This is a genomic window from Burkholderia sp. AU17457, from assembly GCF_002223255.1.
In the GTDB taxonomy this organism is placed as follows: domain Bacteria; phylum Pseudomonadota; class Gammaproteobacteria; order Burkholderiales; family Burkholderiaceae; genus Burkholderia; species Burkholderia sola.
This window is the reverse complement of sequence record NZ_NKFB01000003.1, coordinates 1,416,967-1,864,744: the sequence shown is the minus strand read 5'-3', so window position 1 is coordinate 1,864,744 and position 447,778 is coordinate 1,416,967. Positions and strand designations below refer to the sequence as shown.

The 447,778-nt window shown below is 66.1% G+C and carries 431 protein-coding genes, 10 tRNA genes, 1 other RNA gene and 4 pseudogenes (1 of these 446 cut by a window edge); 286 read left to right on the top strand and 160 right to left on the bottom strand.

Features of this window, described 5'->3' with window-relative positions; translation table 11 throughout:
• The 8 genes in view from CFB49_RS11400 to CFB49_RS11365 are tightly spaced (at most 32 nt apart) and all read left to right on the top strand, a layout consistent with a single transcriptional unit that may run on beyond the window.
• Positions 1-2,149: the 3' portion of an MMPL family transporter gene (locus CFB49_RS11400; protein WP_089491342.1), read on the top strand. The gene continues 260 nt to the left of window position 1, outside the view; the window shows 2,149 of its 2,409 coding nt (coding positions 261-2,409); its start codon lies beyond the left edge, outside the window; its stop codon occupies positions 2,147-2,149.
• Positions 2,146-3,333 (top strand): beta-ketoacyl-[acyl-carrier-protein] synthase family protein, encoded by a 1,188-nt coding sequence (locus CFB49_RS11395; protein WP_089491341.1) that lies wholly within the window; start codon positions 2,146-2,148, stop codon positions 3,331-3,333. The genes CFB49_RS11400 and CFB49_RS11395 overlap by 4 nt, the downstream gene beginning before the upstream one ends.
• 1 nt (position 3,334) lies before the next feature.
• A complete protein-coding gene (locus tag CFB49_RS11390) occupies positions 3,335-3,838 on the top strand; it encodes a hotdog family protein (protein WP_089491340.1) in 504 nt (167 codons plus the stop codon).
• Positions 3,835-4,560: a 3-ketoacyl-ACP reductase FabG2 gene (locus CFB49_RS11385; protein ID WP_089491339.1), complete on the top strand. Its 726-nt coding sequence runs from the start codon at positions 3,835-3,837 to the stop codon at positions 4,558-4,560. The genes CFB49_RS11390 and CFB49_RS11385 overlap by 4 nt, the downstream gene beginning before the upstream one ends.
• On the top strand, positions 4,560-5,789 hold the full coding sequence (locus CFB49_RS11380) for a beta-ketoacyl-ACP synthase (protein WP_089491338.1): 1,230 nt from the start codon (positions 4,560-4,562) through the stop codon (positions 5,787-5,789). Before CFB49_RS11385 ends, CFB49_RS11380 begins: the two co-directional genes overlap by 1 nt.
• Entirely contained in the window at positions 5,786-7,027 is a 1,242-nt protein-coding gene (locus CFB49_RS11375) for a beta-ketoacyl synthase N-terminal-like domain-containing protein (protein WP_089491337.1), read from the top strand. The genes CFB49_RS11380 and CFB49_RS11375 overlap by 4 nt, the downstream gene beginning before the upstream one ends.
• 32 nt (positions 7,028-7,059) lie before the next feature.
• Positions 7,060-7,482, top strand: coding sequence for a signal peptidase (locus CFB49_RS11370; RefSeq protein WP_089491336.1), 423 nt, complete (start codon positions 7,060-7,062; stop codon positions 7,480-7,482).
• A 23-nt stretch (positions 7,483-7,505) separates the two neighbouring features.
• Positions 7,506-7,928 (top strand): excinuclease ABC subunit A, encoded by a 423-nt coding sequence (locus tag CFB49_RS11365; RefSeq protein ID WP_089491335.1) that lies wholly within the window; start codon positions 7,506-7,508, stop codon positions 7,926-7,928.
• Between the two features lie 48 nt (positions 7,929-7,976).
• Here CFB49_RS11365 and CFB49_RS11360 read toward each other — a convergent pair whose 3' ends face one another.
• Positions 7,977-8,696 (bottom strand): class I SAM-dependent methyltransferase, encoded by a 720-nt coding sequence (locus CFB49_RS11360; protein ID WP_089491334.1) that lies wholly within the window; start codon positions 8,694-8,696, stop codon positions 7,977-7,979.
• Between the two features lie 108 nt (positions 8,697-8,804).
• On the opposite strand from CFB49_RS11360, the gene CFB49_RS11355 reads away from it, so the two are divergent.
• The 7 genes from CFB49_RS11355 to cyoD all read left to right on the top strand — a co-directional run bounded on the left by CFB49_RS11355 (position 8,805) and on the right by cyoD (position 16,764).
• The gene (locus tag CFB49_RS11355; protein WP_089491333.1) at positions 8,805-10,064 is read left to right on the top strand and encodes an NAD(P)/FAD-dependent oxidoreductase; all 1,260 of its coding nucleotides are present in this window, start codon (positions 8,805-8,807) and stop codon (positions 10,062-10,064) included.
• A gap of 46 nt (positions 10,065-10,110) precedes the next feature.
• The gene (locus CFB49_RS11350) at positions 10,111-10,707 is read left to right on the top strand and encodes a LysE family translocator (RefSeq protein ID WP_249190492.1); all 597 of its coding nucleotides are present in this window, start codon (positions 10,111-10,113) and stop codon (positions 10,705-10,707) included.
• A gap of 407 nt (positions 10,708-11,114) precedes the next feature.
• A complete protein-coding gene (locus CFB49_RS11345) occupies positions 11,115-12,644 on the top strand; it encodes a complex I subunit 4 family protein (protein ID WP_089491332.1) in 1,530 nt (509 codons plus the stop codon).
• A 281-nt stretch (positions 12,645-12,925) separates the two neighbouring features.
• A complete protein-coding gene (cyoA, locus tag CFB49_RS11340) occupies positions 12,926-13,813 on the top strand; it encodes a ubiquinol oxidase subunit II (protein ID WP_069617708.1) in 888 nt (295 codons plus the stop codon).
• Positions 13,814-13,816: 3 nt separating this feature from the next.
• Positions 13,817-15,823 (top strand): cytochrome o ubiquinol oxidase subunit I, encoded by a 2,007-nt coding sequence (cyoB, locus tag CFB49_RS11335; protein ID WP_069617707.1) that lies wholly within the window; start codon positions 13,817-13,819, stop codon positions 15,821-15,823.
• A complete protein-coding gene (cyoC, locus tag CFB49_RS11330; RefSeq protein WP_027784811.1) occupies positions 15,823-16,431 on the top strand; it encodes a cytochrome o ubiquinol oxidase subunit III in 609 nt (202 codons plus the stop codon). Before cyoB ends, cyoC begins: the two co-directional genes overlap by 1 nt.
• Positions 16,432-16,764, top strand: a complete 333-nt coding sequence (cyoD, locus tag CFB49_RS11325) for a cytochrome o ubiquinol oxidase subunit IV (RefSeq protein ID WP_059573658.1) — start codon at positions 16,432-16,434, stop codon at positions 16,762-16,764.
• 113 nt (positions 16,765-16,877) lie between these two features.
• Here the strand turns inward: cyoD and CFB49_RS11320 are convergent, their stop codons facing one another.
• Positions 16,878-17,177, bottom strand: a complete 300-nt coding sequence (locus CFB49_RS11320; RefSeq protein WP_069617706.1) for a DUF4148 domain-containing protein — start codon at positions 17,175-17,177, stop codon at positions 16,878-16,880.
• A gap of 218 nt (positions 17,178-17,395) precedes the next feature.
• Between CFB49_RS11320 and CFB49_RS11315 the strand changes: the two genes are divergently transcribed.
• The 9 genes from CFB49_RS11315 to CFB49_RS11275 all read left to right on the top strand — a co-directional run bounded on the left by CFB49_RS11315 (position 17,396) and on the right by CFB49_RS11275 (position 27,371).
• A complete protein-coding gene (locus CFB49_RS11315; RefSeq protein ID WP_050013034.1) occupies positions 17,396-18,070 on the top strand; it encodes a response regulator transcription factor in 675 nt (224 codons plus the stop codon).
• 11 nt (positions 18,071-18,081) lie between these two features.
• A complete protein-coding gene (locus CFB49_RS11310; RefSeq protein ID WP_089491331.1) occupies positions 18,082-19,473 on the top strand; it encodes a sensor histidine kinase in 1,392 nt (463 codons plus the stop codon).
• Between the two features lie 16 nt (positions 19,474-19,489).
• Positions 19,490-20,185 (top strand): response regulator transcription factor, encoded by a 696-nt coding sequence (locus CFB49_RS11305; protein ID WP_069617704.1) that lies wholly within the window; start codon positions 19,490-19,492, stop codon positions 20,183-20,185.
• A 164-nt stretch (positions 20,186-20,349) separates the two neighbouring features.
• A complete protein-coding gene (locus CFB49_RS11300) occupies positions 20,350-20,706 on the top strand; it encodes a hypothetical protein (protein ID WP_089435230.1) in 357 nt (118 codons plus the stop codon).
• 140 nt (positions 20,707-20,846) lie between these two features.
• Complete coding sequence (locus tag CFB49_RS11295; RefSeq protein ID WP_069617702.1) at positions 20,847-22,709, top strand: extracellular solute-binding protein; 1,863 nt, start codon at positions 20,847-20,849, stop codon at positions 22,707-22,709.
• Between the two features lie 50 nt (positions 22,710-22,759).
• Positions 22,760-23,803, top strand: a complete 1,044-nt coding sequence (locus CFB49_RS11290) for a microcin C ABC transporter permease YejB (RefSeq protein WP_089491330.1) — start codon at positions 22,760-22,762, stop codon at positions 23,801-23,803.
• Between the two features lie 48 nt (positions 23,804-23,851).
• Positions 23,852-24,949, top strand: a complete 1,098-nt coding sequence (locus tag CFB49_RS11285; RefSeq protein WP_050012940.1) for an ABC transporter permease — start codon at positions 23,852-23,854, stop codon at positions 24,947-24,949.
• Complete coding sequence (locus CFB49_RS11280) at positions 24,946-26,568, top strand: ABC transporter ATP-binding protein (RefSeq protein WP_089435228.1); 1,623 nt, start codon at positions 24,946-24,948, stop codon at positions 26,566-26,568. Before CFB49_RS11285 ends, CFB49_RS11280 begins: the two co-directional genes overlap by 4 nt.
• Positions 26,569-26,696: 128 nt before the next feature.
• A complete protein-coding gene (locus CFB49_RS11275) occupies positions 26,697-27,371 on the top strand; it encodes a C40 family peptidase (protein WP_069617699.1) in 675 nt (224 codons plus the stop codon).
• A 148-nt stretch (positions 27,372-27,519) separates the two neighbouring features.
• Here the strand turns inward: CFB49_RS11275 and CFB49_RS11270 are convergent, their stop codons facing one another.
• The gene (locus CFB49_RS11270; RefSeq protein ID WP_069617698.1) at positions 27,520-28,437 is read right to left on the bottom strand and encodes a patatin-like phospholipase family protein; all 918 of its coding nucleotides are present in this window, start codon (positions 28,435-28,437) and stop codon (positions 27,520-27,522) included.
• Positions 28,438-28,710: 273 nt separating this feature from the next.
• Here CFB49_RS11270 and gltX point away from each other — a divergent pair, with 273 nt between their 5' ends.
• From gltX to CFB49_RS11225, 9 genes are all read left to right on the top strand, one after another.
• The gene (gene gltX, locus CFB49_RS11265; protein ID WP_069617697.1) at positions 28,711-30,120 is read left to right on the top strand and encodes a glutamate--tRNA ligase; all 1,410 of its coding nucleotides are present in this window, start codon (positions 28,711-28,713) and stop codon (positions 30,118-30,120) included.
• Positions 30,121-30,247: 127 nt separating this feature from the next.
• Positions 30,248-30,323 (top strand) — tRNA-Ala (locus CFB49_RS11260).
• Between the two features lie 137 nt (positions 30,324-30,460).
• A tRNA-Glu gene (locus CFB49_RS11255) sits at positions 30,461-30,536 on the top strand.
• A 78-nt stretch (positions 30,537-30,614) separates the two neighbouring features.
• Positions 30,615-30,691, top strand: a tRNA-Asp gene (locus tag CFB49_RS11250).
• A 63-nt stretch (positions 30,692-30,754) separates the two neighbouring features.
• Positions 30,755-30,830, top strand: a tRNA-Glu gene (locus CFB49_RS11245).
• An 80-nt stretch (positions 30,831-30,910) separates the two neighbouring features.
• Positions 30,911-30,987: transfer RNA gene (locus CFB49_RS11240), tRNA-Asp, on the top strand.
• A 65-nt stretch (positions 30,988-31,052) separates the two neighbouring features.
• Positions 31,053-31,128: transfer RNA gene (locus CFB49_RS11235), tRNA-Glu, on the top strand.
• Positions 31,129-31,201: 73 nt separating this feature from the next.
• A tRNA-Asp gene (locus CFB49_RS11230) sits at positions 31,202-31,278 on the top strand.
• Between the two features lie 365 nt (positions 31,279-31,643).
• Positions 31,644-32,108 (top strand): GNAT family N-acetyltransferase, encoded by a 465-nt coding sequence (locus CFB49_RS11225; protein WP_069617696.1) that lies wholly within the window; start codon positions 31,644-31,646, stop codon positions 32,106-32,108.
• A 33-nt stretch (positions 32,109-32,141) separates the two neighbouring features.
• Here the strand turns inward: CFB49_RS11225 and CFB49_RS11220 are convergent, their stop codons facing one another.
• Complete coding sequence (locus CFB49_RS11220) at positions 32,142-33,023, bottom strand: AraC family transcriptional regulator (RefSeq protein WP_089491329.1); 882 nt, start codon at positions 33,021-33,023, stop codon at positions 32,142-32,144.
• Positions 33,024-33,291: 268 nt separating this feature from the next.
• On the opposite strand from CFB49_RS11220, the gene CFB49_RS11215 reads away from it, so the two are divergent.
• Positions 33,292-33,705 (top strand): gamma-glutamylcyclotransferase family protein, encoded by a 414-nt coding sequence (locus CFB49_RS11215; protein WP_089435227.1) that lies wholly within the window; start codon positions 33,292-33,294, stop codon positions 33,703-33,705.
• Positions 33,706-33,843: 138 nt separating this feature from the next.
• On the opposite strand, the gene aceB is transcribed toward CFB49_RS11215, so the two are convergent.
• Positions 33,844-35,436, bottom strand: coding sequence for a malate synthase A (gene aceB / locus CFB49_RS11210; protein ID WP_089491475.1), 1,593 nt, complete (start codon positions 35,434-35,436; stop codon positions 33,844-33,846).
• Positions 35,437-35,504: 68 nt separating this feature from the next.
• Positions 35,505-36,272 carry a haloacid dehalogenase type II gene (locus CFB49_RS11205; protein WP_089491328.1) on the bottom strand — a complete coding sequence of 256 codons (768 nt, stop codon included), beginning with the start codon at positions 36,270-36,272 and terminating at the stop codon, positions 35,505-35,507.
• A gap of 158 nt (positions 36,273-36,430) precedes the next feature.
• Between CFB49_RS11205 and CFB49_RS11200 the strand changes: the two genes are divergently transcribed.
• Together CFB49_RS11200 and CFB49_RS11195 are read left to right on the top strand one after the other, a co-directional pair.
• On the top strand, positions 36,431-37,336 hold the full coding sequence (locus CFB49_RS11200) for a LysR family transcriptional regulator (protein WP_069617691.1): 906 nt from the start codon (positions 36,431-36,433) through the stop codon (positions 37,334-37,336).
• A gap of 159 nt (positions 37,337-37,495) precedes the next feature.
• The gene (locus tag CFB49_RS11195) at positions 37,496-37,930 is read left to right on the top strand and encodes a universal stress protein (protein ID WP_050012929.1); all 435 of its coding nucleotides are present in this window, start codon (positions 37,496-37,498) and stop codon (positions 37,928-37,930) included.
• A gap of 193 nt (positions 37,931-38,123) precedes the next feature.
• Here the strand turns inward: CFB49_RS11195 and aceA are convergent, their stop codons facing one another.
• The 3 genes from aceA to CFB49_RS11180 form a co-directional block, all read right to left on the bottom strand.
• Positions 38,124-39,431 carry an isocitrate lyase gene (gene aceA, locus CFB49_RS11190; protein ID WP_069617690.1) on the bottom strand — a complete coding sequence of 436 codons (1,308 nt, stop codon included), beginning with the start codon at positions 39,429-39,431 and terminating at the stop codon, positions 38,124-38,126.
• 393 nt (positions 39,432-39,824) lie between these two features.
• The gene (locus CFB49_RS11185; protein ID WP_069617689.1) at positions 39,825-41,372 is read right to left on the bottom strand and encodes a DEAD/DEAH box helicase; all 1,548 of its coding nucleotides are present in this window, start codon (positions 41,370-41,372) and stop codon (positions 39,825-39,827) included.
• Between the two features lie 357 nt (positions 41,373-41,729).
• Positions 41,730-41,999 (bottom strand): acyl-CoA-binding protein, encoded by a 270-nt coding sequence (locus tag CFB49_RS11180; protein WP_069617688.1) that lies wholly within the window; start codon positions 41,997-41,999, stop codon positions 41,730-41,732.
• A 147-nt stretch (positions 42,000-42,146) separates the two neighbouring features.
• Here CFB49_RS11180 and tsaB point away from each other — a divergent pair, with 147 nt between their 5' ends.
• Genes tsaB through CFB49_RS11160 form a run of 4 tightly spaced genes read left to right on the top strand, consistent with a single transcriptional unit; the run spans position 42,147 to position 45,400 of the window.
• Positions 42,147-42,914 carry a tRNA (adenosine(37)-N6)-threonylcarbamoyltransferase complex dimerization subunit type 1 TsaB gene (tsaB, locus tag CFB49_RS11175; RefSeq protein WP_089491327.1) on the top strand — a complete coding sequence of 256 codons (768 nt, stop codon included), beginning with the start codon at positions 42,147-42,149 and terminating at the stop codon, positions 42,912-42,914.
• Positions 42,911-43,411, top strand: coding sequence for a ribosomal protein S18-alanine N-acetyltransferase (gene rimI / locus CFB49_RS11170; protein WP_069617686.1), 501 nt, complete (start codon positions 42,911-42,913; stop codon positions 43,409-43,411). Before tsaB ends, rimI begins: the two co-directional genes overlap by 4 nt.
• Positions 43,398-44,438, top strand: a complete 1,041-nt coding sequence (locus CFB49_RS11165) for a uracil-DNA glycosylase (RefSeq protein ID WP_089491474.1) — start codon at positions 43,398-43,400, stop codon at positions 44,436-44,438. Before rimI ends, CFB49_RS11165 begins: the two co-directional genes overlap by 14 nt.
• Positions 44,435-45,400: a DUF1853 family protein gene (locus CFB49_RS11160; protein ID WP_089491326.1), complete on the top strand. Its 966-nt coding sequence runs from the start codon at positions 44,435-44,437 to the stop codon at positions 45,398-45,400. The genes CFB49_RS11165 and CFB49_RS11160 overlap by 4 nt, the downstream gene beginning before the upstream one ends.
• Positions 45,401-45,418: 18 nt before the next feature.
• Here the strand turns inward: CFB49_RS11160 and thiD are convergent, their stop codons facing one another.
• On the bottom strand, positions 45,419-46,228 hold the full coding sequence (gene thiD / locus CFB49_RS11155; protein ID WP_069617684.1) for a bifunctional hydroxymethylpyrimidine kinase/phosphomethylpyrimidine kinase: 810 nt from the start codon (positions 46,226-46,228) through the stop codon (positions 45,419-45,421).
• Between the two features lie 58 nt (positions 46,229-46,286).
• A complete protein-coding gene (gene lplT / locus CFB49_RS11150) occupies positions 46,287-47,594 on the bottom strand; it encodes a lysophospholipid transporter LplT (protein WP_089435220.1) in 1,308 nt (435 codons plus the stop codon).
• 218 nt (positions 47,595-47,812) lie between these two features.
• Here lplT and alr point away from each other — a divergent pair, with 218 nt between their 5' ends.
• The 3 genes from alr to CFB49_RS11135 all read left to right on the top strand — a co-directional run bounded on the left by alr (position 47,813) and on the right by CFB49_RS11135 (position 50,686).
• Positions 47,813-48,883 carry an alanine racemase gene (gene alr, locus CFB49_RS11145; protein ID WP_069617682.1) on the top strand — a complete coding sequence of 357 codons (1,071 nt, stop codon included), beginning with the start codon at positions 47,813-47,815 and terminating at the stop codon, positions 48,881-48,883.
• A gap of 11 nt (positions 48,884-48,894) precedes the next feature.
• Positions 48,895-50,271 carry a DNA repair protein RadA gene (gene radA, locus CFB49_RS11140; protein ID WP_069617681.1) on the top strand — a complete coding sequence of 459 codons (1,377 nt, stop codon included), beginning with the start codon at positions 48,895-48,897 and terminating at the stop codon, positions 50,269-50,271.
• 148 nt (positions 50,272-50,419) lie between these two features.
• Positions 50,420-50,686, top strand: a complete 267-nt coding sequence (locus CFB49_RS11135; protein ID WP_050012917.1) for a DUF2866 domain-containing protein — start codon at positions 50,420-50,422, stop codon at positions 50,684-50,686.
• A 195-nt stretch (positions 50,687-50,881) separates the two neighbouring features.
• Here CFB49_RS11135 and CFB49_RS11130 read toward each other — a convergent pair whose 3' ends face one another.
• Complete coding sequence (locus tag CFB49_RS11130; protein WP_089491325.1) at positions 50,882-52,813, bottom strand: ATP-binding cassette domain-containing protein; 1,932 nt, start codon at positions 52,811-52,813, stop codon at positions 50,882-50,884.
• 136 nt (positions 52,814-52,949) lie between these two features.
• On the opposite strand from CFB49_RS11130, the gene CFB49_RS11125 reads away from it, so the two are divergent.
• On the top strand, positions 52,950-53,429 hold the full coding sequence (locus CFB49_RS11125) for a glutathione peroxidase (RefSeq protein WP_069617679.1): 480 nt from the start codon (positions 52,950-52,952) through the stop codon (positions 53,427-53,429).
• Positions 53,430-53,486: 57 nt separating this feature from the next.
• Here the strand turns inward: CFB49_RS11125 and cls are convergent, their stop codons facing one another.
• From cls to dapC, 6 genes are all read right to left on the bottom strand, one after another.
• On the bottom strand, positions 53,487-54,926 hold the full coding sequence (cls, locus tag CFB49_RS11120; protein WP_089491324.1) for a cardiolipin synthase: 1,440 nt from the start codon (positions 54,924-54,926) through the stop codon (positions 53,487-53,489).
• A gap of 155 nt (positions 54,927-55,081) precedes the next feature.
• Positions 55,082-55,990 carry a 50S ribosomal protein L3 N(5)-glutamine methyltransferase gene (prmB, locus tag CFB49_RS11115; RefSeq protein WP_089435216.1) on the bottom strand — a complete coding sequence of 303 codons (909 nt, stop codon included), beginning with the start codon at positions 55,988-55,990 and terminating at the stop codon, positions 55,082-55,084.
• Between the two features lie 11 nt (positions 55,991-56,001).
• On the bottom strand, positions 56,002-57,141 hold the full coding sequence (gene dapE / locus CFB49_RS11110) for a succinyl-diaminopimelate desuccinylase (RefSeq protein WP_069617676.1): 1,140 nt from the start codon (positions 57,139-57,141) through the stop codon (positions 56,002-56,004).
• Positions 57,142-57,229: 88 nt separating this feature from the next.
• Positions 57,230-57,598 (bottom strand): ArsC family reductase, encoded by a 369-nt coding sequence (locus CFB49_RS11105; RefSeq protein WP_006478478.1) that lies wholly within the window; start codon positions 57,596-57,598, stop codon positions 57,230-57,232.
• Positions 57,598-58,425 (bottom strand): 2,3,4,5-tetrahydropyridine-2,6-dicarboxylate N-succinyltransferase, encoded by an 828-nt coding sequence (dapD, locus tag CFB49_RS11100; protein ID WP_006478479.1) that lies wholly within the window; start codon positions 58,423-58,425, stop codon positions 57,598-57,600. The genes CFB49_RS11105 and dapD overlap by 1 nt, the downstream gene beginning before the upstream one ends.
• Before the next feature lie 45 nt (positions 58,426-58,470).
• A complete protein-coding gene (dapC, locus tag CFB49_RS11095; RefSeq protein ID WP_069617674.1) occupies positions 58,471-59,703 on the bottom strand; it encodes a succinyldiaminopimelate transaminase in 1,233 nt (410 codons plus the stop codon).
• A 158-nt stretch (positions 59,704-59,861) separates the two neighbouring features.
• On the opposite strand from dapC, the gene CFB49_RS11090 reads away from it, so the two are divergent.
• The 5 genes from CFB49_RS11090 (at position 59,862) to def (ending at position 68,595) form a co-directional block, all read left to right on the top strand.
• Positions 59,862-60,803: a DMT family transporter gene (locus CFB49_RS11090; protein WP_069617673.1), complete on the top strand. Its 942-nt coding sequence runs from the start codon at positions 59,862-59,864 to the stop codon at positions 60,801-60,803.
• Positions 60,804-60,942: 139 nt separating this feature from the next.
• Positions 60,943-64,455, top strand: coding sequence for a chromosome segregation protein SMC (gene smc, locus CFB49_RS11085; RefSeq protein ID WP_069617672.1), 3,513 nt, complete (start codon positions 60,943-60,945; stop codon positions 64,453-64,455).
• Between the two features lie 85 nt (positions 64,456-64,540).
• Positions 64,541-65,824 (top strand): cell division protein ZipA C-terminal FtsZ-binding domain-containing protein, encoded by a 1,284-nt coding sequence (locus CFB49_RS11080; RefSeq protein ID WP_089491323.1) that lies wholly within the window; start codon positions 64,541-64,543, stop codon positions 65,822-65,824.
• 165 nt (positions 65,825-65,989) lie between these two features.
• A complete protein-coding gene (ligA, locus tag CFB49_RS11075; RefSeq protein WP_089491322.1) occupies positions 65,990-68,065 on the top strand; it encodes an NAD-dependent DNA ligase LigA in 2,076 nt (691 codons plus the stop codon).
• Positions 68,062-68,595 carry a peptide deformylase gene (gene def / locus CFB49_RS11070; RefSeq protein ID WP_089435211.1) on the top strand — a complete coding sequence of 178 codons (534 nt, stop codon included), beginning with the start codon at positions 68,062-68,064 and terminating at the stop codon, positions 68,593-68,595. Before ligA ends, def begins: the two co-directional genes overlap by 4 nt.
• A gap of 80 nt (positions 68,596-68,675) precedes the next feature.
• On the opposite strand, the gene CFB49_RS11065 is transcribed toward def, so the two are convergent.
• Genes CFB49_RS11065 through map form a run of 3 tightly spaced genes read right to left on the bottom strand, consistent with a single transcriptional unit; the run spans position 68,676 to position 74,017 of the window.
• Positions 68,676-70,562 carry a pseudouridine synthase gene (locus tag CFB49_RS11065; protein ID WP_089491321.1) on the bottom strand — a complete coding sequence of 629 codons (1,887 nt, stop codon included), beginning with the start codon at positions 70,560-70,562 and terminating at the stop codon, positions 68,676-68,678.
• 16 nt (positions 70,563-70,578) lie between these two features.
• Positions 70,579-73,155: a [protein-PII] uridylyltransferase gene (locus CFB49_RS11060; protein ID WP_069617668.1), complete on the bottom strand. Its 2,577-nt coding sequence runs from the start codon at positions 73,153-73,155 to the stop codon at positions 70,579-70,581.
• Between the two features lie 46 nt (positions 73,156-73,201).
• The gene (gene map, locus CFB49_RS11055; protein WP_089491320.1) at positions 73,202-74,017 is read right to left on the bottom strand and encodes a type I methionyl aminopeptidase; all 816 of its coding nucleotides are present in this window, start codon (positions 74,015-74,017) and stop codon (positions 73,202-73,204) included.
• A gap of 379 nt (positions 74,018-74,396) precedes the next feature.
• On the opposite strand from map, the gene rpsB reads away from it, so the two are divergent.
• The 16 genes from rpsB (at position 74,397) to CFB49_RS10970 (ending at position 90,035) form a co-directional block, all read left to right on the top strand.
• Positions 74,397-75,137: a 30S ribosomal protein S2 gene (gene rpsB / locus CFB49_RS11045; RefSeq protein WP_069617666.1), complete on the top strand. Its 741-nt coding sequence runs from the start codon at positions 74,397-74,399 to the stop codon at positions 75,135-75,137.
• Positions 75,138-75,299: 162 nt separating this feature from the next.
• Positions 75,300-76,181 (top strand): translation elongation factor Ts, encoded by an 882-nt coding sequence (tsf, locus tag CFB49_RS11040; RefSeq protein WP_021159104.1) that lies wholly within the window; start codon positions 75,300-75,302, stop codon positions 76,179-76,181.
• A gap of 156 nt (positions 76,182-76,337) precedes the next feature.
• On the top strand, positions 76,338-77,051 hold the full coding sequence (pyrH, locus tag CFB49_RS11035) for a UMP kinase (protein ID WP_006402648.1): 714 nt from the start codon (positions 76,338-76,340) through the stop codon (positions 77,049-77,051).
• Positions 77,052-77,155: 104 nt separating this feature from the next.
• A complete protein-coding gene (gene frr / locus CFB49_RS11030; RefSeq protein WP_006478492.1) occupies positions 77,156-77,716 on the top strand; it encodes a ribosome recycling factor in 561 nt (186 codons plus the stop codon).
• A gap of 49 nt (positions 77,717-77,765) precedes the next feature.
• Entirely contained in the window at positions 77,766-78,548 is a 783-nt protein-coding gene (uppS, locus tag CFB49_RS11025; RefSeq protein ID WP_034188847.1) for a polyprenyl diphosphate synthase, read from the top strand.
• Positions 78,542-79,363, top strand: a complete 822-nt coding sequence (locus CFB49_RS11020) for a phosphatidate cytidylyltransferase (protein ID WP_089491319.1) — start codon at positions 78,542-78,544, stop codon at positions 79,361-79,363. Before uppS ends, CFB49_RS11020 begins: the two co-directional genes overlap by 7 nt.
• A gap of 15 nt (positions 79,364-79,378) precedes the next feature.
• Positions 79,379-80,575, top strand: a complete 1,197-nt coding sequence (locus tag CFB49_RS11015; protein WP_050012899.1) for a 1-deoxy-D-xylulose-5-phosphate reductoisomerase — start codon at positions 79,379-79,381, stop codon at positions 80,573-80,575.
• 11 nt (positions 80,576-80,586) lie between these two features.
• Positions 80,587-81,960: an RIP metalloprotease RseP gene (gene rseP / locus CFB49_RS11010; RefSeq protein ID WP_089491318.1), complete on the top strand. Its 1,374-nt coding sequence runs from the start codon at positions 80,587-80,589 to the stop codon at positions 81,958-81,960.
• Between the two features lie 61 nt (positions 81,961-82,021).
• Positions 82,022-84,331, top strand: coding sequence for an outer membrane protein assembly factor BamA (bamA, locus tag CFB49_RS11005; RefSeq protein ID WP_069617662.1), 2,310 nt, complete (start codon positions 82,022-82,024; stop codon positions 84,329-84,331).
• 64 nt (positions 84,332-84,395) lie between these two features.
• A complete protein-coding gene (locus CFB49_RS11000; RefSeq protein ID WP_048248617.1) occupies positions 84,396-84,893 on the top strand; it encodes an OmpH family outer membrane protein in 498 nt (165 codons plus the stop codon).
• A 16-nt stretch (positions 84,894-84,909) separates the two neighbouring features.
• Entirely contained in the window at positions 84,910-85,989 is a 1,080-nt protein-coding gene (gene lpxD / locus CFB49_RS10995) for a UDP-3-O-(3-hydroxymyristoyl)glucosamine N-acyltransferase (protein ID WP_089491317.1), read from the top strand.
• 129 nt (positions 85,990-86,118) lie between these two features.
• Entirely contained in the window at positions 86,119-86,586 is a 468-nt protein-coding gene (gene fabZ, locus CFB49_RS10990; protein WP_006495559.1) for a 3-hydroxyacyl-ACP dehydratase FabZ, read from the top strand.
• Positions 86,587-86,653: 67 nt separating this feature from the next.
• The gene (gene lpxA, locus CFB49_RS10985; protein WP_050012895.1) at positions 86,654-87,442 is read left to right on the top strand and encodes an acyl-ACP--UDP-N-acetylglucosamine O-acyltransferase; all 789 of its coding nucleotides are present in this window, start codon (positions 86,654-86,656) and stop codon (positions 87,440-87,442) included.
• Between the two features lie 3 nt (positions 87,443-87,445).
• The gene (gene lpxB, locus CFB49_RS10980) at positions 87,446-88,615 is read left to right on the top strand and encodes a lipid-A-disaccharide synthase (protein ID WP_069617660.1); all 1,170 of its coding nucleotides are present in this window, start codon (positions 87,446-87,448) and stop codon (positions 88,613-88,615) included.
• Positions 88,612-89,256 carry a ribonuclease HII gene (gene rnhB, locus CFB49_RS10975; RefSeq protein WP_069617659.1) on the top strand — a complete coding sequence of 215 codons (645 nt, stop codon included), beginning with the start codon at positions 88,612-88,614 and terminating at the stop codon, positions 89,254-89,256. Before lpxB ends, rnhB begins: the two co-directional genes overlap by 4 nt.
• Positions 89,253-90,035, top strand: a complete 783-nt coding sequence (locus CFB49_RS10970) for a TrmH family RNA methyltransferase (protein WP_089491316.1) — start codon at positions 89,253-89,255, stop codon at positions 90,033-90,035. Before rnhB ends, CFB49_RS10970 begins: the two co-directional genes overlap by 4 nt.
• Positions 90,036-90,135: 100 nt before the next feature.
• Here the strand turns inward: CFB49_RS10970 and ppsR are convergent, their stop codons facing one another.
• Positions 90,136-90,951, bottom strand: coding sequence for a posphoenolpyruvate synthetase regulatory kinase/phosphorylase PpsR (gene ppsR / locus CFB49_RS10965; protein WP_006483812.1), 816 nt, complete (start codon positions 90,949-90,951; stop codon positions 90,136-90,138).
• 375 nt (positions 90,952-91,326) lie between these two features.
• Between ppsR and ppsA the strand changes: the two genes are divergently transcribed.
• The 3 genes from ppsA (at position 91,327) to CFB49_RS10945 (ending at position 95,338) form a co-directional block, all read left to right on the top strand.
• Positions 91,327-93,726, top strand: coding sequence for a phosphoenolpyruvate synthase (gene ppsA / locus CFB49_RS10955; RefSeq protein ID WP_069617657.1), 2,400 nt, complete (start codon positions 91,327-91,329; stop codon positions 93,724-93,726).
• Between the two features lie 208 nt (positions 93,727-93,934).
• A complete protein-coding gene (locus CFB49_RS10950) occupies positions 93,935-94,369 on the top strand; it encodes an NfeD family protein (RefSeq protein WP_089435202.1) in 435 nt (144 codons plus the stop codon).
• A gap of 33 nt (positions 94,370-94,402) precedes the next feature.
• Complete coding sequence (locus tag CFB49_RS10945) at positions 94,403-95,338, top strand: SPFH domain-containing protein (RefSeq protein ID WP_059573709.1); 936 nt, start codon at positions 94,403-94,405, stop codon at positions 95,336-95,338.
• 157 nt (positions 95,339-95,495) lie between these two features.
• Here the strand turns inward: CFB49_RS10945 and smpB are convergent, their stop codons facing one another.
• Entirely contained in the window at positions 95,496-95,942 is a 447-nt protein-coding gene (gene smpB, locus CFB49_RS10940; protein ID WP_006478511.1) for an SsrA-binding protein SmpB, read from the bottom strand.
• A gap of 99 nt (positions 95,943-96,041) precedes the next feature.
• Between smpB and CFB49_RS10935 the strand changes: the two genes are divergently transcribed.
• Positions 96,042-96,479 carry a type II toxin-antitoxin system RatA family toxin gene (locus tag CFB49_RS10935; RefSeq protein WP_089491315.1) on the top strand — a complete coding sequence of 146 codons (438 nt, stop codon included), beginning with the start codon at positions 96,042-96,044 and terminating at the stop codon, positions 96,477-96,479.
• A gap of 4 nt (positions 96,480-96,483) precedes the next feature.
• A complete protein-coding gene (locus tag CFB49_RS10930; protein ID WP_034207647.1) occupies positions 96,484-96,807 on the top strand; it encodes an RnfH family protein in 324 nt (107 codons plus the stop codon).
• A 40-nt stretch (positions 96,808-96,847) separates the two neighbouring features.
• Here CFB49_RS10930 and CFB49_RS10925 read toward each other — a convergent pair whose 3' ends face one another.
• The 3 genes from CFB49_RS10925 to CFB49_RS10915 all read right to left on the bottom strand — a co-directional run bounded on the left by CFB49_RS10925 (position 96,848) and on the right by CFB49_RS10915 (position 99,867).
• Positions 96,848-97,813, bottom strand: coding sequence for a DMT family transporter (locus tag CFB49_RS10925; protein ID WP_089491314.1), 966 nt, complete (start codon positions 97,811-97,813; stop codon positions 96,848-96,850).
• 115 nt (positions 97,814-97,928) lie between these two features.
• The gene (locus CFB49_RS10920; RefSeq protein WP_089491473.1) at positions 97,929-98,615 is read right to left on the bottom strand and encodes a Vgb family protein; all 687 of its coding nucleotides are present in this window, start codon (positions 98,613-98,615) and stop codon (positions 97,929-97,931) included.
• A 31-nt stretch (positions 98,616-98,646) separates the two neighbouring features.
• The gene (locus CFB49_RS10915) at positions 98,647-99,867 is read right to left on the bottom strand and encodes a DNA-binding protein (RefSeq protein WP_069617653.1); all 1,221 of its coding nucleotides are present in this window, start codon (positions 99,865-99,867) and stop codon (positions 98,647-98,649) included.
• Between the two features lie 114 nt (positions 99,868-99,981).
• Here CFB49_RS10915 and CFB49_RS10910 point away from each other — a divergent pair, with 114 nt between their 5' ends.
• The 5 genes from CFB49_RS10910 to guaA all read left to right on the top strand — a co-directional run bounded on the left by CFB49_RS10910 (position 99,982) and on the right by guaA (position 105,679).
• Entirely contained in the window at positions 99,982-100,746 is a 765-nt protein-coding gene (locus tag CFB49_RS10910) for a DUF899 domain-containing protein (protein WP_069617652.1), read from the top strand.
• 28 nt (positions 100,747-100,774) lie between these two features.
• Positions 100,775-101,608: a DUF2182 domain-containing protein gene (locus CFB49_RS10905; RefSeq protein WP_089491313.1), complete on the top strand. Its 834-nt coding sequence runs from the start codon at positions 100,775-100,777 to the stop codon at positions 101,606-101,608.
• Between the two features lie 277 nt (positions 101,609-101,885).
• Positions 101,886-103,346 carry an IMP dehydrogenase gene (gene guaB / locus CFB49_RS10900; protein WP_006488752.1) on the top strand — a complete coding sequence of 487 codons (1,461 nt, stop codon included), beginning with the start codon at positions 101,886-101,888 and terminating at the stop codon, positions 103,344-103,346.
• A 6-nt stretch (positions 103,347-103,352) separates the two neighbouring features.
• Positions 103,353-103,952, top strand: coding sequence for a hypothetical protein (locus tag CFB49_RS10895; protein WP_089491312.1), 600 nt, complete (start codon positions 103,353-103,355; stop codon positions 103,950-103,952).
• Positions 103,953-104,059: 107 nt separating this feature from the next.
• Positions 104,060-105,679 carry a glutamine-hydrolyzing GMP synthase gene (gene guaA, locus CFB49_RS10890; protein WP_069617649.1) on the top strand — a complete coding sequence of 540 codons (1,620 nt, stop codon included), beginning with the start codon at positions 104,060-104,062 and terminating at the stop codon, positions 105,677-105,679.
• Between the two features lie 214 nt (positions 105,680-105,893).
• Here guaA and CFB49_RS10885 read toward each other — a convergent pair whose 3' ends face one another.
• On the bottom strand, positions 105,894-106,511 hold the full coding sequence (locus CFB49_RS10885) for a 3'-5' exonuclease (RefSeq protein ID WP_089491311.1): 618 nt from the start codon (positions 106,509-106,511) through the stop codon (positions 105,894-105,896).
• A 116-nt stretch (positions 106,512-106,627) separates the two neighbouring features.
• On the opposite strand from CFB49_RS10885, the gene CFB49_RS10880 reads away from it, so the two are divergent.
• Positions 106,628-107,251 carry a 2'-5' RNA ligase family protein gene (locus CFB49_RS10880; RefSeq protein WP_089491472.1) on the top strand — a complete coding sequence of 208 codons (624 nt, stop codon included), beginning with the start codon at positions 106,628-106,630 and terminating at the stop codon, positions 107,249-107,251.
• A 3-nt stretch (positions 107,252-107,254) separates the two neighbouring features.
• Here CFB49_RS10880 and CFB49_RS10875 read toward each other — a convergent pair whose 3' ends face one another.
• From CFB49_RS10875 to CFB49_RS10840, 9 genes and pseudogenes are all read right to left on the bottom strand, one after another.
• Entirely contained in the window at positions 107,255-107,704 is a 450-nt protein-coding gene (locus tag CFB49_RS10875; protein WP_089491310.1) for an acetyltransferase, read from the bottom strand.
• Between the two features lie 89 nt (positions 107,705-107,793).
• Positions 107,794-108,267 carry an NUDIX hydrolase gene (locus CFB49_RS10870; protein WP_089491309.1) on the bottom strand — a complete coding sequence of 158 codons (474 nt, stop codon included), beginning with the start codon at positions 108,265-108,267 and terminating at the stop codon, positions 107,794-107,796.
• Positions 108,268-108,316: 49 nt separating this feature from the next.
• Entirely contained in the window at positions 108,317-109,201 is an 885-nt protein-coding gene (locus tag CFB49_RS10865) for an NAD(P)-dependent oxidoreductase (RefSeq protein ID WP_089435193.1), read from the bottom strand.
• 106 nt (positions 109,202-109,307) lie between these two features.
• Positions 109,308-109,586, bottom strand: coding sequence for a gamma-butyrobetaine hydroxylase-like domain-containing protein (locus tag CFB49_RS10860; RefSeq protein ID WP_089491308.1), 279 nt, complete (start codon positions 109,584-109,586; stop codon positions 109,308-109,310).
• On the bottom strand, positions 109,583-110,578 hold the full coding sequence (locus CFB49_RS10855; RefSeq protein WP_089491307.1) for a HEAT repeat domain-containing protein: 996 nt from the start codon (positions 110,576-110,578) through the stop codon (positions 109,583-109,585). The genes CFB49_RS10860 and CFB49_RS10855 overlap by 4 nt, the downstream gene beginning before the upstream one ends.
• Before the next feature lie 39 nt (positions 110,579-110,617).
• Positions 110,618-110,707, bottom strand: a pseudogene (locus CFB49_RS37080) (ABC transporter ATP-binding protein); the annotation flags it as partial.
• 6 nt (positions 110,708-110,713) lie between these two features.
• Positions 110,714-110,959: a 4Fe-4S dicluster domain-containing protein gene (locus CFB49_RS10850; protein WP_006490846.1), complete on the bottom strand. Its 246-nt coding sequence runs from the start codon at positions 110,957-110,959 to the stop codon at positions 110,714-110,716.
• An 11-nt stretch (positions 110,960-110,970) separates the two neighbouring features.
• Positions 110,971-112,710, bottom strand: coding sequence for a fumarate reductase/succinate dehydrogenase flavoprotein subunit (locus CFB49_RS10845; protein ID WP_089491306.1), 1,740 nt, complete (start codon positions 112,708-112,710; stop codon positions 110,971-110,973).
• Positions 112,707-113,477, bottom strand: coding sequence for a GntR family transcriptional regulator (locus CFB49_RS10840; RefSeq protein WP_069617640.1), 771 nt, complete (start codon positions 113,475-113,477; stop codon positions 112,707-112,709). The genes CFB49_RS10845 and CFB49_RS10840 overlap by 4 nt, the downstream gene beginning before the upstream one ends.
• A 296-nt stretch (positions 113,478-113,773) precedes the next feature.
• On the opposite strand from CFB49_RS10840, the gene CFB49_RS10835 reads away from it, so the two are divergent.
• The 11 genes from CFB49_RS10835 to CFB49_RS10785 all read left to right on the top strand — a co-directional run bounded on the left by CFB49_RS10835 (position 113,774) and on the right by CFB49_RS10785 (position 124,011).
• A complete protein-coding gene (locus CFB49_RS10835; RefSeq protein WP_089491471.1) occupies positions 113,774-115,003 on the top strand; it encodes an MFS transporter in 1,230 nt (409 codons plus the stop codon).
• A 276-nt stretch (positions 115,004-115,279) separates the two neighbouring features.
• Entirely contained in the window at positions 115,280-115,681 is a 402-nt protein-coding gene (locus CFB49_RS10830) for a DnaJ family domain-containing protein (RefSeq protein ID WP_027784729.1), read from the top strand.
• Positions 115,678-116,274, top strand: a complete 597-nt coding sequence (tadA, locus tag CFB49_RS10825) for a tRNA adenosine(34) deaminase TadA (RefSeq protein WP_069617638.1) — start codon at positions 115,678-115,680, stop codon at positions 116,272-116,274. The genes CFB49_RS10830 and tadA overlap by 4 nt, the downstream gene beginning before the upstream one ends.
• Positions 116,275-116,368: 94 nt before the next feature.
• Positions 116,369-117,307, top strand: coding sequence for a muramoyltetrapeptide carboxypeptidase (ldcA, locus tag CFB49_RS10820; protein WP_089491305.1), 939 nt, complete (start codon positions 116,369-116,371; stop codon positions 117,305-117,307).
• Between the two features lie 308 nt (positions 117,308-117,615).
• Entirely contained in the window at positions 117,616-118,320 is a 705-nt protein-coding gene (locus CFB49_RS10815) for a GntR family transcriptional regulator (protein WP_069617636.1), read from the top strand.
• Between the two features lie 149 nt (positions 118,321-118,469).
• A complete protein-coding gene (locus tag CFB49_RS10810) occupies positions 118,470-119,954 on the top strand; it encodes an NCS1 family nucleobase:cation symporter-1 (RefSeq protein ID WP_089435188.1) in 1,485 nt (494 codons plus the stop codon).
• A 10-nt stretch (positions 119,955-119,964) separates the two neighbouring features.
• On the top strand, positions 119,965-120,756 hold the full coding sequence (locus CFB49_RS10805; protein WP_089435187.1) for an aspartate/glutamate racemase family protein: 792 nt from the start codon (positions 119,965-119,967) through the stop codon (positions 120,754-120,756).
• Positions 120,757-120,942: 186 nt separating this feature from the next.
• A complete protein-coding gene (gene puuE, locus CFB49_RS10800; RefSeq protein WP_034207577.1) occupies positions 120,943-121,896 on the top strand; it encodes an allantoinase PuuE in 954 nt (317 codons plus the stop codon).
• Positions 121,893-122,414, top strand: a complete 522-nt coding sequence (gene uraD, locus CFB49_RS10795; RefSeq protein WP_069617633.1) for a 2-oxo-4-hydroxy-4-carboxy-5-ureidoimidazoline decarboxylase — start codon at positions 121,893-121,895, stop codon at positions 122,412-122,414. The genes puuE and uraD overlap by 4 nt, the downstream gene beginning before the upstream one ends.
• A gap of 74 nt (positions 122,415-122,488) precedes the next feature.
• Positions 122,489-123,502: an allantoicase gene (gene alc, locus CFB49_RS10790; protein WP_089491304.1), complete on the top strand. Its 1,014-nt coding sequence runs from the start codon at positions 122,489-122,491 to the stop codon at positions 123,500-123,502.
• Entirely contained in the window at positions 123,499-124,011 is a 513-nt protein-coding gene (locus CFB49_RS10785) for an ureidoglycolate lyase (RefSeq protein WP_089491303.1), read from the top strand. Before alc ends, CFB49_RS10785 begins: the two co-directional genes overlap by 4 nt.
• 75 nt (positions 124,012-124,086) lie before the next feature.
• Here the strand turns inward: CFB49_RS10785 and CFB49_RS10780 are convergent, their stop codons facing one another.
• Complete coding sequence (locus CFB49_RS10780; protein WP_089491302.1) at positions 124,087-125,052, bottom strand: LysR family transcriptional regulator; 966 nt, start codon at positions 125,050-125,052, stop codon at positions 124,087-124,089.
• A 151-nt stretch (positions 125,053-125,203) separates the two neighbouring features.
• On the opposite strand from CFB49_RS10780, the gene CFB49_RS10775 reads away from it, so the two are divergent.
• Together CFB49_RS10775 and CFB49_RS10770 are read left to right on the top strand one after the other, a co-directional pair.
• Positions 125,204-125,608, top strand: coding sequence for a RidA family protein (locus CFB49_RS10775; protein ID WP_069617629.1), 405 nt, complete (start codon positions 125,204-125,206; stop codon positions 125,606-125,608).
• Positions 125,609-125,808: 200 nt separating this feature from the next.
• On the top strand, positions 125,809-126,219 hold the full coding sequence (locus tag CFB49_RS10770; RefSeq protein ID WP_089491470.1) for an ACT domain-containing protein: 411 nt from the start codon (positions 125,809-125,811) through the stop codon (positions 126,217-126,219).
• 101 nt (positions 126,220-126,320) lie between these two features.
• Here the strand turns inward: CFB49_RS10770 and CFB49_RS10765 are convergent, their stop codons facing one another.
• Together CFB49_RS10765 and uraH are read right to left on the bottom strand one after the other, a co-directional pair.
• Complete coding sequence (locus CFB49_RS10765) at positions 126,321-127,514, bottom strand: urate hydroxylase PuuD (protein WP_069617627.1); 1,194 nt, start codon at positions 127,512-127,514, stop codon at positions 126,321-126,323.
• A 53-nt stretch (positions 127,515-127,567) separates the two neighbouring features.
• Positions 127,568-127,921 carry a hydroxyisourate hydrolase gene (uraH, locus tag CFB49_RS10760; RefSeq protein WP_069617626.1) on the bottom strand — a complete coding sequence of 118 codons (354 nt, stop codon included), beginning with the start codon at positions 127,919-127,921 and terminating at the stop codon, positions 127,568-127,570.
• A gap of 508 nt (positions 127,922-128,429) precedes the next feature.
• On the opposite strand from uraH, the gene CFB49_RS10750 reads away from it, so the two are divergent.
• Positions 128,430-129,842, top strand: a complete 1,413-nt coding sequence (locus tag CFB49_RS10750; protein WP_069617625.1) for an 8-oxoguanine deaminase — start codon at positions 128,430-128,432, stop codon at positions 129,840-129,842.
• Between the two features lie 100 nt (positions 129,843-129,942).
• On the opposite strand, the gene CFB49_RS10745 is transcribed toward CFB49_RS10750, so the two are convergent.
• A complete protein-coding gene (locus CFB49_RS10745; protein WP_006478550.1) occupies positions 129,943-130,872 on the bottom strand; it encodes a LysR substrate-binding domain-containing protein in 930 nt (309 codons plus the stop codon).
• Positions 130,873-131,093: 221 nt separating this feature from the next.
• Positions 131,094-131,303, bottom strand: a complete 210-nt coding sequence (locus CFB49_RS10740; RefSeq protein WP_089491301.1) for a dodecin — start codon at positions 131,301-131,303, stop codon at positions 131,094-131,096.
• A gap of 145 nt (positions 131,304-131,448) precedes the next feature.
• Between CFB49_RS10740 and CFB49_RS10735 the strand changes: the two genes are divergently transcribed.
• The gene (locus CFB49_RS10735; RefSeq protein WP_089435181.1) at positions 131,449-132,342 is read left to right on the top strand and encodes an NAD(P)-dependent oxidoreductase; all 894 of its coding nucleotides are present in this window, start codon (positions 131,449-131,451) and stop codon (positions 132,340-132,342) included.
• A gap of 66 nt (positions 132,343-132,408) precedes the next feature.
• On the opposite strand, the gene CFB49_RS10730 is transcribed toward CFB49_RS10735, so the two are convergent.
• From CFB49_RS10730 to CFB49_RS10715, 4 genes are all read right to left on the bottom strand, one after another.
• Positions 132,409-132,855: a hypothetical protein gene (locus CFB49_RS10730; RefSeq protein ID WP_006488003.1), complete on the bottom strand. Its 447-nt coding sequence runs from the start codon at positions 132,853-132,855 to the stop codon at positions 132,409-132,411.
• 333 nt (positions 132,856-133,188) lie between these two features.
• Positions 133,189-133,620, bottom strand: a complete 432-nt coding sequence (gene mscL / locus CFB49_RS10725) for a large conductance mechanosensitive channel protein MscL (RefSeq protein ID WP_006752022.1) — start codon at positions 133,618-133,620, stop codon at positions 133,189-133,191.
• 235 nt (positions 133,621-133,855) lie between these two features.
• A complete protein-coding gene (locus CFB49_RS10720; RefSeq protein WP_089435180.1) occupies positions 133,856-135,034 on the bottom strand; it encodes a tetratricopeptide repeat protein in 1,179 nt (392 codons plus the stop codon).
• Between the two features lie 86 nt (positions 135,035-135,120).
• Positions 135,121-135,801 (bottom strand): PspA/IM30 family protein, encoded by a 681-nt coding sequence (locus tag CFB49_RS10715; RefSeq protein WP_050013305.1) that lies wholly within the window; start codon positions 135,799-135,801, stop codon positions 135,121-135,123.
• Between the two features lie 442 nt (positions 135,802-136,243).
• Here CFB49_RS10715 and CFB49_RS10710 point away from each other — a divergent pair, with 442 nt between their 5' ends.
• A complete protein-coding gene (locus CFB49_RS10710; protein ID WP_069617622.1) occupies positions 136,244-138,766 on the top strand; it encodes a penicillin-binding protein 1A in 2,523 nt (840 codons plus the stop codon).
• An 83-nt stretch (positions 138,767-138,849) separates the two neighbouring features.
• Here the strand turns inward: CFB49_RS10710 and CFB49_RS10705 are convergent, their stop codons facing one another.
• The 4 genes from CFB49_RS10705 to mfd all read right to left on the bottom strand — a co-directional run bounded on the left by CFB49_RS10705 (position 138,850) and on the right by mfd (position 145,302).
• The gene (locus tag CFB49_RS10705; protein WP_069617621.1) at positions 138,850-139,284 is read right to left on the bottom strand and encodes a DUF3574 domain-containing protein; all 435 of its coding nucleotides are present in this window, start codon (positions 139,282-139,284) and stop codon (positions 138,850-138,852) included.
• A 142-nt stretch (positions 139,285-139,426) separates the two neighbouring features.
• Positions 139,427-140,446: a threonine/serine dehydratase gene (locus CFB49_RS10700; RefSeq protein WP_089435179.1), complete on the bottom strand. Its 1,020-nt coding sequence runs from the start codon at positions 140,444-140,446 to the stop codon at positions 139,427-139,429.
• A 60-nt stretch (positions 140,447-140,506) separates the two neighbouring features.
• The gene (gene argE / locus CFB49_RS10695; RefSeq protein WP_089435178.1) at positions 140,507-141,727 is read right to left on the bottom strand and encodes an acetylornithine deacetylase; all 1,221 of its coding nucleotides are present in this window, start codon (positions 141,725-141,727) and stop codon (positions 140,507-140,509) included.
• Between the two features lie 104 nt (positions 141,728-141,831).
• Positions 141,832-145,302 (bottom strand): transcription-repair coupling factor, encoded by a 3,471-nt coding sequence (gene mfd / locus CFB49_RS10690; RefSeq protein WP_069617618.1) that lies wholly within the window; start codon positions 145,300-145,302, stop codon positions 141,832-141,834.
• A 107-nt stretch (positions 145,303-145,409) separates the two neighbouring features.
• Between mfd and ispD the strand changes: the two genes are divergently transcribed.
• Complete coding sequence (gene ispD / locus CFB49_RS10685) at positions 145,410-146,120, top strand: 2-C-methyl-D-erythritol 4-phosphate cytidylyltransferase (protein WP_069617617.1); 711 nt, start codon at positions 145,410-145,412, stop codon at positions 146,118-146,120.
• Positions 146,121-146,149: 29 nt separating this feature from the next.
• Positions 146,150-146,635 (top strand): 2-C-methyl-D-erythritol 2,4-cyclodiphosphate synthase, encoded by a 486-nt coding sequence (gene ispF / locus CFB49_RS10680; protein WP_069617616.1) that lies wholly within the window; start codon positions 146,150-146,152, stop codon positions 146,633-146,635.
• Between the two features lie 125 nt (positions 146,636-146,760).
• Here ispF and CFB49_RS10675 read toward each other — a convergent pair whose 3' ends face one another.
• The 4 genes from CFB49_RS10675 to ompR all read right to left on the bottom strand — a co-directional run bounded on the left by CFB49_RS10675 (position 146,761) and on the right by ompR (position 150,240).
• Positions 146,761-147,288 (bottom strand): carboxymuconolactone decarboxylase family protein, encoded by a 528-nt coding sequence (locus CFB49_RS10675; RefSeq protein ID WP_006478562.1) that lies wholly within the window; start codon positions 147,286-147,288, stop codon positions 146,761-146,763.
• Between the two features lie 76 nt (positions 147,289-147,364).
• Positions 147,365-147,913 carry a peroxiredoxin gene (locus CFB49_RS10670; RefSeq protein WP_006478563.1) on the bottom strand — a complete coding sequence of 183 codons (549 nt, stop codon included), beginning with the start codon at positions 147,911-147,913 and terminating at the stop codon, positions 147,365-147,367.
• A 189-nt stretch (positions 147,914-148,102) separates the two neighbouring features.
• Complete coding sequence (locus tag CFB49_RS10665; RefSeq protein ID WP_050013296.1) at positions 148,103-149,464, bottom strand: ATP-binding protein; 1,362 nt, start codon at positions 149,462-149,464, stop codon at positions 148,103-148,105.
• A 41-nt stretch (positions 149,465-149,505) separates the two neighbouring features.
• A complete protein-coding gene (ompR, locus tag CFB49_RS10660) occupies positions 149,506-150,240 on the bottom strand; it encodes an osmolarity response regulator transcription factor OmpR (protein ID WP_006478565.1) in 735 nt (244 codons plus the stop codon).
• A 258-nt stretch (positions 150,241-150,498) separates the two neighbouring features.
• Between ompR and CFB49_RS10650 the strand changes: the two genes are divergently transcribed.
• The 3 genes from CFB49_RS10650 (at position 150,499) to CFB49_RS10640 (ending at position 153,702) form a co-directional block, all read left to right on the top strand.
• Positions 150,499-150,777: a hypothetical protein gene (locus CFB49_RS10650; RefSeq protein ID WP_006478566.1), complete on the top strand. Its 279-nt coding sequence runs from the start codon at positions 150,499-150,501 to the stop codon at positions 150,775-150,777.
• 134 nt (positions 150,778-150,911) lie between these two features.
• Positions 150,912-152,414, top strand: a complete 1,503-nt coding sequence (locus CFB49_RS10645) for a DUF1800 domain-containing protein (protein WP_089435363.1) — start codon at positions 150,912-150,914, stop codon at positions 152,412-152,414.
• A 67-nt stretch (positions 152,415-152,481) separates the two neighbouring features.
• Positions 152,482-153,702, top strand: coding sequence for a DUF1501 domain-containing protein (locus tag CFB49_RS10640; protein WP_069617615.1), 1,221 nt, complete (start codon positions 152,482-152,484; stop codon positions 153,700-153,702).
• Between the two features lie 10 nt (positions 153,703-153,712).
• Here the strand turns inward: CFB49_RS10640 and hpnD are convergent, their stop codons facing one another.
• Positions 153,713-154,546 (bottom strand): presqualene diphosphate synthase HpnD, encoded by an 834-nt coding sequence (gene hpnD, locus CFB49_RS10635; RefSeq protein ID WP_089491300.1) that lies wholly within the window; start codon positions 154,544-154,546, stop codon positions 153,713-153,715.
• A 247-nt stretch (positions 154,547-154,793) separates the two neighbouring features.
• Here hpnD and CFB49_RS10630 point away from each other — a divergent pair.
• A tRNA-Leu gene (locus CFB49_RS10630) sits at positions 154,794-154,880 on the top strand.
• Positions 154,881-155,044: 164 nt separating this feature from the next.
• Here the strand turns inward: CFB49_RS10630 and CFB49_RS36290 are convergent.
• The 6 genes from CFB49_RS36290 to CFB49_RS10600 all read right to left on the bottom strand — a co-directional run bounded on the left by CFB49_RS36290 (position 155,045) and on the right by CFB49_RS10600 (position 159,338).
• Positions 155,045-155,326 (bottom strand): hypothetical protein, encoded by a 282-nt coding sequence (locus CFB49_RS36290; protein ID WP_179234885.1) that lies wholly within the window; start codon positions 155,324-155,326, stop codon positions 155,045-155,047.
• Between the two features lie 116 nt (positions 155,327-155,442).
• Entirely contained in the window at positions 155,443-155,673 is a 231-nt protein-coding gene (locus CFB49_RS10620) for a hypothetical protein (protein WP_006487995.1), read from the bottom strand.
• Between the two features lie 109 nt (positions 155,674-155,782).
• Complete coding sequence (locus tag CFB49_RS10615; protein ID WP_089491298.1) at positions 155,783-156,892, bottom strand: class II histone deacetylase; 1,110 nt, start codon at positions 156,890-156,892, stop codon at positions 155,783-155,785.
• A 14-nt stretch (positions 156,893-156,906) separates the two neighbouring features.
• Positions 156,907-158,100: an MFS transporter gene (locus CFB49_RS10610; RefSeq protein ID WP_089435174.1), complete on the bottom strand. Its 1,194-nt coding sequence runs from the start codon at positions 158,098-158,100 to the stop codon at positions 156,907-156,909.
• A gap of 21 nt (positions 158,101-158,121) precedes the next feature.
• Positions 158,122-159,168 (bottom strand): porin, encoded by a 1,047-nt coding sequence (locus CFB49_RS10605; RefSeq protein ID WP_089435173.1) that lies wholly within the window; start codon positions 159,166-159,168, stop codon positions 158,122-158,124.
• Positions 159,165-159,338: a hypothetical protein gene (locus tag CFB49_RS10600; protein ID WP_249190494.1), complete on the bottom strand. Its 174-nt coding sequence runs from the start codon at positions 159,336-159,338 to the stop codon at positions 159,165-159,167. Before CFB49_RS10600 ends, CFB49_RS10605 begins: the two co-directional genes overlap by 4 nt.
• Before the next feature lie 131 nt (positions 159,339-159,469).
• Here CFB49_RS10600 and CFB49_RS10595 point away from each other — a divergent pair, with 131 nt between their 5' ends.
• Positions 159,470-160,621, top strand: a complete 1,152-nt coding sequence (locus tag CFB49_RS10595) for a helix-turn-helix transcriptional regulator (RefSeq protein WP_069617770.1) — start codon at positions 159,470-159,472, stop codon at positions 160,619-160,621.
• 106 nt (positions 160,622-160,727) lie between these two features.
• Positions 160,728-161,726, top strand: a complete 999-nt coding sequence (locus CFB49_RS10590; protein WP_089435171.1) for a 2-dehydropantoate 2-reductase — start codon at positions 160,728-160,730, stop codon at positions 161,724-161,726.
• 200 nt (positions 161,727-161,926) lie between these two features.
• Here the strand turns inward: CFB49_RS10590 and CFB49_RS10585 are convergent, their stop codons facing one another.
• The gene (locus CFB49_RS10585; RefSeq protein WP_069617772.1) at positions 161,927-162,376 is read right to left on the bottom strand and encodes a MarR family winged helix-turn-helix transcriptional regulator; all 450 of its coding nucleotides are present in this window, start codon (positions 162,374-162,376) and stop codon (positions 161,927-161,929) included.
• Between the two features lie 62 nt (positions 162,377-162,438).
• Positions 162,439-163,584: a glycerate kinase gene (locus tag CFB49_RS10580; protein ID WP_089491297.1), complete on the bottom strand. Its 1,146-nt coding sequence runs from the start codon at positions 163,582-163,584 to the stop codon at positions 162,439-162,441.
• Positions 163,585-163,976: 392 nt separating this feature from the next.
• On the opposite strand from CFB49_RS10580, the gene tig reads away from it, so the two are divergent.
• The 7 genes from tig (at position 163,977) to CFB49_RS10545 (ending at position 172,888) form a co-directional block, all read left to right on the top strand.
• A complete protein-coding gene (gene tig / locus CFB49_RS10575) occupies positions 163,977-165,323 on the top strand; it encodes a trigger factor (RefSeq protein WP_069617774.1) in 1,347 nt (448 codons plus the stop codon).
• A 140-nt stretch (positions 165,324-165,463) separates the two neighbouring features.
• The gene (gene clpP / locus CFB49_RS10570; protein ID WP_006496351.1) at positions 165,464-166,117 is read left to right on the top strand and encodes an ATP-dependent Clp endopeptidase proteolytic subunit ClpP; all 654 of its coding nucleotides are present in this window, start codon (positions 165,464-165,466) and stop codon (positions 166,115-166,117) included.
• 164 nt (positions 166,118-166,281) lie between these two features.
• Complete coding sequence (gene clpX, locus CFB49_RS10565; protein WP_006489345.1) at positions 166,282-167,553, top strand: ATP-dependent Clp protease ATP-binding subunit ClpX; 1,272 nt, start codon at positions 166,282-166,284, stop codon at positions 167,551-167,553.
• Positions 167,554-167,750: 197 nt separating this feature from the next.
• Entirely contained in the window at positions 167,751-170,174 is a 2,424-nt protein-coding gene (gene lon / locus CFB49_RS10560) for an endopeptidase La (RefSeq protein ID WP_050013282.1), read from the top strand.
• A 208-nt stretch (positions 170,175-170,382) separates the two neighbouring features.
• A tRNA-Val gene (locus CFB49_RS10555) sits at positions 170,383-170,458 on the top strand.
• Between the two features lie 23 nt (positions 170,459-170,481).
• A tRNA-Asp gene (locus CFB49_RS10550) sits at positions 170,482-170,558 on the top strand.
• A 392-nt stretch (positions 170,559-170,950) separates the two neighbouring features.
• Positions 170,951-172,888 (top strand): SurA N-terminal domain-containing protein, encoded by a 1,938-nt coding sequence (locus tag CFB49_RS10545; protein WP_089491296.1) that lies wholly within the window; start codon positions 170,951-170,953, stop codon positions 172,886-172,888.
• A gap of 71 nt (positions 172,889-172,959) precedes the next feature.
• Here the strand turns inward: CFB49_RS10545 and CFB49_RS10540 are convergent, their stop codons facing one another.
• On the bottom strand, positions 172,960-173,628 hold the full coding sequence (locus CFB49_RS10540) for an arylesterase (protein WP_069617776.1): 669 nt from the start codon (positions 173,626-173,628) through the stop codon (positions 172,960-172,962).
• Between CFB49_RS10540 and CFB49_RS10535 the strand changes: the two genes are divergently transcribed.
• Entirely contained in the window at positions 173,627-174,340 is a 714-nt protein-coding gene (locus tag CFB49_RS10535) for an ABC transporter ATP-binding protein (RefSeq protein ID WP_069617777.1), read from the top strand. The genes CFB49_RS10540 and CFB49_RS10535 overlap by 2 nt on opposite strands.
• A gap of 69 nt (positions 174,341-174,409) precedes the next feature.
• Here CFB49_RS10535 and pgi read toward each other — a convergent pair whose 3' ends face one another.
• From pgi to CFB49_RS10520, 3 genes are all read right to left on the bottom strand, one after another.
• Positions 174,410-176,032: a glucose-6-phosphate isomerase gene (pgi, locus tag CFB49_RS10530; protein WP_089491295.1), complete on the bottom strand. Its 1,623-nt coding sequence runs from the start codon at positions 176,030-176,032 to the stop codon at positions 174,410-174,412.
• Positions 176,033-176,143: 111 nt separating this feature from the next.
• Positions 176,144-177,706 (bottom strand): NAD(P)H-hydrate dehydratase, encoded by a 1,563-nt coding sequence (locus CFB49_RS10525; RefSeq protein WP_089491294.1) that lies wholly within the window; start codon positions 177,704-177,706, stop codon positions 176,144-176,146.
• A gap of 52 nt (positions 177,707-177,758) precedes the next feature.
• Positions 177,759-179,060, bottom strand: coding sequence for an FAD-dependent oxidoreductase (locus CFB49_RS10520; RefSeq protein ID WP_069617780.1), 1,302 nt, complete (start codon positions 179,058-179,060; stop codon positions 177,759-177,761).
• Between the two features lie 331 nt (positions 179,061-179,391).
• Between CFB49_RS10520 and purL the strand changes: the two genes are divergently transcribed.
• Positions 179,392-183,456, top strand: a complete 4,065-nt coding sequence (gene purL, locus CFB49_RS10515) for a phosphoribosylformylglycinamidine synthase (protein WP_089491293.1) — start codon at positions 179,392-179,394, stop codon at positions 183,454-183,456.
• Positions 183,457-183,461: 5 nt separating this feature from the next.
• Positions 183,462-184,010, top strand: coding sequence for a GNAT family N-acetyltransferase (locus tag CFB49_RS10510; protein ID WP_089491469.1), 549 nt, complete (start codon positions 183,462-183,464; stop codon positions 184,008-184,010).
• Positions 184,011-184,181: 171 nt separating this feature from the next.
• On the opposite strand, the gene CFB49_RS10505 is transcribed toward CFB49_RS10510, so the two are convergent.
• The 5 genes from CFB49_RS10505 to CFB49_RS10485 form a co-directional block, all read right to left on the bottom strand.
• Complete coding sequence (locus CFB49_RS10505) at positions 184,182-184,964, bottom strand: peptidylprolyl isomerase (RefSeq protein ID WP_069617783.1); 783 nt, start codon at positions 184,962-184,964, stop codon at positions 184,182-184,184.
• A gap of 18 nt (positions 184,965-184,982) precedes the next feature.
• Positions 184,983-185,291 carry a BolA family protein gene (locus CFB49_RS10500; protein ID WP_050013273.1) on the bottom strand — a complete coding sequence of 103 codons (309 nt, stop codon included), beginning with the start codon at positions 185,289-185,291 and terminating at the stop codon, positions 184,983-184,985.
• A 1-nt stretch (position 185,292) separates the two neighbouring features.
• Complete coding sequence (locus CFB49_RS10495) at positions 185,293-185,823, bottom strand: septation protein A (protein WP_089435162.1); 531 nt, start codon at positions 185,821-185,823, stop codon at positions 185,293-185,295.
• Positions 185,824-185,953: 130 nt separating this feature from the next.
• Positions 185,954-186,385: a peptide-methionine (R)-S-oxide reductase MsrB gene (gene msrB, locus CFB49_RS10490; RefSeq protein WP_089491292.1), complete on the bottom strand. Its 432-nt coding sequence runs from the start codon at positions 186,383-186,385 to the stop codon at positions 185,954-185,956.
• A 43-nt stretch (positions 186,386-186,428) separates the two neighbouring features.
• Complete coding sequence (locus CFB49_RS10485; RefSeq protein ID WP_089491291.1) at positions 186,429-187,997, bottom strand: protein adenylyltransferase SelO; 1,569 nt, start codon at positions 187,995-187,997, stop codon at positions 186,429-186,431.
• A gap of 177 nt (positions 187,998-188,174) precedes the next feature.
• Between CFB49_RS10485 and CFB49_RS10480 the strand changes: the two genes are divergently transcribed.
• The 5 genes from CFB49_RS10480 to CFB49_RS10460 all read left to right on the top strand — a co-directional run bounded on the left by CFB49_RS10480 (position 188,175) and on the right by CFB49_RS10460 (position 195,652).
• Positions 188,175-189,818 (top strand): 3-(methylthio)propionyl-CoA ligase, encoded by a 1,644-nt coding sequence (locus CFB49_RS10480; RefSeq protein WP_089491290.1) that lies wholly within the window; start codon positions 188,175-188,177, stop codon positions 189,816-189,818.
• A gap of 188 nt (positions 189,819-190,006) precedes the next feature.
• Positions 190,007-192,091: a 3-hydroxyacyl-CoA dehydrogenase NAD-binding domain-containing protein gene (locus tag CFB49_RS10475; protein WP_089491289.1), complete on the top strand. Its 2,085-nt coding sequence runs from the start codon at positions 190,007-190,009 to the stop codon at positions 192,089-192,091.
• Positions 192,092-192,135: 44 nt separating this feature from the next.
• Complete coding sequence (pncA, locus tag CFB49_RS10470; protein WP_089491288.1) at positions 192,136-192,768, top strand: bifunctional nicotinamidase/pyrazinamidase; 633 nt, start codon at positions 192,136-192,138, stop codon at positions 192,766-192,768.
• 39 nt (positions 192,769-192,807) lie between these two features.
• The gene (locus tag CFB49_RS10465; RefSeq protein ID WP_069617789.1) at positions 192,808-193,986 is read left to right on the top strand and encodes an acetyl-CoA C-acyltransferase; all 1,179 of its coding nucleotides are present in this window, start codon (positions 192,808-192,810) and stop codon (positions 193,984-193,986) included.
• A 265-nt stretch (positions 193,987-194,251) separates the two neighbouring features.
• Positions 194,252-195,652, top strand: coding sequence for a sensor domain-containing diguanylate cyclase (locus tag CFB49_RS10460; protein ID WP_089491287.1), 1,401 nt, complete (start codon positions 194,252-194,254; stop codon positions 195,650-195,652).
• Between the two features lie 85 nt (positions 195,653-195,737).
• Here the strand turns inward: CFB49_RS10460 and CFB49_RS10455 are convergent, their stop codons facing one another.
• The gene (locus CFB49_RS10455; RefSeq protein WP_089491286.1) at positions 195,738-197,879 is read right to left on the bottom strand and encodes a hypothetical protein; all 2,142 of its coding nucleotides are present in this window, start codon (positions 197,877-197,879) and stop codon (positions 195,738-195,740) included.
• Between the two features lie 612 nt (positions 197,880-198,491).
• On the opposite strand from CFB49_RS10455, the pseudogene CFB49_RS37140 reads away from it, so the two are divergent.
• Both CFB49_RS37140 and CFB49_RS10445 read left to right on the top strand, forming a co-directional pair.
• Positions 198,492-198,764 (top strand): annotated as a pseudogene (locus CFB49_RS37140) (IS3 family transposase); the annotation flags it as partial.
• Between the two features lie 171 nt (positions 198,765-198,935).
• Positions 198,936-200,414 carry a sensor domain-containing diguanylate cyclase gene (locus CFB49_RS10445; RefSeq protein WP_069617792.1) on the top strand — a complete coding sequence of 493 codons (1,479 nt, stop codon included), beginning with the start codon at positions 198,936-198,938 and terminating at the stop codon, positions 200,412-200,414.
• On the opposite strand, the pseudogene CFB49_RS37135 reads toward CFB49_RS10445, so the two are convergent.
• The 8 genes and pseudogenes from CFB49_RS37135 to CFB49_RS10400 all read right to left on the bottom strand — a co-directional run.
• Positions 200,335-200,541 (bottom strand): annotated as a pseudogene (locus CFB49_RS37135) (integrase core domain-containing protein); the annotation flags it as partial. The gene CFB49_RS10445 and the pseudogene CFB49_RS37135 sit on opposite strands and share 80 nt — an antisense overlap.
• 28 nt (positions 200,542-200,569) lie before the next feature.
• Positions 200,570-200,854, bottom strand: coding sequence for a hypothetical protein (locus CFB49_RS10435; RefSeq protein WP_069617793.1), 285 nt, complete (start codon positions 200,852-200,854; stop codon positions 200,570-200,572).
• Between the two features lie 134 nt (positions 200,855-200,988).
• Positions 200,989-201,204 (bottom strand): hypothetical protein, encoded by a 216-nt coding sequence (locus CFB49_RS36760; protein WP_084044169.1) that lies wholly within the window; start codon positions 201,202-201,204, stop codon positions 200,989-200,991.
• A gap of 561 nt (positions 201,205-201,765) precedes the next feature.
• Entirely contained in the window at positions 201,766-201,972 is a 207-nt protein-coding gene (locus CFB49_RS10425) for a hypothetical protein (protein ID WP_089491285.1), read from the bottom strand.
• Between the two features lie 9 nt (positions 201,973-201,981).
• Positions 201,982-202,149 carry a 30S ribosomal protein S21 gene (rpsU, locus tag CFB49_RS10420; protein ID WP_089491284.1) on the bottom strand — a complete coding sequence of 56 codons (168 nt, stop codon included), beginning with the start codon at positions 202,147-202,149 and terminating at the stop codon, positions 201,982-201,984.
• A 33-nt stretch (positions 202,150-202,182) separates the two neighbouring features.
• Positions 202,183-202,467: a hypothetical protein gene (locus tag CFB49_RS10415; protein ID WP_089491468.1), complete on the bottom strand. Its 285-nt coding sequence runs from the start codon at positions 202,465-202,467 to the stop codon at positions 202,183-202,185.
• Between the two features lie 823 nt (positions 202,468-203,290).
• Positions 203,291-203,494 (bottom strand): cold-shock protein, encoded by a 204-nt coding sequence (locus CFB49_RS10405; RefSeq protein ID WP_069617796.1) that lies wholly within the window; start codon positions 203,492-203,494, stop codon positions 203,291-203,293.
• A gap of 637 nt (positions 203,495-204,131) precedes the next feature.
• Positions 204,132-204,449: a hypothetical protein gene (locus CFB49_RS10400; RefSeq protein WP_069617876.1), complete on the bottom strand. Its 318-nt coding sequence runs from the start codon at positions 204,447-204,449 to the stop codon at positions 204,132-204,134.
• Positions 204,450-205,299: 850 nt separating this feature from the next.
• Here CFB49_RS10400 and CFB49_RS36755 point away from each other — a divergent pair.
• Complete coding sequence (locus CFB49_RS36755; protein ID WP_084044171.1) at positions 205,300-205,587, top strand: hypothetical protein; 288 nt, start codon at positions 205,300-205,302, stop codon at positions 205,585-205,587.
• Positions 205,588-206,233: 646 nt separating this feature from the next.
• On the opposite strand, the gene CFB49_RS37130 is transcribed toward CFB49_RS36755, so the two are convergent.
• The gene (locus tag CFB49_RS37130) at positions 206,234-206,416 is read right to left on the bottom strand and encodes an Arm DNA-binding domain-containing protein (protein ID WP_373453182.1); all 183 of its coding nucleotides are present in this window, start codon (positions 206,414-206,416) and stop codon (positions 206,234-206,236) included.
• 196 nt (positions 206,417-206,612) lie between these two features.
• Between CFB49_RS37130 and CFB49_RS10385 the strand changes: the two genes are divergently transcribed.
• The 4 genes from CFB49_RS10385 (at position 206,613) to CFB49_RS10370 (ending at position 209,010) form a co-directional block, all read left to right on the top strand.
• Positions 206,613-206,927 carry a Dabb family protein gene (locus tag CFB49_RS10385; RefSeq protein ID WP_012328683.1) on the top strand — a complete coding sequence of 105 codons (315 nt, stop codon included), beginning with the start codon at positions 206,613-206,615 and terminating at the stop codon, positions 206,925-206,927.
• Complete coding sequence (locus tag CFB49_RS10380) at positions 206,924-207,403, top strand: PaaI family thioesterase (RefSeq protein ID WP_089435154.1); 480 nt, start codon at positions 206,924-206,926, stop codon at positions 207,401-207,403. Before CFB49_RS10385 ends, CFB49_RS10380 begins: the two co-directional genes overlap by 4 nt.
• Positions 207,404-207,564: 161 nt before the next feature.
• The gene (locus CFB49_RS10375; RefSeq protein WP_069617840.1) at positions 207,565-208,524 is read left to right on the top strand and encodes an alpha/beta hydrolase; all 960 of its coding nucleotides are present in this window, start codon (positions 207,565-207,567) and stop codon (positions 208,522-208,524) included.
• Between the two features lie 39 nt (positions 208,525-208,563).
• Positions 208,564-209,010 (top strand): GNAT family N-acetyltransferase, encoded by a 447-nt coding sequence (locus CFB49_RS10370; protein WP_069617878.1) that lies wholly within the window; start codon positions 208,564-208,566, stop codon positions 209,008-209,010.
• Positions 209,011-209,026: 16 nt separating this feature from the next.
• Here the strand turns inward: CFB49_RS10370 and CFB49_RS10365 are convergent, their stop codons facing one another.
• Positions 209,027-209,872 (bottom strand): NRDE family protein, encoded by an 846-nt coding sequence (locus CFB49_RS10365; RefSeq protein ID WP_089491282.1) that lies wholly within the window; start codon positions 209,870-209,872, stop codon positions 209,027-209,029.
• Positions 209,873-209,948: 76 nt separating this feature from the next.
• Positions 209,949-210,983: a CAF17-like 4Fe-4S cluster assembly/insertion protein YgfZ gene (gene ygfZ, locus CFB49_RS10360; RefSeq protein ID WP_089491281.1), complete on the bottom strand. Its 1,035-nt coding sequence runs from the start codon at positions 210,981-210,983 to the stop codon at positions 209,949-209,951.
• Positions 210,984-211,060: 77 nt separating this feature from the next.
• Between ygfZ and mltG the strand changes: the two genes are divergently transcribed.
• The 9 genes from mltG (at position 211,061) to CFB49_RS10315 (ending at position 219,726) form a co-directional block, all read left to right on the top strand.
• Positions 211,061-212,080, top strand: coding sequence for an endolytic transglycosylase MltG (mltG, locus tag CFB49_RS10355; protein ID WP_069617843.1), 1,020 nt, complete (start codon positions 211,061-211,063; stop codon positions 212,078-212,080).
• Positions 212,080-212,700 carry a dTMP kinase gene (gene tmk / locus CFB49_RS10350; protein ID WP_006478605.1) on the top strand — a complete coding sequence of 207 codons (621 nt, stop codon included), beginning with the start codon at positions 212,080-212,082 and terminating at the stop codon, positions 212,698-212,700. Before mltG ends, tmk begins: the two co-directional genes overlap by 1 nt.
• Positions 212,701-212,719: 19 nt before the next feature.
• Positions 212,720-213,748, top strand: coding sequence for a DNA polymerase III subunit delta' (locus CFB49_RS10345; protein WP_069617844.1), 1,029 nt, complete (start codon positions 212,720-212,722; stop codon positions 213,746-213,748).
• A 141-nt stretch (positions 213,749-213,889) separates the two neighbouring features.
• Positions 213,890-214,669, top strand: coding sequence for a TatD family hydrolase (locus tag CFB49_RS10340; protein ID WP_089491280.1), 780 nt, complete (start codon positions 213,890-213,892; stop codon positions 214,667-214,669).
• A gap of 43 nt (positions 214,670-214,712) precedes the next feature.
• Positions 214,713-215,423: an ankyrin repeat domain-containing protein gene (locus CFB49_RS10335; RefSeq protein ID WP_069617846.1), complete on the top strand. Its 711-nt coding sequence runs from the start codon at positions 214,713-214,715 to the stop codon at positions 215,421-215,423.
• Between the two features lie 122 nt (positions 215,424-215,545).
• Complete coding sequence (locus tag CFB49_RS10330) at positions 215,546-215,902, top strand: Rap1a/Tai family immunity protein (protein ID WP_006485939.1); 357 nt, start codon at positions 215,546-215,548, stop codon at positions 215,900-215,902.
• An 89-nt stretch (positions 215,903-215,991) separates the two neighbouring features.
• Complete coding sequence (locus CFB49_RS10325) at positions 215,992-217,164, top strand: mechanosensitive ion channel family protein (protein WP_089491279.1); 1,173 nt, start codon at positions 215,992-215,994, stop codon at positions 217,162-217,164.
• A gap of 42 nt (positions 217,165-217,206) precedes the next feature.
• Positions 217,207-218,382 carry an AAA family ATPase gene (locus CFB49_RS10320; RefSeq protein WP_089491278.1) on the top strand — a complete coding sequence of 392 codons (1,176 nt, stop codon included), beginning with the start codon at positions 217,207-217,209 and terminating at the stop codon, positions 218,380-218,382.
• 279 nt (positions 218,383-218,661) lie between these two features.
• Positions 218,662-219,726, top strand: coding sequence for a glycosyltransferase family 4 protein (locus CFB49_RS10315; protein ID WP_089435146.1), 1,065 nt, complete (start codon positions 218,662-218,664; stop codon positions 219,724-219,726).
• A 123-nt stretch (positions 219,727-219,849) separates the two neighbouring features.
• Here the strand turns inward: CFB49_RS10315 and CFB49_RS10310 are convergent, their stop codons facing one another.
• The 3 genes from CFB49_RS10310 to CFB49_RS10300 form a co-directional block, all read right to left on the bottom strand.
• Positions 219,850-220,437, bottom strand: coding sequence for a BPSL1445 family SYLF domain-containing lipoprotein (locus CFB49_RS10310; protein WP_089491277.1), 588 nt, complete (start codon positions 220,435-220,437; stop codon positions 219,850-219,852).
• A gap of 235 nt (positions 220,438-220,672) precedes the next feature.
• Entirely contained in the window at positions 220,673-221,122 is a 450-nt protein-coding gene (locus CFB49_RS10305; protein ID WP_012328676.1) for a membrane protein, read from the bottom strand.
• Positions 221,123-221,381: 259 nt separating this feature from the next.
• Complete coding sequence (locus CFB49_RS10300) at positions 221,382-221,672, bottom strand: PsiF family protein (RefSeq protein ID WP_011549641.1); 291 nt, start codon at positions 221,670-221,672, stop codon at positions 221,382-221,384.
• A 271-nt stretch (positions 221,673-221,943) separates the two neighbouring features.
• Here CFB49_RS10300 and CFB49_RS10295 point away from each other — a divergent pair, with 271 nt between their 5' ends.
• On the top strand, positions 221,944-222,966 hold the full coding sequence (locus CFB49_RS10295) for an asparaginase (RefSeq protein WP_089491276.1): 1,023 nt from the start codon (positions 221,944-221,946) through the stop codon (positions 222,964-222,966).
• A 90-nt stretch (positions 222,967-223,056) separates the two neighbouring features.
• Here CFB49_RS10295 and lysM read toward each other — a convergent pair whose 3' ends face one another.
• The 4 genes from lysM to gcl all read right to left on the bottom strand — a co-directional run bounded on the left by lysM (position 223,057) and on the right by gcl (position 227,546).
• On the bottom strand, positions 223,057-223,527 hold the full coding sequence (gene lysM, locus CFB49_RS10290) for a peptidoglycan-binding protein LysM (RefSeq protein WP_069617851.1): 471 nt from the start codon (positions 223,525-223,527) through the stop codon (positions 223,057-223,059).
• A 459-nt stretch (positions 223,528-223,986) separates the two neighbouring features.
• The gene (locus CFB49_RS10285; protein WP_069617852.1) at positions 223,987-224,880 is read right to left on the bottom strand and encodes a 2-hydroxy-3-oxopropionate reductase; all 894 of its coding nucleotides are present in this window, start codon (positions 224,878-224,880) and stop codon (positions 223,987-223,989) included.
• A gap of 41 nt (positions 224,881-224,921) precedes the next feature.
• Positions 224,922-225,731: a hydroxypyruvate isomerase gene (gene hyi / locus CFB49_RS10280; RefSeq protein WP_069617853.1), complete on the bottom strand. Its 810-nt coding sequence runs from the start codon at positions 225,729-225,731 to the stop codon at positions 224,922-224,924.
• 39 nt (positions 225,732-225,770) lie between these two features.
• Positions 225,771-227,546, bottom strand: a complete 1,776-nt coding sequence (gene gcl / locus CFB49_RS10275) for a glyoxylate carboligase (RefSeq protein WP_089491275.1) — start codon at positions 227,544-227,546, stop codon at positions 225,771-225,773.
• 170 nt (positions 227,547-227,716) lie between these two features.
• Here gcl and CFB49_RS10270 point away from each other — a divergent pair, with 170 nt between their 5' ends.
• The 10 genes from CFB49_RS10270 to CFB49_RS10225 all read left to right on the top strand — a co-directional run bounded on the left by CFB49_RS10270 (position 227,717) and on the right by CFB49_RS10225 (position 236,370).
• On the top strand, positions 227,717-228,628 hold the full coding sequence (locus CFB49_RS10270) for a LysR family transcriptional regulator (RefSeq protein ID WP_069617855.1): 912 nt from the start codon (positions 227,717-227,719) through the stop codon (positions 228,626-228,628).
• A 168-nt stretch (positions 228,629-228,796) separates the two neighbouring features.
• Positions 228,797-229,432 (top strand): RNA polymerase sigma factor, encoded by a 636-nt coding sequence (locus tag CFB49_RS10265; protein WP_089491274.1) that lies wholly within the window; start codon positions 228,797-228,799, stop codon positions 229,430-229,432.
• Positions 229,422-230,318, top strand: coding sequence for an anti-sigma factor family protein (locus CFB49_RS10260; protein ID WP_089491273.1), 897 nt, complete (start codon positions 229,422-229,424; stop codon positions 230,316-230,318). Before CFB49_RS10265 ends, CFB49_RS10260 begins: the two co-directional genes overlap by 11 nt.
• A gap of 227 nt (positions 230,319-230,545) precedes the next feature.
• Positions 230,546-230,920, top strand: a complete 375-nt coding sequence (rpsF, locus tag CFB49_RS10255) for a 30S ribosomal protein S6 (RefSeq protein ID WP_006486255.1) — start codon at positions 230,546-230,548, stop codon at positions 230,918-230,920.
• Positions 230,921-230,960: 40 nt separating this feature from the next.
• Positions 230,961-231,260, top strand: coding sequence for a primosomal replication protein N (priB, locus tag CFB49_RS10250; RefSeq protein ID WP_011549649.1), 300 nt, complete (start codon positions 230,961-230,963; stop codon positions 231,258-231,260).
• 4 nt (positions 231,261-231,264) lie between these two features.
• Positions 231,265-231,540: a 30S ribosomal protein S18 gene (gene rpsR, locus CFB49_RS10245; protein ID WP_004193360.1), complete on the top strand. Its 276-nt coding sequence runs from the start codon at positions 231,265-231,267 to the stop codon at positions 231,538-231,540.
• A gap of 27 nt (positions 231,541-231,567) precedes the next feature.
• On the top strand, positions 231,568-232,020 hold the full coding sequence (gene rplI / locus CFB49_RS10240; RefSeq protein ID WP_006486256.1) for a 50S ribosomal protein L9: 453 nt from the start codon (positions 231,568-231,570) through the stop codon (positions 232,018-232,020).
• Positions 232,021-232,160: 140 nt separating this feature from the next.
• The gene (gene dnaB, locus CFB49_RS10235; protein WP_089491272.1) at positions 232,161-234,584 is read left to right on the top strand and encodes a replicative DNA helicase; all 2,424 of its coding nucleotides are present in this window, start codon (positions 232,161-232,163) and stop codon (positions 234,582-234,584) included.
• Between the two features lie 138 nt (positions 234,585-234,722).
• Positions 234,723-235,349, top strand: coding sequence for a DUF47 domain-containing protein (locus CFB49_RS10230; protein ID WP_006478627.1), 627 nt, complete (start codon positions 234,723-234,725; stop codon positions 235,347-235,349).
• Between the two features lie 10 nt (positions 235,350-235,359).
• Positions 235,360-236,370 (top strand): inorganic phosphate transporter, encoded by a 1,011-nt coding sequence (locus tag CFB49_RS10225; protein WP_069617859.1) that lies wholly within the window; start codon positions 235,360-235,362, stop codon positions 236,368-236,370.
• Positions 236,371-236,522: 152 nt separating this feature from the next.
• Here CFB49_RS10225 and CFB49_RS10220 read toward each other — a convergent pair whose 3' ends face one another.
• Positions 236,523-237,614 (bottom strand): C40 family peptidase, encoded by a 1,092-nt coding sequence (locus CFB49_RS10220; RefSeq protein ID WP_069617860.1) that lies wholly within the window; start codon positions 237,612-237,614, stop codon positions 236,523-236,525.
• Positions 237,615-237,848: 234 nt separating this feature from the next.
• Positions 237,849-239,651 (bottom strand): PhoH family protein, encoded by a 1,803-nt coding sequence (locus CFB49_RS10215; protein WP_069617861.1) that lies wholly within the window; start codon positions 239,649-239,651, stop codon positions 237,849-237,851.
• Here CFB49_RS10215 and CFB49_RS37075 point away from each other — a divergent pair.
• A pseudogene (locus CFB49_RS37075) lies at positions 239,547-239,788 on the top strand (hypothetical protein); the annotation flags it as partial. The gene CFB49_RS10215 and the pseudogene CFB49_RS37075 sit on opposite strands and share 105 nt — an antisense overlap.
• A gap of 198 nt (positions 239,789-239,986) precedes the next feature.
• Here the strand turns inward: CFB49_RS37075 and CFB49_RS10205 are convergent.
• From CFB49_RS10205 to CFB49_RS10165, 9 genes are all read right to left on the bottom strand, one after another.
• A complete protein-coding gene (locus tag CFB49_RS10205; RefSeq protein ID WP_050013237.1) occupies positions 239,987-240,448 on the bottom strand; it encodes a peroxiredoxin in 462 nt (153 codons plus the stop codon).
• A 108-nt stretch (positions 240,449-240,556) separates the two neighbouring features.
• A complete protein-coding gene (locus CFB49_RS10200) occupies positions 240,557-241,453 on the bottom strand; it encodes a polysaccharide deacetylase family protein (RefSeq protein WP_089435140.1) in 897 nt (298 codons plus the stop codon).
• 13 nt (positions 241,454-241,466) lie between these two features.
• Complete coding sequence (locus tag CFB49_RS10195) at positions 241,467-242,522, bottom strand: bifunctional UDP-4-keto-pentose/UDP-xylose synthase (RefSeq protein WP_089435139.1); 1,056 nt, start codon at positions 242,520-242,522, stop codon at positions 241,467-241,469.
• Complete coding sequence (locus CFB49_RS10190) at positions 242,519-243,466, bottom strand: formyltransferase (RefSeq protein WP_089491271.1); 948 nt, start codon at positions 243,464-243,466, stop codon at positions 242,519-242,521. Before CFB49_RS10190 ends, CFB49_RS10195 begins: the two co-directional genes overlap by 4 nt.
• Positions 243,463-244,515 (bottom strand): glycosyltransferase, encoded by a 1,053-nt coding sequence (locus CFB49_RS10185; RefSeq protein ID WP_179234884.1) that lies wholly within the window; start codon positions 244,513-244,515, stop codon positions 243,463-243,465. The genes CFB49_RS10190 and CFB49_RS10185 overlap by 4 nt, the downstream gene beginning before the upstream one ends.
• Before the next feature lie 6 nt (positions 244,516-244,521).
• Positions 244,522-245,673, bottom strand: coding sequence for a DegT/DnrJ/EryC1/StrS family aminotransferase (locus tag CFB49_RS10180; protein WP_089491270.1), 1,152 nt, complete (start codon positions 245,671-245,673; stop codon positions 244,522-244,524).
• Between the two features lie 139 nt (positions 245,674-245,812).
• Positions 245,813-246,184, bottom strand: coding sequence for an EamA family transporter (locus CFB49_RS10175; RefSeq protein WP_069617868.1), 372 nt, complete (start codon positions 246,182-246,184; stop codon positions 245,813-245,815).
• A 13-nt stretch (positions 246,185-246,197) separates the two neighbouring features.
• Positions 246,198-247,874, bottom strand: coding sequence for a glycosyltransferase family 39 protein (locus CFB49_RS10170; RefSeq protein ID WP_069617869.1), 1,677 nt, complete (start codon positions 247,872-247,874; stop codon positions 246,198-246,200).
• A 123-nt stretch (positions 247,875-247,997) separates the two neighbouring features.
• Entirely contained in the window at positions 247,998-248,372 is a 375-nt protein-coding gene (locus CFB49_RS10165; RefSeq protein ID WP_069617870.1) for an Mth938-like domain-containing protein, read from the bottom strand.
• Between the two features lie 304 nt (positions 248,373-248,676).
• On the opposite strand from CFB49_RS10165, the gene CFB49_RS10160 reads away from it, so the two are divergent.
• From CFB49_RS10160 to CFB49_RS10135, 6 genes are all read left to right on the top strand, one after another.
• The gene (locus CFB49_RS10160) at positions 248,677-249,915 is read left to right on the top strand and encodes a pyridoxal phosphate-dependent aminotransferase (protein ID WP_069617871.1); all 1,239 of its coding nucleotides are present in this window, start codon (positions 248,677-248,679) and stop codon (positions 249,913-249,915) included.
• A gap of 53 nt (positions 249,916-249,968) precedes the next feature.
• Positions 249,969-251,297: a homoserine dehydrogenase gene (locus tag CFB49_RS10155; RefSeq protein WP_069617872.1), complete on the top strand. Its 1,329-nt coding sequence runs from the start codon at positions 249,969-249,971 to the stop codon at positions 251,295-251,297.
• A 10-nt stretch (positions 251,298-251,307) separates the two neighbouring features.
• Positions 251,308-252,759, top strand: a complete 1,452-nt coding sequence (thrC, locus tag CFB49_RS10150; RefSeq protein ID WP_069617873.1) for a threonine synthase — start codon at positions 251,308-251,310, stop codon at positions 252,757-252,759.
• A gap of 246 nt (positions 252,760-253,005) precedes the next feature.
• The gene (locus tag CFB49_RS10145; RefSeq protein ID WP_089491269.1) at positions 253,006-254,253 is read left to right on the top strand and encodes a molybdopterin molybdotransferase MoeA; all 1,248 of its coding nucleotides are present in this window, start codon (positions 253,006-253,008) and stop codon (positions 254,251-254,253) included.
• 18 nt (positions 254,254-254,271) lie between these two features.
• Positions 254,272-254,529, top strand: coding sequence for a molybdopterin converting factor subunit 1 (gene moaD, locus CFB49_RS10140; protein ID WP_089491268.1), 258 nt, complete (start codon positions 254,272-254,274; stop codon positions 254,527-254,529).
• 8 nt (positions 254,530-254,537) lie between these two features.
• Positions 254,538-255,014, top strand: a complete 477-nt coding sequence (locus CFB49_RS10135; protein ID WP_089491267.1) for a molybdenum cofactor biosynthesis protein MoaE — start codon at positions 254,538-254,540, stop codon at positions 255,012-255,014.
• A gap of 72 nt (positions 255,015-255,086) precedes the next feature.
• Here CFB49_RS10135 and CFB49_RS10130 read toward each other — a convergent pair whose 3' ends face one another.
• Positions 255,087-255,647 (bottom strand): group III truncated hemoglobin, encoded by a 561-nt coding sequence (locus CFB49_RS10130; RefSeq protein ID WP_089491266.1) that lies wholly within the window; start codon positions 255,645-255,647, stop codon positions 255,087-255,089.
• A gap of 252 nt (positions 255,648-255,899) precedes the next feature.
• On the opposite strand from CFB49_RS10130, the gene CFB49_RS10125 reads away from it, so the two are divergent.
• Both CFB49_RS10125 and clpB read left to right on the top strand, forming a co-directional pair.
• Positions 255,900-256,418, top strand: coding sequence for an Rrf2 family transcriptional regulator (locus CFB49_RS10125; protein WP_069621245.1), 519 nt, complete (start codon positions 255,900-255,902; stop codon positions 256,416-256,418).
• Positions 256,419-256,576: 158 nt separating this feature from the next.
• A complete protein-coding gene (clpB, locus tag CFB49_RS10120; protein WP_069621246.1) occupies positions 256,577-259,174 on the top strand; it encodes an ATP-dependent chaperone ClpB in 2,598 nt (865 codons plus the stop codon).
• Between the two features lie 115 nt (positions 259,175-259,289).
• On the opposite strand, the gene CFB49_RS10115 is transcribed toward clpB, so the two are convergent.
• On the bottom strand, positions 259,290-259,721 hold the full coding sequence (locus tag CFB49_RS10115) for a YidB family protein (protein WP_069621247.1): 432 nt from the start codon (positions 259,719-259,721) through the stop codon (positions 259,290-259,292).
• Between the two features lie 88 nt (positions 259,722-259,809).
• The gene (locus tag CFB49_RS10110; protein ID WP_089491265.1) at positions 259,810-260,409 is read right to left on the bottom strand and encodes a ComEA family DNA-binding protein; all 600 of its coding nucleotides are present in this window, start codon (positions 260,407-260,409) and stop codon (positions 259,810-259,812) included.
• Positions 260,410-260,694: 285 nt separating this feature from the next.
• Between CFB49_RS10110 and CFB49_RS10105 the strand changes: the two genes are divergently transcribed.
• Positions 260,695-261,156 carry a MerR family transcriptional regulator gene (locus CFB49_RS10105; RefSeq protein ID WP_069621249.1) on the top strand — a complete coding sequence of 154 codons (462 nt, stop codon included), beginning with the start codon at positions 260,695-260,697 and terminating at the stop codon, positions 261,154-261,156.
• Positions 261,140-261,574 (top strand): carboxymuconolactone decarboxylase family protein, encoded by a 435-nt coding sequence (locus tag CFB49_RS10100; protein ID WP_089435131.1) that lies wholly within the window; start codon positions 261,140-261,142, stop codon positions 261,572-261,574. Before CFB49_RS10105 ends, CFB49_RS10100 begins: the two co-directional genes overlap by 17 nt.
• A gap of 19 nt (positions 261,575-261,593) precedes the next feature.
• Here the strand turns inward: CFB49_RS10100 and CFB49_RS10095 are convergent, their stop codons facing one another.
• Entirely contained in the window at positions 261,594-263,510 is a 1,917-nt protein-coding gene (locus CFB49_RS10095) for a sigma-54-dependent Fis family transcriptional regulator (RefSeq protein ID WP_089491264.1), read from the bottom strand.
• A 535-nt stretch (positions 263,511-264,045) separates the two neighbouring features.
• Here CFB49_RS10095 and CFB49_RS10085 point away from each other — a divergent pair.
• From CFB49_RS10085 to lipA, 6 genes are all read left to right on the top strand, one after another.
• Positions 264,046-265,104, top strand: coding sequence for an ATP-NAD kinase family protein (locus tag CFB49_RS10085; protein WP_089491262.1), 1,059 nt, complete (start codon positions 264,046-264,048; stop codon positions 265,102-265,104).
• 57 nt (positions 265,105-265,161) lie between these two features.
• Entirely contained in the window at positions 265,162-265,938 is a 777-nt protein-coding gene (locus CFB49_RS10080; RefSeq protein ID WP_069621254.1) for an SDR family NAD(P)-dependent oxidoreductase, read from the top strand.
• A 78-nt stretch (positions 265,939-266,016) separates the two neighbouring features.
• Positions 266,017-267,000 carry a thiamine pyrophosphate-dependent dehydrogenase E1 component subunit alpha gene (locus CFB49_RS10075; RefSeq protein ID WP_006478652.1) on the top strand — a complete coding sequence of 328 codons (984 nt, stop codon included), beginning with the start codon at positions 266,017-266,019 and terminating at the stop codon, positions 266,998-267,000.
• Between the two features lie 53 nt (positions 267,001-267,053).
• Positions 267,054-268,058, top strand: coding sequence for an alpha-ketoacid dehydrogenase subunit beta (locus CFB49_RS10070; protein ID WP_069621255.1), 1,005 nt, complete (start codon positions 267,054-267,056; stop codon positions 268,056-268,058).
• 4 nt (positions 268,059-268,062) lie between these two features.
• Positions 268,063-269,178, top strand: coding sequence for an acetoin dehydrogenase dihydrolipoyllysine-residue acetyltransferase subunit (locus CFB49_RS10065; RefSeq protein WP_089491261.1), 1,116 nt, complete (start codon positions 268,063-268,065; stop codon positions 269,176-269,178).
• A gap of 2 nt (positions 269,179-269,180) precedes the next feature.
• A complete protein-coding gene (gene lipA / locus CFB49_RS10060; RefSeq protein WP_089435127.1) occupies positions 269,181-270,146 on the top strand; it encodes a lipoyl synthase in 966 nt (321 codons plus the stop codon).
• A gap of 11 nt (positions 270,147-270,157) precedes the next feature.
• Here the strand turns inward: lipA and CFB49_RS10055 are convergent, their stop codons facing one another.
• From CFB49_RS10055 to trxA, 8 genes are all read right to left on the bottom strand, one after another.
• Complete coding sequence (locus tag CFB49_RS10055) at positions 270,158-271,519, bottom strand: MATE family efflux transporter (protein WP_089491260.1); 1,362 nt, start codon at positions 271,517-271,519, stop codon at positions 270,158-270,160.
• A gap of 2 nt (positions 271,520-271,521) precedes the next feature.
• A complete protein-coding gene (locus CFB49_RS10050) occupies positions 271,522-273,354 on the bottom strand; it encodes an ArnT family glycosyltransferase (protein WP_089435125.1) in 1,833 nt (610 codons plus the stop codon).
• A gap of 144 nt (positions 273,355-273,498) precedes the next feature.
• Positions 273,499-273,765: a type B 50S ribosomal protein L31 gene (locus CFB49_RS10045; RefSeq protein ID WP_011549676.1), complete on the bottom strand. Its 267-nt coding sequence runs from the start codon at positions 273,763-273,765 to the stop codon at positions 273,499-273,501.
• 157 nt (positions 273,766-273,922) lie between these two features.
• Entirely contained in the window at positions 273,923-274,756 is an 834-nt protein-coding gene (locus tag CFB49_RS10040) for a zinc-dependent peptidase (RefSeq protein WP_069621260.1), read from the bottom strand.
• Between the two features lie 38 nt (positions 274,757-274,794).
• Positions 274,795-276,348 carry an MFS transporter gene (locus tag CFB49_RS10035; RefSeq protein ID WP_089491259.1) on the bottom strand — a complete coding sequence of 518 codons (1,554 nt, stop codon included), beginning with the start codon at positions 276,346-276,348 and terminating at the stop codon, positions 274,795-274,797.
• Positions 276,345-276,845 (bottom strand): MerR family transcriptional regulator, encoded by a 501-nt coding sequence (locus CFB49_RS10030; protein WP_069621262.1) that lies wholly within the window; start codon positions 276,843-276,845, stop codon positions 276,345-276,347. The genes CFB49_RS10035 and CFB49_RS10030 overlap by 4 nt, the downstream gene beginning before the upstream one ends.
• 129 nt (positions 276,846-276,974) lie before the next feature.
• Complete coding sequence (gene rho, locus CFB49_RS10025; protein ID WP_006478662.1) at positions 276,975-278,237, bottom strand: transcription termination factor Rho; 1,263 nt, start codon at positions 278,235-278,237, stop codon at positions 276,975-276,977.
• 195 nt (positions 278,238-278,432) lie between these two features.
• Positions 278,433-278,759, bottom strand: a complete 327-nt coding sequence (trxA, locus tag CFB49_RS10020; protein WP_006761155.1) for a thioredoxin TrxA — start codon at positions 278,757-278,759, stop codon at positions 278,433-278,435.
• Positions 278,760-279,148: 389 nt separating this feature from the next.
• Here trxA and ffs point away from each other — a divergent pair.
• From ffs to CFB49_RS09970, 10 genes are all read left to right on the top strand, one after another.
• An RNA gene (gene ffs, locus CFB49_RS10015) (signal recognition particle sRNA small type) lies at positions 279,149-279,247 on the top strand.
• Between the two features lie 126 nt (positions 279,248-279,373).
• The gene (locus CFB49_RS10010) at positions 279,374-281,764 is read left to right on the top strand and encodes a DNA polymerase III subunit gamma/tau (RefSeq protein WP_089491258.1); all 2,391 of its coding nucleotides are present in this window, start codon (positions 279,374-279,376) and stop codon (positions 281,762-281,764) included.
• A 95-nt stretch (positions 281,765-281,859) separates the two neighbouring features.
• A complete protein-coding gene (locus CFB49_RS10005) occupies positions 281,860-282,186 on the top strand; it encodes a YbaB/EbfC family nucleoid-associated protein (protein ID WP_006482124.1) in 327 nt (108 codons plus the stop codon).
• Positions 282,187-282,217: 31 nt separating this feature from the next.
• The gene (gene recR, locus CFB49_RS10000) at positions 282,218-282,814 is read left to right on the top strand and encodes a recombination mediator RecR (protein ID WP_006478665.1); all 597 of its coding nucleotides are present in this window, start codon (positions 282,218-282,220) and stop codon (positions 282,812-282,814) included.
• Between the two features lie 48 nt (positions 282,815-282,862).
• Positions 282,863-284,068 carry a CaiB/BaiF CoA transferase family protein gene (locus tag CFB49_RS09995; protein WP_089491257.1) on the top strand — a complete coding sequence of 402 codons (1,206 nt, stop codon included), beginning with the start codon at positions 282,863-282,865 and terminating at the stop codon, positions 284,066-284,068.
• Between the two features lie 216 nt (positions 284,069-284,284).
• The gene (surE, locus tag CFB49_RS09990) at positions 284,285-285,046 is read left to right on the top strand and encodes a 5'/3'-nucleotidase SurE (RefSeq protein WP_089435120.1); all 762 of its coding nucleotides are present in this window, start codon (positions 284,285-284,287) and stop codon (positions 285,044-285,046) included.
• The gene (locus CFB49_RS09985) at positions 285,043-285,975 is read left to right on the top strand and encodes a protein-L-isoaspartate(D-aspartate) O-methyltransferase (protein WP_089491466.1); all 933 of its coding nucleotides are present in this window, start codon (positions 285,043-285,045) and stop codon (positions 285,973-285,975) included. Before surE ends, CFB49_RS09985 begins: the two co-directional genes overlap by 4 nt.
• 5 nt (positions 285,976-285,980) lie before the next feature.
• Positions 285,981-286,871, top strand: coding sequence for a peptidoglycan DD-metalloendopeptidase family protein (locus CFB49_RS09980; protein WP_069620846.1), 891 nt, complete (start codon positions 285,981-285,983; stop codon positions 286,869-286,871).
• Between the two features lie 11 nt (positions 286,872-286,882).
• Positions 286,883-287,971, top strand: a complete 1,089-nt coding sequence (rpoS, locus tag CFB49_RS09975; protein ID WP_050013199.1) for an RNA polymerase sigma factor RpoS — start codon at positions 286,883-286,885, stop codon at positions 287,969-287,971.
• A 3-nt stretch (positions 287,972-287,974) separates the two neighbouring features.
• The gene (locus CFB49_RS09970; protein WP_059645787.1) at positions 287,975-288,751 is read left to right on the top strand and encodes a 3'-5' exonuclease; all 777 of its coding nucleotides are present in this window, start codon (positions 287,975-287,977) and stop codon (positions 288,749-288,751) included.
• A gap of 30 nt (positions 288,752-288,781) precedes the next feature.
• Here the strand turns inward: CFB49_RS09970 and CFB49_RS09965 are convergent, their stop codons facing one another.
• Positions 288,782-289,636, bottom strand: coding sequence for an endonuclease/exonuclease/phosphatase family protein (locus tag CFB49_RS09965; RefSeq protein ID WP_089491256.1), 855 nt, complete (start codon positions 289,634-289,636; stop codon positions 288,782-288,784).
• 222 nt (positions 289,637-289,858) lie between these two features.
• Here CFB49_RS09965 and rlmD point away from each other — a divergent pair, with 222 nt between their 5' ends.
• Positions 289,859-291,259 (top strand): 23S rRNA (uracil(1939)-C(5))-methyltransferase RlmD, encoded by a 1,401-nt coding sequence (gene rlmD / locus CFB49_RS09960; RefSeq protein WP_261320236.1) that lies wholly within the window; start codon positions 289,859-289,861, stop codon positions 291,257-291,259.
• Positions 291,260-291,322: 63 nt separating this feature from the next.
• Here rlmD and CFB49_RS09955 read toward each other — a convergent pair whose 3' ends face one another.
• Positions 291,323-292,021, bottom strand: coding sequence for a Bax inhibitor-1/YccA family protein (locus CFB49_RS09955; RefSeq protein ID WP_006484459.1), 699 nt, complete (start codon positions 292,019-292,021; stop codon positions 291,323-291,325).
• A gap of 249 nt (positions 292,022-292,270) precedes the next feature.
• Between CFB49_RS09955 and ndk the strand changes: the two genes are divergently transcribed.
• The 17 genes from ndk (at position 292,271) to CFB49_RS09865 (ending at position 310,989) form a co-directional block, all read left to right on the top strand.
• Positions 292,271-292,696, top strand: a complete 426-nt coding sequence (gene ndk / locus CFB49_RS09950) for a nucleoside-diphosphate kinase (RefSeq protein WP_006478674.1) — start codon at positions 292,271-292,273, stop codon at positions 292,694-292,696.
• A gap of 55 nt (positions 292,697-292,751) precedes the next feature.
• Complete coding sequence (gene rlmN / locus CFB49_RS09945; protein WP_027784585.1) at positions 292,752-293,891, top strand: 23S rRNA (adenine(2503)-C(2))-methyltransferase RlmN; 1,140 nt, start codon at positions 292,752-292,754, stop codon at positions 293,889-293,891.
• A 163-nt stretch (positions 293,892-294,054) separates the two neighbouring features.
• Positions 294,055-295,071, top strand: coding sequence for a helix-turn-helix domain-containing protein (locus CFB49_RS09940; protein ID WP_089491255.1), 1,017 nt, complete (start codon positions 294,055-294,057; stop codon positions 295,069-295,071).
• A 112-nt stretch (positions 295,072-295,183) separates the two neighbouring features.
• The gene (ispG, locus tag CFB49_RS09935; RefSeq protein WP_006483314.1) at positions 295,184-296,488 is read left to right on the top strand and encodes a flavodoxin-dependent (E)-4-hydroxy-3-methylbut-2-enyl-diphosphate synthase; all 1,305 of its coding nucleotides are present in this window, start codon (positions 295,184-295,186) and stop codon (positions 296,486-296,488) included.
• A 20-nt stretch (positions 296,489-296,508) separates the two neighbouring features.
• On the top strand, positions 296,509-297,849 hold the full coding sequence (gene hisS, locus CFB49_RS09930) for a histidine--tRNA ligase (protein WP_089435115.1): 1,341 nt from the start codon (positions 296,509-296,511) through the stop codon (positions 297,847-297,849).
• 58 nt (positions 297,850-297,907) lie between these two features.
• Positions 297,908-298,537: a tetratricopeptide repeat protein gene (locus CFB49_RS09925; RefSeq protein WP_006478678.1), complete on the top strand. Its 630-nt coding sequence runs from the start codon at positions 297,908-297,910 to the stop codon at positions 298,535-298,537.
• Positions 298,538-298,578: 41 nt separating this feature from the next.
• A complete protein-coding gene (gene bamB / locus CFB49_RS09920) occupies positions 298,579-299,724 on the top strand; it encodes an outer membrane protein assembly factor BamB (protein ID WP_069620842.1) in 1,146 nt (381 codons plus the stop codon).
• 247 nt (positions 299,725-299,971) lie between these two features.
• Entirely contained in the window at positions 299,972-301,309 is a 1,338-nt protein-coding gene (gene der, locus CFB49_RS09910) for a ribosome biogenesis GTPase Der (protein ID WP_011549692.1), read from the top strand.
• Positions 301,310-301,450: 141 nt separating this feature from the next.
• Positions 301,451-301,690, top strand: coding sequence for an RNA chaperone Hfq (gene hfq, locus CFB49_RS09905; protein ID WP_006399927.1), 240 nt, complete (start codon positions 301,451-301,453; stop codon positions 301,688-301,690).
• Positions 301,691-301,762: 72 nt separating this feature from the next.
• Positions 301,763-302,935: a GTPase HflX gene (gene hflX, locus CFB49_RS09900; protein WP_179234896.1), complete on the top strand. Its 1,173-nt coding sequence runs from the start codon at positions 301,763-301,765 to the stop codon at positions 302,933-302,935.
• Between the two features lie 47 nt (positions 302,936-302,982).
• On the top strand, positions 302,983-304,329 hold the full coding sequence (hflK, locus tag CFB49_RS09895) for an FtsH protease activity modulator HflK (RefSeq protein ID WP_069620840.1): 1,347 nt from the start codon (positions 302,983-302,985) through the stop codon (positions 304,327-304,329).
• Between the two features lie 15 nt (positions 304,330-304,344).
• The gene (hflC, locus tag CFB49_RS09890; protein WP_089491253.1) at positions 304,345-305,244 is read left to right on the top strand and encodes a protease modulator HflC; all 900 of its coding nucleotides are present in this window, start codon (positions 304,345-304,347) and stop codon (positions 305,242-305,244) included.
• A gap of 36 nt (positions 305,245-305,280) precedes the next feature.
• Positions 305,281-305,472, top strand: a complete 192-nt coding sequence (locus CFB49_RS09885) for a DUF2065 domain-containing protein (RefSeq protein ID WP_069620838.1) — start codon at positions 305,281-305,283, stop codon at positions 305,470-305,472.
• 113 nt (positions 305,473-305,585) lie between these two features.
• Positions 305,586-306,734 (top strand): ATP phosphoribosyltransferase regulatory subunit, encoded by a 1,149-nt coding sequence (locus tag CFB49_RS09880; protein WP_069620837.1) that lies wholly within the window; start codon positions 305,586-305,588, stop codon positions 306,732-306,734.
• Between the two features lie 113 nt (positions 306,735-306,847).
• Positions 306,848-308,194: an adenylosuccinate synthase gene (locus CFB49_RS09875; protein ID WP_050013186.1), complete on the top strand. Its 1,347-nt coding sequence runs from the start codon at positions 306,848-306,850 to the stop codon at positions 308,192-308,194.
• A gap of 7 nt (positions 308,195-308,201) precedes the next feature.
• Positions 308,202-308,798 carry a phosphoribosyltransferase gene (locus CFB49_RS09870; protein ID WP_006478688.1) on the top strand — a complete coding sequence of 199 codons (597 nt, stop codon included), beginning with the start codon at positions 308,202-308,204 and terminating at the stop codon, positions 308,796-308,798.
• A gap of 274 nt (positions 308,799-309,072) precedes the next feature.
• Positions 309,073-310,989: a potassium transporter Kup gene (locus CFB49_RS09865; protein ID WP_069620836.1), complete on the top strand. Its 1,917-nt coding sequence runs from the start codon at positions 309,073-309,075 to the stop codon at positions 310,987-310,989.
• A gap of 112 nt (positions 310,990-311,101) precedes the next feature.
• On the opposite strand, the gene CFB49_RS09860 is transcribed toward CFB49_RS09865, so the two are convergent.
• Positions 311,102-313,426, bottom strand: a complete 2,325-nt coding sequence (locus tag CFB49_RS09860) for a Tex family protein (RefSeq protein WP_069620835.1) — start codon at positions 313,424-313,426, stop codon at positions 311,102-311,104.
• A 164-nt stretch (positions 313,427-313,590) separates the two neighbouring features.
• Here CFB49_RS09860 and CFB49_RS09855 point away from each other — a divergent pair, with 164 nt between their 5' ends.
• The 3 genes from CFB49_RS09855 (at position 313,591) to CFB49_RS09845 (ending at position 316,922) form a co-directional block, all read left to right on the top strand.
• Entirely contained in the window at positions 313,591-314,325 is a 735-nt protein-coding gene (locus CFB49_RS09855) for a hypothetical protein (protein WP_089491252.1), read from the top strand.
• A 76-nt stretch (positions 314,326-314,401) separates the two neighbouring features.
• Positions 314,402-314,617: a YdcH family protein gene (locus CFB49_RS09850; RefSeq protein ID WP_006478692.1), complete on the top strand. Its 216-nt coding sequence runs from the start codon at positions 314,402-314,404 to the stop codon at positions 314,615-314,617.
• A 55-nt stretch (positions 314,618-314,672) separates the two neighbouring features.
• Positions 314,673-316,922: an ATP-dependent DNA helicase gene (locus CFB49_RS09845; RefSeq protein WP_089491251.1), complete on the top strand. Its 2,250-nt coding sequence runs from the start codon at positions 314,673-314,675 to the stop codon at positions 316,920-316,922.
• Between the two features lie 123 nt (positions 316,923-317,045).
• On the opposite strand, the gene CFB49_RS09840 is transcribed toward CFB49_RS09845, so the two are convergent.
• Positions 317,046-317,870, bottom strand: a complete 825-nt coding sequence (locus CFB49_RS09840) for an outer membrane protein assembly factor BamD (RefSeq protein WP_046545840.1) — start codon at positions 317,868-317,870, stop codon at positions 317,046-317,048.
• Between the two features lie 41 nt (positions 317,871-317,911).
• Here CFB49_RS09840 and CFB49_RS09835 point away from each other — a divergent pair, with 41 nt between their 5' ends.
• The 6 genes from CFB49_RS09835 (at position 317,912) to phaR (ending at position 325,039) form a co-directional block, all read left to right on the top strand.
• Positions 317,912-319,120 (top strand): RluA family pseudouridine synthase, encoded by a 1,209-nt coding sequence (locus CFB49_RS09835; RefSeq protein WP_069620832.1) that lies wholly within the window; start codon positions 317,912-317,914, stop codon positions 319,118-319,120.
• Between the two features lie 6 nt (positions 319,121-319,126).
• Positions 319,127-319,966, top strand: a complete 840-nt coding sequence (gene pgeF / locus CFB49_RS09830; protein ID WP_089491250.1) for a peptidoglycan editing factor PgeF — start codon at positions 319,127-319,129, stop codon at positions 319,964-319,966.
• Positions 319,967-320,320: 354 nt separating this feature from the next.
• Positions 320,321-322,183, top strand: a complete 1,863-nt coding sequence (locus CFB49_RS09825; protein WP_069620831.1) for a PHA/PHB synthase family protein — start codon at positions 320,321-320,323, stop codon at positions 322,181-322,183.
• A gap of 99 nt (positions 322,184-322,282) precedes the next feature.
• The gene (locus tag CFB49_RS09820; RefSeq protein ID WP_069620830.1) at positions 322,283-323,464 is read left to right on the top strand and encodes an acetyl-CoA C-acetyltransferase; all 1,182 of its coding nucleotides are present in this window, start codon (positions 322,283-322,285) and stop codon (positions 323,462-323,464) included.
• A 149-nt stretch (positions 323,465-323,613) separates the two neighbouring features.
• Positions 323,614-324,354 (top strand): 3-ketoacyl-ACP reductase, encoded by a 741-nt coding sequence (locus tag CFB49_RS09815; RefSeq protein WP_006491801.1) that lies wholly within the window; start codon positions 323,614-323,616, stop codon positions 324,352-324,354.
• Between the two features lie 118 nt (positions 324,355-324,472).
• Entirely contained in the window at positions 324,473-325,039 is a 567-nt protein-coding gene (gene phaR, locus CFB49_RS09810; protein WP_006485265.1) for a polyhydroxyalkanoate synthesis repressor PhaR, read from the top strand.
• A 252-nt stretch (positions 325,040-325,291) separates the two neighbouring features.
• On the opposite strand, the gene CFB49_RS09805 is transcribed toward phaR, so the two are convergent.
• From CFB49_RS09805 to CFB49_RS35615, 5 genes are all read right to left on the bottom strand, one after another.
• Positions 325,292-325,567 carry a hypothetical protein gene (locus CFB49_RS09805; RefSeq protein ID WP_089435108.1) on the bottom strand — a complete coding sequence of 92 codons (276 nt, stop codon included), beginning with the start codon at positions 325,565-325,567 and terminating at the stop codon, positions 325,292-325,294.
• Positions 325,568-326,397: 830 nt separating this feature from the next.
• Complete coding sequence (locus CFB49_RS09795) at positions 326,398-326,649, bottom strand: hypothetical protein (RefSeq protein WP_069620828.1); 252 nt, start codon at positions 326,647-326,649, stop codon at positions 326,398-326,400.
• Between the two features lie 337 nt (positions 326,650-326,986).
• A complete protein-coding gene (locus CFB49_RS35620) occupies positions 326,987-327,583 on the bottom strand; it encodes a hypothetical protein (RefSeq protein WP_143329277.1) in 597 nt (198 codons plus the stop codon).
• A complete protein-coding gene (locus CFB49_RS09790) occupies positions 327,558-328,013 on the bottom strand; it encodes a helix-turn-helix domain-containing protein (RefSeq protein ID WP_089491248.1) in 456 nt (151 codons plus the stop codon). The genes CFB49_RS35620 and CFB49_RS09790 overlap by 26 nt, the downstream gene beginning before the upstream one ends.
• 9 nt (positions 328,014-328,022) lie before the next feature.
• A complete protein-coding gene (locus CFB49_RS35615; protein WP_179234883.1) occupies positions 328,023-328,508 on the bottom strand; it encodes a hypothetical protein in 486 nt (161 codons plus the stop codon).
• Between the two features lie 253 nt (positions 328,509-328,761).
• Between CFB49_RS35615 and CFB49_RS35610 the strand changes: the two genes are divergently transcribed.
• Entirely contained in the window at positions 328,762-329,343 is a 582-nt protein-coding gene (locus CFB49_RS35610) for a hypothetical protein (protein ID WP_143329275.1), read from the top strand.
• A gap of 862 nt (positions 329,344-330,205) precedes the next feature.
• On the opposite strand, the gene CFB49_RS09775 is transcribed toward CFB49_RS35610, so the two are convergent.
• Both CFB49_RS09775 and CFB49_RS09770 read right to left on the bottom strand, forming a co-directional pair.
• Positions 330,206-330,436 (bottom strand): hypothetical protein, encoded by a 231-nt coding sequence (locus CFB49_RS09775; RefSeq protein WP_089491465.1) that lies wholly within the window; start codon positions 330,434-330,436, stop codon positions 330,206-330,208.
• Positions 330,437-330,502: 66 nt separating this feature from the next.
• Positions 330,503-331,588 carry an HNH endonuclease gene (locus CFB49_RS09770; RefSeq protein WP_249190308.1) on the bottom strand — a complete coding sequence of 362 codons (1,086 nt, stop codon included), beginning with the start codon at positions 331,586-331,588 and terminating at the stop codon, positions 330,503-330,505.
• A gap of 139 nt (positions 331,589-331,727) precedes the next feature.
• Between CFB49_RS09770 and CFB49_RS35605 the strand changes: the two genes are divergently transcribed.
• Positions 331,728-332,831, top strand: coding sequence for a hypothetical protein (locus tag CFB49_RS35605; RefSeq protein ID WP_143329274.1), 1,104 nt, complete (start codon positions 331,728-331,730; stop codon positions 332,829-332,831).
• Here the strand turns inward: CFB49_RS35605 and CFB49_RS09760 are convergent.
• Positions 332,826-333,113: a hypothetical protein gene (locus CFB49_RS09760; RefSeq protein ID WP_179234882.1), complete on the bottom strand. Its 288-nt coding sequence runs from the start codon at positions 333,111-333,113 to the stop codon at positions 332,826-332,828. The genes CFB49_RS35605 and CFB49_RS09760 overlap by 6 nt on opposite strands.
• A gap of 279 nt (positions 333,114-333,392) precedes the next feature.
• On the opposite strand from CFB49_RS09760, the gene CFB49_RS35600 reads away from it, so the two are divergent.
• Positions 333,393-333,896, top strand: coding sequence for a hypothetical protein (locus tag CFB49_RS35600; RefSeq protein WP_179234881.1), 504 nt, complete (start codon positions 333,393-333,395; stop codon positions 333,894-333,896).
• A gap of 377 nt (positions 333,897-334,273) precedes the next feature.
• Here the strand turns inward: CFB49_RS35600 and CFB49_RS09750 are convergent, their stop codons facing one another.
• Both CFB49_RS09750 and CFB49_RS09745 read right to left on the bottom strand, forming a co-directional pair.
• Positions 334,274-335,518, bottom strand: a complete 1,245-nt coding sequence (locus CFB49_RS09750) for a DNA cytosine methyltransferase (RefSeq protein WP_089491463.1) — start codon at positions 335,516-335,518, stop codon at positions 334,274-334,276.
• A gap of 13 nt (positions 335,519-335,531) precedes the next feature.
• Positions 335,532-336,386 carry a hypothetical protein gene (locus tag CFB49_RS09745; protein ID WP_179234880.1) on the bottom strand — a complete coding sequence of 285 codons (855 nt, stop codon included), beginning with the start codon at positions 336,384-336,386 and terminating at the stop codon, positions 335,532-335,534.
• A gap of 194 nt (positions 336,387-336,580) precedes the next feature.
• On the opposite strand from CFB49_RS09745, the gene CFB49_RS35595 reads away from it, so the two are divergent.
• On the top strand, positions 336,581-337,225 hold the full coding sequence (locus CFB49_RS35595) for a hypothetical protein (RefSeq protein WP_059623586.1): 645 nt from the start codon (positions 336,581-336,583) through the stop codon (positions 337,223-337,225).
• Between the two features lie 308 nt (positions 337,226-337,533).
• Here CFB49_RS35595 and CFB49_RS09735 read toward each other — a convergent pair whose 3' ends face one another.
• The 4 genes from CFB49_RS09735 to CFB49_RS35590 are packed head-to-tail and all read right to left on the bottom strand — an operon-like array spanning position 337,534 to position 338,783.
• Positions 337,534-337,827, bottom strand: coding sequence for a hypothetical protein (locus CFB49_RS09735; protein ID WP_089491462.1), 294 nt, complete (start codon positions 337,825-337,827; stop codon positions 337,534-337,536).
• A gap of 42 nt (positions 337,828-337,869) precedes the next feature.
• The gene (locus CFB49_RS36750; RefSeq protein ID WP_249190309.1) at positions 337,870-338,304 is read right to left on the bottom strand and encodes a hypothetical protein; all 435 of its coding nucleotides are present in this window, start codon (positions 338,302-338,304) and stop codon (positions 337,870-337,872) included.
• Between the two features lie 55 nt (positions 338,305-338,359).
• Positions 338,360-338,518, bottom strand: coding sequence for a hypothetical protein (locus CFB49_RS36285; protein WP_179234879.1), 159 nt, complete (start codon positions 338,516-338,518; stop codon positions 338,360-338,362).
• Between the two features lie 28 nt (positions 338,519-338,546).
• Entirely contained in the window at positions 338,547-338,783 is a 237-nt protein-coding gene (locus CFB49_RS35590) for a hypothetical protein (protein ID WP_143329272.1), read from the bottom strand.
• Between the two features lie 1,161 nt (positions 338,784-339,944).
• Here CFB49_RS35590 and CFB49_RS09720 point away from each other — a divergent pair.
• Positions 339,945-343,832, top strand: coding sequence for a hypothetical protein (locus CFB49_RS09720; protein ID WP_089491241.1), 3,888 nt, complete (start codon positions 339,945-339,947; stop codon positions 343,830-343,832).
• A 477-nt stretch (positions 343,833-344,309) separates the two neighbouring features.
• Here the strand turns inward: CFB49_RS09720 and CFB49_RS09715 are convergent, their stop codons facing one another.
• A complete protein-coding gene (locus tag CFB49_RS09715; RefSeq protein ID WP_059830828.1) occupies positions 344,310-344,690 on the bottom strand; it encodes a helix-turn-helix domain-containing protein in 381 nt (126 codons plus the stop codon).
• Positions 344,691-345,128: 438 nt separating this feature from the next.
• The gene (locus CFB49_RS36280) at positions 345,129-345,380 is read right to left on the bottom strand and encodes a hypothetical protein (protein WP_179234878.1); all 252 of its coding nucleotides are present in this window, start codon (positions 345,378-345,380) and stop codon (positions 345,129-345,131) included.
• 143 nt (positions 345,381-345,523) lie between these two features.
• On the opposite strand from CFB49_RS36280, the gene CFB49_RS09700 reads away from it, so the two are divergent.
• The 43 genes from CFB49_RS09700 to CFB49_RS09505 all read left to right on the top strand — a co-directional run bounded on the left by CFB49_RS09700 (position 345,524) and on the right by CFB49_RS09505 (position 376,849).
• Complete coding sequence (locus tag CFB49_RS09700) at positions 345,524-345,823, top strand: hypothetical protein (protein WP_014899191.1); 300 nt, start codon at positions 345,524-345,526, stop codon at positions 345,821-345,823.
• An 80-nt stretch (positions 345,824-345,903) separates the two neighbouring features.
• Positions 345,904-346,077, top strand: coding sequence for a hypothetical protein (locus CFB49_RS36275; protein WP_179234851.1), 174 nt, complete (start codon positions 345,904-345,906; stop codon positions 346,075-346,077).
• Positions 346,078-346,207: 130 nt separating this feature from the next.
• The gene (locus CFB49_RS36745) at positions 346,208-346,375 is read left to right on the top strand and encodes a hypothetical protein (protein ID WP_249190311.1); all 168 of its coding nucleotides are present in this window, start codon (positions 346,208-346,210) and stop codon (positions 346,373-346,375) included.
• Between the two features lie 20 nt (positions 346,376-346,395).
• Positions 346,396-347,250, top strand: a complete 855-nt coding sequence (locus tag CFB49_RS09690) for a ParB/RepB/Spo0J family partition protein (protein ID WP_089491239.1) — start codon at positions 346,396-346,398, stop codon at positions 347,248-347,250.
• Positions 347,247-348,254: a helix-turn-helix domain-containing protein gene (locus CFB49_RS09685; RefSeq protein ID WP_089491238.1), complete on the top strand. Its 1,008-nt coding sequence runs from the start codon at positions 347,247-347,249 to the stop codon at positions 348,252-348,254. The genes CFB49_RS09690 and CFB49_RS09685 overlap by 4 nt, the downstream gene beginning before the upstream one ends.
• Positions 348,251-348,814 (top strand): hypothetical protein, encoded by a 564-nt coding sequence (locus tag CFB49_RS09680; RefSeq protein WP_059461339.1) that lies wholly within the window; start codon positions 348,251-348,253, stop codon positions 348,812-348,814. The genes CFB49_RS09685 and CFB49_RS09680 overlap by 4 nt, the downstream gene beginning before the upstream one ends.
• On the top strand, positions 348,814-349,146 hold the full coding sequence (locus CFB49_RS09675; protein ID WP_143329270.1) for a hypothetical protein: 333 nt from the start codon (positions 348,814-348,816) through the stop codon (positions 349,144-349,146). Before CFB49_RS09680 ends, CFB49_RS09675 begins: the two co-directional genes overlap by 1 nt.
• A complete protein-coding gene (locus CFB49_RS09670) occupies positions 349,143-349,586 on the top strand; it encodes a nuclease domain-containing protein (protein ID WP_089491236.1) in 444 nt (147 codons plus the stop codon). Before CFB49_RS09675 ends, CFB49_RS09670 begins: the two co-directional genes overlap by 4 nt.
• Before the next feature lie 2 nt (positions 349,587-349,588).
• Positions 349,589-349,921 carry a hypothetical protein gene (locus CFB49_RS09665; protein WP_089491235.1) on the top strand — a complete coding sequence of 111 codons (333 nt, stop codon included), beginning with the start codon at positions 349,589-349,591 and terminating at the stop codon, positions 349,919-349,921.
• Positions 349,918-350,166 carry a phage portal protein gene (locus CFB49_RS09660; protein WP_089491234.1) on the top strand — a complete coding sequence of 83 codons (249 nt, stop codon included), beginning with the start codon at positions 349,918-349,920 and terminating at the stop codon, positions 350,164-350,166. The genes CFB49_RS09665 and CFB49_RS09660 overlap by 4 nt, the downstream gene beginning before the upstream one ends.
• A gap of 38 nt (positions 350,167-350,204) precedes the next feature.
• A complete protein-coding gene (locus tag CFB49_RS09655) occupies positions 350,205-350,645 on the top strand; it encodes a hypothetical protein (protein ID WP_249190313.1) in 441 nt (146 codons plus the stop codon).
• Between the two features lie 168 nt (positions 350,646-350,813).
• Positions 350,814-353,525, top strand: a complete 2,712-nt coding sequence (locus tag CFB49_RS09650; RefSeq protein WP_089491233.1) for a type VI secretion system Vgr family protein — start codon at positions 350,814-350,816, stop codon at positions 353,523-353,525.
• Positions 353,500-354,501 (top strand): hypothetical protein, encoded by a 1,002-nt coding sequence (locus tag CFB49_RS09645; protein WP_089491458.1) that lies wholly within the window; start codon positions 353,500-353,502, stop codon positions 354,499-354,501. The genes CFB49_RS09650 and CFB49_RS09645 overlap by 26 nt, the downstream gene beginning before the upstream one ends.
• On the top strand, positions 354,476-355,063 hold the full coding sequence (locus CFB49_RS36270; RefSeq protein WP_179234877.1) for a hypothetical protein: 588 nt from the start codon (positions 354,476-354,478) through the stop codon (positions 355,061-355,063). Before CFB49_RS09645 ends, CFB49_RS36270 begins: the two co-directional genes overlap by 26 nt.
• Positions 355,064-355,295: 232 nt before the next feature.
• Positions 355,296-355,595, top strand: a complete 300-nt coding sequence (locus CFB49_RS09640) for an H-NS histone family protein (RefSeq protein ID WP_059461408.1) — start codon at positions 355,296-355,298, stop codon at positions 355,593-355,595.
• A 147-nt stretch (positions 355,596-355,742) separates the two neighbouring features.
• Entirely contained in the window at positions 355,743-356,099 is a 357-nt protein-coding gene (locus tag CFB49_RS09635; protein WP_089491232.1) for an HNH endonuclease, read from the top strand.
• Between the two features lie 165 nt (positions 356,100-356,264).
• Positions 356,265-356,750 carry a phage terminase small subunit P27 family gene (locus CFB49_RS09630; RefSeq protein WP_059652952.1) on the top strand — a complete coding sequence of 162 codons (486 nt, stop codon included), beginning with the start codon at positions 356,265-356,267 and terminating at the stop codon, positions 356,748-356,750.
• Between the two features lie 9 nt (positions 356,751-356,759).
• Positions 356,760-358,472, top strand: coding sequence for a terminase large subunit (locus CFB49_RS09625; RefSeq protein ID WP_089491457.1), 1,713 nt, complete (start codon positions 356,760-356,762; stop codon positions 358,470-358,472).
• The gene (locus tag CFB49_RS09620) at positions 358,469-358,654 is read left to right on the top strand and encodes a hypothetical protein (RefSeq protein WP_089491231.1); all 186 of its coding nucleotides are present in this window, start codon (positions 358,469-358,471) and stop codon (positions 358,652-358,654) included. The genes CFB49_RS09625 and CFB49_RS09620 overlap by 4 nt, the downstream gene beginning before the upstream one ends.
• A 4-nt stretch (positions 358,655-358,658) precedes the next feature.
• A complete protein-coding gene (locus CFB49_RS09615; protein ID WP_089491230.1) occupies positions 358,659-359,918 on the top strand; it encodes a phage portal protein in 1,260 nt (419 codons plus the stop codon).
• Positions 359,915-360,883: a S49 family peptidase gene (locus tag CFB49_RS09610; RefSeq protein WP_089491229.1), complete on the top strand. Its 969-nt coding sequence runs from the start codon at positions 359,915-359,917 to the stop codon at positions 360,881-360,883. Before CFB49_RS09615 ends, CFB49_RS09610 begins: the two co-directional genes overlap by 4 nt.
• Positions 360,884-360,986: 103 nt before the next feature.
• Positions 360,987-362,294, top strand: a complete 1,308-nt coding sequence (locus tag CFB49_RS09605; protein ID WP_089491228.1) for a phage major capsid protein — start codon at positions 360,987-360,989, stop codon at positions 362,292-362,294.
• 59 nt (positions 362,295-362,353) lie between these two features.
• A complete protein-coding gene (locus CFB49_RS36265; protein WP_179234876.1) occupies positions 362,354-362,524 on the top strand; it encodes a hypothetical protein in 171 nt (56 codons plus the stop codon).
• Positions 362,525-362,530: 6 nt separating this feature from the next.
• Positions 362,531-363,094: a phage head-tail connector protein gene (locus CFB49_RS09600; protein WP_089491227.1), complete on the top strand. Its 564-nt coding sequence runs from the start codon at positions 362,531-362,533 to the stop codon at positions 363,092-363,094.
• Positions 363,094-363,429, top strand: a complete 336-nt coding sequence (locus CFB49_RS09595; protein WP_089491226.1) for a phage head closure protein — start codon at positions 363,094-363,096, stop codon at positions 363,427-363,429. Before CFB49_RS09600 ends, CFB49_RS09595 begins: the two co-directional genes overlap by 1 nt.
• Positions 363,419-363,883, top strand: coding sequence for a hypothetical protein (locus CFB49_RS09590; protein WP_089491225.1), 465 nt, complete (start codon positions 363,419-363,421; stop codon positions 363,881-363,883). Before CFB49_RS09595 ends, CFB49_RS09590 begins: the two co-directional genes overlap by 11 nt.
• A 53-nt stretch (positions 363,884-363,936) precedes the next feature.
• Complete coding sequence (locus tag CFB49_RS09585) at positions 363,937-364,527, top strand: phage tail terminator protein (RefSeq protein WP_089491224.1); 591 nt, start codon at positions 363,937-363,939, stop codon at positions 364,525-364,527.
• Positions 364,524-364,781 (top strand): DUF2635 domain-containing protein, encoded by a 258-nt coding sequence (locus CFB49_RS09580; RefSeq protein ID WP_249190314.1) that lies wholly within the window; start codon positions 364,524-364,526, stop codon positions 364,779-364,781. Before CFB49_RS09585 ends, CFB49_RS09580 begins: the two co-directional genes overlap by 4 nt.
• Complete coding sequence (locus CFB49_RS09575) at positions 364,778-366,274, top strand: phage tail sheath subtilisin-like domain-containing protein (RefSeq protein WP_089491223.1); 1,497 nt, start codon at positions 364,778-364,780, stop codon at positions 366,272-366,274. Before CFB49_RS09580 ends, CFB49_RS09575 begins: the two co-directional genes overlap by 4 nt.
• A 69-nt stretch (positions 366,275-366,343) precedes the next feature.
• Positions 366,344-366,691: a phage tail tube protein gene (locus tag CFB49_RS09570; RefSeq protein ID WP_059474076.1), complete on the top strand. Its 348-nt coding sequence runs from the start codon at positions 366,344-366,346 to the stop codon at positions 366,689-366,691.
• Complete coding sequence (locus CFB49_RS09565) at positions 366,688-366,978, top strand: phage tail assembly protein (RefSeq protein ID WP_196480369.1); 291 nt, start codon at positions 366,688-366,690, stop codon at positions 366,976-366,978. The genes CFB49_RS09570 and CFB49_RS09565 overlap by 4 nt, the downstream gene beginning before the upstream one ends.
• A gap of 133 nt (positions 366,979-367,111) precedes the next feature.
• Complete coding sequence (locus tag CFB49_RS09560) at positions 367,112-369,049, top strand: phage tail tape measure protein (RefSeq protein ID WP_089491222.1); 1,938 nt, start codon at positions 367,112-367,114, stop codon at positions 369,047-369,049.
• Between the two features lie 7 nt (positions 369,050-369,056).
• Positions 369,057-370,295, top strand: coding sequence for a DNA circularization protein (locus CFB49_RS09555; RefSeq protein ID WP_089491221.1), 1,239 nt, complete (start codon positions 369,057-369,059; stop codon positions 370,293-370,295).
• Entirely contained in the window at positions 370,296-371,411 is a 1,116-nt protein-coding gene (locus tag CFB49_RS09550; RefSeq protein ID WP_089491220.1) for a phage baseplate assembly protein, read from the top strand. It begins immediately after the preceding gene.
• Positions 371,408-371,986, top strand: coding sequence for a phage baseplate assembly protein V (locus tag CFB49_RS09545; protein ID WP_089491219.1), 579 nt, complete (start codon positions 371,408-371,410; stop codon positions 371,984-371,986). The genes CFB49_RS09550 and CFB49_RS09545 overlap by 4 nt, the downstream gene beginning before the upstream one ends.
• A complete protein-coding gene (locus tag CFB49_RS09540; RefSeq protein WP_089491218.1) occupies positions 371,983-372,411 on the top strand; it encodes a phage GP46 family protein in 429 nt (142 codons plus the stop codon). The genes CFB49_RS09545 and CFB49_RS09540 overlap by 4 nt, the downstream gene beginning before the upstream one ends.
• Positions 372,383-373,429 carry a baseplate J/gp47 family protein gene (locus CFB49_RS09535; protein WP_089491217.1) on the top strand — a complete coding sequence of 349 codons (1,047 nt, stop codon included), beginning with the start codon at positions 372,383-372,385 and terminating at the stop codon, positions 373,427-373,429. Before CFB49_RS09540 ends, CFB49_RS09535 begins: the two co-directional genes overlap by 29 nt.
• Complete coding sequence (locus CFB49_RS09530; RefSeq protein WP_089491216.1) at positions 373,420-374,019, top strand: YmfQ family protein; 600 nt, start codon at positions 373,420-373,422, stop codon at positions 374,017-374,019. The genes CFB49_RS09535 and CFB49_RS09530 overlap by 10 nt, the downstream gene beginning before the upstream one ends.
• Positions 374,020-374,021: 2 nt before the next feature.
• On the top strand, positions 374,022-375,047 hold the full coding sequence (locus tag CFB49_RS09525; protein WP_179234875.1) for a hypothetical protein: 1,026 nt from the start codon (positions 374,022-374,024) through the stop codon (positions 375,045-375,047).
• A 9-nt stretch (positions 375,048-375,056) separates the two neighbouring features.
• A complete protein-coding gene (locus CFB49_RS09520) occupies positions 375,057-375,491 on the top strand; it encodes an XkdW family protein (protein ID WP_089491215.1) in 435 nt (144 codons plus the stop codon).
• Between the two features lie 103 nt (positions 375,492-375,594).
• Complete coding sequence (locus CFB49_RS09515) at positions 375,595-375,879, top strand: holin (protein WP_006408930.1); 285 nt, start codon at positions 375,595-375,597, stop codon at positions 375,877-375,879.
• A 2-nt stretch (positions 375,880-375,881) separates the two neighbouring features.
• Positions 375,882-376,376, top strand: coding sequence for a glycoside hydrolase family 24 protein (locus tag CFB49_RS09510; protein ID WP_089491214.1), 495 nt, complete (start codon positions 375,882-375,884; stop codon positions 376,374-376,376).
• The gene (locus CFB49_RS09505) at positions 376,373-376,849 is read left to right on the top strand and encodes a DUF2514 family protein (RefSeq protein ID WP_089491213.1); all 477 of its coding nucleotides are present in this window, start codon (positions 376,373-376,375) and stop codon (positions 376,847-376,849) included. The genes CFB49_RS09510 and CFB49_RS09505 overlap by 4 nt, the downstream gene beginning before the upstream one ends.
• Before the next feature lie 25 nt (positions 376,850-376,874).
• On the opposite strand, the gene CFB49_RS09500 is transcribed toward CFB49_RS09505, so the two are convergent.
• Positions 376,875-377,264, bottom strand: a complete 390-nt coding sequence (locus CFB49_RS09500) for a hypothetical protein (protein WP_143329268.1) — start codon at positions 377,262-377,264, stop codon at positions 376,875-376,877.
• A 43-nt stretch (positions 377,265-377,307) separates the two neighbouring features.
• On the bottom strand, positions 377,308-377,763 hold the full coding sequence (locus CFB49_RS36260; RefSeq protein ID WP_179234874.1) for a hypothetical protein: 456 nt from the start codon (positions 377,761-377,763) through the stop codon (positions 377,308-377,310).
• Between the two features lie 80 nt (positions 377,764-377,843).
• Between CFB49_RS36260 and CFB49_RS09490 the strand changes: the two genes are divergently transcribed.
• Complete coding sequence (locus tag CFB49_RS09490; RefSeq protein ID WP_089491211.1) at positions 377,844-378,560, top strand: SOS response-associated peptidase family protein; 717 nt, start codon at positions 377,844-377,846, stop codon at positions 378,558-378,560.
• A gap of 41 nt (positions 378,561-378,601) precedes the next feature.
• On the top strand, positions 378,602-379,579 hold the full coding sequence (locus CFB49_RS35580; RefSeq protein WP_143329267.1) for a hypothetical protein: 978 nt from the start codon (positions 378,602-378,604) through the stop codon (positions 379,577-379,579).
• A gap of 105 nt (positions 379,580-379,684) precedes the next feature.
• On the opposite strand, the gene CFB49_RS09485 is transcribed toward CFB49_RS35580, so the two are convergent.
• Positions 379,685-381,322: a recombinase family protein gene (locus CFB49_RS09485; protein ID WP_089491455.1), complete on the bottom strand. Its 1,638-nt coding sequence runs from the start codon at positions 381,320-381,322 to the stop codon at positions 379,685-379,687.
• 14 nt (positions 381,323-381,336) lie between these two features.
• Here CFB49_RS09485 and rimO point away from each other — a divergent pair, with 14 nt between their 5' ends.
• From rimO to CFB49_RS09465, 4 genes are all read left to right on the top strand, one after another.
• Positions 381,337-382,722, top strand: a complete 1,386-nt coding sequence (gene rimO, locus CFB49_RS09480) for a 30S ribosomal protein S12 methylthiotransferase RimO (protein ID WP_089491210.1) — start codon at positions 381,337-381,339, stop codon at positions 382,720-382,722.
• Between the two features lie 3 nt (positions 382,723-382,725).
• The gene (locus CFB49_RS09475; RefSeq protein WP_069620826.1) at positions 382,726-383,652 is read left to right on the top strand and encodes a sugar kinase; all 927 of its coding nucleotides are present in this window, start codon (positions 382,726-382,728) and stop codon (positions 383,650-383,652) included.
• 119 nt (positions 383,653-383,771) lie between these two features.
• Positions 383,772-384,314 (top strand): hypothetical protein, encoded by a 543-nt coding sequence (locus tag CFB49_RS09470; protein ID WP_089491209.1) that lies wholly within the window; start codon positions 383,772-383,774, stop codon positions 384,312-384,314.
• A 113-nt stretch (positions 384,315-384,427) separates the two neighbouring features.
• Positions 384,428-385,609 (top strand): cystathionine beta-lyase, encoded by a 1,182-nt coding sequence (locus CFB49_RS09465; RefSeq protein ID WP_069620824.1) that lies wholly within the window; start codon positions 384,428-384,430, stop codon positions 385,607-385,609.
• A gap of 86 nt (positions 385,610-385,695) precedes the next feature.
• Here the strand turns inward: CFB49_RS09465 and serB are convergent, their stop codons facing one another.
• Positions 385,696-386,541 (bottom strand): phosphoserine phosphatase SerB, encoded by an 846-nt coding sequence (gene serB / locus CFB49_RS09460; protein WP_050015547.1) that lies wholly within the window; start codon positions 386,539-386,541, stop codon positions 385,696-385,698.
• A 168-nt stretch (positions 386,542-386,709) separates the two neighbouring features.
• On the bottom strand, positions 386,710-387,660 hold the full coding sequence (locus CFB49_RS09455) for a LysR family transcriptional regulator (protein ID WP_089491208.1): 951 nt from the start codon (positions 387,658-387,660) through the stop codon (positions 386,710-386,712).
• A gap of 124 nt (positions 387,661-387,784) precedes the next feature.
• Here CFB49_RS09455 and CFB49_RS09450 point away from each other — a divergent pair, with 124 nt between their 5' ends.
• The 3 genes from CFB49_RS09450 (at position 387,785) to CFB49_RS09440 (ending at position 390,214) form a co-directional block, all read left to right on the top strand.
• Positions 387,785-388,801: a zinc-binding alcohol dehydrogenase family protein gene (locus CFB49_RS09450; RefSeq protein ID WP_069620821.1), complete on the top strand. Its 1,017-nt coding sequence runs from the start codon at positions 387,785-387,787 to the stop codon at positions 388,799-388,801.
• Between the two features lie 163 nt (positions 388,802-388,964).
• A complete protein-coding gene (locus CFB49_RS09445) occupies positions 388,965-389,516 on the top strand; it encodes a DUF6013 family protein (RefSeq protein ID WP_089491454.1) in 552 nt (183 codons plus the stop codon).
• 224 nt (positions 389,517-389,740) lie between these two features.
• Positions 389,741-390,214, top strand: coding sequence for a PliI family lysozyme inhibitor of I-type lysozyme (locus CFB49_RS09440; protein ID WP_089491207.1), 474 nt, complete (start codon positions 389,741-389,743; stop codon positions 390,212-390,214).
• Between the two features lie 31 nt (positions 390,215-390,245).
• On the opposite strand, the gene CFB49_RS09435 is transcribed toward CFB49_RS09440, so the two are convergent.
• Both CFB49_RS09435 and CFB49_RS09430 read right to left on the bottom strand, forming a co-directional pair.
• Positions 390,246-391,049 carry an ABC transporter permease gene (locus CFB49_RS09435; protein WP_089435104.1) on the bottom strand — a complete coding sequence of 268 codons (804 nt, stop codon included), beginning with the start codon at positions 391,047-391,049 and terminating at the stop codon, positions 390,246-390,248.
• Positions 391,046-391,747, bottom strand: a complete 702-nt coding sequence (locus CFB49_RS09430; protein ID WP_069620817.1) for an ABC transporter ATP-binding protein — start codon at positions 391,745-391,747, stop codon at positions 391,046-391,048. Before CFB49_RS09430 ends, CFB49_RS09435 begins: the two co-directional genes overlap by 4 nt.
• A 152-nt stretch (positions 391,748-391,899) precedes the next feature.
• On the opposite strand from CFB49_RS09430, the gene CFB49_RS09425 reads away from it, so the two are divergent.
• A complete protein-coding gene (locus tag CFB49_RS09425; protein ID WP_089491206.1) occupies positions 391,900-394,188 on the top strand; it encodes an AsmA family protein in 2,289 nt (762 codons plus the stop codon).
• 93 nt (positions 394,189-394,281) lie between these two features.
• On the opposite strand, the gene CFB49_RS09420 is transcribed toward CFB49_RS09425, so the two are convergent.
• Entirely contained in the window at positions 394,282-394,734 is a 453-nt protein-coding gene (locus CFB49_RS09420; protein WP_089491205.1) for a lipocalin-like domain-containing protein, read from the bottom strand.
• 170 nt (positions 394,735-394,904) lie between these two features.
• Between CFB49_RS09420 and CFB49_RS09415 the strand changes: the two genes are divergently transcribed.
• From CFB49_RS09415 to CFB49_RS09390, 6 genes are all read left to right on the top strand, one after another.
• Positions 394,905-396,497 carry an ABC-F family ATPase gene (locus tag CFB49_RS09415; RefSeq protein ID WP_069620814.1) on the top strand — a complete coding sequence of 531 codons (1,593 nt, stop codon included), beginning with the start codon at positions 394,905-394,907 and terminating at the stop codon, positions 396,495-396,497.
• A 234-nt stretch (positions 396,498-396,731) separates the two neighbouring features.
• Positions 396,732-397,481 (top strand): FkbM family methyltransferase, encoded by a 750-nt coding sequence (locus CFB49_RS09410; protein WP_089435102.1) that lies wholly within the window; start codon positions 396,732-396,734, stop codon positions 397,479-397,481.
• Positions 397,482-398,480: a phosphotransferase enzyme family protein gene (locus CFB49_RS09405; protein WP_089491204.1), complete on the top strand. Its 999-nt coding sequence runs from the start codon at positions 397,482-397,484 to the stop codon at positions 398,478-398,480.
• A gap of 1 nt (position 398,481) precedes the next feature.
• Positions 398,482-399,360, top strand: coding sequence for a 4Fe-4S cluster-binding domain-containing protein (locus tag CFB49_RS09400; RefSeq protein ID WP_089491203.1), 879 nt, complete (start codon positions 398,482-398,484; stop codon positions 399,358-399,360).
• The gene (locus tag CFB49_RS09395; RefSeq protein WP_089491202.1) at positions 399,357-400,424 is read left to right on the top strand and encodes an asparagine synthase-related protein; all 1,068 of its coding nucleotides are present in this window, start codon (positions 399,357-399,359) and stop codon (positions 400,422-400,424) included. Before CFB49_RS09400 ends, CFB49_RS09395 begins: the two co-directional genes overlap by 4 nt.
• 7 nt (positions 400,425-400,431) lie before the next feature.
• Positions 400,432-401,640: a glycosyltransferase gene (locus tag CFB49_RS09390; protein WP_089491453.1), complete on the top strand. Its 1,209-nt coding sequence runs from the start codon at positions 400,432-400,434 to the stop codon at positions 401,638-401,640.
• On the opposite strand, the gene CFB49_RS09385 is transcribed toward CFB49_RS09390, so the two are convergent.
• Entirely contained in the window at positions 401,597-402,286 is a 690-nt protein-coding gene (locus tag CFB49_RS09385) for a cephalosporin hydroxylase family protein (RefSeq protein ID WP_069620809.1), read from the bottom strand. The two genes, CFB49_RS09390 and CFB49_RS09385, sit on opposite strands and share 44 nt — an antisense overlap.
• Positions 402,287-402,311: 25 nt before the next feature.
• Here CFB49_RS09385 and CFB49_RS09380 point away from each other — a divergent pair, with 25 nt between their 5' ends.
• On the top strand, positions 402,312-403,286 hold the full coding sequence (locus CFB49_RS09380; protein ID WP_089491201.1) for a phosphotransferase: 975 nt from the start codon (positions 402,312-402,314) through the stop codon (positions 403,284-403,286).
• A gap of 12 nt (positions 403,287-403,298) precedes the next feature.
• Here the strand turns inward: CFB49_RS09380 and CFB49_RS09375 are convergent, their stop codons facing one another.
• From CFB49_RS09375 to CFB49_RS09365, 3 genes are all read right to left on the bottom strand, one after another.
• Positions 403,299-403,877: a polysaccharide deacetylase family protein gene (locus CFB49_RS09375; protein WP_089435096.1), complete on the bottom strand. Its 579-nt coding sequence runs from the start codon at positions 403,875-403,877 to the stop codon at positions 403,299-403,301.
• 16 nt (positions 403,878-403,893) lie between these two features.
• The gene (locus tag CFB49_RS09370; RefSeq protein WP_089491452.1) at positions 403,894-404,445 is read right to left on the bottom strand and encodes a hypothetical protein; all 552 of its coding nucleotides are present in this window, start codon (positions 404,443-404,445) and stop codon (positions 403,894-403,896) included.
• 210 nt (positions 404,446-404,655) lie between these two features.
• Positions 404,656-405,021: a hypothetical protein gene (locus CFB49_RS09365; RefSeq protein WP_006488152.1), complete on the bottom strand. Its 366-nt coding sequence runs from the start codon at positions 405,019-405,021 to the stop codon at positions 404,656-404,658.
• A gap of 249 nt (positions 405,022-405,270) precedes the next feature.
• On the opposite strand from CFB49_RS09365, the gene CFB49_RS09360 reads away from it, so the two are divergent.
• The 3 genes from CFB49_RS09360 to CFB49_RS09350 all read left to right on the top strand — a co-directional run bounded on the left by CFB49_RS09360 (position 405,271) and on the right by CFB49_RS09350 (position 408,727).
• Positions 405,271-406,707, top strand: coding sequence for an aldehyde dehydrogenase family protein (locus tag CFB49_RS09360; RefSeq protein ID WP_089491451.1), 1,437 nt, complete (start codon positions 405,271-405,273; stop codon positions 406,705-406,707).
• A 122-nt stretch (positions 406,708-406,829) separates the two neighbouring features.
• On the top strand, positions 406,830-408,020 hold the full coding sequence (locus tag CFB49_RS09355; RefSeq protein WP_089491200.1) for an NAD(P)H-dependent flavin oxidoreductase: 1,191 nt from the start codon (positions 406,830-406,832) through the stop codon (positions 408,018-408,020).
• Positions 408,021-408,085: 65 nt separating this feature from the next.
• A complete protein-coding gene (locus CFB49_RS09350) occupies positions 408,086-408,727 on the top strand; it encodes an OmpW/AlkL family protein (RefSeq protein WP_069620803.1) in 642 nt (213 codons plus the stop codon).
• A gap of 75 nt (positions 408,728-408,802) precedes the next feature.
• Here the strand turns inward: CFB49_RS09350 and CFB49_RS09345 are convergent, their stop codons facing one another.
• The gene (locus tag CFB49_RS09345) at positions 408,803-409,006 is read right to left on the bottom strand and encodes a DUF1289 domain-containing protein (protein ID WP_006493160.1); all 204 of its coding nucleotides are present in this window, start codon (positions 409,004-409,006) and stop codon (positions 408,803-408,805) included.
• Between the two features lie 361 nt (positions 409,007-409,367).
• On the opposite strand from CFB49_RS09345, the gene CFB49_RS09340 reads away from it, so the two are divergent.
• The 4 genes from CFB49_RS09340 (at position 409,368) to CFB49_RS09325 (ending at position 413,450) form a co-directional block, all read left to right on the top strand.
• Positions 409,368-410,462, top strand: coding sequence for a polyamine ABC transporter substrate-binding protein (locus CFB49_RS09340; RefSeq protein ID WP_011549740.1), 1,095 nt, complete (start codon positions 409,368-409,370; stop codon positions 410,460-410,462).
• Positions 410,463-410,548: 86 nt separating this feature from the next.
• Positions 410,549-411,709 carry an ABC transporter ATP-binding protein gene (locus CFB49_RS09335; protein WP_089491199.1) on the top strand — a complete coding sequence of 387 codons (1,161 nt, stop codon included), beginning with the start codon at positions 410,549-410,551 and terminating at the stop codon, positions 411,707-411,709.
• A complete protein-coding gene (locus tag CFB49_RS09330; protein ID WP_050015507.1) occupies positions 411,706-412,632 on the top strand; it encodes an ABC transporter permease subunit in 927 nt (308 codons plus the stop codon). Before CFB49_RS09335 ends, CFB49_RS09330 begins: the two co-directional genes overlap by 4 nt.
• Complete coding sequence (locus CFB49_RS09325; RefSeq protein WP_089435094.1) at positions 412,629-413,450, top strand: ABC transporter permease subunit; 822 nt, start codon at positions 412,629-412,631, stop codon at positions 413,448-413,450. Before CFB49_RS09330 ends, CFB49_RS09325 begins: the two co-directional genes overlap by 4 nt.
• A gap of 103 nt (positions 413,451-413,553) precedes the next feature.
• Here CFB49_RS09325 and CFB49_RS09320 read toward each other — a convergent pair whose 3' ends face one another.
• The 3 genes from CFB49_RS09320 to CFB49_RS09310 are packed head-to-tail and all read right to left on the bottom strand — an operon-like array spanning position 413,554 to position 416,958.
• Positions 413,554-414,360 (bottom strand): sulfite exporter TauE/SafE family protein, encoded by an 807-nt coding sequence (locus CFB49_RS09320; protein WP_089491198.1) that lies wholly within the window; start codon positions 414,358-414,360, stop codon positions 413,554-413,556.
• A gap of 18 nt (positions 414,361-414,378) precedes the next feature.
• On the bottom strand, positions 414,379-416,046 hold the full coding sequence (locus CFB49_RS09315; RefSeq protein ID WP_089491197.1) for a bifunctional protein tyrosine phosphatase family protein/NAD(P)/FAD-dependent oxidoreductase: 1,668 nt from the start codon (positions 416,044-416,046) through the stop codon (positions 414,379-414,381).
• A 27-nt stretch (positions 416,047-416,073) separates the two neighbouring features.
• Positions 416,074-416,958 carry an MBL fold metallo-hydrolase gene (locus CFB49_RS09310; RefSeq protein ID WP_069620797.1) on the bottom strand — a complete coding sequence of 295 codons (885 nt, stop codon included), beginning with the start codon at positions 416,956-416,958 and terminating at the stop codon, positions 416,074-416,076.
• A 253-nt stretch (positions 416,959-417,211) separates the two neighbouring features.
• Here CFB49_RS09310 and CFB49_RS09305 point away from each other — a divergent pair, with 253 nt between their 5' ends.
• Positions 417,212-418,609: a sigma-54 interaction domain-containing protein gene (locus CFB49_RS09305; protein ID WP_089491196.1), complete on the top strand. Its 1,398-nt coding sequence runs from the start codon at positions 417,212-417,214 to the stop codon at positions 418,607-418,609.
• Between the two features lie 82 nt (positions 418,610-418,691).
• Positions 418,692-419,216: a M949_RS01915 family surface polysaccharide biosynthesis protein gene (locus CFB49_RS09300; protein ID WP_089491195.1), complete on the top strand. Its 525-nt coding sequence runs from the start codon at positions 418,692-418,694 to the stop codon at positions 419,214-419,216.
• Positions 419,217-419,309: 93 nt separating this feature from the next.
• Here CFB49_RS09300 and CFB49_RS09295 read toward each other — a convergent pair whose 3' ends face one another.
• From CFB49_RS09295 to CFB49_RS09280, 4 genes are all read right to left on the bottom strand, one after another.
• Positions 419,310-420,338, bottom strand: coding sequence for a MerR family transcriptional regulator (locus CFB49_RS09295; RefSeq protein ID WP_089491194.1), 1,029 nt, complete (start codon positions 420,336-420,338; stop codon positions 419,310-419,312).
• Between the two features lie 123 nt (positions 420,339-420,461).
• Positions 420,462-422,030, bottom strand: a complete 1,569-nt coding sequence (locus CFB49_RS09290) for an efflux transporter outer membrane subunit (RefSeq protein WP_089491193.1) — start codon at positions 422,028-422,030, stop codon at positions 420,462-420,464.
• Between the two features lie 2 nt (positions 422,031-422,032).
• A complete protein-coding gene (locus CFB49_RS09285) occupies positions 422,033-425,179 on the bottom strand; it encodes an efflux RND transporter permease subunit (protein ID WP_089435086.1) in 3,147 nt (1,048 codons plus the stop codon).
• Positions 425,176-426,285: an efflux RND transporter periplasmic adaptor subunit gene (locus CFB49_RS09280; RefSeq protein WP_050015485.1), complete on the bottom strand. Its 1,110-nt coding sequence runs from the start codon at positions 426,283-426,285 to the stop codon at positions 425,176-425,178. The genes CFB49_RS09285 and CFB49_RS09280 overlap by 4 nt, the downstream gene beginning before the upstream one ends.
• Positions 426,286-426,474: 189 nt before the next feature.
• On the opposite strand from CFB49_RS09280, the gene CFB49_RS09275 reads away from it, so the two are divergent.
• Positions 426,475-427,095, top strand: a complete 621-nt coding sequence (locus CFB49_RS09275; RefSeq protein WP_069620792.1) for a TetR/AcrR family transcriptional regulator — start codon at positions 426,475-426,477, stop codon at positions 427,093-427,095.
• A 27-nt stretch (positions 427,096-427,122) separates the two neighbouring features.
• Here the strand turns inward: CFB49_RS09275 and CFB49_RS09270 are convergent, their stop codons facing one another.
• A complete protein-coding gene (locus CFB49_RS09270) occupies positions 427,123-428,856 on the bottom strand; it encodes a ClcB-like voltage-gated chloride channel protein (protein ID WP_212195489.1) in 1,734 nt (577 codons plus the stop codon).
• 115 nt (positions 428,857-428,971) lie between these two features.
• On the bottom strand, positions 428,972-430,048 hold the full coding sequence (locus tag CFB49_RS09260) for a YeiH family protein (RefSeq protein WP_089491192.1): 1,077 nt from the start codon (positions 430,046-430,048) through the stop codon (positions 428,972-428,974).
• Positions 430,049-430,160: 112 nt separating this feature from the next.
• Between CFB49_RS09260 and CFB49_RS09255 the strand changes: the two genes are divergently transcribed.
• The 8 genes from CFB49_RS09255 (at position 430,161) to CFB49_RS09220 (ending at position 437,957) form a co-directional block, all read left to right on the top strand.
• Complete coding sequence (locus tag CFB49_RS09255; protein ID WP_089435085.1) at positions 430,161-431,054, top strand: LysR family transcriptional regulator; 894 nt, start codon at positions 430,161-430,163, stop codon at positions 431,052-431,054.
• A 160-nt stretch (positions 431,055-431,214) separates the two neighbouring features.
• Positions 431,215-431,979, top strand: a complete 765-nt coding sequence (locus CFB49_RS09250) for a TIM barrel protein (RefSeq protein ID WP_069620788.1) — start codon at positions 431,215-431,217, stop codon at positions 431,977-431,979.
• Positions 431,980-432,007: 28 nt separating this feature from the next.
• Positions 432,008-433,000 carry a sugar kinase gene (locus tag CFB49_RS09245; protein ID WP_089435084.1) on the top strand — a complete coding sequence of 331 codons (993 nt, stop codon included), beginning with the start codon at positions 432,008-432,010 and terminating at the stop codon, positions 432,998-433,000.
• A 112-nt stretch (positions 433,001-433,112) separates the two neighbouring features.
• Positions 433,113-434,393, top strand: coding sequence for an MFS transporter (locus CFB49_RS09240; RefSeq protein ID WP_069620786.1), 1,281 nt, complete (start codon positions 433,113-433,115; stop codon positions 434,391-434,393).
• 4 nt (positions 434,394-434,397) lie between these two features.
• Positions 434,398-435,363 (top strand): 2-hydroxyacid dehydrogenase, encoded by a 966-nt coding sequence (locus CFB49_RS09235; protein WP_089435357.1) that lies wholly within the window; start codon positions 434,398-434,400, stop codon positions 435,361-435,363.
• Between the two features lie 331 nt (positions 435,364-435,694).
• Positions 435,695-436,738, top strand: coding sequence for a LacI family DNA-binding transcriptional regulator (locus tag CFB49_RS09230; RefSeq protein WP_069620785.1), 1,044 nt, complete (start codon positions 435,695-435,697; stop codon positions 436,736-436,738).
• A gap of 55 nt (positions 436,739-436,793) precedes the next feature.
• On the top strand, positions 436,794-437,582 hold the full coding sequence (locus CFB49_RS09225; protein WP_089491191.1) for a YhfC family intramembrane metalloprotease: 789 nt from the start codon (positions 436,794-436,796) through the stop codon (positions 437,580-437,582).
• 12 nt (positions 437,583-437,594) lie between these two features.
• Positions 437,595-437,957, top strand: coding sequence for a DUF3022 domain-containing protein (locus tag CFB49_RS09220; RefSeq protein WP_089491190.1), 363 nt, complete (start codon positions 437,595-437,597; stop codon positions 437,955-437,957).
• A 33-nt stretch (positions 437,958-437,990) separates the two neighbouring features.
• Here the strand turns inward: CFB49_RS09220 and CFB49_RS09215 are convergent, their stop codons facing one another.
• Together CFB49_RS09215 and CFB49_RS09210 are read right to left on the bottom strand one after the other, a co-directional pair.
• Complete coding sequence (locus tag CFB49_RS09215) at positions 437,991-438,422, bottom strand: PGDYG domain-containing protein (RefSeq protein WP_069620783.1); 432 nt, start codon at positions 438,420-438,422, stop codon at positions 437,991-437,993.
• Positions 438,423-438,528: 106 nt separating this feature from the next.
• The gene (locus CFB49_RS09210) at positions 438,529-439,080 is read right to left on the bottom strand and encodes a Spy/CpxP family protein refolding chaperone (RefSeq protein ID WP_069620782.1); all 552 of its coding nucleotides are present in this window, start codon (positions 439,078-439,080) and stop codon (positions 438,529-438,531) included.
• Between the two features lie 248 nt (positions 439,081-439,328).
• On the opposite strand from CFB49_RS09210, the gene CFB49_RS09205 reads away from it, so the two are divergent.
• On the top strand, positions 439,329-439,793 hold the full coding sequence (locus CFB49_RS09205; protein ID WP_006481526.1) for an Lrp/AsnC family transcriptional regulator: 465 nt from the start codon (positions 439,329-439,331) through the stop codon (positions 439,791-439,793).
• 493 nt (positions 439,794-440,286) lie between these two features.
• Positions 440,287-441,387 (top strand): saccharopine dehydrogenase family protein, encoded by a 1,101-nt coding sequence (locus CFB49_RS09200; protein ID WP_006481527.1) that lies wholly within the window; start codon positions 440,287-440,289, stop codon positions 441,385-441,387.
• Between the two features lie 116 nt (positions 441,388-441,503).
• Here the strand turns inward: CFB49_RS09200 and CFB49_RS09195 are convergent, their stop codons facing one another.
• Both CFB49_RS09195 and cydX read right to left on the bottom strand, forming a co-directional pair.
• Complete coding sequence (locus tag CFB49_RS09195) at positions 441,504-442,121, bottom strand: AAA family ATPase (protein ID WP_069620780.1); 618 nt, start codon at positions 442,119-442,121, stop codon at positions 441,504-441,506.
• Positions 442,118-442,264 carry a cytochrome bd-I oxidase subunit CydX gene (cydX, locus tag CFB49_RS09190; protein WP_063772904.1) on the bottom strand — a complete coding sequence of 49 codons (147 nt, stop codon included), beginning with the start codon at positions 442,262-442,264 and terminating at the stop codon, positions 442,118-442,120. Before cydX ends, CFB49_RS09195 begins: the two co-directional genes overlap by 4 nt.
• A gap of 200 nt (positions 442,265-442,464) precedes the next feature.
• On the opposite strand from cydX, the gene corA reads away from it, so the two are divergent.
• The gene (gene corA, locus CFB49_RS09185; RefSeq protein ID WP_069620850.1) at positions 442,465-443,442 is read left to right on the top strand and encodes a magnesium/cobalt transporter CorA; all 978 of its coding nucleotides are present in this window, start codon (positions 442,465-442,467) and stop codon (positions 443,440-443,442) included.
• A 7-nt stretch (positions 443,443-443,449) separates the two neighbouring features.
• On the opposite strand, the gene CFB49_RS09180 is transcribed toward corA, so the two are convergent.
• Entirely contained in the window at positions 443,450-443,743 is a 294-nt protein-coding gene (locus CFB49_RS09180) for a YciI-like protein (protein WP_069620779.1), read from the bottom strand.
• Positions 443,744-444,211: 468 nt separating this feature from the next.
• Between CFB49_RS09180 and CFB49_RS09175 the strand changes: the two genes are divergently transcribed.
• The 4 genes from CFB49_RS09175 (at position 444,212) to CFB49_RS09160 (ending at position 447,764) form a co-directional block, all read left to right on the top strand.
• Positions 444,212-444,700, top strand: a complete 489-nt coding sequence (locus tag CFB49_RS09175) for an aminoacyl-tRNA deacylase (RefSeq protein ID WP_027784485.1) — start codon at positions 444,212-444,214, stop codon at positions 444,698-444,700.
• 930 nt (positions 444,701-445,630) lie between these two features.
• The gene (locus CFB49_RS09170) at positions 445,631-446,329 is read left to right on the top strand and encodes an energy transducer TonB (RefSeq protein ID WP_069620778.1); all 699 of its coding nucleotides are present in this window, start codon (positions 445,631-445,633) and stop codon (positions 446,327-446,329) included.
• An 86-nt stretch (positions 446,330-446,415) separates the two neighbouring features.
• Positions 446,416-447,321 (top strand): MotA/TolQ/ExbB proton channel family protein, encoded by a 906-nt coding sequence (locus CFB49_RS09165; protein WP_069620777.1) that lies wholly within the window; start codon positions 446,416-446,418, stop codon positions 447,319-447,321.
• A gap of 20 nt (positions 447,322-447,341) precedes the next feature.
• Positions 447,342-447,764, top strand: coding sequence for an ExbD/TolR family protein (locus CFB49_RS09160; RefSeq protein ID WP_069620776.1), 423 nt, complete (start codon positions 447,342-447,344; stop codon positions 447,762-447,764).
• The last annotated feature ends 14 nt before the right edge of the window (positions 447,765-447,778 follow it).

Below are 447,778 nucleotides of genomic sequence, written 5' to 3'. Positions count from 1 at the left end.
CCGCGCGAAGGCCGCCGCGAAGCAGTTTGGCGCGCGGCTCGGCGCGAGCGGCGCATTTCGTTCGGTGACGGTCGAGGTGCCGCCGTTCGACCTGTCGCAGATCGCGGCCACCTATTTGCCGGCCCGTTTCGGCCTGCTGACGGACGCGGATCGCCGGTCGCTCGAACAAGGCGACGCCACGCTCGGCGAACGGTTGGCCCGGCGGCTCTATGCACCGCCGGGAGAGGGGCTGCAGACCGCCGTGGCCGACGATCCATTCGGCTGGCTGCAGCACTGGCTCGGCGAACTGCCGCTCGCCGCATCGAATCTGTCGATCGAAGACGGCATGCTGGTGTCGCATCGCGACGGGGCAACCGGTGTGCTCGTGATGACATCGCTGCCGGGCTCGGCCTACGAATCCAGGGTCCAGCACGCGGTGCGTATCGCGACGGCCGATGCGGAGCAAGCGCTGGCGACGGACTTTCGCGGCGTTCGCGTCGACCGGGCCGGCGCGGTGTTTTATGCGGAAGCCGCACGCGCCAGCGCGGAGCGCGACGTGCATGTGATCGGCGCCGTGTCGCTGGCGGGTATCGCGCTGCTGCTGATGAGCGTATTCCGTTCGCCGCGTCTGCTGGTGCTCGCGTTTGCGTCGACGGCGTTCGGTATCGTGTGCGCGCTGGCGGCGACGCTGCTCGTATTCGGCAAGCTGCACCTGCTGACGCTGGTATTCGGCGTGAGCCTGATCGGCGAGGCCGTCGATTATTCGATCCAGTATTTCGTTGCGTACCTGTCCGCGGGGCGGCAGTGGAACGCGCGGCGCGGCGCCGCGGCGGTGCGGCCGGCGCTCGCGGTGGCGCTGGCGACGAGCCTGCTCGGTTACGCGATCCTGATGTGGGTGCCGTTCCCGGCGCTCAAGCAGATCGCGTGCTTTGCGATCGTCGGGATTCTCTGTGCATTCGCCGCCGTGACCGGCTTCTTGCCGCTCATGCTGACGCAGGCGTCGCGGCGCGTGCCGTCCCGTGTTTTTTCGGGCGCAGCGCGCCTGCTGAGCGGATGGCAGTCGCTGCTCGCGGGCCGGCGCGCCGTGATCGCCGCGGTGCTCGTTGCGCTGGTCGCGATCCCGGGCTGGGCGCTATTGAAGAGCGACGACGACATTCATCTGCTGGTTCAGCGCGATGCGAGTCTTGCTCGACAGGAAGGCGATATCCGCGCGGCGGTCGGACTCGCGAATACGGCACAGTTCTTCGTCATCCAGGGCGCGTCGCAGGAAGAGGTACTCGAGCGCTCGGAGGCGCTGGTCGGGGCGTTCGATCGGCAACAGCTCGGCCGCATCCAGTCGATCGCGACGTTCGTGCCTTCGGCGAAGCAGCAAGCACATAACCGCGCCGTGCTCGACACGCGCGTATTCGCCGATGTCGCTGCGCTGCGCGAGACGCTCGAGAAAGCGGGCTTCCGTGACGACGTTGCCGGCGCATGGATTCAGGCGGTTTCCCGCAATGCCCAGGCGACGCTGTCGGTCGACAGCTGGCTGGCGGCACGCTGGTCGGCGCCGTTCCGGCATCTGTGGCTCGGGCGCGTGGACGGCGGCGCCGGTGCCGTCGATGCGGCACTCGCGATTCCGGAGCGGGTCGATGCGACGAACGCGGCGACGTTCGCGGCCCTCGCGCGCACGTTGCCGGGCGTATCGTGGGTCGACAAGGCCGCGAGTGTGTCGAACCTGTTCGGCGCGTATCGGGTCGACAGCGGCCTGTGGTTGATCGGCGCGTTGGTCGTGGTCGCCGCCCTGCTGATGTGGCGATACGGCATGCGCGGCGGCATCGCGACGACGTTGCCGGTCGTGTTCGCCATCGCATTGACGCTGGCGGCGTTCGGCTATGCGCGGGTGCCGCTCACGCTGTTCAACTGGCTTGCACTGATGCTGGTGCTCGGCGTGGGTGCCAATTACGCCGTGTTCCTGCGCGAAGGATGCATGCGCGACCAGGCCGGGATCGGCGCCGTGTGGACCGGCGTACTGCTGTCGGCGGCCACGACGTTGCTGTCGTTCGGCATGCTCGGCGCGAGCGCGATGCCCGCGCTGCGCGGCTTCGGCACGACGCTCGCGATCGGAATCGTGTTGTCGGTGCTGTTCGCACCGCTCGCTACGCCACCCGCGAAGGAGCGCCGCGCATGAGTGAGAAACAGACGCCGGTCTACCTGTCCGCGCCCGGCATGATCAACGCGCTTGGCGCAACGACCGACGAGATCGTCACGGCATTGCGCGCGGGCGTCGCACCGGGCATGGCGCCCCGTACCGACGTTCCCGCCGACGGCTGGGTCGGGCAGGTACGGTCTGCGCTCGACATCGCGCCGCCTGACGCGCTCGCGCATTTCGACTGCCGGAACAACCGGCTGCTGCTCGCCGCGCTCGCGCAGATCGAATCGTCCGTCGACGCGGCGATCGCGCGCCATGGTCCGCGCCGGGTGGGGGTCGTGATCGGCACGAGTACGTCCGGCATTCACGCTGCGGAACAGGCGCTCGCCGAGCGTGCCGCGACCGGCACGACGCCCGCCGGATTCGACTATCGACAGATGGAAATCGGCACGGCGGCGCCGTTCGTGCGGGCCGTGCTCGGTGTCGGCGGGCCGGCTTATACGCTATCGACGGCCTGCACGTCGAGTGCGAAGGCGTTCGCGGCCGCGCGCCGCCTGCTGCGGCTGAAGCTGTGCGATGCGGTCGTCGTCGGCGGTGCGGATTCGCTGTGCGAGCTCACCCTGCAGGGCTTCGCGTCACTCGAATCGGTCAGCCCGGGCCGGACCAATCCGATGAGCCGGAACCGGTGCGGTATCACGATCGGCGAAGGCGCCGCACTGTTCGTGATGAGCCGCGACGAAGCGGCGGTTCGCCTCGCCGGCGTCGGCGAGTCGAGCGATGCGCATCACATCTCTGCGCCGGATCCGGCGGGCCACGGCGCCGAGGATGCGTTGCGCGCCGCGCTCGCGGACGCGGGTGTGGCTTCGTCCGCGATCGGTTACGTGAACCTGCATGCGACGGCGACGCGGCTGAACGACGAGATGGAAGCGAACGTGACGGCTCGCGTGTTTCCGCACGGCGTGCCGGCGAGCGGGACCAAGCCGATGACGGGGCACATGCTCGGCGCGGCAGGCGCGACCGAGCTGGGATTCGGCTGGCTGACGCTGGCCGGCGGGATCGCGCTGCCGGCGCATGTCTGGGACGGCGAGCACGATCCGGCGCTGCCGGCACTCGACCTCGTCGACAGCGAGCGCCGTCTGGCCGGCGATGCCACGGGACGTTACGTGATGAGCAATTCGTTCGCTTTCGGCGGCAGCAATGCCAGCCTGATTCTGGGGACCTGACATGCAAGCCGGACCATTCATCGACGCGCTGCACGGCGGCGCGGATATTCCCGTCGGCGACGTGCGCGACGTGTTGCCGCATCGCGGCACCATGCTGCTGCTCGACTCGATCGAGCGCTGTTCGGAAACCGGCATCGAGGTGAGCGCGGTTGCGCGCCGCGATGCGTGGTACGCCGACGACAGCGGTGCGATGCCGGCGTGGATCGGCATCGAACTGATGGCGCAGGCGATCGCCGCGCACGTCGGCCTGCTCGCCGCGCATGCGGGCGGCCGCGCGAAGCCGGGCGTATTGCTCGGCGCAAACCGCTATGTCGCGCATCGCGCCGCGTTCCGCACGGACACGGCGCTGCGCATCGTCGCGCGGGAACTGTTGCGCGGCGACGAGGGGCACGGCGCGTACGAGTGCGCGATTCATGCCGAAGGCGAGTGCTGCGCGGAAGCCGTCGTCAAGGTGTACCAACCAAGCGATTTTCAGACTTTTATCGAAGGGAGCTTCAATTCATGACTCGGCGAGTTCTCGTGACAGGGGCGAGCCGCGGCATCGGCCGCGCCGTGGCACTGCGCTTGGCATCCGACGGTTTCGCCGTGACGGTTCATTGCCGCGCCGGCCGCGCCGATGCGGAAAGCGTCGCCGCGACGATTCGCGCGCAGGGCGGCACGGCGAGCGTGCTGCAGTTCGATGTGCGCGATCGCGCGGTGTGCCGGCGTGAACTGGAGGCCGACGTCGACGCGCACGGCGCGTACTACGGGATCGTCTGCAGCGCGGGCGTGACGCGGGACGGCGCGTTTCCGGCGCTGTCCGAGGAGGACTGGGACATCGTGATCGAAACCGGGCTGGACGCGTTCTACAACGTCGTTCATCCGCTGACCATGCCGATGGTGCGTCTGCGTGGCGGCGGCCGGATCGTGACGATCGCGTCCGTGTCGGGCGTGATGGGCAATCGCGGCCAGGTCAATTACAGCGCCGCGAAGGCCGGCCTGATCGGCGCGACCAAGGCGCTGGCGGTCGAACTGGCATCGCGAAAGATCACGGTCAATTGCGTCGCGCCGGGGCTGGTCGATACCGGCATGCTCGACGACGTGCCGCTGGAACATGCATTGAAGACGGTCCCGATGGGCCGCGTCGGCCAGCCCGACGAAGTCGCGGCCGTGGTGGGCTTCCTGATGTCGGATGCGGCGACCTACGTCACCCGGCAAGTGATCGGCGTCAACGGCGGGATGGTGTGATGAAGCGAGTGGTGGTGACGGGAATGGGCGGCGTGACCGCCTTCGGTCAAAGCTGGGCGGAAATCGAGGCGCGCCTGCGCGAGGGACGCAACGCGGTGCGGTACATGCCGGGATGGGACTGCTACGAAGCGCTGCATACGCGGCTCGCATGCCCGCTGCCGGCCTTCGAGCTGCCGCGCACGTATCCGCGCAAGAAGACCCGTTCGATGGGGCCCGTGTCGATGTACGCGGTGCGCGCGAGCGAACTGGCACTGGCCGATGCGGGATTGGGCGACGACCCGTCGATCCGGGACGGCCGGATGGGCGTCGCGTACGGGTCGTCGTCGGGATCGGTCGAGCCGATCCGCGCGTTCGGCACGATGATCGAGACGGGCTCGATGCGCGACGTCACGTCGAACAGCTACGTGCAGATGATGCCGCACACCACGGCGGTCAACGTCAGCCTGTTCTGGGATCTGAAAGGCCGGATCGTGCCGACGTCGTCGGCCTGCGCGTCCGGCAGCCAGGCGATCGGCTACGCGTACGAGGCGATCGCGACGGGCAAGCAGGCGCTGATGCTGGCGGGCGGCGCGGAGGAATTGTCCGGCCCGGCGGTGGCGGTGTTCGATACGTTGTACGCGACGAGCACGCGCAACGATGCCGCGAACCTGACGCCGCGCCCGTTCGATGTCGATCGCGACGGGCTGGTGGTCGGTGAAGGCGCGGCGACGCTCGTGCTCGAGGAATACGAGCACGCGATGGCGCGCGGCGCGACGATCCATGCGGAGATCGTCGGTTTCGGCTGCAATTCCGACGGCGCGCACATCACCCAGCCGACCGCGGAGACGATGGCGGTCGCGATGCGTCTCGCACTGGGCGATGCGGCGCTCGATGCCGATGCGATCGCCTACGTGAACGCGCACGGCACGTCGACCGACCGGGGCGACGTGGCGGAAAGTCATGCGACGGCGTCCGTATTCGGCGCACGCATGCCGATCAGCTCGCTGAAGAGCTACGTGGGGCATACGCTGGGCGCATGTGGTGCGCTCGAGGCGTGGTGGACGATCGAGATGATGAAGCGCAACTGGTATGTGCCGACGCTCAATCTCGATACGATCGATCCGGCCTGCGCGCCGCTCGACTACATCGTCGGCGACGCACGGCGGATCGAAGCGGAATTCGTGATGAGCAACAACTTCGCGTTCGGCGGGATCAACACGTCGCTGATCTTGCGGCGGGTCGCCGCATGACGGCGGGCGGCAGCGCGGCGGCGCGCGTCGTCGTCACGGGGCTCGGCATCGTGTCGTGCCTCGGCAACGCGCTCGACGAAGTATCGGCCGCGCTGCGCGCCGGTCGCTCGGGCGTGAGCCGCGTGGACGCATGGCGCGAGCGCGGTTTCCGCAGCCAGGTCGCAGGCGTGGCGTCCGTCGCCCCGGCTGCGCGGTTTGCACGCAAGCACGAACGCTTCATGGGCGACACGGCGCGCTTTGCCGCGCATGCGGCCGCGTCGGCGCTCGACGATGCGTGCCTCGCTGTCGACATGCTCCGTTCGCCGCGCGCGGGCGCGATCGTCGGGTCCGGCATCGGATCGATGGCCGATTACGACGACGCGATGACGATCGCGCGGCATCGCGGCATCGACAGGACGCCGCCCTATGTCGTTCCGAAAGCAATGAGCAGCACGGCGTCGGCATGCGTCGCGCAGTTGTTCGGCATCGAGGGCGTGTCTTACTCGCCGTCGTCCGCCTGTACGAGCGGGGTGCTCGCGATTGGCCACGCGGCGCAATTGATCCGCTCCGGGTGTCAGGACGTCGTGCTGGCCGGTGGAAGCGAGGCGCTGCACGACAACATGACGTTGATGTTCGACGCGATGGGCGTGTTGTCCAGCGGTTTCAACGACACGCCGGACCGCGCATCGCGTCCGTACGCGCTTGACAGGGATGGTTTCGTGATCGCGTCTGGCGCGGGCATTCTGGTGCTCGAATCGCTCGAGCACGCACGCGCGCGCGGCGCGCGAATTCATGCAGAGATCAGCGGGTTCGGCCAATGTACGGACAACGCCGGCATGGCGATGCCGCATGCGCCGGGGATTGCGCGCGCGATGCGTGGCGCGCTCGAAAATGGCGGCGAACGGCGTCCGGACTACGTCAATACGCACGCGCCGTCGACGCAGCGCGGCGACGTCGAGGAACTGAAAGCGCTCGGCGACGTATTCGGCGGCGACGTGCCGGCGTTCTCGTCCACGAAAGGAATGACGGGACATCCGCTCGGCGCGAGCGGTGCGCATGAAGCGATCTATACGATCCTGATGATGCGCGACGGCTTCGTCGCGGGCTCGGCCGTCGGCGATGTGCCCGATCCCGCGATAGCCGGCATGCCGCTCGTGCGCGACGCGCGCGAATTCGCGATCGAACGCGCGCTGTCTGTTTCGTTCGGATTCGGCGGCAGCTGTGCAAGTGTGTTGTTGGACGCCTGGAAGGGCGATTGAAGTGAACTTACTGAGCTGAGAGGACGATAACAATGAAGCCCAAACGACATCTGGCCGGCATGTTGGTCGCGACATCGTTGCTGACGGGGTGCGGGACCGTGGTACGTTCGCTGCCTCTGCCGGCGGCGGCAACAGCACCGGACACGAGCGGCGTCGCGATTTATTTCGGTGCGCAGCCCCATCCGGAGGTCAAGACCCGCATCGGTGCGCGTTCGGAATCGGTGCGCGTGCGCCGGGTCGAAAGCGAACAGCCGACGTGCGACCAGGCGCTGGCGGAAGCGCTGAACCGTCTTCGCATCTATGCGAAGAATCGCGGCGGGAATGCGGTCATCAACGTGACGACGCGCTTCCATGAAAAGAGCTCGAATTCGACGACCGAATATACGTGTGGCGTGAGCGGCAGTGCGGGCGCGATTGCCGTGTCGGGCGACGTCGTGCAGTTGAACGCTCAATGACGGGGGCACACGTGAAATACCGCATGGCACTGGCATTGATCGGCGCGACGTTCGCGGCTTCGGCCGCATACGCACGGGATACGATCCGCGACTATCCGATCGAGAGCGCGTTGAAGAGCGAGGAAGGCAAGCTCGACGACGGCGTCGCGCTCTATTTCGGCGATCAGCCGCATCCGCGCGTGATCAAGTCGTACGGTGCGTTCGCGACCAACAAGAAGACCAACGCGTTCGGCAAGAGCGACGAGGCGGCGTGCCAGCATGTGTTCCTGTCGGCCGTGATCGAGCTTCAGGCGCGTGCGCGAAAGGAGGGCGGCAATGCGGTCGTCGGCATCAAGAGCAATTACCGCAACGTGTTGCGCTCCAGCCCGAACGAGTACACGTGCGGTGCCGGCGCGGTCGTCGCCGGCGCGGCGCTGACGGGCGAGGTCGTGACGTTGAAGCAGTAACTGACACCGGCCTGTAGCAGCGGGCCGCCGAACGGCGGCCTTGCTTGTTCAGGCGGGCTTGCGCGCGGCGACGTTGACGAGCGTTTCGCGGCGCTTGCCGGGTTTCGGTGTGTACAGGCCGATGCGCTCGAGGAGTCCGAAGTCTTTCGCGCGGCTCCACCACAGGTAGGGGAACGACACGTTGCGGGTTTCGAAACCGAATCCGGCGTGGCGTAGCATGGCAAGGTAGCCGTCGGCGCTTTTCTGAACCTCCATCGGATGGCGGAACAGCAGCCGGATCACCCACGACTTGATGTATGCGTCGGTCGATTCGGCGAACAGCAGCAGTCCGCCGGGCTTCAGCACGCGGCGAAACTCGGCCAGCGCATGCTCCTGATCGACGAGATGGTGAAAGGTCTGATGGCAGAACACGATGTCGACGCTCGCATCGGCAAGCGGAATCTGCGTGCAGTCGGCATGCCGCAATTCGACGGGCGTGGCGCAACGATGCGCCGCTTCCGACGCATGCGCGAGCGAGTCGTCGTGGCAATCGATACCGATGATCCCGGCGGGTGCGAACGCTTCGCTCAGCAGGCGAAACGACTTGCCCTGGCCGCATCCCGCGTCGAGGATGACGGGAGCGGACGGCAGCGGCGCCGCGATGAGCCGCTTCAGATCGTCGATGGCAACCTTGAGCACGTGATGCTCCCACGTATGCGTGCGGAGAAACCAGATGCCGAACCGGGTTTCGGGAACATAGGCGGGAGCGTGCGTGCGGCGGGACGTCATGGGTCTCTCGTCGATCTTGGATTTGTTGAGCGCCTATTGTAGTTTGCAACGCCGGATCGTGGCGTGAGAAACATAAGATACCCAATCAATCGGACTGAATTGGCAAGCATGAGTGAAATGAAATCGAATTCCATCGACGTCGCGATCATCGGAGCAGGGCCTTCCGGCGCCGTCGCGGCCGCGCTGCTGCGCAAGGCCGGCCGTTCGGTGCTGGTGCTCGAGCGTCAGCATTTTCCGCGCTTTTCGATCGGAGAAAGCCTGTTGCCCCAGAGCATGCAGTATCTCGAGGAGGCGGGCATGCTGCAGGCGGTCGTCGAGGCCGGTTTCCAGTTCAAGAACGGCGCGTACTTCGTCTATCGCGACAGGATGTCGTCGTTCGATTTTCGCGAGAAGTTTTCCGCGGGCTGGGGGACGGCTTATCAGGTCGAGCGCGCGACCTTCGACGATCTGCTGATCCGTTGTGCGGCCGAACAGGGCGCGGACGTGCGATTCGGCCATACCGTGCGCGCCTTCCAGCCGGGCGATATGCCGCGGCTCGACATCGTCGACGAAGCCGGGCACGAATATTCCGTTCAGGCTTCGTTCGTACTCGATGCAAGCGGGTTTGGCCGGGTGTTGCCGCGGCTGCTCGATCTCGAGGCGCCGACCGGCCTGCCGACGCGAGCGGCCATCTTTTCGCACGTCGAAGACAGCCTGCCGGCCGGGTCGACCGATCGCGACAAGATCTGCATCGCCGTTCATCCGGAGCGACGCGACGTGTGGTTCTGGATGATCCCGCTGACGAACGGGCGCTCGTCGGTCGGTTGCGTGGCCGATGCCGGATTTCTCGACGTGCCGGAAGCGCGGCAGGAATCGTTGTTGCGCGAATTGCTGCAAAGCGAGCCGACATTGTCGCGACTGGTCGGCAGCAAGCCGTTCGTGATGCCCGTGCGCCGCGTCTCGGGCTATGCATCGAATGTCGAGGCCCTGCACGGCCACGGCTATGCACTGCTCGGTAACGCCGGCGAATTCCTCGATCCGATCTTCTCGTCGGGCGTGACGATCGCGATGCGGTCGGCTCAACTGGCGGTCGCCGCGCTCGAACGGCAGTTGCGTGGCGAGTCGGTCGACTGGGCACGTGATTACGACATCGCACTGCGCAAGGGTATCGACACCTTCCGTGCCTTCGTCGAACGCTGGTACTCGGGAGCGCTGCAAGACATCGTGTTTCACGAAGACAAGGCCTCCGACGTGAAACGCATGGTCTGCTCGATTTTGGCGGGTTATGCGTGGGACGAGACGAATCCGTTTGTCCGGGAACCGGTGCGAGGTCTCGATATTCTTGCGCAGTTGTGCAGCTCGATAGGTGAGACCGACATCGCTTCGTAGCGCGCGATGCTAAATACACCTGGTCACCACCTCGATCGAGATTGCATTGGATACGCATCAACTCATTACGATAGGCCTTTACTCGGCCCTGGTATTGATCGTTCCGGGACCGACCAATACGTTGCTTTTTTCGTCCGGAATAAGCGTTGGCCTGACGCGAACCCTTCCGCTCTTGCTCGCCGAAGGCGCAGGCTACGTCATCGCTGTCTCGGTGTGGGGCGTTTCGTTGCTGGCGTTCGCGGTGGCGCATCCTCAAATCTTGAGCCTGATCAAGTTGGCATGCGCGTCGTATCTGCTGCTACTGGCCGCAAAAATGTGGGCACGGGGCAGGCTGGAAGAGAATCAACGTTCGAAGCCGGTGACGTGGCACGATGTAATCGTCGCAACGCTACTGAACCCGAAGGCTTTTCTGCTTGCAAGTACGGTGTTTCCACTCCAAGCGTTTCGGGATGCCAATAACGGGTCCGTCGCATTCGGTGCGTTTCTGTCGGTCCTCGTGCCCATTGGAGTGGGTTGGGCGAGCCTCGGGCGCGTGACAAGGATATTGGCATCCCGGCCGCGTCATATCACGGCGCTGTTTCGTTCCGCGTCGGTGCTGCTGATTCTGTTTTCGGGGTCGCTGCTGTATTCGCTCGTGAAATGAAATGACAATGAAAGTATCCGTGTAAGGCAGGTTGTCACGCACGATCCCCGAACCGCGAAATGTCAACCCCGCCGTTCCGGCCCTTCGCCATGGCCGGCTGGTATCAAAAATGCGGCGCTGCGTCTATTCTCGCGGCACATCGCCTTGGACAATACAAAAAATTACCCATATAAATCAGCATATTACGCAGAAGGCGAAAAACAGTGCTCTGCTGCGCTGCAGAAAATAATCAGCCGCCTTATGCTGGTTAACCCGATCGCGTTTGAGCGGCGTCAAGTTTTCCGGTGATGCCGCTTTACATTTAGCCAACATTGGCGATTCACGAAATCTACCTGTCGATTTGATTTCGTTCCTTTCGTCGCGCCTGTCCCCGATGCAAGGCGCGACCTCCTCAAGGCGTTGTTGACATGCATGATTTCCCCTTCCTGAGCCTGGCCATCTGGGTTCCGATACTGTTCGGCGCGGGGCTGCTGCGCGCCGGTTCCGACCAGCATTTCCGCCGGATACGACTGATCGCGCTGGTCGGCGCGATTGCCGGGCTGGCGGCCGTCGTTCCGCTGATGGCCGGTTTCGACGCGCATTCGGCGGCGATGCAGTTCGTCGAAAGACGCGACTGGCTCGCGGCATTCAATGCCGGATGGCGGGTCGGCATCGACGGCGCGTCGCTCTGGCTCGTGGTGCTGACCGCGTTCACGACGCTCGTGGTAGTGGTGGCATCGTGGGAATCGGTCACGGTTCGCGTCGCGCAGTACTACGCGTCGTTCCTGATCCTGTCGGGGCTGATGGTCGGCGTGTTCGTCGCGCAGGACGGGCTGCTGTTCTTCATCTTCTTCGAGGCGACGCTGATTCCGTTGTACCTGCTGATCGGTACGTGGGGGCGCGAGCGCCGAGTGTATGCGGCCGTGAAGTTCTTCTTCATTTCGTTCGCCGGCTCGCTGTTGCTGCTGATGGCGATGCTGTACCTGTACGCGCAGTCGCATACGTTCGACATGGCCGTGTGGCGCACGTTGCAGCTCGGCTTCGCGCCGCAGTTGCTGGTGTTCCTCGGCTTTTTCGCCGCGTTCGCGGTCAAGGTGCCGATGTGGCCGGTCCACACGTGGCTGAGCGACGTGTACACCGACGGCCCGACGGGCGCCGCGCTGATGCTCGCGATGCTCAAGCTCGGCGGGTACGGGTTCCTGCGCTTCGCGCTGCCGATCACGCCCGACGCGAGCCATTTCTTCGCGCCGGCCGTGATCGCGCTGTCGCTGTTCGCGATCGTCTACGCGAGCCTGATTGCGCTCGCACAGACCGATCTCGGCAAGCTGCTCGCGTATTCGACGGTCGCGCACATGGGGATCGTCACGCTCGGGCTGTTCCTGTTCAACCGGATCGGCGTCGAAGGCGCGATCGTGCAGCTCGTGTCGTACGGCTTCGTGGCGGGCGCGATGCTGTTGTGCGTGAACGTGCTCGTGGACCGCACCCGGCAGCGCGAGATCGCCGCATACGGCGGCGTGGCCGGGGTGATGCCGCGTTTCGCGACCTTCACGCTGCTGTTCGCGATGGCCAACGTCGGGCTGCCGGGCACGTCGGGGTTCGTCGGCGAGTTCATGGTGATCATGGGCGCGATCCGCTTCAACTTCTGGATCGGCGCGATCGCGGCGCTCACGCTGATCCTCAGCGCGTCGTACACGCTGTGGATGCTCAAGCGCGTGGTGTTCGGCAAGGTCGCGAACCAGCGGATCGCGAAGCTCGCGGACCTGAACCGCCGCGAGATCGTGATGTTCGCGTCGCTCGCACTGATCGTGCTGGCGGTCGGCATCGATCCGAAGCCGTTCACCGATGCAATCGATCCGACCGTCGGCAGGCTGATCCAGGAAGCCAGTCATTCGAAGGTGCCGGCAGGGGATGGCTCCGCGCCGGCGTTGCCGTCGTACATGGCGTCGACGCACGACTGAGCGCGCGGCACACCGGGCCGTCCCGCGCAAACGAGCCGCGTCGAGCGGCGACGCATCGTTGCGCACGCATCCATCGCGGCCCGGCACGGCAAGTGCCGGGCGCGCTTGCGGCTGCGTGAAATTGCCCCGCGACAATGTGACTCACGGCAGATTTTGCAATGATGATTTGCCGCATGCGCCGGTTTTTCATCACACTCGCGCGACGTATGATTCGGCCAATTTCGTGAATCGAATGCGCATCGGGCATACGCAAACGGATTCAATGACCCTCGGGCTGTGTGATGAAAAGAAGAGCTTCAAGAGGCTGGTCGGCGCTGCTTTCAATGGGCGCGGCATTGAGCCTGTCAGGTTGTAATTTAGATGTACTGAATCCGAAAGGAAGCGTGGGGGCGGCCGAAAAGGCGCTGATCGCGACGTCCACGTGGGCGATGCTGATCGTCGTCGTGCCGGTGATCCTGCTCACGCTGTGGTTCGCGTGGCGTTACCGCGCGTCGAACCGCAACGCCGCCTACGCGCCGAACTGGTCGCACTCGACCGCGATCGAGGTCGTGATCTGGACGGTGCCGACGCTGATCATCCTGTTCCTCGGCGTGCTCACGTGGAAGACCACGCATGAGCTCGATCCGTACAAGCCGCTCGAATCGGCGGTGAAGCCGATCGACGTCGAGGTGGTCGCGCTCGACTGGAAGTGGCTGTTCATCTATCCCGAGCTCGGCATCGCGTCGGTGAACCAGCTCGCGATTCCGGTCGGCACGCCAGTGAACTTCCGCATCACGTCGGATTCGGTGATGAACTCGTTCTTCATCCCGCAGCTCGGCGGCCAGGTCTACGCGATGGCCGGCATGCAGACGCGCCTGCACCTGATCGCCGACGAGGCCGGCAATTACGCGGGCACGTCCGCCAACTTCAGCGGCCGCGGTTTCTCGGACATGAAGTTCCGCACGCTCGCCGAGCCGCGCGAGCAGTTCGATGCATGGGTGCAGAAGGTGAAGGCGTCGCCGGACCGGCTCGACGCGACCGTATACGGCAGCGTCGCGCAGCCGAGCGAGAAGGCGCCGGTGCGCTACTTCTCGTCGGTCGATCCGCGGCTCTTCCACAACATCATCGCGAAATACAACGATGGCCACGTCCTCGACCTGAAGGACGCCGCCTGCGGCACGAAGGGGTAACGCATGTTCGGCAAACTCACACTTTCGGCGATCCCGTTCGATCAGCCCATCATCATGGGGGCAGGCGCCTTCATGGGGCTGGTCGTGCTGGGCATTCTCGCCGCGCTGACGATCACCGGCCGATGGAAATGGCTGTGGACGGAATGGCTGACCACGGTTGACCACAAGAGACTCGGGGTGATGTACATCATCGTCGCGCTGATCATGCTGCTGCGCGGCTTCGCCGACGCGATCATGATGCGCATGCAGCTCGCGCTCGCGTACAACGCGCCCGGCTATCTGCCGCCGCACCACTATGACCAGATCTTCACGGCACACGGCGTGATCATGATCTTCTTCATGGCGATGGTGTTCATGGTCGGCCTGATGAACCTCATCGTGCCGCTGCAGATCGGTGCGCGCGACGTCGCGTTCCCGTTCATCAACTCGCTGTCGTTCTGGATGACGGCGGTCAGCGCGATCCTGATCAACCTGTCGCTCGTGATCGGCGAATTCGCGCAGACGGGCTGGCTCGCGTACCCGCCGCTGTCGGAGCTGCAGTTCAGTCCAGGGGTAGGGGTCGACTACTATCTGTGGGCGCTGCAGATCTCCGGCGTCGGCACGCTGCTGACCGGCGTGAACTTCTTCGTGACGATCATCAAGATGCGCGCGCCCGGCATGACGCTGTTGAAGATGCCGGTGTTCACGTGGACGGCGCTCTGCACGAACGTGCTGATCATGGCGTCGTTCCCGATCCTGACCGCGACGCTCGCGCTGCTCGGCCTCGACCGTTACCTCGGCATGCACTTCTTCACGAACGACGCCGGCGGCAACGCGATGCTGTACCTGAACCTGATCTGGGCGTGGGGCCATCCGGAGGTGTACATCCTGATCCTGCCGGCGTTCGGGATCTTCTCGGAAGTCATCGCGACGTTCGCGAAGAAGCCGCTGTTCGGCTACAAGACGATGGTGTACGCGACCTGCGCGATCATGGTGCTGTCGTTCCTCGTGTGGCTGCATCACTTCTTCACGATGGGCTCGGGCGCGAACGTGAACGCGTTTTTCGGGATCATGACGATGATCATCGCGATTCCGACCGGCGTGAAGGTGTTCAACTGGCTGTTCACGATGTACCGCGGCCGGATCGAATTCACGACGCCGGTGCTGTGGACGATCGGCTTCATGGTCACGTTCACGCTCGGCGGCATGACCGGCGTGATGATGGCCATTCCCGGCGCCGACTTCGTGCTGCACAACAGTCTGTTCCTGATCGCGCACTTCCACAACGTGATCATCGGCGGCGTGCTGTTCGGCTATCTCGCGGGCTTCAACTACTGGTTCCCGAAGGCGTTCGGCTTCAAGCTGAACGAGAAGCTCGGCAAGGCCGCGTTCTGGTTCTGGCAGGTCGGCTTCTACGTCGCGTTCGTGCCGCTCTACGTGCTCGGCTTCATGGGCATGACGCGCCGCCTGAACCATTACGACAACCCGGCCTGGCATCCGTGGCTGCTGGTCGCCGCGTTCGGCGCCGTGCTGATCGCGATCGGCATCGCGTGCCAGCTGCTGCAGCTGGTGGTCAGCATCCGCAACCGCCATCTGCCCGAGTACCGCGACACGACGGGCGACCCGTGGGGCGGCCGCACGCTGGAGTGGGCGACGTCGTCGCCGCCGGCCGACTACAACTTCGCGGTGATCCCGCAGGTGCGCACGCTCGACGCGTATGCGGACATGAAGGCGCGCGGCGAAGGCCGGCCGAACCCGGCAGCGATTCGCGACATCCACATGCCGTCGAATACCTGCGCGGGCCTCGTGATCGCGGTCTTCAGCCTGGTGCTCGGCTTCGCGCTGGTGTGGCACATCTGGTGGATGGCGATCGGCGGGCTCGTCGGAATCATCGCGACGCTCGTGATCTACAGCTCGCGCGATAACGACGGCTATTACATCCCTGCGTCGACGGTGCGCAAGACCGAAGACAAGCAGCCGACGAAGCGCACGGCCGCGCGCGTCGACGACGTGGAACTGGAGGCCAACTGATGTTGCAGAAAACCTTGAGCGCAACCCTGCTCGAGCACGACGACCATCCGCCGTCGCATTCGGTGTTCGGTTTCTGGCTGTACCTGATGACCGACTGCGTGATCTTCGCGGCGCTGTTCGCGACGTTCGCGGTGCTCGGCCACCAGTACGCGGGCGGGCAGACCGCGAAAGAGCTGTTCGACATTCCGGGCGTCGCGGTGGAAACCGCCGCACTGCTGCTGTCGAGCATCACGTACGGTTTCGCGATGCTCGCGGCGTACAAGCAGCGGCGCGGTGCGCTGCTCGCGTGGCTTGCGGTGACGTTCGTGCTCGGCGCGGCGTTTCTCGCGATGGAACTGCGGGAGTTCTCGCACCTGATCGCGGAAGGCGCCGGCCCGCAGCGCAGCGCGTTCCTGTCGGCGTTCTTCACGCTGGTCGGCACGCACGGGCTGCACGTGACGGCAGGTCTCTTGTGGATGATCGTGCTGGCCGCGCAGATCGTGTTGCGCGGCGGCGACCTGACCGATCGCGACCTGCGACGCCTGACGTGCCTGAGCCTGTTCTGGCACTTCCTCGACATCGTGTGGATCTGCGTGTTTTCCTTTGTCTATCTCGCGAGCGTGATCTAAATGGCCCATTCGCATTCGTCTCAACTCGAAGAAGGGCACGGCAGTGTCGGCGGCTACGTCGCCGGTTTCATCCTGTCGGTGCTGCTCACGGCCGCGTCGTTCGGCCTCGTGATGGGCGGCGTGCTGTCGCCGCATGCGTCGCTGATCGGGCTCGCCGTGCTCGCGTTCGTGCAGATCGTCGTGCACCTCGTGTACTTCCTGCACATGAACGGCTCGTCGGGCCAGCGCTGGAACGTGATGGCGTTCAGCTATACGGTGCTGACCGCCGCGATCCTGATCGTCGGCACGCTGTGGGTGATGCACAACGTGAGCATGAACATGATGTCGCGTTGAGCGGCAGCGCGGCGCATCGGGTTCACCACCATGCGCGTTCATGAAGAAAAGGCGGCACGTGCCGCCTTTTCGTTTTTTCCCGCTGCCGCGTCGCGTCGCGTCGGGCAGTGCGGTCAGCGTCGCGGGCCGGCGTCGGCCGTCAGCGCATGCGCGCAGTCGGCGCGGTACTCGGCGGCGAGCCGATGCTTCGCGCCGTCGAGATCGTCGGGGTAATACGGGCTGGCATGGGCGGGATCGTAACCGACCTGTTCGAGTTCGGTCAGCTCGCGCACGAGGTCCGCACGCGTGACGTCGCTGCCCGTGTGCACGAACGGGTACGCGTTGCATTCCTGCGGGGTGAGGTGCGGCCCCGCGAATGCGGCGGTGCTCGCGCATGCGAGCAGCATGCAGGCGACGGTGGTCGACAGTTTCATCCGGTAGCTCCTGGTTTCGCGGCCCGATGCCGCATGACGTCAGCGTAGGCGGCCGCGGCCGCAGCGCGGCCGACGCACGGATGAAACATGTTTCACAGGCGCGCGCCGCGACGCAGGATGAAGCTATTTTCATCTGGCGCCGCGAGGCGATCGCGGCGCTTACGATAGCGACGGGCGCATCGTGCGCGCCCGTCTTGACGTTCATTGCGAGGGCAACCATGCGAGTACTGACGGTCGAGGACGATGCGGTCACCGCGAACGAAATCGTCGGCGAGCTGACCGCACGCGGCTTCGAGGTCGACTGGATCGACAACGGCCGCGAAGGGATGATGCGTGCGATGAGCGCATCGTACGACGCGATCACGCTCGACCGGATGCTGCCGGGGGCGGACGGTCTCGCGATCGTGACCGCGATGCGCACGGTCGGCATCGATACGCCGGTGCTGATGCTGAGCGCGCTCGGCGACGTCGACGAGCGCATTCGCGGTCTGCGTGCGGGCGGCGACGATTACCTGACGAAGCCGTTCGATTCCGGCGAACTGAGCGCGCGCATCGAAGTGCTGCTGCGCCGCCGGCAGGCATCGGGCGTGCCGCAGCAGACGCTGCTGAAGGTCGGCGCGCTCGAGCTCGACCTCATTTCGCGCTGCGCGCGCCGCGGCGCCGACGAGATTCCGCTGCTGCCGACCGAGTTCCGCGTGCTCGAGTTCATGATGCGCAACGCGGGACAGACGATCACGCGCACGATGCTGTTCGAGGCCGTGTGGGGTTATCACTTCGATCCCGGTACCAACCTGATCGACGTTCACATGGGGCGGCTGCGCAAGAAGATCGATCCGCCCGGCGCGAACCCGATGATTCAGACGGTGCGCGGATCGGGCTACATGCTCGCTTGACGGAGGCACGGATGGACGCAGCCCGCGCGGCGAATTTCACGCGCCGCTGGCATACGACGACGTTTCGCTGGCTGTGCGCGTACGCGGCGATCTTCTCGGTGTCGCTGCTGCTGCTCGCGGGCGTGATCAGCGTGGCCGCGACGCATACGATGACACACGACACCGACGAGGTGCTCGCGTGGCAACTGATCTATTTCGATTCGATTCCCGATGCCGAGTTGCCGCTCGCGATCCATCGGCGGCTCGAGCACGAGCACATGCATACGAATTTCTACGGGCTGTTCGACGCGAGCGGGCGCCGCGTGGCCGGCGACATCGCGACGCCGCCCGGGCTGCGCACCGATCGCCACGGCCGGACGCTGAACCGCACGCTCGCGCCGCTCGACGGCCAATCGTCGCCGATTACGCGCGCGATGGCCGTGCGCCGCGACAACGGGATGACGCTGGTCGTCGCGCGCGACCTGTCGCATTTCATCCAGATCCGCGACGTCGCGATTCGCGGGCTCGTGATCGGCGGCGTGACGATCCTGATCGCGGGCGTCGCGGGCGGCAGCATGCTGGGCATGCGGCAGATGCGCCGCGTCGCCGAGATCCGGCGCGTCACGCGGCAGATCGCCGAGGGCGATCTCGGCAAGCGGCTGCCGGTCGGCGGCTATGACGAACTCGATCTGCTCGCGCATCTCGTGAACCACATGCTCGACGAAGTCGAGCGGCTGATGGGCGAGGTGCGCCATACCTGCGACGGGATCGCGCACGACCTGCGCACGCCGCTCGCACGCGTGCATACGATGCTGGCGCGGCTCGCCGACCAGCCGTTCTGCGCGCACGATCCCGCGTCGGCGGCGCTGCTGGCGTCGGCGCGCGACGAAACCGACCGGCTGCTCGAACGTTTTCGCGCGATGCTGCGCATTTCCGAGATCGGCACGCTGAGCCGGCGCGGCGGTTTTGCCGAGGTCGACGTCGCGGCCTTGCTGCGCGACGTGTGCGAGCTTTACGAGCCGCTGGCCGAGGCGGTCGACGTGTCGTTCGAACTCGATGCGGCCGCGGTCGACGGCATCCATGGCGACCGTGCGTTGCTGTTCGAGGCGTTCAGCAATCTCGCGGACAACGCGATCAAGTTCACGCCGCCAGGCGGCCGCGTGCGCGTCGTGCTCCAGACGACGTCGCACGGGCCGCTCGTCCGGTTCGAGGACACCGGGCCCGGCATCCCGCCCGGCGAGCGCAACGCGGTGCTCGAACGCTTCTATCGTGGCGAGCGCACGCGCCACGTGAACGGCTCGGGGCTGGGGTTGAGCATCGTGTCTGCGGTGATGCGCGTGCACGGTTTCGCGCTGCGGATCGGCGATGCGCAGCCGGCCGGTGCGGCGATCACGGTCGAATGCTGGCCGCGTTCGCTCGCATGACGGAGGAGGCCGATCGATGCGCATCCTGCTGATTGCGCCGCCGACGCCGGACGCGTCGCGGCTCGACAAGGCGTTTCGGGAAAGCATGCACGGCGTCGAGCGCGTCGACGAATGGCGCGACGGCTGTTTCGCGGCGACGCAGGATCGGTTCGACGCAATCGTGATCGTCGCGACCGATGGCGCTTCCGCGCCGGCGCTTCTCGACGGATTGCCGCCGCTCGCCGCGTCGGCGGGCAGCGCGGCGATTGCCGCGATCGTTGCCGGCACCACGTCCGCCCAGCGCGCGCAGATGCTGAACGCGGGCTGCGACGTGTGCCTGGCCCATCCGTGCTCGTTCGTCGAATTGCACGAGCGGCTGCACGCGCTGTGGCGCCGCGCGGGCGTCATCGCGACGCGTGAATCGATCCGGCTCGACACGGCGACGCGCGCCCTCGACGAGCGTGGCCGGCGGCTCGCGCTCAGCGCGCGGGAATTTCGCGTGGTCGAATGCCTGCTGCGCGAAGCCGGTCGGCCGGTCGGGCGCGACGCCGTGCTCCGTTATGCGTGGGGCGATGCGGACATCGAGCCCGAAACGGTCAATGCGCTCGTCGTACGGTTGCGGCGCAAGCTGGCCGCGCATGCATTTTCCGCGCGGATCGAAACGGTGGCGCGATTCGGCTTCCGGTTCGACACGGGCGCGGCGCCGCTTGACGCGGGCCGCGGCGCAGGTTGAAAGGCGTTTCGGGAAAGGCTGGCGCCGGGCGCCGATTGTTACAAGACGTTAGCGCGGGCTTCCCGTTGCGATGCCGCGCATCAGTTCTTACAAACTTGAAATATGCGGGGAGGGCGCTTGCCGCTATAGTCGAATCACACATGACACAACCAGAAGAGGAATCCATGAAGACTTTGCGTGTTGCCTCGCTCATGACCGGTATGACGGCCTTGCTCGTGTCGGGCGCAGCAATGGCGGGAGTCAATGTCGGGATCAACGTCGGCGTGCCGGCACCGGTCTACGTCGCGCCCGCGCCCGTGTATGCGCCGCCGCCTCCGCCGGTCGTCTACCAGCCGGCGCCCGTCTACGCACCGGCGCCCGTGTACGGGCCGGCGCCGGCGATCGTGATCGGCTGGCACGGCGACCGCTACTGGGACGGCCGCCGCTACTGGGGCCGCGACGAGTGGTATCGCCACCATGGTCGCGGCTGGGGCGGCGATCGCGGTCACTGGGATCACGGCCGCCACAACGGCTGGCGCTGATCGACCGGTCGCGCGTGCGTGCCGCGCGCGCGACAACGGCTCGTGAGGAAACCGCCCGCGTGGCGGTTTTCTTTTGGCCCGACGGATTGAATGGGTAGAATCGCTCCACGTTACTACCCTCATTCGACGACAGGGCCTCTATGACGAAGGGTTCGCCCCGGGCCGCCGCCGCGCGCGCCTGCCTCGGCGCGCTGCGGGCCGCCGGCCGCGTGGCCGCGGTGCTGGCGCTGGCCGCGCCGGCCGCGCACGCGGCCTATGCGATTGCACAGTACGGCGAGCCGAAGTATCCGCCGGGCTTCAAGCATTTCGACTACGTGAACCCCGACGCGCCGAAGGGCGGCACGCTCGTGCTCGCGAACCCGAGCCGGCTGACGTCGTTCGACAAGTTCAATCCGTTCACGATGCGCGGCAACACCGCGCCCGGCATCGACATGCTGTTCGAGAGCCTCGCGACCGGCAGCTCCGACGAACCGGCGTCCGCCTACGGGCTGCTGGCCGACGACATCGACGTCGCGCTGGATCGCCGTTCGGTCACGTTCCACCTGAATCCGCGCGCGCGTTTCTCGAACGGCGATCGCGTCACGGCGGACGACGTCAAGTTTTCGTTCGACACGTTGAAGAGCAAACGGGCCGCACCGCAGTTCGGCGCGTACTTCGCCGAAATTACGAAGGCCGTGGTGGTCGATCCCGCGACCGTGCGCTTCGAATTCCACAGCGCGAACCGCGAGTTGCCGCTGATCGCCGGCGGCGTGCCGGTGTTCTCGCGCAAGTGGGGATTGCGCGCGGACGGCTCGCGCATCCCGTTCGACCAGCTCGCGTTCGAGCAGCCGATCGGCAGCGGCCCGTACGTGATCGACCATTACGACAACGGCCGCACGATCACCTACCGGCGCAACCCCGCGTACTGGGGCGCCGACCTGCCGGTGCGAGTCGGCACCAACAACTTCGAGCGGATCGTCTACAAGCTGTACGGCGACGGCGTCGCGCGGCTCGAGGCGTTCAAGGCTGGCGAATACGACGTGCTCGTCGAGTACGTCGCGCGCAACTGGGCGCGACGCGACGTCGGCAAGCGTTTCGACAGCGGCGAACTGGTCAAGCGCGAATTCCGCCAGCATAACGGCGCCGGCATGCAGGGCTTCTTCATGAACCTGCGCCGGCCGCTGTTTCGCGACGTGCGCGTGCGTCAGGCGCTCGACCTCGCGTTCGACTTCGAATGGCTGAACCGTCAGCTGTTCTACAGCGCCTACACGCGCCTCAACAGTTATTTCGCCGACACCGACCTGCAGGCGACCGGTGCGCCGGGCGAGGGCGAGCTGAAGCTTCTGGAGCCGCTGCGTGCGCAACTCGATCCGGCGGTGTTCGGCCCGATGGTCACGCAGCCGAACACGAATCCGCCGGGCTCGCTGCGCGCGAACCTGCTGAAGGCGCGCGCGCTGCTCGCACAGGCCGGCTGGACCTATCGCGACGGTGCGCTGCGCAATGCGAAGGGCGAGCCGTTCGCTTTCGAGATCCTCGACGATGCGGGCGGCGCGATGGAAGGCGTCGTGACCGCGTACCAGCGCAACCTCGCGAAGCTGGGCATCGACGTGCGGTTTCGCACGGCCGATTACGCGCTGCTGCAAAAGCGCCTCGATGCGTTCGACTACGACATGACGACGATCCGCCTGCCGGGCGTGCAGGTGCCGGGCGCCGAGCAATACTCGCGTTACGCGAGCAAGTTCGCCGACGAGCCGGGCTCCGACAATCTCATCGGGCTGAAATCGCCGGCCGTCGACGCGTTGCTGCACGCGCTGGGCACCGCGCAGACGCGCGAGGAATTGCTCGACGCGACGCACGCGCTCGACCGCGTGCTGATGCACGGCTACTACGCGGTTCCGCAGTGGTACAGCACGACGCACCGCGTCGCGTACAAGCGCACGCTCGCTTATCCCCAGACGCTGCCGCTGTACTATTCGGCCGAGGGCTGGATCGTGTCGACCTGGTGGGCGAAGCCCGACCACTGAGCCGCGCCGGCCCTTCATCCAACCTGCCACCGATCACGAGTCGACGCCCTATGTGGAGCTACATCCTCAAACGCCTGCTGTTGATGATCCCGACGCTCGTCGGCGTGCTGACGCTCACGTTCGCGGTGATCCAGTTCGTGCCGGGCGGCCCGGTCGAGCAGGCCGTGCAGGAATTGCGCAAGGGCGCGACCGAGCAGGGCGCGACGCCGTTCGGAATGCGCGCGCACACCGGCGTCGACGCGCAGCAGCTCGCGCAACTCAAGGCGCTGTACGGGTTCGACAAGCCGCCGCTTGAACGCTACTGGCTGATGCTGAAGCGCTTCGCGCGCTTCGATCTCGGCGAAAGCTACTTTCGCCATCAAAGCGTCTGGTCGCTGGTCGTGCAGAAGCTGCCCGTGTCGATCAGCATCGGGCTGTGGACGTTCTTCCTCACGTACCTGATCTCGGTGCCGCTCGGCATCGCGAAGGCCGTGCGCAACGGTTCGCCGTTCGACGTCGCGACGAGCCTCGTCGTGCTGGTCGGCTATGCGATTCCGGGTTTCGTGCTCGGCGTGCTGCTGCTCGTGCTATTCGGCGGCGGCTCGTTCTGGCAGCTCTTTCCGCTGCGCGGCCTCACGTCGGACAACTTCGCGCAGCTGTCGCTCGTCGGCAAGGTGCTCGACTATTTGTGGCACATCGCGCTGCCGATCACCGCGTCGGTCGTCGGCAGCTTCGCGGTCGTCACGATGCTCACGAAGAACGCGTTCCTCGACCAGATCCGCCGGCAATACGTGCTCACCGCGCGCGCGAAGGGGCTCTCCGAGCGCAGCGTGCTGTGGAAGCACGTGTTCCGCAATGCGATGCTGCCGCTGATCGTCGGCTTTCCGGCCGCGTTCATCGGCGCGTTCTTCACCGGCAGCCTGCTGATCGAGACGCTGTTCTCGCTCGACGGCCTCGGGCTGCTGTCGTACGAGTCGGTCGTGCGGCGCGATTACCCGGTCGTGCTCGGCACGCTGTACCTGTTCACGCTGATCGGGCTCGCGACCAAGCTGGTTTCCGATCTTTGCTATGTGTGGGTCGATCCGCGCATTCAATTCGACAACCTGGAGCGCTGACATGAAACGAGCCGTTCGCATGCCCGGCGTCATCGGGCGAGGCGCGCGATGAACCGGGCCGTCGCATCCCCCCGTATCGACGCCGCGCGTGCGCGCGTGTCGCCGTCGCCGGCCCGCCGTGTGTGGCAGCGCTTCAGGCAGCAGCGCCTCGGCTACTGGAGCTTCGTGATCTTCGTCGTCGCCTTTGCCGCGAGCCTCGCGGCGCCGCTGTGGTCCAACGACAAGCCGCTCGTCGTGCGCTACGACGGGCAGACCTATTTCCCGATGTTCCATGCGTACCCGGAGACCACCTTCGGTGGCGATTTCCCGACGCCGGCCGACTATCTCGATCCGTATGTTCGCAAGCGGCTCGAGGCGCCCGGCAACTTCGTCGTCTATCCGCCGAACCGTTACTACTACGACACGCTGAACTACTTCTCGAACGTGCCGAACCCAGCGCCGCCGTCGCGGGAGAACTGGCTCGGCACCGATGCGCAGGGCCGCGACCTGCTTGCGCGGCTCGTGTACGGGTTCCGCATCTCGGTCGAGTTCGGGCTGATCCTGACCGTGATCGGCACGCTGCTCGGGATCGCCGCGGGCGCGGTGCAAGGCTTCTTCGGCGGACGCATCGACATCGTCGGGCAGCGGCTGATCGAGATCTGGAGCTCGCTGCCGGAGCTGTACCTGCTGATCATCTTCGCGTCGATCTTCGAGCCGAGCTTCCTGCTGCTGATCGTGCTGCTGTCGCTGTTCGGCTGGATCGGGCTCGCCGACTACGTGCGCGCCGAGTTCCTGCGCAACCGCACGCAGGACTACGTGCGCGCGGCCCGCGCGATGGGGCTCACGAATTGGCAGATCATCTGGCGCCACGTGCTGCCGAACAGCCTCACGCCGGTGATCACGTTCCTGCCGTTCCGGATGAGCGGCTCGATCCTCGCGCTCACCAGCCTCGATTTCCTCGGGCTCGGCGTGCCGCCGCCGACGCCGAGCCTCGGCGAGCTGCTCGCGCAGGGCAAGGGCAACCTCGACGCGTGGTGGATCTCGCTGTCGACGTTCGGCGTGCTGGTCGCGACGCTGCTGCTGCTGACCTTCATGGGCGACGCGCTGCGCAACGCGCTCGACACGCGGATCGCCGATTCGGTGCGCGCGGCGGGAGGGCAGCGATGAGCGAGTCGACCGTATCGACGCAGCACGAGCCGCTGCTGTCGCTCGAGCATCTGCATGTGCGCTTCGGCGACACGGTCGCGGTGGACGACGTGACGCTCGCGATCGGGCGTGGCGAGCGGGTCGCGCTCGTCGGCGAATCGGGGTCGGGCAAGAGCGTGACCGCGCTGTCGATCCTGCGGCTGCTGCGCGACGCCGAAGTCGCGGGCGCGATCCGTTTCGCCGGGCAGGACCTGACGGCCAAGAGCGAGCGCGAGATGCGCGGGCTGCGCGGCTCGGACATCGCGATGATCTTCCAGGAGCCGATGACGGCGCTCAATCCGCTGTATACGATCGGCGTGCAGATCGGCGAGACGATCGTGCTGCACGACGGCGTATCGGCCGTGGAGGCGCGCAAGCGGGCGATCGCGTTGCTCGCGCGCACCGGCATCGCGGAGCCGGAGAAGCGCGTCGACAGCTACCCGCACCAGTTGTCGGGCGGCCAGCGGCAGCGCGCGATGATCGCGATGGCGCTCGCGTGCCGGCCGCGCCTGCTGCTCGCGGACGAGCCGACCACCGCGCTCGACGTGACGATCCGCGCGCAGATCGTCGACCTGCTGCTGGAGCTGCAGCGCGACGAGGCGGAAAAGCGCGGGATGGCGATCCTGCTGATCACGCACGACCTGAATCTCGTGCGGCACTTCGCGCAGCGGGTCGCGGTGATGGAGCATGGCCGGCTCGTCGAGAGCGGGCCCGTCGAGCGGATCTTCGCGGCACCCGAGCATCCGTATACGCAGCGGCTGCTGAACAGCCGGCCGCAACGCGCGGTCACGCCGGTGATGCCGATCGCACCCGTCGTGCTCGACGCGCGCCACGTGAGCGTGCAGTTCGCGCGCAAGCGGCCGGGCTTCGCGGGCTGGTTCGGCACGGTGCCGGTGACGGCCGTGGCCGACGTGTCGGTGTCGGTGCGGCAGGGCGAAACGCTCGGCATCGTCGGCGAATCGGGATCGGGGAAGTCGACGCTCGCGATGGCGCTGCTCGGGCTGCAGAAGACGGCCGGCGGCGAGATCGAATTCCAGGGGCGCGCGCTGTCGACCTATCGCGGCCGCGAACAGACCGCGCTGCGCTCGAACATGCAGGTGGTCTTTCAGGACCCATTCAGCTCGCTTTCGCCGCGTCACACGATCGAGCGGATCGTCGGCGAGGGGCTCGAGCTGCATCGCCCGGACATGACGCCCGACGCGCGCCGCGCGAAGTCGCTCGCGGTGCTGCGGGAAGTCGGCCTGGACCGCACGGTGCTGCACCGCTATCCGCACGAATTCTCGGGCGGCCAGCGCCAGCGGATCGCGATCGCGCGCGCACTGGTGCTGGAGCCGCGCATCCTGATCCTCGACGAGCCGACGTCGGCGCTCGACGTGTCGATCCAGCAGCAGGTGCTGAAGCTGCTCGCGAATTTGCAACAGAAATACAACCTCGGCTACGTGTTCATCAGCCACGACCTGGAGGTGATCGGCGCGATGGCGCACCGCGTCGCGGTGATGCAGGACGGCGCCGTCGTCGAGTCGGGGGAGGTGTCCGACATCTTCACCAGGCCGTCACATCCTTACACACAAAAGCTGTTGAAAGCGGTCTGGAAAGCGTGATAGGCGTCCAATGGTCTGACCATCTCGATTGTATTTATTAATTTGTTTTGACAAACGATTACGCGCTGGCTAGTATCGACCGAAATTTTCCGCCAATCAGCTGATTTTTAAGCATATTCCATCGACCAATGCAGCATCGATCCCTGACCCAGGCATGCGCGCGCACCATCGCCGGGCTGTTCATCGGCGCCCTGTTCGCAGCAGCACCCGGCGCGTTCGCCGACGAAGTCAGCAGTTTTAATCAGAATGTCAGCAATTCGACTCAGATCGGGTCGGGCTCATCCCTCCAGCAGACCAGCGCGCAGCCGTCGAGCGGCGGCGCGAAGTCGTTCCTTGCCGGCATGGCGGGCAAGGCGGGCGACGTGGTCGTCGGCGCGCTGAACATGATCGGCGTGCGGTATCGCTGGGGCGGCAACTCGCCGGATTCGGGACTCGACTGCAGCGGCTTCGTGCGCTACGTGTTCCAGGACACGCTCGGCATGTCGCTGCCGCGTCGCGCGGAAGAAATGAGCCGCGTCGGCGAGAAGGTGAGCATGAGCAACCTGAAGCCGGGCGATCTCGTGTTCTTCAACACGATGCGCCGCACGTTCTCGCACGTCGGCATCTACATCGGCGACAACAAGTTCGTGCATTCGCCGTCGACGGGCAGCACGGTCCGCGTCGACGATCTCGACAGCGGCTACTGGGAAAAGCGTTTCACCGGCGCGCGCCGGCTCGAATCGGAATTCCCGATGAAGCCCGAAGACCTGCGTCAGCGCGTGCGCGCGACGATCGGCGACGATTCGGCGAACGGCAACAACTGACGTTTGCCGGTCGCGCGGCCGGACGACAAACCCTGTCACCGAAAGGCGGCAGGGTTTTTTGCTTTGGCGCGGCGCCGACGGCGAGGCGGAAGTCGTTGCGTCGGCCACCGGCAGGCGGCGCGTGCCGCGGCCTGCCGCCCATCGCAACCTACGCGGCCACGGCCACGCCGCGCGCCGCCGCGAGCTTGCGCTGCAGTTCCGGCATGATGCGCGCGACCGCTTCCTCGCCCGCGAGGATCGCCGCGTTGCGCTGGTTGAAGTCGCTGCCGCCCATCGCCGCGAGGTTCGGGCGAATCACGACGTCCGCGTACTTGTCCAGCTCGTAGGTCTTGATCGTCTGGCCCATGATCGTGAAGGTCTGCAGCAGCATCTCGATCGGGTTGTTGGTCGGCGCGCCGTCCGGCCGGGACGAGATGTCGACCGCGATCACGAAGCTCGCGCCCATCTTGCGCGCGTACGACGCCGGCACCGGGCTCACGAGGCCGCCGTCGACATATTCGCGATTGCCGATCTTCACCGGCTCGAACACCGACGGCACGCTGCACGACGCGCGTACCGCGAGCCCCGCGTTGCCTTGCTGGAACAGGATCGGCTGGCCGCTTTGCAGGTCCGTCGCAACGATGCCGAGCGGCTTCGCCATCTTCTCGATCGGCCGGTTGTTGAGCGTCTTGTTCAGAAAGTTCTGCAGCGCGACGCCTTGCAGCAGGCCGCGCGAGCGGAACGGCAGCGCCCAGTCGCTGATCGCCGCCTGGTCCATGTCGAGGGCGATCTTGTTGATCTGCAGCGCGTTCATGCCCGACGCGTAGAGCGCGCCGACCACCGAGCCCGCGCTCGTTCCGGCGACGATCTCGATCGGAATGCCGCGCGCCTCGAGCGCCTTCAGCACGCCGATGTGCGAGAAGCCGCGCGCGGCGCCGCCGCCGAGCGCGATGCCGATCTTGACGGGCTTCTCCGGCGGCAGGGCCGTGCCGGGGCGGGACTTGTCGCCGAAGGACGTACAGGCGGCGAGGCTGGCAGACGCGCACGCGATCGTGAAGTGGCGGCGCGACAGACGAGGGGACGACATCGATGGTTCTCCGGCGGCTTGGCGGCGGGTCACACGGCCCGCGGCTGCGAGGGTTTCCGAGGCCGCGCAGCGGGTTCCGTGCGGCCGGCGCCGCACCGGCTGGCGGCCGCGGCGCGCACATCATAAAGCAAGCGGCGCGCTTGGCGCGATGTCCGGCGCGAGTATAATTCCGGCTTCTTTCCCGTTCCGGGCGTCGCCGGCTCCGTTGCTGTCCGGGCTGCCGTCGTCCCGCGTCGAATCATTCATGCGCCCCAGGCGTTCGAGTTACCGTTTATGACCCGTCCTGTCCGTACCCGCTTCGCGCCGAGTCCCACCGGCTTCATCCACCTCGGCAACATCCGCTCCGCACTCTATCCGTGGGCGTTCGCCCGCAAGATGAAAGGCACGTTCGTGCTGCGCATCGAGGATACCGACGTCGAGCGCTCGTCGCAGGAAGCGGTCGATGCGATCCTCGAAGGGATGCAATGGCTCGGGCTGGATTTCGACGAAGGCCCGATCTACCAGATGCAGCGGATGGACCGTTATCGCGAAGTGCTCGCGCAGATGCTCGAGAAGGGCCTCGCGTACCCGTGCTACATGTCGGCCGAGGAACTCGACGCGCTGCGCGAACGTCAGCGCGAAGCCGGCCTGAAGCCGCGCTACGACGGCACGTGGCGTCCGGAGCCCGGCAAGGTGCTGCCGGAGCCGCCGGCCGGCGTGAAGCCGGTGCTGCGTTTTCGCAATCCGCTCACGGGCACGGTCGTGTGGGACGATGCGGTGAAGGGGCGTGTCGAGATCTCGAACGAGGAGCTCGACGACCTCGTGATCGCGCGCCCGGACGGCACGCCGATCTACAACTTCTGCGTGGTGGTGGACGACATGGACATGGGCATCACGCACGTGATCCGCGGCGACGACCACGTGAACAACACGCCGCGCCAGATCAACATCCTGAACGCACTCGGCGGCGAGCCGCCCGTCTATGCGCACCTGCCGACCGTGCTGAACGAGCAGGGCGAGAAGATGAGCAAGCGGCATGGCGCGATGAGCGTGATGGCGTACCGCGACGCAGGCTTCCTGCCGGAGGCCGTCGTCAACTATCTCGCGCGCCTCGGCTGGTCGCACGGCGATGCCGAAATCTTCTCGCGCGAACAGTTCGTCGAATGGTTCGACCTCGAGCATCTCGGCAAGTCGCCCGCGCAGTACGACCACAGCAAGCTGAGCTGGCTGAACGCGCACTACATCAAGGAAGCCGACAACGCGCGCCTTGCCGCACTCGCGAAGCCGTTCCTCGACGCGCTCGGCATCGACGACGCGGCGATCGCGACGGGCCCCGCGCTCGACGCGGTGGTCGGCCTGATGAAGGATCGTGCGACGACGGTCAAGGAGATCGCGGAAGGCGCGACGATGTTCTACCGTGTGCCGGCACCCGACGCCGATGCGCTCGCGCAACACGTGACCGATGCGGTGCGGCCGGCGCTGGCCGATCTCGTCGCCGCACTGAAGGCGGCCGACTGGACGAAGGAAGCGGTGTCCGCGGCGCTGAAGGCGACGCTCGCCGCGCACAAGCTGAAGATGCCGCAGCTCGCGATGCCGGTGCGGCTGCTGGTGGCGGGCACGACGCACACGCCGTCGATCGACGCGGTGCTCGTGCTGTTCGGTCGCGACGTCGTGGTGTCGCGCATCGAGGCCGCGCTGGCTTGACGTATAGGCGAGAGCGAAGCCGTCGTGCATGAGTGCGCGGCGGCTTCGCAAAAAATTTCGCGCGAATCGTAAAAAGGGTATTTACAAGTTCGGAATCGGTCCATATAATCTCATTTCTGTTCTGCAAGGGGGTATAGCTCAGCTGGGAGAGCGCTTGCATGGCATGCAAGAGGTCAGCGGTTCGATCCCGCTTACCTCCACCAACAGAACAAGCTGGATTGATTTGCGAAGCAGCGGTAGTAATAAATGCTTCACAAAATGATTCAAAGCAGTTAGAATTTCGGCCTTCGCTGTTGAGCAGAAGTAAATAGCGAAAGTCAGACAAATCTGAAAAGATTTTGTCCCCTTCGTCTAGAGGCCTAGGACATCACCCTTTCACGGTGAGTACAGGGGTTCGAATCCCCTAGGGGACGCCAGATTCAGCGGCGTTTCGTAGAAGTGTCGCAAGGCTTGCAGGAACGTAACCGACGTCCTGCGGGTTGGGTAAGAAAGCTGGAGCGGTAGTTCAGTCGGTTAGAATACCGGCCTGTCACGCCGGGGGTCGCGGGTTCGAGTCCCGTCCGCTCCGCCAGAACGAAGCCCGTTCAAGACGTTTTTGAGCGGGCTTTTGTATTAAAGATGTAAGCAGTACGTTGTCCCCTTCGTCTAGAGGCCTAGGACATCACCCTTTCACGGTGAGTACAGGGGTTCGAATCCCCTAGGGGACGCCAGATTCAGCGGCGTTTCATGGAAGTGTCGCAACGCGTGCAGGAACCTGACGAGATCCTGTGGGCGGTGGTGCAGAAAAGCTGGAGCGGTAGTTCAGTTGGTTAGAATACCGGCCTGTCACGCCGGGGGTCGCGGGTTCGAGCCCCGTCCGCTCCGCCAGAACGAAGCCCGTTCAAAAAGCGTTTTTGAACGGGCTTTCTCGTTAAGGATGTAAGCAGTACGTTGTCCCCTTCGTCTAGAGGCCTAGGACATCACCCTTTCACGGTGAGTACAGGGGTTCGAATCCCCTAGGGGACGCCAGATTTCGGCGTCGTTCGAACAAACGGCGCGCCGGCAGGAAGTAACCGACGCCTGCCAGGCAAGCAGCAAGACTGGAGCGGTAGTTCAGTCGGTTAGAATACCGGCCTGTCACGCCGGGGGTCGCGGGTTCGAGTCCCGTCCGCTCCGCCAAACAAACAACAATGCCCGCCTTGTGCGGGCATTGTTGTTTGTGCGTTCGGTCGTTGTGCCCGCTTGCGGGCAGGGCACGTGGCCGCGGAGCGGAGGAAGCCGCCCGTGCGGCTTCCGGCGGGACTCGAAGGGCTGCGCTTGCAAGCGCAGCCGCGGCCTGCGCGATGTAGGCGAGTCCCGTCCGCTCCGCCAGAAAATGAAGAAGCCCGCCTCGTGCGGGCTTTTTCATTTGCATCGTCCGTTGTGCCTTCGCTGACATCCCATACGGCGTACCGAACCGCGCGCCGCGCCCCTACGAGAAATTCGCGATTGCATCCGCACGCGACTGCGCTATCGTGGCGGGATGCGTTTCTGACTTCTGCGCGATGCTCGATCCGACCGACCTGCGACTGCTGTATCAGCTCCGGCCCGCGGAGCCCGGCGATTTTCCGTATGCCGAAGCGTTGACGCACGGCAACATGGGCGGCTACTACAAGCGCCATGGGCTCGTGTGGCGCAGCGACCTGTTCTATGCGAGCTGGCGCGAATCCGAAAACTTCATCCTCGAAGCCGACGGCGAGCGCATCGGCGTGCTGCGCGTGACCGAGGAGGGCGATTCGCTGCACATTCGCGACGTGCAGATCGCGGCCGGCCATCGTGGGCAGGGCGCCGGGACCTACATGCTCGAGATGTCGCATCGCTGGGCACGTGCGCGCGGGCTGCACGAACTGCAGTTGCGCGTGTTCGTCGACAATCCTGCCGCGCATCTGTACCTGCGCATGGGCTACCGGGTCACCGGGCCGCGGCTTGCGCAACTCGGCTCGATCCGCCACATGGTGCGGCCGGTCTGATGGTCCGACGGTCCGTCGCGGCGGAACGAGCGATCAGCGGGCCGCGTCGATTGCGCCGTCGTCGTCCGGCGTGTCGTTTTCCGCGACGTCGCCTTCCGAGCCTCGATGCTCGTAGCCGCGCAGCATGAACGCGCGCGGGCTTTCGCCGAATGCGCGGCGGAACATGGCCGAGAACGCGCTCTGGCTCTGGTAGCCGAGTTCGCGCGCAATGTGCGACAGCGGGCGCCCCTGGTTCAGCAGCGGGATCGCTCGCGCGAGCAGCGCCTGCTGGCGCCACTGCGAAAAGCTCACGCCCAGTTCCTGCTTGAAGAGCCGGGAGATCGTGCGCGTGCTCGCGCCGACCTCGCTCGCCCAGTGCTCGAGCGACTCCGCATGCGCGGGCTGCGCGAGTACCGATTCGCACAGCAGGCGCAGGCGTTTTTCGTCCGGCATCGGCACCGCGAGCGGCAACGGTTCGGCATGACTCAGCTCATCGAGCACGAGCCCGCACAGCAGGCGCTCGCGCGAGGCGCTCAGGTCGCGCGCGTCGAGGGCGACGATCAGCTCGCGCAGCAGCCCCGTCACCTCGACGACGCGGCATGCGTCGAGCCCGTCCGGCACGATCGACTCGTCGATATACAGCGTGCGCAAGTAGGCCTCTTCGACGATCACGACTTCGTGCGACACGTGCGGCGGCACCCAGATCGCGCGGGACGGCGGCACCATCCACGTCGTGCCGGTCGTCGCGACGCGCAGCACGCCGCGCGACGCATACGCGAGCTGCGCCCACGCATGCGTGTGCAGCGGAATGCGGCGGCCGGCATCGACCTGCCGTGCGCGCACGCGCATCGGATGGACGGCGGTCGGCGCGAATTCCGGCGGGATGTCGATGACGTCGTACGGGTTCGATACGTCGGCTGAGGCGGGCGGATTCATGAACGGTTCGGGCGGCGCGGCGGCGATGCCGTTATTTTAGAAGGCGCGGCGCGTGCGCATGCGGTGGTTTTTCAGGCCATCATGCCGGGCTCAAATGAACTTTGTGTGGGCGCCGGCGAACCCGGGGTGGCTGCCGGCAGCCGGTCGCGCCGACGGTTCGAACCATCGGGCCGGTATCGCGGTCTACCGATGCGTGCGCCACGTCGCGCCCATCGCGCACCGGTCGCACGCCAACACGGCAACACACGAATCGAAGAGGAGAACCACGATGCGCCACGTATTCGTCTATGGCACCTTGAGAGCCGGACAGGCCAACGACATCGGCCATGCGGCCGCCCGCCACGGCATCGCCGCCCCGACGCTGCTGGGTGCAGCCGCGCTGCCGGGCGAACTGGTCGATTTCGGCGCGTATCCGGGCATGATCGCCGGGACGGCCGGCAAGTCGCTGGTCTGGGGCGACGTCTACGAGGTCGACGAGCAACTCGTCCCGGTGCTCGACGAGATCGAGCGCGTCTATCCGGGCGTCGACTCGCTGTTCAAACCGGAAGAGGTGACCGTCGAACTCGGCGGTCGGCAGTACGCGTGCCTGTATTATCCGGTGGCCGCGCATGCGGCGGCCGGGCGCCCACGCATCGCGTCCGGCGACTGGGTTCAGCACCGGCGCGAGCAGGAAGCCGCCTGAGCGGGCCGGCGGGCGGCGGCTCGATACGCCGCAAAAGAGAAAGCGCCCCGCGGGGCGCTTTTTTCATGCCGGTGACGCGTCATCGCATGCGACCGGCGGCGCGGCGTGGCCGTCCGGCGATCGCACCGGACAGCGTCGTCAGATTTCCTCGTACAGCGGCAGCGTCAGGAATTCGGTGAAGCCTTCCGACGTCGACATCTGCTCGAAGATCGCCGCGGCGCGTTCGTACGGCTGCGTGTTGCCGCCGACCGAGCGCTTGACGTTGTCGAGCTCGATCTTCGCGAATTCGCGCACGAGATCGGCCGTGACCTTGCGGCCGTCGTCGAGCACTCCCTTCGGCGAGCGGATCCATTGCCACACCTGCGAGCGGGAGATCTCGGCCGTCGCCGCGTCTTCCATCAGGTTGTGGATCGGCACGCAGCCGTTGCCGTCGAGCCAAGCGCCGAGGTAGTGGATCCCGACGTTGATGTTGTTGCGCAGCCCGGCTTCGGTGATCGGCGCTTCCGGCTGGAAGTCGAGCAGGTTCTTGCCTTCCACCTGCACGTCGTCGCGCTGCTTCGCGATCTGGTTCGGCTGGTCGCCGAGCACCTTGACGAATTCCTCCATCGCGATCGGCACGAGGCCCGGGTGCGCGACCCAGCCGCCGTCGTAGCCGTCGGTCGCGTCGCGCTGCTTGTCCGAGCGCACGCCGCCCATCGCCTTGTCGTTCGCTTCCGGATCGTTCTTGATCGGAATCAGCGCGCTCATCCCGCCGATCGCCGGCGCGTTGCGCTTGTGGCAGGTCTTCAGCAGCAGCAGCGCGTACGCGCGCATGAACGGCACGGTCATCGTGATCTTGGAACGGTCGGCCAGGCAGAAGTCGCGGTCGTTCTTGAACTTCTTGATCGCCGAGAAGATGTAGTCCCAGCGGCCGGCGTTCAGGCCCGAGCTGTGTTCGCGCAGTTCGTACAGGATCTCGTCCATCTCGAACGCGGCGAGGATCGTCTCGATCAGCACCGTCGCGCGGATCGTGCCGCGCGGCACGCCGACCGCTTCCTGGGCCGCGACGAAGATGTCGTTCCACAGGCGCGCCTCGAGATGACTTTCCATCTTCGGCAGGTAGAAGTACGGGCCCGAGCCGCGCGCGATCAGTTCCTTCGCGTTGTGGAACAGGAACAGCGCGAAATCGAAGATGCCGCCGGACACGCGCTGGCCGTCGACCGTCACGTGCTTCTCGTCGAGGTGCCAGCCGCGCGGACGCACGATCAGCGTCGCGACCTTGTCGTTCAGCCGGTACGACTTGCCGTTCTGCTCGAGCGAGATCGTGCGGCGCACCGCGTCCTTCAGGTTGATCTGGCCGTCGATCTGGTTCGTCCAGCTCGGCGCGTTCGAATCCTCGAAATCCGTCATGTACGAATCGGCGCCCGAGTTCAGCGCGTTGATGATCATCTTGCGCTCGACCGGGCCCGTGATCTCGACGCGGCGGCATTGCAGATCGGCCGGCAGCGGCGCGACCTTCCAGTCGCCTTCGCGGATCGCCTTCGTCTCGGCCAGGAAATCGGGGCGCTCGCCCGCGTCGAGGCGTTTCGTGCGCTCGACGCGCGCCTGCAGCAGCGTCTGGCGGCGCGATTCGAACGTGCGATGCAGCGACGCAACGAGTTCCAGCGCGTCGGGCGTCAGGATCGCTTCGTAACCCGGCTTGATTTCGCCGGTGATCGTCATGCCTTGCGGCAGCGTGATCGGGGTGCTCATGAGTCTCATCTCCTTGGTCGGTCAGTTGCGGTTTCGGTGAAAGGGGAAGGCGGCAGCGCTGCGAAACGTCATGCACCCGGGCCGGGGCGCGTGCGGTTTGCGGGTCTGCCGGACGGAGCCGGGGTGGGTGCGGCGAGGAACGCGAGGAGGTCGACCATGCCGGTGCCCGTGCCGTCGGGCGGCGCGCCGAGTTCCTCGGCGGGGGCGCCCGTGCGGTTGAGCCAGAACGTCGTGTAGCCGAACCAGGTGGCGCCCGCGACGTCCCACGCGTTCGACGACACGAACACGATGTCGCGCGGGTTCGCCCCGAACGCGGCGGTGCCGAGCGCATAGGCGGCCGGGCTCGGCTTGTACGCGCGCACGGTGTCGGCCGACAGCACGCGATCAAACAGCCCGGACATGCCCGCGCTCTTGATCGCGATGTCGAGCATCTGCGGGGTGCCGTTCGACAGGATCGCGAGCGGCGGGCGCGGGTCGAGCGCGCGCAGCTTGCGCAATGCGGGCAGCGTGTCGGGATAGGTGGACAGGCACGCGTATTCGTCCATCAGCCGTTTCTCGGCCGCGCTGTTCAGCGCGAGCCCGAGCCGGCGCGCGGCGAACCGCAGCGCATCGAGCGTGATGTCCCGGAACGGGCGGTAGTGCGTGCCGGCCGGATCGGCAAGCGTGCGCAACTGCGAATATTCGATCTGCTTGCGTCGCCACAGCTGCGACAACCGTTCCCCATGACCGGGAAACATCTGCTCAGCCACGGCCAGCACGGCACGCACGTCGAACAACGTGCCGAATGCGTCGAAGAGAATGGCGTTGGGAGAGGAGAGTGTCGTTGTGGCCGACATAGCCTTGCGCTCCGGTTTCAGAGGTCGGGTCGATTCTATTCGTGATAGGAGGTGCTAAAAAAGACGCTAAACGTCACTTGATCTTTTACTTTCATATACCTAATCTTGTGCGGCTCAAGTTATTTGAAGGGCGGCGATGCCGTCCTCCCGACGGAGTCATGGACCGGTTCAAACAGATCGAAACGTTCGCCGCGGTCGCGGCCAAAGGCAGCCTGTCGGCGGCCGCGCATGCGGAAGGCGTCGCGCCGGCGATCATCGGCCGCCGCCTCGACGCGCTCGAGGAGCGGCTCGGCGTGAAGCTGTTGGTGCGCACGACGCGCAAGCTCACGCTGACGTTCGAGGGGTCGGCGTTCCTCGAGGATTGTCAGCGCATCATCAACGAGATGCAGAACGCGGAAGCGAGCGTGTCCGCCGGCGGCGTCAAGGCGAGCGGCCATCTGCGGATCTCCGCGCCCGCCGGCTTCGGCCGGCGGCACGTCGCGCCGCTCGTGCCCGAATTCAGCGGCGCGCATCCGGACGTGTCGGTCACGCTCGACCTGTCCGACCGGATGGTCGACCTCGTCAACGAGGGGTTCGATTGCGCGGTGCGGCTCGGCGAGCTGCCCGATTCGTCGCTCGTGTCGCTGAAGCTCGGCGAGAACCGCCGCGTGTGCGTCGCGTCGCCCGCGTATCTCGCGCGGCGCGGCACGCCGGCCACGCTCGCGGAACTGGCGCGGCACAACTGCCTCGCGCTCGCGGCCAATGCAAACCAGCAGCGCGGCTGGGCGTTCCAGGAAGGCGACAAGGTCGTGTCGATCCGCGTAAACGGCACGATGGAATGCTCGGACGGCGCGGTGCTGCACGAGTGGTGCCTCGCAGGGCATGGCCTCGCATGGCGCTCGTGGTGGGAAGTCGGCGAGGACATCGCGGCCGGCCGGCTCGTCAGCGTGCTCGACGCCTTCGCTGCGCCGCCGATCGGCATTCACGCGGTGTTTCCGCAGCGCCGGCACCTGCCGCTGCGCGTGCGCCTGTTTCTCGATTACCTGAAGCACACGTACGAGCGGCCCGGCTATTGGGGCGAGTAGGTGCTGCGCGTCCGCGTGTTTCCGATATGAGGGCGAACCCGCTGACGGTGCGGCTTGCGCGGTTTCACCCACTACAATCGTAAGAGGCATGCACGCCGTGTCGCGGCCGGTTCGGCCGGAGCCGGGGCGCGCGGCGTGCGATTGACGAAGGAGGGCGCGATGTTCCGGCACATCCTCGTTCCAACCGACGGTTCCGAACTGTCGCAAAAGGCGATCGACGGCGCGATCGACCTGGCGCGCGCGGTCGGCGCGCAGGTCACGGCCTACGCGTGCCTGCCGCAATACCCGTACTCGCCGTTTTCCGAAGTGATCATCGAGCCGCCCGCCGATTTCCGCGCGCGCAGCGAGCGCGAGGCGCGGGCGCATCTCGACGAGGTGGAAGCGGCGGCGAAGGCGGCCGGGGTCGCGTGCGATACGTGGACGAGCGTGCATCCGTCGCCGTATCTCGGCATCATCGAGGCGGCCGAACGCGGCGGGTGCGACGTGATCTTCATGGCGTCCCACGGACGCCGCGGGCTCGGCAGCCTGCTGATCGGCAGCGAGACGCAGCGCGTGCTGACCCATACGAAAATTCCGGTGATCGTCTATCGGTAGGGCAGCGCCGGCCGTGGCCGGGCCAGGCTGCGCCGCAGAAAAAGGGCGCGCCGGACGAAGCCGGCGCGCGGCGTTGCTGGCGGCCCGCAGGCCGCGCGGCCGGTCGCGCGATGGGACTCGCGCGCCTGCCGTCTCCTCCCTGATTGTTGTTCCGGTGGCCGATGCCGCGGCATCGGCGTCACGCTTGGGCGAGTTACGCGACCTTCTTGCCGTCGAAGAACTGTTCGTCCTCTGTCGAGCCGTGCAGCGCGGTCGTCGATGCTTCGCGTTCGACCGTCTGCGTCACCGCGTCGAAGTAGCCCGTGCCGACCTCGCGCTGGTGCTTGACTGCCGTGAAGCCCTTGTCGGCCGCCGCGAACTCGGCCTGCTGCAGTTCGACGAACGCGCTCATCTGCGTGCGGGCATAGCCGTGCGCGAGGTTGAACATCGAGTAGTTCAGCGCATGGAAGCCGGCCAGCGTGATGAACTGGAATTTGTAGCCCATCGCGCCGAGTTCCTTCTGGAACTTCGCGATCGTCGCGTCGTCGAGGTTCTTCTTCCAGTTGAACGACGGCGAGCAGTTGTACGACAGCAGCTTGCCCGGGAACTGCTTGTGGATCGCTTCCGCGAACTTCTTCGCGTACTCGAGATCGGGCTTGCCCGTTTCGCACCAGATCAGGTCCGCGTACGGCGCGTACGCGAGGCCGCGCGAAATCGCCTGTTCGAGGCCCGGCTTGGTGCGGAAGAAGCCTTCCACCGTGCGCTCGCCGGTGAGGAACGGCTTGTCGTTGTCGTCGACGTCGGACGTGATCAGGTCGGCCGCTTCCGCGTCGGTGCGGGCCACCAGCACGGTCGGCGTGCCCATCACATCGGCCGCGAGGCGCGCGGCCGACAGCTTCGCGACGGCTTCGCGCGTCGGCACGAGCACCTTGCCACCCATGTGGCCGCACTTCTTCACCGACGCGAGCTGGTCTTCGAAGTGGACGCCCGACGCGCCGGCCTCGATCATCGCCTTCATCAGCTCGAACGCGTTGAGCACGCCGCCGAATCCGGCTTCCGCATCGGCGACGATCGGCGCGAAGAAATCGACGTAGCCTTCGTCGCCCGGGTTCTTGCCTTCCGACCACTGGATCTGGTCGGCGCGCGTGAGCGTGTTGTTGATGCGCTTGACGACGAGCGGCACCGAGTTCGCCGGGTACAGCGACTGGTCCGGGTACATTTCGCCCGCGACGTTCGCGTCGCCGGCCACTTGCCAGCCGGACAGGTAGATGGCCTTCAGACCGGCCTTCACCTGCTGCATCGCCTGGTTGCCGGTCAGCGCGCCGAGTGCGTTGACGAACGGCTCGTTGTTGATGAGGCTCCACAGTTTTTCCGCGCCGCGCTTGGCCAGCGTGTGCTCGATCGGGATCGAGCCGCGCAGGCGGACCACGTCCTCAGCCGAGTAGTTGCGCTTGATGCCCTTCCAGCGCGGATCGGTTTCCCATTGCTGCTGCAGTTCCTGTGCCTGTTGCTGACGCGACATGATGAGCTCCTTGATGCGATGTATGCGTGACGGGCCGAATCTGGCGGTGACGATGCGGTTCGCGAGGCGGGGAAGTGATGCGTTCCGGTTCGCGAAGTCTTGTATAAGAGTCTAGGCAAATCGGTGGGAGCGAAACAGGGGCTGTCTTGGGAAGCGTGGATTTTTTTAGTTGTTTTTAATCAATGGGTTGCCATTTCCATTTCGAGATAAGAAATGCGTTTTTCTATCCCGCAATCGCACGGGTTGTGCCGTGCAGCATGATTTTTTACGACGCAAAAAAATTTTCCGCATCGTGAAATTGACGCGAGGCGAAAAAAAAACCGGCGCGGATGCGCCGGTTGGCTGGATGGGCATAGCCGATCCGCGGGGCGGCCGAGGGCCGCCCGTGTGTGCTTACGATGCCGAGTTGCTGCGGCGCGGGCCGCCGCTGCGCTGGCCGTCGCGACGCGGGCCGCCGTCGCGGCTGCCGCCCGGTTTGCCGCTCCAGCCGCCGCCATTGCCGCCGCCGTAGCTGCGACCGTTGCCGCTGCCGTTGCCGCCATAACCGCCGCCCGGCTTGCCGCCGAAACGACGACCGCCGTTGCCGCCGCCCGGACGACCGCGGCCGCCGGTGCCGCCGTTACGCGGAGGCGACTTGCGCGGCTCGAAACCTTCGACCACGTTGACCGGCAGCGGCGAGCGCACGAAGCGCTCGATACGCTTGAGCGCGCCTTGCTCGGCGTGGTGCACGAGGCTCACCGCGGTGCCCGAACGGCCCGCGCGACCGGTACGGCCGATACGGTGCACGTAGTCTTCCGCGAACTTCGGCAGGTCGTAGTTGAACACGTGCGTGATGCCCGGGATGTCGATGCCGCGTGCCGCGACGTCGGTCGCAACCAGCACGCGCACACGGCGCTCGCGCAGCGCGCGGATCGTGCGGTTACGCGCGCCCTGCGGCAGGTCGCCGTGCAGCGCGGCCGACTCGAAGCCTGCGTCGGCGAGGCGGCCGGCGAGCTGGTCGGCGTCGATCTTGGTCGCCGTGAAGATGATCGCCTGGTCGAGCGCGTCGTCGCGCAGCAGGTGATCGAGCAGGCGATCCTTGTGATCGCGGTCGTCGACGTAGTGAACCGTCTGCGCGATGTTCGTGCGCGACTCGAGGCGCTGCTGGATCTCGATGCGTTCCGGGTCCTTCAGCAGGCGGCTCGTCAGCGAACCGATCTTGCCGTCGAGCGTGGCGGAGAACAGCATCGTCTGGCGCGATTCCGGCGTGGCGGCGACGATCGTTTCGATGTCTTCGATGAAGCCCATGTCGAGCATGCGGTCGGCTTCGTCGAGCACGAGCATCTTCAGTTCGGACAGGTCGATACGGCCGCGCTCGAGGTGATCGAGCAGGCGGCCCGGCGTGGCAACCAGGATTTCCGGGTTCTTCGCGAGCAGCATCAGCTGCTGGCCGTAGGCGACACCGCCGAGGATGCTGACCGTGCGCAGGCGCTTCAGGTGCTTGCCGTACGTCGATGCGGCCGTCGTGACCTGCATCGCGAGTTCACGGGTCGGCGTCAGCACGAGCAGGCCCGGGCGCGCGACGGGTTGCGGGCGGCGCGCGCGGCGGTCGCCCTGGTTCGGGTCGCGCGGCGCGCGCGGCTGCTGCGCCTGCGTCTTCTGGAGCTGCGCGAAACGTTCGATCGCGGGCAGCATGAATGCGGCGGTCTTGCCCGAACCGGTCGGGCTCGACACCAGCAGGTCGCGGCCGGCGATGCCGGCCGGAATCGCGCGCTGCTGGACCGGCGTCGGCTTCACGTAGCCGGCGGCCTGCAGCGCGGAGACGATCTCCGGCGACAACCCGAGCGACGCGAAGCTCGGCTCGTCCGACGCCGGTTCGACCGCGGCCGGTGCGGCGGCGTCGAGACCGAGCGCCTGGTCGGCGATCGCGTTGAGCGGGCTGGAGTTGATGCTCGAAGTCATAACAATCCTTGAAACACAGTGGGTGAAACGTCGGCGCCAATCGCGCATACCCAAGTCGTCGGATTCAGCGAGCAAATCGGGAAACGGGTGCAATCCGCCGAACCGTCGGCGGATGAGGCATTAGAAGCTGTTTTGGGTGCGGCGCGCTTCAGGAGCGGGGCCGCCAGCCTAGTTGACGACCGCAAGGGTCGAAGCAGGAGGGGACAGGTTCTAAACCGGATTGGAGCTTAACGCTACGAGGCGTCGGGCCGGAACGGCTTGCGAGCCGAGCGCGGGAGGTGACGCAGGCCGCATTATAAAGAAATTTGCTGCGCTGCGCCACTGATTTGATTGCCTATTGCGATGACGGCGATCCGGTCAGGACGCCGTGCCGTTTTTCAGCGATTCGACGAGTTCGATGTACTGCTGCTTCGCCGCATCCTGCGGCGTGCCCTTCAGCGCTTCCCACGCATCGTACTTGTATTTGCCGACGATGTCGGTGAAGCCCGGCTTGTCGCCGTGCGCGTCGCCGTCGGTCGCCTGCTTGAAAAGCGCGTACAGGCGCAGCAGGGTCAGGTTGCCCGGCCGTTCCGTCAGTTGCTTGACGTCGATCTGGGCTTGGTCGAATTGGGCGGTGAGTTCGCTCATCGGGTGTCTCCGTAAGGGTTTCAGATCGGCCGATCTTAACAAGCGGACCGTCGCGCCGGGTCGAGCGATCCTTCCAAACCGCCGCCCGCGCCGCACGTGCGCACAGATCGGGCCCGATTGCCCGTGGGAGCGGGGCGGCGCATTACAATGTCGGCCATGACGCAAACAGTGCTCCTCGCCATCGACACGTCGACCGAATACTGCTCGGTCGCGCTGCTGCGCTCGGCCCCGGCCGATGACGCCGTTTCCACTCCGCAAACCTGGGTCCGTCACGAGCTGACGGGCGCCGTGTCGAGCACGCGCGTGCTGCCGGCGATCCAGGAACTCTTCGCCGAATCCGGGCTGACGCTCGCCGACTGCGACGCGATCGCGTTCGGCGCGGGCCCCGGCTCGTTTACGGGCCTGCGTACCGCGACGGGCATTACCCAGGGCCTCGCGTTCGGGGGCGGGCTGCCGGTCGTGCCGATCGGCACGCTGCTCGCGTGCGCGGAGCACGCGCGGCTGCGCGCGCCCGGCACGGCCCGCGTGCTCGCCGCGCTCGACGCGCGGATGGATGAAGCCTATTGGGCGGATTTCGAATGGGACGACAGCGTCGGCGAATGGCGCACGCTGCATCCGGCGTCGCTCGACGCACCGGGCGCCGTCGGCGTACCCGACGCGCCGTTCACGCTCGCCGGCAACGCGGCCGCGGCGTTCGGCGCGCAATTGCCGGCTGCCGCGCGGGCCGCCGCGATCGACGGCGATGCGCTGCCGCATGCGCTGGCGGTCGCGCATGCCGCGCTGCGGGCGTTCCGCGCGGGGCGGGCGGTGCCGGCCGACCAGGCCGCGCCCGAATACGTGCGCGACAAGGTCGCGCAGACCACGGCCGAGCGCCTCGCCGCCCGGGCCGCGCAGACGGGCGGAGCGAAGGAATGACGGGCGTGCTGCTGAGCGACCGCTATCTGGCGCCGATGACGGACGCCGATCTCGACGAGGTCGTCGCGATCGAGCAAGTCGCGTACGAATTCCCGTGGAGCCGTGGCAATTTCGAGGATTCGCTGCGTAACGGCTATCTCGGCGTGTGCCTGCGGCACGTGACGGGCTCGCTCGTCGGCTATTGCGTGCTGATGCCCGTGATCGACGAGATGCATCTGCTGAACCTGTGCGTCGCGCCGGCCGCGCAGCATGCGGGCGCGGGCCTCGCGCTGCTGCGCGAGGCGGTGCGTATTTCGCGCGCGGAGCGGCTCGACGGCGTGCTGCTCGAGGTGCGGCCGTCCAACCCGCGCGCGATCCATCTGTACGAGCGCTTCGGCTTCGTGACGATCGGCCGGCGCAAGAACTACTATCCGGCGAAGCATCGCAGCCGGGAAGACGCGATCGTGATGCGTCTGACGCTGAACAAGGACGAGGGGGATGCGCATGGCGTGGGCTGAAGCGGCGCTCGAGGAACTGGGCCTCGCGCAGATCTGGGTGCGGCGCGGGCAGCGCGCGGACGAAGGCGCGGCAGCCGACGCGCCTGCGGTCGCGCACACCGCCGCGACCGATGACGGTTCCGCCGTCGCGGCCGATCGGCCGGTGCGTGCAGCGCGTACACCGGTGCAGGACGATGCGCTGGCGGCCGTCGCGCGTGGCGCGGCCGGCGCCTCGGCGGCTCGCGAGTCGGCGGTGTCGGCGGTGTCGGCGCAGGGTGTCGACGAGGGCGATCGCCGGGCTGCGCGAGCTGTATCGGCCGCATCGCCCGATACGATGCCACCGAAGGATGATGCGCCGGCTGCAGCGGACGACGATTTCGCCTGGTTCGACGCGGCGCCGCCGGCCGAGTCCGCGCCCGTGCCGCTCACCGAATCGCGCCCCGCCGGCACGCCGGTCGCCGCGCTCGACTGGGATGCGCTGGCCGCGCGCGTGGCCGACTGCACGCTGTGCCGTCTGTGCGAGAAGCGGACCAACACCGTGTTCGGCGTCGGCGACCGCGAAGCGGACTGGATGCTGATCGGCGAAGCGCCGGGCGAGAACGAGGACAAGCAGGGCGAGCCGTTCGTCGGCCAGGCCGGCAAGCTGCTCGACAACATGCTGCAGTCGTTGTCGCTCAAGCGCGGCGACAACGTGTATATCGCGAACGTGATCAAGTGCCGGCCGCCCGGCAACCGCAACCCGGAGCCGGACGAGGTCGCAAGCTGCGAGCCGTATCTGCAGCGCCAGGTCGCGCTCGTGAAGCCGAAGCTGATCGTCGCGCTCGGCCGTTTTGCCGCGCAGACGCTGCTGAAGACGGATGCGAGCATCGCGTCGCTGCGTGGCCGCGTGCATGCGTACGAGGGCGTGCCGGTGATCGTCACCTACCACCCGGCCTACCTGTTGCGCAGCCTTCAGGACAAGTCGAAGGCGTGGGCCGACCTGTGCCTCGCGCGCGACACGTTCAAGCGCGCGGACGGCGCCGACGCGAACGGTCCGGCCGGGTCATGACGACCGGTGCGGCGTGCGCGTTCGTCGATACGCTGCATGACGCCGCGGTGCGCGATCTGGGCTGGCTGCTGGCCAGCCCGAGCCTGCTCACCGCGGTGCCGGGCGCGCCGCTCGCGCGCCCATGGCCGGATGCGGCGGGCCAGGCGGCCGTCGAAGCCTGGCTCGCCGCGCTCGATGCGCAGCCCGGGCCGCTGCATCGCGCGCTCGACGGGTGTCGGCCCACCCGGCTCGGCCGCTACGCCGAATGCCTGCTCGAATACTTCCTGACGCACGGGCCGTCGCTGCGGCTCGTCGCGGCCAATCTCCCCTTGCGCAGCAACGGCCGCACGCTTGGCGAGGTCGATTTTCTCGTCGATGCACCGGACGGCCGGCGCCTGCACTGGGAACTCGCGGTGAAGTGTTATCTGTGCGCGCCGGTCAGCGACGGCGCGTCGCTCGCCGACTTCGTCGGCCCCAATCTCGTCGACCGGTTCGACCGCAAGCGCAGCCGGCTGCTCGACCATCAGTTGCGGCTCGGCGAACACGACGGCTTTGCCCGGCTCGGCTACGGCGCGCCGTCCGACGCGCAGATGTTCATCAAGGGCTGGCTGTTCCATCCGCACGGTGCGCCGGTGCCACCGGTGTCCGCCGAAATCGCGCCGGATCACCCGCGCGGGTTCTGGCTGACGCATGCACAGTGGCCGGCGTGGGCGGCCGCGCAGCGTGACGGCGCGGCATGGAGCGTATTGCCGCGGCTGGCGTGGCTGGCACCGCGACGTGTCGCCGCCGGCGCGGGGTTCGCGCCCGAGCCGCTGGCGAGCGCACCGGAACTGCCGCCCGTACTGGCGACGCGCCAGACGCCCGACCTGATCGGCATCCATGAAAAGGGCGGCGATGGCACGTGGCGCGAGACGGCGCGCGGTTTCGTCGTGCCCGACGACTGGCCGGCGCGCGCGCAGGCGTTCGCCGCGCAGGATCGCTGACGTCGCGTCAGCGGCCGCTCACCACCAGCGATGAAAGTGATGGACCGGGCCGACGCCGTGACCGACGTCGAGGTGGCCGCTCGCGGCGATCGCGCCGGTCAGGTAGGTCTTTGCCTCGCGTACCGCGCTTTCCAGATCGGGGTGCTGCGGCAGCAGCGCGGCGATCGCCGACGACAGCGTGCAGCCGGTGCCGTGCGTGTTGCTGACCGGCACGCGCGCGCCGTCGAGCCGCACCGTGCGGGTCGCTTCGACGAGCCAGTCGGGGCTCGCGGACGCGTCGGGCAGGTGGCCGCCCTTCATCAGCACGGCGCGCGCGCCCGTCTGCAGCAGCGCCTGGCCTTGCCGGACCATGTCGTCTTCGGTGGTGGCGGGCGCAACGTTCAGCAGCGCGGCCGCTTCGGGCAGGTTCGGCGTGACGACCGTCGCGAGCGGCAGCAGCGTGTCGCGCAGCGCGGCGACGGCATCGGGTGCGAGCAGCGCGTGCGAACTCTTCGAGATCATCACCGTGTCGAGCACGACGAAGCGCGGCGCGTAACGGCGCAGCGCGTCGGCCACCGCCTGCACGATCGCCGCGTTCGCGAGCATCCCGATCTTGACCGCGTCGATGCGGATGTCGTCGAACACCGCGTCGAGTTGCGCGGTCACGAACGCGGCGTCCGGCGCATGCACGCCCGTCACGCCGCGCGTGTTCTGCGCGGTCAGCGCGGTGATCACGCTCGCGCCATACGCGCCGAGCGCGGAAAACGTCTTCAGGTCGGCCTGGATGCCTGCGCCGCCGCCCGAATCGGAGCCGGCGATCGTCAGGAGGTTGGGTATCGGGTGCGTCATGAGGGCAACGCGCCGGTTCGAGGGCCGGCGCCGGCGGACGAAAACGAAAAGTGTAGCGTCAGTGCCGCGATTCGCCGATCAGCGCGACCGAGTCGAACTGACGCTGGTTCGCCTGGTGGCGGCGCATCACGAGCCACATGGTCAGGCAGACGAACGTGCCGAACAGCACGATCACGACGCCGACCGGCACGTCGAGCCACACGAGCACCGCATACAGGCACAGCATCACGAGCACCGACAGGTTCTCGTTGAAGTTCTGCACCGCGATCGAATGGCCGGCCGACAGCAGCACGTGGCCGCGATGCTGCAGCAGCGCGTTCATCGGCACGACGAAGTAGCCGGACAGCGCGCCGACGCCGATCAGGAAGATGTACGCGACGATCAGGTAGAACGGCAGGCGCAGATGGCCGAAATGCACGGCCCAGTGCGACGGGAACAGGTCGCGCGTGTAGAACGCCATCAGCATCACCGCGATGCCCATGACGATGCCGACGGGCAGCACGGTCAGCGACTTCTTCAGCGGAATGCGGGCGGCCGCGGCGATCGCGCCGGCCGCGACGCCGACCGCGACCACGGCCTGCAGGATCGCGCCTTCGGACAGCGACATGTTGAGCGACACCTCGGCCCACTTCAGCACGATGAACTGCAGCGTCGCGCCCGCGCCCCAGAACAGCGTGGTGACCGCGAGCGAGATCTGGCCGAGCTTGTCGCGCCAGAGCACCATGAAGCAGTCGGCGAAATCGGTGAGCAGCTTGACCGGGCCGCGTTCCTGCTTCGGATAGCGGGCGCCCGTGTCGGGAATGCGCAGGTTGAACAGTGCGGCGACCACGTAGATCGCCATGATGATCGCCATCGCGGCTTCGGCGGGCGTGCCGATCCAGGCAGGGGTGTGCGCGATCACGTGCGCCGCGATGTGCGGGCTGATCAGCGCGCCGCCGAGCACGGTGCCGAGGATGATCGAGCTGACGGTCGTGCCTTCGATCCAGCCGTTCGCGGCGACCAGCCGGTCGGCCGGCAGCAGCTCGGTGAGAATCCCGTATTTGGCGGGCGAGTAGGCCGCCGCGCCGAACCCGACGATCCCGTACGCGATCAGCGGATGGGCGCCGAACAGCATGATCAGGCAGCCGACCACCTTGATCGAGTTGGTGATGAACATCACGCGGCCCTTCGGACGCGAATCCGCGAACGCACCGACATACGCCGCCAACACCACATACGACAACACGAAGAACAGCTTCAGCAGCGGTGTCATCCAGTTGGGGGCGTGGAGGTCTTTCAGCAGGGCGATGGCGGCGATGAGAAGCGCATTGTCGGCCAGCGACGAGAAAAACTGCGCGGCCATGATGGTGTAAAAACCTTTTTTCATCTGATGCGATGCTTTCGTCGCTGCGGCAGGGCCGCGTAGGCCGCCTGGTATGCGATCGGCTTATTCCGTTCGAAATGGGTTGTGCGCACGGCTTTATAACATGAAAATACGCGAATTCGGACTAGCAAGATTCCCCGATCGTTCCGCAAATTGTCGGCTTCGGTGCTCAAAAGGCGCGGTAAGCTGATGATTCGCAAGCGTCTTTACGTAAATTTCCCATGCCGCGCCCGATCTCCGCCACCATCCACACCGCCGCTCTCGCGAACAATCTCTCCGTCGTCCGCCGCTTTGCCGGCCCGTCCAAGGTCTGGGCGGTCGTCAAGGCCAACGCGTACGGCCACGGTCTCGCCCGTGCGTTTCCGGGCCTGCGCGGTACCGACGGCTTCGGCCTGCTCGACCTCGACGAGGCCGTGAAGCTGCGCGAGCTCGGCTGGGCCGGCCCGATCCTGCTGCTCGAAGGTTTCTTCCGCTCGACCGACATCGACGTGATCGACCGCTACAGCCTGACCACGACCGTCCACAACGACGAGCAGATGCGGATGCTGGAAACGGCGCGGCTGTCGAAGCCCGTCAACGTGCAGCTCAAGATGAACAGCGGGATGAACCGGCTCGGCTACATGCCGGAAAAATACCGTGCCGCGTGGGAGCGCGCCCGCGCATGCCCCGGCATCGGCCAGATCACGTTGATGACCCATTTTTCGGACGCGGACAACGAGCGCGGCGTCGCCGAGCAGCTCGCGACGTTCGAGCGCGGCGCGGAAAACATCGCCGGCGCGCGCAGTCTCGCGAATTCGGCGGCCGTGCTGTGGCATCCGGATACGCACTTCGACTGGGTGCGGCCGGGGATCGTGCTGTATGGGGCGTCGCCGTCCGGGCTGTCGTCCGATATCGCCGACACGGGGTTGAAGCCCGCGATGACGCTTTCGTCCGAGCTGATCGCGGTGCAGACGATCGGGAAGGGGCAGGCGATCGGCTATGGCTCGACGTTTTCGGCGCAGGCGCCGATGCGGATCGGCGTCGTCGCGTGCGGCTACGCGGACGGCTATCCGCGCGTGGCGCCGGAAGGCACGCCCGTGATCGTCGACGGCATTCGCACGCGGATCGTCGGTCGCGTGTCGATGGACATGATCACCGTGGACCTGACGCCGTGCCCGCAGGCCGGCGTCGGCGCGCGCGTCGAGCTGTGGGGCAACGCGCTGCCGATCGACGACGTCGCGCGCCATTGCGGGACGATCGGCTACGAGTTGATGTGCGCGGTCGCTGCCCGCGTGCCGGTGCGAGCGGAATAAGGGCGTCGCGCGTGGCCAAGCAGAAAACCGTTTACGTCTGCAGCGAGTGCGGCGGACAGACCCCGAAGTGGCAGGGCCAGTGCCCGTCGTGCCAGGCGTGGAACACGCTCGTCGAATCGGTCGCCGAGTCGCCGGCCGCCCATCGGTTCCAGTCGCTCGCGAAGCGGGCGCCGGTCCAGCGTCTCGCCGACATCGAGGCCGCCGACGTACCGCGCTTCTCGACCGGCATCGGCGAATTCGACCGCGTGCTGGGCGGCGGGCTCGTCCCTGGCGGCGTCGTGCTGATCGGCGGCGACCCGGGCATCGGCAAGTCGACGCTGCTGCTGCAGTCGCTCGCGGATATCGCGAACGCGCGGCGCGCGCTCTATATCAGCGGCGAGGAATCGGCCGCGCAGATCGCGTTGCGCGCGCAACGGCTCGCGCTGCTCGACGGCGGCGCGCCGGCGGCCGAACTGAAGCTGCTTGCCGAGATCCAGCTCGAGAAGATCCAGGCCGCGATCGACGCGGAGCGGCCGGACGTGGCCGTCATCGACTCGATCCAGACCGTCTATTCCGAAGCACTGACGTCGGCGCCGGGCTCGGTCGCGCAGGTGCGCGAGTGCGCGGCGCAGCTCACGCGCATCGCGAAACAGTCGGGCACCGCGATCATCATGGTCGGCCACGTGACGAAGGAGGGCAACCTGGCCGGCCCGCGCGTGCTCGAGCACATCGTCGACACGGTGCTGTACTTCGAGGGCGACACGCATTCGTCGTTCCGGCTGGTGCGCGCGTTCAAGAACCGCTTCGGCGCGGTCAACGAACTCGGCGTGTTCGCGATGACCGAGCGCGGGCTGCGCGGCGTGGCCAATCCGTCCGCGCTGTTCCTGTCGCAGCACGAGCAGGTCGTGCCCGGTTCGTGCGTGCTCGTTACGCAGGAAGGCACGCGCCCGCTGCTCGTCGAAATCCAGGCGCTCGTGGATACGGCCCACGTGCCGAACCCGCGCCGGCTTGCGGTCGGCCTCGAACAGAACCGGCTCGCGATGCTGCTCGCGGTGCTGCACCGCCACGCGGGCATCGCGGCCTTCGACCAGGACGTGTTCCTGAACGCGGTGGGCGGCGTGAAGATCACCGAGCCGGCCGCCGACCTCGCGGTGCTGCTCGCGATTCACTCGTCGATGCGCAACAAGGCGCTGCCGAAAGGGCTGATCGTGTTCGGCGAAGTGGGGCTGGCCGGTGAAATCCGGCCGTCCCCGCGCGGGCAGGAACGGCTGCGCGAGGCGGCGAAGCTCGGCTTCACGTCCGCGCTGATCCCGAAGGCGAATGCGCCGAAACAGCCAATCGAAGGGCTGAACGTGATGGCCGTCGAGCGGCTCGAGCAGGCGATCGACCGCGTGCGCGATCTTGAATGAGCGGCCCGGCGCGCGCACGGGCCGTGCGTCGCCGGGCGATCTGTCGCGTAATTCGCTGTAAAGAATATGTAGGCTGATGTAACCCGCCGGACATCGCTTTTCCCTATCCTTTGCCGGATTGTCGAACCGCGCAATGCGAAGGGAACCTATGTTGAAATCGTATGGGGAAGCGCCTGGCGGACGCCTTTACAACCTGCGCGGCTGCCGCGTGTCGGAGCCGATTCGCCAGCCGTGGGGCGGCGGATGCCGGATCGTCGAGTGGATCGACGAAGAGGGGCGCCTGGCGCGCAAGGTCGTGTCCGAGGATGTGACGGAAGCGGAAGTCGCCGCGGCGATCCGCCGGCCGACCGAAGGGCGCCGGTACCTGATGGATGACGACGAACAGATGCCGCGCGATACGCTGCCGCGCCGCTGACAGGATGGCGCGGCGGGCATACGGGCCGGCCGACGCAGCCACGTCGAACGCAGCCGAGACAACGAGGCCGGGCCAGGGTGCCCGGCCTCGTCGTTTCCGGGGCCGCAGCGGCCGGGCGGGTTCGTGGGGTGTCAGCACCCCACGCGCTGCGCCGCCGATGACGCGCTCGTCGGCTGACGGCGCCGATGGTCGCGTTCAGCCGATCTGCTCGAGTTCTTCCTGCACGGCGAGCCAGTCCGCCTCGGCCGTCTCGAGCCGGGTCGTGACCTCGCCGAGCTTGCGGATCGCGTCGGTCAGTTCCGTCTTGCGCGCGGCTTCGTAGCTGGCCGGATCGGCGACGAACGCGTCGAGGCGCGCCTTCTCCGCGTGCAGCGCTTCCATTTCCTTTTCGAGCTTCGTGATGCGATTCTGCAGCGGTTTCTTCAATTGCGACAACCGCTGGCGCTCTTCGGCCGCCTGGCGCTTCTGGTCCTTGCGGTTGACGCCCGGATCGGCGCCCGCGGCTGCCGCGCTGTCGGCCTTCGCGGCCGCGCGCTGCTCGGCCGCATGCTGCAGCAGCCAGTCGCGGTAGTCGTCGAGGTCGCCGTCGAACGGCTGCAGCCGGTGCTTCGCGACGAGCATGAACTGGTCGGTCGTCGCGCGCAGCAGGTGGCGGTCGTGCGACACGAGGATCAGCGTGCCCTCGAATTGCGCGAGCGCCATCGTCAGCGCATGGCGCGTTTCGAGGTCGAGGTGGTTCGTCGGTTCGTCGAGCAGCAGCAGGTTCGGCTTCTGCCAGATGATCAGCGCCAGCGCGAGCCGTGCCTTTTCGCCGCCCGAGAACGGCCCGACCGGGCTGGTCGCCATGTCGCCCGAGAAATTGAAGCCGCCGAGGAAGTCGCGCAATTCCTGTTCGCGCGTGTCGGGCGCGAGCCGCGCCAGATGCGCGAGCGGCGAATCGTCTTCGCGCAGCGTTTCGAGCTGGTGCTGCGCGAAATAGCCGATCGTCAGCCCCTTGCCGTCGCGGACGTGCCCCGACAGCGGCGCGAGCGTGCCGGCCAGCGTCTTGATCAGCGTCGACTTGCCCTGACCGTTCGCGCCGAGCAGGCCGATGCGCTGGCCGTTCTGGATCGATAGCGCGACGCGCTCGACGATCGGGATGTCCGTTCCGTCGTCGGCGTGGTAGCCGCAGCGGACGTCTTCCATCACCATCATCGGGTTCGGCGCGGCATCGGGCGTGCGGAATTCGAACGTGAACGGCGACGCGATGTGCGCGGGCGCGATCAGCTCCATCTTCTCGAGCGCCTTCATCCGGCTTTGCGCCTGCTTGGCCTTGGTCGCCTTGGCCTTGAAGCGGTCGACGAAGCTCTGCAGGTGCTCGATCGTCTTCTGCTGCTTTTCGTACGCGCTTTGCTGCAGCGCCAGTTGCTGCGCGCGCAGCACTTCGAACTGCGAGTAGTTGCCGCCGTAGCGCTTCACCTGGCGGTTTTCCAGATGCAGCGTGACGTTGCAGATCGAATCGAGGAATTCGCGGTCGTGTGAAATCACGACGAGCGTGCCGGGGTAGCGGTGCAGCCAGTCTTCGAGCCACACGATCGCGTCGAGGTCGAGGTGGTTCGTCGGTTCGTCGAGCAGCAGCAGATCGGAGCGGCACATCAGCGCCTGCGCGAGGTTCAGGCGCATGCGCCAGCCGCCGGAGAAGCTCGCGACGGATTCGCGCGTTTGCGCGAGCGTGAAGCCGAGGCCGAGCAGCAGCGCTTCGGCGCGGGCCGGCGCGGTGTAGCCGTCGGCGTCGGCGAACGCCGCGTGCGCGTCGCCTTCGGCGGCGCCGTCATGCGCGGCCGACGCGGCGGCGATGCGGGCCTCGATCTCGCGCAGCGCGGTATCGCCGTCGAGCGTGTAGTCGAGCGCGGAACGATCGACCGCGGGCGTTTCCTGCGACACGTGGGCGATCCGCCACGACGGCGGCATCGAGAAATCGCCTCCGTCGGAATGCAGCTCGCCGCGCAGGACGGAAAACAGCGTCGACTTGCCGGCGCCGTTCGCGCCGATCAGGCCGGCTTTCTCGCCGGGATTGAGCACGAACGAGGTCGACTCGAACAGCGGCTTGGTGCCGCGCGCAAGGCTGAACTGATTGAAACGGATCACGGCGGAAATGACTGGCCAAAACCGCTATTCTAGACCGCGCGCCGATCCCGCCGGGCATCGGCCGTTCGGCGGATGCCGCAACGGCGCAATTTCGCCTAGACTCGACGTCGATCCGGTTTCGTAAAAGGAGTGCCCGATGTCCACCCTGTATTCGTTCAGCGCAGAGACGCTCGCCGGTGCGCCGGTATCGCTCGACGCGTATCGCGGCAAGGTGCTGCTGATCGTCAATACCGCGAGCGAGTGCGGTTTCACGCCGCAGTACGCGGGTCTGCAGAAGCTGTACGACCAGTACGCGGCGCGCGGCTTCTTCGTGCTCGGCTTCCCGTGCAACCAGTTCGGCAAGCAGGAGCCGGGCGACGCCGAGCAGATCGGTGCGTTCTGCGAACGCAACTACGGCGTCACGTTCCCGATGTTCGCGAAGATCGACGTGAAAGGCGACCATGCGCATCCGCTGTATCGCTACCTGACCGACGAGGCGCCCGGCATTCTCGGCCTCAAGGCGATCAAGTGGAATTTCACGAAATTCCTGATCGACCGCGACGGGCGCATCGTCAAGCGCTACGCGCCATCCACCAAGCCCGACGAAATCGCGGCGGACATCGACAAGCTGCTGTGACGGCGCGGCGTGCGCAGCGCCGGTGCGGATCGTGCGGGACGGTGGTCGGCGCGGCCGTTACAGGATCGGCGCGAACAGCCGTGCGACGTGCATCGCGATGCGCCGCCAGGCGGGCGACTGCCGGTATTCGTCCGCGTCGACCTCGTACGCCTGCGCGAAGTCGGCGTCGAGCATCGTCTCGACCTCGTCGGCGAATGCCGGATCGACGGTCAGCACCATGACCTCGAAATTGAGGCGGAACGAACGGTTGTCGAGATTCGCGCTGCCGATCGCCGCCGCGATGCGGTCGATCAGCACGACCTTCTGGTGCAGGAAACCGGGCCGGTAGCGGAACACCTTCACGCCCGCATCGACGAGGTCGCGCGCATAAAGCTTCGACGCCTCGAATACGACGTAGTGGTCGCGCCGGCTCGGAATCAGGATGCGCACGTCGACGCCGCGCATCACGGCGAGCTTCAGCGCGGAGACCACGGCTTCGTCGGGAACGAGGTACGGCGTGGTGATCCAGACCCGCTCGCGGGCTGCATTGATCGATTCGGCGAAGAACAGCGAGCCCGTTTCCTGCTTGTCGGCGGGTCCCATCGGCACCGCGAGGCAATGCATGCCGTCGCCGGGCTGCGCGGGCGGCGGCAGCGCGATGGGCGGCAGCTTCTGCGTCGCCCAGTGCCAGTCTTCGGCGAACACGTACTGGATGCTCGCCACGACGGGGCCGCGTATCTCGATGTGGGTGTCGCGCCATGGCGACAGGCGCGGATTCGCGCCGAGATATTCGACGCCGACGTTATGGCCGCCGACGAACGCGCAATTGCCGTCGACGACGACGATCTTGCGATGGTTGCGGAAGTTCAGCTGGAAGCGGTTGACGAATTGCCGGTTGGTCGCGAACGGATGAACCTCGACGCCGCCGCGGCGCAATGCGTCGACGTAGCTGTGCGGCAGGTCGAAGCTGCCGATGCTGTCGTACAGCACGCAGCAGCGTACGCCGGCGGCCACGCGTGCGAGCAGCGAGTCGCGCAGCATCCGGCCGAGCGCATCGTCGCGCACGATGAAGAACTGGACGAGCACGTAGTCGCGCGCGGCGTCGATCGCCGACAGGATGGCCGAGAACGTCGCGTCGCCGTTCACGAGCGTGCGTACCGAATTGCCGCCGAGGAACGGCATGCCGCCGAGCCGCGTGAGCGCGAGCACGGCAGCCTGTCCCAGCGCGTCGGCGGCCGGCCCGTCGGTCGCGTCGGTCGCGCGCCACGGCGAACGCGGTGTGTGCGTGCGCAACATTTCGAGCTCGTGGCGCCGGGCGTCGACGTAGCCGGAGAATTTGCTGCGGCCGAGGAACAGATACGGAACGAGCGTCAGGTACGGCATGGCCGTGAGCGAGACGGCCCACGCGATCGCGCCTTGCGACGTGCGCGTGTTCATGATTGCGTGGCATGCCGCGACGATCCCGAGCACGTGGATGGTCAGGATCAGGGTACCGAGATGTAGCCAGTCGAGGGTCATGGGCGCGTAAAGGACTTCCGAGCGGACTCCCGAGCGGACTTCCGAGCGCGCTCGCGAGGGAGTTCCGGAGAACGTGCGGCCAGGCGGCCGCCTACGCGCATCTTACCCAACCGTGCGGCGCAATGGTGCGCCGCACGGCGGGCCGGCCGGAACGCTCAGGCCTTGCGGGGCAGGTCCGACGCCTGGATCAGGAACACGGCGTCGTCGCCCGCGCTGGTGGGCAGCCACGTGAGCTCGAGGCCGCCGAACGCCGCTTCGACGTGCTCGCGCTCGTTGCCGATCTCGACGACGAGCACGCCGTCGTCATGCAGCCAGCGGTGCGCGTCGGCGACGATACGTCGCACGATGTCCATCCCGTCGTCGCCGCCGGCGAGCGCCATCTCAGGCTCGTGCCGGTACTCGGGCGGCAGCGCGGCCATCGACGCGGCGTTCACATACGGCGGGTTCGTCAGGATCACGTCGTAGCGCGAGTCGGGATCGGTGCGGAACGCGGGCAGCGGGGCGTAGAGGTCGCCGCAGTGCAGCCCGATGCGGTCTTCGAGGCCGTAGTCGCGCACGTTGATTTCCGCGACTTCGAGCGCCTTGTCCGACAGGTCGACCGCGTCGATCTCGGCGTTCGGGAACGCGCTCGCCGCGAGGATCGCGAGGCAGCCGGAGCCGGTGCACAGTTCGAGCACCGCGCCGACCTGCTCGGGATCGGCGACATACGGCTGCAGCCCGTCGTCGAGCAGTTCGCCGATGAACGAGCGCGGCACGATCACGCGTTCGTCGACGTAGAAGCGGTGGCCATGCATCCACGCTTCATGCGTGAGGTACGCGGCCGGCACGCGGTCGGCCGCGCGTCGTTCGATCACCGCGAGCACGGCCGCGATTTCGTCGGGCAAGAGGCGCGCGTCGAGGAACGGTTCGAGCGTGTCGAGCGGCAGGTCGAGCGTATGCAGCACCAGGTAGGCCGCTTCGTCGTATGCGTTGTCGGAACCGTGGCCGAACGCGAGCTTCGCTTTCGAGAAGCGCGTGACCGCGTAGCGCAGCAGGTCGCGGACTGTGGCAAAAGGTGTCGTCATGCGAGGCTCCGTCAGGCGATCAGTTGTTCGAGCACGCGTCGGTACACGTTCTTCAGCGGGTCGACGAAGCGCACTTCGATGTGCTCGTCGATCTTGTGGATGCTGCCGTTCGGCGGCCCGAATTCGATCACCTGCGGGCAGATGCGCGCGATGAAGCGGCCGTCCGACGTGCCGCCCGTCGTCGACAGCTCGGTCGTGATGCCGGTTTCGGTGCGGATCGCGTTTTCCAGCGCGCCCGACAGTTCGCCGCGCGGCGTGAGGAACGGCAGGCCGCTCACCGACCACTTCAGCGTGTATTCGAGGCCGTGCTTGTCGAGGATCGCATGCACGCGGGCCTGCAGGCCTTCGACGGTGCTCGCGGTCGAGAAGCGGAAGTTGAACAGCAGGTCGGCGTGGCCGGGAATCACGTTGGTCGCGCCGGTGCCGGCGTGCAGGTTCGACACCTGCCAGGTGGTCGGCGGGAAGTATTCGTTGCCGGCGTCCCATTGCTCGGCGGCGAGCTCGGCGAGCGCCGGCGCGAGCAGGTGGATCGGGTTCTTCGCGAGGTGCGGATACGCGATGTGGCCCTGCACGCCCTTGACGACCAGTTCGCCGGACATCGACCCGCGGCGGCCGTTCTTGACGACGTCGCCGAGCTCGGCGGTCGACGTCGGCTCGCCGACGATGCAGTAGTCGAGACGTTCGCCGCGTTCCTGCAACAACTCGACGACCTTCACGGTGCCGTCGGTGGCCGGGCCTTCCTCGTCGCTCGTGATCAGGAACGCGATCGCGCCGCGGTGGTCGGGATGGGCCGCGACGAATTCCTCGGACGCGACGACGAACGCCGCGAGCGACGTCTTCATGTCGGCCGCGCCGCGGCCGTACAGCTTGCCGTCGCGATGGGCGGGGATGAACGGCGGCGACGTCCACTGTTCGAGCGGGCCGGTCGGCACGACGTCGGTGTGGCCCGCGAATGCGAGCAGCTTGCCGTCGCGGCCGTCGGCGCCGCGCTTGACGGCCCACAGGTTGGTCACGCCGTGCGACGCGATGGTCTCGCATTCGAAGCCGAGCGCGGCGAGGCGCTCGGTCATGATCTGCTGGCAGTGCTGGTCGTCGGGCGTCACGGACGCGCGGGCGATCAGCTGTTCGGTAAGGGCTAGGGTGGCGGACATGGTTCGGACCACTTTCGATAAAAAATGCCGGCGCGGTGGCCGGCAGCGACAGGGCGTCGTGTGCAGCGCAGGCGCAACGCGGGCGGCCCTATGCGGCAAACAGCGCCGCGTATTGATCGGCCACGAAGCCGAGCGATTTCACGCGGCCGTTGACGACGAGCACGGGACGCTTGATGACCGACGGCTTGTGGATCATCAGCGCGACCGCGCCGGTCTTCGTTTCGGCGGCCGCCTTCATCGCGTCGTCCAGGCCGCGCCACGTGGTGCCACGCTTGTTCACGAGCGCGTCGAGCGACACGTCCTTCAGCCAGTCTTCGATCAGCGGCGCGCTGACGCCGAGCTTCTTGAAATCGTGGAACTCGAACTCGACGCCGTGATCGTCGAGCCACACGCGGGCCTTCTTCACGGTGTCGCAGTTCGGAATGCCGTAGACGACCACGGTGTGCGGCTTCGCCATCAGTCGCCTCGCAGCAGCTCGTTCAGGCCGACCTTCGCTCGCGTCTTCGCGTCGACCTTCTTCACGATCACCGCGCAGTACAGGCTGTGCGAGCCGTCCTTCGACGGCAGGTTGCCGGCGACGACGACCGAGCCGGCCGGGATGCGGCCGTAGCTGACTTCGCCGGTCTCGCGATCGTAGATCTTGGTGCTCTGGCCGAGGTACACGCCCATCGAAATCACCGAGTTTTCCTCGACGATCACGCCTTCGACGACTTCCGAGCGCGCGCCGATGAAGCAGTTGTCTTCGATGATCACCGGGTTCGCCTGCAGCGGCTCGAGCACGCCGCCGATGCCGACGCCGCCCGACAGGTGCACGTTCTTGCCGATCTGCGCGCACGAACCGACCGTCGCCCACGTGTCGACCATCGTGCCTTCGTCGACGTACGCGCCGATGTTGGTGTACGACGGCATCAGCACGACGTTCTTCGCGATGAACGAGCCGCGGCGCGCGATGGCCGGCGGCACGACGCGGAAGCCGCCCGCGGCGAAGTCTTCGGCCGTGTAGTTCGCGAACTTCGACGGCACCTTGTCGTAGAACTGCGAGTAGCCGCCGGCCGGCATCGGCGCGTTGTCCTCCAGGCGGAACGACAGCAGCACGGCCTTCTTCAGCCATTGGTGGACCGTCCAGTTGCCGTCGATTTTCTCGGCGACGCGCAGCGCACCCTTGTCGAGTTGCTCGATTGCGTGAGCGACGGCCTCGCGGACGTCGGCGGGCGCGGCCTTCGGCGACAGCTCGGCGCGGTTTTCCCAGGCGGTATCGATGATTTGCTGAAGTTGTTGCGACATGTTCGTTTTCGCAGGAAATGGATGGAATTGATCGGGATGGACGTCTTACCGCGCGAGAGAGCGGCAGAAATCGACGATGCGTTGCGCGCCCTCGACGCATTCGGGGGTGCCCGCGACGAGCGCGATCCGGATGAAATCGCGGCCCGGGTTCGTGCCATGCGCATCGCGCGCCAGGTACGAGCCGGGCAGAACCGTCACATTATAGTCGGCGTACAGGCGACGGGCGAACGCGGTGTCCGACAGGCCGGTGCGCGCGACGTTGGCCCACAGGTAGAACGCGGCGTCGGGCAGTTTCACGTCGATCACGTCGGCGAGCATCGGCGTGACCGTATTGAACTTCTGCAGGTACAGCGCGCGGTTCTCGCGCACGTGCGCCTCGTCGTTCCACGCGGCGATGCTCGCGTGCTGCCAGACCGGCGACAGCGCGGCGCCGTGATACGTGCGATACAGCAGGAATTTCCTGAGCAGCGCGGCGTCGCCGGCGACGAAGCCCGAGCGCATGCCCGGCACGTTCGAGCGCTTCGACAGGCTGGAGAGCATCACGAGCCGCTCGAAGCCGCGGCCAAGGCGGTGCGCGGCCTCGAGGCCGCCGAGCGGCGGCGCCGCTTCGTCGAAATAGATTTCCGAGTAGCACTCGTCGGACGCGATCACGAAGCCGTGGCGGTCGGACAGCGCGAACAGCTCGCGCCAGTCGTCGAGCGTCAGCACGGCGCCCGTCGGGTTGCCGGGCGAGCACACGTACAGCAGCTGCGTGCGCGCCCACACCTCGTCGGGCACGGCCGCGTAGTCGCATGCGAAGTTGCGGGCCGGGTCGCTGTTCGCGAAATAGGGTTCGGCACCGGCCAGGAGCGCCGCGCCTTCGTAAATTTGATAGAAGGGATTCGGACAGAGTACGATCGCCTTCTTGCCGTCCGCGGCCGGGCGCGCGTCGATCACCGTCTGCGCGAGCGAGAACAGCGCCTCGCGCGAGCCCGACACCGGCAGTACCTGCGTGGCCGCATCGATTGCCGGCAGCCCGTAGCGGCGTTCGAGCCAGCGCGCGATCGACGTGCGCAGCGCATCCGAGCCGGCGGTGGCCGGATACGACGCGAGGCCGTCGAGCGCGGCCACCACGGCGTCGCGGATCAGCGCCGGCGTCGCGTGCTTGGGCTCGCCGATGCCGAAGCTGATCGGTTTCAGGTCGCCGGAAGGCGTCACGTCCTTGAACAGGGCGCGCAGCTTTTCGAAGGGATAGGGCTGGAGCGAATCGAGTCGAGGGTTCACGGGCGAAGCGGCCATCGCGGCCGGTTGGAGCGAAAGAAGCGGCGGGCGCGCCGCGCGGCTGCGAACGGGCGCCGGGGCGCGCGGGTCGCAACGGACGATTATAGCGTGACGGAATGCGGTCACGGCCTGCCGGAGCGGCGGCCGGGCCGCTCGAACAAAGGGTATCGAACCAAATGAACAACGCGGTACGCGGCAGCCTGCCGACGCTGGCCATCCTGATCGGCGCGTCGGTATGGGGCCTGATCTGGTATCCGCTGCGGATTCTCGCGTCGCTCGGCGTGACGGGCACGCTGGCCAGCGCGCTGACGAGCCTCGTCGCGTTCCTGTTCGTGATCGTCGCGCGGCACCGGACGATCGCGACGCTGCGCTGGCACTGGGTGCTGCCGGCCATCGCGGTCACGGCCGGCGTGACGAACCTCGGGTTCGTATGGGGCACGATCCACGGCGAGGTGCTGCGCGTGATGCTGCTGTTCTACCTGACGCCGGCCTGGACCGCGATCTACGCGCACTTCCTGCTGCGCGAGCGGCTGACCTGGGCCGGCGCCGGGCTCGCGGCGCTGTCGATCGGCGGCGCGATGCTGATGCTGTGGTCGCCGGCGCTCGGCTTGCCGCTGCCGGCCAATCCGGCCGAATGGGCCGGTCTCGCGGCCGGGCTGAGCTTCGCGATGAGCAACGTGCTGGTGATCAAGGCGAGCCGCGAGCTACCCGACATGCGCGCCGAAATGCGCACCGCGACGCTGTTCGGCGGCGCGGCCGTGTTCGGCGCGATCGCGTCGCTGTTCGAGGGACTGCCGGCCGTGCCGGCGAGCGGCCAGCTGGGCGTGGCCGTGCTGATCATCGCGGCGATCGGCGTGACGATGGCGTCGAACAACCTGCTCGTCCAGTACGGCCTCGCGCGCGTGCCGGCGAACCGCGCGTCGATCATCATGCTGTTCGAGATCGTGATCACCGCGCTGTCCGCGTGGGTGTTCGCGAACGAGCTGCCGACCGCGCGCGAGTGGGCGGGCGGCGCGTGCATCGTGCTCGCGACGCTGCTGTCGAGCCGGGTCCATCGTGCCGCGCCGGCACCGGACAAACCCGGCGACGGTCGGGACGGCTCACGCGCGATGGTATGATGGAAGCCGTTTGCGGGGCCCAACGCTGGATGCGCGCGGCCCCGTTTTTGAATTCCGGGGCGCGTGGCGCGCAGGGGCTTTCCGGCCCCGCGTCGTGCGGCCCCGTCCGTTTCACACCTTCTTCACATCCGATACCGCCGTGCGTCTGAGCTCGATCAAACTCGCTGGCTTCAAATCCTTCGTCGATCCCACGCATTTCCAGGTTCCGGGCCAGCTTGTCGGCGTGGTCGGCCCGAACGGATGCGGCAAGTCCAACATCATCGATGCCGTGCGCTGGGTGCTCGGCGAGTCGCGCGCGTCCGAGTTGCGCGGCGAGTCGATGCAGGACGTGATCTTCAACGGTTCGACCGCCCGCAAGCCCGGCAGCCGGGCCAGCGTCGAACTGATCTTCGACAACTCCGACGGCCGCGCGGCCGGCCAGTGGGGCCAGTACGGCGAAATCGCCGTGAAGCGCGTGCTGACGCGCGACGGCACGTCGAGCTACTACATCAACAACCTGCCGGCGCGCCGCCGCGACATCCAGGACATCTTCCTCGGCACCGGCCTCGGGCCGCGCGCGTACGCGATCATCGGGCAGGGCATGATCGCTCGGATCATCGAGGCGAAGCCGGAAGAGCTGCGCGTGTTCCTCGAGGAAGCCGCCGGCGTGTCGAAGTACAAGGAACGCCGCCGCGAAACCGAGAACCGCCTGCACGACACGCGCGAGAACCTGACGCGCGTCGAGGACATCGTGCGCGAACTCGGCGCGAACCTCGAGAAGCTCGAGGCGCAGGCGGTGGTCGCGACCAAGTACAAGGAACTCGTCGCCGACGGCGAGGAGAAGCAGCGCCTCTTGTGGCTGCTGCGCAAGAACGAGGCTGCCGGCGAGCAGCAGAAGCAGCAGCGCGCGATCGAACAGGCGCAGATCGACCTCGAGGCGCAGACGGCGAAGCTGCGCGAAGTCGAGGCGCAGCTCGAGACGCTGCGTGTCGCGCACTACTCGGCGAGCGACGCGATGCAGGGCGCGCAGGGCGCGCTCTACGAAGCGAACGCCGAGGTGAGCCGCCTCGAAGCCGAGATCAAGTTCATCGTCGAATCGCGCAATCGCGTGCAGGCGCAGATCGCCGCGCTGAACGCGCAGCGCGAGCAGTGGCGCGCGCAGGCCGAGAAGTCCCAGGACGAGCTCGAGGAAGCCGAAGAGGCGCGCGCGATGGCCGACGAGAAGGCCGCGCTCGCGGAAGACAACGCGGCCGCGAAGCACGATGCGCTGCCGGCGCTCGAAGCGAAGTGGCGCGACGCGCAGGCGCAGCTCAACGACGAGCGCGCGCGGATCGCGCAGACCGAGCAGTCGCTCAAGCTCGAAGCCGCGCATCAGCGCAACGCCGACCAGCAGCTCCAGCAGCTTCAGCAGCGCCACGAGCGCCTGAAGAGCGAAGCGGGCGGGCTCGACGCGCCGGACGAGACGCAGCTCGAAGAGCTGCGCATGCAGTTGGCCGAGCAGGAAGAGATCCTCGCGGAAGCGCAGGCACGTCTCGCCGACGCGCAGGAAACGGTGCCGCGCCTCGACGGCGAACGCCGCGCCGCGCAGGAGCGCGTGCAGGCCGAAGCCGCGCAGATCCACCAGCTCGAAGCGCGCCTCGCCGCGCTGAAACAGCTGCAGGACAACGTGCAGACCGAAGGCAAGATCCAGCCGTGGCTCGACAAGCACGAGCTCGGCGCGTTGCCGCGTCTGTGGAAGAAGCTGCACGTCGAGGCCGGCTGGGAAGCGGCGCTCGAGGCCGTGCTGCGCGAGCGTCTCGCCGCCCTCGAAGTGTCGAATCTCGACTGGGTGAAGGCATTCGCGACCGATGCGCCGCCCGCGAAGCTCGCGTTCTACGCGCCGCCCGCGGCCGGTGAGCCGCCCGCCGCGGTGGCCGGGCTGCGTCCGGTGCTGTCGCTCGTGCGCATCGACGACGCGGGTATCCGTGCGGTGCTGAACGACTGGCTCGGCAACGTGTACGTCGCCGACGACGTCGCGCAGGCGCTCGCGACGCGCGCGCAGCTGCCGGCAGGCGGCGCGTTTGTCGTCAAGGCCGGCCATATCGTCACGCGGGTCGGCGTGCAGTTGTACGCGGCCGATTCGGAGCAGGCCGGGATGCTGGCCCGCCAGCAGGAAATCGAAAACCTGACGCGCCAGGTGCGCGCGCAGGCACTGCTCGCCGACGAGGCGCGCACGGCCGCCGTGCGGGCGGAAGCCGCGCACACGCAGGCCACGCAGGCGCTCGGCGACGTGCGCGCGCAGGCCGAACGCGCGACGCAGCGCGTGCATGCGCTGCAGATGGACGTGCTGAAGCTCGCGCAGGCGCACGAACGCTACACGCAGCGCAGCACGCAGATCCGCGAGGAACTCGAGGAAATCGGCGCGCAGATCGAAGAGCAGCGTGCGCTGCGCGCGGAGTCGGAAGCGAATTTCGAGCGCTTCGACGGCGAGCTCGCGGAACTGCAGGCGCGCTTCGAGGACAACCAGCTCGCATTCGAGGCGCTCGACGAATCGCTGACGCAGGCGCGTCAGGAAGCGCGCGACCTGGAGCGCGGCGCGAACGACGCGCGCTTCGCCGCACGCAACGCGGTGACCCGGATCGACGAGCTCAAGCGCACGATCCAGGTCGCGCACGAGCAGAGCGAGCGCGTCGCCGCGTCGCTCGAAGACGCGCGCGCTGAACTCGAGACGATCAACGAGCAGACCGCGCACACGGGCCTGCAGGACGCGCTCGAGATTCGCGCGGTGAAGGAAGAAGCGCTGCAGGCGGCGCGGATCGAGCTCGACGATCTCACCGCGAAGCTGCGTGCGTCGGACGAGCAGCGGCTCGTCGCCGAGCGTTCACTGCAGCCGCTGCGCGACCGCATTACCGAGCTGCAGCTGAAGGAGCAGGCCGCGCGCCTGTCCGTCGAGCAGTTCGCCGAGCAGCTCGCGACCGCCGAGGTCGACGAGGTCGCGCTGGCCGCGAAGCTGACGCCGGATCTCAAGCCTTCTTACCTGCAGGGCGAAGTCACGCGCCTGAACAACGCGATCAACGCGCTCGGCCCGGTGAACATGGCCGCGCTCGACGAGCTGAAGGCCGCGAGCGAGCGCAAGGTGTTCCTCGACGCGCAGTCGGCCGACCTGATCGATGCGATCACGACGCTCGAAGACGCGATCCACAAGATCGACCAGGAAACCCGCACGCTGCTGCAGGGCACCTTCGACGAAGTCAATCGTCATTTCAGCGACCTGTTCCCGCGCCTGTTCGGCGGCGGCCAGGCGAAGCTCATCATGACGGGCGACGAGATTCTCGACGCCGGCGTGCAGGTGATGGCGCAGCCGCCGGGCAAGAAGAACGCGACGATTCACCTGCTGTCGGGCGGCGAGAAGGCGCTGACCGCGACCGCGCTGGTGTTCGCGATGTTCCAGCTGAACCCGGCGCCGTTCTGTCTGCTCGACGAGGTCGACGCGCCGCTGGACGACGCGAACACCGAGCGTTTCGCGAATCTCGTGCGCGCGATGTCCGACAAGACGCAGTTCCTGTTCATCTCGCACAACAAGATCGCGATGGAAATGGCGCAGCAGCTGATCGGCGTGACGATGCAGGAGCAGGGCGTGTCGCGGATCGTCGCGGTGGACATGGAAACCGCCGCGGGTTTTGCCCAGAATTGACGTTTGACGAAACCGGACCGCGTTCGCGCGGCGCATGGGCGCCCGTTCGCGGTTCCGACGAAAAAGAATTGCTGATGGAGCGTGCATGGACGAGTTGACACTCGGTTTGATCGGCGCCGGCGCCGTCGTGGTGGGCGGCGTCGTGGTCTACAACGCATGGCAGGGCGCGAAAGTGCGGCGCAGGATGCCGCGCCCGATGCCGGAGGAAGCGGCCGAGGCGATGAACCGCCCCGAGCGTGACGAAGAGTTGCCGTTCATCGAACCGGTGCGTCAGCCGGTGCGCCGCGAGCCCGCGGCACCGGTCGCGGCGGCGGCAGCGACCGAAGCCGCGCGCGTCGAGCCGACGTTCGGCGGGGCCGCCAGCGGCGCGGCGCCGGCCGATACGCCGGCCGACCTGCAGGCCGAGGCGACCGGCGTCGACACGTCGTCCGAATCGATCGAACCGGCTGCCGGCGAAGAAGCCGTGCCCGCCGCGACGCACGAGGCGGCGGCCGAACCGGCCGGCCCGACCGAACCGGTGATGCCGGCCGCGACGACGGTCTCGTCGGCGCCGCCCGCGATCGTCGATCGCCGGATCGACTGCATCGTGCCGATTCGCCTCCCCGGGCCGCTGCCGGGCGACAAGATCCTGCCGGTCGCGCAGCGGCTGCGCCGCGCGGGCAGCAAGCCCGTGCACATCGAAGGCAAGCCGGAAGGCGGCCAGTGGGAGTTGCTGCAGAACGGCGTGCGCTACGAAGAGCTGCGCGCGGCCGCGCAGCTTGCGAACCGCGGCGGTGCGCTGAACGAGCTCGAATTCTCCGAATTCGTGACGGGCGTCCAGCAGTTCGCCGACGCGATCGACGGCGCGCCGGAATTCCCGGACATGATGGAGACGGTCGCGATGGCGCGCGAGCTCGACGCGTTTGCCGCGCAGTGCGACGCGCAACTGTCGATCAACGTGATGTCGGACGGCGCGCCGTGGTCCGCGAACTACGTGCAGGCGGTCGCGTCGCAGGACGGGCTGCTGCTGTCGCGCGACGGCACGCGCTTCGTGAAGCTCGACGCGAAGCAGAATCCGGTATTCATGCTGCAGTTCGGCGATACGAACTTCCTGCGCGACGACCTGACGTACAAGGGCGGCAACATGATCACGCTGGTGCTCGACGTGCCGGTGGCGGAAGAGGACATCCTGCCGTTCCGGCTGATGTGCGATTACGCGAAGTCGTTGTCCGAGCGGATCGGCGCGCGCGTCGTCGACGATTCGCGCCGGCCGCTGCCGGAGTCGACGCTGCTCGCGATCGAGCAGCAGCTGATGAAGCTGTACGCGAAGCTCGAGGAAGCCGGCATTCCGGCCGGTTCGCCGGTCACGCGCCGCCTGTTCAGCCAGTAACGCGATGGCGCGGACGGCGCGCCTTGGCGCCGTCGTTCGCCGCCGCGGCGCACACCGCTCGGTGTGCGCCGCAGCACGTCATCGGGCCCGCATTGCGTGCCCCGCCGCGGCGTCAAACTGAGATAATCGGACATCCGATTTTTTCAGACCGACTCTGCCGCCAGCATGGCCCGAACCCAAGCCGAACCGCCAGCCAGCCAGCCCGACGCGCGTGCCGCGTGGCTGCGCGACCAACTCGAGCGGGCGAACTACGCCTATTACGTGCTCGACCAGCCGGATCTGCCCGATGCCGAATACGACCGGCTGTTCCGTGAGCTGCAGCAGCTCGAAACCGACCATCCCGAACTCGTGACGCCCGATTCGCCGACGCAGCGCGTCGGCGGCGAAGCGGCCGGCGGCTTCACGCCGGTCGTCCACGATGCGCCGATGCTGTCGCTGAACAATGGCTTCGCCGACGAGGACATCGTCGCGTTCGACAAGCGCATCGCCGACGCGCTCGCGAAGACGATCGATCTCGCCGGCTCGGTGACGGACCCCGTCGAATACGCGTGCGAACTGAAGTTCGACGGCCTCGCGATTTCGCTGCGCTACGAGCAAGGCGTGTTCGTGCAGGCCGCGACGCGCGGTGACGGGACGACGGGCGAGGACGTGACCGAGAACGTGCGCACGATCCGCTCGATTCCGCTCAAGCTGAAGGGCAAGCACGTGCCGACCGTGCTCGACGTGCGCGGCGAGGTGCTGATGTTCAAGCGCGATTTCGCACGCCTGAACGAACGCCAGCGCGCGGCCGAGCAGCGCGAATTCGCGAACCCGCGCAACGCGGCCGCCGGCAGCCTGCGCCAGCTCGACTCGAAGATCACCGCGCAGCGGCCGCTGTCGTTCTTCGCGTACGGGATCGGCGTGCTCGACGGAATGCCGATGCCCGACACGCACAGCGCGCTGCTCGACTGGTATGAGGCGTTCGGCCTGCCGGTGAACCGCGAGCGTGCGGTCGTGCACGGCGCCGAAGGCTTGCTCGACTTTTTCCGCAAGGTCGGCGAGAAGCGCGAGTCGCTGCCGTACGACATCGACGGCGTCGTCTACAAGGTCAACCGGCGCGACGAGCAGGAGCGGCTCGGCTTCGTGTCGCGTGCGCCGCGCTTCGCGCTCGCGCACAAGTTCCCCGCGCAGGAAGCGCTGACGAAGCTCGTCGCGATCGACGTGCAGGTCGGCCGCACCGGCGCGATCACGCCGGTCGCGCGTCTCGAGCCGGTGTTCGTCGGCGGCGCGACCGTGACCAACGCGACGCTGCACAACGAGGACGAAGTGCGCCGCAAGGACATCCGGATCGGCGACACCGTGATCGTGCGCCGCGCGGGCGACGTGATTCCGGAAGTCGTCGGTGCGCTGCTCGACCGGCGCCCGCCGGACGCGGCCGAATTCGTGATGCCGACCGAATGCCCGGTGTGCGGCTCGAAGATCGAGCGCCTGCCGGACGAGGCGATCGCGCGCTGCACGGGCGGGCTGTTCTGCCCGGCGCAGCGCAAGCAGGCGCTGTGGCATTTCGCGCAGCGCCGCGCGCTCGACATCGACGGCCTCGGCGAGAAGATCATCGACCAGCTCGTCGAGTTGAATCTCGTACGTACGCCGGCCGACCTGTTCAATCTCGGTTTCGCGACGCTGGCCGAGCTCGACCGGTTCGCGGAGAAGTCTGCGCAGAATCTGCTCGATTCGCTCGAGAAGGCGAAGCATACGACGCTCGCGCGCTTCATCTACGGGCTCGGCATCCGCCATGTCGGCGAATCGACCGCGAAGGATCTCGCGAAGCATTTCGGCTCGCTGACGCCGATCATGGATGCGTCGATCGAGGAGCTGCTCGAAGTCAACGATGTCGGGCCGATCGTCGCCGAGTCGATTCACCAGTTCTTCGCGGAAGAGCACAACCGCACGGTGATCGAGCAGTTGCGCGCGCCGGGCAAGGTCACGTGGCCGGAAGGGCCGCCCGCGCCGAAGGCGCCGCAGGGCGTGCTGGCCGGCAAGACGGTCGTGCTGACGGGCACGCTGCCGAATCTCACGCGCGATGCGGCGAAGGAGATGCTCGAAGCGGCCGGCGCCAAGGTGGCCGGTTCGGTATCGAAGAAGACGGATTACGTGGTCGCGGGCGCCGAAGCCGGCAGCAAGCTCGCGAAGGCCGAGGAACTCGGCATCCCCGTGCTGGACGAAGACGGTCTGCACCAACTCCTGGAGGGCAATACGCCATGATTCGCGAGATCCTGAAGATGGGCGATCCGCGCCTGCTCGAAATCGCCGAACCGGTCGATCGGTTCGATACGCCCGAGCTGCACGAGATCGTCGCGGACATGTTCGAGACGATGCACCACGCGAACGGCGCCGGGCTGGCCGCGCCGCAGATCGGCATCGGGCTGCAGATCATCATCTTCGGCTTCGGCAACAACAACCGCTACCCGGATGCGCCGCCGGTCCCGGAGACCGTGCTGATCAACCCGAAGGTCGAGTACCTGCCGCCGGACATGGAAGAGGGCTGGGAAGGCTGCCTGTCGGTGCCGGGCATGCGCGGCGTCGTCAGCCGCTACGCGAAGGTGCGCTACAGCGGCTTCGACCAGTTCGGCGAGAAGATCGACCGCATCGCCGAGGGGTTCCACGCGCGCGTGGTCCAGCACGAATACGACCACCTGATCGGCAAGCTGTACCCGATGCGGATCACCGACTTCACGCGCTTCGGTTTCACCGAGGTGCTGTTCCCGGGGCTCGACCCGGCCGACGACGACTGATCGGACGCTCTCGCGCAGAAAAGAGAAAGCCCGCTTGAAGCGGGCTTTTTCATTGCATGGCGCACAGGGTGCGCTTGCGGTCAGAACGTCTCGTCGGCGGACAGGTAACGCCATTGGCCCTGCGGCAGCGCGCCGAGCATCACGCGGCCCATCCGCACGCGCTTCAGGCCGATCACGTCGAGGCCGACCAGTTCGCACATGCGGCGAATCTGGCGCTTCTTGCCTTCGCGCAGCACGAAGCGCAACTGCTCGCCGTTCTGCCAGCTCACCAGCGCCGGCTTCAGCGCGACGCCGTCGAGTTCGAGGCCGTGGCGCAGTTTCGCGAGCGATTCCGCCGGGAAGTGCTGGTCGATGTCGATCAGTCGTTCGCCGAAGCGCACGCGCACCAGGTATTCCTTGTCGATGTCCGACTGTTCGCCGATCAGCTGCTTCGCGATCACGCCGTTTTGCGTCAGCACGAGCAGGCCGGTGGAGTCGATGTCGAGACGGCCGGCCGGCGCGAGCGCATGCAGGTGCTGCGGCGAGAAGCGCACCGGCGAATGATCGCCGCTCCAGCGGTTCGCGCGCGTGATCAGCGCGGCCGCCGGCTCGTAGCCGTCTTCCGCCTGGCCCGACACGTAGCCGACCGGCTTGTGCAGCAGGATCGTCACTTGCGCGGCCTGCGCGGCGCTCGCGCGCTCGTCGATCTCGATCTTCTGGTCGGCGCGCACCTTGGTGCCGAGCGTGTCGATGCGTTCGCCGTCGACGAGCACCCAGCCCTTTTCGATCCATTCGTCGGCTTCGCGGCGCGAGCACATGCCGAGTTCGGACATCCGCTTCGACAGCCGCATCAGGCCTGTTTCGTCGCCGTAGTCGACGTCGGCCGCCGCGCGCTTGACCGGCTGCGCGGTCTTCACCGCACCGAACGAACGGCGCTCGCCGTCGCGCGCCGGGCGGGCCGGGCGGTCGCCGAAGCTGCGCTTCGCGCCTTCGCCGGTTGCCTTGTCGCGGTAGGACGGGCGTTTGCTGTCGTCGCCTGCTGCACGACGCGGACGTGCATCGTCATCGCTGCGGCGGGCAGGGCGATCGGACGACGGGCGGCGGTCGCCGAAGCTGCGCTTCGCGCCTTCGCCGGCTGCCTTGTCGCGGTAGGACGAGCGTTTGCCTTCGTCGCTACCTGCTGCGCGACGCGGACGTGCATCGTCATCGCTGCGGCGGGCAGGGCGATCGGACGACGTACGGCGGTCGCCGAAGCTGCGTTTTGCGCCTTCGCCGGCTGCCTTGTCGCGGTAGGACGGGCGCTTGCCTTCGTCGCTACCTGCTGCGCGACGCGGACGTGCATCGTCATCACGGCGCGGCGGACGATCGGACGACGTACGGCGGTCGCCGAAGCTGCGCTTCGCGCCTTCGCCGGATGCGTTATCACGATAGGACGGGCGCTTGCCCTCGTCGCCACCGGCACGACGCGGTCGCGCATCGTCATCGTTACGGCGCGGCGGCCGCTCCGACGACGTGCGACGGTCGCCGAAACTGCGCTTCGCGCCTTCGCCGGATGCGTTATCACGATAGGACGGGCGCTTGCCCTCGTCGCCACCGGCCCGACGCGGCCGCGCATCGTCATCGTTACGGCGCGGCGGCCGCTCCGACGACGTGCGACGGTCGCCGAAACTGCGCTTCGCACCTTCGCCGGCTGCATTGTCGCGATACGGCGCGCGCGTGCCGCGTTCGGCGCCGCCGTCACGCGGCGCACGCTTGACCGGTGCGCGATCCGCGCCCGGGCGTTCTGCGCCGGCGGCGCCGCGCGGCTTGAACGCACGCTCGCCGGTGGCGGCGGCTGCAGCGGGCGCCTTCTTCGGGCGGGCCGGTTTATCCCCCGCGGGCGGCGCGGCGGGACGCACCGCCTTGCGGGCGACGAGGCTGCCGGAGCGGACAGGGGCGCGGGTCGGCGACGCCGGCTTCGGATTCTTGACGGTTAATTTGGTGCGCATAAACGCTGGGATTCATTCAGACTGCGATCGCACGCAGCAATTCGGTTTCGAGCTGGATCTGCAGGCGGTTGTCGGACAGGCCGGCGCCCGCGAGCAGGAAGATGTCTTCGACGCGCTCGCCGAGCGTATTGATCCGCGCCGCATGGACGCCGATCCGATGTTCGGCGAGTACGCGCGCGATCGAATAGAGAAGGCCCGGCCGGTCGTTGGCCGACACGGACAGGATGTAGTACTGACCGCGCTCGTCGGCCCGCAGGTCGACGCGCGGCGTGATCGGAAACGTCCGGGACAGCCTCGACAGGCGGCCCTTCGACGGCTCCGGCAGCGTTGCGGTTTCGGCGAGCCGCGTCGCGAGCTGCTGCTCGACGAGATTCGCGATGTCGCGGTAGCGCACGTCGCGTTCGGTTTGCGTGACGATGAAGTTGTCGAGCGCGTAGCCGTGCCGCGTCGTGCTGACGCGCGCATCGAGCACCGACAGCCCGTTGCGGTCGAAATACGCGCAGATGCCCGCGAACAGGTCGGGGCGATCCTTCACGTACACGAGCACCTGCAGCGCGTCGCCGATCGGCGACGGCCGCGCGCGGACGATCGCCGTTTCGGCGTTCACGTGCCGGTACAGCACGCGCGTCTGCCACGCGATGTCGGCCGCGTCGTGACGCAGGAAGAAACCGACGTCGAGCTGATCCCACAACGCACGGTGCGCATCGTCGGGCACGGTTTCGAGGCGCAGCAGCGCGAGCGCCTGCTCCTGCCGCGACTTCAGTTCCGAATGCGCATCGGGATTCGCGCCGCCGAGCACCGCGAGCGTGATGCGGTACAGATCCTCGAGCAGCTTGCCCTTCCACGTGTTCCACACCTTCGGGCTCGTGCCGCGGATATCGGCGACGGTCAGCAGGTAGAGCGCGGTCAGGTACCGTTCGTTGCCGACGACCTCGGCGAAGCGCTTGATGACTTCGGGGTCGCTCGTGTCCTGCTTCTGCGCGACCTGGCTCATCGTCAGGTGATGCTGGACGAGCCACACGATCAGCGCGGCGTCGTCGCCGGCGATCCCGTGCTCGCGGCAGAAGCGCCGCGCGTCGGCCATCCCGAGCGTCGAGTGATCGCCGCCGCGGCCCTTCGCGATGTCGTGGAACAGCGCCGCGACATACAGCACCCACGGGCGCTCGAAATTGCCGATCAACTGGCTGCAGAACGGATACTCGTGCGCATGCTCGGCCACCGCGAAGCGGCGGAGGTTGCGCAGCACCATCAGGATGTGCTGGTCGACCGTGTACACGTGGTACAGGTCGTGCTGCATCTGGCCGACGATGCGGCGGAAGTTCAGCAGGTAGCGGCCGAGCACGCTCGTCTGGTTCATCAGCCGGAACGCGTGCGTGATGCCTTCGGGCTGCTGCAGGATCCGCATGAACGTGGCGCGGTTTTGCGGATCGCGGCGCCACGTGTTGTTCATGATTTCGCGCGAGTTGTACAGCGCACGCAGCGTGCGGGCGGACAGGCCTTTCACGCCGCGCGTCGTTTCGTACAGCAGGAACGCTTCGAGGATCGCGTCGGGGTGGCGTTCGAACACGCCGTCGTCGACGATCTCGAGCATCCCCTGTTTCTCGACGAAGCGATCGGCCGACAGCACGCGCGTGATGCCGCTCGTCGCGGGGAAGAGCTGCGCCTCGATGTTCTGGATCAGGATCGTCGCGAGCTGCGTGACGGCCTTCGCGGCCCAGTAGTAGCGGCGCATCAGTTGCTCGCTCGCGCGCTTGGCCTGTGTCGGCTGGTAGCCGAAGCTCTCGGCGGCCTGCGTCTGCAGGTCGAACACGAGCATGTCCTGGCGGCGCCCGGCGATCACGTGCAGCCGCGCGCGCAGCGTTTTCAGGAAGCCTTCGTTGCGGCGCAGCTCGCGCGCTTCGCGGTCGGTGATGAGGCCGCGCGTGTCGAGTTCGCGCCAGCTGCTGCCGAAGCCGGCCGCGCGCGCGATCCACAGGATCGTCTGCAGGTCGCGCAGCCCGCCGGGGCTTTCCTTCACGTTCGGTTCGAGGCTGTACGGCGTGTCCTGGCACTTCGCGTGGCGCTGGCGCATCTCGAGCACCTTCGCGGTGAAGAACGCGCGGGCGTCGAGCGCTTCGTGGTAGCGCACGGTGAAGCGCTCGAACAGCGCGGTGCTGCCGACGATGCGGCGCGCTTCCAGCAGCGAGGTCTGCACCGTGACGTCCTGCGACGCCTCCTCGATGCACTGTGCGACGGTACGTACGCTGCTGCCGATCTCGAGGCCGAGGTCCCACGCCATGCCAATGAAGCGCTCGATGCGCGCGTCGAGCGCCGCGTCATGCGCATCGGGCAGCAGCACGAGGATGTCGACGTCGGAATAGGGCGCGAGTTCGCCGCGCCCGTAGCCGCCGACGGCGACGAGCGCGAGCGTCGCGGGCAGCCCGCATTCGTCCCACACGCGCTTCAATGCGTCGTCGGTGAGTTTCGACAGCGCGTGCATCAGCGACGCGACGTTCGCCGCGCGGCGAAAGCGCTCGAGCATCGCCGTCTTGGCGGCCTTGAATTCGGCGCGCCGCGACAGCGCTTCGGGCGAGGGGGCAGCGTGAGCGCTCATGGGCGACCGTTCAGGTGCGGGGCGGGGCGGGCTGGCGCGACGGCGCTCAGACGGCGGCGGCCGGTTGCGCGAACACGGGGCGCGCCGGCGTGCCGGCCGACACGGTCAGCACTTCGTAGCCGGTTTCGGTGACGAGCACCGTGTGCTCCCACTGCGCGGAGAGGCTGCGATCGCGCGTCTTGACCGTCCACTGGTCGGGCATCGTGCGGATGTCGCGCTTGCCGGCGTTGATCATCGGCTCGATCGTGAAGATCATCCCGGCCTTCAGTTCGATGCCGGTGCCCGGGCGGCCGTAGTGGACGACCTGCGGATCCTCGTGGAACACCGTGCCGATGCCGTGGCCGCAGTATTCGCGCACGACGCTGTAGCCCTGCGCCTCCGCGTGCTTCTGGATCGCGTAGCCGATGTCGCCGAGGTGCGCGCCGGGCTTGACCTGGTCGATGCCGAGCCACATGCATTCGTAGGTGGTCTGCACGAGACGCTTCGCGAGGATCGAACCCTCGCCGACGATGAACATCCGGCTGGTGTCGCCGAAATAGCCGTTCTTGATCACGGTGATGTCGATGTTCAGCGCGTCGCCGTTCTTGAGCACCTTCTCGCCGGGAATGCCGTGGCAGATCACGTCGTTGACCGAAATGCAGGTGGCCTTCGGGTACGGCGGGTAGCCGGGCGGCTGATAGTTCAGCGGCGCGGGGATCGTGCCTTGCTCGTTGAGCATGAACTCGTGGCAGAGGCGGTCGAGTTCGGCGGTCGTGACGCCCACGACGACGTGCGGCGTGATGAAGTCGAGCACTTCGCTGGCGAGACGGCAGGCGACGCGCATCTCCGCGATATCGTGTTCGTTTTTGAGCGTAATAGCCATCGAGGTATGCCTGGAATGCGGTGAATTGACGGATTATCGCACCTTATGGCGGGCCTCGCAGCCCCTGCGGGCCGCGCGGATGCGGGTTTTCGAGGATTGTCCGGCCCGCTGCCGCGCGGCAAGCGAAAGTGCCGTGCGACTTGAGAGCCGACAAATCCGCGTGCTATACTCTTTGGCTAAGTCGACATCCAAATTTGCCGTCGTGCCCCATCTTGGGGCGGCATCGCGGTGAAAGGCTTACGGCACGGGCGTTTTGCACGTGCCGAATCGCAAGCCGGCGCAACCAGGGTGCCGTCCGTGCGGAATCCCCGCCCTTCAGGGCGGGTTCGCGCGGCGGTACGGCAGCCGGCTTAAGACCCAACCCTCGTGGAGAATTTACATGGCAGTTACGATGCGCCAAATGCTGGAAGCGGGTGTCCACTTCGGTCACCAGACGCGCTTCTGGAACCCGAAGATGGCTCCGTTCATTTTCGGTCACCGCAACAAGATTCACATCATCAACCTCGAAAAGACGCTGCCGATGTTCACGGACGCACAGAAGTACGTGCGTCAGCTGGCAGCGAACCGCGGCACGATCCTGTTCGTCGGCACGAAGCGCCAGTCGCGTGACACGATCGCCCAGGAAGCGCAACGTGCGGGCATGCCGTACGTCAACGCACGCTGGCTCGGCGGCATGATGACCAACTTCAAGACGCTGAAGGTGTCGATCAAGCGCCTGAAGGACATGGAAGCGGCCGTCGAAGCGGGCGAAACCGAGAAGATGAGCAAGAAGGAAGCGCTGCTGTTCGAGCGCGAAATCGCCAAGCTGCAGAAGTCGATCGGCGGCGTGAAGGACATGGGCGGCATTCCGGACGCGATCTTCGTCATCGACGTCGGCTACCACAAGATTGCTGTCACGGAAGCGAACAAGCTGGGCGTGCCGGTCATCGCCGTGGTCGATACGAACCACTCGCCGGAAGGCGTGGATTACGTGATCCCGGGTAACGACGACTCGAGCAAGGCAGTCGCGCTGTACGCCGAAGGCGTGGCCGACGCGATCCTCGAAGGCCGTGCGAACGCGGTCAACGAAGTGGTCCAGGCCGCACGCGGCGACGACGAATACGTCGAGGAAAACGCGTAACTGGCCCCGAGCCGGCGCAAAAAGGGGGCTCTCAACAGGCCCCCTTTTTTTAAGCTTGTGCGCCGGACCTGATCGCGCCGAATCGGCGCGGGTCCGGAAACGAATCTCGGCCGTTCGCGTCCAAGCGGGCGGCGTTGTGAATACAGACTCAAGGAGCGAATGATGGCGGCAATTACCGCAAGCATGGTGGCAGAACTGCGCGCGAAGACCGACGCACCGATGATGGAGTGCAAGAAGGCGCTGACGGAAGCCGACGGCGATCTGGCCAAGGCTGAAGAGCTGCTGCGCGTCAAGCTCGGCAACAAGGCGAGCAAGGCCGCATCGCGCGTGACGGCAGAAGGCGTCGTCGCATCGTTCGTCGGCGGCAACGCAGGCGCGCTGGTCGAGCTGAACTGCGAAACCGACTTCGTCGCGAAGAACGACGACTTCCTCGCGTTCTCGAAGACGGTGGCAGAACTCGTCGCGACGCAGAACCCGGCCGACGTGGCCGCGCTGTCGGCGCTGCCGCTCGAAGGCTCGACCGTCGACGCAGTGCGTCTGGCGCTGATCGGCAAGATCGGCGAGAACGTGTCGATCCGCCGTTTCGTCCGTTTCGAAACCGCGAACAAGATCGCGACGTACCTGCACGGCGCGCGTATCGGCGTGATCGTCGAGTACACGGGCGCGGAAGAGCAGGTCGGCAAGGACGTCGCGATGCACATCGCCGCGATGAAGCCGGTCGCGCTGTCGTCGGCCGACGTGCCGGCGGAACTGATCGAGACGGAACGCCGCGTCGCCGAGCAGAAGGCTGCCGAATCGGGCAAGCCGGCTGAAATCGTCGCGAAGATGGTCGACGGCAGCGTCCAGAAGTACCTGAAGGAAGTGTCGCTGCTGAACCAGACGTTCGTGAAGAACGACAAGCAGACGATCGAGCAGATGCTGAAGGCGGCGAATGCGGCAGTGCAGAAGTTCGCGCTGTTCGTCGTCGGCGAAGGCATCGAGAAGCGCCAGGACGACTTCGCCGCCGAAGTGGCCGCGCAAGTCGCAGCAGCCAAGCAGCAGTAAGCAGTTCGCAGTATCCGCGGCGGGGCGTCCGCTCCGCCGCGGCCGGCGGCGCCGCCGGCCGGCCGGGAACCCCGGTCCGGTCGTCGGCGCTTGCCCGAATCAGTATTTCGCCCCTACAGTTCGTGGTTGTCATCCTCTCGTCGCTCGGAAGCCCCTATGTCCAATGCCTATAAACGCGTCCTCCTCAAACTCTCCGGCGAAGCGCTGATGGGCGACGATGCCTTCGGCATCAATCGCGCGACGATCGAACGGATGGTGGCCGATATCGCCGAAGTCGTGCGTCTCGGGACGCAGCTCGCGGTCGTGATCGGTGGCGGTAATATTTTCCGCGGCGTCGCGGGCGGCGCGGCCGGCATGGACCGCGCGACGGCCGACTACATGGGGATGCTGGCGACGATGATGAACGCGCTGGCACTGCAGGACGCGATGCGCCACGCCGGCATCGAGGCGCGCGTGCAGTCCGCGCTGCGCATGGACCAGGTCGTCGAGCCGTACATCCGGCCCCGCGCGATCCGTCAGCTCGAGGAAGGCCGCGTCGTGATCTTCGCGGCCGGCACCGGCAACCCGTTCTTCACGACGGATACCGCCGCCGCGCTGCGCGGCTCGGAAGTGGGCGCCGAAGTCGTGCTGAAGGCGACCAAGGTCGATGGCGTATATTCTGCCGATCCGAAGAAGGATCCGTCGGCCACGCGCTACACGACGATCAGCTTCGACGAGGCGATCAGCCGCAACCTGCAGGTGATGGACGCGACGGCGTTTGCGCTGTGCCGCGACCAGAAGCTGCCGATTCGCGTGTTTTCGATCAACAAGCCGGGCGCGCTCAAGCGCATCGTGCTGGGCGAGGACGAAGGTACGCTCGTCCACGTGTAAACTCCCGCGGATGCGGGCGACCGGCGCGGGTTGCCGGCCGCGGCGCGCGACGTGCGTCGGGCGGGGCCCGCGTTCTTTGAAGGTTTGAAGGTTCGGAGGTTGAAATGAGTGTCGCTGATGTGAAGAAGGGCGTCGAGCAAAAGATGCAGCGCTCGATCGAAGCGTTCAAGAACGATCTGGCCAAGATCCGTACGGGCCGTGCACACACCGGTCTGCTCGATCACGTGCAGGTCGACTACTACGGCTCGATGGTGCCGATCTCGCAGGTCGCGAACCTGACGCTCGTCGACGCGCGCACGATCGGCGTGCAGCCGTGGGAAAAGAACATGGTCGCGAAGGTCGAGAAGGCCATCCGCGAAGCCGATCTGGGCCTGAATCCGGCGACGACCGGCGACCTGATCCGCGTGCCGATGCCCGCGCTGACGGAAGAGCGCCGCCGCGAGCTGACCAAGGTCGTGAAGAGCGAAGGCGAAACGGCCAAGGTCGCGATCCGCAACCTGCGCCGCGACGCGAACGAAGCGCTGAAGAAGCTCGTGAAGGACAAGGAAATCTCGGAAGACGACGAGCGCCGCGCGAGCGACGACGTGCAGAAGCTGACCGACAAGCACGTTGCCGAAATCGACAAGCTCGTGCAGACCAAGGAAGCCGAGATCATGACGGTCTGACGACCGTCCTCGCGCGCCGTCTTCTTCCCGCATTACTGTCTCAACGGCCATGACCTATACCAGCTCTACCGTTCGCGTGCCTGACGTCGGCGTCGTGCCGCGTCACATCGCGATCATCATGGACGGCAACGGCCGTTGGGCGACCGAACGCCGCTTGCCGCGCGTCGCGGGGCACACCCGCGGCGTCGATGCCGTGCGGGCGGTGGTCGAAGGCTGCGCGCGCGCCGGCGTCGAATACCTGACGCTGTTCGCGTTCAGTTCGGAAAACTGGCGTCGGCCGAACGACGAAGTGTCGTTCCTGATGCGGCTGTTCATCACCGCGCTCGAGCGCGAAGTGGGCAAGCTGCATGCGAACGGGATCCGCCTGCGCGTCGTCGGCGATCTCGACCGTTTCGAGCCGCGCATCCGCGAGCTGATTCGCCGCGCCGAGACCAAGACGGCGCGCAATACCCGTCTGACGCTTACCATCGCGGCCAACTACGGCGGCCGGTGGGACATCCTGCAGGCGACGAAGAAACTCGTCGAGCAGGCGGTGCGCGAAGGTCGCGAGGTCGAAGTGACCGAGGACGCATTCGCGCCGCACCTGGCAATGGCTTACGCGCCGGAGCCCGATCTCTTCATCCGTACCGGCGGCGAGCAGCGCGTCAGCAACTTCCTGCTGTGGCAGCTCGCGTACGCCGAATTCTATTTCACCGACAAGTACTGGCCGGATTTCGACGGCGCGGCACTGGCCGACGCGCTGGCGTCGTATACCGAGCGCGAGCGCCGTTTCGGGCGCACGAGTGCGCAGCTCGAACCGCAATCGCAGAACGCCGACTCCCTTTCATGCTGAAAACCCGTGTGATCACGGCGATCGTGATGCTGGCGGTGCTGCTGCCGGTGACGCTGTTCGCGCCGCTCGCCGGGTTCGGCGCGCTGATCGGCGTCGTTCTCGTGTTCGCCGCGTGGGAGTGGGCGCGCCTGCTGAAGCTCGGTGGTGCCGCTCCGATCGTCTATGCGGGCGTCGCGGCGCTCGCGCTCGCGGCCACCGCCCCGTTCGGCGTCGATGCGGCTTCGTCCCGTCCCCTTTTCATGGCGGCCGGCGTGTTCTGGCTGCTGGTCGGCCCGTTCGCGCTGCGGCGCAAGCCCACGCTCGCGGGCGGCGTCTGGCGGCCGTTCCTGCTGGCCGCCGGCCTTGTCGTGTTCGCCGCCTGCTGGCACGCGCTCGTTGCAGCCCGCGCGCAGGGCGTGCCGTTCGTGCTGTCACTGCTTCTGGTCGTCTGGCTGGCCGATATCGGCGCATACTTCGCGGGCAAGGCCTTCGGAAAGCGTAAACTGGCCATCACGATCAGCCCCGGCAAGAGCTGGGAGGGCGCGATCGGCGGCTGGTTCGCGGTGATGGTCGTCGGCGGTGTCGCGATGGCCATGCATGCGTTCGAACCGACCCTGTTTTCTGCATTCGCCGCGCGCTACGGGATGCCCGGCGCGTGGGCCGCGCTGACGCTGCTGGTCGCGTACAGCGTGATCGGGGACCTGTTCGAGTCGCTGCTGAAGCGGCAGGCGGGCGTGAAGGATTCGAGCGGACTACTGCCGGGCCACGGCGGCGTGCTCGATCGTGTCGACGCGCTGCTGCCGGTGTTGCCGCTCGCGATGCTGCTGCTTGGTTAAACCATTATTTCTGTTATGCAAAAACGTCTGACATTGCTCGGTTCCACGGGCTCGATCGGAGACAGCACGCTCGACGTGGTGGCGCGCCATCCCGAGCGCTTCTCGGTCTACGCGCTGACGGCGCACCGCAACGGCGACAAGCTCGTCGAGCAGTGTCTGCGCTTCGCGCCTGAAGTGGCGGTGGTCGGCGATGCCGCGACGGCCGCGCACGTCGACGCGAAACTGCGCGCGGCGGGTAGCAAGACGGTCGTGCTGCACGGCCCGCAGGCGCTTGTCGACGTGTCGAAGAGCGACGGCTGCGACACGGTGGTCGCGGCGATCGTCGGCGCGGCCGGCCTTGCGCCGAGCCTGGCGGCCGCCCGCGCCGGCAAGCGGATCCTGCTCGCGAACAAGGAAGCGCTCGTGATGTCGGGCGCGATCTTCATGGACGCCGTGCGCGACCATGGCGCGATCCTGCTGCCGGTCGACAGCGAACACAACGCGATCTTCCAGTGCATGCCGCGCGACGCGGCCGAGCACGGCGGGATCTCGAAGATCATCCTGACCGCATCGGGTGGCCCGTTCCGCACGCGCGAACCGGCCACGCTCGTCGACGTGACGCCGGACGAGGCGTGCAAGCACCCGAACTGGGTGATGGGCCGCAAGATCTCGGTCGATTCCGCGACGATGATGAACAAGGGCCTCGAGGTGATCGAGGCGCACTGGATCTTCGGGCTGCCGGGCGACCGCATCGACGTGCTGATCCATCCGCAGAGCGTGATCCATTCGCTCGTGTCGTACCGCGACGGCTCGGTGCTCGCGCAGCTCGGCAACCCCGACATGCGCACGCCGATCGCACATGCACTCGCGTTCCCCGAGCGCGTCGACGCGGGCGTCGACCAGCTCGATCTCGCGCAGATCGCCCAGCTGTCGTTCGAGAAGCCCGATTACGCGCGCTTCCCGTGCCTCGCGCTCGCGCTGAAGGCGCTCGAGGAGGGCGGTATCGCGAGCGCCGCATTGAACGCGGCGAACGAAGTGGCAGTCGAAGCATTTCTCGAGCGCCGGATCGGCTTCATGGCGATCGCGGCGACGGTCGACGCGGTGCTCAACGCGCTGCCGAACCGCGCGCCCGACGGGCTCGACGACGTCCTCGCGGCGGATGCCGAGGCTCGCCGCCTCGCCGCCGCGATCATTGCAAAAGCGCCTGCGCCACGCGTGGAGCGTACGGTCTGAATGAGGTGCTCATGAACGTGCTGGTCGAACTGGTCGCGTTTGCGGTGGCGATCGGGGTACTGGTCGTCGTGCATGAGTACGGACACTATCGCGTCGCGCGCTGGTGCGGCGTGAAGGTGCTGCGTTTCTCGATCGGCTTCGGCCAGCCTGTCGCGCGCTGGGTCAGCCGCAGGACGGGCACCGAATGGACGCTGTCCGCGCTGCCGCTCGGCGGCTACGTGAAGATGCTCGACGAGCGCGATCCGGGCCCGGGTGGCATTCCGCCCGACGAGCTCGGCCAGGCATTCAACCGCCAGTCGGTCTACAAGCGCATCGCGATCGTCGCGGCCGGGCCGATTGCGAACTTCCTGCTGGCAATCGCACTGTTTTCCCTCGTATTCGCCACCGGCGTGACCGAGCCGGCCGCGATCGTCGCGCCGCCGGCCGCCGGCACGGCGGCGGCCCGTGCGGGCTTCGACGGCAGCGAGACGGTCGTGTCGATCCGCAATGCGCAGGGCGGCGAGTCCGAGCCGGTGCGATCGTGGTCGGACCTGCGCTGGAAGCTGCTGTCGGCCGCGTTCGACCATCGCGAGGTCGTGCTCGGCGCGCGTGACGGCAATGCGACCTTCGATTTCCGCGTCGACCTTCGCAACGTCCCCGACAGCCAGCTCGACGACGACTTCATGGCCCATCTGGGTTTCGAGGCCGGCGGCGGCACGTTGTCGGTCGCGTCGGTGCAGCCGGGCAGCGCGGCGGAGCACGCCGGCCTGAAGGTCGGCGACAAGCTGGTCGCGCTCGACGGCAAGCCGATCGGCGGCGCGTCGCGCTTCATCGATGCGGTGAAGCACCGTGCGGGCCAGCCGCTCGAGCTGCGGATCGAGCGCAACGGCGCCGCGCAGACGGTGGCGATCGTGCCGCAGATGCAGCGCGACGACGAATCGGGGCAGCAGGTCGGCCGGATCGGCGCGGCGCTGTCGATGCACGCGCCATCGGTGGACGTGCGCTACGGGCCGATCGAGAGCCTGCGGCTCGGCGCGCATCGCACGTGGGACATTTCCGTGTATTCGCTGAAGATGTTCGGGCGGATGATCACGGGCAACGCGTCGCTGAAGAACCTGTCCGGCCCGGTGACGATCGCCGACTACGCGGGCAAGAGCGCGCGGCTCGGTCCGTCGGCCTTCCTGTCGTTCCTCGCCCTTGTCAGCATTAGCCTTGGCGTCCTGAACTTGTTGCCGATTCCCGTTTTGGACGGGGGGCATCTGTTATATTATGCGGTTGAAGCCGCGACCGGGAAAGCCGTCTCGGAGCGCTGGCAGCTGATTCTGCAAAGAGCCGGGTTGATCTGCATCGTCGCGTTGTCGGCGATCGCGCTGTTCAACGATCTGGCTCGGTTAATCCATTTCTGAAGCGTCAGGCGGCGGCCGGTGGTCAGCCGCCTGATTTGATGCAGCTAAATATTGGGGATGCATGTTGTTCAAACCTCATCGCTTTGTACCTAAGACAGTTGCAGCGGCCGCGCTCGCCGCGTACGGCCTCGCGGCGCATGCAGCGGCACCGTTCGTGGTGCAAGACATCAAGATCGAGGGGCTGCAGCGCGTCGAAGCGGGTTCGGTGTTCGCCTATCTGCCGATCAAGCAGGGCGATACCTTCACGGACGACAAGGCATCCGAAGCAATCCGCGCGTTGTACGCGACGGGCTTTTTCAACGACGTGCGCATCGCCACGCAGGGCAACGTCGTGATCGTGCAGGTGCAGGAGCGTCCGGCCATCGCGTCGATCGACTTCACCGGCACGAAGGAATTCGACAAGGACAACCTGACGAAGGCGCTGCGCGCGGTCGGCCTGGCCGATGGCCGCTACTACGACAAGGCGCTCGTCGACAAGGCGGAGCAGGAGCTCAAGCGCCAGTACCTGACGCGCGGCTTCTATGCGGCCGAGGTCAAGACGACGGTCACGCCGGTCGACGCGAACCGCGTGTCGATCCTGTTCGCGGTCGCCGAAGGCCCGAGCGCGAAGATCCGCCAGATCAACTTCATCGGCAACAAGGCATTCAGCACCAGCACGCTGCGCGACGAGATGCAGTTGTCGACGCCGAACTGGTTCTCCTGGTACACGAAGAACGACCTGTACTCGAAGGAAAAGCTCACGGGCGACCTCGAGGCCGTGCGCTCGTACTACCTGAACCGCGGCTACCTCGAGTTCAACATCGAGTCGACCCAGGTGTCGATCTCGCCGGACAAGAAGGACATGTACCTGACGGTCACACTGCATGAAGGCGAGCCGTACACGGTGTCGGGCATCAAGCTGTCGGGCAACCTGCTCGATCGCGAGGCCGAACTCAACAAGCTGATCAAGATCAAGCCGGGCGACCGCTTCTCGGCCGAAAAGCTGCAGCAGACCACCAAGTCGATCGTCGACAAGCTCGGCGAATACGGCTACGCATTCGCGACCGTCAACGCGCAGCCGGACATCGACCAGGCGAACCACAAGGTGAACCTGAACCTCGTCGTCGATCCGAGCCGCCGCGTGTACGTGCGCCGCATCAACGTGGTCGGCAATACGCGCACGCGCGACGAAGTGGTGCGCCGCGAAATGCGCCAGCTCGAAAGCTCGTGGTTCGACTCGAACCGCCTCGCGCTGTCGAAGGACCGCGTGAACCGCCTCGGCTACTTCACCAACGTCGACGTGACGACGGTGCCGGTCGAAGGCACGAACGACCAGGTCGACGTGAACGTGAAGGTCGACGAAAAGCCGACCGGCGCGATCACGCTGGGCGCCGGCTTCTCGTCGACGGACAAGGTCGTGCTGTCGGCCGGCGTGTCGCAGGACAACGTGTTCGGTTCGGGCACGAGCCTGTCGGTGAACGTCAACACCGCGAAGAGCTACCGCACGCTGACCGTCACGCAGGTCGATCCGTACTTCACGGTCGACGGCATCAAGCGGATCACCGACGTGTTCTACCGCACGTACCAGCCGCTCTACTATTCGACGAGCTCGAGCTTCCGGATCATCAGCGCGGGCGGCAACCTGAAGTTCGGCATTCCGTTCTCGGAAGTCGACACCGTCTACTTCGGCGCGGGCTTCGAGCAGAACCGCCTCGACGTCGATTCGAACACGCCGCAGAGCTACCAGGATTACGTGAACCAGTTCGGCCGCGTGTCGAACACGGTGCCGCTGACGGTCGCATGGTCGCGCGACGCGCGTGACAGCGCGCTGATTCCGAGCCGCGGCTACTTCACGCAGGCGAACATGGAGTACGGCGTGCCGGTCGGCAAGATCCAGTACTACAAGGCGGACCTGCAGGCGCAGTACTACTATTCGTTCTCGCGCGGCTTCATCCTGGGCCTGAACCTGCAAGGCGGCTACGGTAACGGTATCGGCAACCCGTACCCGATCTTCAAGAACTACTACGCGGGCGGTATCGGCTCCGTGCGGGGCTACGAGCCGAGCTCGCTGGGCCCGCGCGACACGAAGACGAACGACCCGATCGGCGGTTCGAAGATGCTGGTCGGCAACATCGAGCTGACGTTCCCGCTGCCGGGTACCGGCTACGACCGCACGCTGCGCGTGTTCACGTTCCTCGACGGCGGTAACGTGTGGGGTAACGCGCCGGGCGGCACGAGTACGGGCGCCAACGGCCTGCGCTACGGCTACGGCGTGGGTCTCGCGTGGATCTCGCCGATCGGCCCGCTGAAGCTGAGCCTCGGCTTCCCGCTGCAGAAGCATGAAGGCGACCAGTACCAGAAATTCCAGTTCCAGATCGGGACGGCGTTCTGACCGAACGCATGACAACAGCAACGAGAGGGTAATTTTGCTAACCGGTAAGTTTTCGAAACGAGTGATGTGCGCGTTGACCGTTGCGCTGGCCTTGGGCGCGGCAACGGTGCACGCACAGGACGTCGCCCGCATCGCGGCGGTCAATTCGGATCGGATCCTGCGCGAGTCGGCGCCCGCGAAGGCGGCGCAGACGAAGCTCGAAGCCGAGTTCGCGAAGCGGGACAAGGATCTGCAGGACCTGGCGGCGCGCCTGAAGTCGATGTCCGATTCGCTGGACAAGAACGGCACGTCGCTGTCGGCGGCCGATCGCGCGCAGAAGCAGCGCGATCTCGCGCAGCTCGACACCGACTTCCAGCGCAAGCAGCGCGAGTTCCGCGAAGACCTGAACCAGCGTCGCAACGAAGAGCTGGCGGCCGTGCTGGAAAGGGCGAACAAGGTTATCAAGCAGATCGCCGAGCAGCAGAATTACGACCTGATCGTGCAGGAAGCCGTGTACGTCAGCCCGCGCATCGACATCACCGACAAGGTGCTCAAGGCGCTCGCGTCCGGCTCGACGAACTGAACGGAGCAGACGACGAATGGCATTGACGCTTGAGGCACTCGTAAAGCGGTTCGGCGGCGAGATCGCCGGCGACGCCCAGTGCACGGTCAGCGGCCTCGCGCCGCTCGACCAGGCAGGCCCTCAGCAGCTCGCGTTCCTCGCGAACCCGAAGTACCTGTCGCAGGTCGAGACGACCCGCGCCGGCGCGGTGCTGATCGCGCCGAAGGATCTGGAAAAGCTGGGCGCGGCCGCGAAGGGTCGCAATTTCATCGTGACGCCGAATCCGTACGCGTATTTCGCGCGCGTCGCGCAGATGTTCATCGATCTCGCCACGCCGCCGCGCGCGGCCGGCGTGCATCCGAGCGCGACGATCGATCCGGCCGCGCAGGTCGCCGCGACCGCGGTGATCGGCCCGCACGTGACGGTCGAAGCTGGCGCGGTGATCGAAGACGGCGTGCAGCTCGACGCGAACGTCTTCGTCGGTCGCGGCACGACGATCGGCGCCGGCTCGCATTTCTATCCGAACGCATCGGTGTACCACGGCTGCAAGATCGGCCCGCGCGCGATCGTCCATTCGGGCGCCGTGATCGGCTCCGACGGCTTCGGCTTCGCACCGGATTTCGTCGGCGACGGCGACGCGCGCACCGGCAGCTGGGTCAAGATCCCGCAGGTCGGCGGCGTGACGATCGGCCCGGACGTCGAAATCGGCGCGAACACGACGATCGACCGCGGCGCGATGGCGGATACCGTCATCGAGGAATGCGTGAAGATCGACAACCAGGTGCAGATCGGCCACAACTGCCGGATCGGCGCGTACACGGTGATCGCCGGCAGCGCCGGCATCGCGGGCAGTACGACGATCGGCCGCCATTGCATGATCGGCGGCGCGGCCGGGATCGCCGGCCACGTGACGCTCGGCGACTACGTCATCATCACCGCGAAGTCGGGCGTATCGAAGTCGCTGCCGAAGGCCGGCATCTATACCAGCGCGTTCCCGGCCGTTGACCACGGCGAATGGAACAAGAGCGCCGCGCTCGTGCGCAACCTCGACAAGCTGCGCGAGCGCATCAAGGCGCTCGAAGCCGCGCTCGCCGCCCAGGGCGGCGCGGGCGCCTGAGCGCGTCATGCGAGACCACGAACCGGGCACGGCCAGCGCAACCGGCCCGGTTTGCCAGACTGGGCCGCGCGGCGGCCCGCTTCAGCCTTTGCATCACCACCGCGCAGCCTCTGCGTGAGACGAACCATCATGAGCACTGAAAAAATCAATCTCGACATCCACAAGATCCTCACGCTGCTGCCGCATCGCTACCCGATTCTGCTCGTCGACCGCGTGCTCGAACTCGAACCGCACAAAGGGATCAAAGCGCTGAAGAACGTGTCGATCAACGAGCCGTTCTTCCAGGGGCACTTCCCGAAGCGGCCGGTGATGCCGGGCGTGCTGATCCTCGAGGCGCTCGCACAAGCCGCGGCGCTGCTGACGTTCGCGGAAGAGCAGCCGAAGGATCCGGAGAACACGCTGTACTACTTCGTCGGGATCGACGGCGCCCGCTTCAAGCGCGTGGTCGAACCGGGCGACCAGCTGATCCTGAACGTGACGTTCGAGCGCTACATCCGCGGCATCTGGAAATTCAAGGCGGTGGCGGAAGTGGACGGCAAGGTGGCGGCGGAAGCCGAACTGATGTGCACGGTCAAGACGGCCGACGCGGCGCCCTGAGCGACGCGGCACGCATGGATAACATAACGCGAGCAACGCGACACATCATATCGAGAGGCAACGGCGCATGACCAGGATTCATCCTACCGCGATCGTCGAGCCGGGCGCGCAGATCGACGAATCGGTCGAGATCGGCCCGTACGCGATCGTCGGCCCGCACGTCACGATCGGCGCGCGCACGACGATCGGCTCGCACAGCGTGATCGAGGGGCATACGACGCTCGGCGAGGACAACCGCATCGGCCATTACGCGTCGGTCGGCGGCCGTCCGCAGGACATGAAGTACAAGGACGAGCCGACGAAGCTCGTGATCGGCAACCGCAACACGATCCGCGAATTCACGACGATCCACACGGGCACCGTGCAGGACGTCGGCGTGACGACGCTCGGCGACGATAACTGGATCATGGCCTACGTGCATATCGGTCATGACTGCCGCGTCGGCAACAACGTGATCCTGTCGAGCAACGCGCAGATGGCCGGCCACGTCGAGATCGGCGATTTCGCGATCGTCGGCGGCATGTCGGGCGTGCACCAGTTCGTGCGCATCGGCGCGCATTCGATGCTGGGCGGCGCGTCGGCGCTCGTGCAGGACATCCCGCCGTTCGTGATCGCGGCGGGCAACAAGGCCGAGCCGCACGGTATCAACGTCGAAGGGCTGCGCCGGCGCGGCTTCTCGGCCGACGCGATCTCGGCGCTGCGCAGCGCGTACCGCTTGCTGTACAAGAACGGCCTGTCGCTCGAGGAAGCGAAGGTGCAATTGCGCGAGCTCGCGGAAGCGGGCGGCGACGGCGATGCACCGGTGAAGGCGCTCGTCGAGTTCATCGACGCGTCGCAACGCGGCATCATCCGCTAAGCGATGCCGCTCACGACCCATCAGCTCCGGCTCGCGATGGTGGCCGGCGAGCCGTCGGGCGACCTGCTCGCGGCGTCGCTGCTCGGCGGACTGCGCGAGCGGCTGCCCGAAGCGGCCCGGTATTACGGGATCGGCGGGCCGCGCATGATCGCGCAGGGCTTCGACTCGCACTGGCAGATGGACAAGCTGACCGTGCGCGGCTATGTCGAGGCGCTGGGCCAGATTCCCGAGATCCTGCGGATTCGCGGCGAACTCAAGCGCCAGCTGCTCGCCGAGCGGCCGGACGCGTTCATCGGCGTCGACGCGCCCGATTTCAACTTCAGCGTCGAACAGGCGGCGCGCGACGCGGGCATCCCGTCGATCCACTTCGTGTGCCCGTCGATCTGGGCGTGGCGCGGCGGCAGGATCAAGAAGATCGCGAAGTCCGTCGATCACATGCTGTGCCTGTTCCCGTTCGAACCGGCGATCCTCGACAAGGCTGGCGTCGCATCGACGTACGTCGGTCATCCGCTGGCCGACGACATTCCGCTCGAACCCGACACGCACGGCGCGCGCATCGCGCTGGGTCTGCCGGCCGACGGCCCCGTGATCGCGGTGCTGCCGGGCAGCCGGCGCTCGGAGATCGCGCTGATCGGCCCGACGTTCTTTGCGGCGATGGCGCTGATGCAGCAGCGCGAGCCCGGTGTGCGGTTCGTGATGCCGGCGGCGACGCCCGCGCTGCGCGAACTGCTGCAGCCGCTCGTCGACGCCCATCCGCAGCTCGCGCTGACGATCACCGACGGCCGTTCGCAGGTCGCGATGACGGCCGCCGACGCGATCCTCGTGAAGAGCGGCACCGTCACGCTGGAAGCCGCGCTGCTGAAAAAGCCGATGGTGATCTCGTACAAGGTGCCCTGGCTGACCGGGCAGATCATGCGTCGGCAGGGCTACCTGCCGTATGTCGGCTTGCCGAACATCCTGGCGGGGCGCTTCGTCGTGCCGGAGCTGCTGCAGCATTTCGCGACGCCCGAGGCGCTCGCCGATGCGACGCTCACACAGCTGCGCGACGACGCGAACCGCCGCACGCTGACCGAAGTGTTTACCGAAATGCATCTGTCGCTGCGGCAGAATACGGCCGCGAAGGCGGCCGAGGCCGTCGTGCGCGTGCTCGAACAACGCAAGGGGGGCGCATGACCGCCGTCCGTGCACCGCGCCGCCGCGCGCCGAGCGACGTGCAGGGCGGTTTCGACTTCAGCCGCCCGGACGAGATCGTCTGCGGCGTCGACGAAGCGGGCCGAGGCCCGCTCGCCGGGCCGGTGGTGGCCGCCGCGGTGATTCTCGATCCGGCGCAGCCGATCGACGGGCTCGACGATTCGAAAGCGCTGTCCGCGAAAAAGCGCGACATGCTGTACGACCTGATCGTCGCGCGTTCGCGCGCGTACTGCGTCGCGTCGGCGAGCGTCGACGAGATCGATACGCTGAACATCCTGCATGCGACGATGCTCGCGATGAAACGGGCGGTCGAAGGGCTGTCGGTGCTGCCGACGCTCGCGCAGATCGACGGCAACCGTTGCCCGACGTTGATGGTACGTGCCGAGGCGATCGTCAGCGGCGACGCGCTCGTGCCGAGCATCTCGGCCGCGTCGATCCTCGCGAAGGTCACGCGCGACCGCATGCTGGTCGACCTGCATGAGCGCTTCCCCGTATATGGCTTCAACGTGCATGCCGGGTACGGCACGCCGAAACATCTTGCCGCGCTGCGCGAGCACGGCCCGTGCGAAGTGCATCGGCGCTCGTTTGCCCCCGTGCGCGAGGCGCTCGACCTGATTCGATGAAAAGCATCACTTCCCGCGACAACCCGCTGTACAAGCGCCTGAAGACGCTCGCGGGTTCGACGCCCCATCAGCGCCGCAGCGGCCAGGCGCTGCTCGAAGGTTTCCACCTCGCGAGCGCGTACCTCGATACGGGCGCGGCGCCCGAACTGTGCGTGACGACCGAAGGCGCGCTCGGCCACGCGGAGGCGCAGGCGATCGTCGCGCGCATCGACGCGCAGCGGATCGTCACGCTGCCGGACGCGTTGTTCGGGCAGTTGTCGAACGTCGTCAACGGCGTCGGCTTCCTGCTGCTGGTCGACCGGCCGGCGCAACCGCTGCCCGGGCGCGTCACGCATACGTCGGTCGTGCTCGACGGCGTGCAGGATGCCGGCAACGTCGGCTCGATCCTGCGCAGCGCGGCGGCGGCCGGCGTGCGTCACGTGTTCTGCGCACCGGGGACGGCCCATGCGTGGTCGTCGAAGGTGCTGCGTTCGGGCATGGGCGCGCATTTCCTGTTGTCGATCCATGAGGACGTCGAAGCGGCGGCGCTGGCCGAACGCCTCGACGTACCGGTCGCGCTGACCGACTCGCACGGCGCGCAGGCCGTCTACGACTGCGACCTGTCGGGGCCCGTCGCGTGGGTGTTCGGTAACGAAGGCGCCGGCGTGTCGGCGTTCTGGCGCGACGCGGCCACGCATCGGGTGACGATTCCGCAACCGGGCGGGATGGAGTCGCTGAACGTTGCTGCTGCGGCAGCGGTGTGCCTGTTCGAGCAGGTACGGCAGCAGCGGCCGGCGTGACGCCGCACGCGTTGCATGTGCGGTAAAACGAAACAAGGCCGCGTTCGACGCGGCCTTGTTGTTTTCGGCGACGGCCGGACGGCCGCCTGCGCTCTCGCGCTCAGTACGACTGCCGGTCGAGGCGGATTTCCTGCAGGATCGTCGTCGCGATTTCCTCGATCGACTTGTGCGTCGACGACAGCCACTTGATCCCTTCGCGGCGCATCATCGCCTCGGCCTCGTTGATCTCGTAGCGGCAGTTCTCGGGTGCCGCGTACTTGCTGCCCGGCCGGCGCTCGTTGCGGATTTCCGACAGGCGCTGCGGGTCGATCGACAGCCCGAACAGCTTCTCGCTGTACGGCGACAGCGCCGACGGCAGCTTGCCGCGTTCGAAATCCTCCGGAATCAGCGGATAGTTGGCGGCCTTCACGCCGTACTGCATCGCGAGGTACAGGCTCGTCGGCGTCTTGCCGCTGCGCGACACGCCGACCAGGATCACGTCGGCTTCCGACAGGTTGCGGTTCGACTGGCCGTCGTCGTGTGCGAGCGAGAAGTTGATCGCCTCGATCCGCGTCTTGTACTCCTCGGTGTCCGCATTCTGGTGGCCGCGGCCCATCGCGTGGCTCGACTTGAGCTCCAGTTCCTGCTCGAGCGGCTCGACGAAGCGCTGGAACATGTCGAGCACGAGCGCGTTCGAGCGCTTGACGATGTCGTTCGACTCGCTGTCGACGAGCGTCGTGAACACGATCGCGCGGCGGCCGTCGTGTACGGCGGCCTCGTTGATCTTCTCGACGGTCGCATAGGCCTTGTCGAGCGAGTCGACGAACGGCACGCGCACGAGGCGGAATTTCTGGTCGAACTGGGAGAGGATCGAGTGCGCGAAGGTTTCGGCAGTGATCCCGGTGCCGTCGGAGACGATGAATACGGTAGGCAGCATGAATCTGGACGTCGAGCGTGAAGGGCAGTTGCGCGGGCGGCTGGAGGCACGCCTCCACACCCAGTGACAAGGTCGCGCCACATCCGGCAGCCGGCACGGTAGAATAGCGGCAACCTGTTGGATAAGCAATTGCGGGGGCGGGGCGCGAACGGCGCCCGCGACTTGGCCGCGAGATTCGAGAATTCCCGGCAAGTCTGGCGATTTGTCTGCAAATATCGCCCTTCTGCCGGGATTTTTGCAAATCGGGTCGGATGATTTTCGCCGCTGCGAGTGTTTATCTAACAGGTTGCGCAAGACGCGCCGCGCCTTTTTGCAAGCGCCCGCGTCCGAGCCCACTTGCGCGATCGAGCATTTTTTTCACACTTAGGGGCTTGTATGACTAACGCAGCAAACGTCGCAAAGGACCAGGCGTATGTAATTCCGTTCGAGCAGTTGCGGATGACCGATGTGGAGATCGTGGGCGGCAAGAATGCGTCGCTCGGCGAGATGATCAGCCAGCTTTCCGAAGCAGGCGTTCGCGTACCCACCGGTTTCGCCACGACCGCGCTCGCATTCCGCGATTTCCTCAAGCACAACGACCTCACCGATCGCATCGCCAAGCGTCTCGAGTCGCTCGACATCGACGACGTGAAGGCGCTCGCCGAAGCCGGTGCCGAAATCCGCAAGTGGATCGTCGACGCGCCGCTGCAGGCGCGCCTCGAGCAGGAAATCCGCGCGCAGTTCGACGTGCTGAAGAACGGCTCGCCGAACGAACTGTCGTTCGCCGTGCGCTCGTCCGCGACCGCGGAAGACCTGCCCGACGCGTCGTTCGCCGGCCAGCAGGAGTCGTATCTGAACGTCGTCGGCATCGACGACGTGCTCGACCGCATGAAGCACGTGTTCGCGTCGCTGTACAACGACCGCGCGATCTCGTACCGCGTGCACAAGGGCTTCACGCACGCCGAAGTCGCGCTGTCGGCCGGTGTGCAGCGCATGGTCCGCTCGGACGTCGGCGCGGCCGGCGTGATGTTCACGATCGATACCGAATCGGGCTTCAAGGACGCCGTGTTCATCACGTCGAGCTACGGCCTGGGCGAAACCGTCGTGCAGGGCGCGGTGAACCCGGACGAGTTCTACGTGTTCAAGACGACGCTCGCGCAGGACAAGTACCCGATCATCCGCCGCTCGATCGGCTCGAAGCTGATCAAGATGGAATTCACGCAGCCGGGCGAGCCGGGCCGCGTGAAGACGGTCGACGTGCCGCACGAGCAGCGCAACCGCTACTCGATCACCGACGAAGACGTGATCGAGCTGGCGAAGTACGCGGTCATCATCGAGAAGCACTACCAGCGTCCGATGGACATCGAGTGGGGCAAGGACGGCCGCGACGGCAAGATCTTCATCCTGCAGGCGCGTCCGGAAACGGTGAAGAGCCAGGCGAGCGGCAAGGCCGAGCAGCGCTTCAAGCTGAAGGGCCAGTCGCAGGTGCTCGCGACGGGGCGTGCGATCGGCCAGAAGATCGGCGCGGGCCCCGTGCGCGTGATCCAGGATCCGTCGGAAATGGAACGCGTGCAGCCGGGCGACGTGCTGGTGGCCGACATGACCGACCCGAACTGGGAGCCGGTGATGAAGCGGGCGGCGGCGATCGTCACGAACCGTGGCGGCCGTACCTGCCACGCGGCGATCATCGCGCGTGAGCTCGGCGTGCCGGCAGTCGTCGGCTGCGGCGATGCAACGGACGTGCTGAAGGACGGCGCGCTCGTCACCGTGTCGTGCGCGGAAGGCGACGAAGGCAAGATCTACGACGGGCTGCTCGAGACGGAAGTCACGGAGGTGCAGCGCGGCGAACTGCCGGAAATCCCGGTCAAGATCATGATGAACGTCGGCAACCCGCAGCTCGCGTTCGACTTCTCGCAACTGCCGAACGGCGGCGTGGGTCTCGCGCGTCTCGAGTTCATCATCAACAACAACATCGGTGTTCACCCGAAGGCGATTCTCGAGTATCCGAACATCGACCAGGACCTGAAGAAGGCGGTCGAGAGCGTCGCGCGCGGTCACGCGTCGCCGCGTCAGTTCTACGTCGACAAGCTGACGGAAGGCGTCGCGACGATCGCGGCGGCGTTCTATCCGAAGCCCGTGATCGTGCGTCTGTCCGACTTCAAGTCGAACGAGTACAAGAAGCTGATCGGCGGTTCGCGTTACGAGCCGGACGAGGAAAACCCGATGCTGGGCTTCCGCGGCGCGTCGCGCTACATCGCCGAGGACTTCGCGCAGGCGTTCGAGATGGAATGCCGTGCACTGAAGCGCGTGCGTGACGAGATGGGCCTGACCAACGTCGAGATCATGGTGCCGTTCGTGCGGACCGTGAAGCAGGCGGAGCGCGTCGTCGGCCTGCTCGAGAAGTTCGGCCTGAAGCGCGGCGAAAACGGCCTGCGCCTCGTGATGATGTGCGAAGTCCCGACCAACGCGATCCTCGCCGAAGAGTTCCTGGAACACTTCGACGGTTTCTCGATCGGCTCGAACGACCTCACGCAGCTCACGCTCGGCCTCGACCGCGATTCGGGCATGGAACTGCTGGCCGTCGACTTCGACGAACGCGATCCGGCCGTCAAGTTCCTGTTGAAGCGTGCGATCGATACCTGCCGCAAGATGGGCAAGTACGTCGGGATCTGCGGCCAGGGCCCGTCCGATCATCCGGACTTCGCGCAATGGCTGACCGACGAAGGCATCGTCTCGATCTCGCTGAACCCCGACACGATCATCGATACGTGGCAGGCGCTCGCCAACCGCAAGTAACGGTCGGTCATGCAACTTCGGCGAAAGGGCGGTCCGCCGTGCTTTCGTTGAAGGCAAAATGCAAGGTTCGTGCTATAAACACCCCGGTAAGCACCGGGGTGTTTTTTTTCGTCGGTACGCGCGGCGATCTCCAGCGTGCCGACCGCTTCGTCCAGTTGTGCACGCAGCGAATAGAGTGAGCATCGGAGACGTTTTTCTGGAGACCACAATGATGTCGGGGCATCTGTTCTGGTGGGTCGGGGTGGGCGTGCTGGTCGTCGCGGAGTTGCTGACGGGCACGTTCTACCTGCTGATGATCGCGCTCGGCTTTCTCGCGGGCGGACTGTTGCAACTGGCCGGTTTCGCGCCGCACGTGCAGTTCGGCGCGGCGGCCGCGGTCGCGATCGTCGCGATGATCGTACTGCGCCGCTCGGGGCTCGGCCGCAAGCAGAAGCGAGACACGTCGACGAATCCCGACGTCAATCTCGATATCGGCTCGACCGTCACGGTCGACGCGTGGCGTGACGGCCGCGCGCGCGTGCAGTATCGCGGGGCAGACTGGGACGTCGAGCTCGCGTACGGCGAGCGCGACGATGCGCACGTGTACCAGGTCAGCGCCGTGCGGGGCAATTGCCTCGTGGTCGTGGCGAAACCCGCGGGCTGATTGTCCGCTGATACAACAAGGAGGGAATATTTCATGGATTCGCTGATCATCTGGGTTGTCCTGCTCGTCATCGCGATCGTGATCGTGTCGAAGACGGTGAAGATCGTGCCGCAGCAGCATGCATGGGTGCTCGAGCGCTTCGGGCGCTACCACGCGACGCTGTCTCCCGGTCTCAATATCGTGCTGCCGTTCGTCGATCGCATCGCGTACCGGCACGTGCTGAAGGAAATTCCGCTCGACGTGCCGAGCCAGGTCTGTATCACGCGCGACAACACGCAGTTGCAGGTCGACGGCGTGCTGTACTTCCAGGTAACCGATCCGATGAAGGCGTCCTACGGATCGAGCAACTTCGTGCTGGCGATCACGCAGCTCGCGCAAACCACGCTGCGCTCCGTGGTCGGCAAGCTCGAACTCGACAAGACGTTCGAGGAGCGCGATTTCATCAACCACAACATCGTGTCGGCGCTCGACCAGGCGGCGGCGAACTGGGGCGTGAAAGTGCTGCGCTACGAGATCAAGGACCTGACGCCGCCGAAGGAGATCCTGCACGCGATGCAGGCGCAGATCACCGCGGAGCGCGAAAAGCGCGCGCTGATCGCCGCATCCGAAGGCCGCAAGCAGGAACAGATCAATCTCGCGTCGGGTGCGCGCGAAGCCGCGATCCAGAAGTCCGAAGGCGAGCGGCAGGCCGCGATCAACCAGGCGCAGGGCGAAGCCGCCGCGATTCTGGCGGTGGCCGAGGCGAACGCGCAGGCGATCCAGAAGATCGCGAGCGCGATCCAGTCGCAGGGCGGGATGGACGCGGTGAACCTGAAGGTCGCCGAGCAGTATGTCGGCGCGTTCGCGAATCTCGCGAAGCAGGGCAATACGCTGATCGTGCCGTCGAACCTGTCGGATCTCGGCACCGCGATCTCGTCGGCGCTGACGATCGTCAAGAGCGCGGGGGCGGCGTCCGGCGCGAAGGGCTGAGCCCGACGGTCCGCCCGATGCCAGCGCGGTCGCCCGTTGCGCTCGTCATGCGGCGAATCGTCGCGCAGCCGGACAAACGGCACGCGCGATTCAGGTAGTCCAAAGCGACACGGCCCGCTTCGAGCGGGCCGTGTCGTTTGCGATGATGGCGTGCGCGTCAGGTGCCGGCGCGCATGATGCGCGCCTTCTCGCGTTCCCAGTCGCGTTTCTTCTCGGTTTCGCGCTTGTCGTGCAGCTTCTTGCCCTTCGCGAGCGCGATGTCGCATTTCACGCGGCCGCCCTTGTAGTGGAAGTTCAGCGGCACGAGCGTATAGCCGCGCTGCTCGACCTTGCCGATCAGCTTCTTGATTTCCTCGCGGTGCAGCAGCAGCTTGCGCGTGCGGACCGGGTCGGGCTTGATGTGCGTCGAGGCTTCGGGCAGCGGGCTGATATGGGTCCCGATCAGGAAGATCTCGGCGTTCTTCACCACGACGTAGCCTTCCTTGATCTGGCCGCGTCCGGCGCGCAGCGCCTTGACTTCCCAGCCCTCGAGCACGAGCCCCGCCTCGTAGCGTTCCTCGATGTGATAATCGAAGTGCGCTTTCCTGTTGTCGATGATGCTCATGAAAGGATCGGGCCAACTCGTTTAAAATCACGATTTTAGCAAAGCGGGGCGGGAATCGCCCGGCTTGGCGTTCCCCCTTTCAGCGATGCCGCGCGATTTATGGCAGATGTCCAGAAAACCGTATTGATCCGCCACTCGGCGGAACAGATGTTCGACCTCGTCACCGACGTGGCCGACTACCCCAATTTCCTGCCCTGGTGCGGCGGTGTCGAGGTTCGCCGTCAGGACGAGAGCGGGATGGAAGCGCGCATCGACATCAACTTCAAGGGTATCAAGCAGCATTTCGCGACGCGCAACACGCAGCAGCGTCCGACGCGCATCGACATGGAATTCGCGGACGGGCCGTTCAAGAAGTTCACGGGTTCGTGGCGCTTCACCCCGCTGCGCGCCGATGCGTGCAAGATCGAATTCGCGCTGCACTACGAGTTTTCGAGCATCCTGCTCGAGAAGATCATCGGGCCGGTGTTCAGCCACATCGCGAACACGTTCGTCGATTCGTTCGTGAAGCGCGCGGACCAGCGCTACGGAAAGGGGTGACGCGATGCTGTCGATCGAAGTCTGCTATGCACTGCCGGATCGCCAGACGCTGATTCCGCTGTCGCTGCCCGAAGGGGCGACCGTGCGCTCGGCCATCGACGCGAGCGGCGTGCTCGCGTTGCACCCGGAGATCGATCTCGCGCACGCGAAGACGGGCGTGTACGGCAAGCTCGCGCCGCTCGATACGCCGCTCGTCGACCACGATCGCGTCGAGATCTACCGTCCGCTGATCGTCGATCCGAAGCTCGCGCGCCAGCGGCGCGTCGACAAGTCCCGCCGCGACGGTTCGATCGAGGGCCGCAAGTGGATGCACAAGGACGCGCGCTGACGCGTCGTTCGCGCTGACGGGCGGTCAAACGCCGCGGCGCTCAGTGGGCCGCGGCGTTTGCGTTTGTCGGCGCGCCGCCCGGCGTGTCGCCATGCTTTCGCACGGAGCCGTATACGCCGGCGAGCAGCAGCACGAGCGCGGCGATCTCGAGCGCATGCGGCATCCGCCGGTCGTACACGAACGCGTACAGCATCGCGAACACGGTTTCGAACACGATCAACTGACCCGATAGCGTCAGCGGCAGCCGCTTCGACGCGGCGTTCCACAGCCCGTTGCCGAGCCACGACGCGCCGATCGCGAGCACGAGGTTCAGCAGCCAGAACAACTGCCAGCGCGATGCGGGCACGGCCGCCTGCACGGTGCCGGCCGGCAGCGCGAGGATCGCCAGCCAGCAGAGCCCGCCGATCAGGCCCGTCACGACACCCCACAGCACCGACCATTCGTTGCCGCCGAAGTGGTGATGGCGCTGCAGGTAGCGTGTGTTCGCCACCGCATACCAGGTCCAGCTCGCGAGCGCGCCCAACGCACAGGCGATGCCCGCGAGCTTCTGGGCGAGCGTCGTCGCGTGCGCGGCTTCGGACGTGAACAGATCGACGTTGATGCAGACGATGCCCGCGATCACCAGCACGAGCGGGGCGGCAAGCCGCCGCAGCGGCATGGCGCCGTGGTCGCCGAGGCCCGCGAGCGTGACGGTCACGGGCAGCACGCCCACGATCAGCGAGCTGGGCGCGATGCCGATCAGGTGCACGGCGCCGGACAGCAGCATGTAGTACGCGACGTTGCCGATGACGGCGAGCCTCACGAGGGCGACGAGATCCTCGCGGGTCAGCCGGGCGAGCAGCGAGCGCGCGGCCGGCAAGGCGGCCACGAGCGACACGAGGCCGTACATCGTGTAGCGGCCGGCGCTCAGCAGCAGCGGCGAGAAATCGGTCAGCAGCCGCGGCACGAGAAACACCATGCCCCACAGGGCGCCTGCCAGGACACCGTACACCACGCCGCGCTGCATCGACCGCTCCGAACGAATGACTGAAGTGCGCGCATGTTAGCGATGCCGTCGCGGCGGCGTCTTGTTCATTCCTGCACTCGGGGCATGGCGTCGAGCGGTTTCGACGGGCGGCGAATCAGTCCTTTGCCGAATCGGGTGTCGCCGCCGCGCCGTCACCGGCGGCACGCGTGCGCGCCGGGCGCCGCACGGTACGCAGCTTGCCGCTGTTGCCGCCGCCGCAGTAGAAGCGGTCGTGACCGTCGGATTCGAGCCCCGACACGCCGACACCGGCCGGCATGTCGATCTGCTCGAGTACTTCCCCCGTGCGCGGATCGATGCGCCGCAGGTCGCTCCGGTCGGCTTCCCACGTGCCGTGCCACAGCTCGCCGTCGACCCACGTCACGCCCGTGACGAAGCGGTTCGATTCGATCGTGCGCAGCACGGCGCCCGACTGCGGATCCACCTGATGAATCTTGCGTTCGCTGTACTGGCCGACCCACAGCGTGCCTTCCGCCCACGCGAGCCCCGAATCGGCGCCGCCGCCGGGCGCCGGGATCGTCGCGAGCACGCGGCCCGATTCGGGGTCGATCTTCTCGATGCGGTCCTCGACGATCTGGAACAGGTGGTGGCCGTCGAACGCGGTGCCCGCGTGCGCGGCGACGTCGAGCGAACGGACGATCGTGCCGCGCTCGGGGTCGAGCGCATTCAGCTTGTCGCCGGACGCGTACCACACGTGCTGCCCGTCGAACGTGACGCCGTGCACGGCGTCGACGCCCGGAAACGGGCCGTACTCGTGAAGGATGTCTGCAGTGGAGCGTTTCATGTTCGTTACCTCGTCGTTCGATGAGGCCATCCTAATCGCCCGGCAGCGCAACCGGGAGTAACAAGGTCGTCGCGAATCCGGGCAGCGGCGGCGTCATCCAGCGGCGCGCGCGTGCGCGGCCGAGTGCCTGCACCTTGCCGGTTTCCGCGAGCGCATCCAGCGCGCGCTGCACGGTGCGCTGGCTGGCGCCGAGCGCGAGCGCCAGCGCGGAGCTCGACCATGCTTCGCCGTCGGCGAGGAGCGCGAGCACGGCCGCGTGCCGATCGTCGACCGGGCGCGCGAGGACGACGGTTTCGCGCACGCCGAGCGGTTCGAGCGCGAAGCCGCGCGGCGTCGCGACGACGTTCGCGAGCGGGCGCAGCACCGCGCGCAGCCGGCCGATCTCCACACGCAGCCGCGCACGATGCGATTCGTCGGCCTGTTTCGCGCGGAACGCGGCGGCGACGAGCGCGTTTCTCGACACGTCGGCCGGCCACGCTTCGCCGAGCGCACGGGCGAGCACGAACAGCACCGGACGCCGCGCGAGCGACACGGTCGTGCGCGCATCGCGCACCGTGTGGCGGCATGCGTCGACGACCAGCGCATTCGACTCGAACAGCGTCTCGACTTCGTCGAGCGGCACGAGCCGCGACGTGCCGCGCGCGATGAGCCGAGCGGCCGGCGCGTCGAGCACGCGCGCGGCGGTGTCGACCTCGGCCGTCAGCGCTGCGATGCCGGCGGCGCGGGCGGCTGTCCGCGCACGGTCGAGCGCCGCTCGGGCCGCGTGCGTACGGATGCGGCGCATCGCGATGCCGGCCGCGATCAATTCATGGGCGGCGCGCGATGCGGGCGGCAGCGGCGCGGGATCGAGATGCGCGAGCAGCCGCTCGGCCTCGTCGAGATGGCCGATCAGCAGCAAGCGGCGAACGCCGAGATAGCGTGCATGCGCGGCGTTCGCACGGTCACCGTGCGCGTCGAGCGTCGCGCAGGCCGCATCGAGCGCGCGCGTCGGCCAGTGCAGGTCGCGCGACGCGAGCGCGATCTCGGCTTCCGCGACGACGCAGCGCGCCCGCGCGACCGCTTCCTTCGCGCCGAATGCGCGTGCGGCGCCGCGCACGAGCGAACGCGCGCGTTCGAAATCGCCGAGCTGCGCGAGCGCGATGCCGCGCAGCGCGAGCGCCGGCGCATCGTCGCGCAGCGCGACGCGGTTCAACGCGCCGAGCGCGTCACCGGCCGCGAGCGCGCGCGCGGCCGCCGTGATCAGCGAATCCATCCGAATCCCGACACACTTGTCACTCCCTGCGGTCCGATGCCGGCCACTAATCTAGCACCACGCACACGGCTCCGGATGCCGTGCCCGGATACCCATCGGAAGGAGGAACCTGCAATGACGACCCATCTCACCGGAACCCGCGACGAATGGCTGGCCGAACGCCGCGCGCTGCTCGACGCTGAAAAGGCGTTGACGCGGCAAAGCGACGAACTCGCGCGGCGGCGCCAGGCGCTGCCGTGGGTGCGCGTCGACAAAACTTACCGGTTCGATACCGAGGACGGCCAGACGACGCTCGACGACCTGTTTCGCGGCCGTTCGCAACTGCTCGTCTATCACTTCATGTTCGGCCCCGACTACAAGGCCGGCTGCCCGTCGTGCTCGGCGCTCGCCGACGGCTTCGACGGCTTCGCCGTGCATCTGGCGCACCACGACGTGACGCTCGCGGCCGTGTCGCGCGCGCCGCTCGCGAAACTGCTCGCATACCGGCAGCGGATGGGGTGGACGTTCCCGTGGGCGTCGTCGGTCGGCAGCGATTTCAACTTCGACTTCAATGTGTCGTTCACCGAAACGCAGCAGCGCGCGGGCGACGTCGAATACAACTATGCGCGGGCCGGCCATGCGATGGACATGGATCCGCCGCCGGCGCCCGTCGTGCAGTTCGCGGCCACGTGCGGCACCGACGCGCTCACGTATTCGCTCGACCGGCCGGGGATGAGTGCGTTCGTGCGCGAGGACGGCGCCGTCTATCACACGTATTCGACCTACGCACGCGGCCTCGACGGCTTGTGGGGGATGTACCAGTGGCTCGATCGCGCGCCGCGCGGGCGCAACGAGGCCGGCCCGTGGTGGCGTCGTCACGACGAGTACGCGCGCGGCTGAGCGGGCCGGCGACGGGTGGGCATGCGCAATGACACGAACGACGACCGGGCTGAAAACCGGGCCGGCAACCGGCGAGACAGCCCCCGATCCGCGGGTGTTCGGCGCGGCGATCGCGGCCGTGTTCGCGGTCGCCGCGATGGCGTTGCTGGCGCAGCACGCGTCGATGGCGGAGATGGGCGGCGAACCGATGCCCGGCGGCTGGATCGCGTCGGCCGCCTGGCTGCGACCGTGCGGGCAGGGCGCCGGGCGCGCATTCGCCGCGTTCGCCGGAATGTGGGGCGCGATGACGGTGACGATGATGCTGCCCGTGCTCGCGCCGCGGCTCTGGCATTACCGGCAGCGCATCGGCCCCTATGCGGCGGTGCGGCCGGCCTGGCTCGTCGTCGTCGCGCGGGCCGGCTACTTCTCGGTCTGGATCGCGCTCGGCGCGTTGGTGTTTCCAGCCGGCGCCGCGCTGACGACGGCCGCGGCGCGGCTGCCGGCGCTCGCCCGGACGATGCCGTTCGCGACCGGCGCCGTCGTGCTGGCCGCGGGCGGGCTGCAATTCTCCGGGTGGAAGGCGCGCCGGCTCGTGTGCTGCCGGCACGCGGCGGTACAAGGCGGACACCGGCCGCGGGCGGCGGCCGCCACGGCATGGCGGTACGGCGTGCATGCCGCGATCCGATGCGGCGCGTGTTGCGGGAACCTGATGGCGGTCGCGCTGGCGGCCGGCATGATGGATCTGCGCGTGATGGCCGCCGTCGCGGGGGCGATCGCCGCCGAACGCCTGGCGCCGGCCGGCGGGCGCGTCGCGCGGATCGTCGGGTGCGGCGTGGTGGTGGCCGGCATCGCGATGGTCGCCCGCGCGGCCGGGCTGGCGTGAGGCGGGCAGAGCCGCTTCGGCTGTGTGGCGCCGGGCCGTGCGCGGCCGCTGTCGTCGCGCCCGTGTGGCCTCGGCGCGACACGCGCACGTGCCGCCCGGCCAGCCCTTGCGCGAATGGTTCGACGCGGCCGTGAAACGAAAAGCGATCGAAAACGAACCGAACGGCGATCCGAACGATTCGGCCCCCGAACGGCCGAAACCGGCTAAGCCGTTGTTCGTGTTGTGAAAATTCACGGCGCTTCGCGTATAATTCGCTTTTGCGCCCATAGGATTTGCCATGCGTCTGATCCAAAAAGCACTCACTTTCGATGACGTGCTCCTCGTTCCCGCCTTCTCCGACGTTCTCCCGCGCGACACCAGCCTCAAGACCAAGCTGACCCGCAACATCTCCCTGAACATGCCGCTCGTGTCCGCCGCGATGGACACGGTCACCGAAGGTCGCCTCGCGATCGCGATGGCGCAGCAGGGTGGCGTCGGTATCGTCCACAAGAACCTCACGCCGGCCGAGCAGGCCCGCGAAGTCGCGAAGGTCAAGCGTTTCGAGTCGGGCGTCGTCCGCGACCCGATCACCGTGCCGCCGCAAATGAAGGTGCGCGACGTGATCGCGCTGTCGCGCCAGCATGGCATCTCGGGCTTCCCGGTCGTCGAAGGTCCGCAGCTCGTCGGCATCGTCACGAACCGCGACCTGCGTTTCGAAACGCGCCTCGACGAGCCGGTCAAGTCGATCATGACGCCGCGCGAGCGCCTCGTCACGGTCAAGGAAGGCACGCCGCTCGCCGAAGCGAAGGCGCTGATGCACAGCCACCGCCTCGAGCGCGTGCTGGTCGTCAACGACGCGTTCGAACTGCGCGGCCTGATGACCGTCAAGGACATCACGAAGCAGACCGAGCACCCGGACGCGTGCAAGGACGAACACGGCAAGCTGCGCGCAGGCGCGGCGGTCGGCGTCGGCCCGGACAACGAGGAGCGCGTCGAGCTGCTGGTGCAGGCCGGCGTCGACGTGATCGTCGTCGATACCGCGCACGGTCACAGCAAGGGCGTGCTCGAGCGCGTGCGCTGGGTCAAGCAGAACTTCCCGCACGTCGAGGTGATCGGCGGCAACATCGCGACGGCCGCCGCCGCGAAGGCGCTCGTCGAATACGGCGCGGACGCGGTCAAGGTCGGTATCGGCCCGGGCTCGATCTGCACGACGCGGATCGTCGCGGGTGTCGGCGTGCCGCAGATCAGCGCGATCGCGAACGTCGCGGAAGCGCTGAAGGGCACCGGCGTGCCGTGCATCGCCGACGGCGGCGTGCGCTTCTCGGGCGACGTGTCGAAGGCCCTCGCGGCCGGCGCGAACGCGGTGATGATGGGCAGCATGTTCGCGGGCACCGAAGAGGCGCCGGGCGACGTGTTCCTGTATCAGGGCCGCCAGTACAAGTCGTATCGCGGCATGGGTTCGGTCGGTGCGATGAAGGACGGCGCGGCAGACCGCTACTTCCAGGACAACTCGGCGAACATCGACAAGCTCGTGCCTGAAGGCATCGAAGGCCGCGTCGCGTACAAGGGTTCGGTCAACGCGATCCTGTTCCAGCTGGTCGGCGGCGTGCGCGCGAGCATGGGCTACTGCGGCTGCAAGACGATCGACGAGCTGCACGAGAAGGCCGAATTCGTCCAGATCACCGCGGCGGGCATGCGCGAGTCGCACGTGCACGACGTGCAGATCACGAAGGAAGCGCCGAACTACCACGTGGACTGATCGCCGATGAAACCGCTGCTGCGAGCCGTGCTGATCGTCGATGCCGTGCTGCTGCTGGCGTTCGGCGTGCTGTTCGTGCTGACGCCCTGGCAGGCGCTGTTCAACGCGCTGCAACTGGCGAACATCCAGCCGGCGATGCTCGGCCAGGCGTTCGGCATCGCGCTGCTCGGGCTCGCGTGGCTCGCGTTTCATGCGGCGTTCAACGGCGACCTCACGGCGCCCGTCGCACGGGCGGTCGGCCACGTGTACTGGCTGACCGGCGTGCTGACCGTCGTGTGGTCGATCGGTACCGGCAGCGGGCCCGCGCTCGCGGCCGCCGGCCGGGTGTTGTCGGCGGTGGCCGGGGTCGCGTTGATCCTGCTCGGCCTCGGCGGCGTGCGCCTCGCATCGGCCGTGCGCCGGCGCGAGAAAGCGCAGGCGCTCGAGGCCCGGGACGCGCAGCGTCCGGTCGAACCGGCGCCGGCCTCCGCAGTGCAGCCGCGGGTCGAGCCGGTCGTCAGCCGTCCGGTGGCGCCTTCGGCGCCGGCCGCGGCAGCCCCATCGGCCGTTTCCGAGCGCGCGTCAGGCAGCGTCGCGTTCGACGCGCGCCCGCCGTCGCAGGATTGACCGGCAATGCGTCGCGCGAGCCGCCTGCCGCCCGACGCCGCTGTCCATGCTTTTGACGCAGCGCTTCGTGCGCTGCTTTTCTTATTCTCTTCATCCCGTCCGCAGCCATGCACGACAAAATCCTGATTCTCGACTTCGGTTCGCAAGTCACCCAACTGATCGCGCGCCGCGTGCGTGAAGCGCACGTCTACTGCGAAATTCATCCGAACGATGTGTCCGACGACTTCGTCCGCGAGTTCGCGCCGAAGGCGGTGATCCTGTCGGGCAGCCACGCGAGCACGTACGAAGACCATCAACTGCGCGCGCCGCAGGCCGTGTGGGATCTCAGCGTGCCGGTGCTCGGCATCTGCTACGGCATGCAGACGATGGCCGTGCAGCTCGGCGGCAAAGTCGAGTGGAGCGACCACCGCGAATTCGGCTACGCGGAAATGCGTGCGCACGGCCATACGCGCCTGCTCGACGGCATCGAGGATTTCACGACGGCCGAAGGCCACGGCATGCTGAAGGTCTGGATGAGCCACGGCGACAAGGTGGCCGAGCTGCCGCCGGGCTTCGCGCTGATGGCGTCGACGCCGAGCTGCCCGATCGCCGGCATGGCCGACGAGGCGCGCGGCTACTACGCGGTGCAGTTCCACCCGGAAGTCACGCACACGGTGAAGGGCCGCCAGATCATCGAACGCTTCGTGCTGCAGATCGCCGGCGCGAAGCCCGACTGGATCATGAAGAACCACATCGAGGAAGCCGTCGCGAAGATCCGCGAGCAGGTTGGTGACGAGGAAGTGATTCTCGGCCTGTCGGGCGGCGTCGATTCGAGCGTCGCGGCCGCGCTGATCCATCGCGCGATCGGCGATCAGCTGACCTGCGTGTTCGTCGATCACGGCCTGCTGCGCCTGAACGAAGGCAAGATGGTGCTCGACATGTTCGAGGGCCGCCTGCATGCGAAGGTCGTGCACGTCGACGCGTCCGAGCAGTTCCTTGGCCACCTGGCCGGCGTGACCGATCCGGAAGCGAAGCGCAAGATCATCGGCCGCGAGTTCGTCGAGGTATTCCAGGCCGAGGCGAAGAAGCTGTCGAAGGCGAAGTGGCTTGCGCAGGGCACGATCTACCCGGACGTGGTCGAGTCGGGCGGCACGAAGACGAAGAAGGCGACGACGATCAAGAGCCACCACAACGTCGGCGGCCTGCCGGAAACGCTCGGCCTGAAGTTGCTCGAGCCGCTGCGCGACCTGTTCAAGGACGAAGTGCGCGAGCTGGGCGTCGCGCTCGGCCTGCCGCCGGAGATGGTGTACCGCCATCCGTTCCCGGGCCCGGGCCTCGGCGTGCGGATTCTCGGCGAAGTGAAGCGCGAGTACGCGGACCTGCTGCGCCGCGCGGACGCGATCTTCATCGAGGAACTGCGCGGCACGGTCGCGACCGCGCAGGATGCGGCGGCCGGCCTGTGCGGCGAGGCCGATGTCGGCAAGAGCTGGTACGACCTGACGAGCCAGGCGTTCGCGGTGTTCCTGCCGGTGAAGTCGGTCGGCGTGATGGGCGATGGCCGCACGTACGACTATGTGACGTCGCTGCGCGCGGTGCAGACGACCGACTTCATGACCGCGCACTGGGCGCATCTGCCGTATGCGCTGCTCGGCCGCGCGTCGAACCGGATCATCAACGAAGTGCGTGGGATCAATCGGGTCGTGTACGACATCTCGGGGAAGCCGCCGGCGACGATCGAGTGGGAGTGAGCATTCCGGCTGAATCGGCGTTCGATTCCGCTTGTGTCGTCGCGCATCGGTCGATGTCGCGATAGTTCGCAAGCGGATTGTCGGTTCGGTTGGCTTGCTGCCCCGGCTCACGCGGGAGCAAGAAGCGGCCTGGCAATTCATTGCCCGGCCGTTTTGCGTTAACGCGTGCAGTCAGTCAGCGCGCGTCGTGTTTCCCGTTCCGGGACCGGATACGTCATGCATGCGCCCGCCCGAGCGACCGCAAATACATCGGCACCTTCGCCTTGGTCGTCGCCTGCACCCGCGACATCAACGCGTGATCGATCCGATCCAGCCCATAAGTCCGCGAAATATCCTGCTGCAACCGGCACCACAGATGCCCAGCCATCTCGGCATCGACCATCGCGCGGTGCGCACGGCCCGTTTGCGGCAACCGCAGCATCTCGGCGAGGCTCGACAGGCGGTGACTCCGCGCGTCCGGGTAGATCCGTCTCGCCACCAGCATCGTGCACGCGAACGCATGGTCGGCCGACGTGCCAAGCATCCCCAGTTCCGACTGCCAGAAGCGCTTGTCGAAGCCGGCGTTGTGGGCGACGACCGCATGCTTGCCGACGAACGCCGCCGCTTCCTTCATGACTTCGGACGCGGGCGGCGCCGTCGCGATCATGTCGTTCGTGATGCCGGTGAGCGCGACCACATCGGACGGGATGCGTCGGCCTGCATTCATCAAGCTCTGGAAACGGTCGACGACTTGCCCGTCGCGCAGCAGGATGACGGCAATTTCGGTTGCACGGTCGCCCAGATTCGGCGACAGCCCGGTTGTTTCGAAGTCCAGTACCGCGACGGTTTGCATGGTTGAATTCGGGTGCTTCATCAGAGGGTGTCGAGTGTGGCCGAGAGGGTAGCATCTTCGGGCGCGCGAACGGCGGATTCGTCGAGCAGGAGCGAGCAGGCTACCGATTGACGATAATGAAATCTCGCTCCAGGCCAGACGGAGATGCTGCCGTGACTCAACTGACGCTACCCGGATTCGATGCGCCGCCGCCGGCTCCCGTGCACCGCTTCTTTTTCGCCGTGATGCCGGACCCGGCCACGGCGGCGCGCATTACTGACCTTGCCGAAAGCATGCGGCTGGAGAAGGACAGCCCGGTGAGCACCGAGCGTCTGCACATCACACTGGGTTCTGTGGGCGACTTCGCTTATGTTCCGGACGCTAAGCTTGCGCGGGCCCGCGCGGTCGCGGATCGCATGGATGTACCGTCTTTCTCCGTGAGGTTCGACAAGATCATCAGCTTCAACGGGCGGTCCGGTCGTCAGCCGCTGGTGCTGATGGGGAAGGCCGGACTGGAGGACTTGCTCGATTTTCGACGGCAGTTGCGAGACGCGTTGAAACGGGTAGGCGTGCGTGTTTTTCCGTCGGGTTTCACCCCGCACGTGACGCTGCTGTATGGCGCACAGAGGCCCGATGAGTACCGGATCGAGCCGATTACTTGGACTGTGCTCGACTTCGTCCTGATCGATAGCTGGCTCGGCAAGTCGCACTACGACGTTTTGGGGCGCTGGCCGCTGACGACCGGCAGTCCGCCGGGATGACCTTCAGTCCCGATCGCCTCCGCGATAATGAAGGTGAATCAGCGGATACGGCCGCCCTTGCCCGTCCAACTCCGATCGCCCGCAGCGCTCGAATCCGAGTCGTTCATAAAATCTCGCCGCCGCGTCGTTCTGTTCGTTGACGTCGGTCGACAGGCCGGGGTGGCGCTTGAGCGCCTCTTCGACGAGCAACCGCCCGACACCCGCGCGATGGTGGGCGGGATCGACGAACAGCGCTTCCATGTGGCTGCCGTCGAGCAGCATGAAGCCGATCGGACGATCGCGCTCGTCGACGGCCACATCGAGCGGCGCGCCGGGCAGAAACGCGACGACTTCGGATTCGATCGTGCGACGGTCGTCATCGCTCAGGAAGTGATGCGTGGCGTCGACGGCATGGCGCCAGATATCCAGCACGCGTGTGCCGTCGGCCTCGGTGGATTGTCGAATTCTGATCATGGTTCGATGCGTGATGATTCGGTGCTCGGCGGGTGGCGGCTCCATGACGGAGCGAACGCGTCGCGGGATGCGCAAGTGACGGCGATGTATCAGTCGGATGGCCGCCGCGCGTGCGCCAGCGCTGCAGCCCGCTCCATCGCCCGTCGCGCGACCTCCCGCACACCCGCGCTCATCGGTAAATCGTCGCGGTCGAGCTCGTCGATCCCGAACCAGCGCGCATCGAGCGCATCGTCGCCGGCGGCCGGCGTGCCGCGTAGCCATCTGCACAGCACCGCGATCATGACGAAATGCTGGCGCACGGCGCCGTGCGCATCGTAATCGAACGCATCCAGCGCGGTAAAGGTGTCGAGCGCCTCGACGTCGATCGTCGTTTCTTCGGCGATCTCGCGCACGACCGCATCCGCGAGCGGCTCGCCCGGTTCGATCTTGCCGCCGGGAAAGCCCCAGCAGCCCGCGTCGGGCGGATTTGCGCGGCGCACGAGCAGCACGTCGCGTTCGCGTAGCACGATGCCGATCACGGCGGGAACGGGGCGCAAGGGTACAGCGTTGCCAGGTGCGGACATGGTCGGGCCTACCCGTCGGTGCGAACGAACGCGTGAGCGTGCACGTCGCTCATCGCGCGTCCCCGGTACGCCGTTCGATCGCACGAATCACGGCGACCATGTCGGCCGCGCCGTGTCCGGCCTGCTCGGTCTCGCCGTAAAGCGCGTGGCAGATGTCGAGCAGCGGCGACGCGATGCCGATGCCGCGCGCGGATTCGGCGACGAGACGCGCATTCTTCAGCACGTCGGTAATCGCGGCCTGCACCGAGAAATCGTCCGCGACGAGCTTGCCGAGCTTCACGCGCGACACGTCGCTGGCCATCGGGCCGGCATTCAGCACGTCGGCGAAGCGCGCGAGGTCGATACCGTGACGTTGCGCGAAATGCGTGGCTTCGGCGAGACCGGTGACCATCGTGATCAGGAACAGGTTGACGGCGAGCTTCATCGTCAGCGCCGACGGCACGTCGCCGCACACGAAGCTGTCGCGGCACAGCGGCTTCACGAGCGCGCGGACGGCGCCGACGTCGTCTGGCGCGCCGGCCAGCATCACGACGAGCTGCCCGGCTTCGGCCGGCTTGCGCGAGCCCGACACCGGCGCCTCGACGTAGCGGCCCGACGCGGCGGCGATGTCATCGGCGAGCGCGCGCGAGTATTCGGGCGCATTCGTGCCCATGTTGACGATCGTGTGTCCGCCGACCCGGGCGGCAAAACCGGGCGTGCCGCGCGCGAGGGCGGCATCGATCGCCGCGTCGTTCGCGAGCATCAAAATCACGGTGCGGCAGGACCCGAATACGTCGTCGATGTCCCCGGCCACGCGCGCGCCGGCGTCGCGCAGTGCATCGTCGTTGCCGTGCGAACGGCTCCACACGACGAGCGGCGTGCCGGCCCGCGCGAGATTGAGTGCCATCGGCGTGCCCATCACGCCGAGACCGATGAATCCGACTGCGGTTTGCATGGTGCTGCTCCCACGGTAGCTGGTGACGATCGTGGAAGTCAGTATCGCAGCGTTTTCGCATGCTTGCCATGTGGCCCGCGCGAGCGGGGAAGCCGCGTCATCGCCGCTACGCAAGGTTCGCCAGATACGGCCACGGATAAATGCCGCGTGCATGACCGTCGCCGAACAGGAAGCGCACGCCGTAGCCGAGCGCTTCCACGCCGTCCAGTGTCAGGCCCGGCCGCGCGTCGATGTGGCCGCCGTCGAGCCGGAACTTTCGGCATTCCGCACACGGGCAGTCGCTGCGCAACCGCGCATAGCCGATACGTTGCGTGGCGCCGTCGGGCCAGCGCAGCGTCAGTGCGTGCGCCGGGTGATCGAGTGCGATGTCGGTCGGCGCGATCATCGCGATGCGTCGTCGATCTGTCCGATCGCGATCCGCACGGCCTTGCGGACTTCGGGGTCGCGATCGCCGAGTGCGTCGTGCAGCGCGGGCAGCGTCGCCCGGTCGCGCAATTCGCCGAGCGCGAGGGCGGCTTCCTTGCGCAGATTGCTGATCGCATGCGGGAGCAGCGCGACGACGGCCGATGCCGCGGCCGCATCGCGCAATTGTCCGAGCGCACGCACGGCGCGCACGCGCACTTGCCAGTAATCGTCGTCGAGCGCGGCGACGAGCGGGTCGCGCGCAACGGCGGCGCGAAGCTTGCCGAGCGTGGCCGCCGCTTCCTCGCGCACCTGCCATTCGGCGTCACGCAGCGCCGCGAGCAACGCGGTGACGACGGCCGCATCGCCAGCCGATGCAAATCCGATTGCGCCGACCGCCGCGCGCCGCACGTCGGCATCGGCATCCGTGGTCGCGATGCGCGCGAGCGGCGACAGCGCGCGGCCGTCCTTGAGCCAACCGAGCACGACGACCGCTTCCGTGCGTACGGCAGCGGCGCTCGCGTCGAGCGCGCGCAGCGCGGGCGCGAACGCGTCGGGATCGCGCAACTCGCGCAAGCCGCGCAGCACGGCGGCGCGCACGAACGGCTCGGGTCGGTCGGCCCACCGGCACAGCACGGCGCCCGATGCCGCGTCCTTCAGTTCGGACAGGCTCTGCGCGGCGGTCGCGCGCACGCCGTCGTCGGGATCGAGCAGCGCGTGGCACAGCGCGTCGACGACATCGGGTTGCTCCCATGCGTCGAGCACGCGTGCGGCCTCGCTGCGCACGTCGGTCGACGGGTCGTCGCGCAGCGCCGCGACGAACGACGGCACGAGTTCGGGCGCTTCGAGATCGGCGAGTTCGAGCAGTGCGATGCGGCGCACCGACGCATCGGCTGCGGCGAGGCGCGCGACGAGCGCGGCATGATCGGCGGCCGGCACGCCGGGCGACGGGAAAGCGGAGGAAGAAGCGGTCATGGAGCAAAGTCGGTGCGGTGAATGGGCCGGTACGCGCGCTCAGGCGGCGTTGCGCAACAGCGCGAGACAGCGGCGCTTGATGTCGATGAATATGTGCTCGGTCGTGCTGTCGTCGGTGCGGGGCCGCGCGCCGTGTCAGCGCAGCAGGTACGGAATATCGACCTTGACCGCGCCGGTCGGGCAGTCGCGTTCGCACGGCATGCAGTACCAGCATTCGTCGAACTGCATGTACGCCTTGCCCTTGGTGACGTCGATCGCGAGCAGGTCGAGCGGGCACACGTCGACGCACACGGTGCAGCCCTTGTCGGCGATGCACAGCGACTCGTCGATCGTCACGGGCGCGCTGCTGCGCTGGAAGATGTCGTGCGGGGTATGGGGCATGGCAAGGTTCCTTACAGGGCGGCCGCGAGCGCGGCCGGTTCGCGGATGCGCAACTGGGCGTAGGCGCCGCGTTCGTCGTCGGCGAGCGGCACGACGTAGGGTTCGACCGGCCGCTTCTCGCTGCGCATCGCGCCCGCGGCATCCTTGCGCAGCCACGTGTGGCAGAACCATTCGGCATCGTCGCGGTGCGGAAAATCGACGCGATGGTGGTACAGCCCCCAGCGGCTCTCGGTGCGGAACAGCGACGCGCGCGCGGCCATTTCCGCGCAGTCGCGGATCGCGCGCACTTCGGCCGCACGCATCAGTTCGTGTGGATTGTTCGCCTTTATTTCTTTGATGTCCTCAGTAATGCCGTCAAAACGTTGCAGCCCGATTTCCATCTTGCGCGTCACCTTCGGCGGTTGCAGGTAGTCGTTCACCATCCGGCGCAGCTTGTACTCGACCTGAGTCGGCGCGAGGCCGCGCTCGCGCTGCAGCGGCGCGAGCACGCGGGTGCGTTCGGCATCGACCTGTTCGTCATCCACCGGCGCATGTTCGCGGCCGGCCACGTAGTCGGCCGCGTTTTGCCCGGCGAACCAGCCGTACGTGAACGCACCGAGCATGTAGTTGTGCGGGACGGCCGCCATGTCGCCGGCGGCGTACAGCCCCGGCACGGTCGTCTCCGCGCGCGCATTCACGTACACGCCCGATGCGCTGTGGCCGCTGCAGAAACCGATCTCGGAGATGTGCATTTCGACCATCTGGCTGCGGTAGTCGGTGCCGCGCCCCGCATGGAAGCGGCCGCGGCTCGGCCGTTCGTTCGTATGCAGGATCTGCTCGATGGTGCGGATCGTTTCTTCAGCGAGATGGTCGAGCTTCAGGAACACGGGGCCGTTGCCGCTCTGCAGTTCCTGGTAGAACTCCCACATCATCTGGCCGCTCCAGTAGTCGCATTCGATGAAGCGTTCGCCCTTGCCGTTCGCGGTGAAGCCGCCCAGGGGCCCCGTCACGTATGCGCACGCCGGGCCGTTGTAGTCCTTGATCAATGGATTGATCTGGAAGCATTCGAGGTTCGCGAGCGCGGCGCCCGCGTGATAGGCCATCGCGTAGCCGTCGCCCGCGTTGGTCGGGTTCTCGTACGTGCCCATCAGGTAGCCCGACGCCGGCAGGCCGAGGCGGCCGGCCGCGCCGCAGCAGAGGATGACGGCCTTCGCACGGATCACGTGGAAATCGGCGGTGCGGCAGTCGAAGCCGAGCACGCCGCTCGCGCGGCCCTGCGCGTCGGTCAGCACGCGCGTCGCGACGATCCGGTTCGTGATCGCGATGCGGGCGCGCTTCAGTTGCCGGTACAGCACCTTCTTGATGTCGTGGCCTTCCGGCATCGGCAGCACGTACGAGCCCATGTGGTGGACCTTCTTCACCGCATAGTCGCCGGTGCCGTCCTTCTCGAACTTCACGCCCCAGCGGTCGAGTTGCTCGATCGTCGCGAAGCTGTGCGTCGCGTACGCGTACACGGCTTCCTGGTCGACGATCCCGTCGTTGGCGATCGTGATCTCGCGCGTGTACTGCTCGGGCGTCGCATGACCGGGGATCACCGCGTTGTTCAGGCCGTCCATCCCCATCGAGATCGCGCCGCTGCGTTTGACGTTGGCCTTCTCGAGCAGCAGCACGCGCAGGGACGGATCGCGCTCTTTCGCCTTGATGGCCGCCATCGGGCCGGCCGTGCCGCCGCCGACCACGACGATGTCGTATTCGTGCACATGGGTATTCATCGCGGGTTCCTTGCAGGTTTGCGCGCCTTTTGCCGGTCGACGCGCAACCGGTACTGGAAGGCGTCGCCGCGGAAGTAGAGGTATTCGTAGTCGATCGGCGCGCCCGACGCGTCGTGCGTGAGGCGCTCGATGCGCAGCACGGGGCTGCTTTCCTCGACGTGCAGCGCGTCGACGATTTCGTCGTCCGCGAGGATCGCGTCGATCGACACGTCGGCATGACCGAGCGGGATGCCGCAGTCGTTCTCCAGGATCAGGAAGATGTCGCGGGTGGCGAGATCGGCGCCGGCGAGGCGCTTGCCGAGCGCCTCCGGCACCCAGGTCTGTTCGAGCGACACGGGTTCGCGGTTCAGCAGCCGCACGCGATGGATCTCGACGAGCGGCGCGCCTTCGGGCACGTTCAGCTTCGTCGCGAGATGGCGATCGGCCTTCACGGTGCGCAGGCTGCGCAACTGGTTGACGATCTCGTAGCCCATCGACGACATCGCCTCGGCGAAGCCCTGCAGCGACGTCACGTTCTGGAACGCCTTCGGCTTCGACACGAACGTGCCCTTGCCGTGCAGCTTGAACAGCAGGCCTTCCTTCTGCAGGTCGCCAAGCGCCTGGCGCACCGTGATGCGGCTCACGTCGAACATCGCGCAGAGCGCGTGCTCGGACGGCATCCGGCTGTGCGGCGCGTAGGTGCCGTCGAGAATGCGCGCGCGCAGCGTGTCCTTGATCTGCACGTAGAGCGGGGCCGCGGACAGCGGCACGACGTTGGGCGGGTTCATCGGTCAACTTGTTATGACAAGATGGGGCGAGTGTAGCCAGCGCGAGTGCGTGCCCCAACCAACGATTTCTGATTTCGAATTTCCCGTTGAGGAAAAGTGGGGCGCGCGATCCGATCCTTGCGAGCCGCGCGCAATCGCCGACAATAAAAATCCGCGGACCACGCGCCTCGCATGTCGATTTCCCGATGCGTCGCCCGTCGTATCGATATCGACCGGGCAGTGTGCCGCGCCATGCGGCCGGCAGCCGGTTTCCGCAAATGGCGCAACGAACCAGGAGAGGCCACATGACACGCCACATGCCGGATTCCCGATACCGCTGGGTGATCGTCGCCGCGGGCGGCCTGATGGGCTGCGTCGCGATCGGCGCGATGTTTTCGTTGCCGGTGTTTCTACGGTCTATCGCGCGCGATACGGGCTGGTCGATGACCGGCATTTCCGCCGCGATGACGCTTGGTTTCATCGCGATGGCGTTCGCAAGCATGGCGTGGGGCAGCCTGTCGGACCGCGTCGGTACGCGGCCGGTGGTCATCGCGGGCGCCGTGCTGCTGTCGGCGAGCCTCGCGCTGGCGAGCCGCGCGCCGTCGCTGCTCGTGTTCCAGCTGACCTTCGGCCTGGCCGTCGGCAGCGCGACGGCCGCGATATTCGCGCCGATGATGGCGTGCGTGACCGGCTGGTTCGATACGCACCGCAGCCTCGCGGTGTCGCTCGTGTCGGCCGGCATGGGGATGGCGCCGATGACGATGGCGCCGCTGGCCGCGTGGCTCGTGTCGGTTCGCGACTGGCGCACGTCGATGCTGCTGATCGCCGCGCTGGCGGCCGTCGTGATGATTCCGGTATCGCTGCTCGTGCGCCGGGCGCCCGCGCTCGATGCTGGATCCACGCACGCGGCGGCTGCGCCTGCGCCTGCGTCCGCCGGTGCGCCCGCCGCGATGTCGGTCGCGGATGCGCTGCGCTCGCCGCAGTTCATGGTGCTCGTGCTGACCAACTTCTTCTGCTGCGCGACGCATTCGGGCCCGATCTTCCATACGGTCAGCTACGCGGTAACTTGCGGGATTCCGCTGATCGTCGCCGTGTCGATCTATAGCGTCGAAGGGCTCGCGGGCATGGGCGGCCGGATCGCGTTCGGGATCCTCGGCGATCGGCTCGGCGCGAAGCGCATGCTGGTGGCGGGGCTGCTCGCGCAAGCGCTGGGCGCGCTCGGCTACTACTTCGTGCGCACGCTCGACGGCTTCTACGCGGTCGCGACGCTGTTCGGTTTCATCTATGCGGGCGTGATGCCGTTGTATTCGGTGCTCGCGCGCGAGAATTTCCCGCTACGAATGATGGGTACCGTGATCGGCGGCTGCGCGATGGCCGGCAGCCTCGGGATGGCCGCGGGCCCGGTTGCCGGCGGGCTGATCGTCGATGCGTTCGGCAGTTACGGCTGGCTGTACCTCGGCTCGTTCGTGATCGGGATCGGCGCGTTCCTGATCGCGACGATGTTCCGCCCGTTCGCGAAGGCGCGGCCGGAAACGGCGGCTGCGTGATCGGGCAGCGGGGGATGCGCATGGCGTTTTCACCGCGTCGACAGCGGTCGGCTGCATCGGCCGGATAAGAAATGGCTCCGGCTACGCGTTCCATTTGCACGCGTCCAAACCGCGCTCAGCCTGTTGCGGCGCAGCAGAGCGGCAACCGACGCCGATCGGCACGCATGCGCGACGATTCGGCCCCTAAAAACACAATATCGAGCATGTATTCGAAGGGCCTGTCATACCGGCGTCACCCTGCTAGAATTCGGCCTGCCGCATTGTTCCGATTGACTGATGAGATTGCTTGACGCCCTGGTCGAACAACGTATTGCCGCCGCCGCCGCGCGGGGCGAGTTCGACGATTTGCCGGGTACCGGCGCGCCACAGGCGCTGGATGACGACCTGCTCGTGCCCGAGGAGGTGCGCGTGGCCAACCGTATCCTGAAGAACGCGGGCTTCGTGCCGCCGGCCGTCGAGCAACTGCGCGCGCTGCGCAACCTGCACGACGAAGTGCAGGCGGTCAGCGACCGTGCCGCGCGCTGCCGGCTGCAGGCGAAGATCCTTGCGCTCGACATGGCGCTCGAATCGTTGCGCGGCGGCCCGATGGTGATGCCGCGCGACTACTGCCGACGCATCGCCGAGCGCCTGTGCGAGCGCGGGCTCGACGACGCGCCCGCCGAAGCGGGGACGATGTGACGTCCGACGCGCTGCACGACGCAGCACGCTCGGCAGCCGCCGCGGCCGCTGACCCCGCCGCCGATTCTCCCGTTCCCGAAACCGCGCCCGTCTCGGCGCGGGATCTGCATTTCATGCGTCTTGCGCAGGCCGCCGCCGAAGAGGCGCGCGCGGCCGGCGAAGTGCCGGTCGGCGCGGTGCTCGTGCGCGGCGACGAAGTGATCGCCCGCGGCTTCAACCATCCGATCGGCGGACACGACCCGTCCGCGCATGCCGAAATGGCCGCGTTGCGCATGGCCGCGCAGCATCTGCAGAATTACCGGATGCCCGGCTGCGAACTGTACGTGACGCTCGAGCCGTGCCTGATGTGCGCAGGCGCGATCATGCACGCCCGCATCGCGCGGGTCGTCTACGGCGCGGCCGACCCGAAGACGGGCGCGTGCGGCAGCGTGATCGACGCATTCGCGAATCCGCAGCTGAATCACCACACCGCAGTGACCGGCGGCGTGCTCGCCGACGAATGCGGCGCCGCGCTGAAGTCGTTCTTCGCCGAGCGCCGTCGCGCGCTGCGCGACGCGCGGCTCGCCCGCGACGCCGAATCCGGCGCGTCATAGGCTGCGTCCCGCCGCGCCCGGCGTGCACGGTTTTCGTGAACCGGACACGGTTCAGGCCCTCTAAGCAGGTTTGACGACCCCGACACCCTTCGCCATGTCCTTCCAGCCCGCCGCGTCCTACACCATCCGCCTGCTGGCGCCGTCCGGCTATCCGCACGACCCCGACGCGATCAATCGCGCGCTCGAGCGCCTCAGCACCGCGCAGCAACGCATCGAGAACATCGAGGCGACGCAGCGGCGCTTCCAGCGTTTCGGCGGCACCGACGGCGAGCGGGCAGGCGACCTGAACCGGCTCGCCGATCCCGAGCGGCCGCTGCCGGACATCGCGCTCGCGGTGCGCGGCGGCTACGGCGCCGCGCGCATCCTGCACGGCCTCGACTATCGCGGGCTCGAACGCCGGTTGCGCGACCAGCCGGTCGCGCTCGTGGGTCACAGCGACTTCACGGCGATTCAACTGGCGCTCTACGCGAAGGCGCGCATCAAGACGTTCGGCGGCCCGATGCTGTCGGCCGACTTCGGCGCTCAAACGCCGAGCGACTTCACGATGCAGCATTTCTGGCAGACGCTGACGCAGTCGAGCACGACGATCGTCGCCGACGCACCGCAGGTGCAGGCGGTGAACGTGACGGGCACGCTGTGGGGCGGCAACCTCGCGATCCTCACGTCGCTGGTCGGCACGCCGTACATGCCCGATATCGAAGGCGGGATCCTGTTCATCGAAGACGTCAACGAGCAGCCGTTCCGGATCGAGCGGATGATCTATCAACTGCACCTGTCGGGGCTGCTCGCGCGGCAGCAGGCGCTCGTGCTCGGCCAGTTCACCGGCGCACGGCCGTTCGAGTACGACAACGGCTACGACATGCAGGCGATGATCGAACAGGTGCGCGCGGTGGTCGGCATCCCGGTCGTCACGGGGCTCCAGTTCGGCCATGTGCCAGATCTGCTGACGCTGCCGTTCGGCGCCCACGCGCAACTGGTCGCGAATGCGCACGGATTCCGGCTCACGCTGTCCGACTATCCGCATCTCGGCTGATGCCGGCGCGATCGATCGAAAGGCGGGGTTTCCCGCCTTTTTTTTTATTCAGATACGCAACTAACGGTCAATATTTTTCGTTGGCGCCTACGGGCGCTTCGCCCGTTTTTGCACCAATTTTGTCAACAAAATAAGCGGGCGGGCATACGACGAGAGGGGCCTCCATCTTGCCTGTCAGGCTTGTATTGCTTGGATGTTGTGCGCATTGCACCGAATAGGAACACGCTCGCGCACATCGATTGTGCGAAATACTTCAAAAGAATTGTTGACAATCTTTATGTCCACCCTAGGATAAGGACCATCACACGATGCAGATCATGAACGAGCCCGATTCCTCCCCGTCCGGTGCGACCAGCCCCGAAGCGATCGCCGAGCGGATCCGCACCGCGATCCTCGAGCATCGGCTCGCGCCCGGCGCGAAGCTGACGGAGGCGCAGCTCTGCGACGTGTTCGGTGTGAAGCGCGGGACGATCCGCCAGGCGCTCGCTCAGCTCGCGACCGACAAGCTGGTCGACCTCGAGCCGAACCGTGGCGCATTCGTCGCGAGCCCGACGCTGCAGGACGTGCACGAAGTGTTCGAGATGCGCCGGATCATCGAGCTTGCCGTCGTCGAGCGGCTCGCGACCGGCCCCGGCGCCAGGCGGCTGAAGGGCGTCGCGGCGCTGATCGACAAGGAACGCAAGGCGTTCGAGCGGCACGACTTCGCGGCGTGGATCCGGCTGTCGGGCGAATTCCATACGGCGCTCGCGACGCTGATGGGCAATGCGACGCTCAGCGAGTGCCTCGAAGGGCTCGTCGCACGCTCGACGCTGATGTCGGCGCTGTACGAATCGCACGGGCGCAGCCCGTGCTCGTGCGACGACCACGACGAGATCCTCGCCGCGCTGGAGGCGGGCGATCCGAAGCAGGCGGTGACGCTGATGGCGCGCCACCTGCAGCATGTCGAACTGAAGATGCTGGACCGGCCCGCGCAAGGGCAGGTCGATTTGCGCGAAGTGTTCGGCGGCGCCTGAGCGGCGACGCGAACCCGGCCGCGCGCCACACGACGAGCGCAATGCAGGCCTGCGGTGTTTGCCGCGGGCCGCGGGTCCGACTCCGGGCGATGATCCGGAGCGATATCGATGACGGTGGAGCGGCCTGTCGGCCGCGTCAAGGAGAAGTCATGGCTCAGTTCAGTGTGGCGCACGACAGCGCCTATCCGGCGGAAGAAGGCGGCGAGGGCGGCGGTCCGGCACTGCCGGATGGTTACAGCGAACGTCTGTACAACGAAGATTTGGCACCCCTTAAAAATCAGACATGGGGTTCGTACAACATCTTTGCGTTCTGGATGTCCGACGTGCACAGCGTCGGCGGCTACGTATTCGCGGGCAGCCTCTTCGCGCTCGGGCTGACGAGCTGGCAGGTGCTGATCGCGCTGATCGTCGGCATCGGCCTCGTGAACGCGCTGTGCAACCTGATCGCGCGGCCGAGCCAGCAGATCGGCGTACCGTATCCGGTCGCGTGCCGCGCGACGTTCGGCGTGCTCGGCGCGAACGTGCCGGCGGTGATCCGCGGGCTGATCGCGATCGCGTGGTACGGCATCCAGACCTATCTCGCATCGAGCGCGCTCGTGATCGTCGTGCTGAAATTTTTCCCGCAATGGCTGCCGTATGCGGACGTTCATCGCTACGGCTTCCTCGGGCTGTCGGCGGTCGGCTGGGCCGGCTTCATGCTGCTGTGGGTGCTCCAGGCGTTCGTGTTCTGGAACGGGATGGAGACGATCAAGAAGTTCATCGACTTCGCGGGCCCGGCCGTCTATGTCGTGATGTTCATCCTCGCCGGCTACATGGTGTGGCGCGCGGGCTGGCGCAACATCGGCATCAACCTCGGCGGCGTCAAGTATCACGGCGCGGAAGTGATTCCGGTGATGATCACCGCCGTGTCGCTCGTCGTGTCGTACTTCTCCGGGCCGATGCTGAACTTCGGCGATTTCTCGCGCTATTGCCGCTCGTTCGGCGACGTGAAACGCGGCAATTTCTGGGGGCTGCCCGTCAACTTCCTCGCGTTCTCGCTCGTCACGGTGATCACCACCGCCGCGACGCTGCCGGTGTTCGGCGAACTGATCACCGACCCAGTCGCGACGGTCGGCCGCATCGACCATCCGACCGCGGTGATCCTCGGCGCGCTGACCTTCACGATCGCGACGATCGGCATCAACATCGTCGCGAACTTCGTGTCGCCGGCGTTCGACTTCTCGAACGTCGCGCCGCGCCTGATCAGCTGGCGCGCGGGCGGGATGCTCGCGGCCGTCGCGTCGATTTTCATCACGCCGTGGAACCTGTTCAACAACCCGGCCGTGATCCACTACACGCTCGACGTGCTCGGCGCGTTCATCGGCCCGCTGTACGGCGTGCTGATCGCCGACTTCTACCTCGTCAAGCGCGGCCGTCTCGTGCGCGACGACCTGTACACGATGTCCGAAAGCGGCGCCTACTGGTATACGGGCGGCGTGAACCGCCGCGCGCTGGCCGCGCTGTTGCCGGCCGCGGTGATCGCGGTCGTCTGCGTGATGGTGCCGGGCTGGCAGGCCCTCGCGAATTTCTCGTGGTTCATCGGCGCGGGGCTCGGCTTCGCGTTCTATCGGCTGCTCGCGAGCGCGAACGCGTAAGGAGCGTGCGATGAAGATCCGACTGATCAATCCGAATACGACGCAGCGGATGACCGACGCAATGGGCCGCTGCGCGCGCGAGGTCGCGGCTGCCGGCACGGAGATCGTGGCCGTGAGCCCACCGATGGGGCCGCCGTCGATCGAAGGCTATTACGACGAGGCACTCGCGACGCCCGGCCTGCTCGCCGAAGTCGCGCGGGGCGAGCGCGACGGCTGCGACGCGTACGTGATCGCATGTTTCGGCGATCCGGGCCTGTACGCGGCGCGCGAGCTTGCGCGCGGGCCGGTGATCGGCATCGCCGAGGCCGCGATGCATGCGGCCAGCGTGCTCGCGCCGGGCTTCTCGGTCGTCACGACGCTCGCGCGGACCTGCGGGATGGCGTGGCACCTCGCGGAGCGCTACGGGATGAAGCGGTTCTGCCGCAACGTGCGCGCGACCGACGTCGCGGTGCTCGAACTCGACCGGCCCGGCTCGGCCGCGCGCCGGATCATCGTCGACGAATGCCGGCGCGCGCTCGACGAGGACGGCGCCGACGCGATCGTGCTCGGCTGCGCGGGGATGGCCGAATTCGCGCACGAGATCGAGCAGCAGATCGGCGCGCCGGTGGTCGAGGGCGTCACGGCGGCCGTGAAGTGGGCCGAGGCGCTCGTCGCGCTGCGCCTCGCGACCGCGAAGCGCGGCGACTACGCGCGGCCGCTGGCGAAGCGCTACGACGGCGCGTTCGCCCGCTTCAGCCCGCCGGACGGGGAGGCGGCCGAACCTCCGCCGAATTTGCCGCAACCGCACATACACACCGTCTGACATGCACTATCTGCGCCGCTGTATGGGCGCGTATCAACGTTTTCGCTACACTGGGCCGTCATCGCATCGGCTCGCGCGGCCGGCCGCCGGCACCGCGCAGTCGATGCGAACCCGTTATTCGAGCCCGCTCATCCGGCCTGCTCATTCAGCCTGCTCATTCAGCCCGTTTTCGCCGCACTTCGAACCATGTCACTCGATCCCAACTATCCTCGCGACCTGATCGGCTACGGCCGCCATCCCGTGCAGGCGAACTGGCCGGGGCGCGCCCGCGTCGCCGTGCAATTCGTGCTGAACTACGAGGAGGGCGGCGAGAATTGCGTGTTGCACGGCGATCCGGGCTCCGAGCAGTTCCTGTCCGAGATCGTCGGCGCGGCCGCGTATCCGGACCGCCACATGAGCATGGAGTCGATCTACGAATACGGGTCGCGGGCCGGCGTGTGGCGCATCCTGCGCGAATTCGAGAAGCGCGGGCTGCCGCTGACGGTATTCGGCGTCGGCATGGCGATCGAGCGGCATCCGGAGCTCGCGCGTGCATTCGTCGAGCTTGGCCATGAAATCGCATGCCACGGCTGGCGCTGGATCCACTACCAGAGCATGACGCCGGAGCTCGAAGCCGAGCACATGCGCCTCGGGATGGAAGCGATCGAGCGCGTGACGGGCGAGCGTCCGCTCGGCTGGTATACGGGCCGCGACAGCCCCAACACGCATCGCCTCGTCGCCGAATACGGCGGCTTCCTGTACGACTCCGACAACTACGGCGACGACCTGCCGTTCTGGATGGACGTCGAGGTGTCGGGCGGGCGCACGTCGCCACAACTGATCGTGCCGTACACGCTCGACACGAACGACATGCGCTTCGCGACGCCGCAGGGCTTCAACACCGGCGACCACTTCTTCCACTACCTGCGCGACGCGTTCGACGTGCTGTACGCGGAGGGCGACGAGGCGCCGAAGATGCTGTCGATCGGCATGCATTGCCGGCTGCTCGGCCGGCCGGGCCGGTTCCGCGGGCTGCAGCGGTTCCTCGATCACATCGAGAAGCACGATCGCGTGTGGGTGACGCGCCGTGTCGATATCGCGCGTCACTGGCGTGAACATCATCCGTATCAGCCCAATCATCGAAACGAAGGGAAAGCATGAAGGCGATGCGCTACACGTTGGAACAACTGAACACGATGGCGCCGAGCGCATTCGTCGCGGCGCTGTCGGGGATTTTCGAACATTCGCCGTGGGTGGCCGAGGTCGCCGCGGGCAAGCGGCCGTTCGCGAGCATCGACGCGCTGCACGAGACGATGTCGGAAGCGGTGGAAACCGGCGGCGAAGCGCGCCAGCTCGCGCTGATCAACGCTCACCCGGAGCTGGCCGGCAAGGCCGCCGTGCGCGGCGAGCTGACGGCCGAGTCGACCCGCGAGCAGAGCGGTGCGGGCCTCGACCAGTGCACGCAGGAAGAATTCGACAAGCTGCTGACGCTGAACCGCACGTATCGCGAGAAATTCGGCTTCCCGTTCATTCTCGCGGTGCGCGGCTATGACCGCCACGGCATCATCGCGAACTTCGAGTCACGCGTGAATCATTCGCGCGACGAGGAACTGCGCGCGAGCCTCGACCAGATCTACCGGATCGCGCGCTTTCGCCTCGACGACCTGATCGACGCCTGACACCGCCGCCTGACACCGCAATACGGCCCGCTGCGTCGCAGCGGCCGATCGTCTCACTGAAACAAGGAAACATCATGGCTGTTCCGCTTCTCGATCCGAACGCGCCCGATTTCACGCGGCGCTACGTGAATCTTGCCGACCCGCGTCTCGGTGCGCAGGCGCTCGAGGCGAGCGACGATTTCTTCGCGCCGAAGGACCGGATGCTGAACCCCGAGCCGGCCGTCTTCATCCCCGGCAAGTATGACGATCACGGCAAATGGATGGACGGCTGGGAAACGCGCCGCAAGCGCACGACCGGCTATGACTGGTGCATCGTCAAGCTCGCGCGCCCGGGCGTGATCAAGGGCTTCGACATCGACACGAGCCACTTTACCGGCAACTTCCCGCCGGCCGCGTCGATCGAGGCCGCGTTCGTGGCCGACGGCGCGCCGACGCACGCGACCGAGTGGGTCGAGATCGTCCCGTCGACGACGCTGCAAGGCAACAGTCATCACTACGTCGAAGCGGGCGACGCGCGCGCGTTCACGCATCTGCGCGTGAACATCTACCCGGACGGCGGCATCGCGCGCCTGCGCGTGTACGGCCAGCCGCAGCTCGACTGGGCCGGCGCGAGCGCGACCGAGCAGTTCGACCTCGCGGCGATGGAAAACGGCGGTTACGTGGTGGCGGCGAACAACCAGCACTTCGGCGTCGCGTCGAACCTGCTGCTGCCGGGCCGCGGCGTGAACATGGGCGACGGCTGGGAAACCCGCCGCCGCCGCGAGCCGGGCAACGACTGGGCGATCATCGCGCTCGCGCAGCCGGGCGTGATCCGCAAGATCGAAGTCGATACCGCGTTCTTCAAGGGCAACTACCCGGATCGCTGCTCGATCCAGGCCGCGTATGTGTCGGGCGGCACGGACAGCTCGCTGATCACGCAGTCGATGTTCTGGCCGGTGCTGCTCGGCGAACAGAAGCTGCAGATGGACAGGCAGCACTACTTCGAACAGGAGATCGCGTCGCTCGGCCCCGTCACGCACGTGCGACTGAACATCATTCCGGACGGCGGCGTGTCGCGCCTGCGTCTGTGGGGGACGCTCGACAAATGAAGACGCTTGCCATCGAACCGCTGACCAGGGAGGCGTTTGCGCCGTTCGGCGACGTGATCGAAACGGAAGGGGCGAAGCAGATCCCGATCAACCTCGGCACGACGATCCGCTTTCACGATCTCGCGAAAGTCGACGTGACCGATGAAGGCGGCCGCCCGCTCGTCAACCTGTTCCGCGGCCAGCCGCGCACGCTGCCGTTGGAGGTGAAGATGCTGGAGCGGCATCCGCTCGGCAGCCAGGCGTTCGTGCCGCTGAACGATCAGCCGTATCTCGTCGTCGTCGCACCCGCGGGCGAGCTCGATCCGGCGAAGATCCGCGCGTTCGTGACGAGCGGCTGGCAGGGCGTGAACTATGCGAAGGGCGTGTGGCATCACCCGCTGATCGCGTTGGGTGGCGTCAGCGATTTCATCGTCGTCGATCGCGGCGGCGACGGGCTGAACCTGAACGAGCAGGATCTGCAGGAGTCGCTGTGGCTCACGGAGGATGCGCTGGATGCGGTGACGGCCTGAGTCAGGCCGATCGTTCGTCTGTCGACACCCGCGCAACCTGCGCGGGTTTTTTATGTGCGCTCGCTGGCGCGCGAATCAGGTTGACACGGCCTTGCGCGTATCGCGCGAACCGTTGCCGCCGCGCCGCCGGTGCGCAACCGGCGCATGCCGGGCCATCAGCTCGGCGACCCAGTCGACGAACACGCGCAGCTTCGCGCTGACATGCCGGTTCGGCGGGAACGCGACATACATCGGCATCGGTTCGAGTTGCCATTGTTCGAACAGCGGCACCAGCTCGCCGCTCGCGCGAGACGCGGCGGCCATGTAGTCGGGCAGCCACAGGATGCCGAGCCCCGCGAGGCCGGCTTCGAGGTATGCATTGCCGTCGTCGACCGCGAGCACGTAGCGCCCGCGCACATTGACTTCCTCGCCGTCGCGTTCCATCGCGAACGGCAGCGTCTTGCCGGTGCGCGCCCACAGAAAGCCGACGACCCGGTGATGCGTGTCCTCGAGTTCGGCCGGATGCGACGGCGTGCCGGCGCGCGCGAGATAGGCGGGCGATGCGTACACGCCGAGCCGCAGGTCGCCGATGCGGCGCGCGACCAGTGCGCGGTCGGTCGGTTCGCCGCCGCGCACGACGCAATCGACGTTCTCGCCGATCACGTCGACCACACGATCGCTCACGCCCATGTCGAGCTGGATGTCCGGATAGCGCGCATGGAACGCGGGCAGCGCGGGGATCAGGATCAGGCGCGCGAACGGAGTCGGCACGTCCACGCGCAGCCGCCCTCGCGGCGACGCCGACGCGGCCGACAGGCTCGTTTCGGCATCGTCCATGTCGGCCAGCAGTCGTACGACGCGCTCGTAGTAGGCGGCGCCGTCGGCGGTGACGACGACCTTGCGGGTCGTGCGGTTGAACAGCTTCACGCGCAGCCGCGCTTCGAGCTGCTGCACCAGTTGCGTGACGGTGGTGCGGCTCATGTGCAGCGTGTCGGCTGCCTTCGTGAAGCTGCCGGCTTCCACCACGCGGGCGAACGCCTGCATTGCGTCGAATCGATCCATCGGTCGGGGCTCCGCGTCGGTCGCAGATTGTTTGGCGTGCGCAAACAGTGTTGGGCAGGGTTGCGGGTTTATCCGTCGCGCAACGGTCCTTAAAGTGCCTCCATCGTGGATGCAAGGGCACGTCGCCCGACAAGACCGATGGAGGTGTCGAATGGCAAAGCGTAGCGTAGTTTTTCCGCCGGGTCGCCAGGCGCTGTACGACCGCAACCGTTATTCGCCGGCGTTGCGCTCGAACGGCTTCCTGTTCGTATCCGGGCAGGTCGGCAGCCGCGAGGACGGCTCGCCCGAGCCCGAACTGGGCGCGCAGGTCCGCCGCGCGTTCGAGAACCTGAATGCGGTGCTGCGCGCGGCCGGCTGCACGTTCGACGACGTCGTCGACGTGACGGTGTTCCTCGTCGATCCCGAAGCGACGTTCGAGCGGGTCTGGGAGATCGTGCCCGAATACTGGGGCGACGCACCGCATCCGACGCTGACCGCCGTCGGCGTGACCTGGCTGTACGGGTTTCAGTTCGAGATCAAGGCGATCGCGCGGTTGCCGGAGACGGTCGACGCGTGACCGGACGCTTCGTGCGACCGTTCGACGTGAGCGTCGACGCGGCGCCCGCGCTCGCGTATCACGTTGTATATCCGCGGCACATGCAGGACGATCCGCGCCGCGACTGGCTCGCGGACGAAGTCGCGATGGTGTGCGTGCAGCGCGTGCTATCGTGCCCGCATCGCCACCACACGACGCCCGGTTCCGGGCATGATCTTCCGATGAGCCAGCCTGAAAACGACCTCGCGGTCCTGCTGCGCACGATGCAGCCCGAACTGCATCCGGGCGCATTCGCATTCATCGCGCTGCCGCACGACGCAGACGTATCGTTATCCGAAGTGATCGCGACGTTCCGCGAAGCGGAAGGGCTGACGGTCGTGGTCGACGAGGAGACGGCCGCGCGTCGCGGCTGGCCGGTGCTGTTCCGGGCCGCATGGATCACGCTGACCGTCCATTCCGACCTCGCGGCCGTCGGCCTCACGGCCGCGTTCGCGCGGGCGCTCGGCGCGGCCGGCATCAGCTGCAACGTGATGGCCGCCGCGTACCACGATCACATCTTCGTGCCGTTCGACGACGGCCCGCGCGCACGCGACGCACTCATCGCACTGCAGCGGGACGCGATGCGCGGCTGACGCGCGAACGGCATTCCGCCGCGCGGCAAAAAAACGGGCCCGTCACCGGGCCCGCGAACGGAGAGCATGGCGCCGGCGAATGACGTCCGGCGCGCGGCGGCTTACCTGACCGCGCCACCCTCGAACCAGGCGGCGAGCTTGGTCCGCTCGTCGTCGGTCATGTGCGTGACGTTGCCGATCGGCATCGCCTTCAGGCGCACGGCCTGGTCGTAGATCCGCTGCGCGTTCTTCGACACTTCGTCCGGCGTATCGAACATCACGCCCGCGGGCGCGCTGCCCATCAGCGTCGGCTTCGCCGAGTGGCATTCGACGCAGCGCTGCTGCAGGATCGGCATGATGTCGTGGATCGCGATCTTCGGTGCGTTGGCCGCTTGCGCTTCCGGCGCGACCGGCTTCGGCATCGTCCACACCAGCGCGCCCGACAGCAGCGCGACGCCGCCGATCGGCAGGTACCACAGCTGCTTGCCGCGGTGACGCATCACGAAGAACTGGCGGATCAGCGCGCCGGCCAGCATGATCAGCACGAGCACGACCCAGTTGAACTTGTTCGTGTACGTCATCGCATAGTGGTTCGACAGCATCGCGAATACGACCGGCAGCGTGAAGTACGTGTTGTGCACCGAACGCTGCTTGCCGCGCTTGCCGTAGATCGGGTTCGGTTCTTCGCCCTTGAGCATCTTGTCGACCATCTTGCGCTGGCCCGGGATGATCACGAAGAACACGTTCGCCGACATGATCGTCGCGAGCATCGCGCCGACGATCAGGTAGGCGGCCCGGCCCGAGAAGATGTGGCACGCGAGGTACGCGGCGACGACGACGTACAGGCCGACGCAGATGCCGAGCACGCGGTCGTTGGTGCCGAGCAGGCGGCACAGCGAGTCGTAGACGATCCAGCCGGCCGCGAGGAAGCCGAGTGCGGACGCGACGGCGACCACCGGGCCCATGTCGAGCACGTTCTTGTCGATCAGGTACGTGTTCGGGGCAAGCAGGTACAGCACGAAGAACAGCGTGAAGCCGGACAGCCACGTCGTGTACGACGGCCACTTCGACCAGTGCAGGTCATCGGGCATTTCCGGCGGTGCGACCGTGTACTTCTGCATATTGTAGAAACCGCCGCCGTGGACGTGCCACAGCTCGCCGAACACCCCGCGCTTGCGCTGGTTCGGGTCGGTCGGCGGCTTCAGGCTGTTGTCGAGCGCGACGAAATAGAACGACTCGCCGATCCACGCAATGGCGACGATGACGTGCAGCCATCGCAGCGCGAGGTTCAGCCAGTCGGTGATGAAGCCTTCCATGAAACTCCTCCAGACTCAGATCGTTTGTCTTGATGCAGGCGCTGATTCGTCTGTCAGCTGCCGCGATAGGTGCTGTACGACCACGGCGACACGAGCAGCGGCACGTGGTAGTGCGACCCGGCGTCGGCGATGCCGAAGCGCAGCACGACGCGGTCGACGAAGCGGGGTTCGGGCACCTTCACGCCGAGCGCCGCGAAGTAGTCGCCGGCATGGAACACGAGTTCGTATTCGCCGGCGGCGAGCGCCGCGCCTTCGAGCAGCGGTTCGTCGCAGCGGCCGTCGCTATTGGTCAGCACGGTCTTGATCGCGCGGCGCGATTCGCCGTCCAGCGCGTAGAGGTCCACCTTGATGGCGGCGCCGGGACGGCCGTGCGCCGTATCGAGTACGTGGGTAGTGAGCTTTCCCATTCGTTGTTCCTTGTGTGAATGCGAGGTTCGGCGGCGACTCGATCCATTGACCGTGCGGCGGATCGAGGCTCCACGTCACGTGGCTACATACCCGTCGGCGAGAGTGAAGCGAGCGCCGTGCAGGCATTGTAAAAAGGTTCCCCGTGCAAATACGTGCGCGATATCGAAGATAATGCGCCGCGCATGAGCGGCTGTCGACGGCCCGCCGGACAGGGCTGAGCGCGCCGGTGTCGGGCACGCGGCGGGGCATCGGGCGGCGTACCATACCGGATCCCTGAAGCAGGGTATTCGGGATCGCGTATTGTGCGCGGCGCGCACTTGGGCGATCCTCCCGCCGTGCGCGTCGGCCGGTGGCCGGGCGCACCCCGAAGACGGCGAGCACGCCGGGTAACCGGGCCAGGGCGTTCGAACGGACGCAGGCGCCGGGGCGTGCCGCGATTCAGCGTTCGAACGGCTGTGTGACCGCTTCCAGGGCAGCCCCCTGGAGGCAGACCGACGCGGAGAACGCATGAATCTCGAGCAGCACGCCGGCGCACGCGCGCCGACCCCTTCCTCATCCCGCCCGACGACCCTGCTGGTCAAGCACGCCGACGTGCTCGTGACCATGGACGACACGCGCCGCGAGCTGCGCGACGCGGGACTCTACATCGAAGACAACCGGATCGTCGCGGTCGGTCCGAGCGCCGAGCTGCCCGACACGGCCGACGAAGTGCTCGACCTGCGCGGCCACCTCGTGATCCCGGGGCTCGTGAACACGCATCACCACATGTACCAGAGCCTCACGCGCGCGGTGCCGGCCGCGCAGAACGCCGAACTGTTCGGCTGGCTCACGAACCTGTACCGGATCTGGGCGCACCTGACGCCCGAGATGATCGAGGTGTCCACGCTGACCGCGATGGCCGAGCTGCTGCAGTCGGGCTGCACGACGTCGAGCGACCATCTGTACATCTACCCGAACGGCAGCCGGCTCGACGACAGCATCGGCGCCGCGCGGCGGATCGGCATGCGCTTTCATGCGAGCCGCGGCGCGATGAGCGTCGGCCAGCGCGACGGCGGGTTGCCGCCCGACTCGGTCGTCGAGCGCGAACCCGACATCCTGCGCGACGCGCAGCGCCTGATCGAGACCTATCACGACGAAGGCCGCTACGCGATGCTGCGCGTGGTGGTCGCGCCGTGCTCGCCGTTCTCGGTGAGCCGCGGGCTGATGCGCGATGCGGCCGTGCTCGCGCGCGAATACGGCGTGTCGCTGCACACGCACCTCGCGGAGAACGTCAACGACATCGCGTACAGCCGCGAGAAGTTCGGGATGACGCCCGCCGAATATGCGGAAGATCTCGGCTGGGTGGGCCACGACGTGTGGCATGCGCACTGCGTGCAGCTCGACGATGCGGGCATCGGCCTGTTCGCGCGCACCGGCACGGGTGTCGCGCATTGCCCGTGCTCGAACATGCGGTTGGCGTCCGGCATCGCGCCGGTGAAGAAGATGCGGCTCGCGGGCGTGCCGGTCGGGCTTGGCGTCGACGGTTCCGCATCGAACGACGGCGCGCAGATGGTGGCGGAGGTACGCCAGGCGCTGCTGCTGCAGCGGGTCGGTTTCGGGCCCGATGCGATGACCGCGCGCGAAGCGCTCGAGATCGCGACGCTCGGCGGTGCGAAGGTGCTGAACCGCGACGACATCGGCGCGCTGAAGCCCGGCATGGCCGCGGATTTCGCCGCGTTCGACCTGCGTCAGCCGTTGTTCGCGGGCGCGCTGCACGATCCGGTCGCGGCGCTCGTGTTCTGCGCGCCATCGCAGACGGCGTACACGGTGGTGAACGGGAAGGTGGTGGTGCGGGAAGGGCGGCTCGCGACGCTCGATCTGCCGCCGGTGATCGAGCGTCACAACGCGCTGGCGCACGCGCTCGTGGAGGCGTCGCGCTGACGCGTCGGCGGGGAGGCCGCGCCGCACGGGGCGCGGCCGTTGCCGCCACCGCCCGCCGCGCAACGGTGTGACCGGCGCGCGCGTGGCGCGCCGTATGCGCTTACGCCTCGATCAGCGTGCGAGTGGCTTCGGCGACGAGGCTGCGCAGCCAGCGCACTTCGTCGGAGTAATGGCAGCGCTCGTGCCACAGCTGGTAGTACTGCATCGGCGGGAAGTCGAGCGGCGCCGGCACGACCGACAGCGGCAGGAACTTCGCGTAGTGATCGGCGAACAGCCGCGTGGTCGTGAAGATCAGGTCCGACTTCACGAGCACGTAAGGCGCGAGGTTGAAGTACGGCAGCGTGACGACCACGTGGCGCTTGAGCCGTTCGCGCGCGAGATGCACGTCGATCGCGCCGCGCTGGCCGACCGAGTACGGCGTCGGCGCGAGATGCGGCGCGTTCAGGTACTGGTCGAGCGTGAGCCCGCCGCGCTTCGCGAACGGGTGCGTGTTGCTCATCAGGCAGACGATTTCGTCGACGAACAGGTTCGACAGGTGCAGCTGCTCGGGCGGCTCGGGCCAGTTGCCGACGACGATGTCGAGCTTGCCGTCTTCCAGCGCGAGCTCGTAGTCGAACGCGGGGCCGAGCGAGTGGAACTCGAGCGTCGCGTTCGGCGCGGCCAGGCGGAAGCGTTCGACGACGGTCGGCACGAACAGCACGTTCAGGTAGTCGGGGCAGCCGATCCGGTAGCAGCGGATCGACGTGGCCGGGTCGAAGTTGTGCTGCTGGAACTTGATGCGCTCGATTTCGCGCAGCGCGTTCTGCACGGGCTCGAGCAGGCGCAGCCCGTATTCGGTCGGGACCATGCCGGATTTGCCGCGCACCAGCAGCGGATCGCCGGTGATGTCGCGCAGGCGCCGCAGCGCGGCGCTGATCGCCGGTTGCGACTGGTTCAGTTTGACGGCCGCGCGTGTGACGCTGCGCTCCATCAACAAGGTGTGCAAGACGCGCAAGAGGTACGTGTCGATCGCCTCGCGTTGCTGGCTCATGTTATCTCCGGGTTATATGGCTGGGCTGATCGAGGGATGGGGTGGGTATATCGTTTTTAATATGAACGAAAATCAGCGTCAAGAGATGGATACCCGCGGCTACCGGTCGGCCGCGCGTCGACAAGGGGCCCGAACGGAGCGAAATGCGGGCGGGCACGGCGCCGCGCGGATGCGCATTGCACGCATCCGGCAGTGGGGGGGCGCGTGACGCGTGCGGGGCGTCAGTCGTCGATACGCATGCCGACCTTCAGCGTGACCTGCCAGTGCACGATCTGGTCGCCTTCGATGTGGCCGCGCGTTTCGGTCACCTGGAACCAGTGCAGGTTGTGCAGCGTCTTGCCGGCTTTCGAGATTGCGTTGCGGATCGCGTCGTCGCTCGATTGTTGCGACGAACCGGTCAGTTCGATCAGCTTGTACACGTGGTCGCTCATGATGCGCTCCCTGGGATATCGGTCTGTGTTGCCGGGGCAAACCGCGGTCCCGCACGGTCCCGCTACGGTCCCGTGCATGCCCGGCTTCTTGAGTGATAGGTATGATGGGCGGCAACTGCAACCCATATCGGAGACGAGGCGCATCGTGGAAGTCGGATTTTGCGGACCGGGATTGATGGGCGCGCCGATGATTCGGCATTTGCTGGCGGCCGGGCATCGCGTCAGTGTATGGAATCGCTCGCGCGACAAGGCCGACGCGCTGGTGAAGGACGGCGCGCAGGTGGTCGGCACGCCGCGCGAGCTGGCCGAGCGCGTCGAGACGGTGTTCGTGTGCGTGCTCGACGGCCGGGCGGTCGGCGACGTCGTGTTCGGCGAGCACGGGCTGCTTTCCGGTGACGCGAGCACGCGCCGCCTGCGGCGCATCGTCGATCATTCGAGCATTCCGCCCGCCGCCACGCGCGACTATGCGGCGCGCGCGGCCGCGCTCGAGGTCGGCTGGGTCGATGCGCCGGTGTCCGGCGGCGTGCCGGGCGCGCAGGCCGGCACGCTCGCGGTGATGGCCGGCGGCCGCGTGGCCGAGCTCGACGCGGTGCGCGCGCTGATCGATACGTACGCGTCGCGCATCACGCACATGGGCGACGCGGGCGCCGGCCAGACGGCGAAGCTGTGCAACCAGGCGATCGTCACCGCGACGGTCACCGCGATCGCCGAGGCGGTCGGCCTCGCACAGGCGAGCGGCATCGAGGCCGCGCGTCTGGCCGAGGCGCTCGCCGGCGGCTGGGCCGATTCGGTGCTGCTGCAGACGTTCGTGCCGCGCATGACGTCGGGTGGTCACCCGCCGATCGGCGCGCTCAGTACGTTCCAGAAGGATGTCGACGCAATCGCCGACGCCGCGCGCGACACGGGCGCGGTGATGCCCGTATCGGCCACCGTGCAGCAGGTGCTGAGGCTCGGCGCCGCGCAGGGGCTCGCCGGCGCCGATTTCGCCGCATTCATCGACATCGTGCGGCCGAACAACGGCCGTGGGCCGGCATCGTGACGGGCAAGCGGGACGCGTAAATGGCAGATGGGCCGCCTGGAGGCGGCCCATCGAATGACTGGCGGTTCAGCCGAGCGAGCGGGGCGTCGTGTCGCCCGCGTTCTGGCGGCCGAGGCCGCCGCGCAGGCTCGCCTTCGTGCCTGCACCAAACTCGGGCAGGATGCGCGCACGCGCCCGGCTCGCGAACACGAGGAAGCCGAAGCCGTTCGCTTCGTACCAGTATCCGCCGTTCTCGAGGCCGTCGAGCGGCTGCTCGAGCGCGTTGGCGATCGATTCGATGCAGCGCTTGCGCAGCTCGGCGATGGCCGGATAGGGCGGCTGCGCGCCGCGTACGCTGCACAGAAGCACGTCGAGCCCGGGCAGCACGTGCGCATAGAGGACGGGTTCGTCCTGCGCGCGGGCGCGGGCAATCTTGGTGTCGAGCTGGGCAAACGGCTTCGAGTGGCGCAAGACCGCGAGGAACGACTCCTGGCCATCCTGCGGCGCACGCCGACGTTTTTTCGGGAAGGACATAAACACTCGCCTCAAAAACAATTGCAAGAAATGCGGCACTTTCATGCGACCCACTCCCGGCTATGTACGCCGCATGTCGATCCTTTATAGCACACGAAAATGCTGCATTCGTGCAGTACGACGATCAATGTCTCCCGTCGACCTGCTCGCCATGATCGACACAGCCAGCGTCTTGGCGCCCGTACTGTCGTTTAGTCTCCATCATAGACCTGCTTTTCCCGCGCGTGCATTCGCTCGTCACAAAAAAGTGAGATGGGCCGCATGCGGCGGTGCATCGCATGCGCAATAAAAAGGCCCGCGCGGGGCGGGCCTGGCTGGCGGAGCGTGTCGCGATCAGCGCTGCTTGAGCGAATCGCGGATCTCGCGCAGCAGCACGATGTCTTCCGGCGTCGCGGCCGGTGCGGCCTCTTCCGGCTTGCGCAGCTTGTTGATGAATTTCACCATCAGGAAGATGATGAACGCAAGGATCACGAAATTGATCGCCACGGTGATGAACGAGCCGTAGCCGAATGCGGCGACGCCGGCGGCCTGCAGGTCCTTGAACGAATCGGGATTACCCTTGAACGACGGCGGGATGGTGCCGAGCAGAACGAACTTGTTCGAGAAATCCAGGCCGCCGGTCAGCACGCCGATGACCGGCATGATGAGGTCCTTCACGACCGAGTCGACGATCTTCGAGAACGCGCCACCGATGATCACGCCGACGGCGAGATCCATCACGTTGCCCTTGACGGCGAACTCCTTGAATTCCTTGATGATGCTCATGAGCGGCTTTCTCCTGTGTGGGGCGGGGGAGGCGTGCCGCGACGCGCAGGATTGCTTTGCGTCGAATAAGGGTCGGTGGCACGCCGATGGCCGCATGATAGCGAACGCGTCCCGTTGCCGGTAGCCCATCTTGAAATGATTGACAAATCCGGGCGTCGACGCGGCCGCTCATGCGGCAGGGCCTGGCGTGCGTGGCCGGGCGTCGACATGCGGGCGACGCCCGGTGCGCGGGTACTCAGGTGTTGTCGTCGGTCCAGCCGTCGTCGTTGCTGCCGAGATCCATCCCGCCGCCGCTGTTGCCGTCGCTCCAGTTCGAATCGTCGCCGCGGCCGAGGTCGAAGCCCGGGTCGGCGTCCTGCCGGCGGTGCTCGCCGTCGACGATCACGTCGCGTTCGACCACGCGCTCGCGGCCGCCGGACATCGCTTCGCCGAGCAGCACGCCGGTCAGGAGCCCGCCCATTCCGCCGCCGAAACCGCCGCCTTGCTGGATCACGACGGGCGGTTGCTGTTGCGGATACGGTTGTTGCGGCGGGTAGGGCTGCTGCTGATACGGCTGACCCTGGGCGCCCGTCATGCGGTCGGCTTCCTGCGCATAGACGGAGCCGCTGCCGTTCGCCGGCGCCGTGGGCTGCGCGGCCGGGTCGGGGCGGCCTTCGACACGCGCCTTCACGCTGGCGTGGCGCTGTTCGAGTTCATCGACGCGATACGGCGGCACCGGATTCTTGCCGTTCGACAGCGTCTCGACGAGCGTGCGCGCGTCGTTCTCGATCGCTTCGAGTTCGCCGGTCAGCGCCGCGGCGCCGGGCGCCGTCGACAGTTTCGCGTCGAGCTTCAGCGGCCGGATGTCGTTCAGCACGTCGGTCGCGCGCTTGAGCTGCGTACGGCGTTCATCGTCGGCGCGGCCGTCGTCTGCCGTGCGCGCGCGCCGCAGCGTCCAGCGCAGCACCAGCGCGATCACGGCGACGATCAGTCCGAGGCCGATCCACATGCTGGTGGACGGGCCGTGTTTTTCGGCCGGCGCGACGGCGGGGGCGAGCCCCGGCTGCAGCGTGCCGGCCTGCGTGGCCGACGGCGTGTTGCCGCTGACGCGCGCGGCGTCGGCGCGAATGCGCGACTCCGTCTGCGCGAAGCGCGACGCATCGGTGAAGCGCAGTTGCGGATCGAGCGATTTCGCGCGCTGCAGTTGCGCGAGCGCGTCGGACGCGCGGCCTTCGCGGTCAAGCACCTGCGCATACAGGTAGCGCGCGTGCGCGTTGTTCGGATGGGCGTCGATGACTTGCGACAGCTGCGTGTCGGCTTGCTGCCAGTTGCGCTGCGCGATCGACTGCTCGACCTGCTGCAACGACGGGACCGCAAACGCGGCGGACGACAGCAACATCAGCGAGAGGCCGAGTGCGGCGAGAGATTTCTTCATGGTCGAACCGGGCGCATGCGCCCGTCTCCTGACGATCGGTTCGCGCCGCGCGCCCGGGCCGGGGGCGCGGCGCGGTGGCCCGGCGGTTACTGCGCAGGCGTATCGAGCTGCTTCTTCAGCGCGGCGAGGCGATCCTCGACCGACGGGCCCTTGTTCAGCGCGGCGAGCTTGTCGTCGAGCGCCTTGCCGCTCGACGTGTCGGCCGAATTGAGGCGCGCGTCCGAGCGGGCGTTCTGCAGCGCGACCTTGTCCTCGAGCTTCTGAAAATCCTCGGACAGGTTCTTGCCGCCGATGCCGCCCAGCGCGCTGGCGGCCACGTCCTTCGCCTGCGCGATTTCCTGCTTGGCCTGCAGGATGTTCGAGCGCGCATTCAGGTCGTTGCGGCGCTGGCGCATGTCGGCGATCTGCCCCTTCAGCTTGTCGACCGACGGCTCGAGCGTCGCCAGCTCGGCCGCGAGCGCATCGCGCTCCGCTTCCGCGTTCGACTGGGCCGCGAGCGCCTCGCGGGCGAGCGCTTCGTCGCCGCCCTGCAGCGCGCGCTTCGCGCCGTCTTCATACTTCTTCACCTTGTCGTCGGCCGCATCGCGCTTGCTGCGCTGGGTGGCGACCTGTGCCTCGATCTCGATCAGCGAATTCTCGGCACGGCCGATGCTGTCGTCGAGCTCCCGCACGATCTGCCGTGCGTCGCGCGACGGATCCTGTACCGAATCGGCCGCATCGTTCAGCAGGCCTTTGATCGTGCGCGAAATAGAGTCGAAAAGCGACATGAAATCCTCCGTGGTTGAAAGGCGCCGCGTGACCGCGGCAATGCCCGTCGCGAGCCCGTTCCGGCCCGCGTGAGCCGGCGGATATTACACCACCGGTTCACTTAAATACGGCTTAAACGCGCGCGTTCAAGCGGCTCGCGCATCAGGACGCCAACCTTTCGCGGCTGAAAGAAAATCGCCTGCGTGCGCGGTATCGCGTGTCCATCATAGGCCGAGGATGCCGACAATACGCGCCGGAAATCACGGCATTGCGGGAATTTTTACAAAAAATCGCGAAGGCACCCGGGCGATTTCATTAAAATGCGCTGTCACGTCGCGGGAACGGATCGCCGCGCGGCGGGGTCTGTCGACGTGACAGCCGTATCTCGATGCACCCACTCTGATTCATCCGCTTGCATTTCCGCATGCGTCCGAGGGCGCCACGACCGCCCGCCATTCCGACATGCCAATTATCAAACGACCGCCTTCTTCTTCCGACAGGAACGAACCCCACTACACGCTGCGCCGTTCGCCGTCCGGAGCCTATTACCCCGATGACGACGATCGCGACGACGGCCGCCGCGCGCAGCAGCGCAGTGGCGGTGGCGGAGGGCGCCGCCGCACGTTCGGCTCGCGCGTCGCGCTGTGGTTCGTCGGCCTGTTCGCGACACTGGCGGTCGTCGGCGCGCTGATCGTCGGCTATGCGCTGGTCGTGATGGCGCCGCAACTGCCGTCGCTCGATGCGCTGACCCATTACCAGCCGAAGGTGCCGTTGCGCGTGTTCACCGCCGACCACGTGCTGATCGGCGAGTTCGGCGAGGAGCGCCGCAGCCTCGTGCGCTTCCAGGACATTCCCGACGTGATGAAGAAGGCCGTGCTGGCGATCGAGGACTACCGCTTCTACGAGCACGGCGGCGTCGATTTCCTCGGCATCCTGCGCGCGGGCGTGGCCGACCTGATGCACGGCGGCGCGCGCCAGGGCGCGAGCACGATCACGATGCAGGTCGCGCGCAACTTCTTCCTGTCGAGCGAGAAGACCTACACGCGCAAGATCTACGAGATGCTGCTCGCGTACAAGATCGAGAAGGCCCTGACGAAGGACCAGATTCTCGAGCTGTACATGAACCAGATCTATCTCGGCCAGCGCTCGTACGGCTTCGCGGCCGCGGCGCGCGTGTACTTCGGCAAGGACCTGAAGGACATCACGCTCGCGGAAGCGGCGATGCTCGCGGGGCTGCCGAAGGCGCCGTCCGCGTACAACCCGGTCGTCAATCCGAAGCGCGCGAAGGTGCGTCAGGAATACATCCTGAAGCGGATGCTCGACATCGGCTACATCACCCAGCCGCAGTACGACCAGGCGATCAAGGAAGAGATTCACGTGCGCACGCCCGGCAACCAGTACGCGGTGCACGGCGAGTACGTCGCCGAGATGGTGCGGCAGATGATGTACGAGCAATACAAGGACGAAACCTACACGCGCGGGCTGACCGTCACGACGACGATCAACTCGGCCGACCAGGAAGCCGCGTATCAGGCCGTGCGTCGCGGCATTCTCGACTACGAGCGCCGTCACGGCTATCGCGGCCCCGAAGCGTCGATCAACCTGCCCGCGGCCGGCGACGAGCGCGACGAGGCGATCGACGACGCGCTCGCCGACCACCCGGACAACGGCGACCTGCAATCGGCGGTCGTGCTGTCGGCATCGCCGAACGCGGTCGAGGTGCAGTTCGTCGGCGGCGCGACCACGACGATCGGCCCGGCCGGCCTGCGCTTCGTGTCGGCCGCGCTCGGGGCCCGCGCGAACAACGCGCTGCGCATCAAGCCGGGCTCGGTCGTGCGCGTGCTGAAGGACGGCAAGACGGGCTGGCAGGTCGTGCAGCTGCCGCAGGTCGAAGGTGCGCTCGTCGCGATCGCGCCGCAGGACGGCGCGATCCGCTCGCTCGTCGGCGGCTTCGACTTCAACAAGAGCAAGTTCAACCACGTGACGCAGGCGTGGCGGCAGCCGGGTTCGTCGTTCAAGCCGTTCATCTACTCGGCGTCGCTCGACAAGGGGCTCGGGCCGGCGACGATGATCAACGACGCGCCGCTGTACTTCCCGCCGAGCGTGCCGGGCGGCACCGCATGGGAGCCGAAGGACGACGACCAGCCGGACGGCCCGATGACGATGCGCACCGGTCTGCAGCGTTCGAAGAACCTGGTGTCGATCCGGATCCTCGCGTCGATCGGCACGCAGTATGCGCAGCAGTACGTGACGCAGCGCTTCGGCTTCGATCCGGCGAAGACGCCGCCGTACCTGCCGATGGCGCTCGGCGCGGGCCTCGTGACGCCGCTGCAGCTTGCGACCGGCTACGCGGTGTTCGCGAACGGCGGTTACAAGGTCGATCCGTACCTGATCGCCGAAGTCGACGACGCACGCGGCCAGCCGCTGCAGAAGTCGCAACCGGTGGTCGCGGGCGGCACCGCGCCGCGCACGATCGAAGGCCGCAACGCGTACGTGATGAACAGCCTGCTGCATTCGGTCGCGACGGGCGGCACGGGCGCGGGCACCAATGCGCTGGGCCGCAACGACCTGCAGGGCAAGACGGGTACCACGAACGACGCGAAGGACGGCTGGTTCGCCGGCTATCAGCAATCGCTCGTCGCGGTCGCGTGGATGGGCTTCGACCAGCCGAAGAGCCTCGGCAGTCGCGAATTCGGCGCGCAACTCGCGTTGCCGATCTGGGTGAACTATATGCGTACCGCGCTGAACGGCGTGCCCGAGCAGCAGATGCCGATGCCGGACGGCCTGACGACGATCGACGGCGAGCTGTACTACGCGGATCGCACGCCGGGCAATGGCTTCGTCGCGAACGTCGACATCAACCCGGCCGAGAACGCGATCAGCGCGAACGACGCACTCGGTTCGGCCGGCGCGGCCGGGCTGGCGCCGCCGCCCGTCACGCCGCAGGAGAAGCAGCAGATCATGGACATGTTCGAGAGCAAGTAAGCGGTACGCTGTTCTTCAGCCATGCGACGGGCGCCTTCGGGCGCCCGTTTTTTTGCGTGCGGCCGGCAGCGGAAGACGGCGAATCAGAACGACGCGCAGGCCGGCACGACGGTCATGCCGACCGATTGCTGGTGAAATCGCTCGACGTACGCTTGCCGGATCGCGGCGAGTCGTGTGCGCGTGTCGCGCGTATCGTCGGCGATGATACGGATCACGAAGCTGTCTTCACGCGTGATCGCGCCGGTCGAGCGGTCGCGCCACTGGCCGTGCGTGTCCCAGTAGGTGAGGCCGTCGGGGAAGCGCGGCGTGACCGTATCGGCGAGGAATGCCGCGCGTTCGGCATCGGTGACGGGGCCGCGCCCGGCGATGTCGCGCCCGAACAGCAGGTCGGCCTGCAGCATGCGGCTTTCGCCCGGGTGCGTGCAGGCCGCCGGTTGCGTGCTGGAGGGGGACGAGGGCGGTGCCGCACACCCGGCGAGCAGCGCGAGCGCCGTCGCGCATGCGGCTACCCGCCGCATTTGCCCATTTCGTGACGATCGACCTTCGCGCGCGCAAAACGCTGCGCGCTCAACCACTTGCGTGCGGGTCCGGCGGGTTATCAACAGGGCTGTCAACATAATCTGGGGATAACCCTAGGGTCCGCACACGCGCGATGCGCGATCAGTGCTGCAGTTGCGCGTGCGCGAGATGCATGCCGAGCGTGGCGGGGTCGGTGTTCGTGCCCGACAGCAGCACGCCGACGCGTTTGCCCTGCAGCGTTTCGCGCAGCGGGCCGAGCAGCGCGGCGAGCGCGGCCGCGCAGGCCGGCTCGACCGACAGTTTCAGGTGCGAGAACAGGAACAGCATCGCGGCGCGCAGCGCGTCGTCGGAGACGGTGACGATGCGATCGAGGTGGCGCCGGCACAGCTGATAGCTGTATTCCTCGGTGTGCGGCGCCATCAGCGAATCGGCGATGGTCTGCATCGCGCTCATCTTGATCGTGTGATTGGCCGCGAAGCTGCGGCTCATCGCGTCGGCGCCTTCCGGCTCCACGCCGTACACGTGCACGCGCGGGTTCGCGAGCCGCAGCGCGGTCGCCATGCCGGCCGCGAGCCCGCCGCCGCCGATCGGCACGATCACCGCGTCGAGGTCCGGCGTCTGCGTCGCCCATTCGTACCCGAGCGTCGCGGTGCCGAGGATCGTGTGATAGCCGTTGAACGGATGAATGAAGAAGCGGCCTTCCTCGGCCTCGATGCGCCGCACGAGATCGAACGCCTGCGACGCGCTGCCGGCCAGCACGACCTCCGCGCGGTACTGCTTGCACTGCGCGATGCGTGTCGGGCTCGCGGTATGGAACATCACGACCTTCGCGCTGCTGCCGAGCCGCATTGCCGCATACGCGACGGCCGCCGCATGATTGCCGGCCGACACGCAGGTGACGCCGGCGTTCTTGCGGGCTTCGTCGAGCGCGAGCAGGTGCGTGAACGCGCCGCGCGCCTTGAAGCTGCCGCTTGCCTGCAGCAGCTCGAACTTGAAGTTGACGTGCGTGCCTTCGAGCGAAGGCAGGTCGGCGCGCTCGAACACGGGCGTGCGCGCGACCCACGGCGACAACGCGAAATGCTGGGCGGCGATTTCGTCGAGCGTCGGAATCGGCTCGCCGTCGATCGTCGTATGGGCTGTGCCCTGTTGTTCAGTCGACATGACGTGGCGGGTGGCGGAGTGGGCCGGCCCGCACACGCGGGCCGGCGTGGCGGGAGGCAGTCAGTGCGCGTCGACCGACATGCTGCGGATGAACTTGCGCAGGAACTGCTCGCAGCCGGCGAGCTGCGCGAGCTCGACATATTCGTTCGGCTTGTGCGCCTGCTCGATGTTGCCGGGCCCGCACACGACGCTCGGGATGCCCGCGCGGGCGAACAGCCCGGCCTCGGTGCCGTACGCGACCTTGCGCTTGTCCTGGTCGGCCGTCAGCGCGCGCACGAGCTGCGTGATCGCCGCCTGTTCGGTCGCGTCGAGGCCGGGCGCCGCGGCGATCTTCGAGAATTCGATCGCGGCGTTCGGGTGCTCGCGCAGCATCTGCGGCAGCAGCGTTTCCTGCGCATACGCTTCGATGCGCGTGAAGATCTGCTCGGGATCGAGCGTCGGCAGGTTGCGGAATTCGAAGTCGAAGCGGCACTCGGCCGGCACCGTGTTGATCGCGTTGCCGCCCTGGATCGTACTCGTCTGCGCGGTCGTGAACGGCACGTCGTACAGTTCGTCGAACGGGCCTTCGGCGCGAAAGCGCTCGGCGATGTCGCGGATGTGGCAGATGAGCCGCGCCGCATACTCGATCGCGTTGAGTCCCTTCGGCGTCAGCGACGAATGCGCGGCATGGCCGCGCACGCAGCAGCGGTACGCGTTGATGCCCTTGTGCGCGATGATCGGCCGCATGCTGGTCGGCTCGCCGACGATGCAGCCCGACGGCTGCACGCCGCGCTTCACGAGATCGGCGATCATCAGCGGCGCGCCCGCGCAGCCGATCTCCTCGTCGTAGGACAGCGCGAAATGGATCGGCTTCGCAAGCTTGGTCGCCTGCATCTCGGGCAGCAGCGCGAGCGCCGCGCCGATGAAGCCCTTCATGTCGCAGGTGCCGCGGCCGTACAGGCGGCCCTCGCGGATTTCCGGCGCGAACGGGTTGCTGTCCCATTGCTGGCCGTCGACCGGCACGACGTCGGTGTGGCCAGACAGCACGATGCCGCCGTTGGTCGAACCGTCGTGCGCGGGCACGGTGGCAAACAGGTTCGCCCAGCCCTCGCGCGGATCGTGCGTGATCGTCGACGCGATGCCCTTTGCGGCGAGCGCGTCGCGTACCGTTTCGATCAGGCCGAGGTTCGGCACGCGGCTCGTCGTGTCCATCGACACGAGCTGCTTGACCCAGGGCAGGCTGACGAGCGATGCGTCGCCTTCGGTGGCGGCGGACGGCGCCGTCGTGTCGAGAGTGGACATGGCAAAACTCCGTCTGATGAATGGGAAATCATACTCAAAAACGCGCCGGCCCGCCTTCGCCGGGCGCGGTGCGGTGCAGCAACGTCGCGCCCGTCAGGATTGCGTCACCGGGCCGCGACGGCCGCGCCCTGTTTCGGGCCGAGTGCGCGCAGCGTTTCCTTGATCGTCGATACGCGGATCGCGAGGTCGGGCGAGCGCGTCTCGATGCGCAGCTTGTCCTGGCCCGCGAGCTTGATGTGGCGATGCTTCTGCACCATCTCGATGATCCGCATCGGGTCGATCGGCGGATTCGGCTCGAACTGCAGGCCGATCGCGACCTCGCTCGCGTCGATCTTCACGATGCCGAGCGGTTTCGCGGCGATCCGCAGCCGGTGCGTCTCGACGAGCGCGTGCGCCTGCGGCGGCAGCTTGCCGAAGCGGTCGATCAGCTCCTCCTGGATGCCGTCGATCGCGTCGCCGTGCTCGCAGTTCGCGAGCCGCTTGTACAGCGACAGCCGTTCCTGCACGTCCGCGCAGTAGTCGGCCGGCAGGATCGCGGGTGCATGCAGGTTGATTTCGGTCGTCGCGGCGAGCGGGGCGGTGAGGTCGGGCTCCTTGCCGTTCTTCAGCGCCTTCACCGCGTCGTTCAGCATGTCCGTATAGAGCTGGAAGCCGATCTCGTGGATTTCGCCCGACTGCTTGTCGCCGAGCACCTCGCCGGTGCCGCGGATCTCGAGGTCGTGCATCGCGAGATAGAAGCCCGAGCCCAGTTCCTCCATCTGCTGAATCGCTTCCAGCCGGCGCTGCGCCTGCTTGGTCAGCGACTGCGGATCGTGGACCAGCAGGTACGCATAGGCCTGGTGGTGCGAGCGGCCGACGCGGCCGCGCAACTGGTGAAGCTGCGCGAGGCCGAACTTGTCCGCGCGGTGCATGATGATCGTGTTCGCGCTCGGCACGTCGATGCCGGTCTCGATGATGGTCGTGCACAGCAGCACGTTCGCGCGCTGCGCGACGAAATCGCGCATCACGCGTTCGAGCTCGCGCTCGTGCATCTGGCCGTGCGCGATCACGATGCGTGCCTCTGGCACGAGCGCCTCGAGCATCGCCTTGCGGTTCTCGATCGTCTCGACCTCGTTGTGCAGGAAGTACACCTGGCCGCCGCGCTTCAGCTCGCGCAGCATCGCCTCGCGGATCACGCTTTCCTCCTCGCGGCGCACGAAGGTCTTGATCGCGAGCCGCTTCTGCGGCGCGGTCGCGATCACCGAGAAATCGCGCAGCCCTTCGAGCGCCATCCCGAGCGTACGCGGGATCGGCGTCGCAGTGAGCGTCAGCACGTCGACTTCCGCGCGCAGCGCCTTCAGCGCTTCCTTCTGGCGCACGCCGAAGCGGTGTTCCTCGTCGATGATCACGAGGCCGAGGCGCTTGAACTGCACGTCCGACGACAGCAGCTTGTGCGTGCCGATCACGATGTCGACGCTGCCTTCGTTGATCTGCGCGATCGCCGCATTCACTTCCTTCGCGGTCTTGAAGCGCGACAGCTCGACGATGCGCACCGGCCAGTCCGCGAAGCGGTCGGCGAAGGTCTGCGTGTGCTGCTCGGCGAGCAGCGTGGTCGGCGACAGCAGCGCGACCTGCTTGCCGCCGAGCACCGCGATGAACGCCGCGCGCAGCGCGACCTCGGTCTTGCCGAAGCCGACGTCGCCGCACACGAGGCGGTCCATCGGCTTGCCGCTCGTCATGTCGCCGATCACGGCCGCGATCGCCGCGGCCTGGTCGGGCGTTTCCTCGAAGCCGAAGCTTTCCGCGAATTTCACGTAGTCGCGCGGGTCGAGGGAGAAAGCGTGGCCTTCGCGCGCCGCGCGGCGTGCGTACAGGTTCAGCAGCTCGGCGGCCGTATCGCGGATCTGTTGCGCGGCCTTGCGTTTCGCGCGCTCCCACTGGCCGGAGCCGAGCGCGTGCAGCGGCGCGCTGTCGGGATCGGCGCCGCTGTAGCGCGAGATTACGTGCAGTTGCGCGACGGGCACGTAGAGCTTGCTGTCGCCCGAGTATTCGAGATGCAGGAATTCGGTTTCGCCTTCGCCGAGATCCATCGACACGAGGCCCATGTAGCGGCCGATGCCGTGCTGCGCGTGGACGACCGGGTCGCCGACCTTCAGCTCCGACAGGTCGCGCACCATCGCGTCGACGTTGCTCGCCTGTTCCTGCCGGCGGCGGCCCGCGCGGCGCCCGAGCGCGCCGTACAGCTCGGTCTCGGTGACGATCGCATAGCCTTCGCCCGGCACCGCGAAGCCGTTCGCGAGCGGCGCGACGCCGAGCGCGAAGCGTTCGTCGCTCGCGAGCCAGCCCGCGAAGTCGTCGTTCGACGCGGGGCGCAGGTGGTGTTCGGCCAGCAGTTGCAGGATCGTCTCGCGGCGCCCGGCCGATTCGACCGTCAGCAGCACGCGCTTGCCCGACGATTCGACGAACGTGCGCAGCGATGCGAGCGGATCGTCCGCATGGCGGTCGACGGTCAGTTCGGGCAGCGCGGTCGCCCAGCCGCCGGCCGGCTGCGCGGGCAGCACGACGCGTGCGAACGGCTTCGCGAACGCGAAGAAATCCTCGTCGGACAGGAACAGCCGCTGCGGCTCGAGGATCGGCCGCTCGCGATCGTGCGCGAGGAACGCATGGCGCTGCTTCGTATCGGCCGTGAAGCGGCGGATCGACGCTTCGAGATCGCCGGTGAACACGAGGTGCGCGTCCTGCGGCAGGTAGTGGAACAGCGTGGCCGTCTCGTCGAAGAACAGCGGCAGGTAATACTCGATACCGGCCGACGGCACGCCGTTGCCGATGTCCTTGTAGATCGGCGCGCGGCTCGGGTCGCCTTCGAAGGTTTCGCGCCAGCGGCTGCGGAAGGCCGTGCGCGCGGCTTCGTCGAACGGGAACTCGCGGCCGGGCAGCAGGCGCACGTCGCGCACCGGATACAGGCTGCGCTGCGTGTCGGGATCGAACGCGCGGATCGAATCGACCTGATCGTCGAACAGGTCGATCCGGTACGGCAGCGGCGAGCCCATCGGGTACAGGTCGATCAGCGAGCCGCGCACGCAGTATTCGCCCGGCCGCACGACCTGGCTCACGTGCTCGTAGCCGGCCAGCGTGAGCTGCGCCTTCAGCTTCGCCTCGTCGAGCCGCTCGCCCTGCGCGAACGCGAACGTGTAAGCGGCCATGAACGATGCGGGCGGCATCCGGTACAGCGCGGTGGTCGCGGGCACGAGCAGGATGTCGCAGCGGCCCTCGCCCAGGTCGTGCAGCGTGGCCAGCCGCTCGGACACGAGGTCCTGGTGCGGCGAGAACGTGTCGTACGGCAGCGTTTCCCAGTCGGGCAGCAGGCGCACGCGCGCGTCGGGCGAGAAATAGCGGATTTCCTGCGACAGCCGCTGCGCGTCGACCGCGTTCGCGCAGATTACCGCGAGGAGCGGCACGTCCTGGCGGTTGTCGGCGAGATAACGGGCGATGGCGAGCGCGTCGGCGGAGCCGTGCGCGCCGTCGAAGGCGAAACGCTGGCCGGGCTTGACGCGGGCAACGGGTGAAGCGAACGGGGTGGAAGCGTTATCTGGCATAGGGACGACAGGGGTGGCGTGCACGGGCGCAGCGCGGTGCGCCGGTCGAGACGAAAGACCTATTATAAAATCCGCTTCTCGATTTCATCTTTCCGGCGTTTCCCTTCGTGACTCCCCGACTTTTCGCCCTGATTCCTTGCGCCGGCACGGGCAGCCGTTCCGGTTCGGCCGTGCCGAAGCAATACCGCACGCTGGCCGGCCGCGCGCTGCTGCACTACACGCTCGCCGCGTTCGACGCATGCAGCGAATTCGCGCAGACGCTCGTCGTGCTCGCGCCCGACGATTCCCATTTCGACGCGCGCCGCTTCGCGGGCCTGCGCTTCGCGGTGCGCCGCTGCGGCGGCGGCTCGCGGCAGGCGTCGGTGCTGAACGGGTTGATGGAGCTGGCCGAATTCGGCGCGACCGACCACGACTGGGTGCTCGTGCACGACGCCGCGCGCCCGGGCATCACGCCGGCGCTGATCCGCACACTGGTCGCGACGCTGAAGGACGACCCGGTCGGCGGGATCGTCGCGCTGCCGGTGGCCGATACGCTCAAGCGCGTGCCGGCCGGCGGCGACGCGATCGCGCGCACCGAGTCGCGCGACGCGCTGTGGCAGGCGCAGACGCCGCAGATGTTCCGCATCGGCATGCTGCGCGACGCGATCCTGCAGGCGCAGCGCGAAGGGCACGACCTGACCGACGAGGCCAGCGCGATCGAATGGGCCGGCCACACGCCGCGCGTCGTGCAGGGCAGCCTGCGCAACTTCAAGGTCACGTACCCGGAAGATTTCGCGCTTGCGGAGGCGATCCTCGCGCGCCCCGCGAACGCTTCCTGACTTTCACCCCATCTAAAACCGGATTACGCATGGATTTCAGAATCGGACAAGGCTACGACGTGCACCAGCTCGTCGAAGGGCGCCCCCTCATCATCGGCGGCGTGACGATTCCGTACGAGCGCGGCCTGCTCGGCCACTCGGATGCGGACGTGCTGCTGCACGCGATCACCGACGCGCTGTTCGGCGCGGCGGCGCTCGGCGACATCGGCCGCCATTTCTCCGACGCCGACGCGGCGTTCAAGGGTGCGGACAGCCGCGTGCTGCTGCGCGCGTGCGCCGAGCGCGTGAAGGCGGCCGGCTTCACGATCCAGAACGTCGACAGCACCGTGATCGCGCAGGCGCCGAAGCTCGCGCCGCATATCGACGGGATGCGCGCGAACATCGCCGCCGACCTCGGGCTGCCGCTCGATCGCGTGAACGTGAAGGCGAAGACCAACGAGAAGCTCGGTTATCTGGGCCGCGGCGAGGGGATCGAAGCGCAGGCGGCTGCGCTGCTGATCAAGCAGGGCGGCTGACGTCCGGCCGTAGCGGCGTGGGGTTCGCGCCGCACGTCGCGCCGCCGAAATGAAAAATGCCACGCGAATGCGTGGCATTTTCGTTTGGAGCGGGCGCGGCTCACGGCCGCGCCCCGTGCAACCGCTTATTCGCCTTCGGCGGCGATCACCTGCGCGGCGGCGTTGATCACCGACGCGATGCGGCCGACGTCGCGCAGTTGCGTGACCGTCATCCCTTGCTCGTTCTTCAGCAGCGCATAGTGCGACTTCACGCAGAAGTGGCACTTGCCGACGATCGACGCGGCGAGCGCGTACATCTCGAACTTGCGCTTGTCGACGCCGCCGTGCGTCGCATACGCGCCCATCCGCAATTCGGCGCGCTGCGTCTTCAGGTCGGCGTCGTCGGCCATCTCGACATACGGATACCAGGTGTTGTTCATCCCCATCAGCGCGGCCGCCGTCAGCACGGCGTTCGTCTCTTCGGGCGACAGCACGCCGGCTTCGCGGATCGTCTTCACGAGCACCGTGCTCTTCGCCGCGATGGCCGCCGCCAGCGCCACGCCGACCGCGTCGGTGCCTTCGAGCGACGAGCGCGAGATCGTGCCGTCGAGGTTCAGGCGAATGTCTTTCGCGTAGTCGGGGATACGTGCCTTAATCGAGTCGATGAATTCCATTGATATCTCCTATGGGTTGGCCGTTAAAAAAGCCCGCAGGCAGGACGTGCGCCGCGGGCTTCGTGCATTGCTACGCTTACAGCGTTGCGCCGCCGACTGCGCGGTTGCACGGGCACAGTTCGTCCGTTTGCAGGCCGTCCAGAATGCGCAGGACTTCTTCCGGGCTGCGGCCGACGTTCAGGTTGTTCACCGACACGTGCTGGATCGTGTTGTCCGGATCGACGATGAACGTTGCACGCAGGGCCACGCCTGCTTCCTTGTCGCGCACGCCGAGCTGGTCGATCAGTTCGCCCTTGACGTCGCCGAACGAGTAATGGTTCAGCTTGTCGAGGTCCTTGTGTTCACGGCGCCATGCGAGCTTGACGAATTCGTTGTCCGAGCTGCCGCCGAGCAGGACGGCGTCGCGCTCTTCGAACTGCTTCGTGAGCTTCGCGAATTCGACGATTTCCGTCGGGCACACGAACGTGAAATCCTTCGGATAGAAGTAGATGATCTTCCACTTGCCCGGGAACGACGCTTCGGTGACGGTCTCGAACGCCGACTGGCCGTTTTCCTCGTGATTATTGAAGCCCGGCTTCGCGGCTACGACGGTGAAAGCTTCGAGTTTATCGCCCACGGTTTTCATGCGGATACTCCTGTGTGAGTTGGGAAGAAGACTGAGTCAAGCTACCTCGGTGCTGCAACGATGATGTGACAGCATGGGGAAAACTATAACACTATTAGTAAGTCGCTTCAATAGATTTTGACTAACGACCCTCATAGCTTTTGTCAACCGGGTCGATAGTGTGACGCGCAAGATGCGTGCGCGGGCGTGTCACGCGGTCGCACGCGCCTTGCCGGCGCCCGGGAATTCCAGCGTGACTTCGAGGCCGGCTTCCGGGTGGCGGTTGCGCAGGCGCAGCGCGCCGCGATAGCGGCCGACGAGGCGCAGCACGATCGCCATCCCGAGGCCCGTGCCGTCCGCCTTGGTGCGCGCGGTGTCGACGCGGTAGAACGGCCGCATCACGAGCGGCAGCTGATCCTCGGGGATGCCGGGGCCCTCGTCGCTCACCGACAGCTCGACGCGCGCATGCGACACGCGCGTCTCGAGCGTGATGCGAGAAATGCCGTCCTGCTTGCTCTGGCCGTACTTGCGCGCGTTCTCGACGAGGTTGCCGATCACGCGCCGCATGTCGGTCTCGTCGGCTTCGATGATCGCGCTCGGCGCGAGTCGCGTGCGGATCTCGACGCCGTCCTCGCCCGACACGCGTGCGGCGACTTCGTGCGCGACCGACGACAGGTCGACGGGCTCGGGCTTGCGCTGCGACGGGCGCGCGTAGTCGATGAAGGCCGCGATGATGCGGTCCATCTGTTCGATGTCGTCGACCATCGCGTCCTTGGTCGCCTGGTCGGACGGGCTCATCTCGGTTTCGAGCCGCAGCCGCGCGAGCGGCGTGCGCAGGTCGTGCGAGATGCCCGCGAGCATCAGCGCGCGATCGGCCTCGAGCTGTTCGAGGTCGCGCACCATCTGGTTGAAGCTGCGGTTGGTGTCGGCCGCGACGCCCATCCCGCGCTCGGGCAGCGGCTCGGGCGCCTGGCCCGAACCGACCTGGCGCGCGGCGAGCGCGAGCCGCGAGAACGGCCGGTTCACGAGGCTTGTGATGAACGCGGAGCCGAACAGCGACAGCGCGAGCGCGAACAGCCCCCAGCCGGCCCACTGCAGGCCCGTGACGTTGTCGAGCTGGTCGCGGTCGAGCGCGACCCAGTAATCGTCGTCGTCGATCTTGAAGCTGATCCACACGCCGGGAATGTCGTTGACCGACTGCGCGATCACGGTATCGTCGCCGAGGCGGCTGCGGATGTCGTGTTCGATCAGGCGGTTCAGCGATTCGTCGGGCTGCAGCTTGAACTTGTCGGTTTTCTCGCGCGGGTACACGCGCACGCCCTCGTTGCTCTCGAGATCCTGCAGCAGCGCGCGCCGCAAGTCGGGATCGGAATAGAGCAGGGCGGTGCGCGTGAGCTTCACGACCGCGACGAGCTGGAGCGCGACGCGCTGCGCACGCGGCTCGCGCTCGATCACGCGAAAGCTCTGGAACCACGCGGCGAGACTGACCGAGATCAGCAGCGCGATCAGCAGGAAGGTGCGCCAGAACAGCCCGCCGAACGCGAGCTGCAAAAGGCGCCGGTCGATACGCATGGGACGGGCCGTGGGCGGGGCGAAACCGGGAAGGAAAAAGCTCAGGCGGCGCCGTCGGGGATGAACACGTAGCCGAGGCCCCAGACGGTCTGGATGAAGCGCGGGCTGCCCGGATCCGGTTCGATCAGCTTGCGCAGGCGCGAGATTTGCACGTCGAGGCTGCGGTCGAACACTTCGTATTCGCGGCCGCGCGCGAGTTCCATCAGCTTTTCACGCGACAGCGGCTGGCGCGGATGACGCGCGAACACCTTCAGCACCGAGAATTCGCCGGTCGTCAGCGGAATTTCCTGGCCGGACTTCGTCAGCGTGCGCGTGGCGAGGTTCAGCGAGAATTCGCCGAACTCGAACACCTCGGTGGTTTCCGACGGCGCGCCCGGCAGTTCGGCCGGCGCCTGGCGGCGCAGCACCGCGTGAATGCGCGCGACCAGTTCGCGCGGATTGAACGGCTTCGGCAGGTAATCGTCGGCGCCCATCTCGAGGCCGACGATGCGATCGACGTCTTCGCCCTTCGCGGTGAGCATGATGATCGGCGTGCGGTCGTTGCTGCCGCGCAGCCGGCGGCAGATCGACAGGCCGTCTTCGCCCGGCAGCATCAGGTCGAGCACGAGCAGGTCGAAGCGCTCGCGTACCCAGAGCTTGTTCATCGCCGTTGCGTTTTCCGCGACGTAGACGTTGAAACCCTGTTCGCCGAGATAGCGGCGCAGCAGATCGCGCAGGCGAGGGTCGTCGTCGACGACGAGAATCTTGGAGGGGTTTTTCGTTTCCATGATCGGCATCTTATCGCGAATGGGAATTGACGCACGGCCGGGGATTTTCGTGCGTTACAGTCGGTTACAAAATTTACCCGTAGTGTCGCGCCGAGTAAAGGCAGGCTATAGAGATTCCTTTACTCGAAGCCGAAATTCGGTAGATACTCCCCTGCACTCCATCTTTCATCTTTGCACACCCGAATTCCGCAGGGTTTTTCAAGTACCAGAGGTAACCGGTTGCCGCGTGACGAAGGGAACAAATCGACCAAAGAAGCGAGGACGGTCATGCGATCTGCCCGGATTGCACTGATGCTGACGATCGCGCTTGCCGGTCCGTATGCGTCGAACTTCGCGTATGCGCAGCGCCCCGAGCAGGGCGCATCGTCGCGCAAGCTGCCGCGCGGCAAAGCGCCGCAACCCGATCGCGCCGCCGATATGACGGTCCGTTCCGCCGTGCCTCCCGATCTCGAACAGCGCCGCCGCGACGGGCACATGACGCCCGAAGAGCGACACCTGTTGCGCCAGCACATCGAAGACGCCGTTCGCGAGCTGTACAAGCGCTGAGGCGTGCCGTCGTTCTCCTTGCGCGGAAATGTCCGCGCGGAAAGAATTCGTAGCACTTTTTCCGTCAACTTTCCGCTGCCGAATGCCGTTGTACGGGCATCCGCACCGCCGGTGCGTTCCCGGAGTCCATGACGATGAAAGCGAACGCTGCCGCACCGGCGCCGTCGCCTGCCATGCAGTCGCCGGTCGATGCCGACGACGCGCTGTTTTTCTTGAGCCGCACCGGTTTCTCTCCCGCGCCCGCCGAGGTCGCGCGCATCGTCGGCATGACGCGCGCGCAGGTCGTGGCCGACACGCTCGGCAATGCGCGACACGAGCCCGTCACGACATGGCCCGACTGGCTCGCCGAGCCGCCGCCGACGCGCGCGCAGCGCCAGGCGCTGACGCCCGACATGCGGCGCGACGAGCAACGCGAGCGCAATCGCCGCTACGACGCGTTGCGGGCGGCCTGGGTCAACGAGATGGTCGCGACGCCGTCGCCGCTGACCGAACGCATGACGCTGTTCTGGCATGGACATTTCACGTCCGGACAGGACAAGGTGCCTTACCCGCAGACGATGGCCGCGCAGAACGCGCTGTTTCGCCGCGAGGCGCTCGGCAACTTCGGCACGCTGCTGCATGCGGTCGCGAAAGATCCGGCGATGCTGCAGTATCTCGACGGCGCGAGCAATCGCAAGGGGCGGCCGAACGAGAATTTCGCGCGCGAGGTGATGGAGCTGTTCACGCTCGGCGAAGGGCACTACACGCAATACGACGTGACGGAAGCCGCGCGCGCGATGACGGGCTGGACGGTCGATCCCGATACGCTGCGCTTCGCGGTGCGGCCCGACTGGCACGATGCCGGCGACAAGACGATTCTCGGCGAAACCGGGCCGTTCGACGGCGACGGTTTTCTCGACATCCTGCTGAAGCGGCCGGGCACCGCGCGCTTTATCGTCGGCAAGCTGTGGCGCGAGTTCGTGTCCGATACGCCGGAGCCGGGCACGCTCGATGCGGTCGCCGAGCGGTTTCGCGCGAGCGGCTACGACATTCGCGCGGCGCTTGCCGCGCTGTGGTCGACCGACGCGTTCTGGGATCCGCGCAACCGCGGCGTGCTCGTCAAGTCGCCAGCGGAGTTCGTCGTCGGCTCGGTGCGGCTGTTCGACATCGCGTACGGCGATCCGCAGAGGCTCGCGGACACCGTGCGCACGCTCGGGCAGAACCTGTTCTATCCGCCGAACGTGAAGGGCTGGCCGGGCGGCGCGCTGTGGATCAACAGCACCACGCTGCTGTCGCGCAAGCAGTTCGTCGAGCAGTTGTTCCGCGCGACCGAGACGGTCGGCATGCGGCCGCCGGCCCGTGCGATCGCGCCGCCGCCGAACGCGCGTGCGCAGGCGATGCCGGTGGTCGACACGGCGTCCGTCGGCGACCTGCGCGGCATGCCGGCGAAGCCGGCGCGCGGCGGCCTGCGTTTCGACCTCGAACGCTGGCTCGCCCAGTATCGTGCACGGCCGCAGGCGATCGCGGGATTGTCGACCGAACTGCAGCTGCAGCACGCGGTGCTGCAGCTTTCGCCGGTCGCGGCGATCGACACCGATTCGACCGGCAGCGCGTATCTCGAGGCGCTGCTGATGGATCCGGCCTATCAACTGAAATGATGCAAACGACGACGAAGCGGGCAGCCGCCGCGGCAAGGACGCCGGGCGGCGAACCAAAGGATGTGCGATGAACCGACGTGATTTTCTGACGCTCGCAGGCGCCGCGGCGGCTGCCGGCGTGTCGATGTGGCAAGCGCCCGCGATGGCGGCTGCCGCGACGCAGGCTGGGCGCAAGCCCGCTACCGGGTATGCGAACGTGCTGATCCTCGTCGAGCTGAAGGGCGGCAACGACGGCCTCAACACGGTGGTGCCGTATGCCGATCCGCTGTATTACCCGCTCCGGCGCAGCATCGGCATCAAGCGAGACCAGGTGCTGCAGCTCGACGCGCAGACGGGGCTGCACCCGTCGCTCGCGCCGCTGATGCCGCTGTGGCGGGACGGTCAGGTCGCGGTCGTGCAGGGTGTCGGCTATCCGCAGCCGAACCTGTCGCATTTTCGTTCCATCGAGATCTGGGACACCGCGTCGCGCTCGGATCAGTACCTGCACGAAGGCTGGCTCACGCGCACGTTCGCGCAGGCGCCCGTGCCACCCGGTTTCGCGGCGGACGGCGTCGTGCTCGGCAGCGCCGAGATGGGGCCGCTGTCGAACGGCGCGCGCGCGATCGCGCTCGTCAATCCCGCGCAGTTCATCCGTGCGGCCCGGCTCGCCGAACCGTCGTCGCTGCGCGAGCAGAACCCGGCGCTCGCGCACATCATCGACGTCGAGAACGACATCGTGAAGGCGGCCGACCGGCTGCGTCCGCGCGGCGGGATGCGCGAATTCAGGACGGCCTTTCCGGCCGGCGCGTTCGGCACGTCGGTCAAGACCGCGATGCAGGTGCTGGCCGCGTGCGAAGCGTCGGGGCCCGGCGCGCAGGACGGTGTCGCGGTGCTGCGCCTGACGCTCAACGGCTTCGACACGCACCAGAATCAGCCGGGGCAGCACGCCGCGCTGCTCAAGCAGTTCGCGGAAGGGATGGGCGCGATGCGCGCGGCATTGATCGAACTCGGGCGCTGGAACGAGACGCTCGTGATGACATATGCGGAATTCGGGCGGCGCGTGCGCGAGAACCAGAGCAACGGCACCGATCATGGCACGGCCGCGCCGCATTTCGTGATGGGCGGCCGCGTGGCGGGCGGTCTGTACGGCGCACCGCCGGCGCTCGGGCGGCTCGACGGCAACGGCAACCTGCCGGTGGCCGTCGATTTCCGCCAGCTTTACGCGACCGTGCTTGGGCCCTGGTGGGGGCTCGATGCGACGCGCGTGCTGCAGCAGCGTTTCGACACGCTGCCGCTGCTGAAGGCGTGATGCGCGCGGCTTAGCGACGGCGCGCCGCGCGCCACGCGATCCACAGCTTGCGGATCGGCGTCAGCGCAATGCGCTGGTGCAGCACCTGGTAGCCGTCGCGCGCGATTTCGTCGAGCAGCGCGCCGGCCAGCGCGAGCTGCGCGCGCAGTGTGCGCTGCGCGCGACGTTCGGCGGCGGGAATCGCCGCATCGGCGGCCGCGAGCGCTTCGCGCGCGCGGGTCGTCTGGAATTGCAGCAATTCGGTGAAGGCCGGGCTGTAGCGGCGATTCAGCAGATCGGCCGCGGTCACGTTGTAGCGCTGGAGTTCGTCGATCGGCAAATAGATGCGGCCGTGGCGCGCGTCGTTGCCGAGCTCCTGCACGAATTGCGCGAGCATCAGCGCGCGGCCGACGTCCGCGGCCCACGGTTGCGGGTCGGCCGGGTTCGGCGAACTGGCGCGCGCAACCAGCGACGCGAACGTGCCGCCGACCTGCGCGACATAGCGCTGCAGGTTCGCGAAATCGAGGTAGCGTGCCTGTTCGAGGTCCATCCCGTAACCGTTGACGAGCGTGCGCAATGCATCGGCCTCGGCGGCGATCGCCGGGTGATGCTGCGCGAGCGCCTTTGTGACCGGGTGCGACGGCTGCCCGTCGACGAGTGCCGCGAGTTCCTTGTGCCACCACGCGAGCTTCGTGTGCCCGACGGTCGGATCGCTGGTTTCCTTGACGGTTTCCTCGAGTTCGCGGCGCAGCGCGAACAGCGCGGTCAGGCGCGGTTGCGTGGCGAGCGGCGCCTGGCGCAGCGCATAGTAGACGCTGGAGCCGGCGGGGGCGGCCTTTTGCTGACAGTAGTCGTCGAAGTTCACGGGCGAAATCGGGTGGGGCGGGTTCGGGGGACGCGCGGCGGCGCGCTGCCGAAACGTCGAGCGCGGCATTCTAGCACCGCGGCACGACGGGCGCCGACGGGGCGAGACAACGCCGAACGGATCGGGTAGAATCTCGCGCTCGCCTGATCGGGCATGCCGGTTTTCGGGCCGGCGTGAAGTCCCGGGCAAGCGCCGGGCGCGTGGAGCACGCATCTTGCGTCCCCCCGCGATCAGGCGACGGAAATGCGCGTGAGTGGCGAAATTGGTAGACGCACCAGGTTTAGGTCCTGACGCCCGCAAGGGTGTGCCGGTTCGAGTCCGGCCTCACGCACCAGAAGTCGAACGCGCCCCGTCACGGGCCGTTCGCGAAAAAGCGCTGCCGGTCGGCTGACCGCAGCGCTTTTTTGTTGATGGCCCTCAGCCGGGATGATGCCGTTCGCGCAGGCACGGTAAATCGGCGACCGGTAACATGGCGTGATGTTTCCACACGCTGGCTGTTCAACGGGGGCCGTCGATGACCAACACCGTACGTACGTCGATCGGCGTTCTCGCGCTGATGCTGGCCATGCCGGCGGTCGCGGCCACGCCTGCCGACAACGTGGCGTGGAGCGCAAGAGCCGAGGCGACCGTCAGGAAGCCGCTGGACTGCCCTGTTTCCACTTCGACTTCTGCGGGGTGGCGGATCGTGGGCGGTGAGCCTCCTTCCGCGGAGTCCGTGCTGAAATCGGTTGGTACGGTGCTGGCTGTGTCTGCACTCAGTGTGGTATCGAGGGGCAGCATGCAACAATCCGTGAACGCATGCCGGCCTGCAAATGGCTCGTAGGTGAGCGCTGCGTCGGTCGCCAATCAAGCGCCGCACGTCGCCCGACCGCGACGCTTCGCCGTTTCCGCCGGACCTATTCCCAGAAGCTGCGGATCGCGACGGCCACGATCACCGGCACCGAGAACACCAGCGGAATCGCGAAATACTGCGCTTCCCGATCGACGACCCAGCTATAGATCACCCACGCCGCACCGATCGCGAACGTGATGAGGCCAACCGTCACGGCGGCGATGTTCAGGGCCAGCTTCGACGGCTGGCGGCGCGTTTTGGCGTTGTCGTTGTTGTCGCGCGGGGACGATTTCATCGGAAGAGTGCGGCCTCGTGCCGGAACAGGGGTAAAGATACAGGAAACCCCATCCGCACCGATCGCGCAAGGGCCGGCGCCAGCCGGCCCCGTCACGTCCGTTCGCGCGTTACAACCCGAAAGACGCGGCCAGTTCGTCGAGCAGGGCGCGCTGGAACGCGACGAACCGCTCGCCCGGCTGCTGCGCGATCGCGAGATCGAGCATCGGATCGGCGACCTCGGTGCGAATGCCGGCCAGTTCCTCGACGATCGCGAGCCCGCAGAACGGTACGTACGCCTCCGAATAGCCGCCTTCGTGAACGATCACGAGCCGCCCGCCGCAATGGCGCTGCGCGGCGTCCTTCACCGCGCGGGTCATGAACCGGTAGCTGTCGGTATGCAGCTGCATGCGCGCGAGCGGATCGACCGCGCTCGCATCGAGGCCGCTCGCGATGACGATCAGCTCGGGGTGAAAACGCGCGAGCGCCGGCAGTACGATCCGCTCGAACGCATAGCGATACGCATCGTCGCCGCTGCCCGCGAGCAGCGGCACGTTCAGGTTCGCGCCGATGCCCGCGCCTTCGCCGCGATCGTCCGCGCCGCTGTAGCCGGGCGGGAAGCAGCGGTCCTGATGCAGCGAGATCGTCAGCGTATCGGGATCGTCGTAGTAGATCGACTGCGTGCCGTTGCCGTGATGCACGTCCCAGTCGATCACCGCGACGCGCTCGATGCCGTGCTTCGCGCGCGCGGCCTCGATCGCGATCGGGATGTTCGCGAGCATGCAGAAGCCCATCGGGCGGTCGCGCAGGCAGTGATGGCCGGGCGGCCGCGACAGCGCGAACGCATTCGCCGCGCGCTCGCCGACGACCGCCTCGACCGCCGCGATCGCGAGACCGGCCGACAGCGCGGCGATCTCGTAGCTGCCCTTGCCGAACGGCGCGAGATCGCCGAGATCGCCGCCGTTCGCGTCGCTCAGCGCGCGGAACGCGTCGAGGTAATGCGCCGGATGGATGCGCAGCAAGTCGGCGGTCGTCGCGGGCTCGGCGCCGCGCAGGTCGAGCTGTGCGGCCAGGCCCGACGCCTGCACGAGCGACAGGAAGCGGCGCTTCGAATCGGGCGATTCCGCGTAGCCCGCGCTCGACGGCGGCTGGACCCAGCCGCCGACCGGGAAGAACAGCGCGTGCGTGCCGCCGGTATGCCAGAAAGTGCGTTCGTCGGTGAAGAAGGCAGTGCGATTCATGGATGCGTGACCTGTCACGGTTGGGAGGAAACGGAAGAACGGCGATCGATGTGGCGCAGCGCGGCGAACGACGCGATCGCGACGGCCGTCGCGGCCGCGAACAGCACGCGCATCGTGCCGCCGGCGTCCAGCATCAGGCCGGCCAGCAGCGGGCCTGCGGCGAGGCCCGCGCCGATCACGAAATTGAGCGTTGCGACGAGGCGACCCGATGCGTCGATCTGCGCGACGGTCGCGAGGATGAACGGCAGCACGAAGGTCCACGCGAACTTGAACGTGAAGATCGCCGCGCTGTAGCCGGCGGTGTCACGCATCGCGGCGAGCGCGACGAGCGACGCCGCGAGCAGTGCGTAGCCGGCCGCCAGCATCGCGCGCCGCGCGAGCCGGCCGCCCGCGCACGACGCGAGCGCCGCGCCGGCGATCCCCATCACGCTCGCGATCGCGAGCACGTTGCCGGTCGACTGCGGATCCAGCCCGGCCTCGGCGGCCGCGCGGCTCGCGAATGTCCACACGCTGCCGATCGCGAGATAGAACGTCAGCACCGCGCCGATGGCGAGCACGACAAAGCGTCGCGGCATGTGCGGCGCGTCGCCGCGCGCGGATGCCGTTCGCGTGCCGAGCGACGACGGAAAGCCGCGCGACAGCGGCGCCGCGAGCAGCGCGAGCGCGGCGAGCGCGACGTACAGCGCGCGCAGCCCGAATGCGGCGAACACGTGCGGCAGCACGAACAGGCCGATCGCGCCCGCGATCAGCTGGCCGACGACCCACAGGCCGTACACGCGGTCGCTGTTTTTGCTCGTCGCCGCGCTCGTCATGCAGAGCACCATCAGCGAGCCGCCACCAAGCGCCGTGACGGCGCGCAGCGCGAGCAGCGCGGCGAAGCCCGGCATCCATAGCGCGGTCAGCAGGTTGCCTGCGCCGAACAGCGCGATGGCGAACGCGGCGACGCGGCGCGCATCGACCCGACCGAGCCACAGGTAGGACGGCACGGTCGCGAGGCTGAACGCGCCGAGTTCGATGAAAAAGTACGTACCGATCTGCGATGCGGACAAGCCGAGCTGCGTCGCCAGCTGACCGGCGACGGCGGGCGCCACGAGGAGCAGCAGCGGCGTGACGGCCGCGAACACGACGAGCGCGACGAGCGTCGAGCGTGCGAATGTCGATGCGCGACCGTCGGGCGAAAGGGCGGCATCCGGGGACAGGGTTTTCATGGCGGGATCTCGTTGGGGGAATCAGAACAGGTGGTACATGCCGACCATCGCGCCGAACTGCGACGCGCCGGCGAGCGGCGTCGGGTCGTATTCGTAGACGGTCTGCGAACTCTGGCCGCTGTTGCGCGCATAGCCGAGGTTCACGTACGCGACGGTGCGTTTGGACAGCGCGTACGTCGTGCTCGCGATGAACAGCGTTGGATGGCCGACCGCCGGCGTGCGCGAATCGGTGTGGTAGATGCCCGCATTCAGGCCGATCCCGTTCGACGTCAGGTAGCGCGCACCGCCCCAGACGATCGTGCGGGCCGCGTCGAGGTCGCCGGTCAGGCGCTCGACGCCCGCATACACGGTGAGCGGCAGCGTCGCGAACGCATAACGCGCGGCGAGCGTGCCGAGTTCGCGACGCCGTGCGGACGCGTCGGCCGCCGCCGATACGTCGCCGTGCGCCTGGTGCAGCACCGCGCTCACCGACAGGCCGTTGCTCGTGTACTGGCCGCCGAGCTCGAGCACGCGTCCGGCACGCGTATTGCCGGCGACGCCCGAGGTCGCGGCGAGCGCCTCGACGTCGAAGCCGGCGAAGGTCGGCGACTGGTATTTGACCGAGTGGTCGATGAAGTTCGCGCTCATCGGTACGAGCACGCCCTGGCCGCTGTACGACGCATACCAGAGCGGGTCGTAGAACAGCGTCTTGTCGAACAGCACACTGAACTGGCGGCCGAGCGTGACGGTGCCGACCGGCCCCGCGATGCCCACGTATGCGCCGCGGAAGAACGCGTAGCCGGGCACGGTCGCGGTGCCGTCGTTGAGGTTGAGGCCCTGTTCGAGCTTGAACAGCGCCCGCCAGCCGCCGCCGAGATCCTCGTGGCCCTTGATCCCGACCTGCGAAGGCAGGATGCCGTAGTTCTGCAACCGCACGGCCGAATGGCGCCCGTCGGCGTGCGTCAGGTATTGCACGCCGGCGTCGAGCGCGCCGTACAGCGTGAGGGTGGACTGCGCGTGCGCGGCGGCGCCGCATGCGGCCAGCGTCGCGGCGGCCGCGGCCGTGCGGATGAAGCGGGGTGTCGTCACGTCGGGTTCTCCATACCGTCCTGCATCGGTTTGTCGTTGGTGTGGTCGCGACGCAGTGTCCGCAGCGGGAAAACCGTCGAACAGTCGTCCAGATGAACGGTGCGGAAAACCCGCGGCGCGCGGCGCGAAGGCCGCGCGATGCCGCCGCGCGCCGTGCTGCGCAGCAGCAACGGGCGGCGCACCGTTCAAATGGATGGGGCAGGCGAGCGTTCCGGCGCCGTGGCCCGCCAAAAAAGCCGCTCGCTATAATCGGCCGGTGTCGTTGCGCACATCAGCAGCCCGAGCGGGCAGGGAGCGGAAAGTGAGGATCACGACGGATATCGGGCAGGATCTCGACGCACTGCGCGACGTGCCGGCCGCCATCGTGCTCGACGAGTTCGCGTGGCCGCCGCGGCCGGCACGTCGCGCCGATTTCGACGGCGTCACGCGCGGCGACGCAGCGCAGCGCGCACTCGGGCTGATGCTGCTCGACCTGTACGCGGTGGCCGCGCAGTCCGCCATCGGCGAATTCGAATACCGGTTCTTTTCGCTACTGCAGGCGCTCATGCCGTTCGATGCCGCGTGGACGGGCGTTGCGACCCATCTGCCGACCGGTCCGGTGATGCACAACAGTTTTTTGTACCGGTTGCCGCACGCGTTCTTCATCGACTGGAAGCGCGTGCGCGATTGCGATCCGCTTGCGCACCGCACGTTGCGCGGCGCGCACGGTCGCGCGGTGCGGCTGTCGGTCGTCGAGCCGGGGCTCGATGCGCGGTTTCGCGACTGGTGCGTGAAGTACGGGCTCGCGCAACTGATGTTCGTGTGTACGCTCGACCGCCGCTTCGGCCTGACGACGTTCGTGTCGATCTACCGTCAGGGCCTGAACCGGCCGTTCAGCGACGACGACGCGTGTCGTTTCGAGGAGGTCATTCCGCATCTCGCGGCCGCGTTGACGATCAATCGGGCCGCGCAGCTCACGCGCGAACGCGAGCGTGCCGACACGGTCGCGCCGGCGGCGCGTGCGCTGTGCGACAACTTCGGGGTGCTGCACCATGCCGATCACGGGTTCGACGACGTGCTGCGCACCGAATGGCCGGCCTGGGCCGGCGCGCGCGTGCCGGAGCCGCTCGTCGCGCACCTGCGGCGCCAGTCGGGCCGGCCGTTCGTCGGCGACGCGCTGCGCATCCAGTGCGTGCCCGTCGCGGGGCTGTTCCAGATCGACGCGCGGCCGCGCTCGCTGCTCGACCGGCTGAGCCCGCGCGAACTCGCGGCGATCCGTTTTTACGGCGCCGGGCGTTCGCACAAGGAAGTCGCGCAGCAGATGGCGATCTCGCCGACGACCGTGCGCCACTACCTGCGCTGCGCGTACCGCAAGCTCGGCATGCACGACAAGAGCCAGATCGCCGGCATGCTCGGCGCGACCGGCGGTGCGACCGACGACGAAGCGGTGGAGGCCGGCGGTCTGCCGCGCTGACGTGTACGAACGTGTGCCGCGCGGAGGGGCACTACGCGGGCTGAATGGTTGTGTACGCAACCATTGAGCGTTATGCTCGTCAGCTCCCAGGAGACGGAATGCCATCATGAACGACACGAATTTGGGGGCGGTGCGCACGGCGGTGGTCGGCGTCGGCGCGATCGGCGGATTGCTCGCGGCCGCGTTGTCGAGAGCCGGCATGACCGTGAGCGCGTACGCACGCGGCGCGACGCTCGATGCGCTGAATACGCACGGCGTGCGCGTGATCGACGAGACGGGCGCAACCTCGTCGGTGCCGGTGCGCGCCAGCGACGACGCGGCGGCGCTCGGCGTGCAGGACTACGTGGTGATCGCGCTGAAGGCACAGGCGCTGCCGGCGCTGGCCGCGCGCATTGCGCCGCTGGTCGGGCCGGACACCGTGATCGTCGCGGCGATGAACGGGCTGCCCTGGTGGTTCACGCACGGGCTCGAAGGGGCGATCGACGGCGTGCCGCTCGATGCGGTCGATCCGGCCGGTGCGGTGTCGGCAGCGTTGCCGCCCGCGCAGGCGATCGGCTGCGTCGTGCACCTGTCGTCGAGTACCGACGCCCCGGGTGTCGTGCGTCGCGGGCGCGGCAACCGGCTGATCGTCGGCACGCCCGATCCGCGGCTCGACATGGCCACCGCGCGGTTCGCCGCGGCGCTCGCGGCTGGCGGTTTCGACGTCGAGTCGACGCGCGCCATCCGGACCGAGATCTGGGCGAAGCTGTGGGGCAACATGAACATGAATCCGCTAAGCGCGCTGACCGGGTCGACGGCCGAGCAATTGCTCGACGATCCGTTCACGCAGGATCTCGCGCTGCGGATGATGGAGGAGGCGGCCGCGATCGGCGCGAGGCTTGGCCTGTCCACCGGGATGAGCGGCCCGGAGCGGATCGCGGTCACGCGCAAGCTCGGCGCGTTCAAGACGTCGATGCTGCAGGATTTCGAGGCGGGGCGCTCGCTGGAGATCGGGCCGATCCTCGGCGTGTTTCCGGAGCTCGGCCGCAAGCTTGGCGTGCCGACCCCGTACTGCGACGCGGTGCTCGGGTTGTTGCGCCAGCGCGCGACGAACAGCGGGTTGTAGTGCGCACGGGGCGGCTGGATTCGCGGCTGCCGGGAACGCGACCACGTGCGTTTCGTGCGATGCCGCCGCATGATGCAAAACGGGCCGCCCGGATCGCGCGTGGCGCGACCCGGGCGGCCCGTCCGATTCGTCGGATCAAACCTGCCGACAGCTCGCCGATCCGGCGAGGCCGGCCGCCTCGCGGCTCAGTCGTCGCGGGCTCAGTCGTCGCGTTCGGTCGCGTGCGTGACGACCTTGTCGAGCAGCCGCTCGAACGTCTGACGTTCGCTGTCGGACAGGCATGCGAGCAAGCCGTCGTTCCATTTGCGCACGATCGGCATGATCTTGCGATGCAGCGCGCGACCGTCCGGGGTCAGCGCGATCAGCACGATCCGGCCATCTTCGTCGCTCGCGCTGCGCTCGAGCAGCCCCTGGCGCAGCAGCGCTTCGGCCGCCCGGCTCGCCTGGCTCTTGTCGAGATTGGTGTGGCGCGCGAGATCCATGATCGAGAACGGGCCGAACGCGCCGACGGCGGCGATCACGCGCGCCTCGGGCAGCGAGATGTCGAGCTTGTGCCGGTACACCTCGCCGATCCCGCGGTCGGAGCGCTTCGTGAGCGCATGGAGGCGATAGGTCAGAAACTGATCGAGCCCGGCTTGACGGCCTTTCATGTCGAATCCTGAAGAAAAAGGGCGGGCCCGATTGTTCCTGTATCGCGCGCTCGGGTCAACGGTCAGTGTGCACCGTACTTCAGGCGTGTCAACTGTTCCGCTTCGTTCGCGAGCAAGTTGGCCGCGTCACGGATCGCGACGTCGAGCGTGATCGGCCCCGGAGCCGGCGAAAAGCAGCCGGAGAAATGCTCGGACAGGCGCGGCAGCGCGGCCGGGTCGACCGCGCCGGACAGCAGCGACGCGCTCACGCCGGCGGCCCGCGCATGCCGGCACGCGATGAACGGCGCCTTGCCGTGCAGCGTCTGCACGTCGGAGCGGCCTTCGCCGGTGATCAGCCAGTCGGCACCGGCCAGTGCGGCGTCGAGCCCCACCTGGCGCGCGACCACTTCCGCGCCGGGCTCGAAGCGTGCGCCGAGCATATGCAGCGCGAAACCGAGGCCGCCCGCGGCGCCCGCACCCGGCAGATCGCGGCCGCGGCGGTCGAGTTCGGCTTCGAGCAGGTCGGCGAAGCGGGCGAGGGCCGCGTCGAGCGTCGCGACCTGGGCGGCTGTCACGCCCTTTTGCGGACCGAACACGGCGGTCGCGCCATGCGCGCCCGTCAGCGGGTTGTCGACGTCGGACATGCCGACGAATTCCGTTTCCTTCAGGCGCGGATCGAGCCCCGATGCGTCGATGCGCGCGATGTCGGCGAGCCGCGACGGCACCGGCTCGACCGGCTGGCCGCCGGCGTCGAAGCACTGCAGGCCGAGGCCCGCGAGCAGCCCGGCGCCCGCGTCGTTGGTGCTGCTGCCGCCGAGCGCGACGAAGAAGCGGCGCACGCCGTCGTCGAGCAGCGTGCGGATTGCCTCGCCCATCCCGCGCGTGCTGCGCGCGTCGACCGGCACGCTCATGCCGACCGGGTCCGTGATGCCGACGATCTCGGCCGTCTCGACGATCGCGGTGCGCGCATCGATCACGCCGACCGCCGCATCGCGCGCCGCCAGCGACGCGCCGGCCACCCGCAGCGTGCGCCGCGTGCCGCCGCCCGCCAGCATCGCGTCGAGCGTGCCTTCGCCGCCGTCGGCCATCGGGCAGCAGCGCACCACGGCGTCGGGCCGGGCGCGGCGGATGCCGGTGGCGATCGCGTCCGCGACCTGCTCGGCGGAAAGCGAGCCTTTGAACGAATCGGGCGCGATGACGACGACAGGCGCGGACGGGTGTTGCGGCATGGTGTCTCCGGAAGGCGTGATTGGTGTGAAGAATGAATGGTCGGGCCACGAGGGTGGCGCACACGCTATTGGAGCTTACAGGATGGCGGGCCGCGGGTGGATACGCCGTTCGGCATAGCGGCGATCCGCGTGCATGGGCCGTGCAACGGGCCGTCGACGGCGCGGGCCGCATGCGTGTCGCACCGATCTGGCGGTATGAGGAAAATTGTTTGCTAGAATAGTCGATTCTTCCGGCCAAAGCCGTGCTCCGAGCCGCTTGCGCTAGCCATCCGGCGCGTGCAGGGATGGCGTGGCGCTCCGGCGCGGCATGCGAGTGCGACGCACCGCATGCTGCAGGCAGGCACGGCAAGGAAAACCCGATTCGCTCGAATAATTTTAGGACGATTGAAGCCATGGCTAACGTTGTTGAGAACCTCGGCAAGCTTGAACGCCGTGTGACGATTTCTTTGCCGAAAGACACCGTGCAGAAGGAAATCGACGCCCGCATCCAGAAACTCGCGAAGAACGTTCGCATGCCGGGTTTCCGCCCGGGCAAGGTGCCGCTGAAGATGGTCGCGCAACAGTACGCGGGTCAGGTCGAGGCGGAAGTGCTGAGCGACAAGATCGGCCAGGAATTCTTCACGATCAGCCGCGCGGAAAACCTGCGCGTCGCCGGCCAGCCGAGCTTCGAGCCGAAGCAGGAACAGGCCGAGGATGCATATGCGTTCGACGCGACGTTCGAGGTTTACCCGGAAGTGAAGATCGGCGATCTGGCGACGGCTGAAGTCGAGCGCTCGACCACGTCGATCGGCGACGCCGAAATCGACCGCACGCTGGACATCCTGCGCAAGCAGCGCGTGCACTTCCACGCACGTGGCGAAGCCGGCGAGCACGGCGACGGCGGCGCGGACACCGCAGCGAAGAACGGCGACCGCGTGACGGTCGACTTCGTCGGCAAGATCGACGACGTCGCGTTCCAGGGCGGCACGGCCGAAGATTTCCCGTTCGTGCTCGGCGAAGGCCGCATGCTGCCGGAATTCGAAACGGCGGCGCTCGGCCTGAAGGTCGGCGAACAGCGTACGTTCGACCTCAAGTTCCCGGACGACTACCACGGCAAGGACGTCGCCGGCAAAACGGCGCAGTTCACGGTCACGATGAAGAAGATCGAATGGCCGCACCTGCCGGAAATCGACGCGGAATTCGCGAAGTCGCTCGGTATCGAAGACGGCGACCTCACGAAGATGCGCGCCGAGATCAAGGAAAACCTCGAGCGTGAAGCGAAGCGTCGCACGCAGTCGATCGTCAAGAACCAGGTGATGGACGCGCTGCTGAAGATTTCCGAACTCGACGTGCCGAAGGCGCTGATCGAGCAGGATCAGCAACGTCTCGTCGAAATGGCTCGCCAGGATCTGGCGCAGCGCGGCGTGCCGAACGCGAAGGACGCGCCGATCCCGGCCGAAATGTTCGCCGAGCAGGCCGAGCGTCGCGTGAAGCTGGGCCTCGTGCTGGCCGAACTCGTGAAGGCGAACGGCCTCGAGGCGAAGCCGGAACAGATCCGCGCGGAAGTCGACGAGTTCGCGAAGAGCTACGAAGACCCGAAGGAAGTGGTCCGCTGGTATTATTCCAACCAGCAGCGCCTCGCCGAGATGGAAGCGTTCGTCGTTGAAAGCAACGTCGTCGATTTCGTGCTGGGCAAGGCAAAGGTGACGGACAAGGAAGTGAGCTTCGAGGCACTCGCGAGCGCATCGGCGCAAGCGTAAGTGTTGCTCTAGCGGCGTGCCGGCTGTCGGAGCGACGGCCCGCACGCCGTTTTTACGTCAAGCGCACGGTTGCCATTAATATGGCGATTGGGCGGGCGGCTTCCTTCCGTTCAATTTTCCATTCGAACAAGGTTCATTGAATGATCACTCGCGCTGAATTGCTGGACATGCTTGCTTCGAACGCGCCGCAGGGTTTCGAGGCGCAAGCGCTGGGGCTGGTGCCGATCGTCGTCGAAACGAGCGGCCGCGGCGAGCGTTCGTACGATATCTATTCGCGTCTCCTGAAGGAGCGCCTGGTGTTCATGGTCGGCGAAGTGAACGACCAGACCGCCAACCTCGTGGTCGCGCAATTGCTGTTCCTCGAGAGCGAGAATCCCGACAAGGACATCAGCCTCTACATCAACAGCCCGGGCGGCTCGGTGTCGGCCGGGATGGCGATCTACGACACGATGCAGTTCATCAAGCCGGACGTGTCGACCCTCTGCATGGGCCTGGCGGCCAGCATGGGCGCGTTCCTGCTCGCGTCGGGTGCGAAGGGCAAGCGCTTCGCGCTGCCGAATTCGCGCGTGATGATTCACCAGCCGCTCGGCGGCGCGCGCGGCCAGGCATCCGACATCGAGATCCAGGCACGCGAGATCCTCTACCTGAAGGAGCGGTTGAACAACCTGCTCGCGCAGCATACGGGCCAGGACGTCGAACGCATCGCGCGCGACACCGACCGTGATAACTTCATGTCGAGCGAGGACGCGAAGGCGTACGGGCTGATCGATCAGGTGCTGTTGAAGCGCCCGTGAGCTTAAACGGGGTGCCGCCCCGATTCGGGCCGGCGCCCTCAAACGTCCCGAGTGCCCTGAGCATCTGCGGCAAGCGCATCCAGCCGGCTCCGGTCGCGCCCTAGGCGCGGCGTCCGGAGCAATCGGCGTATCATGTCATTTACCTGTCCGGAGGCTCTACATTCATGGCGGACAAAAAAGGTTCGAACAGCGAGAAGCTGTTGTATTGCTCGTTTTGCGGGAAAAGCCAGCATGAGGTGAAAAAACTCATCGCGGGCCCGTCGGTGTTCATCTGCGATGAATGTATCGACCTCTGCAACGAAATCATTCGCGACGAGGCGGCTGCCGCCGGCGTCGAGGCCAGCCTGTCCCGGTCGGATCTGCCGAGCCCGCAGGAAATTCGCGACATCCTCGATCAGTACGTGATCGGCCAGGAGCGCGCGAAGAAAATCCTCGCGGTGGCCGTGTACAACCACTACAAGCGCCTGAAGCATCTCGACAAGAAGGACGACGTCGAGCTGTCGAAGAGCAACATCCTGCTGATCGGCCCGACGGGCTCCGGCAAGACGCTGCTCGCGCAGACGCTCGCACGGTTGCTCAACGTGCCGTTCGTGATCGCCGACGCGACGACGCTGACCGAAGCCGGCTACGTCGGCGAGGACGTCGAGAACATCATCCAGAAGCTGTTGCAGAACTGCAACTACGAAGTCGACAAGGCTCAGCGCGGGATCGTCTACATCGACGAAATCGACAAGATCAGCCGCAAGTCGGACAACCCGTCGATCACGCGCGACGTGTCGGGCGAGGGCGTCCAGCAGGCGCTACTGAAGCTCGTCGAGGGCACGATGGCGTCGGTGCCGCCGCAGGGCGGCCGCAAGCACCCGAACCAGGATTTCATCCAGGTCGACACGACCAACATCCTGTTCATCTGCGGCGGCGCGTTCGATGGTCTCGAAAAGGTGATCACCGATCGTACCGAGAAAACCGGCATCGGCTTCGGCGCGACGGTCAAGAGCAAGCAGGAACGCGATGCGGGCGAAGTGCTGCGCGAGACGGAACCGGAAGACCTGATCAAATTCGGTCTGATCCCCGAATTGATCGGCCGCCTGCCGGTGGTCGCGACGCTCGGCAAGCTCGACGAAGCCGCGCTGATGAAGATCCTGGTCGAGCCGAAGAATGCGCTCGTCAAGCAGTATCACAAGCTGTTCGCGATGGAGCGCGTCGAGCTGGAAATCCGGCCGGGCGCGTTGCAGGCAGTCGCCCGCAAGGCGATCCGCCGCAAGACCGGCGCGCGCGGTTTGCGTTCGATCATCGAACAGGCGTTGCTCGATGTGATGTACGAGTTGCCGACGATGAAAGGGGTCAGCAAGGTCATCATCGACGAGAATGTCATCGATGGGGACGGCAAGCCCTTGCTGATCTACGAGGACACGCCGAAGGTGGCGGGTTCGAACTGACCGGCTTGCCGACGATGTTCAGCGAAAAAGGCCGTTCATGAGTCCGTGGGCGGCTTTTTTTCGTTTATCTTGTGGGTAACTCTGACTCGACACGCGGTGGTTACTTTCTTACCGAATATTTCCCGCACTTGAAGGCTTGCAATTCGTTGTGGCGGCCTCAATTACCGAACAATTGATTCCACTCATGGGGAAATGAAATGTCAGGCACCCAACTTCTCCCGCCGGAACGCATCACGCTCCCGCTGCTGCCGCTGCGGGACGTCGTCGTTTTCCCGCACATGGTCATTCCGCTCTTCGTGGGCCGGCCGAAATCGATCAAGGCCCTCGAAGCAGCGATGGAAGGCGGCAAGCACATCATGCTCGTCGCCCAGAAAACCGCGGCCAAGGATGAACCGACCGAAAAGGACATGTACGAGGTCGGTTGTATCGCCAACATTCTGCAGATGCTGAAGCTGCCGGACGGCACCGTGAAGGTGCTCGTCGAGGGCCTGCAGCGCGCGAAGGCGTTGTCCATCGAGGAACAGGAGACGCAGTTCTCCTGCGAAGTGATGCCGCTCGAGCCGGATCACGCCGACAGCGCAGAGACGGAAGCGCTGCGTCGCGCGATCGTGTCGCAGTTCGACCAGTACGTGAAGCTGAACAAGAAGATCCCGCCGGAGATTCTCACGTCGCTGTCGGGCATCGATGAAGCCGGTCGCCTCGCGGACATGATCGCCGAGCGCCTGCCGCTGAAGCTCGACCAGAAGCAGCACATCCTCGAGATGTTCCCGGTGATCGAGCGCCTCGAGCACCTGCTCGCGCAGCTCGAAGCCGAGATCGACATCCTGCAGGTCGAAAAGCGCATCCGCGGGCGCGTGAAGCGCCAGATGGAAAAGAGCCAGCGCGAGTACTACCTGAACGAACAGGTCAAGGCGATCCAGAAGGAACTGGGCGAGGGCGAGGAAGGCGCGGATCTCGAGGAGCTCGAGAAGCGCATCAACGCCGCGCGCATGCCGAAGGAAGCCAAGAAGAAGGCCGACGCCGAGCTGAAGAAGCTGAAGCTGATGTCGCCGATGTCGGCGGAAGCGACCGTCGTGCGCAACTACATCGACACGCTGATCGGCCTGCCGTGGCGCAAGAAGAGCAAGGTCAACAACGACCTGTCGAACGCCGAGCAGGTGCTCGACGAGGATCACTTCGGCCTCGAGAAGGTCAAGGAACGGATCCTCGAGTATCTCGCGGTGCAACAGCGCGTGGACAAGGTCAAGGCGCCGATCCTGTGCCTCGTCGGGCCTCCGGGCGTCGGCAAGACGTCGCTCGGCCAGTCGATCGCGCGTGCGACGAACCGCAAGTTCGTCCGGATGGCGCTCGGCGGCGTGCGTGACGAAGCCGAGATCCGCGGCCACCGCCGCACGTACATCGGTTCGATGCCGGGCAAGATCCTGCAAAGCCTCGCGAAGGTCGGCGTGCGTAATCCGCTCTTCCTGCTCGACGAAGTCGACAAGATGGGCATGGATTTCCGCGGCGATCCGTCGTCGGCGCTGCTCGAGGTGCTCGATCCCGAACAGAATCACACGTTCGCCGACCACTACATCGAAGTCGACTTCGATCTGTCGGACGTGATGTTCGTCGCGACGTCGAACTCGCTGAACATTCCGCCGCCGCTGCTCGACCGGATGGAAGTGATCCGTCTGTCGGGCTACACGGAAGACGAGAAGGTCAGCATCGCGCAGCGTTACCTGCTGCCGAAGCAGAAGAAGAACAACGGGCTGAAGGAAGGCGAGATCGAGGTCACCGAGCAGGCGATTCGCGACATCATCCGCTACTACACGCGCGAAGCCGGTGTGCGTTCGCTCGAGCGCGAAGTGTCGAAGATCTGCCGCAAGGTCGTGAAGATGCTGCTGCTGAAGAAGGCGTCGGGCGCGATCAAGGTCGATGGCGAGAATCTCGACACGTTCCTCGGCGTGCGCAAGTACGACTTCGGCCTCGCGGCGAAGGAAAACCAGGTCGGTCAGGTGACGGGCCTCGCGTGGACGGAAGTCGGCGGCGACCTGCTGACGATCGAAGCCGCGGTGATGCCGGGCAAGGGCAACGTGATTCGTACGGGCTCGCTCGGCGACGTGATGAAGGAGTCGGTCGAGGCTGCGCGTTCGGTCGTGCGCTCGCGTTCGCGTCGTCTCGGTATCAAGGACGAAGCGTTCGAGAAGCAGGACATCCACATCCACGTGCCGGAAGGCGCGACGCCGAAGGACGGTCCGTCCGCCGGCGGTGCGATGACGACCGCGCTGGTGTCGGTGCTGACGGGTATTCCCGTGCGGGCCGACGTCGCGATGACGGGCGAAATCACGTTGCGTGGCGAAGTGCTGCCGATCGGCGGGCTGAAGGAAAAGTTGCTGGCGGCGCATCGCGGCGGCATCAAGCTCGTGCTGATCCCGGAAGAGAACGTGAAGGATCTCGCGGACATTCCGGACAACGTGAAGAACGCGATCGAAATCGTGCCGGTCCGCTGGATCGACAAGGTGCTGGAGCTCGCGCTCGAGCGTTCGCCAACGCCGCTGCCGCCGGAAGAAGAGGCGAAGGCTGCGGCGCCGGTCGGCGAGGCGGCGAAGGATGCCGGCTCGACGGAAGTCGTCAAGCACTGAGGCCCTGAACACCGTCGTTGCTGACGGTCGTTCACGAAACCCGCGGCAGTGTCCGCGGGTTTTTTTTATGCGCATCGGAATCGTGCGAGCGCGCGCGGTAAAAAAATTCGCGTGCAGGCTTGGCAAAATGATCGGGGATGAATTAAACTTGCGGGCTCGCTGATTGTTGATGCGGAAACGCAGATCGCAGTCAGAACGAATCGGAAACGGGTGCTTAGCTCAGCTGGTAGAGCGGCGCCCTTACAAGGCGTAGGTCGGGGGTTCGAACCCCTCAGCACCCACCAGTTTCCCGATTCAGCCAGACCAAGGAGCGGTAGTTCAGTCGGTTAGAATACCGGCCTGTCACGCCGGGGGTCGCGGGTTCGAGTCCCGTCCGCTCCGCCAAACAAACAACAATGCCCGCCTAGTGCGGGCATTGTTGTTTGTGCGTTCGGTCGTTGTGCCCGCTTGCGGGCGCGTGACTGCGGAGTGGAGGAAGCCGCCTGCGCGGCTTCCGGCGGGACTCGAAGGGTTGCGCGTGCACGCGCAACCGCGGCCTGCAGGATGTAGGCGAGTCCCGTCCGCTCCGCCAAAAAATAAGAAAGCCCGCCTTGTGCGGGCTTTCTTATTTGCATCGTTCGTTGCGCCCGCTTGCGGGTGCGTGACTGCAGAATGGACGAAGCCGCCGCGCGGCTTCCGGATCCCGGTTCCATTCGCGCACAGCATTTGCCTGCTTTTTTCCCGTCCCACCCCGTATGTTGTAATATCGGTCGTTTTGTCCAATTTTCCCGTCACGCATGCTCGATTTCTTCCGTAATCACCAGCGCCTGATGATGGCGCTCCTGCTCCTGATCGTGTTGCCGGGGCTGGGTTTCGTCGGGATCCAAGGCTTCCGCGGCTTCTTCGACGACAGTGCGAACGTTGCGGCGGTCAACGGGCACAAGATCACGCGGGTCGAATTCGACGGCGCGTTCCGCCAACAGATCGACCAGGCGCGCCAGGCGCTCGGTGGGCAGTTCGACATCAAGATGTTCGACACGCCCGAGCATCGCAAGCAGGTGCTCGACGGCCTGATCCAGCAACGCGTGCTGGCCGACGAGACGCAACGTCTGCACCTGACCGCGTCCGACAACGCCGTGCGCGATGCGCTGATGAGCGATCCGATGATCGCGTCGCTGAAGAAACCCGACGGCACGATCGACGTCGAACGCTATGCGCAACTGCTGTCGTTCCAGGGGATGACGCCCGAGCAGTACCAGGAGCGCGTGCGTTACAGCCTCGCGCTGCAGCAGATTCCGGCCAGCATCGTGTCGAGCGCGTTCACGCCGAAGAGCCTCGCGCAACGCCTGTCCGAACTCGCCGCGCAGCAGCGTGAAGTGCAGGCGCTCGTGCTGAAGACGAGCGACTTCGCAGCGAAGGTCCAGCCGACCGACGCGCAGCTCGCCGCGTACTACGACGCGCACAAGCAGAGCTTCGCGACGCCCGAAACCGCGACGATCCAGTATCTCGTCTACTCGCCGGCCGCAGCGGCCGCGAGCGCGCAGCCGACCGAAGCGGACATCAAGAAGTTCTACGACGACAACCCGACGCATTTCCGTACCGAAGCACAGGTGCGCGTGAGCCACATCTTCATCGCCGCGCCGGGCAGCGCCAGCGCGGCCGACAAGGCGGCTGCGAAGGCGAAGGCCGAGCAACTGCTCGCCGACGTGAAAGCGCATCCCGATCAATTCGCGCAGATCGCGCAGAAGAGCTCGCAGGACGCGCCGTCGGCGGCGAAGGGCGGCGACCTCGGCTTCATCACGCGCGGCTCGACCGCGGGCGGCAAGGCGTTCGACGACGCCGCGTTCTCGCTCAAGCAGGGCGACGTGAGCGGTATCGTGCAGTCGGATCTCGGTTTCCACATCCTGAAGGCGACCGAAGTGAAGCCTGCCGTCGTCAAGCCGTTCGCGGAAGTGAAAGACCAGATCGCGATCGACCTGAAGCAGCAGTACGCAGCGAAGGCGTTCTCGGACAATGCGGAAGGCTTCACGTCGACCGTCTACGAAAAGGCGAAGACGCTGCAGCCGGCCGCGGACAAGTACAAGCTGACGATCCAGACGGCCACCGTCACGCCGACGCCGAATCCGCAGCTGCCGCCGACGAGCCCGTTGAACAATCCGAAGTTCCTGGCCGCGGTGTTCGCGAACGACTCGGTGAAGAACCAGAACAACACGCAGGCGATCGACGTCGGCAACAACACGCTGATTTCGGCGCGCGTGACCGAGCACAAGCCGGCTGCGGTGCCCGCGCTCGACGCGATCAAGGATGTCGTGCGCCAGAAGGTCATCGCCGAGCAGGCCGCGGAACTCGCGAAGAAGGACGGCGCGGCGAAGCTGGCCGAATTGCAGAAGTCGAAGTCGGCCGACGGCTTTACGGCCGCGCAGAAAGTGTCGCGCACGCAGTCGCAGGGCCTGACGCCGGCCGCGCTGAGCGCCGTCTACAAGGTCGATGCGAAGACGCTGCCGGCTTACGTCGGTGTCGACCTCGGCGCGGACGGCTATGCGATCTACCGCGTGAACGCGGTGATCCCCGGTTCGGCGGTCGATCCGCAGCAACTGGCGGCCGCGCAGCAGCAGATGGCGCAGGTCGACGCGCAAAGCGAAGGCGAAGCCTACCTCGCCGCGCTGCGCGACCGTTCGAAGGTGAAGCTGTACGGCAGCACGACGGCCAGCCAGCAGCAGGACGGCGACAACTGAGCACCGTTTCGCCCGCAACCATCGAAAAGCCCCGCTCGAAGCGGGGCTTTTTGTTTTCCGGTGCGCTGCGCTCAGCCGTGCGGCTTGCCGAGCAGCGGCTTCAGCGCCGGCCATACATTGTCGAGCAGGATGCCCTGGGCCTGCTGCGCGGGATGCATCTGATCGGCCTGGAACATGTCGGGCTTGTTCTCGATGCCGGCCAGCAGGAACGGCACGAGCGGCACGCCGAGATCCTTCGACAGCCGCGTATAGACGGCATGGAACTTCTGTGTGTAGTCGGGGCCGTAATTGGGCGGCACGTACATGCCGACCAGCACGACCTTTGCCTGCGCACGTCGCGCGCCGGCGATGATGTCGCGCAGGTTCTGCTCGGTCGTCGCGAGCGGCACGCCGCGCAGCGCATCGTTCGAACCGAGTTCGACGACGACGATCGACGGCTTGAGCCGCTGCAGCACCGCGGGCAGCCGCGCGCGGCCGCCGCTCGTGGTGTCGCCGCTGACGCTGGCGTTCGCGACGCTATAATCGATTCGCTCGGTTGCGAGCCGTTGCCGCAGCAACGCCACCCAGCCGGTGTCGCGCGGCAATCCGTATTCGGCCGACAGGCTGTCGCCGAGCACGACGATCACGGGCGGGCTCGATGCCGGCGCCGTCGCGGCGCGTGCGGGCACGGTGACGGCCAGCAGGGTGCCCAGCAGCGCGGCGGCCGCCGCGCGTCTTTTCCAGCGAAATGTCGTGTCCATGTTCAAGATTACCGATCCGATCATCGAAGTCCATGACGTGTGCAAGCGGGTCGCCGATGCAACGGGCGAGCTGACGATCCTCGACGGCATCACGCTCGCCGTGCCACCGGGCAGCAGCCTCGCGATCGTCGGCGCGTCGGGGTCGGGCAAATCGACGCTGCTCGGCGTGCTCGCAGGGTTGGACAGCGCGACGAGCGGCACGGTTCGCCTGCTCGGTCGCGCGCTCGACCAGCTCGACGAGGACGAACGCGCGGCATTGCGCAACGGCGCGGTCGGCTTCGTGTTCCAGTCGTTCCAGTTGATGCCGCACCTGACGGCGCTCGAGAACGTGATGCTGCCGCTCGAACTGCAGGGCGGCATCAGTGCGCGCGACGCGGCCGACCGCGCCCGGGCGCTGCTCGTGCAGGTCGGTCTCGGCGAACGCACCGCGCATTATCCGAAGCTGCTGTCGGGCGGCGAACAGCAGCGCGTCGCACTCGCACGCGCGTTCGTCACGCGCCCGGCGATCCTGTTCGCCGACGAGCCGACCGGCAGCCTCGACGCGGCCACCGGCCACGCGGTCATCGACCTGATGTTCGAACTGAACCGCACGCACGGCGCGACGCTCGTGCTCGTCACGCACGATGCCGAACTCGCGCGCCGCTGCGCGACGACGGTCACCATCGACGCCGGGCGCATCGTCGCGCCGCGCGCGGCTTCGCGCAACGCGTGAATGTTCGTACCGGCCGCGGGGTGGAACGCGCGGCCGGCACCACGGGCATGACGCCGCCGCGTCAGTGCTTCAACGCTTGAGCGCCGCGCGAGCGCGCTCGATCAGCGCGGTGGTCGACGAGTCGTGCTTCGCCGGATCGACCGAATCGGCCGACAGATCGGCTTCGACGACCTTGCCCAGAATCTTGCCGAGCTCGACGCCCCACTGGTCGAACGGATTGATGTCCCACACCGTCGCCTGCACGAGCACCTTGTGCTCGTAAAGCGCGATCAGCGCGCCGAGCGTGCGCGGCGTCAGCGCATCGACGAGCAGCGTCGTGGTCGGGCGGTTGCCGGGGAACGTCAGGTGTGGCGCGAGCGCTTCCTTGCCCGGCCCGGCGACCTTGAGCGCTTCGTCGAGCGTGCGGCCGAGCATCAGCGCCTCGCTCTGCGCGAAGCAGTTCGCGAGCAGCTTCGGATGATGGCTCGCGAGCGGATGCTCGGGCGTCAGCACCGCGATGAAGTCGATCGGCACGATCGTCGGCCCCTGGTGCAGCATCTGGAAGAACGCATGCTGGCCGTTGGTGCCCGGTTCGCCCCACGTGACGGCCGACGTCGGGTAGTCGACGAAGGCGCCGTCCAGGCGCGCGGACTTGCCGTTGCTCTCCATCTCGAGCTGCTGCAGGTACGACGGCAGGTAGTGCAGCGCTTCCGAGTACGGCGCGACGAGATAGCTCTGCGAGCCGAAGAAATTCCGGTACCAGATGCCGATCAGGCCGAGCAGCACCGGCAGGTTGCGCTCGAGCGGCGCTTCGCGGAAGTGACGGTCCATGTCGTTCGCGCCGGCCAGCAGCTCGTCGAACTGCTCCGGGCCGACCGCGATCATGATCGACAGCCCGACCGCCGACCACAGCGAATAGCGGCCGCCGACCCAGTCCCACATTTCGAACACGTTGTCCGCGGCAATGCCGAATTTCACGACTTCGGCCGGGTTCGCCGACACGCCGACGAAGTGCTTCGCGAGCGCGTCCTCGGGGCAGCCGCGCGCGACGAACCAGTCGCGCAGCGAGCGTGCGTTCGTCATCGTCTCGAGCGTCGTAAACGTCTTCGACACGATGATCGCGAGCGTTTCCTCGGGATCGACCTGTTCGAGCACGCGCGCGAGATCGGCGCCGTCGACGTTCGATACGAAGTGGGTCGAGATCTCGGGCGTCGCGACGTGGTGCAGCGCATGCACGACCATCTTCGGGCCGAGATCCGAGCCGCCGATGCCGATGTTGATCACGTGGCGGATGCGCTTGCCCGTATAGCCCGTCCATGTGCCGCTGCGCACGGCGCGCGCGAACGTCGCCATCTTCGCGCGCTCGGCGCTCACCTGCGCGTGGAACGGAGCCTGCGGATCGGTCGCGCGCAGCGCGGTGTGCAGCGCGGCGCGGCCTTCGGTCGGGTTGACGACCTCGCCCGCGAACATCGCGTCGCGGCGTACCTCGACGCCGGCGTCGCGCGCGAGCTGCACGAGCAGGCGTAGCGTTTCGTCGTCGATGCGGTTCTTCGAGAAATCGGCCGCGAGACCGCCGCCCGGAATCGTGAAGCGTTCGGCGCGGGTCGGCGCGCGGTCGTTTTCCGGCGCGAACCAGTCGCGCAGCCGCGCGTGGCGGATCTGTTCGAAGTGGGATTGAAGGGCAGTCCAGGCGGGGAGCGATTTCAGCGTCATGGCGGTTCGAGTGAAGCGTGAATCGGGAGGAATGCCGCGCCGGCTCATCGGGATCGGAAAGCCGGCGGACGAGAAGGCCCGCCGTGCGGCGGGGCAGTCAGTATAGCGGCGTTACGTGTCGGCGCGCGGCGACGGATAAAAAAGGCGATTGACCAGCGTGCGCACCATCGGCGCGAGTTCGCCCGCGGTGAGCCCGGCCGGGCCGGTGCCGTTCGCGGTCAGCGTGTCGGCCGCGAGGCCGTGCAGGTAGACGCCGGCCAGCGCGGCTTCGTACGGCGCGACTCGCTGCGCGAGCAGCGCGCCGATCAGGCCGCCGAGCACGTCGCCGGTGCCGCCGGTGGCGAGTGCGGCGTTGCCGGTCGGGTTGATCGTCACGCGGCCGTCGGGTGCCGCAATCACCGTACCCGAGCCCTTCAGCACGACGATGGCCGCGTAGCGTGCGGCGAGCGCTTGTGCAGCCGCGACGCGATCGCGCTGCACCGAGGCCGTGTCGCTGCCGAGCAGGCGCGCGGCTTCGAGCGGATGCGGCGTCAACACGCACGGATTGCCGCGTGCGCCGCGCGCGGCGACGGCGGTCGCGAGGTCCGCGTGCGTCGCGACGAGGTTCAGCGCGTCGGCGTCGAGCAGTGTCGCGATGTCGTGCGCGAGCACGTCGTGCACGAGCGTCGCCGCGGCTTCGCGCGTGCCGAGCCCGCAACCGGCCGCGATCGCGGTCATCGTGCCGAGATCGAGGGTGTCGGCCGGGTGCAGCATCAGTTCGGGGAAAGGCGGATCGTACGGCGGCGCGCCCGCGCCAAGGAAGCCGACGTGCACCTTCCCGGCGCCCGCGAACAGCGCGGCGCGGGCGGCGAGGATCGGCGCGCCGCACATGCCGGTGTCGCCGCCGAGCACCGCGAGGCTGCCGTACGTGCCCTTGTGGGATGCGAACGCGCGCGCGGGCAGTGCCGCGGCGAACCGCGCTGGCGCGTTCAGCACGATGGCCGGCGCGGCGGGCGGCGCGACGTCGAGCGACGCGACGTGGATCTCGCCGGCGAGATCGCGGCCGTCGCCCGTGTAGAGGCCGGGCTTCGCGCCGATGAAGGTGAGCGTGTGGGTAGCCGCGACGGCGACGCCCGCGCCGACGATCCGGCCCGTATCGCTGTCGAGTCCGCTCGGCACGTCGAGCGCGAGCACGCGGCCGCCGCCGCGGGCATGGGCGGCGATGCGCGCGGCCTGCTCGGCGAACGCGCCGTCGAGCGCGCGGCCGAGACCGATGCCGAACAGCCCGTCGACGACCCACGCGTAGCCCTCCAGCGACGCGGGCGGGGCGGCCGACAGCGGCACGCCGGCCGAGCGTGCGAGACCGAGCGCCCATTGCGCGTCGTCCGGCTTGACCGGCACCGGCATCCACGCCTGCGTCGCGACGCCAAGCTGCTGGAGTTGCGCGGCGGCCACCAGCGCGTCGCCGCCGTTGTTGCCGGGGCCGACTGCGAACCAGACGGGGCGATCGTCGCCGGCGACGCGCTCGGACAGCCAGCGCGCGGCGGCCGCGCCGGCACGGCCCATCAGCGTGTGCGGCGGCAGCACCGCGGTGGCGTCGGCTTCGGCCGCGCGCAGGTCGGCGACGCGCAAGAGCGCGATCGGATCGGAATCGGGGAGCGGGCGGGTAACGCGGGTAACGGGGGTAACGGTCATCGCGGGATCGTGGCGGCTGGCAAGGGTGCCGCCACGGGCCGGCCCGCGGCGGTCAGGTCGTGAAGCGGCCGGCGTTCAGCGCGGCGAGCGTGTCGGCGGGCCAGTGCTGGGCGTTGCCGCCCAGATAGTCGGTCACCACTTTAGCAGACCCGCACGCGAGGCCCCAGCCGGCCGGGCCATGGCCGAAATTGACGAACACGCGCGGATGCGGGGTCGGACCCACCACGGGCAAGCCGTCCGGCGACAGCAGTTGCATGCCTTGCCACGACAGCGCGGCCGAGATCTTCGCGGCGCCGGGCACCCAGTCGTGGACGGCCTGGCCGAGCAGCGCGAGCGCGGCCTCGGACAGCGGCTCGGCGAGCGGCTTCGCGGTATCGGCGAGGCTCTGCAGGACGGCGGCTCCGCCGATGCGCAGCCGCTGGTGGGTGCGCGTGATCGAGATCCGCTTGATCGAATCGACGACGCTCAGGTGCGGCGCATGTTCTTCGTACGCGACCGGCGCGGTGAGCGTATGGATGCGCACCGGGTGCAGCGGCAGGCGCCAGCCGAGCCGTTCGAGCAGCGCAAGGCTGCCGGCGCCGGCGGCGACCACGATCGCATCGGCGGACATCACGTCGACCTCGCGCGCGCGCGCCGCGCTCCGGTTACCGGGCGGCGCGAGTTCGACCGCGACGCGGCCGTTGTCGACGCGGATCGCGGCGACGTCCGCGCCGAAGCGGAACTGCACGCCGTGCTCGTCGAGCGTCTGCTTGACCAGTTTCGCGAACAGCGGGCAGTTGCCGGTGCGCTCGGTTTCGAGCAGCACGCCGCCGGCAAAGCCGGGTTCGGCCGGCACCGAAGGCTCGAGCGCCACGCATTCGTCGGCGGTGAGCGTGCGGTACGGCTGGTCGAGCGTGCGCAGCAGGTCGAGCGCGGGCTGCAGCGCGTCCCAGTCGCGCGGATCGCGCACGACGTGCAGGAGGCCGGGCTTTTGCTCGAATTCGAGCTCGAGGCGCGCCTCGATATCGGCGAGCGTGTCGCGCGACACGTCGATCAGCGGGCGCAGCCTCGCGTATTGCGCGGCAAATGCGTCGGGCTCGCGCAGCGTGCCGAGCTGCTTGACGAAGCGGCGCACGCCGCCGTTGAAGCCCGGCTTGTAGACGATGCCGCTGTCGCGCGCCTGACGCTGGTGCATGAAAGTCGGGCCGAACCAGACGTCGAGCGGGCTCGGCAGCAGCGCGCCGCCGTCGCCATAGGTCGCGCCTTGCGCGACGGTCGCGTGGCGTTCGACCACGCACACGCGATGGCCGGCCGCGCGCAGCTGGTAGGCGGTGGCGACGCCGCTGATTCCGCCGCCGATGACGATGACATCCATTGGGTTGCTTCGATGACGGGCGGCGCGCACGCCGCCCGGTGAGAATTCGCTGAGGGCCCGGGCCCGGTGAACCCGGAATGATAGCGCCAAAAGTGCGCGAGCCGGCGGCGGCCGAGCATGGGCCCGTGCGGCCGCGCCACGGCGGCCGCCCCGCGGGCCCGCGCGGGGCCGGCCCCGCGTGCGGCGGGGTGCGCCGCCCGCACGGTCGCCGTGGCGGTGCAGGCGGACTACCGATTGGCCGGTCTTGGGCGGCCGACTTCCGGGTATAATTACGGCCTTCCTTTCGCCCCACGTCGCCACCTCGCGCGACTCATCGACGTCAGTCCAGCCCATGGCTCACTTCTCGTGTTTTCCCGGCGCTTCGGCCCTCTCCGATTTCCGTCAAACCCGTCTGCTCGACACGCTCAGGCAAATCGACGCCGGCATCGTCGCGGTGCGCGGCCAGTTCCTGCACTTCGTCAATGCGGCCGAACCGCTGTCGGCCGACGACAGCGCGCGCATCGATGCGCTGATGCACTACGGCGCGCCGTTCCAGCCGGCGGGCGAAAAGGGCGCGACCGAGACCTTCGTCGTGCTGCCGCGCTTCGGCACGGTTTCGCCGTGGGCCAGCAAGGCGACCGACATCGCACAGCACTGCGGCCTCACGCAGGTGCGCCGCATCGAGCGCGGCGTCGAATTCACGGTCACACTGAAATCGGGCCTGCTCGGCGGCAAGAAGGCGCTGTCGGACGACGCGCGCGCGGCCGTCGCGGCCGCGCTGCATGACCGGATGACCGAAAGCGTGGTCGCGGCGCGCGACGATGCGAGGCACCTGTTCGACGAACTGCCGGCCAAGCCGCTGTCGACCGTCGACGTATTGGGTGTCGGCCGCGGCGCGCTGGAGCGTGCGAACGTCGAGCTGGGCCTCGCGCTCGCCGACGACGAGATCGACTACCTGGTCGACGCGTTCCGCAAGCTCGAACGCAACCCGACCGACGTCGAACTGATGATGTTCGCGCAGGCGAACAGCGAACACTGCCGCCACAAGATCTTCAACGCGCAGTGGACGATCGACGGCGAAGCGCAGGACATGTCGCTGTTCGCAATGATCCGCAATACCGAGAAGCTGAGCCCGCAGGGCACGATCGTCGCGTATTCGGACAACTCGTCGATCATGGTCGGCGCCGAAGCCGAGCGCTGGTTCCCGCGCAAGGCCGGCGCGGCCGGCGAGCCGGGCGAACGTTATGGCCGCCACACCGAGCTCACGCACACGCTGATGAAGGTCGAGACGCACAACCACCCGACGGCGATCTCGCCGTTCCCGGGTGCGGCGACCGGCGCGGGCGGCGAGATCCGCGACGAGGGCGCGACGGGCCGCGGCGCGCGTCCGAAGGCCGGCCTCACGGGTTTCACCGTGTCGAACCTCGACCTGCCCGATGCACGCCAGCCGTGGGAAAACGCGCGCGACGCCGCGCAGCCGGTGGCCGAGCGCAACCCGAACGAAGTGCATGGCCCGTACGGCCGTCCGGACCGCATCGCGTCGCCGCTGCAGATCATGATCGACGGCCCGCTGGGCGGCGCCGCGTTCAACAACGAATTCGGCCGCCCGAACCTCGGCGGCTACTTCCGCGTGTACGAGCAGAACGTTGGCGGCACGGTGCACGGCTATCACAAGCCGATCATGATCGCGGGCGGCCTCGGCAACATCGCGGATCAGCACACGCACAAGCACGACGTGCCGGCCGGCTCGCTGCTGATCCAGATCGGCGGCCCCGGCATGCGGATCGGCATGGGCGGCGGCGCCGCGAGCTCGATGGCGACCGGCGCGAACACGGCCGAACTCGACTTCGACTCGGTGCAGCGCGGCAACCCGGAAATCGAGCGTCGCGCGCAGGAAGTGATCAACGGCTGCTGGCAGCTCGGCGCGGAAAACCCGATCCTGAGCATCCACGACGTCGGCGCGGGCGGCCTGTCGAACGCGTTCCCCGAAATCGTCGACGGCGCGGGCAAGGGCGCGCGCTTCGAACTGCGCAAGGTCGCGCTCGAGGAGTCGGGCCTGTCGCCGCGCGAAATCTGGTCGAACGAGGCGCAGGAGCGCTACGTGCTGGCGATCGCGCCGGCCGACCTGCCGCGCTTCGAGGCGATCTGCGCGCGCGAGCGCTGCCCGTTCGCGGTGGTCGGTGTCGCGACCGACGAACGCCAGCTGAAGCTGGTCGACGACGAAGCGACGGGCGTCGACGAATACCCGGTCGACATGCCGATGGAAGTGCTGCTCGGCAAGCCGCCGCGCATGCACCGCGACGTCACGCGTGTCGCGGTCGAGCGTGCGCCGGTCGACGTGACGGGCATCGCGCTGTCGGCCGTCGCGCTCGACGTGCTGAAGCATCCGACGGTCGGCAGCAAGTCGTTCCTGATCACGATCGGCGATCGTTCGGTCGGCGGTACGTCGGTGCGCGACCAGATGGTCGGCCCGTGGCAGGTGCCGGTGGCCGACTGCGCGATCACCGCGCTCGACTACGCGGGCTTCAAGGGCGAGGCGATGACGATGGCCGAGCGCACGCCGCTCGCGGTGATCGACGCGCCGGCGTCGGGCCGCATGGCCGTCGGCGAAGCGATCACGAACATCGCGAGCGCGCCGATCGCGTCGCTCGACAAGCTGAAGCTGTCGGCGAACTGGATGGCCGCGTGCGGCACGGCCGGCGAAGACGCCGCGCTGTTCGACACGGTCAAGGCGATCGGCATGGAGCTGTGCCCGGCGCTCGGGATCGGCATCCCGGTCGGCAAGGACTCGCTGTCGATGAAGACGAAGTGGGACGAGCAGGGCGTCGCGAAGGAAGTCGTGTCGCCGGTGTCGCTGATCATCTCGGCGTTCGCGCCGGTCGAGGACGTGCGCCGTCATCTCACGCCGCAACTGCGCCGCGTGGCCGACGCGGGCGATAGCGTGCTGATCGCGATCGATCTCGGCCGCGGCAAGAACCGGATGGGGGGCAGCATCTTCGCGCAGGTCACGCAGCAGGTCGGCGACACGACGCCGGACGTCGACGACGCGGAAGACCTGAAGCGCTTCTTCAACGCGATCCAGTCGCTCAATGCGCAAGACAAGCTGCTCGCGTACCACGACCGCTCGGACGGCGGCCTGTGGGCGACGGTGTGCGAAATGGCGTTCGCGGGCCATGCGGGCGTGTCGCTGAACGTCGACATGCTGACGCTCGACCCGAACCACGAATCCGACTACGGCGACGCGAAGGACTGGGCGAAGCAGACGAGCGGCCGTCGCGACGACCGTACGCTGCGCGCGCTGTTCTCCGAAGAGCTCGGCGCCGTCGTGCAGGTGCGTGCGTCCGACCGCGACGCGGTGCTCGGCGCGCTGCGCGAGTTCGGCCTGTCGACGTGCTCGCACGTGATCGGCTCGGTCAACGATCGCGACGTGATCGAGGTGTACCGCGACGCGAAGAAGATCTTCGACGCGCCGCGCACCGAACTCCATCGCGCATGGAGTGAAGTGAGCTGGCGCATCGCGCGCCTGCGCGACAACCCGGCCTGCGCGGATGCCGAATACGACGCGCTGCTCGATGCGGCCGATCCGGGCATCTCGCCGGTGCTGACGTTCGATCCGGCCGACGACATCGCCGCGCCGTTCATCGCGACGGGTGCACGGCCGCGCGTCGCGATCCTGCGCGAGCAGGGCGTGAACTCGCATCTGGAAACCGCGTACGCGTTCGACCGCGCAGGCTTCGATGCGCACGACGTGCACATGAGCGACCTGCTCGCGGGCCGCGCATCGCTGGCCGATTTCGCGGGCGCGGTCGCATGCGGCGGCTTCTCGTACGGCGACGTGCTGGGCGCGGGCGAAGGCTGGGCGAAGACGATCCGCTTCAACGCGAATCTCGCCGACATGTTCTCGGCGTTCTTCGCGCGTCCCGATACCTTCGCACTCGGTATCTGCAACGGCTGCCAGATGCTGTCGAGCATCGCGTCGATGATCCCGGGCGCGGAAGCCTGGCCGAAGTTCACGCGCAACAAGTCCGAGCAGTTCGAGGCGCGCTTCTCGTTCGTCGAAGTGGAGAAGTCGCCGTCGATCTTCTTCGCGGGGATGGAAGGCTCGCGGATTCCGGTCGCGGTCGCGCACGGCGAAGGCTATGCGGACTTCTCGCAGCAGGGCGACATCGATCGCGTCGCGGTCGCGATGCGTTACGTCGACCACCGCGGCGAAGCGACCGAACGCTACCCGTTCAACCCGAACGGGTCGCCGGCCGGCATCACGTCGGTCACGACGGCCGACGGCCGCTTCTCGGTGCTGATGCCGCACATGGAGCGCGTGCATCGCACGGTCACGATGAGCTGGCATCCGGAAGGCTGGGGTGAGGCGAGCCCGTGGCTGCGCGTATTCCGCAACGCGCGTCGCTGGATCGGTTGATCGGGATGATGTTCGACCCGAACGCGCCGGTCGAGGTCGTCACGCTGCGTGACGAACGTGCGAGCGAGGCCGACGCGATCGGCCGCGTGATCCGCGCGGCGTTCGCGGGCGAGCCGCAGGGCGGGCAGGTCGAACAGCGCATCGTCGACACGCTGCGTGCGGACGGTGCGCTGAGCGTCTCGCTCGTCGCGGAGCGCGACGGACGTATCGTCGGGCACGTCGCGTTCTCGCCGGTCGCGATCGGCGGCGAGCCGGCCGGCAGCCAGCAGTGGTACGGGCTCGCGCCGCTCGCGGTGCGGCCCGATTGCCAGCGGCAAAGCATCGGCGCGGGGCTCGTGCGCACGGGGCTCGACGCGTTGCGCCGGCTCGGCGCGCGCGGCTGCGTGGTGCTCGGCGAGCCCGCGTATTACGCGCGTTTCGGGTTCGAACCGCACGGCGACATCGTGTTTCCGGGCGTGCCGGCCGAGTATTTTCTTGCGCTGTCGTTCGACGAATCGGCTCCGCTGCCGGCGGGCGACGTGCGCTATCACGACGTGTTCTATCCCGCCGCGTAGCGAACGTCGCGCGCGGGTAACGCCTGGCATGGAAAAGCCGCTCTTCGGAGCGGTTTTTTATTGCGCGTCGGCCCCGCACCATCGCGTCGCGCGACATCCGTTTCGTGCACGCCAAAAGAAAAAGCCGCTCCGAAGAGCGGCTTTTCGATGCGCGTGCGACGCGCGCCGGCGTTACTGGATCTTCGCCTGCTGGCGCAGACCTTCCTCGAACGCCTGCAGCTTCTGCTGCACGAGCTGCTGCGCGATCTGCGCCTTCACCTGGTCGAACGGCGGCGGCGCGATGTCGCGGATGTCGTCGACGCGGATGATGTGCCAGCCGAACTGCGTCTTCACCGGCGTGTCGGTCATCTGGCCTTTCTGCAGCTTCTGCGCGGCCGCCGCGAATTCCGGCACGTACGCCTTCGGATCGGACCAGTCGAGATCGCCGCCGTTCTTGCCCGAACCCGGATCCTTCGAGTATTGCTTCGCGAGATCCTCGAACTTCGCGCCGCCCTTGATCTTCGCGATCAGGTCCTTCGCCTGCTGCTCGCTCTCGACGAGGATGTGGTGCAGGTGGTACTCGCGGTTGCCGCCCACGCCCTTGACGAGTTCGTCGTAGCGCGCCTTCACTTCGGCGTCGGTCGGCTGGTTCTTCTTCAGGAAGCTCTCGATCATCGAGCGCAGCACGACGGTCTGCTGCGCGACGGCGACTTGCGCCTTCACGTCCGGACGGTTCGGGATGCCTTCGCGGATCGCTTCCTGCATCAGGATTTCGCGGTTCACGAGTTCCTGGCGCACGGCCTGCTGCAGTTGCGGGCCGTCGGTCTGGCCTTGCTGGACGAGCTGCGCGACCATCGCGTCGGCGCGCGACTTCGGAATCGGCGTGCCGTTGACGACGGCGATGTTCTGGGCAAATGCCGGTGCCGCTGCAAACGCAGCCGCCGCGACCCACAGGCGGGGGGATTTCAGGATCATCGGGAATTCCTAATGAGACTAGATTGAAGATTCGTTGAATTCTTCGGGCGTGTAAGCCACGATCGCGAGCGCGTGAATGCCGCGCTGCATCGCATCAGCGAGCGCATCATACACCAGCCGGTGCCGCGCGACGCGCGGTTTGCCCGCGAACGCGGACGATACGATCGTGACCGTGAAATGGCCGCCGGCGGCCGCGCCCGCATGGCCCGCGTGCTGTGCGCTGTCGTCGCGCACGGTGAGCGACAGCGGCGCGAGCGACGCGGTGAGGCGCGCTTCGATCAGCGCGATGCGTTCGTCGGCGGAGGCGTGGAGAAAGGCGTCGCTCATGTCATTCGTCCTTCAGGTACTTCGTGAGCCACAGGCTCTGCAGGATGATGAACACGACCATCGCGCCCGTCGTACCGAACAGCTTGAAGTTCACCCATTGCGACTCGGTGAAGTTGTGCACCACGTACAGGTTCGCGACGCCGAGCACCGCGAAGAACGATGCCCACGCGACGTTCAGCTTGTCCCACACGGGGACGGGCAGCGTGAGCTGCTTGCCCATCATCTTCTCGATCAGGTTCTTGCTGAACGCATAACGCGCGGCGAGCAACCCGATCGCAAACAGCCAGTACAGCACGGTCGGTTTCCATTGAATGAATTTCTCGTCATGCAGGACGAGGGTGGCGCCGCCGAACACGACGATCACGCCGAGGCTGACCCACAGCATCGTGTCGACCTTCCGGTGCCGGAAGGCGACCCACGCGACCTGGGCCAGCGTCGCGACGATCGCGACGGCGGTGGCGGTAAAGATGCCCCAGACCTTGAAGGCGACAAAAAACAGGATGATCGGAAACAGATCGAACAGGAATTTCATGGCGCTCGCAGCTGCGTGACGGGCCGCTGGCGCGGCCTGCCACCGTTGTAGGGACCCGCCAGGCATCGCCGTCGCGGATCGAGGCGGCCCGGCCCGACGCTGGCCGCCCGGCAGATCCGCCCGGCGCCGCTTATTCGTTTTCGGGTCGGGACTCGAAGTTTAACGCAGCCGAATTGATGCAGTACCGCAAACCGGTCTTGTCGCGCGGGCCGTCCTCGAACACGTGGCCCAGATGGGCGCCGCAGTGGTTGCAGCGCACCTCGACGCGCACCATCCCGTGCGAGTAGTCGACCTTCTCGTCGATCACCTTGCCGTTGAGCGGCTTGAAGTAGCTGGGCCAGCCGCAGCCCGAATGGAACTTGGCGCCGGATTCGAACAGCGGCGTGCTGCAGACGACGCACTTGTAGATGCCGGCATCCTCGGTGTCGGTGTATTCGCCGGTGAACGCGCGCTCGGTCGCCGCGTGCTGCGTGACCTCGTACTGCATCGGCGTGAGCCGGCGGCGCAGCTCGGCGTCGTCCTTCTGGTACGGGAAGGTCTTGTCGTCGGAATCGTGGGACATGGGGTTCTCCTGATCGGTCGGTCGAGATGTGCGGGTTGCGGGCTCAGGACGAGCAGCTCACTTCGAGCGTGCCGGCCCAGTCGGGCGGCAACGCCGCATACGCTTCATGCTCCGGTTGTTCGTCGAACGGGCGGCGCAGGATCTGCGCGAGCCGCTCGACTTCCGAAAAATCCTTTTCCTTCGCGCGCCGGATCGCGACTTCGGCCAGATGGTTGCGAAGCACGTATTTGGGGTTCGCGCGGTTCATTGCAACCGCGCGCGCCGCGTCGTCGCGCGTTTCCTCGGACAGCCGCGCGCGGTAGAGGTTCGCCCAGGCGTCGAACGCTTCGCGGTCGATGAACAGGTCGCGCACCGGTGCGTCGCGGCTCGCGTCGTGCTTCGAGAGCTGCGCGAGCCGGCGGAACGTCAGCGTGAAATCCGCATGGCTCGCATGCATCGTCTCGAGCAGCTTGTTCGCGAGGTCGGCGTCGCCGTCGCGTTCGAGCGCGAGGCCGAGCTTCGCGCGCATCGCGCGTTCGAGCGCGGGGCCGAAGTGTTCCGGAAACTTCGCGAGTACGGCCTGGGCGTCCTCCACCGCGCGCTCGGCGCGCGCATCGTCGTCGGCGATGCCGTGCTGCAGCCCGATCAGCGGCAGCAGCGCCTGCGCGAGGCAGTAGCAGTTCCAGTGCGCGATGCGCGGCTGCATCCGGTACGCATAGCGGCCGCCGGTGTCTGAGTGGTTGCAGATGTGGTTCGCGTCGAATGCATCGACGAAGCCGAACGGGCCGTAGTCGATCGTCACGCCGAGGATCGACATGTTGTCGGTGTTCATCACGCCGTGGCAGAAGCCGACGGCCTGCCATTGCGCGACGAGGTCGGCCGTACGTAGCGTCGCGGCTTCGAGCAGCGCGAGGTACGGATCGTCCGCGTCGCGGCAGGCCGGATAGAAGCGGTCGATCACGTGATCGGCAAGCTGACGCAGCAGGTCGGGGCGATCGTTCGAGAAGAAGTGCTCGAAGTGACCGAAGCGCACGAAGCTTTCCGACACGCGCGTGACGACGGCCGCCGTCTCGATCTCCTCGCGCACCACCGGCTGGTCGGAGCCGATTACCGTCAGCGCGCGCGTGGTCGGGATGCCGAGGTGATGCATCGCTTCCGAGCACAGGAATTCGCGAATCGACGAGCGCAGCACCGCGCGGCCGTCGCCCATCCGCGAGTACGGCGTGCGGCCGCCGCCCTTGATCTGCAGTTCGTAGCGCCGGCCGTCGGCCCCGGGCAACTCGCCGATCGTCAGCGCGCGGCCGTCGCCGAGCTGGCCGGCCCACACGCCGAACTGATGGCCGGAATAGACCGACGCGTACGGCAGCGCGTGCGCGGGCCAGTCGCGCGTCGGGTTGCCGGCGAACAGCTCGGCGAAGCCGGGCTGCGCGGCGATCGCGGGCGGCAGGTCGAGCAGTTGTGCGACTTCGTCGGAAAAGCCGACGACGTAAGGCGCGGCAAGCGGCGCGGCCGGCAACCGCGTATGAAACGCGTCGCCGAGCGTGACGAACGCGCGCTCGGCGGGCGCGCCGAGCGTCGCGGCGAGGTCGGGAAGGGTGTCAGCCGCATCGGCTGCGCTTCGGGAAAACGACATGTTGAGCGCCTCTGGGTAAGCCGATATTGTAAGGCGGCGTCGCGCCGCCCGCATGGCGGCCCGCGCATCGTGCGCCACGCCCGTCCGGGCCGCCGACGGGCGCGCACGAGGGCTGCTTCCGGACGGAAACGGCCGCCAGGCTGGTCACCGATTCGCATCCTCACGGAGAACAAGACGATGGGTAAGCCGTTGCTGGGCCAGATGATGGATGTGCCGCTGCTAGTGTCGTCGCTGATTGCGCATGCCGCGCGGCACGCCGGCGACACGGAGATCGTGTCGAAGCGCGTGGAAGGCGACCTGCATCGCTATACGTACCGCGATTGCGAACGCCGCGCGAAGCAACTGGCGCAGGCGCTCGCGCGGCTCGGCGTCGAAACCGGCGACCGCGTCGGCACGCTGGCGTGGAACGGCTACCGGCATCTGGAAGCGTATTACGGGATCGGCGGGATGGGCGCCGTGTGCCACACGATCAACCCGCGCCTGTTTCCCGAACAGATCGCGTACATCGTCAATCACGCGGAAGACCGCTACGTCTTCTTCGACATCAATTTCGCGCCGCTCGTCGATGCGATCGCGCCGCAATGTCCGCACGTGAAGGGCTGGATCGCGATGACGGACGCCGCGCACCTGCCGCCCGGCGCGACGCCGTTCCTCTGCTACGAAACGCTCGTCGAAGCCGAGGACGGCCGCTACGACTGGCCGCGCCTCGACGAGCAGCAGGCGTCGGGGCTCTGCTACACGTCGGGGACGACCGGCAATCCGAAGGGTGTGCTGTACTCGCATCGCTCGACCGTGCTGCATGCATACGGCGCCGCGCTGCCCGACGCGATGAACCTGTCCGCGATGGATGCCGTGCTGCCCGTCGTGCCGATGTTCCACGTCAACGCGTGGGGGCTGCCGTACGCGGTGCCGCTCACCGGCGGCAAGCTGGTGCTGCCCGGCAAGGATCTCGACGGGAAATCGCTGTACGAACTGATGGAGGCCGAGCGCGTGACGTTCTCCGCGGGCGTGCCGACCGTGTGGCTCGGCTTGCTGAACCACATGCGCGAGGCCGGCGTGCGTTTCTCGACGCTGAACCGCACGGTGATCGGCGGCTCCGCGTGCCCGCCCGCGATGCTGCGCACGTTCGAGGACGAATACGGCGTGCGCGTGATCCATGCGTGGGGAATGACCGAACTGTCGCCGCTCGGCACGCTCGCGAAGCTCAACTGGGCGCAGTCGCAGCGGCCGCTCGACGCGCAACGCCGGCTGCTCGAAAAGCAGGGGCGCGTGATCTGCGGCGTCGACATGCGGATCGTCGGCGAGGACGGCCGCGAGCTGCCGTGGGACGGCGTCGCGTTCGGCGAATTGCAGGTACGCGGCCCGTGGGTGATCGACCACTACTTTCGCGGCGATGCGTCGCCGCTGTCGGATGGCTGGTTCCCGACCGGCGACGTCGCGACGATCGACCCCGACGGCTTCCTGCAGATCACCGACCGCAGCAAGGACGTGATCAAGTCGGGCGGCGAATGGATCAGCTCGATCGACATCGAGAACGTCGCGATCGCGCATCCCGGGGTGGCCGAAGCCGCGTGTATCGCGTGCGCGCACCCGAAATGGACCGAGCGGCCGCTGCTCGTCGTGGTGCCGCGCGACGGCGCGAACCTGACGCGCGACGCGCTGCTCGCGTTCTACGAAGGCAAGGTCGCGAAGTGGTGGATCCCCGACGACGTCGTGTTCGTCGAAGCGCTGCCGCACACCGCGACCGGCAAGCTGCAGAAGCTGAAGCTGCGCGAGACGTTCCGCGATTACGTGTTGCCGACGGCAGCGTGCGCGCCATAAGCCGCGTGTCCGGGGCGCCGCCTGCCCGCGAACCGGTCGCCGATCCGTCCCCGGATCGGGAACGAAATTCAAATTGAACGACCGTGCTTTTTCGTTGTATGCTGCCTGCGTTCATTCGGACATGCGGCCGTTCGACCGCGCACAATGAAGCGCAGCCAATCCGGCGCGCGATGCATGGAGGCAGGCAGATGGCAGTGGATTACTCGACTCGCGACGGCGTGGCCGTCATCACGCTCAACAATCCGCCCGTCAACGGGCTCGGCCTGTCGACCCGCCAGGGCGTCATGGACGCGCTCGATCGCGCCGCGCAGGATCCGTCGGTCACGGCCATCGTGCTGACCGGCGCGGGCCGCGCGTTCTCGGGCGGCGCCGACATCACCGAATTCAATACGCCGAAGGCGCTGCAGGAGCCGACGCTGCACACCGTGATCCGCGCGGTGGAGGCGAGCGCGAAGCCGGTCGTCGCGGCGCTGCACAGCGTCGTGATGGGCGGCGGGCTGGAGCTCGCGCTCGGCGCGCACTACCGGGTCGCCGCGCCGGGCGCGCAGGTCGCGCTGCCCGAAGTGAAGCTCGGGCTGCTGCCGGGCGCGGGCGGCACGCAACGGCTGCCGCGTGCGGTGGGGCTCGAAACCGCGCTGAACATGATCGTGTCGGGCGCGCCGGTGCCGTCGGAGCAGCTCGCGAAGAGCGGGCTGTTCGACGAGATGGCCGACGGCGACCTGCTCGACGCGGCCGTCGCGTTCGCCCGCAGGGTCGGCGCGCAGAACGGGCCGCATCCACGCGTGCGTGATCGCCAGATCGTCCACGAGAACGCGGCGGGCTTCATTCAGTTCGCACGCAACTCCGCGCGGGCCGCCGCGCCGAATTTCCCCGCGCCGCACAAGTGCATCGATGCGATCGAGGCCGGCGTGCTGAACGGCTTCGACAAGGGCAGCGTCGCGGAACGCGACGGCTTCGTCGCGCTGATGATGACGCCGGAAAGCCGCGCGCTGCGCCATGCGTTCTTCGGCGAGCGCGCGGCGAGCAAGATTCCCGACGTGCCGGCCGATACGCCGCTGCGCGAGATCCGCCGGGTCGGCGTGATCGGCGCGGGCACGATGGGCGGCGGGATCGCGATGAACTTCGTCAACGCCGGGCTGCCCGTCACGCTGCTCGAGACGAAGCAGGATGCGCTCGAGCGCGGCCTCGCGACGATCCGCAGGAACTACGACGCGCAGGTGAAGAAGGGCAAGCTCACGCAGGAGAAGCTCGACGCGCGCATCGCGCTGATCACGCCGACGCTGTCTTACGACGACCTGAAGGACGCCGACCTGATCGTCGAAGCGGTGTTCGAGGAACTCGGCGTGAAGGAGCAGGTGTTCAAGAAGCTCGACGACGTCGCGAAGCCGGGTGCGATCCTCGCGTCGAACACGTCGACGCTCGACGTCGACAAGATCGCGGCGTTCACGAAGCGTCCGCAGGACGTCGTCGGCATGCACTTCTTCAGCCCGGCGAACGTGATGAAGCTGCTCGAGGTCGTGCGCGGCGCGCAGACCGCGAAGGACGTGCTCGCGACCGTGATGGCGGTGGCGAAGAAGATCCGCAAGACGGCGGTCGTGTCGGGCGTGTGCGACGGCTTCATCGGCAACCGGATGATCGAGCAGTACATCCGCCAGGCGCTGTTCATGCTCGAGGAGGGCGCGCTGCCCGCGCAGGTCGATCGCGCGATCGAGAAGTTCGGCTTCGCGATGGGGCCGTTCCGGATGAGCGACCTCGCCGGCAACGACATCGGCTGGGCGATCCGCAAGCGCCGCTACGTCGAGCAGCCCGATCTGCACTATTCGAAGATCGCCGACCGTCTGTGCGAACAGGGCCGCTTCGGCCAGAAGACGGGCGCCGGCTGGTACGACTACGTGCCGGGCGACCGCAAGGCGAAGCCGTCGCCGCTCGTCGACGAGATGGTCGTCGCGTACTCGAAGGAGCGCGGCGTCGAGCGGCGCAAGATCGGCGACGACGAGATCGTCGAGCGGCTGGTGTTCGCGCTCGTCAACGAAGGCGCGAAGATCCTCGAGGAGAAGATCGCGTCGAAGGCGTCCGACATCGACATGGTGTACCTGACCGGTTATGGCTTCCCGCTGTGGCGCGGCGGCCCGATGCTGTACGCGGACATGGTCGGCCTCTACAACGTCGAGCGCGCGATTCGCCGCTATGCGGCCGCGCCGAACGGCGACGCATGGCAGCTCGCGCCGTCGATCGCGGAACTGGCGAAGGCCGGCCGCGGGTTCAACGGCTGACGCCGCGGCATCGCGGCGCGACCGATCCTGTCTGGAGATACGCAATGAAACGCACCGACGACGTCCTGCTCGTGATCGACGTGCAATACGACTTCATGCCGGGCGGCGCGCTCGCGGTGCCCGACGGCGATGCGGTCGTGCCGGTGATCAACGCGCTCGCGCAACGCTTCGACCAGGTCGTGCTCACGCAGGACTGGCACCCGCGCGAGCACGTGTCGTTCGCGGCGAACCACCCGGGCCGCGAGCCGTTCTCGACGCTCGCGCTGCCGTACGGCGAGCAGGTGCTGTGGCCCGTGCACTGCGTGCAGGACACCGACGGCGCGGCGCTGCATCGCGACCTCGACATCCCGCACGCGAGGCTCGTGATCCGCAAGGGGGGCGACGCGCAGGTCGACAGCTATTCCGCGTTCGTCGAAGCCGACCGCGCGACGCGCACGGGGCTCGCGGGTTATCTGCGCGAGCTCGGCGTGAAGCGCGTGTGGTGCTGCGGGCTCGCGACCGACTATTGCGTCGCGTGGTCGGCGCTCGATGCGCGCGCGGCCGGTTTCGAAGCCGCGGTGATCAACGACGCGTGCCGGGCGATCGACCTGAACGGGTCGCTCGCGCACGCGTGGCAGCAGATGCAGGCAGCGGGCGTCGCGCATGCGACGTCAGCCAGCGCGCGCCCGGCGGCGTAGCGCAGACCCCAACATGAAGCAGGACCGAAGGAGACTCGCATGACCGAAGCCGTAATCGTATCGACCGCACGCACGCCGCTCGCGAAATCCTGGCGCGGCGCCTTCAACATGACGCACGGCGCGACGCTCGGCGGCCACGTGGTCGCGGCCGCGCTCGAGCGCGCGAAGCTCGACCCGGCGCGCGTCGAGGACGTGATCATGGGCTGCGCGAACCCCGAAGGCGCGACGGGCGCGAACATCGCGCGGCAGATCGCGCTGCGCGCCGGGTTGCCGGTGAGCGTGCCGGGGATGACGGTGAACCGTTTCTGTTCGTCGGGGCTGCAGACCATCGCGCTGGCCGCGCAGCGGATCATCGCGGGCGAAGGCGAGATCTATGTGGCCGGCGGCGTCGAATCGATCTCGTGCGTGCAGAACGAGATGAACCGGCACATGATCCAGGAAGGCTGGCTCGTCCAGCACAAGCCCGAGATCTACTGGAACATGCTGCAAACCGCCGAGAACGTCGCGAAACGCTACGGGATCTCGAAGGAGCGTCAGGACGCGTACGGCGTGCAGTCGCAACTGCGGGCCGCGGCCGCGCAGGAAGCCGGGCGTTTCCGCGACGAGATCGTGCCGATCACCGTGCTCGCGGGCATCGCCGACAAGGCGACGGGCCGCCTGTTCACGCAGGAAGTGACGGTCTCGGCCGACGAAGGCATCCGACCCGACACGACGCTCGAAGGCGTGTCGAAGATCCGTTCGGCCGTGCCGGGCGGCGTGATCACCGCGGGCAATGCGAGCCAGTTCTCGGACGGCGCGTCGGCATGCGTCGTGATGAGCGCCGAGGCGGCGCAGCGCGAAGGGCTGCAGCCGCTGGGCGCGTTCCGCGGCTTCGCGGTGGCCGGCTGTGAACCGGACGAAATGGGCATCGGCCCGGTGTTCGCCGTGCCCAAGCTGCTGAAGCAGGCCGGGCTGACAGTCGACGACATCGGCCTGTGGGAATTGAACGAGGCGTTCGCGGTGCAGGTGCTGTACTGCCGCGATACACTCGGGATTCCTGAGGACCGCCTGAACGTGAACGGCGGCGCGATCGCGGTCGGCCATCCGTACGGCGTGTCAGGCGCGCGCCTGACCGGCCATGCGCTGATCGAGGGCAAGCGGCGCGGCGTGAAGTACGTGGTCGTCACGATGTGCATCGGCGGCGGGCAGGGCGCGGCCGGCCTCTTCGAAATCCTCTGATCTTTGACCGGCGGCGGCCGCGGTCGCGCTTCGGCGTCACCGCGCGCCGCCGCAGCGAATCGGCGCGACCGATGCGCCATTCGAAACGATCGGGAAGCAAAAGGCATGCACCCGGCAATGCCGTTTCCCCTGACTTGTCAAACGAATTACCCCTCCTATACTTGCTCTGACATTTGCCTTTCGGCACGATGGGCCGGATCGCGCGTGGGGGCACGATCCGTCCCGAGAAGATTCCAGCCAACGCAGCAGACCGACCGGGGACCGAATGAGTACGACCTATGCAGCCGGGGAACCGCCGCGCGTCGTCAGCGCGGCCGTCAGGCTCTACGCGAAATGCCTGCTGGTCGGATTCGCGTTGCTGCCGGCCTATCTGATTGCCTATCTGTGGTTCTTCAGCGACCGGAGCGTCGTGTTCGAGAACCACGCCTTCCATGAAATCGCGATCGCGGCGGCGACGATCGAAGGCGCGTTCGTCACCTACGTGACGTGGGTGTGTTACCGGTCGTCCGGCGAGCCGCTGCTGCGCTGGCTGACGCTCGGCTTTCTCGGCTTCGCGATGATCTACGCGCTGCACGGCGCGTTCACCGGGATGGCGCACCACAATATCTGGCTGTTCCTGCTGTACGGGCCCGCGTCGCGGTTCGTGATGTCGGCGCTGCTGCTCACGGGGCTGCTGTCGTATTCGCGTCCGCCCGACCGGCTCGACAAGCGCACGAGTGTGCGGACGTGGCTGCCGTGGATCGTGTTCTTCCTGATCGTGAACGTGGCGGTCGCGTACATCGCGTATTCGCCGGTCGCGGGTGCGCTCGGCACGCGGCTGTCGATGGAAGGCGGCGCACTGGTGTTCTCGCTGCTGAACGTGGGCCTGCTGCTCGCACGGCGGATCCGCTCGCCGCTGATGGTGATCTACGGCGTGTCGATCATGGCGTTCGCGCTGTCGTCGCTCGCGTTCATTCTCGGCAAGCCGTGGAATCATATGTGGTGGCTCGCGCACGCGATCTTCGCGGGCGGGTTCTTCCTGTTGAGCTACGGCGTCGTGCAGGCGCTGCAGACGACGCGCTCGTTCTCGGCGATCTACAGCCAGGAAGACCTGATGAGCCGGCTGTCGGAATCGATGGCGCGCACCGAAAGCGCGCTGCAGGAGTTGCGGCGTACGAATCAGAAGCTCGAGTACATGGCCGCGACCGACCCGATGACGGGCGCGTCGAACCGCCGCCAGTTCATCGCGCAGGTCGAGCGCGAAATCGTGCGGGCCGAGCGCGACGGCACGCCGTTCTGCCTGCTCGCGCTCGATCTCGACAATTTCAAGAACATCAACGATGCCTATGGGCACCAGATCGGCGACGAGGTGCTGCGCGGCGTCGTGCGCCAGTGCCTCGAGGCGATCCGGCCGGCGGGCGCGCTCGCGCGGGTCGGCGGCGAGGAATTCATGGCGCTCTTGCCCGAGATGCCGCTCGAAGGCGCGCGGATGACGGCCGAGCGCGTGCGTTCGTCGATCGCGAGTGCGCCGTTCGGGCTGGACTTCAAGCGCGTGCAGGTGACGGTCAGCGTCGGCGTCGCGCAATACGGCGTCGACGGCGGCACGGTCGATGCGCTGCTGCGGGCGGTCGACGAGCGGCTGTACCAGGCGAAGCGGGAAGGGCGCAACCGCGTGGTGTCGCGATGATCCGCATGTCATCGACACCCCGGCGACGGGCGCGCCCCCGGGGCTTTTGCGGGCCGGCGCCGGCCGGCACGCGCGCGGCGACGCGCTAGCGCGTCGCCACCGCCGTCGCCTGCTTCGGCTGCCCGCCCTGCATCGGCTGCGACGCTTGCCACCAGTACTTGCCCGCGCGCTGCTGCGGATCGCGGATCGCGAGATACGTCGTACTCCAGAGCTGCGCCGCGTTGGCTTCGGTCGCATCGGCGCTGCGCGTGCCGAATGCGTCGGTCTGGTACTTGCCGTTCACGTAGGACCACGTCCACATTTCCGACGTGCGCATGTCGCGTCCGTTCGAGATCACCTGCCAGATCGTCTGCCGCGCCTGCGTGAGCAGCGTGCGTGTCGCGGCCGACAGGTCCTGGCGCGCCAGCTGGCGATCGAGCCCGGCCACCCACATCGCCTGCTGCCACGACCAGATTACCGTGCCGTGATACGCGGAACTCGTGAACTTCGGCCACAGCGACGGGTTCGCATACGCGGGGTTCGCGATCAGCATCCCGACATCGGTCACGAGCCCGGTCGGGAATGGCCGCGTGACGTCGGCGACGATCCGCTGGAGCTGATCGTCCGGCGGCGTGCCGAAGAGCAGCGCGAAGCCGCCGTCCGAATTCATCACCGGGATCGGGTTGCCCTGCTGGTCGAGCGACAGCGCGTAGAAGGCCAGCGACGCGTTGGGCGCGGCGCCGGCCGGCACGCCGGCGGACGGCGCATAGGCCGACACGTCGATGGCCGCCTGCGCGGCCGGCACGCTGACCTGGAACAGCGGCGGCGCCTGCGTTTCCCACGTGGCCGCTTCGTTCGCCGTGTTGGCGAGCGTCGCGCGCTGCCCGGCATCGAGATACGGATCGAGCAGGCCGCGGGCGAGAAACGCGTTCGCCGCGCGCAGCGCGGCCGGCACGAGCACCGCGTTCACGTCGTACGGGTACACGCCGCCGCCGAGGCCGTCGGTACTGTCGCGCCAGTTGCCGACGATTTCACCGGGCCGCAGGTGAATCAGGTTCGCGACCGACGGCTGCTGCGCGAACGGCTGCGCGGTCGTCGCGACGTGCAGCAGATTGACGACGAGGCGGCTGCCGTTGGTCTGCCCGTCGCTGCCGCGCTGCGCCAGATACGTGGCCGCACGCGCCTGGCCGCGCGTATCGTCGATCAGCCACGCGGCCGCGATCGGCGCGAGCAGGTAGTCGCTGTCGATCATCTTGTAGTCGTAGGTCGGTGTCGGATCGTTCGGTCGCCCGTTCTTCTGGTTGTCGACCAGCGCGAATTCGCCGATGCCTTCCTCGTGCGCGACCTTGCCGTCGGCCGACAGGCGGCTCAGCACCGACGACAGCCCGGCCTCGATCGCAGCGGGTTCGAGCACGGGCATCAGCATGCGGACCGAAATCAGCGTGTCGCGGCCGAAGTACGTGTCGTACTGCCACGAGCCCGCCAACAGCTTGTCGTTGAAGCTCAGGAATTCGAGCACGTTCTGGCTGACCGGGTCGGGATTCACCGACGGGGCGAACAGGTCGGCGTGCGTGATCGGCGACAGCGGTGTCTCGCCCGACAGCGCATCGATGTGCAGCTTCAGCGTGTGCGAGCCCGCCGGCGCGTTCAGCACGAGCTTGCCGCCCGCTGCCGGCGCGATGCTGCCGCCGTCGCGCAGCGTGATGCGCAGCGCATAGCCGGGCGCGCCGTCGAGCCGGTCGCGTTGCCATTGCGCGGTGCCGCCCTGGACCGTCGGCGCGGTGAGGATCTGCGGCGGAATCGTCGCGCCGCCGTTGAAGTCGCGCAGGAAGCGCACGTTGCTGAGCACGCCCTGGCGGATCGTCAGCGTAGCGGTGTCGACCGACACGTCGGCGCCGATGCCGTACAGCGGGCGGCCGTGTGCGTCCGGGGCCGACAGCGCGGACGGCGGCGTGTCGAGGGTCCAGTTCACCGGCTGCGCGGTGTCGTCGAACCACAGCCCGGTGCCGCTATTGCCGGCGGGGAAGACCACGAGCAGGCGCGGCTTCGTCGACGAGCGTACCAGCAGGTGCGCGGCGACCTTGTCCTGCCGGTAGAACGCGTTGATCTGGCCGCCGGTATCCATGCGGAACGACAACGCGGCGGTGTTCGACGGCGGGGTGGTCGACCGGACGTCGTCGTCGTTGCAGGCCGACAGCAGGCCGGCGCAGACGAACCCGAGACACAGCGACTTCGCAAGGCGATGCATGTTGATGTCCCTCCTGATGACTGGCGATTTTTTATCCGGATATCTAATTGGCGGATCTTGGGTCCGTTGGGTGCTGCTTTGCATTCACTCTCGCGAATGACTGGAGTGAATGAGGGTATTGCGTTTCTTCGAAAGGAAAATGAGTTGGCAAATAACCGAGTGGCCGATATATGCCGAAAGCTGAAAACGACAGGGGCGCACGTCGATGCCCCGCGGGAAGGTCGATACAACGGGCCTTCGCGCAGGTGAGTGGCGAATCCGGAGCGGCGAGGAAAACGATACGTAAGCCGTCGTAGGCGATTCTAAATTTGCGGGAAAGTCGAAGTCAATAATGTTTTTGTCTTCCAATATTGGATTGAAATCCGGTCGCAATTATTACTCGTTGCGCCGGTAAAATGTGCGATTCAATGGGATCAAGTTAATGCATTCCGGATATCGGTTGAGAAACGATCGGCAATGCTCCGTCACGCCGGCGATTGATGCCGGATAGGAAACGAATCGGCGCATTGTGTCGGTCGGTGTCATGGCAGGCCGACATGCGCCGCCACCGTGCGCGAAGGCCGTCAGCAATCCGCGTTCCTGCGCATGCCCGCACGACGATGCATCGTCGCTTCGACGCTTCACCGGCTAAAGAGGCTCGACGAAGAGCGCGCGAAGCTCGAGCGGCCCGTTCGCGGCCGATTTGTCGCCGGACACGGTCATGCTGCAGGACGTGCTTTCAAAAAACGCCGAGGCGTTCCCGACGTCGTGAACGGTCACGGACTCGAAGCAGCGTTTCGCGCAAGCCAGCGGCAGACTTTCGCTTTGTTGCAGCTGCCCCCGCACGGTCATCGTCACGAGTCGGTCGCGGGGATCGAAGCGCGCTGTAGAGACGCGTCGAACGTGTGTATCGGGGGCAGGAGCCGGCTACGGGCGGGCAATTTTTCTTGCTGAATATTTATAATCGCCCGCGGCTGAGCCTTTCCGCTCGCGCTGGGCGCGAATATCGCCCTAACTGATTTAGTATGAGCAATCTGCGCGCGACGCGAGGGGCGCGCATTCGCGGTGAGGAGACCCATGCATCCCCGTAAGACTGCCCCTTACATCATCGTGGCGATTGCTTCCGTGATCGCATGCGCGCTCATGGCGCTATGCGTGCTGCAACTCTTGCAGAGCCGCGACGACGCGATGGAGCGGGCAAGGGAAACGTCACGCAACCTCGGACTGGTCGCCGAGCGCGACATCGAACGTAATTTGGAGTTGTACGACCTGTCTTTGCAAGCGGTCATCCATGGGTTGCAGCGCCGCGATGTGATGGACGCTTCGCCCGGTCTGCGCCGTGCGGTGCTGTTCGATCACGCGATGACCGCGCAATTTCTCGGCTCGATGCTCGTAATGGATGCAGGCGGCAATATCGTTCTGGATTCGGGCTATGACGAGCCGCGCAAGGGCAATTTCGCCGATCGGCGATACTTCACGGTCCACCGCGACAACCCGAACGTCGGACTCTATATCAGTGACCCGTTCGTCTCCCGTTTGCGTGGAGGAAAGCTCAGTATCGCGCTCACGCGGCGGATTTCGAACCCCGATGGATCGTTTGGCGGCATTGTCGTTATCGCGGTCAATCTTGATTATTTCCATCAACTCTTCGCCGGGCTTTCGCTTGGCAAGCATGGCTCGATTTCGCTCATCGGCGAAGACGGCAAGATGGTGATGCGTCAGCCGTACGATGTGCATACCATCGGCCGCGACATCAGCAAAGCCGCGACGTTCCGGCGGTTTCAGACCGCGCGCGAGGGCGCCTTCTCCGAAACGTCATCGATCGACGGCGTGCGTCGCCTGTACTACTTCAAGCATTTGCCGAAACTGCCGCTGATCATCATGGTGGCGGAGGCAGAGGAGGACATTTACGCCGCATGGCGGCAACGTGCGATCAAGATCGGCGGACTGGTCGCGACGTTCGGGGTGGCGTTCATCGCACTGTCCCTCCTGCTCGGTTCGCAGCTACGGCGCCGTATGCGGGCGGAGTCGGAACTCGTGCTGCTCGCCCGGACGGACGGTCTCACCGGCCTGAGCAATCGCCGCAGCTTTGGCGAGGTACTGGACCAGGAGTGGCGTCGCGCGCGACGTGCGCATTCCGTTTTCTCGCTGCTGTTCGTGGATGTGGACCGGTTCAAGGCTTACAACGACACGTACGGCCATCAGGCCGGGGACGATGCGTTGGCGGCTGTCGCGCGGTGCATCGGCGACAATATTCGCCGGCCGGCCGATACGGCGGCGCGTTATGGCGGAGAGGAGTTCGTCGTACTGCTTCCTGACACGCCACAAACCGGAGCGGCGCAGATTGCCGAGCGGATTCGCGCAGCAATCGATGCGTTGGCCCTCGAGCACGCCGGCAGCGAATACGGACGTGTGACGGCGAGCATTGGCCTGGCGTGCTGGATGCCGGATCAGGAAGGGCAGCCTGATGCCGTGATCAAGGCGGCGGACGAGGCGCTGTACTACGCGAAGGCGACCGGGCGGAACAAGGTTGCCGCGCTGCAGCCGGCGGAGTGACGGGGGGCGCTGCATTGTGTCGCTCGTTATAGAACTGCCGCCAGCGTTCGATGAGCACCCTGGCCTCGGCGCGGCTGCGGAACCATTCGCGGTTTAGCAATGCGTCCCGCAGTTTAGATGTATGGCTTCGCCATGTCTCCGTCCGGAATGCCGAGTCAGAGAATTGCAAGCAGCCGCAGTTGATGTTCGGTCTCGGTCCCTTTTACCAGCGCGTAGAACCGTGCCTCCCGACGCTCAGGCGCTGAAAGATTCTGCGTCTCGGAAAACGTATTCCAATCGTCGCCGTCGATGCACTCGAGTTTTCCGCGAGTGCGTGCAAAGGCAAGCAACAACCGGCTTGCGTCGCGTCGGATAACGATACGGTCTATATTCAACACATAGGGCCGCCAGCCACCCAACACAACGACGTAGTGAGGTATGGAACTTTGGTCGATCGTCATCGCCGGCGTGTCATTTTTTCGAGATGGTGTTAGCAAGTCAGACTCCTTCCAATGCGGCCATTCGTATAGATGTTCGATGCAGAAGAATGCGGTGAGCGATGCTGTTCCCGTTCGTTGGTTGACAGTGCGGATATTCAACCAAACTGTGACGTCAGCCACCCCTCCGCCCATTTCGTTGCGTACGCAATTGCATCGCCACGACTGTAGAAAACGGCCAGGTCGCCGCTAGCGTGCACTTCTCGCTCCGATCCATCCAAGAGGAACGTGGTGATTCTCGCGTGCGCGACGTACTGCTCATCGGCCCTGCGTGGTGTCGGATTGATTCGGAATCTTGTCGAATTGAAGAACATATGCGCCCAACTTTCGTGGTGAACTGAGCCATCGATGGAACAGCCGGAAATGGAATCAGTCGCAAGGAACGGTTGTTCGATGCTCGATGATCGAGCCAGCTATGAGGACGGCATCTCGCTGGCTTGCTACTGTTGCCCGGATGCTCGTCCCCGTGCGAGTGTCGTCACTGTCAGACCTGCTGCCGAAGGTAGCGAACGCACTTTGACCGCAGATTCAACCGACTCAACAGCGCGCCTCGCGGCCGCGTTGTCGAATCGTCTTCCGTGCCGAGAAACTGTTCCGCACATGTGAACTTGTCCGCGGAGCTGACGGACTTCGCTATCTGAAGCGATGCGTGACCTATCCAGACACGATCGCGCCATTCGCATTGCGCACGATGGACGACGAGCCATGCCTGCAATGATTCAACGAGCTGAAATGGCGACAGCCACTCACGAGTTTTCCTTTGAGTGACGAGTTGCATTGCAACAAGGAAACAGAGCAAATCCACGTATCTGGTCGCGAAGCGCATGATGGTCGTCGTCTTGTTGTCGATACTCGCGAATGCTTCGGCACCCGTATCATCCCCGGGTACTGAGCGCCTTCTCTATTGCCGCAATCAACCTGAATGCATCGTCCCGACCAATCAGGAGGCCACGGCCAGTGTACTCATGTCCGAACGCATAGAAGCTCGGCAGGAGTGTCACCATTTCCTTCTTTTGATCGAAATCTACTTCGCATTTTGTCAGCGGGAAAAACGGAGGAACATCGGCCGGCATATTGAACACGATGGTCCCCTAGTACCTCTTGCGAGGCGGCAACATGTGCTTCGCGCGCCGACGCTGTCTGACAACGGCGCAGGCCTTTTTCCGCTTGCGTTCCGTCGTCGGCTTCTCGTAGCTCGTGCGGCTGCGCAACTCGCGAATCAGCCTTGTTTTCTCAATGCCGCGCCGAAATCGCCGCATGCACAACAAATTGCGTTGCGTTGGCGCGTGGCCTCAGCGTGCGCTGGAAAAGAACGCCTGACTGCGTCGATTGTCGTCGATGATGTTCTCGGCATAGCGCACCGACGCTCGACGCGCGTCGCCGGCGTTGTCGAATGGCGATGCGTCGCCCAATCTGAAGGTCTGGCTCTGCGTCAGCGTATCGGTGGTGCCGCGCAGGCAAATCTTGACCGCCGCGTCGAATCCGGCGTCGTAGTTATGCGGGCAGCCGTTCAGCGGCGGCACGTGAGGATAAATGAGTGGATAAATCTCGAATCCACGATAGACATGCATGCTCATGACGAACTCCTGGCGTTCGGCCACGACGAGTCGCATGGGCGAACACATCCGGCCAGTATCCCGTTACGGGGCGGCCAATGGGTGAGGGGAACAACGTTGCAGCGCGAAGGAGGGGCGATGCAGCAAGCGGAAGGCTGGAGGGGCGAACGTCAGAGGACGACTGGTCGCTCGGATGAGCCCATCATACGCGCATCGCTTGCTTTGCGTTCAATTTATTCGGGAGTGGCACAAAGGCGCACCACACATGAGCGGAAGGTGTGGGAACGGCTTGCTAGATGAGGGGGCGTTGTCGCCCGTCTGGCCGGCGTTCGGGCAAGGCGCATGCACCCCATGCGTATGCGGCGACTGGCGTGCCGTTTTCTAGTGTCACGCAGAAGTTGCTGTCTGGATGCACTTCCTCGACGACGCCATCCGGACCCGCGAGCGTTATTGTGGAGCAAGCGAGCGTTTCTTTGAATGTGATTTCGTGACGGAGAGAGGCTTGGGTGGCACCCAGTTTAATGCGGTGCCCAGCTTTGGCAGGATCATGGCTTGCTTGGCACGGGGAGGCGCCTTGTTACTGCGAGGCCAGCTTCGGGTCATGGGGGTTCTCCTGCTGCGCCCCTCGCTTGGATCGGTGAGCGCTATGTGTGCGATCGCGCTGGTGCGGCCTAACATGCGCGCGGCGTGCGACATTGGGGTATAGGCACACGCCCGGAGGCGATGGCCTGATGCAAAGCGGACGGCCATGCCGGGCCTGCGTCGAGTCGCCCATGCGACGCCGGGTTTGGCACGTGAAGCGGCCGTGATGTGCCGCTCCGTCGATGGGCTGAGGGTTCGGCGATTACAGCGGGGTAATGTTCGAGGCCTGCAGGCCTTTGGGGCCGCTCTTCGTTTCGTAGCTGACTTTCTGACCTTCCGCGAGGGTCTTGAAGCCGTCGCTGCGGATTTCCGAGAAGTGGGCGAACAGATCATCGCCGCCTTTGTCGGGGGTGATGAAACCGAAGCCTTTGCTGTCGTTGAACCACTTGACGGTACCGGTATCCATGTTAGATCTCCTGAAAATAAACGAGCGCATGTGCCCCGAATGAACGAGGAAAAAGAAATCAAGGAGGGAGAGGACAACGAATACCGCAGGCTGCGGTCGATGATGAGCAGCAATCGCGCTTCTTGAATACTTCAGCGGCCGACAGTACGCGTCGTCAAGAAATGTGTCAAGCGCTTTTGAACGCGGCAGAGCAAGTGACTGAAATTCGGTCGGCGACTGATCGCCGACGTGACTGCTTGCTCTTAGGGAGCCATCCTTGTTGTTTCGTCTGCGACCGGCTGTTCAGGACCGGCACCCGCCCATCCGCAAAAGCACAAGCGTAGGTTTGTACGCCGGGCTTGTCAGATAAAGAGCAGGTACTGCTGCATCATTCGAGTGACAGTTGCTGATACCGCTGTAGGGTGCGTGCTCGTGTGACTGCGAAAAATTGATTGGGTAACCTGAATTTACCAGTGGTCCCCGTGGGGGGCGACCACCTCTCATTGGCCGCGAGAGGGGGCAACCCGGCGGGAGCGTAGGTTGCCGCGCACAGGCCCGGCTCTTGAATACACCAACGCCGTACCCACTGGGGTATCCACGATGCTGGCCGTGTGTAATCGACAAGTCGTGGACATGACATGTGGGCGCAGGCAAACCCCTATCCTCTCAAATGTTTCATTTCCTCGGCTTCCACCGCGGCAAGCCGCTCTTCGCTTGCGGAAACAGATTCCATGGCTTCGTTGATCGATGCCAAAGCGAACTCGCAGGCTAGTTTCGTTGCTTCAACGGTCGGCTCCGGCTCCTCGTCGTCGCTTGGCGGAGGAGACAGCATGTCTTCGAGCATCATGGCCAGTTCTTGGGTATCCCATTGATCGCCCCTTTGCTCCTTCCTCTTTATGTAATGCCGAATTTCCGCGTCTTGTTCGCTCGAGAGCGGGAGATGTCGAAACGTGTTGCTTGGGCTGGCGTCAATCATGATGTTGCTCCGAATCGTGAAGTCGGCTTGCTGTACCTGCCTCCCGGATTGCGCGTGAAGAGGGGCGAGCTTGATTCTCCAATACAAAGGATTGCTTATAGACAATCTGTTGATGAAGGCCTGCTGCGTTTTTTTCAAGGAGTCTGATCGCTCGTCTGATATGTACCAATTCGCGTTCCACGCTGCAGTGCCAACTCATCTTCGCCGCCTTTTGATCGAGACCTGCAATTTGAATTGATGCCCAGCGAGAGCACTAGGGTTCACTTGAACGGGCTGCGCAGGAGCCGGTTCCGAGGGACGTATGCCGCACGACGTGGCGGACTGAAGAGACGGAAAATACCGTGCACAACCGCGGGAGGCCCAAGCTGGAGGGAGGAGCCATCGATTTGCACATGCGGCCCGCATGAGGCCATCATACGCGCCTCGCCGGAGGGGGCAGCCATTTTATTTCGGCCGTGACCAGGAGTGTAGATGCAATGTCGCTGCATCATGTCGAGATCGGTCGGTAGCGCTAGCGTCGGCATGCGGCCATGGGCACTCTAGAGACCGAACATCGCGCCCGCTGAAATAAGGGCGGAAGCTGCCTATCGTCTAGCTTACCAGGAGCAGTTTCCGACGCCATCCGGAGTAGGTGCGGCCGAGAGGGGAGCGCGGGCGGAGCTGTCACCGCCCTGAACCATGCGTGTGCCGGACGGTGGCTGGCGGCCGTCGTAATGGGTCGGCAGCGATTCGCTTGTAGACCAGTATCGAGATGCGCGGGCTGGCGCTTCGGACGATGCAATTCGAAGAATCTCGGTCACCCAGCTACCCGTTCCGTGTATAGTGGGCCTCCCCTTGTGGAGTAATCAACATGCCGACATATCCGCTTCTTCTCTACAAGGGGTTCGAACTTCATCCTCTTGTATTTTCCCGTACGTTTATTCGCTTTGACAGACATTCCCGTTATGCCGAAGGGTATGACATTGCGGTGCGCATATGTCGTCCGGCCTCGATAGCAAGCTCCCCCGGTAGTCGTATTTTCCGGCTGAACCAGCCCCACACGTTCTCCGACTTTGGAGTTGCGAGACGCGCAGCACGGCAACAAGGTAAGGACATCGTCGACGGGAAGGTGGGCGGGGCTTCAGTCGCCGACTTATGAAAGCGCAGCAGTGGCGCCAGAGCAATTGACCATCGCGACTGTCCCTTTGCCTGTTTCACGGTCGTTTTTGGGAAAGGAGCCGCAAGGACCTTCGCGATGGTATCGGCCGTGCAAGTCAACCTGGATGGAATCTCGCATCGTCTCGCGCTGCGCGCGGTCATCCAGGTGTGCTCAACGCTGAGCGCAGTGTTTCGCGTTGCGAGGCACACCATCTCCTGTGTTCGTTCGCGGGTACCTCGGCGCGCCTATTACGGTCGCGAACGATGCTTGCCTCCATTCCTGGCCCACCTTCGGTTTGTCAATGCCGGACATCAAACCTGTCGAAGTCGAATGACGGAAGTGTCGATAACGGCCTATCCCCAAAAAGCACGAGCGCAGGTTTTGGCGTAGGTTTGTGCGCCGGGCCTTGTCAGATGGCGCAGGTACTGCTGCATCGGTCACCAACAGGGGGACATCTGCTGCGCCGCCGTCTTGGGGTTGGAGTGCTTCTCGCTCGACGTCGTCGAGCCAATTTGCCCACGCTTGCATCAGCCACGCGTCGCTGACTCCGCGAAAAGTGGCTTTGCCTTCGTTGATACGTGCCGACAGCAATTCGTGCCGAGCATGTGACTGGTGCGGTCCCTTCTTGACGAGTTCGTGGGCATCGTCACGCGCAGCGCGCGTCTTGAAGGCTGATCGTGGGATATTCGCTAATCGGGAAGAGGTTTTCCTTCCCGGCACTCCTGTATTTGTAACGCCAGAGCTTGAAGCCGGACGGCTTCACCAGCAGATACCGTCCATTGCCGTCGGTAAGTTTGGTAGGCTTGTCGCCTGCCTTCGCTCGTAGGATCTTGACGTCGGCGAGTGATACGGTGAGAAAGCGGCTATCTTCCGTGAAGATTTCAATTGATGCCCTTTATTACCCGTTTTTTCGACCGGACGAGATCTCGAGCGAACGGAGAGTCGAGCGGCGGGCGGGCGTAAGATGCCCGACTGGCAAGGATTCCACGCGAATCGCCGAACCAACACGAACAGGAGCAACCGAAGTGATCAGACATATCGTCATGTGGAAGTTGAAAGAATCCGCGGAAGGCGCCACGCGCGCGCAGAACGCGCTGAAGCTGAAGGAAAAGCTCGAAGGCTGCCGCGACCTCGTGCCGGGCACCCTGCAGATCGACGTCGGCCTGGCGACGCCCGGCCTCGACGCGACCGCCGACATCGTGCTCGTCTCCGATTTCACCGACAAGGCGGCGCTCGACGCGTACCAGGTGCATCCGGTTCACCAGGAAGTGAAGAAATTCGTCGTCGCGGTGGCCGAATCGCGCGAGTGCGTCGACTACATCGTCGACGTCGCACGATGAGCGACGCGGCAACCCCGACGGAAGGCCCGTCGATCGAAAGCCCGTTCGTCGATCTGCTCGGCGTGCAGCTTGTGTCCGCGAAGGATGGTGCGAGCGAGATCGTGCTGCCGCTCGAGGAGCGCCACATGAACACGTGGAGTATCGCGCACGGCGGCGTGACGATGACGCTCGCCGATATCGCGCTCGCGATGGCGGCGCGCAGCCTGACCGACGACGGCGTCGGCGTCGTCACGGTCGAGATGAAGGTGAACTTCATGCAGCCGGGCCGCGGCGAGCTGCGCGCTTACGGGCGCGTGATGCACCGCTCGACGACGATGGCCTACTGCGAAGGCGAAGTGCGCGACAGCGACGGCAATTTCGTCGCGAAGGCGCTCGGCACGTTCAAGTACATGCGGCGGCTTGCGGTCGGCCGCGACATCAAGCGGCAACGCTCGCGCACGGCGCCGGACGCCCATCCCGGCCCGAGCGACGCGTAAGCATCCGCCACGCGCGGCCCTGTCTCTTCGATGCGGCAGGGCCGTTTCGTTTGGCGGCATGGAATGCCGGCACACGGCGCGGCGCGCCGCGTGTCCGGCCCCCGCGTGGCATCATGTCACGCTTGTCCGTTCACGGCGCCCCGCCGGCGCCGTCCACTCCGATGCCGCTGAATCCGAAGATCGCCCAGGTGCTCGACATGATCGAGCGCGCGAAACGTCCGTCGTATCACCACCAGACGCCGCAGCAGGCGCGCGCCGCGTACGAGAAGAGCGCGCCGATCCTCGACGTCGCGCCGGCGCCGATGCATTCGGTGGAGGAATGCGTGGTGCCGACGCGCGACGGCCGCACGATCGGCGCGCGGCTGTATCTGCCGGTCGCGCCGAGCCTGGCGGAGCCGCTGCCCGCGCTCGTGTACTACCACGGCGGCGGCTTCACGGTCGGCAGCGTCGACACGCACGATGCGCTGTGCCGGATGTTCGCGCACGATGCGCAGTGCGCGGTGCTGTCGGTCGGCTACCGGCTCGCGCCCGAGCACAAATTTCCGACCGCGGTGAACGACGCGGACGACGCGCTGCAATGGCTGCATCGCGAGGCCGCCGCGTTCGGCATCGACGCCGCGCGGCTGGCTGTCGGCGGCGACAGCGCGGGCGGAACGCTCGCGACGGTCTGCGCGGTGCTCGCGCGCGACGCGGGCATTCGTCTTGCGCTGCAGCTTCTGATCTATCCGGGCGTGACACGTGACCAGGACACCGAGTCGCACGCGCGACTCGCCAGCGGCCACTTGCTGACGCAGGACACGATCCAGTGGTTTTTCACGCAATACGTGCGCGATCGGGCGGATCGCGACGACTGGCGTTTCGCGCCGCTCGACGGCACGCGCGATGCGCCGTCGTTCGCGGGCGTCGCGCCGGCGTGGATCGCGACGGCCGAATACGATCCGCTGAGCGACGAGGGCGCGGCGTACGCGGACAAGTTGCGTGCGGCCGGCAACGCGGTCACGCTGGTCTGCTATCCGGGAATGATCCACGAATTCTTCAAGATGGGCGGCTACGTGCCGGAGGTACGGGTCGCGCATGCCGATGCGGTCGCGGCGCTTAAGGCCGCATTCGACGAGGTTTGACGGCGGGCGCCGGAAGGCGCGCGCCGCGGGAGGATGGCGATGACGAACGGCGTGGGCAGGGTGGAAACGGGCGACTGGACGGTGCTGGGCGGTGACGCCGCGCGGATTCGCGACGCGGTGTTCGTGCGCGAGCAGCAGATTCCGCCGGAATGGGAACTCGACGACGACGATCCGCTGTCGCTGCATGCGGTCGCGTACCGGACCGACGCGGCGACCGGGCTGCGCCGCGCGGTCGCGACGGGGCGGCTGTTGCCGTCCGGCACGATCGGCCGCGTCGCGGTGCTGGCCGACATGCGCGGGCAGGGGGTCGGGTCGGCCGTGCTGAATGCGCTGCTGGACGCCGCGCGGCGCCGCGGCGAAGCAGTCGTGCGGCTGTACGCGCAGGACTCGGCGGTGTCGTTCTATCTGCGGCACGGCTTTGCGGCGGTCGGCGAACCGTTCGTCGAAGCCGGCGTCCCGCACGTCGAGATGGCGCGCGCGCCGTAGCGCGCCACGTGTGCGCTCAGCGCGGCCGCGCCGCGTCGATATCGAACGTGAACGCGCGCTCGAATGCGCCGGGGCGGACGGTGCGGTGCGAGCCGTCGTCGTCGCTGCGTTCCTTGACCTCGACCGTCAGCCGCACGCCTTCCTTCATCGTGACGCGCAGCGCGGTCGTGCCGCGCGTGCCGTATTCGGGCGTCTCGATGAAGGCGGCCGACAGCGCGCGTTCGCGCTCGATCGGAATGCCCGTGTGCGGCAGCGCGTCGTCGTCCGCGACGTGCGGGTCGCGCATCAGCGCGATCAGTTCGTCGAGCGACGGGGTCGGGTTGTCGGTGAGCAGCGTGCCGAGTTCCGCGCGCTTGCGCACCACTTTCGGCCAGGGCGTATCGAGCCGCGCATTCGACAGCGCATGCACGCCCGGCGCGATCGCGACGGGCGCGGCGACGCGGCTTTCGCCTTCGGGCGCGCGGTTGCAGAACCACGCGAGTTCGCGCCGGCGCCAGTCGCCGACGAGCAGGTTGAAGCCGTTGTACACGGCCGCATGCTCGGCAAGCTGCGCGAGATAGTCGAGCGGCGCGACAGGCGAGCCGCCGAGAAAGTCGGAGACCAGCTTGCCGCGGGTCGGCGCGCCCGCGCGGATGTCGAACGGCGCGCGGTAGTTGGTCAGCGCGGCGAAGCGGCCGTCGCGCGAGACGCCGAGCCACGTGCCGCCTGCTTCGAGATCGCGGCCGGCCAGTACGCCCGGCACGTCTTCCCACCAAGAGAGCGGCGCGCTGGTCCGGCGAAAGAACTCGTCGCGATTGGCGGCGAGGGTAAAGACGGGACCGGCGGCGGCATCGGGCTGCCAGTCGAAGGCAATCAGACACATCGGGCGAATCTCTCGCAGGAAACGTCGCGCGCCGGCTGCGACTCGCGAGCCGGCGCGCGAACGGGTTGTCAGTGCATCACGCTTCGGTCGGCCACGCGTACGGCAGCGCGTCGAACGCGAGCGCCGGGCCGTCGGCCGAACCGAGGTGCACCGTGCCGCTGTCGAGCGCGGCGAGCTTGATCTCGACGAGCGCGTCGACGCCGCCCGCCGGCGCGGCCGCCGCGTTGACGACCATTCCGCACGGCTGGCCCGGGTCGTCGCTGTGGAACAGCTCGACGCCGGCATGCACGGTATCGGTCTCGCCGACGACGTGCGCGAGCGCGGTGCGGCGCTTGATCGTGCCGCGGTACTGGCTGCGCGCCACCACTTCCTGGCCCGGGTAGCACCCTTTCCTGAAGTTAACGGCACCGATCACGTCGAAGTTGACCATTTGCGGGACGAACTGTTCGACGGCCGGCTGCGTGATGCGCGGCTCGCCCGCGCGAACGTCGAGCCAGTCCCACACGGCAGGCGACACGACGGGCAGCGTGCCGGCCAGCGCGGCGAGGCGCGCGTCGACCTCGGCGCGCGGGCCGATCCACAGATAGCGCTTGCGGCCGGCCGCATCGGGCACGCGGATCAGCGCGCCGGCCGGGCCGTCGACCTTCACGTGCACGCCGTCGGGCAGCGCATCGAAGATGCCCGACAGCGCGTCGCGCACGTCGCCCGCGAAGCCGGCCACCGCGAGCGCGTCGCTGGCGTCGGTCAGCTTCGCCTTCGCGCGCAGCACGAACATCGACAGCCGCTTCTGCACGGCCGGCTGCACGTCCTTCGACACGAGCAGGCGCACGTCGTGGCCGGCGCGCCACGTGAGGAACGACGCGAGCAGGCGGCCCTTCGGCGAGCAGTACCCGGACAGCCGCGCGCTGCCGGCATCGAGGTGCTCGATGTCGTTGGTGAGCTGGCTGTGCAGGAACGTCGCGGCGTCGCCGCCGGCCACGTCGATCACGCCGAACTGCGGCAGCGGCATGCAGGCGCCCGGCGCGTCGAAATCGGCGGCGGACGGGCGGAGGAAAACGGGGAGCGAGGCAGATGCGGCCCGGGCAGCCGGTGAAGCGAACGGTGTGCTCATGGAATGAGGGAACAGTCAACCCTGACTTTGACGGAGGCGAGCAAGTATTATATGGGTCTTACCTGAGTCACGTTTCCATGTCCCTACTGAAGAAATGCGCCGCGACGATCGTGGCGCTGGCCGTCGTTGTGGCCGCTGCCGGCGCGGGCGGCGGGTATTACTGGGCGACCCGGCCGCTGTTGCTGGGCGCGGCATCGCTCGACGTCACGATCAAGCCGCGCAGCAGCGTGAAGAGCGTCGCGCTGCAGCTCAAGCGCGGCGGCGTGCCGGTCGAGCCGTTCGCGTTCGTCGCGATGACGCGCGTGCTCGGGCTGTCGAGCCGGCTCAAATCGGGCAACTACGAATTCAAGACCGGCATCACGCCTTACGACGTGCTGCAGAAGATCGCGCGCGGCGACGTGAACGAGTACGTCGCGACGGTCATCGAGGGCTGGACCTTCAAGCGGATGCGCGCGGAGCTCGACGCGAACCCCGATCTCGCGCACGCGACGGCCGGCATGAGCGACGCCGAGCTGCTGCGCGCGATCGGCGCATCGGAGAGCGCGGTGCAGCGCGGCAGCGGCGAGGGGCTGTTCTTCCCCGATACCTACCTGTTCGACAAGGGCACGAGCGACCTGAACATCTACCGGCGCGCGTACCGCCTGATGCAGACGCGCATCGACGAGGCATGGGCCGCGCGCACGCCGGGGCTGCCGTACAAGACGCCTTACGAAATGCTGACGATTGCGTCGATCGTCGAGAAGGAAACGGGCCACGCGGCCGACCGCGCGTTCGTCGCGGCCGTGTTCGCGAACCGGCTGCGCATCGGCATGCCGCTGCAGACCGATCCGTCGGTGATCTACGGGCTCGGCGATGCGTACGACGGCCGTCTGCGCAAGCGCGACCTGCAGGCCGACACTCCCTACAATACCTACACCCGACGCGGGCTGCCGCCCACGCCGATCGCGTTGCCGGGTGTCGCCGCGCTGCAGGCGGCGATCAATCCGGCGCCGACGAGCGCGCTCTATTTCGTCGCGAAGGGCGACGGCACGAGCGTGTTCTCGGACACGCTCGGCGACCACAACAAGGCCGTGGACAAGTACATACGAGGTCAATAATGGCGAGCGGTAAATTCATCACGTTCGAAGGCATCGACGGGGCGGGGAAGACCACCCACCTGCAATGGTTCTGCGAACGCCTCCAGGGCCGGCTGGCCGCGGCCGGCCGGCAGGTCGTCGTGACCCGCGAGCCGGGCGGCACGCAGCTCGGCGAGAAACTGCGCGAGATCCTGCTGAACCAGCCGATGGATCTCGAGACGGAAGCGCTGCTGATGTTCGCCGCGCGTCGCGAGCACCTCGCGCTCGTGATCGAGCCGGCGCTCGCGCGCGGCGACTGGGTCGTGTCGGATCGCTTCACCGACGCGACGTTCGCTTACCAGGGCGGCGGCCGCGGGCTGCCGCGCGACAAGCTCGAGACGCTCGAGCGCTGGGTGCAGGGCGGTTTCCAGCCGGACCTCACGGTGCTGTTCGACGTCGCGCCGCAGGTCGCGAGCGAGCGTCGCGGCGCCGCGCGCATGCCTGACAAGTTCGAAAGCGAGTCCGACGCGTTCTTCTCGCGCACGCGCGCCGAATACCTGCGGCGCGCGGAAGAGGCGCCGCACCGCTTCGCGATCGTCGACGCGACACGATCGATTCCGGAGATCCGCCAGCAGCTCGAACGCGTGCTCGCCGCGCTGTAACCCGCAAGGAACGCACCCCATGATCTATCCGTGGCAAACCGACGACTGGAACCGCCTGCAGCAACTGCGCGCGCAATGGCCGCATGCGCTGTTGCTGCACGGTCAGGCCGGGATCGGCAAGCTGCAGTTCGCGCAGCATCTCGCGCAGGGCTTCCTGTGCGAATCGCCGCAGCCGAACGGCGAGCCGTGCGGTACCTGCGCGGCCTGCAACTGGTTCTCGCAGGGCAACCATCCGGACTACCGGATCGTGCTGCCCGAAGCGCTGGCGGGCGAGGCGCCGGGTGCGGCCGACGATGCGAAGCCCGCCGACGCGGACGAAGGCGGCAAGAAGACGCGGGCGCCGAGCAAGGAAATCAAGATCGAGCAGGTGCGCGCGCTGCTCGACTTCTGCGGGGTCGGTTCGCACCGCGGCGGCGCGCGCGTCGTCGTGCTGTATCCGGCCGAGGCGCTCAATGTCGCCGCGTCGAACGCGCTGCTGAAAACGCTGGAGGAGCCGCCACCGGGCGTCGTGTTCCTGCTCGTGTCGGCGCGCATCGACCGCCTGTTGCCGACGATCATCAGCCGCTGCCGGCAGTGGCCGATGACCGTGCCGGCGCCGGAGGCCGCCGCCGCGTGGCTCGCGGCGCAGGGCGTGGACCACGCCAGCGCGCTGCTCGCCGAAGCCGGCGGCGCGCCGCTCGCCGCGCTGGCGCTCGCGAGCGACGAGAACCGCCCGCTGCGCGATTACACGCTGGGGCAACTGGCCGCCGGCGCGGGCTGCGATCCGTTCGCCTGCGGTGAAGCGCTGCAGAAGCTGCCGGTGCCGCTGGTGCTCGGCTGGCTGCAGCGCTGGCTGTACGATTTGCTCGCGCAGCGGATGGCCGGCGCGCCGCGCTACTTCCCGACGCACGCGGCTGCCCTGGCGCGCTGCGCGGAAGCGGTCGACGCGAATGCATTCGCGCGCTTCATGAAGGCCGTGACGCGGCAGCGGACGGTCGAGAACCATCCGCTCAACGCGCGGCTCGTATTCGAGGAATTGTTTCTCGGATATCGGGAAATGTTTGGTTGATCCGATATTGTTTCCGATGGGTTGCGAAACGATGAGCGGATCACGCGGCGGCGCGACCGTGGCCGGCCGGCCCGCCTGCGTCGCCCGGTGCCGCATGCCGGCGGGCGCATGAGCGCCCGTCTCACGTATTCAGGAAACACGATGTTCGTCGACTCTCACTGCCACATCAATTTCAAGGGCCTGGCCGACCGCCTGCCGGCCGTTCTCGATAACATGCGCGAGCACGACGTCACGCACGCGCTGTGCGTGTCGGTCGATTTCGAGACGCTGCCCGACGTGCTCGCGATCGCCGAAGCGCACGACAACGTGTACGCATCGGTCGGCGTGCATCCCGATCATGAGGACGCGCGCGAGCCGACGCTCGCGGAGCTGGTCGAGCTGGCCGCGCATCCGAAGGTCGTCGCGATCGGTGAAACCGGCCTCGACTACTACCGTCTGGAAGGCCGCTCGATCGCCGACATGGAATGGCAGCGCGACCGCTTTCGCACGCATATCCGCGCGGCGACCGCGACGATGAAGCCGCTGATCATCCACACGCGTTCGTCGTCGGAAGACACGCTGCGCATCATGGCCGAGGAGCGCGCGGACGTGCCGGGCGGCGTGATGCACTGCTTCACCGAGCCGTGGCCGGTCGCCGAGCAGGCGCTCGCGCAGAACTTCCATATCTCGCTGTCGGGCATCGTCACCTTCAAGAACGCGACCGACGTGCAGGACGTCGCGCGGCGCGTGCCGCTCGACCGGCTGCTGATCGAGACCGACTCGCCGTACCTCGCGCCGGTGCCGTATCGCGGCAAGCCGAATGAACCTGCGTACGTCAGCCATGTCGGACGCTTTATCGCATCCGAGCGCGGGATCGCCGTCGAGGCGCTCGCCGATGCGACAACGCAGAACTTTTTCCGGCTGTTCAAGATCGCCCGCTAACGACGCGCGCGCAGCCGACAACCCAGGGAAGGAGCCCACAACAATGACGAAGCCGACCAACCATCTGCCCAAACGCGCACTCGTTGCAGCCGCATTCGTCGCGAGCGGCCTGTTCGCCGCCGCCGGCGCGCATGCCGAGTCGCTTGACGCGATCGTCAAGGCCGTCAAGTTCGACGACATCGCCGATATCGGCAAGCAGCTCAAGAGCGGCAAGCTCGACCCGAACACGATCGCGCCGAACGGCGACCCGATCCTCGTGATCGCCGCACGCGAGAAGTCCGACAAGGTCGCGGCGGCGATCGCCACGACGCCGAACGTCGATCTCGAGAAGGAAGACAAGGCCGGTGAAAACGCGCTGATGCTCGCGTCGCTGAACGGCGACCTCGGCCTCGTCAAGCTGCTGATCGACAAGGGCGCGGAAGTGAGCAAGAAGGGCTGGGCGCCGCTGCACTACGCGGCGACCAACGGCCAGGACGCGGTCGTCAAGGTGCTGCTCGACCACGACGCGTACATCGACACCGCCTCGCCGAACGGCACGACGCCGCTGATGATGGCCGCGCGCGGCAACCATGCGTCGACGGTCACGCTGCTGCTCGACCAGGGCGCCGATCCGCAGGTGAAGAACCAGCTCGGCATCACCGCGCTCGAGTTCGCGAAGCACTACAACGCGCCGGACGCGATCGAGATTCTGAGCAAGCGGACGACGCGTATCGGTGCGGCGACGCCGGCAGATGCTCAAAAGAGTGCAAAATAACGGTTTTTGGTGCGGCGGCGCGTGTCCGCCCGGCCGGCTTTCCGGCCGGAGCAGGGCGTCCGGCGCCGCACCGGCCAAGGCAGCAGGCGGTCTCCGGCCGCATTGACATAAGAAGGAACACCATGTTGCGCGCAATGTTTTGTGCCGCGGCGTTTGCCGTGCCGTTGTCGGCGGCGGCTTTCACGGGCGCGGATCTTGACCGGCTGTGCGCGAAGACGGACGTCAAGTCGCGGGCGTCGTGCGCGGCCTATATCGAAGGCGCCGCCGACGGCGTCTATAACACGATCGATGCGATCGGCGGCACCACGGGGCCGCGCGTCGGCCAGTACTTCTGCCTGCCGCCCGACATCCGGGCGCAACAGATGACGGACGCGGTGCGCAAGTACATCGCGGAAAATCCGAAGCTGGCCGACTACAACGCGAGCACCGCGGTGTCGCTCGGTCTCGGCAAGGCGTTTCCCTGCAGGAGCGGAAACTGATCTGACGCCGTGTCCGGGCGCGTGCGTGGCCCGGACGTCGCCGACGCATCCAGGACGAAGCCTGTGCGCTTCATCACTCGAGGGCGCCGATGATTTCAATCGAGGAACTGCAGCGCATCGCCGATGCGCCGTTGCATTCGTGGCTCGGCACGCTGGGCGTGTCGGTCATCGTCATACTGGTCGTCACGGTCGTGCACCGCCTCGGCGCACGCATTGTGAAGCGCATCGCGCAGCCGTATCCGCTGATGAGCGCGATCCTGCGCTACATCGACAAACCGTCGCTCGTCGTGCTGGCGCTGCTGGCGCTCGAGTTCCTCTGGGTCCAGGCGGACGACGGCATGTCGTTCGTGCGCGGCATGCGCACCGCGGCCGCGGTCGGCTCGATCGTGTCGCTCACGTGGCTGCTCGTGCGGCTCGCGGCCGGCGTCGGCGACGCGATCATCCAGGCCCATCCGATCGATACGGCCGACAACCTCCAGGCGCGGCGCGTCCATACGCAGGCCAAGGTGCTCGTGCGGACCGTGATGGTGCTGATCGTGATCGTCGGCACCGGCGCCGCGCTGATGACGTTTCCGAACGTACGCCAGGTCGGCGCGAGCCTGCTGGCGTCGGCCGGTGTGGCCGGGCTGGTCGCCGGTATCGCCGCGCGGCCGGTGCTCGGCAACCTGATCGCGGGCTTGCAGATCGCGCTCACGCAGCCGATCCGGCTCGACGACGTGGTCGTGATCCAGGGCGAGTGGGGGCGCATCGAGGAAATCACCGGCTCGTTCGTATCGGTGCGGCTGTGGGACCAGCGGCGTCTCGTCGTGCCGCTGCAGTGGATCATCGAGAACCCGTTCACGAACTGGACGCGCAGCAGCGCGGAAATCATCGGCACCGTCTATCTGTCGGTCGACTACCGCACGCCGCTCGCGCCGCTGCGCGAGGAACTCGCGCGGCTCGTCCATGCCGCGCCCGAATGGGACGGCCGCGTGCAGGTGCTGCAGGTGACCGACGCGACGGAGCGCACGATGCAGCTGCGCGCACTCGTCAGCGCGGCCGATTCGTCGTCGTGCTGGGATTTGCGCTGCCGCGTGCGCGAAGGGCTGATCGCCTATTTGCAGAACCGCTATCCGCAATGCCTGCCGCGCACCCGGATGGAACTGTATCCGCACGAATCGGCGCCGGACGCGCCGAATCCCGAACGGCCGCATGCGCGGTCGCCTGCCGCCAGTACCGCGGCCAACACCGCAGCCGATCCGCAGGCTGTCGACGGCCGCTGAAGGCGGCCCGGCGCCTGCTGCGATTCCCCGTTTCCCATTCCCATGACCGCGCTGAAGACGCTCGCCATCGCCAATTACCGCTCGCTGCGCGAGCTGATCGTGCCGCTCGCGGCGCTCAACGTCGTCACGGGGCCGAACGGCAGCGGCAAGTCGAGCGTGTACCGCGCGCTGCGGCTGCTCGCCGATACCGCGCAGGGTCGCGTGATCCCGTCGCTCGCGCGCGAGGGCGGCTTGCCGTCGACGTTGTGGGCCGGCCCCGAGCGCTTTTCACGTGCGATGCTGGCCGGCGAGGCGCCGGTGACGGGCACCGTGCGCAGTGGCCCTGTGAGCCTGAAGCTCGGCTTCGCGTGCGACGATTTCGGCTATTCGATCGATCTCGGCCTGCCGCTGCCGAGCCATTCGCAGTTCGCGCTCGATCCGGTGATCAAGCGCGAATGCATCTGGGGCGGCGCGGTGCCGCGCCCGTCCACGCTGCTGGTCGACCGGCAGGGCGCGCAGATCCGTGCGCGCACTGCATCGGGCGACTGGCAGACGATTCCGCAGCCGGTCGCGAGCTTCGACAGCATGATGACCGAATTCGCCGACCCGACCGGTGCGCCCGAGATGATCGCGATGCGCGAACGGATCCGTTCGTGGCGCTTCTACGACCATTTCCGGACCGATGCGCAGGCGCCGGCGCGCCAGTCGCAGATCGGCACCCATACGCCGGTGCTCGCCGACGACGGGGCCGATCTGGCCGCCGCGCTGCAGACGATCCGCGAAATCGGCGACGCGGCGGCGCTCGACGCGGCGATCGACGACGCGTTTCCCGGCGCGTCGGTCGAGATCGACAATCCGGGCGGCCGCGGCCGCTTCGACGTGCTGATGCGTCAGCCGGGGCTGCTGCGGCCGCTGGCGGCGGCCGAGCTGTCGGACGGCACGTTGCGCTACCTGCTGCTCGCGGCTGCGCTGCTGACGCCGCGCCCGCCCGCGCTGATGGTGCTGAACGAGCCGGAGACGAGCCTGCATCCCGATCTCCTGCCGGCGCTCGGCCGGCTGATCGCGCAGGCGGCCCGGCACTCGCAGGTGCTGGTCGTGTCGCACGCGGCGCGGCTCATCGCGACGCTCGAGCGCGAGGCCGGCTGCGAATCGCTGGTGCTCGACAAGCAACTCGGCGCGACCGCGCTCGTCGATGCCGATTCGCGCGACCTGCCGCCGTGGAAGTGGCCGTCGCGTTGACAGGCCGATCGCGTGCTGGGGGGCGGGATCCGGTGTCCGGCGGCGCCGGATCGGCCCCGGTCGGGCCCGGGGGGAAGCGGCCCGGGGCCGATCGGTCGAATGTATCCGGTCTGTAACAACCCCCAAAAAATGCAAGACCTGCGGTTCCGCTTCCCGGGATCGCGAATAATAATGAGATATCCGGCTGGCGCCACGCCGGCCGGCACGGCAGGGACAGGGAACGGCGCGCGAGTGCGGCCCGGCCGGGCCGTAACGGACAGGACACAGGAGACGTGGACCATGAGAATTGCCCAGATCGCCCCGCTGACCGAATCCGTGCCGCCGAAGCTGTACGGCGGCACGGAGCGCGTCGTGTCCTACATCACCGAGGCGCTCGTCGAGCTCGGCCACGACGTGACGCTGTTCGCGAGCGGGGATTCGACGACGCGGGCGAAACTCGAGCCCGTGTGGCCGCGCGCGCTGCGGCTCGATTCGTCGATCCGCGACCGCGTCGCGCCGCACATGCTGCTGATGGAGACGGTCGCGCGCCGCGCGAAGGATTTCGACGTGCTCCATTTCCACATGGACTATTACTCGTTCTCGGTCTTCAACCGGCAGGAAACGCCTTACGTGACGACGCTGCACGGCCGGCTCGACCTGCCCGAGCAGCAACCGGTGTTCGACACGTTCAACACGGCGCCGGTGATCTCGATTTCCAATTCGCAGCGCCAGCCGTTGCCGCAGGCGAAATGGCTGACGACCGTCTATCACGGGCTGCCCGATACGCTGTACATGCCGCAGCCCGTCGAGCCGCGCTATCTCGCGTTCCTCGGCCGCATCTCGCCGGAAAAACGCGTCGACACCGCGATCCGCATTGCCCGCCAGTGCGGGCTGCCGATCCGGATCGCCGCGAAGATCGACACGGCCGATCAGGAATACTTCGAGCGCGAGATCAAGCCGCTCTTCGCGTTGCCGCACGTCGAATACATCGGCGAGATCGCCGATCACGAGAAGGCCGAATTCCTGTCGGGCGCGCATGCGCTGCTGTTTCCGATCGACTGGCCGGAGCCGTTCGGCCTGGTGATGATCGAGGCGATGTCGTGCGGCACGCCGGTGATCGCGTTCAACCGCGGCGCGGTGCCCGAAGTGGTGGACGAGGGCGTATCGGGTTTCATCGTCGAGGATGAAATCAGCGCGGTGGCCGCCGTGAACCGGCTGCACCTGCTGCCGCGTGCGCGCGTGCGGCAGCGTTTCGAGGAGCGCTTCACGTCGCGCCGGATGGCGCAGCAGTACGTCGACGTGTACCAGTCCGTGATCCGCGCGCAGAAACGCTCGCGCTTCAAGGTGATCGACTCGACGACCTGATCGGCCTGGCCAACCTGACCGACGTGGCGCGCGGCGCCGGCGGATAAAAAAACGGCGATGCCCGCAAGGACATCGCCGTTTGCGCATGCCCCGCGCGCGATGCGCGCGGGCAGTGCGTCGTCGTCAGATCTTGAGCTTCGTGACCTTCGTGCCGTTGATCGACACATCGCCCATCAGGCCGGCGTTGGTCAGCACGACGACCTGGATCGGCGCCGTGGCCGTGTTGGAGTCGACCGCACCGTTCGCGCCCATCTTCACGAGTGCGACCGATGCGCCGGCGCCGGCTGCCCAGCCGTCCGAGTTGCGGAATTCGTCGAGCGCCTGCTGCGTCATGAACAGGAACACGACCGCCTTCGACTGCGCGCCGGCCTGCAGGCCGACCGACAGCGACGACGTGTTGTAGTAGCCGACGGTGCTGCCGCCGACGCGCAGCGCGCCGTTGCCGGACTGGGCGCCGACGATGAAGCCCGCCTGGAGCACTTCGGGGAAGACCAGCACGCCGCGCGATTTCGCGACGAGCTCGCGCGAACCCTTGACGGTGGAGTACATGCGCGACAGCGTGGCGTCGACGCTCGCATCGATCGACTGGCGTTTGGACGCGTTGGTCGCGGCGTTGTTCGGCTTGTCCGGGGTGGTGGTGCAACCGGTGAGCGCGAGGCTACCGACGATCAGCGCGGCGGCGGCTTTGAGCACAAGAGTCCGTTTTTGCATCGTTGTTCTCCATCGGATGATGTTCGGAGTGAGTCTCGCTCAAGGAGCGGATCACGTCGGCAGTTATATCACAGCGGATTAGGGCCTCTTTTCGTTGCCGTGTGAAAAAGCGTCAAATCGCGCGGGGGTGTCGCGGCGCGCCAACGGACGAAGTGGCGCCAACGCGCGCCCGGCGCGGGGTCGGCGTGCGGCGAACGCGTGCAGAGAGCGGCGGCGCTTGCAGTGTGCGTCGGTGTCAGTGCGTGACGGGCGGAACGGGCGGCTTGATCGGCGGGCGGCGCAGCGCGCGGCGGATCAGCGCGATCACGACGCCGCATGCGAACAGGAACGCGGCCGGGACGACCCAGTAGCCGACGAACGCATGCCACAGGTAACCGGCGAGCGTATTGCGGCGCACCACGTATTCGTCGCGGGCCGCCTGCTGGCGCGGCGCGTTGGCGGCGAGCACGTCGGCCGGGCAGCCGGCCGCGCGCGCTTCGTCAGGATCCCCGTGGCACTTCGCGGCGGCGCCGGCGGCCTGCTGCGCGTCGGTGAGCTGCCAGGTGGTCAGCGCAAGCTGCAGGTCCGCCTTGTTGTACGCCATTTCCTCGCGGATCTCGCGCACGGCGATGATCGCGACGGGCACCGCCCAGAACACGATCACGATCAGCCAGCGGCGGAACCAGCGGTGTTGTCTCCATGCCATCCAAGCCTCCGTTTGACGCGCGTGCGCGTCTGTCTCGAGGGCGGCCCGATGGCGCTTCTTGGTCTTGGGTGGGCCGCGTTGCAGCCATCATAGAAGAAAACGCGGCGAATTGCCGCACCATGTGGCGCCGCCGCGGCGGCGGACCGGAAAAACGGGGTGGGAAGGGCAGGAATGCGTCGGTCGATGCGCGTGCAACGAAAACGAAAAATGCCGCGCCCGCCGAAGCGGGGCGCGGCATCCGAGACGGGAGCGCCGGAACTCAGGCGGCCGGCTGGTTGCTCAGGCAGCTCTTCATGAACGCCTTGCGATCGTCGCCCTTCTTGCCGGTGGCCTGCGTGTTGCACGCCTTCATCTTTTCCTGCTGCGTCATCGCCTTCGCGGGCTTCGCCGACAGGCAGTCCTTCATGAACGCCTTGCGTTCGTCGCCCGTCTTGCCGGCTGCCTGCGTGTTACAGGCCTTCATCTTGTCCTGCTGGCTGTTCGCCGCGAATGCGGGGGAAGCCAGCATGCCGCCGAGAAGCACTGCGGCTACGAGCGATTGGATTTTCATTTCGACACTCCCATGGGGTGAATTGCGTGTGATCGACGCCGTCATGAAGCACGACGCGATGAGGACAGGGCCACATCGCACCACACGTTCCGATTATGGCAAATCAAGGTGAAAACACCAGAACGGCACTTTCTATAACGTTGCGGACGCCATGCCCGTTGACGGCGCACGCGGCCCGTAGGTCGGGACAAACCATGATGCGGGGCGGCCGGCACCGGCCGCCGCGCCGGAACCTGCCGGCACATGGCCGGGAGCCATTACAATCGCGGCCATGAATACACCGAACACCGCATCCCCTTCGTCCGCGGCGGCGCTGCCGCGCATCGCCGTACTCGCCACCGGCGGCACGATCGCCGGCGCCGCGCCCGACGCGGCCAGCACGGCCGGCTATCAGGCCGGCGCGCTCGGCGTCAATTTTCTGGTCGACGCCGTGCCGGCGCTCGCGTCGGTCGCACGCATCGACGCCGAGCAGGTGGCCAGCATCGACAGCAAGGATCTCGCGCTGCCGCTGTGGAATACGCTCGCCGCGCGGATCGACGCGCTGATGGCCGATCCGGCCATCGACGGCATCGTGATCACCCACGGCACCGATACGCTCGAGGAAACCGCATACGCGCTGCATCTGGTCGTCCGGGGCGACAAGCCCGTCGTGCTGACGGCCGCGATGCGGCCGGCGACCGCGCTGTCGTCCGACGGCCCGCTGAACCTGTTGAACGCGGTGACGGTGGCCGCCCATCCGGCCGCGCGCGGGCAAGGCGTGCTGGTCGCGTTCAACAACCGGATCCATGGCGCGCGCGACGTCGTGAAGACGAGCACGTATGCGGTCGACGCGTTCCAGTCGCCGGAGCTTGGTGCGCTCGGTTGGGTGCAGGACGGTCGCATCGAATTCGCGCGCCGCGTCACGCGCGCGCGCGACGCGCAACTGGCGATTGCCGTGACCTGGCCGGCGGTCGAAGTCGTCGCGAGCTATGCGGGCGTGACGCGCACGGCCGTCGACGCGCTCGTCGCGGCCGGCGTGCGCGGCCTCGTCGTCGCGGGCACCGGCAACGGGTCGATCCATGCGACGCTGCAGACGGCGCTCGCCGATGCGGTGAGCGCGGGCGTGGCGGTGGTCCGTGCATCGCGCGTCGGTTCGGGGCACGTGATGCGCAACGGCGCCGCGAGCGACGATGCGCTCGGTTTCGTGAGCGCGGGCTCGCTCCATCCGTTCAAGGCGCGCGTACTGCTGATGCTCGCGCTCGCGAACGGCATTCACGATCGCGACGCACTGCAACGCGCATTCGACACGCTGTGACCGATGGCCGCCGCTCGGGCGGCGCGCGGCGCGCATAAAAAAATGGCAGGCCAAGGGCCTGCCATTTTTGCGTCAGTGCTGCGCGAACGCTCAGGACTGCGGAGGAATCACGAGCTTCTGGCCCGGGTAGATCCGGTCCGGGCTCGACAGCATCGGCTTGTTCGCCTCGAAGATCGCCGGATACTTGTTCGCGTCGCCGTACACTTCCTTGGCGATCGCCGACAGCGTGTCGCCCGGCTTCACGTCGTGGTATCGCACTTCCGGATCGTCCGGCTGCAGATTGTCGTCGTTGACGCCCGCGACACCCTGCACGTTGCCGGCCGCGACCTTGACCTTCGCCTTCGTGTCGAGATCGGCGACGCTGCCCGACAGCGTGACCGTGCGCGATGCGCCATCGAACGCGACGGTCAGGTTCGACGTGTCGAGACCTTGCGAGTTGATGTAATTCTTGATCGCATCGGCCGCGGTCTGGTTCGCGGCATTCGGATCTTCCGCTGCCTGTGCATCTGCGTGACCCAGCAGTTTTTCACCCGCCTCCTTGATAAACGAAAGAAGACCCATCGTTGCACTCCTTAGGTGGTTGAAAAGAAAACGCGCCGTGAAGTGGCGAAAAAAACACCGCGCTGGATGCGGACCCCGGACGGGAACGCAGGCGCGGCGGTTTTCTCGAAAGGCGTGGCGAAAGTGTAGGCGTTCATCGCGACGAATGCATGAAAAATCGCACGCTCGAACGTAAAGAAATGTAATACGCGAAATCCGACAGGCGGACACCCGACGACGACGTCTGACCGACCAAGGCTTCCCCGGCGCCGCCGGGTGCCGCTGCGGACCCCACCACGCCGCTCTCAGCCCAGAGCGGCGTTTTTCGCCCCGTCCCGCATGCCGTTGGCAATGCAGGGCGGGGCGCCCCACCGTGATGCGCGTGATGTCGCGCACCGATGCGACCGGCCGCGGCCGGGTCGCGTGCATGCGTCGCGCGCGGCCGCCATCGCAGCACAAGCGCGCGTTGCTGCCTCCGTGTTACGCGGCCGGCGTCTGGCCGATCTCGAAGTTCGACATGATCTCGAGCGCGCGGACGAGCGCCGAGTGATCCCATGCCTTGCCGCCGTGCGAGGCGCACACGCTGAACAACTGCTGCGCGCTCGCGGTGTGCGGCAGTGCGAGGCCGAGCTTGCGCGCGCCGTCGAGCGCGAGGTTCAGGTCTTTCTGGTGCAGCTCGATGCGGAAGCCCGGATCGAACGTGCGCTTGGTCATCCGCGCGCCGTGCACTTCGAGGATGCGCGACGCGGCGAAGCCCCCCATCAGCGCCTGGCGCACGCGCTCCGGATCGGCGCCCGAGCGCGCGGCGAACAGCAGCGCTTCGCCGACCGCTTCGATGTTCAGCGCGACGATGATCTGGTTCGCGACCTTGCAGGTCTGCCCCGCGCCGTTGTCGCCGACGAGCGTGATGTTCTTGCCCATCTTCTCGAACAGCGGCTTCGCGCGCTCGAACGCCTGTTCCGGCCCGCCGACCATGATCGTCAGCGTCGCTTCGCGTGCGCCGACTTCGCCGCCGGACACCGGCGCGTCGAGGTAGTCGCAGCCGAGCGCGTTGATCTGCTTCGCGAATGCCTGCGTGTCGAGCGGCGAGATCGAACTCATGTCGATCACGAGCTTGCCGGCCGTCAGGCCCTTCGCGACGCCGTCGTCGGCGAACAGCACGTTACGCACGTCGGGCGTGTCCGGCACCATCGAGATGATGATGTCCGCGTGCTGCGCGACTTCGGTCGAGTTCGCGACGACCTTCGCGCTGCCGCGCAGATCGTCCGGAATCGGGAACGCGCCGTTCACGACGAGCCGATGATCGCCCTTGAGCAGGTTGCGCGCCATGTGCGCGCCCATGATGCCGAGGCCGATGAAACCGATGGTTGCCATGTGAATGTCTCCTATAGGGCTGAAAACGGGAAGGGCGCGACTCAGGCGGCGCGACGCGCCGAGGCCGGTGCGCAGCCGGCCACGCTTTGCAGCCAGCCGAGGCCTTCCGTCGTGGTGGTGCGGGGCTTGTATTCGCAGCCGACATAGCCGGCATAGCCGAGCCGGTCGAGCAGCGCGAACAGGAACGCATAGTTGATTTCGCCGGTGCCCGGCTCGTTGCGGCCGGGGTTGTCCGCGAGCTGGACGTGGCCGATCGATGCGAGGTTGCGTTCGATCGTCGCGGCCAGTTCGCCTTCCATGCGTTGCATGTGATAGATGTCGTACTGCAGGAACAGGTTGTCCGAACCGACCGCGCGGATCACGTCGAGCCCTTCCGACGAGCGGTTCAGCGCGAAGCCCGGGATGTCGAAGCGGTTGCACGGCTCGACGAGCAGGCGGATGCCTTCGCGCTTGAGCGCATCGGCCGCGAAGCGCAGATTGTCGACGATCGTCACGAAAGTCTTGTCGCGCGCGGTGCTCGCCGACGGGATGCCGACCAGGCAATTCAGCTGCGGCACCTTCAGCGCCTTCGCGTAGTCGATCGCACGGCCGACCCCTTCCTGGAACTCGCCGACGCGATCGGGCAGGCACGCGATGCCGCGCTCGCCCTGATCCCAGTTGCCGGCGGGCAGGTTGTGCAGCACGAGACGCAGGCGGTGCGACTCGAGCCGCTCGGCGAGTGCCTCTTTCGCGTACGGGTACGGGAACAGGAACTCGACGGCGTCGAAGCCCGCGTCCGCGGCCGCCTTGAAGCGGTCGAGGAACGGCACTTCGTTGAACAGCATGGTCAGGTTTGCAGCAAACTTCGGCATGAGCTAAGCCTCTTCGGTCGGTCAAGAATGTCGTGCGGTTCAGTCGAGCATCGAGATCGCGGTCGGTGCGTGCTCGGCTTTTTCGGCGAGATCCTCGAATTCGTTGATCGCGTCGATTTCGGTACCCATCGAGATGTTCGTCACGCGTTCGAGAATCACCTCGACGACCACCGGTACGCTGAACTCTTCCGCGAGCGTTTGCGCCTGGCGCAGCGCCGGCTCGATCTCTTCCGGCTTGAACACGCGCAACGCCTTGCAGCCGAGGCCTTCGGCAACCGCCACGTGGTCGACGCCGTACCCGTTCAGTTCCGGCGCGTTCACGTTGTCGAACGCGAGCTGCACGCAGTAGTCCATGTCGAACGCGCGCTGCGCCTGTCGGATCAGCCCGAGGTACGAGTTGTTCACGACGACGTGCACGTACGGCAGCTTGAATTGCGCGCCGGCCGCGAGCTCCTCGATCATGAACTGGAAGTCGTAGTCGCCGGACAGCGCGACGATCGGTCGGCTCGGGTCGGCCGCACGCACGCCGAGCGCGGCCGGGATCGTCCAGCCGAGCGGGCCGGCCTGGCCGCAGTTGATCCAGTTGCGCGCCTTGAACACGTGCAGGAACTGCGCGGCGGCGATCTGCGACAGGCCGATCGTGCTGACGTAGCAGGTATCGCGGCCGAACACCTTGTTCATCTCTTCGTACACGCGCTGCGGCTTGACCGGCACGTTGTCGAAGTGCGTCTTGCGCTGCAGCGTGCGCTTGCGTTCCTGGCATGCCGCGACCCACGCGCTGCGATCCTTCAGCTTGCCGGCGGCCTTCCATTCCTGAGCGACCGCGACGAACAGCTCGAGGGCGGCCTTCGCGTCGGACACGATGCCGAGATCCGGGCCGAACACACGGCCGATCTGGGTCGGTTCGATATCGACGTGCACGAACTTGCGGCCCTTCGTATAGACGTCGACGCTGCCCGTGTGGCGGTTCGCCCAGCGGTTGCCGATGCCGAGCACGAAGTCGGCCGCGAGCAGCGTCGCGTTGCCATAGCGGTGCGACGTCTGCAGGCCGACCATGCCGGCCATCAGCGGGTGGTCGTCGGCAATCGCGCCCCACGACATCAGCGTCGGGATCACCGGCACGCCGACCGTTTCCGCGAACTGCACGAGCAGCTCTTCGGCCGCCGCGTTGAGCACGCCGCCGCCCGACACGATCAGCGGCTTGTCCGCGTCGTTGAGCATCGCGAGCGCCTTCTCGATCTGCGCGCGGGTGGCCGCGGGCTTGTAGACCGGCAGCGGTTCGTACGTGTCGATGTCGAATTCGATTTCGGCGAGCTGCACGTCGATCGGCAGGTCGACCAGCACCGGGCCCGGACGGCCCGAGCGCATCAGGTGGAACGCCTGCTGGAACACGCGCGGCACGAGCGCCGGTTCGCGCACGGTGACGGCCCACTTCGTGACCGGCTTCGCGATCGACTCGATGTCGACGGCCTGGAAGTCTTCCTTGTAGAGGCGCGCGCGCGGCGCCTGGCCGGTGATCGCGAGGATCGGAATCGAGTCGGCGGACGCGGAGTAGAGGCCGGTGATCATGTCGGTGCCGGCGGGGCCGGACGTGCCGATGCACACACCGATGTTGCCCGGCGCTGCCCGCGTGAAACCTTCGGCCATGTGCGATGCGCCTTCGACGTGGCGCGCCAGCACGTGGCTGATGCCGCCCGACTTGCGCATGGCCGAGTAGAACGGGTTGATCGCGGCGCCCGGCACGCCGAACGCGGTCTGGATGCCTTCCTTCTCGAGCACGAGTACGGCTGCGTCGACGGCTCTCATCTTGGCCATGAATGTCTCCTTGGATAGTCGGATCTTGCGAATCGGTCTGTTGGGAACACTGTAGGGATGCAGGAAAGGTTTGATAAGATCAGCCGAAGTCGCTTATTTCGAAACTAAAAGTATGGAATGACGGCCGGGCGGGCTTCGCGCCGGTGTCGGAGCCGGGACGGAGGCAGCAAATGGATCGTTTCAAGCAGATCGAGACGTTCGTGCGGGTCGCGGACGCGGGCAGCCTCGCGGCGGCCGCGCTCGAGGAGGGCGTGTCGCCGGTGGTGCTCGGGCGGCGCATCGACGCACTGGAGAAGCGCCTCGGCGTGAAGCTGATGTATCGCTCGACGCGGCGGCTGGTGGTGAGCGAAGAGGGCGCCGCGTTTCTCGAACGCTGCCGCGGGCTGCTGTCCGAATGGGATCAGGCCGAGAACGAGCTGGCCGCCGGGCGGCGCGCGGTCAGCGGGCACCTGATCGTGTCGGCGCCGGCCGCGTTCGGGCGCAAGCACGTCGCGCCGCACGCGCCCGGCTTCCTGGCCGACAAACCGGAGATGCAGCTGTCGTTCAACCTGACCGACCGCGTCGTCGATCTCGTGCGCGAGGGTTATGACCTGTCGATCCGGATCGGCGGCGCGGTCGATCCGAACTTCGTCGCGGTGAAACTCGCGTCGAACCGGCGCGTGGTGTGCGGCACGCCCGGGTATTTCCGCCAGCACGGCCGGCCGAAATCGCTCGACGACCTGCTCAGGCACAACTGTCTCGCGTTCAACCTGCAGGGCGGGCAGAACCGCGGCTGGTATTTCCAGCGCCACGGCAAGATCGCGACGATCCGCGTGACCGGCAATCTCGACTGCAACGACGGCGAGCTGCTGCACCGCTGGGTGGCCGAAGGGCTCGGGCTCGGCTGGCGCTCGACGTGGGAAATCGCCGCGCAGCTCGAAACGGGCGAACTCGAGACCGTGCTCGACGAGTACGCGCTGCCCGACTACGACATCCTCGCGGTCTACCCGCAGCAGCGCTACGTGCCGGCGCGCGTGCGCTATTTCATCGACTATCTGCGCGAAGCGTATGCGCGCCCCGGCTATTGGAGCACCACGCCGTAACGCGACGGGCCGCCCGGCCATTCGGTGATTTTTTACGCTTCATGCGCGCGGCGCGGGAATAAACTCGACGCAGCAGCGGTAAGGTCATCGAGCGCGCACGTTGCCGGTCTGTCCGGGCGCCGTGCGCGCAACGGGCGCGGCGTCGGCCGCCGGGACCAGGGAGGCCATGTGGGGCAAGCCGGACAGGCGGTCGATGAACGGGCGGCGGACGATGCACTCGCGCGCGGCGAGCGGTTTCGCGCGCTCGTGCTGCCGCATCTCGACGCCGCGTACAACCTCGCGCGCTGGCTGAGCGGCAGTGCCGGCGACGCGGACGACGTCGTGCAGGACGCGTGCATGCGCGCGCTGCGTTTCGTCGACTCGTGTCGCGGCGACAACGCGCGGCCGTGGCTGCTGACGATCGTGCGCCACACCTGGTACACCGAATGGCGGCGGCGCACGCATGCGCACGAGGTCGCGCTGCCCGACACGCTCGACGACGCCGACGTGCCCGACGACTGGCAGCCGTCGACGGAGGACCCGCTCGCGCACGTGCTGCGCGGCGAGAACGTGCGGCTCGTGAACGCGGCGCTCGCGAAGCTGCCGCCCGAATACCGCGAGGTGCTCGTGCTGCGCGAGATGGAGGACCTGAGCTACCGCGAGATCGCCGCGATCGCGGACGTGCCGGTCGGCACGGTGATGTCGCGGCTCGCGCGCGGCCGGCGCAAGCTTGCCGCGCTGCTGGGCGGGGCGCCGGCGACCGAAGGCCGGCCGGGCCGTGCGCCGGCGGGCGGAACCGCATCGGAGGCTATCGATGGACTGTAACGAAGCGCGAGCGTTGCTGGACGCGGACGTCGACCGCGAGCTGTCGGCGCCTGACGCGTTGCGGGTCCAGCAGCATGTCGAAGGGTGCGAGGCGTGCCGCCGCGAACGCGCGCGGATCGTCACGCTGGTGCAGGCGGTGCGCCAGGCCGACTATCACCGCGCGCCGGACGCGCTGCGGGCGAGCCTCCTCGCGATCCTGCCGGCAGCGGCCGACGCGCCTGCCCGTGAGCCGTCGCGGGCCGCGCCGCGGCCTGAACGGCAGTCGGCGCCGCCCCGGCGGCCACGTGGACGCGACTGGTTCTCCTGGCTGACCGGGCGGGGCGGGCCGGCGCGCCCTGGATCGACCGGCGCCGGGCCGCGCGTGGCCGCGTGGCCGGGCCTCGGCTGGGGCGTCGCGCTGCTGATGGCGGTCGCGGCGGCGGGCGGAATGGCATGGTCCGGCCGCCACGCCGACACCGACCGGACGGTCGACGAGCTCGTCGCGAGCCATGTGCGGGCCGACCTGTCGGCGCGCGACATCGACGTGATCTCGACCGACCAGCACACGGTCAAGCCGTGGTTCAACGGCCGGCTCGACTACGCGCCGCCGGTCGAGGATCTCGCCAAGGACGGCTTCGCGCTGGTCGGCGGCCGGCTCGACTACGTCGGGCGGCGCCGCGTCGCGGTGCTCGTCTACCGCCACCGCCAGCACGTGGTCGACGTCTACGTGCAGCCGGCCGGCGAACGGCCGGCGGCCCCGTACGCGACCGTGTCGCAGGGGTACGCGCTGGACCGCTGGAACGCGGCCGGAATGACGTGGTGGGCGGTGACCGACGCCGAGCCGTCGGCGCTCGCGGCGTTCCGGACGGCGCTCGACGCGCGGCTTGCCGGCGCGCGCGGCGAATGACCATGCGGGCCAGGGCGCGGCGCGCTTGTGTTCCGACCCCGGCCGCGGAAGGGGGCCAGGGCGGTCACGGGCCCGCATACCGTTCAAGTCTTTGAAAACACGGCCGAATCAGTCGGCGAATCGTCGATTGACCTTGCATGCGCCCTGTAACCGGGTTAGAATCTTCGGCTTCTCACTTGCCACACCGGTTCAGACGCCCGGGTGGCTTTAATCCACAAGGAGTGTGTATGCGTCATTACGAAATCGTATTCATCGTGCACCCGGATCAAAGCGAGCAAGTGCCCGCGATGATCGAGCGCTACAAGTCCACGATCACGTCGCACGGCGGCCAGATCCACCGTGTCGAAGACTGGGGCCGTCGCCAGCTGGCCTACATGATCGAGAAACTCGCGAAGGCTCACTACGTCTGCATGAACATCGAGTGCGACCAGACGACGCTCGACGAACTCGAACACGCGTTCAAGTTCAACGACGCCGTGCTGCGTCACCTCATCGTCAAGATGAAGAAGGCCGAAACCGGCCCGTCGCCGATGATGAAGGAAGTTCAGCGCGAAGAAGCCAAGAAGGCGGCTGCCGCTCAGCCGGCTGAAGCGCAGGCTTAAGTTCGTCACTTATTAAGCCATCAAGGAGCGCGCCACTCACGTGAACAGGTTGCAATTGACGGCGAGCGTCGTCGAACGCGCACCGGTGCGATACACGCCGGCCGGCGTTCCGATCGCAAGCGCCACGTTGCATCACCGCACGGAAGTCGTCGAAGCAGGCATTCCCCGTCAGGTCGAAATGACGATCGAGGCGGTGGCGGCCGGTGAGGCGAGCGGCAAGCTGGAAAGTCGTGAAATGGGCGTCGAGACGCTGTTCACGGGCTTCCTGGCCAAGAAAAGCCGCAACGCGAGAACCTTGGTGTTTCACATCACTGCATTGCAGGACACAGGAAAGGACTGAAATCATGGCCCGCCCGACTGGTAAGAAATTCGACAAGCGTCGTCAGCAACAAAACCCGCTCTTCAAGCGCAAGAAGTTCTGCCGTTTCACGGCTGCCGGCGTCGAGCAGATCGACTACAAGGACACGGAAACGCTGAAGGACTTCATCGGCGAAAACGGCAAGATCACGCCGGCTCGCCTGACGGGTACGAAGGCGCACTATCAGCGTCAGCTGGATACGGCGATCAAGCGTGCGCGTTTCCTCGCGCTGCTGCCGTACACCGATCAGCACAAGGCGTAATCAGGCGACGCAATAAGGAGAATTCGAATGCAAATCATTCTGTTGGAAAAAGTCGCCAATCTGGGCAACCTCGGCGACATCGTCAAGGTCAAGGACGGTTACGCTCGCAACTTCCTGATCCCGAACCGCAAGGCTCGCCGTGCAACGAAGGAAGCGATCGCCGAATTCGAAGTGCGCCGCGCTGAACTCGAAAAGATCGCCGCTGAAAAGCTGGCGGCATCGCAGGCAGTCGGCGAGAAGCTGAACGGCCAGTCGTTCGAAATCACGCAGAAGTCGGGCGTGGACGGCCGTCTGTTCGGCTCGGTCACGAACGGCGACGTCGCGGAACTGCTGAAGAAGGCAGGCTACGAAGTCGAGAAGCTGCAAGTGCGCATGCCGGAAGGCCCGCTGAAGATGATCGGCGAGCACAACGTGCAAGTCGCGCTGCACACGGACGTCGTCGTCGACGTCACGATCAACGTGATCGGCGACCACGCGTAAGCGTGCGCAAGCTTGCCGGGCGGCTTCCGCCGTCCGGACAAGGGCAGGCGCCCGGGTAACCGGGGCCTGCCTTTTTTATTGCCCGCTCGCCGGCAAGCGGTGGTAGCGCTGCCGCCATCTATTCGCGATAATCCCAACCCATGAACGCGCCGCAAGATCCCCAAATCGAATCGCTGAAAGTCCCGCCGCATTCGGTGGAAGCCGAGCAGTCGGTGCTCGGCGGCCTGTTGCTCGACAACGCGGCCTGGGACCGGATTGCCGATTTCCTGTCGCAAGGCGACTTCTACCGCTACGACCACCGGATCATCTACGAGCACATCGGCCGCCTGATCGCGTCGACGCGCCCGGCCGACGTCGTGACCGTGTACGAAGCGCTGACCACGTCCGGCAAGGCCGACGACGTCGGCGGGCTCGCTTACCTGAACGCCCTCGCGCAGAACACGCCGAGCGCGGCGAACATCCGCCGCTACGCGGAAATCGTGCGCGACCGCGCGGTGCTGCGCCGGCTGGTGTCGGTCGCCGACGAGATTTCGGCCGACGCGTTCAATCCGCAGGGCAAGGAAGTCCGCCAGCTGCTCGACGAGGCCGAATCGAAGGTGTTCTCGATCGCCGAAGAGGGCGCGCGCGGCAACCAGGGCTTCCTCGAGATCGGTCCGCTGCTCACGCAGGTGGTCGAGCGCATCGACACGCTGTACCACACCGCGAACCCGAGCGACGTCACCGGCACGCCGACGGGCTTCGTCGACCTCGACCGGATGACGTCCGGGATGCATGGCGGCGAACTGATCATCGTGGCGGGGCGCCCGTCGATGGGTAAGGCGCAGCCGCTCGACGCGCGCGTCAGGACGTTGACGGGCTGGAAGCCGATGGGCGAGCTGGCGGTCGGTGATGCGCTCGCTTCGGTCGACGGCGCACCGTCGATCGTGACCGGCATCTACCCGCAGGGTGAACGCCAGGTGTATCGGGTCCGCTTTTCGGATGGGCGTTCGGCCGAATGCTGCGACGAACACCTGTGGTGCGTCCATTTCCGCGAGTGGGAAAAGCCCCGTGTGCTGTCGACCGCGGAGATTCGCACGTTGCTGACGCGCGAACGCTACCGGAACCGGTTGTGGATCGACATGCCGAGCGGCGAGTTTGGTCATCGCGAGGCGCTGCCGGTTGACCCGTGGGTACTCGGCGCGCTGCTGGGCGACGGTGCGCTCGGCGGGACTGCCGTGCGTTTCAGCGTGAAGGCCGAGGAAACGTTGAACCGGATGCGCGAGCGTGTCGACGCGTCGCTCGAACTTGAATACGCGGGCCAGTACGACTGGCGCATCAAGCGCCGGCCGTCGACGGCCACCGCGGTCCGGCCGTCCGCCAACCCGCTCAAGGCTGCGCTCGAGCAACTCGGTGTGTGGGGAAGGACGAGCTACGACAAGTTCATCCCGCGTCTCTACCTCGATGCGGACAAGGACACGCGGCTGGATGTGTTGCGCGGGCTGCTCGACACGGATGGCTGGGTCGAATCGTGGGGTACGGTGCGTTATTCGACCGCCAGTGCACAGTTGGCGAGCGACGTGCGCGAACTGGCGCGTTCGCTCGGTGCGTGGTGCCAGGTTGCCGAAAAGGCGACGAGCTTCACGGTCGACGGCGAACGCAAGGCCGGTCCGACGGCTTACATTTGCACGATCAGTCATCCGGATCCGCAGAACCTGTTCCTGTTCGAGGGCAAGCGCGAGCGGCTGACGGCCGGGCGGACGCGCCGCAAGCTGCCGGTGATTACGGGTATCGAGCCGTCGCGCCGGACCGCCACGCAGTGCATCTCGGTTTCGCATCCGTCTCGGCTGTACGTGACCGACGATTACGTCGTCACGCACAACACGGCCTTCTCGATGAACATCGGCGAATATGTCGCGGTCGAGTACGGGTTGCCGGTCGCGGTGTTCTCGATGGAAATGCCGGGCACCCAGCTCGTGATGCGTATGCTTGGCTCGATCGGCCGGCTCGATCAGCACCGGATGCGCACGGGCCGCCTGACGGACGAGGACTGGCCGAAGCTGACGCACGCGGTGCAGAAGATGAGCGAGGCGCAGCTCTTCATCGACGAGACGGGCGGCTTGAACCCGATGGAGCTGCGCTCGCGCGCGCGACGCCTTGCGCGTCAGTGCGGCAAGCTCGGCCTGATCATCGTCGACTACCTGCAGCTGATGTCGGGTTCGTCGCAGGGCGAGAACCGCGCGACCGAAATTTCGGAAATCTCGCGCTCGCTGAAGAGTCTCGCGAAGGAGCTCGACGTGCCGGTGATCGCGCTGTCGCAGCTGAACCGCGGCCTCGAACAGCGCCCGAACAAGCGCCCGGTGATGTCGGATTTGCGCGAATCGGGCGCAATCGAACAGGACGCGGACGTGATCCTGTTCATTTATCGCGATGAGGTCTACAATCCGGACAGCCCCGACAAGGGGACGGCCGAAATCATCATCGGCAAGCAGCGTAACGGTCCGATCGGGCCCGTTCGGCTCACGTTCCTGGGGCAATACACGAAGTTCGACAATTTTGCCGGGGCGCAGACCTTCTACGGCGAGTAAAGCCGGTTGTAAACACCTATTTCGCCAATTGTTGTATCCAATCCCGGCGTGCGCATATGCGCACGTCGCGTCGGGACCGAAACCGGTACAATGTCGCCCGTTTTCGTGACAGTAGTTTGACAATCTCTCAGGAATCCCATGTTCGGTCGATTCATGCCCACCGAGGGCAAGTTCTTTGAACTCTTCAACGCGCACGCGAAGCACATCGTTTCCGGTGGCCGCGAACTCGAACTGCTGATCGACAATCTCGCCGACGCCGAGATTCACAAGCAAAACGTGCAAATTGCCGAGAAGGCCGCCGACAAGCTCACGCACGAGGCGATCGATCTGCTGCACAAGACCTTCATCACGCCGCTCGATCGCGACGAGATCCACAAGCTCATCACGACGATGGACGACATCCTCGACCTGATGGAAGACGTCGCGACGGCCGTGTCGCTGTACGACGTGCAGTCCGTCACGTCCGAGGCGAGCCAGCTTGCGCACATCGTCACGCAGTCGGCACAGCACGTGCAGCAGGCCGTCGGCTTGCTGTCCGACATGAAGCAGTCGGCACAGATCCTCAAGCAGTGCGAGGAAATCGACCGCTGGGAGTCGGAGGCCGATCGCGTGCTGCGCGCGGCAATGTCGAAGCTGTTCCGCGAGGAAGACGACGTGAAGACGCTCATCAAGCTGAAGGCGATCTACGAGCTGCTCGAAGAGATCACCGACAAGTGCGAAGACGTCGCGAACATCATCGAAGGCATCGTGCTGGAAAACGCCTGAGCGGACCACGATGCATTCGATACAACTCGCCCTATGGATGGTCGCGACGCTGGTGCTCGTCGCGCTCGTATTCGACTTCATGAACGGCTTTCACGACGCGGCGAACTCGATCGCCACCGTCGTGTCGACCGGGGTGCTGAAGCCCCAGCAGGCCGTGGTGTTCGCGGCCGCGTTCAACGTGATCGCGTACTTCATCTTCCACCTGAAAGTCGCGCAGACCGTCGGTAAAGGCACGATCGATCCCGAGATCGTCGACCATTACGTCGTGTTCGGCGCGCTGGTCGGTGCGATCGGCTGGAACGTGATTACCTGGTATTACGGGATTCCGTCGAGCTCGTCGCACGCGCTGATCGGCGGCCTCGTCGGCGCGGCGCTCGCGAAGTCCGGCTGGGGCGCGCTGAACGTCGACGGTCTCCTGAAGACGATCGCGTTCATCTTCATTTCGCCGCTGCTCGGTTTCATCCTCGGTTCGCTGTTCATGCTCGGCGTGTCGTGGCTGTACTTCCGTACCGCGCCCAGCAAGGTCGACCGGCGCTTCCGCCGGCTGCAGCTGCTGTCGGCCGGCCTGTACAGCCTGGGCCACGGCGGCAACGACGCACAGAAGACGATCGGTATCATCTGGATGCTGCTGATCGCGAGCGGCTACGCGTCGGCCGCCGCCGATGCGCCGCCGGCTTGGGTGATCGGCGCATGCTATCTGTCGATGGGCCTCGGCACGCTGTTCGGCGGCTGGCGTATCGTGCGCACGATGGGCCAGAAGATCACGAAGCTCAAGCCGGTCGGCGGCTTCTGCGCGGAAAGCGGCGGGGCGATCACGCTGTTCGTCGCGTCGTTCCTCGGCATTCCGGTGTCGACCACGCACACGATTACCGGCGCGATCGTCGGTGTCGGCGCGACGCAGAAGCTGTCGGCCGTGCGCTGGGGCGTCGCCGGCAACATCGTGTGGGCGTGGGTGCTGACGCTGCCGGCAGCCGCGCTGTTCGCGGCCGGCGGGTGGTGGCTCGGGCATCAGATCTTCTGATCGACGACGCTGTCGGGTCGACATGAAATGCGCCGCAAGCCGAAAGGCTGCGGTGCATTTTTTTTGGGGGGTTGCCCCAAAGCGTGCTGCGACGCGGATGGGCCGACTGCGAATGCCGTCGACGTCACCGTCGCTCGGTAAGCAACAACCGGTCAGTAACTGCCGTTCGCGAACCGCGCGATCGGATCGTCGGCCGTACTCGTGCGCGGGCTGACGGGTGCGGACTGCGTCGACGCGCGCCATACCTGCACGGGCGCGGGCTCGATACTGCGCGGGGGCGCCGACGCGGCGGCGGGCGGCGGTTCGGCATCGAACGCGGCGGCCTGGGCGGCCGTCAGCGCGGTCGTCGGAATCTGCGTGCCGACTTCCGCCGGCGCGGCCGGTGCGGCATTGGCCGTCATCGCGGCCGCGTCGTCATTCACCGACGTGGCCTGCTGCTGGGCCGCCCGCATCCGCGGTGGCGGCGGTTCGTACGGATCGGCGGTCGAGGTTGCCGGTGCGGCTGCGGCAGCCGTCACGACGGGCGTGCTCGGCGCGGCCGGAGCGGGAGCCTGCGCCGGCGTCGCTCTCGCTTGCGACGGCGCAGGCTGCCGCGGCATGGCCGCAGCCGTCACGACCACCGGAGCGGCCGCGACCGCCGGCGAATTGCGCGGCTCGTCGCGCTTGGCCTCGTAGGTCGGCGCATCGAACGGCGTCGGGGCCGAGCGCGGCGGCGCGACACGGCGAATGCCGTCGAATCGCTTGGCCCAGTACGGGTTCGTCAGATAGTCGAGCCGCACGGTGCCGCCCGTCGACGGCGCGTTGACGAAGCGCAGCTTGCCGACATAGATGCCGACGTGCGAATGCGGCCGTCCGGTCGTATTGAAGAAAATCAGGTCGCCCGGCGCGATCTCGTCGGGTTCGATCGACACGCCGCGGCCGCTCATGTCGGCGGTCGTGCGCGGCAGGTTCACGTCGGCCGCGCGGCCGATCACGTAACGCACGAGCCCGCTGCAGTCGAAGCCGCTCGTCGGCGTGTTGCCGCCCCAGCGATACGGCACGCCGACGAGGCTCATCGCCTGGATCGAGATTTCTTCCTGACCGACGCTGTGATCGACGAATTTCGGGAAATTGGCGGGCGCCGGGAAGGCGCGCGGCGTCGTGATCTTCATGCCCGACGCGGAACGCGATGCCGACTGCGGCGGCACGCTGGAGCAGGCCGCAAGCAGGGAGACGACGGCGACGGGAACCCAGATTCGAAGCATGGCAAGGCGGGCGAGCGCGACCGCTCGCGAATCGTATGACAACAGACAGACCCGATGGTAGACGCTCCGGCGGGGCTTAAGCAACCATTCTTGAGAATTTACTTGAAGTTTCGCGCGTAAACTGCATGGTTGCGTGACGAAGCGTTACCTTTGTCTTCGACCCCAAATAAAAACGGCGCTCCGAAAACGGAGCGCCGCGTGGCGTCGAAAGCCGGCGATCCGCCGGCGTGCGCGTTACAGAATGTCCGACGCGTAGTCGGCGAGCCGCGAGCGTTCGCCGCGCGCGAGGGTCACGTGGCCGCTGTGGCCCCAGCCCTTGAAGCGGTCGACGACGTAGGTCAGGCCCGAGCTGCCTTCGGTCAGGTAGGGCGTGTCGATCTGCGCGATGTTGCCGAGGCACACGATCTTCGTGCCCGGGCCCGCGCGCGTGACGAGCGTCTTCATCTGCTTCGGCGTCAGGTTCTGCGCCTCGTCGATGATCAGATACTTGTCGACGAACGTGCGGCCGCGCATGAAGTTCATGCTCTTCACCTTCAGACGCGAGCGGATCAACTCCTGCGTCGCCGCACGGCCCCATTCGCCGGCCGCGTCGTCGGTCTTCTGCAGCACTTCGAGGTTGTCGTCGAACGCGCCCATCCACGGCTGCATCTTCTCTTCCTCGGTGCCCGGCAGGAAACCGATGTCCTCCCCGACGGGCACGGTCGCGCGCGTCACGATGATCTCGTTGTAGCGCTTGTCGTCGAGCACCTGCGCGAGGCCGGCCGCGAGCGCGACGAGCGTCTTGCCGGTGCCGGCCTGGCCGAGCAGCGTGACGAAATCGATCTCGGGGTTCATCAGCAGGTTCAGCGCGAAATTCTGCTCGCGATTGCGCGCGGTGATGCCCCACACGTTGTTCTTGTGGTGGCTGTAGTCGCGCAGCGTCTGCAACAGCGCCGTCTTGCCGTTCAGCTCGCGGACGATCGCATGGAACGTCGGCTCGCCGTTCTGCGGCTCGAGATAGACGAACTCGTTGACGAGCATCGACGCGACGAGCGGGCCGGTCACGCGGTAGTACGTGGTGCCCGTCTTCGTGTCCTGCCAGCTCTCCATGCCCTTCGCATGCTTGGTCCAGAAATCCTGCGGCAGTTCGCGCACGCCGTTGTACAGGAGATCCGAATCCTCGAGCACCTGGTCGTTGAAGTAGTCTTCCGCGGGCAGGCCGAGTGCGTGCGCCTTGATCCGCATGTTGATGTCTTTCGACACCAGCACGACCTGGCGATCGGGCCGGTCGCGCTGCAGCGCGCGCACGACGCCGAGGATCTGGTTGTCGGCCTTGCCTTCGGGCAGGCCTTCGATGGGCGCGATGTCGGCGAGCTTCGTCTGGAAGTACAGGCGGCCGAGCGCGTCGCGGCTGCCGAGGCGCGACAGCGGAATGCCGGCCGAGATCGGGCCGCCGTCGGCGACGAGCGCGTCGAGCGTACGGCTGACCTGACGGGCGTTACGCGCGACTTCGGACATCCCCTTCTTGTGGTTGTCGAGTTCCTCGAGCGTCATCATCGGCAGATAGACGTCGTGTTCCTCGAAGCGGAAGAGGCTGCTCGGGTCGTGCATCAGCACGTTGGTGTCGAGCACGAACAGCTTCTGCAGTTCGGCTTCGGCGGGCTTGCGGCTGCGCGACTTCGTCGCGGCGCCTGCATCGCGCGCGGGCGCGGCGGCCGGTTTGTCGGCAGCCGGCTTGTCGTTGCGTGCGACGACTGGCGCCGCGGGTTCGGCCGGCGCCTGCAGCGGCTGCAGCAGCGCGGCCGTCTGCCTCGTCTTGCGGCCGCGCGCGGGGGCGCTCGCGGCCTCGGGCGCCGAAGACGCGACGGCGCGCAGCGGCGCGGCCGTGTTCGCGGCTTCGATCATCGGTTGGGCCACGCTGGCCGGACCATAGTCACCGGCTGTGGATGCGTCCCCTTCGGCGGATTTCTTCGCGGCTTTCGCGGGCCGCGCTTTCGCCTTGTATTCGTCGGGCGGCAGCAGGCTGCCGAGCTTGCTGGGGGGGGTAGGCAAAGGCATGGTGTCCCTCGGGAGGAATCGTGTCGCATGGCGTGCGCCGCTGATCGCATCCTGCGTGACGTAGACGCATGCAGTTTGCGCGCGGTGGCGCACAGGAATTTCGTCTAGCCGGTTCGCCTAAGTGTCGATCAGCTCCTCGATGCGGTAAGGGCCGGACCGGGGTGGGCCGGCGCGCGTTCCATAAAAAAAGCCGCTGCCCCGTCGACAGGGGCATGCGGCTCGGCTGATGCCGTCGTGATGCGCGTCAGGTGCCGGGAAGCAATGCAACGGGCACCGGCGCAGCTACGAGAAATATGGGGCGAACTGGCATTCATTGCGGCCCAATATAACGCGCCTCAAAGCGCTTGTACAGCCTTTAGCACGTCGTCCACGTGACCCGGTACCTTGATGCCGCGCCATGCCTGGCGAAGCACGCCGTCGGCGTCGATCAGGAACGTCGAGCGCTCGATTCCGCGCACTTCCTTGCCATACATTTTCTTCATCTTGATGACATCGAACAACGCGCACAGCGCTTCGTCGGCATCGGAGATCAGCGGGAACGGCAGTTCGAGCTTGGCCTTGAAATTGTCGTGCGAGCGCAGGCTGTCGCGCGACACGCCGATGACTTCCGCACCGGCTTTCTTGAACTTCGGATAGAGATCGCGGAACTGCAGCCCTTCGGTCGTGCAGCCCGGCGTGTTGTCCTTCGGATAGAAGTACAGCACGAGCTTCTTGCCCTTCAGGCCGGACAGCGAAATGTCGCCGCCCGTGGCCGGTGCGGTGAAATCGGGAACTTGACGGTCAACTTCGACGGACACGTGCTTCTCCTGTTGTTATGGAATGGCGCCGCTGCGGCGGCGCGGTTCGGCGGGGCGTCGCGGCAGCGCGCCGCAAGGGCGGAGCGGCGACGCCGGCTCGCGGCGAATTCAATCAGGCTGGACGACCAGTTCGCCGGAGCGGCCGGGGATTTCGCCCCACGCGACAGGGTACGATGGCAGCGAGTCGCGGTCCAGCGTCGCGTAGTAGTCGCCCATCGTCGCAAACGTGTGACCTTGCGCCCGCCAGCCGGCGAGCAGTTGCTCGAACACCGGCGCGAGCTTCTGGCCTTCCAGCTCCGCATGCAGCGTGAATACCTGGTCGTGCGGATTGGTTTCGGTGAACTTGAGGATGTGCGCGGCGACGTTGTGCACATCGACGCCGTCGACGCCGAGCACTTCGTCGAGCGTCGGCAGCGTGGTCGGCATCTGCACGTGCGACAGCGTGCGGCCGCCGACGACGGGCAGGTACGGCGAATGGCCGCGACCGTCGGATGCGTAGCGCATCCCCCATGCGTCGATCTGCTCGAATGCGGCGTCGTTCATCTGCCAGCCGGCCGCGCCGTGCGTGACGGGCGACGCGCCGAAGATCTCGATGAAGCGCGCGTGACTCTTCTGCATTTCACGCGCGGTCCAGTCGCGATCGCGCACGCGCACGTTGTCCTGCCAGACCACGTGATCCCACGTGTGGATCCCGCATTCGAAGCCGGCCTCGTGAATCGCGCGCATGTCGGCGATCGCGCGGCGGCCGATGTCGGGGCCGGGCAGCAGCACGCCGTACATCAGCTGCTTCACGCCGTAGTGTTCGACCACCGACGTGCGCGACACCTTCTTCAGGAAGCCCGGGCGGAACACGCGCCGCAGCGCCCAGCCCGTGTGATCGGGCCCGAGGCTGAAGAGGAAGGTCGCGCGCGCGTTGAAGCGCTCGAAGATGCGCGCGAGGTTCGGCACGCCTTCGCGCGTGCCGCGCAGCGTGTCGACGTCGATCTTGAGGACGATGCGAGCCAAGCGAACGTCCCGGTCAGCCTTGCTGTTCGACGAGCGCGCGCGCGTCGGCGACGTGGCTGCGATACGCTTCGAAGATGTTGCGCAGCGCGTCGTCGAACGTCGCCTGCGGCGCCCAGCCGAGTTCCTGCATCGTGTTGTCGATCTTCGGCACGCGGTTCTGCACGTCCTGGTAGCCGTTGCCGTAGTAGGCGCCGGACGTCGTTTCGACGAGCTTCACCTGCTTGGCCGAATCGGCGTACTCGGGGAATTCCGCGGCCAGTTCGAGCATCTTGTGCGCGAGCTCGCGAACCGAGAAGTTGTTCTTCGGATTCCCGATGTTGTAGATCTTGCCCGACGCGACGCCGCCCTTGTTCTCGATGATCTTCATCAGCGCGCTGATGCCGTCGCCGATGTCGGTGAACGCGCGCTTCTGCGAGCCGCCGTCGACGAGGCTGATGTTCTCGCCGCGCACGATGTGGCCGAGGAACTGCGTGACCACGCGCGAGCTGCCTTCCTTCGGCGTGTAGATCGAGTCGAGGCCCGGGCCGATCCAGTTGAACGGACGGAACAGCGTGAAGTTCAGGCCTTCCATCCCGTAGCCCCAGATCACGCGGTCCATCAGCTGCTTCGAGCACGCATAGATCCAGCGCGGCTTGTTGATCGGGCCGTAGGTGAGCGCCGACGCGTCCGGGTCGAACTGCTCGTCCGAGCACATGCCGTAGACCTCGGAGGTCGACGGGAACACGAGGTGCTTGCCGTACTTGACGGCCGAACGCACGATCGGCAGGTTCGCCTCGAAGTCGAGTTCGAACACGCGCAGCGGCTGCTGGACGTAGGTCGCCGGCGTCGCGATCGCGACGAGCGGCAGGATCACGTCGCACTTCTTCACGTGATACTCGACCCACTCCTTGTTGATCGTGATGTCGCCTTCGAAGAAATGCATCCGCTCGTGGTTGACGAGGTCGCCCAGCCGGTCGGTCTGCATGTCCATGCCGAACACTTCCCAATCGGTGGTTTCAAGAATGCGCTTCGACAGGTGATGGCCGATGAAGCCGTTCACACCCAGGATCAGGACTTTTTTTGCTTTCATGAATGACGGGAAGAATGAATGAACTGCGCGAATTCCGCGGGCGTCACGACGGTTTCGCTGCCGTCGCGTTGCTGCCGGAGCTCGAGAATGGATAGGGCACGGCTGTCGCCGCAGACGCCGAATAGCGCATTATCGCTTACGTGCAGGCCGGGCGGCAAATCTGCCGCGGCGGCCGCTGCCGCGCTGCCGGGCGCCGCGAGGCGCGCGCGCGCGATCACGAAGCGGGCGCCATCGACGTCCGTGAATGCGCCCGGATACGGGGGCGCGACCGCGCGCACCAGGTTGTAGACCTGCGCGGCCGGTTTCGACCAGTCGATGCGACCGTCCTCGGGCTTGCGCCCGCCGTAGTAGCTGCCGGTCGCGAGATCGTTCGGCAGGTGCGGCGCCTCGCCCGCGAGCAACGCGGGCAGCACGCGCCACAGCGTCTGCTCGGCGGCCACCGTGACCTTGTCGAACACCTGCGCGGCCGTGTCGTCCGGCAGGATCGGCACCGCCGTCTGGCCGATGATCGCGCCCGCGTCGGGCTTCGCGGCCATCTCGTGCAGCGTCGCGCCGGTCTCGGTCTCGCCGTTCAGCACGGCCCAGTTGGTCGGCACCCGACCCCGGTATTTCGGCAGCAGCGAACCGTGCATGTTGTATGCGCCGCGCGGCGCGATCGCGAGCAGGTCCACCGGCAGCATGTGCCGGTAGTAGAACGAGAAGATGAAATCGGGCCGCGCGTCGGACACCGCGCGGCGCAGCGCCGGATCGGCGGGGTCGGCCGGCGTGAGCACCGGAATGCCGTGCTCGGCCGCGACGGATGCGACGCTGCCGAACCAGATGTTCTCGTTCGGATTGTCCTCGTGCGTGACGACCAGTGCGACGTCGACGCCGCGCGCGAGCAGCACCTGCAGGCACCGCACGCCGACGTTGTGATACGCGAAGACGACCGCGCGCGGCTTCATTGCGCGGCTCCCGGGCGGTTCGCGGCGGCCGGCACCGGCGGCATGCCGTCGTGCTGCTCGAGCACCGCCTGGATCAGGTAGCGGGGACGCGCGCGCACCTGCTGGTAGATGCGGCCGACGTATTCGCCGAGCAGGCCGAGCGCGAAGATGATCACGCCGAGCAGGAAGAACGTGATCGCGAACAGCGTGAACACGCCTTGCACTTCCGCGCCGACGATGAAGCGGCGCACGAGCAGCAGCACGAACAGCGCGGCGGAGCCGAGCGACAGGATCACGCCGATGAACGACAGCCACTGCAGCGGCACGACCGAGAAGCCCGTCACGAGGTCGAAGTTCAGCCGGATCAGGCTGTACAGCGAATACTTCGATTCGCCCGCGAAGCGTTCCTCGTGCGCGACCTCGATTTCGGTCGGGTTCTGCGCGAACGTGTACGCGAGCGCGGGGATGAACGTGTTGACTTCGCCGCACACGTTGATCGTGTCGATGATGCGGCGGCTGTACGCGCGCAGCATGCAGCCCTGGTCGGTCATCTTGATGCGCGTGATGCGCTCGCGCAGCCGGTTCATCATCTGCGACGCCTTGCGCCGCCACAGGCTGTCCTGGCGCTGCTTGCGGATCGAGCCGACGTAGTCGTAGCCCTCGCGCATCTTCGCGATCAGCTTGCCGATTTCCTCGGGCGGGTTCTGCAGGTCGGCGTCGAGCGTGATGACGATCTCGCCGCGCGACTGCGCGAAGCCCGCGAGGATCGCCATGTGCTGGCCGTAGTTGCCGTTGAGCAGCACGACGCGCGTCGTGTCGGGCCGTACGTGGAACTGGTCGGCGAGCATCGCGGCCGAGCGGTCGCGGCTGCCGTCGTTGATCAGGATCACTTCGTACGACGCGTCGAGTGCGTCGAGCGCCGGATACAGTCGCGCGAACAGCGCGGCGAGGCCGTCTTCCTCGTTGTACACGGGGATGATGACCGAGACTTCGGGTCGGCCGGTGTCCAGGTGCGCGGCGCCCGGGTGCCCGGCGCCCGGATGCCCGGCGCGTGCTTCAAGGTGACTCATGTACGCTTATTTTCCGTATTGTTCGCAAATCTGATTGACGGCGTCGGCCACGCGACGCACGTCGCCTTCCGTCATCTGCGTAAACAGCGGCAGCGTGACGGTCGACGCGCCGTACCGTTCGGCGTGGGGGAACATCCCCTCCTTGAAACCGCGCGCACGGTACAGCGTGAAAAGATGGATCGCCGGGTAGTGGATGCCCGTGCCGATGCCGCGTTCCTTCATCTGCGCCATGAATTCGGCGCGCGAGATCGTCAGTCGCTCGAGCGGCAGCGTGACCAGGAACATGTGCCAGTTGCCGTTCTCGAATTCGGCGACCGGCAGGCCGAGGCCCAGCTTCACGGCCGCGCCGCCGTCGAGCGCGGCGAAATACGCGCGGGCGAGCGCGCGGCGCTGCGCGGTGAAGCGCTCGATGTGCGGCAGCTGGCCGAGGCCGACGCGCGCGGCGACGTCGGTCAGGTTGTACTTGCCGCCGAGCACGTCGCAGTCCATCCCGTCGAAGCCGGTGCGCGTGATGCCCTGCAGCCGGTACTTCTGCGCGAGCACGGCTTCGTCCTCGTTGTTCAGCACGAGCGCGCCGCCTTCGATCGTCGTCAGGTTCTTGTTCGCGTGGAAGCTGAACGACACGATGTCGCCGATCGCGCCGATGCGCTTGCCGTGCCACGTCGAGCCGAACGCCTGCGCGGCATCCTCGATCACGCGCAGGTGGTGCGCGCGGGCGATCGCGTACAGGCGATCCATGTCGACCGGCAGGCCGGACAGGAACACGGGGATGATCGCCTTCGTGCGCGGCGTGATCGCCTGCTCGAGCTTGTCGAGGTCGATGTTGCGCGTGACGGGATCGATGTCCGCGAACACGGGCGTCGCGCCGGTTTCGATGATCACGTTGCTGGTCGAGACCCACGACGCCGGCGTCGTGATCACCTCGTCGCCGGGGCCGACGCCCGCGATGCGCAGGCCGATCTCGAGCGTGCAGGTGCCCGAATTGAACGCGCGGACCGGACGGCCGCCGCAGTACTCGGACAGCGCGGCTTCGAATTTCTGGCACTGCGGGCCGGTGGTGATCCAGCCCGAGCGCAGCACGTCGACGACGCCCTGGATGGTTTCCTCATCGATCTCGGGGCGGGTGAACGGCAGAAACGGAGCGGTAGTCTGGCTCATGAACGCGTTGGGCCTGTAATGGCGTGTAATAAAAGGGTCGGGCGATCCGTCCGAAACCGGCATTAAACACCGGTTGGCCGATTCGTACCGTGATTTTTTGTAGGCGGACGCTTAACGAACGCCGGGGCCGCCGCCGTGCTCAGCTGCGCGCGAGCACGACCACGCCGATCAGGATGATGCCGATGCCGACGAGCCGCTGGACCGACAGCACCTCGCCGAACAGGTACCACGCCGCGAACGCGTTGACGACGTAGCCGAGCGACAGCATCGGGTACGCGATCGACACGTCGACCCGCGACAGCCCGAGGATCCATACGACGACGCTCAGCACGTAGCAGCCGAGCCCGCCGATGATCGGCAGCTGGGTCGCGATCTTGAACCCGACCGGGATGATGTTCGCACGGCTGAATTCGAAGTGTCCAACGGCGTTGACGCCGGCTTTCAGCAGAAGTTGCGCACAGGCGTTGAGCATCACGCCGGTGATGATGCAGACGAACGAAACGGGGTTCATGCGAAGGACGTCCTTACGATTGCGGTTTCTCGACGATCACGCGGCGGTTGTCGCGCGCGACCACGCGCATCGGCACGCCTTCCTTGACCAGCGCGTCGTACTGGCCGGGCGGCATGATCGCGAGCGCATGGGTGTCCTGCTTCCAGCGCGTGACCCATTCACCGACGGTCGGGATCCACTTGTTCGGCTCGACCGAGATCCCGAACGCAAGCTCGTCCTGACGCTGGACCATGATCGTCGTGTGGCCCACGTAGAACGGGAACGTGTGATCGAGCATTTCGATCGAGTAGAACGGCGTGTCGGGTGGCAGCTTCGCCAGTTCGGCGCGTACGGCCGGCGCGAGCAGCGCGCCCGAGCTGTAGCGGCCGAATTCGTCGTGCCCGGTGCCGCCGATCGTGCCGAACGCGAGCCACGCGGCGCCGAACGCGGCGAGCGCGGCGGCCACGCCCGCGCGGCGGTTCAGCCACGCGGCCGCGAGCGTCAGCGCGGCCGAGACCGCGAGACCGGCGTACAGCCACATCTGGAACGCGCGGTACAGCGCGTTCGGCGTGCGGGCGTCGCCCTGGTAGGCGAGGAAAATGATCCCGAACGCCGCGGCGACGAAGAACACGAGATAGCCGAGCAGGTGGCGGCGGAAGCGGTCGGCCGTCATCAACGGCAGATACGCGCCGATGATCAGCGCGAGCGCCGGCGCGACCGGCAGCACGTACGAGATCAGCTTCGAATGCGACGCGCTGAAGAACAGAAAGATGAATGCGCTCCAGATCAGCAGCACGAGCATCGGCGAGAAGCCGTTCGGCTGGCGCGGCATGCGCAGCGCATGGCGGATGCTCTGCCACGCGACCGACAGCCACGGCAGGAAGCCGACCAGCAGCACCGGCACGAAGTAGTACAGCGGGCCCGGGCGGTTCTGCTCCGGGGTCAGGTACCGGCGGAACTGCTGGACGACGAAGAAGAAGTTGAAGAACTCGGGGTTGCGCTGCTGGACGAGCACGAACCACGGCGTGACGATCGCGAAGAAGATCACGAGGCCGCTGACGAGGTACAGGCGCTTCCACAGCGCCCAGTCGCGCGCGATCAGCGTATACAGCACGAGCACGGCGCCGGGCAGGATCAGCCCGACGAGGCCCTTGGACAGCACCGCGAACGCCATCGCGGCCCAGCACGCCCACATCCAGCCGCGCACCGCGGCCGGGCGCAGCCCCGGCCGCTGCGCGAGCAGCAGCGAGCACAGCGACAGCGCCATCCAGAACGCGAGTCCCATGTCGAGCGCGTTGAAGTGGCCCATCAGGTTCCAGTAAGGCGCGCTGGCCAGCACGACGGCCGCGAGGAAGCCCGACAGCGGGTTGAACAGGCGCGCGCCGGTGTAGCCGACGAGCAGTACGCCGGCGAAGCTCGCGACGGCGGTATACAGGCGCGCCTGCCATTCGCCGATGCCGAACCATGCGAACGTCAGCGCGTTCAGCCAGGTTTGCAGCGGCGGCTTCTCGAAGTACTTGTAGCCGTTGTAGCGCGGCGTGATCCAGTCGCCGGTGACGAACATCTCGCGCGCCATTTCCGCATAGCGGCCTTCGTCGCTCGGGATCAGGTGGCGCAGCCCGAGCGGCGCGAACCAGACGATCGCGAATGCGACGAGCAGGAGGACGAGCGTGATGCGATTGAGCGGTAGCCTCGACGGCGTATCGTTCATGGATTTTCAGCCTGTTGATTGTTGTGACGGGCCGCCGGCGGGGTGCGCCGGGGGCGGGGCGGCCTGGCCGGGCGATCCGGGGATCGACCCGCTGCGCCGGCCCGTGTTTTACCGCATCGGCGATTAACGTTCAATTAAGAGCGCGGCGGCGACTTTGCGGCCTTCGGCCATCAGGATGTTGTAGGTGCGGCAGGCGGCCTGGAAATCCATCGTCTCCACGCCGATCCGCTTCGCGGCGAGCGCCGCGACGAGCCGCGGGTGCGGGAAGCGCAGCCGCGCGCCGCTGCCGAAGATCACGAGTTCGGGCGTCGGGTCGAGCAGCATCGCGAAATGCTCGGGCGCGAGCGCGTCGAACGACGACACGGGCCAGGCCTGGACCGGCGCGCCGGGCAGCACGATGACGCTCGTTTCATGGCGTTCGAGATTGACGTCGACATAATCGGGGCCGTAGCCGGTGACGGTGTTGAGCGCGCCGCTCGTGTCCTGGTGCAGTTTCAAATCGGTATTCCGCGGTTCCGTAGGGGAATGGGTTGGCCGGGCCGTACGGGCCCGGCGGGCCGGTTTCGCGCGCGGACGCCCGACGGCGCGGGCCCGGCGCGGCTATGGTGCATTGCGAAAGTCGGCCAAAATCCGCTAAATTATAACTTTTTGGCCGCCTGCGGGCGCCACTTGCGTCGTGCGTCGCCACAAGCCGCGTCCGACCGCCGCTTTTTCCCAGTCTAGACAGCGTGCACAGACCGGCCGCTTTCCAGTTTTGATCCCGTCCCCCCGGCCGCAAGGCCAATCCAGGAACCGTGTCGTCGTGAAACCGATTCAGAAGTCGAACAAGCTGCTCAACGTCTGCTACGACATCCGTGGCCCGGTGCTCGAGCACGCGAAGCGCCTCGAGGAAGAAGGCCACCGCATCATCAAGCTGAACATCGGCAACCTCGCGCCGTTCGGTTTCGACGCGCCGGACGAAATCATCCAGGACATGATCCGCAACCTGCCGGCGTCGTCCGGCTATTCGGATTCGAAGGGCGTGTTCTCGGCGCGCAAGGCCGTGATGCACTACACGCAGGAAAAGGGCGTCGTCGGCGTCGGCCTCGACGACATCTACATCGGCAACGGCGCGTCCGAGCTGATCGTGATGGCGACCCAGGCGCTCCTGAACGACGGCGACGAAGTGCTGCTGCCCGCGCCCGACTATCCGCTGTGGACGGCTGCCGTGAGCCTGTCGGGCGGCACGCCCGTGCACTACGTGTGCGACGAGCAGAACGCGTGGATGCCCGATCTCGACGACATCCGCAGCAAGATCACGCCGAACACGAAGGCGATCGTCGTGATCAACCCGAACAACCCGACCGGCGCGCTTTATTCCGACGAATTGCTGCTGGAGCTGCTCGAGATCGCGCGCCAGCACGGGCTGATCGTGTTCGCGGACGAGGTCTACGACAAGATCGTCTACGACGGCCTCGAGCACACGGCGCTCGGTGCGCTGTCGGAGGACGTGATCACCGTCACGTTCAACAGCCTGTCGAAGAGCTATCGGTCGTGCGGCTATCGCGCGGGCTGGATGGCCGTGTCGGGCCTCGGCGGCGACAACCGCCGGCGCGCGAAGGATTACCTGGAAGGGCTCGGCATCCTGTCGTCGATGCGCCTGTGCGCGAACGTGCCCGGCCAGTTCGCGATCCAGACGGCGCTCGGCGGCTACCAGAGCATCAACGAGCTGATCGTGCCGAGCGGGCGCCTGTACAAGCAGCGCGAACTCGCGTATGACATGCTGACGTCGATCCCGGGCGTGACCTGCGTGAAGCCGCAGGCCGCGCTGTACATGTTCCCGCGCCTCGACCCGAAGCTCTACCCGATCCAGAACGACCAGCAGTTCATTCTCGACCTGTTGCTCGAGGAGCGCGTGCTGCTGGTGCAGGGCACGGGTTTCAACTGGGCGACGCCGGACCACTTCCGCGTGGTCTTCCTGCCGAACCTCGACGACCTGACCGATTCGATCAACCGGATCGCACGCTTCCTCGACGGCTACCGCAAGCGCCATTCGGTCTGAGCGGGCAGGGCCACACGGAACTCACTACTTCTTACTCATCGATCACACGCAGCATGGAACCGATCAAAGTTGGCCTGTTGGGCTTCGGCACCGTCGGCAGCGGCACCTTCACGGTGCTGCACCGCAACCAGGAAGAAATCAAACGACGCGCGGGGCGCGGCATCGAGGTCGCGCGCATTGCCGTGCGCAACCCGGCCAAGGCGCAGGCCGCGCTCGGCGCCCACGCCGGCACCGCGCAGATCACCGACGATTTCAACGCGGTCGTCGACGATCCGTCGATCGCGATCATCGCCGAGATGATCGGCGGCACGGGCATCGCGCGCGAGCTCGTGCTGCGCGCGATCGCGAACGGCAAGCACGTCGTGACGGCGAACAAGGCGCTGCTCGCGGTGCACGGCACCGAGATCTTCGAAGCCGCGCGCGAGCAAGGCGTGATGGTCGCGTTCGAGGCGGCCGTCGCCGGCGGCATCCCGATCATCAAGGCGCTGCGCGAAGGCCTGACCGCGAACCGCATCCAGTACATCGCCGGCATCATCAACGGCACGACGAACTACATCCTGTCGGAAATGCGCGACCGCGGGCTCGACTTCGCGACCGCGCTGAAGGCCGCGCAGGAACTCGGCTACGCGGAAGCCGATCCGACCTTCGACATCGAAGGCGTCGACGCCGCGCACAAGGCGACGATCATGAGCGCGATCGCGTTCGGCGTGCCGGTGCAGTTCGACCGCGCGTACGTCGAGGGCATCAGCAAGCTCGACGCGACCGACATCCGCTACGCGGAAGAACTCGGCTACCGGATCAAGCTGCTCGGCATCGCGCGCCGCGCCGCTAACGGCATCGAGCTGCGCGTGCATCCGACGCTGATCCCGGAAAAGCGGTTGCTCGCGAACGTCGAGGGTGCGATGAACGCGGTCGTCGTGCACGGCGACGCGGTCGGCACGACGCTGTATTACGGCAAGGGCGCGGGCGCGGAGCCGACCGCATCGGCGGTCGTCGCGGACCTCGTCGACGTCACGCGCCTGCATACGGCCGACCCCGAGCATCGCGTGCCGCATCTCGCGTTCCAGCCGGACAGCCTGTCGAATACGCCGATCCTGCCGATCGAGGAAGTGACGAGCGGCTACTACCTGCGCCTGCGCGTCGCCGACCAGACCGGCGTGCTCGCCGCGATCACGCGCATCCTCGCCGAATCGGGCATCTCGATCGACGCGCTGCTGCAGAAGGAGTCCGAGCAGATCGACGGCGCGAACGGCGAAACCGACATCATCCTGATCACGCACGAGACGGTCGAGAAGAACGTCAATGCGGCGATCGCGCAAATCGAGAGCCTCGCGACCGTCGTGTCGAAGGTGACGAAGCTGCGCATGGAAGCGCTGAACTGAGGCTGACGACATGAACTACATCTCCACGCGCGGCGCCGGCATCGGCGAGCGCCATACGTTCTCCGACATCCTGCTCGGCGGTCTCGCGAAGGACGGCGGGCTCTACCTGCCGGCCGAATATCCGAAGGTGTCCGCCGACGAGCTCGCGCGCTGGCGCACGCTGCCGTACGCGGATCTCGCGTTCGAGATCCTGTCGAAGTTCTGCGACGACGTGCCGGCCGACGACCTGCGCGCGATCACGCGGCGCACGTACACGGCCGCCGTGTACAGCAACACGCGCCACGGCGAGAACGCGTCCGACATCACGCCGCTGAAGACGCTCGGCGCCGAGCACGGCGCGGCGCTGTCGCTGCTCGAACTGTCGAACGGCCCGACGCTCGCGTTCAAGGACATGGCGATGCAGCTGCTCGGCAACCTGTTCGAGTACACGCTCGCGAAGCACGGCGAAGCGCTGAACATCCTCGGCGCGACGTCGGGCGACACCGGCAGCGCGGCCGAATACGCGATGCGCGGCAAGGCCGGCGTGCGGGTGTTCATGCTGTCGCCGCACAAGAAGATGAGCGCGTTCCAGACGGCGCAGATGTTCAGCCTGCAGGATCCGAACATCTTCAACCTCGCAGTCGAAGGCGTGTTCGACGACTGCCAGGACATCGTGAAGGCCGTGTCGAACGATCACGCGTTCAAGGCGCAGCAGAAGATCGGCACGGTCAACTCGATCAACTGGGCGCGCGTCGTCGCGCAGGTCGTGTACTACTTCAAGGGCTATTTCGCGGCGACGCAGTCCAACGACGAGCGCGTGTCGTTCACGGTGCCGTCGGGCAACTTCGGCAACGTGTGCGCGGGCCACATCGCGCGGATGATGGGGCTGCCGATCGCGAAGCTGGTGGTCGCGACCAACGAGAACGACGTGCTCGACGAATTCTTCCGCACCGGCGCATACCGCGTGCGCAGCGCCGAGAACACCTATCACACGAGCAGCCCGAGCATGGACATCTCGAAGGCGTCGAACTTCGAGCGCTTCGTGTTCGACCTGCTCGGCCGCGATCCGGCGCGCGTGATGCAACTGTTCCGCGACGTCGAGGAGAAGGGCGGTTTCGATCTCGCGGCGAGCGGCGATTTCGCGCGCGTCGCCGAATTCGGTTTCGTGTCGGGCCGCAGCAGCCATGCCGACCGCATCGCGACGATCCGCGACGTGTTCTCGCGCTACGACACGATGATCGATACGCATACGGCCGACGGCGTGAAGGTCGCGCGCGAGCATCTGGAGGCCGGCGTGCCGATGGTCGTGCTCGAGACGGCGCAGCCGATCAAGTTCGGCGAGACGATTCGCGAAGCGCTCGATCGCGAAGCCGAGCGGCCGGCCGCATTCGACGGGCTCGAGGCGCTGCCGCAGCGCTTCGAGGTCGTGAAGGCCGACGCGCAGCAGGTGAAGGACTTCATCGCCGCCCATACGCGCGCATGACGCACGGCCGGGCCGCGGGCCCGGTTGAGCAGGACGGCCGGAATGCCGATTCGTCGAACGGATCGGGGTTCCGGCCGTTTCGTTTGGCCCGCGGGTTTTGGCCCCGGACCTCGCATGTGGTGCGAAACAAGTGCCAGACCTGCGGGCTCGTGCCGATCACAGTCTTCGCATGTGCGCCATATCGCGCGTGCGCACGGCGGCGTCGCTACAATGGCGTATTGCATCCAACGATCCCCGATTCCATCGATGTCGAACCCGAATCCCGCGGCGCCGCGCGCGCCGATGCTGTCGACCGCCGAAGCGCTCGCCGCGCTGCTCGATGCCGCGAAGCCGCTGCCCGGCGCCGAAACCGTCGCCACGCTCGACGCGCTCGGCCGCGTGCTCGCAGCTGACGTGAGCTCGCCGCTCGACGTGCCGCCGATGCATACGAGCGCGATGGACGGTTATGCGGTGCGCGTCGCCGACCTGCTGCACGGCGATCGGCGTTTGCCGGTGTCGCAGCGCATCCCGGCCGGGCATCCGGCGCAACCGCTCGCGGCCGGCACGGCCGCGCGGATCTTCACCGGCGCGACGGTGCCGCCCGGCGCCGACGCCGTCGTGATGCAGGAGCAGACGTCGGCCGACGGCGACGCGGTCGAGATCCTGCACACGCCGAAGGCCGGCGAATGGATCACCGCGCAGGGTGCGGATATCCGTCAAGGTTCGGTGATCCTGTCGGCCGGCACGCGGCTCACGCCGCAGGCGCTGGGTCTCGCCGCATCGGTCGGCTGTGCGCAACTGTCGGTCGCGCGGCGGATTCGCGTGGCGGTGTTCTTCACCGGCGACGAACTGACGATGCCCGGCGAGCCGCTGAAGCCCGGCGCGATCTACAACTCGAATCGCTTCACGCTGCGCGGGCTGCTCGAGCGGCTCGGCTGCCACGTGACCGACTACGGAATCGTGCCCGACTCGCTGGCCGCGACGCGCGACACGCTGCGCGAGGCCGCCGGCGACCACGACGTGATCCTGACGAGCGGCGGCGTGTCGGTCGGCGATGAGGATCACGTAAAGCCGGCCGTCGAGGCCGAAGGGCGGCTCGCGCTGTGGCAGATCGCGATGAAGCCCGGCAAGCCGCTCGCGTACGGCGCGGTGCGTCGCGGCGACGAGCGCGACGACGCGCATTTCATCGGGCTGCCCGGCAACCCCGTCTCGAGTTTCGTCACGTTCCTGCTGTTCGTCCGGCCGTTCCTGTTGCGGCTGTCCGGCGTGCGCGACGTCGCGCCGCGCGCGTTGTCGCTGCGTGCCGATTTTTCGCAGAGCAAGGGCGACCGGCGCAACGAATTCCTGCGCGCTCGCGTCAATGCGGCCGGCGGCCTCGACCTGTTCCCGAACCAGAGCTCGGCCGTGCTCACGTCGACGGTCTGGGGCGACGGCCTGATCGACAATCCGCCGCAGCACGCGATCAGCGCAGGCGAGACCGTGCGTTTCATTCCATTTTCCGAATTGCTGTCGTAACGCGGCGGCGTCCGAACCATGAAGATTCAGCTGAAATTTTTTGCAAGCGTGCGTGAAGCACTGGGCGTGGCCGACGAAGAAACCGACGTGCCGGACAGCGTGACGACCGTCGGGGACGTGCGCGCGTGGCTGCGCGTGCGCGGCGGCGCGTGGGCCGACACGCTCGCCGAAGGGCGCGCGTTGCGCATGGCGTGCAACCACGAGATGACCGGTCCCGACACGCGGCTCACCGAAGGCTGCGAGGTCGCGTTCTTCCCGCCGGTGACGGGCGGCTGAGGCGGCGCATGGCGACGATACGAGTCCAGACCGACGATTTCGACCTGAATGCCGAAGTGGCGGCATTGCGGGCGCGCAACCCGAAGATCGGCGCGCTCGCGTGCTTCGTCGGCACGGTGCGCGACCTCAACGAAGGCGATGCGGTTGCCGCGATGGAGCTCGAGCACTATCCGGGAATGACCGAGAAGGCGCTCGAGAAGATCGCGGCGGAGGCTGGCCGGCGCTGGCCGGGCATCGACGTCGCGATCGTGCATCGCGTCGGCAGGCTGCTGCCGCTCGACCAGATCGTGATGGTCGCGACGGTCGCGTCGCACCGCGGCGATGCGTTCGCGTCGTGCGAGTTCGTGATGGACTATCTGAAGACCGAAGCACCGTTCTGGAAGAAGGAAACGACGCCGGACGGCGAGCGCTGGGTCGATGCGCGCAGTGCCGACGACGCCGCGCTCGCGCGCTGGGGCGTCGAGTCGGGCAACACGCGGCGCTGAGCACGGCTGAGGGCGGCGCGCGGACGATGCGGCGATGGGCCGCATGTGCGCCGTCGTCGCGCGTGACAAGCGTTACGCGCCCGGGTCGACGCCGCGCGCGACGATCTTCGTCGGAAACGGCTCGCCGCGGGCGCGCGACGGCAACGCGTGCGGATCCTCGCCCGTGTCGCGGCGGCGCGGCGCGATCGCGTCGAGCAGCGCCTGCTGTTCGGGCGGAATCCGGTAGTCCCAGCCGAACCGGCTCAACTGCAGGCTCTGCGCGATCCGCAGCGCGGGCTCCATGAAACGGATCGCCGCGGCCGGCGCATAACGCGCTTCGACGGTGTTCAGGAACAGCGACAGCCAGCGGCTGAAATGGGCCGGCTCGATGCCGTCGAGCGGCTGGTGCGCCTGCTGCACGTTGCCGCGATAGCCCTTGGTGCCGAGCACGAGGCTCGACCAGAACGTCACCATCTTTGGCAGATGATCGTCCCAGCGGCCGGCGAGCTTCGCGTCGAACACGGGCCCGAGCAGTGGATCGGCGCGCACGCGGTCGTAAAACGCGTAGACGAGATCGCGGATATTGTCTTCGGTCGGCTCGGCGTCGCGGGGGCGGGCCGGTACGGTATCGGGCGAGGCGGGCAGGGCAGTCATGACAAAAAGGGCCGGTGGAGCAGGGCAGCGACGGGGCGCCGGCGCGGGCAACGAGCAGGACGCCGGCCGGATTTTGACGCAAAATAACGTCCTGTAACCCCTGGAAAACGTGTAGGTATCACGCATCTTATTGCGCGCGCCCGATCCCGGCAACCCGGGGCCGCGCCGCAGGGCGCTCGATCGGCCCTACGCACCTCGCGATCGGCCCGGCTCACATCATTGGGGCACGATCGATATTTTCCGTATTCGCTCATGAGACTCACCGACTACACCGACTATTCGCTGCGCGTGATGCTGTACCTGGCCGTGCGCGGCGAGGGGCTCGCGACAATCCAGGAGATCTCGGACGCCTACGGCATCTCGAAGAACCATCTGATGAAAGTCGTCCAGCAGCTTGGCGAGCTGGGCTGGGTCGACACCGTTCGCGGCCGCAACGGCGGGCTACGGCTGTTCGCCGACTCACTGCGGCTGACGGTCGGCCAGGTCGTGCGGGCAACCGAAAACGACTTCGCGCTGGTTGGCTGCTTTTCGCCCGACGGCGGCGAGTCGCGCGGCTGCGCGATCGAGCCGCAGTGCCGGCTGAAGGGCGTGCTGGCGGCCGCACGCGATGCGTTCTTCGCGGAGCTCGATCGTCACACGCTCGGCGAACTGGCCGAGCCCGCGTCCCCGCTCGCGGCGCTGCTCGGCATCCGTCCGGTCGCGCTCGTGCGCGCCGCGCCGACGCCGGACCAGGCGCCGGCGCTCGCCGAGCCGTCGTCGAAGGCCCGCTGACACGCGGGCGCCGCGGCTCCTCGCGCCCACCCCATCACGCCGCCGGGCCGTTTTCAGGGTATCCGGCATTTTTTGCGCTGAATCAACCCGAATTTCGCTTGAAAGCCGCATAACCATCCTCATCTTGGTGTTAATCGAAAATTGGAGGTCTCAACCAAATGAGAATCGACAAGCTCACCACCAAGTTCCAGGAAGCACTCGCGGACGCGCAAAGCCTCGCGGCAGGCCGCGACAATCAATACATCGAACCCGTTCACGTGCTCGCGGCGCTGGTTGCGCAGCAGGACGGGTCGGCCCGCTCGCTGATGTCGCGCGCGGGCGTTCACGTGCAGGCGCTGCAAGGCGCGCTGAACGAAGCCATTTCGCGCCTGCCGCAAGTGACGGGCACGGGCGGCGACATCCAGATCGGCCGCGAGTTGGCCGGACTGCTCAACCAGGCCGACAAGGAAGCGCAGAAGCTCAACGACACGTTCATCGCGAGCGAAATGTTCCTGCTCGCCGTGTCCGACGACAAGGGCGACGCCGGCAAGCTCGCGCGTCAGCACGGCCTCACGCGCAAGGCGCTCGAAGCCGCGATCGCCGCGGTGCGCGGCGGCTCGCAGGTGCACAGCCAGGACGCGGAAAGCCAGCGCGAGGCACTGAAGAAATACACGGTCGACCTGACCGAGCGCGCCCGTGCGGGCAAGCTCGATCCGGTGATCGGCCGCGACGACGAAATCCGCCGCTCGATCCAGATCCTGCAGCGCCGCACCAAGAACAACCCGGTGCTGATCGGCGAGCCGGGCGTGGGCAAGACCGCGATCGTCGAAGGGCTCGCGCAGCGGATCGTCAACGGCGAGGTGCCCGAGACGCTGAAGGGCAAGCGCGTGCTGTCGCTCGACATGGCCGCGCTGCTCGCCGGCGCGAAGTACCGCGGCGAGTTCGAGGAACGCCTGAAGGCGGTGCTCAACGACATCGCGAAGGACGAAGGCCAGACGATCGTCTTCATCGACGAGATCCACACGATGGTCGGCGCGGGCAAGGCCGAAGGCGCGATGGATGCGGGCAACATGCTGAAGCCGGCGCTGTCGCGCGGCGAGCTGCACTGCATCGGCGCGACCACGCTCGACGAATACCGCAAGTACATCGAGAAGGACGCCGCGCTCGAACGCCGCTTCCAGAAGGTGCTCGTCGACGAGCCGAGCGTCGAGGCGACGATCGCGATCCTGCGCGGGCTGCAGGAGAAGTACGAACTGCACCACGGTGTCGACATCACCGACCCGGCGATCGTCGCCGCGGCCGAGCTGTCGCATCGCTACATCACCGACCGCTTCCTGCCCGACAAGGCCATCGACCTGATCGACGAAGCCGCTTCGAAGATCAAGATGGAAATCGATTCGAAGCCCGAGGAGATGGACAAGCTCGACCGTCGTCTGATCCAGCTGAAGATCGAGCGCGAAGCCGTGAAGAAGGAGCAGGACGAAGCGTCGCAGAAGCGCCTGCAGCTGATCGAGGAGGAGATCGACCGCCTCGGCCGCGAATATGCGGACCTGGAAGAGATCTGGACCGTCGAGAAGGCTGCGGTGCAGGGCAGCGCGCAGCTCAAGGAAGAGATCGAGAAGGTGCGGGCGGACATCGCGCGCCTGCAGCGTGAAGGCAAGCTGGAGAAGGTCGCCGAGCTGCAGTACGGCAAGCTGCCTCAGCTCGAGTCGCAACTGAAGCAGGTCACGCAGGCCGAAGAGCAGGAGCAGCACAACCCGACGCGTCCGCGCCTGCTGCGCACGCAGGTCGGCGCCGAGGAAATCGCGGAAGTCGTGTCGCGTTCGACCGGCATTCCGGTGTCGCGGATGATGCAGGGCGAACGCGAGAAGCTGCTGCACATCGAGGAAAAGCTGCACGAGCGCGTGGTCGGCCAGGATGAGGCAATCAGCGCGGTGGCCGACGCGATCCGTCGTTCGCGCGCGGGTCTCGCCGATCCGAACCGTCCGTACGGCTCGTTCCTGTTCCTCGGCCCGACGGGTGTCGGCAAGACCGAGCTGTGCAAGGCGCTGGCGTCGTTCCTGTTCGATTCGGAAGAGCATCTGATCCGCATCGACATGAGCGAGTTCATGGAGAAGCACAGCGTCGCGCGGCTGATCGGTGCGCCGCCGGGCTATGTCGGCTACGAGGAAGGCGGCTACCTGACGGAAGCCGTGCGCCGCAAGCCGTACAGCGTGATCCTGCTCGACGAGATCGAGAAAGCGCATCCGGACGTGTTCAACGTGCTGCTGCAGGTGCTCGACGACGGTCGCATGACCGACGGGCAGGGGCGCACGGTCGACTTCAAGAACACGGTGATCGTGATGACGTCGAACCTCGGCTCGCAGGTGATCCAGGCGATGACGGGTGCGCCGCAGGACGAGATCAAGGACGCGGTGTGGCTCGAGGTGAAGCAGCATTTCCGCCCCGAGTTCCTGAACCGGATCGACGACGTCGTCGTGTTCCATGCGCTCGACCGCAGCAACATCGAGTCGATCGCGAAGATCCAGCTCGCACGCCTGCACGACCGGCTCGCGAAGCTCGACATGGCGCTCGACGTGTCGCCGTCGGCGCTCGAGCAGATCGCGAAGGTCGGCTACGATCCGGTGTTCGGCGCGCGGCCGCTGAAGCGCGCGATCCAGCAGGAGATCGAGAACCCGGTCGCGAAACTGATCCTCGCCGGCCGCTTCGGTCCGAAGGACGTGATCCCGGTCGACGTCAACGACGGCCAGTTCGTGTTCGACCGCGTCGTTCACTGATCGCCTGCCGTCGGCAGCGTGTGCCCGGTTCGCACCGGGTGCGCAAAAACGAACACCCCGCCTCGGCGGGGTGTTTGCTTGTGAAGCGGCCGAACGGGCCGCCCGGTGGCGGTGGTCAGCCCTGCTTGTTGCCGCCGAACATGCCGGCGAGCTGCGTGAGCGCGCCGAGCACGTTCGACGTGTCGACCTGGCCGCCGGCCGGCACTTCGCCGTTCGGCGTCGCGCCGTTGACGACGTGCGGCAGCACCTGCGCGAGGATCGACGACGCCTGCGACGGATCGATGCCGACCTTGCTCGCGAGCGAGCCGACGACGTCCGAGCCGAGCACGTTTTGCAGCGTATCCGGCGAGATCGGCTGGTTTTCGCCGGTGCCGACCCACGAACCGATGATCTCGCCGGCGCCGCCGGCCTTGAACTTCTCGATCAGGCCGTTCAGGCCGCCCGGCTGGTTGTTGATGAATTCGAGCGCGGTCGCGATGAGCGCGCTTTGCGAGTTGCCGCCGGCCTGGCCGCCGATCAGACCGCCAACGATGTCGAGGAGACCCATGGTTCTTCACCTTCACTGAAAAGGGCGCCGTGACGACGGCGCCCGTTGAACGAATGCCGCGCGCACGCCGTCGCGCGCGCGGCGCACATCAGGCGCCCGACGCCGCGGCGGCGGAGGCAGCCTTGTCCTTCTTGCTCTTCTTCTTCGAACCCTTCGTCGCCTTCGCGGACGACGCGGCGGCCGGTGCGCTCGCGCCGGCGTCGGCGGATGCCGCGGCAGCAGCGGCCGCCTTTTCCTTCTTCGATGCGCGCTTGGTCTTGGCCGGCTTGGCTGCCGCTTCCGGTGCGCTCGCCGTCGGCGCGGGCGCCGCGGTCGTCGTGCCGGCCGTCGCGGTCGTGGACGTCGATGCGGTGCCCACCGACGTCGTGGCCGAGGTCGTCGCGGCCGGCTTCGACAGCTTCACGCCCTTCGGCGGTGTCGACGAGCCGCCGATCGTCAGGCCGTTTTCCTCGAGATGCCCGACCGATTTCGTGCCGAGACCCTTCACGCGGTTCGCGAGATCGTCGGCGTCCTTGAACGGGCCGTTCTTGGTGCGTTCGTCGATGATCGCCTTCGACTTCACGGGCCCGAGCCCCTTCACGGATTCGAGCGCGGCCTGGTCGGCCGTGTTGACTTCGACGGCCGCGGCAAGGCCGGCGGCGAGTGACAGCGACAGCGCGACGAACAGCATCAGCAGCTTTTTCAGCATGGCAAGGGCTCCCTGGTTCTGACGGATGAATGGCTGTTGCAACGGACGGCGGCGCGCGAGCTGGCCGGGCGTCGCGGTTAAGCATAGGACAAATGCGTGCCCTTTTTGAGACAGGCTGACCGAATCTTGCTGAAGGCTGGTGGTGCTGTAAAGGCCGAAACCGGTGCCGGGGGGCGATTTTGACCATTCTTTACGGTGTCGCCGGGAATCGCGGGTGAACGCGGCACTGGCCGTCAGACAATGCTTGACTTAGAGTGAACTCTAACTCCTAACCTTGTTCCTGCCATGTCGAAAACCGTATCCCAACCCTCCGCCGCCGGTCCGCTGACGATCGGGCAAGTCGCCGAACTGACGGGCGTGTCGACGCACACGCTGCGGTATTACGAGCAGGCCGGCCTGCTGCGCGCGATTTCGCGCACGGCGGCCGGACACCGGCTCTATGCGCCGGCCGATCTTGACTGGCTGGCCTTCGTGATGCGCCTGAAGGCGACCGGCATGCCGATCGCGCAGATGCAGGCGTTCGCGGTGCTGCGCGAGCAGGGCGCGTCGACGTTCGGCGCGCGGCGCGACTTGCTGGTCGCGCATCGCGACGCGGTGCGTGCGCATATCGCGGAGCTGCAGGCAAGCCTCGATGCGATCGGCGACAAGATCGCGTACTACGAGGCGCAGGAACGGGAAACGGAACGACGGGCGACACCTTCTCACTCTTTATCGGAACAGGACGGACACGATGGAACGACTCGCTGAGGATCGCTACACGCGCGGCTGGAACAAACTGAAGGAAATCGACGGCGAAGCAGGCGAACGCGTGATCGCGGCGCTTGCGCCGATCGCGCCGGACTTCGCGCGGCTCCTGGTCGAATTCAGCTTCGGCGACATCTACAGCCGGCCGCAGCTCGACCTGAAGGCGCGCGAAATCGCGACGATCGCGGCGCTGGCCGCGCTCGGCAACGCGCAGCCGCAACTGAAAGTGCACATCGAGGCCGCGCTGAACGTCGGCTGCACGCGCGACGAGATCGTCGAGGTGTTCATGCAGATGGCCGTGTATGCGGGGATGCCGGCCGCGCTCAACGCGCTGTTCGCCGCGCGCGAGGTGTTCGCGCGGCGCGACGAAGCGGCCGGCGCGACCGACGACGCGAACGAGGCGGCAGGGCAGCCCGCATGACGGAGCGTGCGGCCGTGCGTCACGCGCGGTGCGGCGCGACGATCCGGTACTTCGCGATGCGCCGGTACAGCGTCGCGCGCGACATGCCGAGCGCCCGGGCGGCCGCGTCGGGACGCCAGCGATGCGCGGTGAGCGCGGCGACGATGCGGCCGCGTTCGTCGTCGGGCGGCGCGCCCGGCGGCGCGCCGCCGAGTTGCGCGGCGAGATCGGCCGGCAGGTCGCGCCGCGTCACGCGCGCGGCGTCGCACACCGCGCACGCATAGCGCAGCACGTTGCGCAGTTGCCGCACGTTGCCCGGCCATGCATACGTGGCGAGCTGTTCGGCGAGCGTCGCGTCGAGCGTGAGCACGTGGCCGGTCGCCTGCGCTTCCTCGGCGAACACGGCGGCGATCACGTCGCGCACGTCCGCGCGTTCGCGCAGCGGCGGCAACTCGAACGTCGCGCCACTCAACCGGTAGTACAGATCTTCGCGGAACGCGCCGTCGGCGACCATCCGTGCAAGATCGCGGTGCGTCGCGCAGATCACGTCGAGATCGACGCGCACGGGCGTATCGCTGCCGAGCGGCACGACCTCGCCGTCGGCCAGCACGCGCAGCAGGCGCGTCTGCAGCGCGAGCGGCATGTCGCCGATTTCATCGAGAAACAGCGTGCCGCCGTCGGCGAGCGCGATCTTGCCGCGCGCGCCGTGCTTGCGTGCGCCGGTGAACGCGCCGGCCGCATAACCGAACAGTTCGCTTTCGATCAGCGCTTCCGGCAGCGCGCCGCAGTTTACGGCGACGAACGGCCGCGCGCGCCGCGCGCCGGCGTCGTGGATCGCGCGGGCGAACACTTCCTTGCCCGCGCCGGTTTCGCCGAGCACGAGGATCGGCAGCCGCTTGCTCGCGACGCGCAGCGCAAGTTCGGCCTGTTGCGCGATGCGCGCGTCGCTGCTGTGCAGGAACGGCGTCAGCGCGCCGACGTGACGCGGCGCGGTGCCCGGGCGCCGCGAGGCCGCGCCGGGTTCGCGGCCGGCGCGCCGTAGCGGCGCACGCAGCCGCGCGTAGAGCGGGGCGCCGGTCGCGCGCACGCGCAGCGCGATGATCGTATCGAGCCGCGCGGCGTCGCGCAGCGGCATCTCGGTCGCATCGAATATCTCGTCGATATGGCGCGGCTCGCGCAGCGCCGGCAGCGCGTCGCGCGCCTGCCGGTTCGCGGCGACGATGTTGCCGCATTCGTCGAATGCGATCAGCCACTCGGGCTGCGCCTCGACGTAGTGACGGTTCGGATGCCCGAACAATATCCAGTGCTGCGCGGTGCTGTGCACGAAATAGCCGTCCTCGATCAGCGCCGCGCTCTGCCGCACGAGCTGGTAGACGAGGCGCTGGCTGTCGCGGCCGTCGGGCGAATGCACGGCCGACGCGTCGAGCACGCCGATCAGCTCGCCGCCCGGCGAGAAGATCGGCGCCGCGCTGCACGTGAGCGTCGTGAACGCCGCGCGAAAGTGATCGGTCTTGTGCACGGTGATCGGCGCGAGATCGGTCAGCACGCTCGCGACGCCGCACGTTCCTTCCTCGCTTTCCGACCAGCACGAGCCGATGTGCAGCCCCGCATGGCGGAAGTCGTTGCGGCGCTCGCGGTCGATCCGGTAGTCGATCGTCACGCCGTGCGCGTCGGTCAGCATCACGCAGTAGTCGGCGACGCGAATCATGTCGTGCAGCCGCGTCAGGCACTGGCCCGACGCGCGCAGGAACGCTTCCTCCTTGTCGCGCACCTCGCGCAGCTCCGCCGCGGTCAGCACGCGCGGGCCGATCGACGACGCGGGGTCGAGACGGTAGCGCTCCAGCGACCGTTGCCACGACGACACGAGGCGCGCGGAATCCGCCGGCGCGGGCAGGCGTCCGGCGAGCGCGCCGAGTACACGGTCGGCGTGCTGGGCCTGGGGGACGGCGTAGGGCATGGTCGGCTCCGGTTCCGTACGGCGGGGATGTCGCTGTTCTTGTAGCACATCCGGTTCGGCGAATCACATTGCATCGCAGCACGCGGCGCGCATGAGACGGTCGTCTCACCGGTATCGCGTCGTGTCTCGCGCAGTTGAGACGGCCGCATGCGCGGCGTGCGGCGGCCGTCCGGCGCGGCGTCGCGTGCACGGCGCCGCGCGAACGCTGGGTTTGCGGGCGCAACGCCGGGCATGCGCGCGCGCCGCGGCAATCGCGTCGCCGTATCGACGACGTGAGACGTCTGCGCGAATTCGACGCGCGCTGCGTCGTCACGGTCGCGCATCCGGAACCCGCGCATGCCCGCCGCGCCCGTGCGGACGCGGGTTTCGCGGCGATCGCACGGATGATGGCACGCCGCTTGCAGAGATGACGGGCAAGCCGCCGCGATCGCGTCGGCGACGACGATCCGCCGCCCGTCGATGGCAGCGGACGAAACAGGCGGAGCCGGCGCGTGCGTCAATGCGCCGGCTCCGTCGACTGGATGGAGACAAACCCGTGACGATGCCCGTTACCGTCGGCGTGATCGCGAACCCCGCATCGGGGCGCGACATCCGCCGCCTCACGACGCATGCATCCGTGTTTCCGACCGCGGAGAAGGCGAACATGATCGTGCGCCTGCTGGCCGGCCTCGGCGCGATGGGCGTCGAGCGCGTGCTGACGCTGCGCGACCGCACGGGCATCGCGACGCTGCTGCTGCGCGCGATCGACACGCATCGCGCGATCGCGCCGCACGAGCGCTGGCCCCAGGTCGAATTCGTCGACCTGCCGATCACCGACAGCGTCGCCGACACGCAGGCGGGCGCGGCCTATCTGCACCGGATGGAAGTGTCGCTGATCGTCGTGCTCGGCGGCGACGGCACCCATCGCGCGGTGGCCGCGCATTGCGGCGCGACGCCGCTCGTCGCGCTGTCCACCGGCACCAACAACGCGTTTCCCGAACATCGCGAGGCGACCGTCGCGGGCGTCGCCGCGGGGCTCGCCGCGACCGGCGCCGTGCCGGCCGAGGTCGCGTTCGTGCGCAACAAGCGGCTCGTCGTGCGCTGCGTCGCGGGCGCGCAGCCGGGGCGCGAGGAGATCGCGCTCGTCGACGTGTGCGCCGCGCGGCAGCGCTTCATCGGCGCGCGCGCGATTTCCGGCTCCGACGACATCGACTCGCTCTACCTGACGTTCGCCGAACCGGACGGCATCGGGCTGTCCGCGCTCGGCGGCGCGTGGGCGCCGCTCGAACGCAGCGCGCCGCACGGGCTCGCGATGCGTTTCGCGGAAGCCGGCAATGCGGCCGGCACGCCGCTCGTCGCGCCGATCGCGCCGGGGCGCGTCGACCGTGTCGTGATGCGCAGTTGCGAGCGGCTCGAACCGGGCACGTGGCACGCGATTCCGTTCGAGCGCGGCACGCTCGCGTTCGACGGCGAGCGCGAGATCGAGGTCGTGCAGGGCGATCGCTACGAGATTGCGCTCGACTGGCGCGGGCCGTTGACGGTCGACGTCGGCCGCACGCTGCGCTACGCATCGTCGCGGCAGCTGCTGCGCGACGCCGGCGCGTGGCACGACTGATACACCGGTTTGACGAAGCCGCTTCGGCATCCATCACTATCATCAAGGAGACATCGCATGACAGCCCCCCTCGAAGGACAGGTCGCCATCGTCACGGGCGGCGCGCGCGGCATCGGCCGCGGCATCGCGCTGACGCTTGCCGGCGCCGGCGCGGACATCCTGCTGGCCGACCTGCTCGACGACGCGCTCGACGCCACCGCGCGCGAGGTGCGCGCGCTCGGCCGCCGGGCCGCGATCGCGAAGGTCGACGTCACGCAGGCCGCGCAGGTCGACGCGATGGTCGCGCAGGCGCTCGCCGACCTCGGCCGGCTCGACATCCTCGTGAACTGCGCGGGCGTGATCAGCATTCATCCGGTCGCCGAACTGACCGAGCGCGACTGGGATTTCGTGATGGACGTGAATGCGAAGGGCACCTTCCTCGGCTGCCGGGCGGCACTGGCGCACCTGAAGGCGCAGGGTCGCGGCCGGATCATCAACGTCGCGTCGATCGCGGGCAAGGAAGGCTTTCCGAATCTCGCGCATTACAGCGCATCGAAATTCGCGGTCGTCGGCTTCACCAACGCGCTCGCGAAGGAGCTCGCGCGCGACGGCGTGACCGTCAATGCGATCTGCCCCGGCATCGTCCGTACCTACATGTGGGACCGGCTGTCCGACGAATGGAAGACCGACGGCGAATCGGTCGAGCAATCGTGGCAGCGGCACCAGTTGACGCTGATTCCGCAGGGCCGCGCGCAGACGCCGGAAGACATGGGCCGGCTCGCGCTGTTCTTCGCGACGATGGACAACGTGACGGGCCAGGCCGTGAACGTCGACGGCGGCTTCACGTTCCACTGACGGCCGCAAGGCCGTGCAATCCGCCGCCACGGCTCGGCCGGGGCGGCATTCGCAGTCAGACCTAACCAGGAGACACACATGACCGCTTCGACACAGCTCGGCAGGGACAAGCTGCTGGACGCCTATCGGCTGATGCGCACGATCCGCGAATTCGAGGAACGCCTGCACGTCGAATTCGCGACCGGCGAGATTCCCGGCTTCGTTCACCTGTACGCGGGCGAGGAGGCGTCCGCCGTCGGCACGATCCTGCACCTCGGCCTCGACGACTACGTGGCCACCACGCACCGCGGCCACGGCCATTGCATCGCGAAGGGCGTCGACGTGCACGGGATGATGGCCGAGATCTACGGCAAGAAGACGGGCGTTTGCCGCGGCAAGGGCGGCTCGATGCACATCGCCGACCTGTCGATGGGGATGCTCGGCGCGAACGGGATCGTCGGCGCGGGCGGCCCGCTCGTGTGCGGCGCGGCGCTCGCGGCCAAGCACAAGAAGACGGGCGGCGTCGGCGTGTGCTTCTTCGGCGACGGCGCGTCGAACCAGGGCGTGATCTTCGAATCGATGAACCTCGCGTCGGTGTGGCGGCTGCCCGCGATCTTCGTCGCCGAAAACAACGGCTATGCGGAAGCGACGTCGTCGAGCTGGTCGGTCGCGACCGACAACATCGCCGATCGCGCGAACGGGTTCGGGATGCCGGGCGTGATCGTCGACGGCTTCGACTTCTTCGCGGTGCACGAGGCGCTCGGCGAGGCCGTCGAACGCGCGCGCAACGGCGGCGGCCCGACGCTCGTCGAGGTGAAGTTCACGCGCTATTTCGGCCACTTCGAGGGCGATGCGCAAACCTACCGCGCGCCGGGCGAAGTGCAGAAGCTGCGCGACGAAAAGGATTGCCTGAAGCATTTCGAAACGCGTGTCGTGCGCGCCGAAGCGCTGACGACCGACGACCTGCGCGCGGTCGATGCGCAGGTGAAGGCGCTGATCGACGACGCGGTCGCACAGGCGAAGGCCGCGCCGCTGCCGGATGCCGCCGACCTGCTGGCCGACGTCTACGTGTCGTATCCGTGAGCGCCGGCTGACCCGGCAGCCGGCACGGCAACCCAACATTCCAGGAGACAGACATGGCAAGGAAGATCACTTATTCGCAGGCGATCAACGAGGCGCTCGCGCAGGAAATGGCGCGCGACGACAGCGTGATCGTGATGGGCGAGGACAACGCGGGCGGCGCGGGCGCGCCGGGCGAGGACGACGCATGGGGCGGCGTGCTCGGCGTGACGAAGGGGCTGTTCCACAAGTTTCCGGGCCGCGTGCTCGATACGCCGCTGTCGGAGGGCGGCTACATCGGCGCGGCGGTCGGCGCGGCCGCGTGCGGGATGCGACCCGTCGCGGAACTGATGTTCATCGATTTCATGGGTGTGTGTTTCGACCAGATATTCAACCAGGCCGCGAAATTCCGCTACATGTTCGGCGGCAAGGCCGTGACGCCGGTCGTGATCCGCGCGATGTACGGCGCCGGCCTGCGCGCGGCCGCGCAGCACTCGCAGATGCTCACGTCGCTGTTTACGCACATTCCGGGGCTCAAGGTCGTATGCCCGTCGACGCCGTACGACGCGAAGGGGCTCCTGATCCAGGCGATTCGCGACAACGATCCCGTGATCTTCCTCGAACACAAGCTGCTCTATACGCGCGAGGGCGACGTGCCTGAGGAATCCTATGCGATTCCGTTCGGCGAGGCGAACGTGCTGCGCGACGGCGACGACGCGACGATCGTCACGTACGGCCGGATGGTGCATCTCGCGATGGACGCGGCCGCGACGCTCGCGAAGGACGGCATCCAGTGCGACGTGATCGACCTGCGCACGACGTCGCCGCTCGACGAGGAAACGATTCTCGAAAGCGCCGAACGCACCGGGCGCGTGGTGGTCGTCGACGAAGCAAACCCGCGCTGCTCGATCGCGACCGACATCGCCGCGCTCGTCGCGCAGCGTGCGTTCCGTTCGCTCAAGGCGCCGATCGAACTCGTGACCGCGCCGCATACGCCCGCGCCGTTCGCCGGCGTATTGGAAGACCTGTACATCCCGTCCGCCGATGCGATCGCGCAGGCGGTACTCAAGACGAGGAGCTGACACGATGTCGATTCACATGATCACGATGCCCAAGTGGGGGCTGTCGATGGAGCAGGGGCAGGTCAACGGCTGGCTGAAGGCGATCGGCGAACGCGTGGCGAAGGGCGACGAGGTGCTCGACGTCGAGACGGACAAGATCTCGTCGGGCGTCGAATGCGCGTTCGACGGCACGCTGCGCCGGCAGGTCGCGCAGGAGGGCGAGACGCTGCCCGTCGGCGCGCTGCTCGGCGTGGTCGCGGCCGCCGACGCGAGCGACGCCGACATCGATGCGGCGATCGCCGACTTCCAGCGCGATTTCGTGCCGAGCGCGGCGTCCGACGAGGCGGCCGGCCCGCAGCCGGAGAAGGCGCAGATCGGCGGACGCACGCTCCGCTTCCTGAAGCTGGGCGACGGTTCGGGCACGCCGGCCGTGCTGATCCACGGCTTCGGCGGCGACCTGAACAACTGGCTGTTCAATCACGCGGAGCTCGCCGCGCACCGGCCGGTGTGGGCGCTCGATCTGCCCGGCCACGGCGAATCGGGCAAGGCGGTCGAGACCGGCAGCCTCGACGAACTGGCCGATGCGGTGCTCGCGCTGCTCGATGCGCAGCACATCGAGCGAGCGCACCTGATCGGCCATTCGATGGGCGGCGCGGTGGCGATGACGTTGGCCGACAGCGCGCCGGAGCGCGTGGCGTCGCTCACGCTGATCGCGAGCGCCGGGCTCGGTGCCGATATCAACCGCGCGTACATCGACGGCTTCGTCGCGGGCAACAGCCGCAACACGTTGAAGCCGCACCTCGGCGCGCTGTTCGCGGACGACGCGTTGGTCACGCGGCAATTGGTCGAGGATCTCGTCAAGTACAAGCGGCTCGAAGGCGTGCAGGCCGCGCTGGAGAAAATCGCGCATGCCGCGTTCGACGGCGCCGCGCAGCGGCGCGTATTCCGCGACCGGCTCGCGTCGCTGGCGCCGCGCACGCTCGTGATCTGGGGCGAGCGCGACCAGGTGATTCCCGCGCAGCACGCGCAGGGCCTGCCGGACGGCGTGCGTGCCGAGGTGCTCGCCGGCAGCGGCCACATGGTGCAGATGGAGGCGGCCGCCGACGTGAACCGCCTGATCGTCGCGTTCCTCGGAGACTGACGATGGCCGCCGCGCTCGAACGACCCAGCCTCACGGCGCTCGGCCAGCCCGGCGCGAGAAGTCGCGACAAGCTCGCGCGCATTCCGGTGCGCATCGAGCCCGCGGCCGGCGCGGCGCTGCCGAAGCCGCCGTGGCTGCGCGCGCGGCCGATGATGAGCGCGGCGGTGGCCGACATGGCCGCCGTGCTGCGCGAGCATCGGCTGCATTCCGTCTGCGAGGAGGCGATGTGTCCGAACATCGGCGAATGCTTCGCGCAGCGCACCGCGACCTTCATGATCATGGGCGGTCTGTGTACGCGGCGCTGTCCGTTCTGCGATGTCGCGCACGGACGTCCCGAGCCGCTCGATCCAGCCGAGCCCGCGCGGCTGGCCGACGCGGCGGCGGCGCTCGGATTGCGCTACGTCGTGATCACGTCGGTCGACCGCGACGATCTGCGCGACGGCGGCGCCGCGCATTTCGCCGCATGCATCGCGGCGGTACGCGCGAGCGTGCCGGGCATCGGCGTCGAGGTGCTGACGCCGGACTTCCGCGGCCGCGCGGTCCGTGCGCTCGACGCGCTGTCGTCGGCCTGGCCCGACGTGTTCAATCACAACATCGAGACGGTGCCGTCGCTGTATCGCGCGGCGCGGCCCGGCGCCGACTATCGCGGCTCGCTGGAACTGCTCGCGCACGCGAAGGCCGCGCGGCCGACGCTCGTGACGAAATCGGGATTGATGCTCGGGCTCGGCGAACGCGACGACGAGGTGCGCGACACGTTGCGCGACCTGCGTGCGCACGAGGTCGACGTGCTGACGCTCGGCCAGTATCTCGCACCGTCGGCGCACCATTTGCCGGTGCGGCGCTATGTGAGCCCGGATGCGTTCGCCGCGTGGCGCGACGAGGCGCTCGCGCTCGGTTTCAGGGAAGTCGTCGCCGGCCCGCTCGTGCGGTCGTCATATCACGCGGCCGACGTGCTGGAGGGCGCGTAGCGCGCCACGCGTCAGGCGGCGGCGGCCGCGGCGGCGTGCGCGCGACCGATGCGGCGCAGGTACAGCACGAGCCCCGCGCCCGCCAGCATCAGGCTGACCGTGTTCGCGAACCAGAAGCCGCGCGCGCCGGTCAGCCACGCGGGCGCGATGCCGCCGACGTCGAAGCCGAGCACGTAGCCGCCGCTGAGTCCGACGCCCCACAGCGCGACCGCATAGATCACGGTCGGCACGATCGCCACCTTGTACGCGCGCAGCACGAACGCCGACGTGACCTGCAGCGCATCGAACACGTGGTAGCACGCGACGATCGCGACGAGCGGCATCGCGGCCGCGGCGACGGCCGGGTTCGGCGTATAGCCGCCGATGATCAGCGGGCGCAGCGCGAACACGAGCACGCCGTAGGCGGCGGCAACACCGCACGCGAACATCACGCTGTGCCGGCCGAGCAGCCGGGCTTCGTCGGCGCGTCCGGCGCCGAGCGCGCGCGCGACCAGCGTCGACGCCGCCACGCCGATCGACAGCGGCGTCATGTACAGCACCGCGCCGATGTTGCCGGCGATCTGGTGGCCCGCCAGCGTCGTCGTGCCGAACTGCGCGATGAACAGCGCCATGCACGTGTACGACGTGACCTCGATCAGGTACGACAGGCCCATCGGCACGCCGAGCTTCAGGATCGCCTTCTGCCGTTCCCACACGGGCCAGCAGAAGCGCGAGAAGATCGCGAGCGGCGCGAACACGTCGAGCTTCGCGAGCAGCGTGTAGCCGATCAACGCGAGCGCCCAGTTGATCAGCGTGCTCGCGAGCCCGCAGCCGGGGCCGCCGAGCGCCGGTACGCCGAGGCCGCCGAAGATGAACCACACGTTCAGCGGAAACTTGAGCAGCAGCGCGCCGATCTGCAGGATCATCGCGAGCCGCGGCTTGCCGGCCGCGTTGGTCAGCGCGTTGTAGATGCGGAACGCGAGGCTGGCGGGCAGCCCGTACGACAGGATGCGCAGGTAGTCGACGGTGCGCTCGTGCAGTGCGGCGGGCGCATGCGCGACGCGCAGCAGCGGTTCGGGAAAATGCAGCAGCAGGAAGCCGGGGATCGCGAGCAGCACCGCAAGCCACAGCGCCTGGCGCACTTCCTCGCCGATCTCGGCATAGCGCCGCGCGCCGTACAGTTGCCCGGTGATCGGCTGCAGCGCGGACAGGATGCCCGTCAGCCCGATATAGATCGATACGTAGATCGACGAGCCGAGCCCGAGCGCGGCGAGATCGACGGCCGAGTAGCGACCGACCATCGCGGTGTCGATCACGCCGAACGCGATGATCGCGAGCTGACCGACCAGCACCGGCCATGCGAGACCGACGATCCGGCGGATGTCGCCGAACATCGTCAATCGGCCGCCTGGCGGCGCGGCGGACGCCGCTTGACGGGCGTCTTCGGCCTTTCGATGCGTTCGTACAGGCGGAAGCGCTCGTCACGATCGGCGACACGGCGGCCTTCCCAGACGAGACGCCACACGTATTGCGACATCGCGCTCGGCTCGCCGAAGTCGGAGCGGTCCTGGCGCAGGATCACGTCGCAGTCGCCGGAGAAATCGAAATGCATGTTGCCGAAGTACGCAAAGGTCGCGATCTGCGCGTCGCCGAGCCGCACCGGCGAGATGCACTCGTAGTCGGACGGCAGGTGCACGGCGATCTGTTGCGCGACATCGCGATAGGTCCGGCCGTAGTTGACGATCGGCAGCCACAGCGTCATCAGCAGCACCCACATCAGCGTGGTGCCCGCGCCCGACAGCACGACGCTGCGCCACAGCACCTTGGGCTGTCGCGACACACGCCAGCGCACGATGAAGCACCAGCACACGGTGACGATCACCGCGCAGATGAACGACAGGATCTTGAAATGCGGCTCGTAGCCGGGCACGAGGCGCGCGAGGTTGCGCGCGAGCGGATGCGGGAAGCCGGTGAGCGACGCGAGCCACACCAACCACACGAAGGTGCCGAGGATCGTGAAGCTCAGCACCGCGAACCAGTCGATCGCGTTGATCGCGCCGCGCTTGAGGGTCGGCAGCGCGAAGGTCGCGAGCACTGCGAGCGGCGGCAGCAGCAGCATGTACATGCGGTTCGACTGCTGGCTTTGCAGGATCACGAGCGCGACGAGCGGCACGGCGACCGACAGCGGAATCGCGATGTGCGCACGGCGACGCATGCCGGCCCAGCTCCACCATGCCCAGATCGCGAGCGGCCACGCGGGCCACGTGAACAGCGGCAGGTTTTTCGCCGCATAGCCGAGCACGGCCGTCGGCGGGCCCGAAAAGCGCATCAGGCTGCCGTGGATCCACTGGTTGAAGAACCACGCGGCGTCGTCGGGCGCCGCGACGAACGCGGCGAGCGGCCACAGCGCGGCGATCGCGACCGCGAGCGGCAGGCCGACCAGCGGCAGGCGCAGGTTGCGCATCTCGGGCGTGACGAGCCACAGCGCGGCCGTGCCCGCGAGCAGCGCGACGACCAGCACCGGGTTGCCGGACAGCGCGACGAGGCCCATCGCGAGGCCCCACCACAGTGCGCCCTGCAGCGGCTTGTCGATGCCGCGCACGATCCCGTACACGAGCATCGCGATCCACGCGAACTGCGCGAGCTGCGGCGTCGTTTCGTGCCCGCGTTCCGCGAGGCCGAAGCAGGCGACGAGCACCAGCAGCGCGCCGTCCGCGAGCGTGCGGCCGTAGTCGCGCGGCTCGGGTTCGCCGCCGAACGCGTATTTGAACGGTTGAACCTCGGCGCGCCGGCCGAGCAGGTAGGCCGCGTACCAGACGAACGCGCACGCGACGCAGAACAGCACGCCGGTATCGACGCGCGACGCGTTGCTCGCGTCGACCCACGGGCCGAGGCCGCGGATCGACAGCGCGCCGAGCCAGTAGCCGAGTGGCCCGTCGGTGGTGATGAACTTGCCGACCAGGTTCGGCAGCAGCCAGTCGTGCCAGCCGCCCTTGGCCATCGTCCACATCACGCCGAAGCCCGCCGCGTCCTCGTTTTTCCACGGGTCGCGGCCGAACAGGCCGAACGCCGCGTAGACGAGGCAGAGCGTGAGCAGCAGCCAGCGCGGCAGCGCGCGCGTGGCGGAGGCGGTGAGACGGACGACAGGCTTCATGCAGATGAGCGATTTGTTATGGGCGGGCGGCCGGCGCGATCGCGCGCGGCCGAGCCGGTTTCGAGCATCCGGCATTGTAGTCGCGCCCGCTGTTGTGCGTCAGGTCGTTTCCCGGGCGCCGGCCGGCGCCTGGCGGGCGAGCAGAGACAAAAAAGGGCAGCCTGGGCTGCCCTTTCGTGCGGTACCGGTGCGTTGCCGCCGCCGGATCGGTGCAAAAGCTTACTTTGCAGCAGCCTTGCCGTTCGCGCGTGCGCCGAACTTGTTCTTGAACTTCTCGACACGGCCTGCCGTGTCCATGATCTTTTGCTGACCCGTGTAGAACGAGTGCGATTCCGACGACACTTCGATCTTGGCGAGCGGGTAGGTCTTGCCTTCGTGTTCGATGGTTTCACGCGTCTGGATCGTCGAGCGCGTGATGAACTTGAAGCCGTTCGACATGTCTTGGAAGACGACTTCGCGGTAGTCCGGGTGAATGCCAGGTTTCATGATTTTCCTTGGTGAGAGCGGTAGCCAACCCGCCGCTTGCCGTGTCGAGCCGCCCCGAAAGGAGCGATTCGGCTGACGTCAAGCCCGGCGCGAGCCACTTGCCTAAGGTCGAAAAACGGCGATTATGCCAGAAAATCAGACGGTTGACGAATAATTTTCACGGTGCGTCGAGCGCGCCGGTGCCGGCCGGATCTTGCCGGTAGTAGCGCGCGAGCAGCCGGTACAGTTCCGGAAATTCGGACTCGAACGCTTTCGGCCGCACGAACAGCGCCTCGCTGCACACCGCGAAGAATTCCGACGGGTGGTCGGCCGCATAGGGATCGATCAGCGAATCCCGCTCGAAGCGCGCCCACGCGCGGTCCGGCACCGCGTCGACGCGCGCGCAGAATTGGTCGTATGCGTGTTCGAACACGTCGGCCCATGCCTGGGCGTCGAGGTGCGGCGCATGCCAGCGGCGAAAAAGGGGCGGATAGCCGTCGGCCGCGCCGTTGACCATGTCGATCTTGTGCGCGAATTCGTGGATCACGACGTTGTACGCGTCCCGGCCGTCCGTCATCTGCGCGTCTTCCCACGACAGGATCACGGGGCCGCCTTCCCACGCCTCGCCGCTCGCATCCTGCTCGACTTCGTGGACGACGCCGTCCTCGTCCTGCACGGTCTTGCGGATCACGAATTCGCCCGGATACACGACGACGCCGACCCAGCCGTCATACAGCGACAGGTCGAGATTCAGCACGGGCAGACAGGCCTGCGCGGCGATCGCGACGATCATCGCGTCGGTCAGCTCGAGCCCGTGCGCGGTCGAAAACGATTTTTTCGCGACGAACAGGCTCGTCAGCTCGCGCAACCGGCCGAGCGCGTCGGGCGGCAGGGCGGCGAGGAACGGCAGGCGCTCGACGGTTTCGTGCCACAGCGCGTCGGGAATCGGATGGCTGCGCAGCGCGCGGTCGCGGCGGCGGTCGTCGAACCAGCGGGTCAGTTTCGAAAGCATGGAGGCTGCGGACGAAAATCCAAAGCCTGTCTTTTAACTCAATCGATCTGTTTTTGCCATGCCGCGAAGAGGCCGCCGACGAGCGCGACGCCCGCGAGGAAGTAAAAGCCGTCGAGCGATGCGAGGAACGACGCCTGTTGCGCGACCATCCGCGCAATCGACGCGATCGCGAGGCCGTGCGCGTCGTTCAGCGCGTGGCCCGCGGCCGCATAGCTGCGCGTCAGCGCGTCGGCGGTCTGCTGGAACAGCGGATCGAACACGTTCGCGCGCTCGACGAGCCGCGTCTGATGCATGGCCAGCCGGTGCTGCTCGACGATGATCACCGACGACGTCGCGAACGAGATCGTCAGTTGCCGCACGATGTTCTTCACCCGGTAGCCATGCGTGTACTCGTCGATCGCGAAGATCCGGAACGTGAGATTCGCGACCGGCAGCACGATGAACAGCAGCAGCAACCCGCGCAGCAGCAGCGGGACGACCAGCGCGGCTTCGCCGACCTGCGGCGTGATCCGCGTCATCGATAGCGCGGCCGTGACGGCGATCGCGAATCCCGGCACGACGAACCACTTCTTGTGCGTGACGAATTTCGCGTAGCGCAGGTAGGCGAACAGCGCGGTGGCCGAAATCAGCGACATCGTGCCGACCAGACGCCCGGCATTCTCGACCGGATAGCCGAGGCCGCCCTCGAGCAGCCGCGCCGTCAGGTAGCTGAAGCCCGTCGTCTCGTAGTAATAGAACATGTAGAGCAGCAGCCCGACCTGGAACGTCCGCTCTCGAAACGCATGCAGCCGCACGAGCGGCGTCGGGTGATGCCACTGGTGATACGCGAACCATGCGAGCGCGCCGAGCCCCGCGATCGTCAGCACGATCAGCATCGGCGAGCCGCTGTAGAGCTGGTAATGCACCTGCTGCAGCACGATCTGCAGCGCGCCTTGCGCGAGGGCGAACACCACATATGGCCAGAAGTGGCCGGAGCCGCGTTCGTCGTCCGGCGTGCGGCCCGAATCGGGCAGCGTGAGCAAGGCGAGGGCCGCGAACGCGATGCCGGCCGGCGCCGTGCACGCGAACAGTGCGCGCCACGTCGAATGCGCGACCAACAGCCCGCCGACGATCGGCGCGAGCGCGCTGCCGAGCAGGATCATGATCAGGAACGCGCGCGTCGCGGGCGGCCGTGCCTGCGGCTTGAAGCTGATCTGGATCAGGATCCGGCACGCGCCCATCATCGGGCCGATGAAATAGCCCTGGAAGCCGCGCGCGAACGCGAGCTCCAGCGACGTGTCGGCCAGCGCCGCCGCGATCGCGCCGAACGAGAACATCAGCATGCAGCCTGCGACGTAGCGGCGATGGCCGAGCCGGTCGACCCACCATTGCTGCTGCAGGATGCCGAGCACGGCCGTGACCGCGTAGGCGCTCGACGACCACACGAGTTCGTCGGGCGACGCGTTGATGCCGCCCGCGATGTAGCTTGCGAAGAACGAGAAGACGGCGTTGTCGAAGTAATCGATGCCGGTGACGAGCGCGAGCGCCCATGGAAACAGGTCCGCGCGCAGGTTCGCACGGCTCCACAGTGGCCGGTCCGGCACCGCGTTCATTCGCGATCCTTGCGTGCGCGGCGCGTGCCGGCCTCCGCCCGCCGCTGCGCGATCAGCGCATCGGCGTTCTCGCCGGCGAGGCGCCGCTCGACGTAATCGATGTCGTGCTGCAGTTCCTTGCGCAGCGCGACGGCTTCCTTCAGCTCGCGCTGGACGGCCGCGATCCGCCGGTCGAGCGTGTCGATCTGCTCGGCGAGGCCGGCGCGGATGTCGCGCAGCGATGCGTCCGAATAACGTCGCCGGCCGTCGCCCGTTTCTTCCAGCGGACGCTTCAGCATTTCGGTGATGCCATGCAGCGAGAAGCCGAGCGCACGCAGCCGCAGGATGCGCGCGAAGCGCTCGAGGTTGGCTTCGTCGTAGAGGCGGTAGCGGCCTTCGCTGCGCGACGGCGTGACGAGCCCGCGCTCCTCATAGTATTTCAGCGTGCGCGGCGTGACGCCGAGCCGCGACGCGGCGTCGCTGACGGTCAATAGCGGGGTGGAGGCGTCGTTCGGCATCGGATCGGGGGATTGGGCGGGACAATGACGCGATTATAGATCAACCTGTACGTTCACGTTCATGTTTGAATCGAAAAACGGCCGCCGGGCTGGATGCGCGGGCGGCCGTGTTGCGGAGCGGGAGGGCGATCAGCCGCCGCGGCGCATCAGGTCGAAGAACTCGGAATTGCTCTTCGTCTGGCGGATCTTGTCGAGCAGGAATTCCATCGCCTCGACTTCGTCCATGTCGTGGATGAACTTGCGCAGCACCCAGATCTTTTGCAGGATCTCGGGCTTGATCAGCATTTCCTCGCGACGCGTGCCCGACTTGTTCAGGTTGATCGACGGGTACACGCGCTTTTCCGCGAGACGGCGCTCGAGGTGCACTTCCATGTTGCCGGTGCCCTTGAACTCTTCGTAGATCACGTCGTCCATGCGGCTGCCGGTTTCGATCAGCGCGGTGCCGATGATCGTCAGCGAGCCGCCTTCCTCGATGTTGCGTGCCGCGCCGAAGAAGCGCTTCGGACGCTGCAGCGCGTTCGCGTCGACACCGCCCGTCAGCACCTTGCCCGACGCCGGGATCACGGTGTTGTACGCACGCGCGAGACGCGTGATCGAGTCGAGCAGAATCACGACGTCGTGCTTCATTTCGACGAGACGCTTCGCCTTCTCGATCACCATTTCGGCGACCTGGACGTGGCGCGTGGCCGGTTCGTCGAACGTCGACGCGATCACTTCGCCGGCGACCGAGCGTTGCATTTCGGTCACTTCTTCAGGGCGCTCGTCGATCAGCAGCACGAACAGGATCACGTCCGGGTGGTTCTGCTTGATCGCGTGTGCGATGTGCTGGAGCATCACGGTCTTGCCCGACTTCGGCGACGCGACGAGCAGGCCGCGCTGGCCCTTGCCGATCGGCGCGATCATGTCGATGATGCGGCCCGTGACGTTTTCCTCGCCGCGCATCTCGCGTTCGAGCGACAGCGGCTTGTTCGGGTGCAGCGGCGTGAGGTTCTCGAACATGATCTTGTGTTTCGAGGCCTCGGGCGGCTGCCCGTTGACTTTGTCGACCTTCACCAGCGCGAAGTAGCGCTCGCCGTCCTTCGGCGTACGGACTTCACCTTCGATGGTGTCGCCGGTGTGCAGGTTGAAGCGGCGGATCTGCGACGGGCTGATATAGATGTCGTCGGTGCTCGCGAGGTACGACATTTCCGGCGAGCGCAGGAAGCCGAAGCCGTCCGGCAGCACTTCGAGCGTACCGTCGCCGAAGATCGTCTCTCCCGTCTTGGCGCGCTTTTTGAGAATGGCGAACATCAGCTCCTGCTTGCGCAGGCGGTTCGCGTTTTCGATCTCCAGGCCGTTGGCCATTTCGATCAGTTCGGAGACGTGCAGAGACTTGAGCTCGGATAAATGCATACGGAGAACCCGCCAGGGAGGAGATGCGACGAAAGAAAATAAGGGAGGAGGGCGAGCGGAGGCGCTCAGAGACTTAAATGCGTCTTGTCGACGTTTTTTAATTCTAGCATAGCCCGATTCGCGCTTGAGCGAGCGATCGGCGGCGTGACGGCGGACGTGTTGCCGACTGACAACACGTCCGCGGAACTGCCGGTATTACAGGTTGCTGTCCAGGAATGCGGTGAGCTGCGACTTCGACAGCGCGCCGACCTTCTGCGCGGCGGCCGCGCCGTTCTTGAACAGGATCAGCGTCGGGATGCCGCGCACGCCGAATTTCGCCGGCGTGGCCTGGTTGTCGTCGACGTTGATCTTCGCGATCTGCAGCTTGTCGCCGTAGTCCTTCGCGACTTCGTCGAGGATCGGGGCGATCATCTTGCACGGGCCGCACCATTCGGCCCAGAAATCGACGAGCACGGGCTTGTCGGACTTGACGACGTCCTGTTCGAACGATGCGTCGCTGATGTGTTTGATCTGTTCGCTCATTGGGTCAATACCTCTTACGGTTCGGGGACTGCCTGCTTGCGCGTTGCAGCGTACCGGCCTCCGTAGGCTGCCGGCCGCTGCGGCAGGGCACTCCGCCTTCCGGGACGGAGGGACGTAAGCGCTGCATGCCGCGGCTCGCGGGTCGTTCGGGCGTCATATTAGCCTAAATTGCTATCTGCTGCGGGCGGCGATAGTAGCCGCTATGCGAGTAGGGGTACGACGCGACGTTCGACCGTCGTGCCACGCAGGTGGAGGCCGGTCCGCCAATTACAAGGGGCGGGCCGCGTGCAACGTGTCTGAATGAGCGAAGCGCGGGTTTGCCCGGCGAGATTCGCATTGATGCGAACAAACGGTCGCATTCGTCCGGAAGCGGTGATAGAATATGCCGTGACGGGCCTCCTCGCATGGTGGGGCGGTGAACCTGGTCAGGTCGGGAACGAAGCAGCCACAATCGTTTTCCGCCAGTGCCGAGGGTTGGGCTCGTCACCTTCCTTCTCGCCCCGTTCGCAGGGCGTTTTTATTTCTGCTTCACACTCCGTTCGACCTGCGCCTTGCCCGTGTTCCGCACCGTTTCGTGTGTCGGCGCGACGCAGCGTTACTGATACAATTTCCCGATGACCTATCAAGTTCTCGCACGCAAGTGGCGTCCGAAGGATTTCGCTTCGCTCGTCGGCCAGGAGCACGTCGTCAGGGCGCTCACGCACGCGCTCGACGGCGGGCGTCTCCATCACGCCTATCTGTTTACCGGAACCCGCGGTGTCGGCAAGACGACGCTGTCGCGGATCTTCGCGAAGGCGCTCAACTGTGAAACCGGCGTCACGTCGCAGCCGTGCGGCGTCTGTCGCGCCTGTCGCGAGATCGACGAGGGCCGTTTCGTCGATTACGTCGAGATGGACGCGGCGAGCAACCGCGGCGTCGACGAGATGGCCGCGCTGCTCGAGCGTGCGGTGTATGCGCCCGTCGATGCGCGCTTCAAGGTCTACATGATCGACGAAGTGCACATGCTGACGAACCACGCGTTCAACGCGATGCTGAAGACGCTCGAAGAGCCGCCGCCGCACGTCAAGTTCATCCTCGCGACGACCGATCCGCAGAAAATTCCCGTCACCGTGCTGTCGCGCTGCCTGCAGTTCAACCTGAAGCAGATGCCGGCCGGACACATCGTGTCGCATCTCGAGCGGATCCTCGGTGAAGAGCAGATCGCGTTCGAGCCGCAAGCGCTGCGCCTGCTCGCGCGCGCCGCGCAGGGCAGCATGCGCGACGCGCTGTCGCTGACCGACCAGGCGATCGCCTATTCGGCGAACGAGGTGACCGAGTCGGCGGTGTCGGGCATGCTCGGCGCGCTCGACCAGACTTACATGGTGCGCCTGCTCGACGCGCTCGCGGCCGGCAACGGCCCGGAAATCCTCGCGATTGCCGACGAGATGTCGCTGCGCAGCCTGTCGTTCTCGACCGCGCTGCAGGATATCGCGAGCCTGCTGCACCGGATCGCCTGGGCGCAGTTCGCGCCGGGCTCGGTGCTCGACGAATGGCCGGAAGCGGCCGACCTGCGCCGTTTCGCGGAAACGCTGAGCGCCGAGCAGGTGCAATTGTTCTATCAGATCGCGACGGTCGGGCGCGCCGAACTCGGCCTGGCGCCGGACGAATATGCCGGTTTCACGATGACGCTGCTGCGGATGCTCGCGTTCGAGCCGGCCGCTGGCGCCGGCGGCGCGCCGGGCGGTCAGCCGTCCGTGCCGCCGCGTGCGGTGCCGGCCCCGCGCGCAGCCGCGGCACCGGCCGCCGCTGCGGCGAAGCCGGTGTCGGCCGCGCCCGCTGTCGCAGCGCGACCGCAAGCCGCGGCGCCTGTTGCGCCGGTCGCGCGTTCGGCGCCGGCGCAATCCGGTGACGAAGCCGCCCGGCCGGTCGCCAAGCCGGCGGTCGTTTCGGCGCCGGCAGAAGCAGCCGTTTCGGCGCCCGAAAAGGCAGCACCGGCACCGGTCGCGGCCGACGCTCGAGCGATCGAGCCGCCGCAGCCGCAGCCGGACGAGAAGGCAGCGCCCACCGGCGACGCGCCGCCTCCCACCCGTGGACCCGAGCCGGCGGCCGTTGCCGCCGTGCAGCGAAACGACGAACCGGCGCCGCAGCCCGAACCGGCGCCGCGCGCCGTGTCGCCCGAGCCGGCCGCCGCCCGTCCGGCGGCGCGGGCGGGCGGTGCTGCCGCCGCGCTCGACGTGCTGCGCAATGCAGGGATGCGCGTGTCGTCGGACCGCGGGCGCGCAGGCGCGGCAGCGAAGCCGGCGGCATCCCAGCCGGCCGCCGAGAAACCGGCCGCGCCGCGTCCCGCCGTCCAGGTGCCGACGCCGCGTGCCGTCGCCCGCGCGCCGCAGGCAGCCGAATCGCGCCAGCCGTCGCCGCCGTGGGAAGACATCCCGCCGGACGATTACGTGCCGCTCAGCGCCGACGAAATGTTCGGCGGTTCCGACGACGGCTTCGTGCCGGTATTCGACAGCGGTCCCGACGATGTGCGCGTGACGCCGAAGCCGGCGGAAGCCCGTCCGGCCGCGCCGATCGACACGCGCCCGTTGCCGCCCGCGATCGCGCTCGATCCGATCGGTTTCGACGGCGAATGGCCGGCGCTGGCCGCGCGGCTGCCTCTGAAGGGAGTCGCGTACCAGCTCGCGTTCAACAGTGAGCTGACGGCCGTCGATGCGAGCGCATTGAAGTTGTCCGTGCCGGTGCCGCAGTATGCGGACGCCGCGCAGGTGGCGAAGCTGAAGGCCGCACTGGCCGATGCGCTCGGCAAGCCGGTCGAGGTGAGCGTCGAGGTCGGGCCCGCACGGCGCACCGCGGCGGCGCTCGATGCGGCCGCGCGCGCGGCGCGCCAGCGCGAAGCCGAGCAGGAGATTCACGGCGATCCGTTCGTCCAGCAGCTCGTGCGCGACTTCGGTGCGCGCATCGTCGAGGGGTCGGTGCGCCCGCTCGCCGATTCGGCGCCGGACGGTGCACCGCCCACGCTCCATTGAACTGACCGCCCCGCGACAGGCACAATCACGCCCCGCACACATCGGCCGGCACGCGCCGCGTGCCGGTTTTCATACGATCAAGAAGGAGTATTCCCATGTTGAAAGGCAACCTCGCCGGACTGATGAAGCAAGCGCAGCAAATGCAGGAAAACATGAAGAAGATGCAGGAGCAGCTTGCGCTGATCGAGGTCGAAGGGCAGTCGGGCGCCGGCCTCGTCAAGGTGACGATGACGTGCCGCAACGAAGTGCGCCGCGTGTCGATCGACCCGAGCCTGCTCGCGGACGACAAGGACATGCTCGAGGATCTCGTCGCCGCTGCGTTCAACGACGCGGTGCGCAAGGCCGAAGCAACGTCGCAGGAAAAGATGAGCGGCATGACGTCGGGCCTGCCGCTGCCGCCGGGCTTCAAGCTGCCGTTCTGAGCGGCGCGTCCTTGTCACCGTTTGCCGCCGTATGAAACAGCCGTCCGCCTTGTCCGCTCTCGTCGAAGCGTTGCGCGTGCTGCCCGGCGTCGGGCCGAAATCCGCGCAGCGCATGGCGGTTCACCTGATGCAGCACGATCGCGAGGGCGCGGAGCGGCTCGGCCGGTCGCTGCTGTTCGCGACCGAGCACCTGCAGCACTGCGAGAAGTGCAACACGTTCACCGAAGCGCAGATCTGCGAGGTCTGCAGCGACGAGGAGCGTGATCCGACGCTGCTGTGCGTCGTCGAGACGCCTGCCGACCAGATCATGCTCGAGCAGACGATGACCTACCGCGGGCTGTATTTCGTGCTGATGGGGCGACTGAGCCCGCTCGACGGAATCGGCCCGAAGGAAATCCATTTCGACCGCCTCGTGCGGCGCGCATCCGACGGCGTCGTCAAGGAAGTCGTACTCGCGACCAACTTCACGAACGAAGGCGAAGCCACCGCCCATTACCTCGGCCAGACGCTCAAGGCGCGCGGGCTGGCGGTGACGCGCCTCGCGCGCGGCGTGCCGGTGGGCGGCGAGCTCGAGTACGTCGACGCGGGCACCATCGCCCGCGCGATGCTCGACCGCCGCACGATGTAAGCCGGGCGTCGCCTGCCGGCGGCGCCGTTCCTCATGCCAGGGAGACACATGAGCACCAGCCAGGGCCCGCTCGCGGGCGTCAAAGTGCTCGAATTCGGAACGCTGATCGCGGGGCCGTTCGCGTCGCGGCTGTTCGCCGAATTCGGCGCGGAAGTGATCAAGATCGAGGATCCGAACGGCGGCGACCCGCTGCGCAAGTGGCGCAAGCTCCACCCGGAGCAGGGCGGCACGTCGCTGTGGTGGTCCGTGCAGGCGCGCAACAAGAAATCGGTCACGCTGAACCTGAAAGCCGACGCCGGCAAGGCGATCGCGCGGCAGCTCGCGAGCGAGGCCGACATCGTGATCGAGAATTTCCGTCCGGGCCTGCTCGAAAAGCTCGGGCTCGGCTACGACGTGCTGTCGGCCGACAATCCGGGCCTCGTGATGGTACGCCTGTCCGGCTACGGGCAAACGGGCCCGTACCGCGACCGGCCCGGCTTCGGCGCGATCGCCGAATCGATGGGCGGGCTGCGTCACATCACCGGCTATCCGGATCTACCGCCGCCGCGCATCGGTATCTCGATCGGCGATTCGATCGCCGCGCTGCACGGCGTGATCGGCGCGCTGATGGCGCTTCATCACCGCAAGGTCAACGGCGGCGCGGGGCAGGTGGTCGACGTTGCACTGTATGAAGCCGTTTTCAACATGATGGAAAGCGTGGTGCCCGAGTACGGCGTGTACGGGATGGTGCGCGAGCGCACCGGCGCGTCGCTGCCGGGCATCGTGCCGTCGAATACGTACGCGTGCCGCGACGGCAGCATCGTGATCGGCGGCAACAGCGATCCGATCTTCAAGCGGCTGATGAAGGCCATCGAGCGCGACGACCTCGCCGACGATCCCGCGCTCGCGCAAAACGACGGGCGGGTGCCGCGCACGCAGGAAATCGACGACGCGATCGCCGCGTGGCTCGCGCCGCGCACGATCGACGAGGCGCTCGTCGTGCTCAATGCGGCCGACGTGCCGGCCGGGCGCATCTACAGCGTGGCCGACATGTTCACCGATCCGCAGTTCGTCGCACGCCAGATGATCCAGCGTTTCAAGCTGGCCGACGGCACCGACATTCCGCTGCCGAACATCACGCCGAAGCTGTCGGACACGCCGGGCGAAACGCGCTGGCTCGGTCCCGAACTCGGCGAGCATACCGACGAGGTGCTGCGCGGCCTCGGCTACGACGCGCACGCGATTGCCGCGCTGCGCGAGGCGGGCGCGATCTGAGCGTGGCCGGCGTGGTGCTTTGCGCCGGGTCGCTCGACGAAGGGTTCCCCGACGAGATTTTCTCCGGGCGGAAAACCCGGCGGCCCGGTGTTTTCCCCAGCGCGCGGAATGTCGCCGCGCAGTGCGGCGGCGCATCGCGTGCCCATGCGTATCCCGCCCGTCCGCGGCGGCCGGACTGTCGCTCTCGCGCCATCTTTCCTCGGTTACAATCGCCGGATGCGAATCCTACTCAGCAACGACGACGGCTATCTCGCCCCCGGTCTCGCCGCGCTCAGCGAAGCGCTGCAGCCGCTGGCCGAGCTTACGGTGATCGCGCCCGAGCAGAACTGCAGCGGCGCGTCGAATTCCCTCACGTTGTCGCGGCCGCTGTCGGTGCAGCGCGCAGCGGGTACGGGTTTCTTCTACGTGAACGGCACGCCGACCGATTCGGTGCACGTCGCGCTGACGGGGATGGCCGACACGAGGCCGGACATCGTCGTGTCCGGCATCAACAACGGCCAGAACATGGGCGAAGACACGCTCTATTCGGGGACAGTTGCGGCCGCCACCGAAGGCATCATGTTCGGCGTGCCGGCGATCGCGTTCTCGCTGGTCGACAAGGGCTGGGCTCATCTGGCCGATGCCGCACGTGTCGCGGCGGAAATCGTCGCGCACTACCTCGCGCATCCGCTGGCCGGCCAGCCGCTGCTGAACGTCAATATCCCGAACCTGCCGTACGACCAACTGAAGGGCTGGAAGGTCACGCGCCTCGGCAAGCGTCATCCGTCGCAGCCGGTGATTCGCCAGACCGACCCGCGCGGCGAGCCGATCTACTGGATCGGCGCCGCGGGCGACGCGCTGGACGCCAGCGACGGCACCGATTTCCACGCCGTCGCAAACGGTTTCGTGTCGATCACGCCGCTGCAGCTCGATCTCACGCATACGCAGATGCTGCCTGCGACGCGCGAATGGGCGCGCGCCGGAGGGCGGGCTTCATGAGCGGCGAGCGCGCGAAGCGGTTCCCGCTCGCGCTCGAAGATCTCAAACGAGCGCCACGCAAATCGGAAGGTCGGGCCGGCGAACGCCAAGCGGCGGGCGCGGTGCCGAAGGCCGCCGACAAACCCGCAGCCGGACTGAAACCGGTTGCGGTGAAGCCGGCCGCCGCGCGGGTGCCGCTGTCGGGCACCGCCGTCGCGAAACCGGCGACCGCACCGAAGCCGACCGCGCTGAAACCTGCGCTGCCGAAGCCGGCTGCGCCGAGCATCGCGCCGGCCGGCGCATTCGCCCTCACGTCGGAACGCGTGCGCGAGCGGATGGTCGAACGGCTGCGCGCGAACGGCGTGACCGATGCGCGCGTGCTGGACGCGATGGCCGCGGTGCCGCGCCACCTGTTCGTGGATCCCGGGCTCGCGACGCAGGCCTACGAGGATTCGGCGTTGCCGATCGGCCACCAGCAGACCATTTCTAAGCCGTCGGTCGTCGCGCGCATGATCGAGCTCGCGATGGCCGGCCGCACGCTCGAGCGCGTGCTCGAGATCGGCACGGGCTGCGGCTATCAGGCCGCCGTGCTGAGCCACGTGGCGCGCGACGTGTACTCGATTGAACGCATCAAGCCCCTCTACGAGCGCGCGAAGCTGAACCTGCGGCCGCTGCGCGTGCCGAACATCCGTCTGCATTACGGCGACGGGCGTGTCGGCCTGCCGTCCGCGGCTCCGTTCGACGCGATCGTGATCGCCGCGGCGGGGCTCGACGTGCCGCAGGCGCTGCTCGAGCAGCTCGCGATCGGCGGGCGGCTCGTCGCGCCGGTCGGCGCGCAGAGCGGGCAGCACCAGGTGCTCACGCTCGTCGAGCGCGTCGCGCACGCGCAATGGCGAGAGTCCCGGCTTGATCGCGTTTTCTTTGTCCCTTTAAAATCCGGAGTGATTTGAAACCGATGAGTATGTTGCGCGCGATGCAAAACAACCGATCCAGGGAACCGCTCACGCTCGCCCAGCGCGCGATCTGTGTGGCTGCGTTCTCCACGCTACTGGCCGCCTGTGCGACGCGGCTCGACAACGCGCCCGTCGTCGATCGCTCCGGGTCGCTCGGCACGACCGCCGCCGCGCAGCCCGCGGCGCCGCTTCCGCCGGCGCCGCCGGGTTACTACCGGGTGAAGCCGGGCGACACGCTGTACCGGATCGCACTCGAAAACGGCCAGAACTACCGCGACATCGCGGCGTGGAACAATCTGGCGAACCCGAATCAGATCGAAGTCGACCAGCTGCTGCGCGTGTCGCCCCAGGCCGGCGCCGCGGTCGCGGGCACGCCGGCCGCCGCGCCGATCGTCGGCGGTGCGGTCGCGACCGCGCCGCTGAGCAGCGGTCCGGCCGCGCCGGCTGCAGGCACGTCGTCCGCGCTCGCCGCCACGCCGCCGGCCGCGGCAATCGGGTCGAGCGATACGGCGGCTGCTCCGAGCGGCCCCGTGACGTTCGCGTGGCCCGCGCGCGGCCCCGTGCTGAACGGGTTCGACGATGCGAAGAACAAGGGTGTCAATATCGGCGGGACGGCCGGCGAGGCCGTGAAGGCGGCGGCGGACGGCCGCGTCGTTTACTCCGGCAACGGTCTGCGTGGTTACGGCAACCTCATTATCATCAAACACGATGCGACTTACCTCACGGCGTATGCACACAATCGCGCTTTGATGGTAAAAGAGGGGGACGCGGTGACGAAGGGGCAGAAGATCGCCGAGATGGGTAACAGCGATGCCGACCGCGTGATGCTGCATTTCGAGGTTCGCCGGCAGGGTAAGCCTGTCGATCCGCTGAAGTATTTGCCGCCTCAATAACCGAGACGACCATGCCGAAATCGAAGCGCCACGAGCCGCAAGCCGAGTCTGAGAAGATCAGTCGTGCCACGCAAGCATCGGTGGGGCGAGTAGGTGCTTCGACGGACGACGAAGACGACGTCGCGGAAAACGAACGCGATCTCGAGGCGCGCGACGCCGACACGGACGGTGGCGACGACGAGCGCGAAGGCCGCCAGGAAGCCGCGCCCGACGTCGACGATTTCCGCACGCTGCTGCAGGCCGAGCTCACGGCCGACACGATCCAGCATTACCTGAACCGCATCAGCGTGAAGCCGCTGCTGACCGTCGAGGAAGAGCAGCGCTATTCGCGTCTGGCGAAGGCCGGCGAATTCGAGGCGCGGCAGGTGATGATCGAGCGCAACCTGCGGCTCGTCGTCAGTATCGCGAAGGGCTACCTGAACCGCGGCGTGCCGCTGCTCGACCTGATCGAGGAGGGCAATCTCGGCCTGATGCACGCGATCGAGAAGTTCGACCCGACGCGCGGTTTCCGTTTCTCGACCTACGCGACGTGGTGGATCCGGCAGAGCATCGAGCGGGCGATCATGAACCAGGCGCGCACGGTGCGCCTGCCCGTGCACGTGATCCGCGAACTGAACCAGGTGCTGCGCGCGAAGCGCCATCTCGAAAAGAATTCGATGTCGACGGGCGAAGCGGCCGAGCGCCGCGAAGCCAGCATCGACGACATCGCCTATCTCACCGGCAAGACCGCCGAGGAAGTCACCGATATCCTCGCGCTCAACGAACACACGGCGTCGCTCGACGCGCCGCTCGACCTCGATCCCGCGAGCAGCCTGCTCGACCTCCTGCCCGACGACCAGAGCCAGTCGCCCGACGCCGAGGTGCAGCACCGCGAGCTCGAAACGCTGACACGTGCGTGGCTGTCACGTCTGTCCGACAAGCACCGGCATGTGATCGAGCGCCGCTTTGGCCTGAACCACATCGAACCGGCGACGCTCGAGGAGCTCGCCGACGAGATGGGGCTCACGCGCGAGCGCGTGCGGCAGATCCAGCAGGAAGCGCTGGTGCGCCTCAAGCGGTTCTTCGCCTCCAACGGCGTGCGCAAGGACGCCGTTCTGTAACCGATGACCCCGATCCTTGTTTTTGACATCGAGACGATTCCCGATGTCGACGGCATTCGCCGTCTGGAAGATCTGCCCGCGACGCTCGACGATGCCGCGGTAGCCGAACACGCGTTTGCCGCACGTCGCGAGAAGACCGGCGGCGATTTCCTGCCGCACCATCTGCAGCGGATCGCGGCGATCTCGTGCGTGTTCCGCGACAACAACGGTTTTCGCGTGCGCTCGCTCGGCACGCCGCAGGACAACGAAGCGACGCTGATCCAGTCGTTCTACCGCGTGATCGAGAAATACACGCCGCAGCTCGTGTCGTGGAACGGCGGCGGTTTCGATCTGCCGGTGCTGCATTACCGCGCGCTCGTGCACGGTATTCCCGCCACCCGCTACTGGGATCTCGGCGAGGACGACCGCGAATTCAAGTGGAACAACTACATCTCGCGCTATCACTCGCGGCATACCGACCTGATGGACGTGCTCGCGATGTATCAGGCGCGCGCGAACGCGCCGCTCGACGCGCTGGCGAAGCTGTGCGGTTTCCCGGGCAAGCTCGGGATGGACGGCAGCCAGGTGTGGCCGGCGTTCCGCGACGGCCGGATCGACGAAATCCGCAACTATTGCGAAACCGACGTCGTCAATACGTACCTGTTGTATTGCCGGTTCCAGTTGATGCGCGGCGGCCTGACGCCGAGCGAGTACGCGGACGAGATCCTGCTCGTGAAGAATGCGCTCGCGCTGGAGCCGGCGCCGCACTGGGCCGAATACCTGGCGGGCTTCGATGCGTAGCGCGGACGGCCCGCGCCGCAACCGGCGCAATCAGGCCAGTTCGAGCAGCACCGGCTGGTGATCGGACGCGCGTACGTCGCCGTCGATCTCGCAGCGGATGACGCGCGGCAACAGCGTGTCGGTCACGAACACGAAATCGCACGCGAGCGGGCCTTCCGACCATTGCACCGTATCGTAGACGCCGGCGGTCGGCGGCGGTGTACGACCGGGATGCCGTGCGACCCACGCGTCGACGAAACCCGGTGCGTCGGCAATCGGCTCGAGGAAGCGCCGGTACGCATCGCTGTCGAATGCACTGTTGAAATCGCCGCAGACGATCGCATCGCGCGGTTGTCCGGTCGCGCTGAACGGCCCGTCGGCGGTTTCGGCGGGAGCGGGGTGTTCCGCATGCGCGCAGGCTTCGCGATGTCGGTCGCGTAGCGCATCGACCTGTGCCAGCCGCTGGCGCGCCGAGTAATACTCCAGATGCGTGGTGACCACGCGCAACCATCCGAAGGGCGCCCGCAACTCGATATCGAGCGCGACGCGCGGCATCGACGGCGCGCCGGCATCGGCTGGCCAAGGCAGCGATCGGCGCAGCACGCGCCCGACCGGCAACCGCGTGGCGATCGCGTTGCCAAACTGGCGGCGCGGTGCGTCTGGCCGGATGGACGGCAGGTCGGCGCCGATCGCGCCGACGATCGTATAGCCAGGCAGCAGCGCCGCGAGTTCGGCGAACTGGTCGGGGCCTGGCCGGCCGGGCAGTGCGTCGAAGCCGCGCGTGACCTCCTGCAGGCACATCACGTCGAAATCGCCGAGCCGACGGAGGGCCGCGACGGTACCGGCAAGATCGACGACACCGTCGGCGTCCCGACCCCATTGGATGTTCCAGTCGATCAATCGCATGGTCGAATCTCCTTGGTCCGGTGCTGCGAGCAGAACCCGTGCCGCCTGCGCGGCCGCGCATCGCGCCCGGTCGGCCGCGTGCGACCGGGCGCGGGGTGGTCAGCCGCTTATGCGCCACGCAGCGCGCCATGCGCACCGGCATCGGCGCTTGCGTGACGAAAGCGCGCGACGGGAGCCTTCGTCGTCTACAATCTCGCCTTCTTCAACGTTTGTCAGGAAAAGCTGGTGTCCGAAGCCGTCCCCACTTCTGCGCGCAAATCGAAAAACGCGCCCGTCGCGCCCGGGCCCGCCCCGGTTCTCGAGATCGAATCGCTCGACATGGAAGCGCGCGGTGTCGGCCGAACGATGACCGAGGACGGTCAGCCGGGCAAGGTGATCTTCGTCGAAGGCGCGCTGCCGGGCGAGCGCGTGACCTACTCGAGCTATCGCCGCAAGCCCAGCTACGAGCAGGCGACGGTCGTCGACATTCTGCGCCCGAGCGTGATGCGCACGCAGCCGAAGTGCACGTTCTTCGGCACCTGCGGCGGCTGCTCGATGCAGCATCTCGACATGCGCGCGCAGGTGGCGGTCAAGCAGCGCGTGCTGGAAGACAATCTGTGGCACCTGGCGAAGCTGCGTGCGGAAACGATGTTCGCACCGATCCACGGTCCGTCGTGGGGCTATCGCTACCGGGCGCGCCTGACCGTGCGCAACGTCGCGAAGAAGGGCGGCGTGCTGGTCGGGTTCCACGAGAAGAAGAGCAGCTACGTGGCCGACATGACGAGCTGCGAAGTGCTGCCGCCGCACGTGTCGGCGATGCTCGTGCCGCTGCGCCGGCTCGTCGAGGGGCTGTCGATTCGCGACCGGATGCCGCAGATCGAACTCGCGGTCGGCTCGGCCGTCACCGCGCTCGTGCTGCGCGTGCTGGAGCCGATCAACGCGGACGACGAAGCGCTGCTGCGCGCGTTCGCGGACGAGCACAACGTGCAGTTCTGGCTGCAGCCGAAGGGGCCGGACACGGTGACGCCGTTCTACCCGCTCGACGTATCGCTCGATTACACGCTGCCGGAATTCGGCATCCGCATGCCGTTCAAGCCGACCGACTTCACGCAGGTCAATCACCAGATCAACCGCGTGCTGGTGGGGCGTGCGCTGCGCCTGCTCGCGCCGTCGCGCGACGATCGCGTGCTCGACCTGTTCTGCGGGATCGGTAACTTCACGCTGCCGCTCGCGCGACTGGCGCGCGAAGTGATGGGCATCGAGGGCAGCGACACGCTGACCACGCGTGCGCTCGCGAACGCACGCGAGAACGGTGTCGACGGCCACACGACGTTCGCGTGCCGGAACCTGTTCGAGGTGACGGGCGACGATCTCCGCGCGCTCGGCGCATTCGACAAGTTCCTGATCGACCCGCCGCGCGAAGGCGCGCTCGCGGTGTCGAAGGCGCTGGCCGAGATCGCGCAGAGCGGCGCAGGCCCGCTGCCGAAGCGCATCGTCTACGTGTCGTGCAACCCGTCGACGCTCGCGCGCGATGCGGGCCTGCTCGTGCACGAAGCCGGCTACCGGCTGAAGGGCGCCGGGGTCGTGAACATGTTCCCGAATACGTCGCACGTCGAATCGATCGCGCTGTTCGAGCGCGACTGAGCCCGGGCGGCGGACGTAAAAAAACCGGCCCGCGGGCCGGTTTTTCATGGTGCGTGCCGAACGTCAGTTGCGGTTGCCGCCGAAGATGCCGAGCAGCGCAAGCAGGTTCGTGAACACGTTGTACAGGTCGAGGTAGATCGCGAGCGTGGCCGAGATGTAGTTCGTCTCGCCGCCGTTCACGACCCGCTGGACGTCGAACAGCATGTAGGCCGAGAAGATCGCGATGGCGAGCACCGACACGGTGAGCATCAGCGCCGGCAGCTGCAGGAAGATGTTCGCGACCGACGCGAGCAGGATCACGATCACGCCCATGAACAGCCACTTGCCGAGCCCGGAGAAGTCACGCTTGCTGACGGTGGCGATCGTTGCCATCGTCGCGAAGATGATGCCGGTGCCGCCGAACGCGAGCATGATCAGCGACGGGCCGTTCGAGAAGCCGAGAATGAAGCTCAGCAGCCGCGACAGCATCAGGCCCATGAAGAACGTGAAGCCGAGCAGCACGAACACGCCGGCCGCGCTGTTTTTGGTCCGCTCGATCGCGAACATGAAGCCGAACGCGATCGCGAAGAACGCGAGCAGGCTCATCATCGGGCTCGTGGCCGCGAACAGCGAGAAGCCCGTCGCGACGCCGACCCAGGCGCCCAACACGGTCGGCACCATCGACAGCGCGAGCAGCCAGTACGTGTTCCGCAGCACGCGGTTGCGAACCTCGGCGGTGCTGACGGAACCGCCGCGGCCGAAATTGTACGGATAGTCGTTCATGGTTTCTCCTAACATTGAACGCGTGGGCGTCCGGGGCCGGTTCGGCGCGCGCGATGTGCGGCGCAGCAAACCGGGGCAGCTATGGCTAAGATACGTTCCGTGCCGGGAGGTTTCAATGGCCTGGCGGAACAAAACACAGGGATTCTGAACCTTTCATGCGTGTAAGGGTTCAATCGCAATGATACACGGGATCGTGCTACAATAGCGGATTCATTTGAACCTGTAACTTCTTAATTTTTTGGAGTTTTTATGGCAATCGAGCGCACCCTGTCGATCATCAAGCCGGATGCGGTGGCAAAGAACGTGATCGGCCAGATCTACAGCCGTTTCGAAGGCGCCGGCCTGAAGATCGTCGCATCGCGCATGGCGCACCTGTCGCGTGCCGACGCAGAGAAGTTCTACGCAGTTCACGCAGCGCGTCCGTTCTTCAAGGATCTCGTCGATTTCATGATCTCGGGCCCGGTGATGATCCAGGTTCTGGAAGGCGAAGGCGCAATCCTGAAGAACCGCGACCTGATGGGCGCGACGGATCCGAAGAAGGCGGAAAAGGGCACGATCCGCGCCGACTTCGCCGACAGCATCGACGCGAACGCCGTACACGGCTCGGACGCTGCGGAAACGGCAGCGGTCGAAATCGCGTTCTTCTTCCCGGAAATGAACGTTTACTCGCGTTAAGCCCTGGCTGACAGCAAGTAGGCAGGATTCAGCGCACGCGGCAAGGCAGCACATCATGACGAGCGAAACTTCCGTCAATCTTCTCGACTTCGATGCCGAGGGTCTTGTCGCGTACTGCGGCAGCCTGGGCGAGAAGCCGTTCCGCGCCAAGCAGTTGCAGCGCTGGATCCACCAATACAACGCCGGCGATTTCGACGGCATGACCGATCTCGCGAAGTCCCTGAGGGAAAAACTCAAGGGCCGCGCATCGATCGTGATGCCGGACATCGCCAGCGATCACGTTTCCGCCGACGGCACGCGCAAGTGGCTGATCGACGTCGGAAACGGCAATGCGGTCGAAACCGTGTTCATCCCGGAAGAGACGCGCGGCACGCTGTGCGTGTCGTCGCAGGCCGGGTGCGCGGTGAACTGCCGCTTCTGTTCGACGGGCAAGCAGGGCTTCTCCCGCAACCTGTCGACAGCCGAAATCATCGGCCAGCTCCGGATGGCCGAATTTGCATTGCGAGCGTCGCTGGGCCGCGCGCCCGGACCGAACGGCAAGGCCGAACGGGTCGTCACCAACGTGGTGATGATGGGCATGGGCGAGCCGCTCCTGAATTACAGCGCGGTCGTACCCGCGATGCGGTTGATGCTCGACGACAACGCATACGGCCTGTCGCGCCGTCGCGTCACGCTGTCGACGTCCGGCGTGGTGCCGATGATGGACCGCCTCGGCGCCGAGTTGCCGGTCGCGCTGGCCGTTTCGCTGCACGCGCCGAACGATGCGCTGCGCGACGAGCTGGTGCCGCTCAACAAGAAGTATCCGCTGCGCGAGCTGATGGCCGCGTGCCAGCGTTATCTGAAGGTTGCGCCGCGCGACTTCATCACGTTCGAATACTGCATGCTCGACGGCGTCAACGACACCGAAGCGCATGCGCGCGAACTGCTGGCCGTCACGCGCGACGTGCCGTGCAAGTTCAACCTGATCCCGTTCAATCCGTTTCCGGAATCGGGCCTCATCCGCTCGAAGCCGGAGCAGATCAAGCGCTTCGCCCAGGTCCTCATCGATGCGGGTGTCGTCACGACCGTGCGCAAGACGCGCGGCGACGACATCGATGCCGCGTGCGGGCAGCTGGCCGGCGCGGTGAAGGATCGCACGCGCCTCGCGGAGCGAACGGGCGCAGCAGGAAAAATCATCGAAGTTCGGGCAGTTTGACGGGGGCACCTGGCCGGGGTGCCCGAACCCTTTGGCGGTGCAACACGCGAATAGCGATCGGTCGCGGCGCCTCGGCGCCGCGCATGGTATGAACCGTTGCGGGTGCCGGCCGGCAGGAGCCGGCGGCAGCCGCCAGTGAAGAAGAATCGACGCGAGGACAAGGATGAGTGAGCCGCAGCCGTCTAACGGCGCAGAGACGAATGCCGCGAAGCCGGCACCGGCGGGACTGGAATCGCTGGCAGCGGTCGGCAGCCGCCTGGCGCAGCTTCGGGAGACGAAGGGCTGGTCGGTCGACGACGTGTCGGCGCGACTCAAGGTCGCACCGCAAAAACTCCGGGCGCTCGAGGCCGGCGACATCAGCCATTTGCCCGGCGTGACGTTCGCGCTCGGGGTCGTGCGCAGCTACGCGAAGATGCTCGGCGTCGATCCGGAACCGTTCGCGCAGGCGCTGCGCCGCGAACGCGGGGTGCCGGAAGTCGACCTGTCGATGCCTGCGTCGTCGGGCACGGATCTGCCGCGCGGCCGCGTGTCGATCCCGCTCGGCGGCTCGTCGCGCCACCATCCGTGGCTGTGGGGAACGGGGATCGTCATCGTCGCGGTGGTCGCGGTACTGATGTGGCACACTGGCGGCGATTCGTCGGGCCTGCTCGCGCGCTTCAAGGGCGGCGACGCCGAACATGCGTCGGCCGCTGGCGCGGCGCCGGCATCGTCGTCTGCGGAAGAGGCGGCGACGAACGGCGCGTCGGCGGCGGTCGCGAATGAGGTTCCGGCCCCGGCCGCTGCATCGGCTGCGCCGGCGCAGGCGATCGCGTCGGCCGTTCCGGCGTCCGCGGCCCCGGTCGCGACGGCGGCTGCGTCGCAGCCCGTGCCGGAAACGGCGGCACCAGGCACGGCCGCGCCGGCCCAGCCGGCGAGCGTCGTGGTGGCGGCAGGCCAGTCGATGATCGAACTGAAGGTCAAGCAGGATTGCTGGTTCAGCGTGCGCGACAAGAACGGCAAGGAGCTGTTCTCGGCGCTGGTGCGCGGCGGCGAAACGAAGCAGGTTGCTGGTGATGGGCCGTTCAAGGTCACGATCGGCAACAAGGCCGGCCTCGACGCGGTTGCGTTCGACGGAAAACCGGTCGATCCGGCAAAATATTCGGCAGCGCGGGGTAACGTGGCGCGGTTCACGTTGCCCTGACGTCAAGCGCCGTGGCGAAGGCTTGCCGTCGATACCGGCAGGCCGTGAGAGCACGGCGCTTTTTCAATTCATGCGCCGCGTCGCGGCGCATTCCGCGTAAATGGATCTATCGATGCAATCCGAAGCTCAATCCCCACGCAGCAGTCAGATTTGTTCAACCGAGCCGGTGTTCGGCGGGCATCAGCCGCGCCGCGTATCGCATGCGGTGGATGTCCGCTGGGGCGGGCAACTCGTGACGATCGGCGGCGACGCGCCGGTGCGCGTGCAGTCGATGACGAATACCGACACGGCCGATGCGATCGGCACGGCGATCCAGATCAAGGAGCTCGCGAACGCGGGCTCCGAACTGGTGCGCATCACGGTCAATACGCCCGAAGCCGCGGCCGCCGTGCCGGCGATTCGCGAGCAGCTCGACCGGATGGGCGTGACCGTGCCGCTCGTCGGCGATTTCCACTACAACGGCCACCTGCTGCTGCGCGACTACCCGGGCTGCGCGGAGTCGCTGTCGAAGTACCGGATCAACCCCGGTAACGTCGGTCAGGGCGCGAAGCGCGACACGCAGTTCGCGCAGATGATCGAGGCCGCGGCGAAGTACGACAAGCCGGTGCGGATCGGCGTGAACTGGGGCAGCCTCGACCAGGACCTGCTCGCACGCATGATGGACGAGAACGGCGCGCGTGCGCAGCCGTGGGACGCGCAAAGCGTGATGTACGAGGCGCTGATCCAGTCGGCGATCGGCTCGGCGGAACGCGCGGTCGAGCTCGGCCTCGGCCGCGACCGCATCGTGCTGTCGTGCAAGGTCAGCGGCGTGCAGGACCTGATCGCCGTGTACCGCGAACTCGGCCGCCGCTGCGGCTTCGCGCTGCACCTCGGGCTGACCGAGGCCGGCATGGGCTCGAAGGGCATCGTCGCGTCGACGGCGGCGCTCGGCGTGTTGCTGCAGGAAGGGATCGGCGACACGATCCGCATCTCGCTGACGCCGGAGCCGGGCGCGTCGCGCACGGGCGAGGTGATCGTCGGCCAGGAAATCCTGCAGACGATGGGCCTGCGCTCGTTCGCGCCGATGGTGATCGCATGCCCGGGCTGCGGCCGCACGACGAGCACGCTGTTCCAGGAACTCGCGATGCAGATCCAGACGTATCTGCGCGAGCAGATGCCGGTCTGGCGCAAGGAATATCCGGGCGTCGAGAAGATGAACGTCGCGGTGATGGGCTGCATCGTCAACGGTCCGGGCGAATCGAAGCACGCGAACATCGGCATCAGCCTGCCGGGTTCGGGCGAGAACCCGGCCGCGCCCGTCTTCATCGACGGCGAGAAGGTCAAGACGCTGCGCGGCGAGCGGATCGCCGAGGAATTCCAGCAGATCGTCAGCGACTACGTCGCACGCAATTACGGCCGCACCGAGGCCCTGAACTAATTCGTCCACACACACGAACGATGACTGAACAGAAACGCAAGATCGAGAAGCTCACCGGCGTCAAAGGCATGAACGACATCCTTCCGCAGGATGCCGGCCTGTGGGAATTCTTCGAAGCTACCGTGAAATCGCTGCTGCGCGCGTACGGCTACCAGAACATCCGCACGCCGATCGTCGAACACACGCAGCTGTTCACGCGCGGCATCGGCGAGGTCACGGACATCGTCGAGAAGGAGATGTACAGCTTCACCGACGCGTTGAACGGCGAGAACCTGACGATGCGCCCGGAAAACACCGCGGCCGTCGTGCGCGCGTCGATCGAGCACAACATGCTGTACGACGGCCCGAAGCGCCTGTGGTACATCGGCCCGATGTTCCGTCACGAGCGTCCGCAGCGCGGCCGCTATCGCCAGTTCCACCAGGTCGGCGTCGAGGCGCTCGGCTTCGCGGGTCCCGATGCGGATGCCGAGATCATCATGATGTGCCAGCGCCTGTGGGACGACCTCGGCCTGACCGGCATCAAGCTCGAGATCAACTCGCTCGGCCTCGCCGAAGAGCGCGCCGCGCACCGCGTCGAGCTGATCAAGTACCTCGAGCAGTTTGCCGACGTGCTCGACGAGGACGCGAAGCGCCGCCTGTATACGAACCCGCTGCGTGTGCTCGACACGAAGAATCCCGCGCTGCAGGACATCGCGCAGAACGCGCCGAAGCTGATCGACTTCCTCGGCGACGAATCGCGTGCGCACTTCGAAGGGCTGCAGCGCCTGCTGCTCGCGAACAACATTCCGTTCAAGATCAACCCGCGTCTCGTGCGCGGCCTCGACTATTACAACCTGACCGTGTTCGAGTGGGTGACCGACAAGCTCGGCGCGCAGGGCACGGTCGCGGCTGGCGGTCGCTACGATCCGCTGATCGAACAGCTCGGCGGCAAGCCGACCGCCGCGTGCGGCTGGGCGATGGGCATCGAGCGCATCCTCGAACTGTTGAAGGAAGAGGATCTGGTGCCCGAGCAGGAAGGCGTCGACGTGTACGTCGTGCACCAGGGCGAGACCGCGCGCGAACAGGCGTTCATCGCGGCCGAGCGCCTGCGCGACACGGGCCTCGACGTGATCTTCCACTGCAGCGCCGACGGCGCGCCGGCGAGCTTCAAGTCGCAAATGAAGCGGGCCGATGCAAGCGGCGCCGCGTTCGCGGTGATCCTCGGCGAAGAAGAGGTCGCGAACGGCACGGTGGGCGTGAAAGCGTTGCGCGGCGCGGGTGCGGAAGGGGAAAAGAACGTTCAGCAGACCGTACCGGCCGAAAGCTTGACCGAATTCCTAATCAATGCGATGGTTGCATCCGCCGAAGATGGCGACGACTGATCGCGCTGGCATCCGCTCGACAAGAAAAGCCTGAACAGGAAGAAGGAATCGCTCGCCGATGAGTTATCACGACGAACAAGAATCGATTGAAAGTCTCAAGGCGTGGTGGGCCCGCTGGGGCAACCTCACCACGTGGATCGTGCTCGCGGCGCTCGTCGTCGCGGCCGGTTTCAACGGCTGGAACTACTGGCAGCGCCGTCAGGCTGCCGAGGCGTCCGGGCTGTACGAGCAGGTCCAGAAGGCCGCCGCCGCGAACGACAAGGCGACGATGGCCCGCGCGGCTGCCGACATGGAAGACAAGTTCGGCAGCACGCCGTATGCGCAGATGACGGCGCTCGCGGCCGCGAAGACGCTGTATGCGGCCGGCGACGCGGCAGGCGCGAAGGCGCAGCTGCAATGGGCCGTTGATCACGCCAAGGACGACGAGTACAAGCAGATCGCGAAGCTGCGTCTCGCGTCGCTGCTGCTCGACGAGAAGGCGTACGATGCGGGCCTCGCGCTGCTGTCGGGCACGCCGGTCGATGCATTCAAGGGCCTCGTGGCCGATCGTCGCGGCGATCTGCTCGCCGCGCAAGGCAAGACCGACGATGCGCGCGCGGCTTACAAGCTCGCGCTCGACGGCCTGTCGAAGGACGACCAGTCCGCGCGCCAGCTCGTGCAGTTCAAGCTCGACGCGCTCGGCGGCTGAATCCCGGTCCCCTCAACCTCTTAACTCTGCTTCGCTAACCGATGAATTTGCTGAAACGTTACGCTGTGCCCGTTGCCTGCGCGGCGGCTGTCCTCGCTTTGGCGGCTTGCTCGTCGTCGAAGGACGCGCGCCGCGTGCCGACGCCGCTCACCGAGTTCAAGCCCGTCATGGACGTGCAACAGGTCTGGAAGGCGAGCGTCGGCAAGGGCGGACGCTACCTGTTCTCGCCGGTGGCCGTGGGCGACGCCGTCTATGCGGCGGGCGAAAACGGTTCGGTCGAAAAGATCGACGCGAAGACGGGCCAGACGCTGTGGCGCTCGAAGGTCGGCTCGGATCTGTCGGCCGGTGTCGGCAGCGACGGCAACCTGACCGCGGTCGGTGCGCTGAAGGGCGGCGTGTTCGTGCTGGGCCCGGACGGCAAGCAGCTGTGGAAGACCACCGTGCAGGGCGAGATCTTCTCGCCGCCGCTCGTGGGCAACGGCCTCGTGGTCGTCCGCACGATCGACGGCCAGGTGATCGCGTTCAACGCGCAGACGGGCGAGCAGAAGTGGAACTACCGCAACCGTGCGGTGCCGCTGAACCTGCGCGTGTCGGCCGGCATGACGTTCGCGGGCGACGCGGCCGTGCTCGCGGGCTTCCCGGGCGGCGGTCTCGTCGCGATCAATCTGCAGACGGGCGAGCCGTTCTGGCAGACTCCGGTGTCGTTCCCGAAGGGCGTGACCGAGGTCGAGCGCATCAACGACGTCAGCGGCCCGCCGACGCTCGTGGGCGCGGAAACTTGCGCGGTGACGTTCCAGGGGCAGCTCGGCTGCTTCGATGCGAACTCGGGCCGTCCGCTGTGGGAAAAGCCGTTCTCGAGCCGCAGCGGCCTCGCGCAGGACGATTCGGTGGTCGCCGGCGGCGACGACTGGTCGGTCGTCACCGCGTACGACGCGGCCACGGGCAACCAGCTCTGGCGCAACGACAAGCTGAAGAGCCGTGACGTCGGCGTGCCGTACCTGCTCGGGCACGCGGTCGTGATGGGCGATTACAAGGGCTTTGTGCACTTCCTGTCGCGTGAAGACGGCAGCTTCATCGCGCGGATGAAGACCGACGGCAGCGCGATTACCGCGGCGCCGGTCCTCGCGGGCAATACGCTCGTCGTGCAGACGAAGGACGGCGGCCTGTACGGGTTCCGCCCGCGCTGACGCGCAGGAAACAGGCGCGACCGCGGCGCGGCGGGCAGGTCCCGCGCGCCGCGGTCGCGCGACTTGAAGGCGGCCGGCGTTCCCGGCCGCTCGGTATTTGAAAGGCAGTTCGAGACGAAAGACGACGGCGCGCAACGCGCGCCGGGCGCACGCATCCGGCGCGGCGCGAATTCGTGATATTTTCATTCAGCGCAGCCGCCCGCAGCAGCGGGCCTCCCGCTGCTGCGCTTCACCGTAGAAAACACAGATGAAACCGGTCATTGCCCTCGTTGGGCGCCCCAATGTGGGGAAATCCACGCTGTTCAACCGGCTCACGCGCTCGCGCGATGCGCTGGTCGCCGACTTGCCGGGTCTCACGCGCGATCGCCATTACGGCGAAGGGCGCGTCGGCGAACGGCCATACCTGGTCGTCGATACCGGCGGCTTCGAGCCCGTCGCGAAGGACGGCATCCTGCACGAAATGGCGCGTCAGACGCGGCAGGCCGTCGAGGAAGCCGACGTCGTCGTGTTCATCGTCGACGGCCGCAACGGACTCGCGCCGCAGGACAAGTCGATTGCCGACTACCTGCGCAAGACCGGCCGGCCGATCTTCCTCGTCGTCAACAAGGCCGAGGGGATGAAGTACACGGCGGTCGCGACGGACTTCTACGAGCTCGGGCTCGGCGACCCGCGCGCGATCTCGGCCGCGCACGGCGACGGCGTGACCGACATGATCAACGAGGCGCTGGAAGTTGCGTATGCGGGCCAGCCCGAGGAGGCGGACGAGGACGATCCGTCGCGCGGCATCAAGATCGCGATCGTCGGCCGGCCGAACGTCGGCAAGTCGACGCTCGTCAACGCGCTGATCGGCGAAGACCGCGTGATCGCGTTCGACATGCCGGGCACGACGCGCGACTCGATCTACGTCGACTTCGAGCGTAACGGCAAGAAATACACGCTGATCGACACGGCCGGCCTGCGACGCCGCGGCAAGGTGTTCGAGGCGATCGAGAAGTTCTCGGTCGTGAAGACGCTGCAGTCGATCTCCGACGCGAACGTCGTCATTCTTCTGCTGGATGCGCAGCAGGACATTTCCGACCAGGACGCGCACATCGCCGGCTTCGTCGTCGAGCAGGGCCGCGCGCTCGTGATCGGCGTCAACAAGTGGGACGGCCTCGACGATCACGCGCGCGACCGCGCGAAAGCGGATTTGACCCGCAAGCTGAAATTCCTCGACTTCGCGAAGTCGCACTTCATTTCGGCCGCGAAGAAGACGGGTATCGGCGCGCTGATGCGCTCGGTCGACGACGCGTACGCGGCGGCGATGGCGAAGCTGCCGACGCCGAAGCTCACGCGCGCGCTGATCGAGGCCGTCGAATTCCAGCAGCCGCGCCGTCGCGGCCCGGTGCGTCCGAAGCTGCGCTATGCGCACCAGGGCGGCCAGAATCCGCCGATCATCGTGATCCACGGCAACGCGCTCGACGCGGTGACGGAAACCTACAAGCGTTACCTCGAAAACCGATTCCGCGAAACTTTCTCGCTGACCGGGACTCCATTGCGCATAGAGTTCCGTTCGTCGAACAACCCGTACGCGGACAAGGGCTGAAGCACGCCCCGCAAGGCATCGGCCGCATGGCCAGTGGCCGGGCGGGGCAGGCAAAATCAGCTATAGTGTAGCGATTGGCGCCGGATCTCTTTTTCTTCGCCGCCAATCCAGATCAACCTGCAAAAAAAGATGGAGTACGCCATGAGCAACAAAGGGCAATTGTTACAAGACCCGTTTTTGAACGCACTGCGCAAAGAGCACGTTCCCGTTTCGATCTACCTCGTCAACGGCATCAAGCTTCAAGGGAACATTGAATCGTTCGACCAGTACGTCGTGTTGCTCCGTAATACGGTGACCCAGATGGTTTACAAGCACGCCATCTCGACGGTCGTGCCGGCGCGCCCGGTGAATTTCCACCCGGACGCGGAAGCCTCGTCCTAACCTATCGCAGCGGCCGGCATCCGGTCGCCGCGAGCGACCGATGCCAGCCGCCTTATCTTGACACCCGATAATTTGATCAACGCAGCGCTCGTCGGCATCGATTTCGGCAAGACCGATTTCGAAGCCAGTCTCGAAGAACTCAGTCTTCTCGCCTCCAGTGCGGGGGCCCGTCCCGCCGTCACCCTCACGGGTCGTCGTGCCAGTCCCGATGCCAAGATGTTCATCGGCAGCGGCAAAGCCGAAGAATTGCGGCTTGCCTGCGACACGCACAACGTCGAAATCGTCATCTTCAACCACGCGTTGGCGCCCGCCCAGCAACGTAATCTGGAGCAGGCACTTAACAGGCGCGTGGTCGATCGCACGAGCCTCATCCTCGACATCTTCGCGCAGCGCGCACGCAGCCACGAAGGCAAGCTGCAGGTCGAACTCGCGCAGCTTCAATATCTGTCGACCCGGCTCATTCGCGCGTGGACCCACCTCGAGCGGCAAAAGGGCGGTATCGGCCTGCGCGGCCCCGGCGAAACCCAGCTCGAAACCGACCGCCGGCTGATCGGCGAACGCATCAAGATGCTGAAGTCGCGGCTCGACCGGCTGCGCCGCCAGCACAGCACGCAGCGCCGGCAGCGCGCGCGCAGCGGCACGATGTCGGTGTCGCTCGTCGGCTATACGAACGCGGGCAAGTCGACGCTGTTCAATGCGCTGACGAAAGCGCAGGCGTACGCGGCCGACCAGCTGTTCGCGACGCTCGATACGACGTCGCGGCGCGTGTACCTCGGCGACGAGGTCGGCCAGATCGTCGTGTCCGATACGGTCGGGTTCATCCGCGAGCTGCCTCACCAGCTCGTCGCCGCGTTCCGCGCGACCCTCGAGGAAACGATCCACGCAGATCTGCTGCTGCATGTGGTCGATGCGTCGAGCGCGGTCCGGCTCGAGCAGATCGAGCAGGTCAACGGCGTGCTGCACGAGATCGGCGCGGACACGATCCGCCAGGTGCTGGTGTTCAACAAGATCGACGCCGTGCCCGAGCTGGCGGCCCGCGGCGACGCGGTCGAGCGGGACGAGTATGGTAATATTTCGCGCGTCTTTTTGAGCGCGCGCACCGGTCAGGGTCTTGATACGTTGCGTGCCGCCATCGCCGAAATCGCCTCCGCGGAACACCTTTCGAGCGCGACGTTGTCCGACGCGCTCGATGGCACGTCCGCTGAACCGCACGAAGACCACACGATTTCCGAACACGGGCGCTAACCGGTCCCGGCCGGTTCGCCGGCGTCCAATCTGGTGAACAAACTCTGGTGAACGAATACAACGAGCGGAGTACCTGGCGGCGGATGCGCGCCTTGCTGTCGATCAACGATCCCCGCTGGGGACGCGGCGAAGGCAATGGCAAGGACGGATCCCGCCCCCGCGCGAACGAATCGAAGCGTCCGCAAGGCGGCGACGGCGACGGTCCGCCCGATCTCGACGAGATGTGGCGCAACTTCAACCGGCGCCTGAGCGGCCTGTTCGGCGGCAAGGGCGGCAACGGCTTCCGTCCCGACAACGGCCGGGCCGCCCGGGTCGGCGTCGGCATCGTGATCGGCGTGCTGGTCGCGGTGTATGCGGGCAGCGGGCTGTTCGTCGTGCAGGAAGGTCAGACGGGCGTCGTGCTGCAGCTCGGCAAGCTGTCGGGCACGGTCGGCCAGGGCGTGCACTGGCGTGCGCCGTATCCGTTCGCGTCGCATGAGATCGTCGACACGTCGCAGGTCCGCTCGATCGAGATCGGCCGCAACAACGTCGTGCGCCTCGCGAACGTGAAGGAAGCCGCGATGCTGACGCGCGATGCCGACATCGTCGACGTGCGCTTCATCGTCCAGTACCGGATCCGTTCCGCCACCGATTACCTGTTCCGCAGCGTCGATCCCGAGCGCAGCGTGTCGCAGGCCGCGCAGGCCGCGGTGCGCGCGATCGTCGGCACGCGCAGCGCGGCCGACATGCTGAATCAGGATCGCGATGCGCTGCGCGAGCAGCTGTCCACCGCGATCCAGCGCGATCTCGACCGCTACCAGTCGGGGCTCGAGGTGACGGCCGTCACGATGCAGAGCGTCGCGGCGCCCGAGCAGACGCAGGCCGCGTACGCCGAAGTCGCGAAGGCGCGCGACGAGCGCGAGGCCGCGAAGCGCGCCGCGCAGGCGTATGCGAGCGACCTGCTGCCGAAGGCGCAGGGCGATGCGGCGAAGCTCGTCGACGAAGCGAAGGCGTATGCCGATCGCGTGGTCACGGAAGCCGAGGGCGACGCGGACCGCTTCAAGCAGGTCTATGCTCAGTACTCGAAGGCGCCCGCGGTCATCCGCGAGCGGATGTACCTCGAGACGATGCAGGAAATCTATTCGAACGCGACGAAGGTGTTCGTCGGCAACAAGGGCGGTAACAGCGTCGTGTACCTGCCGCTCGACAAGCTCGTCGAGCAGGGGCGGCAAAACGCCGCGGCGTCGACCGGCGCGTCCGCGCCCGATGCGGCGTCGGCACCGGCGGCCACGGCGCCGGCGGCAGCCGCAGCCGCGCCGGCGAGCGCCGCACCGGCCGCCACCGCGTCGGGTGTCGACGTGCTGCGATCGCGCGAAGCGTTTCGCAGCCGGTCGCGTGAAGACGATACGAAGTAACGGGGAGCGCAGAACATGAACCGAATCATTGCGCTCGTCGTCGCAATCGTGATCGTTGCCTTCGCGGCGTCGTCGACGGTCCTCACCGTCGATCCGCGCCATGCGGCCGTGCTGTCGGGCCGCGACGGCAGCCAGCCGGAGCTCGCGGGCCCCGGCGTCCATTTCAAGCTGCCGCCGCCGCTGCAGACGGCCACGCTGATCGACACGCGCCTGCAGTCGTTCGAGTCGTCCGATCCGCTGCAGCTGGCGACCGAAGACAAGCACGACCTGCTCGTCGCGTATGCGGTGAAGTACCGGATCAACGATCCGATGAAGTATTTCACCGCGACGGGCGGTGACCCGGCGGCGGCGGCCGAACGGCTGTCCGGCGCGCTGAAGGGCGCGCTCGGCGACGCATTCGGCAAGCGCGCGCTCGACGATGCCCTCGGCGGTCAGCGCGCGATCGCCGATGCGGCGCGCGATGCGGCGAAGGCGCAAGCGTCGGGTTTCGGCGTCGACGTGGTCGACGTCCAGCTGACGCGTGTCGACCTGCCGGCCGCGCAGACGGACGCCGTCTATCAACGGATGATCGGCGCGTTGCGCGATCAGGCGGTCCAGGTGCGTGCGCAAGGCGCGGCTGACGTCGAGCAGATCAAGGCCGACGCGGAACGCGAGCAGCAGGCCGTGCTCGCGAACGCGTACAAGTCCGCGCAGACGATCAAGGGCGAGGGCGATGCGAAGGCCGCGACGATCGCCGCCGACGCGTTCGGCCGCGATCCGCAGTTCTATCAGTTCTACGCGAGCCTGCAGGCGTACCGGAACACGTTCAAGCGCAACGACATCATCGTCGTCGATCCCGACAGCGAGTTCTTCCGCTTCATGCGCAGCCCGACGGGCGGTGCCGCACCGGCGGCGCCTGCTCCCCGCAAACATTGACCTTGGGGCGCCGCGTCGAGCGGCGCCGTCGCTCGCATGGACCTGGCTGGCTCGTTGTTGCTCGCAGTAGCGCTGATGCTGATCATCGAGGGGGCGTTCCCCTTCGTGTTTCCTGTCGCCTGGCGCGACACGTTTCGTAGAATAGCCGAGCGGCCGCCGCATCATATCCGGATCGGCGGGCTGATCGTGATGGTGCTCGGGCTCGTGCTGCTGTTGTTCGCGACCTGACCGGCGCCCCGATCCGGACGGCGCATCCGCCGTTCGTTCCGCCCGATTTCGAAGTTCCGATTCAACTCGCGGCGCGCGTGACGCGCGCCGTTTCCCGTCGTAGGACCGTACCGATGTCGACCTGGTTACTTCCCGAGAATATCGCCGACGTGCTGCCGTCGGAAGCGCGCAAGATCGAGGAGCTGCGCCGCAGGCTGCTCGACCGCTTCCGTTCGTACGGCTACGAAATGGTGATGCCGCCGCTGCTCGAATACCTCGAATCGCTGCTGACGAGCGGCGGCGCCGATCTGCGCCTGCGCACCTTCAAGCTGGTCGACCAGCTGTCGGGCCGCACGCTCGGCCTGCGCGCGGACATCACGCCGCAGGTCGCGCGGATCGACGCACACCTGTTGAATCGTCAGGGCGTGACGCGCCTCTGCTACGCGGGTCACGTGATGCATACGCGTCCGCGCGGCCTGCACGCGACGCGCGAGCAGATCCAGATCGGCGCCGAAATCTACGGCCACGCCGGGCTCGAGGCCGATCTCGAGATCCAGCAACTGATGCTCGACGCGCTGCATCTCGCGGGCCTGTCGCGCATCCGTCTCGACCTCGGTCACGCGGGCGTGCTCGCGGCGCTGCTGGCGCGCGACGCGCAGGCAGCCGAGCGCGGCGAGTCGCTGTACGACGCGCTGTCGGGGAAGGACGTGCCGCTGCTGAACGAACTCACCGACGATCTCGGCGCCGATACGCGCGCCGCGCTGCGCGCGCTGCCGAACCTCTACGGCGACGCGAGCGTGCTCGCCGAGGCGCGCACGCGCCTGCCGGTGCTGCCCGAAATCACGCGGGCGCTCGACGATCTGGCACAGCTTGCGTCGCAGGCGAAGGGCGTCGAAGTCGCGATCGATCTCGCCGACCTGCGCGGCTACGCGTACCACAGCGGCGCGATGTTCAGCGCCTACGTCGACGGCGTGCCGAATGCGATCGCGCGCGGCGGCCGTTACGACCACGTGGGGCAGGCCTATGGCCGTGCCCGTCCGGCGACCGGCTTCTCGCTCGATCTGCGCGAGCTCGCGCGGATTTCGCCGGTCGAGGCGCGCGGCACCGCGATTCTCGCGCCGTGGGCGCAGGACGATGCGCTGGGTGCCGCCGTCGCGGCCCTGCGGGATGCGGGCGAGGTCGTGATCCAGGCGCTGCCGGGCCACGACCACGTGCTCGACGAGTTCGCGTGCGATCGTTCGCTCGTCGAGCGTAACGGCGCATGGGTGGTCGAGCCCCGATAAACGGGTGTTCGCGGGCCGTGCTTCGGCGTGCATATCGTTGAAGCGAAACGGAAAAATTCGGAAACGCCCGCGAACATAGGTAGAATACGTTTTTAACCAGCTAACGAATCAACATGTCTGCCAGCGCAGTGAACGTGACTCCCGGGCGCAACGTCGTCGTCGTGGGAACGCAATGGGGTGATGAAGGCAAGGGCAAGATCGTCGACTGGCTGACGGACCACGCTCAGGGCGTCGTGCGTTTCCAGGGCGGTCACAACGCCGGCCACACCCTCATCATCGGCGGCAAGAAAACGATCTTGCGCCTCATTCCGTCGGGCATCATGCGTGAAGGCGTCGCCTGCTACATCGGCAACGGCGTCGTCCTGTCCCCCGAAGCACTGTTCAAGGAAATCGGCGAGCTGGAAGAGGCCGGCGTGAACGTGCGCGACCGTCTGTTCATCTCCGAAGCGACGACGCTGATCCTGCCGTACCACATCGCGATCGACCAGGCGCGCGAAGCGCGCAAGGGCGCGGGCAAGATCGGCACGACGGGCCGCGGCATCGGCCCCGCGTACGAAGACAAGGTCGGCCGCCGCGCGCTGCGCGTGCAGGACCTGTTCGACGCGAAGACCTTCGCCGATCGCCTGCGCGAAAATCTCGATTTCCACAATTTCGTACTGACCCAGTATCTGGGCGGCGCGGCCGTCGATTTCCAGGCCACGCTCGACACGATGCTCGGCTATGCCGACCGCCTGAAGCCGATGGTGGCCGACGTGTCGCGCCGCCTGTACGACGCGAACAACGCGGGCCAGAACCTGCTGTTCGAAGGCGCGCAAGGCACGCTGCTCGACATCGACCACGGCACCTATCCGTTCGTCACGTCGAGCAACTGCGTCGCGGGTGCGGCGTCGGCCGGCGCGGGCGTCGGTCCGCAGAAACTCAACTATATCCTCGGTATCACGAAGGCGTATTGCACGCGCGTCGGCTCGGGCCCGTTCCCGAGCGAGCTGTACGATGCGGACAACCCGCAGCGTCAGGACCAGATCGGCGTCACGCTCGCGAACGTCGGCAAGGAATTCGGTTCGGTCACCGGCCGTCCGCGCCGCACCGGCTGGCTCGATGCGGCTGCGCTGCGTCGCTCGATCCAGATCAACGGCGTGTCGGGCCTGTGCATGACGAAGCTCGACGTGCTCGACGGCCTCGACGAAGTCAAGCTGTGCGTCGGCTACCGAGTCGACGGCAAGGACGTGGACATCCTGCCGCGCGGCGCGGTTGATGTCGCGCGTTGCGAACCGGTGTACGAGACGTTCCCCGGCTGGAAGGAAAGCACCGTCGGGATCAATACGTGGGACGCGCTGCCGGCGAATGCGCAGGCCTACCTCGCCCGCGTCCAGGAAGTGGCTGGCGTGCCGGTCGATATGGTGTCGACGGGCCCGGACCGCGACGAAACGATCCTGCTCCGCCATCCGTTCAAGGTGTAAGCTCCAGATGACGCAGCAAATCACGATGACGGCGGCAGACTTGATGACCGATCCGCGCAACGACGACAAGAACCTGTGGGTAGGCTGGGACGAGTATCACCGTCTGATCGAACTGCTCGCGCTCCAGGTGCATGCGTCGGGCTGGAAGTTCGACCAGATCCTCTGCCTTGCGCGCGGCGGCCTGCGCGTTGGCGACCAGCTGTCGCGCATCTACGACGTGCCGCTCGCGATTCTTGCGACGAGTTCGTACCGGGAAGCGGCCGGCACCGAGCAGGGCGAGCTCGACATCGCGCAGTACATCACGATGACGCGCGGCCATCTCGCGGGCAACGTGCTGCTGGTCGACGACCTCGTCGATTCGGGCGTCACGCTCGCGCGCGTGCAGGAGCACCTGAAGGAGCGTTATCCGGCGGTCACGGCCGTGCGTTCGGCCGTGCTCTGGTACAAGGGTTGCTCGAAGGTCAAGCCCGACTATCACACGCAGTTCCTGCCGACGAATCCGTGGATTCATCAGCCGTTCGAGGAGTGGGACACGGTACGTCCGCACAACCTCGAGGCGTGGATCAAGCGCGGTCGCGCGCAGCGCGACGGTTCGGGCGCGTAAGCGGCCGGCCGATCGAAGGAAAGCCTTGTACGGCGCCGCTTGCGGCGCCGTTTTTCGTTGGCGCGCGCGGTGCGCCACGCGGCGCGCGGCGCGCACCCGATAGGCAGGCGGCGCGGCCCCGGCTATGATGGCAGCCCTGCCACAGGTCGCGCCGGATTGCATGCGTCACGTGGATCACGTGGTTCCACGGCAACACGGCAGGGCGGCGTTTCACGGGGGCGCGAGTAGAATAGCGCTCGTTTTGTCCGACCCGGACCCGATTATTACGCTTCATATGAACGACACGACTCACGCGACCGACGCCGCACACTCGCCGCATTCGACGCAACAACACTCGATGCGGGCGCTAGCGATAGCAGCCATCGGCGTCGTGTTCGGCGACATCGGCACCAGCCCGCTGTATTCGCTGAAGGAGGCGTTCAGCCCCGCGCACGGTATTCCGCTGACCGAAGCGTCGATTCTCGGCGTGATCTCGCTGCTGTTCTGGGCCATCGTGCTGGTGGTCGGCGTCAAATACCTGCTGTTCGTGATGCGGGCGGACAACAACGGCGAAGGCGGCGTGCTCGCGCTGATGGCGCTGTCGCTGCGGCCGCTGGACTCCAAAACCCGGGTCGCGGGCGCGTTGATGGCGCTCGGGATATTCGGCGCGTGCATGTTCTACGGGGACGCGGTGATCACGCCGGCGATCTCGGTGATGTCGGCCGTCGAAGGTCTCGAGATCGCGACGCCGCACCTGTCCCATCTCGTGCTGCCGATCACGATCGTGATCCTGATCGCGCTGTTCTGGATCCAGCGGCACGGTACCGCGCTGGTCGGCAAGCTGTTCGGTCCGATCATGGTGCTGTGGTTCGTCGTGATCGCGGCGCTCGGCGTGTACCACATCGTGCGCGTGCCGGGCATCATCGCGGCAATCAATCCGTATTACGCGGCGTCGTTCATGGCCGACCACCTGCTGCAGGCCTACGTCGTGCTCGGCTCGGTCGTGCTGGTGCTGACCGGCGCGGAAGCGCTCTACGCGGACATGGGCCACTTCGGTGCAAAGCCGATCCGGTACGCCGCATACGGGCTCGTGATGCCGTCGCTCGTGCTGAACTACTTCGGCCAGGGCGCGCTGCTGATCCAGAATCCGAAAGCGATCGAAAACCCGTTCTTCCTGCTGTCGCCCGAATGGGGGCTGCTGCCGCTCGTCGTGCTGTCGACGGTCGCGACCGTGATCGCGTCGCAGGCCGTGATCTCGGGCGCGTATTCGCTGACGTCGCAGGCGATCCAGCTCGGCTACGTGCCGCGCATGAAGGTGCTGCATACGTCGGAGCTTGCGATCGGCCAGATCTACGTGCCGGTCGTGAACTGGCTGCTGCTGGCCGTGATCCTCTGTATCGTCATCGGCTTCAAGAGCTCGGATAACCTCGCGGCCGCGTACGGCATCGCGGTGACGGCGACGATGGTGATCACGACCGTGCTCGCATGCGTCGTGATGGTCAAGGTATGGAACTGGAACCGGCTGCTGGTCGGTGCGATCATCACGGTGTTCCTCGCGATCGACCTCGGCTTTTTCGGCGCGAACCTGCTGAAGGTCGCGCAGGGCGGCTGGTTGCCGCTCGGCATCGGCGCGCTGCTGTTCTTCCTGCTGATGACATGGTACAAGGGGCGTCACATCGTCAAGGAACGCACGGCGGCCGACGGTATCCCGCTCGAGCCGTTCCTGCAGGGGCTGCTCGCGCATCCGCCGCACCGCGTGTCGGGCACCGCGATCTACCTGACCGGCAACGACAAGCTCGTACCCGTCAGCCTGCTGCACAACCTGAAGCACAACAAGGTGCTGCACGAGCGGACCATTTTCCTGACGTTCGTTACGCGCGACATTCCGTACGTGCGCGACGACAAGCGCCTGAGCTCGCGCGATGCGAGCGGCGGGCTGTACATCGTCAAGGCCGAGTACGGCTTCAACGAGACGCCGGACGTGAAGGCCGTGCTCGAGGAATTCGGCCGCACGCACGACATGACGTTCGAACTGATGGACACGTCGTTCTTCCTCGCACGCGAAACGGTGGTGCCGACGCATCTGCCCGGCATGTCGATCTGGCGCGAACGCGTGTTCGCGTGGATGCATCAGAACGCGGCGAAGCCGACCGACTTCTTCTCGATTCCGGCGAACCGCGTCGTCGAGCTCGGCACCAAGATCGAAATCTGACGGGCGCGAGGGGACCGCGGACGCAGCCCATGCCGAGCAAGTCGCGCGTGTCGCCGAAGCAATAAAAAACCCGCCTTTCGGCGGGTTTTTTGTGGTCGATGCCTTTGCGTGCTCAGCGCTTCAGCTTCGCGAATGCGGCGGCCATCGCGCCGGCCGGTTCCGGCTCGCGCGAACGCTGCGGGCGGGCGGCGCCGCGGCCCGCGTTGCCGCGATCCTGGCCGCCGCGCGACGCCGTGCCGGGCGCGGCCGCGTCGTCGTCGAGGCGCATCGTCAGCGCAATGCGCTGGCGCTTTACGTCGACGTCGATCACCTTCACCTTGACGACCTGGCCGGCCTTCACGACTTCGTGCGGGTCCTTGATGAACTTCGTCGACATCGCGGACACGTGGACGAGGCCGTCCTGGTGCACGCCGATATCCACGAACGCGCCGAACGCGGCGACGTTCGTCACGACGCCTTCGAGCGTCATGCCCGGCACGAGATCCGACACCTTTTCGACGCCTTCGCGGAACGTGGCCGTCTTGAATTCCGGACGCGGATCGCGGCCCGGCTTCTCCAGTTCGGCCAGGATGTCGCGCACGGTCGGCAGGCCGAAACGTTCGTCGACAAATTCCGTCGGCGACAGGCCCGACAGCGCTTCGCGGTTGCCGAGCACGTCGTCGATGCGCTTGTTGATCTTCGCGAGCATCCGTTCGACGACCGGATACGCTTCCGGGTGCACCGACGAGCGGTCGAGCGGATTCTCGCCGCCGTTGATGCGCAGGAAGCCGGCGGCCTGTTCGAAGGTTTTGTCGCCGAGGCGCGGCACCTTGCGCAGGTGTTCGCGCGACGGGAACGGGCCGTTCGCATCGCGATAGTCGACGATGTTGCGCGCGAGCGTCGCGTTCAGGCCCGACACGCGGGCGAGCAGCGGGGCCGACGCCGTGTTCGCGTCGACGCCGACCGCGTTCACGCAATCCTCGACGACCGCGTCGAGCGAGCGGGCGAGTTCGCGCTGGTTCACGTCGTGCTGGTACTGGCCGACGCCGATCGCCTTCGGCTCGATCTTCACGAGCTCCGCGAGCGGGTCCTGCAGGCGGCGGGCGATCGACACGGCGCCGCGCAGCGACACGTCGAGGTCCGGGAATTCCTTCGCGGCGAGCTCGGACGCCGAGTAGACCGACGCGCCGGCCTCCGACACGACGATCTTCTGCAGGCGCAGCTCAGGGTGTTTCGCGATCAGTTCGCTCGCGAGCTTGTCGGTTTCGCGCGACGCGGTGCCGTTGCCGATGCTGATCAGCTCGGCCTGCGTCTGCGCGGCGATGCGCGCGAGTTTCGCGATCGAGCCGTCCCAGTCGCGGCGCGGCTCGTGCGGGTAGATCGTGTCGGTCGCGAGCACCTTGCCGGTGCGGTCGACGACCGCGACCTTCACGCCCGTGCGCAGGCCCGGGTCGAGGCCGATCACGGCCTTCGGGCCGGCAGGCGCGGCCAGCAGCAGGTCGTTCAGGTTGCGCGCGAACACGCGGATCGCCTCGGTTTCGGCCGTCTCGCGCAACTGCGTGAGCAGTTCGTTTTCGATATGCGGCTGCACCTTCACGCGCCAGCACCAGCGGCAGACGTCGGACAGCCATTTGTCGGCCGGACGGTTCTGGTTCGCGATGCCGAAATGGCGCGCGATCATCGCCTCGCCGGGATGCGGCACCTGCGCGTCGAGCTCTTCGCCGAGGCCGAGCTTGATCGTCAGCACGCCCGCGTTGCGGCCGCGGAACAGCGCGAGCGCGCGGTGCGACGGCACGGTCTTGATCGTTTCCGCGTAGTCGTAATAGTCGCGGAATTTCTCGCCTTCCTCGTTTTCCTTGCCCTCGACGACGGCCGACGACACGACGCCCTGGTTGTGCAGGTAGTCGCGCAGCTTGCCGAGCAGCTCCGCCGTCTCGCCGAACTGCTCGGACAGGATGTCGCGCGCGCCGTCGAGCGCCGCTTTTACGTCGGCGACGCCCTTGTCGGCGTCGACATACGCGGCCGCCTCGGCCTGCGGGTCGAGCAGCGGGTTCGCGAGCAGCGCCTGCGCGAGCGGCTCGAGGCCGGCCTCGCGGGCGATCTGCGCACGGGTGCGGCGCTTCGGCTTGTACGGCAGATAAAGGTCCTCGAGCACCTGCTTGCTGTCGGCCGCGTCGATCGCGGCACGCAGTTCGTCGGTCAGCTTGCCTTGTTCGTCGATGCTCGACAGGATCGCGGCGCGGCGATCCTCGAGCTCGCGCAGGTACAGGAGGCGTTCCTCGAGCTGGCGCAGCTGCGTGTCGTCCAGGTTGCCGGTCACTTCCTTGCGGTACCGGGCAATGAACGGAACGGTCGAGCCTTCGTCGAGGAGTTGCACGGCCGCCGCGACCTGGCGCGGCTGGACGGACAGTTCGGTGGCGATGCGCTGTACGATCTTGAGTGCTACGGTTTCCGTCATGTCGTGGATGGTCTGTCTGCCTGCTGAAATCGCGGCGCGGGCCGGCAGGCCCGAAGCGGCGGGCTGCCCGGCGGGCCCGGCGGGCCAAAGGCCGCGGGTGAATGAAGCGGGGCATTTTGCCATAAATGGCGGAGCGTCCAGCCGGGGGTGATAGAATTTGACACATGTCCCGCAGCTTTCCTACGACGTTGCCAACTTCCCGTATTTCTCTCGTCGCGCTCGGCGCAGCGCTCGCCGCGGCTTTGTCCGCCGGGCCTTCCGGCGCATTCGCGCAGGCCTCGGACGCCGCCGCGTCCGTGCCCGTTGCCGCTTCCGCCCCGGATTTCGACGCCCGTCAAAAAGTGCTCAATCAACGCTCCGCGGAAAACGATTATCGTTATGCGGTGGCGGAGCACGATTGCTACAGCAAATTCTTCGTCAACCACTGTCTCGGCAAGGCGCGCGACCAGATGCGCGAGGAGCGGGCGAGTATCCGCCAGGAGCAGCTCGCGCTCAACGACGAGCAGCGCGCGGTGCGGGCGCAGCAGCGCGACCAGCAGCAGGCGCTGAAGCAGGCCCAGAACGCGGCGGAAGCGCCGCAGCGGGCGGCGAACGACGCGGCCAACGCGGCTGCATTCCGCGACAAGCAGGAGCAGAATGCACTGAAGCAGGCGCAGCGCGGCGCGGAAGGGCCGCAACGCGCGGCGAGCAAGCAGGCATACGACCAGAAGCAGGCGGATTTCCAGCGCAAGCTCGACCAGGCGCACCAGCAGGCGGCGCAGAAGGCGCAGGAGCGGGCGGACAACGCCACGCGCTACGAGCAGAAGCAGAAGGAAGCCGCGCAGCACAAGGCCGATGTCGAGCGGCGTCAGCAGGAAGCGGCCCAGAAGGCCAAGCAGCAGCAACAGCAGGGGCAGTAACGTGTTGAATTGATCGGGATCAGTCTCGGGCGCGTCGGCACGCCGGCCGTCGCGCTGCTTCGATGAGGAGGCAAGTATGCAAAACCGTCACACGGAACAGCAGCAGGAATTGCACAACCGTTTGGCTGCATTGCAGGAGCAGCACCAGCAGCTCGCTCGGGAGATCGAGCTGAAGGAAGGGCACTCCGACATCGACGACATCACGCTGCACCGGCTGAAGAAGGAAAAGCTGGCGGCCAAGGACAAAATCATTTTGCTGCAATCGCAGCTCGAACCGGATAAGCGCGCCTGAGCGCGGCCTGGCAAGCGCCGGCGCCGCCCGGGCGCTGGACACAGGAACGCTTGCCTTGAATTCACCGCTTGAAGCCACCCCCGATGCCCGGCGTGACACGACGTCCGCCGGGCGCGCTCGTGCGCCCGAAGGCACCTTCGAGCTGAGCCGCAAGCGTGTCGACGAACTCGACACGATCTTCGGCGAAGGCGGGTTGCTGGCGCGCGCGCTCGACGGCTATCGGCCGCGTACGTCGCAGATCGAGATGGCGCGCGCGGTCGCGTCCGCGATGGAAGCGTCGGCGCGCCGGATGCCCGAGCCCGAGATCTTCGAAACCCGCAAGCGGCCGGCGCGCCGCCTGGGCGACGCCGACAAGCCGGGCGGGCCGGCCGCGGAGGATGCCGCGGCAGCCGAGTCCGACGGCGACGCAGGCGACAACACGCTGATCGTCGAGGCCGGCACGGGTACTGGCAAGACCTACGCGTATCTGGTGCCCGCGATGCTGTGGGGCGGCAAGGTGATCGTGTCGACCGGCACGAAGCATCTGCAGGACCAGCTGTTCCAGCGCGACATCCCGACCGTGCGCAACGCGCTGGCGGTGCCGGTGACGGTCGCGATGCTCAAGGGCCGCGCCAACTACCTGTGCCACTACTACCTGCAGCGCACGGCCGACAACGGCCGGCTGCCGTCGCGGCAAGATACCGCGTATCTGCAGGAAATCGTCCGCTTCGCGAAAATCACGAAGAGCGGCGACAAGGCCGAACTCGCAAGCGTGCCTGAAAACGCGCCCGTATGGTCGATGGTCACGTCGACGCGCGACAACTGCCTCGGCCAGGAATGCCCGCACTACAAGGAATGCTTCGTGATGCAGGCACGGCGCGAGGCCCAGCAGGCCGACGTCGTCGTCGTCAACCATCACCTGTTCTTCGCGGACATCATGCTGCGCGACACGGGGATGGCCGAACTGCTGCCGAACGCGAACACGATCATCTTCGACGAAGCGCACCAGTTGCCGGAGACGGCGACGCTGTTCTTCGGCGAGACGCTGTCGACGACGCAGATCCTCGAGCTCGCGCGCGACACGGTGGCCGAAGGCTTGAGCCATGCGCGCGACGCGGTCGAGTGGGTGAAGCTCGGCGGCGATCTCGAGCGCGCGGCGCGCGACTTGCGCCTCGCGTTCGCGAACGACCAGATCGTGCGCATGTCGCTCGCGCAGCTCGGCGACGATCACCCGATGTTCGGTGCGCTCGACGCGCTCGACGTTGCGCTCGACGCGCTCGCATCGGCGCTCGCGGGCCAGGCCGAGCGCGCGGAATCGCTCGGTGCGTGCCTGCGGCGCGCGCGCGAGCTGCAGGACCTGCTGGCCGGCTGGGTCGCGGCCGGCGCGGCGGAGGCAGCCGCGCAGGCCGACGCGGCAGCGGCCGGCGGCAACTCGGCATCCGACGGCGATCCGAACGAGAAGGTGCGCTGGGTCGAGGTGTTCGCGCATACCGTGCAGCTACACGAAACGCCGCTGTCGGTCGCGCCGATTTTCGCGAAGCAGCGTGCGGGCGTGCCGCGCGCATGGGTGTTTACGTCGGCCACGTTGTCGGTGCGCGGCGATTTCACGCACTACGCGGCGCAGATGGGCCTCAGCTCGCGTCGTTCGATGACACTCGCCAGCCCGTTCGATTACCAGTCGCAGGGGCTGCTGTACGTGCCGCGCAATCTGCCGCAGCCGTCGTCGCCGGCGTTTACCGATGCCGTCTTCGATGCCGCGCTGCCCGCGATCGAGGCATCCGGCGGCGGCGTGTTCATGCTGTGCACGACGCTGCGCGCGGTCGACCGGATCGCGTCGAAACTGCGCGACGTGATCGAATCGCGCGGCTGGAACACGCCGCTGCTCGTGCAGGGCGACGCAAGCCGCACCGAGCTGCTCGACCGCTTCCGCGCGTACGGCAATGCGATCCTGGTCGGCAGCCAGAGTTTCTGGGAAGGCGTCGACGTGCGCGGCGATGCGTTGTCGCTGGTCGTGATCGACAAGCTGCCGTTCGCGCCGCCGGACGATCCGGTGCTGGCCGCGCGGCTCGACGCGTTGACGAAGAAGGGGCTGAGCCCGTTCGCCGTGCACCAGTTGCCGCAGGCCGTGATCACGCTGAAGCAGGGCGCGGGCCGGTTGATTCGTGCGGAGACGGATCGCGGCGTGCTGATGATCTGCGACACGCGGCTCGTCGACAAGCCTTACGGGCGCCGGATCTGGCAAAGCCTGCCGCCGTTCAAGCGCACGCGCGAGATCGCGGTCGTGCAGGATTTCTTCGACGAGCAGCGCGCGGACAAGCGCGCGTGACCGCACGCGCGGCGCGTGTCGTGTGAACGCCCCGGCGCCGTCCGAATGCGGCGCCCATAAAAAAAACCCGGCTCGATGGCCGGGTTTTTTGCGTGCGCAACGGGTGTTACATCGCGCCGTGCTTCAGAACTGCCACCACGACTTCTTCGTACCGGGGCGAGAATGGCCGGTCACGTACGGGCTGTCGGGGAACGTGCCGGCGAGCACGCGCTTGGTGTCCTCGGCGAGTTCCGGCTGATTCAGCTTGCCGTACGACAGGATCATGATGTGCAGCGCATCCTCGATCGCCGGCGCGCCCTTGTAGTCCTTGATCGCGAGTTGCGCGCGGTTGATGGCCGCGACATACGCGCCACGACGGTAGTAGTAGTCGGCCGCGTGCACTTCGTGCGATGCGAGCGCGTTGACGATGTAGCGCATCCGTGCAGCCGCGTCGGGCGCGTACTTGCTCTTCGGGAAGCGGTCGACGACGACCTTGAACGCATCGTACGATTCGCGCAGCGCCTGCGGATCGCGCTCGCTCATGTCCTGGCCGGAAAAGCGCCCGAACAGGCCGAGATCGTCGTTGAAGTGGATCATCCCCTTCAGGTAGTACGCGTACGGGATGTCCGGATGATCGGGGTGGAGCTGGATGAAGCGATCGACGGCCTGGTCGGCGGCTGCCGCTTCGTTGTCCTTCCAGTTGCAGTATGCAACGTTGATCTGTGCCTGCTGCGCGAAATGGCCGAACGGATCGCGGCCTTGCAGCGATTCGAAATATTTCGCGCACTTGCCCCAGTCGCCGCCGGACAGTGCGTCCTGGGCCTCTGAGTATAATTTGTTGTTCGACCAGGTAGCCGTCTCGTCCTGCTTCTGCGGCAAGCCGTGGCAGCCGGCGATGAGGGCCGCGGCCGCTACCGCCGCAGCCCGGGCGGCGACGGTTCTGGCCGTGCGTTTGGTCGAATTCATCATGCTCGCATGTCCTAGCTTCAAGTCTCGGTGACCCAGTCTAAATGACCCGTTCAAGTTCGCAGAATGCCCAGCCGGGCACACCAAATCGCGAAGATTATAGCCCAAGCGATCGGCCCGCCGACGCTGCGTCGGGGGATTCCCTCGATGACGATCTGGCCGGCGACGCGTTGCAGCCGCCCGTGGTGCCGTCCGCGGCGGCCGACGATGCGCCGCGCGTCGTCGAAGTGCCGCTGTCGCTCGCGGGAGAACGCCTCGACAAGGCGCTCGCCCAACTGTTCCCCGAATTCTCGCGCAGCCGCCTGCAGAGCTGGATCGAGGCGCAGCGCGTGCTCGTCGACGGCGCGCCGGCGAAGATCCGCCAGCCGGTACCGCTCGGCGCGAAGATCGAGCTCGTACCCGATCTGCTGCCCGAGCAGCTCGCGTTCACGCCGGAGCCCGTGCCGCTCGACGTGATCTACGAGGACGACGCGCTCGTCGTCATCAACAAGCCGGCCGGCCTCGTCGTCCATCCGGCCGCCGGCAACTGGAGCGGCACGATCCTCAACGGTCTGCTGCATCGCTACGGCGACGCGGCGGCCGGCCTGCCGCGCGCGGGAATCGTCCACCGGCTCGACAAGGAAACCTCCGGCCTGATGGTCGTGGCACGCACGCTGGCCGCGCAGACGGACCTCGTGCGCCAGTTGCAGGCCCGCACGGTGAAGCGCCGTTATTTCGCGCTGGTGTGGGGCACGATGCCCGAGGAGGGCACGATCGACGCGCCGATCGGCCGCGACCCGCGCGAGCGCACGCGCATGGCGGTCGTCACCGGCGCGTCGGGCAAGCCCGCGCGCACGCATTTCCGCACGGTTGACACATGCTTGTGGCAACGTCAGCCGGTTTCGGCGATTCAGTGCGATCTCGAGACCGGCCGCACGCACCAGATTCGCGTGCATTGCGCGCACGCGGGGCACCCGCTGCTCGGCGATCCCGTCTACGGACGTGCGCGCGGCAAGCGCTCGGTCGCGCCGCTGCCGGACGGGTTCGCGCGACAGGCGCTGCATGCGTGGCGGCTCGGCCTCGTGCATCCGGTCACGGGCAAGGCGATGCAGTGGCGCTGCCCGCTGCCGGACGACATGAACGCATTGGTCGCGGCGCTTGGCTTCGGGCAGGGTGACGAGGAATTCGACGACGACGACGGTGTCTACGACGATGACGATTTCGGCGGCGAGTATCACGACGACGAGCCGTACCTGGACGACGAGGAGGAGTGAGTGCCGATGACGAAGCTGGCGCCGTTGACGTGGCAGGACTGCGTGCAGCCCGACTGGCAGGTGTCGCCACGCGTGCGCGCGGTGATCACGACACGCGACGGCGGTGTGAGCGAAGGCCCGTACGGGCGTTGGCGGGACGGTGCCGCGCTGCCGGGCGGGATGAATCTCGGCCTGCATACCGGTGACGATCCCGACCATGTCGCCGTCAATCGCGCGCGCGTGCTCGCCCTCGCGGGCCAGTCGGGCGCCGCGTGGCTCGAGCAGGTTCATGGCGCGCGGATCGTGCTGGCGGACGAGGTGATCGCCGCGGCGCCCGCTGCCACGGCGCCGGTGCGGGCCGACGCGAGCGTCACGAACCGGCCAGGCGCCGTCTGCGTGGTGATGGTCGCCGATTGCCTGCCCGTGCTGCTGTGCGATGCGCAGGGCCGTGCGGTCGGCGCCGCGCATGCAGGCTGGCGCGGGCTCGCGGCCGGCATCGTCGAGCAGACGGCCGCGCGCGTCGCGGCGCTCGCGGGCGGCACGACCGACGCGCTGCACGCGTATCTCGGGCCCGCGATCGGCCCGCAGGCGTTCGAGGTCGGCGCCGACGTGCGCGATGCGTTTCTCGACACGGCTCCGCAGTCGGAGCATGATGAAACCCGTCATGCGTTCGTCGCGATCGACGGCGCGCCCGGCAAGTTTCTGGCCGACCTCTACGCGCTTGCGCGCCTGCGCCTCGTGCGTGCGGGCGTGGCGCACGTGAGCGGCCGGACGGCGTGCACGGTCGCCGAACGCGCGCGCTTCTATTCGTACCGGCGCGACCGCGTGACGGGCCGCATGGCTGCGGCAATCTGGCTGGCCGATTGACGGTGCGCGCGTGGTTTTGTTGCGCCGCGAAATCGGGTTATCTCGATATTGAGGCGACAATGCAGCGTTGCATGCGCGACTGAATGAAAAATCCCGCGGTCAAGCCGGAAAAAATGTTTTATGTTTTGCCGGAACCCTTGTCCCGTCTGTCGTGCGCGGATTATCTCGGTGCGGAAATGTTCAGTGGTTTGACCGTGCGCTTCACATGGGGGAAAACGATAATGATAAAAATACCGCACTGCGGCAGAATCTGGAGACGCCTCTCCAGAGCATGACGGCCCGGCTCGCAGCCGGCACGCCGCGCGCGAGCAGGATTTCACGATTGACGCTCACGAATCACCGGTAAGGCAGGTAATGACAGCATCGAAAAATTCGTCGACGTCCGCGCATGCGGGCACTTCCGCGGGCAGCGCCGGTTTCGATCCGGCCGCCCAGCCGATGCAGCAGATGTTCGAGTCGTGGTTGAACGCATGGCGCGGTTTTGCCGATCCGGCGCGTGCCGCGACGGTGTCGGCCTCCGTCAATCCGTTCGCGACATTCCAGTTTCCGACGTCGTTTCCGTTCCAGATGCCGTCGATGCCCGACTTCGGCGCGATGGCGTCGCCGTTCGCGGGGCTGAAGCTGCCGGTGGCCGCGATTCCGCCCGAACGGCTCCAGGCATTGCAGGCCGATTACGCGCGCGACTGCATGGCGCTGATGCAGCAGGCGGCCGCCGCGAAGCTCGAGTCGCCGGAATTGAAAGACCGCCGCTTCAGCGGCGACGCGTGGAAGGCATCGCCCGCGCACGCGTTCGCGGCAGCCTGGTATCTGCTCAACGCACGTTATCTGCAGGAGCTGGCCGACGCGCTGCAGACCGATCCGAAGACGCGCGAGCGCATCCGCTTCACGGTTCAGCAATGGACGGCCGCCGCCGCGCCGAGCAACTTCCTCGCACTCAATCCCGATGCACAGAAATCGATCCTCGAGACGCACGGCGAAAGCCTGCGGCAAGGGATGATGAACCTGCTCGGCGACCTGCAGCGCGGCAAGATTTCGCAGACCGACGAATCGCAGTTCGTGGTCGGCAAGAACCTCGGGTGTACCGAAGGCGCGGTCGTGTACGAGAACGACCTGATCCAGCTGATCCAGTACACGCCGAAGACGGACAAGGTGTTCGAGCGGCCGCTGCTGATCGTCCCGCCGTGCATCAACAAGTTCTACATCCTCGACCTGCAACCCGAGAATTCGCTCGTCGCGCACGCGCTGTCGAGCGGCCATCAGGTGTTCCTCGTGTCGTGGCGTAACGCGGACGCATCGGTTGCGCACAAGACGTGGGACGACTACATGAACGAAGGGCTGCTCGCGGCGATCGACGCGGTGCAGCAGGTCAGCGGCCGCGAGCAGATCAACACGCTCGGCTTCTGCGTCGGCGGCACGATGCTCGCGACCGCGCTCGCGGTGCTCGCCGCGCGCGGCGAACATCCGGCCGCGTCGATGACGCTGCTCACCGCGATGCTCGATTTCACCGATACGGGCATCCTCGACGTGTTCGTCGACGAGGCGCACGTGCAGATGCGCGAGCAGACCATCGGCGGCAAGAACGGGGCGCAACCGGGGCTGATGCGCGGCGTCGAGTTCGCGAACACGTTCTCGTTCCTGCGGCCGAACGATCTCGTGTGGAACTACGTCGTCGACAACTACCTGAAGGGCCGCACGCCCGCGCCGTTCGACCTGCTGTACTGGAACAGCGATTCGACGAGCCTGCCGGGCCCGATGTACGCGTGGTACCTGCGCCATACCTATCTCGAAAACAAGCTGCGCGAACCGGGTGCGCTGACCGTGTGCGGCGAATCGGTCGACCTGTCGCTGATCGACGTGCCGACCTTCATCTACGGTTCGCGCGAGGATCACATCGTGCCGTGGCAGACGGCCTACGCATCGACGTCGATCCTGTCGGGCCCGCTGAAGTTCGTGCTCGGCGCATCGGGGCACATCGCGGGCGTGATCAATCCGCCGGCGAAGAAGAAGCGCAGCTACTGGGTCAACGACGACCTGCCCGAATCCGCGGACGACTGGTTCGCCGCGGCGACCGAGCAGCCGGGAAGCTGGTGGACGACGTGGGTCGAGTGGCTCGACGCGTACGGCGGCCGCAAGGTCGCGCCGCCTGCCCAGCCGGGTTCCGCGCAATTCCCGGTGATCGAGCCGGCGCCGGGGCGCTACGTATTGCAGCGCGATTGACGAAAACCGGGCAGCGGCGCACGCTGTCCGGCGCACCGCAGTTTTTTTAACAGGGCCGGTAACGATGCGCCGTGTCGTGCGGGTCTGGAGGAAAGGGAAATGACGGATGTAGTGATCGTATCGGCCGCGCGGACCGCGGTCGGCAAATTCGGCGGCTCGCTCGCGAAGATTGCGGCGCCGGAACTGGGCGCGACGGTGATCCGCGCGGTGCTGGAGCGTGCGGGCGTGAAGCCCGACCAGGTCAGCGAAGTGATCATGGGCCAGGTGCTGACGGCCGGCTCCGGGCAGAACCCGGCGCGGCAGTCGCTGATCAAGGCGGGGCTGCCGAGCGCGGTGCCGGGCATGACGATCAACAAGGTGTGCGGCTCGGGCCTGAAGGCCGTGATGCTGGCGGCGAACGCGATCGTCGCGGGCGACGCGGAGATCGTGATCGCGGGCGGCCAGGAGAACATGAGCGCGGCGCCGCACGTGCTGCCGGGCTCGCGCGACGGGTTCCGGATGGGCGACGCGAAGCTGGTCGACACGATGATCGTCGACGGGCTGTGGGACGTGTACAACCAGTACCACATGGGCATCACGGCGGAGAACGTCGCGAAGGAATACGGGATCACGCGCGAAGAGCAGGACGCGTTCGCGGCGCTGTCGCAGAACAAGGCGGAAGCCGCGCAGAAGGCCGGGCGTTTCGACGACGAGATCGTGCCGGTGTCGATCCCGCAACGCAAGGGCGAGCCGCTGCAGTTCGCGACCGACGAGTTCGTGCGTCACGGCGTGACGGCGGAGTCGCTGGCCGGGCTGAAGCCGGCGTTCGCGAAGGACGGCTCGGTGACGGCGGCGAACGCGTCGGGGTTGAACGACGGCGCGGCGGCGGTGCTGGTGATGTCGGCGCAGAAGGCGGCGGCGCTGGGCCTGACGCCGCTGGCGCGGATCAAGGCGTATGCGAACGCGGGCGTGGATCCGAGCGTGATGGGCATGGGCCCGGTGCCGGCGTCGCGCCGTGCGCTGGAGCGCGCGGGCTGGACGCCGGGCGACCTGGACCTGATGGAGATCAACGAAGCGTTCGCGGCGCAGGCGCTGGCGGTGCACAAGCAGATGGGCTGGGACACGTCGAAGGTGAACGTGAACGGCGGGGCGATCGCGATCGGCCATCCGATCGGCGCGTCGGGCTGCCGGATCCTGGTGACGCTGCTGCACGAGATGGTCAAGCGCGACGCGAAGCGCGGGCTGGCGTCGCTGTGCATCGGCGGCGGGATGGGCGTCGCGCTCGCGGTCGAGCGTCCGTGACCGGCCGTCCGTAACCGGCTCTCCGGAACCGGCCGTTCGCCACTGGCGAATCGAATCCGTGCGCGGGCCGATTGCGGCTTCGGCCGGCGTCACGTGAAGTCAGAGGGGGCTTCAGGCAGCTCTCGAAACCAAAAAATGGAGTGAGATTTATGTCTCAGCGAATTGCGTACGTAACGGGCGGGATGGGCGGCATCGGCACCAGCATCTGCCAGCGCCTGTCGAAAGACGGCTTCAAGGTGGTTGCAGGTTGTGGCCCGAACTCGCCGCGCCGGGTGAAATGGCTCGAGGACCAGAAGGCGCTCGGGTACGACTTCATCGCATCGGAAGGCAACGTCGGCGACTGGGACTCGACCAAGGAAGCGTTCGACAAGGTCAAGGCCGAAGTCGGCGAGATCGACGTGCTGGTCAACAACGCGGGCATCACGCGCGACGTCGTGTTCCGCAAGATGACGCATGAAGACTGGACGGCCGTGATCGACACCAACCTGACGAGCCTGTTCAACGTGACGAAGCAGGTGATCGACGGGATGGTCGAACGTGGCTGGGGCCGCATCATCAACATTTCGTCGGTGAACGGCCAGAAGGGGCAATTCGGCCAGACCAACTACTCGACCGCGAAGGCCGGCATTCACGGCTTCACGATGTCGCTCGCGCAGGAAGTCGCGACGAAGGGCGTGACGGTCAACACCGTGTCGCCGGGCTACATCGGCACCGACATGGTGAAGGCGATCCGTCCGGACGTGCTCGAGAAGATCGTCGCGACGATCCCGGTGCGGCGTCTCGGCGGGCCGGAGGAAATCGGTTCGATCGTCGCGTGGCTCGCGTCGAACGATTCCGGCTTCGCGACGGGCGCCGACTTCTCGCTGAACGGCGGCCTGCACATGGGCTGACGTCCAGGCTGCGCGGGCTGGATGGCCGCGCAGCCGGGCGTTTTCCGAAGGCCCCCGCCTCCCGGATTCGGGCGGCGGGGATTCGTCACTTGCGCTACGCTGCACTCAAAGGCGTTACATGACTACTACAAAGAAGACGGCCGAACGGCTCATCAAGAAGTACCCGAACCGCCGGCTCTACGATACCGAGACAAGCACGTACATTACGCTGACCGACGTGAAGCAGCTCGTGCTGGAGCAGGAGGATTTCAAGGTCGTCGATGCGAAATCCAATGAAGACCTGACGCGCAGCATCCTCTTGCAGATCATCCTCGAAGAGGAAAGCGGTGGCGTGCCGATGTTCTCGTCGTCGATGCTGTCGCAGATCATCCGTTTCTACGGTCATGCGATGCAGGGCATGATGGGCACGTACCTGGAAAAGAACATCCAGGCATTCATCGACATCCAGAACAAGCTCGCGGATCAATCGAAGAACCTCTACGAAGGTAACGCGATGAATCCGGAAGTCTGGTCGCAGTTCATGAACATGCAGGCGCCGATGATGCAAGGGATGATGACGAGCTACATCGAGCAGTCGAAGAACATGTTCGTGCAGATGCAGGAGCAGATGCAGAACCAGGCGAAGTCGATGTTCAGCACGTTCCCGTTCAAGCAGCCGGGCGCGTCGGAGCCCGAAAAGAAGTAAGCGGTGAGCCGGCGTGGACACGCAACGGGTCACGCCGGCATCGCGCGGGACGGCCCGTACGGGACGGCACCGGGCCGCGTCGCGGAACGATCATCCGCACGATGGCATTGCCCGCGAGGGCATGGGCGTCGTCGTGCTGTAGCGCCTCAGTGCGAATTAAAACGCACAAGGCCGACCGGCAAAACCCGGTCGGCCGAATATCAGATAAAGCGCTGATTGTAAAAGATACCGATGGCCGGATTTTCGGCCGGCTTATCGAACCGCGAAGCGGCTTGCCGCCGATCCGTTCGAGCAGTTATTTCCGTAAATAAAGAGATTTCTGTTTTCGGAAAATGCCGAGTAGATGATCGGAAAAACTTCCTTGGCGCTGAACGAGTAAATGCCATCGTTGATGGAGACGAGGAGGTTGCCGCTCGTATCGGTTTCGATCTTGTCGATCTTGCCTGCCTTGCAAAGCGATTCCGCAGATGCATACGAGGATGCAGCAAGCGTCATGGCGCAAACGAGGGTGGCCGCGAGTTTTCTCATGGTCTTTCCTTGGTGAATGAGTGGATTGCTGGGGTTGTGATGCGGGTCATGCACGGTTCAGTATTGGCTGGCCGAATAGGTGCCGATGTCTGATCGATGTGAAATGTATCGGAGATTAATCGGGTGTTGAATGGGGGTGGCGGATTTGGAAATGGTTTTTTTGGATTGTTGAGTGTTTTAAACTATTCGGGTGAATTATGTTGTGCGGTTGGGCAGGGATGGAGTTGGTGGGCGGTTGAAGTAAAATAAATCAATCGACTATTTTCGGTTGATGATTTTTGTTGTGTTGTGGGTTGTGGTTATTTTTATTTACTTCTCTATTTTTATTTGTTTGGCCGGATTTTTCGAGTAATGGCCTTCGATATTGAGGCGGGCAGTCGATGCTGTAAAAGGGGCATATTCACGGGCGATGCGCGGGGCGCATACGTTTCGTATGCGTGTTTCGATGCGATACACGTGCAGCATCGTGCACGTGTCTGTAGCCAGAGCGAGGATTGGGCCGCCGGTGCGGCTTGTCAGTGCCGCGGTGAGTGCGGTCGATGGTGGGATGCTTCGCCCGGCGGCGTTCTGCGAGGCGCTGGCGCAGGCCTGCGATAACGGTGGTATGCAGGCTGCGTGCGTGAGTGGGCAGTCGATAGCGATAGTCACGCGCCTGCGCCGACAACCGGCCGGCCGCAACTCGATGCGGCGCTGCGGCTGATTGGCGATGGCGACGATGCGGTCTGGTTCAACCGGTGCCTGACGGCAGCGACGTATCCGAAGTGAGCATCGGATCGAGTACGGGTCTGCTTCGGTGGACTTTTTGCGACTTCGTCACGGAATTGGGGGCATCACTCCGGATCGAATCCGTTTTCGCCATCCGGCGGCGGCAGATCGAGAACGAGCTTGACCGCACTGTAGTTGGCCTTGAGCGAGAACACGCGGCCGATCACGAGAAACGTCTGCCGGGAATTTTCGAGCTCCACGAAGTCGCCGGGCTGCGGCACGTGGGCACCCTGGTCGTAGGAGAAGCTGGTGCTGGTCTGTTCGCCGATGGCTTCTGCGGCGTGTTCGGTGAATTCGATCGTGATGTGGGTGGTCATGCGAGCCCCGTTGAGTGGATGGAAGAGAGCGATGGCTTCGATTTTCGCATAGCGGCGCGCCCGTCATTCATTTTGGGTCGCTGGACCCTAAATCGCTGTAAACTCACGCTTTTGCTGCCACGCCCCCCATTCCAGATGTCCCAATCCCCCAAAGTAGGGTTCGTATCCCTCGGGTGCCCGAAGATCAGCATAAATAAACTGATGTGGCTGCCCGCTGCGAGATAAACACCTGTTCATGCCTTGAGAGCACTACCTCGTTGCATAGGCTGTACTGATATGCACCTGGAGCCTGTGTCCGGTACAGTAGCAAAAAGCCCGCTTTGCGCGGGCCTTTAGGTCACTCTGACGGAGGGTTTTTCCTCTTGGAGCGTGTCTTTTTTGCAGGAGGGGGATCTATGGCTGTTTTGTCCGATAGCTGTGGCTTGGGCGAGGGCGTCTGTTCTGCCAAGAGTTCGAGTCTCTCCTTTTCATCCTTCTCCGAGTCCTCCCTTGAAGCTTGTCGGAAATCGGCCGATGGCAATTGGAGCATTCCGAAAACGGACCGCGCTGTCAAATTTGACACCATCTCGCGGATAGCCCCGTATAGCATTTGATACGCAGTAAACCGCACCGCACGAAATCGCTCGGCGCCGGTAAATCTATCATCAAGGTACGTAAACAGCGCCGAAACCTCTATGTCCAGTTCATAGGGGATGATGATTTTCTTCTGATCAGATTTCGTTATTTTTAAACGAAACTCGCAGAAAAAATGCTTCGGATCTGCTGCCTCTTCGTGAGGGTAGCGCAAAAGCGCGCTCCGTCTGAAATTGACTCCGCGAAAATCGAACGCGAGTTGAGGAAGTGCATTCGTCTCGCCGTTCTCGTAATCTCGATTAACTTCGATAGAGATCGTGGAAAATTCGAGTCGCTCAAGCGTAAGCGGCGACGGTTTCATACGTATCGCACCTCTCGATATAGCGATTTTTATCGTTTGCAGCAGCCCTAGAGCGGAGAGAGATCAATGCATCTGAATCGACGTTACCTGCGATGATCATATCGATCCCGCCTTCAGCAACGTGACTCGCCTCTTGCTCTTTCTCCGTCAATTGGGAATGATCTCCAAACAAGATCGTCAAAGGCTCCTCGAGCGCATCAGCGAGCTTATAAAGAGAATCAATCTGGATATTCGCCTGGCCTTTCAACCATCGAGAAATACACTCTTCCGATACGCCGACGCGCGCGGCCATATCCGAATTTTTGAGTTGCTTTTCCCTCATGAGACTTCGAATCTGGATTGCAGGATCGAGTCTGCGCAGATTGGTCAACGTTTCCGCGTTTTCCGAAACTTTCTTAGCAATCTCGGTATTATTATTCAAGTATCCCATGATGCACTCCTAACAGAATTCAATGTTACCCCTAGGATCAAGGATCAACTTGATATCTGACTCACAGGGATTGCAGACCTCATTTTTTGGGGTCTGTTGATCTTTCTTGTGATACGCCATCAAGAGAAAGATCAAACGTCGCTGCGGGAACGGGTAGAAGTAGATGCGGTCTTTCTTGCCATATTTCAACTCCCAAACATGATGCTTTTGTTTTGCATACTCAAAGGAGTGGGCAATTTTGACGCTGACGACCCCAGCCTCCTTAAGAGCACCTTGGTAGTCGTCTACTTCGATTGCATCGCAAAGCTCCGCAATCATGGTCGTGAAGTTGGCCTTCTTGTCGGCCGAGTCGACGTGATCTCCGACGGATCTGAAGAAGCGCCCCGAGTCCGGAGGAGGTGTAGCCTTCGCTACTACGACCGTGGTCCATTTAGTTGCCTTTTTCGCCCGACCTAGGGCGCCGACACTCGTCGCGCTGACCCCGGCTAGGCTCAAGAGTTTTGTTTTGTCAAGTCTTTGCGCTAGCACACTCGACGCCCCGAAGATAACGTATAGGTTAGTTTCGCGCAACCCCGTTCGGCCACTTTTTTTACGGGGTCTGACGCACTGTCTACCGCGATTTAGCAGCGTACTCCACGCCGAACATTGTTTCAATTCGTGGTGATCCATCGACTGGGAAGGGTGACTCGTGTCGAGACGTGATAGCGTCTCTCACCTATTAGAGGGCCCACTCATCAGGCGGTGTGTCATGGATTTTGAGATGCCGCGGCGTCAGCCTCCAAAGCGATCGCATGTCAAACGTGACCTTTATCGGTTGTTGGTCGCGCGCTCCGACCTGGGAGCCGCAAATGCAGCATGCAAGCTGTTTCTGAGCACGGTCTCCGATCTGAGCGACCCGTTGTATCAACCGCTCTTTACCGCGATCGTCGTGTGTTACGCGCGGCCGTTCACACACAACGAACCTCATGGCGCGCTACCTGAAAGATGGGCGAGATTTGAAGAGGCGGCCCATCAACGAATGCATGACAGCCTGCTCAAAGCAAGGCACGAGGTCGTCGCGCACAGCGACATGGCGGTGCGTAAGGCGAGGATCGTCCCACCTGGAGTGTCGACAGGGATCATGAACGGGCGACCGCTTATCAGCGACAGCATTGGGACCGAAACGGCCTTTTATTTGTTTACGATTCCCATGATCCAGGGAATACCGAAACTTGTCGTGTCACTCGGCGCGCGAATTCAGGCAGAAATCGATCGTATGATCAGCGAGTTGTACGGTGGCATGGAACTCCCGAACGCTAAATTCCCGCTACGCATTGACGAAGGTCTGTGAGGTTGCGCTCGGCACAACATGAAGCGGCTCGGAAGCACTGTTTTCTGATACTGCAGCAGAGTTCGCCAGCACCCGCAGATGCCCGCGTTCAATCAGGATTTTCGGTAAGTGCTAGGTTGTTTCTGTTATTGTTTTGGAGCATGCTTGAGCATGCGCGACCTAGCAAATGCACTGGTGCATTGAGAACAGGTTGTGCCGCCGGAGAATACAGTACTTCAAAAAAACGTGACGGGGTGGTGGCATATGAGACCGATTCTTGATAGAGGCTTTCTTGCAACTTTGACCATGTCGGTAGTTGTACTTTCCACGCCTGCTCAAGCCGATGATTTTAAAGATTGTGGTGACCATTGCTATGCAGGCACTCCCGGAGTGGTAAAGGAATCTTCTGTCTATTCATGTGATTCTGATTGGAACGGTTCGTGTGGAAGTGGAAGTAGTGGGGTTTTCCATCAATGCGTTCCGGATACCTACCAAATTTGCGGATATAAATCTGAAGTCCTAAGCCGTAAAAATGGTGCGTATGGAATGGATTCGATTCAAAAGAATTGCATTTCTGGTGCTATGTCGTCGAGGGGAAGCGGGAACATATTTGATCGATGGGGTGGAACAATTGTGGTGCGCCTTACCATCTATTCGCATCCACTAGACTACGTGCCTTCGAACGACGAGAAGCTCACCTACTGCAAAATCGAGCGTGATGGAAATCCGCCGAGAGAGGGATGCGAGTGTAACGGACCGGTGATGATGTGTGGGGGCACTCCCGCCGGTGCATGCGGAACTTACCCGCCACCATGGGCCCAATGATCCTGATTTGTAAAGCCGCAATACGAACAGCGCCGCAATGGGCGCTGTTTTCCGGCTATCAGCGTTGAGTTGGTTTTGACAGCACCCTAAGGTGTCCGTTGCCGATCAGGAAATTTCGGTACGCCGAGATCGCAATGTCCCACACCGCCCGCATCATGCTCGGGCCGGCCTCGACGATTTTGCCGTTCTGGTCGACGACGGCGAGCGTTGCGAGATTGCCCTCCGGCACCACTACGCTCAACTCCTGAAAGATGTCCACGTTGAACGTGTCAGCATTCGGGGTGGCCATCTCGTGGTCTAGCGGTTCGTTCGTGGTGGCGAACGTGCCTACTTGGCAGGGGACGATTTCCAACGATTACGAACGCTTGAGCCGCGAGATTTTCTCATAGAGCTTCTCAACAAGGTTCTTGGAATATTGCCCGTAGTGAAGTTCCCGGTGGCAATTGGGGCACACGGCCACAGCGTTATCTGGGCTGTCGGCGCCTTTCTCTGCCAGCTTTCTGACGTGATGGATTTCAAGATACGGGCGGCCGTCAGGACCGTTGAACGGCGCCTGTTTATTGCAGCATTCACAGATTCCGTCAGCCTTCTTCAGGATCCACGCCTTCACTCGGGCATCTCGATCGTATTGCGTGACCGACGTTGTAGAGGCCTTGGGTGTTTGGTTGCCCGCAGGTTCAGGTAGGTCGTTCTTGCTGATGTTGTCGCGGACTGAAATCTCGAATGCAGCAACTGGCGTGATTGCTTGGCCCTCAAGTTCAGCAATGAGCTCTTCAATCTGAGCAGCAACGCGCGCGCCAACGTTCTTGGCTGGCTTCAGGCCCGTCAGCCAATCGCGACCCATGACAGAGAGAACATACGAGATGTTCTGCATCCTGTACTCGAACGCTTTTGCCGATCGGCCAAACCGTTCGGCAAGATCGTCGTAGTACTTTCGTTTCGTGAAGTCCTCGTGATTGCGATCGAGCTGCTGCATCTCGAGGTATGCCTTTACCGAGGCGGCTAGTTCCTCTTTGGTCCAACTTTCGCCACCGACGTCGCCGGAAGCTTCATCGTTGCTACCGAGGTATTGCCCCCAGTCGAATGTTATGGACTTTTCAATCTCGGTACGCCACCACTCGAAGTCAGGCGCTGTTCGGCCAAACAGCGTGAAGTATCCTTCGCCGGGCATTAGCGTGCTTCGATCGATGATTAACCCGGTGATCGCAGGTTTCCCGGTTTGATGCGTCCAGTAGGCAAGAGAGGTGAGTCCCTGGTGTTTCAGGCTGTCGCCAAAGGTGGCGCCTTCCTGAGGGAGGCCGAGCGCGTCATGGACCTCTTTGTAACCAACGTATGTCCGTTGATCATTCGGCTTGACCTTAGGTAGGCGACTGACGAGGAAACGCAAAAGGCGTTGCCCAGATTCATCCAAAATATCGTCCGACGTCGAAGACTCCGGCATCACATTACCCCGAGTGTTGTTCTGTATCGATTCTACTTGCCGCAGTGGAGTCTCAATGTTCTCTCCGTGCGTGCCGCTTTATCATGGATGAAGAACGGCTCGCGTGTCAAAATTGAGTATGACAACCGGGGAAGAATTCATGGATGATCGCACTGGGAGGACTAGGGCACGCATCGACGGGGTGGCCGTCGTTGTAGATGACGAAGCCCACACCTTCCTGAGCGGATTTCTCGCGGCTGAAAACTGGTTCAACCTGGACTGGTTGCCGCGTTATCGCGAGACTACGGAATCGATTGCGACGACGTTATCGACCGGGCGCCACGAAGATCTGTTCGATATCTTGTGGAGGACACGGGATAACTCGATCGCCGATGCGGGGTTGGGCGTGATGTACCCCAGCGATACCAATAGACTACGAGATGAACTTGTTCAGATCATCGCGGATGTGCAGGAGGATGGTTCTCCACAGAATTTCGACCGTATCGTTGAGGCTGCGGAAGGCTGGCGAGCTGACGGACGAATCGCAAAGGTTCCTCGACTCCTGATACGACGAGTTTTTGCCGGAATACATCCGCGCCACTATCATACTACCGTCGACTCACCTCGCCACGATGCTTCATTGCGCTGGTTTGCGACGCACATGAATTTTTCCATTCCACAGTCTAAATGCTGGGCAGTACGTGCGCGATCATTGGTCGAACATTTGGATCGGATCGACGTGTTTCGCGACAACTTCCTAGTCCGCAACATGTTCCCATGGTTTGTTGCGGAACAAGTGTTGCCCCGAGCGTCTTCGGCGCGTCCGCCACGATTCCGAAAGCGGGCGTCTAGTGCGTTCGTGCATATGCCGGAGACCCAACGCGAGATATCGCTGAGGCACAACGACGTTCAAGCAGCCCTGTACGAAATGCTGGTGGCGGAGCATGGAAAGGGATGTGTCTGGATTGAGCGAGAGACCGGAACGGGAGGGTATGCAGACGCAGTTGTGTATCCGCTCGCCGGAGGCTGCCACCTATACGAAATCAAGATTGCAAGCTCTGCTGCGGAGGTGGTACGGCAAGCAATGGGACAGCTACTCGAGTACGGATATCGACGTGGCGGTCTTGAGCCTGTGAAGCTGTTCGCAGTTGGTGAGCCTAGTCTCGACGGCGCTACTCGAGAATTCATCGAGCGCCTACGGGTTCAGTTCAACTTGAACATCGACTATCTGCAAGTCGAGGTTTCGGACAGGGCGACATCATGATTGAGCGCTTGTAGGCTTGGTCAAGACGCGGAGGTGACCGGTACCCATCAGAAAGTTTCGATATGCGGCGATGGCAACATCCCAAACAGCACGCGCCACGGCCGGCCCCGCCTCGATGACGTTGCCGTTCTGATCGACAACCGCGAGCGTTCCTGCTTCGCCAGTCGGTGTGGAGACACTCAAGCCTTCGTAACTGACGGCGGTAATTGCGCTGGACAGTGCTGACGAAACGACCACATCCTGTGCAAATGCTCGGGGAGCGAGAGATTGATTCTTGGCCATGCTACAGATCCTCTGTCTCAAGTAAGTGTTGAACCAACGCAGTAGAAATTTGAAATCGTAGGCACGGATGTACTGTGAACCGGGCTGAGCGGAGGCCGGCAAGTGCGTCGCCTAAGTCTGGGGAAGTAGGTTGGGATTCAGCGCGCTGAGGCTGATTTCCAGAATTTCATCGAGTTCGACACAGAAGCCAAAGCCGCCACCTACGCGAAGACGCTTTCGGGCGCGGGGCCAAGGCGATACGCTTAAATACCGCAGTGTCCATGAATGGGGGACAAGAAAATGGATCCAAATTCCGCAGCAATTCAACAGGCATACGCGGCTTGGGTTCAAGCGGCAGGATCCATAGTTGCAATCATCGCGGCTATTTGGATTGCTTCCGGTCAAGCCAGAGCCGACCGGCGTTTGAGAGTTGACGAAATGCGGGATCGGCTCGAATCTCTATGGACGATGATCGATACCTGTTGCGTACGTATCGAGGCCGTACGCGTGAACGCTATGAATGCTCCGGCGATGGCGGGGGCAAAGCGTCTCGACGACGATCTCGTAACATCCGCGAGAACATCGATCCAACTCGTTTCGACGCTTCCTGCGGAGACGGCACCGAGCGCGAAGGCGGCGGAAGCGTTGGTGCGAACTCGAACCGCAATTGCCAACGCCATCGACATCATTCCAACGCCAGGCATTGTCTTTGCCGCTTTCCACGAACGGGACCTCGCCGCTCTTCGAGATGACCTGAGGGCGGCTGCGAATATCTTGCGTGAGGATATCGACATGCGCAAATAGATCGACCGGGGATAGCCGGGAATGGCCAGTTCACTGCTCTCGGACGCCTAAGTCCGCGGCGGAGATTACGTACTATTCGCCATCGTGGCTCCAGACGGGACCTACTTTCGAAGTCGTCCCATTGCCGTCGGTAGCGTGCGTGCCGCGCATGTCTTTGGCGGTCGGGCCGACTTCCGTAAGCGTTATCTCCGGGTTCGATCGCTGAGTCGTCGCCTCGCCTTTTCTCGAGCGGTGCTCTTTCCTTGGCTGAAGTTCTCGGCCGGCGTGCCGTTGTGTGTTGAGGACAATCCTCGTGCCTCGAATGTTGGTCTGATTTCTTGCTCGCTAGCGTACTGCGCGAGCGGGTTGCTCTCGCTTAGAGGGGCATGATGTGGTCCTCAAGAGGTCAGTGATTCGACGAGCTGGATGCGCTTGCCGATCCAGTACATGACCGGCCTGGCCATGCTGTTGCCGAGCGCTTTGTAGCGGGGACCGTCTGCCGCAGGCTTTCCACGCACGGTGATGAGCGTGTAGTCGTCTGGAAAGCCTTGCAGTCGCTCACATTCACGAGGGGTGAGGCGACGAACAGCGGAGCCGATTTGTACGCCGGGAATTTGTTCCTTTACGAGCGCAGATGAAACCGGACTGCCGCCGAGCGTGGTCTGTTTGCCGGCCGCCTGCCAGTTCAGACCAACGGCGGGCGCGCGAGCGCCCGATGCGATGGGATGACAGGGATCGCCAGGTCGTGGATTGCTCCGGTTTGTCGGCGACGTGATTTGTGTCGTGTCGAAAGCAATGGCTCCGATGCCGATGCCGCCGCGACCGCCGTTTGGCGTCAGGATCGCGTTCGCGGTTCCGTCCTGGCGATACTCGAGCACATTTCCGTCATCGCGTCCGCGAATTGCAAGTGTGTAAGGTTGGCACGGTATGAGTGGCGTACCGCGACCAGTACCGTCTTCGCTCGCGTCGAATCCTTCTCCGCGTAGCGCGTGAGCTATCAGGAACTTGCCGTCGTCGTCCTGTCCGTTGTGGCCACCAGGGTGAGCGCCTGGCGCAATGGTGCCGGCAACTCTTTGCCACGTTTCGCGGCTCGGCGCAGGATGCCCGAGCAGGCTTTCGCGCTCAAAAAGTACTGCGGCGGCACGTCGCCAGTCTCCAAGACATCCGACAACGAACACACGGCGGCGTCGCTGGGCCACTCCGAAGAATTGAGCGTCAAGAATCCGGTAGGCGAACCCATACCCGAGTTCTGCCAGGCCGCCGAGGAAGGTGCCAAAATCTCGTCCGCCGTTTGATGACAGGACACCGGGGACGTTTTCCCAGACCAGCCAGCGGGGAGCGTAGCGCTTAGCAATGGCAAGATAGGTGAGCATGAGGTTGCCACGCGGATCAGCCAATCCTTTTCGGAGTCCGGCGACGCTGAAGCTTTGGCAGGGAGTTCCGCCGACGAGAAGATCGATAGCTGCATCGGGCCATTCCTTGAATTGGGTCATGTCACCGAGGTTCGGGACGGTCGGGTAGTGATGTGCGAGTACGGCAGACGGGAACGGTTCAATCTCGCTCACGAATGCAGTTTCCCATCCAAGCGGGTGCCACGCACAGCTCGCGGCTTCGATGCCGCTGCAAACGGATCCGAATCGAATAGTCATCTACGTCTCAGTCTCCGCACATGCAGTCGATGAGGGCGTCGTCTTCGTGCTCGGGAAACGCAAGCGGGATTTGCTTCGCGTAGAACTGGGCTTCGCGTAGCAGTTCGGAATAGCGAGGGCGATCGTTTCGGAACGTGGCTGCCGACGGGCGTGATTCTTCGTTGATCCACCAGGTGGCTAGATCTGGTCGCGTGACGAACGCCCGGACGATCTTGTGCCGCGCCTTCAGAAAACAACCGTCGCAGTTACCGAAATCGCCTTCAGGATCGAGCGCGAGATCGAACGGCTGGGCGCGCCAGAACGCAAGCACGTCAGCCTTTCGCACGTTGGCGCGCGCGAGCGGCAAATTCGGGATGCCGCCGCCGTTGTCCCGGCCGGGTGCCAGAAGGCGAGCAACGCGGCGTGGTTCATCGGCACGAATTCCCATGACGTTGTCCCACTGGTCGTAGCCGAGCGAAAGCATGAACGCGCGGCCGGCCTTCACCTTCAGGTTTGCCGTGCATGTGCGCATCACTGGATTCGGGAGAATGCCGAGCGCTTCGTTGAGGCGCGAAAATGGTTCGCCTTGACGACTGGCTGTTTCGAAGCTTGCGATCCGGACGTGGCATCGTGAGCGCGAACCCTCTTCGAAGCCGTCCCATTCAATCCAGGTGATCGGAACATGCCAGCGGATCGAGCACTCGTTGATGAATTCGAGCGTTTCTTCGCGCTCCTTTCCGGTGTTCTGGAATGTGACGATGCAGTTATCCGGTATGCCGCCGTTCGCTTCGAGCACCTGGTGAAGCATGTAGCCGGACGTGCGGCCGCCGCTGAAGCAGATCTGCGCCGGTCCCTCGATCAGGTACGGGTTACGCGAAGTCATTGCATCCTCACATCAGAAAAGAAGCGGGCGCCGCGAAGGACGCCCGCAAGTGCTACCGCCTGGGGAAACAAAAAGAGCGGGCGCTTTACAAGCCACCCACAAGAAAACGCCGCTCATCCGAGGCAACGGAATTTGCGCGGCTTTGGGGAAGGGTGGTCGTGCTACGATTCACACGAAAATCAACGGGGTGCGCGATGAAGAAAGTGTGGCAGTGGGTAGAGGTTGGTTTCGCAATGTGTGCGCTTGGTATTGTGACTGCGTTCCTTGTTTACGCCTTTAAAGAACACAGCGAAGGTGCCGCTGCCTGGATACAGGCTGTCGGTTCTATCGGCGCAATCATCGGTGCGTATTACATCGGCAGGTGGCAGGCGGCAGCGGCGGAGATACAGGCCAAGCGCGTACGAGACGAAATACTGAAGGGGAAGCAGCTTGCTGCTCGTGCTATTGCTGACGCTGCGTATGGCGAAGTTAAAGCCGCGAACAATGCTATAGGCGACACCTATCTTGTCTGGCGGCACTGGTTCCACTACCGACCTAGCGTCTTTTCAGCGCAAATTGAAGCCATTAGCAGGCTTCAGTTGTTCGAACTGGACGATGCCGATGCAATGAGAAGCATTATCGATTTGCAGAATTCAATGCTTTCTATGCAGCATATATTTACGAAGGCAGAGAAAATGCGTGCTGATTACAATGGCAATCCCCCCGGTGATGGGGTCTCTTCGCACGACTTGATCGGATACGTCAATGCAGCTTACGAGGCATATATTCGGATTAGGAATCGCTTTTACGATGAAGCCACCTCAATGGAAGCGATCGAGCACCCGCGTGCGCGTCGATAGAAGCGAATCGATCTACACCGATATAGATAGCCGACACGACAGGCTAGATGCAATAGCTACCCGCGCAGCCCGCAGACTCATCCCATTGCTGGGTAGTGGCGAGGACTAGCACGGCGACGATGAGCACGCCAAGGCTCTTGAGCCACAGGATCAGAAGCGCTTTCACGACCACACTCCCATCAGCGCTTCGATCGGGGGCGCGACTGCGCCGGCAAGCAGGTAGAAGCCGGCGATCACACAGAGCGGAATCCAATTTCGACTCATCATTACCTCACGTTTTTGATTTGGCTGGCATGGTGCGGTCGTCATTAGATGACCGCACTCAGCGTCGTGCTACCGTCGCCGTGTTCGGTGCGAAGCATCAACGGTGCTCCACCGAATAGCTCAGGGCGAAGCTCGCGCAGCGCGTTACTGAAGTTCTGCGGTGCTTCGAAGCCGTTGCCGAGCAGGGCGGTCGTAACCGCGAGCTCGGGATCGTCGGCGCCAGGTGTGAAGAACGACGCAACGATCGGAATCTTATGTACCTTGCAGATCGCGATGATCTGCGACATGAGCGGCGAGATCTTGTCGTCGTAAATCTGTTCCTTGGTGGCGGTGGTCATCGATGTCTCCATGGAGTACGCCCGCCAAAGCGGGCGGGGTTATTACCGGTCTTCGGCCCAATGCGACATATCGGTGTCTGCCGCTTCTTCGGGTGATTCGTCACTATCACGATTCTCGAACGCCGCGGTTGCCAGTTGGCGTGCGTTTTCCGCGCTGCAGCCGCCACGTTCGACGTAGCGCTTCGAGCAGCGGTCAGTCCATTCCTGTTCCGTAAGCATGTAAGCCTTCATGGTGTGATTGCGCGCCGAAGCCGACGCATGAAATTGAATGAGTGTGCAGTGGCTGATCGCCACGCAACAGCTCTTTCCAGTCAGCCAAACGACCGCGGTGTGACCGCTCAAGACTTCGGCTGATGTACGCGTGGTGAAGGTGCGAGGCGGGTCGCCGCGCACCTCTGAATATGCGACGGTGGCGCCCACGCTCACGCGGGCATTCCAATCGTCGACCGCGTTCTGCGGATTCGTTCTGCGGTTCACTATCTTCTCTCCCGGCTGTTGGGATAGCGGGTGTGACCACCGTAGCGGGCGCGGGTTACGTGGTCACAGGTTCCAGTTCCGCGCGTTGGTACGGACGATTGGCGATCGCTTTGATCAGATCGAGCCCGCGCTCCCGATTGACGGGACTCTTCGTCTTGCGAACCCTATGCCCGGTGCGCTCGTACACGAGCACGACGTGATAGAGCTTTTGCATCGTCTTCCTCCTATAGCGGGAGCGGTTGCTACGCGGCATGCAGCCGGGAAACGAGGGGATGCGCATAGCCCCCGGTATCGAACCGAACGCGGACGCGACGCACGCAGGGAACGTTGAGCCGTTCCTCGTTCCATTGGCCGTGAAACCATTCTTTACGGCCCTCGACGGTTGCCGCTTTTACGCGGCCGGACTGCGTGGTCCAGGTGACGCGCTCGCCTTCATGCGGCATCGCGCGGTATGCCTTCCGGCGTTGACGGGCGTTCATCGTCGTTCCCCTCATGCGGTATTGATCGGAGGTGCTGCTGGCACGTCACGCCTTCAGCAGAATCATCTATATGATTTGGATTCCGAAAAATATTGATATCGGATCTACTTCTGGCTTCCTGACTGCGCTCAAGGAATGACACTGGAGACCAATGCAATTCGATCAGGGCAGTCTGAGCTTTCAAGGGCGCGCACTCGGCAAGGTGCCGCTGCGCTGAGCGGGGAGGTGCGGAGGATCCGCCACCGAATGCGCGCTCTTGAGAGCATGAATTGCAACAGCGCTCAGGGAGGGCGCCTCGATACCACTACGGGGTGTCGATGGATACGGGCTGTTTAGAGCCGCCGCGCCGGCTTGAGGCGCCCTCACTGAAAGTTGTTGACGGTGTCGGGAGCTATCCCGTTTCTCGGCTACACCGTTGAGCCGGCCGGTTGCTCCCTGTACTGCGGTCCCGGCGCGCTAGCACTCTTAAAGATCATCCGCTTGGGCGGTGGCGCAGCGTCCTGCGCTGCGTTGAGATTGATAATCACATACGTGATTTGTCGAGTCAACACATTTGTGATTATTCCGCGCGAAGCGATCGAGGTAAATGTATGAACGATATCGACTTGCAGGAGATGTGCGCCTTGACGCATAAAACTGCTGCACAGCAGCCCTCGAAGGCCATTGTGTCCGGTTGCGGCCAGTTCCTGAGGGGCTGTATTGGTCGATCGCGAGCGCGGGGAATGACATTTCCTTTGTCAATTCGGTCTGCCATTCCGGATGCTCGTGACGGATGCCTCTTGACACAAAGCCGTCGCTTGAGTCGCTGTAGTGGCTACAACCGCTTTCGAGCTTCAAGAGCCATCTGGCTACGCGATTTCCGGAGGCTAGAGATTCTCCCGGCCCCGCACTGTCCATCCGGCGTATACATTGGCAGGAGCAACCATGCAAGGTTGGCAGTTGTCTCGCGCTTCAGGAAATTTGACCTAGTGCAACGTTTCCCGGACTTGGGCACTGCGTTAATGCGCCTGAAAAGCGTCGCGTAGTCCAATCTTAGCGGTCGCAGGGGGCAGCAAGAAGTTCGTCACGACCTAAACCTGTGTTCGAAGCGAGCCGAGAGACTAAACTCAGGGTCAATCGGCGTGACGGCGTGGTGTCGTTCGCTATGCAAGCACACGGAAAATGATTTTCGATATCTCACCCACCCAGATTGAATCTCTGAACAGCTTGCAACTGGTCGAATTGTTGCGAAAACTACTTCATGCCGAAGCACAAAGCGCAGGAATAGCCCTTCGGGGCGTCTCCGTGCCCCTGCAGATCACCATTGCGGACGGGGGGGAGGATGCCCGGGTGCAGTGGAACGGTGGGAATGAAGACACTGACTACCTCCCTTGCCGCATGAATGTATTCCAGTCCAAAGCAACAGATCCCGAGCCAGCTGGCTGGAAGAGGGAGGTCTGGACAAAGGCCTCACAGAGAGAAGGCGTGCCGCGGGTATTGAACGACGCCGTTTCGGCCGCGATTGCCGCACGCGGTGCATACATTGGATTTACGTCGGCTGCGATCGTTGGTAACAAGCTAACTCGGCGTATCGCCGGAATCAGGGAAGGCATTCGCGAGGCTGGCGCGAATCCCGACGATCTGATTGGCATCGCGATCTATGACGCCAATCAGATCGCAGCCTGGGCCAGCCAGCATCCTTCCGTCGCGGTCTGGCTGAACGAAGCACAGACCGGCCTTCCTTTGGGCGGGTTCCAGACGATTGACAGTTGGGGCGGACGCGCCGATTTTGCTACCATCAAGTTCGTCGATGATGAGGCTCCCCGCTATGACGTCGGCGAGAGTGGTAACGGAAAAGCCCATTCCGGCGATGTGCTGAATTCCCATCAGGCGCGCGAGCGCATTTTTGAGCACATAGCCGAGCCGAAGCGATGTGTTCGAGTCATCGGTCCGTCCGGGATCGGCAAGTCCCGCTTCGTATATGAGCTATTCCGTGACCGGAACACCTTGGAAAGAGTTATCACAGGTGTATCGGCGATCTACTGCGACTTTCGTAGCATTGGACAGGAGCGTCTTCTCCAGGTTGTCGAAGCCATGGCAGGGCGGAGCGTTCCGGCGCTAGTTGTTGTCGATGAGTGCCCGCGTGAATCAGCGTCAGTTCTGGCGGACATCGTGTCTGACGCGCGTAGTCGACTTCGACTGATCACCATCGATATAGACGATCGCACGATTACTGCGGAGAGTGTTCTCAATATTTCGGTGTCGAGAAGCGATGATGCGCTTGTTGAAGGAATCATTCGGCAACGGGCCCCGACAAGCGACGGCACAACGATTTCTTACCTCAAGAATCTTAGTGGCGGGTTTCCCCGAATCGCCGTTCTTGCCACGGACAATCATCTGGGAGGTATGCCGGCACTTAAGTCCATGGAGGACGTGGTCGAACGGGTCTTGACAGGCTGTGGCGTTGGCGAGCGGGACCAAGTACGCGCCATCGAATGCTTGGCACTATTCGAGCGCGTAGGGGCTGAAGACAACGTGGCAGGACAGCTCGATCTCGTCGCCGAACGGCTCGCGCGGCAATCCGGTGACGAAATGTATGAGCACCTGTCCGCGGCATCGAAGCACGAACTGGTGGACCGCCGCGGTCCTTTCTTTCGGGCGCAGCCATTGCCAATCGCCGCCTTTCTCGGGGCCAGAAGAATCGAGCTACTGCGCACCGAAACGATCATCCATTTCATCGAGTCTGCTCCGAACGAGCTGGTGGTCGCGCTTTTAGAGCAGTGGAGGTATTTTGATCGGACGCGCACCGCCGTCTCGGTGGCCGAAAGGCTGGTAGGGCGAGAAGGGCGTTTCGGGACGCTGGCCGCTTTGAGTTCTGAGTTTGGAGCTCAATGCCTGCACGCCTTATGTCATGTCGCACCGAACGCCTGCGCCGAAACAGTACGGCGAGTCTTCGGCGAATTGCCGCTTGATGAACTCAGGGAGCTCGGAGATGGGCGGCGTTTTCTCGTGCACACGCTCGAAAGACTTGTCTTTCGCCATCAGTCGTTCCGTTTGGCAGCTCATCTTCTGATGCGTCTCGCAGCAGTCGAGACGGAAAACTGGAGCAACAACGCAACGGGGCAGTTCAAGCAGCTGCTCCAGATAGATTTAAGTGGCACCGAGGCAGAACCTTCGGAAAGGTTTGCGGTAATAGATCATGGAATCGCATCTGGCGACGAGCGAATCATTGCAGTTTGCATCGACGCGCTCGAGGTGAGCCTTGGCCGCACATATTCCTCCCGGATCGCGGGCGCTGAGGAAATCGGCAGCCAACCGCCGTTGCGGGATTGGCATCCACAAACTTGGGAGGAGGTATTCGATTTCCATCGACGAAGCCTCGCTACGCTTGAGCGGATTCGCTCCACGTACGCGTCTTTCGAAAGCCGCTGCGATGAAGTTCTTGCAACGAGTCTGCGGGGAATTATCTGCGAACCTCTCATCACCGAAATTGAGACAGCCGCGAATGCCGTCGCGCAGCGGCGCGGCGTCTGGCTGGAAGGAATTCGGGCGGTTGGATCGTGGCTCTATTTTGACCGCAAGGCCTATCCAGAGGAATTGCAGGGTCGAGTAAGGGTTTTGTATGACAAGCTGATGCCGACGGACCTGATTCAACTCGCCCTTCTTTATACAAAATTCTGGGCTAGTGACCTTTACGACCCCGATCTGGAATACGACCAGAGCGACGATGCCACTCTGGCCTTCGATTACTCGTCGCGAAAGGCCAAAGAGGTTGCCGTGCAGATTGCGCAGGACGATAAACTGGTCGCGCGCGCAGTTCTCGAAATGGCGCCTCAGAAGCTCAACAATTCCCACCCCTTTGGCTACGAGCTGGCAAGAAATGTCGCTGACCCGCTGGCGACTTTCAAGCTTGCTGTCGAGATTATCAGCACGTCCGCGAATCTGGAGGGACTAGGATTTCTTCGGGGCCTGCTCGGCGGTATCGACGACCGCGACAGTGACGTTGCTGACGAGTGCGTGCGACTGGCGCTCGAGTGCGACGCGCTAAGACGCGGAGCCATCGATATCTACACTGCCGTGAAAGTCTCGGCGGAGCGGCTCACGGAAATCGTCGAGAGCGTCAAGGCAGGGACCCTGGCCGCGGCTCACTGTGTCTATCTATCCTATGGCCAAGGGCTAGCGCACTTGAGCGCCAATCAGATCCTCCCGTTAGTCGACGAACTTGCGAACAACCACAAAGGGGAAGGCGTCTGGTCTGCCCTTGAAATCATCACGATGTACCAGCATGGTCGGACTGTTTTCGATTCTGACCTAGTTGAACGCTCGAAAAGCATACTCGTATCGTCGACGCTAGTTGGGGAAGTCAGGCGTGGCAACCGGAACGGCTACCTTTTCGAAAACATGGTCAGGCAGCTTAACGAACACGCTGCACTTGACGACCGTTTTGCGGCGAAGTTGGGCGAGCAGTTCGTCCGTCTCTGCGTACTCAGCAAATATGATGCCTTCGATGCGCTTGATGATGCGGTCCGGAAGGTCGTCAAACTCCTAGTCACAGAACGGCCGCTCGAGTTGTGGGAAGTGGTTGCGCGGTTTGTAGAGCGCGCAACCCCGACCGAGCGATCCCGCCTGACTCGACTCGTCGGGCAGTCAAGCAGAGGGTTTAGGCGTCAAGATGATAGCGAGAACGGCGCAGGTCCCTTGTACGGTATTCCAGAGTCAGAGTGTTTCGCATGGGCGGATGCCGATGCACCAAACCGCTCGCCGTTTCTTTGCGAGTTCTATCCGCTCTTAGACAAAGATGATGCTGGAAATATGATGTGGAACCCTGCCATGGAAAGGCTTGCGGCCAGATACGGTGAGCATGCAGCATTTCGTGATGCGCTTACCAGCCGACTCCATATTGGTGCCTGGTCGGGTTCATTGATCCCTTATCTCGAGGCCTACTTCGCTCCTCTCGAGGTCTGGTACCGCCATACAGTTTTCCAACTTGCCCAGTGGGCGAAGGAAACGCGCCGCGCGCTCGACGTGCGCATCGCGTCAGCAAAGCAGATGGAAGGGGAGGAATCTTGATTGAGCGAAGTTTGATTAGCCGGCGCTTGCACGACGAGGAACAGAGCAGAGGCGACAGATTCCTTGCGGACCATGCGTGACGAGAAGCAGTCGTGCTCGATCGGTCTTATGCAACCGCCGAAGCGGGTTGAAAGCTAGTCGATTCCTTGGCAAACTACTGTATATACATACAGTTGTTTGAGATTATTGGAATGCGAGGGCGGCTGATGAGAGAAGAAGCAACACCGCACCTTCGGTGCAAACCGGGGGATCTGGCAAGGGTGATCCACTCGATCAATCCTGCATTGATCGATCAGATTGTCGTCGTAGAAGGGTGGAGGGAGGAGCATGGCCGCTGGGCCGTTTGCCTTCTGGGAAGGGCGGTGCTAGGTGTTACGTTATCGGCCCAAGAGCCGATCATCACATCTCGGTATGGATTTCGCGACTCATCTCTTGAGCCGTTGCCGCCGGAGATTGCCGTGCCGCGCGGAAAGGCGGTTAGTCACCCGCGCCGAGCTTATCTGATGCGTGGAGCATCCGAAGTATCAGTTTGAACGTGGTTTCTGGTTCGCCAGCCTGATCTGCCTTTATGATGGCGTCGATCACTGCGCGGGCTGATTCGCTCGCGCTCGTGATCGCGTCGTCGTAGGTTGTACGAGCCTTTGAATTTGCTGCTGGCTCGCCTCGCCCTTCGGCAAGCCATAGAGCGTTGACTCCCAGAACAGCTGCGATCTGCGGGAGGCGTCGGGCGCTATTGCGAGTTCCAGCCTCCAAGTTTCCTATGGTCGACTGGGATACGCCGGCTTTCTTGCCAAGCTCCTCTTGGGACAAGTCCGCCTCCTGGCGGGCCCACTTCAGTCTGTCGGCTAATGTATACATATCACAATCGTAATAGGTAGTGCCATTCGATTTGTGTTGACTTGGCCAAACACAAATGTGATTATTGGGTGCATGGATATTCAAATTGCCATCACCGAGCTGCTCCGCTCGGGTATGACCCAGGCGCAACTTGCCAAGTTGATCCCGTGCTCTCAATCGCTCGTTTCGGCACTTCTCAACGGAACGAGGGGGGCGCGTACGTCACACAAGATCGCAAGCAGAGTGGTGGAGCTTCACGGGTCACATGTGGCGAGCTTTCGCTAGGCGGGGATCGCATGAAGCGCCTGTACGCACGTCTGGTCCTCTGGTTGGTCCGGCCGGCGCTTGAAGTCGCCCTGAACGACAGAGATCGGCAGGGCGATTCCATGTGGCGCATGAAATGCGTTGTTTCAGTTTCCGGGCGCCAGTGGACGCTCGCGAAGGACGGTTCGCTTGACCTTACTCGCGACGAAGCACTGCCTTCAGAAGATCGCTCCGATCTGCCAGCAACGCCCTGAGTGGGCTTTCGAACGACTCTTGATCGCCAGTCGACGGCGGAGCTGCCAAGAAGTAGGAAACGCTGTCCTCCAGTGCAGTTTGGTTGAAGCCTGGCGAGTCTTGAATCGATGCCTTCAGCGCTGTCAGTGCGGCGAGCACGCCGAAGCGAAAGCTGTCCAGTTCGCGAAGAAGTTGTTCGTTGGATGTGGTCATGCGGGCCCCGTTGTTTGGTTGTTGAAGTGGATAGAGCCTTCGATTCTCGCATAGCGGTGGTCCGCATTCAGTTGTGGTGTACGCAGTTTAGAAAATTCGACCTTCAAGGTCATTCAATCAGTTTTGAACGGAGTTGAGTTGCTATGAACACGATTGAGGTCATCCGGAGACCCAGCATTGAGCGGGCATTCCGGGAAGCGCTGAGCGATCCGCGCAGCCGCGGGCCGGTCGCCGACGCGCTCGGCTGGGACGATTCGCAGGTGAGCCGGTTCCTATCGGGGAATCTCGGCGTGCCGATCAACAAGATCGACGCGGGGCTGAACGCGCTTGAGCTGCGCGTCGTCTCGCGAGAGTACCTGGACGGGCTGTCGACGATGAGCAAGGTTGGTGTGAACTGCCACTGCGCACGGGAAGGGTTCGGGGAGTGCGGCGGTCGGTGGTGATGTAAGAAGCGGACCCAGGCAAAAGCGTTTTCGACGGAGAGTGCTTCTGTCTTGGTTTAGTAATCCTAACAAATAAATCTATGGAAACCGATCAGATCGACCGGCAGGCCGAAATGCGTCAGCGGAGCCTGGCCATTCCGGAAGAGGTGAAACGCATCGTGCGAGATGCCAGCCAACACCCGAAGTACCCGCGCAAGTGCCTGTCGTGTGGGGCGTCCGAATCCCTCGACGGCTCCGTGCCGTGCGGCCACTGAAATGCCCCGCTTCCATTGCCGCTGCCGGAACTGCGAGACGCGCCGGGTGCTGAAGAAGCGCCCGGACGAGTACGTACGGCAGCCACAATGCGACGTCTGCAGCCGGCGCGATTTCCGAATCGACTCTTGGATGCAGAAGCGCAACACGCGCCTGATGGCGTGCACGTGCGCCGGTTACTGGTTCTGGCATCGGCGCGGCTCGCTGTACTGCTGGCACCGAGCCGACGGCTCAATCCGATCACCCGGCGATCCTGATTTTGCGGATCGCAATCCGCCGCCCGATGCGCTGGCGGCCTGAATTTCTCTTCTGGAGGGAACGTGGCAAAAAGCTCCGTTGAAGCATATGGCGCGCAGAGCAAGGTAACTGCGCTAGCGATGGACCCGAACGACCTCGAGCTCGTTGTTGACCCGTCTCACCCACTGTACGACCGGCGCGTGCATCAAGAGCCGAACCCGAAGACGGTGTTGAACTACCGTGCGATTGGAGTGCGTAAACCGGTGCTGTTCTACAAGGATCCGGAGACCGGCAAGAACCTGGTCATCGACGGCCGCACGCGGGTGATCAATGCACGTGAGCTCAATCGGCAGTTGATCGCCGCCGGCGAGCCGCCGATCACAATCCCGGCGATCCCGCAGAAGGTTATCAACGACGGTGGGAAGTCGTTCCCTGCCGTGATGGTTAGCACGAACGAGATCCGCAAAGAGGATTCGCCCATTAACCGCGCCGAGAAGATGGCGCGCATGCTCGACGTCGGCCACACGGAGGAAACCGTCGCAACCATGTTCGGCGTCGAGGTGCCGACGGTCCGCCAGCAGTTGAAGTTGCTCGATTGCACGGCTGCCGTCCGTGATGCGCTCGAGGCCGACCAGATCACCGTCTCGAACGCGCTGAAGCTCGCGAAGCTGACGCCGGATCAGCAGCGTCAGAAGGTGCAGGCAGTCATCGCGGCGGCCGACGGCAAGGAAGGGCATGCGAAGTCGCGGGCACAGCAGGCTGTGCTGATCGGCTGCGCGGCCCCGCGCATGCGCACCCGCAAGCAGATCGCTGCGGAGCTCGAGAAGGCGACAGGCGAGCGTGCCGACGTGCTGCGGTGGGTGCTCGGGATCGATGCCGCGGCGTCGACTACCGAGCCTGCGGATCCTCGGCAAATGTCGATCGACGGGGCTGCATGAGCATCAAGGTCCAAACAATGGTGTGGGACCGGTATCCGGGCGAAGACCATGAACTGTTGCTTGCCCTGAAGCTGGCCGACTTCTGCGACGACAACGGGGAACACATCTTCCCGAGCATCGAAAGGCTCGCAGAAAAGACGCGCCGCTCGGTGCGTGCCGTGCAGTACCAGCTCAAGAGCATGGTGGAACGCGGATGGTTGATTCTGGTTGCCAACGCGGGAGGTGGTCGTGGTCGCGCCTGCGAGTACCGCATCAATCCCGACTGGATAAACGGTGCAGAGATTGCACCCATTTCCGCTGGTTCAAAGGGTGCAACGGATGCACCCATCGGAAACGGTGCAACGAGCAGCAAAAAGGGTGCAACGAGTGACGGAAAGGGTGCAACGGGTTTCGCAAAAGGGTGCAATGGGTTGCACCCGATTCACCATGAACCACCACAGGAACCGTCAGAGAACCACCAAGGCGCACGGCGTGCGCCCAAAGTTGCGGCTCACGGCGAGCTGCAGTCGATCGAACTGCCGGACTGGCTGGCGTTCGAGGACTGGGACATGTGGTGCGAACACCGCGAGGCGAAGCACAAGGACGCGCCATGGACTCGCCCGGCGGCGACTGTGTCGATCCGGAAGCTGACGAAACTGCGTTCGCTGGGCCAGGACCCGAAGGCGTGCATCGAGGAAGCCGTGCTGCGCGGCTGGACGGGCCTATTCCCGCTGAAAGGCGATGTGGCAGCGACGTCGTCGGGCTCCGATAACGCGATCGCTCCGGACTGGTGGAGGACGGCGCCAGGCATTCGCAAGCTCGGCAAGCAGCTCGGCATTGAAGAGAAACCGAATCAGGTCTTCGAGCAGTACAAGGCGAAGGTGTTCAAGGCGGCCGGCCCGGGCGAATGGATGGAAGACATGCTGAGCACGGTCAGCCGCGAAAGCGAAGAGCGCTATGAGGCGCTGTACGCCTACTTCAACGACATTCCGCGAGATCAGGGCGCGCAACAGGTGGAGGCATGACGAAACGAAGCACATGGCCGATGCGCGTCGACGCGGGTACGAGGAAGGTCGGCACGGCGCGTGTTCGTGACAACTCGAGGACCAAGATGACTACGGCACAAAAGGCCGTTTCCGATGCGACTGGCAATCGGCCGCACGTCGACGCCGGTTTCGATGAAATCAGTGACGGAATCGATGCGGCACCGGTCCTGACACCGGCATATCGCCAGCCTGATGCGAAGACGCGGATGCAGGCGCTGGGCCGGCTCAAGAGCGGCCAGATGAACAAGACGGAACAGCGTTACGCCGATCACCTTGAAGCGCGCAAGCAGGCTGGCGAGATCGCCTGGTATCGATTCGAGGGTATCAAGTTCCGTCTCGCGGACAACACTTTCTACACGCCGGATTTCGCGGTGATGCTCGCGAGTGGCCAACTCGAGGCGCACGAAGTCAAAGGCCACTGGCAAGACGACGCGCGCGTGAAGGTGAAGGTCGCTGCGGACCAGTACCCAGTCCGGTTCCTGGCAGTGACGGCCGGTCGTGCAAGGGACGGTGGTGGTTGGCAGGTGGAGGAATTCTGATGAGCGGCGGAAAGATGAGCTTCACGCAACGATGCATCTGTGAGCGTCTTGGAGAGAGTCCCGGCATTACGTTGCGGGCACTTTCATCGCAGCTGCGATCCACGCCTGACAGCATGAAGCGCACTGTGAACCATCTGATTTCTACCGGGTATATCAGGCTCGGGCGGCGGGGCAAGAAGGGTTACGAGTTGCATCTTACTGGCAAGGCGTTCCCTGCGTCGATCGAGGTGATGCCGGCCGACAAGCGCCGCTACTTCGCGTTCGAGGTTGGAATTGCCGCGGTCATTCCGGCAATTCGAGCGATGGTCGACGTTGGGCGAGCGTCGGCATGAAGCGCTCAGGATTCAAGCCGCGCACGAAGCCGATGTCACGAGGGTCATGGTCACGGAAAAGTTCGCCGTTGCCGGGACGTGCCCCGCAGCAGGTGAAGAACAGGCGCGGCCCGAGACGACCGACCGTCGCAGAAGGCCTGAAATACCTCGAGGCCTGCCGCGGCGAACCGTGTTACCTGCGGGTGCCAGGCATTTGCAGGCGAAACCCGATCGACGAAACCGTGGTGCCGTGTCACTCGAACCAGTCGCGCCACGGGAAGGCTGGGGCAATGAAGGCGAAAAACGAATTCACGGTTCCCGGCTGCGGCGCGTGTCACGCGTGGATCGACCAGAACCGCGTCGGCACGCCGAAACAGATCAAGTTCGACGTGTGGGATCGGGCATTTGAGGAATGGGCGCCGGTTCGGGCCAGAAAGATGGGAGAGGCGAATTGCCAGTGAGGATGTGGGTTGAGATTCCCGACGGGACGTATAGCGTTCCGAGACGTCGCGGGCGCGGCGGGATTGTGTTTTCCGAACACACGCGCGAGATCGATGCGACGGTATTCCGCATCGCCCGTATTGCGACCGCCAAGCGGCAACTGATCACGGCCGTCGAAGTGGACGCGTTCATTCCGGAAATGTACCGGGCGCGTATCGCGAAGAGTGATCCGCGCTGGATCGAGCCGGGCGTGTTCCGGACAAGGGCTTACGTCTACCGCAACAAGAAATCGCGCGTACTCGGGCAGTTCCTTGCGAGCGGGGCACTCGAAATCGATTTGAGAGACGAGGCATGAGCGCCGCCGCATGCATTTTGTACAGCGACGTTCCCGAGCTGCTGTTGACGTCCGCGATTCGCCATCGTGACGGAGTAACCCAAGCGGATCTCATCGCCTTCGACGAATGTCCATTCAGCGGTGAGATCACAGAGACTGAACATGGCACGCAGATAGCGTTTCCGTGGCCCCGCAACCGGACGATGCGCCATGCGATCGGCGATTGGCTCACGCACTACGGCATTAACTTCACGGTCGTCATGTAACGACTAACGACCGGTGTCTCAAGCAAATCGAAAATAGGATGAACATGACGATCGACGAAAGCAACCAGATCGAAGAACTGCTCGACGAATGGTACGACTGGCAGGCAGGTTATGTGCCGAGCCTTGGTTATGGGCGCGTCGATCCGTCGTGTCGTGGCTTCTCGGAAGACGAACGCACGTTGACGGCCGACGAGCGATCGGAGGAGGCCGACCGGAAGGCGGCGAAGAAGCGGGCCGAACAGGTTGACGTGTGCGTTGACGCTTTGACGTGGCAAGAGCGCGCAGCAATCCAGCGACACATGAAGGCGAAGCGAATTGGCGCGATGAACGAGGCATGCGACGCAAAAGTCTGGAGCAATCCGCGCGGACTCGATGTGTCGGACGCTCATGCGAGCTATCAGGCTGCGAAGGCGATGTTGTATCCGTACGTGAGTGAGCGTGGTCTGTTGAAGGAGGCGCGCGCGGCCAATAGTGAATAAGGCGCTGTCATCGCCATTTGCGCTGTGTCTGTAGGCATCCTGCATATAAAGACTATACGACTTGGCAAAGTTTTGAGAGTATCGCCACGCCTTTTGTACAATCGCAAGTGAGAGTCGAATTAACTTACCAATTCGAAAGATTGCGTAATAAAAAAGAAAGGTGTGCAGATGGACACGCATGACTTGGTTCGAGCAATACGAGGCGGTCTGATTCAGCAGGATCGCCTTCTTAAGCTTGACACGCCGTTAGGCAATGATGTGCTGCTTCCGCATCAGATGGTCGGTCAGTCCCGTCTCGGGCGTCATTTCGAATTTGTTGTCGATGTTGTGTCGACAACATCGAGTATTGAGCTCAAGAACCTCATAGCTCAGCCCGTGACGTTGTGGATCCAGCAGCGCGATGGGACATATGCGCCACACAATGGCTACGTGCACACGGCGAGGCGCCTTGGTGCCGATGGTGGTTTAACGTTCCACCAGATCACCGTAGCCTCTTGGATGCACTTCCTCCGATTTCGTCGCGACCAGAAAATCTGGCAAGACAAGTCTGTCGATTCGATCATCACCGACATCTTTAATGCGCATCCGCAAGCACGCGGCTTCTTCGAGTTTCATCTTTCCAAGTCATTGCCGTCGCTATCTTTCTGCCGCCAGGATGAGACGGATTGGAACTTCGTCCACCGGCTTCTGGAGGCTGAAGGGCTTTACGGCTACTGGAAGCACGATGGCGATGGTAAGACGCATCGGCTTGTTATCACCGATCGCCTGACTGCGCTAGACCAGGCGGTGCCGCTCTCGTTCACTCGCGCCGGCACAACTATCGCTTCCGATGGACTTACTCAGTGGAGCGGTAGCCGCACGCTCCAAAGCACATCGCTCACGACTCGCACGTTCGACTACAAGAACCCAGGGAGCGTGTTCAACTCAAAGGGCACGTCCTTGCCGACGATGCCGAATCAGGGCGATCTGCCTGAGCAGGCGGAAGTCTATCAATACACCGGTGCGTACACTTTCATGGCACAGGAGCGGGGAGATGCCCTGTCTAAGACGCGTCTCGAGGAGTGGGAATCTCGATCGAAGCGCTTTTTCGGCATCGGAGGCTGGCGTGCTGCTGACGTTGGCAAGCGGTTCACCTTGAATGGGCATCCCGAGCATGACGGCGACTCCGGTGAGCAGCGCGAATTTGCCGTCATCGCGGTGCGTTGGACTATCCGAAACAACCTGCCGGTTACGCGTGCGTCGGCACGAATGCCTCACAGTCTCGATCAGCAGATTGAGGAATCGGGGATTGAAGACATGTACGGAGCTACGCCCGCGCCTGTAGCTCTTGATGGACCCACGGGCGCTTATCAGGTCGAGATCGAGGCCCAACGGACCACCGTTCCGTTCAGGAGCCCGTTTGAACATACGAAACCGACAACGCATCTCGAGACTGCAATTGTGGTCGGCCCGCAAAATGAAGAGGTTTACACCGACGAGTTGAATCGCATCAAAGTGCGCTTCATTTGGGATCGAGTCAATGAAGGTAACGAAAGCGCATCGTGTTGGGTGCGCGTTGCGCAGTCAGATACTGGGAACGGGTACGGCTCAGTCCACCTCCCGCGGGTCGGCGAAGAAGTCTTGATCGATTACGTCGGAGGAGACTGTGACCGTCCGATCGCAATGGCACGCGTGTATAACGGTGCAACGAAACCTCAATGGCATACGAATGGGTTGCTATCAGGTTACCGGTCGAAAGAGTTCGCCGGAGCCGGATACAACCAGATGGTAATGGACGACTCGACTGGCCAAAACAGGGTGCAGCTTTTCAGCAGCCAAGCGAACTCAGCACTTCATTTGGGTTACCTGATCGATCAAGCGGGCAATGCTCGTGGTGACTATCTGGGGAGTGGCTTCGATTTACGGACGGACAATTACGGTGCCGTCCGAGCGAACCGTGGGCTCTATGTTTCGACGTATCCGAAGACGGTCAGCAGTCAGCCCCTCGACGCCCGCGAAACTCAACAGCAGTTAGTGCGGGCAGAAAGCTTGATCGAGTCACTGTCGGACGCGACCAAGGCTCATAACGCCGAGGATCTGCAGGCAGGGTATGACGCTCTCAAACAGCTGACCGATGCGACGCAAGAGGCCGCCACGGGTGCGGCGTCTGGTGGCCGTACAGCGGGCGGCGGTACTGGTTCCGCGAACGTTTTCAAAGAGCCCATCATGCTGTTTGGCAGCCCGTCGGGTATCGCGCTCTCGAGCAACGAATCAGCACACCTGTCTGCTGCCCAACACGTTAACATCGTGAGCGGTCAGAGCACGCATCTCGCTGTCGGAAAATCACTGATCGCGAGTATCGCTGACAAGCTCAGCATCTTCGTCCAGGGCGCAGGGATGAAGTTGTTTGCCGGCCGCGGGAAGGTCGAGGTCCAGGCGCATTCGGACAACATCGAACTGACCGCGCAGAAATCGGTAAAAGTCCAATCGACAACCGCGAAGGTTGAGGTTGCAGCCGACCAAGAGATCTACCTTACTTCTGGTGGCGCTTACATCCGCATCGCAAATGGGGATATCCAGATCCATGCACCAGGCAAGATTGATATCAAGGGAGCATCGCACAGCCTGGACGGGCCGACGGCACAAGGCTACGTGCTTCCTGGGCTACCTCATGCCGGCGACGCGCCCCGATATCATGAGCAGTTCCATCTGGTCGAGGACGACGGCGAGACAGTATTACCACACACGCGCTATGAAATTGAGAGCGAGTCGGGGAAGAAGTGGACCGGCTACAGCGACGCCGATGGTTTTACGCAGCATATCTACACTGAACAGCCGGAGTCCCTATCTCTGACGATCTACAAGGAGGTCGATGATGACGACGAAGACCAAGAAGCGTAAGACTGTAAAGCGCCATGTGAGGCATGCGTCGACGACCAATGCTGATCAAAATTCACTGACGAAAGCAGTTATCCAGAACGACGTTGGCGAATGGGTACGGCCTGCGACGGGAGACAAATTTTACATCGACGAAACAGCCAAATTCCCTTCGGTGACGTTCGAAATCAAGACCACCGAGCCGCCTCCTTATCAATGGAAGTGGACGATCGTATGGGACGCGCAGGTTAGTCCGTTTCGAAAATCGGGTAAGCGTGGTAAGAAGGTCAGGTCATTCTCGGAGACGGGCTCTTTCACGAGTAACGATACGACGTGGGAAGCGACGCTCAATGACAAGATCCTTGGCGGGAAGCTGTCTGTCGAAGTCAAGGCAGGTAGCACCGAATTCCGGCGGACGGTGTTCGTCCTTGGTAAGAATCCGTCGAAGGATGACGTGCTTGCGTATCTAAAGCAGATTCCGAACACCATTGGCTTTGACTTGATCCTAGAGCAAGAGAGCCACTTCAAGAATTTTTGGGATACCGACAACGAGCCGGTGGTCGCGGGCGACAAAGGTTTCGGTATGACTCAGATGACCCATCCCTCGCCGACGTATGAGCAGGTGTGGAACTGGAAAGAGAACATGAAGGCGGGAACGTCGCTGTTTCAGCAAAAACAGAGGGATGCGATCTCCAGCTTCAAGGGGCATCCATATACTGAGGACCAGTTGAAACACGAGACCTTCACAAGATGGAACGGCGGCAGTTACTATCAGTGGAACGCGAAGACGCAGCAGCTCGAGCGTCAAGATATGCTATGTGACTCGCAGACCGGCAATATCGGCTGGAACCCCGCCGATCCCACAAATGCGGGCAAGACGGAAGCAGAGTTGCATGAGCGCGACAAGGACGAGTACAAAAAGATGAAGGCTGGTCAGGGCAAAGACCATCGATGGACCTATTCAGGTATTTGTTATGCCGATCACATTCTCGGAAACTAAGTGGTGGTTGTGTGCAGCGGCGCTTTCGATTGCCGCAAGCGCGTTCGCAGAGACCGCAGCACCTAATTCGATCCGGCTGTCAAATGGCCGTGAGATGCAACAAGACGGTAAGCACTTGGTCGAGGTCGATGTTGGACACCATCGCTCAGCGACGGTGCAATTGCCGCCGGCACTTCGTCGCGCCGTAGCTTCCGCATCGAGTATTGGATTCCCATCGGCGAGCTCGAAGGTCGTCGACGGGAAGGAGTTCGTATTGGTTGTTGTGAACCAGTCGTCCAGCAACAATCCGATGGGCTTCTGCGGATCGGGAGAGGAAGGTACCCTCTACGTCCTCCAAATGAAGGGAAATGCCGCCGCCTCGAAGTATGCGATGCCCGTGCAAAGCTGTTTGAATAGCGTGTCGCTCGATACCGATGTGAACAATCGCTCACCGTACCTTGCGATCGAATGGCTAGACGGCCCCCCTGGTTTCAAGATTGCATGGACCAATATCGACGATGCTGGTCCTGCAACCCGTGAGTATCGCTACAACGGCAGTACATTCGTCGAAAGCAAGAAGTAATTTTTGTCGATGCAGGCGTGCAAAACTTCTGCGACATTGTCGGCAGTGTGCCGAGTAGCTCGGTCCGGTCGACGAGCTCACTCGCGGTCAAGTGTCGCACCTCTGAAAGTTGTGCGGTCTCCTGCTGGTGACCGAGGCTTCCATTGGAATCCACACATGCAGGATATCATCGTGCTCCTTCGCTCAAGTCAAAACGTCTATCATGTGCACGACACAACAATTGGAGGAATGCATGGCAACCTACAAGGAACTGAAAGCGCAAGCGGAGGCATTGGCCGAGAAAGCAGAGGCTGCGCGCCGGGCCGAGATGCAATCCATTATCGATGACATTCGTGCCAAGGTCGCGGAGTACGGCATCACCGAGAAGGACATCTTCGGAGTGCGTCGTGGCAAGTCAGCAAAGCAACAGAAAGCTGCGGCGGAGGCGAAATATCGCGATCCGAAGACTGGCGCGACATGGTCGGGCCGTGGCCGTGCACCGGCTTGGATCAAGGATGCCAAGAATCGGAATCGATTCCTGATCGAGGAGTAAGTCTTTTTAGTAATTGGGGGTTGTAAACCCGCCCGCGTTTCGCTATATTGACGACGTCGGGCGCGAGGTGCGCCCAAATGAAGCCCGCCCGGTTCGCCGCGCGGGCTTTGTTCGTTTACGCGCAAAAAATTGCCGCAAGGTACGTCTATGCCGACACGCCCGATGAAACCCTGTAAGCACCGGGGATGCGGTGCGCTCGTTGCAGACGGCAAAACGCACTGCGACAAGCATGCGCACGAGGCCGTCAAGTGGAAGCCTGATGCCGTTCGCGGTAATCGCCATGCTCGGGGATATGGAAGTGCATGGGAACGGATCAGGCTGCGCATTCTGCGCCGCGACAATGGCCTTTGTCAGCCGTGCCTACGAGCCGGACGCGTGACATCGGGGACATCTGTCGATCACGTTGTTCCGAAGGCAAAGGGCGGCACTGATCGCGACGAGAATCTGCAAGCGATCTGCAGCGGTTGCCACGCAGCGAAGACGGCCCGGGAGCGACTGCGGTGACGCGCGCATGGCAAACCTGAGGCGGGGCGTCCCGGGCGGGGTGTGGTCGGGGCGGGGCCGGCGGGGAGGGAGGGGGGGTAAAAAAGTTTGGGAGATGCCGCCTCCGGGACCGCCCGCCTCGTCGAATTTTTACGCCCGCGAAATTAAAAAATCAGGAGTTGGCCGTTGGGAGGTATTGCATCAGTGCCGGGTCGGGGCAGGAAACCCAAGCCGACAGCACGGAAAATCGCCGCGGGAAACCCGGGCAAACGCGCGCTGAATAAGGACGAGCCGGATTTCGGCTTGGTCACGAACATAGAGCCGCCGGAGTGGATTGCCGGCGAGGCGCGTGACATGTGGGAGCGCGTTGTTCCGCTGCTTTGTGGGCAAAAAATCTTGCAAGTGACCGACCTGCACATTGTCGAAATCTTCTGTGCGGCCTACGGCAACTGGCGAACTGCTCAGGACGAATTGACTCGCAACGGCCCTGTCGTCGACAGCTCACAGGGCAGTCCGATGAAGAATCCGGCCGCGACCGTTGTCAAGGAGGCGGCGGCTCAAATGGCAAGCTTCGGCGCAATGCTGGGGCTCGACCCGGCTAGTCGGCAGCGCCTGGTCGGCGCGAAGCCGAAAACGCCAGATAACCCTTTCGCGAAGCTGCTCGGCAAATGATTGGAAGACATGGCGACGAATTTCCCGCGCGTAGAGCAGGGGCTCAAGTTCGCGCGAGAAGTCGTTCGTGGCAAGCGGCCCGCTTGCCGGTATGTGCAACTTGCTTGCAAGCGCCACCTTGACGACCTTGCGGCGAGCCGAAAGAAGGATTTCCGCTGGAAGTTCGATCCGGAAGCCGCTGAGCGAAAGCTCACGCTCATTGAACTGCTACCACACACGAAAGGCGAGTGGGCGTTCAAGGGGCAATTGGTAACGCTGGAACCTTGGCAGAAGTTCGGCCTGATGGCGACCTTCGGCTGGGTCAATAAGCGCACCGGCAAGCGTCGGTTCCGCGAAAGCTATTGGGAGGTTCCCAGAAAGAACGGCAAATCGGTAATCGCGGCCGGCGTCGGTATCGGGATGTTCGTGCTTGATGATGAGTTTGGGGCGGAGGTTTATTCCGGCGCGACGTCTGAAAAGCAGGCATGGGAAGTCTTTCGGCCAGCGCAGTTGATGGTCAAGCGCTCGCCGATGCTCATCGATTCGGCCGGAATTGAGGTCAATGCCTCGAACATGAATAAGCCGGCCGACGGAAGTCGATTCGAACCAATCATCGGCAACCCCGGCGATGGCGCATCGCCTTCGTGCGCGATCGTGGACGAGTACCACGAGCATGACAGTGCCGCACTGTACGAAACGATGCTGACTGGCATGGGCGCCCGTCGACAGCCGCTCATGTTCATTATCACGACGGCAGGCGCGAACATCGAAGGACCGTGCTTCGACAAGCGCCGGCAGGTGATCGAAATGCTCGAAGGGACGGTTCCCGACGACGAGCTTTTCGGGTGGATCTGGACGATCGACGAAGGGGACGATTGGACCGATCCGCGCGTTCTGGCGAAGGCGAATCCGAATATCGGAATATCGGTCTATCAGGAGTATCTGGAGAGCCAGCAGCAACGCGCGATCAAGTCGGCACGCTTCACGAATACGTTCAAGACGAAGCACTTGAACGTGTGGACATCGGCCAAGACAGGCTATTTCAACCTCGAAGACTGGAAGGCGTGCGAGGACCGATCGCTGACGCTTGAACAATTCGAGGGGCAAGACAGCGTGCTCGCCCTCGATATGGCGCGCAAGCTCGACCTGAACAGCATGGCTCGCCTCTTCTGGCGCGACATCGACGGGAGGCGGCATTACTTCTGCGTTGCGCCGAGGTTCTGGGTGCCCGAGGACACGGTGCGTAATACCGAGAACCGTCGTACGGCGGAGCGGTATCAGGCGTGGGTCAATCAGGGCTTCCTGCTCGAGACGGACGGCGCGGAGATTGACTATCGCGACATTCTCGAAGAGGCAAAGGACGCGAACCGGATATGCCCGGTGCAATGCACGCCGCTGGACCCGCACGGCGCGACGAACCTCTCGCATCAGCTCGAAGACGAAGGGCTGACGCCGGTCACGATCGTGCAGAACTACACGAACATGTCCGACCCAATGAAGGAGCTCGAGGCGGCCATTACCGCAGGCCGATTCCACCACGACGGTAATCCGATCATGACCTGGTGTGTCAGCAACGTCATCGGCAAGAACCTGCCAGGCAACGACGATGTGGTGAGACCGATCAAGCAGGGAAACGACAACAAGATCGACGGCGCCGTGGCGCTCATTATGGCGATGGGGCGCGCAATGCTAGCCGATCGTGTCGATTCCGAGTCGATCTACGATCAAGGAGTGGGTGTTTGAAATCAATTGCTATTGCGGCCTGGGTGGCCGGCCTGCTCGGGTTTGCGCTACTGGTCGCGGGTGTGGTGCTGATCAGCCTGCCGATTGGGCTGATTGTAGCGGGTGTCCTGCTTCTGTTGTGGGCGCTCTTGGCGGATATGGCAGCGGCTCGTGCAGAGCGAGTCGTGCAGCCGAAGGAGTAGCCCAATGTTCTTCAGTAGGCAATTGCTGTCCAACGCGGGTCGGACGCAAATGGACGGCGGTGGATGGGTGTCGGCGCTATTAGGCAGCGCGCGATCGGATTCCGGTCAGGTCGTGACTCCGGCAAGCGCACTGGCGCTGACGGTCTTGCAAAACTGCATAACGCTGCTTTCGGAGAGCATCGCGCAGTTGCCGATCGAGTTGTACGAGCGCGCCGGTGACGACCGGAAGCCGGCAACGGATCACCCTCTGTATTCGATCCTGAAGTACGAGCCCAACCCGTGGCAGACCCCGTTTGAGTATCAGGAGCAGTCGCAGGTTGCTGCAGGCCTTCGCGGCAACAGCTACAGCTTCATCGATCGCGATCAGGACGGGGTCATTCGGGGCTTGTATCCGCTCGATAATGAGGCAGTGACTGTCATGAAGGGCTCGGACCTCATGCCGGTCTATCGGGTCAACGGGGCCGAGCCGATGCCGAAGCGGCTGGTGCATCACGTTCGCTGGATGTCAATCAACGGCTACACGGGCCTGTCACCTGTTCTGCTGCATGCGAACGCGATTGGGCACGCGCAGGCGATCCAGCAGTACGCCGGCAAGTCGTTCATGAACGGCACCACGCTGTCGGGCGTGATTGAGCGGCCCAAGGAGAGTCCAGCGCTTAAGGATCAGGCCAGCGTGGATCGAATCACGGACGGCTGGAACGCAAAATTCGGTGGGTCAGGCAACGCGAAGAAAGTCGCGTTGTTGCAGGAGGGCATGACGTTCAGACCGTTGTCGATGACGAACGTTGACGCAGCGCTGATTGATGCGCTGCGTCTCTCGGCGCTCGACATCGCTCGAATCTACAAGATCCCGGCTCACATGGTGAACGAGCTGGAGCGGGCCACGTTCAGCAACATCGAGCATCAATCGCTTCAGTTCGTCATCTATACGTTGTTGCCGTGGGTCAAGCGGCACGAACAGGCGAAGACGCGCGATCTGCTGCTGCCATCCGAACGAAAGCAATACTTCATCGAATACAACCTTTCGGGGCTGCTGCGAGGCGATCAGGCCTCGCGATACGCCGCTTATGCGGTCGGGCGCCAGTGGGGCTGGCTTTCGATCAACGACATCCGGCGGCTCGAGAACATGCCGCCGGTCACGGGTGGCGACATCTACCTGAGTCCGATGAACATGGTCGACGCGTCGAAGCCACAGCAAGTAACTGCCGGGAAGACTGAGCCGACGAAAGCACAAATCGGCGAAATTGAGAGGATCCTATCGTGAGACCGCACCTCAGACTTGCAAGTCTGATTTTCAACCAGCCGCAGCTCGTCACGGACCCGATGATGTCGCTCGCGGTGCAGTGGGCGAACCAGGCGCTCAACCTGAATATCGTCAATCTGACCGTGAACGGTGTGCAGCCGAAGATCATGGAGGACGACGACTACGACGGCAGCGCGCAGATGGCCGCGGCGTCCGAGCGTCGTCGTGCCCTGATAGCAGATACAGGAATGGACATCATTCCTGTATCGGGAATCCTGGTGTCGCGCTCGGCGCACATGAATCCATGCGAGCCGATGACCAGCTACGAGGATTTGCGCACTGCCGTGAATCAGGCGGTTGGGGATCCGGCCGTCGAACATATCGTTCTCGACATCGACAGCAACGGTGGCAGTGCGACCGGTGCGTTCGAACTGGCTGACGACATTCGCGCTGCATCGCTGGTCAAGCCGATCACGGCGATCGTCAACTTCTCGGCCTTCTCGGGTGGCTATCTCATCGCTGCCGCGGCGTCGAAGGTGATCGTCAGCCGCACATCGGGTGTTGGGTCCATTGGCGTGATAGCCAACCATCTCGACGTCTCGCAGCGTGACGAACAGCAGGGAATCAAGGTGACGTCGGTGTTTGCCGGCGATCACAAGAACGACCTGACGCCGCATGAGCCGCTGAGCGACCAGTCGCTATCGTTCCTTACCAGCATGGTGCAAAACAGCTACAAGCAGTTTGTCGACGCGATCGCGAACTTCCGTGGCTTGAGCACGCAGGCGGTGAAGGACACGCAGGCGGGCATCTTCTTCGGGCAGCAAGGCGTCGACGCCGGGCTGGCCGACAGCATCGAAACGCCGCAGGCAGCGATCAACCGGATTGCTGCGGAAGTGCGCGCATCACGAGCGGAGCGCCAGAGCGGGAACGCCCGACGTAGCGTGTCGGCCCGTGCGGCGGCAATGAATATGCAATCCATGCTGTAACCAACTGCAAAAAATCGGATTTTTCACGCTCATCATCAGAGCGCGTTCGCGTCTCAGTTGAGTACGGCCACCTTCGGGTGGCATTTTTTTAGGAGAAGGGTAAGTGAACATCAATGAACTCCGCCGCGAACGCGCTGCCATCAATCAGCGTGTTCAGGCGCTGGCCCAGATCGAGTTGGGCGGCACCGCCTTGTCGGTCGAACAGCAGGCTGAATTCGAACAGCTCAGTTCGAAGTTCAACGATCTGACTGCGCAAATCGAGCGCGCAGAAGCCGCGGAGCGCATGGCCGCCGCCGCCGCGGTGCCGGTCGATCCGACGCCGGCAGCAGTCACTGCGCCGGCTGCGGCGTCCGTGCCCGCGCAGCCGAAGGCCCCGGAAATCAAGGGCGCGAAGATGGCGCGCATGGTTCGCGCGCTCGCGGCGGCGCGCGGCGACGCGCAACTCGCGTCGAAGATTGCAATCGAGCGCGGCTTCGGCGAGGACGTCGCCATGTCTCTGAACACCCTTTCGCCGGGCGCGGGCGGTGTCTTGGTGCCCGAGAACCTGTCGAGCGAGGTCATCGAACTGCTGCGCCCGAAATCCGTTGTCCGGAAGCTCGGCGCACGTACGCTGCCGCTCTCGAACGGCAACATCACCATCCCGCGCCTGAAGGGCGGCGCCATCGTCGGCTACATCGGCGCAGACACCGACATCCCGACGACGCAACAACAGTTCGACGATCTTAAGCTCACGGCGAAGAAGATGGCCGCGCTGGTGCCGATCGCGAACGATCTGATCAAGTACGCCGGCGTGAATCCGAACGTCGATCAGATCGTCGTCGGCGACCTCACCTCTGCGATCGGTGCACGCGAAGACAAGGCATTCATCCGCGACGATGGCACGGCGAACACCCCGAAGGGCCTGCGCTTCTGGGCGCTTCCTGGCAACGTCATCACGGCGAGCGACGGCTCGACGTTGCAGAAGATCGAAACGGATCTCGGCAAAGCCATTCTCGCGCTTGAGAACGCAGACGCCAATCTGACGGAGCCGGGCTGGATCATGGCTCCGCGCACGTTTCGCTTCCTCGAAGGCTTGCGCGACGGGAACGGCAACAAGGTCTATCCGGAACTCGCCAACGGCATGCTCAAAGGCTACCCGGTCGGCAAGACGACGCAGGTGCCGATCAATCTCGGTGACGCCGGCAAGGAGTCGGAAATCTACTTCACCGACTTCGGCGACGTGTTCATTGGCGAGGAAGAAACGCTCGAAATCGACTACAGCAAGGAGGCGACCTACAAGGACGCCGACGGCAACATGATCAGCGCCTTCCAGCGTGACCAGACGCTGATCCGCGTGATCGCGAAGAACGACTTCGGCCCGCGTCACGTCGAGTCGATTTCCGTGCTGGCAGGGGTGACTTGGGGCGCGTAAGCGAATCTATAACCGTGCGGATCGCCCGATCGTGGGCGGTTCGTATTTCGGAGAAGAGCATGAAGGTGGTCAAGTTCAAGCGGCATTATGCGCAGTACACGCCCGGTGATGTTGCCGGGTTCGAGGACGAGTACGCGGATCGGCTCATCGACGCGGGGATTGCACAGGCGCGCGAACCCGATCTGAAGGAGACGAAAGTGCCGTCGAAGCCTGCCGCAGCGAAGGGGTAATACAAGATGGCCGCAGTTCTCGTCGAGTACCTGGACGACACGGAGCCGCTTACTTTCGAGGACATCGCCTCGCAGTGCCGAATCGATGATGACAATGAGCGAGCGTTCATCGAACAAGTGGTGATTCCCGGTGCGCGTCAGGCGGCCGAGAGCAAGTCAGGCGCTGCTATTCGGAAGGCGCGCTACGTCGAGCGGCTTGGATCTTTCCCAAAAGGCGAGATTCCACTGTCCGTCGGACAAGTCTTCGCAATGGATGCGGTTGCGGTTCGTTCGATATCCGGTGAGCATTTGACGCTAAGCGAAGCTGAATTCGAGCTAGTTCAACTCGGGCGCGAGACGCTTCTTGCGCCGTTAGGCGGTCATTGGCCAACGTTCGGCGCGCCAACGCTCACTTATCGGGCAGGCATTGATCTCGAGCACTTTCCATCGGTTCGCTCGTGGATGCTTCTTGCAGTGGCATGGGCATACGAAAATCGAGAACTTTTCTCGTTGGGGCAGTCTGTCGTGGCTATGCCGAGCCGATTTGCGGATGCCCTTCTCACTCCAATCACGGTTCCACCGAGGTTCTGATGCGCATTCCACGAATCGGTGAGCTTGATCGGCGGGTGCGGTTGCGCGGGCGCCGGGACTATCCCTATCGCGATGCCGAGCTTGAGTCCGAATTTCCGGAGCAAAAGTTGCGCTGGGCGAAGATCGAGCCGGTCGGCGCAGCCGTATACAGCGGCAGCGTGCAGATCGACGAAAAGGTCACTCACCGGATATACCTGAGATACCTCGATGGCGTCACGAACGACTACGAGGTGGTGTATCGCGAGCAGGTATTTCGTGTGAAACGTGTCGGCGATGTGAAGCGCGGGCGTCGGTTTACGGTTTTGGAAGTGGAGGAACTGGGGAATGGGAGATAACGCGAAGATCGCGCTTCACATTGACGGGTTTGAGGGCTTTGACCGGAAAATCGACTTCAAGAAAGGGCGGATACGCGCAGCAATGCGGAAGGCTGGCCGTCTTGTGGCAGGGCAAGCGCAGATGAATCTAGCGCTCGCGCGCGGGGCAGACGGCTATCCGCGTGTGCGGAGCGGCGCTTTGCGCGACAGCATTGCCTTCAAGGTTAGCCGGTCAGGATTTCTGGTTCGCGTCGAACCGAAGAAAACCGAAGCAATGAAGGCACCGTACTTCGTCTATCTGCACTATGGCGTGCGGCGCGGCGTGCGTAATGGTAAAGGGAAGCGCGTGCACTCTGGTGGTGGATATCGAATCAAGCCGCGTGCGAATTATATGGTGGACGCACTCACGGACAAGTCTCCTGAAGTGCGGGCGATTCTCACCGCAGCGTTGGCGTCCGCGTTGGAAATCCGGTAGTACGCGACACGTAATCGAAGGCCCGCAAATCGCGGGTCTTTTTACTTTGCACGATGAAAATTTCACCGACTATCGCGCATCTGCGCGACTTCTGTCCTTTGTTCGCCCGCCGCGTATCCGGAGGAATCGATTGGAGTGCGTTGGAGGACAGCGCAAAGCTGGAAATGCCCGCTGCGTTCGTCGTGATGACCGGCGACGACCCGGAACCGAACCAATTACAGAACGGGATGAGGCAGGAAATCGCCGACGAGTTCGACGTCGTCGTCGCGCTGAAGCAAGGGAACGAGCGCGGGCAAGCGGCGGCGGACGAACTGCACGATGTCCGTGCCGCGCTGTTGCGGGCGTTGGTCGGCTGGGTGCCGGATAAGCGATACGAACCGATCGAATACACGGGATGTGATCTCGTATCGACCGACCGTTTTCGCGTTCTCTATCGGTTCGGTTTTTCGGCGAATTGGACGCTCGGTAGTGGCGACGATCCCGAGACCTGGCACGAGGACATGCTGGATAAATTGCCTGCTTTGCAGGGCATCGACATTCACGTCGACGCCATCGACCCCATGGCAGACCCGAATCTGAAAAAGCCCGGCCCGGACGGCCGGATCGAAATGGAGCTCCGTGTTGAGCTGAAGGATGAACGATGACAAAAACGATGTGCGTGAAGCCCGCGGACGGGCGAATCGTTCGCGACCCGTTGCGCGGTGACGATCTGCCGGCCGACGGCCGCGATGTGCCGCGAAATGTGTACTGGCGTCGCTGCGTGCAGTCGGGCGATGTGGTTGAAATCGTGGAATCGGGCGATGTGGCCGCGAAGCCGGAGACGGCCGCCGCCGAAGTTGCGGAGGCAGAGCCGGCCGGTACCGCTCAGGGCAAGGCAACCAAGGGGAGTAAGGGATGATCAGTTTCAACAACATTCCCGCGGATCTCGCGGTTCCGCTGTTCTATGCCGAAATCGACAACTCGGCGGCGGCCACGGGCGGCAATACGCTGCGACGGCTGATCATCGGGCAGGCGAACGATGATGCCGTTGTCGATGCGCCTGCGCTCACGTTGCTGTCGCGCACGAGCGATGCGATCGCACTGGCCGGCGAAGGCTCGATGCTCGCTGCGATGAGCGACATGTGGCGCCGCGGCGACCCGGTTGGCGAAGTGTGGGGGATCGCGGTCAAGGTTGCGGAAGGTGTGGCGGCAAAGAGCACGATCGAGCTGGTCGGCACGGCGACCGAGACCGGTCTGCTGTCGCTTTACGTCGCGGGTCGACGCGTGCGCGTGACCGTCGCGAGCGGGGCGGTTGCGGCTGATGTCATGCTGCAGCTTGTTGCTGCCGTGAACGGTACCGCCAACATGCCGGTGCGCGCAGCCATTGCGGGCGTCAAACTGGAACTGACGTGCAAGTGGAAGGGCGACACGGGCAACGACATCGCGGTCGAATTCAACCGCGGCGGCCTTGCCGCTAACGAGCGTTTGCCGGCGGGGCTGAATGCGACGGCGACGCCGATGACCGGCGGTGCGGGCTCGCCCGAACTGGCTGACGTCCTGGCGGTCGTGGGCGACGAGGAATTTGAATTCGTCTGCCAGCCGTGGACGGATCCGACGTCGCTGGATGCATTCGCCGAATGGATGAACGACGTCTCGGGGCGCTGGGCGTGGTCGTCGATGTTGTACGGGCATGTCTACTCGGCGCGCCGCGGCACGCCGGGCCAACTGGTCGCTGCGGGCCGCGTGCGCAACGATCAGCACATGACGATCAATGGTTTCGAACCCGATTCGCCACGCCCGTCGTGGGAGCAGGCCGCGGCGTTCGGTGCGCGGCAAGCTGTCTTCATTTCGGCCGATCCGGCGCGGCCGACGCAAACGGGGCTGCTTGTCGGGATCAGCGCTGCTCGGCCGGGAAAGCGGTTCATCCTGAACGAGCGCCAGTCGTTGCTGACGAGCGGTATCGCGACAACGAACTCCGCGGACGGATCGGTGCGAATCGAGCGCGCTGTGACGACGTACCAGCGCAACGCGTACGGGCAGTCTGACAACAGCTATCTCGACTCGGAGACGCTGCACACGACCGGGTACGTGATGCGGTTCCTGCGCCAGCGGATTACGAGCAAGTACGGTCGGCACAAGCTGGCCGTCGACGGAACCAAATTCGGACCGGGCGCCGCGATCGTGACGCCGAAGATCATCCGTGCGGAGCTGATCGCCGCATATGACGAACTGGAGCTGGCCGGCATCGTGGAAAACGCCGACCTGTTCGCGCAATACCTGATCGTCGAGATCAACAAGACGAACCCGAATCGGGTCGATGTGCTGTTCCCGCCGGACTACATCAACCAGCTACGCATCTTCGGGCTGTTGAACCAATTCCGGCTGCAGTACCCGGAAGCGGCGGCGGCCTGACGGCGTCGACGATAGTGCAAACCGAGCGGCCCGCCATCGTGCGGGCCGCTGTCATTTCAGGAGACCGATATGGGTCAGAAGGTCGCCGGGACCGCCTACGTGAAGGCGGATGGCGAGCAGTTTTCGGTAACGGGCGGTGTCGAGTGCCCTCTGTCGGACGTCAAGCGCGAGAGCATTTTGCCGGGCCTCTATAAAGAAGAGGATCGCGTGCCGTACGTAAAGGTCGACGCGGTGTTCGAGAAGAGCTTTCCGATCGCGAAGATCCAATCCGCGGACGATATGGTTGTGACCGTGGAATTCAAGAACGGTCGCGTGTACGTGCTGAGTGGCGCGTATGTCGTGGGCGAACCCGCGGCGACGGGTGATGACGGGAAGGCATCGCTGGAATTCAACGGTGTGAAGGGACGGTGGCAATGAAAATTCGACTCAGCAAGCCAATCGACGCGCACGACGAGTCGTTGACTGAACTCGATCTGCGCGAACCGACGCCGGCCGATGTGCGGGCGATCAAGGCGCTGCCGTATGCGCTCGATCGCGAGGAAAACGTGCACGTGCGCCCGGACATCGTCGCGCAGTACATCGCGCGCCTCGCGAGTATTCCGCCGTCGTCGGTCGACCAGATCGACCTGGTCGATTTCAACTCGATCTGCTGGACGGTCGCGGGTTTTTTCTTGACTCGGGCCTCTCAGACGCTGACGACCTGATCGGCGGCGTCTACGAGCTCGCCCATTTCTGGCGCGTCGATCCGGAGCTGGAAATGACGCGCCCGATCTCGATCATTCTCGAGCATTTCGAACAGGCGAACCGCATTAGTCGTGCGGTTCCGGAGACGTAAGCGTGGCCGATCAATTTCAACTCAAAGCGCTGATTACGGGCGTCGACAAGCTCTCGCCGGCGCTCCAGGGTATTCGGAAGAATATCGCGGGCTTTCGTAAGGGGCTGAAGGCGGACGGCTTGGGCGAGATCGGTTTTCGTGACGTGGTGGCGGGCGTAGCGGTTGCCGCGCCCATCATCGCCGCGACGAAGGCGGCGATCGACTTCGAGTCGGCGATGGCGGACGTGAAGAAGGTCGTCAACTTCGACACGCCGGAGCAGTTCAAGAAGATGACCGACGACGTGCTCGGGCTCTCGAAGCGGCTGCCGATGGCCGCACGCGACATCGCGAAGATCACCGCAGCCGGCGGCCAAGCGGGCATCGACAAGAGCGAGCTCGGGCAATTTGCCGAGGACGCGGTGAAGATGGGTGTCGCCTTCGACCAGACGGCCGAGCAGGCCGGCGACATGATGGCGAAGTGGCGCACGGCGTTCAAGATGGGCCAGGGCGAGGTCGTGTCGCTCGCGGACAAGATCAACTATCTCGGTAACACGGGGCCGGCGAACGCCCGCCAGATTTCCGAGATTGTTACGCGCATCGGGCCGCTCGGCGCTGTAGCCGGCATGACAAGCGGCCAGATCGCAGCAATGGGTGCAACGCTTGCCGGCGTGGGTGTGCAGGAAGAGGTCGCGGCAACGGGCATGCAGAACTTCATGCTGGCACTGACGGCCGGCGCGAGCGCTTCGAAGAAGCAGCAGGGCATCTTCAAGGCGTTGCGGATGGACGCCAAGGCGGTCGCAGCCGGAATGCAGAAGGATGCGCAGGGAACGATCGTGCGCGTCCTGTCTGCGGTGAGCAAGGTCGACAAGGTCAAGCAAACCGCGGTGCTCGAGGGATTGTTCGGGCGCGAGTCGATCAAGGCGATTGCGCCGATGTTGACGAACCTTGATTTGCTGAAAGGCAATTTCAAGAAAGTCGGCGATTCGACGCTCTACGCCGGCTCGATGCAGCAGGAATACGACGCGCGGGCGGCGACGACGGCGAACAACCTACAGCTGATGTCGAACCGATTTACGGCGATCGGCATCGCGGTCGGCAACGTGGTCCTGCCGCCGTTGAACGAGTTCCTTGCGTTCATCGGCCCCATCGCTGACGGTGTCGCCGCATTCGCAACGGCCAATCCGGAACTCGTGAAGGGACTGCTTGGAGCCGCCGCCGGCCTGATTGCACTGCGCGGTGCGGCGGCGGTCGCTACGGTGGCAATGAAGATTTTTACGACGGTGTCGAGCCTCACGCCGCTCGGGCTGGCGGTGCGTGTGCTTGCGTTGGCGGCCGGGTTCCTGATCGCGAATTGGTCGAAGGTCAAGCCGTTCTTCGAAAAGGTTTGGGTGGGAATCAAGGATGTGTTTTTCAGCTTCCCACTCGTGCAGGTTATCGCGCAGAACTGGGGGCCGATTACTGAGTTCATGTCGGCGCTCTGGGGTGCAACGAAGATCGTGATCGGGGCCGCGTGGGAGGGCATCAAGGCGATGTTCTTCAACTTCACGCCGCTTGGAATCGTCATCAAAAACTGGGAGCCGATCGTCACGTGGTTTTCGCAGCTGTGGGACCGGGTGAAGCCCTATATCGAGCCGCTGATGAGCGGCGCGAAGTGGCTCGGCGGAAAGCTCGGTTTCGACGGCGGTAGCGCTTCGACGGGTGACGTGTTGCGCTCCGGTGCGGCGAGCTTGCGGAACTGGACGTTGGCGCAACAGACCGGAGTGTCGACGGGAACTGCCCGTGTCGCGAGCGGCGTGCTGGCGCAGCAGGGCGCGGCGAATGCTCGGCTGCAGGGCGACCTGAAAATCCGGTTCGATGGCGCCCCGCCTGGGATGCGCGTCGAGCAGGCGCAGACGAATCAACCGGGCTTGTCCGTGACGCCGAGTGTTGGCTATCGGTCGCTGTCCGGCGTGCCGCAATGAGGTCATCATGAGTTGGCGAGAAAAATTGCGGCCGGCGTCGTTCCGTGGCGTGCCGTTCAAGGTTTTCGACGACAAGACGCCGGTTGGGCGCCGCGTCGTTGTGCACGAATATCCGCGGCGGGACAGTAGTTACCCGGAGGACAACGGCAAGAAAACCCGGGAATACACGATGACGGCCTTCGTCATCGGCCCGGATTGCCTCGATCAGCGCGACAAGTTGCTTGATGCGCTCGAGCAGGAGGGGCCGGGCGAGCTGATCCATCCTTGGCTTGGCACGCTGCGCGTGCAGCCCGGCGAGTGCGACATGACGCACGTGAAGGCGGACGGCGGAATGGTCCGCTTCACGCTGGTGTTTCACGACGCGCCGGACCTGAAGTATCCGACCGGTGCAGCGAACACCGGTAAGCAGGCGCTCGGCAGCGCGGATGGGTTGCTCGATACCGCGCTGAGCCGCTATCGCGATGCGGTTGCGTTGGTCGATCTGGCGCAGGTGACCGTCGATGGTCTTATGCAGCAGGGCGGATCGATTTTCGACGTGCTCTATCGATATGCGTCGCCGTTCACGGTGTTGTTCGGAAGTGTGCGGAGTTTCGTCGAAACGCTCGTGGAGATTCCGGGCTCGATCGCGGATCGATTCCGTTCCGCATCGGATCCGGCATTTGTCGCGCGCGTGGCCCCTGCCGGTTACGCGGATGCGATCTCCGGAGCGCTCGGCAAGGTGGGGGCGATCTCGATGCTTGACGAGATTCCGCCGCCGCGCGGGCGCGAGGCGAGCAAGTTGTTCGCCGCGACGGTCGACCTCGTGCAGGACGTGTTGCTGGTCGACGTCGTGCGCGACGCCGGCGCGTTACCGACGTACTCGCCGGCCACGTTGCCGGACGGCGCGCCGGCGCTGGATGTGCAGATTGCAAATCCATTGCCCGTTGTCGATGTGCCGGTCGCGGATGATCTGCGCGACCTTGCAGAGGCTGTTTCCGAATCCATGTGGCAGCAGGGAATGGCGGCGCCGCGCGAACATTTCCAGGCACTGACAACCAGCCGTGTGAAGGTCGCGCAGCATTTGACGAAGGTTGCACGCGAAGGCGTCGGTTTGGTGACGCTAACCCCACCGGAGGCGATGCCGGCGCTCGTACTCGCGTATCGCAGATACGGCGACGCGGCGCGCGGTGACGAGATTGTGATGCGCAACCGGGTCGCGCACCCAGGCTTCCTGCCGACAGTGCCGCTGAAGATTCTTTCTCGATAGATGGCTGACAACTCCAATATCGTCACGTTGACCGTCAACGGTCTTGATTTCGCCGGATGGACCGATGTTCGAATTTCGGCGGGTATCGAGCGCCAGGCGCGTGATTTCGAGCTCGCGATTACGTGGAAGTGGCCCGGCAGCGGGGATGTACCGAGGCAGGTCAAGCAGGGCGACCGATGCGAGGTACGTATCGGGTCCGATCTGGTGCTGACCGGATACGTGTTCTCGACGCCGATCCGGTACGACGCCGCATCGCTGACGTGCGGCATCGCGGGACGATCGATCACGGCCGACCTTGTCGACTGCGGTGCAGACAACAAGCCATCGCAGTGGCGCGGTCAGCGCGTAAGCCGGGTCGTCGACGCACTGGCCGCACCGTACGGTGTGAAGGTCGTCGACGAAACAGGGGACGCGGGAACGTTGGCCGATCACACGATCGAGCCGGGCGAAACGGTCTTTGATTCGATCGACCGGCTGTTGCGGTTGTCGCGGTTGCTGTCGACCGACGACGAGCACGGACGCCTGGTCATTGCCGAGCCGGGGAGCGCCGGCAAGGCATCCGACAAGCTCGAGCTCGGCGTCAACATCAAGGGCGGTGATGCGCCGCTCGATTTTTCGCAGGTGTTCTCCGAGTACGTGTGCAAGGGGCAGCGCAGCGGCACCGATGAGGCGTTCGGCGTCGCGGTCAGCGAGATCGAGGCGCGTGCGGCGGATCCCCGTATCGCGCGGCATCGGACGATGGTGATGCGTGAGGCAGGGCAGATGACCGCCGATCTCGCGCGACTGCGCGTCGAGTGGGAGAGCGAGAACCGGATCAGTAAGGCGTTGGCGACGACCTACAAGGTGCAGGGTTGGCGACAGTCGAACGGTCAGATCTGGCGCCACAACCAGATCGTCCGTGTCGTCGACTCGATCATCGGCTTCGATCGCGACATGCTGATCGTGGAAATCGAATATTCGCAAAGCAATGCCGAAGGGATGCTCACGAAGCTGACGGTCGCTCCGCCTGACGGCTTTGCGGCCGAACCGTTGACGAAGAGGAAGAAGGTCAAGGGCAAGAAGAAGGGCAAGGACAACTTTGAATTTCTGCTGCCGGCAGATTGGGAGAAGCAATGAGCAAGCCAGGTAAGTGGCTGGTGCGCGGCGTTGTGTCGCACGTGAATTCCGCGTCAAAGATGCAGACGTTGCAGGCGCGGTTGATGGCGGGTGCAGTTAAGGACGGTGTGGAGCATTTCGAACCGTACGGGTTTACTTCGCATCCCATCGATGGCGCCGAGGCGATCTACGGTTCTCTCGATGGGGATTCGTCGCATTGTGTGGCATTGGTTGTTGCCGATCGCCGGTTTCGCCCGCTGAACCTCAAGCCCGGTGAGGTTGCGATTTTCACGAGCGAAGGCGACAGCCTGATTTTCCGCAACGGCCGCATCGCTGAGCTGACAACGGGAACGTTCCGGGTCAACGCCTCCGAGAAAATCGAATTCAATTCGCCGATCGTGGAGGCATCGGAACAGGTTGTCGCAAAGGGACGTTTGACCGCGCAATCTGGCATGGCCGTGCGCGCGGGCGAGGGCGGTGCCGAGGCGGCGACGTTCGACGCACCCATTCGCACGCCGGACGTCATCGTCGATGGCAAGAGCACGGCTCGGCACCGTCACGCGGAGACCGGCGGCATTACGGAAGAAATGCAATGAGCGACGCGCGAGAAGCGATGTTGCGGCGCGCGGTCGAGATCAGCCTGTTTACGTGGCGACGTGCGGAGCCCGGCGATCCGCTCGACGACGACGAGCGAATGGGATGGTGGGGCGACAGCTTCCCAGATGTCGCCGGCGACCGAATTGGCTCGCGTTTATGGCTGTTGCGGCGGCAGGTGTTGACGGCAGAAGTGCTGCGTCGTGCCGAGGAATACTGCCGCGAAGCGCTGCAATGGATGGTCGACGACGAAATCGTGACAGCAATCAGCGTCAGTGTGAAACGAGCGGCTGGTGTGGGGCGCGCGGCAACAGAGCGAGCGATCGGGGAGATTGTCCTGTCCGACGACCGCGACGGGCCGCTCACGATCAACTACGACGACATGTGGAGAATTTTCGATGACTTTTCCGTTGCCGACGCTGCCTGAGCTGATTGAGCGGGTAGGCGGCGATCTGACATCCGCGGCGGATGGAGCGCTGCGGCGCTCGGATCAGCGCGCGCTTGTACGGGTCCATTCGGGCGCCAGCCACGAGATGCACGGGTTTCTCGGATGGACGGCACGGCAAATTCTGCCGGACGACTGCGACGAGGAAATGCTGTTGCGCCACGCGCGGCTGCGGCTCGCGGTGCCGCGCAAAGATGCCGCGGCCGCGTCGGGTTTCGTATCCGCCAGCGGGGCTGAGGGAAAAACCATCGACGCGGGCGCCCTGCTGCAGGCTGACGACCAGCGACGCTACGTGGTTGTCGAGACCGCGACGATTCGAGCCGGAGTCGCGAAGGTTCAGGTGCGAGCCGTCGATGCGGGGGTTGCGGGCAACATTGGCGCCGGCGTGCGGTTGCGATTTATTTCGCCAGTCGTTGGCGTATCGGACACCGTCGCGGTGCTGGATCCCGGAATTTCGGGCGGCACGGATCAAGAATCTGTCGAGCGATTGCGGCAACGGGTCATTCGCTCTTATCGCCTCGTGCCTGACGGTGGGAACGGAGACGATTACGTGACATGGGCGCTCGAGGTGCCCGGCGTTACGCGCGCGTGGTGCCGGCCGCACTACATGGGGCTCGGTACGGTCGGCGTCTTTTTCATGCGCGACGAGGATCTCAACCCCGTCCCGGACGAGCAAGCATGTGCGACGGTGAAGGCGTATATCGAGCGACAGCGGCCGGTGACTGCGGAGTTGTACGTGCTTGCGCCAAAGCCTCGCGGGATTGATTTCGATATTCGGCTTTCGCCTGACGATGAGGCAACGCGGGCGGCCGTCGTGGAAGACCTGTCCGATTTGCTGGAACGGGAGGGGGCGCTCGGAGTGACCGTACTTGAATCGCATCTCAGGCAGGCGATCAGCGGCGCACGCGGCGAACGCGATCACAAGCTGCTGCAACCCGTCGCCGACGTCGCACTGCAGCCGAACGAGATCCCGGTGATAGGGGCCATGAAATGGCAGTGAAAGACGAGGCGGACTATCTGCAGATGCTACGCGCGTTACTGCCGCCCGGTCCCGCATGGAGCGACGAGCTCGCTCCGCGGGTGCACCGCGTGCTCGCCGGCCTGGCTCCGGAATTTCTGCGCATCGATGCCCGTACACGTGCGTTGCTCGACGAGATGGACGCCGCGACGGTGCGCGAGCTTGTGCCGGATTGGGAGCGCGTCTGTGCGCTACCGGACGAATGCCTTGGACCGGCGCAGTCCTTCGAAGAGCGACAGCGCGAAGTGCGAAACCGATTGCTGGGCGTTGGTGGTCAACGCATCGCGTATTTCGAATCGCTTGCACGTGAGAACGGCTATCCGGACGCCCGGATCGAGGAACACCGCGCGCCGCGGTTTGGCCGGTCGCGATTCGGTGTTGCTCGCTTCGGTACGTGGGCGCAGCAGTACATCTGGACGATGCACATGGGGCGGCGGCGCAGCGACGGTCGCCGCTGGGGCGTGACGGTTTGGGGCGAGCGGTTCGGACGCAATCCGAATAGCGGCATCGAGTGCTACATCCGGCGTCATGCGCCCGCGCATACGTTGGTGATTTTTGACTACGAGGTATAGGGATGGATTATCCAAAGAGCGTGCCGGGTGTTGGCCTGGTGGATGGGAAGTTCGTCGACGAAAATCCCGGCGCCGGGCAGGTTGGCTCGTTGATTCCGTCGAAGTGGGGGAATGACCTGACGGACGAAGTGCTCAATGTGCTGCGGGAAGCGGGCATCAATCCCGACGAAGCGACGACGACGCAATTGCGTGACGCGGTGCTCGCGATCGCGCAGCGCTCCGTGTCCGGTTCCATCGCGAGCCAAGCGGAGGCTGAGGTGGGCAAGGACAACACGAAGCTGATGACACCGCTGCGCGTCGCGCAGGCCACGGCGAAGAAGCAGGATGCGTTGGGCTACACGCCAGTTCAGCAGGGTACGGGCATCGCACAAGGTCCGAACACCGTAAAGATCGGTTGGGCGAAGGACGGCAGCGGCCTGCTCATCACTGTCGACAACACCGACCTCGGTGCTGTTGCGCTGGCCAAGCAGCTTGCTGCGTATGTGACGCAGCAGTGGGTGCAGGGATACGCCGTCAGCATCGCCGCTCCGCGGATGCAGGACCGCCCGGTCGTAGGCCGGAATGGTTGGCAGGCCGATTTCGCGCTTCAGAACCGGCGGGAGGGCCAAAACGTCACGACCTACCTCCGCGCCCGAGATGGCGGTGGGCTCGAGATCATCAACAACGCTTACAACGGTGTTCCGTGGAACATCAGCGATGGTGGCGAAACGTGGCAATCGGGCAACCTGCATGTGGGCGGCTCGATGCTGCAAACGGATGGCAACCTTCTCTGTAGTTTCCGTGGTGCATGGTTGAACTCGATTCTCGATGACCTCTACGCTCGCTCCGAGAATCGAGCGGTTGCAGGCGCGCGCGTGCAGTGGGATTCAGGGCTCGCCGAATTTGACTACGTTGGTTCCGTGAGCAGCAATATTCACGGTCAAATCGATTTGCCCCCACCGTGGGTGGTGACAGGGCTCCGCGTTGCTGCGAGTACTAGTTCGATCACGGCAATTTGGCAGCGCGGTGTTGTCTTACGTAACCAATAAGGATCTCAAATGGATTTCAGTAAGTACACGCATGATCACATGGTGCTTGCCCTGAAGCGCATGTACCCCGACCTCATGCCGGGTAAAGACTACCGCGCAGCTCAACCGGTAGAGCGGAACGGAGCACAAAGCGGCCCTCCGTTTATCGCGCATTGGGCGAGTGAATTGGTGCCGCAGCCCGAGGATGCGGACGTGCATGCGTACTTCGAAGCTAACGAAGAGTCGATCCGCGCAGAATATATCCGGTTCTTCCGGGACATGGCGCTGCGCAGTAGTGACGGTAAGACCGTCGTCCCGCCCGATGCCCCGCCTTCGGTCAAGGCCCAGGCCGATGCATGGACGAAGTACCGCGAAGCGCTGCGGAAGATCCCCGAGCAAACGGTATTTCCGTTTGAGATTGAGTGGCCCCAATCTCCGGACGAGGAATTTGCTCCCTCTAGTTGAGGTTGCCGGCCCAGCGTGGCCGCCAGTTTGGGGTCGCGGCCAAGTATGGCCGGACAGAAATCACTGCCGCCTTTGGGGCGGCTTTTTCGTTTACGGGGATTCGATGCAAGACCACGAAAAGACGATTCTGGAGCTGATCATCATGGGCGGACTGATTGGTATTGCGAAGGTGCTGGTCGGCAGCGAGCAGCTGACGTTCCGGCTGGTCGCCGGCAGGGCGGTATTGGGTTCGGCGACGTCAATGGTCGCCGGCTTGGCACTGTTGCAGATCCCGGATCTGCCGCCGATCGCGCTGCTCGGTCTTGGTAGCGCGCTCGGCATCATCGGGTCGCAGTACCTCGAGGTGCTGCTGCGTCGGAACGCGAAGCGACTGTTCGGGGAGAAGTGACGATGGCGCGTATCACTGTTACCGCTGCTGGCGGCCGGAATCGCGTCGCGTTTCTCGACATGATCGCCGTGAGCGAGATCGGCTCCGATCTGCTGGCGAAGTCGGACGACGGCTACAACGTGCTCGTCGGCTCGACGCCGTCACGGCCGCTGCTGCTCTCCGGCTATGCGACGCATCCGAACGTGCTCAACCGACAGATCCCGGTGCCGTCGACGGCCGCCGGCCGCTATCAGATCCTCGCGCGCTGGTGGCGGATCTATCAGGCGCAGATGAAGCTACCGGACTTCGCGCCGATCTCGCAGGACCGGTATGCATTGCAGCAGCTGCGCGAGCACGGCGCACTGCCGTTGATCGACGCCGGCCGGTTCCGCGAGGCGGTGGCGAAGGTGTCGAACGTATGGGCCAGTCTGCCAGGCGCTGGGTATGGTCAGCACGAAAACAAGATCGAACACTTGCTGGCCGCGTACCGGGCGGCCGGCGGGGAGGTGGTCGCATGACGTGGATCGATCCGCGTATCTGGCTGCTCGTCGTCGCCGGCGTCATCGCCGGTTCAGCGGGCGGGTACTTCAAGGGGCACCGTGATGCGGACCAGTCCGCAAAGGTCGCCGATCAGGCGAAGCAGATCGATGATCTGCGGGCTGAACGTGACGAATTCGGCCGTCGGCTGGTGGCACAACAGGGGATCGCAAACGATGCTGCGAAAGAACGTGATAAGGCGCGCGCTGATGCCGTTGCTGCCGGTGGTGCTGCTGACGGCCTGCGTAAGCAGGTCGCCGCACTCATTGCCGACGCTCGACGTGCCGGCGCTGCGACCGGAAGCCCGGCAACCGGCGGCGCCCTCGATTTGCTTGCCGACCTGTTCGGCCGGGCTGACCAGCGCGCGGGCGAGCTGGCAGAATACGCTGACCGTGCCCGCATCGCCGGCCAGCAGTGCGAGCGCGACTACGACGCGCTGACGGCGCAGAAGTAGAGGCAATCGGACTCTCGGCCGGCGGCTAGTTGAGCGGTTCGATGTAGAACCCGCGGGCCGTCAGGTCCATCTTCGCGTCGCTGAACGAGTCGAAAATGTCGTATCCGCATTCGACATACGTGGTCTCGGGATCGAATTTGAGTTCCTCGATGTTGCGCTTCCATGTGAGCGGCAAGTCGGTGGAGTGCCCCGGATCGAAGTGGGTGACGCTCAGGTACGGCGGATGAATGCCGCGAGGCGGATACTCCGTGCGTAGTACGAGCTCGACGTTCACGACGACATGGTGTTCCGGGATGCGGTCCGCGTAACGCAGCAGGTATGCCCGCAGCGAATGGCCGTCTTTCCGGTCCTGCGCCGAGGCGAAGCCAAACCAGTCGTCGTCGGAATCGCTGAATTCTTCCGCAATCGTGCGCATATCGACCTCCAGTGCGACGAGCGTCCAGAATGCCACAGGCGCGTCACAAGTTCATCCGCGCCCGTCGCAGTTCCTCGCGAAGCATGTGGTAGAGCTTTCGAAACGGCCCAAACGGACCATCCAGATCACCGCGATCCGACGTCGCGCGCTCGGTCGATTTCCACCAGTCCATCACCTTCTCAAGCGATTTTCGCAGCGCCACGATCTCGAGGATGAGCCGCCGGACCTCGGGGTCGCGGTGGGTGCGCCAGAGCTCGCGGAGTTCCGATTCGGTCGGGGCCACGAAGTCCGGCATCGAGACGAGGCGGTGATATTGCTCCCTGAGTGGCACCACATTTCGATCGACCTTCGTCTCCTCCAGCGGGCGCGGGTCAGATTCGTCGAGGAACTGCCCGGTGTAGGACTGAAATTCTCCGCGCGTCACGGGGAGGTGCGTGCGCCGGCGCTCTCCGGATTCGAGATGCGTGTACTCCCAGATATAGGCCCAGCACGGTTTCATGATGCGATGTGATACTGTATGAATGTACAGTGTAGCGCGGGGTAAGATGGCGTCGTCAAGATCGAAATTTGGGGACGGCGATGTGCACGAACTACGTGGCGCCGGGGGAGGATCCGGGCCTGAGCGAGCTCAAGATCGACAGCTTCCGCGATCTGTACCGCTGGACGCCGTGGAAACCCGAGATCTACCCGGACTACGACGCGCCGATCGTCGGCTACGTCGACGGGCAGTTCAAGCCGCTGATCGCGGGCTTTGGATTCTGGCCGAGCGCTCTGCAGAAGGCGAACATCAAGAAAGCGAAGGAGCAGGGATGCAGGCCGCCACTCATGCGCAGCACGATGAACGCGCGCGACGACAACCTGGCGGAGTCGCGGCTGTACGGACCGACCTGGCGCAGCGGTCGGCGTTGCCTGATTCCGGCGCGCTTCATAGTGGAGCCGTCGTATCCGGATGCGCGTCAAGAAGCGAATGGCGACTGGGTGCTCGGGCCGTGCGTGTGGCAGCGCATCGGCGTGGTCGACCGGCCGACGATGTGTGTTGCCGGCATCTGGCGCACGCTCACGAACCAGGACGGCGCCGAACACCACGTGATGTCGATGATTACGGTAAACGCCGACGGTCATCCACTGATGGCGCGCATGCACAAGCCGGCCGACGAGAAACGGTCAGTCGTGATTCTGCGGCCGGACGACTGGGAGGAATGGCTGACGACATCGAACGTCGAGGCCGCGCGAGCGATGTTGCGGCTTTATCCAGCTGATGAAATGCACACGGAAGCACGTAGCGGCAATTTATAATGCTTCAAGTTGCGACGGATCACATAAATGCGGGGTGTTAAATGAATGGGTCGAACAATAACAACGATAAAGTAAACGAAAAAATTGATGAGGCTATTGGGAGTTTGAAGAGTTTGGTTGACGAGCTTGAGGCGTCGTATTGGGTGCCGCTTCTCCGTACTCCGTTTAACGGTTTGAATGAGTTGCTTGAGGGAATGAAGTCCGATGGAACTCCTTTGGAACAACCTTTTAAATCATTTGTTTCAAATCTGGAGTCCGCAAAAAATTTGTTGGAATTTCCATATTTACTGTTGGCACCTCTGCTGCTCGAGGGTACCGATATGGGGCACAGAATTGTTAAAAATAAGATGCAAAGTAAGGCTGGCGATTTGAAATTTGCTGTCGATGACGATGTCGATTTTGCGAGTCAAGTGATGGAGACAGTGTTGCGGGGAAGTAAGCGTCACTTGGCGGGTAGGCCGGAAATTCTTAATCGATTGATGCATCAGGCTAGTCTGCTTGCTTGGAGTGCCTACGAAAATTTTTGTAAAGATGTATTTATTTATTCGTTGAATAGGCGACCTGATTTGTATGGTGTGATATTAAAAAATCAAAATTTAAAGGAGCGATTCTCAATCTCGCAGGCTGCATGGCCGAATGTGTTGGAAAGGGCTGGGTATGATCTGATTGGGAAATTGGGTACAATTATTGGGTCTGATAAGGATTTTAGCTCCCCTCAATTGCTAAAGGACCTTTTCCCTGTGTTGTTTTCGGAATTTCATGGGAATGAGAATTTCTTCACAATTATTCAGTCCCGGGATCTTTGGGTGTTAGGGAATCGCCGGCATCTAATAGCGCATCGATGTGGAGTGGTTGATGCGGATTACATGAAAAAGTGTGACGACTCAACACAGAAAATTGGTCAGCTTCTTACTCTAAGGGGGCGTGATATTGCACAAAGTCTCGGCGCCGTTGCAGCTGCCGCCATGTGTCTCTATGGGGTTGCCCGAGTATGTTGGATGACCCCGCCAGAGGGCTGACGGAGTTACGCCGGATGTCCAATTGTCTGGCTTTAATCAATTAATACTTCGGTCAGTTTCGAAGTGCTTGCGGTTTTGTTTTGTGATTATTTGCCAATTAAACGTCTATGTGGCAAATAAGAGTGGGTTGACTTCTTCGGCGGCTCGCCAAGCTCCCGTCTTTCGGTCGACGTTTAGCAGTCGAGTCGTGCCCCGCTTTGCGACGAGAATTAGCCCGATGATGCCCTCGTCGTCACCAGGATGAAATCCTGACTGATAGATGACGATCTTGGAAAACGTATCAGCAACGAGCTGGCGGGCCAACATACGCGCGTCGTAGTCGAGCTGCTCGACGCCATTCACCAATTGTTGCCAAGCGTCGGCTGCGGCTGGCGCGCCATTCGATGCTGACGCGGCGAGGCGATGCTCGAACGAGTCGACGTCTCGGCGCGCGTTCGCGAGCTGGCTTTCAAGCTCGCGAACGCGGCGCAACACTGCGACCGGCGCCTCGCCGTCGTCGAGTAGTAATGCATCCGTGACGCGCTGGACCTGTGCGTCGAGTTCCTCTACGTGCTGCCGCGCGCTGGCGAGTTGCGCGCTAAGCACGTCGATTCCCGAGTCCCCTTCGAGAAGTCGAGTCAAATTTATCTGGTCTGAGCAATACAGCATCAGGGCGCGCTCGACCGGTACGACGCTGCAACTCCCGCTGACCTTGCATCCGGCGCTCTGACTGTACGTGACGCAGTGCAGCCGGCGGTGGCCGGGGTATGGGCGCCCGTCGGCAGCGCGCCGGCGTCCCATGATGTTCTGCGCGACGATCGCCGCACCGCAGTAACCGCAGTAGGTAATACCTAGGCCCGTCACGACTCCGGGGATTTCCCCCTTGCCCTTGCGTCGACCGCGCTGCTCGGCCAGGTATCGCAGGTCGGCGAATTCTGCCGGCGTCAGCAGAGCGGGGTAGTAGCCCTCAAGCCTGAACGTTTCTCCATCCACTTCGACAGACTTCTCGCCGATCAGCATCCGGTTTGCCAGCAGCCGATAGATATGGCTCGACGCCGAGCGGCCGCTGTCCGTTATCTTGAGCCCGCGGTCCGCGAGCTCGCGCACGATCCTGACCGCACCGTGGCCCTGCTTGAACATTTCAATGACGAGGCGCACCGCGGCCGCCCGATCGTTGGCCAGTTCGAATCCGCCGGCCTCCGTTTCCTTCACCCAATGCGGATCCTTCCCGACGCGAATCGGTGCGCGCCACGTGCCCGCGATCCAGCCTTGGCACTGCCGGCGGATCGCCGCCTTCACGCGCTTGCTCTTCGTGTCTGATTCCTCGTGCGCACGGATCATTACCAGCAGGCTGTATACGAGGTCCATCGGCTGCGCCTTGAGGCGCTCGCGGTTGTACTCGCGTCCATCACTGGCCGTCACGACCGTGATGCCGGCATTCACGATCTGGGCGAGCTGCGCCTGCGCCTGTAGGGGCTCAGCGCGGCTCAAGCGATCCAGCCCCTCAACGATCAGCACGGAGCCGGCCGGCACATGACCATCCTCGACCGCCCGCAAGAACACCCCCAGCGCGCCTTGCCGCACATGACGCTGATGGTACGCCGACAGCCCTTCATCCCGGAGTGATAGGGACGCATCAAGCTCCATCTCGTTGTCGGCCGCCCAGCGGGCGGCGTACTCGAGCTGCCGATCGACGCTACCGCCAGCCGCTTGTTTTGGGTCGCTGAACCGTAAATAGCTGTAAACTCTCGCTTTTGCTGCCACGCCCCACACTCCAGATGTCTCAAAAGAATTCGCCGGCTCACGCCCCGGCGCCGCGTATAGGTATGGTATCCCTCGGGTGCCCGAAAGCGCTCGTCGATTCCGAACAAATCATCACGCAACTGCGCGCCGAAGGTTATGAAATCTCCGGCAGCTACGACGGCGCGGACCTTGTCGTCGTGAACACCTGCGGCTTCATCGACGAAGCCGTGCAGGAGAGTCTCGACGCGATCGGCGAAGCGCTGACCGAGAACGGCAAGGTGATCGTCACCGGCTGCCTCGGCGCGAAGTCGAGCGCGAGCGGCTCGAACCTGATCGAGGAAGTCCACCCGAAGGTGCTCGCCGTCACCGGTCCGCACGCGGTGGGCGAAGTGATGCAGGCCGTGCATTCGCACCTGCCGAAGCCGCACGACCCGTTCGTCGACCTCGTGCCGGCGGCGGGCATCAAGCTCACGCCGCGTCACTACGCCTACCTGAAGATCTCCGAAGGCTGCAACCACCGTTGCACGTTCTGCATCATCCCGTCGATGCGCGGCGACCTCGTGTCGCGCCCGGTCGCCGAAGTGATGCTGGAAGCCGAGAACCTGTTCAAGTCGGGCGTGAAGGAACTGCTCGTGATCTCGCAGGACACGAGCGCATACGGCGTCGACGTCAAGTACCGCACGGGCTTCTGGAACGGCAAGCCGATCAAGACGCGCATGACCGACCTGGTCGCCGCGCTCGGCGAACTCGCCGCGCAGTACGGCGCGTGGGTGCGCCTGCACTACGTGTATCCGTATCCGAGCGTCGACGAAGTGATCCCGCTGATGGCCGAAGGCCCGTTCAAGGGCCACGTGCTGCCGTATCTCGACGTGCCGTTCCAGCACGCGCATCCGGAAGTGCTGAAGCGCATGAAGCGGCCGGCGAACGCCGAGAAGGTGCTCGAGCGCGTGCAGAAGTGGCGCGAGATCTGCCCGGACCTGACGATCCGCAGCACGTTCATCGCGGGCTTCCCCGGCGAGACGGAAGAACAGTTCGACACGCTGCTCGACTTCATCCGCGAAGCGGAACTCGATCGCGTCGGCTGTTTCGCGTATTCGCCCGTTGAAGGCGCGACCGCGAACGACCTGGACGGCGCGCTGCCGGACGAGGTGCGCGAGGAGCGTCGCGCGCGCTTCATGGAAGTCGCCGAGGAGGTATCGGCGAACCGCATGCAGCGCAAGGTCGGCAAGACGCTCAAGGTGCTGATCGACGAAGTGAGCGCGGAAGGCGGCATCGGCCGTACGGCGGCCGATGCGCCGGAGATCGACGGCGTCGTCTACGTCGAGCCGGCGGCGAAGGCATCGAAGCGCTACAAGGTCGGCGATTTCGTGTCCGTGAAGATCACGGGCGCCGACGGCCACGATCTGTGGGGCGAGGTGTAAGCGATGGCCGCGGTATTCCCCGAGATCCTCGCGCTCGGCGAGGCGATGATCGAATTCAACCAGTCGCAGCCGGGGCGTCCTGAATTCCTGCAGGGCTTCGGCGGCGACACGTCGAACTTCTGCATCGCGGCGGCGCGCCAGCGCGCATCGACGGGCTTCGTGTCGGCGATCGGCGACGATCCGTTCGGCCGCCTGCTGGCCGACATGTGGGCGTCGGAGCAGGTCGACACGACGTACGTTCGGATCGACCGCTCGGCGCCGACCGGCGTGTATTTCGTCACGCACGGCGCCGACGGCCATCAGTTCGACTATCTGCGCGCGGGGTCGGCGGCGAGCCGCTACGCGACGGCCGACCTGCCGCTCGATGCGCTCGCGGCCGCGAAGGCCGTGCACCTGTCGGGCATCAGTCTGGCGATCAGCACGGCCGCGTGCGACGCGGCATTCGCGGCGATCGACCATGCGCGTCGCAGCGGCGCGAAGGTCAGCTTCGACACGAACCTGCGCCTGAAGCTGTGGCCGCTGCCGCGTGCCCGTGCGGTAATGCGCGAGGCGCTGCGGCAGACGGATATCTGCCTGCCGAGCTGGGACGACGTCACGGCGCTCACGGGCGCGAACGATCGCGACGCGATCGTCGACGCGATGCTCGAACACGGGCCGCAGGTCGTCGCGCTGAAGCTCGGCAGGGAAGGCGCGTATGTCGCGACGCCGCACGAACGGCGCGTCGTGCCGGGCTTCGCGGTCGAGGCCGTCGACGCGACCGGCGCGGGCGACTGCTTCGGCGGTGCGTTCGTCGCGCGGATCGTCGCGGGCGACGATCCGTTCGCGGCCGCGCGTTATGCGAACGCGGCGGCGGCGCTGTCGACGACCGGTTACGGTGCGGTCGCGCCGATTCCGCATCGCGATGCCGTGGAACGCCTGATGCAGGGCTGACGCGGAACGCGCCCGCCCGCGCATTCGCGGCGCAGGCTTGCGCGGTCATGCAGGAACCGGGCCCCGGCCCGGCACGGTCCGCGATGGTCGGGCAAATCTGAAGCAAGGAGCAACACGAGGTGGGTCGATATTCGGAATGGCACCGGGCGCTCGTCGTCGCCGGTGCGCTGGTGGCGGGCATCGCGATGCCGACAGTGGTCGCCGCGCAGGCGGTCGCACCAGGCGTGCAGCAGGATGAGCCGGCGCCGGCGCGGCCGCTGAAGCCGAATCCCGAGTTTGCCCGCCTGCCGCGCTACGAAGGCACGCTCGGCGATCGGCCGATCGTCGTGCATCTCGGGCCGAAGACGGACGAGGAAGGCGTGCACGGCGAATACCAGTTCGCCGACACGGGCGAAGTCGTGCTGCTCGCGGGCGACCGCGACGGCGATACGCTCGAGATCGAGGAGTCGAACGACGGCACGAACATCACCGGCGTGTGGATCGGCCGCTTCGACGCGGCGGGCGACCTGAAGGCCGACCGGATGAACTCGGACGAATCGGACCCGCAGCCGGTCGTGCTGCACCTGGCGCCGGGCAAGCGCGCGGCGCTGCAGGTGCGCGATGGCCGCGTGCGCGAAATCGAGACGGTGGGCGGCGTCGTCAACCTGCGTACCGACGACTGAGCGCGTGCTGGCTCGGTGCGCGCGGCGCGCATTGTACCGGGCCAAGCGCGCCGATTTTGGCTACTCTAACGACATATTCCGCAACCGAACGGCCTCGTGCCCGGCCTCCAGTCATGACTGCATCCACTCCCAAGCGCGCGCTGCAAACCCGCATCGTTCAACCCGACGACGTCATTCCGGAAGGCTTCCGTTCGTTCGTGCCGCCGGTCGCGCGCGCGTCGACGGTCGTGTTCCCCGATCTCGCGACGATGCGCGCGCTGGTCTGGCACGACGACAACCAGTGGCGCTACGGGCTGCACGCGACGCCGACGTCGCTCGCGCTTGCGCAGCGGCTCGCCGAGATCGAGGGCGGCACGCACGCGCTGCTGCAGCCATCGGGTCTCGCGGCAATCATGAACGTCTACTTCGGGATCGTGAAAGCAGGCGACGACGTGCTGATTCCGCATAACGTGTACGGCCCGAACGCCGATTTCGGCAACTGGCTCGCGAACGATTTCGGCATCACCGTGCGTGGTTACGATCCGTTGATCGGCGCCGGCATCGCCGAGCTGATCCAGCCGAACACGCGGCTGATCTGGCTCGAAGCGCCGGGCTCGGTGACGATGGAAGTGCCCGACGTGCAGGCGATCACGGCCGCCGCGAAGGCGCGCGGCATCGTCACCGCGATCGACAATACATTTTCCGCGGGGCTCGCGTTCAAGCCGTTCGCGCACGGCGTCGACATTTCGGTGCAGGCGCTGACCAAGTACCAGTCGGGCGGCAGCGACGTGCTGATGGGTGCGACGATCACCGCGAACGCGGAACTGCACGCGAAGCTGAAGCTCGCGCGGATGCGCTGCGGGATCGGCGTGTCGGTCGACGATTGCTCGCTCGTGCTGCGCAGCCTGCCGAGCATGCAGGTGCGCTTCGATGCGCACAGCAAGAGCGCGCTCGCCCTCGCGCAGTGGCTGAAGGCGCGGCCGGAGATCGCGACGGTGCTGCACCCGCAGATCGCCGACTGCCCGGGGCATGCGTCGTTCATGCGTGATTTCACGGGCGCGGGCGGGCTGTTCTCGGTGGTGTTCGACGCACGCTACAGCGCGGAGCAGATCGACCGTTTCGTCGAGTCGCTCGAGCTGTTCGCGATCGGCTGGAGCTGGGGCGGCGCGTGCAGCCTCGCGATGCCTTACGACGTCGCGTCGATGCGTCCGGACTGGCCGCATCGCGGCACGCTGGTGCGTTTCTACGTGGGCCTGGAAGACGAAGCGGATTTGCGCGCCGACATCGAGCGCGCGATGCAGGCCACGCTCGGCTGATCGCGCGCCGGCAACGTCCGGCACAAAAACGAAACGCCGGCGCGATGCGATATCGCGCCGGCGTTTTCATTGACGGTGCCGCAGGATCAGAACAGGCGCAGCAGCCCGTCGAGGCCGACATGGTCGAATGCGACCGTCGCCGCATCGCGCACGACGGGCTTCGCGTGGAACGCGACCGACAGCCCGGCTTCGGCCATCATCTTCAGGTCGTTCGACCCGTCGCCCATCGCGATCGCGCGGCTCGGCTCGAGGCCCAGCGACGCGCACGTGTCGCGCAGCAGGCGCGCCTTCACGTCGGCGTTGACGATCTCGCCGAGCACCTTGCCGGTGAGCTTGCCGTCGACGATCTCGAGCGTGTTCGCGTGCGCGTAGTCGAGGCCGAGGCGGGCTTTCAGCCGCTCGGTGAAGAACGTGAAGCCGCCCGACACGAGCAGCGTCTTCAGGCCGGCGGCCTTCACCCCAGCCAGCATCGTCTCGGCGCCCGGCGACAGTTGCAGCCGTTCTTCGTACACGCGCTCGAGCGCGTGCGCGTCGAGCCCGGCCAGCAGCGCGACGCGGCGCGTGAGGCTTTCGTTGAAATCGCGGATCTCGCCGCGCATCGCCGCTTCGGTGATCTCCGCAACCTGCGTTTTCAGCCCGCAGAAATCGGCGATCTCGTCGATGCATTCGATCGTGATCAGCGTCGAATCCATGTCCATCACCGCGAGCCCGAAATCGCCGAGCGTGCGGCCGGCCTCGACGAAGCCGAAGTCGAGCGCGTGCGTGCCGCAGTACGCGTCGATGTCGAGGCGTTGCGCCGGGCTCGCGTTTTCGATGCGCAGCGCGTGATCGTCGGTCTGCACGACGCGGGTGCCGCGCGACAGCGCGAGCAGCGGTTTGTGATGGGCGTCCGACAGCGGCGCAAGACTCTGGATGACGAGATTGTGGGTCATGACGAGTGGTTGGGAAGCGAATGAATGACGTGCGCGGCCCACGGGCGGCCGCTGCGCGCGCTGGCCCCGTGCGGCTGCGGGCCAGTGCGTCGCGAACGCGCCATTGTAGCCGGTTGGCCGCGCGTGGCGGCCGGCGCCGGCGAGAAACCGGGCGCGGTACGGCGGTGGTCACCCGTTTGCGCGATCCCAGTACGGCGGATCGCCGAAGTGCTCGGCCAGGAACGCGATGAACGCGAGCGTTTTCAGCGGCACGTGCGCGCGGCTCGGATAGACGGCCCAGATCGCGACGTCGTCCGCGAACGGGTAGTCGTCGAGCACCGTGACGAGCGCGCCGCTCGCGAGCAGCGGGCCGACGTCCCAGGTCGACTTGATCGCGATCCCGAAGCCGTCGACGAGCGCTTCGCGGATCGCCTCGCCGTTGCTCGCGACGAGCCGGCCGCCGACCCGCACCGTGAGCGGGCCCTGCGGCGTCGCGAACGACCAGTCGCGCTGGTCGCCGAGGATCACGCACTCGTGCTGCGTCAGGTCGGCCGGATGGCGCGGCATGCCGCGTTCGGCGAGATAGGCGGGCGAGCAGCACAGCACGCGGCGGTTGGTGGCGAGCTTGCGGGCGACGAGCGTCGAATCCTTCAGCGCGCCGAGGCGGATCGCGACGTCGTAGCCGTCGTCGACCAGATCGACGATCTCGTCGGACAGCCGCAGATCCAGCGACACGGACGGGTAGCGGCGCAGGAACGCCGGAATCACCGGCGCGACGTGCTGGCGGCCGAACGACGACGACATCGACACCTTCAGCCGCCCGTACGGCTCGCTGCGACCGCGGCCGACCGACGCGCGCGCGGCGTCGGCCGCGGTCAGCAGCGCGTCGGCGCGCGCCATGAAGATTTCGCCGTCCTGCGTGAGGCTGATACGGCGCGTGGTGCGGTGCAGCAGCCGCGCGCCGAGCTGGCGTTCGAGCTGCGCGATGCGTGCGCTCGCGACCGCGGCCGACACGCCGAATTCGCGTCCGGCCGCGCTGACGTTCGCGAGCAGCGACGCGCGCACGAACAGCGCGACGTCGAGCAGGTCGAGCGGCTTGTCGGGCGCGGGAATGGGATCCGGGCTGGGATCAGACGTCATTATTCTGAAAATCCTGAAAATGTTTCAGGAAATATAGCGGTTTTCTCGAATGATCGGGTTGCCTACGATGGCACGCATGGAGGTTGCGCCGCAGCCTGCCGGATTCCCTGAAAGGAGTATCGAGATGAAAGCCGTTGGATTGACCCGTTATCTGCCGATCGACGACCCGCAAGCGTTGCTCGACGTCGAGCTGCCGCAGCCCGTGCCGGGCCCGCGCGATCTGCTCGTGAAAGTCGACGCGATTTCCGTGAACCCGGTCGACACCAAGGTGCGTGCGCCGAAGCCGCAGGTCGAGGAGACGCCGCGCGTGCTCGGCTGGGATGCGGCCGGCACGGTCGTCGCGGTCGGCGCCGACGTCACGCTGTTCCGGCCCGGCGACGAAGTGTTCTATGCGGGCAGCATTACGCGGCCCGGCGCGAACAGCGAATTCCACGCGGTCGACGAGCGGATCGCCGCGCTGAAGCCGCGCACGCTCGACTTCGCGGCGGCGGCCGCGCTGCCGCTCACCGCGCTGACCGCGTGGGAAGCGCTGTTCGACCGGTTGCGCGTGTCGCCGCAGGGCGCGGATGCCGGCAAGTCGGTGCTGATCATCGGCGGCGCGGGCGGCGTGGGCTCGATCGCGATTCAGCTTGCGAAGACGCTCGGCAAGCTGCACGTGATCGCGACCGCGTCGCGGCCGGCATCGGCCGAATGGGTGCGCACGCTCGGCGCGGATGCGGTGGTCGACCATTTCGGCGACCTGCCGGCGCAGTTGCGCGAGGCCGGCCATCCGAGCGTCGACTACGTGCTGATCTTCAACGACACCGACCATCATTTCCCGGCCGCGGCGGAAGTCATCCGGCCGCAGGGCGGCATTTGCACGATCGTCGAGAACGCGAAGCCGGTGCCGGTCGAATTGCTGAAGGCGAAGAGCGCCGCATTTCACTGGGAGTTCATGTTCACGCGTGCGATGTTCGAGACGCCGGACATGATCGAGCAGCACAAGATCCTGAGCGAGGTCGCGCGGCTCGTCGACGGCGGCACGCTGCGCACGACCCTCGGCGAACAGCTCGGCACGATCAATGCCGAGAACGTGCGGCGCGCGCACCGGATGCTCGAGGGCGGGCGCGCGATCGGCAAGCTCGTGCTGAGCGGTTTCTGAGCCGGCAGCGCGCGTCAATAAGGTGGCGGCGCCGCGAACGCAAGCGGGGTAACACCCGATGCGTTCGCGGCGCATTGCATCCCGCTTGGCGGTAGACTGGCAACGCATCATGCATCTAAAACCGCGCGGCACGCGCGTGCCGCCGCATGACAAGGAGGTCAGCATGAGCCAACGCAGCTTGTCGGTCGCCGCATCGTGGTCGGTCGTGTTCGCGGCGGCGTGCGTCAGCGCGAGCGTATTCGCGGCGCCGCCGGTCAAGGGCAGCCTGAAGGGCGGCGGTACGGGACAGCTCGAATACACCGTCAAGGTCGACTCGAAGACCTTCGGCAATGCGCAGGAGACCCGCAAGATCCGCTCGGGCGAGACGGACGATTTCAACTGGAAGTCGGTGCCGCCGAGCGGCGCGGTCGCGATGCCGGACGGCTGCCCGAACGCCGACAATCTGCCGCGCGACGCGAACGGCGCGATGGTGCGGCAGACCCAGGTGCGGCTCGCGCCGTCGGTCGACGCGAAGGGTGTCGCCAACGTGCAGTTGAGCTTCCAGGCAGCCGCGCCGAAGGGCACGCGCAGCGTGACGGCCGGCGGCAAGTCGCTGCAGTGTCCGGACGTCGTGTCGGTGAGCCAGGTGAAGTGGGTGTCGCTTCCGACCAACGGCGGGTCCAGGTCCGTGACGATGAGCGACGGCACCAAGGTAACGGTGTCGATCAAGCACTGAGCGGCGCGCGCGGGCCGACGTTTCGTCCGGTGCGCGCGCAACCGGTTCGATCGGCGGAGCGAGCAGGGCGGCATGCGAGCAGGTCGTGCCGCGCCGCCGTTGCCGTGCGTTTTCGCCATCTGCTTCGCGGCGCGGTGCGCCGACCGTGCAAAGGCGATGCGTGACGTCATGCGGATGTCACGTTATGCTCGCCCGCATCCTTTCCTTTCCGTCACGACACCGCGATGAAACTTCGAATGCGTGCGTTGCTGTCCGCCATCGCGTTCGTCGCCGCGCACGCTCATGCGGCCGACGAGTGCAGTTTCGTGAAGAAGGTCGAGCTATCGTCGCGACAGCAGGTGGCCGTGGTGTCGAGCGGCGCACTCGAACCGTGCTCGACCGGCAGCTACGCGGTGCGCGTGTATTCGACCGCGCATGCCGCCCCGGGCTTCGATACCGACGATTACGTGACCGGCACGCTGCATGCGCGCGACGGCACGGTCGCCGATGCGTACACGGCCAACCTCGGCGTACGCGCGCCGCAGGCGCTCGTCGTGACCACGCGCTCGGCCGGCAGCGGCGGCTACGTCGGCGCGCAGGCCTATGTGTCGACGGCGCGCGCGGTGCGGCTCGTCGCATCGGTCGACGGGCTCGCGCCCGACGCGGATATCGCGGCCACCCTTCGGCAGGCAATCGGCAAGCGACGCGGCGCGCACTGATCGCGCCGATCGCCCGATGTGCCGCCGCGCGTCAGTGCGTGCGCTCTTCGAGCCGTGCCGCGAGAAAGCGGTGATCGGCCGAGAACAGCCGGCGATAGGTCATCAGCACCGCGCCGACGGTGCCGAGCGCGGAGGCCGCCGCGATCAGGAACATGATCACGATCTGGTAGCGTACGGCCTGCAGCGGCGACTGGCCGGCCAGCACCTGGCCCGTCATCATGCCCGGCAGGCTCACGACGCCGACCACCGCCATCTGGTTCAGCGTCGGCAGCATGCCGGCGCGCACGGCCTGGCGCGCGGCGTCCTGCGCGGCTTCCCAGCGCGTCGCGCCCAGCGCGAGGGCGGTCTCGACGCGATCGCGGCGCGCCGTGAGTTCTTCCATCATCCGCTCGACGCCGAGCGACACGCCCGTCAGCGTATTGCCGAGAATCATCCCGAGGATCGGAATCGCGTATTGCGGCGCGAACCACGGATGGATGCGGATCACGACGAACAGCCCGACCGCCGCGACGAACCAGCTGCTGAACCAGATCGACGCGATGCTGTCGATGCGCTGGCCGCGGTACGTGCGCTTGCCGCGTCCCGCGCCGGCGAAACCGGCGATCAGTGTCATCAGCGCCGTGAGCGGCAGCACGACGTACCAGTGCGGATGGCCGAACACCCAACCGAGCACGTAGCCGATCGCGAGCAACTGCACGACGGTGCGCACCGCCGCGAGCGCGAGCTTGCGGCCGAGGCCGAGCGACAGCGCCGCCGAGATCGCGCCGTTGACGGCGACGAGCGCGGCGGCGATGCCGACGTCGACGAGGCTCAAGTCCTGCAGTGCCGGGCTCATTGCGCAGCCTCCGTCGGGGCGGCCGCGTGCAGCACGCCGGCCTGCATCACGAGCCGCATCGTGCCGATCCGCGCGGCCTGGGCCGGATCGTGCGAGATCCACATGTAGGCGCGGGCATCGGGCGCCGCGTCGAACCACGCCCCGACGAGCGCTTCGATCGCGCGCGCCGATTCGGGATCGAGCGCGGAGGTCGGCTCGTCGAGCAGCAGCACGTCCGGATCGAGCTGCAGCACGCGCAGCAGCGCGGTAATCTGCGCTTCGCCGCCGGACAGATCGCTCGCGCGCTTGTCGAGAAAATCGGCGCCGCGGCCGGCCTGTGCGGCGAGCGCTTCGGCGCGGGCGCGATCGAACGCCACGTCGCGATAGATCGCGAGCGAGTACGGGTAGCGCAATTGCGATTCGACGCTGCCGTCCATTTGCGCGGGGCGCTGGCGGACATAGGCGATGCTGCGCCGGTAGCGCGGAATCGCGCTGCGCCGGATCCGGCGGCCGCGCCACAGGAGGTGACCGCCGTCGAGCGGATCGAGCAGCGCGAGCGCGCGCAGCAGCACGCTCTTGCCCGACCCGGATGGTCCGGTGATAGCAATTCGCGATCCCGCGGCGAGGCTGAAATCGGTCGGGGCAAGCAGCGTCTTGCCGCTGCTGGCGTCGCGCCGCGTGATGTGCTGTGCGTCGATGAGGCCGGTGGGCGAGGTCATGTCAAAAGTGAAAAAAAGCGTTAATGGCGCCGAAAGGCCGCCATCTCGTGCGCCATAATACCGATTGAAAAGCCGCAGTTGTCGTGCGCCGTTCGTCCACGCAAGCGGCCCGGCATGGTGCGGCAACGCTTCAGAACAACAACGGAACCGCCATGACGCTAACCCGAGCCATCGGCAAATCGGCTGCATGGATCGTCGGTATCGTCGCGGTGCTCATCGCGGCGGCCGGCATCTTTATCTTCACGTTCGACTGGAACCGCGCGAAACCGTGGGTCAACGAACAGGTGAGTACCGCGCTCGGTCGCCCGTTTGCGATCAACGGCGATCTCAAGGTCGGCTGGCGTCGTCCCGAGGGCGAGACCGGCTGGCGTGCATGGGTACCCTGGCCGAGCTTCTCGGCCACGCAACTCGAGATCGGCAATCCCGACTGGGCGCAGGCGCCCAAGTTCGTCACGCTCGATGCCGCGCACTTCGATCTCGCGCTCCTGCCGCTGTTGGCGCATGAAATCGTCATCCCTTCGATCGACGTCGTCAATCCTGCCGTCGATCTCGAGCGGCGCGCGGACGGCAGCAATACGTGGACCTTCCAGTTCAAGCAATCGTCGCAGCCTTCGCGGTGGAAGGTGCGGCTCGACAGCTTCGGGTTCGCGAAAGGCACCGTCACGTACCGCGACGCCATCACGAAAGCCGACCTGACCGTCGCGATCGATACGCTCGGCCAGCCGATTCCGCTCGGCGACGTGTTGAAGGAACAGGAGCAGACGTCGCGTGCGGCGTCGGCGCAGCGCGTCGGCAAGCACGGCGCCGCGCAACTGGGCGCGAAGGCCGATGCGCAAGCCGCGTCGGGGGCATCGGGGGCGAGTGCGGCTGCGGCTTCGGGTGCGTCGGCGGCGAGTGCCGTTGCGGCGGCTGCTTCCGCATCGTCGGGTTCGTCCGCTTCTTCCGCGTCGGCGGCCGCTGCCGCGTCCGGCGCGAGCGGAGCCGCGGCGCCCGCGAAGCCGTCCGGCCCGACCTATGCGTTCGGGCTGAAGGTCGACGGCCGCTACAAGAACGTGCCGGTCAGCGGCACCGGGAAGGTCGGCGGCGTGCTCGCGATCCAGGACACGACGCGGCCGTTCCCGCTGCAGGCCGACGTGAAGGCCGGCGATACGCGGCTCGCGATCGTCGGCACGCTGACCGACCCGAGGCATCTCGCGGCGCTCGACCTGCGGCTGTGGCTGCAGGGCACGTCGATGTCGCACCTTTACCAGCTCACCGGCATCACGCTGCCCGATACGCCGCCTTACGCGACCGAAGGGCGCCTGATCGGCAACTTCAGGCAGAACGCGAGCACGTTCCGCTACGAGAACTTCAACGGCCGCGTCGGCGGCAGCGATCTCCACGGCACGCTCACCTGGGCGCAGCGCGTGCCGCGTCCGAAGCTGTCGGGCGAGCTCGTATCGAACCTGCTGCAATTCTCTGACCTCGCGCCGGTGATCGGTGCAGACTCGGCCGCGAGCAAGAAGAAGCGCGGCGACACGACGCGCCAGCCGCCGGACCGCGTGCTCCCGGTCGCGGCGTTCCGCACCGAACGGTGGAGCGCGATCGATGCGGACGTGAAGTTCACCGGCCGCAAGCTGATCAAGAGCCCGCAGTTGCCGATCACCGACCTGTACACGCATATCCTGCTGCAGGACGGCGTGCTGACGCTCGAGCCGCTGCAGTTCGGCGTCGCGGGCGGCACGCTCGCGACGAATGCGCATCTCGACGGCAGCCGCACACCGCTCAAGGGCCGCTTCACGCTGGCCGCGCGGCATCTGAAGCTCAAGCAGCTGTTCCCGACGCAGAAGGTGATGCAGACGGCCCTCGGCGAAATCAACGGCGATGCGTCACTGTCGGCGACGGGCAATTCGCCGGCCGCGCTCGCGGCGACGTCGACCGGCGAAGTGAAGGCGCTGATCACCAACGGCCGCATCAGCCGCTTGCTGATGGAGGCTGCGGGGTTGAACGTCGCGAACGTCGTCTACGAGAAGCTGTTCGGCAACCGCGACGTCAACATCAACTGCGCGGCGATCGACTTCGTGGCGACCGACGGCATGCTCGACCCGAAGGTGTTCGCGCTCGATACCGACGATGCGCTGATCAACGTCGACGGCCCGATCAACCTGCGCGACGAATCAATCGACCTGAAGATCCATCCGCACACGAAGGGCTTCCGGATCTTCTCGCTGCGCTCGCCGTTGTATGCGAAGGGCACGTTCAAGAACCCGAAGGTCGGCGTCGATGCAGGCGCGCTCGCGCTGCGCGCCGGCGCGATGGTCGGACTCGGGTTGATCAACCCGTTCGCGGCGCTGATCCCGCTGATCGCGCCGAGCAACAACCGCGACGTGCCGTGCTCCGAACTGTTCGGCCAGCTGAAGGCCAAGGCGGCGCAGAAGGGGGCGGCGAAGGCCGGCAAGTGACGCGCAATTGCGGGAGCAGCATGCGCCACCGTGCGGCCTCGGCGTCGTTGCCGCGCCCCGCTGAGCGCCGGCCGCGCTGCGCTGCCAGCGCGCTCAACGGCGCGCGCGTGCCCAGACGATCACCGGTTCGACCTCCCGGCCGGCGATCCGCACCGGTTCTGCGGTGCCGAGCTGCAGCCGGTCGCCGTCCAGGCTGACGACACGCTGCTGGACGTTGCCGATCCAGTTCGGATACAGGCTGACGTCCATTTCATGGGTCAACGTGCCGTCGTCGTCGACGTTGAAGGGGCCCGAATACGGGATGTAGCCGTGCGCCGCGGCCGCGCGCTCCTCGACGCTGCCGCCCTGCAGGTCGCCGTCCGCGTAGGGCGGGCGGCGGGCCGCCATCAGCTGCGCGGACATGTAGCCGTCGGGCGTGTAGAGGATCCAGCCGCGCGCGTCGCGGCCGAGCGGATAGGTGACGGTGCTGCCGTCGCGCGGGCGGATTTCGTACGACACGAGGCGCCATGCGCCGACGAGTTGTTCGCGAAGCTGGCTGGCGAGCATGCGGGGCTCCGGTGAGACGGCGGTGACGCGCGTGCCGTCATGTTGACGGGCCGCCCGGCGGCGGGCGTGAGAGCCGCGAATAGGCCGTCGGGGCAGGACGGTCGGCAGTTTCTCCGACACCTGCTAAAATACACGGTTTTCCGTCGATTTCTCTCTTAACGGGACCTGCCGTGCTTTCTACTGCCAACATCACGATGCAATTCGGGCCGAAGCCCTTGTTCGAGAATATCTCGGTCAAATTCGGCGAGGGCAACCGCTATGGTCTGATCGGCGCGAACGGCTGTGGCAAGTCGACCTTCATGAAGATCCTCGGCGGCGACCTCGAGCCGAGCGCCGGCAACGTCGCGCTGGAGCCGAACGTCCGCCTCGGCAAGCTGCGCCAGGACCAGTTCGCGTACGAAGACGTGCGCGTGCTCGACGTCGTGATGATGGGCCACACCGAGATGTGGGCCGCGATGACCGAGCGTGACGCGATCTACGCGAACCCGGAAGCCACCGACGACGATTACATGCACGCGGCCGAGCTCGAAGGCAAGTTCGCCGAATACGGCGGCTACGACGCCGAAGCGCGCGCGGGTGCGCTGCTGCTCGGCATCGGCATCGAGGAGAAGTTCCACAACGGCACGATGGCCGACGTCGCGCCGGGCTGGAAGCTGCGCGTGCTGCTCGCGCAGGCGCTGTTCTCGAAGCCGGACGTGCTGCTGCTCGACGAACCGACCAACAACCTCGACATCAACTCGATCCGTTGGCTCGAGCAGACGCTCAACGAGTACAACTCGACGATGATCATCATCTCGCACGATCGTCACTTCCTGAACTCGGTGTGCACGCACATGGCCGACATGGACTTCGGCACGCTGAAGGTCTGGCCGGGCAACTACGACGACTACATGCTCGCATCGGCACAGGCGCGCGAGCGCCAGGCTGCGGCGAATACGCGTGCGAAGGAACGCGTGGCCGAACTGCAGGACTTCGTGCGCCGCTTCTCGGCGAACAAGTCGAAGGCGCGCCAGGCCACCAGCCGCGCGAAGCAGATCGACAAGATCAAGATCGAGGAATTCAAGCCGTCGTCGCGCCAGAACCCGTTCATCCGTTTCGAGTTCGACAAGAAGCTGCACAACGTCGCGGTGGTCGCCGAAGAGATCACGAAGAAGTACGAGCGCACGATCTTCCAGAACTTCAACCTGTCGGTGCAGCCGGGCGAGCGCATCGCGATCATCGGCGAGAACGGTGCGGGCAAGACGACGCTGCTGCGTTCGCTGCTCGGCGCGCTGCCGCTCGATCACGGTACGGTGAAGTGGTCCGAGAACGCGAACGTCGGCTACATGCCGCAGGACACGTACGAGGAATTCCCGAACGACATCACGCTGATGGACTGGATCGACCAGTACCGCAAGGACGGCGACGACGAAACGATGGTGCGCGGCACGCTGGGCCGCCTGCTGTTCTCGTCGGACGACATCAGGAAGTCGGTGAAGGTGCTGTCGGGCGGCGAGAAGGGCCGCATGATCTGGGGCAAGCTGATGCTCGGCCGCCACAACGTGCTGCTGATGGACGAGCCGACCAACCACATGGACATGGAATCGATCGAGTCGCTGCAGATCGCGCTCGAGCAGTTCGAAGGCACGCTGATTTTCGTGTCGCACGACCGTGAGTTCGTGAGCGGGCTGGCGAACCGGATCATCGAGGTGAAGACGGACGGGACGCTGTTCGACTTCGGCGGGAATTATGAGGAATTCCTGGCGAGTCAGGGGCAGGAGTAAGTACCCTGAGGTTTTCTCCGGTCGTGGGTCCAATTTAGGCATCACCGCGCGGAGCGGACCGCCAGAAGCGCTAAAAGCCCGCATCGACAGCAATGTCGATGCGGGCTTTTTCATTTCCCCACGGCAAAACCGGCCCGCGCCGCGCATTCCAGTTTCCTCTGCTTAATCGACTTCAGGTAAATTACCCACCCAACGCCACCCATCATTCCCCATTTCGCCGCGGAGCCGCCTTCGATGCAGGACCATCCTCTCCCGCTCGACCTTTCCGGCCTTGCGCCCAGCCTGTACGCGCAGGGCACCGAGGAGGGCATCCTGTCGCGCCTGATGGAGCGGATCGCGCCGACCAACCGTTTCTGCGTCGATATCGGCGCGAGCGACGGCTTGCGCAACAGCAACACCGCGCGGCTGCTGCGCGAACAGGATTGGGCCGGCGTACTCGTCGAAGGCAGCGCATACCGCTTCGGCAAGCTTGCCGCCCATTACGCGGGCGCGGAGCGTGTCCGGCTGCGCCACGATCGCATCCAACCCGATACGGTCGATCAACTGCTCGCCGATGCGAACGTACCGACCGACTTCGACCTGCTGTCGATCGACATCGACGGCAACGACTACTGGGTGTGGCGTGGGCTGCAAGCATTCCAGCCGCGCATCGTCGTGATCGAATACAACCCGTACTACACGCCGCCCGAGCGTTGGGTCATGTGCTTCAATCCCGACCACGAATGGGACGGCTCGACCTATTACGGCGCGAGCCTCGAATCGCTCGTGCACCTTGGCCGCCAGAAAGGCTATGAACTCGTCTGCTGCGACGACATGGGCAACAACGCGTTTTTCGTGCGGCACGACCTGTACCCGCTGCTCGGCATCGCGAACAACGATCCGTCGGTGTTGTTCCGGCCGGCGATGTACAAGCTGCGCTACGTCGGACACAACACGTTCCTGACCGGTCATCCGTATCGGCATGGGCCGGCCGAGCACATCTGAATGGATTCGCTCGCCGTCACCTTCGACGAGATTCGCGATGCCTACGGGCTCGGTCGCGGCGGGCCGCCGACGCAGGTCAGCGAACGGGTGTGGCATCTGCCGGCCGACGGCGGCGCGGGTGTGGCGGTCAAGCTCTATGCGCTTGAACACCATGCGCGTGCGGTCAAGGAAGCCGCTGTCCTCGCGCATCTGGAAACGCATGGCGATACGCGTTTCCATGTGCAGACGCTCGAGCGCACGACGTCCGGTGCGTCGCTGTGGTCGGGGCAGCATTCGCATGCGATGCTGACGCGCTGGGAAGCCGGGCAATTCAAAACCTACGATACCTTCTCACCAACCGAATGGGGCGCGCTCGGCGCGAGCCTGGGCGCATTGCACCTGAGTCTCGAACGATTGCAACTGCCGTCGCTCGATACGATCCGCGCGCGGCTGACCTCGATCGACGCGGATGCGGTACGCCGCAGTCTGCTGGATGCACTCGATGGAGCCGATGCGAGCGCCGCCGCCTCCACGAACCTGCGCCGCTATGTCGATCTCGCGCTGCGCATGCTCGACCGCTACTATCCGGGCAGCATCGATGCGTTTCCGGCCGACGATCCGCAGCATCCGATCCACAACGACTACAACCAGTTCAACTATCTGTTCACGGGCACGCTGCCGCCGCTGATCGTCGACTGGGAAGCGTCGATCGCCGCGCCGCGCGAATACGAGCTGGTGCGCTGCCTGAATCATTTGCCGCTGGAAGCGCCGCGCCTCGCGCAAGCGTTCGTGCGTGCGTACCGGCGCGTGCGGCCGGTGAACCCGGCGCACATCGCGTGGGCGGTCGATGCCGCATGCGTGCAGCACGCGCTCAAGCTGTGGATCGTGCAAGGCTGGCTCGACGATCCGTCGCGCTTCGCGGCGCACCTGAACGGCGCGGTGACGATGGCATCCGCGATGGTGGACGCGCGCGGCCGTCTGATCGATTTCTTTTCCCGTTGCGTGGAAACAGGACACTGATGTGAGTGCGAATCCGAACGAGACCCCGAATCCGTCGCGAGCCGGCGAGCGGCAGCATGTGTTTCCGCCGCCGCTGGATCGCGATTACCGCGTCGAGGACGGGCGCGTCCAGACGCGCTCGCTGGAAGCGCATATCGTCGATCACTGCAACCTGACCTGCGCGGAATGCTGCTCGCTGTCGCCGCTGTTGCCGGAGTGGTACGCGAGCCCCGAATCGATCGAAGCCGATCTGCGCAAGGCGGCGAAGGTGTTGCGTCCGCGCATGTTCAAGCTGGTCGGCGGCGAACCGTTGCTGCATCCGGCGCTCGTCGAACTGGTCGAGCGCGTGCGCGGCACCGGCATCGCGCCCGTGATCTCGGTCACGACGAACGGGCTGAAGCTCGGCGAGATGCCCGACGCGTTCTGGCAAGCAGTGGATGCACTGACGATCTCGCGCTATCCGAAGCCCGCGCTTTCCGCCGACCTGATCACGCATGTCGAGCGCCAGGCCGCGCGCTTCGACGTACGGCTGAACTGGAAGATCCAGGACGTATTCACGACGATGAACCGCGCGCAGCCCGGCACGGATCGCGATGAAGCCCGGCGCCTGTATCACGATTGCTGGATCCGCGAGCGCTGCCATATGATTCGCGACGGCATGTTCTACACGTGCACGCGCCCCGCGCATTTCCATACGCTGTACAAGGGCGAGAAGGATTTTCAGGCCGACGGCCTGGCGTTGCGCGACGACGCGGGCATGCTCGACGCGATGCTCGCCTATCTGCAACGGGAGACGCCGCTCGAAGCCTGCCTGCATTGCCAGGGCGGCAGCGCGCCGGTGGCGCCGCATCGCATCCTGAAACGCATTGAAGTGAATACCTTGAAGGCTCGTTATCCATGATCGTCGGCACGCGCGACCCGTTCGGTTTCGATCGTCTGCACTACCATCCGCGCAGCGGCGTGTCGGCGTCCGGCATCCGTGCGGTATTGCGGGCGTCGGGGCAACCGGCCGGCGCGCCGGACACGGCCGCCATCGCGGGCTACCTGAGCGGCGGGCGCCTCATCGGCCGCACCGTGCTGTGCGACGTGCTCGCGGTGCCGCCCGGCCACGCACTGATCCGATCGCCGGCAGGGCTGACGGTGCAGGGGGCGCCCGAGCGGCCGCAGCATGCCGATCTCGACGCCGTGCTGCGCGCGTCGCTGCAACGCGCGCTCGACAGCGGCAAGCGCGTCGCGCTGGCGCTGAGCGGCGGGCTCGATTCGGCGCTGCTGCTCGCGTTGCTGCGCGAACTCGGCGCATTGCGGCACGTGACGGCCTACGTCCTCGCGACCGACATGCCCGATTACTGCGAACGCGACGCGGCGCTCGAACTCGCTGCGCAGATGCAGGCGAACGTGAAGATCGTGCGCGCGAACGAGGCCGATTTCATCGCGGCGCTGCCGAGGACGACCCACGCGGTCGAGGAGCCGATGTTCAACCTGCATCCGGTCGCGAAGCTGCTGCTGGCCGACGCGATGGCGGCGGACGGCGTCGAGGTGGCGATTACCGGCGACGGCGCGGACCAGGTGTTGCGCCGCGACCGGTCGGCCAACTATCTGCCGCTGTGCCACGCGTTGTTCGACGCCGCGTCGGTCGATCTGCATCCGCCGTTCGTCGACGCCGCCGTCGTCGCGCATCTGACGAGCATGGCGTCCGACCCGAACAAGCAGTGCCTGCGCGAGCTCGGGGCGCGCCTGAACCTGCCGGAGCGTCTCGTGCACGGCCCGAAGCGCGGGCGGCTCGCGCCGGCGATGGATCTCGCGACGCTGCTCGATCGCGACCGCACGCATGCGCTGGCCGACGCGCTCGGCCTTGCCGCGCCCGCTTTGCAGACGGATACCGAACGCGTGCTGTGGACGACGCTGACACTAATCCTCGATCATCTCGATCGCCTTCATCCCGATGCCGCGCATCGCCCGGTCTGAGCCGCTCATGAAACGCATCCTGTTCTGCGTGGTGCCCGAGAAGGGCCACGTCAATCCGTGCATCGGCCCGGCCCAGCACCTGCGCGCGACCGGCTGCGACGTCGCGTTCTATGCGCCGGCCGACATCAGCGCACAGCTCGACGGCGCCGGCGACTTCGCGTTCGTCGGTCCGCGCGAGACGCCCGAGCGCCACGATCTGTCGCGCGGCGCGAGCTTCGCCGCGAACATTCGCGACGCCGACTGGCTGCGGCACTGGATCCGCACGTTGCTGATCGACCTCGCGCCCGCACAGGTGGACGGCATCCGCGCGGTGCTGCGCGAATGGCAGCCCGACGTGGTCGTGATCGACCCGCTGCTGTATGCGGCGGCGATTGCGGCCGAGCTGGAAGGGCTGCCGTGGGTGTCGATGTCGAATTCGCTGAATCCGGTGCTGCCGGACGATCTCGATTCGGAACTGCTGCGCACGGTGCGCTGGCTCGAACCGGAACGCACGCGCCTGTTCGCGCGCTACGGCCTCGACGCACGCTTTCGCGGTTGCGACATCCTGTCGCCGCATCTGACGCTCGCGTTCACGACCGACGCGCTGGTCGGCGCGCCGCCGCGCGGTGTAGAGCTGGTCGGCCCTGCGATGCCGTCGGGCCCGCGCGGCGACGAGACGGCATTTCCATGGGAGCGCCTGGACGCGGATCGCCCGCTCGTCTACATGTCGCTCGGCAGCCAGCTTTACTACCACCCGGAGGTGTTCGCGAAGGTCATCGACGCGACGGGTGCGACGTCCGCGCAACTGGTGCTGTCGGTCGGCGAACTGGTCGATTCGGATCTGCTGCCGGCCGGCGACGAACGCGTGATCGCCGTGCGTTACGTGCCGCAACTGGCGCTGCTGCGGCGCACGCGCGCGTTCGTCAGCCACGGCGGCGCGAATTCGGTGATGGAGTCGCTGGCGTGCGGCGTGCCGATGCTGCTGTCGCCGTTCTGCAACGACCAGTTTCATTCGGCGCACTTCGTCGAGCGGGCCGGCGCGGGCTGCGTGCTCGATCTGCAGCAGGCCGGCGTCGCGGCCATTACCGATGCGCTCGAACGCTTGCTGCGTCCCGGATCGCTGCGCGAGCAGGCGGCGCGGATCCGCGACAGCTATGCCGCGTGCGACGGCTCCGCGCAAGCCGCCCGCCTGATCAGCGCACTCGCTTCAGGAAGCCGCCTGGCGACAGCGTCATGAGTACGCGGTCCTCGATGTCGTGGTCGATGTCGAACCGGTCGTCGCGGGCGAGAAATTCGCGTGTGGCCGTGGCCGGATTGTTGCCGCGGCCGTACGGCTTGCCGTCGAACATCGACTCGGGCAGGTACTCCATGATGGTGTCCATCACGATCGCGTAGCTGCCGGGCGTCACGAACGGCGCATAGCATTCGAGTTCGCGCAGCACGTGCGCGTGCGTATGCGTGAGATCGAGGATCGCCATCACGCGCGCGCCGTCGTGGATCTGCGCACGCACCGAGGCGAGCGTATCGGCCGCGCACGATTCGCCTTCGATCAGCACCATGCGATGGGCGAGCCGGTGCGAGTGCAGGCGCTGGCGGACCTCGTCGCGCAAGCGCGGTTCGATCGCGACGACGCGGCCCTCGTTGCCCGCCAGTTCCAGCATCGACGCGGTGAACGCCACGCCGCCGCCCGCCGCGATGCCGGTCTGCACGATGCAGTCGGGGCGCTCGCGCCAGATCAGTTCCTGGAGCGCGAGCATGTCGCCGGGCAGATGGAAGAAGCGCTCGCCGAGCCAGCGGGTCTGGAACAGATGGCCGAATTCGGCGGCGCGCGTCAGCCATTCGATGTTGATGTCCCGCATGCGGGCCGAAGGACGCTCTGACATGGTCAATGCAACGAGTAGGAGTGACGTGAAAACGCTGGAACCGTGGCTTCACCGGTACTGGGACATCGGCCCGGCGCGCCTGCAGGCGCTGGCGTCGGGCCATACTAACAAAACCTATCTCGTCGAGTGCGATGCGGGGCGGACGGTGCTGCGCGTGTCGTGGGCCGGCAAGCCGGTCGAGCAGATGCGGTGTGAGGCGTCGATACTCGGTCATCTTGGCCATCTCGTCGACGTGCGCGCCGCGCCGCGACTGCCCGCGCTGCCGCGACTGCGGCCGACCGTCGATGCACAAACCGGCGTGCAGACGCCTGACGGAGGCTGGCTGCATCTGTTCGAGCATATCGACGGCCGTCCCGGTCTGCCGGACGACCCGCACGCGGGGGCGATCGATGCGATGCGCACGCTCGCGCATCTGCATACGGCGCTGGCCGCGATACCCGCGAGCGAAGCGGCGCCGCTCGCGTGGCTGTCCGCACGTCATGCACGCGTGGCGGCGCGCGCGATGCCGTCGCTGCCGGCCGACTTGCACGACGACTACGACACGGTGATCCGGCGAATCGGCGCACATCTCGATGCGGCGTCGTCGTGGCTCACGGGGCTCGTGCATTGGCTGCACGGCGACTATCACGCGGGCAACCTGCTGTATGTCGGCAACGCGGTGAACGGCGTGCTCGATTTCGACGATGTGGGGCAGGGGGCGCAATGGCTCGAGGCGGCCTTTGCGTCGTTCGCGCTATCGCGCGATGCGGACCGGGACGACCGCTTCGTGTTCGACCGCGGGCGATGGGCGGCCTGCCTGCACGCTTATGCCGCGACGCGGCCGGATACGGCGCCCGATTGGCTGCGCGACAACCACGACACGCTGATGATGCTGTTCTGCGCGGACCAGACGTTGATCCATCTCGAGGCCGCGCAGCGTGGCCTGTGGATGCCGGGGCCCGGTATCGGATTCCTCGGCGGCTGGCGCCAGTTGCTGGACGGCGCGGCGCCTGCGGGCTAGCCGGCCGTCGCGTCAGCGTTGCCGGTTCAGGAACAGCCGCACGGCTTCGACCGTGTCGGGCCGCGCGTCGCCGTGCCGCGATCCGTCGTGCAGGCAGAACAGCACGTCGCGATGCTGCGCCATGCATGCGTCGACATGCGCGCACATCGCGTCGAACAGCGCCTGCGGCGATGGCGCCGGCCGCTGCCAGTCGTCCAGTATCGCGGTCCAGCCCGTGTGATCGCGTTGCAGGCGCGCGAGCACGGCGGCGCGATCGTCGTGCGGCATCAACCCATACGGCAGCCGCAGCGGGATCGCGTCCGGCGCGGCCACGCCGGCGCGGCGATAGACGTCCCGAATCAGCGCATCGGTCGTGTCGATTTCGTCGATCAGTGCGGCGTCCGCGAGCGCGCCGGGCTTCGCATGCGAATAGGTGTGATTGCCGAGCCGGTGGCCTTCGCGCGCGATTCGCGTCGCGACGTCGCGCGCGCCCGGCAGGTGCTTGCCGAGCACGAAGAAGGTCGCCGCGCACGACGCATCGCGCAGCACGTCGAGCAGCGCGGGCGTCGAGGGGCCGGGGCCGTCGTCGAAACTGAGGTGAATGGATGTCATGGGGCGCCCGGGCCGTTCACTGAACCGGCTCGATGGCGAGCGGACACGTGCCGGCCGGACGCAGCCGGGTGCCGGTCCATTCGTAGAAAAATCGGGCCGCTTTCGCGTTGCCGCCGCCGCAATCGTCGTTGAAGCAGCCGGCGACGATCAGCAGCCTGCTGCCGGCACGGAAGCCGACGCGCTCGTCGTCGTTGCCCATCACGCCCGAGACGGCCTTCACGCCGGGCATCGTGTACGTCGCGCCCGTGTCCTTGTCGACGATCGCGAAATTTCGGCAATCCGTTCCGCAACCCCAGATAGCGACGCGGTAGTGACCGGCAAAGTTGGCCGGTTGCGCGAACGCGTCGCGAATGACGGTGCGGTACAGGCGCGCTTCGTTGCGGGTGAGCCGAGGCGCGGCAGCCGGTGCGCGCGGCGCGCGGGCGACGGCGGCCGGCGCCGGATAACGGTCGAACGCGGGCGATGCACAGGCCGCGGCCGCCGTGGCTGCGGGCGCCGCACCGGCGGCGCCGGCCGTCAGCGCGGCCGATGCGCCGGCGATCAGCAGAAGTCGATGGGCGAGCGCCACGCGAGTGTCCTTCATGTTCGAGATTGAGGTCGGGCCGCAGCGGCCGAACGGCCGGCGACGGCGATTCTATGACGCTTCGCGCGTGTCGGCGCCGGGGCAGCGCGCATGCACCGTACCCCGGCAATCGTCACGGCCGTCACGGCTATCACGGCGAAAAGGGCGTCGCGTCGGGCGATGCCGCGACCCGCGCACCGGCGGCGCCGGTGCCGCTCAATCGGCCAGCCGCTTGTCGGCGAGCGCCTTGCAGCAGTCTTCGTATACCCACTGCACGAGTTTGGCCCGATAGTCGAGATCGTCGGTATCGACGATTTCCTCGACCGCGTCGCGCGCCCACGACGCGTCGACGAAGCCCGCATGCCGCTTCGCGATGTCCTGCGCGAGCGCCGCGAGCCGGGCGACCGAGAGCCAGTCGGCCTGGCGGTGATGACGGTCGAGCCACCGGTGCGCGGCCTGGACCTGGAACGCGGCGTCCGGCCAGGATTCGTTCAGGTAAAACGCGCCGAGATTGCCGCAGGTGAGCCAGCAAAGCAGCTCCAGGCGGTCTTGCGAGCCGAGGGTATGGGATGCGTCGGACATGGCAGCGCTCACGAAGTGCGTCGATTCCGGGCGGCGCCGGCCGCGACGGGCCGGTGCCGATATTAAAAACATAGCACGATGCGGGCCCGGCCGCGCACCCGGGCGGATGCTGACGTGACGGCGGCCCGAAGCGTGCGGCGCCGGCCGTGCGCGGCGCGACGGCGCGCCGGTCCTTTCGGATGGCTGTCATTCGTCACACCAGCCGCCGAAACGCTCGCTAGAATGTCGGCTTCCCTGGAGGCGGAAACGATGAAAATCTACGACCAGTTCTACATCGACGGCGCATGGCGCAAACCGGCCGGCGCCGGCACGATCGACGTGATCGATTCGGGCACCGAAGCCGTGATCGGCCGGATTCCCGAGGGCGTCGCATCCGACGCGCAGGACGCGATCCGCGCGGCGCGCGCGGCCTTCGACGCGTGGGCGGCCACGCCGGCCGCGACGCGCGCGGGCTACCTGCGCAAGATCGTCGAGCGTCTGCAGGCGCGCAGCGAGGAACTCGCGCAGTCGATCACCGGGGAGGTCGGCATGCCGATCAAGCTGTCGCGCGCGATCCAGGTCGGCGGGCCGGTCTATAACTGGAAGGCGTACGCGAAGCTCGCCGAATCGTTCGAATTCGAGGCGCGGGTCGGCAATTCGCTCGTGGTGCGCGAGCCGGTCGGCGTCGTCGCGGCGATCACGCCGTGGAACTACCCGCTCAACCAGATCACGCTGAAGGTCGCGCCGGCGCTCGCGGCCGGCTGCACGGTGGTGCTGAAGCCGTCGGAAGTCGCGCCGCTCAACGCGTTCATGCTCGCGGAAGCGATCCACGAGGCCGGGCTGCCGGCCGGCGTGTTCAACCTCGTGTGCGGGTATGGCCCGGTCGTCGGCGAGGTGCTGGCCACCGATCCGGACGTCGACATGGTGTCGTTCACCGGCTCGACGCGCGCGGGCAAGCGCGTGGCCGAGCTGGCGGCCGCGGGCGTCAAGCGCGTCGCGCTGGAGCTGGGCGGCAAGTCGGCGTCGGTGATCCTCGACGACGCCGATTTCGCGACGGCGGTGAAGGGCACGGTCAACGCGTGCTATCTGAACGCGGGCCAGACCTGCTCCGCGCATACACGGATGCTGGTGCCGGAAGCCCGCTACGACGAAGTGCGCGAGATCGCGAAGGCCGCGGCCGAAACGTACGTCGCGGGCGACCCGCGGCAGGAGACGACGCGTCTCGGCGCGCTGGCGTCGGCCGCGCAGCAGCAGCGCGTGCAGGCGTACATCCAGCGCGGGATCGACGAAGGGGCGGAACTCGTGACGGGCGGCACCGGGTTGCCGGCAGGGCTCGAGAAGGGCTTCTTCGTGAAGCCGACCGTGTTCGGCCGCGTCGATCCGAAAGCGACGATCGCGCAGGAGGAGATCTTCGGGCCGGTGCTGTCGATCATCACGTATCGCGACGAAGAGGAGGCCGTGCGGATCGCGAACGATTCGCCGTACGGGCTCGGCGGCGCGGTGTGGGCCGGCAGCGACGAACGCGCGATGCGCGTCGCGCGCCGCATCCGCACGGGGCAGGTCGACATCAACGGCGGCGCGTGGAACGGCGCCGCGCCGTTCGGCGGCTTCAAGCAGTCGGGGCATGGCCGCGAGAACGGCGTGTACGGGCTCGAGGAATACCTCGAATACAAATCGATGCAGCTGAAGCCCGCGAAGCCGGCCTGAGCGTTTTCTCCCGTATGACCGCGCAACGGCACGCTCGCGTGCCGTTTTTTATTGACGGCCGTCAAGGTGCGCGGCGGTGGATCGTCGATCATCGCGATTCCGATGTTCCGACGAGGTTTCAGATGACCGTACGCACTTCCTTTCCGCCGCTGACGATCCGCGGCCGCACCTTGCTGCCCGTCGTGCAGGGCGGCATGGGCGTCGGCATCTCCGCGCACCGGCTGGCGGGCAGCGTCGCACGCGAAGGCGCGGTCGGCACGATCGCGAGCATCGACCTGCGCCACCATCATGCGGATCTGCTCGCGCGTTGCCGCGCGCAACCCGATCGCGCGACGCTCGAAGCGGCGAACCTCGACGCGCTCGCGCGCGAGATCCGTCTCGCGAAGACGTACAGCGAAGGGCGCGGGATGATCGCGGTCAACGTGATGAAGGCGGTGAGCGCGCATGCGGACTACGTGCGGGTCGCGTGCGACGAGGGCGCGGACGCGATCGTGATGGGCGCGGGCCTGCCGCTCGATCTGCCCGATCTCACCCAAGGGCACGATATCGCGCTGATCCCGATCCTGTCGGACAGCCGCGGGATCGCGCTGGTGCTGAAGAAGTGGATGAAGAAGGGGCGCCTGCCCGATGCGATCGTGATCGAGCATCCGGCGCACGCAGGCGGCCACCTCGGCGTCACGCAGATCGACGACATGCACGACGGTCGTTTCGATTTCGCGCGCGTGCTCGACGAGACCGCGCAGGTCATGGCGTCGCTCGGTCTCGCCCGCGATGCGATCCCGTTGATCGTGGCCGGCGGGATCAACAGTCACGACACGGTGCGCGCGGCGTTCGCGGCCGGCGCGAACGGCGTGCAGGTCGGGACACCGTTCGCGGTGACCGAGGAAGGCGATGCGCATCCGCATTTCAAGCGCGTGCTCGCCGATGCGACGCCCGACGACATCGTCGAATTCGTCAGCGTGACGGGGCTGCCGGCACGCGCGGTGAAGACCCCGTGGCTCGATCGTTACCTGCGCAACGAGACGCGCATTCGCAACAAGCTCGGCGCATTCAAGCAGCGTTGCCCGACCGCGCTCGAATGCCTGAGCGTATGCGGGCTGCGCGACGGCATCGAGAAATTCGGCCACTTCTGTATCGACACGCGGCTCGCGGCCGCGTTGCGCGGCGACGTCGCGAACGGGCTGTTCTTCCGCGGCCGCGAAGCGTTGCCGTTCGGCCGCGCGATCCGCAGCGTGCGCGATCTGCTCGACCTGCTGCTGACCGGCAGTGCGACGGAGCCTGCGGCAAACCGTCCCACGTTTACGCTGGCTTGACCAATATCAAGATGACGAAAAGACCCTACGGGGAGAATGGAAACCATTCTTTGGGGGTCTGTACCATGCATAAAACGATTCGAACTTGTGTCACCGCAGCCGCCGTCGCGGCCAGCTTCGTCGCGATGCCGTCGCTGTCGCACGCGGCGTCGCCGGGCGACGGCATCAATCAGGGTGACGTACTGGTCCGGCTTCGCGCGATCAGCATCCAGCCGAACGAGCGCGCGAGCGATACGCTCGGCGCGATCAACACGGGCGTGAACAACGCGATCGTGCCCGAGCTCGACTTCACGTACATGATCCGCGACTACCTCGGCGTCGAGCTGATCCTCGGCACGTCGCGGCATCAACTGACGTCGAGCCTCGGCAATCTCGGCGGCGTGGGCGTGCTGCCGCCGACGCTCTTGCTGCAGTACCACTTCAACCATGCGGGCAAGGTGCGTCCGTACGTCGGCGCCGGTTTGAACTACACGTACTTCTACAACAACGGGCTCAACGTCGGCGGGGAGGGCGTGTCGATCAACAAGAGCAGCTTCGGCCCCGCGCTGCAGTTCGGCGTGGACGTGCAGTTGACGAAGAAGGTGTTCATGAACGTCGACGTGAAGAAGATCTGGATGAGCACCGATGCGACGCTCGGCGACAAGGGCATCGGCACGCTGCACATCGATCCGCTGATCGTCGGCGTGGGCGTCGGGATGAAGTTCTAGACGCGACGGAACAAGAACAGAGTTGGGGTTGGCGGCATGGCGGTCGGCATGCCGCTCTTTTTTTGTGCAGTGGATTTACAGCTTGTCGTACTGGAAGCGCATCGCGGTGCCTTCGCGCGTGATGCGCTCCCACACCGCGCGCTTTTCGTCGTCGCTCAGGAACACCCAGTTCGAGACTTCGGCGGCCGTGCGGCCGCAGCCCTTGCAGACTTCGTCGAAGAGCGTCGAGCACACGCCGATGCAGGGGCTGTCGGGGAGGTCGTGAAGATTGGAGGCCATCGGCAGGGTTCGCGCAGTTGAATCGTCAGCCGCCATTTTAATGCATCGCGGCGCCGCGGCCGGACGCCGGCGCCGGGCGGACACGCCCGCCCTCCGAACGCCGGTTCGCCGCTGCCCGTTTTTCCCGGTGGACAGCCGCCGATTACCCGATAGAATTCCCCCGGAACGCCCCGCTGCGCGGGCGGCTCGACCGACCGGCGGCGGGAATCTGTTCCGTTTGCGCGACACCGGCATGATTTTTTTGTGACGGGGCGCGAATGATGGTAGTTTTCGGGGTTTTCGAGGGGCGGCGCGCCGGAATGCGCCGCCATGACGAGGCAGACGGCAGCCGGGCAATGCGTCCGGCCGAAGGGAGAACGGGATGAAAGCAAAAGTAGTGGGCCGGTTCGCAGCGCTCGCGCTGTGCGTGGGTGCGTCGGCGGCAGCGGCGAAGGATACGCAGCTCAATGTCTATAACTGGTCGGACTACATTGCGAAGGACACGATCCCGAACTTCGAGAAGCAGGCGGGCGTCAAGGTTCGCTACGACAACTACGACAGCGACGACACGCTGCAGGCGAAGCTGCTGACGGGCAGCTCGGGCTACGACATCGTCGTGCCGACCAGCAACTACGCGGGCAAGCAGATCGCCGCCGGCATCTTCGCGCCGCTCGACAAGTCGAAACTGCCGAACCTCAAGTACCTCGATCCGCAACTGATGGCGCTCGTCGCCGGCGCGGACCCGGGCAACAAGTACTCGGTGCCCTGGGCGTACGGCACGACCGGCCTCGCGTACAACCTGACGAAGGCGCAGCAGGCGCTCGGCAAGGTGCCGCTCGACAACTGGGACATCCTGTTCAAGCCGGAAAACCTCGCGAAGCTGAAGACCTGCGGCGTGTCGGTGCTCGACGCGCCCGACCAGATGTTCGCGGCGACGCTGCACTACATCGGCAAGGATCCGATGAGCACGAACCCGGCCGACTACAAGGCCGCGATGGACGTGCTGAAGAAGATCCGTCCGTACATCACGCAATTCAACTCGTCGGGCTACATCAACGATCTGGTCGGCGGCGACATCTGCTTCGCGTTCGGCTGGTCGGGCGACGTCGTGATCGCGAAGCATCGCGCGATCGAGGCGAAGAAGCCGTACAAGATCGAGTACTACATTCCGAAGGGCGGCGCGCCGGTATGGTTCGACGTGATGGCGATCCCGAAGGATGCGAAGAACAAGGAAGCCGCGCTGCAGTGGATCAACTACATCGAGGATCCGAAGGTGCACGCGGCGATCACGAACGCGGTGTACTACCCGAGCGCGAACGCCGAGGCACGCAAGTACGTGCGGCCCGACGTCGCGAACGACCCGGCCGTCTACCCGCCGGCCGACGTCGTGAAGACGCTGTTCCTGCTCAAGCCGCTGCCGCCTGAAATCCAGCGTCTGCAGACGCGTCTGTGGACCGAGCTGAAGTCGGGCCGCTGACACGAGCCGAAGTGAACCCGCAGTCATGAAGCCCCTGGTGCCCCCGGGGGCTTTGTTCGTCTAACGCAGGAGAGAAGCAGCACATCATGAATAGCCAGTCGGGCGCGCCGGTCGCGGGCGCGCCGTTCTCCGTTTCCTCCTCCGGCGCCGATGCGCGCGCCGAGAACTTTGTCCAGATCGTCGACGTCGTCAAGAAATTCGGCGACACCGAAGCCGTGCGCAGCGTCAACCTGACCGTGCGCCAGGGCGAGCTGTTCGCGCTGCTCGGCAGCTCGGGCTGCGGCAAGTCGACGTTGCTGCGGATGCTCGCGGGCCTCGAGACGGTCACGTCGGGCAAGATCCTGATCGATGGCGAGGACCTCGCGCAGATGCCGCCGTACAAGCGGCCCGTGAACATGATGTTCCAGTCGTATGCGCTGTTCCCGCACATGTCGGTCGAGTCGAACGTCGCGTTCGGGCTGAAGCAGGAAGGCACGCCGAAGGCCGAGCTGAAGGCGCGCGTCGCGTCCGCGCTCGAACTCGTGCAGATGGGCAAGTATGCGAAGCGCAAGCCGCACCAGTTGTCCGGCGGCCAGCAGCAGCGCGTCGCGCTGGCCCGCTCGCTGGTCAAGCGCCCGAAGCTGCTGCTGCTCGACGAGCCGATGTCCGCGCTCGACAAGCAGATCCGCCAGCGTACGCAGATCGAGCTCGTCAACATCCTGAACAAGGTCGGCGTCACCTGCATCATGGTCACGCACGACCAGGAAGAGGCGATGACGATGGCGAACCGCCTCGCGGTGATGAGCGAAGGCAAGATCGTGCAGATCGGCTCGCCGAACGAAGTGTACGAATACCCGAACAGCCGCTTTTCGGCCGAATTCATCGGCTCGACGAACCTGTTCGACGGCGTGACGGTCGAGGACGAACCCGATCACGTGTACATCGAATCGCCGGAACTGCCGAGCCGGCTGTACGTGAGCCACGGGATCTCGGGCCCGCTCGGGATGCCGGTCACGGTGTCGGTGCGCCCCGAGCGGATCGCGCTCACGCGCAAGCCGCCCGAAGGCGCGTTCAACTGGGCGCGCGGCCGGATCAGCAACGTCGCGTACATGGGCGGCTATTCGCTGTATCACGTGAAGCTCGACGGGGGCAAGACGGTGATCGCGAACGTGTCGAGCCTCGCGATTTCCGAACTCGACACGCCCGCGCTCGCCGACGAGATCTACGTGCGCTGGAGCGCGACCGCCGGGGTGGTGCTGACGTCATGAACGCGTTCAAGTCCCTGCTCGAGTGGCCGGTGCGGCGCTTCAACCTGACGGGCGCCACGGCGGTCGTGGCCGGGCCGTTCACGTGGCTCGTGCTGTTCTTCCTCGTGCCGTTCGTGCTGGTGGTGAAGATCAGCTTCGCGGAGCTGCAGCTCGGCATCCCGCCGTATACGGAGCTCGCGTCATACGCGGACGGCGTCGTGCACGTCGCGCTGAACCTGTCGCACTATGCGTTCCTGTTCACGGACAGCCTGTATTTCGCGACCTACGTGAACTCGGTGTGGGTCGCCGCGATCACGACGCTGCTGTGTTTGCTGCTCGGCTATCCGATGGCGTATTACATCGCGCGCTCGAACCCGGCCACCCGCAACCTGCTGATGATGGGCGTGATGCTGCCGTTCTGGACGTCGTTCCTGATCCGCGTGTACGCCTGGATCGGGATCCTGAAGAACAACGGGCTGCTGAACAACTTCCTGATGTGGATCGGGCTCACGCATACGCCGATCGAGCTGTATCGCACGAACTACGCGGTGTACATCGGGATGGTGTATTCGTACCTGCCGTTCCTCGTGATGCCGCTCTACGCGCACCTCGTGAAGATGGACCTGCGCCTGCTCGAAGCCGCGTACGACCTCGGTGCGAAGCCGTGGAAGGCGTTCGTGCAGATCACGCTGCCGCTGTCGAAGAACGGGATCATCGCGGGCTGCCTGCTGGTGTTCATCCCGGCGGTCGGCGAGTACGTGATTCCGGAGCTGCTCGGCGGCGCGAATACGCTGATGATCGGCCGCGTGATGTGGAACGAGTTCTTCAACAACGCGGACTGGCCGATGGCGTCTGCCGTGACGTGCGCGATGGTGCTGCTGCTGCTCGTGCCGATGGCGATGTTCCAGCACTTCCAGGCGAAGGAACAGGGAGGCCGCCGATGAAGCCGAATCGCTACCTGCAGTTCGCGGCGCTGTTCGTGGGCTTCGCGTTCCTGTACATCCCGATCATCAGCCTGATCGTCTATTCATTCAACGAGTCGAAGCTCGTCACCGTGTGGTCGGGCTTTTCGTTCCGGTGGTATGAGGCGCTCGTCGAGGACGACGAGCTGCTGACGGCCGCGTGGCTGTCGCTGAAGATCGGCGTGCTGACCGCGTTCGCGTCGGTGTTCATCGGCACGTGGGCCGGCTTCGTGCTCGCGCGGATGGGGCGCTTTCGCGGCTTCGCGCTGTTCAGCGGGATGATCAACGCGCCGCTCGTGATCCCCGAGGTGATCCAGGGGATCTCGCTGCTGCTGCTGTTCATCGAGCTCGCGAAGTGGATCGGCTGGCCGGCCGAGCGCGGCGTGTTCACGATCTGGCTGGGCCACGTGATGCTGTGCATCTCGTACGTCGCGATCATCGTGCAGTCGCGCGTGCGCGAGCTGAATCCGTCGCTGGAAGAGGCCGCGCTCGATCTCGGTGCGACGCCGCTGAAGGTGTTCTTCACGATCACGCTGCCGCTGATCTCGCAGGCACTGATCGCGGGCTGGCTGCTGTCGTTCACGTTGTCGATCGACGACCTCGTGCTGTCGGCGTTCCTGTCGGGCCCCGGCTCGACGACGCTGCCGCTCGTCGTGTTCTCGCGCGTGCGCCTCGGGCTGAACCCGGAGATGAACGCGCTCGCGACGCTGTTCATCATCGCGGTGACGGCCGGCGTCGTGATCGCGAATTTCGTGATGCTGCGTCAGGAACGCAAGCGGATGGCGGGATTCGCCGCCTGACGCTCCGGTTGCGGCCGTCATGAAAAACGCCCGGTGCCGACGACGAGTCGGCCCGGGCGTTTCGTTTGGCCCTGCGTGACGATCGCCAGCCCGTCGTCGGCGTTTATACGCCGAACGCCGCCTTCGCCAGCAACCCCAGCGCGACACACACAAGCACGACCGCGAACCCGGCCTGCACGTGCCGCGCGGAGAGGTGACGCGATGCACCGCGGCCGGCAGCCATGCCGAGCGCGGTCGCGATGCTGAACCACAGCGTCACGTCGAGCGGCGCGCGCGTGCCCGACACGAGCGTCGCCAACACGCCGCCGGTGCCGACGAGCGCGATCACCATCAGCGACGTCGCGACCACCCCATGCATCGACACGTTGGTGAACTTGCGCAGCATCGGCACGATCACGAAGCCGCCGCCGACGCCGAGCAGCCCCGTCATCAACCCGGTCACCGCGCCGGTCGACGCCAGCGCGATGCCGACGGGCCACGACCATACGAGCCGGCCCGTATCGGGATTCACGCGGCCGACGCACAGCGGCGACGCGTCCGCATCGGTCGCCTGCTGCCGCAGCGCCTGTCGCAGCAGCCGGCCGGCGACGACCAGCATCGTCAGCGCGAACAGCGTGAGCAGCAGGCGCTGCGGCAGCACGTGCGCGAGCCGCACGCCGAGCGTGGTCAGCGGCACACCGGCCACGGCCATCAGCAGCGCCGCGCGATAACGCACGAGCCCGCGGCGAAAGCCCTCGAGCGCGCCGAGCGCGGCGCTGCCGGCCACCGCGACGAGCGCGACCGGCGTCGCCTGCTGCATCGGCCAGCTCATCCCGACGACGAGCGCGGGCACCGCGAGAATGCCGCCGCCGGCGCCGGTGAGGCCGAGCACGGCGCCGACGAAGCCGCCGAGTACGAGAGATATCAGCATGACGTCATCGCGCTCCGGTCAACGCGTGATCGCGGGCTTCGCGAGCCATTCGCGGCCCTTGAGCATCGCCTTCCAGTAGAGCGGCGGCAGCACGCGCTCCTTGAGCAGCCACGCGAGCCGCGACGGTCGCTTGCCGTCGATCAGCCAGGCGGGGAAGGTCGGCGCGACCTTGCCGCCGTACAGGAATTCGGCGAGCACGATCTTGCCGCGCTCGACGGTGAGCGGGCACGAGCCGTAGCCGTCGTACGCGGCGTCGCCGTGCGCGCGGCCGAGCGACGCGAGCAGGTTGTGCGCGACGACGGGCGCCTGCTTGCGCGCGGCCGCGGCCGTTTTCGCATTGGTCGTGTTGGTGACGTCGCCGAGTGCGTAGATGTCCGGAAACTGCTTGTGCCGCAGTGTCGCCGGATCGACGTCGATCCAGCCGGCCGCGTCGGCGAGCGGGCTCGCGCGCACGAAGTCCGGCGCCTTCTGCGGCGGCACGACGTGGATCATGTCGAACGCACGCTCGACGGTCTCCTTGCCGCCTTCCGGCAGCGCGCGCGAGAACGTCGCACGGCGCGCGGGCCCGTCGATTGCGACGAGGTTGTGGCCGAACGACAGCGCGATGTCATAGCTTTTCACGTACTCCATCAGCGCGGGCACGTAATCGGCGACGCCGAACAGCGCGCCGCCCGCATTCAGGAATTCGACGTTCGCGGCGTCGAGGCGCCCCGTGCGCCGCCAGTGGTCGCACGACAAATACATCGCCTTTTGCGGCGCGCCCGCGCACTTGATCGGCATCGGCGGCTGCGTGAAGAGCGCGTGGCCGCCGCGGAACGCGTGCACCAGCTCCCACGTGTACGGCGCGAGATCGTAGCGGTAGTTCGACGTGACGCCGTTGCGGCCGAGCGTGTCGGCGAGGCCGTCGATCGCATGCCAGTCGAGCTTGAGCCCGGGGCACACGACGAGCTTGCGATAGCCGATGCGCCGGCAGCCGTCGAGCACGACCGCGTGCGCATCGGGCTCGAAGCCCGCGACCGCGGCCTGGATCCGCTGCACGCCGCGCGGGAGCAGGTCGGTCATCCTGCGCGCGGTCGTTTCGGGCCGGAACACGCCCGCGCCGACCATCGTCCAGCCGGGCTGGTAGTAGTGGACGTCGGCGGGATCGATGACCGCGATGTCGAGCGACGCGTCGCGCGCGAGCAGGCTCGACGCGACCGCGATGCCGGCCGCACCGGCGCCGACGATCACGATGTCGTGCCGCGCGTCCACGGCTGGCGCTGCGTGGCGGCCGCGCTGCGCGATACGCGATGCGAGCGCGCTCAGGTCATAGCCGGCCGCGCCGGCGGTGGCGACGAGGTCGTCCAGCGGGCGCAGCCCTGCCTGCGACAGCGCCCATAGCGTGGCCGACCGCGTGCCGCTGCGGCAGTACGCGAGCACGGGCCCGTCCAGCGACGCGACGAGCGCGCCGAACCGCGCGGCCTGGTCGTCGGTCACCTTGCCGGTATCGACCGGCAGGTAATGCACGTCGATGCCGAGCGGCGCGGCGGCCGCGCGGATCTCGGTGACGGTCGGCTGGTCGGCGCCTTCGCCGTCGGGCCGGTTGCAGATGATCGCGCGGATGCCCGCCGCGTGAAGCGCGGGCAGGTCGGCCGCCGCGATCTGCGGCGAGACCGACAGCGTGTCGGTCAGCTTGCGGATGGTCATGTCGGGTTCTCCGGTGGGGCGCGCGGCTCAGATCGCGTCGAGCGGAATCTTCAGGTAGCGCACGCCGTTGTTCTCGGGTTCGGGCAGGTGGCCGGCACGCATGTTGACCTGCACCGACGGCAGCATCAGCACGGGCATGTCGAGCGTCGCGTCCCGCGCGGTGCGCATCGCGACGAAATCGTCCTCGGTCACGCCGTCTTTCACGTGCACGTTCGCGCGGCGCTGCTCGGCGACGGTCGTCACGAACTGCACGTCGCGGCCGCCCGGCTGGTAGTCGTGGCACAGGTACAGGCGCGTGTCGGGCGGCAGCGCGAGCACGCGCATGATCGAGCGGTACAGCGTGCGTGCGTCGCCGCCGGGGAAGTCGCAGCGGGCCGTGCCGTAGTCGGGCATGAACAGCGTGTCGCCGACGAACGCCGCGCGCTGAGTCGCGTCGTCCACGCAGTAGGTCATGCATGCGGGCGTGTGGCCCGGCGTGTGCAGCGCGCGGATCGTCAGCGCGCCGAGCGCGAGCGTGTCGCCGTCGTCGACGAGCCGGTCGAACTGGCGGCCGTCTTCCGCGAAGCCGGGGCCTGCGTTGAACAGCGTGCCGAACACGTGTTGCACGCGGCGCACGTGCGAACCGATCGCAATCTGGCCGCCGACCTGCGCTTTCAGGTACGGCGCGGCCGACAGATGGTCGGCATGCACGTGCGTTTCCAGCAGCCAGTGCACGGTCGCGCCGAGTTCGGCGACGCGCGCGATCAGCCGGTCGGCGCTGGCGGTGCGCGTGCGGCCGGATTTCGGGTCGTAGTCGAGCACGCTGTCGATCAGCGCGCATGCGCGGCTCGCGGTATCGAGCAGGAGATAGCTGACGGTGTGGGTCGCCGGGTCGAAAAAGCCTTCGACCGACAGCGCAGGGGCGTTGCTCACGGGGTGTCCTCGATCGGGTTCTGCATCTGCAATGGCGGTCTTTATCTCAAGAAGCATGCCAGCCGGCGGCGCGGCATCGGCCGATGTCGCAGTGGCTTGATTCGGCTCGGGTTTTCGGCGCATAAGCGGCGTCGAGAAGGCGGCAGCGACATCCGGTGGCGGACGAGCACTGCCACAAATGGCAGTACCGTGGCAGAATTGGCAGTCAGCCTGGCAGTCCGTCCGGGCGCCCCTTCGCCGAGCGAGCCGCCGCATGAATCCGCACGACACCATTCCGATCGTCCCCGCGCCGCGCCATGACGCGATGCCCGACGTACACGCGCTCGTCGCGTATCTCGAGCAGGATCCGCAGCCGATGATCGTGGTCGACCCCGACTACCGGATCCTCGCGGCGAACGATGCATACCGGCGCCAGTTCGGCGTGGCCGGCGTCGAGCACGTGGGCCGGCACTGTTTCCAGGTGTCGCATCACTACGACGTGCCGTGCGACCAGGCCGGCGAGCATTGCCCGATGAAGCAGGCGCTCGAATCGCGCGGGCTGAACCGCGTGCTGCACATCCATCACACGCCGCGCGGCCCCGAGCATGTCGACGTCGAGCTGCGGCCGATCTTCGACGCGGACGGCAACGTGATCGCGTATGTCGAGCGGCTGACGACCGTGCGCAGCGCATCCGCGCAGCCGAGCGCGGAAGGGCTCGTCGGCGGTTCCGACGCGTTCAATGCGGCGCTCGGCGCGCTGCAGCGCGTGGCGCCCTCGACGCTGCCGGTGCTGCTGCTCGGCGAATCGGGCACCGGCAAGGAGCTGTTCGCCCGCGCGCTGCACGAGGCGAGCGATCGCGCGATGGGGCCGTTCGTCGTCGTCGATTGCTCGGGGATCGCCGAGACGCTGTTCGAGAGCGAACTGTTCGGCTACGAGAAGGGCGCGTTCACGGGCGCGAACCAGCGCAAGCCGGGCCTCGTCGAAACCGCGCAGGGCGGCACGCTGTTTCTCGACGAGATCGGCGACGTGCCGCTGCCGATGCAGGTGAAGCTGCTGCGGCTGATCGAATCGGGCACGTTCCGGCGCGTCGGCGGCGTCGAGGCGCTGCGCGCCGATTTCCGGCTCGTCGCGGCCACGCACAAGCCGCTGCGCGAGATGATCGACGACGGCCGGTTCCGGCAGGATCTTTACTACCGGATCAACGCGTTTCCGATTCCGCTGCCGGCGCTGCGCGAACGGCAGGGCGACGTCGCGCTGCTGGCCGAATCGATCCTGCGGCGGATCGCGAATGCGCGCGGCAAGGCGGGCGACGCGAATGCCCGGCCATTCGCGGCCCGGCCGTTCACGCTGACCGAGCGCGCGCGGGCGTGCCTCGACGCATATGCATGGCCCGGCAACATCCGCGAGCTGCGCAACGTGCTCGAACGCGCGTGCCTGTTCGCGGACGACGGCACGATCCGCGTCGAACATCTGCCGGCCGAGCTCGTCGCGGCCGCGGCGGCGCCGCACGCGCAGGCGGCGGACGCACGCGGCGTGTCGGACGCGGAACTCGTCCGGATCGCGCGCGCGTTCGACGGCACGCGCAAGGCGCTCGCCGCGCAGCTCGGACTGAGCGAACGGACGCTGTACCGCCGGATGAAGGCGCTCGGGCTTGGCACGCGCGAGCGCTGAACGGGCGTGGCACGCGCGGCTGGCCGCGGCACGCGGCTTTGTCGATAATGGCGCGTTCCATTCCAGCGTGCTCCCATCGCCGATGAAAAGACATGTCCTTTCGCATTGCCTGTTGCTTGCCGTCGCAGCGCTGGCCAGCCCGGCGCACGCCGCCGACTACACGTGGACCGATGCGGCCGGTGCGCATGCGGTGACGCTCGCCAGAACCGCGTCCGGCGACGACGTCGAACTCAAGGTGTCCGCGACGCTCGACGGCCGCCCCGACTGGACGGTGCGCGACTACGTGAAGGCATGCCCGGTCGACGTGATTCTCGACGTCGTGCCGAAGTCGATCGAAATGCGCGACCTGCTCGGCAATGGCCGCAAGCAGTTCCTGTTCGCGTACAAGGTCGGTTGCCGCGGCGACGTGAGCGCCGATCAGGTCAAGTACTTCCTGATCGACGCGGGGACGAAGTACGTGCTGCGCGGCGAGGAAACCGTGACGATCAACGGCAGGTTCGTCGACGGCGGCGCGGCGCCCGTGCCGAACGCGGACCTGAAGGCGCAGCCCGCGTTTCTGCGTTACATGACGCAGCGCTGGCACGGGATCAGCCTGCGCAACGACTAGGCGGGTGTGTGGCCGTTGGGCGCGAGATACCGGCTGCCCATGGTGAAACAGGCGGCGCACGGGAAACCCGCGCGCCGCCCGCCCGTCATCCGATCAGCGCGCCGGCGCGAGTTGCGCCATCGCCTCGCGCATGAAACCGAGCAGCGTCTCGTCGGTCCACGAATCCTTCGTCAGCGCCGGCTCGTTCATCAGCGCGTGGCGGAATTTCGCATGCGTGGCCGGATCGTGGCCCGCGTAGCTGCAGAACAGCTCGAACCAGCGCTGCGCGAGCGCGCGGCCCTGCGGCGAATCGGGCCGCGTGCCCGCATCGATCGCGTCGCGCACGTCGGCCATCAGTTGCGGCCATTCCATCGCCCGTTCGCGGTAATGCGCGCGCATGAAACGGATCTCGTCCGGCGTGAGGTACTTCTCGAAGAGCCGCATCTTCGTTTCCGACGAGGCCCGCAGCACGTAGTCGCGCAGCGCGGTCGAAATGCCGATCTTCGACTGCATCGACGGTTCGTGCTCGTGCATCAGGTTCAGCTTCGCCAGCAGCCGCGGATCGTTGTTCGTGTCGCGCACCAGCAGCGCCATCCAGCGCGCGGCGAGCGCACGCACGCGCTCGTCCTCGGCGGGTACGCCCGCATCGTGCAGCGCGCGGACCTCGTCGACGAGCGCGATCCATTCCGCGTCGCCGGCCTGGCTCTTTCGGTACATCGGCAGGCGCGCGAGTTCTTCCTCGGAGAAATATTTGTCGTACACGGTCATCAACTCCAGTGTGGTGAGCCAATCGGCCAGTTCCGGCTCGGTGCCCGCCGCGAGCTGCGCGTGCAGGCTCGCGAGCCGCTCGCGCAGCTGCGCGGTTTGCGCGAGCTGGCGGTCGAGCGATGCGATCTGCTTCGCGACCAGATCGACGAGCGGCGTGCCGGGCCGGGTCAGGTAGTCGCCGATTTCGGCGAGCGACAGTCCGAAGCGACGCAGGGCCTGGATCTGGTGGAGCCGGGCGATGTCGTCGCGGTCGTACAGCCGGTAGCCGTTGTCGGCGCGCGCCGAAGGCGTCAGCAGACCGATTGCGTGATAGTGATGAAGCGTGCGGACGGTCAGTCCGCTGCGTTTCGCCAGGTCTCCCACTTTCAGCCGCATTCGTTCCTCCGTTCGGTGCGCACACTGGAGTCTCGAACGTTACGCTACGTGAGGGTCAAGCGGAAGATCGGCGATCGGACGCGCGTGGCGGGGAGTCGCACGCGCGGCCGATCGGAGGGGCGGTTATTGCGGTAATTGCGCCGAAGGGGCGGGCGCGGCGGCGCGTGCCTGCGTGCCGGTCGTGCCGTCGCCGGCGGCTTGGCCGGTTTTACCGGACGTGTCGCCGTTGTCGGCCGGCGGCGTGCCCATCGCCTGGTAAAGCCGCGCGGTATCCGCGAACCGTGCACCGGTCGCGCGAATCTCGTCGAGCCGCGCATTGCGGTACTGCAACTCGCTCGCGCGCGCGGCCGACGGCGGCAACGCACCGAGCCGCACGCGGGCGGCCGCGTCGTCGTATGCGCCACGGGCGGACAGCGCGGCGCGCGACGACGCATCGAGCGCCTCCGCGTCGTGCTCGAGCGCCGCGAGCGAATCGGCGACGTTCTGGAACGCGCCGAGCACCGCCTGCTTGTACTGGTCGACCGCGGCCTCGTAGGTCGCCTTCGCCGCGCGGCGCTGCGCGAGCAGCGCGCCGCCGTGGAAGATCGGCTGGCTCAGCGACGCGCCGACGTTCCAGATCGCGCCGGCGCCCGACAGCATCGCCGGCCAGCTGAAGCCGCCTTTGCCCATCGCCGCCGACAGCGACAGTTGCGGAAACATCTGGGCGGTCGCGAGGCCAACCTCGGCGGCGGCGGCTTTCAGCCCCGCGTCGGCGGCCTGGATGTCCGGGCGGCTTTGCAGCAGGTCCGACGGCACGACGACGGGCACCTGCCCGGGCAGATGCAGATCGGCGAGCGCGAGATCGGCCGGCGGCCGGTCGGGCGTGCGGCCGACCAGCACGGCCAGCGCGTGGCGCGCCGAGTCGCGCTGTTGGCGCAGCGCGGGCAGGCTCGCCGCGAACGTGTCGGCGCTTTGCCGGGCATTGAGCGCGTCGCTGCGCGATGCCGAGCCGAGCGCATGGCGGCGCTCGGCGTCGTGCGCCTGGTCGTTCGCGAGCGCGACGAGCCGCTCGGTCGTGTCGATCTGCGCATTGAGCACCGACACGGTGATCGACGCGGTCACGATGTTCGCGGCCAGCGCGCGCCGCGCGGATTCGAGCTGGAACGCGCTGACGTCGACGCGTTTCGCAAGCGCGCGGTTCGCGAAGCGCGACACGCCGAACAGGTCGACCGTATAGCTCGCCTGCAGTTGCCCGACGAACGTGTCGTACAGCAGCGTCGGCGCGCCGAGCGCGGGGATCGGCACGCCGAGCGCGCGCTGGCGCGTGGCCTGGCCGACCGCGTCGATCGACGGCAGCATCGAGCTGCCGATCTGCCCGCGCAACTGCTCGCGCGCGGCATCCAGCGAGTGCGACGCCGCGCTCAGCGTCGGGCTGTTGCGCAGCCCTTCGTCGACGAGCGCGTTCAGCGCCTCGGAACGGTACTGTTTCCACCAGTCCGGCACCGGCTGCGCGCCGACCTCGAACTGCTGCGCGACGCCTTGCGCGGACACCGTCTGCTGGACTTGCGGCACGGCGCCATAGTGCGCGGGCGACGGCATCGCGGGCGGCTCGCCGCTCGGCGCGAACCATGCGCAGCCCGCGAGCGGGCCGGCGACGCTCGCCGCGGCGAGCACCCGCACGGCTTTCTTTTTCAGGGTCATCGATCGATCCATGGTCAGGCTCCCGACGGCGCGGCAGGCGTGCCGCCTGGCGGCGGGCCGTCCTGCGGGTCGCGTTCGTCGCGCTTCACGCGGAACCACGTCGCGTACAGCGCAGGCAGGTAGAACAGCGTCAGCACGGTCGCGCTCGTGATGCCGCCCATCAGCGCGGTCGCCATCGGCCCGAAGAAGTTCGAGCGCAGCAGCGGGATCAGCGCGAGCACGGCGGCCGCGGCCGTCAGCGTGATCGGGCGGAAGCGCCGCACGGTCGCGCCGATGATCGCGTCGACGCGGCCGTGGCCGACCGCGATGTCCTGCTCGATCTGATCGACCAGGATCACCGAGTTGCGCATGATGATCCCGAACATCGCGATCACGCCGAGCATCGCGACGAAGCCGAACGGCTGGCCGAACAGCAGCAGCGTCGCGACCACGCCGATCAGCCCGAGCGGCGCGGTCAGCACGACCATCAGCACGCGCGAGAAGCTCTGCAGCTGGATCATCAGCAGCGTGAACACGGCGATCGCCATCAGCGGCATCTGCGCGTTGATCGACGCCTGCGCCTTCGCGCTTTCCTCGACCGAGCCGCCGATGTTGATCTGATAGCCGACCGGCAACTGCGCGCGCAGCGCGTTCAGCTTCGCGTCGACCGCATGCGTGACGTCGATGCCCTGGGCGCCGGCGCGCACGTCCGACTGCACGGTGATGGTCGGCTGGCGGTCGCGCTCCCACACGACGCCGTATTCGAGCGTCGGCGTGAAGCGGCCGAGCGAGCCGAGCGGCACGGGGCCGTTCGGCGTCGGCAGCGCGAGGCCCGCGAGCTTCGCCGGATCGACGCGGTCGGCGCGCGGCGCGCGCAGGTCGACGGCGATCAGCTTGTCGCGCTCGCGATACTGCGTGACGGTCGTGCCGGACAGCGTCATCGCGAGGAAGCTCGACACGTCCTGCGACGTGACGTTCAGCTCGCGCGCCTTCTTCTGGTCGAGCTCGAAGCGCACCGAACGCTCGGCCGGCTCGTCCCAGTCGAACTGCACGTTCACGGTGCGCGCATCGCCGCGCATCGTCGCCGCAACCTTCTCGGCGATCGAGCGGACCGTCGCGATGCTGTCGCCGCTCACGCGAAACTGCACCGGATAGCCGACCGGCGGGCCGTTCTCGAGCCGCGACAGGCGCCAGCGCACGGCTGGAAATTTGTCGCGCAGCGTGGTTTCGAGCCAGGTCGCGAGCTTCTCGCGATCCTCGACCGATTTCGCGGTGATCACGAACTGCGCGAAGTTCGGCAGTTGCAACTGCTGGTCGAGCGGCAGGTAGAAGCGCGGCGCGCCGCTGCCGACGAAGTTCACCGCGTGGTCGATCTCGGGACGCTTGTCGATCGCTTTCTCGAGCCGCTCGGTCTCGCGCAGCGTCGCCGCGAACGACGCGCCTTCGGGCAGCCGCAGGTCGACCAGCAGCTCGGGCCGGTCGGAGCTCGGGAAGAATTGCTGCGGCACGAGCGTGAAGCCCATCAGCGCGACGACGAACAGCGCGCCCGTGATCAGCAGCACGACGAAGCGCCGCTCGATGCACCAGTCGATCCAGCCGCGCAGCCGCCGGTAGAAGCGGGTGTCGTAGATGTCGTGCTCGTGATCGTCGGGCAGGTGCGCCTCGTGCGCGTGCCGCTTGCGCTCGGGCAGCATGTGGAAGCCCAGCAGCGGGATCAGCACGACGGCCGCGAACCACGACGCGATCAGCGCGATCGCCGACACCTCGAAGATCGAGCGCGTGTATTCGCCGGTGCTCGATTTCGCGAGCGCGATCGGCAGGAAGCCCGACACCGTGACGAGCGTGCCCGTCAGCATCGGGAACGCGGTGCTGGTGTACGCGAACGCGGCGGCGCGCGCGCGGCTGTAGCCTTGTTCGAGCTTCACGGCCATCATCTCGACCGCGATGATCGCGTCGTCGACGAGCAGCCCGAGCGCGAGCACGAGCGTGCCGAGCGACACCTTGTGCAGCCCGATGTCGAACAGGTACATGAACAGCGCGGTGACCGCGAGCACCACCGGAATCGAGATCACGACGACCATCCCGGTGCGCAGCCCGAGCGACACGAGGCTCACGACCAGCACGATCGCGACCGCTTCGGCGACGGCTTCGAGGAAGTCGTCGACCGAGTGCGACACCGCGTGCGGCATGCTCGACACCTCGGTCAGCTTCAGGCCGGCCGGCAGTTGCGCCTGCAAGTCCTTCGATTCGGCGTCGAGCGCCTTGCCGAGCCGGATCACGTCGCCGCCCGGCTGCATCGTCACGCCGATGCCGAGCACGGCTTTGCCGTTCATGCGCATCTGCGTGACTTGCGGATCGTCGTACCCGCGTTTCACCGTCGCGAGATCGCCGAGCCGGAACGTGCGGCCGTTGATGCGGATCAGCGTATTCGCGATCGCATCGACGTTGTCGAACTGGCCGCTCGGCCGCACGAACACGCGATCGTCGGCGGTCGTCAGCACGCCGGCCGACGAGATGTCGTTCTGCGCGTTGATCGCCTGGCCGAGCTGCTGCGGCGAGATGCCGAGCCGCGTGAGCTGCGCGTTGTTCACCTCGATGAAGATCCGCTGGTCGGGGTCGCCGAAATAGTCGACCTTGCCGACGCCCGGCACGCGCAGCAGCACGGTGCGCAACTGGTCCGCATAGTCGTGCAGTTGCGCGGGCGTGAAGCCGTCGCCCTCGAGCGTCCAGATGTTGGTGTAGACGTCGCCGAATTCGTCGTTGAAGAACGGGCCCTGCACGCCGGGCGGCAGCGTGTAGCCGATGTCGCCCACTTTCTTGCGGATCTGGTACCAGGTATCGGGCACGTCCTTCACGGGCGCCGAATCCTTCATCGTGAAGAAGATCAGCGATTCGCCGGGGCGCGAATAGCTGCGCAGGAAGTCGATGGCCGGCGTTTCCTGCAGCTTGCGGCCGATCCGGTCGGTCACCTGTTCCTGCACCTGCCGCGCGCTCGCACCGGGCCAGAACGTGCGGATCACCATCACGCGGAACGTGAACGGCGGGTCTTCCGATTGCGCGAGCCGCGTGTAGGCGAGGATGCCCGCGAGCGTCGCGAGCGCGATCAGGTAGACGACCAGCGCCTGGTGGCGCAGCGCCCATGCGGACAGGTTGAAGCGGCCTTCTTCGTGGGAGACGCTCACGATGCGAAGTCCTCCGGATGCAGCGGCGCGATCGCGCGCACCTTCTCGCCCGCGCTGACCGTATGCACGCCCTGCAGCACGACGCGCTCGCCCGGCTGCAGCCCGTGCGACACGGTGACCGTGCGCTCGTTGAAGCGCGCGACGTCGACGCGGCGCAGTTCGAGCGTGTCGTCCTTCGTGCGCACGACCCACACGGCCGGTTGCGCGCCGTCGTGGAACAGCGCGGTCGCGGGCAGCGTGATCGGCTGCGTATCGCCGGCGGCCGGCGCGCCGTCGAACGCGACGTCCGCGGTCATCCCGAGCCGGATCGCCGGATCGGGCGCGCCGAGCGTGAGCTTCACGCGGTAGGTGCGGCTTTGCGGATCGGCGGCCGGCGCGATTTCGCGCACCTTCGCGGCGAACTGGCGGCCCGGCAGCGACGGCAGCGTGACGGTCGCCGCATGGCCGGGCGCGAGCGACGCGAGCGCGGCTTCGGGCACGTCGCTCACGACGTCGACGTCGCCCGACCACGCGAGCTGGTAGACCGGCTGGCCGGCCGACACGTTCTGGCCGGTATCGGCCTGTTCGGCGGTGATGGTGCCCGCATGATCGGCGACGAGCGTCGCGTAGCGGAGCTGATTCTTCGCGAGCGCGAGTTGCTGCTGCGCCTGGTCGCGCTGCGCGAGCGCCGACGTGTAGCTGTTCTGCGTCTGTTCGAGCTGCGCGGTCGCGATCAGGTTTTCGCGGGCCTGCGCGCGATCGCGGTCCAGCTGCTGCTTCGCGAACGCGAGGCTGTGCGACGCGGCGTCGAATTGCGCCTGCGCGCTCGCGGCGTTCTTCTCGACGTCGGACGGATCGAGCAGCGCGACGACCTGGCCGACCTTCACCGTATCGCCGAGCCGCACCCGGCGCTCGATGATCTTGCCGGCGATGCGGAACGACAGCGGCGTGGCATAGCGCGGCTGGATGTCGCCGGGCAACGTGCGCGCGGCCGCGACGGTGTCGGCCCGCGCGGGCAGCGCGACGACGGGGCGCGGGGCGGGCGGCGCGGATTCTTTCGGATGACAGGCGGCAAGGACGAGCGCGGCGCCGATCAGCAGCGCGGCGCGGGAACCGGAGCGATTCACGAAACCCCCAGGTGAGGTGGAGCGGAACGAGGCCGGCAAGCGCGGCGCGCGCTTGCCCCAGAACGGCGCCGGCATCGGCGCACGCGGACAGACGGACAACATTTTGAGAAACTGTGGCGGATTCTAATACACACCTGTATCCGAATGCAAAGATGAATCCGAAAGGGAAAGGATGCTAGACTGCGCGCCATGAAACCACAGCGCTTAACTCGCGAGCAGAGCAGGGACCAGACGCGCGAACGTCTGCTGAAAGCCGCGCATCGCATTTTTATGAAGAAAGGCTATGTGGCCGCGAGCGTCGAGGACATCGCGGCGGCGGCCGGCTATACGCGTGGCGCGTTCTACTCGAATTTCCGCAGCAAGTCCGATTTGTTGCTGGAGCTGCTGGAGCGCGATCACGCGGAGGTGCAGGCCGACTTCGAGGCGATTTTCGAAGGCGGCGGCACGCGCGAGCAGATGGAATCGATGGCGCTCGCGTATTACCGGACGCTGTTTCGCGACGACGAATACTCGCTGCTGTGGGGCGAGGCGAAGCTGCAGGCGGCGCGCGACGCCAAGTTCCGCGTGCGCTTCAACCAGTTCCTGCACGGCAAGCGCGTGCAGATGGCCGAATTCATCGAGCGTTTCGCCGAGCGCTCGGGCACGCCGCTGCTGCTGCCGGCCGACACGCTCGCGTTCGGGCTGATGTGCCTGTGCGACGGCGTGCAGTCGTACTACACGGCCGATCCGCAGCACGTGTCGGCCGACGTCGCCGAAACGGTGCTGGCGGGGTTCTTCGCGCGGGTCGTGCTGGGACGTGCGCCGGACTGACCGGCACGCGCCGTGCGGCGATGCGCGTCAGCGCTCGCCGGTCATCCGCCGGTACGCGTCGAGCAGCGACGTCTTGTAGACGACGCCGGCGAGCGTCGGCTCGGCTTCGCTCTCGATCACCGGCAGCCGTTCGCCCTGGAACGCCATGAAGCGCTCGAGCGCGGTCGCGAGCGGCATGTCGGGCGTGAGCAGCGGAAACGGCGTATGCGCGTAGTGCGCGGCCGTCTTGTCGGTCGTGTCGCGCTTGTCGAGCAGGTCCGACGTGATGTCCTTCAGCGCGACCGCGCCGCGGAAGCGCCCGGCATCGTCGGTCACGTACAGGTACTTCACCGGATATTCGAGAAACACGCGCGTCATGTCGGCGACGCTCGCGGTGAGCGGCACGACCGTCTGCGCGGGCTGGATCAGCTCGCGCATCTGCGTGGTGCGCAGCCGCTGCCGCTCCTGCGCGTCCTGGTAGTGGTGCTGCGTGATGTCGTACATCGACGTCGTGCCCGTCGCGCGCGCGACGAAATACGCGAACACGCACGACACCAGCAGCGGTAGCACGACCTGATAGCTCAGCGTCATCTCGAAGATCATCAGGATCGCCATCAGCGGCGCTTGCGTGGCGCCCGCCATGAACGCGCCCATCCCGACGATCGCGTACGCGAAATACGCGGACGTATGGCCCGGCCACAGCGCGTCCATCGCAAGCCCGAACAGCGAGCCGAACACGGCGCCGACGAACAGCGTCGGCGTGAACACGCCGCCGATCGCGCCCGAGCCGGCCGTCGCGGCGGTCGCGATCACCTTGAACACGAGGACCGCGACGAGCGCCTGCCAGGTCCATGGCGAATGGAGGATGTGGTTCACGACGCTGTAGCCGTTGCCCCACACGTCCGGAATCCACACCGAGATCACGCCGACCACGAGGCCGCCGAGCGCGAGCCGCACGGGCAGCGGCACCGGCAGCCGTTTGAACTGCGTCTTCGACGCGTCGAGCAGATGCAGGAACTGCGGCGCGAGCACGCCGCACAGCGCGCCGAGCACGACGAACGGCAGCACCTCGGCGCCCGTCACGGCCGGAAACACCGGCATCTCGTACGGCGGCCGGTAGCCGACGAATTCGCGCATCACGATGTTCGCGACGACCGACGCGACGACCATCGGCCCGAAGCTCTCCATCGCGATCGTGCCGAGCACGATCTCCGACACGAAGAATGCGCCGGCGATCGGCGCGTTGTACGCGGACGTGATGCCGGCCGCGGCTCCGCACGCGACCAGCAGACGCAGGCGTGGCGGGTCGAAGTGCGCGAAGCGGCCGACGAGCGACGCGGCGAGCGCCGCGAGCTGCACCATCGGGCCTTCGCGGCCGATCGAGCCGCCGCTGCCGATCGTCAGCAGCGACGACACGCTGCGCCACAGGCTCTGCCGCACCGGCACGACGCCGTTGCCGAGCGCGACCGATTCCATGTAGTCGGTCTTGGCGGCCGCTTTGTCGCCGCGCGTCGCGAGCAGCAGCACGCAGCCGGCGAGGAAGCCGCCCGCGGCCGGCATCCAGAAGCGCACGTACCACGGCAGGCTCTTCGCCATCTGCACGAAGCTGCCGCTGTGCCCCGAGATCAGGCGCTGCATCAGGTCGATGCCCTCGCGGAACGCCATCGTGGCAAAGGCGCCGCCGACGCCGACGATCGCCGACCAGATCAGCATCGTATGGGCGTCCGACAGGCGGAGCAGCGTTCGGGCGCGAGTGCGCAGCTTCAGCAGGAACGAGAGCACGGCTGAAAGGGGGCGATGGAAAACGACGCGAAGCATAGCACTGCGCCGCGCCCGCGGGACCGCCCCATCGGGCGTCTCATCGGGCGCGGCGCGCGAACCGTCGCGGACGTGCGGCTCAGCCAAGCCAGTGCTGCACGGCCCAGGTGATCGCGTAGCCGCCGGCGATCAGCCACACGTTGAGGATCAGGCCGGTCATCAGCGCGCGCGGGCCGGCCGCGCGGATCTGCGCGACGCGCGTTTCGATGCCGAGTGCGGTCATGGCCATCGTCAGCGCGAAGGTGTCGAGCACGTTCAGCGTATGGGTGACGTCCGCGGGCAGCACGTTCAGCGAATTGACGATCACGAAGCCGAGGAAGCCGAGCGCGAACCACGGCACCGCCACCTTGCGCTGGCGTTGCGTGCCGCCGGCCGCGTCGTGAGCCGAGCGTGCCGAGCGGGCGAGCCACCAGCCGAGCGCCAGCAGCACCGGCACCAGCAGCATCACGCGCGTCATCTTCACGATCGTCGCGACGTGCACGACCTGCGGGCTGATGTCGCTCGCCGCGCCGACCACCTGCGCGACTTCGTGGATCGTGCCGCCGAAGAACAGGCCGAGGCCGGCTGGATCGAGGTTCAGCAGCCCGGCGTGATAGGCGAGCGGATACAGGAACATCGACAGCGTGCCGAACAGCACGACGCTGCCCACGGCCATCGCGCTCTGATGCGGCTTCGACTGCAGCGTCGATTCGAACGCGAGCACGGCGGCCGCGCCGCAGATCGCGCTGCCGGCGGCGGTCAGCAGCGCGGCATCGCGGTCGAGCTTCATCAGCCTCATGCCGACCCACGTGCCGATCGCGAGCGTGCTGACGACGACCAGCACCGATACCGCGAGGCCCGGCAGCCCGACCTGCGCGATTTCCTGCAGGCTCACGCGCAAGCCGAAGAACGCGACCGCGATGCGCAGCAGCCTGCGGGCGGAGAAATTGACGCCGGCCGCCCAGCTGGCCGGCATGCCGTCGCGCAGCGCGTTGCCGTACAGCGCGCCGGCGACGATGCCGACGATCAGTGGCGACAGGCCGAGCCCCGCGATCGCGGGAAGCTCGGACAGGCTGGTGACGGCGGCGGCGAACAGCGCGACGAACAGCACGCCGTTCAACTGGCCGCGCATCGACGGCGCGGCGTGGCTGAGAGGGGAAGTCGGAGCAGTGGACATGGAAGCACCGTGATGGAGCGTGTGGCGATGCTGTAATCCTAATTTCGTTATATCGATATGAAAAATTGTGATTTGTGACGTAAACTATCCGGAAATCCGATAATTCATCTCCATGACCCCGGATCAACTGATAACGTTTGCCGCCGTCGCCGAGCATCTGAACATCAGCCGCGCCGCCGTGGCGCTGCATCTGTCGCAGCCGGCCGTGTCGGGCCAGTTGCGGCTGCTGCAGGACGAGTTCGGCGAGCCGCTGTACCAGCGCGACGGCCGCGGCATCCGGCTGACGCCGGTCGGCGAACAACTCGCGCAGTACGCGAAGGCGCAGCGCGACACGTTCGCGCAGGCGCGTGCGTTCCGCGACGCGGTGCGCGGGCTGGAAGCCGGCACGCTGCGCATCGGCGCGAGCACGACGCCCGCGAGCTACCTGCTGCCCTACCTGATCGCGGCGTTCCAGCCGCGCGCGCCGCGCGTGTCGATCCAGACGATGAGCGGCAACACGGCCGACGTGGTCGCGGCGCTGCCGTCGCTCGACATCGCGCTGATCGAAGGGCCCGCCGGCGAGGCGCTGCCGCCCGGTACGGCCGTGCATGCGTGGCACGAGGACGAGATCGTCGCGATCGTGCCGGCCGGGCATCCGCTCGCGGCGCCCGGCTACGGCGCGGGCGTGACGCTCGACGCGCTTGCCGCGTATCCGCTCGTGCTGCGCGAGGCGGGCTCCGCCGTGCGGCAGCTCGTCGAGCGCGCGTTCGCGCATGGCGGCGCGCCGATGCGCGTCGCGTTCGAGATTGCCGGGGTCGAGGCCGTGAAGGAAGCCGTGCGCGCGGGGATGGGCGTCGGGTTCGTGTCCGCGATGTCGCTGCGTCACGACGATGCGGCGCTCGTGCTGCGCTCGCTGGCGCCCGCGCCGCTCACGCGGCATTTCTCCATTCTCGTGCCGCATGGCGGCGCGCCGTCGCGGCTCGCCGCGCAATTCCTCGAAATGAGCCTCGCGCAGGACCTCGCGTAGGCGCGAAGCCGCGCCGGGAACACGCGTTGCATGCGGTCGGCGCGCGCATTCGTGCGATAACGGAGCCTTAGGGATTTCCTCTATGGCGTGCGTCCGAAGCGAAGCGCACCATCCGTCTCAAGCAAATGGAACCGGTTCCATTCCGGTGAAAAAGGGCAACATGGCAGACATCGTGATCGTGGCGAGCGCATTCGGGATGGATCGGGTGCGCCAGGAGGGCCACAGTGCATTTCTCGCGACCGTGGCGGCATCCGGTGCGACCGGTTTCGAGGTACGGCGCGAACTGTTCGCGTCGGACGACGACACGGCGCCCGGCGCGCTGGCCGCGCTCGGGGCGCAGATCGCCGGCCACGGGCTGTGGTCGGTCTATTCGACGCCGGACGCGCTGTATACGGAAACGGGCGCGCTCGATGCCGACGCATTGCGCGACGGGCTCGCGCAAGCCGACGCGCTCGGCGCGCGCTTCGTGAAATTCCAGCTCGGCGGCTTCGCCGGCGACGCGCATGCGGCCGAGATCGTCGCGCTGTCGCGCGGCGCGCAGGCCCGCGTGGTGGTCGAGAACGGCCAGCTCGAGGTCGGCGGCGCGTTCGCGCAGTTCCGTGGGCTGTTCGCCGCGCTCGCCGATGCCGGCATGCGCGATGCGCTCGGCATGACGTTCGACATCGGCAACTGGCAGTGGCGCGGCGAAGCGCCGCTCGACTGCGCACAGGTGCTCGCGCCGCATGTGGAATACATTCATTGCAAGGCCACGGAAGGCGAGGGCGCGCGTCGGTTCGCCACCGCGCCGGCGCCGAACGATCCGCTCGTGACCGGCGTGCTCGCGGCGCTGCCGCAGCATGCGCCGCGCGGCATCGAGTTCCCGTTCGACGCGGCCGACCTGGCCGGCGATGCCTGCCGGCGCGTCGCGTGGCTCGCGACCGCGTGACGGCAGCAGGATCCTGAGGAGTTCAGTCATGAAAGCAGCACTCGATGTCGTGACCTACGGCGAAGCGATGGCGATGTTCGTCGCGACGGAGCCCGGCCACCTCGCACACGCCGGGCAATTCGCGAAGCGGATCGCCGGCGCCGATCTCAATGTCGCGATCGGTCTGTCGCGGCTCGGCTTCCGGGTCGGCTGGATGAGCCGGGTCGGTAGCGATTCGTTCGGCCGCTACGTGCTCGACACGCTGGCGCGCGAGGGCATCGACGCGTCGTGCGTGACCGTCGATCCGCGCTACCCGACCGGTTTCCAGCTGAAGTCGCGCAACGACGACGGCAGCGACCCGACCGTCGAATACTTCCGCAAGGGTTCGGCGGCGAGCCATCTGTCGTGCGACGACTACGTGGCCGACTACGTGCTCGGCGCGCGCCATCTGCACCTGACGGGCGTCGCGCCGGCGATCTCGGCGACGTCGTGCGAACTCGCGTTCCGGCTTGCGCGCGAGATGCGTGCGGCCGGCAAGACGATCTCGTTCGACCCGAACCTGCGCCCGACGCTGTGGCCGTCCGCCGACGTGATGGCGAAGACGCTGAATGCGCTCGCGACGCTCGCCGACTGGGTGCTGCCGGGCCTGTCCGAAGGGCGGCAGCTCACCGGGCACGACACGCCGGCCGACATCGCGGGCTTCTATCTCGCGCAGGGCGCGCGCGGCGTCGTGATCAAGCTCGGCGAGCAAGGCGCGTATTTCCGCACGGCCGACGGCCGCGAAGGCACGGTCGCCGGCGAGCGCGTCGAGAAGGTCGTCGATACGGTCGGCGCCGGCGACGGCTTCGCGGTCGGCGTGGTCAGCGCGCTGCTCGACGGGCGCAGCATCGAGCAGGCGGTCGCGCGCGGCAACCGGATCGGTGCGCTCGCGATCCAGGTGATCGGCGATTCGGAAGGGTTGCCGACGCGCGACGCGCTCGACCGGCTCGAAAAGGTCAGCAATCACGCCGATCGCTTAGAGGAAACCGTCACCGCGCAATGAGAGGCCGGACACGGCACAATCCGCGGATCCATTTCGTGCTTCATGCACGGTTTTGCATGAGACCGGGCGACGCAACGATGCGCCGATGCCGGTCTACTCAGGAGACACTCTGATGGCAGCCAATCTCGCAGCTCGACGCTGGTGGACGATCATGCCGATCGTCTTCATCACGTACAGCCTCGCCTACCTCGATCGCGCGAACTACGGGTTCGCGGCGGCGGCCGGCATCAACCAGGATCTCGGCATCAGCAAGGGCCTGTCGTCGCTGATCGGCGCGCTGTTCTTCCTCGGCTATTTCTTCTTCCAGATCCCCGGCGCGATCTACGCGGAACGCCGCAGCGTGAAGAAGCTCGTGTTCGCCAGCCTCGTGCTGTGGGGCGGCTGCGCGGCGCTGACCGGCGTGGTCAGTAACATTCCGTCGCTGATGGCGATCCGCTTCGTGCTCGGCATCGTCGAGGCGGCCGTGATGCCGGCGATGCTGATCTACATCAGCAACTGGTTCACGAAGAACGAGCGCTCGCGTGCGAACACGTTCCTGATCCTCGGCAACCCGGTCACCGTGCTGTGGATGTCGATCGTGTCCGGTTATCTCGTGCATGAATTCGGCTGGCGCCACATGTTCATCGCCGAAGGCGTGCCGGCCATCATCTGGGCCGTGTGCTGGTGGGTCCTCGTACAGGACAAGCCGGCCGATTCGCCGTGGCTCAGCGCACAGGAAAAGCGCGACCTCGACGCCGCGCTCGCGGCCGAGCAAGCGGCGATCAAGCCGGTGCGCAACTATGGCGAGGCGTTCCGCTCGCCGGCCGTGATCAAGCTGTGCGCGCAGTATTTCTGCTGGAGCATCGGCGTGTACGGCTTCGTGCTGTGGCTGCCGTCGATCGTGAAGAACGGCTCCGACCTCGGGATGGTCGCGACCGGCTGGCTGTCCGCGCTGCCGTACCTCGCGGCGACGATCGCGATGCTCGCCGCGTCGTGGGCGTCCGACAAGGTCGGTTCGCGCCGCGGTTTCGTGTGGCCGTTCCTGCTGGTCGGCGCCGCCGCGTTCGCCGCGTCGTATGCGCTCGGCTCGTCGCATTTCTGGATCTCGTATGCGCTGCTGGTCGTCGCGGGCGCCGCGATGTACGCGCCGTACGGCCCGTTCTTCGCGATCGTGCCGGAACTGCTGCCGAGGAACGTCGCCGGCGGCGCGATGGCGCTGATCAACAGCATGGGCGCGCTCGGCTCGTTCGTCGGCTCGTATTTCGTCGGCTACCTGAACGGTGCGACCGGCTCGCCCGTCGCGTCGTACGCGTTCATGAGCGCCGCGCTCGTCGCCGCGGTGATCCTCACGCTGTCCGTCAAACCCCAGGCGCGCGATGCGCATCCGCTCGCCGCGCCGCTGCAAGGAAAATGAAACGATGAAGCCCCGTATCGTCGCGTACAAGCCGCTGCCCGATGACGTTCTCGCGTACCTGCGCGAGCATGCGGACGTCGTGCAGGCCGACGGCGCCGACGCGCTCGCCGCCGCGCTCGGCGACGCCGACGGCGCGATCGGCGCGAGCCTGAAGGTCACGCCGCAGATGCTCGATCGCGCGCCGCGGCTGAAGGCGTGGTCGACGATCTCGGTCGGCTACGACAACTTCGACGTCGCCGATCTCACGCGGCGCGGCATCGTGCTCGCGCATACGCCGGACGTGCTGACCGAGTCGACGGCCGATACGGTGTTTTCGCTGATCCTGGCCTCCGCGCGGCGCGTGGTCGAACTGGCCGAGTGGGTGAAGGCCGGCCACTGGCATCGCAGCATCGGCCCGGACCTGTACGGCACCGACGTGCAGGGCAAGACGCTCGGCATCGTCGGGCTCGGGCGGATCGGCGGCGCGGTCGCGCGCCGCGCGGCGCTCGGCTTCCGGATGCAGGTGCTGTACGCGAACCGGTCCGCGCATGCCGAGGCCGAGGCGCAGTACGGCGCCCGGCGCGTGACGCTCGACGAACTGCTCGCGCAGTCGGATTTCGTGTGCCTGCAGGTGCCGCTGTCGCCCGACACGCGCCACCTGATCGGCGCGCCCGAATTCGCGAAGATGAAGCGCGGCGCGATCCTGATCAACGCATCGCGCGGGCCCGTCGTCGACGAAGCCGCGCTGGTCGACGCGCTGCGCGCGGGGACCATCCGCGGCGCGGGCCTCGACGTATTCGAGAAGGAGCCGCTGCCGGCGGATTCGCCGCTGCTGCGGATGAAGAACGTCGTCGCACTGCCGCATATCGGCTCGGCGACGCACGAGACGCGCCATGCGATGGCGCGTTGCGCCGCGGAAAACCTGGTCGGCGCGCTGGCCGGCACGCTGCGCACGAATCTCGTCAATCCGGATGCGCTGGCGCACGCCTGAGCCGCCTCCCGCAACCGGCCGGCGCGGCGCCGGCGCCGTTAGAGTCGATGATCTTGGTGCCGGAGGGCTGGCTGCGTTATGATCGCCCGCGCTCGTCGCATCGACGACCGGCCACGCGGCCGGCGGTGTCGCGCGACGGGCATCCGCGCCAGGTCCGGTGCGGCCGACTGCCGTAGCACGCTGCTGGCGGGCGCGGCTCGACCGCGCAGCACCGGCCAGCGCAGGCGCCCACGCGCCACGACAGGGGAGGCCGCCGGTTGGCTTACGTTCCCAACAACAATGGTCCGTCTGCTCACGAAGCGGCGCGGATCGTACGTCGCGAGGCACGACAGTGACCGATTCGCAACCTTCCACGACGCGTCCGGCGACGATCAGCGACGTCGCGCGCGAGGCCGGCACGGGCAAGACCAGCGTTTCGCGCTATCTGAACGGCGAGACGCATGTGCTGTCCGTCGATCTGCGCCAGCGGATCGAGGCGGCCATCGCGCGGCTCAACTACCGGCCGAACCAGATGGCGCGCGGGCTCAAGCGCGGCCGCAACCGGCTGCTCGGCATGCTCGCGGCCGACCTGACCAATCCTTACACCGTCGAAGTGCTGCAGGGCGTCGAGGCCGCGTGCCATGCGCTCGGCTACATGCCGCTCATCTGTCACGCGGCGAACGAAGTCGAGATGGAGCGCCGCTTCCTGCAGCTGCTCACGACCTACCGCGTCGAAGGGCTGATCGTCAACGCGCTCGGCGCCGAGGAGGACGTGCTGCGTCCGCTGCGCGGCGCCGGCATTCCGGCCGTGCTCGTCGACCGCACGGTCGAGGGCTTCGAGGCCGACCTGATCGGCCTCGACAACGCCGACGCGATCGAGACGGCGCTCGCGCACCTCGTCGAACACGGTTTCGACGCGATCCATTTCGTCGTGCAGCCGTTCGAGCACGTCAGCTCGCGGCGCGTGCGCGAGACTGCGTTCCGTGCGGCGCTGGCGGCGCGCGGGCTGCCGGTGCCGCCGACGGTCGTGCTCGACCTGAATGAAGCCGACGCGGCCGCGGCGGCGCTCGCCGACGTCGATGCCCGCATCGACGATGCGGCCCGGCGCGGCGTGCGCGCCGCGCTGTTCGCCGCGAATGCGCCGGTCGCGCTGGCGATCGCGCGCCATCTGCGCGCGCGCTTCGGCGCCGCGTGGCAGCAGCAGGCGGCGCTGCTGTCGATCGACGATCCGGAATGGGCCGAGCTGATCGGCATCACGACGATCCGTCAGCCGACCTACGAAATCGGCTACAAGGCCGTCGAATTCGTGCACGAGCGGATCGACGGCGCGGCGGGCGACGTGCGCGTCGCGATGCTGCCCGGCGCGTTGATTGCGCGCGCGTCGACTGCAAGCTGAGTATCATTCGGGGCACGCAGCGCGCCGGGTGCGCTGCCTCGAACCAAGGAAATACATGACTGTCGCTCCCGTCACGCTGGCGGCGCTGATCGCCGCCACGCTGATCATCGCGCTGCTGCCGCTCGTCCTTTACCGCATCCTGCGCAAGCCGCTTGCGCTCAATCGCCGCGATACGATCGTCGGCGTGGCCGTCTTCACGCTGTTTGCGATGATTCTCGAGCGCGCGTTTCACGGGCTCGTGCTGAGCCGCACGCCCGAGGACGGCTGGCTGACGCAACCGCTCGCGTTCGTCGCGTACGGCGCGCTCGCGACCGCCGTATTCGAGGAAGTCGGCCGCTATCTCGGGATGCGTTTTCTGAACCGCCGCTACGGCGCATCGACCGGCGACGCTCGCGGGATCGGCTACGGGATCGGCCACGGTGGCGCCGAAGCGTGGTTCGTCGGCGTGCTCGTGTGGGGCCAGTGGTCGTATCTCGCGTGGCTCGCGAGCCGCGGCCAGCTCGAGACGCAGCTGGCCGACCTGCCGGTCGACACCGTGGTGCGGCTGCACATGATGCTCGCGACGCTGTCGGCCCAGTCGATCCTGCTGTTGCTGCTCGAACGCTGCGCGGCGTTCGCGGTGCAACTGGCGCTGTCGGTGCTGGTGTGGCGCGGCGTGGGGGCCGGCCGAATCGCCGTATTGCCGCTCGCGATCGTACTGCATGCGCTCGCGTCGACGCCGACGCTGCTGTACCAGGTGCGCGTGCTGCCGGCCGCGTGGGTCGAGGCCGCGTATTTCGTGCTGGCCGCGGTCCTGGTGGCGGTGCTGGTGAAGACGTGCCGGCCGTCGCGTGCGGCGGCCTGACGGAGAGACGGAATGGACGACTATCTGATCGAATGCCAGAGCGCGGAATTCGACGCGCTCGCGCGCGTGATCTGCGATCTGTTTCCGGAGCAGACGCGCTTCGCCGAAAGCAGCGACGCGCTCGGGCGCTTCCTGTCCGTGCACTGGCTGGCGATGCGGTTCGGCGCGACGCCGAAGCGGATGACGCTCGACATCCGGATCGTGCCGGCCGCGCTCGCGCGCTACCTGGCGCTCAAGCCGATGCAGCGCGCGCGCAGCCATGCGGTGCTGCATGCGTATACGGAAGCGATGCTCGGGTCGCTCGAGGAACGGCACGCGGCCGGCGAGGCCGTCGAGCGCGATGCGGAACTCGAACTCGACGAAGATTTTGCGTGAGCGGCGGCGCCGGCACCGGGCCGGCGCGGTGCGTTACGCGTCGCGGTAGACCTGCGCGAAGCGCTGCGCCTGCACGACGCCGTAGTCGCCGGGCGCGTACTGCATCACCCAGTCGCCGGCCATGCCGCGCAGCGTGTCGCCGTTTTCCGAGCGGGCGATCGTAAACGGTTCGTCCATCCGGCGCGCGAGCACGACGGCCGGCCGGTTGCGGTAGGCGCCCGGCGCGCCGTGCGCGAGCGCCGGATCGGCGGGCAGGTATTTGGCGTCGAAGCGCGCGCGCGACACGACCCAGCGGTCGCCGGTCGAGCCGGTGATCAGCGCGTCGCCCGCGACGTAACGGTTCGGGCCTTCGAGGCTCATCAGTTCGCCGTCGGCGTCCGCGAAGGACACGGCGACGGTTTCGTCCTTGACGACATGACGGGCCTGCGGATCGGTACGCAGATCGAGTTGCTTGAGTTCGAGCATGGCGGGGAAGGGCGGGAAAGCGGGAAAAGCCGGGAGCTTATCCCGAATTCGGCGCGCCGTGTGACGCGCCGTCGCCGATCGCGGCGCGGCGCCGGCGGGGAGGCCGTCAGGGTTGCGCGGGCGCGCTCGCGGCCGGCGCGGCGCCCGCCTTGCCTTCCTTGCCCTTCGTCCTGCCCTTGCCGTGATGCTCGCCGCCGTGGTGCAGCCAGCTGCGGAAGGTGGTGTCGGCCAGCGCCTTCTGCTCCGCCGGGAAGCTCTCGTAGAGCGGCGCGAATGCGTCGGCAAGCTTCTTCGCGCCGTCGGCGTTCGCCTGCGACAGTTCCGCATACTGCTTGATGTCGTCGAGCGCGGACACGTCGTGCTTGGCCATCCGTTCGCTGTAGAGGCGGCCCATCGTTGCGCCGTTGTCGCGCATCGTGTCGGCGAACGCCTTCCATTGCGGCTCCTGCGCCGACGTGATCTTCAACTGGTCGTGCAGGTACTTGATGCGCTGCTCGATGCGCGCCTCGTGGCGTGCCGCACGCTGCTCGGCGCTCGGGCCCGACGCTGCGGCCGTCGTGGCCGGCGCCTGGGCCGGTGCTTGCGGCTGCGCCGGGGTTTGCGCGAATGCGCTGGCTGCAACGACGAGCGTAGCGAGGGTGAGCGAGATTTTCTTCATGGTTGGCTCTCCGGGGTGGTGTCTTGCGAGCGGGCGCGGCGGCCATCGCCGCCGGCGCGACTCTCGCGTCGCCCATTATTAGTAGCACGTTGCCTCCGGTGCGGCAGTGAATGCGACACTTGCTTACATCCGATACGAATCGAAATCGAAGTCTCGAATCCGCGCCATGCCGGTTGGGCGCGCCGGCGTTCGGCGCTATCATCGCGTCACTTTCCACTCCGCCGGCACATGTGTACCGGCCCAGCGTCATGCGTCCACCCCGTCTCGACCAACTCGACGATCTCGACCGGCAGCTCGTCGCGCTGCTGCAAGCCGATGCGCGCGCGAGCGTCGCGGATCTCGCGCGCCAGCTGGACGTGGCGCGCACGACGGTCGTCGCGCGCATCGCGCGGCTCGAACGCACCAATGTGATCGCCGGGTATAGCGTGCGGCTCGGGCAGGACGTGCTCGACGCCAGCATTTATGCATACGTCGGCATCATCCTCACGCCGAAGTTCGGCAAGGACGTATTGCGCAAGCTCGACCGGATGCCGGAAGTCCAGCTGCTGTGCGCGGTGAGCGGCGAGTACGACTACGTCGCATGGCTGCGCGCCGATTCGCCCGAACGGCTCAACGACCTGCTCGACCAGATCGGCACGCTCGAAGGCGTCGAGCGCACGACGACGTCGATCATCCTGTCGCGCAAGATCGATCGCGGGACGATCGGCGGCTGACTTATTGCCGCACGCGGCGCCGTGCATGACGGACGGCGCGAGCGCATGCGCCGCGCAGGTGCCGTTGTGTCACGGGCGCCTGGACTGGCATCGGCTACGTGACCGCACGCATTCGCATCGACCTTCGCTGATGGGCACAGGCGCTCGTCGCCATCCTTCCGCGTACTTCGCGCCTCTCTCGCGAATCTCCTTTCGTATTCCGCCGCGACCGGCGCGCCGCACCTGACGCATCGGCAGTTCGCGCGTCACGCTCCACGCCGTGCCCCGTCTTCGTCGTTGCAATGCGCAACCGCCCGGCAACGACCGGTTTGCCACAGCGCCTTGCACGATTTTTAGATGAATTGGTCATTTCGACGAAATGTATCGTCATAACGTCTAAACTACAGGTCGTTTCGCATCATTCTTCGTCTTGGAACTGATTTTGAGCGTCCCTACACTGTGTCCATGGCTCAACGCCGTCCACAACACCAACCCATCATCAGGAGATAAGCGCATGAAAATCGCCATCGTCGGCGCAGGTCTGATCGGCCACACCATTGCTCACATGCTGCGCGAAACGGGCGACTACGAAGTCGTCGCGTTCGACCGCGACGCGGATGCGCTCGCGAAGCTGTCGCGCGAAGGCATCGCGACGCAACGGGTCGATTCGGCCGACGCGAATGCGATTCGCGAAGCGGTGAAGGGCTTCGATGCGCTCGTCAACGCGCTGCCTTACTACCTCGCGGTCAACGTGGCCGCCGCCGCGAAGGCCGCGGGCGTTCATTACTTCGACCTGACCGAAGACGTGCGCGCCACCCACGCGATCCGCGAACTGGCCGACGGCTCCGACCGCGCGTTCATGCCGCAATGCGGCCTCGCGCCGGGCTTCATCGGCATCGCCGCGCACGAGCTCGTGAACGGCTTCAGCGAAGTGCGCGACGTGAAGATGCGCGTCGGCGCGCTGCCCGAATATCCGACCAACGCGCTGAAGTACAACCTCACGTGGAGCGTCGACGGCCTGATCAACGAATACTGCCAGCCGTGCGAAGCGATCCGCGACGGCCGCAAGCAGTGGGTGCAGCCGCTCGAAGGCCTCGAGCACTTCTCGCTCGACGGCACCGAATACGAAGCGTTCAACACGTCGGGCGGCCTCGGCACGCTGTGCGAGACGCTGTCGGGCAAGGTCGAGACGCTCGACTACAAGTCGGTGCGCTACCCGGGCCACCGCGAGCTCGTCCAGTTCCTGCTGGAAGACCTGCGCCTGTCGACCGATCGCGACACGCTGAAGTCGATCATGCGCCGCGCGGTGCCGTCGACGAAGCAGGACGTCGTGCTCGTGTTCGTCACGGTGACGGGCGTGAAGGACGGCCAACTGGTGCAGGACGTGTTCACGCGCAAGATCTTCGCGAAGGACGTGTGCGGGATGCACATGAGCGCGATCCAGATCACGACGGCCGGCGCGATGTGCGCGGTGCTCGATCTGTTCCGCGAAAAGAAGCTGCCGCAGAGCGGTTTCATCCCGCAGGAAAAGGTGTCGTTGAAGGCGTTCCTGTCGAACCGTTTCGGCAAGCTGTACGACGGCGGCACGATGGAGCGCGTGCACGCGGTTGCCTGACCGCGGTCACCGCACCATTCGCCCATCTGCGGCACGAGGGCCGTACGACGCCGGGAGCGCAGCAGCGCTTCCGGCGTTGTTTTTTGAAGAAGTGGGAAGGGCGCCGGGCGGCGCGCTCAGGCCGGCAGCGGCGGGACCATCGTCGCCGGTTGCGGCGGCGGCACGATGCGGTACAGCAGCGCGTCGATGTCCGCATCGGACGGCGCGGTGTTGTCGAACATCACGATGCCGTCGCATTCGCGGCCGGTCGGCACGAAGCGGCGCTGCCGGTATTCGTCCCAATGCGCGAGCTTGTATGCATCGTTCGGATTGGCGCGCGCGACGATCCGCTGATGCGCGACGTCTTCCGACGTGTGGACCCAGACGACCGTCAGCGTGACGTCGGGCGCGATGCCGAGCCATGCGCGATCGAGGATGCGCCGGTCGCGCACTTCGCGCGACAGCGGGCCGACCACGAGCGCGCCGATGCCGAGCGCGAGATTTTCACGGGCCGTGTCGAGCAGGCCCTGGTATTCGGGATCGCGAAGATGTTTCAGGTAGAGCGGGCTGTCGCGGTCGTTCGGATCGTCCGTGAGCGCGCCCATCGCGGCCGCGCTGTAGCGGCCGTACAGCGTGTCCTTGTCGAGCAGGCAGAACGCTTCGCCGGTCGCGCGCATCAGCGGCCCGATGAGCCGCTTCGCGAGCGTGGTCTTGCCGGTGCCGGCGTGACCGCAGAAGAACACGAGATGCGTCACGAATACCGGCTCCCCGCCTCCTGGCGCGACGTGTCGCTGCGCTTGTCGCCGCGCGAGAACACTTCCGCTTCCAGCCACATCGCGTTGATGATGCCGAAGCCGAGCGCCACGCCGATGCCGAGTATCCACGAGAAATACCACATAGGTCTGCCTCCTTGACGGTGGGGCCGCACGGCCGTTGTGCATTGCGCAACGCAGACCCGGCGGGCCTGTCGACGTGCCCCGACGCGCGTGCTGCGGCGCACGCAGCCCGATCATGACCAATATCGGCGTGCCGCGCAAGCCGGGCCGTCCGTGCAGCAAACCGGTAAACTGATGCGCAAACCGCAACATCGTGAACAACATGCTGATCAACTGCGCTGCTTACCAGGACGGCCGCAAGCTGGCCGATATCGACATCGATGCCATCAGCGATTACGTGTCGAAGCCCGAATGCTTCGTATGGGTCGCGCTGAAGGATCCCACGCCCGAGGAAATCGACCTGATGGGCGAGGAGTTCGGGTTGCACGAGCTGGCGCTCGAGGACGCCCGCAAGGGTCATCAGCGGCCGAAGATCGAGGAATACGGCGATTCGCTGTTCGCGGTGCTGCATACCGTCGAACTCGACGACGACGACGAATTCAAGGTCGGCGAACTGAACGTGTTCGTCGGCCCGAATTACGTGCTGTCGATCCGCAACCATACCGAGCACGACTTCCGCGACGTGCGCAAGCGCTGCGAGCGGGAGCCGCATCTGCTGCGGGAAGGTTCGGCGTTCGTGTTCTATGCGTTGATGGATCAGGTCGTCGACCGGTATTTCCCGATTCTCGAAACGCTCGGCGCCGAGCTCGAGGAACTCGAGGATCGCATCTTCGCGAAGGCGACGCCCGCGTCGTCGCGCGCGATCATCGAGGATCTCTATTCGCTGAAGCGCCGGCTCGTGCTGCTGTACCAGCACACGGCACCGCTGATGGAGCCGCTCGCGAAGCTCACCGGCGGGCGCGTGCCGCAGGTCTGCAGCGGGATGGCGGCCTACTTCCGCGATGTGTACGACCATCTGCAGCGGATCGTGAAGACGATCGAAGGGCGCCGCGAGATGGTCGTCACCGCGATCCAGGTCAACCTCGGGATGATATCGCTCGCGGAGAACGAGGTGACCAAGCGGCTCGGCTCGTTCGCCGCGCTGTTCGCGATACCGACGATGATTGCCGGCATCTACGGGATGAACTTCGCGAACATGCCCGAGCTGCACCTGAAATACGGGTTCTACGGCTGCATCGCGGTGATGGCCATCGCCGATCTCGCGCTGTGGTGGCGCTTCAAGCGGGCAGGGTGGCTGTAGCCCGATTTCACGCAGGACGCGGCGCGTGCTTGCCGACCACGACGCGCCACGGCCGCACGCGCCACGATTTCACGAGGCCGTTCTGCACGTACGGATCGGCGCGTGCGAACGATTCGGCCGCTTCCGGCGAATCGCCTTCGAACACGAGCACGGCCTGATCGGCCGGCTCCGCCAGCGCACCGGCGAGCACGAGTTCGCCGCGCTCGGTCGCGGCCTGCGCGAGCGCGAGGTGCTCCGCACGGAACGGCTCGCGCCGCGACAGGTAATCGTCGACGAGTTCGTAGATCAACTGGTAATGCATGGTCGCTCCAGGAGTCGGTTTCCGCCGCGGGACAGTGGGCGGCCGGGTCAGTATAGGGCACCGGGAAAGCCGTTGGCGACGGGGTTGGCCGGCGTGCGTGCGGGCATTGGCGGCTCGCTTTTTTGAACAACGCATCCGGGCGGGGATCTCGTTGGTTTCTGCAAAAAATGCAACTAACAGTCTAGCATCTCGTCATCATCCAATTGTCGAGCTTATCCGCCTTTACATAGGCGTCCCCTAAAGTTCGTCTACAGAAATGAGGGCCCTCCAAGCCTGTGCCGGGTCCGGATTTTGCAAGCCGGCGAGGGCGGCGAGCGGATGAAAAGCGACAGGCGGCCGGCGGCGGGCCATCTCCGTCGGGCGTCGCACGTGAGCGTTTCCATTGGGCCGAAATGCGACCTATGCTGAACGAATCCGGAGCGAACGTCGTTCGCCCGATTGACCCGATTCGCCCAGACGAGGTGCGCCATGCCGGTCTCAGCCACCCTGCAGGATTGCCTGCGCCAGAAGTCATCGCGGTACGAAGTCGTGTACCACCCCTATAGCCATACGAGCATGGAGACGGCCGCCGCCGCGCATATTCCCGGCGACCGTCTTGCGAAAACCGTGCTCCTCGAGGACGCCGAGGGCTACGTCGCCGCCGTATTGCCGACGACGCATGCCGTGCGTCTGTCGGATCTCTGGGTGAAGACGGGACGCCATCTCGTGCTCGCCCGCGAGGTCGAATTGCGCGAGCTGTTCAAGGATTGCGACATGGGCGCGCTGCCGCCGGTCTGCATGGCGTACGGGATGAAGACGTTCCTCGAGGAGCGCCTCGCGCAGCAGCCGGAAGTCTATTTCGAGGCCGGCGATCACGAGGCGCTGATTCACATGACGCAGGACGAATTCCTGATGCTGATGGAGACGGCCGAGCGCGCGCATTTCTCGCACAGGATGCAGGGGATGATGCTGTCCTGAGCGATGCCGGTGGTTCGTCGAGGAAGCATGCGCGCAGGCATTTTCCGCCGGGTTAGGTGAGGGGAGATGCCGGTGCGCGCAGGGGGCGGGCAATGGATTCATGCTGATGCAGCGGTGTCCTGCTTCGAAAAATAGATTGGTTATGCAAATCATTTAACGGAGCGCGGATGAGCGGCCGGATTTATCGGATTTGATTTGTAATCCTTGATATATAGGCGATGCGAGCGCCATCCGCGCATCGTGGGGCCGCCGTGGAATCGGCTAGAGCCTGTTCGCGCTGATGCAAGCCCTTCTTGGCATGCGTGGGCCGTGACCTCACACGGGATGCATGCGCGGCAGTGGGTCACTGGCTGCCGTCCCTCGCTGCCCCCAACGAAACGCATCCGGAAAATTCTTACGCGCGTGTCAATTCGGTGCGACGCACTAAAGTGGTGATTATTTGTGCGCGAATCACCGAATGAGTGCGACAACCATACAAATCAATTACTAAATCAATGGGAAATGGTTAATGAAGTTTACTAACTCGTTATTCGAGTAATGTCTCCAAACTTTGTATTCGGGCATCAAATAAAGTTTGACGCCCAAATTTTTTCCTTGCTATCTTCTGCACCCAAGACGAACGGCCCGGCTGACATCGGCGTGTAACGAAGGATCCAACCGTCATACGAGAAATGTGCCCGTGTCGACGTAGCTGACAATTGCCTGACCACGCTGGTGCGGGTGGACGCCGGATAGGGCGGCTATCCCGTTGCGGTTGAAACGATTCCTTGAAATTGAATAAATCGGGATCCGGATTCGATGCTTTCAATTCGGATTGCAGATTGAATTAAAAATGAAATTTCGCGTTGAGGCGGAGACGGAACCGACCGGGTTCCGGCGCCGGCCATCATCGCGAAACTGGGCGATTCGCTTGGGGGAAGGATAGTGGGCATGAAAGTCGAAGAGCATCTGGTTGCTTCGAACAGCGGACTGGCCACGCTGGGGCGTCCGCGGGAATTCGGCAAGAAGCAGCAGAATCCGGTGCGCCGTTTCGGCGGCATCGCAGTCGTCCTCCTGTTGCATGCAGTGCTGATCTACGCATTGCTCAATGGCCTCGCGACCAAAGTCGTGCAGGTGATCCAGCATCCGATCGAAACCCGCATCATCGAGCCGGTGAAGCCGCCGCCACCGCCGCCGATGCCGGTCGTCAAGCTTCCGCCGCCGAAGTTCGCGCCGCCGCCGCCGCCGTTCGTGCCTCCGCCCGAAGTGCCGGTGCAGGCGCCGCCGCAGGCGACCATCACGCACCAGTCGGCACCGGCGCCGTCCGCGCCGGCCGTGCAGGCGCCGGTCATCGCACCGCCCGCGCCTGCCAAGCCGGTCAGTCACGAAGTCGGGGTCGTCTGCCCGAATTCGGACACGATTCGCGCGTCGATGCAGTACCCGAAGGAAGCGCAGGAAAACAACATCACGGGTGACGTGACGATCGAGTTCGTCGTGGATGCGGAAGGGAACATCACGAACGAGCGCGTGGCCCAGTCGGCCGATCCGGTGCTCGATCGTGCGGCCTACAACACCGTGAAGCGGTTCAAATGCGTGGCGCAAGGCCAGGCAGTGCGGGTCCAGGTACCGTTCTCGTTCAACCTGAATTGATGCAGTGGGCGGTCCGGCGGGCGCCGGACCGGGGAAAACCGGCTCGAACCTTCATTGTAAGTTCAACGAAATAATTGGAGTGGGGTATGACCAAGCGTTCTCTGGCCGCGCTGGCGGCAAGCCTGTTGATGTCCGTCGCTGCAATCGACGGGCTCGTTGCACCGCAATTCGCTTACGCGCAAGCGAGCGGAGCCACGGCGGCATCCGACGCGTCGACACAGGCCGCGACGGCGACGCCGGCGCCGTCCGCCGCCGAGCCGGCCCCGCCGCCGGCGCCTGCCGCGACCGAAGCCGTCGAGAATCCGTACGGGCTCGGGGCGCTCTGGAAGAACGGCGACTTCGTCGCGCGGTTCGTGCTGATCCTGCTCGTGATCATGTCGATGGGCAGCTGGTACATCATGGTCACGAAGTTCGTCGAGCAGTTGCGGGCGAACCGCCGCGCGAAGCTTGCGGACGCGCAGCTCTGGAGCGCGCCGTCGCTGGCCGAGGGCGCGAAGCTGCTCGACGAGGCATCGCCGTTCCGCTTCATCGCCGAAACGGCGATCGAGGCGGGCGAGCATCACGACGAGGCGCTGCTCGAGGCAGTGGACCGCAACACGTGGATCGACGTGTCCGTCGAGCGCTCGATCACGAACGTGTCGAACCGCATGCAGGACGGCCTCGCGTTCCTGGCGACGGTCGGCTCGACCGCGCCGTTCGTCGGGCTGTTCGGCACGGTCTGGGGGATCTATCACGCGCTGACGGCGATCGGGATTGCCGGCCAGGCGTCGATCGACAAGGTCGCGGGCCCGGTCGGCGAGGCGCTCATCATGACGGCGATCGGCCTGGCGGTCGCCGTGCCTGCCGTACTCGGCTACAACTTCCTGGTCCGGCGCAACAAGTCGGTGATGGAGCGGGTCCGCAACTTCGGCGCGCAGCTGCATACCGTGCTGCTGGCCGGCAGCAAGCGTCCTGCTCGCGTGCCGTCGGCGGCCGCGTCGCTCGTGAACTGACCGGCTGACGGAGGCGCGCGATGGGCATGAACGTCGGGCAGGACGAAAGCGACGAGGTGATCGCGAACATCAACACGACGCCGCTCGTCGACGTGATGCTGGTGTTGCTGATCATCTTCCTGATCACGATTCCGGTCGTCACGCACACGATCCAGCTGCAGTTGCCGAAGGAGGTCGTGCAGCCGCTGCAGACCACGCCGAAGAGCGTCGAGATCGCGGTGAACCGCGACGGCGATTTCTTCTGGGGCGAGCAGCGGGTGGACGCATCGGCTTTGCTCGCGAAGCTGAAGGGTGTGTCGCAGCAGCAGCCGCAGCCGAGCGTGCACGTGCGGGGCGACCAGAACACGCGCTACGAGTTCATCGGCCGGGTCATCACGATGTGCGAGCGCGCGGGTATCGCGAAGGTGTCGTTCATTACGGAACCGCCGGCGCGTGGTGGTTAACGTTGCGTGGGGAC

What these genes read in the sequence shown, in the direction of transcription:
- CFB49_RS11395 (WP_089491341.1), top strand. Translation starts at nt 2,146, where the DNA reads ATGAGTGAGAAACAGACGCCGGTCTACCTGTCCGCGCCCGGCATGATC.
- CFB49_RS11390 (WP_089491340.1), top strand. Translation starts at nt 3,335, where the DNA reads ATGCAAGCCGGACCATTCATCGACGCGCTGCACGGCGGCGCGGATATT.
- CFB49_RS11385 (WP_089491339.1), top strand. Translation starts at nt 3,835, where the DNA reads ATGACTCGGCGAGTTCTCGTGACAGGGGCGAGCCGCGGCATCGGCCGC.
- CFB49_RS11380 (WP_089491338.1), top strand. Translation starts at nt 4,560, where the DNA reads ATGAAGCGAGTGGTGGTGACGGGAATGGGCGGCGTGACCGCCTTCGGT.
- CFB49_RS11375 (WP_089491337.1), top strand. Translation starts at nt 5,786, where the DNA reads ATGACGGCGGGCGGCAGCGCGGCGGCGCGCGTCGTCGTCACGGGGCTC.
- CFB49_RS11370 (WP_089491336.1), top strand. Translation starts at nt 7,060, where the DNA reads ATGAAGCCCAAACGACATCTGGCCGGCATGTTGGTCGCGACATCGTTG.
- CFB49_RS11365 (WP_089491335.1), top strand. Translation starts at nt 7,506, where the DNA reads ATGGCACTGGCATTGATCGGCGCGACGTTCGCGGCTTCGGCCGCATAC.
- CFB49_RS11360 (WP_089491334.1), bottom strand. Translation starts at nt 8,696, where the DNA reads ATGACGTCCCGCCGCACGCACGCTCCCGCCTATGTTCCCGAAACCCGG.
- CFB49_RS11355 (WP_089491333.1), top strand. Translation starts at nt 8,805, where the DNA reads ATGAGTGAAATGAAATCGAATTCCATCGACGTCGCGATCATCGGAGCA.
- CFB49_RS11345 (WP_089491332.1), top strand. Translation starts at nt 11,115, where the DNA reads ATGCATGATTTCCCCTTCCTGAGCCTGGCCATCTGGGTTCCGATACTG.
- cyoA (WP_069617708.1), top strand. Translation starts at nt 12,926, where the DNA reads ATGAAAAGAAGAGCTTCAAGAGGCTGGTCGGCGCTGCTTTCAATGGGC.
- cyoB (WP_069617707.1), top strand. Translation starts at nt 13,817, where the DNA reads ATGTTCGGCAAACTCACACTTTCGGCGATCCCGTTCGATCAGCCCATC.
- cyoC (WP_027784811.1), top strand. Translation starts at nt 15,823, where the DNA reads ATGTTGCAGAAAACCTTGAGCGCAACCCTGCTCGAGCACGACGACCAT.
- cyoD (WP_059573658.1), top strand. Translation starts at nt 16,432, where the DNA reads ATGGCCCATTCGCATTCGTCTCAACTCGAAGAAGGGCACGGCAGTGTC.
- CFB49_RS11320 (WP_069617706.1), bottom strand. Translation starts at nt 17,177, where the DNA reads ATGAAACTGTCGACCACCGTCGCCTGCATGCTGCTCGCATGCGCGAGC.
- CFB49_RS11315 (WP_050013034.1), top strand. Translation starts at nt 17,396, where the DNA reads ATGCGAGTACTGACGGTCGAGGACGATGCGGTCACCGCGAACGAAATC.
- CFB49_RS11310 (WP_089491331.1), top strand. Translation starts at nt 18,082, where the DNA reads ATGGACGCAGCCCGCGCGGCGAATTTCACGCGCCGCTGGCATACGACG.
- CFB49_RS11305 (WP_069617704.1), top strand. Translation starts at nt 19,490, where the DNA reads ATGCGCATCCTGCTGATTGCGCCGCCGACGCCGGACGCGTCGCGGCTC.
- CFB49_RS11300 (WP_089435230.1), top strand. Translation starts at nt 20,350, where the DNA reads ATGAAGACTTTGCGTGTTGCCTCGCTCATGACCGGTATGACGGCCTTG.
- CFB49_RS11295 (WP_069617702.1), top strand. Translation starts at nt 20,847, where the DNA reads ATGACGAAGGGTTCGCCCCGGGCCGCCGCCGCGCGCGCCTGCCTCGGC.
- CFB49_RS11290 (WP_089491330.1), top strand. Translation starts at nt 22,760, where the DNA reads ATGTGGAGCTACATCCTCAAACGCCTGCTGTTGATGATCCCGACGCTC.
- CFB49_RS11285 (WP_050012940.1), top strand. Translation starts at nt 23,852, where the DNA reads ATGAACCGGGCCGTCGCATCCCCCCGTATCGACGCCGCGCGTGCGCGC.
- CFB49_RS11280 (WP_089435228.1), top strand. Translation starts at nt 24,946, where the DNA reads ATGAGCGAGTCGACCGTATCGACGCAGCACGAGCCGCTGCTGTCGCTC.
- CFB49_RS11275 (WP_069617699.1), top strand. Translation starts at nt 26,697, where the DNA reads ATGCAGCATCGATCCCTGACCCAGGCATGCGCGCGCACCATCGCCGGG.
- CFB49_RS11270 (WP_069617698.1), bottom strand. Translation starts at nt 28,437, where the DNA reads ATGTCGTCCCCTCGTCTGTCGCGCCGCCACTTCACGATCGCGTGCGCG.
- gltX (WP_069617697.1), top strand. Translation starts at nt 28,711, where the DNA reads ATGACCCGTCCTGTCCGTACCCGCTTCGCGCCGAGTCCCACCGGCTTC.
- CFB49_RS11225 (WP_069617696.1), top strand. Translation starts at nt 31,644, where the DNA reads ATGCTCGATCCGACCGACCTGCGACTGCTGTATCAGCTCCGGCCCGCG.
- CFB49_RS11220 (WP_089491329.1), bottom strand. Translation starts at nt 33,023, where the DNA reads ATGAATCCGCCCGCCTCAGCCGACGTATCGAACCCGTACGACGTCATC.
- CFB49_RS11215 (WP_089435227.1), top strand. Translation starts at nt 33,292, where the DNA reads ATGCGCCACGTATTCGTCTATGGCACCTTGAGAGCCGGACAGGCCAAC.
- aceB (WP_089491475.1), bottom strand. Translation starts at nt 35,436, where the DNA reads ATGAGCACCCCGATCACGCTGCCGCAAGGCATGACGATCACCGGCGAA.
- CFB49_RS11205 (WP_089491328.1), bottom strand. Translation starts at nt 36,272, where the DNA reads ATGTCGGCCACAACGACACTCTCCTCTCCCAACGCCATTCTCTTCGAC.
- CFB49_RS11200 (WP_069617691.1), top strand. Translation starts at nt 36,431, where the DNA reads ATGGACCGGTTCAAACAGATCGAAACGTTCGCCGCGGTCGCGGCCAAA.
- CFB49_RS11195 (WP_050012929.1), top strand. Translation starts at nt 37,496, where the DNA reads ATGTTCCGGCACATCCTCGTTCCAACCGACGGTTCCGAACTGTCGCAA.
- aceA (WP_069617690.1), bottom strand. Translation starts at nt 39,431, where the DNA reads ATGTCGCGTCAGCAACAGGCACAGGAACTGCAGCAGCAATGGGAAACC.
- CFB49_RS11185 (WP_069617689.1), bottom strand. Translation starts at nt 41,372, where the DNA reads ATGACTTCGAGCATCAACTCCAGCCCGCTCAACGCGATCGCCGACCAG.
- CFB49_RS11180 (WP_069617688.1), bottom strand. Translation starts at nt 41,999, where the DNA reads ATGAGCGAACTCACCGCCCAATTCGACCAAGCCCAGATCGACGTCAAG.
- tsaB (WP_089491327.1), top strand. Translation starts at nt 42,147, where the DNA reads ATGTCGGCCATGACGCAAACAGTGCTCCTCGCCATCGACACGTCGACC.
- rimI (WP_069617686.1), top strand. Translation starts at nt 42,911, where the DNA reads ATGACGGGCGTGCTGCTGAGCGACCGCTATCTGGCGCCGATGACGGAC.
- CFB49_RS11165 (WP_089491474.1), top strand. Translation starts at nt 43,398, where the DNA reads ATGGCGTGGGCTGAAGCGGCGCTCGAGGAACTGGGCCTCGCGCAGATC.
- CFB49_RS11160 (WP_089491326.1), top strand. Translation starts at nt 44,435, where the DNA reads ATGACGACCGGTGCGGCGTGCGCGTTCGTCGATACGCTGCATGACGCC.
- thiD (WP_069617684.1), bottom strand. Translation starts at nt 46,228, where the DNA reads ATGACGCACCCGATACCCAACCTCCTGACGATCGCCGGCTCCGATTCG.
- lplT (WP_089435220.1), bottom strand. Translation starts at nt 47,594, where the DNA reads ATGAAAAAAGGTTTTTACACCATCATGGCCGCGCAGTTTTTCTCGTCG.
- alr (WP_069617682.1), top strand. Translation starts at nt 47,813, where the DNA reads ATGCCGCGCCCGATCTCCGCCACCATCCACACCGCCGCTCTCGCGAAC.
- CFB49_RS11135 (WP_050012917.1), top strand. Translation starts at nt 50,420, where the DNA reads ATGTTGAAATCGTATGGGGAAGCGCCTGGCGGACGCCTTTACAACCTG.
- CFB49_RS11125 (WP_069617679.1), top strand. Translation starts at nt 52,950, where the DNA reads ATGTCCACCCTGTATTCGTTCAGCGCAGAGACGCTCGCCGGTGCGCCG.
- cls (WP_089491324.1), bottom strand. Translation starts at nt 54,926, where the DNA reads ATGACCCTCGACTGGCTACATCTCGGTACCCTGATCCTGACCATCCAC.
- prmB (WP_089435216.1), bottom strand. Translation starts at nt 55,990, where the DNA reads ATGACGACACCTTTTGCCACAGTCCGCGACCTGCTGCGCTACGCGGTC.
- dapE (WP_069617676.1), bottom strand. Translation starts at nt 57,141, where the DNA reads ATGTCCGCCACCCTAGCCCTTACCGAACAGCTGATCGCCCGCGCGTCC.
- CFB49_RS11105 (WP_006478478.1), bottom strand. Translation starts at nt 57,598, where the DNA reads ATGGCGAAGCCGCACACCGTGGTCGTCTACGGCATTCCGAACTGCGAC.
- dapD (WP_006478479.1), bottom strand. Translation starts at nt 58,425, where the DNA reads ATGTCGCAACAACTTCAGCAAATCATCGATACCGCCTGGGAAAACCGC.
- dapC (WP_069617674.1), bottom strand. Translation starts at nt 59,703, where the DNA reads ATGGCCGCTTCGCCCGTGAACCCTCGACTCGATTCGCTCCAGCCCTAT.
- CFB49_RS11090 (WP_069617673.1), top strand. Translation starts at nt 59,862, where the DNA reads ATGAACAACGCGGTACGCGGCAGCCTGCCGACGCTGGCCATCCTGATC.
- CFB49_RS11080 (WP_089491323.1), top strand. Translation starts at nt 64,541, where the DNA reads ATGGACGAGTTGACACTCGGTTTGATCGGCGCCGGCGCCGTCGTGGTG.
- ligA (WP_089491322.1), top strand. Translation starts at nt 65,990, where the DNA reads ATGGCCCGAACCCAAGCCGAACCGCCAGCCAGCCAGCCCGACGCGCGT.
- def (WP_089435211.1), top strand. Translation starts at nt 68,062, where the DNA reads ATGATTCGCGAGATCCTGAAGATGGGCGATCCGCGCCTGCTCGAAATC.
- CFB49_RS11065 (WP_089491321.1), bottom strand. Translation starts at nt 70,562, where the DNA reads ATGCGCACCAAATTAACCGTCAAGAATCCGAAGCCGGCGTCGCCGACC.
- CFB49_RS11060 (WP_069617668.1), bottom strand. Translation starts at nt 73,155, where the DNA reads ATGAGCGCTCACGCTGCCCCCTCGCCCGAAGCGCTGTCGCGGCGCGCC.
- map (WP_089491320.1), bottom strand. Translation starts at nt 74,017, where the DNA reads ATGGCTATTACGCTCAAAAACGAACACGATATCGCGGAGATGCGCGTC.
- rpsB (WP_069617666.1), top strand. Translation starts at nt 74,397, where the DNA reads ATGGCAGTTACGATGCGCCAAATGCTGGAAGCGGGTGTCCACTTCGGT.
- tsf (WP_021159104.1), top strand. Translation starts at nt 75,300, where the DNA reads ATGGCGGCAATTACCGCAAGCATGGTGGCAGAACTGCGCGCGAAGACC.
- pyrH (WP_006402648.1), top strand. Translation starts at nt 76,338, where the DNA reads ATGTCCAATGCCTATAAACGCGTCCTCCTCAAACTCTCCGGCGAAGCG.
- frr (WP_006478492.1), top strand. Translation starts at nt 77,156, where the DNA reads ATGAGTGTCGCTGATGTGAAGAAGGGCGTCGAGCAAAAGATGCAGCGC.
- uppS (WP_034188847.1), top strand. Translation starts at nt 77,766, where the DNA reads ATGACCTATACCAGCTCTACCGTTCGCGTGCCTGACGTCGGCGTCGTG.
- CFB49_RS11020 (WP_089491319.1), top strand. Translation starts at nt 78,542, where the DNA reads ATGCTGAAAACCCGTGTGATCACGGCGATCGTGATGCTGGCGGTGCTG.
- CFB49_RS11015 (WP_050012899.1), top strand. Translation starts at nt 79,379, where the DNA reads ATGCAAAAACGTCTGACATTGCTCGGTTCCACGGGCTCGATCGGAGAC.
- rseP (WP_089491318.1), top strand. Translation starts at nt 80,587, where the DNA reads ATGAACGTGCTGGTCGAACTGGTCGCGTTTGCGGTGGCGATCGGGGTA.
- bamA (WP_069617662.1), top strand. Translation starts at nt 82,022, where the DNA reads ATGTTGTTCAAACCTCATCGCTTTGTACCTAAGACAGTTGCAGCGGCC.
- CFB49_RS11000 (WP_048248617.1), top strand. Translation starts at nt 84,396, where the DNA reads ATGTGCGCGTTGACCGTTGCGCTGGCCTTGGGCGCGGCAACGGTGCAC.
- lpxD (WP_089491317.1), top strand. Translation starts at nt 84,910, where the DNA reads ATGGCATTGACGCTTGAGGCACTCGTAAAGCGGTTCGGCGGCGAGATC.
- fabZ (WP_006495559.1), top strand. Translation starts at nt 86,119, where the DNA reads ATGAGCACTGAAAAAATCAATCTCGACATCCACAAGATCCTCACGCTG.
- lpxA (WP_050012895.1), top strand. Translation starts at nt 86,654, where the DNA reads ATGACCAGGATTCATCCTACCGCGATCGTCGAGCCGGGCGCGCAGATC.
- lpxB (WP_069617660.1), top strand. Translation starts at nt 87,446, where the DNA reads ATGCCGCTCACGACCCATCAGCTCCGGCTCGCGATGGTGGCCGGCGAG.
- rnhB (WP_069617659.1), top strand. Translation starts at nt 88,612, where the DNA reads ATGACCGCCGTCCGTGCACCGCGCCGCCGCGCGCCGAGCGACGTGCAG.
- CFB49_RS10970 (WP_089491316.1), top strand. Translation starts at nt 89,253, where the DNA reads ATGAAAAGCATCACTTCCCGCGACAACCCGCTGTACAAGCGCCTGAAG.
- ppsR (WP_006483812.1), bottom strand. Translation starts at nt 90,951, where the DNA reads ATGCTGCCTACCGTATTCATCGTCTCCGACGGCACCGGGATCACTGCC.
- ppsA (WP_069617657.1), top strand. Translation starts at nt 91,327, where the DNA reads ATGACTAACGCAGCAAACGTCGCAAAGGACCAGGCGTATGTAATTCCG.
- CFB49_RS10950 (WP_089435202.1), top strand. Translation starts at nt 93,935, where the DNA reads ATGATGTCGGGGCATCTGTTCTGGTGGGTCGGGGTGGGCGTGCTGGTC.
- CFB49_RS10945 (WP_059573709.1), top strand. Translation starts at nt 94,403, where the DNA reads ATGGATTCGCTGATCATCTGGGTTGTCCTGCTCGTCATCGCGATCGTG.
- smpB (WP_006478511.1), bottom strand. Translation starts at nt 95,942, where the DNA reads ATGAGCATCATCGACAACAGGAAAGCGCACTTCGATTATCACATCGAG.
- CFB49_RS10935 (WP_089491315.1), top strand. Translation starts at nt 96,042, where the DNA reads ATGGCAGATGTCCAGAAAACCGTATTGATCCGCCACTCGGCGGAACAG.
- CFB49_RS10930 (WP_034207647.1), top strand. Translation starts at nt 96,484, where the DNA reads ATGCTGTCGATCGAAGTCTGCTATGCACTGCCGGATCGCCAGACGCTG.
- CFB49_RS10925 (WP_089491314.1), bottom strand. Translation starts at nt 97,813, where the DNA reads ATGCAGCGCGGCGTGGTGTACGGTGTCCTGGCAGGCGCCCTGTGGGGC.
- CFB49_RS10920 (WP_089491473.1), bottom strand. Translation starts at nt 98,615, where the DNA reads ATGAAACGCTCCACTGCAGACATCCTTCACGAGTACGGCCCGTTTCCG.
- CFB49_RS10915 (WP_069617653.1), bottom strand. Translation starts at nt 99,867, where the DNA reads ATGGATTCGCTGATCACGGCGGCCGCGCGCGCGCTCGCGGCCGGTGAC.
- CFB49_RS10910 (WP_069617652.1), top strand. Translation starts at nt 99,982, where the DNA reads ATGACGACCCATCTCACCGGAACCCGCGACGAATGGCTGGCCGAACGC.
- CFB49_RS10905 (WP_089491313.1), top strand. Translation starts at nt 100,775, where the DNA reads ATGACACGAACGACGACCGGGCTGAAAACCGGGCCGGCAACCGGCGAG.
- guaB (WP_006488752.1), top strand. Translation starts at nt 101,886, where the DNA reads ATGCGTCTGATCCAAAAAGCACTCACTTTCGATGACGTGCTCCTCGTT.
- CFB49_RS10895 (WP_089491312.1), top strand. Translation starts at nt 103,353, where the DNA reads ATGAAACCGCTGCTGCGAGCCGTGCTGATCGTCGATGCCGTGCTGCTG.
- guaA (WP_069617649.1), top strand. Translation starts at nt 104,060, where the DNA reads ATGCACGACAAAATCCTGATTCTCGACTTCGGTTCGCAAGTCACCCAA.
- CFB49_RS10885 (WP_089491311.1), bottom strand. Translation starts at nt 106,511, where the DNA reads ATGCAAACCGTCGCGGTACTGGACTTCGAAACAACCGGGCTGTCGCCG.
- CFB49_RS10880 (WP_089491472.1), top strand. Translation starts at nt 106,628, where the DNA reads ATGAAATCTCGCTCCAGGCCAGACGGAGATGCTGCCGTGACTCAACTG.
- CFB49_RS10875 (WP_089491310.1), bottom strand. Translation starts at nt 107,704, where the DNA reads ATGATCAGAATTCGACAATCCACCGAGGCCGACGGCACACGCGTGCTG.
- CFB49_RS10870 (WP_089491309.1), bottom strand. Translation starts at nt 108,267, where the DNA reads ATGTCCGCACCTGGCAACGCTGTACCCTTGCGCCCCGTTCCCGCCGTG.
- CFB49_RS10865 (WP_089435193.1), bottom strand. Translation starts at nt 109,201, where the DNA reads ATGCAAACCGCAGTCGGATTCATCGGTCTCGGCGTGATGGGCACGCCG.
- CFB49_RS10860 (WP_089491308.1), bottom strand. Translation starts at nt 109,586, where the DNA reads ATGATCGCGCCGACCGACATCGCACTCGATCACCCGGCGCACGCACTG.
- CFB49_RS10855 (WP_089491307.1), bottom strand. Translation starts at nt 110,578, where the DNA reads ATGACCGCTTCTTCCTCCGCTTTCCCGTCGCCCGGCGTGCCGGCCGCC.
- CFB49_RS10850 (WP_006490846.1), bottom strand. Translation starts at nt 110,959, where the DNA reads ATGCCCCATACCCCGCACGACATCTTCCAGCGCAGCAGCGCGCCCGTG.
- CFB49_RS10845 (WP_089491306.1), bottom strand. Translation starts at nt 112,710, where the DNA reads ATGAATACCCATGTGCACGAATACGACATCGTCGTGGTCGGCGGCGGC.
- CFB49_RS10840 (WP_069617640.1), bottom strand. Translation starts at nt 113,477, where the DNA reads ATGAACCCGCCCAACGTCGTGCCGCTGTCCGCGGCCCCGCTCTACGTG.
- CFB49_RS10835 (WP_089491471.1), top strand. Translation starts at nt 113,774, where the DNA reads ATGCCGGATTCCCGATACCGCTGGGTGATCGTCGCCGCGGGCGGCCTG.
- CFB49_RS10830 (WP_027784729.1), top strand. Translation starts at nt 115,280, where the DNA reads ATGAGATTGCTTGACGCCCTGGTCGAACAACGTATTGCCGCCGCCGCC.
- ldcA (WP_089491305.1), top strand. Translation starts at nt 116,369, where the DNA reads ATGTCCTTCCAGCCCGCCGCGTCCTACACCATCCGCCTGCTGGCGCCG.
- CFB49_RS10815 (WP_069617636.1), top strand. Translation starts at nt 117,616, where the DNA reads ATGCAGATCATGAACGAGCCCGATTCCTCCCCGTCCGGTGCGACCAGC.
- CFB49_RS10810 (WP_089435188.1), top strand. Translation starts at nt 118,470, where the DNA reads ATGGCTCAGTTCAGTGTGGCGCACGACAGCGCCTATCCGGCGGAAGAA.
- CFB49_RS10805 (WP_089435187.1), top strand. Translation starts at nt 119,965, where the DNA reads ATGAAGATCCGACTGATCAATCCGAATACGACGCAGCGGATGACCGAC.
- puuE (WP_034207577.1), top strand. Translation starts at nt 120,943, where the DNA reads ATGTCACTCGATCCCAACTATCCTCGCGACCTGATCGGCTACGGCCGC.
- uraD (WP_069617633.1), top strand. Translation starts at nt 121,893, where the DNA reads ATGAAGGCGATGCGCTACACGTTGGAACAACTGAACACGATGGCGCCG.
- alc (WP_089491304.1), top strand. Translation starts at nt 122,489, where the DNA reads ATGGCTGTTCCGCTTCTCGATCCGAACGCGCCCGATTTCACGCGGCGC.
- CFB49_RS10785 (WP_089491303.1), top strand. Translation starts at nt 123,499, where the DNA reads ATGAAGACGCTTGCCATCGAACCGCTGACCAGGGAGGCGTTTGCGCCG.
- CFB49_RS10780 (WP_089491302.1), bottom strand. Translation starts at nt 125,052, where the DNA reads ATGGATCGATTCGACGCAATGCAGGCGTTCGCCCGCGTGGTGGAAGCC.
- CFB49_RS10775 (WP_069617629.1), top strand. Translation starts at nt 125,204, where the DNA reads ATGGCAAAGCGTAGCGTAGTTTTTCCGCCGGGTCGCCAGGCGCTGTAC.
- CFB49_RS10770 (WP_089491470.1), top strand. Translation starts at nt 125,809, where the DNA reads ATGAGCCAGCCTGAAAACGACCTCGCGGTCCTGCTGCGCACGATGCAG.
- CFB49_RS10765 (WP_069617627.1), bottom strand. Translation starts at nt 127,514, where the DNA reads ATGGAAGGCTTCATCACCGACTGGCTGAACCTCGCGCTGCGATGGCTG.
- uraH (WP_069617626.1), bottom strand. Translation starts at nt 127,921, where the DNA reads ATGGGAAAGCTCACTACCCACGTACTCGATACGGCGCACGGCCGTCCC.
- CFB49_RS10750 (WP_069617625.1), top strand. Translation starts at nt 128,430, where the DNA reads ATGAATCTCGAGCAGCACGCCGGCGCACGCGCGCCGACCCCTTCCTCA.
- CFB49_RS10745 (WP_006478550.1), bottom strand. Translation starts at nt 130,872, where the DNA reads ATGAGCCAGCAACGCGAGGCGATCGACACGTACCTCTTGCGCGTCTTG.
- CFB49_RS10740 (WP_089491301.1), bottom strand. Translation starts at nt 131,303, where the DNA reads ATGAGCGACCACGTGTACAAGCTGATCGAACTGACCGGTTCGTCGCAA.
- CFB49_RS10730 (WP_006488003.1), bottom strand. Translation starts at nt 132,855, where the DNA reads ATGTCCTTCCCGAAAAAACGTCGGCGTGCGCCGCAGGATGGCCAGGAG.
- mscL (WP_006752022.1), bottom strand. Translation starts at nt 133,620, where the DNA reads ATGAGCATCATCAAGGAATTCAAGGAGTTCGCCGTCAAGGGCAACGTG.
- CFB49_RS10720 (WP_089435180.1), bottom strand. Translation starts at nt 135,034, where the DNA reads ATGAAGAAATCTCTCGCCGCACTCGGCCTCTCGCTGATGTTGCTGTCG.
- CFB49_RS10715 (WP_050013305.1), bottom strand. Translation starts at nt 135,801, where the DNA reads ATGTCGCTTTTCGACTCTATTTCGCGCACGATCAAAGGCCTGCTGAAC.
- CFB49_RS10710 (WP_069617622.1), top strand. Translation starts at nt 136,244, where the DNA reads ATGCCAATTATCAAACGACCGCCTTCTTCTTCCGACAGGAACGAACCC.
- CFB49_RS10705 (WP_069617621.1), bottom strand. Translation starts at nt 139,284, where the DNA reads ATGCGGCGGGTAGCCGCATGCGCGACGGCGCTCGCGCTGCTCGCCGGG.
- CFB49_RS10700 (WP_089435179.1), bottom strand. Translation starts at nt 140,446, where the DNA reads ATGTCGACTGAACAACAGGGCACAGCCCATACGACGATCGACGGCGAG.
- argE (WP_089435178.1), bottom strand. Translation starts at nt 141,727, where the DNA reads ATGTCCACTCTCGACACGACGGCGCCGTCCGCCGCCACCGAAGGCGAC.
- mfd (WP_069617618.1), bottom strand. Translation starts at nt 145,302, where the DNA reads ATGCCAGATAACGCTTCCACCCCGTTCGCTTCACCCGTTGCCCGCGTC.
- ispF (WP_069617616.1), top strand. Translation starts at nt 146,150, where the DNA reads ATGGATTTCAGAATCGGACAAGGCTACGACGTGCACCAGCTCGTCGAA.
- CFB49_RS10675 (WP_006478562.1), bottom strand. Translation starts at nt 147,288, where the DNA reads ATGGAATTCATCGACTCGATTAAGGCACGTATCCCCGACTACGCGAAA.
- CFB49_RS10670 (WP_006478563.1), bottom strand. Translation starts at nt 147,913, where the DNA reads ATGAAAACCGTGGGCGATAAACTCGAAGCTTTCACCGTCGTAGCCGCG.
- CFB49_RS10665 (WP_050013296.1), bottom strand. Translation starts at nt 149,464, where the DNA reads ATGCGTATCGACCGGCGCCTTTTGCAGCTCGCGTTCGGCGGGCTGTTC.
- ompR (WP_006478565.1), bottom strand. Translation starts at nt 150,240, where the DNA reads ATGCCGATCATGGAAACGAAAAACCCCTCCAAGATTCTCGTCGTCGAC.
- CFB49_RS10650 (WP_006478566.1), top strand. Translation starts at nt 150,499, where the DNA reads ATGCGATCTGCCCGGATTGCACTGATGCTGACGATCGCGCTTGCCGGT.
- CFB49_RS10645 (WP_089435363.1), top strand. Translation starts at nt 150,912, where the DNA reads ATGAAAGCGAACGCTGCCGCACCGGCGCCGTCGCCTGCCATGCAGTCG.
- CFB49_RS10640 (WP_069617615.1), top strand. Translation starts at nt 152,482, where the DNA reads ATGAACCGACGTGATTTTCTGACGCTCGCAGGCGCCGCGGCGGCTGCC.
- CFB49_RS36290 (WP_179234885.1), bottom strand. Translation starts at nt 155,326, where the DNA reads ATGCTGCCCCTCGATACCACACTGAGTGCAGACACAGCCAGCACCGTA.
- CFB49_RS10620 (WP_006487995.1), bottom strand. Translation starts at nt 155,673, where the DNA reads ATGAAATCGTCCCCGCGCGACAACAACGACAACGCCAAAACGCGCCGC.
- CFB49_RS10615 (WP_089491298.1), bottom strand. Translation starts at nt 156,892, where the DNA reads ATGAATCGCACTGCCTTCTTCACCGACGAACGCACTTTCTGGCATACC.
- CFB49_RS10610 (WP_089435174.1), bottom strand. Translation starts at nt 158,100, where the DNA reads ATGAAAACCCTGTCCCCGGATGCCGCCCTTTCGCCCGACGGTCGCGCA.
- CFB49_RS10590 (WP_089435171.1), top strand. Translation starts at nt 160,728, where the DNA reads ATGAACGACACGAATTTGGGGGCGGTGCGCACGGCGGTGGTCGGCGTC.
- CFB49_RS10585 (WP_069617772.1), bottom strand. Translation starts at nt 162,376, where the DNA reads ATGAAAGGCCGTCAAGCCGGGCTCGATCAGTTTCTGACCTATCGCCTC.
- CFB49_RS10580 (WP_089491297.1), bottom strand. Translation starts at nt 163,584, where the DNA reads ATGCCGCAACACCCGTCCGCGCCTGTCGTCGTCATCGCGCCCGATTCG.
- tig (WP_069617774.1), top strand. Translation starts at nt 163,977, where the DNA reads ATGGCTAACGTTGTTGAGAACCTCGGCAAGCTTGAACGCCGTGTGACG.
- clpP (WP_006496351.1), top strand. Translation starts at nt 165,464, where the DNA reads ATGATCACTCGCGCTGAATTGCTGGACATGCTTGCTTCGAACGCGCCG.
- clpX (WP_006489345.1), top strand. Translation starts at nt 166,282, where the DNA reads ATGGCGGACAAAAAAGGTTCGAACAGCGAGAAGCTGTTGTATTGCTCG.
- lon (WP_050013282.1), top strand. Translation starts at nt 167,751, where the DNA reads ATGTCAGGCACCCAACTTCTCCCGCCGGAACGCATCACGCTCCCGCTG.
- CFB49_RS10545 (WP_089491296.1), top strand. Translation starts at nt 170,951, where the DNA reads ATGCTCGATTTCTTCCGTAATCACCAGCGCCTGATGATGGCGCTCCTG.
- CFB49_RS10535 (WP_069617777.1), top strand. Translation starts at nt 173,627, where the DNA reads ATGTTCAAGATTACCGATCCGATCATCGAAGTCCATGACGTGTGCAAG.
- CFB49_RS10540 (WP_069617776.1), bottom strand. Translation starts at nt 173,628, where the DNA reads ATGGACACGACATTTCGCTGGAAAAGACGCGCGGCGGCCGCCGCGCTG.
- pgi (WP_089491295.1), bottom strand. Translation starts at nt 176,032, where the DNA reads ATGACGCTGAAATCGCTCCCCGCCTGGACTGCCCTTCAATCCCACTTC.
- CFB49_RS10525 (WP_089491294.1), bottom strand. Translation starts at nt 177,706, where the DNA reads ATGACCGTTACCCCCGTTACCCGCGTTACCCGCCCGCTCCCCGATTCC.
- CFB49_RS10520 (WP_069617780.1), bottom strand. Translation starts at nt 179,060, where the DNA reads ATGGATGTCATCGTCATCGGCGGCGGAATCAGCGGCGTCGCCACCGCC.
- purL (WP_089491293.1), top strand. Translation starts at nt 179,392, where the DNA reads ATGGCTCACTTCTCGTGTTTTCCCGGCGCTTCGGCCCTCTCCGATTTC.
- CFB49_RS10510 (WP_089491469.1), top strand. Translation starts at nt 183,462, where the DNA reads ATGATGTTCGACCCGAACGCGCCGGTCGAGGTCGTCACGCTGCGTGAC.
- CFB49_RS10505 (WP_069617783.1), bottom strand. Translation starts at nt 184,964, where the DNA reads ATGATCCTGAAATCCCCCCGCCTGTGGGTCGCGGCGGCTGCGTTTGCA.
- CFB49_RS10500 (WP_050013273.1), bottom strand. Translation starts at nt 185,291, where the DNA reads ATGAGCGACGCCTTTCTCCACGCCTCCGCCGACGAACGCATCGCGCTG.
- CFB49_RS10495 (WP_089435162.1), bottom strand. Translation starts at nt 185,823, where the DNA reads ATGAAATTCCTGTTCGATCTGTTTCCGATCATCCTGTTTTTTGTCGCC.
- msrB (WP_089491292.1), bottom strand. Translation starts at nt 186,385, where the DNA reads ATGTCCCACGATTCCGACGACAAGACCTTCCCGTACCAGAAGGACGAC.
- CFB49_RS10485 (WP_089491291.1), bottom strand. Translation starts at nt 187,997, where the DNA reads ATGTCGTTTTCCCGAAGCGCAGCCGATGCGGCTGACACCCTTCCCGAC.
- CFB49_RS10480 (WP_089491290.1), top strand. Translation starts at nt 188,175, where the DNA reads ATGGGTAAGCCGTTGCTGGGCCAGATGATGGATGTGCCGCTGCTAGTG.
- CFB49_RS10475 (WP_089491289.1), top strand. Translation starts at nt 190,007, where the DNA reads ATGGCAGTGGATTACTCGACTCGCGACGGCGTGGCCGTCATCACGCTC.
- pncA (WP_089491288.1), top strand. Translation starts at nt 192,136, where the DNA reads ATGAAACGCACCGACGACGTCCTGCTCGTGATCGACGTGCAATACGAC.
- CFB49_RS10465 (WP_069617789.1), top strand. Translation starts at nt 192,808, where the DNA reads ATGACCGAAGCCGTAATCGTATCGACCGCACGCACGCCGCTCGCGAAA.
- CFB49_RS10460 (WP_089491287.1), top strand. Translation starts at nt 194,252, where the DNA reads ATGAGTACGACCTATGCAGCCGGGGAACCGCCGCGCGTCGTCAGCGCG.
- CFB49_RS10455 (WP_089491286.1), bottom strand. Translation starts at nt 197,879, where the DNA reads ATGCATCGCCTTGCGAAGTCGCTGTGTCTCGGGTTCGTCTGCGCCGGC.
- CFB49_RS10445 (WP_069617792.1), top strand. Translation starts at nt 198,936, where the DNA reads ATGCATCCCCGTAAGACTGCCCCTTACATCATCGTGGCGATTGCTTCC.
- CFB49_RS10435 (WP_069617793.1), bottom strand. Translation starts at nt 200,854, where the DNA reads ATGACGATCGACCAAAGTTCCATACCTCACTACGTCGTTGTGTTGGGT.
- CFB49_RS36760 (WP_084044169.1), bottom strand. Translation starts at nt 201,204, where the DNA reads ATGTTCTTCAATTCGACAAGATTCCGAATCAATCCGACACCACGCAGG.
- rpsU (WP_089491284.1), bottom strand. Translation starts at nt 202,149, where the DNA reads ATGCGGCGATTTCGGCGCGGCATTGAGAAAACAAGGCTGATTCGCGAG.
- CFB49_RS10415 (WP_089491468.1), bottom strand. Translation starts at nt 202,467, where the DNA reads ATGAGCATGCATGTCTATCGTGGATTCGAGATTTATCCACTCATTTAT.
- CFB49_RS10405 (WP_069617796.1), bottom strand. Translation starts at nt 203,494, where the DNA reads ATGGATACCGGTACCGTCAAGTGGTTCAACGACAGCAAAGGCTTCGGT.
- CFB49_RS10400 (WP_069617876.1), bottom strand. Translation starts at nt 204,449, where the DNA reads ATGATTGACGCCAGCCCAAGCAACACGTTTCGACATCTCCCGCTCTCG.
- CFB49_RS36755 (WP_084044171.1), top strand. Translation starts at nt 205,300, where the DNA reads ATGCCGACATATCCGCTTCTTCTCTACAAGGGGTTCGAACTTCATCCT.
- CFB49_RS10380 (WP_089435154.1), top strand. Translation starts at nt 206,924, where the DNA reads ATGAGCGACGCGGCAACCCCGACGGAAGGCCCGTCGATCGAAAGCCCG.
- CFB49_RS10375 (WP_069617840.1), top strand. Translation starts at nt 207,565, where the DNA reads ATGCCGCTGAATCCGAAGATCGCCCAGGTGCTCGACATGATCGAGCGC.
- CFB49_RS10370 (WP_069617878.1), top strand. Translation starts at nt 208,564, where the DNA reads ATGACGAACGGCGTGGGCAGGGTGGAAACGGGCGACTGGACGGTGCTG.
- CFB49_RS10365 (WP_089491282.1), bottom strand. Translation starts at nt 209,872, where the DNA reads ATGTGTCTGATTGCCTTCGACTGGCAGCCCGATGCCGCCGCCGGTCCC.
- ygfZ (WP_089491281.1), bottom strand. Translation starts at nt 210,983, where the DNA reads ATGAGCACACCGTTCGCTTCACCGGCTGCCCGGGCCGCATCTGCCTCG.
- mltG (WP_069617843.1), top strand. Translation starts at nt 211,061, where the DNA reads ATGTCCCTACTGAAGAAATGCGCCGCGACGATCGTGGCGCTGGCCGTC.
- tmk (WP_006478605.1), top strand. Translation starts at nt 212,080, where the DNA reads ATGGCGAGCGGTAAATTCATCACGTTCGAAGGCATCGACGGGGCGGGG.
- CFB49_RS10345 (WP_069617844.1), top strand. Translation starts at nt 212,720, where the DNA reads ATGATCTATCCGTGGCAAACCGACGACTGGAACCGCCTGCAGCAACTG.
- CFB49_RS10340 (WP_089491280.1), top strand. Translation starts at nt 213,890, where the DNA reads ATGTTCGTCGACTCTCACTGCCACATCAATTTCAAGGGCCTGGCCGAC.
- CFB49_RS10335 (WP_069617846.1), top strand. Translation starts at nt 214,713, where the DNA reads ATGACGAAGCCGACCAACCATCTGCCCAAACGCGCACTCGTTGCAGCC.
- CFB49_RS10330 (WP_006485939.1), top strand. Translation starts at nt 215,546, where the DNA reads ATGTTGCGCGCAATGTTTTGTGCCGCGGCGTTTGCCGTGCCGTTGTCG.
- CFB49_RS10325 (WP_089491279.1), top strand. Translation starts at nt 215,992, where the DNA reads ATGATTTCAATCGAGGAACTGCAGCGCATCGCCGATGCGCCGTTGCAT.
- CFB49_RS10320 (WP_089491278.1), top strand. Translation starts at nt 217,207, where the DNA reads ATGACCGCGCTGAAGACGCTCGCCATCGCCAATTACCGCTCGCTGCGC.
- CFB49_RS10315 (WP_089435146.1), top strand. Translation starts at nt 218,662, where the DNA reads ATGAGAATTGCCCAGATCGCCCCGCTGACCGAATCCGTGCCGCCGAAG.
- CFB49_RS10310 (WP_089491277.1), bottom strand. Translation starts at nt 220,437, where the DNA reads ATGCAAAAACGGACTCTTGTGCTCAAAGCCGCCGCCGCGCTGATCGTC.
- CFB49_RS10305 (WP_012328676.1), bottom strand. Translation starts at nt 221,122, where the DNA reads ATGGCATGGAGACAACACCGCTGGTTCCGCCGCTGGCTGATCGTGATC.
- CFB49_RS10300 (WP_011549641.1), bottom strand. Translation starts at nt 221,672, where the DNA reads ATGAAAATCCAATCGCTCGTAGCCGCAGTGCTTCTCGGCGGCATGCTG.
- CFB49_RS10295 (WP_089491276.1), top strand. Translation starts at nt 221,944, where the DNA reads ATGAATACACCGAACACCGCATCCCCTTCGTCCGCGGCGGCGCTGCCG.
- lysM (WP_069617851.1), bottom strand. Translation starts at nt 223,527, where the DNA reads ATGGGTCTTCTTTCGTTTATCAAGGAGGCGGGTGAAAAACTGCTGGGT.
- CFB49_RS10285 (WP_069617852.1), bottom strand. Translation starts at nt 224,880, where the DNA reads ATGGCAACCATCGGTTTCATCGGCCTCGGCATCATGGGCGCGCACATG.
- hyi (WP_069617853.1), bottom strand. Translation starts at nt 225,731, where the DNA reads ATGCCGAAGTTTGCTGCAAACCTGACCATGCTGTTCAACGAAGTGCCG.
- gcl (WP_089491275.1), bottom strand. Translation starts at nt 227,546, where the DNA reads ATGGCCAAGATGAGAGCCGTCGACGCAGCCGTACTCGTGCTCGAGAAG.
- CFB49_RS10270 (WP_069617855.1), top strand. Translation starts at nt 227,717, where the DNA reads ATGGATCGTTTCAAGCAGATCGAGACGTTCGTGCGGGTCGCGGACGCG.
- CFB49_RS10260 (WP_089491273.1), top strand. Translation starts at nt 229,422, where the DNA reads ATGGACTGTAACGAAGCGCGAGCGTTGCTGGACGCGGACGTCGACCGC.
- rpsF (WP_006486255.1), top strand. Translation starts at nt 230,546, where the DNA reads ATGCGTCATTACGAAATCGTATTCATCGTGCACCCGGATCAAAGCGAG.
- rpsR (WP_004193360.1), top strand. Translation starts at nt 231,265, where the DNA reads ATGGCCCGCCCGACTGGTAAGAAATTCGACAAGCGTCGTCAGCAACAA.
- rplI (WP_006486256.1), top strand. Translation starts at nt 231,568, where the DNA reads ATGCAAATCATTCTGTTGGAAAAAGTCGCCAATCTGGGCAACCTCGGC.
- dnaB (WP_089491272.1), top strand. Translation starts at nt 232,161, where the DNA reads ATGAACGCGCCGCAAGATCCCCAAATCGAATCGCTGAAAGTCCCGCCG.
- CFB49_RS10230 (WP_006478627.1), top strand. Translation starts at nt 234,723, where the DNA reads ATGTTCGGTCGATTCATGCCCACCGAGGGCAAGTTCTTTGAACTCTTC.
- CFB49_RS10225 (WP_069617859.1), top strand. Translation starts at nt 235,360, where the DNA reads ATGCATTCGATACAACTCGCCCTATGGATGGTCGCGACGCTGGTGCTC.
- CFB49_RS10220 (WP_069617860.1), bottom strand. Translation starts at nt 237,614, where the DNA reads ATGCTTCGAATCTGGGTTCCCGTCGCCGTCGTCTCCCTGCTTGCGGCC.
- CFB49_RS10215 (WP_069617861.1), bottom strand. Translation starts at nt 239,651, where the DNA reads ATGCCTTTGCCTACCCCCCCCAGCAAGCTCGGCAGCCTGCTGCCGCCC.
- CFB49_RS10195 (WP_089435139.1), bottom strand. Translation starts at nt 242,522, where the DNA reads ATGAAAGCAAAAAAAGTCCTGATCCTGGGTGTGAACGGCTTCATCGGC.
- CFB49_RS10190 (WP_089491271.1), bottom strand. Translation starts at nt 243,466, where the DNA reads ATGAAGCCGCGCGCGGTCGTCTTCGCGTATCACAACGTCGGCGTGCGG.
- CFB49_RS10185 (WP_179234884.1), bottom strand. Translation starts at nt 244,515, where the DNA reads ATGAGTCACCTTGAAGCACGCGCCGGGCATCCGGGCGCCGGGCACCCG.
- CFB49_RS10180 (WP_089491270.1), bottom strand. Translation starts at nt 245,673, where the DNA reads ATGAGCCAGACTACCGCTCCGTTTCTGCCGTTCACCCGCCCCGAGATC.
- CFB49_RS10175 (WP_069617868.1), bottom strand. Translation starts at nt 246,184, where the DNA reads ATGAACCCCGTTTCGTTCGTCTGCATCATCACCGGCGTGATGCTCAAC.
- CFB49_RS10170 (WP_069617869.1), bottom strand. Translation starts at nt 247,874, where the DNA reads ATGAACGATACGCCGTCGAGGCTACCGCTCAATCGCATCACGCTCGTC.
- CFB49_RS10155 (WP_069617872.1), top strand. Translation starts at nt 249,969, where the DNA reads ATGGAACCGATCAAAGTTGGCCTGTTGGGCTTCGGCACCGTCGGCAGC.
- thrC (WP_069617873.1), top strand. Translation starts at nt 251,308, where the DNA reads ATGAACTACATCTCCACGCGCGGCGCCGGCATCGGCGAGCGCCATACG.
- CFB49_RS10145 (WP_089491269.1), top strand. Translation starts at nt 253,006, where the DNA reads ATGTCGAACCCGAATCCCGCGGCGCCGCGCGCGCCGATGCTGTCGACC.
- moaD (WP_089491268.1), top strand. Translation starts at nt 254,272, where the DNA reads ATGAAGATTCAGCTGAAATTTTTTGCAAGCGTGCGTGAAGCACTGGGC.
- CFB49_RS10135 (WP_089491267.1), top strand. Translation starts at nt 254,538, where the DNA reads ATGGCGACGATACGAGTCCAGACCGACGATTTCGACCTGAATGCCGAA.
- CFB49_RS10130 (WP_089491266.1), bottom strand. Translation starts at nt 255,647, where the DNA reads ATGACTGCCCTGCCCGCCTCGCCCGATACCGTACCGGCCCGCCCCCGC.
- CFB49_RS10125 (WP_069621245.1), top strand. Translation starts at nt 255,900, where the DNA reads ATGAGACTCACCGACTACACCGACTATTCGCTGCGCGTGATGCTGTAC.
- clpB (WP_069621246.1), top strand. Translation starts at nt 256,577, where the DNA reads ATGAGAATCGACAAGCTCACCACCAAGTTCCAGGAAGCACTCGCGGAC.
- CFB49_RS10115 (WP_069621247.1), bottom strand. Translation starts at nt 259,721, where the DNA reads ATGGGTCTCCTCGACATCGTTGGCGGTCTGATCGGCGGCCAGGCCGGC.
- CFB49_RS10110 (WP_089491265.1), bottom strand. Translation starts at nt 260,409, where the DNA reads ATGCTGAAAAAGCTGCTGATGCTGTTCGTCGCGCTGTCGCTGTCACTC.
- CFB49_RS10105 (WP_069621249.1), top strand. Translation starts at nt 260,695, where the DNA reads ATGTCGAAAACCGTATCCCAACCCTCCGCCGCCGGTCCGCTGACGATC.
- CFB49_RS10100 (WP_089435131.1), top strand. Translation starts at nt 261,140, where the DNA reads ATGGAACGACTCGCTGAGGATCGCTACACGCGCGGCTGGAACAAACTG.
- CFB49_RS10095 (WP_089491264.1), bottom strand. Translation starts at nt 263,510, where the DNA reads ATGCCCTACGCCGTCCCCCAGGCCCAGCACGCCGACCGTGTACTCGGC.
- CFB49_RS10080 (WP_069621254.1), top strand. Translation starts at nt 265,162, where the DNA reads ATGACAGCCCCCCTCGAAGGACAGGTCGCCATCGTCACGGGCGGCGCG.
- CFB49_RS10075 (WP_006478652.1), top strand. Translation starts at nt 266,017, where the DNA reads ATGACCGCTTCGACACAGCTCGGCAGGGACAAGCTGCTGGACGCCTAT.
- CFB49_RS10070 (WP_069621255.1), top strand. Translation starts at nt 267,054, where the DNA reads ATGGCAAGGAAGATCACTTATTCGCAGGCGATCAACGAGGCGCTCGCG.
- CFB49_RS10065 (WP_089491261.1), top strand. Translation starts at nt 268,063, where the DNA reads ATGTCGATTCACATGATCACGATGCCCAAGTGGGGGCTGTCGATGGAG.
- lipA (WP_089435127.1), top strand. Translation starts at nt 269,181, where the DNA reads ATGGCCGCCGCGCTCGAACGACCCAGCCTCACGGCGCTCGGCCAGCCC.
- CFB49_RS10055 (WP_089491260.1), bottom strand. Translation starts at nt 271,519, where the DNA reads ATGTTCGGCGACATCCGCCGGATCGTCGGTCTCGCATGGCCGGTGCTG.
- CFB49_RS10050 (WP_089435125.1), bottom strand. Translation starts at nt 273,354, where the DNA reads ATGCCGGATGCTCGAAACCGGCTCGGCCGCGCGCGATCGCGCCGGCCG.
- CFB49_RS10045 (WP_011549676.1), bottom strand. Translation starts at nt 273,765, where the DNA reads ATGAAACCTGGCATTCACCCGGACTACCGCGAAGTCGTCTTCCAAGAC.
- CFB49_RS10040 (WP_069621260.1), bottom strand. Translation starts at nt 274,756, where the DNA reads ATGCTTTCGAAACTGACCCGCTGGTTCGACGACCGCCGCCGCGACCGC.
- CFB49_RS10035 (WP_089491259.1), bottom strand. Translation starts at nt 276,348, where the DNA reads ATGAACGCGGTGCCGGACCGGCCACTGTGGAGCCGTGCGAACCTGCGC.
- CFB49_RS10030 (WP_069621262.1), bottom strand. Translation starts at nt 276,845, where the DNA reads ATGCCGAACGACGCCTCCACCCCGCTATTGACCGTCAGCGACGCCGCG.
- rho (WP_006478662.1), bottom strand. Translation starts at nt 278,237, where the DNA reads ATGCATTTATCCGAGCTCAAGTCTCTGCACGTCTCCGAACTGATCGAA.
- trxA (WP_006761155.1), bottom strand. Translation starts at nt 278,759, where the DNA reads ATGAGCGAACAGATCAAACACATCAGCGACGCATCGTTCGAACAGGAC.
- CFB49_RS10010 (WP_089491258.1), top strand. Translation starts at nt 279,374, where the DNA reads ATGACCTATCAAGTTCTCGCACGCAAGTGGCGTCCGAAGGATTTCGCT.
- CFB49_RS10005 (WP_006482124.1), top strand. Translation starts at nt 281,860, where the DNA reads ATGTTGAAAGGCAACCTCGCCGGACTGATGAAGCAAGCGCAGCAAATG.
- recR (WP_006478665.1), top strand. Translation starts at nt 282,218, where the DNA reads ATGAAACAGCCGTCCGCCTTGTCCGCTCTCGTCGAAGCGTTGCGCGTG.
- CFB49_RS09995 (WP_089491257.1), top strand. Translation starts at nt 282,863, where the DNA reads ATGAGCACCAGCCAGGGCCCGCTCGCGGGCGTCAAAGTGCTCGAATTC.
- surE (WP_089435120.1), top strand. Translation starts at nt 284,285, where the DNA reads ATGCGAATCCTACTCAGCAACGACGACGGCTATCTCGCCCCCGGTCTC.
- CFB49_RS09985 (WP_089491466.1), top strand. Translation starts at nt 285,043, where the DNA reads ATGAGCGGCGAGCGCGCGAAGCGGTTCCCGCTCGCGCTCGAAGATCTC.
- CFB49_RS09980 (WP_069620846.1), top strand. Translation starts at nt 285,981, where the DNA reads ATGAGTATGTTGCGCGCGATGCAAAACAACCGATCCAGGGAACCGCTC.
- rpoS (WP_050013199.1), top strand. Translation starts at nt 286,883, where the DNA reads ATGCCGAAATCGAAGCGCCACGAGCCGCAAGCCGAGTCTGAGAAGATC.
- CFB49_RS09970 (WP_059645787.1), top strand. Translation starts at nt 287,975, where the DNA reads ATGACCCCGATCCTTGTTTTTGACATCGAGACGATTCCCGATGTCGAC.
- CFB49_RS09965 (WP_089491256.1), bottom strand. Translation starts at nt 289,636, where the DNA reads ATGCGATTGATCGACTGGAACATCCAATGGGGTCGGGACGCCGACGGT.
- CFB49_RS09955 (WP_006484459.1), bottom strand. Translation starts at nt 292,021, where the DNA reads ATGAACGACTATCCGTACAATTTCGGCCGCGGCGGTTCCGTCAGCACC.
- ndk (WP_006478674.1), top strand. Translation starts at nt 292,271, where the DNA reads ATGGCAATCGAGCGCACCCTGTCGATCATCAAGCCGGATGCGGTGGCA.
- rlmN (WP_027784585.1), top strand. Translation starts at nt 292,752, where the DNA reads ATGACGAGCGAAACTTCCGTCAATCTTCTCGACTTCGATGCCGAGGGT.
- CFB49_RS09940 (WP_089491255.1), top strand. Translation starts at nt 294,055, where the DNA reads ATGAGTGAGCCGCAGCCGTCTAACGGCGCAGAGACGAATGCCGCGAAG.
- ispG (WP_006483314.1), top strand. Translation starts at nt 295,184, where the DNA reads ATGCAATCCGAAGCTCAATCCCCACGCAGCAGTCAGATTTGTTCAACC.
- hisS (WP_089435115.1), top strand. Translation starts at nt 296,509, where the DNA reads ATGACTGAACAGAAACGCAAGATCGAGAAGCTCACCGGCGTCAAAGGC.
- CFB49_RS09925 (WP_006478678.1), top strand. Translation starts at nt 297,908, where the DNA reads ATGAGTTATCACGACGAACAAGAATCGATTGAAAGTCTCAAGGCGTGG.
- bamB (WP_069620842.1), top strand. Translation starts at nt 298,579, where the DNA reads ATGAATTTGCTGAAACGTTACGCTGTGCCCGTTGCCTGCGCGGCGGCT.
- der (WP_011549692.1), top strand. Translation starts at nt 299,972, where the DNA reads ATGAAACCGGTCATTGCCCTCGTTGGGCGCCCCAATGTGGGGAAATCC.
- hfq (WP_006399927.1), top strand. Translation starts at nt 301,451, where the DNA reads ATGAGCAACAAAGGGCAATTGTTACAAGACCCGTTTTTGAACGCACTG.
- hflC (WP_089491253.1), top strand. Translation starts at nt 304,345, where the DNA reads ATGAACCGAATCATTGCGCTCGTCGTCGCAATCGTGATCGTTGCCTTC.
- CFB49_RS09885 (WP_069620838.1), top strand. Translation starts at nt 305,281, where the DNA reads ATGGACCTGGCTGGCTCGTTGTTGCTCGCAGTAGCGCTGATGCTGATC.
- CFB49_RS09880 (WP_069620837.1), top strand. Translation starts at nt 305,586, where the DNA reads ATGTCGACCTGGTTACTTCCCGAGAATATCGCCGACGTGCTGCCGTCG.
- CFB49_RS09875 (WP_050013186.1), top strand. Translation starts at nt 306,848, where the DNA reads ATGTCTGCCAGCGCAGTGAACGTGACTCCCGGGCGCAACGTCGTCGTC.
- CFB49_RS09870 (WP_006478688.1), top strand. Translation starts at nt 308,202, where the DNA reads ATGACGCAGCAAATCACGATGACGGCGGCAGACTTGATGACCGATCCG.
- CFB49_RS09865 (WP_069620836.1), top strand. Translation starts at nt 309,073, where the DNA reads ATGAACGACACGACTCACGCGACCGACGCCGCACACTCGCCGCATTCG.
- CFB49_RS09860 (WP_069620835.1), bottom strand. Translation starts at nt 313,426, where the DNA reads ATGACGGAAACCGTAGCACTCAAGATCGTACAGCGCATCGCCACCGAA.
- CFB49_RS09855 (WP_089491252.1), top strand. Translation starts at nt 313,591, where the DNA reads ATGTCCCGCAGCTTTCCTACGACGTTGCCAACTTCCCGTATTTCTCTC.
- CFB49_RS09850 (WP_006478692.1), top strand. Translation starts at nt 314,402, where the DNA reads ATGCAAAACCGTCACACGGAACAGCAGCAGGAATTGCACAACCGTTTG.
- CFB49_RS09840 (WP_046545840.1), bottom strand. Translation starts at nt 317,870, where the DNA reads ATGATGAATTCGACCAAACGCACGGCCAGAACCGTCGCCGCCCGGGCT.
- CFB49_RS09835 (WP_069620832.1), top strand. Translation starts at nt 317,912, where the DNA reads ATGACCCGTTCAAGTTCGCAGAATGCCCAGCCGGGCACACCAAATCGC.
- pgeF (WP_089491250.1), top strand. Translation starts at nt 319,127, where the DNA reads ATGACGAAGCTGGCGCCGTTGACGTGGCAGGACTGCGTGCAGCCCGAC.
- CFB49_RS09825 (WP_069620831.1), top strand. Translation starts at nt 320,321, where the DNA reads ATGACAGCATCGAAAAATTCGTCGACGTCCGCGCATGCGGGCACTTCC.
- CFB49_RS09820 (WP_069620830.1), top strand. Translation starts at nt 322,283, where the DNA reads ATGACGGATGTAGTGATCGTATCGGCCGCGCGGACCGCGGTCGGCAAA.
- CFB49_RS09815 (WP_006491801.1), top strand. Translation starts at nt 323,614, where the DNA reads ATGTCTCAGCGAATTGCGTACGTAACGGGCGGGATGGGCGGCATCGGC.
- phaR (WP_006485265.1), top strand. Translation starts at nt 324,473, where the DNA reads ATGACTACTACAAAGAAGACGGCCGAACGGCTCATCAAGAAGTACCCG.
- CFB49_RS09805 (WP_089435108.1), bottom strand. Translation starts at nt 325,567, where the DNA reads ATGAGAAAACTCGCGGCCACCCTCGTTTGCGCCATGACGCTTGCTGCA.
- CFB49_RS09795 (WP_069620828.1), bottom strand. Translation starts at nt 326,649, where the DNA reads ATGACCACCCACATCACGATCGAATTCACCGAACACGCCGCAGAAGCC.
- CFB49_RS35620 (WP_143329277.1), bottom strand. Translation starts at nt 327,583, where the DNA reads ATGAAACCGTCGCCGCTTACGCTTGAGCGACTCGAATTTTCCACGATC.
- CFB49_RS09790 (WP_089491248.1), bottom strand. Translation starts at nt 328,013, where the DNA reads ATGGGATACTTGAATAATAATACCGAGATTGCTAAGAAAGTTTCGGAA.
- CFB49_RS35610 (WP_143329275.1), top strand. Translation starts at nt 328,762, where the DNA reads ATGGATTTTGAGATGCCGCGGCGTCAGCCTCCAAAGCGATCGCATGTC.
- CFB49_RS09775 (WP_089491465.1), bottom strand. Translation starts at nt 330,436, where the DNA reads ATGGCCACCCCGAATGCTGACACGTTCAACGTGGACATCTTTCAGGAG.
- CFB49_RS09770 (WP_249190308.1), bottom strand. Translation starts at nt 331,588, where the DNA reads ATGCCGGAGTCTTCGACGTCGGACGATATTTTGGATGAATCTGGGCAA.
- CFB49_RS35605 (WP_143329274.1), top strand. Translation starts at nt 331,728, where the DNA reads ATGGATGATCGCACTGGGAGGACTAGGGCACGCATCGACGGGGTGGCC.
- CFB49_RS09760 (WP_179234882.1), bottom strand. Translation starts at nt 333,113, where the DNA reads ATGGCCAAGAATCAATCTCTCGCTCCCCGAGCATTTGCACAGGATGTG.
- CFB49_RS35600 (WP_179234881.1), top strand. Translation starts at nt 333,393, where the DNA reads ATGGATCCAAATTCCGCAGCAATTCAACAGGCATACGCGGCTTGGGTT.
- CFB49_RS09745 (WP_179234880.1), bottom strand. Translation starts at nt 336,386, where the DNA reads ATGACTTCGCGTAACCCGTACCTGATCGAGGGACCGGCGCAGATCTGC.
- CFB49_RS35595 (WP_059623586.1), top strand. Translation starts at nt 336,581, where the DNA reads ATGAAGAAAGTGTGGCAGTGGGTAGAGGTTGGTTTCGCAATGTGTGCG.
- CFB49_RS09735 (WP_089491462.1), bottom strand. Translation starts at nt 337,827, where the DNA reads ATGACCACCGCCACCAAGGAACAGATTTACGACGACAAGATCTCGCCG.
- CFB49_RS36285 (WP_179234879.1), bottom strand. Translation starts at nt 338,518, where the DNA reads ATGCAAAAGCTCTATCACGTCGTGCTCGTGTACGAGCGCACCGGGCAT.
- CFB49_RS35590 (WP_143329272.1), bottom strand. Translation starts at nt 338,783, where the DNA reads ATGAACGCCCGTCAACGCCGGAAGGCATACCGCGCGATGCCGCATGAA.
- CFB49_RS09720 (WP_089491241.1), top strand. Translation starts at nt 339,945, where the DNA reads ATGATTTTCGATATCTCACCCACCCAGATTGAATCTCTGAACAGCTTG.
- CFB49_RS09715 (WP_059830828.1), bottom strand. Translation starts at nt 344,690, where the DNA reads ATGTATACATTAGCCGACAGACTGAAGTGGGCCCGCCAGGAGGCGGAC.
- CFB49_RS36280 (WP_179234878.1), bottom strand. Translation starts at nt 345,380, where the DNA reads ATGACCACATCCAACGAACAACTTCTTCGCGAACTGGACAGCTTTCGC.
- CFB49_RS09700 (WP_014899191.1), top strand. Translation starts at nt 345,524, where the DNA reads ATGAACACGATTGAGGTCATCCGGAGACCCAGCATTGAGCGGGCATTC.
- CFB49_RS36275 (WP_179234851.1), top strand. Translation starts at nt 345,904, where the DNA reads ATGGAAACCGATCAGATCGACCGGCAGGCCGAAATGCGTCAGCGGAGC.
- CFB49_RS36745 (WP_249190311.1), top strand. Translation starts at nt 346,208, where the DNA reads ATGCAGAAGCGCAACACGCGCCTGATGGCGTGCACGTGCGCCGGTTAC.
- CFB49_RS09685 (WP_089491238.1), top strand. Translation starts at nt 347,247, where the DNA reads ATGAGCATCAAGGTCCAAACAATGGTGTGGGACCGGTATCCGGGCGAA.
- CFB49_RS09680 (WP_059461339.1), top strand. Translation starts at nt 348,251, where the DNA reads ATGACGAAACGAAGCACATGGCCGATGCGCGTCGACGCGGGTACGAGG.
- CFB49_RS09675 (WP_143329270.1), top strand. Translation starts at nt 348,814, where the DNA reads ATGAGCGGCGGAAAGATGAGCTTCACGCAACGATGCATCTGTGAGCGT.
- CFB49_RS09670 (WP_089491236.1), top strand. Translation starts at nt 349,143, where the DNA reads ATGAAGCGCTCAGGATTCAAGCCGCGCACGAAGCCGATGTCACGAGGG.
- CFB49_RS09665 (WP_089491235.1), top strand. Translation starts at nt 349,589, where the DNA reads ATGTGGGTTGAGATTCCCGACGGGACGTATAGCGTTCCGAGACGTCGC.
- CFB49_RS09660 (WP_089491234.1), top strand. Translation starts at nt 349,918, where the DNA reads ATGAGCGCCGCCGCATGCATTTTGTACAGCGACGTTCCCGAGCTGCTG.
- CFB49_RS09655 (WP_249190313.1), top strand. Translation starts at nt 350,205, where the DNA reads ATGAACATGACGATCGACGAAAGCAACCAGATCGAAGAACTGCTCGAC.
- CFB49_RS09650 (WP_089491233.1), top strand. Translation starts at nt 350,814, where the DNA reads ATGGACACGCATGACTTGGTTCGAGCAATACGAGGCGGTCTGATTCAG.
- CFB49_RS09645 (WP_089491458.1), top strand. Translation starts at nt 353,500, where the DNA reads ATGACGACGAAGACCAAGAAGCGTAAGACTGTAAAGCGCCATGTGAGG.
- CFB49_RS36270 (WP_179234877.1), top strand. Translation starts at nt 354,476, where the DNA reads ATGCCGATCACATTCTCGGAAACTAAGTGGTGGTTGTGTGCAGCGGCG.
- CFB49_RS09640 (WP_059461408.1), top strand. Translation starts at nt 355,296, where the DNA reads ATGGCAACCTACAAGGAACTGAAAGCGCAAGCGGAGGCATTGGCCGAG.
- CFB49_RS09635 (WP_089491232.1), top strand. Translation starts at nt 355,743, where the DNA reads ATGCCGACACGCCCGATGAAACCCTGTAAGCACCGGGGATGCGGTGCG.
- CFB49_RS09625 (WP_089491457.1), top strand. Translation starts at nt 356,760, where the DNA reads ATGGCGACGAATTTCCCGCGCGTAGAGCAGGGGCTCAAGTTCGCGCGA.
- CFB49_RS09615 (WP_089491230.1), top strand. Translation starts at nt 358,659, where the DNA reads ATGTTCTTCAGTAGGCAATTGCTGTCCAACGCGGGTCGGACGCAAATG.
- CFB49_RS36265 (WP_179234876.1), top strand. Translation starts at nt 362,354, where the DNA reads ATGAAGGTGGTCAAGTTCAAGCGGCATTATGCGCAGTACACGCCCGGT.
- CFB49_RS09600 (WP_089491227.1), top strand. Translation starts at nt 362,531, where the DNA reads ATGGCCGCAGTTCTCGTCGAGTACCTGGACGACACGGAGCCGCTTACT.
- CFB49_RS09595 (WP_089491226.1), top strand. Translation starts at nt 363,094, where the DNA reads ATGCGCATTCCACGAATCGGTGAGCTTGATCGGCGGGTGCGGTTGCGC.
- CFB49_RS09590 (WP_089491225.1), top strand. Translation starts at nt 363,419, where the DNA reads ATGGGAGATAACGCGAAGATCGCGCTTCACATTGACGGGTTTGAGGGC.
- CFB49_RS09585 (WP_089491224.1), top strand. Translation starts at nt 363,937, where the DNA reads ATGAAAATTTCACCGACTATCGCGCATCTGCGCGACTTCTGTCCTTTG.
- CFB49_RS09580 (WP_249190314.1), top strand. Translation starts at nt 364,524, where the DNA reads ATGACAAAAACGATGTGCGTGAAGCCCGCGGACGGGCGAATCGTTCGC.
- CFB49_RS09575 (WP_089491223.1), top strand. Translation starts at nt 364,778, where the DNA reads ATGATCAGTTTCAACAACATTCCCGCGGATCTCGCGGTTCCGCTGTTC.
- CFB49_RS09570 (WP_059474076.1), top strand. Translation starts at nt 366,344, where the DNA reads ATGGGTCAGAAGGTCGCCGGGACCGCCTACGTGAAGGCGGATGGCGAG.
- CFB49_RS09565 (WP_196480369.1), top strand. Translation starts at nt 366,688, where the DNA reads ATGAAAATTCGACTCAGCAAGCCAATCGACGCGCACGACGAGTCGTTG.
- CFB49_RS09555 (WP_089491221.1), top strand. Translation starts at nt 369,057, where the DNA reads ATGAGTTGGCGAGAAAAATTGCGGCCGGCGTCGTTCCGTGGCGTGCCG.
- CFB49_RS09550 (WP_089491220.1), top strand. Translation starts at nt 370,296, where the DNA reads ATGGCTGACAACTCCAATATCGTCACGTTGACCGTCAACGGTCTTGAT.
- CFB49_RS09545 (WP_089491219.1), top strand. Translation starts at nt 371,408, where the DNA reads ATGAGCAAGCCAGGTAAGTGGCTGGTGCGCGGCGTTGTGTCGCACGTG.
- CFB49_RS09540 (WP_089491218.1), top strand. Translation starts at nt 371,983, where the DNA reads ATGAGCGACGCGCGAGAAGCGATGTTGCGGCGCGCGGTCGAGATCAGC.
- CFB49_RS09535 (WP_089491217.1), top strand. Translation starts at nt 372,383, where the DNA reads ATGACTTTTCCGTTGCCGACGCTGCCTGAGCTGATTGAGCGGGTAGGC.
- CFB49_RS09530 (WP_089491216.1), top strand. Translation starts at nt 373,420, where the DNA reads ATGGCAGTGAAAGACGAGGCGGACTATCTGCAGATGCTACGCGCGTTA.
- CFB49_RS09525 (WP_179234875.1), top strand. Translation starts at nt 374,022, where the DNA reads ATGGATTATCCAAAGAGCGTGCCGGGTGTTGGCCTGGTGGATGGGAAG.
- CFB49_RS09520 (WP_089491215.1), top strand. Translation starts at nt 375,057, where the DNA reads ATGGATTTCAGTAAGTACACGCATGATCACATGGTGCTTGCCCTGAAG.
- CFB49_RS09515 (WP_006408930.1), top strand. Translation starts at nt 375,595, where the DNA reads ATGCAAGACCACGAAAAGACGATTCTGGAGCTGATCATCATGGGCGGA.
- CFB49_RS09510 (WP_089491214.1), top strand. Translation starts at nt 375,882, where the DNA reads ATGGCGCGTATCACTGTTACCGCTGCTGGCGGCCGGAATCGCGTCGCG.
- CFB49_RS09505 (WP_089491213.1), top strand. Translation starts at nt 376,373, where the DNA reads ATGACGTGGATCGATCCGCGTATCTGGCTGCTCGTCGTCGCCGGCGTC.
- CFB49_RS09500 (WP_143329268.1), bottom strand. Translation starts at nt 377,264, where the DNA reads ATGCGCACGATTGCGGAAGAATTCAGCGATTCCGACGACGACTGGTTT.
- CFB49_RS36260 (WP_179234874.1), bottom strand. Translation starts at nt 377,763, where the DNA reads ATGAAACCGTGCTGGGCCTATATCTGGGAGTACACGCATCTCGAATCC.
- CFB49_RS09490 (WP_089491211.1), top strand. Translation starts at nt 377,844, where the DNA reads ATGTGCACGAACTACGTGGCGCCGGGGGAGGATCCGGGCCTGAGCGAG.
- CFB49_RS35580 (WP_143329267.1), top strand. Translation starts at nt 378,602, where the DNA reads ATGAATGGGTCGAACAATAACAACGATAAAGTAAACGAAAAAATTGAT.
- rimO (WP_089491210.1), top strand. Translation starts at nt 381,337, where the DNA reads ATGTCTCAAAAGAATTCGCCGGCTCACGCCCCGGCGCCGCGTATAGGT.
- CFB49_RS09475 (WP_069620826.1), top strand. Translation starts at nt 382,726, where the DNA reads ATGGCCGCGGTATTCCCCGAGATCCTCGCGCTCGGCGAGGCGATGATC.
- CFB49_RS09465 (WP_069620824.1), top strand. Translation starts at nt 384,428, where the DNA reads ATGACTGCATCCACTCCCAAGCGCGCGCTGCAAACCCGCATCGTTCAA.
- serB (WP_050015547.1), bottom strand. Translation starts at nt 386,541, where the DNA reads ATGACCCACAATCTCGTCATCCAGAGTCTTGCGCCGCTGTCGGACGCC.
- CFB49_RS09455 (WP_089491208.1), bottom strand. Translation starts at nt 387,660, where the DNA reads ATGACGTCTGATCCCAGCCCGGATCCCATTCCCGCGCCCGACAAGCCG.
- CFB49_RS09450 (WP_069620821.1), top strand. Translation starts at nt 387,785, where the DNA reads ATGAAAGCCGTTGGATTGACCCGTTATCTGCCGATCGACGACCCGCAA.
- CFB49_RS09445 (WP_089491454.1), top strand. Translation starts at nt 388,965, where the DNA reads ATGAGCCAACGCAGCTTGTCGGTCGCCGCATCGTGGTCGGTCGTGTTC.
- CFB49_RS09440 (WP_089491207.1), top strand. Translation starts at nt 389,741, where the DNA reads ATGAAACTTCGAATGCGTGCGTTGCTGTCCGCCATCGCGTTCGTCGCC.
- CFB49_RS09435 (WP_089435104.1), bottom strand. Translation starts at nt 391,049, where the DNA reads ATGAGCCCGGCACTGCAGGACTTGAGCCTCGTCGACGTCGGCATCGCC.
- CFB49_RS09430 (WP_069620817.1), bottom strand. Translation starts at nt 391,747, where the DNA reads ATGACCTCGCCCACCGGCCTCATCGACGCACAGCACATCACGCGGCGC.
- CFB49_RS09425 (WP_089491206.1), top strand. Translation starts at nt 391,900, where the DNA reads ATGACGCTAACCCGAGCCATCGGCAAATCGGCTGCATGGATCGTCGGT.
- CFB49_RS09420 (WP_089491205.1), bottom strand. Translation starts at nt 394,734, where the DNA reads ATGCTCGCCAGCCAGCTTCGCGAACAACTCGTCGGCGCATGGCGCCTC.
- CFB49_RS09410 (WP_089435102.1), top strand. Translation starts at nt 396,732, where the DNA reads ATGCAGGACCATCCTCTCCCGCTCGACCTTTCCGGCCTTGCGCCCAGC.
- CFB49_RS09405 (WP_089491204.1), top strand. Translation starts at nt 397,482, where the DNA reads ATGGATTCGCTCGCCGTCACCTTCGACGAGATTCGCGATGCCTACGGG.
- CFB49_RS09395 (WP_089491202.1), top strand. Translation starts at nt 399,357, where the DNA reads ATGATCGTCGGCACGCGCGACCCGTTCGGTTTCGATCGTCTGCACTAC.
- CFB49_RS09390 (WP_089491453.1), top strand. Translation starts at nt 400,432, where the DNA reads ATGAAACGCATCCTGTTCTGCGTGGTGCCCGAGAAGGGCCACGTCAAT.
- CFB49_RS09385 (WP_069620809.1), bottom strand. Translation starts at nt 402,286, where the DNA reads ATGTCAGAGCGTCCTTCGGCCCGCATGCGGGACATCAACATCGAATGG.
- CFB49_RS09375 (WP_089435096.1), bottom strand. Translation starts at nt 403,877, where the DNA reads ATGACATCCATTCACCTCAGTTTCGACGACGGCCCCGGCCCCTCGACG.
- CFB49_RS09365 (WP_006488152.1), bottom strand. Translation starts at nt 405,021, where the DNA reads ATGTCCGACGCATCCCATACCCTCGGCTCGCAAGACCGCCTGGAGCTG.
- CFB49_RS09360 (WP_089491451.1), top strand. Translation starts at nt 405,271, where the DNA reads ATGAAAATCTACGACCAGTTCTACATCGACGGCGCATGGCGCAAACCG.
- CFB49_RS09355 (WP_089491200.1), top strand. Translation starts at nt 406,830, where the DNA reads ATGACCGTACGCACTTCCTTTCCGCCGCTGACGATCCGCGGCCGCACC.
- CFB49_RS09350 (WP_069620803.1), top strand. Translation starts at nt 408,086, where the DNA reads ATGCATAAAACGATTCGAACTTGTGTCACCGCAGCCGCCGTCGCGGCC.
- CFB49_RS09345 (WP_006493160.1), bottom strand. Translation starts at nt 409,006, where the DNA reads ATGGCCTCCAATCTTCACGACCTCCCCGACAGCCCCTGCATCGGCGTG.
- CFB49_RS09340 (WP_011549740.1), top strand. Translation starts at nt 409,368, where the DNA reads ATGAAAGCAAAAGTAGTGGGCCGGTTCGCAGCGCTCGCGCTGTGCGTG.
- CFB49_RS09335 (WP_089491199.1), top strand. Translation starts at nt 410,549, where the DNA reads ATGAATAGCCAGTCGGGCGCGCCGGTCGCGGGCGCGCCGTTCTCCGTT.
- CFB49_RS09330 (WP_050015507.1), top strand. Translation starts at nt 411,706, where the DNA reads ATGAACGCGTTCAAGTCCCTGCTCGAGTGGCCGGTGCGGCGCTTCAAC.
- CFB49_RS09325 (WP_089435094.1), top strand. Translation starts at nt 412,629, where the DNA reads ATGAAGCCGAATCGCTACCTGCAGTTCGCGGCGCTGTTCGTGGGCTTC.
- CFB49_RS09320 (WP_089491198.1), bottom strand. Translation starts at nt 414,360, where the DNA reads ATGCTGATATCTCTCGTACTCGGCGGCTTCGTCGGCGCCGTGCTCGGC.
- CFB49_RS09315 (WP_089491197.1), bottom strand. Translation starts at nt 416,046, where the DNA reads ATGACCATCCGCAAGCTGACCGACACGCTGTCGGTCTCGCCGCAGATC.
- CFB49_RS09305 (WP_089491196.1), top strand. Translation starts at nt 417,212, where the DNA reads ATGAATCCGCACGACACCATTCCGATCGTCCCCGCGCCGCGCCATGAC.
- CFB49_RS09300 (WP_089491195.1), top strand. Translation starts at nt 418,692, where the DNA reads ATGAAAAGACATGTCCTTTCGCATTGCCTGTTGCTTGCCGTCGCAGCG.
- CFB49_RS09295 (WP_089491194.1), bottom strand. Translation starts at nt 420,338, where the DNA reads ATGCGGCTGAAAGTGGGAGACCTGGCGAAACGCAGCGGACTGACCGTC.
- CFB49_RS09290 (WP_089491193.1), bottom strand. Translation starts at nt 422,030, where the DNA reads ATGGATCGATCGATGACCCTGAAAAAGAAAGCCGTGCGGGTGCTCGCC.
- CFB49_RS09275 (WP_069620792.1), top strand. Translation starts at nt 426,475, where the DNA reads ATGAAACCACAGCGCTTAACTCGCGAGCAGAGCAGGGACCAGACGCGC.
- CFB49_RS09260 (WP_089491192.1), bottom strand. Translation starts at nt 430,048, where the DNA reads ATGTCCACTGCTCCGACTTCCCCTCTCAGCCACGCCGCGCCGTCGATG.
- CFB49_RS09255 (WP_089435085.1), top strand. Translation starts at nt 430,161, where the DNA reads ATGACCCCGGATCAACTGATAACGTTTGCCGCCGTCGCCGAGCATCTG.
- CFB49_RS09250 (WP_069620788.1), top strand. Translation starts at nt 431,215, where the DNA reads ATGGCAGACATCGTGATCGTGGCGAGCGCATTCGGGATGGATCGGGTG.
- CFB49_RS09245 (WP_089435084.1), top strand. Translation starts at nt 432,008, where the DNA reads ATGAAAGCAGCACTCGATGTCGTGACCTACGGCGAAGCGATGGCGATG.
- CFB49_RS09240 (WP_069620786.1), top strand. Translation starts at nt 433,113, where the DNA reads ATGGCAGCCAATCTCGCAGCTCGACGCTGGTGGACGATCATGCCGATC.
- CFB49_RS09235 (WP_089435357.1), top strand. Translation starts at nt 434,398, where the DNA reads ATGAAGCCCCGTATCGTCGCGTACAAGCCGCTGCCCGATGACGTTCTC.
- CFB49_RS09225 (WP_089491191.1), top strand. Translation starts at nt 436,794, where the DNA reads ATGACTGTCGCTCCCGTCACGCTGGCGGCGCTGATCGCCGCCACGCTG.
- CFB49_RS09220 (WP_089491190.1), top strand. Translation starts at nt 437,595, where the DNA reads ATGGACGACTATCTGATCGAATGCCAGAGCGCGGAATTCGACGCGCTC.
- CFB49_RS09215 (WP_069620783.1), bottom strand. Translation starts at nt 438,422, where the DNA reads ATGCTCGAACTCAAGCAACTCGATCTGCGTACCGATCCGCAGGCCCGT.
- CFB49_RS09210 (WP_069620782.1), bottom strand. Translation starts at nt 439,080, where the DNA reads ATGAAGAAAATCTCGCTCACCCTCGCTACGCTCGTCGTTGCAGCCAGC.
- CFB49_RS09205 (WP_006481526.1), top strand. Translation starts at nt 439,329, where the DNA reads ATGCGTCCACCCCGTCTCGACCAACTCGACGATCTCGACCGGCAGCTC.
- CFB49_RS09200 (WP_006481527.1), top strand. Translation starts at nt 440,287, where the DNA reads ATGAAAATCGCCATCGTCGGCGCAGGTCTGATCGGCCACACCATTGCT.
- cydX (WP_063772904.1), bottom strand. Translation starts at nt 442,264, where the DNA reads ATGTGGTATTTCTCGTGGATACTCGGCATCGGCGTGGCGCTCGGCTTC.
- corA (WP_069620850.1), top strand. Translation starts at nt 442,465, where the DNA reads ATGCTGATCAACTGCGCTGCTTACCAGGACGGCCGCAAGCTGGCCGAT.
- CFB49_RS09180 (WP_069620779.1), bottom strand. Translation starts at nt 443,743, where the DNA reads ATGCATTACCAGTTGATCTACGAACTCGTCGACGATTACCTGTCGCGG.
- CFB49_RS09175 (WP_027784485.1), top strand. Translation starts at nt 444,212, where the DNA reads ATGCCGGTCTCAGCCACCCTGCAGGATTGCCTGCGCCAGAAGTCATCG.
- CFB49_RS09170 (WP_069620778.1), top strand. Translation starts at nt 445,631, where the DNA reads ATGAAAGTCGAAGAGCATCTGGTTGCTTCGAACAGCGGACTGGCCACG.
- CFB49_RS09165 (WP_069620777.1), top strand. Translation starts at nt 446,416, where the DNA reads ATGACCAAGCGTTCTCTGGCCGCGCTGGCGGCAAGCCTGTTGATGTCC.
- CFB49_RS09160 (WP_069620776.1), top strand. Translation starts at nt 447,342, where the DNA reads ATGGGCATGAACGTCGGGCAGGACGAAAGCGACGAGGTGATCGCGAAC.